The sequence below is a fragment of the Paenibacillus sp. FSL R5-0486 genome (genome assembly GCF_037975155.1).
Taxonomy (GTDB): domain Bacteria; phylum Bacillota; class Bacilli; order Paenibacillales; family Paenibacillaceae; genus Paenibacillus; species Paenibacillus amylolyticus.
Map to the genome: position 1 here is coordinate 5536454 of NZ_CP150237.1, position 461373 is coordinate 5997826.

Consider the following 461373-nt stretch of genomic DNA (forward strand, 5'->3'; position numbering starts at 1 on the left):
ATTCTCTGCTTGAATAAGCGTTGTTAAGGTTACATATTTTTATTGTTGCTATATTTATTGTAAAATTATAGCACAATATAAATATCGTTATGTCCGACATACGCAAGGACACAACATACGAAATCAACCATCACGGAGGAACTCAACATTTGATACACAACTGGAAAAAGAATATCTCCTTCCCGCTGCTCGTTGCAGCGTTATGCATGATCGCCTTTATAAGCATCGCCCTGTCCATCAGCGACAACCAGATTCATCGATTTGATGATACCTTAATCGGATGGATTCAGGGGTTGGAATCCCCTGGTATGACACAATTCATGCACCTTTTCACCTGGATCGGCAGCGAAATGCCAGTGGTCTTCATTACCATCATCGCCATGATTGTGTTATACATTTTCCTGCGACACAAACGCGAACTGCTCTTCCTGGCTTGTGTGCTCGCAGGTTCAACCCTGTTAAATGCATTGCTCAAGCTGGTATTCCAGCGTGCCAGACCTACCATTAACCGGATCATTGAAGTGAGTGGTTACAGCTTCCCCAGTGGGCATTCTATGGCAGCATTTAGCCTGTACGGTGGACTGGCCTTTCTAATCTGGAAACATGTACCCACCGTCACCGGACGTGTGCTGATGATTGTTGCCAGCGCTCTATTTATACTGACCATTGGTATAAGTCGTATCTACTTGGGAGTGCATTATCCAAGTGATATCGTAGGCGGATACTTCTTAAGTGGTTGCTGGCTCTCCACATGTATATGGTTTTATCGGCGGCATTTGGAGCGCATGTCCCAACTGCAAAGCAGAAGGCTGGCCTAGGCTGCCCGCTATTGAACTACACAAAGAAATACCCGGCTTTCCTTAACTGAAGGATAACCGGGTATTTTTTATATTCATATGTAGTAGTCCTGAACTCGTTCAGGACCACATGGACCGCTTGTCCCATTTAAGGGAACAGGCGGGTCTGGTTATTTTTAAGCCAATTTATAACTCTTCACCATTGGATTCAATGACTTTTTTGTACCAGTGGAAACTCTTCTTCGGTGTTCTGCTCAAGTCTCCGTTACCGTCGTTGTCCTTGTTGACATGAATGAAGCCATAACGCTTCTTCATCTCTCCAGTGGATGCACTAACCAGGTCGATACATCCCCACATGGTGTAGGCAATCAGATCTACGCCGTCAGCTACCGCTTCTTTCATCTGTTCGATGTGACCTTTCAGATAATCAATGCGATAGTCATCCTGAATGGAGCCGTCTTCCTGGACCACATCGACAGCACCCAAGCCATTCTCAACCACCATCAGTGGAATCTGATAACGATCATACAGATGATTCAGTGTGTAACGCAATCCTTTGGGATCGATCTGCCAGCCCCAGTCAGAAGCTTCGAGATATGGATTTTTGATACCGCCCAGCAGATTACCTTCTGCTCTCTCGAGGGACTCATCCGCACTTTCAACCAAAGACATATAATAACTGAAGGAATAGAAGTCTACGCAACCTTCACGCAAAGTCTGCTCGTCTCCCGGTTGCATCTCGATCTGGATACCTTCTTCGGCGAAGAAACGTTTGGCGAATCCAGGATACGCTCCACGAACCTGTACATCACCGCAGATCATATTAGAGATTTGGTCTTTCTTCTGTGCAAGCAACATATCGTCCGGGTTACATGTGTTGGGATAGGTGGTCATGAAAGCGACCATACAGCCGATCTGGAAATCAGGGTTAATCTCATGTCCCAGCTTCACCGCTTTGGCACTCGCAACGAATTGGTGATGTAATGCCTGGAAACGAGTCTGAGGATCATCCACTCCGTCGACCAGTGTTTCTTTACCTTCAAACAGAATACCTGCAGCCATATAAGCACCCATCGGCATCGTCAGACAGTTGATTTCGTTGAACGTCAGCCAGTATTTGACCTGATCCTTGTAACGGTTGAACAGGGTTGTACAATAACGGATATAACAATCGATAACTTCACGGGAAGCCCAGCCGTTATACTTCTGTGTCAGACCGAATGGGGTTTCATAATGGGAGATCGTTACGAGCGGCTCAATATTGTACTTTTTCAACTCGGCAAAAACATTGTCGTAGAACTGCAATCCCTCTTCGTTTGGCTCCAGATCATAACCGTTTGGATAGATCCGGGACCAGTTGATGGACATGCGGAACATTTTGAAGCCCATCTCTGCCATCATGGCAATATCTTCTTTGTAATGTCCGTAAAAATCAACCGCTTCATGGCTCGGATAATACGTGCCCTCTTCCAATACAGGCGTAATCCGGCGTGGAATCGTGTGGGTTCCCCCTGTCATCATGTCAGACGTGCTTGGCCCCTTGCCACCCTGGTTCCATCCACCCTCGAATTGATTGGCAGCCGTTGCGCCACCCCAGTAAAATCCTTCTTTCATTGTCATGACCAGTTCCTCCTTAATAATTAACTCATTTCGGTATAAAGTGCTTGATATTATGCGAGTAGCCGTTCCGGTTACGAATCGTTCTTCTGATCGCTGTTATCCTCGGATTTCTTTTATTCCCATTTCTAAATGGAAAAATCCCATGATAGCGTTTGCTTCCGAAGTAGCTTTCTTACAGAAAGCTTTTAGCGAACACTTCGTTTCTTCAGAATCGATATCGTCCCCTTCACTACTCCCCAATAAATGAAGAACAAATTATAAATCTGAGTCAAAATGTCTTGGTAAGACTTTTACACCAGTGTATCACCCATACCCTGACACCTATTGTCATGGTATAATCAGAGCATGGAAAATAACCGACTATTTCGAATGTTGCTTTTGTTATTGGAGAAAAAGAAAGCCACTGCACCAGAACTCGCCCGTATGTTCGAGATTTCTGTACGTACGGTGTACCGCGATATCGATCGGTTGAGTGCTGCGGGCATTCCCGTCTATACAACGACCGGCAAGCATGGCGGTATTCATCTTATGGACAACTATGTCATGGACAAGTCTCTGTTGTCGGAAGAAGACCAGAATGAAATTTTGATGGGACTATACAGCATCAGTGCGATCCCCCATCTTAACAGTGCCCATATGCTGCAACGGTTAACCGCCCTTTTTGATCACAAGCTGGATTGGATCGAATTCAATTTCTCACCATGGGGCAGCATCCCTCTGCAGGAGAGAGAACTGTTCAATCAGGTGAAGCAGGCTATATTAACGAATCAACTGATTACGTTTCATTATGTTAATTCGGATGGTGAGAAGAGCATTCCGACCGTGGAGCCACAGAAGCTTATTTTCAAAAACAGTACATGGTACTTCAAAGGATATATCCATGATGACCCTGATCGGAAAGAATTCGAGACATTTAAGATGAAACGGATCACCCAGTTGACTTTTCTGGCGAGAAAACACGATCACTCTGTTACTGCCGGATCAAACGATCCTGAATCAGAGGCAACTCCTGTCCTGATTCCTCTTACACTCTCGTTCTCCAGCAATATTGCATACCGAGTGTATGATTTTTTCGAACCCTCCCTCATTAAAAAAGAGCCTGATGGCAGGCTCCGTGTGTCTCTCGAACTGAATGTAGGGGAATGGCTCTACTCCTTCCTGCTGTCGTTTGGTTCCGAGCTGACCGTAATCGAGCCTGTTCATGTTGGACAGGAATTGCTCAGACGTCATATCAAAGCCGTTGAACATTTGCAGAACGTCATGAACAAACTTCCCAACAATGAATGATATAATATAGGCCTATACAACTTTTGATCACAGCTGACTCTCCGTCATCCATCTGCCCGAAGGAGGTTTATCCATGCAAGACATTAGACGCAACAATGTGGAACGTTTCAAAGGTTTTGGTACGTTATACGATCAGAACCGACCAGCTGCTCCGACTGAAGTGGTGGATATTCTAACGACATATCTTGGCAGCACACCGCGTATGGTCGCAGATATTGGCTGTGGCACCGGCTTATCCTCGTGGATCTGGCTTAATGAAGCTGAACGTATCATCGGCTTTGAACCCAGCGATGACATGAGGTCTGTAGCTGAATCCAAGTGGGAATCTGCCGGGAAGCCGGATAACCTGCGGTTTGTGTCCGGCTTGTCTCACGACCTCGGACTACCAGATGGCAGTGTGGATGTGCTGACCTGCTCGCAATCGTTTCACTGGATGGAGCCGCAACCCACACTACGCGAGTTTGCACGTGTACTTCGTACAGGGGGCATATTTGCAGCCTACGATTGCGACTGGCCGCCAATGTTAGACTGGCAGTTAGAACAAGCCTATCTGCAGCTGAATAAGGAAGCAGATCAACGAGCAGCCAGTCTGGCTCCCCAAGATAGTCAGGCACACAAATGGAGCAAGGATGGGCATTTGCAGCAGATTCAGCAGTCCGGGCTGTTCCGATATGTCCGGGAAATCGTATTTCATCACCACGAGACATTCACTGCCGATCGATATGTCAATCTCGCCCTGAGCCAAGGCGGCCTGCAAACGGCGTTGAAACTCGGAGCGGATGATCTATTAACAGCTGCTGACGAGTTCAGAGCGCTGGCTAATCGTGTATTTGATGGAGAATCCAGAAAAGTACTTTTTTCTTATCGCATGCGCCTTGGTATTGTTTGAAAACCGTCCGTTGCTTGTATCTCTCATACATACCAAAATGAAAAAGGAGGTCCTACACGTCATAAACATGATCTGTAGGACCTCCTTTTGTCTACATCCTCAGGAGGAGAATAAGTCACTTAATTGTCGCTCCTGTACATTCAATGCCAACACCAATTTTGTTGGGTCTTGTCTTGAATAAATGACGTTAATGATATGACCTTGTTGCACCTGCGGCAGCGCAGATGACAAAATTTCTTTTTGCGTTGTCACATTGAAGGTTTCACCGTTCGTCTTTGTTATGCTGAGTTTGAGCTGAAGCTTGATCTTGTTATTGCCACCACTTCCAAGTGGAGTGACATCAAGGATCTTGGCCATTGCTTTTTCCCCTGTTCTTGCAATATCCATCATTTCAGGTGATACCCCTTGCTGTACCATCTTTTCATCCAGCAATTGCTGCATATCTTCCTGTGATAATTGCCCCTTCATATCAAGCCCTACCTTGCGCTCATCCTTTACGGAGACTACTAACGGAATGAAACTGCCCGGTTGAAACTGTGCCATGGAGGTCAGCGGAATGACGGCTTTCATCTCGGTATCGTATTTCTCGCGCCCCTTACGCGATACCGTCAGACCCAATCGAACCTCAGGCTGTTCATTAATATACGTCCCCGTCTGTTGTATAGTCTTAATGACCCCAACTGCTGGTAAACCTGTCTTCACTCGACCTACGCCAAAAATATTGCTCAAAATCGCAGGAACAAAGATCAGTGCAAACCCGGCAAAGATCGCCGGAATGTACCACCATGCCTGCATAATCATAAACGGATCATTCCACAGCTGCTGTGCCAGAAATGGGGAGAACCCCACCCCGAATACCGTTAATACGCCAATGAATCTTAGGAAACCTACCATATGATCCACCCTTTCTTAATCCTTCTCTTAATATCTCTATCAACACCTCGAATAATATATCTATTATTCGTTGTTATACGCATTATTCAAATAGAGTATCACTGAACTATAACCAAATACCTTCTAGATGGACATTAGCCCCATGTAGATCAGTTCGGAGGGATTCGCTGGATTCTGGCCCAGTCCCACTCGATCGCCTACTCGTGGAATCTGCATTTTGGACACCAGTGTCTCTAATGTTCGCTGATACTGGTTGCCATTCGTTTCTGTCACATCCAATACAAGCACAACAATCGGATCAAAGTTGATCAGTTTGCCTGTATCGGTGATTGTCACCACCGTAGCCGTAGCTGTTAAAGGCAGAGAACCACTTGCCGCCAATTGTGCCTGCTTTGCCGAATCCAGACTTTGGTTGATGGCCTCCCGATGTTCCTTTGATACAAAGCCTTTCATCATCATGCCAGTGAGTCCTTTATTCATCATTTTATCCGCTTTAGCAATCGCATCTTCCTGTTTGTTCTTTTTACCGAACCATCCCATATCCAGCACCTCATTTGTTTTATTTGTTTTTAGAAGTTGTTCAAAAAGTCCACTTTTGATTACGAATCATGCCTAGCGGCATCATCAGCATCGAATATGAAATTCAGCCGAAATGTCCGTTGCTCACGTAGGTCTCCTACGCTCCGCTACTCCATTTCTAGCTTCATTCCATCTTCTCGGTACTGAAAACCAGACTTTTTGAACACGTATTTATAGTTAAATTATAAACACCGTGACTTGTCCTTGAATACCCTTCTGGCGGCATACAAAAAAAACGAAAAATCCGGCAACTGAATTACGGGATAATCGTTTCTTTGGTAAAGAATTATGCTAATTCCGCAAAAAAAGATCTGCTAATCCGATCTTCATTTCACAATTGGCGGCCATATTTTGTGCCAAGTGCTTTGGCAATGCACAAAATCATGTCATAATCAGGCTCTTCCAAGCCGATTCTCACTCTATTTTTTGCGTAACAGATAGACCAGTTTCCGATAATACATCGCCGCTTCTTTGTATTTCCGCTGATCCTCCGATACTACGGCCATCCCCTCATATAACGGTTCAAGCCGCATGACATGCTGCGCGGATTCAAAATAAGGCAGACACGCAAGTGCCCGCTCCATGAAAACTTCGCAATCTCCATGCGCAAGAGCCAGATGGCTCTGGTAGAAGGTTGCGCTCATCTGCTGGTCCTGTGTTGTTGCACATTTCAAAAGTTGATCTACACTCTGCGCGAGCACGCCCCAGTTCTTCCGTGCCAGAGCCACTTCGCATCGATACACACTGACGAGCGGCTGCATGGCCTGCTGTGTTTCTTCCGTTTCCTGCTGCAATAGCGATTCAAATCGTTCAATCTCCGTCTGTGCCTGATCCAGTTCACCTGTCATTGTTAACATGACAATGCGATTGTTGGCAATCGCCGTTACCAGATCTCCCTGGTTGCCCGCATACACGAGGTTTGCCTCCGCCATGGTTAATGCCGAGAGTGCCTCCTGAACCAGCCCCATTGCGAAGCAATACCCACTATATGCTACATATAACCCGGACAACCGATGGAACATCCGCTGATCATAGACATGACGCATTGTAAGCTCGAATACCTGTTTGGCCTCTTCATACTGTTTGACCTGGATGTAGGCTTCCATCTTGATATTTTGCACAGACAACCAGAATTCACTGCCAGGAAGCGCTAGCTCACTGAGCCTGGTTGCATGAGTTAATACATCCACAAAAGCCATTTTGGAGCGATAATATTGTATTTTATAGAACAAAAGTGCTTTGACTAACGGACGCGGCAAATCGATATCGTCTGGACGACCGTATTTCTCCAGGTAAAAATTGAGATAGGACGTATGTATATACTCATGAGCCGTTACATCGTTTAATTGCTGATAATAAACCGCCTTCATCAAGGCCGTTGTCAGCTCAACGGTCAGCGTGTCATCCCGATCTGCCAGAGCATGCACCGTATCTTCGGATATCGCCGACGCTGGAACAGACATTTGTTCGAAAATAACCTCTGCCCGTTCGAGTGTTTCCTCGTCCTGAGCCGCAGCCTTTAGAATATAGGAAGGGGATACCCCAAGACGCCCGGCGATGGCTTCTGCCAAGTCCTCAGGTAGCGGATAACGATCCGCCAGGATATTGGCAAAGTGGGCCTGCGTGACTAGACCTTCCACAAGGTCTTTACGGGAGATTTGTTTTCTTTTGCTTAGCAGTTCAATGCGTTCCTTCAGCATTGTATCCCTGTCCTTTCTATCCTAACAAGCGAGTACATTCTATTCACATCATCGCAAAATTAGAGATATAACGCCACCCTTCCGGCGAAATCAAACGAAACGGTTTCCGTTTCCGAGGTAATTGTTTTACAATAAGAAAGTATGTGTAAGAGCATTTTATCGAAATGCTGAAACATGAGCTGAATATGAAAGGATGCAAATAAATGATTATTAAACCAAGAACACGTGGTTTTATTTGTACCACTTCCCATCCTGTAGGTTGCGCTGCGCAAGTGCAGGAACAGATTGATTATGTGAAATCCCAGCCTGAACTGAAAGGACCGCGTAATGTGCTCGTGATCGGTGCTTCCACTGGATACGGTCTGGCGTCACGCGTTGTTTCTGCCTTTGGAGCTGGAGCGAATACAGTCGGCATTTATCGTCCAAGCAGTTCCACAGAGAAACGTACGGCTTCCGCAGGCTGGTACAACTCCGCTGCATTCGAAAAAGCCGCTGAGGAAGCAGGCCTGAAATCGTACAGCGTTACAGGTGATGCATTCGCAAACGAAACACGAGACAAAGCCGTTGAACTGATTCGCAGTGAACTCGGTCAAGTCGATCTGGTTGTATACAGTGTAGCCTCGGCACGCCGTACCGATCCGAACACGGGTGAAGTATTTAACTCTGTGCTGAAGCCTATCGGACAATCCTACACAAACAAAACGGTGAACTTCCACACAGGCGAAATCAGCTCCGTTACCCTTGAACCGGCAAACGAAGAGGAAATTCGTCAGACGGTAACCGTAATGGGTGGAGATGATTGGGAACTGTGGATGGATGCCCTGCAACAAGGCGGCGTGCTTGCCGATGATGCAACAACCATCGCTTTCTCTTATATCGGTCCTGAACTTACGCATGCCATTTATCGTGATGGTTCCATCGGTCAAGCCAAGAATCATCTGGAAGCGACTGCACACAAGCTGAATGATCGCCTAAGTGCCAAAGGTGGACGTGCGTACTTAACTGTAGCCAAGGCGCTGGTGACTCAATCCAGTTCTGCGATTCCAGTCGTGCCGCTGTACATCTCAGCATTGTACAAAGTCATGAAAGAAAAAGGCTTGCATGAAGGATGCATCGAGCAATTGCAACGTCTGTTCGCTGATCGCTTGTATGCGGGAGGAGAAGTTCCAACCGATGCCGAAGGCCGTATTCGCATTGACGATTGGGAGATGAGAGCTGACGTTCAGGAAGAAGTGGCGAAGCTCTGGAATGAGTTGACCACAGAGAACATCTACGATCTGTCCGATCTGGAAGGTTACCGTCGCGAATTCTTCCAGCTGTTTGGTTTTGAAACCGATGGTGTGGATTATGAAGCAGATGTTGATCCCAACGTTGAAATGCCTCATCTGGTGAACTAAAGAAGTTTTGGCGTGGACGTGAACCTAGGTTTTTGTTTTCGTTAGCACTTCTAATGTAATGCTAGAGATATGATATTAAAATCAAATGAAGAAGGAGGGGTCCTCTGGCTCCTCCTTTTTTGTCCTTTTTAGATCCTTTACCCCCTCAACAATTCCAATTTCCGTGTCCATACACTCTTTCATGTATCCCCTAATCAAATCGATTTAAGCAGCTTTTTCAGCTCTTTTGGTACCGTCTTCTCGATAGTAATGGAACGCGCTCCATGCATGGACGCAAAGAATTGAAGCCCCTCCCGAAAATCCGTAATCCATTCCTCCACAGGTGGAGCAGTCTCTTCCATCGATAACAAACGAACAGTAAGTACTCCAGTTTTGCGATCAAGTCGTGGGTCCATACGTCCAATTAACCGATCACCGTGAAGAATAGGCATGGCATAATAACCGTAGGTTCTTTTCACCTCTGGCGTATAAATCTCCCATTTATAATGAAAATCAAATAAATCAACAATACGTTCTCTTCTCCATAACAGGTTGTCCAGCGGCGGCAGGAAACGTACCGGGCCAGACGGATCATAGTGTGGCTCTTCCCTTTCCATATGCAGCAGCAAGTCCTCATCTTCAGCACGAATATAATAAGGCGTGGCCACGTCCTCCACCTTAAGCGGGATCATTCGCCCATCTGACACACGGGCAGCAATATCGGCGCGTCGTTCAGCCGCTGTAGATTTCAGCCAACCCAGACGGGGATCACGGGCATCTACGACACGATACGCATGAATGTATTTATCCAGCAGAGCCTGTCTCTGGGCCAACACATCGATGTCTTCTTTTATCGTAAGTCCCTGTTGTTGCAATCCGGATTCGGTAATATGAAAATAACGTTCATTCCCCTGCCGCGCCACCACACGAATCACAGCGGAGTCCAACAGTAGATTCAGAGCAAGTGTGGTATCCTTTGTCTTTGGCACATCCGCACTGTCCCAATAACCACTTACCCTTTCAACAGCACGAAAAGCTCTTGAAGGCAACGGCCCCTCTTCCTTCAAACGCTGCAACACATGCTGCACTGTTTTCTCCAGACCTTGCAAGGACGGAGCCAGACGCTCCCTTAATTGGGCACGTACAGGTTCAAAGAGAGCATAGTCCTCCATTGGAATGACACAGGCAGCATTTGCAAAATATTCAAACACCTTGTGATCACTCAGCAGTGTATTTAAGCTGTCAGCAGTATAACCAGGGTCACGAGCCCCCAGCACCAAATGCTGGTTTCCAGTTACAGCAGCCACAGGATCGATCTGCACGCAACCAAGGGAGCGAATTAAACTCAAAACTTGGTCGGGTCCCGAAGGTAAGGAAACTGCTGGCCAACGTCCAAGTAAAGCTTGCGTTTGCAGCAAAAAACGCCGAACGATTTTTTTATTCATGTGCAGCGCTGTTGTCATATGTATAGGTTCTTCCCTTCATTTAGTGTACAAAATTCTATCGTCTTACTTATCCAGCAATCGGCGCCTCATAGAAAAAATAAAAAGAAGCACCACCATCCTGGATGATCTGCTTCTTGTGTTTGACCTTTTGCAATTTTTCCTGCTTCGTAGGCATGAGCCGTACATGCTGGGATAACGCGCTATAATCCCCGTTAACTCTTCGGCTCTGTTCCGAGCACCATTGACCTGACCGCTCTGCTTTACGTAATGCTTTTTGTGTTTGTGTACGTGCCATAATGGATCACACACTCCTTTGGTTGATATACACTCAATATATCATGTGCAGCTACGCAAGTGAAGGTGAAGCTTTTTTGTTGAAGCGGATAAATAAACTATGTCATCCAAATTAAAATTATTTAAGCAATGGCAAAGGGAAACTGCAACGTAAATTGCCCATTTTCCTCAAGAAGAGTGAATAAAACCTGTTGTAATATATAAATTAATACAACTGTTCTTGAAATCAAAAAAGGCCGCTATTATTAGCGTCCTTTTTTGATCTTTCATCTTCTTTATTGTTCAACTTTAAACCATGGACCTGCATTTTGTATGACACCCCATAGTTTCGCTGGCAATACAAGATCTCTAACGTTAGATGATTTAATCACGTTTTGAATTTCCGCCTCCCTTCCTTGTTGAACTTTTTCAATCCACTCTGGATCAGAGATTAATACACGCCCAATTACCGCTAACGAAAGTCCTTTCTCCATGCTTTGAGAGACATCTTCTGGGCTTTCCAAGGAACCCGCTGCAATTACAAAAATCCGATTGTTGGCATGTTCAACAATCAGCTCAAGATACGTTTTTTTGTTATCTTGGTTATATTTTGGTTTTGACGTAAGGGCTTGTACCAAGGAACCATGAACATAATCAACATTTTCTTCAATCAGTTTATCAATCAGTGCGTAAGTATCTTTCATTCTAAGGGCATCTTGTTGATGTTCCTCTGGGGAAATGCGGTAACCTAAAATAAATGGTTTAGTCGAATATCTCTCAATAGCTTTTTTCACCTCTCGAATAACAGCTATTGGAAAACTCAGACGTTTTTCCAGTGATCCCCCCCATTGGTCTTGACGTTTGTTGAAGAATGGAGATAAAAAGCTTTGAAGTAAAAAACCGTGGGCTCCATGGAGTTCAACACCGTCAAAACCAGCTTCAATTGCACGTCTTGTAGTTTCACCGAACGCATGAATAATTTCCAGAATTTCTTCATGAGTAAGCTCTCTAGGGGATACTGCTTCAGTCAGAGCAACACCGCTCGGACTTACCACGTCACCATTAGGAACTAATTCAGCAATCGCTTTATCTCCAGCATGGAACAATTGAAGAATTGCTGGAGCTCCCCCACTCTTAGCAACATCTGCCAATTTTTTTAGACTAGGGATAAATGAATCATTATATGCGGCGAATTCATGTGTAAATCCAATCCCATTGGGTAGGACATGAGTACAGCCCGTGATAACTAAACCTACACCATTCACTCTTTTTTTATAATATGCAACTTCCTCATCGGAAATCGTGTAATCATCATTACTTGACCATGTCGTCATCGGAGACATAACCACTCTATTCTTTAAGGTAATCCCTTTATTGAATGTAAAGGGTTCAAACAAGTTATTAAATTTACTCATTGTACGTTCTCCTTTGTATTTTGATTTCTAAGTGCTTATTTATGGAACAGATGAAGGTAACCCTATCTCATCCATCCCAATCACAAGTTCTACTCAAGAATATCAGGTTAACCTAAGGGGAAGTAAAGTAGGAATTTGATACGTAATTTAAAAGGATTTACTTTTAATAATTTTCTATTGTGATAAAATAACAGTTACAGTAACTGTAACTATGGAGGCGATCAGATGTTTTTTTCAATGAAATATGTGGTGGAGAATTATAATATAACTGCAAAGACACTTCGATTTTATGAAGAGCAAGGGATATTACCGAATATTTCGCGCGACGAAAAAGGGAATAGAGTTTATACCGAACAACAAATCGATTGGATTTCTTTTATTCTTTGTCTCAAAGAAACAGGAATGCCGCTTTCTAAAATTAAAGACTACAAGGAATCTTATGAGATGGGGAACTCCACCTATTCAGAAAGACAGGAAATGTTAAAGAAACATAAAATTGAATTACAAAAGAAAATCGAAGAAAGTTTGAAACATATGGAAGAAATAAATTATAAATTAGCTATGTATGAACTTCAAAAAGATGAGGTTAGGAAAAATCCTAACCACAATTTTAAATGTCACGGTCTTGAGGTGAACATTGTCGATACCCGGGGAGGTGAATCAAATATTCGGAATGCTACAACCAACAGATGAACAAACCAGCTCTAAATATCTATCCAGAAAAATAACCAGTCGCCTATATTTACCTAGCGATTGGTTATAATTGTTTTTAAAACGTTAATCCTGACTACATTACTACTTTCGATTATATTTAAAAAATCTAGCACAGTAACACAATGCAACCTAGCGGGATTGCCGCTTTCGTCGGGACTGCCACGTCTCGATTGGTTCGTGGTCATCTTCTTCGATCAGTTCCAGTGCTTCTTCCACTCTTCTGGCTTTGAATAACAGAATTAATTCCATCAGGTCTTCCCGGTCCAGCAGCTTCACTCCATTAACTGCTGCAAGCGTCCGACAGGCTTCGGTGTAACGGGCGGACGTTAATACAATCGACCGGTCGGCTTCATAATAACGCATCGATGTATATATCTCCTGCACAGCACTCAACCCTACGGGATGGTTTGCACCATATCGCTTCGCTTGTATCACACTTCGTCTGCCGAGTCTATCAACAAACACCAGATCTGCCCCAAAATCCCGGCTGCTTGTTGTCTTATGCACCTCATCGTACCCGAGTTCTTCGAATAAATGATAGAGATATAATTCAAACTCCGAACCATCCTCCATCTTGTCGATGTCCTTTATTGTGATCTTACGAGGATTTGCTTCACTTCGGATCCGCTGCCCGCGCCCGATAACACGCCGAATAATCCAGGCCATCAGCAACAATATGATGATACATCCAATGACCCATAGGGTCACATTTTCACTCCAGTTCATAGCTATTCTCCTTGTTTCATTTCCTATGTTCTATCCAACCTCTTACGCAGATATGGCTTGTCACCGCACTAAATATATCAAACTTCTACCTTCATCGAAAGAAGATGAATTCCCTGTAACCCTTATACTTCCCCAAACATAGTCATTTCGACAAACCACTGATAAAAGGTTACAGTGCGTTCGGTTGAATTGAGCTTGACTTTAATGGTAAAATTCAACAATCGGTTCTATTTTGAATCGAAGAAGAAAGGTGGTTTATCACTTGCAAACATTGACCAAACACAAGTCCAAAACATGGGCTGCCCTCATTCTCAGCGGCATGCTCCTCTTCACCATGAATACAACAGGTTACGCCGCTGCTTCAACCGAATCCATGCCCAAACCGGCATGGACGTCATCTTCCCTGATGTTATCTGAGGCTAATACAGAGAAAGATGTCCTGATCAAGGGAATTCATGCCGTGCCATCTAAAAATCTTGTATATGTACATGCCTCCCAGCCCGTGACCAAAACAAGCAGCAAAACAACACTCGACTGGCAACTGGACTCTCTCCAAGCATTCGATGTTACAACTGGACAATTGAAGTGGAATACGATATTCCATGAGAAAAGTGGTCCTTATACCACCTACTCTGATTCGGTATATGCCAGCAACGGTACGGCTTATGTGTATATGGAATATTCAGACAAAACCAAAAAATTGTACTCATTCAATACATCCGGTAAAACCAACTGGGTCAAAACGGTGAATTCACCTGCAAGCATATCCCTATTGGATAACGATACGCTGATGGTTGCTTCAAGTCAGGGCGTACAATCGAATGGTTCGGTTCGCTCAGCCATCTCGTTATATGACAAAAAGGGCAAGCTGATTACTGAAAAAAACATCAACGGTAACGTGCTTAAGGCTGACCATGGTCGAATTGTAGTGGATGCCAGTAAACAAACCAAGGTAGGAAACTTCTGGCAGCAAGCTGCGAATCCCAAAGTAGAGATCTATGATCGTACGTTGAATCGTCTGTCCTTCTATCAATTCCCTGCCAATGCAAATACATTAGGAGATGGCGGCGGTGAATCGCTGGCCATTCTCGACGATGGTTCCATCATTATGCGCGCCAATTTTGAGAACACCGGTAACAGACTGATGGGCTTTGGCATCGATGGCAAGCTTGCTTGGGGACGTGCCATTGCTGGTGATGCCTACATTCAGACGGCTGGCAACGGTTATACAGTCTTTACAGGGCAGAAGCTGGAACTGTACACGATGAAAGGCAAAGTGACTGAGCGTACATTCAAGGACGCACAGCCTGCACTTATGCGTGTTGACCAGACACAGGATGGTCAGTATCAGCTTGATTTTGCCAAAACAGGATACATTCTTGATCCACAGACGCTGGAAGACGTGCATATCTACACGACCAGTGCCTCGGTTCCTTCATTAGAAGGTGTTTCAACTTATGTGGATGATGTCATCTATTCCATGAACGATGAGACATTGTCCAAATATGTATTAAAGGCTACTGCAAAATAATGAACGGAGCGCTTCTGTATGACCGTCTAAACGGTTGACAGGGCGCTCTTTTATTTCACATTCGCCTGGCTCCCCTTACTTGTCATTTCTTCTCATCCTGTTATACTGGTAACGTTCTCTTGCTTCACCCTAATCTTGATAGGCAAAAGGAGCTTAACCTTCCTATGATTATTCAGTTCATTCGATACAGATAACTTGGGGCATAGCCATAAACCTCTTTTTTTGAATTTCGTGCAGAGGTTTATTTGTTATGCCCTTTTCTTCAGTTATCCAAATCTGAATGAATGGGGTGTTATTCCATGTCAGTCCATCGCAGAGAACGCAGCGCTGCGCTTATTAATCCATACATCCATATGTTGAACTGTCCCATCTGTCATAGCCCTATGGCAACCATTAACTCAGGGAGCATTCAATGTGTGTCCAGGCATAGCTTTGATTTTGCAAAACAAGGCTATATCAATTTCATGACACGTTTTTTCAAGGGCAACTATGACAAACGTTTATTTACAGCCAAAAGGAATATCTTATCGGGAACCGGTATTTATGCTCCTTTGACCGAAGTACTACGCAGGTGGATCGCACGTTATTCCGTTGACATCAACTATCCCGTGCATATTCTGGATGCAGGCACAGGAGAGGGAACATTTCTGCAGCAGATTACGCAGAATACTCCAGCCGTTGGCTGGGGCATCGATATTGCCAAAGAAGGCATTGCCATGGCTTCCTCTGCCTACAACCAGCAAATCTGGTTTGTCGGCGATCTGGCATGCAGTCCGTTTGCAGAAGGTCAGCTGGACATCATCCTGAATATATTTTCTCCTTCCAACTATGAAGAGTTTGGACGAATTCTGAAGGATGGGGGATGGATCATCAAAGTCATCCCCCGTGAACGATATTTAATTGAACTGAGAGAAATCCTGAATCGACCTGATCGAGCAGACGGCCGGGAACTTACGCTGGACCGATTCCGCAAACATCATCATCTCATCGCCAGCATTCCGCTGACCTACACGCTGCCCGTCACCGAAAACATGCTGGATTCACTCGTTCATATGACACCACTTTCCTGGCATCAGTCGGGATCATCCCTGGTGAGCATTCAAGCTTCCTTGTCGAAGATTACCATTGACGTAGAAATACTGGTAGGAACAATCAGATAACCATTATGGCTGATTTCAGCCGCCATACAGCCAAAAAGCCGGGCGAGTTCCAACTGGAACTTTCCCGGCTTTTCATGTGATCTGATGCATTATTTCCAATTCTCGTCTATAAATTCGTCCCGTCCGGATAACGCACGGTCTTCCTTATAATGTTTCTCGTTTTTCTTGTGGTAATCCTGATGATAGTCTTCAGCCGGATAGAATACAGCTGCATCCCGAATTTCCGTAACAATGGGTTGATTGAATCGTCCGCTGGCAGCAAGTTCCTGTTTGGACTGTTCAGCAAGCTCACGTTGACGTTCATTATGCACGAAGATCGCCGTACGATACTGTGCCCCCCGATCCTGGAACTGACCTCCGTCATCCGTCGGATCAATCTGCGGCCAGTATAGCTCCAGCAGTCGTTCATAAGGGAATACATCTGGATCAAATGTAATTTCAACCACTTCGACATGACCGGTCTCCCCGGTTTTTACCTGCTCATATGTTGGATTCTCGACGTGACCGCCGGCATAACCCGATATAATACCATGAATGCCCGGTTGTTCTTCAAACGGTGTAACCATACACCAGAAACATCCGCCGGCGAATGTAGCTTTTTCCATTCCGTTCATCCCCTCTTATCTAAACTACCTTTTACACTTACCACTCCGATGACAGAACAACCTTCTGATCGCTGTTATCCCCAGATTTTTTACATTTGGCTTTACAAGGAGAAAATCTGGTGATAAAGGCGAGTGTATGCTTTCGAAGCAGCTTTCTTACAGAAAGCTTTTAGCTCCGCTTCTTCAGGTTATTTCTGTCCTCTACGTTCTCGTGTAAATGTTTAGTCCAATTTATATAGATAGCTTAATACGCTTATCTTTATATATTTTAAAACAACAAGAGGTTGATTGAAAGCCATGGTTATGGCTCTCAATCAACCTCTTCATTGGTAATGCATTTAGCTGACAACTAATTCAAGAAATTATCTTGATTAAGTTACCCGCGACTACGTCCCATCGAACGGAAGATCAAGCTTACGATGGCTACAAGAACGATCGCACCGATCAATGCAGGTACAATGTGGAATCCGCCCATCTCAGGACCCATATCGCCCAAGATTACTCCACCTAACCATCCACCGATAAAACCAGCAATGATGTTACCAATAACACCACCTGGAATGTCACGACCAACGATCAAACCTGCCAACCATCCAATGATACCACCGATAATTAATGACCATAACCAACCCATATCATTCACCTCTAATTAAAGTTTTTGTTGTTGTCTGTCTACTATTAACCGCTACAGAAGCATTTAAACAATTGGCATAAAAATTTTTGCATATTACCTTTTGTCCCCATGCATCTTCCTCTGCAAAACAAGCCTTAGTCAGGTATGGAACAGATCGCGTTACTTTCCGGCATCTCACCAGCTCAGGGCTGCGTTATGTACCTCCCGAAAGTCATTGTATGTTAGAGCAGACAAGGTTAGTATCACCAATTGAGGTAGGATTATTTATAAAATTGCGTCATATTATAGGTTGATGGGTTAGGTCTGATCAATAAAAGCCTGCACGGCCCTTACCTGGCTGCGCCAGCCAAGTATGTTTATGGCTCTTGTCCAGCTCGCCACGCATCGACTGAATGACTTTCACAATGTCTGTCTGTCCATTCTGATGCCATTCCAGCGCAGCGCTCACATATAACTCACCTAGCTGTGCAAGAGAAAACGTGTCGGTCAGACGAGCTGCTTCTACTGTGCCTTCTTCACCCGCAAATACGGTGAAGCCTCGTTGGCGCAAGTATTGCAAGCGCAGCGCTTCATCTGGCAACGGAATTTCGTAAGCCCGGTCAAACCGTCCAGCACGGTTCATGAGGCCAGGATCTATTTTCTCCGGATAATTCGTTGTCCCGATCAGGAAAATGCCTTCTTTTGACGTAGCTCCATCCAGTGTATTCAGGAAAAAGGAACGGACTTCATCCGGCATCGAATCGATGTCCTCAATGATCAGTACCATCGGTGCCAACCGCTTGGCAGCCTCGAACACTTCACGCACTGATTCACTGTTGGTATACTCCGTAATCTGCCAATACGCAGCCGGGCCCGGGATACTTCCCGCAATGGATTTCACCAATGTGGTCTTGCCGTTTCCCGGATGCCCATACAGCAGAATGCCCCGTTTGTACGGGATATCATAATCTCTGTAAAAGGAACGATCCGCTTCGAAAAACTGATCCAGCGAGCGGAAAATATCCTGCTTGATCTGTGCAGAGAGAACAACATCCTCTCTTCCCACGGAGCGAGTGATGGATTCGACATGACGATCGCTACCATTACGGGCATCAGTGTAGACCGTTACTTTTTTCATATTTTGCTGACGTTCCCGTTCCCGGACACTTCCCAGAAATTGCTTCATCTCCTCATCACCGATGGCAAAGACAAAGTCTTCACTGTAGATCCCGTTCTCTCGGAAAAATGGAACTCGCACAAGTGCTACGCCCCATTTCGGATAAGCAAATACGTTATTACGAATGGAGTAATGCACACCATAAGTGGGCACATCTCCATCATCGTCGTAATGCAACGTCTGAAGTTCCAGATCCTCGAATATGCGAGCTACCAATTCCACTTCGTCACTGCCATTTTGCAGGTCTTCCCGGAGTAACTCCCAGTATTCATTGTTCGGATCAGAACTGGCATAAAGCTTGTACTCAACCCCATAGCGCTGATGGAGCGCCTCACTGATTCCACGAATCAGCCTTGAATAGATGGCGTACCCTTCCACTCGAATTCGGGTATCATGTTGTACGTCATAGGTATAGATCGCCTGGGTTGGATCTGTTTGTTTTTCGTTTATTGTCATTATTTCGCTCCCTTTACCGCTACAAGCGGTTTGCATTTGGCTACAACTTGAGCCAGGCCTGCGCCGGTAACACTGTCTATAATTTCATCTACATTTTTATAAGCCTGAGGTGATTCATCAATAATGGATTCAAGTGAGCGTTGATTTACCACGATCTCATCTTCTGTACCCACACCCAGTGCCGTAGCAAAATCCTCCACGCTAATCAATCGTTTTGTTGCCGTCCGTGAACGGATTCGACCCGCACCGTGACATATTGAATAATAATTATCAGCACCCTGCGGCTGACCTACCATGATATATGAAGCAGTTCCCATGGAACCCGGAATAAGTGCCGGATGTCCTGTTGCCAGATAGGGCTTTGGATTGTCCGGATGACCTGCCGGCAACGCACGTGTCGCCCCTTTGCGATGCACAAAAACGGAACCTTGGTCTGCGTGAGATTCCTCCCAGGCATAGTTGTGCATCAGATCGTATAACGTACGAAATTCACATTTGGAACCAAACACATCCCGGAATGCTTCGCGAATAGCATACGCAATCAGATGACGATTGACAACAGCGTAATTCAATGCAGAATACATCATGTTCACATAATGACGACCTTCCGCATGCTCAAGTGGACCAAATACCAGTCTGGGATCGGATGTACCCAGGTTAAGCCGCTGCATGACTTTGGCAATCGCTGACGAACTCGTCTGGCTTACATACCCACCCCATGCACGAGAGCCGGAATGAATCATGACCACGACCTGTCCATCATACAATCCCCAAGCTTCGGCGATTTCACGATTCTCTTCAGCGATCTCAATCGCCTGGATCTCGGCAAAATGATTCCCCCCACCCAGTGTTCCGAGCTGACGATGCGAACGATGCCATGTCATATCAGGAACGTGGTTTAACACGTCCTCATCGTAACTGAACTTGCTGCTTTCCACATGTGTCATCGCGGTTGATTTTTTCGGTGTATAGCTGTCCGGAATATACTTTTTGGGTAAACCATGCAGGCCTTTACGAACAATATGCTCCAGTCTGATATCCGAGTAATGACCTCGCTGGTTCGCCTCCATCGGCAATACTTTCTCAATGGCCTTGACGAGTTTGCGGCGGAGCTTGATGTCTTTCAATTCGTCCTTGTGCAAGTTTGTCATATGCACTCGCATGCCACAGCCGATGTCACTGCCCACGATGGAGGGAGAAACGTATCCGCTCTGCGCATCCCACACGGCTGTCGTTCCGATGCACGTACCTACACCGACGTGTACGTCTGGCGTGTAACTCATATAAGAAATTCCCGGAATCTGCAGATTATTGTTTGCCATCTCAAACACCTTGTAATCGAGCGAGGAGAAGAGTTGTTGCGCCGCATATACGGTTAGATCACCTGCAGGCAATTTTACTTCATGCCGGTAGGCACCTGTTAATTCGTTTGGATTGGTAAATAAATTAAATTCTGTATTCATAAAAGTGTATTATTCCTTCCTGTACGTTCAGCAAATTCGGTTTGCTGATTCATCTGTAAAATAAAACTAAAAAAAGCCATAGGCTAGTCGCCCATGACTTCTACTGAATGACAATAACGGAGAACAGAACAGCATAAACGTGCTGTGTGTCTGTCATCCATCGCTATAATATAAGCGAAGAACGCATATCGATTATAAAACCTGCTAAACGATATGCCTATCCCCTATGTCGACCGTATGAGGCCAATGAAACGATGAGCCGGATATGCTATTGTATCTACGTTGCGCTCTGTTTGAATCAACTCATAACCAAGCATCATGTCTCTCGGCCTCCCTTCGTTAATGTTAGTCTTATATTAAGGGGACTAGAATTCATGTGTCAACCCTTTTCTTGGAAATTGGATAATGGTGTAGATTGCATATGTAAACAAAAACAGGAGATTGTCCTAGGACAATCTCCTGTTTCCCAAATAATAATGATGTTGTTAGCGTAACATGATTATTACAGTCCTGCTTGTTTTTCCAACTCTTCAACCGGATTTTCGTCTTCTTTTTCAGGAACTTTGGAAGACAGGAACCAACCACATACCGCAATGGTGATCAGTACAATATAGAATCCGAATTTCCAAATTTTATTTTCCGGGAAATGCTCATCCAGAACACCCAATGAAGGATGTGCGAGTGTAATAACGGCCAGCTTAACCCCTACCCAACCTACGATGACAAAGGCCGCAACTTCAAGTCCTGGACGGGAATGAAGCAATTTTACAAAGTATGAGGCTGCAAAACGCATGATCACAAGCCCGATGAATCCACCGAGGAAGATAACGATAAACTGTCCACCGTCGAGTCCGCCAATTGGAGGCAATCCACTTGGTGGCAACGCCACGGCCAAAGCAACAGCAGCCAGAATGGAATCAACTGCAAATGCGATATCCGCTACTTCGACCTTGAAAACGGTCATCCAGAAACCGGATTGTTTTTTCGGTTTCTTCGGCGTTGAATCAGCTGCTTCATCTGTTTTATTGCGACTACCCAGTATCTTTTTAACGATGTGGTTAATCGAAATATACAGGAGATACAGGGCACCGATCGCTTGCACCTGCCATACATCGACGAGGAAAGAGATCAGGAACAACGAACCTAAACGGAAAACAAATGCACCCATGAGACCATAGAACAACGCTTTTTTGCGCTTATCTTCAGGCAAGTGTTTAACCATGATTGCGAGTACCAATGCATTATCTGCTGCGAGTAATCCTTCAAGGACCACTAAGACAGCAAGCACCCACCCATATTCTAATAATAATGAAACATCCAAAATTGACTCCTCCTTAATATTCTTATGATGTACAAAAAAAAGGACCTTTACCATCACTGGTAAGGTCCTTTTATATCCACAAAAAGAGACCTTTACCGAGCATGAAAACTTGGTAAAGGTCTCGCTAACAACAAAATTGCTGCCAATAAAGCCGGGGATATGATCCCGAATTGACGACTTTACTGTAAAAGCTACTCCCCTTTAACAGGAATATGTAGTTTTAGTTGGAACGGGTTGTTTAACCTGTACTCATCATATTTCATAACGTTAAATAAAGTCAAGCTTTATTTAGTTGACGATACAGCTTACGGAATACGACAACATCGTAGATCATATTCCCCAGTGGAATGAAAGAAACAAAGAACAGAGCAATTGGACGGCGTAGACGCCATTTCTGTGAGGTGTACATAGTCACCATAAATAACAAATACATTAAAAACAAAAAACCGTACAGATTCCCAAACCATGTGACAGCCTGTGGCATAACCCCGGCATCTCTCAACGGAAAAGCAACAAACAGTAACAACACGTACGAAATGCCCTGCAACCACAACATCAGCCGGAAGCGTCCCAGCGTAGAATGTAACATTATTTTCCTCCTGCTTTTATACATGTAACGAATTCAATTCTTCCCGTACAGTATATCACAAAAGCTGAATATCTCGCTTAATGCCATGTAGCAGATTATTCCTGCACGCTAATATGGTTGGCTCACCTACCATTTCGCAGGAGCCAAATGCTTCAACTTCTCATAAGATATATGACGAAGATTGTTACAGATGTCGGACAAGGAGGAGCCGGATCATGAAAATAGCTATGGTTGCACCCGAGAAATTGCCTTTGCCCGGTAATGGTTCCGTGGAAATCTGTATCCTGGGCATCGCTCGTGAACTAGCCCATCGCCATCAGGTAACCATTATAAGTCGTCAAATGCAAGGTCTCGCCGCCACAGAACAGATCGATGGGATCACCATTCAACGTGTCCCTGCGTCGAGTCCTGTCATGTACACCAAAGCAGTCATACGTTTGTTATCCCAACAACCCTATGATGTAATTCAAGTGGATAACAGGCCACGAAGTATGGCTACCATCAAACGAGCTTTTCCACGCACTCCCGTTGTACTCTATCTTCACTCGTTAACATTTGCTCAGCCCGGACCTTCCAAACTCACATTAATGAAAAAAGCTGATTGGATTGCCGTCAACAGTCATTCCCTGCGACAAAGGTTAGGCCGCAGATTTCCGTTGGTAAAACACCGAATGAGTGTTGTTCCATTGGGTGCAGATCTAAGCCGCTTCAGACCTGTTGAATCCAGCGAAGAACAGATTCATCTGCGTACACAATTTGGAGTAACTAAACCATTCTCTATTCTGTATGTCGGCAGGCTGATCCCTGGAAAAGGTGTAGACGTATTAATTCGCGCGACTGCCCTCCTTCAGCAACAGATGCCTGTTCAACTGGTTGTTGCAGGCAAAGGACCTCCGTATTACATGCGTAAACTTCGCGAACTTGCCCAAAAACAAAAGGTCCATGTTTCCTTCCGTGGTCAGATAAACCATGAGCATATCGATCAGTTGTATCGGGCAGTGGATTGTCTGGTCTGTCCGTCTCAAGAACATGAAGCTTTTGGCCTGGTTAATGTTGAGGCGATGGCTTCAGGATTACCCGTTATTGCTTCGGATAACGGAGGTATTCGCGAGATTATTGAATCAGGTATCAATGGATACCTTGTCACCGCTTATAAGCGTCCCCAACGTTTCACCTCTTACCTGTACAAACTTGCAAGCAATCACACTTTTGCCGAGAAGTTAGGAAAGGCTGGCCGAGACAGCGCAAGGGCATATTTCAGTTGGGCAAGAACAGCCATGCATCTGGAAGCGACCTATACCAGGCTCATCCGTAAATGAGCCTTCTTTTGTTAGGATGATCAAGCTTTTTCACGAAATTGCCATCCCTTAATCAAAGAATCCATCTGTGGAACAGGAATGTGACTCATCTCGATTAACTCCATAATCACCATATCTCTCATCATGAATCGTACTTTGGCACACGTTAGTTGATGAAATACATCGTAGAATGCCGTCCCGGCCCAACATCCATGAGGTACGACCAGCGGATCATTAACGATATAACCTACGGCTCCAATCGGGGGAATAACAACCTTAATTGCTTGATAATCCAAACGATTATCTGGATCTTTGACGAGATACACGGTATCCCCCACATGTAAAGCCTGTACTCCATGGTAGTGATCCATTCCATACATAGCTGCGAATAATTTGGTGCTCATATTACCTGCTCCTTTTCCTGTATTTCTCCATGATTAAAATTTTTACAATGATACATCGGTTTCATAATGTTCCAACCACTCGACAAGTTGCCTGCGTATCTCTCTACGAAACTCACGAGGTTCAAGTACCTCTGCCTCGGGCCCAAATTGATACAACCATTTCAAAAATTCTCTGCTGCTATTCAGTGTCACTTCAAATAACAATCCCCCATCCGACATATTCGTCATTCGCGGGCGAACAAACATTTCTTCTTCTTTTATGTAGGGGGCCACTTTCTCAGAGAATCTTACCTTGAAATGGATATTTTCGTCGCCACGGTCAATAGACCATGTGTTCTTCATGTACTGCGTTATGTTGAAATCACCCTTGTCGAAACCGGCATTTGTTCGTGTCACATCCAAAAAACGGCTGATCCGAAACAATCGAACTTTTTGCAGCAAATGGCAGTATCCAATCAAATAAAAACGTTGATCACGTGGAATGAGATAATAGGGATCGATATCCCGGACTGTGATCTCATTTCTTGTCAGCGTATGATATTGAGTACGAATGGTTTGCTGGCTTAGAATAGCTTCGATGATGGGAATCAGCAAATTAGGGTCTTTTCCTTCCTCACGATACGCTGGCGTGCCCATCCGAATAATTCCCGCAATATTCTCTACAATGTCACTGTTTCTTGATTTTAATTTGGTATGAGCCGACATAACCTTGTCAAACGCTGAATCAAACTCAGCAGGTAACTTGGAGGTATCAACTACGGACGGGAGCAAGGAGAAAACCATTGCTTCCTGTTCAGTAAAATCTAATGGATACATCGCAAACTCACCAATAAATCGGTAACCTTTGCCGTATCCTTCATTCATAATCGGGGCGACCCTATCCAAAATCCGGAGATCACGATAAATCGTGCGTACAGTCGTACCGCATTTCAGCGCCAATTCCTTGGCCGAAATTCCAGGATTTGCTTGTATAGCCTGAAGTATACGCAGCAGACGAATTAATTTCTCTGTCATGTAGTTTCTCCCCTTCGATATTTTATCGGCAAGGAAAACTAGTTCCTTTAGTACAGAACTAAATCTTTAGTCCCAATATTATTTTCGCAATTTCACCATTTTTGTATAGTCCAATTGCACTCTTACCCCCTTTTAATATACATTCTCTTACTCGCTTGCGTAAAACATTAACCTAAAAGACCTTAAACCTAAGCCTGAAAGCCTATACAATTTTCTAAAAATAATACAAAAAAGCCCTGATCTCCACAAAGAGACAAGGCTTTTCTCGGAAATACTAATTATTCAACTGTAATAATTGATTCATAACATTTGCCATATGCTCACAGAGTTCAGCAATGTCCCCCATCTGGTCTTCATTCACACTGCGGTCAAAACAAACGTGAGCCATGACGTTATAAATGATTGGCTCTTCATCAAAGATATACTGGATAGTCTGGCATATCCTCTGCTCAGGCCAGCTCTCCTGTAATATCGAACGAATGGCTGGGCACTGCCTCTCAGGCTCTTTCATAACCATGCCAAACCGGATTTCCAAACGACAACCTGGATGAGCGCCAGGCGTCTCCAGGATCTCCGCTGCGAGCTCATTTAGGGAACTACTTAACACAACCTCGCCTGTTACTTCCAGACGATCCCTGAGACAGAATTGTAATGTGAACTCTCTGGACATCACTGCCATCTCCAGCCGATCTTTACGCCCCGTAATCTGAATACGTTCGTCCAGGTTATCCATATCATAGAGATAATTCTCAAACCCGACTTTTAGATTGTCATACACCGTTGGATCAAACATTGAATTAAACCTACTTTCTTACCCTTTAACATGTATTGTAGTACATTCTCATTTTTCATGCGAACGATGCGCCTATTGAACTCTCTTGCTCGGAAAATAAAAAAAGCCCAGTCACTAGGACTGGGCTCTGGTTAAGCATGAGATCTGGCAAGATCCCGTAGCTTGGTTTATTCTTCTGTAGCTTTTTCTTCAGCTGCCGGCTCAGCTTCCTCAGCAGAGGCCGTTGGCTCTTCCTCAGCCGCTTGTGGCGGCATGACGGAAGCGATGATGGATTCAGGTGATGTTACGAGTGTCAAACCTTTATCGAGTTTGATATCCGCAGCAGTCAAACGATCACCAATGTCCAATCCGCTCACATCCACTTCAATGGACGTTGGCAGATCCGCAGGCAATCCTTCTACTTCCAGCTGTGTCTCCTGTGTCTGGAATACACCGCCAGCTTTCGAACCGGCCGCTGTACCTTGGAAGTCGATCGATACACTTACGCTGATTGGCTTGTTCTTGGAAATTTGCAAAAAGTCTACGTGCAGCAAACGTCCGTTACGCTCTTGCTGATCCTTGATCAGCACCGGAAGCGTTTTACCGCCCTCCACATTCAGGTTGAACATTTCGGAGCGGCCTGTGCGTGCCACTTTCAGCATTTCTTTTTCATCTACATGTATTGAAGCACCTTCAAGTCCCGGGCCGTAAACGACTGCGGGAACTCGTCCGCCTTGTCTTAACAGGCGCAGTGCTGCACCTTTCTTTTCCGTTCTTGGCGTTGCTGTAAGTTGAGCCATTTTTCCGTTGGATTTCATGATTGAACATCCTCCTTCAAGGGATCACTACATTATATTTGTTAGAAAGCGCTGAGGCTTATCTCATAGACCATGATGGTCTTTTTTCCTTTGGCCGAATCGTGGGCCATATCTATATTTACCCCAATGATAGAGGATCTCAAACACGAAACAGGACAAATAATTTTTTTTTGGCAAGTTATGCGGCTTATAATCAGACCAAAAAAAGCAGTCGGAATCTCTTCCAACTGCTGATTTATCAAGGTTTTGACGAACTACATTCAAAGTTATAAATAAAGAAACTATGCGCTGTTACGATCCTCTGTTTTTTCACTTTCACGAATGATCTGCATCTCGTCTGATCCGCTACGGACAACAATGTGTACATCCCCATCTTCAGGTACAATGTCCACGTAACGGTCTCCGCACGTATCTTTAGCTTCCCATTCGTTCAATCGAATGATTAATCCCAGGTGATGCAGACCCGGAGCAACCCGGAAGCGGGCTTCGGCGGCATTACCGACTTGTTCCAGCCGTACTGCTCCGTCCTCCATACCTGTGCCCCATACCCAGACATCCCAACCTTCATAATGCTGGTCTTCCCGTTCGTATCGAAGCGTGACAGTTCGCGAAATCTGTTTATGAATCGTTACGCCAAGTGTTGCCCGAATTCCTCCAGCCTCAGCAATAATATGGGTTACTCCAGGTGTCATCGCACGTACGATCCCTGCTGCACTCACCGCTGCAAGTTCTGGATGAGAAGAGCTCCAGCGTATATTCGAATCCTGAAGCGGCTGACCAAATTGATCCAGAACCAAGGCACGGAAGCGACTGATTCGAGTCATGTACATGACAGGTTCGCCCACAATTTCGATTCGTTCAGCATGACGATAATCCACTTGTAACATACAGCTTGCCGTTATGTCCCCACAGTGGACTGTAATCGAAGCTTCCCCTCGTTCCAGTGCATGGATTGTTCCATCAGGCTGGATCTGAATAATATCCGGATCAGAAGAAGTCCAGGTAACTGGAGCTTTTTCCACCACATTGCCAATACTGTCCCGTACGATCGCTCGTAGTTGAGTGGTCTCCTTCGGACTATATACCTGGCGAGGAAAACTAATCTCCACTGTTGATGGTTCAGCGCCTCCAGCATGCTCTGTGTCATACAGTACCATTAAGGACCATCGTTCTACCTGAACAGTACCACGAACAGTCTCGATCACGTCTGTGCCTGCCTGATGATCATTGACTACAACATGCCAATCCCCTTCCCCCAGGTCAACATGCTGCTCATGTTCCGTTCCGTTATAGATGACCATAATCTGATTCCAGGTGTCCTGATTCGCACCATTCTGAAGTATAAAGGCAACTACATTGCCATCCGCACGAATAACACGAAGGTGATTTCGTACCTGTTCAGCATCGATCATACGAAAAGCGGGATGTGTTCTCCGCAAATGAATAAGACCACGATAGTAATCAAACACTGGTCTGAACCGTGATTTGTTGGCCCATGTGATGGCGTTCACCGCATCCCCGCTCCGATAACTGTTATGATCACCGGCTTTGGATCTGAGCATCTCATCCCCTGAATGCAGAAACGGAATTCCCTGAGAAGTAAGCAGAATGCCGGAGGACAGTAACGAGCGACGAACCATCTCATGATTCAAAACATCATCTGCATCCACATACCGATAAGGATCTGCTGCTTTTACCGCGGACTCAGCACTCCCTCCACCCACGGGCTGTCCGTCCTTCCATACGGGAAATCCTAATTCATGTCTAAGGTTCATTGTTGTCGCAATTTTATCCCACAGATTGAGATTGTCATGAGCAGTTACATAATTGACAACTTCAACAGGTGAAGATGTGAAATCATCCAATGCTCCCGCTAATCCCCTAATAAGCTCATATTCCTGTCCTCCGGCACCCGTGACAAACCCTCTGCCACTGCCATCACTATCACCCTTGATTGCACTGCGAAAATGATCATTAAATACAGCAAACCCCTGACCTCGCTGGGTTCCTTTTAATGTTTTACGGTCCAAAGGTGAATCTCCACCCATCCAGGGTTCCCCATAGATCAGAAACGCCGGATCGATCTGTTCCTTCAATTCGCGTGTCAATTCATTCATCGTTTCCGTATCAATCAGGGCCATGAGGTCAAATCGAAATCCGTCCACATGATATTCTTCTGCCCAATATCGGAGAGAATCCAGAATATATTTTCGCACCATTGGACGTTCTGTCGCCAATTCATTGCCTACACCAGAACCATTACTGAGGGTGCCATCCTCCCGATAACGGTAATAATAGCCTGGTACAATCCGTTCAAAAGGACCCTCTTCCACGCTATACGTGTGATTATAGACAACATCAAGTACAACGCGAATGCCTTGTCTGTGCAGCGATTGAACGAGTGATTTGAGCTCCCGAATTCGAACTGCAGGATCACGAGGGTCGGTAGCATACGAACCTTCGGGAACGTTATAATGCTGGGGATCATACCCCCAGTTGTATGGTGCTCTGACATTTGAACCCACTTCTGCCGTAGCAAGTTCATTCACCGTCTGATAATCCGCCACAGGCAGAAGATGTACATGAGTAACTCCCAGTTCGGCAAGATGGTCTACGCCAATACTATTGCCTGCTCTATCCGTCAGACCGGATGCCGTGAATGCCAGATATTTTCCCTTATACGGAATATCTGCATGTGGGTCTGAGGAGAAATCACGGACATGCAACTCATATAACACGGCATCAACAGGACGCAGAAAAGCAGGTTTGACATCCAGGTCCCAATCGACCGGATTGGTGGTCTCCGGATCTATAATAGCCGTTCGTTGCCCATTAGCCGTTACCGCTCTGGCATAAGGATCAACAGCCACTTCAATCTGCTGATTATCATGAATAATTCGGTACATATAATAATATCCTGCCCAATCGCCGCTGAGCTTCAGACTCCATATTCCGTCCGCATCACGTGTCATGAAATGTTCCTGCCCATTTTCATGATCTTGTACTTTACCACTATCGTTGTAATGCCCTTCATCGTCAAAAACCAATATATAAACCTGTTGTGCCGTAGGTGCCCACAATTTAAAAGTACTTGCAGCACGAGTATATGTTAAGCCAAGATCGTTGCCATCGTAACGAAAAGAAGTCCATTCCGGCATCGTTCCCACCGCCTTTATATCCATTGATTTCGTGTTGTCCCGATGTTACGGAGTGGGACGTTGTTTGTCAACCCGGGGTTGTCTGTACTCATCATATCGGTCCAATTTGCGTATTCAATTAGCAATCGCTTTCAAAATATAGGATATGAAAACAAGCGCCATAGATTGACAGCATTTGTACCTGTCCCGACAAAAAAAGTTTGGAATATACGAGAATAAATTGCAGGATGTCATTTGGTTGAGATTAAAATGCACCAACAGGTGCACAGTATAAAAAAGCTCCAGACATGACGATGTATAGCCCTGCGACCAAGGCATTGGTTTCTGACGCATCAACAAATCCCCCTTTCTTACGGGAAAGGGGGATTTGTTTTATCTCAATTTATTTGATTAGATTTGATTGGATATCTAGAACGTGGCCTTGTTAGCGATTTTACTAATGCTTTGTTGGTACCCTTCAATTCTTGGCAAGCATTGCGTTCATTAGGAATTCGAATACATCACCGTTAGGGATATCGCATTCACATTTACCTTTCCATCCTGTATGGTGCGTATCGTATCAACGCCTGCTTGTCCTTTTTCTACAATCACATTCCATGTCCCTGTGGGGACAGATATGTCACGGTTTTCTTTTGCCGCGTTATAGATGACAACAATACGTTCCCATGAATCGCTGGCTGCTGTACCGTTCAGTTCATACGCTAACAGCCCATTACCTTTTTCTATTAAACGAACATGCTTCTCGATCTCTTCCCGTGTACGAAGTCGAAATACTGGATGCTCTCGCCGAAGACGGATCAGCCCACGATAATAGTCAAACACCGGCTTGAACAGCTGCTTTTGCTCCCAATGTATGGCATTGACTACGTCTCCACTCTGGTGGCTGTTGGCGTCCCCATATTTGCTGCGAAGCAGCTCATCTCCAGCCGCGATCAGGGGAATACCCTGGGAGGTTAGAACGATACCATTGGCAAGCAGACAACGCCTAACGGTCTCATTCTCCAGAATGTGTTCTGGATCGATCTGCAGGTAAGGCTTAGCCTTCTCTACGGCCTCTTCCACACTCTGGCATCCACGAATACTTCCATCCTCGTCATAGGTGAGGAAATTCAAGGTATCGTGGATTCCTTGTGTACGTGCAACTTTGTCCCACAGGTTGAGATTATCATGCACGGTTACATAGTTAATCGTCTCGGATGGACCATCCGTAAAATCCTGAATGGCTCCCCGGACCCCAGTCCACAATTCGTCTTCTTTCCCGTCCGCGCCCGTCGCAAATCCCGTACCCATGCCATCGCTGTCTCCCTTGATCACTCCTCGAAAATTATCGTTAAACACAGCAAAACCAGCTCCGCGCTGCGTTCCTTTTAGGGTCATATCATCTCCAAGCGGCGAATCCAGTGCGCCCCATGGTTCACCATATAACAATATGGATGGGGATACTTCGGCGTGCAACTCCGCTGCAAGCTGTTTCATCGTAGTTGTGTCGATCAGACCCATCAGGTCAAATCGAAAACCGTCCACATGGTACTCCTCTGCCCAGTAACGGACCGAGTCGATGATAAACTTGCGAACCATGGTGCGTTCAGTAGCCACCTCATTGCCCGTACCTGAACCATTGCTGTAGGTCCCATCGGCGTTTTGACGATAGTAGTACCCTGGTACAAGTTTTTCAAAAGAGCTGCCTGCCGTATCAAACGTATGATTATATACCACATCCATAATGACACCTATTCCCTTGTTATGAAGGGCAAGCACCATGGATTTGAACTCACGAATTCGTGTCTCCGGATCATCTGCACGTGATGCATAGGAACCTTCCGGTACATTGTAATGGAGCGGATCATATCCCCAGTTATAGTTGGAGGCATCAGACGTATCACCATCCACCCTGGATTCATCCACCGTCGCAAAATCAAATACTGGGAGCAGATGCACATGGGTAATCCCGAGTTCAACCAAATGATCGATCCCCAGTGTGTTGCCCTCCGAATCATGCAGGCCCGTCTCGGTGAAAGCCATGTATTTGCCTTTATTCGTTATACCAGATGATGGGTGAATGGAAAAATCACGTACATGCAGTTCGTACAGGACTGCATCTACAGAACTGGTCAATTCCGGGCGAATATCCTCACTCCATCCCTTCGGATGTGTCTGCTCCAGTCTCACAATTACACCCATTTCTCCATTCATGGTCACTGCTCGGGCGTAGGGATCTACAGCAGTAGTTGAATGTCCATCTTCGAAAGTAGGCTTGTACATGTAACGGTAGCTACTTAAATCACCTTCCAGTTCCATAACCCAGATGCCTTGTTCTTTCTTTTGCATAGGTAGCGCCTGCTGCTTCCGTTGATTGGGCTCTTCCTCCGGGCTCCCCCCTGTCAAAGGTGGGTACAAAAGTAGTTCCATCTGAACAGCTAACGGTGACCAGACTTTGAAGTGACAGGTTTGTGCTTCTAATGTGACACCTAAATCTCTTCCTTTGTATGTATCTTCTGAAATCAATAGTTCCTGCTTATCCTCTTCAATCATATGTGTTGTTCCCCTCTCGTTGAAAAAATTGATGAACATGGATGGTACGAGTGCTCCTTACCCTTTATACCCGTTCTGCTACCCAACCATAATCCGAATTACACAAAAGAAGACAAACGTCATGTAGATTCACATGACGCCTGCCTTTTTTATGGGTAAAACGATATCTCCCTAATGCGGTACCTGGGATTGGAAATCATTCCGGCTGGATTGATCGGCGTGGTACAAAACCACGTCCCCATCTTGCATCGGCCAGCTTTTTCCCTGACCATCTACCGGGCTGTTATCAAAACCTTCCATTTGCCATTGATTCATCAACGGTGCATGAATATATTGCAGATGCGGTGCACTCGTATTGCCACTGCGCAATGTTTCGATATTGAAGTTAACCACAATGTAACCGTCCCTCAGAAATACCATTGCCTTCTCATCCAACTGGTTTTGTCTGGAAAGCGACTCGAGATCGGTTCCTTTGGGTACAGCATATACATCTGCTGGCAAGCTATATTCCCCATACCAGCGCTGAATCGCTGCATTCGCCCGATCCACATTAACACTGGAGGGAATATCTGCTTTTGGGCCAATGAGTGTACGGATCTGTGAAGGAAGAATCATCCAGTCATAACGACCTACCCACGTTTTATGATGAGAGGTCTGATCCACGAAACGAACCATATGTTCCGCCATTGTACCCTGATTGCGTTCCTCCGCCGACAGTTCATAGGTATACTGATAACGCGCTGTATCACCTAACTCCGTACCGGGGACATTCCGCAACCGTGAGTTCAGGACAACAAAGCGTTTTTCTAAATCTTGTGCCGATCCGATACGAATGAGTCGTTCCTGTCCTCGATGGTAGTATAAATCCACTTCTTGCCGGGTGGTGCCATCTTTACTCACAAAAGAGAACGTCGGCGTAATTCGGATACCATCCTGTTTCCCAAACATATTACCCTTGGTTTTCAGATCAAACTTGAAATGGTAACCCGTCTTCACTGCAGCATTTCGGAACCCCTGTACCGGATGACTGCCGGGACGAATAGGCAGGACATAGGGAGCCAAATTACCTCGGGGATCTCCGTCTATACTGTTTCCTCCGGTCCAGTAGCTTACACCCGTTGGTTCGGGGCTGCCTATCCGCTTACGGAACACATTCTCCCAGTTGTAGTCTGAAATATCGGTGATGTGAAAATCATATAATCGTCCGATAACGTCTACAGCAACGGTATCTGCTGCGACATGATGAGTCAGATTCTTATTGGCATCCTGTTGTTCTGTGAAATTTGCAGGTGCATTTTCGGCGATATTTCGAAACTCAACCTGATAATTCCCTTCATCTACCCAAACAGGAAGATAAAAAGGAGTGTCCAACTGATTTACCGGAATATCCACCCATGTCATGGCCGGAATAAACTGACTTCTCGCACCGTTATAAACATCGAATGGGAAACGAACCTGTTTGATCCGGAAATATTTCGCATAATCATGGTTTCCATACCCAGGATAACTTGCTACATCCAAGTGTTGACCTGAGGTTGGGATTCGTACAATGAATGGGCGCTCTAAAATAAGTGCAGCTCTGGTTGGATCAGGCGTAGTCTTCTGATTATGAGGCTGATCATCTGACACCCAGGCATAGTTCACAACTGGAGTATGTACTGTCACCGAGTTAATGCCCTGAATGGGGAACTTCTGATCCTGACCTCCGTTAACATTACCAGGGAGCAGTCCATACGTTATCTCACCCGTGGTTGGCTGGTTAGCTTTGTTCATCAATGTGTTCTTGATCGTCAGACGGTTCTGGTACAGAACAATATCCCCAATCATGCCAGGCTGGGGGATACTTCCCGGTTGCGGAGCGGTTTTGGTCACAGGAGCAGGATCCATAATTGTCGCTCCATTAAAGGTTACCTTGTCGTTATTAACGGTGTTCTCTCTAACCTCCGCTTCAGCTTTGGATTGAAACAATGATGTCTCATCTGGCGTAGGCGGTTCATCCGAACCACCAGGAACCCCTTTGATACCAAGATCAATTTCTCGACATGGCGCAGGTTTCACATGATTGGTAACCGCAGTATCCATAGCCGATTGCAAAGTCGGTGGTGTATATGCATTGGGCATAAGGGTCACGGTGTCACCATAACCGCCTAGCGCATAGTTAGATACCTTTGCCTCATTTAACTTGTATACCTCCAGGTTATCGATCTGCCAATAGCTATATGTCCGTGTTACTTGCATATTTTTATCCCCAGGCACATCACGTTCTTTGGGCTCAGGAGGTGTTCCTGGATCCCCCTCACCACTAGACGCTCTTCCCGGGATCGTCCAGGTTTTATGATAAACCCTTTTCACCTTAACGGTGTAAGTCACCGTTCCTGTCATGTTAACCCAACGGTGCTGAAACAGATATTCCTTGGCTAAAACATTGGCATAGAGATCTTCCGAAGTTGGAATACCACGGGTAACATCGAACTTCTCAGATCCACGCTCGTCTGCCTTCAACACACCTCGAACAGACGGGTCTATAACCGATGCTTCAATAACCGTGCCTCTACTCGGTGGGCTGATGGTCACAGGGCAAGTGTTCGCAGGGTCACCCCCCGGATCGCCATCATTACCACCCTCTCCATTATCTGTGCAGTCCTTCACCTCAAGCACCTGAGTCCCTTGTTCATCCAGTTGCTGAGCAGAATCAAGAAAATGAGCTTTGATGGTAGTGCTACCCACGATCCCTTTTGTCGTGATTTTGCCATCAGCACCGATCGTTGCCACAGCCGGATTCGAGCTCTGCCACGTCAATTTAGGATGAGCTGTCAGTTTATGAACAGAGCGATCCGGTTTGGTTAGAACTGCTTCTGCCTGTAGTGGTGTTGTATTGGCTTTACAAGCGTTCGGCAAATTCACCACGAGTCCTGGCTCAGACGTAACGGTTATGGTGGCTGTATCCGAGATGAGATATGTACCATTGTTCCAGATTGCACGCACAGTGACCGTGCCCGGACTCTCAGCTGTTAACATCCCTGTTTTCAACTCTATACTCGCAATTGTCTCGTCAGAAGAAAACCATTTGATCTCTGCTTCCCTGCGGGATACGTCGATGCCCCCACCAAAAGCTGTCGCACCATAGCCCTTTGTCTTCACCAAGGCTTCCATCTGCTGGGTTTGCTCTATGGTAAGGGTTGAATCTGGGGTTACATCGATTTCTTTTTCTTCCTCCAAATCACCTTCCCAAATGATGTCCATGGGCGTAAAATAAGAAACATTATGCTTAGGACATCCTGCAGTTGTTCTTCCCCCATTTTCAAATGGATCATTCTGAGTCCATTCGTGATTTCCACCAGTTAAGGTCTTAATAGCAACAACTGTACTTGGAGGTGTGATCACTGTCCTTCCCACACCTGTATATGTTGCCTGTTCAAATTGAGTTTTATATTCCACACTTTTGATGTTTACTTCCTTGAAACTAGAGGATGTTAGCGTATTTCCGTTATATTGAGGCCAAGAAACCGCAGGCCATCGGGAAAAATCAATGCTATCCGGCACCTCTTTTAAAGCAGGATACGGGGTCGTACAACTCCCTGCATTATTTGAATAAGTGGGTCCACCACTATGATCTGCTCTAAATCTCCCATCATCAAGCTGGTACCAATAAACTCCAGGAGTAGCAGTTGTCTTGTCAGCTGGAATACTTTTTAGAACAGGGCTTTTCATAGACTTTGGACCGTATTGATCAACTGCTGCATAAACCAAATGATCACTTACTATCCCCGCGAGACCGGAACATAAAGCGAATAATATAAATAGTAACTTTGAGCATTTGAATACGGGCAACCGCATTCCATTCCTCATATATACAATATCACCTCACTAATAATACATATTTTGTATTTTCATTTCTCCTACATTTTCAGCTTTAACATGATACGATCCATTTTTGTAATCTAAAGTTGACCTTGTCCAAAATCTAACCTTTTTCCCTTTTATGATGAGTTCTCTTGGGCTATTAGGAATAGTTTTGAATCCGTTCTTATCAGCAAATTCTAAATCTAGACGTCTAAAATTTAGTAATCCGTTATTTAAACCACCACTGTAGGTAATCAAATCTGACTTATCTGTATTTGATATAAAAGATAAATCAGCAAATGTTAGATAATAATCGCCACTCGAAATATTGGGTTCTACAAAAAGTTTGCTATATACTCCTTGAGGTTTTCCATTCTGAACCTTCACCACAATAAACCTATGAAGTGTAAGCACTCCTGATTTGTTAGAAAGTTTTATATCTCCTTTTGATATATCACTTACTTTTACAGAATTCTTAGTATAAAAATAATTACTAATTGTCGTTAAATTCGTCCCCGTCGTACCGACCTCTCTCATCTCATTCAGGTCACTGTACTTCCCGGCATCCGTGCCCTCTACGTCCATATAACGCAGTAAAATGGCCGATACTTCTGCACGAGTTGTGGAATCCACGGGTTTCAATGTGCCATCCTGGAATCCACCGACAATGCCTGTCCCACGAACAAGGGCAAGATACGGAATCTGCTCAGCACGAATGGTGCCGCGGTTCACTTCCGGTGTGGGGAGCAGCGTATTTTTTGTATCGTTAAAAGCATCTTGGAAGCTGGTTCCGGACTTGATCAGTCCATTGGCAATCCATTTCATCATCTCGTAACGCGTCAGCTCCGCATTTGGATTGAACCCTTTGGCATAATCATCAGTGTTAATGAATCCTTGTCCGACAAGTTGGCTAACCGCCGCTTCAGACCAATGTCCCTTGAGATCAGCAAAGGAATTCTGCCCCTCTACCTTCTCCAGTCCAGTCGCGCGGGCGAGTATTGTCGCATATTCCCCACGCGTGATTTTGCCATTGGGACGAAACGTTCCGTCCTGGTAACCAGAGATCAGATTTTTTTCATAAGCTTTGGCAATTGTTACTTGAGCCCAGTGGCCCTTGATATCCTTGAACTTGCTAAGGGCCGTGTCACTTGTTCCCGATGCTGCATTAGCTGTCGACGTCAGATGTACTGGTCCAACGGGCAATAGTGTTGCTGCCAATACAGCTGTCGTTAATAACCCGACGATCCAACCGTTCCGTTTTTTCTTCTTCTCGTGTCCTTCAATCTGCTTCTTCAATCTACTCACGCTCCTATGTACCTTAGTATGGGGATGCTTTACTTGGTAAACCTAGTCACTTATCTTCACAACCACAACCTAAATTTGCCATAATAATCAATATTCTACCATGTTGTACTAGGCTATTGGTATTATTTTTCGTCCATCCCCATCACTTCAAGGCGTGCGCCCCTCCTTCCATAGACCCACTTCATTCCCCTAAAATACAAAAAAAGGCCATGAATCCGCAGATTCATAGCCTTATGCTTTAAGGGTGTGGTCTTTCTTATGATATTGGAAAAATGAACTCACTCATAGAATAAACCATATCATTCCATTTGATCAACCTTTTTTATTTCAGCCAGCTTTATTTTCCGTTTAACTCCTTATAGGATGCTTCGAGTTCCGTGATCAATTGATCACCACCGGCTTTTCTCCAGCTTGCGATTTCCTGCTCCCAACCTGCATCATCGATTTTACCCATAATGTACTTGGTCTGTGCATCCCAGATCATCTGATCCAACTCCTGACCACGCTCAGTATAGATCGCCGAAGACAAGGTGAGTGCCGGATTGGCAATGGCATACTGCTCATTCTCACGCGCCATCTTTGTACCTTTCATACCAATCGGAACATCAACCAGTTCAGGCACGTTATAACCTTCAATGCTTAATAAATTATCCCGATATGGCTTCACTTCACGCTGATAAGCGTCAAAATCCTTAAGTTCGGTTTTCCCATCCGCAGTCTTGGTGTAGTGCACATCGAGCAATCCACGGAGCTGCAACGCACTTAATTCCTCATCCATCAACTGATCCAGGAACGTGAGAACCTGCTTCAATTGCTCCTCATCCGTAACGGATGCCTTCGGGATGACCAGCATTCCGTAGTTCCCTGGTTCTCCGGCGATGCGAATACCATCGGTTCCCTGGAACGGAGCCACATCAATTTCTCCATCCGGAGCGTTAGGTGTAAGCCTCTGCTGAGAAGACTTTCCGTTCTGAGCCACACCATTCAGCTTCATGCCAACCAGGCCTGAATCCATTTTTTTGTCCGCATCAGAAGGGTCCAAGGCAGGGAAATCACTATTAATCAGTCCCTCGCTGAACAGTCGCTTGAAGAGTTTCATCGTATCCACGTATTCCGAGGTCAAGAACTCCGGGGTCAGTTTCCCAGCATCATCCACACCCCATTTGTTGACACCGCCAATACTTACAGCGATCCGCGTCAGTGGAGAAGAGACACCCTCATTATACTTTTTGAAGAGCAGTGCACCGTACGTATCTTCCTTACCATTCCCGTCAGGGTCATCCTTACGAATAGAGCGCATCACTTCATACCAGTCATCCAGCGTTTTTGGTATATCCAGCTTCAACGTATCAAACCAGTCCTTGCGATATACGATCGCAGTCCGTCCAATATCCCGGAAGTTCGGAATACCGTAGACCTTGCCTTCAATTTTGATATTGTTAAAATAAGCTTCGGATTGGGCAGACAAATTCTTATAATCCTTCAAGTAAGGCCCCAGTTCCCAGAACAGTCCCGTTTTGGCGGCATTAAATGTGGTCGGTACATAATTCACACGCATAATGGTCGGCATCTCGCCTGAAGCAACCATAACATTCACCTTATCATCAAAAGCAGACTGCGGAATCCACTGTACATTGACATCCGTATTTGTATATTCCTCAATCTTCTTTTCAATCCCGTTCTCCTTGGCCGGTATATCTCCTACCTGCATTAAAGAGATGGAAATGGGAAGTTTACCTTCCCCTGCAGCAGGTGCTTTTTCCCCCCCGCAACCTGCAAGCAATCCAGCGGACATTGCACCAATTACAACGATTCCGCCTAAACGGGACATTGGACCTTTTGGACTCATGAACCATCTCTCCTTTTGGATAAGGTTATGTACACAAACCACTCCGATGACAGAACAACCTTCAGATCGCTGTTATCCCCAGATTTTTTGATTCCCTTTTATAAAGGGGAAAATCCGGGGATAAAGGCGAACGCTTCGCTTCCTCAGATTATTTCTGCCCTCTCCGTTCTCATGTACATGTTAGTTGGACTTGTAAAGTTCAATCTCCACTCCCGCCAAAATGAACGGAGCGACCGACTTCGGATCATTAATCCGAATGGACTCGGTCACATAATACTCATAGGACCCGTCACGATACGGGCTTCCTCCAAGACCGGCTCCGCCATTACACTGCGTCAAGGACAGCACGCCTTCACGATCCGTTTGCAACAGATGCTGTAGCAGACCCTGATACCCTTTTTCCGCAACCGCTTTGAACTTGCCACTTAGATATCCTTTACGCACACCTTTGGCCAATGCATAGACAAACATTGAGGTCCCGGAAGCCTCCAGATAGTTCCGCTCACGTCCCGGTTGATCCAACAAATGTGGCCATAGTCCGGTCTGCTGATCCTGCACATGCACTAGTGCGTTTGCTACCCGTTCGAAGATACCCACAATCTGCCCGCGCTGCGGATGATCTACCGGCAGATAATCCAAGGTATCCACAACCGCCATCACATACCAGCCCATCGCCCGACTCCAGACATGTGGTGAACATCCCGTCTCACCCGAACTCCAGCGTTGCTCTTTGCTCTCATCCCAGGCATGGTACAAGAGACCGCTACGCGGATCACGTGTACGTTGCTCCACCAGCAAGAGCTGCAGAGCCGCCTTGTCAAACCACTTCTCTTCACCCGTCACTGCGCCATACTGAGTCAGATACGGAGTAGCCATGTACAACCCATCCAGCCACATCTGGAAAGGGTAAATCTTTTTGTGCCAGAAACCGCCTTCACTCGTATGTGGCTGTCCCTTAAGCTGAGTCATAAGCAACCCCGCAGCTTTGCGATACTTCTCTTCTCCCGTTTTCTCGTGCAACAGGAACAGTGATTTCCCCTGATTGATCTGATCCAGATTATATTCCTCGATCGTATAGGAGCGAATGGAGCCATCTTCCTGAACAAAATGATCCATCAGCTCACGGATGTAGTCAAAATACTTTTGCTCCCCCGTGTGCGTATACAGCTCCTCCAGCGCTTTCAGTAAGCAGCCGTTCTCATAATGCCAAGTGGAATACAGCTCATGGTTGCGATAACTTTCCATGAATTGCTGTGCCATGCGCACCGATGTGAGTTGCAGTGTTTCCTTCATGATCAAGCCTCCGCTTCTGGCTCTTTATTGAGCCTGTTTTTTGTAATCTTCGGCATATTCCTCACGAATCTTGTTTCCACCAGCATTGCCCCAATTCTCGATTTCCTTTTCCCAGCCACTTTGATCGATTTTGCCCATAATGTATTTGGTTTGCGCATCGGCAATCACCTGATCCAGGTCCGCCCCACGGTCACCATACGTTGGAGAATATAACGTCAGCGCAGGGTTTGGCACAGCGTGCTCCGCCAGTTCCTTGGCAAGTGCCGTACCTTTTTCACCCAGTTCGGTATCCTTCAATTTCGGTACGTTATACCCTTCGACATAAGGAAGATTATCACGGTAAGGCTTCACTTCACGCTGGAATGCATCGAAGTCACTCATTTCCACCTGATCTTCGCCCACTTTGGTGTAATGTTTGTCTTCCATACCACGCATCAACAGGGTCGCCATCTCAGGGTCCATCAGTTTATCCAAGAAGGAGAGCAGGTTTTTGAGTTCTTCTTCCGATTTCACCGTTGATTTAGGGAATGCCAGAATCCCGGAGTTACCCGTCTGTCCTGCAACACGATCTCCGTTCGCTCCAAGCAAACCAGCGATGTCTACCACACCATCCGGATTGTTTTTGGACAAACGCTCTTGCTGACTTTTTCCGTTCTGCGCAACACCAACACGGATACCAACAACACCGGAATCATACTTTTTCTCCGCTTCCGTAGAGTCGAATACGGCAAAATCTTGATTTAGCAGTTTCTCATCGTACAAACGTTTCAGCAGATCCAGCACCTGCATATATTCCGGTGTCATGAATTCCGGCGTGAAGCTACCATCATCTTCGACCTTCCACTTGTTAGGTGCACCAAAACTTACGCCAAGGCGCGTCGTGAAGGAATATTGATCCTCATTATATTTTTTGAAAAGCATCAGTCCAAACGTATTATCCTGACCATCTCCATCCGGATCGGAGGTTGCCAGTGTTTTAATCGTTTCATACCATTCATCCGGTGTGGCTGGCACCTTGAGATTCAGCTTCTCGAACCAATCCTTGCGATAGATTACCGTAGCCCGCGCAATATCAGAGAATACAGGAACCCCGTAGATTTTGCCCTCTACCTTGATGTTGTCAAAAAAACGCTCGTTCTGTGCCGACAGATTTTTGTAGTCTTTCAGCAAAGGCCCCACTTCCCAGAACACGTCATTACGCATCGCGCTGGTTACCGTTGGGTTATATTGTACTTTCACAATTTTTGGCATATCGCTTGAAGCGATCATTACGTTAATTTTGTCATTATAGGCCGAAGCCGGAATCCACTGGATATCCAGTTTGGTATCGGTATACGCTTCAATCTTTTGCTGAACTTCATTGCCTTTGCTTGGCACATCACCCACCTGTGCAATGGCTATGGACACATTTTGTACGCCGCCCTCGGCAGCCTGACCCTCGTCTGATCCGCATCCTGCCAGCAAACCTGTCACCAGTGCCAGTGTGCTCAAGACAGCTACGGCTTTCTTTTTTGTTGCTTTCATAACATGAAAACCTCCCTTTTTTTATGCAGTCATACTGAACTGACTTCGAACCATGTGCCGACTCAACCTTTCACCGAACCCAGCATCACTCCTTTTGCAAAGTGCTTTTGCAGGAATGGGTATACCAGCATAATCGGGATTGTGGAGAACACGATAACGGCCATGCGAATGGTAAGCGGCTGGATCTCGGTCTCTTCGATACTTGTGTCTCCGATTCGGCTCTGTGCCAGAATAACAATCTCACGTAGCCAGACTTGGACAGGCCACTTCTCACTATCATTGATATAGATAACAGCGCTGAAGAAACTGTTCCAGTGGGCCACCGCGTAAAAGAGTGAAAATGTCGCCATGGCTGGCATGGACAACGGCAGTACAATCCGGAACAATACGCTGACATCGTTACATCCATCAATTTTGGCTGCATCCTCCAGCTCGTCGGGAATGGCCTGGAAGAAGTTTTTCAGTACGATCAAGTTAAATGCACTAATAGCGGTTGGCAGCATCAGTGACCATAACGTATCCGTCAGGTGCAAGGATTTCACAACAAAGTATGTTGGAATCATCCCGCCACTGAAGAGCATCGTGAACAATACACCGAGCAATATGGGCTGGCGTCCACGCAAATATCTTCTGGAGAGCGGATACGCCATAAGTGATGTAAACAGCAGGTTAATGAAGGTACCGATCACGGTAATATAGACCGATACACCCAGACTGCGAATCAAAGTATCTGTAGAGAAAATGTAACGGTACGCGGCCAGAGAGAACTCTTTTGGAAAAAGAATGAATCCTCCCTTAGCCACTTCATGCGGACTGGTAAACGAGACGGCCAAAATATAAATGAACGGGATGACCGTCACAATTCCAATCAACAGCAGCAAGCCGTGATTGAGAAAATCAAAGATCCGGTTGCCCCACGTTTTATCCTGTTGCATTTTAATGTTCACTCCTGTCTGGTGAAGAACGTCTACTCCCGAGGGTTAGTAGACGCCTTCCTCCCCGAATTTTTTGGCCAGCGTATTGGCACCAAGAACAAGCGCCAGCCCGACAACCGATTTGAACAACCCGACAGCAGCACTATAACTGTACTGTGCCTGGGTAAGACCCTTCGTGTACACGTAGGTATCAAATACCTCGCCCACATCCCGGTTTGTCGGAGTTAGCATCAGGAATATCTGTTCAAAACCTGTATCCAGGAAATTGCCCAGACGCAGAATGAGCAAAATGACGATGGTACTGCGAATGGCCGGCAACGTAATGTGCCAGGTTTGGCGCCACCGATTGGCACCATCAATCCGCGCAGCTTCATAGAGCTGTGTATCCACACCGGAGAGTGCTGCAAGGAAAATAATTGTGCCCCAACCAACTTCTTTCCAGATGGATTGTCCAACAATCATCGTTCGGAACCACCCGGGTTCAAGCAGAAACGCCACTTTTTGTCCAGTCAGGTTATAGAGCAATTCATTAATCGCACCACCCTCAGTTGTGAACAGCATGTAGAACACACCGACAACAACAACCCAGGAAACAAAGTGTGGAACGTAAACAAGTGTTTGTACAAATCGTTTGAATCGTTCACGGCGAACTTCATTCATCATGAGTGCCAGTACAATTGGCAGTGGGAAAAAGAACACAATGTTATAAATAGCAAGCAAAAATGTATTCCGAAATAATGTCCAGAACTGCGGTTCTCCGAAGAAACGCTGGAAATGTTTGAACCCTACCCAGTCACTTCCCAAGATGCCCTTGTAAGGCGTGTAATCCTGAAAAGCCATCGTGATGCCATACATGGGTATGTATTTGAAAATAACAAAGTAAAGCACACCCGGTATTAACATGATATACAGCCACCGGTTTTTGATAATGTCCCTCCACAGCAGGTTTTTGTCACTGCGGGTAGCGGGCCGTGTTCGAGCCGCCGTTTCGGCTTTCATATTGTCTTCCTCCCCACATTGGAAACGATTACAAAATATCACTTCCTGAATTCATGTCTTCATTGTGGAGGATAAACGAATGACTGGCTATCGTCTCGTTTTAGCCTTTTGTTTTTCCTTATGTAGCAACGGTTTAGCTCATTTCCCTCACAGAGTTCAAAGGCGCAATGAACTGCTTTCAACCTCTATATTCCTGTCTTAACTTCATGGAAAAAAGTGGTCTTCTTCCTTCATCCAAACATAAAAAAGCCTGCCTGCCATGGCGGGCAGAGCAGGTTTGTTTTATCGTTGCTGCTCCCGGTACTTGCCGGGGGTTGTTCCTGTAATTTTGCGAAACGTACGGATAAATGCGGTTGGGTTGGTATAGTTTAATTTCTCGGCAATCTCCGATATTTTAAGATTTGTTGTTTGCAGCCAGGTCTTTGCTTTTTCCATACGATACTCTGCGAGATATTCCGTAAAATTGACTCCTGCTTCCTTCTTGAATACCCGACTTAGGTAAACAGGGTGAAAATTAAGCTCAGCGGCACAGGCTTCCAGCGATAATTCACGATCATAACGTTCCTCAATCAAACGAATCATACGTCTCGCAATATTCATGTATTGGGATTCTTCTTGCTCTCGCCAGAAACGGATGACGGGCAGGAACAGCCGCTTGCGGAACCAATTGGTCATTTCGTCCAATGTGGACAACTTCAGCAAATGTGACATGGATGCTTTTTCACCCAGTACTTCAGCTACATCCCCGCCCTGCTCCTGCACAAGCTGATATACACGAGACAATAACTGAACCATAATGACGGGGTATTCACTGAAATGAAGCTTTTTGTCTGCAAGCAGTCCCAAATATTGCTTAAAGTAGGCGTCCGTCTTCTCCTCATCTCCTTGCTTGAGCGCAGACGCAAGCTGATCCTCGATCATACGTAACTGGGTATACAACGCGGCTTCCATCTGACCACGAGGCTGTATATCCTCGTAATGCAAAATAATACGGCTGCCCAGACTTACCCGGCCTTGCAGAGCCTCTCGGCTCTCCTGAACCGCTCTTGGCGTATCGCCAATACAAGAGTAGTAACGACTGATGCCGATACTTACGGGCAGATTCAGGTAGGTCACGACACGTTCACGAATCCAGTCTGCCTGGGTATGCATCCATTCCTTCAGCTTCACCTCATCCGTGAGTTCGGAGGCAAGTACGGTAACCTGAGCATCATCCAGCATGACCGGGGTGAACCGAACTGCCGAAGGAAGGAGCTCACCTACCATATTGTTGACAGCAAACAGCAGCAGATCGCGATCCTGTTCCTCATATCGGGTCCCTTCCAAGGTATCGATCTGGAGCATGAGTACACCAAGACTCGCCCAGCCTGTCGGGAAATCGTACAATTCTCCCTGATATCTGAAATCTTCTTCCGAGATTTTACCTGTCAGCAGTTTGGTCATAAAAAACTCCTGGAGATGCACATGCTGCCCCTTCATCTGCTCACGCATCGTTTTCTCCGAGCTGAACAAGGTTGACAATTGCTCCTCAATATAGATAAATTCATCCTGTCGGCGTCCTGACGGAGCAACTGGGGAATCCAAACCCTTCGTAAATTGCAGCAGTCTGGAGATCGGTGAGTACATCCGCCGACTGCCGTATATGGCGAACAATCCCGTTACACATAACATGACCAGTGTAGCGATACCGGTAACCAATGCAATTTTCTGTGACTGGGCCGTAATCTGTCCAAGAGATACAACGGACACGTATAACCAGCCATTGAGCGGAGATTGCCTATAGCTAACCGCCACTTGATTACCTTCCACCTCCGCACTGAAGAAACCCTCTGGCTGGCCCGTCGTTTGCACCATTTCCTGAATTTCCTTATTCAGCCCGTCATATTTCCCGCCTTGCTGCATATCGTTCAGAAAATACTTCTGCTCCCGATCCAGAACGTACATATCTCCAGAATTCGTATTTCGGCTCAAGTATGTACTCAGTTCCGTATCGGCGATATCAATTACAAGAAATCCCTTTGGTTTCACATTGGTTGGTATCATCGGGATTTTGAATACCATACTGACCACATTATCCGATGATATAAGAGCAGGTGCCTGTTCGGGTGTTAGTTCACCCATACCTGCTGACACAGGTACACTTTCTTTGGCTGAACTGGCATTCTGAGTGACCCAGAACAGGCTGTTGGTATAACTCAGGTAGGAGCCAATTCGGTCTCGAATGCTGAAATCATCCAATTTGCCAAAAGAACGCATCGAAACGACCCAATCTTCATCCAGATTGACCAGATAGGCCTGGTCAATGTTCGTAACCGCTTGCAAGTTGTTAAAACCGGAGGTCAGATCACGAATCTCCTGAAACTCGCTACTGTCTAGTGGTTTCTTCATCGCTTGTAGTACCAAGGGCGAATTAACATACTGGATGGATGATAATTGCAGGCTGCGCAGAACTTGTTCCACCCTCATTTGGGTCTGATGTAATATCTGAAGATTGCTCTCACGCACTTTCTGTTCAATGTCACGTGATGCAATCGTATACGAGACTGAACCAATAACAATGACCGGAAGGGCTCCGAGGATCAGGGTAAAACAGAGCAAACGCAGTAAATACTTCGGCAAGAAGAGCATCCTCCTTTATACGTGTGTTTATTAAAATAAATCGCTTTCATTGGATTAATTTACTATTGTTATTTTAAAACCCATTCTTATTCAAGTCCACTCATTTATTCTAAAGGTTGACTTCAAACCAATTTCCAGTTTATATTGGTTGCATATTCCTCAATCAAAGGAGAGATTTTTAATGTCGGTGAATGTTCTTAACTAACCAAGTTTCATATTCAGGAGTTTGGCCTTTCATTGCGCTTGTGCCCATATGGCATACGTGTATTTCATGATGCGCCAGATCCCTGTACTTAGTTAAGAACAGCGGATATCATAAATCGCCTCCGGGATTGTAATTGTCCGGGTCTATTTCCGCGCTGAGTTCAGCGCGGATTTTTTAATATAGACCTGTAGTGGACTTTGCTTTCCCATACGTTTAGGGCGGAGAATGACGTTTGTTCATTCTCCGCCCTTTTTGCGTTTTCCAGGAATATGTTTCAGCGCGTCAACTGAAATCCCAATTCAAATTCAAGGAGAGATTACGCATGAATGAGAACACATTAAACAGTTTGGGCTATCCACAAATTCAAAAAAATGTTGCAGACTGCGCCCTGTCTTATCTGGGCAAACGTTATGCGAGAGAACTAAAACCGATGGTAGATGCTCACCTGATCGAGATTCGCCTGGAAGAAACAGCAGAAGCTGCTGCATTGATTCGCTTCGGGGCCAGTATCCCCCTCCCTTCACTCGACGGAATGGAAACCATTATGGATCTGCTTGGCACCGGTTATCTATTCAGTGAACGCGACTTCAGTCATCTCGCTCAGTTCCTGCGGAGCTGTGCACAACTTATGAAATACATGGAGGGCAAATCCGGGGCCGCTCCCACCGTCAGTCGTTATGCAACATCCATGATTCTAATCGAACCTTTGCTGAGTGAGATCGAGCGTTGCATCCATAGTGGACGCATTCAGGATCAGGCGAGCAAGGAACTGATTCGAATTCGTAAAAAAATGACGGTGAATGAGGAACGCATGAAACGAAAGCTTGATTCTCTGGTGAGTAAACATCGCTCCATCATGCAGGAGCATGTCATCAGCCAACGTGGAGGAAGAACAGTTCTACCCATTAAGAAAGAGTTCCGTAAACAGGTGAAAGGCAGTGTGCTGGATGAATCGGGGAGCGGGCAAACCGTGTATATTGAACCCGTTGAATTAGTAAGTCTGCAGATGGAATTGGCTGCTCTACAAGCCGAGGAGTCCCGAGAGGAGATGAGAATTCTCGGTGATTTAACCTCTCTGGCCGAATCGTATAACCGTGAAATCGCCCTCAACACCGAAACGGTAGGTGTATTGGACTTCCTGTTTGCCAAAGCCAAATATGCGGCCACCATGGATGGGCGTACCGTTCGAGTCAATACACAAGGCCAAATCAGCCTTCAACGTGCACGTCATCCGTTCATGGGTTCTTCCATGGTTCCCCTTGATTTTGCCATCGGCAGAACATACTCGTCGCTCATTATTACGGGCCCGAATACCGGGGGTAAAACGGTCGCGCTCAAAACACTTGGTTTGTTAACCCTGATGATGCAATCCGGTTTGCTTATTCCGGTAGAGGAAGGTGGCGAGATGGCTGTTTATAACGAGGTAGCGGTTGATATTGGTGACGGACAGAGTATGGAACAAGCACTCAGTACATTCTCTGCACATATTCGCAATATGATTGGCATACTGGAACAGGCCAATACGTCGACTCTGGTGCTCATTGATGAGATGGCTTCCGGCACAGATCCCGGTGAAGGTGTCGGATTGTCCATCGCCATGCTGGAGGAACTTCACAGCCGCGGAGCAACCGTTGTGGCGACAACACACTTTGGTGAAATCAAACATTTTGCAGCTGCCACGCCAGGATTCGAAAATGCCCGTATGGAATTTGACACCGTTTCTCTCAAGCCGCTGTATCGATTGCGTATCGGAGAAGCTGGTGAAAGTTACGCCTATTCCATTGCATTGAAGCTGGGCATGCCACAGCGAATTATAGAGCGCTCCAAGTCCCTGTCCGATCAAAGTATTTCGAGAGATCGTACATTAGGATTCACGTCACCTCCTTCGGAAACTAAGGCCCTGACGCCTGCTCGTTCTGGTACAGAATCAGTCAGCCCAGCAGAGTTATCCAGAAAGAACCAGTCGAAACAGTCAAAGGATCCAATCCGTCTCAACAAAAAGACAACAACCAGAGAGTCGGATTCTCCTGCTCCTGCCAAAACTTTTCGCAAAGGAGATCGGGTGTATGCGGCCTATCTTAATCAGTCGGGCATCGTCTGTGATGTCGAGGATAGCCGTGGAAATATCGGGGTCATACTGCGAGGACGCAAAGTCAAAATCCATAAGAAACGCCTGACTCTGCATATATCTGCCAATGAGCTTTATCCAGGTGACGATTATGATTTGGACATTGTGCTGGAAACAAAGGAAAATCGTAAGAAACGTAAATTGATGGGACGCAAACATGTGGAAGGCCTACAGATCGAATTACCGCCTGAAGAATAGCCGATGGGAGAAACAGATGTGGTGAACTGGAAGTCATATATACAGAGTGAAATCCATAATCACCGGCACATTTCTGTTATACTGGTACCAGTATGTTTAACTTCAGCTCGTAGCTATTGCACAGGGAGGGAAGAACTGAATGTCTGCAGTACAAGACGATCAAGAGCACATCCATATCGATGTTCTTGTCTGCCCATTATGCGGGGAAGCTAATCGCTGTTCCTATGCCGCAGGACATCCTCATTCGGAATGCTGGTGTAACCGGGCTACTTTCCCCGAGGGTGTGTTTGACCGCATTCCGCCAGAGCAGCGCCGAAAATCCTGCGTATGTCAACGCTGTTTGGACGACTATGCCGATAAACGCCAACCAAAAGAAGAGCCACACAGTTAATAACTGTATGGCTCTTCTTCATTATGCCTCATCAATACTGTTAGCTTGCTACCACTGTTCTTACATTTGGTTATACTGGGCAACAGCCTGTTCAAGCACCGGATGATGCTCATTCATGGACGTATAATGGTGGAGCGCAGCTGTAATCCCCTTCTGGCGGATCATGTTCTGCAGTTCAACTGCTTCCGGATCATCGGAGACATCGAACTTGCAGGCTGCTGCCATACCCATAGCCAGATAAGTCGTATCAGTTCCATCCGCATATGCCTGAAGGGCCGGGCGAACCAGACGATCATTTGGGGACAACTTGCGCAGCGGGGAACGACCAACACGAGTAACCTCATCGGTAAGATACGGGTTGACAAACCGTCCCAATATTTTGACAATATACTGCTCATGTTCTTCCGGGTTGAATGCAAAACGCTTCACTAGAACTTTTCCTGTTTCCTGCAAAGCACCGTATACAATCGATTTCACCTTCTCGTCGGCAATAGCCTTCTGAATCGTGTCATAACCGTGCACATTACCGATATATGCTGCAACGCAGTGTCCTGTATTAACAGTGAACAGCTTCCGTTCGATATACGGCTCCAGATCATCGACATATACAATGCCCTCAACCGGTTTGAATGCAGGAGCCATCTGGGAACGATCCACCACCCACTCGTAAAAAGGCTCCACCTGTACATGCAACGGATCTTCATGATGCTGAATAGGCACAATCCGGTCTACGGCCGAGTCTGGAAAATAGACAAACTGATCTGCAAGGGAACGCACTTCTTCATTGAGCAGAGCATATACATGCTCTTTCAATTGCGTACTGGCTCCAATGGCGTTCTCGCAAGCAATAATGTGAAGTGGGTTTTGAACCGGACCGGAATTCAATCTTTTCTCAAGTCCTTTTGCAATACCTGGTGCAATATGTTTCAGCACGCCCACGCCAACCGCGGTTGTAATCAGATCCGCTTCCACAACGGTTTGGGCAACCGTCTCCAGCTGGGTCCCATCGATTGCATTTACGCCTGTAACGGTCTCTTGATCCTTGCTCTCGTTAGCCAGTTCCACCGTATACTGCTCCCGTTGCTGGAGAGCTGTTACCAAGGTCTGATTCACGTCGGAGAAAATCACCTCATACCCTGCACGGGAGAGAATCAATCCGATAAACCCGCGTCCAATGTTACCTGCGCCAAAGTGTAGGGCCTTCATAGCTCCATTTCACTTTCCAGAATAGTAATAACTTCATCGGCAGTTTTAGCCAGACGCAGAGCCTCCATATTCTCATCCTCAGCACAGATCACCGCGATGCTAGTCAAAATCTCCATATGTTCTCCGCCTTGAGCCGCGATACCAATGACCATATAAGCCTTTTCTTCGCCAAAATCAACACCCTGTGGATACTGAATGACAGAGATACCTGTGGATAAAATGAAGGCTTTGGACTCCTTTGTACCATGCGGTATCGCAAGTCCGTTCCCTACATAGGTCGAGACAATCTCTTCACGTTCAATCATCTTCTCAATGTAATCAGCGGTAATATGTCCCGCATCCTTCAAAATCTGCCCTGCCATGCGAATCGCTTCGTATTTGTCCTGAGCCGTCGCATTCATGATGACTTTATCTGTTGTTAACATACTCATAATGGTTGACCTCCAATTTCGGTTTTACTGCGATAAAATCCAACAAGTTCCTGGGACAGGTAATGAATGAGTTCATCCCTGATTCCTTTTTCCAGCAATGTAATCATTTCTTCCTGTAATAACAGGGCGCTGATCTCACTGAGAACCTCCAGGCTTTCCTTGGATAATTCTCTGGGACCAAGCATCAAGAGGACATGGGTAACTCCTGCCGGATCATCCGGCGTACAGAGGAGTGGCTCCGTGAGCTGAAACAAGCTAATAGACGGCCTGTAAATTCCCTCACTGCGTGTATGAAACAGCGCAAGTCTTGTACCGGGAATCTTCTGACTCCCCACTGCCTCACGTGCCTCCAACCGTTTCGCGACCTCCTCCGGTTCCTTCAGCACACCAGATCCATGGAGTACGTTGCACATCGCATACACCGTTTTATAGAATCCGATATCTTGGTTATCCAGCGGATACACCTGAAACTTGCCAATAATTCGGACGATTTCAACTAAAATAGCTTCCATTCCATCCGGGTCCGAGTAACGACTTGTCGTCTGAACCTCGGCTTCACGGGGCTTATTATGCTGTCGTTGTAATGTTGTTGTTCGGATAAAATGACGCAGACGCTCGCTCTCTTCTGCCGTAAGCAGTGGACTCACTTTGTAATACTGATGCTCATCCATCGGCAGATCAACAGTGGATAACACCAGATCATATTGATCTGTAGGCATCCGGGCAGCTTCATACCAGGACACGCTGTCCATGATCCGAATCTCGGGAATCTCCTTGGACAGTCGGCTGGAGAGCATACGTGATGAGCCGATTCCGCTTGTACACACGATGATCGCCCTGATCTCCCGTTTCAATGCACGTAACCTCTCGATGGAAGCCCCAAAATGCATGACCAAGAAACCAATTTCTTCATCCGGAACTTCTGTGCCTGGCCAAGCTTGATGCACGGATTGTTTGACCTCTTCGAAGAGGGAATCATAATCCTTGCGAATCTGCTGCAGTAGCGGATTACGAATCATCTGTTGCCCTTCAATTCGCTCCATGACAGGTTGCATATGACCAAGCAGACCTTCACGAAGCAAACGATCCTCATGAAAGGCGTAATGTGTTCTCGCCTGCATCTGATCAATCAGTGAATGTACCCTGTCCAGTAAAATCAAATCATCTATTGGCAACAGCCGCGAAGAATGAATCCGCTGCTCTGTCTCAACTAATAGTCTGTGAAAATAAGCTTGCTCATCTTGGGAGAATGTCAGCCCCAGCTGGGTCGATAACACACCACACAAGCGGGAAGCCATATAAGGTGGAACCTTCATCTCATCCTGCTCTGCGACTTCATCTCCCTTGTTCTCCAGGGGAGGTATACGGCCAATGCCAAAGCCTTTACGAATACGTACAACCGCTACGGATAATTGAATCAGCAACTTCATGTATTGGCGTTCCGGGATGTTCTCCAGCCATTCGATATCTGGTTGCCATAACGCATTTTCGACCGTAAGTACATCACCATGTCCAATCATATCCAACAATTTTTGGTTTACGATGGAGCCCCCTTGTTCAGGTTGTCTTCCGAACAGGTCGGATTCATCCAAAAATTCGAGAGCAAGTGCAGCTATGGCTGTGCGATGATTCGTCTCACTTCCGTTAATCTTGACGCCATATCCACGTCTGCGAACCAGCTTTAGTCCCGCCTGACGAATCCGTGACTCCAGATCGTCCAGATCAGTGGTTACGGTGGATACGGTCACTTTCAGATCCGAAGCCAAGGCGAGTAACTTTACAGGCTCCGGTTCATCCAGCAGGATGCAAAGCATGAAGAGCTTACGCTCTTCTGGCGTAAACTCTACATATTCTTTACCCTCTAGTTGCTGGCGCAATACAGCCAGATCATCGGAACTGGCATCGATTCGGATACCGGTTCCTGATTTTTTTTCCAGCTTCATGCCCAAAGGTTCAAGCCATTGTTCAATCATTTGCAGCTCCCGGTGAACCGTTCGGGTACTGACCTTTACTTCAACGGCGATTTCGCCGGCAGTTACTTCATGTGGATGCTCCAGCAGGAACTCCACGATTTCACGTTGTCTTTTGGTAATACTCATATCTCAGCCTCCGGCTCAGGGAAAACAAATGCGTGCAATTACTTCAGACGTTCAACGAGCGCATCGTATTCCGGGCTTTTTAGGAAGTTGTCGATGGATATATGTTCTGCGTTCGGCGCAACGGAGCGGGCACGATCGGTCAATACTTGTTGTGTGATCACCACGTCTGCATCCGGCGGGATATCACTGATAGCCGTATTGGTCACCGTAACGTCAATCCCCTCTGCCTTCATCTTCTTGCGTAGAATGGAAGCACCCATGGCACTTGACCCCATGCCTGCATCACAGGAGAAGACAATTTTCTTCACGTCTGTTTTGACGGTAGAAGAAGCCATATCTGCGGCTCTGTCTGCTTCACGTTGATTAGCCGTAATACCAGCGTTTGGCAGGGTTCCTTGACTCTTCATGTCTTTCATCCGACTGGATGCGGACTCCAGATCTTCGTCCTTTTGTTTACCCGTTTTCAGCAACACTGCTGCAACCAGGAAAGAAACGACGGCTGCTACAAGCACCCCTGCGAACATCGGCAGGTATCCACCTTTTGGTGTTAAGAAGAAATACGCGATAATACTACCCGGTGATGGTGCTGAAACAAGTCCTGCTCCGGTGAGCATGAATGTTAATGTACCTGCGACGCCACCCGCAATTGCAGCAAGAATCAGAATCGGTCTCATCAGAATGTAAGGGAAGTAGATCTCATGAATTCCCCCGAAGAAATGAATGATAACGGCACCCGGTGCAGAAGATTTGGCCATTCCGCGTCCGAAGAAACAGTAAGCAAGTAAGATACCAAGTCCCGGACCCGGGTTCGATTCAAGCATGTATAATACGGATTTCCCTAATTCTCTCGCTTGATCTGTTGCAATTGGTGTCAGAATCCCGTGGTTGATTGCATTGTTCAGGAACAATACTTTACCTGGTTCAATGATTAGGTTGACCAGCGGCAGCAAACCAAGATTCATTAAGCCCTGTACACCGGCAGATAATACTTTGCTAATCGCTTCTACAGCAGGCCCGATGCCCAGTAGCGCAAAAATCCCCAAGATCCCGCCAATAATACCGGCTGAGAAGTTGTTAACAAGCATTTCAAATCCGGCTTTAACTTTACCTTCAATGGATTTATCAAACTTTTTAATGATCCATGCTGCCAGTGGTCCGGCAATCATGGCACCGAGGAACATCGGGATATCACTACCCACGATGACCCCGATGGTCATAATGGCACCCACGACACCACCACGCTGACCATGCACCATCGTACCTCCGGTGTAACCAATTAACAGTGGCAGCAAATATTTGATCATCGGATCAACTAGCTGTGCAAGCGTCTCGTTAGGGAACCAGCCTGTTGGAATGAACAGAGCCGTAATTAATCCCCAGGCGATGAACGCTCCCATATTTGGCATGACCATACCACTCAGGAATCGGCCAAAACGCTGAACACCAACCCGTAGCCCACCTTTGGAATTGGACGATTGGTCCAAATTACTCATTGTATTATCCTCCTTGGATCAAGTGATTATGATTTATGAAAGGGGTATCATTTCTCCCCTGCTGTAATCCTAAGCGAGAATGCTCTCCTGTTCAATGAAATGAAAGCGTACTTTCGTCATGAACAATGATGACAACATTAGGTTATGTAATCGTTTTAATTGATGCATAATGACTGAACCCATTGGTACACAAGGATTTTTTCGCCTATGACTTTTATCATTTCCAGAATCATTTTCTAACCTATAGCTTGGTCCAATCAGGTGATTCACATCCACAATCTGTTACAATCCACATTCAAAACCATTCTTTTAAAGCACAAAAAACCTGTGCAAGCATCCGGCTCACACAGGTCAAAACAATATGAAGCTCATTTCATTTGGTTATAAAATATATGTTAATAAGTACAAGTTCGTTAAAACTATTCTTCCGTATGTTTCCGATACGCGTCTGCATTCATCAATGTAGACAATGCTGCTGTCAGATCTCCCTCAACACGGATCTCAATCATCCAGCCTTCCTCGTAAGGAGAGCTGTTCACAAGTTCAGGGGAGTCCTGCAACGAATCATTGACTGCAATAATTGAACCTGTGACGGGAGAGAACAAGTCCGACACCGTTTTGACCGATTCGATCGTTCCAATGCTGTCCTCTGCTTTTACATTGGTTTCAAGGTCAGGCAATTCCACAAACACAATGTCACCCAGCTGATGCTGCGCGAACTCGGTAATGCCAATACGTACAGTATCCTCCCCTACGGTTTGCACCCATTCGTGCTCTTCACTGTACAGGAAATCACTTTTCAATTCGCTCATCGATATCCGCCTCGCTTTTCATTAAATGAGTGCATGCGTTCTTTGACCTTAACCTTTTTCCCAGAACATAGCGTATGATATTTTTGAATCAAATGTCAAGATACCTCACAATTTATTTACTGAACACCTCTAAATCCTGTAACCGGATTACACTCTTTCTTCATATACTGGTGAATATTAGAATAGTAAGCGTAGTCTTTTTAAATATACGAACAATAACATAAAAACTAAATTAAATATTCGGTTTTAAATCATTATCTATGATATCGTTCTTGACATCGGTAGTGGATTCACGTTTTAATGAAAGGAGTAAATGTGTTTATTGGACTATGTTATACCCGCGGATGAATGTAAAGGGAGAGATTACCCGTGACACCCGATTCGGGATGTACATGAGGTAACGCCGAAGGAGTAAACCACCGATAAGCGGAGGTGAATCTCTCAGGCAAAAGGACTTTTACGGGACGCAACTCTGGAGAGCATCTATTCGCCCTGTGCGGGCGTTATGATCACCCAAGGGGAAACCTGCTGCACAACGTAGCGGGGTAACTCTCAGGTACAAGGGACAGAGCCTTAGAATAAGCGTGCTACTTGGCATGCCGATTCTTTGGCCTGTCCTTTTCCTTTTTCCCAAAAAACGAAAAACAGGATGTAGAACGGCGCTGCCATAGTTGCCCTTACCATACTTATGTGATGAAAATATCTAGCTGAAAATTTAAAAATACCCTGGTTCATTGATCCACGATTGTATATCCGGCCGGCTGACGGCCTATGACGAGGTGATTTGATGTCCGATTTGCTTAGAACACCACTCTTCCCACTGTATCAGCAATACGAAGGCGTACGGTGCATTGATTTTGGAGGCTGGGAGCTTCCGGTACAATTTAGCGGAATCCAGAAAGAACATGAAGCGGTGCGCGAGCGTGCTGGGCTGTTTGATGTATCCCATATGGGCGAATTCACAGTACAGGGTGAGCAGGCTGAAGTTTTTTTGCAACAAATGATGACCAATGATGTGACCACGCTGGTTCCCGGTCAAGCCCAGTACACCCTGATGTGTTATCCAGATGGCGGTGTGGTGGATGATCTGCTCGTGTATAAGCTGGAAGATCAGCATTATATGCTCGTCGTTAACGCCTCCAACATCGACAAGGATTGGGCGTGGCTGCAAGAGCACTTGATCCCTGGCGTAAGCATGACCAACGATTCGGAGCAAACGGCGCTGCTCGCCTTGCAAGGTCCACTGGCTGTAGACATTATCGGGAAAGTTACAGATACGGATGTAAGCTCGATTGAACCGTTTCGTTTTGTGCAGGATGCTGAAGTATGTGGAGTAAAATTACTGTTGTCCCGTACCGGATATACCGGTGAAGATGGCTTTGAACTATATGTTCCTGCGGACCAGGCTGCTGTGGTCTGGAATGGATTAATGCAAGCCGGTGAAGGTCACGGACTTGTACCGACCGGACTTGGTGCCCGGGACACATTACGCTTTGAAGCAAGGCTCCCCCTGTATGGACAGGAATTGTCGGCAACTATCTCTCCACTCGAAGCTGGCGTAGGTATGTTTGTGAAGCTGAATGCCGGACCTTTTATCGGACACGAAGCCTTGTTACAGCAAAAAACTGACGGGCCCGCCCGCAAACTGGTCGGCATCGAAGTGTTGGAGCGCGGTATTCCCCGCCCCCACTATCCGATTTACGCCGAAGGCGTACAGATTGGTGAAGTGACAACAGGCACGCAATCACCTACATTGAAGCGTAATCTGGGGCTTGCCCTCATCGACAGCAAATACGCTGCGCTGGGAACCCCGCTTGAGATTGAGATCCGCGGCAAGAAACTGAAAGCGGAGGTCGTGAAGACCCCTTTTCATAAACGGACACGTACGTCGAAGACACCTACTCAAGGAGCTGATCAAGCATGAGCAAGCACCGTTACATTCCCATGACTGAGCAAGATCAGAGCGCCATGCTCGCAACCATCGGTGTGGATACGCTGGAGGATTTGTTTCAGGACATTCCAAAAGAGATTCGTTATCAGGGCGAGCTGCCCGTATCCTTCAAACTTGATGAATATACGCTGACACGTCATATGTCCAAACAAGCTGGCGCCAACGCCAATTTCGAAACACACGCCAGCTTCCTCGGCGCAGGTATATACGATCATCATGTTCCTTCCGTCATCAATCATGTCATTTCCCGTTCCGAGTTCTACACTGCCTACACACCTTATCAGCCTGAGATCAGCCAAGGTGAACTACAGGCTATTTTCGAATTTCAATCGTACATCTGTGAATTAACCGGTATGGCTGTAGCGAATGCCAGTATGTATGATGGCGCAACTGCCTTTGCCGAAGCAGGAAACCTGGCCGCAGCGGCAACTCGTCGCAAACAGCTCATCGTATCCCGTACCGTTCATCCGGAAGCCCGTCAGGTATTGCAGGCGTATGCGCACGGACTCCGTCTGGAGATTGTCGAGATTGGTTATAAAGATGGCGTCACTGATTGGGATGCCCTGCAAGCCGCCATATCGGACGATACCGCTGCTGTCATGATCCAGAGTCCGAACTTCTTTGGTGCTGTGGAAAATGTGAAGCAGGCTGCCGACCTCGTGCATGCGCACAAGGGCCTGCTCGTTGTAAGTGCAAACCCGCTATCGCTGGGTCTGCTGGAAGCCCCAGGCAAGCTGGGTGCCGACATCGTGGTTGGCGATGCGCAACCCCTTGGCATCGCCGCTTCACTCGGCGGCCCGACATGCGGATATTTCGCAGTATCCCAGCCTCATATGCGCCGAATTCCTGGCCGAATTGTAGGCCAAACAACCGATCGCAATGGCAAGCGTGGTTTTGTACTAACATTGCAAGCACGTGAACAGCACATCCGACGCGAAAAGGCGACATCCAACATCTGTTCCAACCAGGCTTTGCTTGCACTCAGCGCATCTGTATATATGTCCATCATGGGTAAACAAGGAATGATCGATGTCGCGGATCTGAATTTGCAAAAGAGTCATTACACCCTCAATACATTAACTGCGATTTCTGGAGTTAGCCTTACTTTTAATGCACCAACATTTAATGAGTTTGTTATTAAGCTTACTGAAGGAACCGACGTGGATACTCTTCAGTTGAAACTGCTGGATGCGGGCTTTATTGGTGGTTACGAACTCGGACGTGATTACCCGGAGCTTGCCGGACATATGCTGATTGCTGTTACCGAACGGCGCACTAAGGAAGAGATTGACGAATTCGCACGAGCATTGGAGGGATCGCTGTGACTCAGGAAACGACGACGACGACAACGACAACATCGGTACAAGGACAATCGGAAACAGGTTCCTCTGTCTCTACTTCGGTTCAACCTGAGACGAATACAACATTTAGTGCACAGACCTTAACTCCTGCTCCGGAACAATCATTGATTTTTGAACTCAGCAGTCCTGGGCGTGTCGCTTATTCCTTGCCAGAATGTGACGTTCCTCGTCAGGCCTCCGATACGTTGATTCCCCGGGAAATGCTCCGTTCGGAAGTAGCAGCACTGCCGGAAGTGTTTGAGGTAGATGTTATTCGACACTATACCGCTCTGTCCCGCCGCAACTTCGGCGTAGATAACGGATTCTATCCACTGGGCTCTTGTACGATGAAATACAATCCAAAGATTAATGAGGATGTTGCCCGTTACAACGGTTTTGCCAAAATCCATCCGTACCAGCATGAATCCAGCATTCAAGGTGCACTTGAACTGTTATATACGTTGCAAAACGACCTTGCAGGTCTGACAGGTATGGACGCTGTGACCTTGCAACCAGCCGCTGGTGCCCATGGAGAATGGACTGGACTTATGATGATTCGTGCCTACCACGAAGGGCGTGGCGAACAACGTACCAAAGTCATCGTGCCCGATTCTTCGCATGGTACCAACCCGGCAAGTGCAACCGTTGCAGGATTTGAGACTGTGACGATTCCATCCCGCGCAGACGGACTGGTCGATCTGGACGCACTCCGTGCAGCCGTTGGTTCCGATACAGCAGCATTGATGCTGACCAACCCCAATACACTTGGTTTGTTCGAGAAAGACATTCAGGAGATTGCATCCATCGTACATCAGGCTGGTGGCTTGTTGTATTACGACGGAGCCAATTCCAATGCCATTATGGGCATTACCCGTCCGGGTGATATGGGCTTTGACGTGGTGCATCTGAACTTGCACAAAACGATGAGCACACCTCATGGCGGTGGTGGACCTGGCGCCGGACCAGTCGGTGTGAAGAGCCGCCTGATTCCGTTCCTGCCTAAACCAATGGTGATCAAGAATAATGACGGTATGTATGCATTCGATCGTGAAGGCGATCAATCCATTGGCCGGGTGAAAGCCTACTACGGCAACTTCGGTATTCTGGTACGTGCCTATGCTTACATTCGCACCTATGGACCGGAAGGCTTACGCCGTGTCTCTGAATGTGCGGTACTGAATGCCAACTATATGATGGCCCGTCTCGCCCCTTACTACGAGATTCCGTATCCGGGCGTATGCAAACATGAATTCGTTATGTCTGGTCGGGGTTTGAAGCAATACGGTGTGCGCACACTTGATGTTGCCAAACGATTGCTTGATTTTGGATATCATCCGCCTACGGTGTACTTCCCGCTCAACGTGGAAGAATGCATCATGATCGAGCCGACAGAAACTGAAAGTAAAGAAACGTTGGATGGGTTCATTGATACGATGATACGGATTGCCAAAGAAGCGGAAGAGACACCTGAATTGGTACTAAACGCACCTTATGGCACACCGGTTACTCGACTCGATGAGACTACCGCGGCCCGCAAACCTGTACTTAACTGCGCTTGCAGTTAAGTACTAAGTGAATTACTAATCCATGCTCTTGCTGATGTTAACTCCATCAGTAAGAGCATTTTTTTGGCTAGACATTAGAGGACCTTTCTCTTCGTACTCCCCTGTTACTTCCTATACGTTCGAGCAACAAAAAAAGCCGATATCCACAATGAATCGCGGATACCGGCAAAATCGCTACATCAATGCAGCTCATTATCGGAAAAAGAAAAAACCTCAAATCCGGAGGAAACCCCGGCAAAATTACGCTTGAATGCTTTGAACCAATTCAACGACTTGTTCAGCCGTTTGCATATCCAGAGCTTTAGCAGCCAGTTCCTGCATATCCGCACGGGACAGCTTGGTGATCTGACTACGAGCTGGCAGAATGGAGGTTGCGCTCATGCTGAACTCATCCAATCCAAGACCAAGCAGCAATGGAATTGCTGTTTCGTCTCCTGCCATCTCACCACACATGCCAACCCATTTGCCTTCACGATGCGCTGCATCGATAACCATTTTAACCAAACGCAAAATGGCTGGGTTGTAAGGTTGATACAGGTAAGCCACTCGTTCGTTCATGCGGTCAGCAGCCATCGTGTATTGAATCAGATCGTTCGTTCCGATACTGAAGAAATCCACTTCTTTGGCAAATTGATCCGCCAGAACTGCAGTCGAAGGAATTTCGACCATGATTCCGAGTTGAATGCTGTCAGAAACAGCAATACCTTCAGCAACCAGCTTCTCTTTCTCTTCGAGCAAGACAGCTTTTGCTTCACGGAATTCACCGAGTGTTGCGATCATTGGGAACATGACACGCAGGTTTCCATGTACGCTTGCACGCAGCAATGCACGCAATTGTGTACGGAAGATATCCAGACGGTCCAAACACAGACGAACTGCGCGGAAGCCGAGGAATGGATTCATTTCTTTTGGCAGATCCAGGTATGGAAGCTCTTTGTCTCCACCGATGTCGAGTGTACGAACAACAACAGGTTTACCTTCCATTTTTTCCAGTACCGCTTTGTAAGCATTATACTGAATGTCTTCGGAAGGGAGCTTGTCTCTGCCCATGTAAAGGAACTCGGTACGGTACAGGCCTACAGCCTCGCCGCCGTTCTCCAGAACACCTGTTACATCATTCGGTGTACCGATGTTGGCTGCAAGTTCAACATGAACGTTGTCCACCGTTACCGTTGGCTCATCACGAAGTTTTCTCCACTCTGCACGTTGTGCATCATACTGTTCCTGTTTGGCACGGTATTCAGCAATAACTTCATCAGTAGGGTTAACCAGTACGTGACCATCCAGACCGTCAACAATAATCATATCGCCTTGTTTCGCTTGAGCCAAGATGTCCTTGGTTCCAACAACAGCTGGAATTTCAAGAGAGCGAGCCATAATCGCCGAGTGAGAAGTGCGTCCGCCAATGTTAGTTGCAAAACCCTTAACAAATTGGCGATTCAATTGAGCCGTGTCGGAAGGTGTTAGATCCTCCGCAAGCACAATCACTTCTTCATTGATCTCAGCTGGACTCATGAAGTCGATACCAAGCAAGTGATTTAGCACACGTTTGGTAACGTCACGCATATCTGCAGCACGTTCCTGCAGGTAAGCACTCTTCATGTTCTCAAACATGGAGATAAATTGCGATGCCGTTTCGTTCAAAGCAAATTCTGCATTGATCATGTCATCCGTAATTCTAGCTTTAACCGGATCAATCAGTTCCGGGTCATTCAGAATGAGCAAATGCGAAGCAAAAATTTCAGCTTTTTTCTCGCCAAGCTCTTGTAAAGTACGCTCTTTGATCGCCTCAAGCTCAGCCTGGGATTTACCCAGAGCTGAGTCGAGTTTCGCGATCTCTGCGTCAACGTCGTTAATTTGGCGTTTTTCTACAGAGTAGTCAGGATGCTCCAAGATAAACGCCTTGGCGATAGCAATACCCGCCGAAGCCGCGATCCCGGAGACATTAAGCATTAATTTCGCCCAACCCTTCGTTAACCATAACGTCAGTCAAAGCTTGAAGAGCTTCAGCTTCGCCTTCGCCTTCAACGATGATGCTGATAGTGTCGCCTTGTTCCAATCCGAGGGAAAGAACACCCAGGATGGATTTCAAAGTTACTTTTTTACCGTTAGCTTCTGCAAAGGATTCTGCACCTTTGAATTTGTTTGCTGTATTAACCAGGGCTGTCGCCGGACGTGCGTGGATACCATCTTCGTCTGTAATTCTGAATGTTTGTTGCATTACAATCATCTCACTTTCAGTAGTTTGGTTTAGGCATTGCATATATTTACACTTGCTTGCCATAGTCGTAACACTTCTTATTTTATCTCAATGATTGGCTGTTCGCCAACTTTCAGCACTCCGCTCTTCTTCAGAGTTACTGTGGAGCCCTCTGGCAGGTTAGTGAAAATAACTGGTGAAATGATCGAAGGAGCATTTGCTTTGACATACTCCAGATCCACTTCCATAATCGGCTGACCTGCCGATACCAGATCACCTTCCTGTACCAGTACGTTAAAGCCTTGACCTTTCAGCTTCACCGTATTAACACCTATATGAACAAGCACTTCCTTACCACCATCGGACATGATGCCCACGGCATGTTTGCTTGGAAATACATTAAACACTTTACCATACACAGGAGAAGTTATCGTACCATCATGTGGCAAAATTGCGAATCCATCACCTGTCATTTTCTCAGCAAAGACCGGATCAGGTACGTTTGTAATGTCCAGCAATTCACCATTGACTGGCATGACGATATCCTCAGCAACAATGCGCTCGCCTTGCTCACCTTGTGCCTTTTCCTCTTCAGGAGTTGGTTTGGCAGCTGCTGGCGTTGGTGCTGGTGTTCGTCCTGCAATAATATCCTGCATTTGAGATTTGATCGTGTCGGAACGTGTTCCGAAGATGGCTTGAACATTATTACCCACTTCAAGTACACCAGATGCACCCAATTGTTTCAAACGATCTTTTTTCACATTGGATTTCTCATTAACTTCAATCCGCAAACGAGTAATACAAGCGTCCAGATGTTTGATATTTTCCTTGCCACCGAAAGCTTCGAGAATGTTATGTGGCAGGTCATCCGTTGAACCAGAGCCTCCGCCAGATTCGGTTTCAGGCGTTGCATCTTCACGTCCTGGTGTTTTGAGATTGAATTTGCGAATGATAAACCGGAAACCGAAGTAATAGATCACCGCAAGAACCAATCCGACAATAATAACGTCCCACCAAGGTGTACGGTTTGGAATAATCCCGAAGATCAGGAAGTCAATGAACCCACCGGAGAAGGTCATACCGATCTTTACACCCAGAATTTGCATGGTCATGAAAGACAAACCTGCAAAGATACAGTGTACTGCAAACAGGATTGGTGCTACAAACAGGAACGAAAATTCAAGTGGTTCTGTGATACCTGTCAGGAACGAGGTTAGCGCAGCTGAACCCATGATACCTGCAACATACTTTTTGTGCTCCGGTCTTGCTTCATGGTACATCGCAAGTGCCGCTGCTGGCAAACCAAACATCATGAACGGGAATTTACCAACTTGGAATGTTCCCGCTGTGAGGTTCACACCATCACGCAATTGATTGAAGAAGATTTGCTGGTCACCACGGATGACATCTCCAGCTTTGTTCACATACTCACCAAACTCAAACCAGAATGGGGAGTAGAAAATGTGGTGAAGACCAAACGGAATTAATGACCGTTCCACAACTCCGAAGATGAATGCCGACAATGTCGGGCTTGTATCTACCATGAAGTGAGATACAGTATTCAATCCATTTTGAATCGGCGGCCAGATAATCACCAGAAGCAACCCGATTAAGAGGGAAACAACCGAAGTGATAATCGGAACGAAACGTTTACCTGCAAAGAAACCGAGGTAAGACGGCAGTTCGATTTTGAAAAATCGATTGTAACACAGCGCGGCGGCAATACCTATGATTATACCTCCGAACACGCCTGTACTTAATGTTGGGATACCCAAGATGCTGGCATAACCCGGTACTTCACCGATCATGGCAGGAGTAACCCCTACTGCGGTACCCAGTGTGACGTTCATGACCAGATAACCGATGATCGCTGCGAGACCTGCAACCCCTTCGCCACCGGCCAATCCGACGGCTACACCGACGGCGAACAGCAATGCCAGATTATCAAATACGATCTGACCTGCGTTCATCATAATTGTTGCGATCGAGTTCACCCAAGGGGTGTCGAGCGCCGTTACATATTGCAAGAAATCTGGATTAACCAGCATGTTACCAATTCCGAGCAGCAAACCTGCCGCAGGTAGAATGGCTACAGGCAACATGAGAGCTTTACCTACTCTTTGCAATACACCAAAAAGCTTTTTGAACATCGCGTCGTTTCTCCCTTTCGTCTAATTTATATGTTGTGATGCAAGCAAGGGAACACAAAAAAAGGCATGAATTAATAAAGTAAACTGTGCCAACCTTGGGGTATAGCATACCCTGTACAAGGAAAGAACAATCACACTTTAATTAACTCATGCCTGATCGAGTCAGTAACACGTCGCTTATGTTTATTCAGTTGCTTGATTACGGAAACCATTGTAGCACCAGTTCTAATCTATTGCAAGCCTTTACACCAAAAAAATAAATTCCACATTCCATCACTGGAATGATCTCACTTATTCTCTTCTTCCTTCCGCTGATTCAGCCTTTGCAGATGAATGGTCAGATAACCTACCTCTGCAGGATAAACCGGCAGTTTCAGTCTTTTCTCCATTACTTTGGTCAGTTTCCATGCAAGCGAGTACATTTCGGGATACTCTAACTTAAGTAGGGAATCCAACTTATGAAGCTCTTCCACTTTGTCTCCACGGCGAACACGCTCAAGGGCGAACCGAAGATGCGTCAGCAAACGAGAGTAATCCAGCGATTCCGTTTCAAACGAATAATCGAGTTGATCAGACACCAGGTTCACCAAATCAGTGATCAATTGTGAATGCTCACGTACCTGGGATATATTTTGATTGGTCATTGCGCTATAGATATGGAGGGCAACAAAACCAATCTCATCCATCCCCAGATCTACACCCATTTTCTCTTTGATCAGACGAACAGCGTATTCTCCCATTCGATATTCTTCAGGATAAATCTCGCGGGTTTCATATAAAAATGGATTTTGTATGATAATGCCCTGCTCCTTGCGTTTTAACGCGAAAGAAATGTGATCGGTTAATGCAATATGGATATGTTCATTCAGAGGAACGTCCGTACGCTCTGCAATATACGTAATAACTTCGTTAATAATCTCGATCAGTGCTTCATCCACCTGTGGAAGAAGCTGTTTGTACTGCTCTTGCTCCTGCTGGTTTTTCAAAATGAACATTTTCTCCACAGCCATCAATGGAATGTGATCACTCGGTTTTCGGTTAAAGCCAATGCCTTTACCAATAACAACGACTTCCCCGTGTTCTGGATGCTGTGCAATGATTACATTATTATTTAGCGCTTTATCTACATGCAAGTTGCTCATTGTTTGCACCTCTTTTTCACACCATCTTAGGTGTGATTAAGTCACACCCTGTTACGAACGAAAAGACACCCGGAGCGGGCAAACCGCGCCGGACGTCTCGCTTAAAAAGTAACAAAAATTCGCCTTAAGGTCAATAGAGCAACCATGCAAGATTCGAAGTGCTTCTTACTCGTCAACTCCAGCTCTTTCCACAATCTTGTCGATTATAGAAGGAGTTGTAACAGCCTCGCTCTGTTGAATGGCAACTGGCGCAGGTGTTTTAGACTTCGTAAGGCCCTTAATCAGCTGCTCTACATCGATGCCGGATACACTTTTGAGCATCTCTGGAGCGGTCGCCATAAGTTCGGTAACATAGTTACTCACTCGTGCTGCACCTTCACCTTTACCTGTATCTACCACCGTCAGTTTATCAATGGATGCAATTGGCTCTGCAATTTTGCCAGCCAGTTCAGGCAGCATTTTGACAATGATATCGAGTACAGCTGCTTCGCCAAACTTCTGGAACGCTTCGGCCAGTTTTTCTTTTGCTTCTGCTTCTGCAAGACCACGCAAACGAATAACTTCTGCATCTGCTGTACCTTTGGCAAGTTCCGCATCCGCCATGGCCTGACCTTCAAGTCGCTTCTGCTCAGCTGTTGCTTTGGCATGTGTTTCGATGGAATACTGTACTGCATCGGCTTCACGCATTCTTTTGGCTTTATCCGCTTCGGCAGCCTGCTCTACCGCATAACGATCCGCTTCTGCCTTTTTCTTCACTTCGGCATCGTATTGCTTCTCACGTACGACGATTTCTTTTTCTTGGAGATCGATCTCACGTTCTTTACGAACGAGTTCAACCTTCATTTCTTCTTCCACCACGGTCTGTCTCGCACGAGCTTCATGGATATGGTACGCCTGGTCGGCTTCCGCTTTGGCTGTATCCTGATCCCGCTTAAACGTGGCTACTTTCAGTTCTTTCTCTTTGGCCGCCTCAGCGATATTGGTATCACGCAGCAACTCTGCTTTTTGACCCTGCTCTTCCGCATTGGCCTTCTGAATACGTGCATCACGCATCGCTTCCGCTTCAGCTATCTCGGCATCACGCTTCACAGCAGCAATTCTCGGTTTACCGAGAGCATCCAAGTAGCCCTGTTTATCACGAACATCCTTGATGGTAAATGAAACAATTTGAAGGCCCATTTTCTTCAGGTCTCTAGCTGCTACGCCTTGAACCTCTTGCGCAAACCGATCCCGGTTCCGATATACTTCTTCCACCGTCATTGTACCGAGGATGGCCCGCAAATGCCCCTCCAGTACCTCCTGTGCTTCGCTTCTCAGCGCTTCTACAGGTTTACCGATGAATTGCTCAGCTGCCGTAGCAACGTCTTCTACAGCGCCTCCAACCTTGATAATAGCTACACCGTCAGCAATAACCGGAACCCCTTGCTCCGTGTACACTTCAGGTGTGGAGACATCCAGCTTGTGGGACAATAAGGAGATAAATTCGGATTGCTGGAATATCGGCAGGATAAATGCACCGCCACCACGAACAATCTTAATTTTCCGTCCAGAATCATCATCGGAGATATTTTTGCTACCCAGGAATGATCCCGTAACGATCATCGCCTCATCCGGTCCAACCGTTTTGTATCTCGCCCAGAAAGCCAAACCTAAAATTAGAATGACACCGACTACAACTATAGGAATCAGCAATACATCCCAATTCAAATTCAAATTATCCATTCCACATCTCTCCCCTTATTCATTCATGATGAGTGCTTAAACTACTTAGGTGATAAGAATACTTTATAAATCTTTAAGAACATTTTCATCCCATTCCGACACACGCAGTACACCATCTACAACATCGACCACAACTACACGTGCTCCCGCCGCAATGGGGAGGTGTTCAAAGCTGGATGCCGTTTGAATCGTACTGCCGGAAGCAAAACGAATCATCACTTCGCCAAAACCTTTTTCCGGCACCGGAATGGTAATTTCCCCAATTTTCCCAGATAACTCTTTCATTGAAAATGCAATCGAGACATCGCTGTTACGCATCGGTTTGATATATGCGAAGAATACCAGCATGGCTGCAGCAATACCTATAAGCAGGGATAATATTAGACCCGACATCGCACTTAATGAACTATAACGTGTCAGCATAATGCCTGCCCCACCGAAGGTTGTAATGGAACCAGCTAACACAACAGGTTTGAAAAAATCAAGACCTGGCATTTCGAAGGCTCCGTCCAGCAAGCCGTCGATCAAGTCACCCAGTACAAGGCTGACAACCGCAAATATTGCTCCTCCGATTAGACAACCCCAATAAATTGTCTCCATCCCCTGTTCCTCCTCTCTCTGCCGCAAATTCATCCTAACTGGGCATTCCACATGTAAATAAATACGTAGCTAACATCAAAATGTTTCAAAATCTTTCCTCAAATGTATTCTGAACCCGATAATGGGTATTATCACGACATTCTGTTCTTCTTGCTTCATGTTCCTCCATCATTCACGTGTACAGCCCGAATACATGAAAAAACCGCAAGGCCCCCATGAAGGAGACTTGCGGTTTATTGGACAACAGGATGTGTCCGTTCACTTGTCAGTGATTATAGAATTACAGAGAAGCCTTGTAGATGGATACAACATCTTCCCGTTGCAGTTTCTTGAAATTACCGAATGGGCCAAACAGCATCGCTTTGTCTGCCATTACGTCGATCTGGCTATCATCGATATCGTAATCAGCCAAACGGTTAGGTGCACCAATGGATGTCCAGAATTTGCTGAGCGCATCGATACCTTCTTCGGCAATCTGTCTGTCCGACTTGCCTTCAGGGTTCACTTCGAATACATTAATTGCCAGACGTTTGAATCGATCCACATTCACGTCCAGGTTATGTTTCATCCAGTGTGGGAACAAGATTGCAAGTCCACCGCCGTGTGGGATATCATACACTGCGGAAACCGCATGTTCAATATTATGTGTTGCCCAATCTCCTGCGAGACCCATATTCAGCACGCCATTCAGTGCCATTGTTCCGCAATACAGAATTGTTTCGCGCAGTTCATAGTTCTCCAGGTCTTCAACCAGACGAGGTGCTGCTTCCATGACAGTACGCAGAATCGTCTCACAGAAGCCGAGTTGAACCGGTGTATTAGCATCCAGATGGAAGTAGTGCTCCAATACGTGGGACATCATATCCACCATGCCGTATACCGTTTGGTCCAGCGGAACAGTGTATGTATTCACCGGATCCAGGATAGAGAATGCAGGGAATGAATAAGCGCTACCCCAGCCCAATTTTTCTTGTGTATCCTGATTCGTAATAACCGAACCGGAGTTCATCTCCGAACCAGTTGCCGCCATCGTCAATACGGTACCGAGTGGAAGAGCGTCCTGTGCAACAGCTTTGCGCTGAGCAAAATCCCACATATCGCCATCATACTTGGCACCTACAGCAATAGCTTTGGAGCAGTCCAGTACACTGCCGCCACCTACAGCGAGGATCAGGTCGATGTTATTTGTTTTACAGAGGTCTACCCCTTTATGCACCGTAGAAAGACGTGGGTTAGGTTCCACACCTGCCAGTTCAGTCACTTCTGCTCCAGCTTCCTTAAGCAAACCGATCACTTGATCGTACAGACCACTGCGTTTGATACTGCCGCCACCATATACAAGCAGAACCCGTTTACCGTATTTCGGCACTTCTGTCTTTAATGCTTCCAGTTGTCCTTTGCCGAAAATCAGCCGAGTTGGATTATAGAATTGGAAAGATCTCATATCTATTGTCGCCTCCAATGGAGTTTAGTATTTTTGTGCAACTCCAATTATAGTACCCTGTTTATAGAAAAACAAATCGATAGTCACTCACTTTATAACAACCCGTTAATCTCCAAATGAGCTCGAAACATCTCGCTAGATGAAGGCAAATTCTCAGCATCCACCCATGTTTCTGTGGCCCATAATCCAGCCTGTTTGAATGCCCGCGGACAATGGATAAAACACTCTTCCACATCTACAATGACAGCCGCACCTATGGTTTTACCACTCCAGCCCATACTGGCGATGAATTCCTCATCCTTAGTAATGGATGCTGTGCCATTAATACGCAGCACTTCATTCATACCCGGAATCAAAAAGAGCATACCAATACCAGGGTTCGACAACATGTTCAACAACGAGTCTATCCGCCGATTGCCTGGGCGTTCGGGATAAACGAGCCGATATGTATCATAGACTTTCACAAATCCTGCTCCATCACCCCGAGGTGACACATCACTTTTTCCATCACGATCGGAGGTGGAGAGGAAAAATAACGGTGACATGGATAGAAAGTTCTGAACATGTGAATCCACAAATGAAATTGCCTTGTTACGCACATGTTCATGCGGTTCACCCACCATGCCTTGCAGTTCCTCAGCATCTGTAATCAACGGAATATTCAATGCCTTCTTTTCCAATTATTCGTCCCCGTTTCTTCATTGAGTTATGTATTCAATGGCTTTCCACCATTATACATGCGGGAACTGACATCTTCCATTTCTGAGAACGAATATGAGTGCCGTCATTCAAATACCGCGCCCCCATGTCCCCTCGGGTCACCTATTGGAGATTCAGTATTGTTAATATCATCTAACAGTTGTACTGTAACCAAAAGAACTTCAAAATTCTTAATATAAATATAAGGAGGTTATTGGATTGAAAAAAGCAAGCATCTTCGTCTTTGCTCTGCTAATGTTCCTCGTACCCTGGGGACAGATGGTTATGTATGCTGAGCCGAATAAAGAAAAAGACTTCATAACGAGCGCTAATGCTCATGGAATCACAATAAACGACTATGTGGGCACTTCGAAAGATGTCATTATTCCCGAAACCATTGGCGGTCAACCAGTTACTTCTATTGGTGAAAAAGCATTTTACAGCGATCATTTGACTTCTGTAGTTATTCCGCATACCGTCTTCACTATTGGAGAAAGGGCATTTGAAATCAATCAACTGACTTCTATCGTCATTCCAGAGACTGTCACGACTATTGGAGACTTGGCATTTGCATACAACCGGCTGACCTCTGTCGTCATTCCGGACAGTGTATCCACAATTGGGAACTCCACATTCACTAACAACGAACTGGCCTCTGTCGTTATCCCAGAGACTGTTATGTCGATCGGAAATAGTGCATTTACAAACAATAAACTGACTACTGTCGTTATCCCAGAGAATGTCTCAACTATTGGATACTGGGCATTTGCATCTAACCAGCTGACTTCCATTGTTATTCCAAATCGTGTCTCTTCCATTGGACATGCTACATTTATGGACAATCAACTGACTTCTGTCGTCATTCCGGATAGTGTCTCCTCTATCGGGGCTATGGCATTTGCGGACAATCGGTTGGCGACTGTCTTCATTCCAGCTAGTGTCTTGTCAATTGGTTTCTTAGCGTTTGATGGTAACTCATCCCTTATTATTACGGGTTTTGATCCTTCAGAGGCTCAAAACTTCGCTAACTTTTATAGCATTCCCTTTCAAAAATTGAATATGGTCGTCTCCTTCGACTCCAATGGAGGGACCGAGGTTGCGGTCACTCAAGCCACTTATGGGCAAACCATTGTACCTCCCACTCAGCCTACCAAGGACGAGTTTTTGTTTGAAGGCTGGTACATAGATTCGGTATACTCCCTTCCCTGGGATTTTGCAAGAGATACCGTGACTGGGGACATCACGCTGTACGCCAAGTGGACGAGTTCAGTGACAACTGCGTCCAAATATACGAATAAGGAAGATCCCATTTCCGCTTTGACCGTCTCTTTTGATTCTCAAGGCGGAAGCCCCGTTTCCTCTACTATTACTAGGAATAATCAAGCAATAGCGCCTCCCACTCAGCCCAGCAAGAGCGGGTTTTCATTTGATGGATGGTACATAGATTCGGCATTATCTCTTCCCTGGAATTTTGACCGAGATACTGTAAGTCGGGACATAACACTATATGCCAAATGGGTAAAGACTGATAGCTCTGAAAACCATGGTGGCAGTCCTTCTTTCTGGACCAGTAGCTCTATTACTGACGCATCATCCCAGGAACCCGATACAGGAACGGAACTTAAAACCGAACCTAAACTTAAAGTTGAACCTAAACCTAAAGAACCAACAACACCTTTGACCCCAGTTGTGTTCAGTGATATTTCAACCCATTGGGCACGCTTGATGATTGAAAGTATCGCTGCACGTGGTCTGATAACAGGATATCCCGATGCCACATTCAGGCCTAATCAGCCAATCTTGCGTAAACACATGGCTGGTATAATCATCGGAGCGTTTGAGCTACCAATAATCCGAAAGGCTACTCCCTTTGAAGATGTAGAGCCGACACATCCCTACTTTGATGCTATATCTCGACTACAGGAGGTCGGCCTTATTGATGGATTCCATATTTCAAACGGCTTAAATGATTTCTTCCATCCGGATGCGGTACTTACACGGGCCGAGGCAGCAAAAATCCTGGTGCTCGCGCTTGACCTGCCGCTGATCCAATCGAGTTCTTTTGAGGATGTCCCCTCCTCCCACTGGGCTCACGACTACATAGCCACACTGGCCGAGACTCAAATGGTTGTGGGATATCACGGACAGTTCAGGCCAGATGACTCCCTAACCCGAGCCGAGCTAGCTGCCCTGATCTATCGTTCAATTCCAACAGAACAAACGACTGGCTCACAACTCCGTTAAAAATCATATTCAAAAAAACACCAGCCCTTGTATTATGGGCTGGTGTTCATCGTTATACATGTCTATTCAGTGTATCCCATGCTGCTCACAAAACGACGGAAAGCCTGGCGTCCTGCTTCATCATATTTGTAGACCCCTGCATGTTCCAGAATCTCGGCGAATTTCAAGCCGACTTCCTGCTGTACAATGGCAACGGCTTGTTCTTTGTCCAGGTTAGGACCAAACCGTTCAATCAATTCTTCCGCCCAGCCCAGATGTTTGTTCAACACATGATCAGAAGCTTTGGCGGCTTCAGCAAGTTTGGCATCTCCAGCGAGAATATCCGCGATACTGTCGAGTTCTTCTTTCAAACGACCTGGCAGGATGGCAAGCCCCATCACTTCGATCAGACCAATGTTTTCTTTCTTCAGATGGTGCATTTCACGGTGCGGATGGAAAATGCCTTCTGGATGCACATCATTCGTACGATTGTTACGTAATACAAGATCCATCTCATAACCACCATCTGCACTGCGACGAACGATTGGTGTTACCGTATTGTGTGGTACTTGTTCCCCGTCCACTTCACTGAATGCTTCGATATCCACAGCAGAATCACTGTAGACCTTCCACGCTTCATATACGGCGTTACCCGCTTCAAGCAACTCTGCAGGATCGTGTGAAGCCAGACGCATTACGGACATTGGCCATTTCACGAGACTCAATGTAAGTCCAGGTGCATCCGCATGGCGGAAGACCGCCTCTGGCTGTGCATTTTGAATAGCGAATGTATGACGTCCACCCTGGAAATGGTCATGTGTCAGAATCGACCCACCTACAATCGGCAGATCCGCGTTAGATCCGATAAAGTAATGCGGGTACTCCCCGACAAACGCAAGTAGTCTGCGCAGTGTATCCTTCGTCAGCTTCATCGGCACATGATCATGATGGAAAATGATGCAGTGCTCGTTGTAGTACACATACGGCGAGTATTGGAACAACCAAGGCTCGTTGTTAAGCTCCAACGGAATAACTCTCAGATTCTGGCGGGCCGGGTGATTCACCCGACCAGCGTAACCTACATTTTCACGACACAGCTGGCATTTAGGATATACCGGCGGCGGAAGCAATTTCGCCATGGCAATTTCCTTTGGACTTTTCTCCGGTTTTGACAGGTTGATAGTAATCTCCATGTCTCCATAGGCCGTGTCCTGTGTCCAGTAGACGTTCTTCGAGATCCGATCCATCCGAATGTAGTTGGAGTTAATCGACAAGTCATAGAATTGAGATGTGGCCGCCTCAATGCCTTCCGTCTGCTCCGTGTGGCGGAATGCGCGTACCACCTCGGATGGGCGTGCCATCAGATGACCCATGATTTTGGCATCCAGCAAGTCACGGAACGTATCGCTATTTTCAGGAATAAGTCCAATGGAAAATCCATAATCGATCAACGTATCCAGCATAGCCTGTGGGCCATCGGGCACATTCGTGTCCAACTCGCCGGCATAAGGCTCTGAGAATCCGAATTGTTCCAGCAAGAGGTTGCGGCTATAATCCCAATCCGCTTCCTCGATTAATTGTTTCTGCAAGGCAAATGCAACCAGACGTTCAATGGCATGCAGTGCTTCCTGCTGCTCCGGTGTCCGCTCCGTGGCACCTGCTGCAATATGAGTCTGTGACATAAGGTGTTCGCCTCCTAGTTTTTTCCGTAGCCGTCAGGACGTGATTGGTGCCAGCTCCAAGCGCTTTGAATAACATCTTCCAGATTGGTCCATTTCGGATTCCAGCCCAGGACAGATCTCGCTTTTGCAGATGAAGCTACCAGCACAGCCGGGTCACCTGCACGACGTGGCTCCTGTACAACCGGGATATCGAGGCCAGTCACTTTTTTAGCTGTTTCGATCACTTGTTTTACCGAGAATCCTGTACCGTTACCCAGGTTGAACACATTGCTGTTCTCACCTTTGCGAAGATAATCTACTGCACGCAGATGTGCATCAGCCAAGTCGCTCACGTGGATATAGTCACGGATACATGTGCCATCTTCTGTTGCATAGTCGTCACCAAACACGGCGATGTGCGGGCGTTGTTTCAAAGCCGTTTGCAGCACCAGTGGAATCAGGTGACTCTCTGGTTGGTGATCTTCACCAATTTTACCGCTGTCATGAGCACCGGCTGCATTGAAGTAACGCAGGGAAACGTATTTGATATCCTGAACTTTATCGAACCATGACATCATGCGTTCCATCATCAGCTTTGTTTCGCCGTATACGTTGGTTGGTTCTGTACGATCGCTCTCTTCGATTGGCACTTTCTCAGGCTCACCGTAGGTAGCTGCTGTAGAGGAGAAGACGATGCGGCGTACGTTCGCTGCATTCATCGCTTCCAACAGACAGAGTGTACCAAACACGTTGTTGTCATAATATTTAACCGGGTCTTTCATACTCTCGCCTACGAGTGAGTTGGCTGCAAAGTGAATGACTGCATCGATTGAATTCTCAGCGAACAGCTTCGCCAGAATTTCTTTGTCACGCAGATCCCCTTCATACAACTTACCGCCGAGCAACGCTTCACGATGCCCTGTCTGCAAGTTATCCAGTACAACAACCTCTTCTCCACGTTCCAACAATGCTGCTACCGTATGAGATCCAATATACCCTGCTCCACCTGTCACCAAAATTGCCATTTTACTTCGCCTCCTTCAATTCTTTAACACCGTCACCCACACCGCATACATAGAAATCACCTTTGAGACGGGTACGCGCTTCATATGCAGCGCCCACTTCACTTACAAAACGCTCGACATCATTCTCATGCACAAGTGATACGGTACAACCGCCAAATCCTGCGCCAGTCATCCGGGCACCAAGCGTGCCTGGAATCCGCTGAGCTTCTTCAACCATAACATCCAGCTCATCACAGCTTACTTCGTACAAGTCACGAAGCGATTCATGAGAAGCGTTCATCAGCTTGCCGAAGGTTTCCAGATCGTTACCCTGCAATGCTTCGACCGATGCGAGAACACGTGCGTTCTCTTCCACAACATGTTGTGCACGCTGTCTTACTTTATCATCCTTGATCTGATCTTGTAGCGTTACGAACTGCTCTGGCGTCAATTGAGCCAGATAATTCAGTGCAGGCAGCTGTTCCTTCAAGATGGCAAGTGCCTGCTCGCATTGGGAGCGACGTTCATTGTAAGCCGAATCCACCAGACCGCGGCGTTTGTTTGTGTTACCGATGACCAATTTGTAGGAGCCTGTACGGAAAGGAACCTTTTCGTATTCCAGTGTGTCACACATCAGCAGGATCGCGTGATCCTGAGCACCGTTTGCGACAGCGAACTGATCCATGATTCCACAGTTGACGCCTACGAACTCATTTTCCGCTTTCTGGGACAAAAGCGCCAGTTGAACCGTGTCAATATCCGATACACCCTCCAGAGACTGAATCGCAAATCCGGTAAGTACCTCCAGTGATGCAGACGATGAAAGTCCTGCCCCGTTCGGAATCTCCCCGTGGTACAGGAAGTCATACCCTTTTGTTACATTCACGCCCTTGCCTTGCAGTTCAACCATGACACCAACAGGATAGTCAGTCCATTCTCCGGTTTTCTCCTTACCAATGGAGGAAGTGTCCAGTACCCCTTCATAAGACATGTTCGTGGAAGCCAGTTGCAGCTTGTTGTCCTGACGCTCACGAATGATCAAAGTTGTTCCGAATTCAAGTGCTGCCGGAAGCACGTATCCACCGTTATAGTCAATGTGCTCACCGATCAGATTCACACGCCCAGGGGCATGAAATACACGGATGTCCGCTCCACTCTCTCCGTACTTCTCAATAAACTTTTGTTTCAATTCAGTTACGTTCACTGCTGGTGCACCTCGCCTCGTTGTTGTGGTTTTCTTAATGTTATTATATAAGAAAGCGGTGCCTCTTGTAATGCAACCATGTGTGTTTCATATGGATAAATGTGACCTTAAGGCGTATAATGATCGGAGCATCCCGGAAAGAAGGAAACGACCATGTCAGATCAATCCAACCCCAAGAAAGAATCCCTTGCATCTTCTAACGAAAAAATACAGGAATCACCTTCCGGTAAAAGCGGAGCACTCAGTTATTCGGTTGCCTCCAATCCGGTCTATTATGAACAAGGCGCACTGCATGTCCTGTTTGCCGGAGCAAGCCAAACCCTTCCGGGTCACGCCCTCGGTCCTAAATTGTTTGATTATTATCTGCTGCATTATGTAGAAAAAGGGGCGGGTACGTTCCGTACCGAACTGCACACCTACGAGTTATCCGCAGGTGATTGTTTCCTCATTCATCCTGGGCAACTGGTAAGTTACCAGTCTCACGCCCGCAACCCATGGCAATATCGCTGGATTGCCTTCACAGGCAGCCAGGCTGGCCAACATACCGAGGAAGCCGGGTTCCGCCCGGAGAAGTCCGTTTTTCATGCTGGACCATCCTGTGGAATATCCGATTGGCTATCCGTGATGCAGGATGCTTTTGCCGAGCGCAAAGAAAGCTCCCATTTCACATCACTGGGTACGTTATATATGATTCTAGCCGAAGCACAGAATCACCTTTCGCAGGGCCAAACCTTAATTCCAGGTGAATCCTCCATCCGACGTACGGTGAAACAGATGATTCAATATATGTCTACCCAATATGCCTATCCTGTCTCCATTGAACAAATGTCTGCGAGTCTTGGATACAACCGCGCGTATTTATCCCGTATTTTCAAACAGGAAACCGGCCTTTCACCAGTCACCTATCTGCTAAAACTACGGATCGACAAGTCGCGCCAACTCCTGAGAGAACGCCCGGATCTGTCCATCGAACAGTTATCTGCATCGGTTGGACTGCCAGACGCGCTATATTTCTCCAAACAGTTCAAACGATTTCACGGTGAAGCGCCTAGCTTGTATCGAGAGAAAATATTGTCCCGTCCACTACATCAGGGGTTACAGCAGAATGCTCAACAAATCAAACGGTGAGCAACACAACGGACGGAACACGTATGACAAAAAAAGGTGCATTCCGCCATTATGGCTAAGATGCACCTTTTGCACTTTATTTATTTGTCATCAGGCTCTGGAGACAGGATGGATTCAATCCGTTCCAATTCCTCTGTAGAGAAATCCAATTGGCTCAGTGCAGCCACATTCTCTTCAATCTGGGAAGGACGACTTGCGCCAATCAGCGCAGAAGTTACCCTGCCATTACGCAGCACCCATGAGAGTGAAAATTGGGCCAAACTCTGACCACGGGCTGCTGCAATCTGGTTCAGCGCACGCACTTTGCGGAGCGTCTCTGGAGAGATGTTGTTTTCATTCAGGAATACCGACGGTCCTTTGGCACGTGAGTCTTCCGGGATACCATTCAAGTATTTGTTCGTGAGCACACCTTGTGCCAATGGACAGAATGCAATACTACCTGTTCCATACTCATCCAGCACGTCCTGCAAACCATCTTCAATCCAGCGGTCCAGCAGCGAGTATTTCGGTTGATGGATTAACAGAGGCGTACCCAGACCTTTCAGAATTTCGGCAGCCTGTCTTGTCTGCTCTGCGGGATAGTTGGATATCCCCACATAAAGGGCTTTGCCCGAGCGAACAATATGATCCAGTGCCATCATCGTTTCTTCCAAAGGTGTTTCGGGATCATAACGATGTGAATAGAAAATATCTACATAATCCAGGCCCATACGCTTCAAGCTCTGATTCAGACTGGATACCAGATTTTTGCGTGAACCCCACTCGCCATACGGTCCGGGCCACATATAATACCCCGCTTTGGTGGAGATCACCAGTTCATCACGATAAGGTTTCAGATCCTGGGCCAGTACCTGTCCAAATAACTGCTCTGCCGAACCTGCCGGTGGGCCATAATTGTTGGCAAGATCAAAATGTGTAATACCCAGATCAAATGATCGGGTAATCATATTACGGCCATTCTCAGCGTTATTAATACCGCCAAAATTATGCCACAGCCCCAGTGAAATCGCTGGCAGTTTCAAACCTGAACGTCCAACGCGGTTATATTTCATCGTTTCATAGCGAGTATCGCTTGCTACGTAGACCATTATGAATCCCTTCTTTCCCCAGGTTCCGCCTCTTGTATCCGGTCTATACCGGAGAATGCGGTTATTCAGTCCATACGTTCAACCAAGAAGCTGGTCCACATTATTCATTACCTCACCAATCGGCTCTGTAATCAGCAAATCAGCCCTGCTGTCGTAAGCGGTAGGTGTAGCGTTGAGCAGAACGGTATGTTTTCCCTGAAAATACGTAATTAACTGGGCCGCCGGATATACCGTCAGTGACGTGCCTCCCACGAGTAACAGATCTGCAGAAGACAGTGCATCAATGGAACGATACAATGTCGTCTGATTCAGCTCCTCTTCGTACAGCACCACATCCGGTTTGATCACACCACCACATGTGGTACAGCGAGGCACGGTATCTTGGGACTGTATAATATCATTTAGCGTATAAAACTGCTTGCAATCCATGCAGGCATTACGATGAATTGAACCGTGAAGCTCAAAAACATTGCTACTGCCTGCCTTCTGATGTAGTCCGTCGATATTTTGCGTGATCACTGCCTGAAGTTTTCCCTCCTGCTCCAGACGGGCCAATAGTCGATGGCACCCATTCGGTTCCGCATCTGGATGAAGCATTTTGCCACGATAAAAATCATAAAAAATATCGGCATGTTGATCAAAAAAATGTCGGCTTAATAACTCTTCCGGTGGATAAGGCGAATGCTGCTCCGTCTGATACAGACCCGCAGCCGAGCGGAAGTCGGGAATCCCGCTTTCCGTTGAAGTCCCTGCCCCTCCGAAAAAAACAATCCGGGAGCTTTCCTGAATCCAGGCAGCCAGTTGTTCTGTTGCGTTCATCCTCTCTCCTCCTTTTATTTACTATATAAATTGAACTAAAGAATATTTACACTGACCACTCCGATGACAGAACAACCTTCCGATCGCTGTTATCCCCAGATTTTTTTTGATTCCTTTCCTAAGGGGAAAATCCGAGGATAGCATATGCTTCCGATGTAGCTTTCTTTTAGAAAGCTTTTAGGCGAACGCTCCGTTTCTTCAGGTTATTTCTATCCTCTCCATTTCGTGTAAATGTTAGTTCAATTTATATAGTCCAATCAGGTCAGGGTGACTTATAAAATAACGCTTATCTCATTATAATGACGAATAATGGCATGGGCATCAACCAGGTGAGATCCTTGATCTAACTGCGGACCGTAACCGAGCGTATAGGATACCTCTGCGTGCCGCCCCATCTGCATATCCCCATTGCTGTCTCCAATTACAACGGCCTCCGCAGGATCGATATGTAATTCACGGCAAGCCAAGAGTGCTGCTTCTCCATCCGGTTTGCCCTGGGTCACCCGATCACAGCCCACAATGGAGGTGAAAAAGGAACGTATCCCCATCCAACCCAGATGTGTTTCTGCTGCCGCTGTACTGTCTGAAGTGACGACTGCCAGAGGTATGTCTGCTGCCCTGCAACTTTGTAAGAAAGCAAGTAATCCTGGCATCGGTTCAGCCGATTTGCGCTCTCTTACCGATCTCATGGCTACACTTGAAAATTGGCGTATCGTTGTGATCGCTTCATTCCATGGAATGCCTGTTGCATATAACTGCCCGGCAAGCAATCCCGTGCACTCATCCACAGTCGCAATGGCAAGTGGACCTTGCGGATCATAGCCGACAATGTGACCTTCTGCATTATGAATGGTGCCTAAGACGTGCTCCCGTTCAACCGTAAATGAAGCTCCAAGCTCATTCATACGTGCTTGTAACTGACTCAGCAACGTCTCTGCCCACGGCCCCCATAGCTGAAGGAATTCCAGCAGTGTTCCATCTTTATCGAACAGGATCCCTTTACATGGGATCTGCACTCCATTCACTTGAAGCATGGTCATCCATATCACCTCCATTAAGTTATGCTATAAATGCATTCAACCCTTAATGCAGAATAATCAAAACCTACTTCATGGTACTTAACCAAGCGAGTACAGTCTTGACCGTCTGATTCAGCTGTTCTTCCCCACTCACTTCCGCCTCGCCATCTCCTTTTTGATGACCATAATCACCGAACTGGGCGTGGTTACCACCTTCAATGGTGTAATATACCGTGTCTTCTGGAAGATACATCCGTCCACTCTGATACTTCGTAGCATTCACGACTTCATCTTTAGTACCCAGAATAGATAAAGCAGGTATTCCAAGTGACTTTACGCTTCCTTTTTCATCCGGGTAAGATGCCAAGAAGAAGATCCCGTGAAGTGCATCAGGATGTGCGGCTACATAACGTGCAGCCATCGACCCGCCGAGAGAGTGTCCACCCATAACAAATTGTTCGTCCGGATATGCGGCCAGAATCTCATCTGCCAAGTTTGGCTTAAGCACTGCCAGGTTAACTGGCATCTTGGCAATAATCGTGTGATGACCCGCAGCAGCCAGCTCATGCGCAAGTGGTGCATAACTTTCCGGTTTTACCAGTCCACCAGGGTAGAAAAGCACACTTTTCCCCGTCGGTTTATCTGGCACAAAATCAATCCAGTTCTCTTGTTCACTCACCGTCACCGGATTGGCTGTTTCCATAGCTGTTTGAGCTGTTTCCTGTGGACCGTATGGTGTGAATAATTTCCACGCAACAAATCCACATCCAATGACAATGAGCGCCAGAAGTACGAGCAGGAATTTCCCGATGCCCCTCTTCTTGCGCCCTGTATTATACCGATTTCTCAACGTTAATCACCTTTCTTCACTTCCGCAGGTGCCGCGGCTCACAGAATTGGGAGCCTTTGTTTATCAGGCTCCCCTTCTACGAATTGAAAAAATATTATTCAGCCTTGGCCTTGCGGTAAGCATCCATATATTGTTCCGCTTTGCGACGGACATGACTCAGGTCACCCGTCTTCACAGCTTCCGATGTCAAGTCAGAGCCGATCCCTACAGCCACTGCTCCACCCTTGATCCAATCCCCCAGATTAGACAAGGATACCCCGCCAGTTGGCATAAAATTCGCCTGCGGCATAGGGCCCTTCATCGTTTTGATAATCGAAGGATCATACAGATTACCCGGGAACAACTTCACAATGTCCACGCCAAGTTCCAATGCGCGTTGAACGTCAGCAATCGTCATCACACCAGGCAGAATCGGAATTCGATACAGGTTGCAGATCTGAACCGTATCCGGATTCAGGGAAGGCCCAACTACAAACTCGGCACCCGACATGATGGCCGCTCTCGCCGTTTGCGGTTCAAGCACCGTTCCCGCACCAATAATCGCGAATTTCTCTGGATCTTGTGTGTTCCAATGATATACACGGCTTAATTTTTCAATGGCTTTGAGTGCACTGGGTACTGTCATCGTAATCTCGATAACTTTAATGCCACCCGCAATCGCTTGCTCGGCCATGGCAATGACTTGATCCGCAGAATCTGCACGCAGAACTGCAACAACCCCATTGTCCGTAATCTTTTGCAACAGCTGAAGCTTCTTCATTTCATTCTCTCCCTTGTCAATGTGGTGGTTGTGTATACAAGCCTTACATTTAAGAACGAAGATGAGCCATATATGATTTCAGCAGCGACTAACGCTCAACATGGGCAACGTTGTTCAGCTTGGCCTCGACCTGCCCCCACGTCGGGAGCGCCTCCCAATCGCCAACAGCCTGTATAACCATGGAACCGGTCAAATTGCCGAGACGGGTTGCTTCCTGCGGGGAGTATCCTTTTAATAAACCCGATAAAAATCCCGCACAGAATCCGTCTCCTGCTCCTACCGTATCCAGAACATTATCCGCCTTAAAGTACGGAACTTCAGTTAGGGTACCATTCGCCAATACGTAGGTCAAATCAGGGCCACCCTTCACGATGCACACAGCATTCATGGCAGATAAACGCTCAAGTACTTTTTGATCATTTTCTTCGTTATATAGAAGTTTCATCTCGTCCAGACCCGGTAAAAAGTAGTCCGCCAGTTCAGCTAAACGCAGTATAACCGGACGGGCCTCATCCGCAGACCATAGTTTGAGACGCAAATTTGGATCAAAGCTTACTTTCACACCTGCCTGTTTGGCAATATGTATGGCAGCCTCTACCGTAGCAAGTCCGGACGGGCTTATCGCTGCCGTTATACCCGTAACGTGCAATATCTTCGCCCCGGCAATATAATCAGGATCCAGATCATCAGGTGTGATCGCACTTGCAGCAGATAGCTTCCTATAATAATGCACCGAGGCTTTCCCGGAAGCGTTCTCACGAATCATCAAACCAGTTGGCTCGTGATCACTCAACCTTACCCGGGATACATCTACGCCTTCACCGCGAATGGCTTTCAGAATCATACTGCCCATCGGATCATTGCCCAAGCGTCCAAACCAACCACTGGTATGCCCCAGGCGGGATACGCCAATAGCCAGATTGCTCTCAGCACCCCCGAAAGACTTGTCCAGTGTGGCTGCATATTCCAGCCCTCTTGTATCCTTGGCAGTCAGCAAACCCATACTCTCCCCAAACGTAATAATTTCCGGGCTTGGATAGGGACTCGTTGACATGATTTCTTCCCTCCTTATAGTTACATTCCCTCATCTTCTTTTTCTATTGTCATCCTCTATGCAACCGTTGTCAATCCCGTTGCGTTCATTTTGTTGTCACAGCTTTGATAAAAGATAACGCTTACTAATGTGAATTAAATCACAATAGCTAATGAACATCCATATTACCCTTATTACAGATGCAAATGACCTTGCAAACAGGGTCTATAAGGGGGCTACACCATGAAAAATCAGACACTGATCCGGGATGATCAGGAATCTTTCTTTTACAATCTGCGCTTTATGCTTATCGTCTGTGTCCTTGCTGGTAATGCACTTGAACCACTCATCACACGTTTTGCAGGAGCGGAAGCTCTGTTCCTGTGGATATATACGTTTCACATGCCACTCTTTGTATGGGTAACCGGGTATTTTGCGATACACTCACTCCAGGGTGAATCTGGGCGAAATGTCCTGAAGCAGATTGCACTACAGTATGTACTGTTTCAGTCCTTATACGCATTGATGGACTTTACCATATTCCACACACCCCATATGCGGCTATCCTTCTTTGCACCTTACTTGCTGTTATGGTTTCTCGCGAGTCATTTCTGTTGGCGACTATTGCTTCGTCTGACGATTTCCTGGAAACCGATATATCGGCTGATTGGATCGATTGCGCTCGGTGTAATTGCCGGGTATTTGCCCATCGACGGGTTCTGGCTCAGCTTCAGCCGTACGTTTGTATTTTTGCCGTTTTTTGTCATCGGTTATGACTATGGAGCAACCATCCGTTCACGTTTATTATCCGGTTGGGGGCGAAAAACCGCAGCCATCCTCTCTGCTGCACTGTTGGTATGGATCGGGTATGGTGGTTTGAACATTTCATCCGGATGGTTACTCGGTAGCATGACGTACGCCGAACTGGGTCACCACGAATGGTATGCCGGTATCTTCCGGGTGGGTGTCTACTTGCTGGAAATCGCATCGGCAGCACTGTTCTTGGCTTGGGTACCTTCCTTGACTTCCAGACTGACGGACCTTGGACGACGCACACTCTATGTGTTCCTGCTGCATGGGTTTCTCGTTCGTCTCGCGATCTGGTCCGGAGTCTACAGTTATATGGGAAGCTCGGCGTATATTCCAGTCATACTGGTCATTGCCGTACTCTTTGCAGTCACACTAGCTCTGCCGGCTGTACGTCACACGTTCAAACCCGTAATTGAACCGGATATATCCCGCTTTTCTTTCAATCGACATGAGGTGTTTAAACGGTCGGCCTAATGCTCTGACGGACCTCTTCACCATCAATTCTATCCTAGTATGTTGTTTCAGGCTGGAAATAAGGTGGTAAATTAGGGATACGCGCTACAAAAAACAACTTATCGTTGTAAGGAGTGATTTGTAATGGCACGTCAATCGACGTCAGAACACAAGATGAGCCGTGAGGAAGCTGGCAGATTAGGTGGCAAAGCGACTTCCAAAAACCATGATCGAAGCTTCTACCAGATGATTGGAAAAAAAGGTGGAGAAGCGACTTCAGATGCCCATGATACTGACTTTTACAAGCAAATCGGCCGTAAGGGCGGCGAAGCAACCTCCGAAACTCATAATAAGGATTTTTATCGTGAGATTGGACGCAAAGGTGGAAGCAACTAATGAATTCCGCTTGCCACATCGAAACATGATCATAGCTTTCCCGTAAATCAAGAAGTCTAATTCCATGAAAATGGTTTGAGGCTTCTTTCTATTGATTGTAGAAATATGACGACGGTTGTGATAGACTCAATAGAAAAACCGGGTGTTCACGGGTTTAAAGCAGCAAAGAATTTCACAAACTACGGGGAGCTCGACACCGGCATGCCGGTCCTTTTTTTTAGAGTACGGATGAAATTAAACGACAGATGCACTGCCATTTACTTTTCCATTCATGTTGCTCAATATTATATATTTGGGGGGAATACACCATGTCAGCCAAGAAGATGCGTTCCGATATGATCAAAAAAGGTTTTGACCGTGCACCACACCGGAGTTTGCTCCGCGCAGCGGGCGTTAAAGAAGAGGATTTCGGCAAGCCGTTTATTGCCGTATGTAACTCATACATCGATATCGTGCCCGGCCACGTCCACCTTCAGGAATTCGGTAAAATTGTAAAGGATGCTATTCGTGAAGCCGGTGGCGTTCCATTCGAATTCAACACCATCGGAGTAGATGATGGTATTGCCATGGGACACATTGGTATGCGTTACTCGCTGCCAAGCCGTGACATTATCGCGGATTCCGTGGAAACCGTTGTATCTGCACACTGGTTCGACGGCATGGTATGTATCCCGAACTGTGACAAAATTACACCAGGCATGATGATGGGTGCGCTTCGCGTAAACATCCCTACCCTGTTCGTAAGTGGTGGACCAATGAAAGCTGGTCGTGACAGCAATGGTAAAGCTCTTTCCCTGACTTCCGTATTTGAAGGTGTAGGTGCTTACCAAGCAGGTAAAATCGATGATAAGAGCTTGCTTGAACTTGAACAGTTCGGCTGTCCAACATGTGGATCATGTTCCGGTATGTTTACGGCAAACTCCATGAACTGTCTGGCAGAAGCGATGGGACTGGCTATGCCAGGTAACGGAACCATCCTTGCCGTTGCTCCTGAGCGTCGTGAGTTTGTTAAACAATCCGCTACCCAATTGATGGAACTCATCAAAATGGACTTGAAACCACGTGATATCGTAACTGTAGAAGCGATCGATAATGCGTTTGCACTGGATATGGCGATGGGTGGATCTACGAATACAGTACTGCACACGCTGGCACTGGCTCATGAAGCAGGTATCGAGTATCCAATCGAACGTATTAATGAAGTAGCGAACCGCGTTCCGCATCTGGCGAAACTTGCACCTGCTTCCGATCTTCACATCGAAGACGTTCACAATGCAGGCGGCGTAAGCGCAGTGCTGAACGAATTACTCAAGAAACCAGGCGCAATTCATGGAGACTGCATTACGGTAACAGGTAAAACGATCCGTGAGAACGTTGAAGGAAAAGAAATTCAGGATACAAATGTCATTCATCACCTGGATAACCCGTATTCCGAAAAAGGCGGCCTGGCTGTATTGTTTGGTAACCTTGCACCACAAGGCGCAATCATCAAAGTTGGTGCAGTTGATGCTTCGGTTGGCGGATACCACAAAGGTCCTGCCATCTGCTTTGACTCACAGGAGCAAGCGCTCGAAGGTATTGCTAACGGCAAAGTAAAAGAAGGACATGTTGTTGTTATCCGTTATGAAGGACCAAAAGGCGGACCAGGTATGCCTGAGATGCTGGCTCCTACTTCCCAGATCGTAGGTATGGGATTGGGTGCCAAAGTTGGTCTGATCACCGATGGACGCTTCTCTGGCGCATCCCGCGGAATCAGTATCGGACATATCTCTCCGGAAGCAGCTGAGGGTGGTCCAATCGCCTTTGTTGAAGAAGGAGACATCATCGAGCTGGATCTGAACAACCGTATCATCGAATTGCACATCAGTGACGAAGAGTTTGAACGTCGTCGCGCAGGTTGGAAAGGCTTTGAAGCGAAAGTAAAAACCGGTTACCTGGCTCGTTATTCCAAACTGGTTACCAATGCAAGCAACGGTGGCGTACTGAGTATCTAATTCACTAATAAATAAAGGGTTGCTCTTCTGCCAAATCTGGCGAAGGGCAACCCTTTTCTTTTGCTGGTTGGTGTGATCAGTCCGTTTAGTTCCGCTCTGGCAGTATCTCTTGTTCAATTAACAACGATTCATCTCTGGATTCTTCTACCGTTGCTGCTACCTGCATCGTATGTTGACCGTAACGTTCCAATAATAGATCCAGCGGCATGGCAATCATCTTGGGTACCAGTTGTTCAGTACGCTGTTTCAAACGTTTGGTTCCTGCCGGGTGGATTACACTTAACAGCAACTTCAAGTATACTTTGGATGCAGCACTGAACGGTCCAGGAGGCAATTCTTGTATGGTAAATCCGAATTTTTCTGGGCCTCTGTTAATCATACTCACACCGTATATCGCCTTGGCAGAGCGTAACTCAGGTTCGAGTGCCACCATCCGTGCCAAATCCGGCAATTGCTGTTCCATCGTCCGAATCATGCGAATAGCCAGATGCATACTGGAACGTGACGTCACTCCAAGTTCAAACAATTTCTGATTGTCAAAATGTAGTTCTATTACCGGATCTCCATTTTGAATGACATGGCCATCATTCATCTCCACCCGTGCTCCGTGATATACACGTGATCTGAAGTGCAGCATTGGGTCCTCTGGCGAAGCCGTCCGTAAATGATATACCCAGTGGAACAACTTCTCCCAGCCCAGCCATAAGGCAACAACGATTCGTTTCCATAGCTTCAGTGGTGTCTGTAATTGCGTTTTGTTCTGAGATTCGCTCACTATGATACCTCCCATCAACGTATCAACGCGTACGCTTTGCAGGCCTAGCCGTTCAGCTTCCTGTAATACGACTTCCAGCGCCTGAAGCATCTGCTCCGGCGCGTGTGCATCAGCACCAAGGGTCGTTCCTCGATCATGCAGTAGCATGACCTCTCCGCCTCTCAGTTCCTTCAGCATCCGTTCAGTCAATCTCTGGGCACCTACTCGGCTTCTCCAATCTTCAAACATGGAAGACCACAGTACAATCTTTCGTTCTTTCTTGCTGAAAAAATCAAACAAATTCATAATCCCCCACGGTGGACGATAATAACAAGTCTTCACTCCGGTTACTTTATGAATAATCTGACCTGTTCGCTGAATCTGATCTCGAACGGTACGTGGCCGCATGAGCCAGTTCGTCTTGTGAATATAATTATGAATGCCAATAAGATGACCTTCCTCATGTATGCGCTGTATGAGTTCAGGATGACTCGCTGCATGTTCTCCAACGACAAAAAATGTGGCTTTTGCTTGATGCTGACGAAGCAGATCGAGCAGTCTTGGCGTATAATGTGGATCTGGCCCATCGTCAAACGTTAATGCAAATTGTGTATCACTTCTTCCCCGTCGAAATACACGAAAACCAAAAAGCCTGCTGATCAAACTTGGAATAAAGGCGTAAAAAGATGAAAGATACAATAACCACAGTAAGATACTATGAAGTATCGTTGTCATGTTGCGAGCTCCCCACTTCTCCTGCTGAATTACGGTGCACTATGGCACTATCTAAAATAAACCGCCTTTAATTTTATCATAGTTCAGACTTTTCTTGAATCCTGTTTTCCCAAAAAGATAGCTATCGTGTACAATAAATACAATCTAATTATTGCCATCAAAGGAGCCATGTCCATGCTACCGCTTTACAAAAAATACGGGCGAACTGTCTTTGACATCGCATTGCTCGTATTAACCGTGTATGTGATCATGTACGGTTTCAGTCAATTATACCATGTGGCTGCACCGGTCTTTCTATCATTCATTGTGTATTGGATGATTGAACCGCTGGCCAAATTTTTACATCGCAAAGGATTGCCCAAGACACTTGGAGCAGCCATCTCCGTCTTGTTGTTTCTTGCATTAATTGTCGCTGCCTTTTTTGGGGTAGGCTTGATTATCATTTCACAAATTTCCAATCTTCAAGATAATTTCCCCGTATACATTGAAATGATACAACGTGAATTCACCAATCTGGTGTTATTCATTCAGGACAAGTCAGACGCTCTCCCTGATGGAGTTATGGAAAAAGCGAATGATTATTTTGCAACACTGACCGGGTTCCTGTCCAAATGGGTAACTAGCGGAGCGCAATTCGTAGTAGGTTTCCTCAGTTCATTCTCTTCGTTTATTACGAACTTCGGAATTGCGATTATTCTGGCATTTTTCCTCAGTATCGAGATTGAGTCCTGGCGCAAGTTCGCCCGTGCGAAAACGCCCAAAACATTAAAGTTAGCTATTGAATTCATGCGTAATCACGTGTTCAAGACAATCCGCTCGTATCTGAAGGCACAGATGATCATGATGCTCATTACGTTTGTATTGATTTATGCAGGTTTGTTGATTTTGGGAACCTCTAACGCCTTTACCATTGCAGCAGTCTGTGCGGTTTTTGATCTGGTACCCTTGCTTGGCGTTCCTGTTGTATTTATTCCATGGATCGTCTACTTATTCATTATTGGCAATAGTAGCCTGGCGATTGGCCTGATTGTGATTCTGGCAGTAACGATGCTGACACGGCAGTTGCTGGAACCAAAAATATCGGGTAACTCGATTGGTGTATCTTCGGCGTACTTGATGCTTTCGTTTATGCTGATCTCCCTTTCGATCTTTGGCCTGGCTGGTGTAGTGTTATCTCCAGTGCTTCTGATCCTTCTGAAAGAACTGTTACAACAAGGATACCTGCAAAAGTGGATTCACCTGCCAAAAGATGAATTTGAATCCTCTCCATTGGTCATGGACCCACCCGTTAGTAAGGCTTCAGCGAATTCTGCCGAGTCTACTGTACAACGTCCCGTTCCTGCGAAGGATCATGAGGACTCCGCCAGATAGTCCATCACCTTCCTGAAGAGAGCCGTCGCCTGATGTTGGCTGTCAGGAGAGACATTTTGGACAAGAACAGCTACAGCATATTTGGGTTGTTCGACCGGTCCATAACCAATGAACCATTGATTGTTGCGCTTCTCTCCATGTTTCTGTACTTGAGCTGTACCTGATTTCCCTGCAACATGCCACCGTGCACGCTGCAGGGATTTTCCTGTTCCCTCACGGACTACCTTATTCATCCAGGATAACAGTTTATGCGCTGTTGCGGGAGCAATCTGTCCTGATGCTGAAGGTGAATCATGCAAGGGCATCTCCAGCATGGTGCCACCATCCGCATATCGAATGCGCTTAACGAGACGTGGGGCACTAACTTTTCCATCATGTAACAGTGTAACGATCAGATTGGCAGCTTGCAGCGGCGTGACCAAGACATCGCGCTGGCCGATTGCTGTCTGTATTTTCGCACCTTCATCAGCAGAAGAAACAGCCTCTGTTCTCACACGCCCGTGATCCTCATGATCAAAATGTCGTAACACGGGCATTCCTGCCATCTGCTTCCCCTCCCAGCCAATCGGACGCGCGAGTCCCAGACGATCAGCCATGTTCTCCAGTTGTTCCATACTAAGCCTGCGCGCCGTTTCCGCGAATACGATGTTGCAAGACTCAGCGAATGCTTGCTCCAGATTCAGTTCTCCATGCCCATGCTCCTTCCAGCAAGACAACCCATATCTTCCGTACTCACCACCGCAATGGAATTCTTCTCCGTTAGAAACCGCATGATACTCCAATGCGGCAGCCGCAGTGACAATTTTGAAAATAGAACCCGGTACGGCTCCCTGTATTGCACGATTCCCCCAGGCCGATTTTTTAGGGTCCACATGTTGTGGCTGATAGAAAGGGCGGGAGATCATGGCGCGAACATCTGCGTTAGCGGCATCTAACACAACAATGGCCCCTTCTTGTAATCCAGATTCTTGCGTCAACCCCTCCAACCCACGCTGTAACTCAGCATCCACTGTGGTTTCTACACGTAAAGGATAATGGCTATTGGCTGGTGCAATGACGTGCGGCTGAATATCAGGGATAATCTCCCCACCACCCGAGACCATACGTGATACAAGCGTAGGGCCAATTCCCCTTAACAGCGGTTCAAGTGTCCTCTCCAGTCCCGCTGCCCCTGATTTCATGGCAAATGGCTGTTTTACTTCATCCTGATGCCCAGTTAGAACTTTGGAGGACTCAGGCTGTTCAGCCAGATAACCCATCCACTGCATTCCTGTATGCCCCTGAAGGTATCTTGTCATCATCGGATAGATGCCAGCTCCTTGCAGGTGCAAACTACGTAGGCGCTCCACCTGGGCAGCGTTCAAATGAACAGGCTGATGTGTACCTGCTGTCCAGAAATGAGGTATACTTTCCTGATTCCATTCCTTCTTCAATTGATCCGGATCGGTATGTAATATAGCTGCCAACTGTATCATCTCGGAGCCTTCTAATACCCTTTGCTTGCGTAATTTCTCTAATGGACTTGCCTGTGGAAAAAAAACCAGTCCCCATTGCAGCTTACCGGTCAACGCCTCACCCTTGTAATCCGTAAATTGTCCCCGCCCCGGGTCAAGCATCACCCCGCGTTCACGCTGCAATACAGACATTTCACGTACCGTTCGGTGAAATCCAGGCATCGTCTGATTCACCAGAACGATCTGAACCCATCCCAATCGTAATATAAGCAATCCAAAGACAAGAGTTAGAAGAATACAAGTTATATAGATTCGCCGTTTCGCAAGGAGATGCATCCCAATCTCACCTTTTGTCGTTTTGACATATTATTGCTGATATGGATTGGAATTATCCGGTAAACAAAAAGAAAACCTGTCCCATGTGCGGGACAGGTTCTCCTCATTTCAACCTTGGCTTGTTACACCGTAAAGCGTGACAAGGTTTCTTTCAGTTCAGTAGACACATTCTCCAGTTTGCCAGACAGATTGACCAGCTGGTTACTGATATTTTGCTGTTCACTGCTCAAGGAAGCTACTTCTTGGGACGTTGCAGAAGATTCTTCAGCTACAGCGCTGACATTGCTCATGGCTTCAGACAACGTACCTTGAGATTTGTTCAAATCCCCAATAGAACCCGTCACCATGCCCAGACGTTCCACAAAGGCACCCATCTGTTCCTGTACGGAAGCAAAGATGACGTTGGTGTCTTTAACCGCATCCATCTGTTCCTTGAATAACGGATAAGCTGCCGACAAAGCATCCACGGTCTCATTCATTTCAGTCATGATTTTGTCTGTAATCTCTCCAACCATCTCAATGGATTGTCTCGATTGAGCCGCGAGCTGACGAACCTCATCAGCCACCACCATGAATCCGCGTCCGGCTGCACCGGCACGTGCTGCTTCAATGGTTGCATTCAGGGAAAGGATATTTGTCTGTTTCGTTATGTTTTGCAGCACTTCAAGCACTTTCAGAACAGAAGACGTACTCTCTTTCAACGAATCAACCTTATTCACCAGTGCACCAATCATTTCTTCTGTCTTCTGGGTTTTGGTCATCAACTGATTCAGATGTTGTGTTCCTGTCTGACTGGACTTCTCTACATGACGAGCAGAATCACCCATCTGTTCATTAGCAGCGATTACACTCTGCATCTGACGAGAGATATTGTCAGTTAATTCATTGCCACGTTCCGCTTCAGTTGCCAAACTGCCTGCACCGCCCGCGATCTCTTCTGTAGCTACGGCAATCTCCGAAGCAGACACAGCCGTTTTCTTGGATGCACTGCTCAGCTCAGAGGCCGTATCCAATACTTCCTGCGCAGAACGATTGGTTTGTTCAACCAGCTTAGTGATCTGCTCCATCATCAGATTGAAGGCAGTCGAGAGCTGACCAATTTCATCCTGGGAGCTATATGGTGTACGAACTTTAAGATTACCTTTCGCACCTTCCTGCATCAGGTCTTTCAATTTGCCAAGTGGACGAGCGATCATACGCACCATCCAGATCCCGATCAATACTGCAATCCCCGCATCAATCAGCGCCATCCACAGGGTCAGAGTCAGAATGCCTTTTGCGTCCTGAACCAAAACAGAGGTAGGTATCATACCAACCAGTTTCCAATTGGATGTATCCATCGTACTGTATACAGCCAGCATTTCCGTAGATTTGCCATCTACCGTATACTCCGTATTCGTACTACCTGCTGGTTCGGTCAACTCTTTGACAAATGCAAGCTCTGTATCTTGTCCTGTACGATCCGAGATGGAAGATGCAACCACTTTATTATCCGGAGCAATTAGTTGAAGAATAGCTCCTGGCCCCAGATCAAGCGATTTCAATTGTTCCTCCAAAACTTCCAGTTTCAGTTCAATAACCAGAACATACGACTGAGTAGTCCCCTGCAAGTTTTTCATGGAACGTGCAATTTTAAACGTTGGCGTTGAGCCACCTTCTTTGACCTCAGTTGGAAGCCAGCGATAACCGCCCGCCTCAATTAACTCACTGTACCATGCTTCCTGGCGAATGCTGCCCATGGATGAACTGTTGCTGCCGGTACCCATAATGGACTTTGTATCGTCCGTAGGTACCAAATAAATCGCTTCCATAGATTTATTTGTAAATGCAACATTGGACAGTTGCTTGTTGATTGAACTTGAGTTCACGAATGTATCATACGCAGTCAAATTCGTATCTGACATTTTTTGTAGCAAGGACTGCATTTCCGGATCAAAGAAAATCTGTGTGGATGTATCGACAAACCGCTCCAAAATGATGTCCATTTTTTGCTTGGTCTGATCAATGGTCTCCTGATTGGCACGCGAGGCATTTTTCTCTATCGTACCTTTGGCCTTCGAATAGGATAATAGACCTAAACTCACTACAAAAATCATAATCCCCGCAAAAAAGATCAAGAACAGTTTAACCCCTACGGATTTAACCGGATTTGCCTTCTTAATCTGTTGGAAAGAGGAACCTCCAATGTTTTTCCAATCCCGGTTTTTAAATTGTTTCTTCACCCAATCAGTCTTGATCCAGCCCAGGTTGAGCTTGCTGCGGTCAATCTTAAACATTTTTTTGCCACTGCCTGTTGTTTTGCTTTTGACTACTTTTTCTTTCTTCATTTTCTGAACCTTCTCAGGATTAACCTGCTCGGCTTTTGTCACTTGCTCCCCACTGTCTTCCTGCTTCTTTTGAACCAATCCCATTCACCTGCCAGTAATTTACTTGTTAGATTTTTCTTTCTCTCCCCTATAAATATGTAGTATTCGACAGCTTTCTTCGTTCCCCTTTCACTTCCCAGAAATATTTTACAACTTTATTCCTATTTTTCTATAAAAAAAAGACCCCCATCTGCCGATAAACGGAGGTCCCCATGTAAATTTCATAACACTATGTTGTTAAATTATAATACAATATTGACACATTGTAGGTATTTGAGCCTACTTCTTTTTTCTCATCATATCGAAGTACGAAACCGGTTGATCTACCTTCATTTTAATCAGTTGCAACGGGTGACGAGCAGCATCTAGAACATTGCCTTCTTCATCCTGTATTTCACCGACGACCTGTTTGAAAAAGTGACCTCCCGGGCCGAAAAATTCAATTTCCTGTCCTGGTTTGAAGTGATTGCGCTGTTGAATGGTTGCCATTCCTGTTTCAGCATCATACCCCATGACCAATCCAGCGAAGTCAAAAGGTACAGCCTTTTCTTCCGGTTCATAGATATGATCTTCATGGTCTGGTGTATCATAGAAAAATCCGGTATTCAGCGGGCGATTCGCCGCTTTGTTCATTTCTTCAACCCATTCAGGTTTCAGAACATAATTTTCCGGGTCTGCCATATAGGCATCAATAGCTTGACGGTATACGTTAACCACAGTTGCCACGTAGTGGATCGATTTCATACGCCCTTCGATCTTGAAACTGTCCACGCCCACATCAATCAACTCGGGAATATGGCCAATCATGCACAGATCCTTAGATCCCATGGAGAATGAATTATCCTGTTCCTGGAACAGAGGAAGCTGATTCTCACCCAGTTTGAATGGTGCAGGTGCCTTCATCTGCATGTCCTCTTCGCTGACCCACACCGTATCTTCTCTCGCATCCTCGAACAGATCATACTTCCAGCGACAAGACTGGCAACAGCCGCCCCGGTTGGAGTCACGATCCGTAAAGTGATTGGAGAGCACACAACGTCCGGAATACGACGAACACATCGCCCCATGAATAAAGGCTTCAATTTCAATATCCACATTGGCCTTGATTTCTTCAATCTCTTCAAAGCTGGTCTCACGTCCGAGAACAACACGTGGAAGTCCTTCATCTTTCCAGAACTTCACGGCTTGCCAGTTGAGTGTGGATTGTTGAGTACTTAGATGTACCTCAAGGCCTGGCACAGCACGAAGGGCTACTTCAATAATAGCTGGATCAGCTACGATGATCGCAGAGATTCCCGCATTATAGAGGTTTTGCAGGTACGTTTCGATACCCTCAACATCCTCATTATGTGCATAGATGTTTGTCGCTACGAACACCTTGGCTCCATACTTTTTGGCAAACTCCACACCTTCACGCATCTCTTCAAAGCTGAAGTTATCCGCGTTGGAACGCAGTCCATAGGCCTGTCCACCAATATATACGGCATCTGCACCGTAATGGATCGCAAATTTCAGTTTTTCCAGATTACCCGCCGGAGCTAGCAGCTCCGGTTTGTCCAGACGGTTACGTTTCCCCGAAAACTTCCGCTGTACCGCCACTGTTTCCATTCTGTTCACCTCGTCTATTAATACACTTGTTCTTTATAGAAAAATCCAAACGACAATTCACGTTCAGGGTCCTGTAACTTCCGCACCTCAGCGAGCCACTCTTCAGAGAACGCATATGCATCAGCATCGGCTACATAACTGTCAATCGCTGTCCGATATGCACGTACAACAGCTTCATTGTAGGTGAGTGATTTTAACATACCTTCAATTTTGAAACTGTGCACACCCGCCTCCATCAACAGATGAAGATCTTCGAGGATACATATATCCTCTGAGCTCATAATGTGTGTACCGTTAATATCCTCATAGATCGGGAATTTCTCATCCCGGCGTTCAGCCTCGATCAGGAACAATCCCCGTTCTTTGCCCAGATGTCCCTCAACCGGCCGTCCTTGATGAGCCATATAACTTTGCACCAGACTGCGCTTGGAATGATAAATATTCGTCATGCCATGCACCTGAACCTGAGCCTCGACCTTCAGAAAAGGAACCATTTCCGTCAACTCGTCCATATTCAACTCTCGGGCAAGTACAACGCGACTCGCTCCCTTGGTTCCCCAATAGTTGGCCGTCGCATAGTTCGTTGAAGTCATCTCCGCATTCCAGTGCAGCTTCACATGTGGAGCGTATTCCTTCATGGTGGCCAGCACGGATGGGTCATTAAACTCCACACCATCAATACCGATTCTGCCAAGTGCTTGAACATATTCAGGCAATTCTTTCAACAGTTCGTTGGACATCAGATTAGTCATGGATACATACACACGCGCCTGATGTTTGGCTGCAATGGCAACCACCTCTGCTGTCTCTTCCACGCTAAAGCTGCCTGGAAGACGCATGCCGAATCGATCATCTCCAATGACCAGAGCATCTGCTCCAGCCTGGAGAAGCACTTCTGCCTCTTTCACATTCGCTGCTGTAACGAGCAGTTCATGTTTCTTACTCATATAATCCCCTCCGCTTATTGCGCAGCCTTACTTTTGGCTATATTTTGCTGGTGTTCCTTATACGTTTTGGCAAATAGATGTCCAGACGAGCCATCCTTTTTTGTCACATAGAACAGATACTCCGAAGCTTCCGGATTTAGCGCTGCCTCAATGGACGGAAGACTTGGACTGGCAATTGGACCTGGTGGCAAGCCTTTGTTCAGATACGTATTATAGGGACTTTTCACCTTTAGATCCTTGAAAAACAATCGTTCCTTCGGTCTGTCGAGCAGATATTGCACGGTAGCATCAATCTCCAGCTTCATATCCTGATTGATCCGATTGTAGATTACACCTGCAACCAGAGCACGTTCCTCGTCCACTACAACTTCTTTCTCCACGAGTGACGCGATCGTCAGCAGTTCATGCAGGGAAAGGTTCTTTTCCTGGAGCTTGGCTTCCAAATCAGGAATGGAATTAATCTTGGTCTGGAATTCTTCCAGCATCCGTTGCATCACATCATGCGTGGAACTTCCCTTTTTCAGCTCATACGTCTCCGGGAATAGATACCCTTCCAATACGTAGCGAAGTTCTTCATCCACTGGAATATCTTTGATGATATCTACATCAAAGGCCGAAGGATCATTGGCCAGCTTGATGAATTCATCCCGATCTACTACATGCTCATAAGAAAGCTTACCCGCCATTTGCAGAACGTTATAACCCTCCGGAATCGTAAATTTCACCATTTCTTCCGGTACAACTTCGCCACTACTCAGCTTGCTAACAATCTCATCATATGTCACGCCAGGATTCATTGAATATGTACCCGCCATGAAATTAGAACCTAGTTTCTTCCACTTTAAATACCCTTTGAAGGTTAACCCACTTCGAATGAGGCCTTCTTCTTGAAGCTGATCCGCGATTTTCGAAGTTCCCGATCCGCTCTTAATCTCGAATACGACCGGTTCTGTAGAAGCTTCCACAGGACGCATCATACTCCATACGTAACCGCCTGCGCCTCCGGCAAGAACTACAATGATAAGCAGTATGACTACAATTGCTTTCCCTTTCAAAAAAGAAACAACTCCTTTACACAACCAAAAAGAGCGGACTTCTCCGCCCTCCCGGTTTCTTCAATTTGAAGCTGATTTAATCTTCGTCAATGGGGAGTGTACACTCATCATACAGTTCCGAGATGTTCTCCCACTCATCGTCATCGTCGATCGTAACTAACTCTGGAATGATCTGGTCTTCACTTCCAGGTGATACCCGCAGAAGTTCAACCTCGTCATAAGGTCGCAACGAACTGCGGAGCACCGCGTACTGTTGACCGTTCACTTCGAACTCAGCCAACAAGTCATACGGTTGTGATTTACCGTTCTCTTCTTCGAGCTCAACATGAGCACCGAATGCCAGACGCAGTGAATCTGTCCATTTCAGGTCTTTGCGGCTATATTCCGTCATTTAGTTCGCTTCCTCTTCATCTTCAGCAAGAAATGTATTAAACGTCTCCTCAACGATATCCCATTCGGCATCATCTTGGATGACGAAAAGTTTAATATCGTCGCCCTCTTCTTCATAACGGAATGCATATACATCCGTTTCGCCATCTTCAGGTTCAACCGGAGCAACCATCATGTACTTGGCCTCCGAACCATCTACTTCAAACTTCATAATGACTTCGAATTCCTCTTCATTACCCTCGTCATCCGCAATGTAAATAATTTCCGCTTCTTCTTCCATACCCAGTTGATCTTCAGCCATTGTTGATCCCCCTCACCTTCTACTATTGGCATCCAAATAATTTTGCAAAATCAAGCTTGCGGCCATTTTGTCCACAACCTGTTTGCGTTTTTTCCGACTGACATCCGCTTCAATCAGCGTACGTTCTGCTGCCATGGTTGTCAGCCGTTCATCCCAAAGGTGAACAGGTAAATTCAGTTCATCCCGCAGGCGATCGGCAAAAGCAATGCATATCTCACCGCGCGGTCCTACGGTGCCGTTCATGTTTTTGGGAAGTCCGACTACGATCTCACTAATCTCATGCTCACGCACAAGTTCGGCAATCCGAGCGAACTCGCCTTCATCACGGCGGCGTTCTAGCACTTCCAATCCCTGGGCAGTCCAACCGAAGGCGTCACTCGCGGCAACTCCGATTCTTCGGTCCCCATAGTCCAAACCTAATATTTTCATCCATGCTCTCCCATCCTGGGGCCTGCTCAGGTCGATTACAAATAATCGCCTTCTCAAGCTTCAGGCTGTCTTCTGTCGGTTCATTTCCCGCTGCCTGCAAGGCTGCAACACAGCGGAAGCGGCGTACATTACCGGTGATTGGCCAGATAGGAACGTACAAGCTCTTCAATCAGCTCATCGCGCTCCTTTTTACGGACCAGACTACGTGCGTTGTTGTGACGAGGAATGTATGCCGGGTCTCCAGAAATCAGATACCCAACAATTTGGTTGATCGGATTATACTCCTTATCGACCAATGCATCATATACCGTGAGAAGAATCTCTTTGGATGATGCTTCCTGTTCGTCACCTTTCACATTAAATTTAACCGTCTTATCCATGGAGTCCATTGATGACACCTCGCTCCTGCATGAACATGGGGACCATGTCCTGCCGAATTGATTTCTGTTTATATAATAACATATTCTGACTGCCACAAGTAAACAAAGGATAAGGCAATTGTGTTTTTTGCTTGTCCTTTACTGGCTTCAGCATATTGCATCATTCGATTCCACACGCTCTCGGGTACAAAAAATAAACGAACAGAACCATTTCGATTTATTTTTTGACGATTGAAAGCCGCTCAATGGATTTATGCATTATGCCCGCTAACCAGCGAAACCGCCAGTTTCAGCGCTTCATCCAGCTTGGTCGCATCCTTACCTCCGGCTTGCGCCATATCTGGACGTCCACCGCCACCGCCGCCGCATACTGCTGCGACTTCTTTGACGATTTTGCCTGCGTGTAATCCTTGTTTTACTTGTTCAGCAGGTACTGCTACAACAAAATTCACTTTGCCGTCCGCTGGAGCACCCAATACGAGTACCGCGTTAGGCAATTTTACTTTCAACTCATCTGCCACTGTACGCAGCGCATCCATGTTCGGAGCATCTACGCGTGCTGCCAGCAATTGTGTATTTCCTGCTTGTACCACTTGATCGGTCAATTGACCCGCTTCCATAGCACTCAGCTTGCTTTGCAGGGATTCAGTCTCTCTGGCTGCTTCTTTCAGTTGTTGGTTCAGACCTTCAATCCGTTTAGGTACATCAGCCACATTTGCTTTGAGCAGTGCTGCTGATTGTTTAAGCAGTTCCAACTGGCTTTCCACATACAGATATGCGCCGCGGCCAGTTACAGCTTCGATCCGGCGTACGCCGGAGCCAATTCCACTCTCGCTCACCAGTTTGAAGATTCCAATCTCTGAAGTATTATTTACGTGACAGCCGCCACAAAGTTCCAAACTGTAGTCTCCTACTTGAACAACACGTACAATATCTCCATATTTTTCGCCAAACAGGGCCATTGCACCCATTTCTTTAGCTTCATCAATAGCTTTCAGCTCGATGTTCACGTTCAGACGATTCCAGATCTGTTCATTCACCTGACGTTCAATCTCTGTCAACTCTTCCGGCGTAATACTACCGAAGTGAGAGAAGTCAAACCGCAGACGTTGTGGCTCTACGAGCGATCCTGCCTGGTTTACATGTGTTCCGAGCACATCTTTGAGTGCCTTGTGCAGCAAGTGGGTAGCCGTATGGTTTTTGATAATGTCGCCACGTTTCGCTGAGTCTACTTCGGCATTAATCACATCGCCTACACGCAGTTCACCAGACTCCACATTCACCAGATGTACATGTTGTCCAAGTGGAGCTTTGAACAAACCTTGTACTTTCGCTGATACACCAGCACCTCGCAGCAAGCCCTGATCACTCACTTGACCGCCACTTTCCGCGTAGAACGGAGTCTTGTCCAGAACAACCTGACACATCTGTCCTTCGCCTACAGATTCAACAAGGGCATCACCGGCTACGATGGCTACCACTTTTGCTTCCGTCAACAGGTCAGTATAACCAACAAACTCGCTTTTAACCTCCAGATCAGCAAGTGGTCCGCCTTGAACTTTCATGCTCTCGTTCTCTTGACGCCCAGCACGTCCAAGCTCACGTTGTTTCTGCATGGAAGCATCAAATCCTTCTCGGTCCACAGTCAGACCATGCTCTGCTGCATAATCTTCTGTCAGGTCAAACGGGAAACCGTACGTATCATACAGCTTGAAAGCTTCAGGTCCGCTAATAACGGTGCGTCCTTCGGATTTGGCTGTGCCGCTGATATCAGCCAGAATAGCCAGACCATCTGTTAGTGTTTCGTGGAAACGCTCTTCCTCGGTTTTGATTACTTTGGCGATGAACTCCTGTTTGTCTACTACCTCAGGGTAGTACATGCCCATCACTTCACCAACGGTTGTTGTCAATTCATACAGGAATGGACGGTCAAGTCCAAGCACTTTTCCATAACGAACTGCACGGCGAAGCAAGCGACGGATGACATATCCACGTCCTTCATTACTTGGCAGAACGCCATCACCTACTGCAAAAGCAACCGTACGGATATGATCGGCAATGACTTTCAATGCAACATCAATCTCTACGCTGTCGTTATATTTCACACCCGCAAGAGCGGCTGTTCTTTGAATCATCGGTTGGAACAGGTCTGTGTCGAAGTTGGAATCCACATTTTGCAGAATGGAAGCAAAACGCTCCAAACCTGCACCTGTATCAATGTTTTTGTTAGGAAGCGGTGTGTAGCTGCCGTCCTTGTTATGGTTGAACTGGGAGAATACCAGATTCCATACTTCCAGGTAACGTTCGTTTTCCCCACCTGGATACATTTCAGGATCGCTCATGTCGTTTCCGTAAGCTTCGCCGCGGTCATAGAAGATCTCGGTACAAGGTCCACATGGGCCTTCGCCGATATCCCAGAAGTTTTCATCCAATTTAATGATACGCTCAGCAGGCAGTCCTACTTTTTCGTTCCACAGTTTGAAAGCTTCTTCATCTTCCGGATATACCGTTACGGAAAGACGTTCCGGATCGAATCCGATCCACTCTTTGCTGGTCAAGAATTCCCAAGCCCATGTTACGGTCTCTTCCTTGAAGTAATCTCCAATAGAGAAGTTGCCGAGCATTTCGAAGAACGTATGGTGACGACGTGTTTTACCAACATTCTCGATATCATTGGTACGGATACATTTTTGGGAGTTCGCAAGACGCGGGTTCTCCGGCTTCTCACGTCCGTCAAAATATGGTTTGAGCGGTGCCATACCTGCATTGATCCACAAAAGAGAAGGATCGTTGTGAGGCACGAGCGATGCGCTCGGCTCGATTTTGTGACCTTTACTTGCAAAAAACTCTATCCATTTGGACCGGATTTCACTGGCTTTCATACTGGATGCCCCCATTAAATTATAATAGTCCGTTGCGTATTCGCTCCGGTTGGTCAACATTGTTTTTGTAAAAATAAACACAAAAAACGCCCCTGAATAATCAGGGACGATGTTATCGCGGTACCACCCTGGTTATTGCTGTTCATCCCTTGCTGCCCGGACAAACAAACAATCTCCTCGTTCATGCGAAATAACGGTCGCTCCCGGCAGGGTTGTCCTGCACTCCGAAATTAGCTTTCCGCCGCTTCATCTTTCAAGACTCTTCCAGCCATCAGTTCAGGCTCACCCTGATCCGATGAAGTCTATTCTCTGAGGAAAGGAACCCTCGACGTACTTTATTTCATCATCGATTTCATGTTCTCAACATACACACTCATTATATCGGTAGCACAAGCGGGTGTCAACGCGGTCTCGTTGATGTTTTAACCCTGCTATTTAGTCGGTCCTTCGTTTGATGTAATAGGCGAAAAAGTGTTGCACAATCACCTTCAGCACGGCAAAAACAGGTACTGCCAGAATTAAACCTACAATGCCTGCCAGTTCACCTCCGACGAGCAGTGCAAATATAATCGACAGTGGATGCAGATGCAACGTACGTCCCACCACCTGAGGAGAAATAACGTTACTCTCCAACACCTGGCACAGTGTGTTCACAATGACAACAAGTAGTACCATTTTAAACGATACGGTTGATGCCATGACCACAGCAGGAGCAGCTCCAAGGAACGGCCCCAAGTAGGGCACAATGTTAAACACAGCTACAATGCTTGCAAGTAGCAGGGCATACGGCATATCAATGATGATATAACCAATGTAGGCAAAGATACCAACAATGACACAGACAATAAACTGTCCCCGAATGTAGTTCCCCAGTGCAGTATCGATCTCTTTCATCACCGAGACAATCGCTTTACGACGTGAACGCGGAAGATACGCCACAATGGTGCGCTCAAACACCTCAAAGTCTTTTAACATATAAAAGATCAGAAATGGCACGATAAACACATTGAATAACACATTAATGGTCGCCCCGATATTGTCCATGAGCACAGTAATTCCCTGAGTTAGTCGATCCTCCATCTGAAAAAACCAACTGTTCATGCCTGTTCGCACACTTGGCGGCATTAATTTGTGATCCATATTGTTCATCAGGCTCTGGGCACGCATGGACAGTTCCGGCATATGCTCGTTGAGTTCCCCTAGCTGTTCAATCAATACCGGAATGACATTCATCAGAATGACACCGAGGCAGGTCAGGAAAAAGGCATATATGAGTAGTACCGCAATCGTACGCGGCACCTTGCGCCCTCCCAGCATGCTGACAATCGGATTAAGTACATAGGATATGATAAGGGCTACGATAAAGGGTGCCAGCACTGTTTTCAGGAACGCATAAATGTGAAGCAGTAAAGGCCGCAGCAGCCAAATAAAATATAAAATGATCAATCCGAGCAGCAGCCAGATGGCGTAACGGAACAGCTTGTTTTTGGTTAATTGCTCCACTTGCATCTCTCCTTTTGGACTGGCTCTGAGAGTCAGTATATGTAGGAAAGGTAATATTTATTAACACAGCGCAAAAGTGGAAAGGAGCAATCCGAACATTTTTTTCTTGAACCCAAAAAACGCCTCCTTCATTAGAGAAGGAAGCGCATTTTGCAGTACGGGTTAGCATATAATCAACCATACACCAGCCGAACCACTATGTAACCGCATCTATATACATCTGCCAACAATTAACGCCAGCCTCCCATGACAGACATTGTCATGAAACCGCATATAGAGGAAGTTATTCTGCTTATTAAGAAGAAGCGTGAAGATGAGGGAAGTCTTGTGGTAGCTCGTCCCCGAAAAACAGATCATCCAGGGAACTCAGCGTACCGTCTTCTTCCACCTGATATACAGACATTTTCTCACCGTTCACCGTTAATTCAATAAAGCATCCCCAGCAATAAAACTGGTGGGAACCAATTTTCCCGATATCTTTGGAACTACAGTTTGGACATTTCATATTCATTCACCTATCCATTAACAGAATGAATGGCATTTTCCAAGCGTTGTTCACTCAGAGACGGCACCATAATGGCACTTTCCCCGATGGACATATCGCTTGTACATGGCAGCCATTTGCGGCCCTCGATCAGATCGGACACAAAACCGTCCGTAATTTCAATCCCTATTATTGTATTTCCCAACTCTTGGTCAAAATAAACATCGGAGACACGCCCAAGCAGCAAACCTTCTTCGGTGAGCACGGACATCTCCTTCAATTTAGACCGACCGAGGAGGTACGTGTATTTTATGTCGTCGGCTCCCGTCTTGCGGACAGCCTGTTGATTACGGATCATGACGGCATCTTCGCCGTAGGCAACGATATCTTGCCACTGCACGATTTTGACATGATTGGTAAACAGACCTTTGTTCTCAAGCTCAATGCCTTCGATCTCCCAATCATCATTCACAATGAAATCCTGGATTTTACCGACCTGCTTCCCGTCCTCAACATCAAAAACGGCAAGTCCGATCATTTCCTGAAGCTTCATCGCTGGGTCCCCCTCATCTTCTTATCATTAAATAGGCGCGGCGCTATTGCTAGGTATGCCCAAAGTTGATGAGTGGCAATCAGACGCCGATCATCAAAACCGCTTCTATCCAACCGATGAAATGGAACTTCTTCCCTCCTTCTGTTCCATGTGTAAAGTTCCCCTTAGGGTCTATTACGCAGTCGTCCAAGAATGGTTCCAATTTTTTCGGCGGTTATCATGATTTCTTCCGTAGTATTACCCAATCCCCAGCTAAATCGAATCGCAGAGTGTAAAAATGTTTCAGGCAATTTCATCGCTTTGAGCACATGAGAGACTTCAAGTGAACCGGAAGTGCAGGCAGAACCGCTTGCAACAGCAATCCCTTCCATATCCAGATTCATTAACATCGTCTCTGTGGACACTTCCGGAAAGCTGATATTCAGGATGTTTGGCAGCGTATGCTCCAGGTGTCCATTCACGTGAAAGTGCTCCGTCCCCACATGAATTTCAAGCTGTTCTAACAAAAGTTTACGCAATTCCAAATCATGCTGACGATGCGCCTCCGTCTGTGCTGATGCAATCTTGAGAGCCTCTGCAAATCCGGTAATACCTGCGATATTTTCCGTACCAGCGCGACGCTGACGCTCTTGCAACCCACCGTGAGCTCTTGCTTCCAGCACAATTCCTCGCCGTACATAGAGTGCACCCACACCCTGAGGTCCGTTGATTTTATGCGCAGAGAAGCTGATCAGATCCACAGGCAGTTCCTTACAGGAAATATTCTGGCTACCCAGAGCCTGAACTGCATCGGTATGGAAAAGGATATTATGCTGACGGGCAAGCTCACCCACCTCACGGATCGGCTGAATCGTGCCTACTTCATTGTTAGCATACATCATGGTAATCAGCACCGTATCCGGCCGAATGGCCTCTTGCAACTCATCCAGATTTATTCGTCCATGACGATCCACAGATAGATAGGTTACTTCATAACCTTGCCGCTCCAATTCCTGACACGTATGCAAGACAGCATGGTGCTCAATTGCGGTCGTAATGACGTGTTTCCCCTTATCCTGCCTGGATGCCACTGCTCCAAAGATTGCCAGATTGTCGCTCTCCGTGCCACCTCCGGTGAATACCAATTCGTCCGGGAAACAGCCCAAAGACGCCGCAATGACATCCCTTGCTCCGCTGACAGTCCGTTTGGCCTCACGCCCAAAGGCATGGATACTTGATGCATTGCCAAATTGTCCTGTCATGACGTTCATCATCGCTTCTGCGACTTGTGGATGCATAGGTGTCGATGCGGCGTGATCCAAATAAATTCGTTTCATTTATCTTCACCCCGTTATATGTTAAATTTCTATCTCATGGCAAACTGTCAAAATTGGAAACTGAAACGGATGCTCTATTGTCACATCTTCGTGTATAATGTTATATATCCATTTCAAAAAGGAGAGAGAGACATGAGTGATCCCATTCTCGGGCAGATTCTGAATCAGCTTCAACAAATGGACAAACGATTCGACAGCATTGATGGACATCTTGGAAAAATAGACCACCGACTCGATGCTATGGAAGAGAGGCTCGGTGCCGTAGAGAACAGACTAGACACTGTCGATGACAGACTGAATACCATGGATGGCAGATTGGACACCATAGAGGAACAAACTAAAAACATTCCGCTTCTTCAACAAGCTGTTCTGGAAACATTGACTATTACGAAACGTCTTGACGCTTCCCACTCTGTCTCTGAACGCAAAGTAACTACCGAATTAAATACCCATCAGCACAGCATTGATATTTTGAATCGCCGTCAGTTACGCATGGAAGCTGATATAGAAACCTTAAAAGGTCGCTGATTTACAAGTGATCCAGTTAAGTTCACACTTGACCATCTTGTAAATCCCACGGCTGAATACATAGCCCTACTCAATTAAAATAATCCGTAGAAATTGAAGAACAGAACAAAGTACCCATTGGCATGTCTAAAGCCCCCAAGTTGGGGGCTTTATTGTGTCTTCTGTGATGCGAATTAGTGACCTTAAATGTAGAACATGTAGCTGTCTTTTTTGTCCTGATCCTGGAAGGTAATCAGGTCTTTCAGTGTTGTGGAATCCAACACTTCCGCAATCCCGTCACGAATACGCAACCACAGATCACGTTTCGCCGGATCATCTTCCTCCGTGAAGTCTACTGGAGAGATTGGCCCTTCCAGTACACGGATTACATCGCCTGCAGTCACGGTTGCAGGATCACCCGCAAGGATATAACCGCCGTAAGCACCTCTAATGCTTTTCACCAGTCCTGCATTACGCAGTGGAGCAATCAGTTGCTCCAAGTAATGCTCCGAGAGCTGGTTGCGCTCAGCAATGCTTTTAAGTGATGTAGGGCCTTCGCCTATTCTGGCAGCAAGCTCCATCATGATTGTGAGGCCGTAACGGCCTTTTGTCGATATTTTCAAAGGAGTCACCTCTTTCAATTTTCAGAAACGATTGGAAACTTTATATTTAATCCTATGGTCCATGACCGTCTGTTTCACGATCTGTCCACAGCGGAGATGCATTGAGATTAGCATAAACCTTCTAATCCTCCGTATTCCGATCATAACCCTCAGCTAATGTTAACATATCTGCATGCTTTATGGAAAAGAAAGATTGACGATATTCCAAAATGTGCGTCTGTGGTGGACACTATCCAAAATTGGCCGGGTGTATCGTATCTTGAGTCCGGTTATGCTAGAATAAGAAACGAAACATATTTATATATAGAAATGGTGATAACGATGTCCAAAACAATTGAAAATACACGGGTCGTCGTTGGCATGTCCGGAGGTGTCGATTCTTCCGTTACCGCACTGTTGCTGAAAGAGCAAGGGTACGATGTCATCGGCATTTTCATGAAAAACTGGGATGACACCGACGAGTTCGGCCACTGTACCGCTGAAGAAGATTCAGAGGATGTACGCCGCGTATGTGAACAGATCGGCATTCCTTACTACACTGTCAACTTCGAGAAAGAATATTTTGATAAAGTATTTACCTATTTCCTTGATGAATATAAGTCGGGCCGCACGCCAAATCCGGATGTCATGTGTAATCGTGAGATCAAATTTGGTGAATTCCTGAACAAAGCTCTGGATCTCGGCGCAGATTATGTAGCTACAGGACACTATGCTCGCCTGATTGAAGAAGATGGCACACTCAAGTTGCTTCGTGGTGTGGACAACAATAAGGATCAAACGTATTTCCTTAACGCACTCAATCAGAACCAGCTGTCCAAAGCCATGTTCCCGATTGGTCATCTGCCCAAACCGGAAGTACGCAAAATCGCAGAAGCGGCTGGTTTGTATACTGCCAAGAAAAAAGACAGCACAGGTGTCTGCTTCATCGGTGAGCGTAATTTCAAAGAGTTCCTGAGTAACTATCTGCCTGCCAAAGGTGGAGACATGGTTGATATCGCAACCGGTGAAGTCAAAGGTCGCCACGACGGTCTGATGTACTACACACTTGGACAGCGCCAAGGTCTTGGCATTGGTGGTTCCGGCAATGGTGAACCCTGGTTCGTTGCAGACAAGAACCTGGAGAAGAATCAACTGCTTGTTGTTCAGGGCGATGCCCATGCAAGCCTGTACTCCACGGGTCTTACCGCAACGGGTGTGAACTGGATTGCTGGTGCAGAGCACATGCCTAATGTGCCATACCGTTGTACTGCCAAATTCCGCTATCGTCAGCCGGATCAAGGTGTAACATTGACCTGGCAGGAAGATGGAAGTGTGGATGTACAATTTGACCAGCAGCAAAAAGCCATCACGCCAGGACAAGCCGTTGTTTTCTACGACGGAGAGGTCTGCCTGGGTGGGGGTACGATCGATCAGGTGCAAAAAGTACCTGTACCCGCAATGCAATAATAGAGCTTGTCCATTAAAATGCGGATTATACACAATACCGTGTATCCCTATAAAAAAAGCCGTCTTTCATGTATACCATGAAGGATGGCTTTTTTCCTGCTTATTTTTGCAAAAAAATAAAAAATAGTTCGTTATGCAGTCAACCAGACTCCTGCCCAGGCGGCCAACACCCCAACTAGAACCGAACTTACAACGTAGAGCGCCGCGCTTGCGTATCGTTGTCGATCCATAAGTCCTAACGTCTCATAACCAAAGGTAGAGAACGTGGTGTACGCACCGCAAAATCCGGTTCCCCACATCACCCAGATTCCATCTGAGATCATTGCAGATTCATGCCACCCATATAACAACCCAAGCAACAGTGAACCACTGATGTTGATGATCCATGTTCCCCATGGAAAGGCCATTCCCAGCAAGCCAGAGACCCATTTTCCCAGACTGTAACGCAGTACCGCACCCAGCACACCTGCAAAACCAATCCAGAGGATCATGAGGCATCACCCTCTTGTCTTTGTGCTCCCAACATACGATGTCCAAGGCTCATTCCCAGCGCACAGAGCAACAATCCTGCCAACAGACTCACGATCAAATAAATAGCGGCACTGATCCATTCGCCCCCTTCGGATAAACGAACAATATCCAGTGTAAACGTGGAAAATGTCGTAAATGCGCCAGTAAAACCTGTACCAATCGCCAGTCGAAGTTGTGGTGTTATTTTGCCTGGAACAGCTATGGTAAAGAACCAACCCAAAAAAAGGCTGCCAATCGCATTGATTAACAGCACTGCCCATGGGAACCCCCCATGGACAGTTGGTATCCCTAACTGTATGGCATATCGGGTCAATGTACCGAGAAATCCACCCGCCCCTATATACAAAAGCTCTTTCATGTTTTGTACATCTCCCGAATGATCTGTCTGTCCTTAAAATTCCCTGCGCCGCTGTTGGTTCAGCCTGATCTTCGATTCGTTACCCTGCTCCGTTGCCTCATAGAATACTCTCCGTGAGAGCTGCTTTGGCAAATATTCTTGTTTCACGTAATGCCCCGGATAGTTGTGTGGATATTGATAACCCTCATGTCCAAGCTTCACGGCACCCGAGTAATGCGTATCTCGCAAGTGAAGCGGAACTTCTGCCGATTTCACCTCATCAATCGCGTTCATGGCTTTGGAAATGGCGGTGTACACCGCATTTGATTTTGGACTTTCGACCGCGAACAGAATCGCTTGTGCAATGTTCAGCTTGGCTTCGGGCCAGCCGTTATTTCGGTACGCATCAAGTGCTCCAATCGCCTGAGTCATGGCTTGCGGGTTCGCAAGTCCAATATCTTCACTGCTCGCTGCAATCAGACGCCGAATGAAGGTCATCGGGTCCATGCCGAGCTTCTCCACCGCGTATAGAAACCAAAACAACGCCGCATCACTGGAACCCCGAATACTCTTGTGAAATGCAGACAACACATCATACTGTGTGGATTCATCTGCCTTCACAATGGGGCGCCGAATAGACTCTTCAGCTACACCAAGCGTGATATGAATGGACCCATCCTTCTCCGGTGGCGTGGTCAACGCAGCCAGTTCAAGCGCGTTAAGCGCACGCCGAATATCCCCGTTGGCCATCGTGGCAATATGCTCTAGCGCCTCATCGTCCGCCTGTAGTTCCATGAACCCCAGACCTTTGTCCGCATCACTCAATGCTCTGCGCATTGCAATTAGGGAATGATCCTTATTTAGCGATTCTAGCTGGAACAGAGTGGAACGGCTCATCAAGGCTCCATTGACATAATGAAAGGGATTCTCTGTTGTTGCGCCGATAAAAATAATCGTACCCTTCTCTACCGCTGGCAATAGCGCATCCTGACGTGAACTGTTAAACCGATGTACCTCGTCGAGGAACAAAATGGTTTTTGTTCCATACAGCTGTTTGTTCGTTTGGGCCTGTTCGATAACTTCACGCACATCCTTGACGGAAGCTTCCACTGCATTCAGACGTACGAACTGTCCTTGCGTTTGCTGGGAAATAATATGTGCCAAGGTTGTCTTGCCACATCCCGGAGGGCCGTATAACAAGATGGACGAAATCTGATCAGCCTCGATGGCGCGCCGGAGTAATTTCCCTGGTCCAATAATATGTTCCTGTCCAATATATTCATCCAAATGCTCTGGCCGCAAGCGGTCCGCGAGCAGTCTAGCTTGTGGTTTTGAGTCCTGTTGAAACGAAAATAAATCCATTGCTCATCACTTCCTTAACGGATTGCCTTGCCTTGATTACAATTATACTTCTGATGGTTCTCCACTCTCTATCATATCATACTCTCGCGGTAACATAGCCATAAATGCATGAAGTGCACTGCTGACAAAGGCATCCTTGCGAGTAATAAAATGAGTCATCATGCGATTCATACCTACGGGGAGTGTACGCGTGCGCAATAATCCATTTTTGATCTGATGCCTAATCACAATCTCTGGTAACAAGGAAATTCCCATGCCGGACGTAACCCCACTAATAATCGCTTCAAGGGTTCCAAATTCCATAATCACTGGGCGGGTAACACCCCCCACCTCTAACCATTCCTCCAAAACCTGACGATAGGAACACCCCATGCTGTAGACAAGTATAGGTTTACTCTTAAGATCTTCATCCGTAGGACCCATACCAGAATAGACAACAAATAGTTCCTCATCAAATACGGGAATAGAAACGATATCAGTATGATCACAGGGACAGCCTATAAATGCTCCCTCCAATTCATACCCAATAACCTGATCCATAAGCATCTGCGAATTGCCAGTAACCAGTGACAAGGAGACATCTGGATACTGTTTGTAATATCTGACGAAAAGTTCAGGTAGTCGCACGGCCGCTGCGGTTTGTGTAGAACCTATTCGCATTGGACCCGATGGTGTGCTCGTCGCCCGAAGCGCCTTGGAAGCATCATTCAGCAAGCCAATAATTTTATCTGCATAGGTCAGCAGCATCTCTCCGGCTGGAGATAACGTCATGCCTCGGTTATGACGAATGAACAACGTTGTACCTACTTCTGCTTCCAGATGCCGGATTCGTGCCGTTACGTTGGATTGAACATACCCCAGTTTAGAAGCAGCTTTGGTCAGATTCCCTTCCTGTGCAACACACTGAAATATTCTAAGATCCCCGCTCTCCATGGTCCCTCCACTCTGACATCATTCAAAATGATATCTGCTTCATTACCAATCATTATACTTCATGTGTAAACCGGACTACAATTCATATAGATCCCAAACCAGTCATCTGACTGGATGATGATAAGGAGTGTTCAGCATGACATACTGGAAAAATAGAGTTGCTCTGATCACAGGTGGTGGAACAGGTATAGGACGTGCTGTAAGTGAGATGCTCGCTGAACGCGGAGCCTTGGTCGCTGTCAACTATTCCCGCTCACAAGATGCAGCAAGAGAGACTGTTCAACACATTTTGGATACGGGAGGCCATGCATTCGCCGTTCAAGCTAATGTTGCCAATGATCTTGATGTCCGGCGGATGGTCACTACAATAACTGAAACCTACGGCCCGATCACTGCACTTGTAAATAACGCCGGAATCACGCGTCATATCCCCATGCACGATCTGGAGTCTGTTACAGATGACGTCTGGAATGAGCTGCTTGATGTGAATGTGAAAGGCATGTTTCATTGCGCTCGTGCAGTGACGGAAGGCATGAGACAGGCTGGCGGTGGTTCTATCGTGAATTTGGGCAGCATCGCAGGCAGTACGGGTTCGGGCTCCTCCCTCCCTTACGCCGTCTCCAAAGCGGCCGTTCACGGTCTAACTTTATCACTTGCGCACGCACTCTCACCACACATTCGGGTGAATGCCGTCGTCCCTGGCGCAGTTGCTACAAGGTGGTGGGCTGGAAACGAGGAGCGAATGTATCGTCTCGGCGGAGAAGTGTTATTACAGCATATTGCCTCACCTGAAGATATCGCACACATGATCTGTGCTGCGCTGGAACAGCAATCCATGACCGGGCAGCTAATTACTGTAGATAGCGGACAGACGTTATGAGCTCCATTCATGATAAAGATACCCGGATCATCAAACCATTGAAATATACACTATTGATCATTTTGACAACGTTAATCATGGGCACTTCTTTTCCAGTTGGCAAGATCGGCATGTTATATGCCCCACCTTTCCTGCTCATGGGCATACGTTATATACTGGCAGGTGGCTTGATGGCCTTATTCCTTCGTAAACGTCCTTTGCCTACTGGATGGCAGTCTTGGTTGAAAATAATCCTTATTGGTCTGTTCCAATCCGCAGGAGTGATGGGCTGCGCCTACTACAGCATGAACTGGATTACATCCGGTGAATCCGCCATTATTACGTTTACCAATCCGCTACTGGTCATTATCCTCAGTGCTCTCTTATATAGAGTGACCTACCGTTTCAGTCAGTGGATCGGTGTTATACTCGGTTTCATCGGGATTATGTTAACTTTTGGTTGGCAGATGAGCTTTAGTCCTGGAACCTGGATTGGATTTGGTGGTGCGATCTCCTTTGCCGTGTCCACATTGCTCATCAAACGCTGGGGTGATGGCTACGATACTTTTGTCTTAACTGCCTATCAGATGCTCGCGGGAGGTGCTGCGCTTCTTCTACTCAGCGTATGGACTGAGCAGCCTCACTTTATGGTCAATACCACCTCGGTTATGGCGCTGCTCTGGTTAACGCTTGTTTGCTCCATCATTCAGTTCTCACTCTGGTTTTATCTGCTTCAGAATAGTGACCCAGCCCAAACCAGTTCGTATCTGTTTCTGGCGCCGTTCTTTGGTGTACTATCGAGTTGGATTTTACTAGGAGAGCACGTTCAGTGGTTTGCATTAGCAGGCGGTTTATTTATTGGTGTTGGCATATTCCTGGTGAACCGTCGCTCATCCAGAATGAGAAATAGCGTAACATAAACTTGAACTCCCCAATCGTTCTTCCTTGGAAGATTAATCATTTCTCGCACAAAAGCAAAAAAGGCATGCGCTTATGGGACTCTCCATAAACGTCATGCCTTTTTCTGTATAAATAAACTTTATCTAGCCAAGCTCTGGCCAACCCTGAATGGTTACGGACTCGCCATCGGGATTATGTGTTGCAGCCGCATAGATCGGCAGTTCACCGTCATGGAACAACCACAATTCGTGCAAGGCCCGTGTACAACCAACGTACAACAGCTTTGCATCACCTGCATTTGGCAAATAATGCTTCTGATCTACGTCTGCCACAATAACGGCATCAAACTCCAACCCTTTAGACAGATAGACCGGTAAAACGGAGTGCCCACCTGTGTACTGCTTTTTGCCACCATCGATCAAGTTTAGATCCCAGCCTGCGGCCTGTAGGTCACGGTGAAGTTCCTCTGCTTCATGCAGTGTACGAGTCAGGATGGAGACCGTTCGGTAGTCTTTGACCGTTAACAGCTTCAAAGCCTGCTCCAGACTCGCCGTCCGCCCTTCGCCTCCATAAGCCAACGTCCGAACCGGATCACCACTACGGAAAACAGGAATCGCCGTAATCCCGCTCTTGACACCACGTTCCAGAATCGTGTTGGCATAATCGATAATTTCCATCGTTGAACGATAACTTCGGGTCAATGCAAAGTATGCATTCTGTTCCTCAGGAAATAAAGAACTCATCTCTTCCCACGCATGAACACCACGGTACTCATGAATGCCTTGAGACAAGTCACCCAGTATGGTGAAGGAATGCCCTTTGACGAACTGATCCAATAACGCCACATGAAAAGGGGAAAAGTCCTGCGCTTCATCGATCACAATATGATCAAACCGCTCCGAGCCCTCGATATCATGGACCAATGTATGAATGTATACCAATGCAGGCAGATCCTCTTCACGGACGATATCCTGTTTCAGATCTGTTGCCGTTTGTTTCATGACTAGTTTTGGAATCAGCCCGCTGAGCGAGGCTGGCACAGAGCCGCCCTTTCCAGCTTTGAACAGCTGTTTGTATAACGTAAGCGGCTCGTATTGAGGCCATTTTTTGGCATAGGCTTTCTCACGAGTAGACGCTTTTTTCTTGCGTTCTTTGCGCACAGCTTCTGGCATCGGTTTCTTAAGTTCCATCTCAATCCAGCGGTGAACCCGCGCCATGACCCGTTCTTTGCGTTTGGCTAGTGGATAATGTTTGTATTCCTCACCGAACCAGTTCTCGATCTCCGTCTTGCTGAGCACCTTACCATCCCATGGACTGAAGTCCATATCCGGTACGGAATCCGCTTCCATCCCCGACAACCATTCTCGAATAAGCTCCATGAAACGGATGGATCCTTTGTAACGCCCAGGTACATCATCATTCAATTCAGGTCGTGCATCAGGTTTTTCGAACCAGGTGTTCAATGTATCCGACGTATTCGCCAAAGGCATATCCAGCCCCAGCAGGTTCATCGCCCAATCCGGGAATGTCCGCTGTTGAATGTCCCCTACTCCAAGTTCCGGAAGCACATCCGAGATGTAATCCAGAAACATGTGGTTGGGCGCAAAAATAACCATTTTCTCTGCAGATACCTGCTCCTTGTACTGATATAGCAAAAAGGCAAGCCGATGCAGGGCAACCGTCGTTTTCCCGGATCCAGCTACACCCTGAATGATCAATGCAGTGTTTCTCGCCGCACGAATAATCAGATCCTGCTCCGCTTGAATCGTAGATACGATATCACGCAGTTTGTTATCCTTGTTCTCTCCCAAACGATAAACGAGGAATTCATCAGATACCGCTGGCTGGTCGCTGTCACGGTTATATGTATCCGCCACACGTTCCAATATCCGCTGCCGAATGACAACGTTTCGTTTCAGATATACGAGACCTTCAATAAGCCCTTCCGGGGCTTCATACGTAGCGGAGGCTTCCCCTCCCGTAAATGAGTAAAACAGGCTTGCGACAGGAGCACGCCAGTCGATGACGAGCGGATGCTCTCCCACCTCTTCGCGGTCTACGCCAATTTTGCCAATATACAGCGGTTTCCGTGCACCACTGCCCTGTTCTTCGAAATCCAAGCGTCCGAAATAGGGTTGCTGCGCGCTCTTGGACAAGGCGGTGCGGCGCTCTTCGCGTCCAGCTTCCAGCACTTGTTCTGTGAAGTCGTGGCCGGTGTATACCGGAATGTTCTGCAGTCGTTCCAGCTGACTATCCACTTCCTCCATCGTTCGCTCTAACCTGTACTCTTCTTCTTGATAGGCACTTTGAAAGCTGTCTGACATGTTTCAGTTACCTCCTAAGAATATGTTTTGCTCTGCATCGCCTAGATCTGGCAATACAAAAGGATACTTACTATATCACATAGGGCAATTGAAAGCCACATCCGTTTTTGTAGGCTTACTTTTGTAATATATGAGGCTCATCTGAATTGATAATTAATGATGGCACTGACAAGCGCACAACAACCAAACAGAATAAACCACCAGGCCCACTTGTTTCTGGCCAGCCTGCGCCTGCTGTTTAATGCGCCGTAAATCCCGATTAGCAGTACGATGGTGGAAAAACTAATCCCTACAATCCAACCAGCCATTATACCTACCGCCCCCCTTTGTTTTCAGTACACACGAACAGTCTCTCATTTCCTGGATTTTAGATGAAAAACTCCTCCTCGAATATCCACTTGGAATTCACTTTTTCCACTTTTGTGTATTAGACAGTTGCTGTCCCCATGAAGGGGAGTCAAATCAAATTCGCTTTTTAACGCTCCTGATCTTCTTTTAAGTAAAATTCGGAAACCTTCGTTATCTGGAATGGAAACCACTACTTTTGATCCTGTGGATACGGAATGCAAGCTCTCCGGCATCTTGAGACAATCCATATTCAATCCTCTGCCTGTAGTTGTATACTGCAAGTGACGGAATTCCCCTGATATGTCGATCTTGGCTGAACTGGATTGAAGATTGAATTTATCTGCACTAAGGTGCTGCCCTTTCACTATCGATGCCAATGCGCACAGTTCAAGCTCATCCATCCTCCCTGATAGGTCTACACTACCTGAGGTGATCTTACATTGACAGCGAGTGGCCAGAAGCCGATTCAACCGGAGTTGTCCTCCTGTGGAGTTTAGTAAAATACGATCAAAAACCCGATCAGGAAGCTGAATCTCCAATGCTGTTCTAGCAATATTTATTCCAACGAGGCCTCTCCTTTTTCTCCCGTCTACAATGCTTAAGGTATCCCCTCGTATGTTAACTTGCATCAGCCTTCGCTTAGAAAAGCACGCATCCGCATATTGCATAACGTGAATCAGTTCATCCACACTCGGAAGAACTCTGATATCTCCTGACAACCAATTTAACTGTATATCATGAATGGGTTGATCAATGTCTATGCTCTTGCATATGGCAAGCTCACTACTTTTCAACATCTTTTCCCTCTCCATTTCAAACAATCAGGTATATGTTTATTCCGCCTCCGCATAGCCTCCTGTGCTGGCATGGCGATTCGTAATTCGCTGAATGAGCTGTTCGCTAACGATATCTGCTCCCAAGAGCTTCATCATGTGTTGCAAAAACTTAAGCCTTTCCAATGTCTGCTCCTGATCTCTGCCAAAAAGAAGAGGGTTAATCCAGATATTAACGAGCAACATGAAGATTTCAGCACACTCCAGCGGATATTCGACTGAAATGGACCCATCTTCCTTGCCTTGTTCCATAATATTGGAAATAATTCGTGCATCCTTCAGAACACCTTTTCTGATCCCTCCAAGAACAAACTGCGGATTCTTGATCTGAGTGCTTAGAACCTGATCAATTGAGTTGGACTGGATTCCAGGATCAACGATAATATTTTCCAAAATACTGATGAGCTTCTGCCTGGCATTCGGAGCATGCGTGTTCTGGATGAGTTCCATAAACATGTCTTCTGCGCGCCCAAGCTCCTTCTCCATCACAGCACTAAGGATATCCTCCTTGGATTTGAAATGATGATATATTGCACCTTTGGACATACCTAATTCATCTATAATGTCTTGAATACTGGTCTTTTCATATCCCTTTTCGGTAAACATTTGAGTTGAGACAGTCAGAATCAGGTCCAGTGTCTGCTCAGGATATTTATTTCTGGCCATAAGTTCCTCCTTATACATACCAACGGTCGGTATCTATAATATAGAGTATGTTGGTCTTATTGTAAATATGAGGAATTTAAAGGATGAGCAAAAAGGATCTCCGTTGAAATACCTCATGGGTATTACGGAGACCCTGCATTAATGAGAATTACTCTTCGTTTTGTACTGTAGTTGCATTGCCTTCCTGTGCCACAAACTGTTTCTGCGCTAATTCACGGTATACCGGATGATTGCTAATTAATTCCGTATGAGTTCCTGTTCCGGTAACATGCCCATGCTCCAATACAACAATCTGATCGGAATCCACCACTGTGGACAATCGGTGCGCGATCACGATCGTAGTTCTTCCTTCCATCAGATTGGACAATGCTTGCTGTACTTCATACTCCGAGGTGCTGTCCAGACTGGATGTCGCTTCATCCAACATAAGAATATCCGGACTGCGCAGTAAGGCACGAGCAATAGCAATCCGCTGACGTTGGCCCCCGGATAACTTGATTCCCCTCTCGCCCACTTCCGTGTCATAGCCCTGTGGCAGCTTGTCGATAAAGTCGGCAGAATAGGCCATCTCAGCAGCTCGCCGGATCTCATCCATCGTGGCCTCACGACCTAATCCGTACGTGATGTTGTCTTTGATCGTACCCGCCATAAGTGGACTTTCCTGAGATACATACCCAATCTTGCTGCGCCAGGAGGCCAAAGAATAATCTGTTATGGCTTGTCCCCCATATGAAATATGGCCTGTATCGGGCATATAAAACTGCTCCATCAAAGAGAACAGTGTTGATTTGCCGCTACCGCTTGGACCGACAATGGCTGTCACTTTTTGTGTAGGTACCGTCAAATTGATTCCGTGCAACACTTCCTCACCTGTAACATAGGAAAAATGTACATCATGGAATGCAATCGTCTCATTTCCTTTTGGCGCTACCTTAGTGCTGTCATGTGGCTCTTCCTCATCGGCAAGGATCGCTTGTATGCGCTCCGTTGCACCTACGACTTTTTGCAAACGAGAGTATAACGTCGTGAATTGTCCCATTGGCATAATGACCTGGAACAACAGTAAAATGAACGCAACCAGTTCACCAGGCGACAACAGTCCAGACGCTACGCGCATTCCCCCCACACCCAGAATAACGACTAGAACGGCAGTCATGACAAATGTAAACAAAGGACCGATCAGAGCAAGAATGCGCGCTTCCTGCAAGCCAAAAGCAAACATTTTACGAATCCGGGAATCTCCTGCTTCCACTTCCTGTTTCTCCGTTCCGTAAGCTTTCACCAAGCGGATCTCGCCAATAACCTGACTGAGCACGGACGTAAGACCAGCCATCTCATCCTGCTGCTTCTTGGAGATCTTGTACATTTTCTTCCCGACCGGCAACAGAATCAACAGCGTAAGCGGCACCAGACTCAGAATAATGAGCGACATCACCCAATCCAAGTAAAATAGTAATGCCACGCCACCCACAACAGCAACGATGTTGGATACAAAGGAAACCAGATAATCCGCGATCAACGTCATGATCTGGCTTGTATCATTCGTAATCCGGCTCATCGTATCGCCTGTACGATTCCGATCGAAATATGGCATTCGCAGCGACAATACCTTGTTCCACAGCTTGGTGCGAAGTGTTGCGACCACCCGTTGTCCGGCGTAATTTAACATATAAATGCTAATACCCGAGGCAATCGCCTGAATCACAAATGCCCCAAGCAATAACAAAATAACAGATTTGTTCAATGCCGAAGTGGTTAATCCATCAATCAGACCTTTGGTCATCAATGGCACGATCAGTCCGGCTGTAGTTTGAATCAGGGTTAAGATGAGGGCCAGAATCAAGATCAGTTTTGGCGGGTTCGTGGAGGCGATAAGCTTGACGAAATCCTTAAATCCCTTTTTTCCTACCTTCGGTTCATTCTGCCCTGCTTGTTGCTGCTCTTCCATTCCCGTTCCTCCCGTTCTCCATCTGCTCACCAGAGATCATACGTATGAACTTACATGACGTTGCCTTTTGTTATTACAAAACTCCATGCAACACAAAGTTGGCTAAAAAGAGGATGGAAATGCCATACATGACCACAGGCACCTGTTTACCTTGACCTGCTGCCAGCTTCGCTAATGGATAGGCAATAAATCCAAACGCCATACCGTCCACGATGCTATATGTAAATGGAATCATGACCATGATCAGAAATGCTGGAAATGCCTCTGTGAAGTCACCAAAATCCATATCTTTCACACCTTGTACCATCAGGCCACCAATAATGATCAAAATGGGCGCAATTGCACTGTCCGGAATGTAACCGAGGAGCGGGATGAAGAAAAAAGTAGCTCCGAATAACACGGCTGTAACGAGCGGAGTCAAACCTGTGCGACCGCCTGCTGCAATTCCGGCTGTAGTCTCGGCTGCAGCAACTGGAGGGCTGCTTCCGAATACGCCTGCCAGTACGGTACTAATGGATAGTGCGCGTAGACTTCCTTTGAACCGCTCTGGACGACCAATCATCTGTGTCTGAGCGGTAATTAATCCGATATTTTCGAACACCACAATTAGCAGTAGCAAAAATACAGCGATCCAGAATGCAACATCAGCCAGTTTCATCAAAGATAATTCGCCAAACAAGCCGCCGTATTGACGCAGCGCATCCATAGCTGATACGGACTCACCCGGGTTCACTGCACCAAGTACATAGGCAAGGCCTGTCCCGACCAGAATACTGATCAGAAGTCCACCCTGTACGTTACGTATAAATAAAATCAAGGCAAGCACCAGCGTAACGCAGGCTGTAATGACATTGGGATCATTGAAATGCCCAATCGCAACAAACGTGGTCTGATGTGCGATAACGATTCCACTTTTTTGCAAACCGATAAATGTCAGAAACAAACCAATCCCGACCGTAATGCCATGCTGCAGATTTTTCGGGATTGCTTCGCTGATCATTTTGTATAGTGACGTAAACGCAACAATGGCAAACAGTACACCTGTAACGGTTACAACGGCCAGCGCTTCTTGCCAGCTTAATTTCATGGAATGTACAAGTGTATACGTGAAAAATGCATTAATCCCCATTCCGGGTACTACGATAATCGGTGATTTTCCGCCAAATGCCATGAGCAAACATCCTGCAATGGACGTCAGCAGTGTTCCAACCATAGCTGCCTGCAAAGGCATCCCGGCATCGGAAAGAATTGTAGCATTGACCATAACGATATAGACCACGGCAAAATAGGAAATGGCTCCCGCCACAACTTCCTTCTTCCACTGGTCTCCTGGCTCCATGCCAAGACGTCTGGTCATCCATCCGTGTTTCATTTCGTTCTATTCCCCTCTCTGTAGCCGCAAATTCATTATGTATGTATCATCATTTCGCGCAGCAGTGAATATCATACACGGTTTTGACTTTGAAGTACATGACGTAACTCTGACATTTATCTAGGAATACAGTTCGGCTATCATAGACGATTGACGTCCCATCCGCTCCTCTCTTGCGAAGTATGATCACACAAAAAAGCGCAGATGCCTTATCAGCATCCACGCTTCTTCAGTTGGAAACAAGTTACAGCTGCTTGTTCTCTGCAATTTCTAACAAATCCTTAATCGCAACACTGACCATAATCAGTCCGGCTACCGGAGGCACAAATGAGTTACTCGCAGGTGGCTGTTTAGCCTTGCGAATTTCCGGAGCATTCTCGGGAACGATTTTTTGTGTTACATCCTCACGCGGTTTCATCGGCTTTTCAGTCGAGAAGACCACTTTCACACCTTTTTTGATGCCGTCTTTACGAAGTGTCGTACGCACAACACGGGCAATCGGGTCCATGGTCGTTTTCGAAATATCTGCAACCTGGAATTTCGTCGGGTCCATTTTATTCGCCGCACCCATACTCGAAATCATCGGAATTTTACGTTTCAGGCACTCTTTAATGAGATGGATTTTGTAGATAATCGTGTCGGATGCATCCAGCACATAATCCAGATCATATTTGAACAATTCCTCATATGTTTCTTCCGTGTAAAACATATTCAGGGCAATTGCATCACATTCCGGATTGATCAGTTTCACACGTTCCACCATCAGATCCGCTTTTTTCTGCCCCACTGTCGTAGTCAGAGCATGAATCTGGCGGTTAATATTGGTGATGTCCACGACGTCCTTATCAATCAGGATGATACGCCCAACGCCGCTACGGGCAAGAGCTTCTACAGCAATACCACCTACGCCGCCAATACCGAGCACAGCGACTGTACTATTCTTCAACGTGTCCAGACCTTCAGGTCCGATCGCAAGTTCTGTTCTTGAAAATTGATGGAGCATTGAGAATCGATGCCTCCTTTATTTCTTTTCCGCTACCGGTTTACGGGCTACGCGGATATGCAGTTGTTCCAATTGTGAGTCATCCACTTCGGATGGTGCATTCATGAGCAGATCCGTTGCACTTGCCGTTTTCGGGAAGGCAATCGTTTCACGCAGATTCGTGCGGCCCGCCAGCAACATCACGAGGCGGTCCAGACCAAAGGCAATACCACCATGCGGTGGAGTTCCATATTCGAATGCTTCCAGCAGGTAGCCGAATTTCTCATTCGCTACTTCTGTAGAGAGTCCAAGGGCAGCAAACATTTTCTCCTGAACATCACGTTTGTAGATACGCATCGAACCGCCACCTACTTCATAACCATTGAGAACAAGGTCATAGGCTTGAGCGCGGATTGCACCTGGATCTGTGTCAAACAGATGTACATCTTCGTCTTTTGGACGAGTGAACGGATGGTGTTCTGCCACATAACGTTTCGCATCTTCATCATATCCGAGGAGTGGGAAGTCCACAACCCAAGCAAATTTGAATTTGCTGTCATCAATCAGACCCAGTTGACGGCCGATTTTCAGACGCAGTGCGCCCAGAACGTCAGCAACCACTTTTTTCGTGTCTGCGGAGAAGAGCAACAAGTCTCCATCTTCAGCACCAGTGCGCTCTTTGACAGCTTCGATTTCTTCAGGCGTGAAGAACTTCACGATTGGCCCTTTGAACTCGCCGTCTTTCACTTGAATCCAAGCCAGACCTTTAGCACCGTATCGTGCAGCAAATGGTCCGAGATCATCGATCTCTTTACGACTCCATGTACCACAGCCTTTAGCGTTCAGCACTTTCACTTCTCCACCTTTTTCGATGACAGAAGCAAATACTTTCACACCACTGTTTGCTACGATATCGTTCATTTCAACCAGTTCCATACCAAAGCGCAGATCTGGTTTGTCTGAACCGTATTTACCCATTGCATCTGCATACGTAATCCGTTGGAAAGGCAGTTCCAGCTCAATTCCTTTGGTTTCACGCAGCAATTTGGCCATCAGTTCTTCCATCATTGGCAGCAGGTCATCCTGTTGCAAGAAAGAAGTCTCGATGTCGACTTGAGTGAATTCTGGTTGACGGTCTGCACGCAGATCCTCATCCCGGAAACAACGAGCGATCTGATAATAACGCTCAACGCCACCCACCATCAGCAACTGTTTGTAGATTTGTGGGGATTGTGGCAAGGCGAAGAATTCACCTTCATGCACACGGCTCGGTACGAGATAATCACGTGCACCTTCCGGGGAGCTCTTAGTCAGGATTGGTGTTTCCACTTCAACGAACTCTTCTCCATCCAGGTAGTCACGGAACACTTTGGATGCTTTGGAACGCAGTTTCAATGTTTCGAACATTTCCGGACGACGCAGGTCCAGGTAACGATATTTCAAACGAAGGGATTCATCAACTTCGACACCATCTTCAATGAAGAATGGAGGTGTTTTGGCTGCATTGAGCACTTCGATTTCTGTGATTTGAACTTCAATTTCGCCAGTAGGCAGGTTTTTGTTAACTGTTTCAGCATCACGTTTAACGACTTTACCCGTTACAGCGATAACATACTCGCTACGTACGCGATCTGCGATTTGCAGAGCTTCACCGGAATAAGCCGGGTTAAAGACAACTTGTACAATCCCGCTGCGATCACGCAGGTCGATGAAGAGTACGCCCCCCAAGTCACGACGGGTCTGAACCCAACCGTTCAATGTTACTGTTTCACCGATGTGTGCGGGTGTTAATGCGCCGCAATGATGACTTCTTTTCATAACCAAACTCCTCATTATGTGAATTTCCGTTCTGTATGGGCAGTTAGTGCCTGCTCTTCAACAGTCCGGTTACGTGTAGACCATGTATTCGAAAAGGCATGTTACCTCTGGCTCGCCAACTTCCGCTTAATTGGAATCGTTGGTGAACCTCAGTAATTTTGCCGGATCAATTGTTTTACTCGAAAGTTTTGATCTTAATGTAACACTTCGTGCTTATTTACCTTCGCGAATTGCCTCTACCAAATCATCAAGCTTCACGGTTTGTTGCTCACCCGTATCCATTGATTTGAGGGCGATCTCACCACGCTCCAGCTCGTCATCACCAAGGATGGCAGTGTAGCGGGATTTGAAACGGTCAGCTGATTTCATCTGTGCTTTCATCTTGCGACCCAGATAATCACGTTCCCCAGACAGTCCAGACTGACGAAGTTTGAACAACAGACGGTTCACTTCACGATCAGCTGCCTCTCCCAGAGCAACAAAGTACACATCCAGTGGAGCCAGCGTAGTGACCTCAATATTTTGGTGCTCCAGAATCAGTTGAATACGCTCCAGACCAATACCGAAGCCAATACCCGGCTGATCAGGTCCACCGATATCTCCAACGAGACCATTGTATCGACCACCGCCGCCAACGGTATCAATTGCTCCAATACCTTGGGCTTTTAATTCAAAAGCAGTCAGTGTGTAATAATCCAAGCCCCGTACCAGACGATTGTTCACAGCATAATCCACACCGAAATCATCCAGGTATGCCTGCAGCTTGGCAAAGTGATTCAAAGACTCTTCATCCAGGCTATCCAGTATGGACGGTGCCCCAACGAATTTGTCCTGATCGACTTTACAGTCGAGTACACGCAGCGGATTACGCTCCATGCGGGACTGGCAGTCCTTGCACAGGCTGTCTTTCATCGGTCTGAGGAACCCAAGTAACGTCTCGCGGTATTCTGCTCGGCTGGTTGAGTTACCAACGGAGTTGATCTCCACTTTGACATCCTTCAAGCCGAGCTCGACGCACAACTGGTAACCTAGTGCGATTACTTCGGCATCAATCGCAGGGTCCAGCGCACCGATGGCTTCTACACCAAACTGGTGAAATTGACGCTGACGACCTGCCTGGGGACGCTCATACCGGAACATTGGACCGATGTAATAGAGCTTGCTCACATCCGGTTCACCGTAGATTTTATTCTCTACATACGCACGGACAACACCCGCTGTTCCCTCCGGACGAAGAGTCATGCTACGATTTCCTTTGTCATCAAAGGTATACATTTCTTTTTCAACGATATCGGTAGTCTCTCCTACACCGCGTACAAATAAAGAAGTCTGTTCGAAGATCGGTGTACGAATCTCACGGTAATTAAACCGTCGACACAGATCTCGTGCTTTTTCTTCTACGTACTGCCATTTCTCGACAACTCCAGGCAGTAAGTCCTGCGTTCCAGTCGGTTTTTGAAAAGCCATCTTGATCCCTCCAGCATTGATTTTTTTCTCTAAAAGTTAAAAAATTCTACACGTGATCACTGCGCGGGCAGAACAACCTTACAATCGCTGTTATCCCCAGATTTTTTGAATTAATTTTATAATGTGGAAATCTGGTGATAAAGGCGAACGCTTCGCTTTTACAGGTTTTTTCTGCCCTCTCCGTTTTCGTGTATTTCTTTTAAATCAACTTATATAACAAAAAAATCCCTCGCCCTGTCGCTGTATATACAGCAAACAAAGGGACGAGAGATTGTGTAATATACATTCACCCGTGGTACCACCCACATTCCGGAAACCTGACACTTTAGCCGTTCAGGTGATCTCTGATGATTCAAGATTGCATACAGCACCCTGATCAAGCAGATATTCCGCTCTACGTATAACGCACGTCCTGCGCAGGCCAGCTACTGGTCACCAGATCATCTCTGCTGTGTTCGCCGTCTGTTCTCGGGGAAGTCATTCGTCCGCTCATCAAGAGAATCCTTACAGCCTTGGGATTCCTCTCTGGTCATGTGGGCACGGAGTACTTGGTCCCGTCATCAAATCAGTAATATAGTTCAAAAATCGACTTGTATTGACTATAGTCAACGTATTATTTTCTGATTGTAATGAACCGCAGTGCTAAAGTCAAGGGTTAACACGAAAAGATAGCTCTAAAAAATTTTACTCACACGCTGCACCGGATGGGGGAGTGACAGAAATCACGGATAATAGAAGCTGGATTCATCATATGAATTCCAACTTCTATTCGCTTCTTATTCCTCTATTGTTGCAGCATCCACTTCAACAGATCCGGCGCGCTCGCCCATAAACGGGAATGCATAATGACATATTCAATCGCTTCGTCGGAGTCGCCCATGCCGACAAAATCAGGGAGGTTATGCGGCAACCGCTTTAAACCCAACAGGTAATCAGGCACATGTTTGTTCACACCCCGGGCCACACGGTACAGCATTTTGAGCTGGGAGGTGATTCCGTTTTTCTTATACTCCAGAATGATCTTGTCATAGGCAAAGGCCGTTGCGGCGTCACCTCTTCCATACTCCTCCAGCAATTGCTCTGCCTGATCCAATTGGTTGCTGTACAAATACACAGCAGCGAGCAGGTAACGTGCTCCGGTATTGTCTTCCGTATTAAGCTCTAGCATATGCTCCAGGATCTGTGCTGCTTCTTTCGTATCTCCACCAAACCAGCAGGATTCGGCATAACTTTTGCATATCCGGATATAGGGACGAGTCTCATGAAGCCCCCAGAAGTCCCCTTTGTTCTCCTCAAAGAACAGTTCGCCCAGTTCACGTTTGCCAGCAGCGATTCCTTCCTTGAGGTAAGATCGTGCATCATTCTCATTGTCCGATTCCTCAGCTAGAATAAGATATGCATCAGAGCTGTCGGGATACATCTCCAGCGCTGTTTCCGCCAGATGTACTCTCCGTTTGGAAGAGCTCGCTTCCCTCGCCTTAGACAGCAGAGCCTGTGCTTTGTCTTTCGATGTGCCTGGACCGTTCAGCATCAATAGCTCGTCCGTTTCACCGCCCATGCCGTATTCTTCGATGTAACTATTCATCTCCTTAACCTTCCGGGAGATCGTGCCTGTTGTTACCTCATATTTATCAGCCAGCTCAGCCTTTGAGACATGGAAGCCGTATTCCTCGGACAGCAAATACTCAATTGCAGCAGAGAACGAGCCTGTCTTCTTCACAGTAGGGCGGGTCTGACGGGAGTAGCCGTTCCATAACACCAGAGCTTCCAAAATTACCTCGGGCTCGTATTGGCTCCTCATGTTCTCAATAGTCTGCAGGGCCAGCTGTTCGTGAGCCGGGTGCTCCCATTTCAAATCGCTTGCCACCATCTTTTTCAGCTTGGTCAAGGTCAGTTTGCTCTCAGGCTGCATGGAGGCTTCCCGAACCGGTTGCTCCGTTGATATTATCCCCAGTATGGATTCTACTGCAGAGGACTCCTTGTTCAGACAACATTTCTTATATTTTTTCCCACTACCGCATGGGCATAAATCATTTCTTCCAACCTTACTCAAAACTAATTCCCCCTTAAATCTGTCTCTAGCCATTCGCATGAGAACTCTGTTGCTTTAGCATTGTAGGTGTCAATTCTCAAACGAGGCATTCTATATAACTTTCAAATTCCATCGATCAAGCAGAAACGGTTGCCCCGTACTTATATAAAAAAGGTGGGGCCGTTTCAGCGAGTATATGTTCATCTGGAATATGACGGATCACTCTGGCGATGAGTTCCTCATACTCTCTGTCATAGGATTGGATTCGTCTGAACCCAATCACTGGAGCTAGATTTACCGTCCAATGTAGCCCAACTATGAAAACAATTCGCTGTAGAATATATAAACCCATCTCTCTATTCTAGCAAAAATTGAATAAAGGGGTAAGCTCTGCCCAAAACATACATATTCTCAGCTCAAAAAAAATAGCCTGCACACGGTGTGCAGGCTCAAAGGATATATAAAAAAAGGGGGTCATGTGTGTTATTATAAGCCCACTATGTTAAAGGCTTATGTATCTAATATTACAGTAATATTACAAAAATGATAGCGCTTTATAAATTAGTTTTTTAATATCCTCATGATCAAAAAGCCCTTGCACATCACTCGACTGTGTGGTCGAGCAGTGCAAGGGCCAAGAAGTATCTACACGTTAATTCAAATCTTCCACATAGGCATGGTTGGAACGAAGCTTATGAACAATCTCGTCATAATCCTCATCCCTTACTTTGGCAGACAGAACATAATGCAGATCATCATAATCGGCCGAAGACACATCTGCAGCATTCAGCAGGTCTCCATCCTCATTCACTCTGTCACGAGTATCCCGTTCTGCATCACGGTCCACATTGGCTACTACAGGGATCACATTTTCGCTAGCTGGAACACCAGGGGCTGCACCTACACCCATTGCTCCGTTGGTGCCTACGCCACCTGCTGTATTATAAGGCACCAGTGGCACCATAACACGCGTGTCTCTACCTACCGCACTGTCCAGTTGACCTACTTCCAAATGCTCTGTACGGAACGTCTGAAGTGAAGTTCTTGCTCCCTCTGCCTCGTCCTCGGTTCGAAAATACGCCTGAATATGTTTTGTCATGTCAAACCCTCCTTTTTCGGAATGAAATGCAACGTGAAGTTTCGTAACCCCACGATGTAACGTAGTTAAGATACATCAATATATCTCAGTTGCACTAGCTGAAGTTATATAACTTTTAGCAGTTCACGTACAAACGCTGGCTCATCTTCAGGTGTTCGGGATGTAATATAGTTTCCATCCACAACGGCCTCATGATCCTTGAACTCTGCTCCTGCGTTTACCATATCATCCTTAAGTGGTGGATAGGATGTAATGGTACGGCCTTTCAACAGACCGGCACTAGCCAAAATTTGCGGACCATGACAGATCGCAGCAATTGGTTTCTTCGCACTGTTGATCTCGGTGACAAACTTCAAGATATGCGCATCACTTCGCAAATTCTCAGGGGATGATCCACCAGGAATAACGACTGCATCATAATCTGAAGCGGATGCATCACCAATCGCCTTATCTGTGGTATAGGAGGCCTTTCCTCCTTTACCTTTAAGGGTCTCACCGGCTTTTAATCCGATAATCTCCACTTCATGTCCAGCTTTTTTTACTTCGTCATACGGGACCTGCATCTCCGAATCTTCAAAGTCATTCGCCAATAAAAAAGCAACTTTACTCATAACGTATGTTCTCCTTTCCGTGTTCGAACTTTCTTTATAAAATCGGGTCTTGCAGTACATTGGCACTTCGTTGTGGCTCGTTTTGTTATTACCCTCACCAGAGCAATTTATAACAATTCAATGTAATTTCATTTTGTAACGAAGTCGTCAAACGAATAGTTAAAAAGTTCTACTCACGACAAAAAGTCCTGATTCGGGAAGAAATCAGGACTTTTTCAGAATCTGTATAATCCAAATATCGGATGTTTATATACCTGTTTAAACATTCAAGATCGCGGAAGATGACTCTGCTTCCCTTTGTCCGAATCCTGAAGTGCCCAGATCGTTGCAACATACTCAGCAGCCGAACGGGCAAGGTGCAATGATTCATACAAGTTGCCAGGGAGTAACAAAGGTTCTGAACGGGTACGTGTTTCTTTCGCAGATTGGCGCATAATTGGATGGATACTCCTTTGATCATGAAATGGTCATCAACGAATTATCCCTTATTATGGCCTGAACCCCATGGAATTATGCACGTGGTTCCTGACGAACCGGACTTTCAAGCATCAAAGTCACGGGTCCCCAGTTGGTAAATGTTACATCCATCATCGCTCCGAAACGCCCGGTTTCAACCTGGATACCTTTATCCCGTAGCAGTTGATTAAACGTTTCATATAACAGTTCTGCCGCTTCAGGTCGGGCCGCAGCCGCAAAGCTCGGACGCTTTCCTTTGCGACAATCTCCGTACAGGGTGAACTGGGAAACAGACAATACAGCACCGCCTACATCAAGCAGACTGAGATTCATCTTCTCCTGATCATCCTCAAATATCCGCAACCCACTAACTTTGTCAGCCAGATACTGGGCATCCTTCTCGGTGTCCTCATGGGTAATGCCCACGAGTAGCATTAATCCGGATTCGATCTTACCTGTCAGCTCGTCTCCCACAGTCACCTGAGCCTCTTTACAACGTTGTACAAGCACCCTCATCTTACAGGCTCCTTACTGCATAATCCGATGCACTGAATAGACATCTTTCACACGTTTGATCCGTTCTACAACGGATTGCAGATGATCCGTATTACGAATCAGAATTGTGACGTGCACCAATGCTAATTTATTTTTATCTGTCCGTCCTGTAACGGCAGATATATTGGTTTTACTTTCAGATACAGCCTGAAGTACCTCGTTGAGCAAGCCATTCCGATCATGGCCTGTAATCTCAATATCCACACTGTAACTTGCTTCGATATTCTCTTCCCACTCGACCTCAATAACACGTGCTGCTTCTTCACCGTCTGCACTTGTCGGGATATTCGGACAGTCACTACGGTGTACGGAAACGCCGCGTCCACGTGTAACGTATCCGATAATGTCATCTCCAGGTACAGGATTACAGCATCGTGCGAATCGAACAAGCAGATTATCGATGCCTTTGACACGAATACCGTTGGTTGGTCGATTTCTGCGCTCAGGCGCAGGTTTAAGCTCGCGCATCTCGGAATTTAATTCCAGCAAACTGGACTCTTCCTGCTCTTTACGCAGTTTTTCGGTTGCTTTGGTTACAATCTGTGCAGCAGTAATCCCACCGAATCCAACAGCCGCAAGCATGTCATCAATATCGTTAAAGGCATATTTTTTGGCAGCTTCCATCAACTTGTCATCCGTCATCCACGCAGAAGGATCAAGCCCCATGCGCTTCAGTTCACGCTCACAGCTCTCCCGACCTTTTTCAACGTTTTCTTCACGGCGTTCCTTCTTGAACCATTGCTTGATCTTCGCTCGTGCATGAGAAGATTTCGCAATTTTCATCCAGTCCTGGCTCGGTCCGTAAGAATGTTTGGACGTCAAAATTTCGATGATATCACCTGTCTTCAGATGATAATCGAGCGGAACAATCCGACCGTTTACTTTGGCACCAATGGTCCGATTACCCACCTCCGTATGGATTCGATAAGCAAAATCCAAAGGAACAGAGCCGATTGGCAATTCGATGACTTCTCCTTTTGGTGTAAATACAAATACCAGATCCGAGAAGAAATCCATTTTGAGTGACTCTACGAATTCTGATGCATCCTGTGCTTCGTTTTGAAGTTCAAGAATTTCACGGAAGAACGTAATCTTGTCTTCAAAATGATTTCCGTTCGCAGCGCCTTCTTTGTAGGCCCAGTGGGCAGCAATACCAAATTCAGCAGTCCGGTGCATATCCCATGTCCGGATCTGTACTTCTGTTGGTTCGCCATTGGGACCAACTACCGTTGTATGCAACGATTGATACATATTCGCCTTCGGCATCGCAATGTAGTCTTTGAAGCGTCCAGGCATCGGTTTCCATAGCGTGTGTATAATTCCCAAGGTAGCATAACAATCCTTGATATTATCCACAATAATACGAATGGCAAGCAGATCATAAATTTCGTTAAACTGCTTGTTTTTGGTAGTCATTTTCTTGAACACGCTGTAGATATGTTTCGGGCGGCCCGAAAGGTCTGCCTGAATTCCCATCTCATCGAGCTTGTTCGTAATTCCATCCATAACCGTATCAATATATTGCTCACGTTCCGCACGTTTTTTGTGCATCAGGTTCGCAATTCGGTAATACTGCTGCGGATTCAAATAACGGAGGGCGATGTCCTCCATTTCCCATTTGATTGCAGAGATACCCAAACGGTTTGCAATCGGACAGAAAATTTCCAGGGTCTCATATGAAATCCGGCGCTGGCTTTCTTCCGACTGAAACTTGAGTGTCCGCATATTATGCAGACGGTCAGCCAATTTAATCACGATGACACGGATGTCCTGCGCCATGGCGATGAACATTTTGCGGTAGTTCTCGTTCTGCTGTTCTTCCTTGGAGCGAAACTGAATACGTTCCAGCTTCGTCAAGCCGTCAACAAGCATGGCACACGTATTGCCGAAATGATTGCGGATCTCTTCAAGTGAGACCGTAGTATCCTCTACTACATCATGAAGAAGCGCTGCTATTATGGAGATGGTGTCCATCTGCATGTTCACAACAATGTCGGCAACCGCAAGCGGATGCAGAATATACGGTTCTCCCGATTTTCGCGTCTGTCCATGGTGGGCCTGATCAGCAAATTCGTAAGCTTCTCGTATGCGCACCAGATCGGGTTCTTTGATATATGCCCCGGCCTTCTCGAGTAATTGCTCTATGCCCATTCTGATCTGTTCCGTGTCCTTTCTATACCAAATGGAACCCGTGACAGTGCTGCAACACAGGTTCCCCGTAAAAGTAATTTCCTATAATTATGACGCTTCGCCCGTTTCCCGTCAACTGCTGACGAATAAGAGCGCTTATCCAATTTTTATATTGGTGATCTGAATTACTTCTATCTCGTTTCCCTATGACTCACAGGGGATTGGATGTATTTCTTATTTCTTATGTATTATTGCCGTTATTTGCTGAAATAGAAGGAAAATTCATGAAAATATTAATTCTATCGCTCTGTTACGTCAAAAATGTTATTGATTAATTAAGAGAAACTCTGTAATCTATTGAAAGTTTGTGTTTCGGAAAAGGAGATGAAATTCATTGCAACGCGAAATTCAGGTTAATCAAAAGATGCCACTTGGCTCAGGTTCACTGCTTAGCCTTCAGCATTTGTTCGCCATGTTTGGTAGCACGGTGCTTGTACCAAACCTGTTTGGTGTTGATCCAAGTATGATCCTGCTGATGAACGGGATTGGAACACTGTTGTACATACTGATGTGTAAAGGAAAGATCCCTGCATATCTCGGGTCCAGTTTTGCCTTTATTGCTCCTGTCACTTCAGTATTGAAAACACATCCAGAGAACGGCTACTCCATGGCACTTGGAGCTTTTATCATAACAGGACTTGTGTTCTGCCTCGTGGCTCTTATCATTAAATATGCTGGAACAGGATGGATCAACGTTGTATTCCCACCAGCGGTTATGGGTGCCATCGTTGCTCTGATCGGACTGGAGCTTGTACCCGTGGCTGCCGGTATGGCAGGTCTGATTAATCCCGATATCCTTAAATATCCCAACTGGGCACCTCAAGCCAAACCCATTATTTTATCCATGGCCACGCTTGGTATCACTGTCATTGGAGCCGTAACGTTCCGTGGATTCCCCAAAATCATTCATATTCTAATCGGTATTGTAGTCGGTTATATCCTTGGCTATTCTATGGGTCTGGTTGATAAACAGGCTATTGGAAATGCTGATTTCATCTCACTACCAACCGTAACAACGCCTACATTTGACTGGTCCGTTATATTCACCATTTTACCTGTAGCGCTTGTGGTTATCGTTGAACATATTGGACATTTGCTTGTAACGAGCAGCATTGTAGGCAAAGATCTTTCGAAAGACCCTGGGCTTCATCGTTCCCTGCTTGGTAATGGGGTCTCCACCATTCTGTCCGGGTTTGTAGGATCTACTCCCAATACAACCTATGGTGAGAACATCGGTGTAATGGCCCTGACTCGCGTATACTCCACATATGTCATTGGTGGCGCAGCAGTCATTGCAATCGTACTTTCCTTCTCAGGAACATTCTCGGCGCTTGTAGCCAATATTCCTGTGCCTGTTATGGGTGGCGTATCCCTACTTCTGTTCGGGGTTATTGCAGCATCTGGTCTGCGTATTCTGGTTGAACAGAAAGTCGATTTTGCCAAACCGACCAATCTGCTGCTTACTACACTTGTATTGGTCATCGGACTGAGTGGTACAGAAGTTACCTTCTACGGCGTTCATCTGAAAGGGATGGCATTGGCAACCATCGTCGGAATTCTGATGAGCTTGTTGTTCAAACTGTTTGAAGTGCTAGGTTGGTTGAATGACGATTCACGTAAACAGCCTATCACTGAAAAAACGCCCGATTAACTTCCATCGTATACACATCAAAAAGCCTGTTCTCCCTAACCTTACGGTTGGAAGAACAGGCTTTTTGATAATCATTAATGCTGTATATTATTTCCCGGGAAACGGAAAAACAATTCATGTTTCATCACAGCGGTACATGTGGAGATTTCAGCTTAATAATTCATCAATGTGAATACATCGATTTCTGGCAATTTAGCACGACCATTCAGATCAGACAGCTCAATCAGGAAGGCAGCTCCGACAACTTTCCCACCCAATTGTTCAATCAAGTTGATGGAAGTTGCAATCGTTCCACCCGTTGCGAGCAGATCATCTGCGATCAGGACATTTTGACCTTTTTCAATCGCATCTGTGTGCATCGCGAGTGTATCCTTGCCATACTCGAGATCATAACCAACTTCAATCGTCTCTCCAGGCAGTTTTCCACTTTTGCGAATCGGAGCAAAACCGACACCAAGAGCGTATGCCAGAGGGGCGCCCACAACGAAACCACGTGCTTCAGGTCCAGCAATAACGTCAATTTTGAGATCAGAAACCATCACTTTCAGTTCATTGATCGCATTGCGGTACATTTCTCCATCCTTCAACAATGTTGTAATGTCCTTAAAGCTGATTCCCGGTTGTGGAAAGTCAGGAATGACACGAATATAATCTTTAAAATCCAAAATAATCTCCTCCTAAAATAAATACACAAACTTCCATCTAAGATACGCCCTTCATCCGGGATATCATCCATTGTGTCAGTTGCGGTGTGGCTGCATCCAGCATCACCTGTTCTATTTCGGCCATATTTTCGAGCGCCTGATAGTGACGTGAAGCGGTTAGTTCACGCTTAGGCGGGTTATCCACAAACGCAATTTTGCCGTTATCACGGGTAATGAAGGATAACTCTTCGAATACATCCAACATCATCGTAATCATGCGCGGCGAACAACCACACTGACGACTGAGCACAGGAGTAATCTCTTGTTCCTCCACGGGTTCAGCTTTCCATTTCAACACCTGCATATAAATACGCTTAAAGAGTTCTCTGGAAGGCATCTGAAGGCGATCTCGGCGGTTGCCTGATCCGTGCAGAAGGATGATATTCTCAGCTCCACTGAACAAAGCCAGCATGGCATTAAGTTGTTCCGGGGTTTCCGGCGTATCAAACACAAATAACGTCCGGACTTGTTCCTGTCCATAATGCTGTGCAGCAGCATTACACGGAAATAACCCGACCTTTCTATCATATACCCAAAGGCAAGGTTCATACAATGAATTTCCCTCGGAAACATCTGTTTCTTTACGAACAATAGCACCAACAGAACCAGATTTATATCGCAGATGCACCTCAAGTGAGCTCAAGAAATGTTTCATCGCATTTAATGGCTCGGCATTACCGCGCAAATCAAACACTTGGACCTGAGGAACATGAATGTCCTGAAGCATCAATTGAGGTTTTCTCATCCCATTCCATTCATTGATGGACAGTTCTCCCATCACATCAATAACGGAACCTGGGAGAAGAAACTCTGCTAACGCTCCCTTACCAAAAGCGACGGTTTCCAGTTGCTGACCATCCTGTTCCAGAACCAGTTTCAGATGGCGTTTCTCTCGTCCCATCGTTCTGGTTTCCTTCACAGTCACACTTCTCAATACAAACCGTGGCGAAGGATTGCTCATCCCAAAAGGCTGCAATCTGTCGATCTCCTGGATCACTTTCAGCGGAACATCACTGATTCTGCATTCATCATCCGCAAGACGTTGAGGTACAAAGTCCTCTTCAGTTAATACAGATGCAGCAAACTCATTCAAACCAGCCTCAAGTTCTTCCAACTGTTCCCGATGCAAGGTCATACCTGCTGCAGCAGGGTGTCCCCCGTAATGGTCCATAGTGTGTTTATTGACTGTGAGTGCCTGATAGATATCCAAGCCCTCAATGGAGCGCGCAGAGCCCTTGCAGACACCGCTCTCTGGATCGATCCCAAGGATAAGTGTAGGTCGGTAATAACGCTCCAGCAATTTGGAAGCCACAATACCAACCACTCCAACGTTCCAGCCCTCACCAGCCAATACGATTACATCTGGAACGGATCCTGAACGAAGCTGTATCTTTTGTTCCAACTGTGCAGTTGCTTCTTGTAATATGCCCTCTACGACTTGCTGCCGCTCCCGATTCAATAGATCAAGCTGGCCCGCAAGCGTATGAGCTTCATCCAGATTCTCGGTGGTGAGAAGCGATACCGCTCTCCCGGCATGATCCAAACGTCCACTGGCATTAATACGAGGGGCCATGGCAAAGGCAATATTAATTGAAGTCACCTGACTCTGATCCACCCCACTGATTTCCAGCAATGCACTTACACCGGGAAGACGTGAACCACGCATCGATTCTATTCCATAACTAACGATAACCCGGTTCTCCCCTTCCAAAGGCATCAGATCGGCAACGGTGCCGATGGCGGCAATCTCCATCCATTCACCGGGCACTTCCCCGATTAATGCCTGAGCGAGCTTCAAGGCTACTCCCGCTCCTGCCAAACCTTTAAAAGGATACGGGCATCCTGGAAGTTTCGGATTAATAAGTGTAAAGGCTTCGGGCAAAATTTCAGGCGGCTCGTGGTGATCTGTCACAATGACTTCGATGCCCAGCGTGGCCGCATAGGCAATCTGTTCAACAGCACTGATTCCGGTGTCCACGGTAATAATCAATGAAACGCCTTGTTGATGCGCCCAATCCAATGCATGGTTGTGCAATCCATACCCTTCATTCGAGCGATGAGGGATATATATATCGTACGAAGCCCCAAGATGACGCATCAAATGGATCATGAGCGATGTGCTGGATACGCCATCAGCGTCATAATCCCCGTAGATCAAAATATGTTCTTCCCGCTCCAATGCCAGCTTGATACGTGGCACAGCTTCATTCATGCCGAGGAGCAGATAGGGATCATGCATCTGATTAAGGTCAGGATGCAAAAAACGTTCGGCCTCCTTTTCATTGTGCACTCCTCGACTCACAAGCAAACGTCCAACAAGGGGTGAAACGGAAAGCGCCTGCGAGAGTCCCGCAGCCGCCTCCAAATCGATATTCGGTGTATTCCACCGGTATTGCGAATAAAGCAATGATAACGCTCCTTTCCTGATCTACTGGACCCACGCTTCACTACTGAATTAATGTCGCTTCGTGATCGGGCAGTTCATGATTGGATTTATAGGGATAACCTGGATCATAAGGTATCGCTTGAATCTGTACTTCTTTCACATGACTGAAACGGGTGAGCAGTAATGTCTTGGCACGATTTGCAATCTCCTGTGCTTCCAGTATCGAGATCCTCGGATTCACACTAATGACCAGCTCAATCGTAACGTCATGTTCCTGTTCACGTGCAACCAAATGCTCAATGGTAATGATGCCATATACCCGCTGTACGGTCTCTTTGAAATCTGACGCTTCTTCCTGCTCCAGTTCCTGAACGAGTGAACCATAGACTGTGTCCACAATCATTCGGTAACCCTTGTGAAGCACAAAACAGGAAGCAATCAACGCAGCCGTGGGGTCCAGGTAGAGCAGCATGCTCAAACCCGTCTCTTCACCAGCCATCGATCCTATAATGCCGATTAACACGGTGAGCGAGCAATAGAGTGCACGGCGATGTTGTTGTGCATAGGCCAGCGCCTGAGACTGGTTTCGTTTACGGAAATATCTGTACTGAAATTGAAAAATCGCTTCTTTCACAGCCAGAGCCGCAACAGCCACCAAAAGTACCGACTTGCCGGGTGCTTCCGGTTCACTTCCGGAGAGACTACCCAATCCGGAGATCGCAAGCTGTAATCCACCCATGAGAATCAGCACAGATAACAATACTGAGATTCCGGGTCTAGCAACACTTGAATGTTCTTTATACCGTCCCCTGCGAGCCTTGCTCTTATCGCGTACAGACTTGGAGGGAAAGAGACCAGCCAGGGCAGAACCAGCTTCAGAAGCAGAATACAAGCCGTCAGCGAGCAATGATTTGCTGTTTGCCATATAACCGACTCCCGCTTTAATCACCGCAAGTCCCATATTACCGGCAATACCGCTCCATGTGGCAGCCTGAACAGATGGGATATGTTCTCTGGTCATGAATATTCCCCCTTAATTCTGTACATAAAGTTGCAAAACCGCGCCTGGCAGACGCGGCTTCACAATAAGATGTTTAGTTAGATTCTTTAGCTACTGTTTTTGGCTTATCCACTTGTTTACCTTTGAGCATCAGCCATAGTGGAGCGGCGATATAGATTGAAGAATATGCACCAAACAGTGTTCCGATAACCATCGCAAGCGAGAACATGCGAATGGATTCTCCACCAAATATGAACAAACAGATTGAAGCTGCAAACACGGTGAATGTTGTATTCAGGGAACGTGTCATCGTTTGAGCCAAACTGCGATTGACTACCTCACGCAAGTCGGCTTTGGTTGTCTTTTTGGCAAAACGCAGATTCTCACGAATCCGGTCAAAGATAACAATCGTATCGTTGATCGAGAACCCGACAATAGTCAATACTGCAGTAATAAAGGTCAAATCGACTTCCAAACGGAAGATGGAGAACACACTTATTACAACAAATGCATCATGGAAGAGTGCGATAACCGCAGCCAAACCAAAGCGCCACTCAAACCGGATCGCAACATAGATCATGATCCCGATACTTGCAATGAGTACCGCGTAGATCGCGTTGCGCTCCAATTCTTTGGCCATCTCTGGATCAACGGTATTTACTTCATAGGAAGCCGATGCATCCAGTTTGCTAAATTCCTGTTTAAATTTGCTCTCTTGGGTCTCATCCAGTTCATTGGAGAAACGAACATTTACACGGTCAGCCCCCGGTGTAATGGTAACATCACCCTCATCAACACCGATGTCCTTAACGATAGGTTTAATCTGCTCCGCTGTGATTGCTTTGGATACCGAAATATCCACATTCGATCCAGCACGGAAATCAACCGCATAATTCAAACCCAAAGCCAGAATGCTGATAATCCCCGTAATCGTAAGAATAATCGAGAAGATATAGGCAATCTTACTACCTTTAACATAATCAAAATTCCAATTAAAGCGCACGAATTTCACTCTCCTTCACTCCGAAGTACTTAGGCTTCTTCAACACGTTAGCCCGTACGAGCAGGGTCAACAGGAAGCGGGAGAAGAAAATATTCGTGATGATACTGGTGACAATATCAAAGATCAGCACGAGTGCAAAACCTTTAACCGCACCTGTACCCAGGAAGAACATAACAGCGGCCGCAATAATGGTAGTGACATTGGAGTCAATGATTGTACGGAAGGAATGTTTGCTCCCCGCTTTAACCGATGACAAAATCGACTTACCACTTCGCATCTCTTCTTTAATCCGTTCGTACGTGATGATATTGGCATCGACCGCCATCCCTATACCCAGGATAAACGCCGCAATACCTGGAAGGGTAAGTACAAATTCTCCCATATAGAAGATCGCAAGTACCAGCCACGTATGTGTAATCAAGGCAAAACTCGCAATAATACCAGGAATGCGATAAAGCCCAATCATGAACACAAGAATAATAACGGAACCAATCAATCCTGCTTTAATGGTCTGATCCAGAGAAAGCTTACCAAGTGTTGCACCAACACTTTGTGAATACTTCTCTGTAAGTTTCAGTGGCAATGCACCCAGGTTAATGGTGTCACGAAGCTGGTTTGCTTCGTCACGTGTGTAAGCACCCGAAATCTGAGCGGAACCATCTGTCAACTGTTGTCTAACGGTTGGAGCAGAGAGTAGCTCATCGTCCAAATAAATCGCAAGAGGTTGTCCGATCAAACGTTTGGTAATCTCGGAAAATTTAGCTTTGTCTTTCACTTGAATGTCAATCATCGGCTCATTCAATTGAGTGAACACAACTTTGGCTGCATTCTCAACAAATTCATTTCCGCGAAGCTCAATTTTGGTGTATTCGCCTTCCTTGTCGTTCTCAGCTTTACTACGGAAGGTCAAAACAGCCGGTTCTTTCATTTTGGCTCTAACTTCAGCCTCATCCGTTACCCCTGCCAACTTCAATCGAATCCGGTTGCTTCCTTCAGTGGTTACCTCCGGTTCGCTTGTTCCGAGCGCATTGGCGCGGCTTTCAAGACTTTTGGCCGTTTGCACCAAAGATGCTTTGGTGACTTGTTGACCTGCTTCGAGCGGCTCTGCTTCATATAAGATCTCGTAGCCTCCCTTTAAATCAAGGCCCAAGCGTATATTTTTGAGCAGTTCCGGGCTTGTTCCCACCATTACCCCTGTGGTGACAAGCACGACCAGAATGAAACTGATAATTCTTTTCATGCCGTTCCTAGATCCCCTTTCGTTCTCAATATTCCTATTATAGCGATGCCGTAAAAAGCAGTCAATTTTCAACAAAAAAGATCCCTTTCGTCTAGAAAGAGGACCCCCGGTATGCAGACACGGTCATAAAGTTCATAAAGCTTGTTGCTTTCAGTGACAAAATGTCGTTCACCAGCTGGTGAAGCGGTGGAATGCCCTGTTTTTCATATTTATGACTGACGCAATTCCAGACATCTTTGCTGGTGACATATTCGTAACCGACAAGCCTTAATTCCTCCGCTTTGCTACGGCAGAGCATCTCTATTGACTGTTCCAACTCCACATCATTCATTTCTTCCAACGGGGAGCCTCCCTTCGTACATCCAAGCCTTTATGCGGCATCAATATTACATGATTCGACTTCGCCTGATCATATTCCTTCTTGCTGAATATGGTTCTTTTTGTTAATCGTGTCCAAGTTGTCATGAGAAGATAAAGGACTAGCATAGGATGAAGAACAACGGCTTTGTCCCGTTTATGTTGATAGCCTGTACTTTCAACCGGGAAAGAGGGGTAGTCTTGAAGAAACAGACATTTATCCAGGGGGCCATGATCCTGCTCGCGGCAGGCATAATTAATCGAATACTTGGTTTCATCCCGCGCATTGCGCTGCCACGAGTCATCGGTGCAGAAGGTGTTGGCATCTACCAATTGAGCTATCCCTTTTTTATCGTACTGGTGACATTAATTACGGGTGGTATTCCGCTCGCCGTAGCCAAGCTCGTAGCCGAAGCTGATACCGGTGCCAATCGTTATTCCCCCCAGCGAATCCTGCAAGTAAGCTTAAGCTTTACGTTGACCTTGGGTGTAGTATTCATGTTTTTATGCATCCTATTTGCACCCTGGGTTACCAAGTACGTGCTCACAGATGAGCGGGTATACCATACGTTTGTTAGTATGAGCCCCATGATTGCCATTATCGCCGTATCTGCCGTCTACAGAGGGTACTTCCAAGGCAAGCAAAATATGATGCCTACTGCCATTTCATCCATTGTTGAAACCATCATTCGCATTGTCTGTGTCATCTGGTTTGCTTGGCTTCTCCTCCCCCACGGTATTGCCCAAGCTGCTGCTGGTGCCATGCTGGGAGCGCTTGTTGGAGAATTCGGCGGTATGCTTGTACTCTTGTGGAAGTATAACAGGCAGAAGAAAGAGTTACCGCTCGCTAACCAACAGAACATGTCCAATCTCACAGCCAAACCTTTAAACCCAATACATTCAGTTCTGAAAGAAACAGGTACTCCACAGCCGGGATTAATCCGGCGTTTGCTTGCAATCTCTATTCCTGTTACAGCAGGCCGATTGGTTGGCTCCTTATCCTATCTGGCCGAAACCATCGTTACTGCCCAGAGTCTGGCTCTGGCAGGCATATCCAAAGGGCTCGCTACAGCACAATATGGTGCATTACAAGGTATGATTATTCCTTTGCTGCTGTTGCCGGGGGCACTAACCTCATCGCTCGCGACATCACTTGTGCCTTCACTGTCCGAAGCTTCTGCTCAGGGAGATCGCGCACTGATTCACAAAAGAATGCATCAGGCATTACGCTTGGCACTTGTGACAGGTGCTCCGTTTTCCGTGTTTATGTATGTGCTTGCCGAACCGATGTGTCTTGTTCTGTATAATGATGCATCGATCGGAAGCATGCTGAAGCTAATGGCTCCCTTTGCTTTGTTCATTTATATTCAAGCTCCTCTTCAAGCTGCACTACAAGCTCTTGACCGTCCGGGTAAAGCATTGCTGAATACGTTTATCGGTGCTGTTATCAAAATCACGTTGATTTTAACGCTTGCTTCCCGGCCTGAATATGGCATCTTCGGTGCAGTCATCGCTATCTGTGTGAATTCTACGGTAGTTACCCTGTTACATGCCCAAAGTGTACGTAGCCTGCTACAGTTCCGCTTCAAAATGATGGATTGGGTCAAGACGGGTGCAGGAATGTTTATCATGGGAGCAGCGACCCTACTCGTATACGAAGAGACTGCCATGATATTGCCTTTTTGGGTGAGGATGCTTCTCGCTCCTTTTGTCGGGCTTATCGTGTATTTCATCGTCATGGGCTGGACCAAAATGATTGACTTTCATGATCTGTCCCGTGCTCCTTTGATTGGTTCATGGTTCAAGCGCCGCTCAGGCAAATGATTTTCATTTTTTATCATCTTTTGGACTGACATATATCTTCCCATTGTGGTCAATGGAGCATATAAATACATCCTTGAAATCCATAATTCCGTTATGTTGAATTTGATTTTTCAGCCAAAATCTCGTTTTCTGGATGATCTCCAGATTCTGATCCTGGACCTTTCCGTCCATAATCAAGGGTAGTGGCAGACCTTCATATTTGATATTTGGAAATCCGTCAATCTGATTTTTCTCTGTTTTGGATTTACCGGAAGAAGCCCCTTCTGAATCAGAGCCGCAAGAACTGCTGCCGTTAGAAGTATTCTCATCCTTGGGAAAAACGGTCAGCTTGCCTGTGGTCTCCAAAATAGCGAAATCAACCTCACCGATACTGTCTACATTCTGTTCACGGAGCTGTTGTAATAGATCATCCAGATTATATCGTTGCTTCCGCATCTCATCCCGGTGAAGAACGCCTTTGGAGATCAAAACAGTAGGTTTCCCATCAATTATCAGGCGAAGACGCCGACTTTTAAGACCTATAAACGCCATTCCGATCTGTACAATGATCAAGGTAAGCATGGGGGCAATCCCGTGAGAGAGCGGTTTATCAATATCTTCAATGACAAAAGCAGCCATTTCAGCAAGCATAATGGAGACAACAAGATCAAACATGGATAGCTTACCAATCTCACGTTTACCCATAACCCTCATTGCACAGTACACCAGAAAGTACATGAGAATGGTTCGAAAGATATGTGATCCGACATCTGGGAAGTTCACAACAGGGGTCCTCCTTCGAAACTGAGTTTTTAACAGTTAGCTGGGTAGTGCAATCCCTATTTTGACCTGAACCTTACATGCTCATGCAGAAATAATCCGTTCATTTAATGGAAAACAGTTCATAAGTCCGAAGGCTTGACCATACACTGTATTAACTTATAACTTGTACAAGGGGGTTGCTTCATGCAATTGATCCGCCGCTTGGTTTCGTTTCGAGTGTCCAATCCGATTCTGTCAGGCCTCTGTCAGGCTTTTGTATGGATGTTTATCGGGGCATTTATTCTCTCCTTGTTTCTCTGGATGAGCGGAATGCGGGAACAGGACCTCTCATTGTATACCTATGTTGTTCATGGCTTGTCATTATTGGTTGGTGGTTTTGTCGCAGGCAAACGTTCTGGTGAAAAAGGATGGTACTACGGAGGGATTACCGGAATCGTATATGGACTGCTTGTGCTGTTGATCGGATTTCTCGCGCTGGATGCTTCGTTTAATTGGAAGGATAGTTTACAACTGCTTAGCGCGTTCTTCATTTCAGCTCTCGGTGGCATGTTCGGTGTTAATACGCATCGCTCCTAACTGACTGGTAAAGAACATCGACCTTCCCTCATAAATCAAAAAAGAGAACCGGGTCTCCAAGGAGATCCGGTTCTCTACTAGGGAATACGCCACAAACGCACCCTCGTTATTCTATGTTACAGTAACTATTCAACAGCCGTATCACGAGCTACAGCCGTGCTGATTGCATTACGGTCAAATGTAAGCTTAGTTACATCGTTTACACGCAATACAACCACATCGTCCGTAATCTCAGCTATCGTACCGTGAAGGCCACCAATCGTTACAATTTTATCGCCCTTTTTCAATTGGCTTAGCATGGAATTCCGTTGCTTTTGCTTTTTGTTCTGTGGACGAATCATTAAGAAGTAGAAAATCGCAACCATGAGTACTAAAGGTACAATCAAAGATACGATCCCACCGCCTTGCGCTCCTGCTAGAGGCATTCCTTGAAACATTCAAACTCCCCCTTATCGACTATACATACAGATATTGCTTGTTACGCCGGTTCCCTCAAAACCTCAATCAGAAACCTTTGTCATTGTCATGAAGACCATATTGATCGAAAAATTCATCCCGGAAATCAAGCAAACGATCTTCCATAATGGCTTTACGTACATTACGCATCAGATTCTGCAAGAAATGAAGATTATGGATCGTTGTCAAACGCAGGCCAAATGTTTCATCTGCTTTGATCAAATGACGCAGATAAGCTCTGGAATAGTTGCGACAAGTGTAGCAATCACATTCAGGGTCAAGTGGCCCAAAATCAGTTGCAAACTTGGCATTGCGAACTACCAGACGTCCTTGGCTGGTCATCGTTGTTCCGTTACGGGCAATCCGAGTTGGCAGAACACAGTCGAACATGTCCACTCCACGAATTGATCCCTCAATCAACGCATCGGGCGAACCTACCCCCATCAAATAACGTGGTTTATTGGATGGCAACAAAGGTAACGTATAATCCAATACACCATACATCAAATGTTTCGGTTCTCCAACACTCAGTCCACCAATAGCATACCCCGGGAAATCCATGGAAGTCAAATCTGCGGCGCTCTGACGGCGAAGATCTTCATGCATGCCTCCCTGTACGATGGCAAACAGACCTTGGTCATGCGGACGAGCGTGACTTTCGAGACAACGTTCTGCCCAGCGGCTTGTTCTTTCGAGTGATTTTTTTACATATTCATATTCAGCCGGATAAGGTGGACATTCGTCAAACGCCATCATAATATCGGAGCCAAGTGCATTCTGGATTTCCATCGCCACTTCAGGAGAAAGGAACTTTTTGTCTCCATTCAGATGAGAACGGAAGTTAACGCCTTCTTCCGTAATCTTGCGCATCTCGCTGAGAGAAAACACTTGGAATCCGCCGCTGTCTGTCAAAATTGGACGATCCCAGTTCATGAATTTGTGCAATCCGCCAGCTTCACGGATGATTTCATGTCCTGGTCTCAGAAACAGGTGATAGGTATTACTCAAAATAATCTGAGCATCCATTTCTTTCAACTCTTCAGGGCTCATTGTTTTGACAGTCGCCTGTGTACCTACAGGCATAAAGGTTGGTGTCTCAATAATACCGTGAGGTGTATGTACACGTCCCAGACGTGCACCGGATTGTTTGCAAGTTTTGATATGTTCATACGTAATTGCTGCCATTGGTTTTAATCATCCTCTAAAAGTTAATCGTTATACTAATATATCAACATGGCATCGCCGAAGCTGAAGAACCGGTATTTCTCTTGGATGGCTTCCTCATATGCCTGCATAATATGTTCCCTGCCTGCTAGTGCACTAACCAACATAACCAACGTGGATTTCGGGAGATGAAAATTCGTAAGCATCCCATCGATCACTTTGAAGGAATAGCCTGGGTAGATGAAAATGCTGGTCCATCCGCTGCTCGCTTGCAGTATTCCATTTTCAAATTTGCTGCCTACCGTTTCCAAAGTTCGGCAGCTCGTTGTCCCAACCGCAAAAACACGGTGTCCATTCGCTTTGGTCTGGTTAATCAGGTCTGCTGTTTCTTGTGACAAGGAGTAATACTCCTCATGCATAACATGATCTTCAACAACGTCAACCGACATTGGTCTGAACGTTCCCAGTCCTACGTGAAGCGTAATGAAGGCGACATTAACACCTTTGGCACGAATCTGATCCAACAATTCATCCGTAAAGTGCAGTCCCGCTGTAGGTGCAGCCGCCGATCCTTCATGCTTGGCATACACGGTCTGATACCGTTCGCGGTCATCCAATGTCTCCTTGATATAAGGTGGCAACGGCATCTCACCAAGACGATCCAGAATCTCTTGAAAGATTCCATCATACGTAAACGTAAGTGTACGTGCCCCCATCTCGCCCTCTTCTTCAATGATTGCCTTCAATTCATCACCAAATACGATGACCGAACCGGCTTTCAGCTTTTTACCCGGCTTAACCAGTGCTTCCCACTTGTCGCCTTCCACATTTTTGAGCAATAACACTTCCGCTTTTGCTCCGGTATCTTCTTTTGTACCGAACAGACGGGCTGGTAGAACACGTGTATCATTCAGAATCAATGTATCACCGGGATTCAGAAAATCGATAATATCAGGAAACGTTTGATGATTAATCTCACCACTATCTTTGTTCAAGGTAAGCAAACGGGATGCCGTGCGATCAAGTAACGGCGTCTGTGCTATCAATTGCTCTGGTAATTCAAAATCATATAAGTTCACATTCATTTAGTTTCATTCCTTAACAATAGTCGCATTTTGATAATAGTGTTTCAATATTGCCTGGTAATCATACCCTTCATCTGCCATGCCTTTGGCTCCCCATTGGGACAAGCCCAATCCGTGGCCATTGCCCTGACCGATGAACATGAAGGTCTGACCCTGCGTTACCGCTCTCGCTTGACCATCACCACTCATAACCACAAGTGCATTACCGGATGATGTTCCTGCGCCAGAAGAAGACAATACAGAGGCACCATTTGAGCCGGTTTTACTGGCTGTTTTGCCGTCAGCGCCTAATACAGTATAACTTCCGGTCCCTGCAATATCAAATAAAGTACTCGGTAATCCACCGAGCGCAGAGCGGTATGTATCGGCATATTTCACCGTCATAGCCTGTCCATTGGCAGTGACTTCAAGTACTCTTCCGGAAGGTCCACGCTTGGTCACTTCCAAGGTTGAGATTGAAGCAGGAGCAGACGCTGTTGTTTTACCCTGAAGGGATTTAACCAACTGGGCAGACGTGAAAGGTCCTCTCACCCAAGCATAATCGTTGGATTGAGCCACTTTTGCCAACACAACAGCTTCGTTGCCTGGATTCATTTTGGCTACAGGTTCAACGGTGGATTGAACTAACGGAACGGCACGCACATTGGTATTCTGAGCCGTTACCGTCACTTTTGCCAGTCCTGCATTGGTCTTGGTCGTTAATTCTTTGATGTTGTCCTCACGAATGTACCCGCTAACGCCTGTACCCAGTAGCACATGGTACCACGTATGTAATCCTGCCTGGGCTGATGTATCTCCTGAACTAACCACATTGGTGAACACACCTGCTCCGCCGTTCCATACCTCAGAAGGATGAGCCGTCTGGCCGCCAGCATTAGAGGAGAATACAGCTTCGATGATTTTCCCACCGCTCTTGACCACTTCTCCAGCAGTTGCATCCACTGCACTGGTTACTTTATCGTTCTCCGAACCAATCCCGTTGTAGGCTTGGCTGAGCGTTGTATCCACGACATTCGCAATTTTGAAACGTTCACCCTGTTGAAGCGCGTAGGATCGAGCAGCTACGGCTTGAACTTTCAGAGCTTCAGCAGGCCAGGAGGAATACACCTCTGCCCCTACGACAGAGTACAGGTATTGCTCCAGTGGAACGACGTTGACCAACGCCAGATCACCACTTACGATGCTGATTTCCATATCTCCACGATACGTTCGCTGGGAACGTTCCACTACTTTGATCCCATTGCCATTCCCTTGTACCAATGCTTTGGATTCAGTACCTGCAATGGTGTAATGCGGAGCTGTTTTGAGTGCATCCGTACTTAATCCTGCATCCTGGCGGATGATGAGCCCTGCATTAGTGTTGACAGGTGAAAGGCTTACCCCCGGAGCTTTGGCTTCCACACTGTTCTTCAATGCGGTTAATTCCGCATCCGTTGAAGCTTCACCCACCCATACCGCGTATGCTTGGCTTCCACCACTCAGTTGAAGGACTGGATAGACACTACTAACTCCTGTTGATAAAAGGATGGCTTGTGCTGCCTCTGCTTCCTGAATCGAACCATAGGTTCCAGCAGACAGGCGTTTACTTCCCGTTACAGCTGGCTTTTGACCAGCCAATTGAGCTGCTGCTACCTTTTGTACTCGTGTAACAGCTTGTCCTGCCAGTGCCTCCGTTGCATAGTTGCCTGTGTAGAGCTGGTAAATGGCATTTCCATTCACAGACGTTGTGAACAGCAACGGTTTATCTGCGGTTGCCTGCAACAATTTTGCTGCTGCAGATGCTGCCTTAAAGTCCGCTGTTTCCAACACCTTTACTCGGAATCCATCTGCACTGAAACGGACTTGTCCTGCCGGAAGGTTTACATTTGCGCCGCTCTCCGATTGGATGCTCCATTGTCCTGTCGATTCAAGCGTGATGAGTGGTGTAGTTGATTTATACGTACTGCCCAGATTCGCAAACATGGCTACCCGGATCGTCTGTCCATCATTTGCTGCTGCATACGCAGGCACTTGCAAACAACCCACTGTCAAAAGAGCTGCCGCCAGTACCTTCAATCGACGACTCCACTTCTTCGTTCGTATTGCTTTTCCCACAATCAGACTCCTCTCCATGCATTTCTTTCATTTTATATCGGGTTAACACGTGATTATTTCAAGGTTTATGGTGAACGTTCAAATGAGCATGTTCAACAGATTCGATTATTTCCCATCTCTTGGTGGAACAGGAAGACCCAAATGATGATAGGCGAGATCTGTTACGATCCTGCCCCTTGGTGTACGCTGAATCATACCAATCTGAAGCAGATACGGTTCATAGACATCCTCGATCGTCTGACTTTCTTCACCGATTGTAGCAGCAATTGTATCCAATCCTACGGGACCTCCCCGGAAGCTGTTGATCATCGATTTGAGCATCTTATGGTCAATGTCATCCAGGCCACGCGGATCAATCTGGAGACGTTGCAGCGCTTCTTCCGCCAGTGTCTGCGTTATAATCCCATCACCACGCACCTGTGCAAAGTCGCGTACTCGTTTTAACAAACGGTTCGCGATCCTCGGTGTCCCACGTGAGCGCAATGCAATCTCTTGCGCAGCATCTCCCACAATCTCCACACCCAAAATTTCGGTAGAGCGTGAGACGATATAAGCCAGCTCATCAACCGTATAGAATTCCAATCGACTGATAACACCAAATCGATCTCGAAGTGGAGCAGACAGCAAGCCAGCACGCGTTGTAGCCCCAATCAGAGTGAATGGTGGCAGATCCAGCCGAACGGAACGTGCACTTGGACCTTTACCAATCATAATATCCAATGCCGAATCTTCCATAGCAGGGTACATGACTTCTTCAACCGTACGATGCAAACGATGAATCTCATCAATAAACAGGACATCGCCTTCCTGCAGATTGGTTAACAATGCTGCAAGATCACCCGGGCGTTCAATGGCAGGGCCTGACGTAGTTCGTAAATTAACGCCCAATTCGTTGGCAATAATATTGGCAAGTGTTGTTTTACCAAGTCCAGGTGGTCCATATAACAAAACGTGATCCAATGCCTCATTACGAAATTTGGCAGCTTCAATATATATCTTTAAATTTTCCTTCACCTGATTCTGCCCGATATATTCATTCAGATACCTGGGACGGAGACTCAACTCAACATTTTGGTCCTCCATCATCAGGTTCGCGGAAATAATCCGGTCATCCATGTTCATCCCTACCTTTTTTTGCAGGCTACAGCTATATTATAATATGCAAATTTGTATTATCCCGTAAACAGCATTTGCAGCGCCTTTTTCATCAACACATCAACGGAATCTGCTGTAGTAACATCCTTTTTCAATTTGAGCCATACTTTATCAAGCTCACTGTCAGTATACCCAAGTGCCTTGAGACCTTCACGTGCCTCATCCCAGGCTGAACCACTTCCCGACTCTTCCGATGGAGGAGCGAACAACCCTGTTGCATACGCTGCCGCGCCAAAACTATCCAGCTTATCCTTGAGATCCAGAATCATGCGTTGTGCAGTCTTCTTGCCGATGCCCGGCAATTTGGTCAAGAACGTAAGATTCTCCTGATAAATCGCCGTAACCACATGTTCTGGTGTACCTCCAGCGAGTATGCCCAGAGCTACTTTTGGACCGATACCGGATACTTCAATCAGTTTACGGAACAAACGTTGCTCATCCCGTGTAACAAATCCAAACAGCAACATCGCATCCTCACGCACATGATGGTGAGTGTACACGGTAATTTCGCCTTCTTGCTTCGCAAACGCAAATGGATTTGGACAGAATACGCGATAACCTACACCATGAACATCCAGCACAATATAATCATTCTCTACATGAATGAACTGTCCTCTTAGAAAATCAATCATTTTCGCAATACCTCATTCAACTTGGAATTTAATGTATAAGAGTGTGCGTGGCACACGGCTACAGCCAATGCATCCGCTACGTCATCCGGCTTAGGAACGACCTGAAGACGCAAGAACATTTTGACCATTTCCTGTACTTGCTTCTTCTCTGCTTTACCGTACCCCACAACAGCCTGCTTGATCTGCATTGGCGTATACTCTGCAATAGGCAGACCCTTCTGTGCGGCAGCGAGTACCATAACTCCTCTAGCCTGACTCACAGACATCGCTGTTGTAACGTTCCGATTGAAAAAAAGTTTCTCCAGCGCTACTGCGTCCGGTTTGTATTTATCAATCAATTGCACCATACCTTCATATACGTGAAGCAACCGTTCCTCTTCAGGGGTATGAGCTTCCGTCTGAATACATCCATATTGTACGGGTACCACCTTACTGCCGATTTTATCCACAAAACCAAAACCAACAATCGCAATCCCCGGGTCAATTCCCAAAAAACGCAAAACCATCTCTCCCTCACAAAAGCGAACATATGTATCGTTCATTTCATTATAACAAAAGATAGACCCTGCGGCAGGAAAAACTTTGTCTAACTGATTACTCGTCTTTATTCGTGAATTTTTTACATGTTTATACGTATTTTCATGTATTTCAGTTCAAACGACAAAAAGGACATCTCTTCGATGTCCTTCACCACATTCCACGTATCGTATTTTAGATTCTATCGCTTGGTTACGTAAACCAACAATGTTATTGCTATTGCCACCATCGTTTCAGTACTTCACAATTTTAATACCGTAGGTGAGGACGTTGGATTACCCGCCATTACGGATTAAATGATGGTCTTCATCCACGGCATAGTCACTGAACGTAGAGATCACGCTATCATACTCATCCTTGTCTTGAATCCGAATACCCTGCTGCAATTGCTCCAGTACGCCTTCAGGCAAAGAACTTTCCAACGTTCCAACATCCAATTGAAAGAACGTACGAATAACCTTCTCTTCTGCAGGCTTACCCTCGTACAAATTAAGGTTCCCTACAGCATCTATGCTGATATAAGCCTGTTGTTTACAAAGCGGTGAAAGGTCATCTACACGTTGCTTCAAATGCAACTCATCTGATGTTCCAACGGTAGCATCCCATTCCGGATGTTGAGCCAGCAGCATCTTCAACTGTGGTCTAGCCATCTTGCCTAACTGCTCTGTTTCCACTCCGCAGATGTACTTTGTCTCCAAAACCACACTTGTTAAATGATCCGGATCAGAATCAAGTTGCTCTACTAACGCCTGAATCTCCTGTTCAGATCTTGTTTCCTGCGTAACAGGGCCCATCACACTGGTTGCCTCACTAAAATTAGTTGTCAGCAAACGCTCTATCGCCGATGAGATAGACAACCCGCTGTAAGCCAATATCGTAACTGCAAGCAGAGCCACCGTCATCCATACTGTTCGTTTCCACCGTCTCCAGCGTCTCTTGAATTGTTTTCTGAAGTTAAACGTGTTCACATGAACCCCTTCTATCACTTTTTAAACCTATTGTGACCTAAAGATTGAGGCTTTATGCACAATTAACTTGTAGTCTGAAGAAGGAACACACATGTGTTAGGTTAGAGAATTTGTCATAGTTAATATCGAACCTGCATTTATAGAATCTTATATAGATAAATATAAAAAAACACTATCTATAATTAGATAGTGTTTTTAGAGATCGGGATGACACGATTTGAACATGCGACCCCCTGGTCCCAAACCAGGTGCTCTACCAAGCTGAGCTACATCCCGTTATATATACCGGCGAGAGGACTCGAACCTCCACGGTTTCCCACTCGATTTTGAGTCGAGCGCGTCTGCCATTCCGCCACGCCGGCAAATTTGAAGTTATAATGGCGCGCCCTGAGAGATTCGAACTCCCGGCCTTTTGATTCGTAGTCAAACGCTCTATCCAGCTGAGCTAAGGGCGCAAATATTGGAGCGGAAGACGGGAATCGAACCCGCGACCCTCGCCTTGGCAAGGCGATGCTCTACCGCTGAGCCACTTCCGCACACGGTATTATTAATATAAAAATGGCGGAACCGACGGGATTCGAACCCGCGATCTCCTGCGTGACAGGCAGGCATGTTAGGCCAACTACACCACGGTTCCAGATCACTTTCTCAAAGGAAAGTATAATTGCGGGGGCAGGATTTGAACCTGCGGCCTTCGGGTTATGAGCCCGACGAGCTACCGGGCTGCTCCACCCCGCGTCGTTATAAAGTTTATATGGTGGAGGCTGAGGGGATCGAACCCCCGACCCTCTGCTTGTAAGGCAGATGCTCTCCCAGCTGAGCTAAGCCTCCATATTATGACCCGTAGGGGATTCGAACCCCTGTTACCTCCGTGAAAGGGAGGTGTCTTAACCCCTTGACCAACGGGCCTTAATGGCTCCCCGAACAGGGCTCGAACCTGTGACAACTCGATTAACAGTCGAGTGCTCTACCAACTGAGCTATCAGGGAATATATGCATTTGCAGTGCAAATGCAATTCATCGTACAACATCAACATGCAGAGCCTGTTTTCTATGTATGATGAAAGAGTTCGCTTGGCGGCGTCCTACTCTCCCAGGACCCTGCGGTCCAAGTACCATCGGCGCTAGAGGGCTTAACGGTCGTGTTCGGGATGGGTACGTGTGGAACCCCTCCGCCATCGCCACCAAACGTGATTTGTCGAAGCATAGCTTCTTAAAATCAGATATGGAACTGAAAATCATACTCACGTTCTGTGATGTACCAATTTTCATTTCAGAGATCATTCTCTGAAAACTAGATTCGAAACGAAACATGCGATTTAGAACTTGCTATTGGATAAGCCCTCGACCGATTAGTACTGGTCAGCTCCATGCATTGCTGCACTTCCACCCCCAGCCTATCTACCTCGTCGTCTTCAAGGGGTCTTACATACTGGGAAATCTCATCTTGAGGGGGGCTTCACGCTTAGATGCTTTCAGCGTTTATCCCGTCCGTACATAGCTACCCAGCGGTGCTCCTGGCGGAACAACTGGTACACCAGCGGTACGTCCATCCCGGTCCTCTCGTACTAAGGACAGCTCCTCTCAAATTTCCTACGCCCACGACAGATAGGGACCGAACTGTCTCACGACGTTCTGAACCCAGCTCGCGTACCGCTTTAATGGGCGAACAGCCCAACCCTTGGGACCTACTTCAGCCCCAGGATGCGATGAGCCGACATCGAGGTGCCAAACCTCCCCGTCGATGTGGACTCTTGGGGGAGATAAGCCTGTTATCCCCAGGGTAGCTTTTATCCGTTGAGCGATGGCCCTTCCATGCGGTACCACCGGATCACTAAGCCCGACTTTCGTCCCTGCTCGACTTGTAGGTCTCGCAGTCAAGCTCCCTTATGCCTTTGCACTCTTCGAATGATTTCCAACCATTCTGAGGGAACCTTTGGGCGCCTCCGTTACTCTTTAGGAGGCGACCGCCCCAGTCAAACTGCCCACCTGACACTGTCCCCGCACCGGATTACGGTACCAGGTTAGAACCTAGATACGATCAGGGTGGTATCCCAACGTTGCCTCCACACAAGCTGGCGCTCATGCTTCAAAGGCTCCCACCTATCCTGTACAGATCGTACCCAAATTCAATATCAAGCTGCAGTAAAGCTCCATGGGGTCTTTCCGTCTTGTCGCGGGTAACCTGCATCTTCACAGGTATTAAAATTTCACCGGATCTCTCGTTGAGACAGCGCCCAAGTCGTTACGCCATTCGTGCGGGTCAGAATTTACCTGACAAGGAATTTCGCTACCTTAGGACCGTTATAGTTACGGCCGCCGTTTACTGGGGCTTCGGTTCACAGCTTCGGATTGCTCCTAACCACTCCCCTTAACCTTCCAGCACCGGGCAGGCGTCAGCCCGTATACTTCGCCTTACGGCTTCGCACAGACCTGTGTTTTTGCTAAACAGTCGCTTGGGCCTTTTCACTGCGGCCCCCTCGTGCTATTCACACTACCGGGGCACCCCTTCTCCCGAAGTTACGGGGTCATTTTGCCGAGTTCCTTAACGAGAGTTCTTCCGCGCGCCTTAGAATACTCTTCTCGCCTACCTGTGTCGGTTTGCGGTACGGGCACCATCACCTGGCTAGAGGCTTTTCTTGGCAGTGTGAGATCATGACCTTCGCTACTATAATTTTCGCTCCCCATCACAGCTCAGCCTTACAATGTGCGGATTTGCCTACACATCAGCCTTACTGCTTAGACGGACATCCATCAGTCCGCGTCACTACCCTACTGCGTCCCCCCATTGCTCATAACGGCTTACGGTGGTACAGGAATTTCGACCTGTTGTCCTTCGACTACGCCTTTCGGCCTCGCCTTAGGTCCCGACTTACCCTGAGCGGACGAGCCTTCCTCAGGAACCCTTAGGCTTTCGGCGGATCAGATTCTCACTGATCTTTTCGTTACTCATACCGGCATTCTCACTTGTATAATGTCCAGCGCTCCTTACGGTACACCTTCAACCCTTATACAACGCTCCCCTACCCCTGATGCAAAGCATCAAGCCATAGCTTCGGTGGTGTGTTTAGCCCCGTTACATTTTCGGCGCAGAGTCACTCGACCAGTGAGCTATTACGCACTCTTTCAATGATGGCTGCTTCTAAGCCAACATCCTGGTTGTCTGTGCAACTCCACATCCTTTCCCACTTAACACACACTTGGGGACCTTAGCTGATGGTCTGGGCTGTTTCCCTTTTGACAATGGATCTTAGCACTCACTGTCTGACTCCCGGAAGTAAGTCTATGGCATTCGGAGTTTGACTGAGCTTGGTAACCCTTGCGGGCCCCGCACCCAATCAGTGCTCTACCTCCACGACTCTGTTTTCCGAGGCTAGCCCTAAAGCTATTTCGGGGAGAACCAGCTATCTCCGAGTTCGATTGGAATTTCTCCGCTACCCCCACCTCATCCCCGCATTTTTCAACATGCGTGGGTTCGGGCCTCCAGTGCGTGTTACCGCACCTTCACCCTGGACAGGGGTAGATCACCCGGTTTCGGGTCTACGTCCACGTACTCATTCGCCCTATTCAGACTCGCTTTCGCTGCGGCTCCGGCTCTTCACCTTAACCTTGCACGGGAACGTAACTCGCCGGTTCATTCTACAAAAGGCACGCCATCACCCCTAAAACGGGCTCTGACTTTTTGTAAGCACACGGTTTCAGGTTCTATTTCACTCCCCTTCCGGGGTGCTTTTCACCTTTCCCTCACGGTACTGCTTCACTATCGGTCGCTAGGAAGTATTTAGCCTTGGCAGATGGTCCTGCCGGATTCATACGGGGTTTCACGTGCCCCGCACTACTCGGGATCCGTCTCGGAGGGAACAGACTTTCAACTACAGGGCTTTTACCTTCTTTGGCGGGCCTTTCCAGACCTCTTCGCTTAACCGGTTCCTTTGTAACTCCATGTGAGACGTCCCACAACCCCAAAGAGCAAGCTCTCTGGTTTGGGCTTCTCCGCGTTCGCTCGCCGCTACTGACGGAATCACTATTGTTTTCTCTTCCTCAGGGTACTTAGATGTTTCAGTTCCCCTGGTATGCCTCTACACAACCTATGTATTCAGTTATGAGTAACTGGAAATTACCCCAGCTGGGTTTCCCCATTCGGACACCCCCGGATCAAAGCTTGCTTACAGCTCCCCGAGGCAGTTTCGTTGTTCGCCACGTCCTTCATCGGCTCCTAGCGCCTAGGCATCCTCCGTGTGCTCTTAGTAGCTTAACCATTTTGTTCCGGTTTCGGTCGCTCGCTTCCCTTGTTTTGCTTGCGCAAAGCCAAAAGTCGCTCTCACCCGATACCATCACAAAAGCAATTTAACTACCTTTATACACTTGACTTGTTTGCACAAGTTCAGCTTAAAGGAATGTTCTAATTCGCGTTTGTTTCGTTTCGATATCTAGTTTTCAAAGAACAAGCTCCATGCAAAAGCAAGCTGTTTGAGAGTTTGAGCTCTCAAAACCGAACAACGAGTGAGTGTTTTGTAGCTAAGCTACATATTTGAATGTTTCCGTTGCAGGAAACGATTCTCCATAGAAAGGAGGTGATCCAGCCGCACCTTCCGATACGGCTACCTTGTTACGACTTCACCCCAATCATCTATCCCACCTTCGGCGGCTGGCTCCTTGCGGTTACCCCACCGACTTCGGGTGTTATAAACTCTCGTGGTGTGACGGGCGGTGTGTACAAGACCCGGGAACGTATTCACCGCGGCATGCTGATCCGCGATTACTAGCAATTCCGACTTCATGCAGGCGAGTTGCAGCCTGCAATCCGAACTGAGACCGGCTTTGTTGGGATTGGCTCCATCTCGCGATTTCGCAGCCCGTTGTACCGGCCATTGTAGTACGTGTGTAGCCCAGGTCATAAGGGGCATGATGATTTGACGTCATCCCCACCTTCCTCCGGTTTGTCACCGGCAGTCTATCTAGAGTGCCCACCCGAAGTGCTGGCAACTAAATATAAGGGTTGCGCTCGTTGCGGGACTTAACCCAACATCTCACGACACGAGCTGACGACAACCATGCACCACCTGTCTCCTCTGTCCCGAAGGAAAGATACATCTCTGCATCGATCAGAGGGATGTCAAGACCTGGTAAGGTTCTTCGCGTTGCTTCGAATTAAACCACATACTCCACTGCTTGTGCGGGTCCCCGTCAATTCCTTTGAGTTTCAGTCTTGCGACCGTACTCCCCAGGCGGAGTGCTTAATGTGTTAACTTCGGCACCAAGGGTATCGAAACCCCTAACACCTAGCACTCATCGTTTACGGCGTGGACTACCAGGGTATCTAATCCTGTTTGCTCCCCACGCTTTCGCGCCTCAGCGTCAGTTACAGCCCAGAGAGTCGCCTTCGCCACTGGTGTTCCTCCACATATCTACGCATTTCACCGCTACACGTGGAATTCCACTCTCCTCTTCTGCACTCAAGTCACCCAGTTTCCAGTGCGATCCGGGGTTGAGCCCCGGGATTAAACACCAGACTTAAATGACCGCCTGCGCGCGCTTTACGCCCAATAATTCCGGACAACGCTTGCCCCCTACGTATTACCGCGGCTGCTGGCACGTAGTTAGCCGGGGCTTTCTTCTCAGGTACCGTCACCTTGAGAGCAGTTACTCTCCCAAGCGTTCTTCCCTGGCAACAGAGCTTTACGATCCGAAAACCTTCATCACTCACGCGGCATTGCTCCGTCAGGCTTTCGCCCATTGCGGAAGATTCCCTACTGCTGCCTCCCGTAGGAGTCTGGGCCGTGTCTCAGTCCCAGTGTGGCCGATCACCCTCTCAGGTCGGCTACGCATCGTCGCCTTGGTGAGCCGTTACCTCACCAACTAGCTAATGCGCCGCAGGCCCATCCCCAAGTGACAGATTGCTCCGTCTTTCCAGTTCTCTTCAGGCGAAGAAAACAATTATTCGGTATTAGCTACCGTTTCCGGTAGTTGTCCCAAACTTGAGGGCAGGTTGCCTACGTGTTACTCACCCGTCCGCCGCTAACCATCCGAGAAGCAAGCTTCTCTTCAAGTCCGCTCGACTTGCATGTATTAGGCATGCCGCCAGCGTTCGTCCTGAGCCAGGATCAAACTCTCCAATAAAGTATTGAAAAGAGCGATAAGCTCATTTTGAATCTGACGAGATTAAAAATCTCATTTGTGCTCCAGTCGATTCAAGCCAAGGCTTGTCTCAAACTTTCGCGTTCATTCTGCAAGCAGAATGTTTACTCACTCGTTGTTCAGTTTTCAAAGATCAAACTTGTTTCATTACCTCTTATGTTTCCCGTGTCAGCCGTGTGTTTCAGCGGCGACTTAAATAATATATCATACGGCTGAATGTAATGCAACAGTTTTTTTTCATTTCTTTTCTTTAGTAGTTTTACATTAGCTAAAGCTATCATATCAATTCCCTATCTTGTCCTATCATATTAGGTCATGCTCATAGGGTACAAATATTTTAACACATTTATGAAAGGGTTTACAATAACTTCTTAATAAAATGCTTTCTATTATTTCCTGAGCAACTATCTCCGTTATGTGCAACTCAATGTTCACTCAAGTAAGCGGGAAGCCAGCTCTCTATTACAGAGCTGGCTTCCCGCTTATATAACAGGTCCCTCACTTATTCATCAATCACAATCCTCAGGTTAGTTTTGTATCCATGGATTACGACGCTTTTTATCGGATTTCCGTTGGTTGGAAGTAGCTGCACCCTCTCTGGATGTTTTCCCGGACACGGATACCTTGGATTTATTCTTCAGAGGAGCCTTGCTTGTTCTGCGTTTTGCAGCGGCCGGCTTATTCCCTGCTTGCTTAGACTTCCCTTCCGAATCTGATCCAACCTCTTCAATTGCTACCTGACTTAAGTTAGCGTCTTCACGCCCCCCTTTTTTGCCACCCTTCCCTTGCCCCTGAGGAGGATACATTTCACCAAATGCTCCAAGCGGGGACGGGGGAACCATGTTCTGAGTAGGGTACGGATTCTGATAAGCATACTCAATAGGCTGGTTTGGCATCGTTGATGTGGACATTTCAGGCGGCATACCGTACGAAGGACCATACATATTCCAAGCCGGATCCTGATAACCATGAGAAGGATAAGTATACTGAGGCATATGTGTATGTGAGCCACATCCGCATGGAGGGTACGGAAGCATTGAGTATGGAGATATGAAAGGCGGCTGATGATTCATATGACTAGGTGCTGTATACGTTGGGAATGGACTATTCACTTCGCCAGCTGGCGCAATCGGAAATGAGTTGTTTTGCATGTCTGCGGACAGATTCGGCATAACGTTATTGTGGTTATAACCCTGCTCCGCGCCAGTCCACGGACTGTTAGGCAGATCACTGCCACTATAAGGACTAACTTCCGGAATCCCTGGAAACGACGCATTGTTACTCGCTCCAGCCGTGTACATGTCTTGCTGAGCACCATATACCTCTTGTACAGGAACCGGGATTTGAACATAAGGGTGCTCGGCTGGCGCATGATGCAACTTATTACCACAACCACAAGGCTTTTTCGTTGCTGGTGCAACCTCAGTTGGAGACTTTGTGTTAGGCATTACAGGCAAAGGCATAATTTCAGGCGAAAGATTAGGCATTGTGTATTTCTTGGATTCTGCTACCGGTTTTACATAAACTTCGGGTTTAACCTCTTCTTTTTTATGCGTTTCCTTTTCAGGCTTCACTTCAGGAAGCTCCGGTAACTGGGGCAGTACCTCCAGTTCAGGCTTCACATTCGGCTTCTCCATATTGGCTGGTGGTGGAGCAGGCACCGGAACAGGAACCTCTGCTACCGGAGCAGGGGGAGTTGGCGCTACTGGAGCCGGTGGTTCCGGTTCTTTGACTCCCGTGTATTCCTTACCTTCAGGTGACAACTTTTCATGAACAGCAATGTTACCGGCACCCGAATTAGATGTGCTGTTTCCTTGTGCGTGCATAGATGGAATATAAACTGTCTCCCCCACCAGCAGAGCGTTCGGATTTTTCAACTGTGGATTGGCATTGACCATGTCTTTTAAAGGAACTCCCCAGGCTTGTGCCAACTTCCATAACGAATCTCCTTGCTGCACCTTGTGACTGTGGAGCACACCCTCCGGCTTCGGTGTTACTGGCTCTGCAGGGATTTTGACCTTCATACCAATATCCAACTTGTCGGGATTTGTGATTTGCGGATTAGCCGCGATCAATTTGTCCAGCGCTACATTGTATTTTTGGGACAGCAGATATAATGTGTCGCCTTTTTTCACCATGTGTATTTTCACAGGGAACTAACCTCCTAGACGTCATACTTGGGCAGTACATTCGCCCATACCGTTACTACATCCTATGCAGAAACCGGGCTAATGACATCAACTAAACAAAAAAAATCCTCCTGTCTCCAAAATCCCCATACACCAGGTATGCAGAATTTTATCGGACAAGGAGGATTCCTGTTCCCTATGTTATGCAATTCTAACTTAAGATTCCCACACTTTATATCCATCTTTGTCAACAATCTGACGGAATGCTTCCAGCAGTCTCAGCGTTACCGGACCTGCTACTCCCGTGCCAATTGTTCTTCCATCGACTTCATATGCAGCGATAACTTCTGCAGCTGTCCCGGTGAAAAAGACTTCGTCTGCGATATACACATCATGCAGGGTGAATGGCACTTCTTTTAATTCAAGCTCCAGTTCGCCACATAGATCGATAATCGCTTGACGTGTAATCCCTTCAAGTGCTCCGAGATAACAAGGCGGCGTGTACACTACACCATTTTTGATGATGAAGATGTTATCACTTGAACCCTCAGTAACGTAACCTTGGGAATTCAGCATAATTGCTTCACCAGCACCTGAATAGTTAGACTGGATTTTAACCAGGATGTTATTCAGATAGTTCAATGATTTAATTTTTGGATTCAATGCGTCTGGAATGTTCCGGCGTTGGGATACCGACACGGCTTTCAATCCAGTAAGATACGCTTCCTCCGGATAGATCGCTAATTGCTCCACGATGATGATTACGGATGCCTTAGGGCAACGTAACGGGTCCAACCCCAGATTACCAGGGCCACGCGATACAATAAGACGAATATAACCATTACGCATATCATTGCGGCGCACCGTTTCAGCCATGACTTCCAGCATCTCATCAATGGACAGCGGAATGTTCAAACTAATGGATTTTGCCGAATCATACAAACGATCCAAGTGGGCCTTACATCTGAAAATATTTCCGTTATAGATCCGAATACCTTCGAAAATCCCGTCTCCATACAAAAATCCATGATCATACACCGAAACGGTTGCGTTCTCCTTGGTCACATACTGACCATCCAAATAGATCCATTGTTCTGCCACTGATGACTGCACCTCCATAAAATATCCATTCCCTTTACTCCGTAACGTTATTAACCCGTCCATTGTACACCAAATGACAAGCTATTACTCGCTCATTCTACCCCGACTTATGACAACCTTCTAACATTCCCAAACACCATCAGGTCAATTATCTCGAAGGATATGTATAACAAGGATAGCTACCCAGAACACGCACCTGACAATTCAATGCTTCAATCTCTGCCATGGCTGCGGTAAGCAATACCGAATCGACCGTTTCCACAACATCAATGTAAAAATAGTAACTGCCCAATCGTTTCTTCGTTGGACGAGATTCGAGACGGGTCAAGTTCAGCTTCCGCCAGGCAAAAGCCGACAATACCTGATGTAACGCACCCGGTGCATCTTCTGGCAACGTCACCAGCAAGCTGGTTTTTACATGATCCGGTTCACGTGGAATGTTCACAGGTTCATGGCCAATGAGCACAAAACGAGTGTAGTTGTTGTCATGATCTGTAACCCGTTCAGCCATAATGTCCAGACCATGCTTCTGAGCAGCAAGTTTGGTACCAATCGCTACCCAGCCCTTACCTGGATTTTTTTTCACAATTTCTACAGCTTCGGCTGTACTGTTCACACCTTCAAGGTCGGCCCCAGGCGAATGTAAACGAATAAAATTCTGACACTGCGGAATAGCCACTGGATGGGACATGATCTTGGTAATTCTACCGAAATCATACTCGCCACTCTCTGTCTTAAATTCCGAGCCATGCCCAATAACATTCTGAATGGATGGGTATACCCACTCCGCTTGCATCGGAATGTCGACCTCGTTCACAAGCCAGTCCATATGAAGACTAACGGAACCTTCAATTGTATTTTCAATCGGAATGACACTGTATTGTGCATTCCCGCTATCCGTTGCTCGAAACACATCCGAAATCAGCTTGGAATGAAGCAAATCTAATGGTTCCCCGTTGAAAAGGAAATCAATTGCCTCATGAGAGACTGAGCCTTCAGGTAATACTGCAATTCGTTTCATGCATTAACTTCCCCTTTGATTCTGTCCAGAAAAGGACGTTCGTCTTGATCAGGCAGTACGGTTACACCGTCCAAATCCGGATCGAGCCACAGTGCAGAAGCAGATATGCCCTCCCGCTCCATGGTGTCCAGCAAATATTGTTCCAATCCCGCTTTCCGGGTGTCATGACGATCTACCAAAGTCAATACGGTCGGTCCAGCTCCGCTCAGGGCAGCTCCCAACGCTCCATGATCGACGGCATGTTCCAATATCTCAGCCATGCCTGGCACCAATGATGCCCGATATGGTTGGTGAATTCGATCTGACATCGCCTTCTGAATCATATCCAGTCGTCCACTCGCCAAAGCGGCAACGAGTAATGAGGATCTGCTAATGTTATGCACCACATCAGACATGCCAAATTGCTCTGGAATTACATTCCTTGCTTTTGAAGTAGACAGCTGGAATTCAGGTACAATAACCAAAGCCTGCAAATCCTGGTGTGGTTCAATACGTATATGATCTACCTGTTGACCATTCCATGCAGCCGTAATAATACCGCCATACAGAGATGCTCCCACATTATCAGGATGTTTCTCGAGGGATGTGGCCATATCCAGAAGCTTCGCATCGGATAAAGGAGCACCAATTAATGCATTTGCTGCTGCCAATGCACCAACGATGGCTGATGCACTGCTCCCGAGTCCCCGCGTAAGCGGAATATCGGAATACATGGAAATCTCCAATTCAGGGACGGATACCCCAGCTTCATTGAATACCATCTGTGCCACTTCGTAAATCAAATTCGATTTATCTGTTGGCAGGCCTGTCAAATGATTGCCGTGAAGATGAAATGACGTCTGCTCGGCTGGTTTCATTTCCAACCAGGCATACAAAGACAATGCCATGCCCAGGGTATCAAACCCCGGACCGAGATTGGCTGTGCTTGCAGGTATTTTTACGGTTACCTTTTCACGCAAACTCATACAGATTGCTGCTCCAGTTGTGCAATAGCTGCCATTACCGCCTCTTCGGTATCTTCAACAACAAGTGGCTCAGTCGCTACTGTTTTGATCGCAATATTAGGATCTTTCAGGCCATTACCTGTCAGTACACAAACGACAGTCTCTCCGCCTTTAAAGTACCCTTCACTCTTCAGTTTGTATACACCGGCAAGGGAAGCCGCAGAAGCAGGTTCAGCAAAGATTCCTTCCCGAGAAGCAAGTGTACGATACGCTGTCAGAATTTGTTCATCCGTTACATAGTTGATCTGTCCACCAGATTCCTCAGCTGCAGCTACCGCCGTTTTCCAGCTCGCCGGATTACCGATTCGAATTGCTGTTGCTACCGTTTCAGGTTCAAGGATCGGCTCACCTTTGACAATGGCCATCGCACCTTCTGCTTCGAAACCAACCATACGTGGAAGCGTGCTGGACTTGCCTGCCTCTTTATATTCTTTGAAACCTTTCCAATAAGCCGAGATATTACCCGCATTACCGACTGGAATAGCCAGAACGTCAGGCGCTTCGCCAAGTTGTTCAATTACTTCAAACGCTGCTGTCTTCTGTCCTTCAATCCGGAACGGATTCACAGAGTTTACAAGCGTGATCGGATGTTTGGCTGTGATCTCACGCACAATCTCCAGTGCACGGTCAAAGTTACCATTAATCGCGATCACCTTAGCTCCATAGATCATGGCTTGGGCCAGTTTACCCAGTGCAATGTTGTTATTCGGGATCAGTACGATACAATTGAGGCCACCACGTGCGGCGTAGGCCGCTGCAGCTGCTGACGTATTACCTGTGGATGCACACATGATCGTACGGCTGCCCTCTTCCATAGCTTTGGCAACAGCCATAACCATACCGCGGTCTTTGAAAGATCCAGTAGGGTTCAAACCTTCGTATTTGAAGTAAACATTCAAACCGAGTTCCTCAGACAGATTCTCTGCATGAATCAACGGTGTATTTCCTTCCTGAAGCGTAAGCAGGGGTGTATTTTCATTAACTGGAAGGTGCTCTCTGTACGTTTGCAAAAGTCCTTGATATCTCATTGTGGGTAAACTCCTTTATGTTTTAATAATCTGAAATGATGACCTGTTGAACCGGATATGATTAACTTGTACGTTATAACTGAAATAATTGAGATGCCGTATGGGATAAGGACAATTATCCTTCGACCCGGTAGACACTCTTAATGCGGCGAATGACGCTGAGTGATTCAAAATGTTTTAACACTTTATCCATGCTTGCCTTACTTGCATTATGTGTAACGATAATGATCTCGGCATCCGGGTTGTGCTCATTCGGCTGTTGAACAACCGACGCCAGACTGACATCATATTCTGCGAAAATTTGTGTGATTTGTGCCAATACACCGGCTTTATCGTCTACGTGTAGTAAAATAAAGTTTTTCGACACGATCTGCTCGTCGCTTTGCAGTCGCTTAATCTTATAAGGCACAATTGCTTTGAGACCGTTCACGCCAAGTTTAAGGTTTTTGGTAACCGCCACAATGTCAGCTACAACCGAAGTTGCCGTTGGGAGTTCTCCCGCACCCGCACCGTAGAACATCGTCTCCCCTACAGCTTCACCGTGTACATATACTGCGTTGAACACACCGTTGACTGAAGCAATCGGGTGATTCTGTCTAACCATTGTCGGCTGAACGCTGATCGTGATCTCATCGCCAATACGGTCCGCAATACCAAGTAACTTCATCTCATAGCCCAATCTTTTGGCATACATAATGTCTTCTCGAGTTACGGAGGATATTCCTTTAACGGTTACATCCTTCAACTCCACATTGGTGCGGAAACCGAGTGTACTCAATATCGCCATTTTGCGAGCTGCGTCAAGTCCCTCCACATCGGAAGTTGGATCGGATTCGGCGTATCCCAGAGCCTGTGCTTCAGCAAGTACTTCTTCATAGGATGCACCTTCCTGACTCATTTTGGTCAGAATAAAGTTCGTTGTTCCGTTCACGATCCCCATAATGCGGGTAATCCGATCAGAAGAGAAACCTTCAATCAGCGTACGAATGATCGGAATCCCTCCAGCAACACTCGCCTCATAGAACACGTCACATTGTTTTTCCTGTGCCTTCGCCAAAATCTCTGTACCATGCAGTGCCATGAGATCTTTGTTTGCTGTTACGATATGTTTCCCACGTTCCAACGCTTCAAGAATATACTCCTTCGTCTGATCAATGCCGCCCATGACTTCAACGATGACATCAATATCCGGATGACGAATGACTTCCCAAGGATCTTCCGTAAGCTTGGCACGGTCTACAGCAATAACACGTTCTTTCTCTGTATTTTTCACTGCGATCTTCTCGATGACAATCGGCGATCCAACCTGACTGCTCAGATCCTCCTGATTCCCTTCCACAATGCGAACGACTCCCGTTCCGACAGTTCCCAGACCCAACAATCCGACTTTTACTGGTTTCACTAACGATCTACCCCCTAATGTCTATTCTTGTCCGTCAGTCCTGTATGTTAAAGCCTAATTACCCTTGGCCTACAATACGTGTACGTCTTACTCCAGGCATATCTTGCATTCGATCCAGCATTTCACCAATTTCGCCATGAAGATGTGTCGTTTCCACCGAAATGACAACATTGGCTCTTCCTTGAAGCGGGATACTCTGATTAATCGTGAGTACATTAGCTCCATAACCAGCTACATGTCCAAGCACACGAGACAAGATCCCCGACTGATGCTCCAGATCAATGGAGATCGTTACAATTCTCTCGCGCTCAAGCTGGTTGATCAGATGAATTCCATCTTTGTACTTGTAAAAGGCACTCCGGCTTAATCCGACCTGTTCAACCGCCTCATGCACTGTTTTAACATCCCCAGAAGCCAGTAGTTCTTTTACCTGCATGGTCTTCACCACTGCCTCTGGTAAAATATCTTCCCGTACTAAGTAATAGCGTTCGTTCACAGAACGTCCTCTCCTCAAAGACTCATGTATTCATATAGTGGACATTATATAGGATCTATGACAAAAGGGCAATACATGACACGCCTATTTTTTGAAATACGTTCCTCACAGTATACAAGTTTATCCCTCTCCCATGTCAGGAAAAAACAAAAAAAACGCAGAGTTGCGGGTCAACTTCCCACTTCTCTGCGTTCCTATATCAATCTGTCTCTCCACGGAAGACGGCTACTTAGTAGTAACTGCTGCCTTCCACGAATTCGAATTCAAAGTCTCCAATACGAACGATGGTGCCTTCTACAGCTCCGCGCTTACGCAACTCAGCATCCACACCCATATAACGCAGTGTACGTGCGAGTTTCAGTATAGCCTCGTGCGAGTTCAGTTGCATCCGTTTCATCATGCGGTCAATCTTGGCACTTTCGACAACGAACATTTCATTCTCACGCACAATTTTGAAACCATCGTCTTCTTTTTTGTCCAGACTGTATACTTTACGTTCAGATACATCTGCTACCTCTTCAACCACTCGCTCGTCTGGAGCCTGATCCAGCAGATCAGCTGCACGATACAGAAGTTCTTGAATCCCTTTACGAGTCAAGGATGAAATTGGCATCACTTCAATATCAGGTTGCACTTCACGAACTTGCTGTAAAAATTGCTCCAGGTTCGCTTCAGAGTCTGGCATATCCATCTTGTTAGCTGCTACAACTTGCGTTCTCTCGGCGAGAAGCGGATTGTACAACTTCAATTCGTCATTGATTTTCTGCCAGTCTTCAAAAGGATCGCGTCCTTCCGAACCCGACATATCTACGACATGAACAATAATACGAGTACGCTCGACATGACGCAGGAACTCATGTCCCAGTCCGACACCTTCATGCGCACCTTCAATCAGTCCAGGCAGATCAGCCATGACAAAGCTTCGGCCTTCTCCTACACCGACTACACCCAGATTCGGTGTAATGGTTGTGAAATGGTATGCCCCGATCTTTGGCTTGGCTGACGAAACGACAGAAAGCAATGTGGATTTCCCGACACTCGGGAAACCAACCAGACCAACATCTGCCATAACTTTCAGTTCGAGTACGATGTATCGCTCTTGTCCTTCTTCACCGTTCTCAGCAAGTTCAGGTGCAGGATTGTTCGGTGTAGCAAATCGGATGTTACCTCGTCCGCCCCGACCACCACGAGCAATAACAACCTGTTGACCGTGACGTGTCATATCCGCCAGTACTTCTCCACTGTCTTCATCCAAGATGATAGTTCCTGGTGGAATGCGCACAATCATGTTCTCCGCGTTTGCACCGTGCTGACTTTTGTTACGTCCCTTCTCACCACGTGGGGCCTTAAAGTGACGCTGGTAACGAAAATCCATCAACGTACGCAAACCTTCATCCACGCGGAAAATGATGTCAGCTCCTCTGCCTCCATCGCCCCCGGCAGGTCCGCCGTTTGGTACATACTTCTCACGACGGAACGAAATAATTCCGTCCCCTCCATCTCCGGCTTTTACATAAATCTTCGCTTTATCTACAAACATTGGTTAACCCCTTCTTCCTATATTCCACACGGCATTCTGAATTGTATAAACGTATCCTCAGACGGAAACTGCTCCGTTCTGACTTTTTTTCCTTTGAGTACGGCAGTAAGCTGCCGCAGTGTTTCCGGATCGGGTGTTTGATCCCCATCCAGTCGGACAACCACATCTCCATGGTCCTGTCCGAAGTTTAAGGTCAGTTTGCGAACCTCTCCCCAAGAAGACCGGCCGCCGCCATATTGATAGGCCCTGATTGCATCAGCAATCGCCCCGGTAAGTGACTCGCCATCCTCGGGAGAGACCAGAGCACTAAGCTGCAACTCATCTTCTATTTCCACATGCAAGTCCAGCGCAATTCCACTGGCACGAAAAGACTGAAGATAAAATACGAGGGAAGGAATACCTAATCTGGAGATTCGGCTTTCTTCTGTAACCCGCTCTTTTATTCTTTCCACACATTGCAAGGATTTATCAAGTTTGCCCAGTCGAAGATATCCATATAACACCTGAAGGTCGTTCATCCAGTCGTGTCGATGATGATTTAATGAAGCAATTGCTGTTTTTTCCATGGATTGTATGATGGCTCTGCGTTCCGCCTCCGCCTGTTTCTTCATCGCATTCACAGAAATGAGCAATACTGCGACGGACCACAATGCGCACACGACGCTTGAGATCATCGCCGGATACAACATAACGAAAACCAAAGGAATCAGAAGTGAACATGCCGCAATCCACGGCACTCTTTTCCAAGATTTCATGGCTTCTCCCCGTTCTACAAAACTCGGTTGGTCTACACCCACCGTAACCAAGTATAACATGTCTCTTCTGCCAGTTCATTATCGAATAACCGTTGAATACAAAAAACCTTCGGCAAAAATGCCGAAGGCTCCTTAGGCGGAATGCCGATATTACGCTTCTACTGCTGCTGCTACAGGAGCAACATTAACAGGATAGATGCTTACTTTTTTGCGATCGCGTCCCCAACGTTCGAATTTTACAACGCCGTCGATTTTCGCGAACAAAGTGTCATCTTTACCGATGCCAACGTTAGTTCCTGGGTGAATTTTCGTTCCGCGTTGGCGAACGAGAATGCTACCACCAGTTACAGTTTGACCATCAGCACGTTTAACACCCAGACGTTGAGCATTACTGTCACGTCCGTTCTTCGTGGAACCTACACCTTTTTTCGATGCGAATAACTGAAGATTTAATTTCAACATGATTGGTTGTCCTCCTTCTTTGCTTATTTGAATTGCTGTATTTTAATATACTTCCCGTATGACTCTGCAATATTAGAGAGCATAACCACCATGGATTCGAGTAACAATTGTACCTGGGACCAGGTTTCCCCTCTCTCTAACAAAGGTAAAGAACCGCTTAAAAAGCCATTCTTCATCTTGGCATCCATTTCGACACCGGTCAATGTTTCAATCGAGTTCACCGTACCCACTGTAACAGCGGATACCCCGGCACATACGATGTCTTCTCCCCGCTTGGCAAAATTAGCATGCCCTTCAATGGAAAAACGTTCGATGTTCCCGTCCTCATCACGAAAGATTTGAACGATAATCACTTATCGCACCTTCTTTACGCTTTGATTGTTTCGATAGTTACTTTAGTGTACGGTTGACGGTGACCTTGCTTCACATGGTAGTTCTTTTTAGGTTTGTATTTGTATACGATAACCTTTTGTCCTTTGCCATGTTTCTCCACTTTAGCCGTTACAGTAGCTCCGGAAATCAATGGTGTACCTGCTGTCAAACCTTGATCGTTAGATACAGCCAGGACACGGTCGAACGTTACGCTTTCGCCATCGTTCGCAGTCAATTTCTCGATGAACAGAACATCGCCCTCTTGGACTTTGTACTGTTTGCCGCCTGTTTCAATAATTGCGTACATTTGCCTTGCACCTCCTCATGTCTCAGACTCGCCCGTTCTCAGGTGACAGTGTCCTTGCGGAACTATTCTTATACCCGGCCAGTGCGGTTACAGCATGTGCAAGACCATTAGGCTAAACACATACTTGAATATTATATCACGCAATATATCAAAAATCAATGCAATGGTGAAATATATCTTTTTCCCGTACCATGACAGAAAGAACACGGCTCCACATAGGGCAACGTACTCTCTTCCCGCACTTTCTTACGGGTAAGTTCGAGCAAACCCAGTTTGGTCCAACCCATTACAAATGCTTTGGTCCGATCCTTCTTGAGCTCACCTTCCAAGGTTGCTGCGACTTCATGCCGATTCGAAGCTTCCTCCATATCAATGAAGTCGACAATAATCATGCCACCGATATCCCGCAGGCGCATTAGACGGGCAATCTCCACTGCTGCCTGTATGTTGGTCTCTGTCACGGTCTCTTCCAGACTGTCACCGCCTGCTCCCGTATATTTACCCGTGTTCACATCCACTACAGTCAGAGCTTCGGTATGATCAATAACAATGTATCCGCCTCCGGGCAACCACACTTTCCGAGCAAAATCCTTATTCAACTGTTCCTGCACACCATAGGCAGCAAAGATGGATTCTGTTCCCCGATACACCTGTACTTTGGGTTGATGACCAGGACTAATCTCTTCGAGCAATGCTTTTACCTCACGGGCTTGTCCTTCACTATCAGTGATGACTTCGTCACTCCCTGGCGTATACACATCTCTGATGATTCGCTGTACCATGCTATGATCCCTATGCAAGAGGCTTGGTGAAGGCAAACTGTCCGCTTTTTCACGAATCAGATACCACTGCGCGCGTAATGTTTCCAAGTCCGACTTAATGGCTTCATGCTGCTCTTCTCCAGATACGGTCCGAATAATAAGTCCTTCTTCATCCCGCCTCAGTTGCTCCCCAAGTGCCTTAAGACGGGAACGATCCCCTTCACGGGCAATTTTCTTGGATACCGCTACGTAGTCAGCAACAGGCATGTAGACAAGCCAACGGCCCGGGAGTGAATAATGAGTCGTCACCCGGGCTCCCTTGCCTCCTACCGGTTCTTTCAGAACCTGAACAATGACTTCCTGACCCGGACGAAGCAACTCCGAGATGGAAGGCTTCACCTTGGGCTGTTTCTCCAGATGGGGATGCAACACATCGTCCACATAGAGAAACGCATTCTTTTTCTGACCAATATCCACAAAAGCAGCTTGCATACCTGGTAACACATTCACGACCCGTCCCTTGAAAAAGGAACCCAGCAGTCCACGATCACGTGTACGCTCTGCCGTAAATTCCACAGCTTTGCCTTCTTCCAGAAGCGCCATTTGCATGAGGTTATGTTCATTATGTACTATCATTTGTTTCATGGCTTCACCTCTAGAAGACAATTCAAATCATCCACATCCATTTCAGTATCTTTTCAATTCTCATTGTACATATATTAACCCATTTCAGAACAGGTCCACCAGAACACTACAATTTATTACCATTTTGTTGAAAATAGGAACCGATAATCCGTTGCTCAGGCAATACGGCCATAATTCGACCCTGTCTGTTCATCACGTATACCATATGGTATCTTTCTCTCTTTAATAGACGCAAAATAGTGTCCAAAGGTTTCGCCGGGAATGAGATTATTGGCTGCGCCAAACTGCCAGTAGCCGCGTGACGAGCAAACGCACCCTCTCGATTCATCAGAAAACGAATAAAGCGATAGGGCACATTTCGGTAATCCGTTACGTTGGAATAGAACAAAAAAAGGCCGATTAACAGAATGTTTAGCGGTAGGCCGTAGTCTCCAGTAAACCATCGGCTGATAGCATATAAAATAACCCCTACGCTACACAGAATGCTAATTCTGTAAGTCCACATTAATGTTGTATAGTAAGGTGCCCACAGACTGACAAGTGCCTGAACAACTTTACCTCCGTCCAGAGGAAGTACAGGCAACAGATTAAATAGGGCAATGAGCAGGTTCCCCTGAATGATATAGTTGAGAAATACCGGATCGCCCAGATTGCCATACTGCAACAGCATAACCACGCCAACCATCAGGATGTTTTGTAATGGACCAGCCAGAGCAATCATGATTTCCCGGTAGGCCGTGATCGTACCTCCATCTTCGATAACCGCAACTCCTCCAAAAGGAAGCATCTGGATCGACAAGACACGATAGCCCAGAAGTGCTGCCGCCGCAGCATGTCCACATTCATGAATGAATACGATGGCAAACAACGTAATAAGCTCAATAAAATGTCCAGTCAGAAGGGAGGCCATCATGATAATTACAAAAAACGGATGAAACGTAATATGGACTCCCCACACCCTAATCAAGGGCAACAACTTCCGCCGGGTCTACGTACTCCTCCCCCTCTTTGACTGCAAAATAGAGCGTGGCCGGTTGTTCACCACCCGTAGCCTTGAGACTCCCCACTGGATTCCCCGCTTCCACCCAATCATTCACGCTCACTTCACTTTCGTTCAGCCGACCGTATATTGCCGTGACATTGCCTGTATGTTGGATGACAACTGTGAATCCACTTGCTGCATCTCCGATAACCTCCATGACACGCCCAGCATCAGAACTTGCGACCTGTATAAGTTCTGCACCTGCGGCATCCGGAACGATCTCAATTCCCTTCATGCTCAGCGCGAATGGCTGAACCACTGTGCCTGAGATCGGTTTGCCCAGTAACTGCCTTACTTTCAATCCGTTCACGGCATCCGTCGTATGTCCGAGGACCGGAAGAAACGAAGGCGTTCCTCCAAAATGCCGTTCATACCAAGCCGCTGCTGAGGCAAAATCCATATCCCGATGGAGTGCATCCGCAATTACTGTTTTGGGTGATGTCGTCCACGATGTATCCAACTGAAATAGACCCCATACTCCGCCAAATATCAAAGCGCTAATAACCGTCCGTTTGAGAAGTGACTTGAACAGGTTGAATCTCGAATGCCCCCCTGGAACGAAATGACCATTCTCTTTTTTCCACAACCATTCCGGATCTCTTTCCTGTGTCCCCTCACTAGGCGGCGTAAATGGTTTCGGGTGTATGATCTCATTCTTGTCCAACAGTGAACCTAATTTCTGCTCCTGTAAGACCTCCACAGTGGCACCATCCATCAGTCGCCGGATACGTTCTTCTCGTCTCTGCTTGATTCTGAGTTTCGTGTTCATGGAATGTCCTCCCGCCGAGGCTTGTTTACTACATCCTATGAAGAGGTGGTTGATAATATGAACAAGCCTGCCCGCAGGTAACAAAAAAAGCCGGGCTATAAGCCACGGCTGTCATGTAATCAGATAATGAATAAGTCCATTTAAATGAGTTAACCCATTCCCAAGAACTTTTTGAAACGAGTAAAAGCACCCTTTTTCTGCTCCAGCTGCATCAATGGGACCGTATCTCCCAGAATGCGTCGTGCAATGTTGCGATATGCAATTGCCGCAAGTGAATCCGGATTCATGACCGTAGGTTCTCCTGAATTGGCCGCTTTGATGACCAGTTCATCATCAGGCACGATGCCAATCAGGTCAATATTAAGTACTTGTAAAATACCATCGATATCTAACATGTCACCCGATTTAACCATATTATTACGAATTCGATTCACCACCAGCTTTGGTGATTGAATGTGCGAACTCTCCAGCAGGCCGATGACACGATCCGCATCACGTACTGCAGCATTTTCCGGTGTAGTGACCACGATGGCCTGATCTGCTCCTGCTACCGCATTTTTGAAACCCTGCTCTATGCCGGCTGGGCAATCAATAATGACGTATTCAAAATCTTTTTTCAATTCAAGGATAATATCCTTGACCTGTTCTGGCGACACTGAGTTTTTGTCTCTCGTCTGCGCCGCAGGCAACATATATAATTCTTCGAAACGCTTGTCTTTGACCAAAGCCTGATTCAGACGGCAGCGGCCGTCCGCAACGTCGCACAGATCGTAAATAATACGGTTTTCGAGTCCCATCACGACATCCAAATTACGAAGGCCGATATCGGTATCTACCAGACAAACCTTTTTGCCGAGCAACGCCAGCGCTGTCCCGATGTTTGCCGAGGTGGTTGTTTTACCCACGCCGCCTTTACCCGAAGTGATCACGATCGCCTCTCCCATGAGCTACACTCCTTTAAACACATTAAAATCTCGGCGTAACCGAACGATATTGCTCATTTTGTCTATCTGCATCTGATTGTCCTGTAAGTAAGCAAATTCCATTCCGGTCTCTCGGCTCTCCCATTCATCGGGAGGACGACTGATGATATCCGCAATCCGCAGCTGCGTCGGTGCAAATACCGAAGCGGCAATGATCGCTTCCTCGTCCCCGCCAATTCCGGCATGAGCCATACCTCTGAGTGAACCCAACACATATATATCTCCGGTACACGTCACTGTGCCCCCCGGATTGATATCCCCAAGAAACAGGAGATTTCCTTCATGATGAAGCACCTGACCTGAACGCACCATACCACACATGGTTACAATCGGCGGTGGTCCTTTAACCTCCGGTTGGAGTGCAGGTGAGTCGATGGATCGAATAAGCAGATTCCCTTTTTGCTTCAATATATCGAGGATTGCTTCTTTCTGGTCCTCTGTCACTTCGCGGGCACCCAACTTGATATCCACATGAACAATCGGTCCGGTCAAAATATTTTGATGGCTGTGTTCCAGCTTATAGCGGAGCTCATAGAGCAATTCCTCGAATTCACATTGATCGTCCAACAGGAAAACCAGGCCGTCTCGGATGCCTTTAATCGTTACGTGATTCGATTTTACCGTCATAAGCCTGTCCCTCCCATCTCATTACATTTCGTGCCCGGGGCCCCAAGTTCCTGCTTTGCGCTCCATAAATGTATTTAGGAAGCTTCTTCTGTCTTGCTCCGTCTCTTGCCGATCCGCTCCAGTTGTTTCCGAAGCGGGACATAAATGATCAAGGCAAACACAAAATGAATGAACAAATTAGGAATCATGTATTCAATCAACGCCCAGTCAAAGGTCACGTGGTTAAGTTGGAAGAGCTTGTACAGGAAAAATAGCATGGTGTCATTAAGCAGGCTTCCCAAAATGACAACCGATACCATAACCGGCAGTGGTGCACGTGGTGCTTGAAAAATGAGTCCCATCATATATGCCGATAATCCCATCGAGAATCCATAAGGTCCAATCATCTCGCCGTAGAATACAACGTCATGCAATAGTCCAAAAAATATACCGAGTACTAGTGCCGTGTGTCGATGATGATATACAGCGATAAACAAAATTACGATATAGACCAGATTGGCAGAAATACGCATCTGCCAGCCAGAAGGGATGAGCAGCGGCAAAATTGTGCCTTCCGCAATGAACAAAACGAATAGTAACACGAACAAAACTTGCTTGCGTGTCACCATTACTCTTTTACCTCAGGCGGGATAATGACAATCAGCTCTTTCCAGTCAAGGAAACTTGCATATGGCTCAATTGTAGCTGTTTTGGTTAAACCATACTCACTTTTCTCGACACTCTTCACTTCACCAATCCGCATATACTTGGGAAAGTTATTGATGATCCCCGAAGAGATGATCTCATCACCCTTTTGGATATTAGAATCTTCCGAGATTTTGGTCATCTTGAGCATGCCCGTCTTCGGATCGTAGCTCTCAATCATACCAAACACTTTCTCTTTACCTACCGCCGTTGCTGCAATGGCATTGGATGTCGGATCATTGGCGTCCATGGACGTTAACAGATTAACCGTTGATGTATATGAGCTGACATGACTGATCACGCCGACCAGCCCTTCCTGGGAGGTAACGGCCATCCCCGGCTTGATTCCCGCATTTTCACCGATATCAATGTTAATGGTTCTGCTATTTGGATTCGAATTGGCACTGATAACCTGAGCAATTCGTGAACCATAATTGTATCGGTTCCGTTGTTCCTCGGTAAATTTAAGATTTTCTTCCAGCTGCGCAATTTTTTTGTCCATCTCATTGTATTTCAGCCGATCCCGGGTATAGTGACCCATCGCGATGCGAAGCTCTTCATTCTCATCATATACCGTACGCATGTTCGCTACATCTTTGAAAAAGCCCGCTACATAGGAAGCGGGCTTGTAAAATACGTATTGTACAAATCCAACTGAATCCTTCAGGAATTTCTCCGGCCAGGATAGAGTGGTTCGCGGACTGAGCGTAAAGCCCATTAACGCGATAAATGTAACAAGGCCCACCAGCAAAACAAAAAGTCTTTTGTTGCCTAGCAGTTTAAACAGTTCGAACACCCTCTAACATCCATATTCTCTTCCGAGCCATGCCCGGCGGGGAGACTGTCAGACCTGTAGTCCCTGCGAGAATATCAGCCGATCCTCCCCTGTTAAGCGGGTAATAGCTCATCCCCGGGGTTAACCGGGTCCTCTATAAAGATATCTTGCCACTTGGTCGCTATGCCAAGTTAGGCAAATACCAATTAACGTTTGGAACGAACTGCCGAACTGCTTCTGCTTTTGAACAAATGAATATTCTCAAGCGCTTTACCTGTTCCGATTGCTACACAATCCAGCGGGTTCTCAGCCACAATGACAGGCATTCCTGTCTCACCAGCGAGAAGCTTGTCCAGGTTGCGAAGTAACGCCCCACCACCTGTAAGAACAATACCCCGATCCATGATATCGGCTGCAAGTTCAGGCGGGCATTTTTCCAGTGTTACTTTTACCGCTTCAACAATTGCATTAACGGTATCAGCCAGCGCTTCACTGATCTCGTCCGAAGTAATCGTAATTGTCTTTGGCAGACCTGTTACAAGGTCACGTCCACGAATTTCCATCGTTTCTACTTGCTCCAATGGCATTGCTGATCCGATGTCCATCTTCAATTGCTCCGATGTACGCTCACCGATCATGAGATTGTATTGGCGTTTGATGTACTGGATAACGGATTCATCCATCTCGTCACCTGCTACACGAACCGAACGGCTCGTTACAATACCACCCAGAGAGATAACAGCCACTTCCGTTGTACCGCCACCAATATCGACAACCATACTACCTGTTGGTTCCCATACAGGCAGATCTGCACCGATTGCAGCAGCAAAAGGCTCTTCAATCGTATAGGCTTCACGTGCTCCAGCCTGTTTGGTTGCATCTTCAACCGCACGTTGTTCTACTGCTGTGATCCCGGATGGTACACATACCATCACGTTTGGATGACGCTGGAACATAGAGCGTTGTTTTTGCGCCTCACGGATGAAATATTTGATCATCGTTGCCGTTGTATCAAAATCGGCAATAACGCCATCTTTCATTGGACGAATAGCACGAATGTTACCTGGTGTACGTCCAATCATTTTTTTGGCGGCTTCACCTACTGCCTCGATGCTATTTGTATCTGTCCGTATAGCAACAACCGAAGGTTCTCGCACCACAATTCCTTTTCCTCGTACATAAACCAACGTATTTGCTGTCCCCAAGTCAATACCCAAATCTTTCGTAAAACCACCAAACATAACATAATCTCCTTTTCTGCCTCATATAGCCGCTCCATTCTGATCCAGAGCGTAATAATTTTATTCCCACGCAATACGTGGAGCTAATATTCGCATTTGTTTTTTTGCATTTGTAAAGTGAACCTATCTTTTACGGACAACGCCGTTAACATTCATAGGAAAACATCAACGCCAACCATTATATTATACTAAGCCCTTCTCCTTCAAACTTACGTACGTTCCATCTCCGATAATAATATGATCAAGCACGTCAATGCCAACAATAGCGCCTGCTTCAATCAGTCTCTTGGTTATTTGGATATCCTCCGGACTGGGCGTAGGATCACCACTCGGATGGTTGTGTGCGCACACAATCGATGCGCTGCTGCATTTGATGGCAGCCCGGAACACTTCACGTGGATGTACAATCGAAGCGTTAAGGCTGCCCATGGAGAGTGTTTCCTGGGCAATAATATGATTTTTGTTATTCAGAAAGAGACACACAAAATGTTCTTTTTGCAAGTAACGCAATTGTTCCATCAGGATATCAGCTGCATCACGCGGTGTACGAATTGAAGTCGACTGAGTTAGTCTGCTCTTGGCAATCCGATGACCCAGCTCAATGCCAGCTTTTAATTGCACAGCCTTGGCATTGCCGATCCCTTTCATCGCGGTCAGTTCTTCCAGACTCAAATCCATCAACGAGCGAATGCCACCCGCTTCGGCCAGAATCCGCTGTGCCATATGCACCGCGGATTCCTGTCTTGTGCCTGTTCGAAGTAAAATTGCCAGCAATTCAGCATGGCTTAAGGCGCCCGCCCCGTATTCCATCATGCGTTCTCTCGGGCGTTCTTCCTGGGGGATGTCGCGCATCATGTATTGAGGCGACTCCATATGTTCCCTCTTTTCATTTCACAACATTTGGCTTCATTCATATTCGTGGCAACACATGTACGCCGAACCCGTCCAACATATCACTTAGCAAAGATAGCGGCAAGCCAACCACATTAAAGTAACATCCTTCAATGCGGTCGATCAGTGAAGCACCAATACCCTGAATGGCATATGATCCTGCCTTATCTGAAGGCTCACCTGTCTGCACATAAGCACGGATGGTCGCATCCGACAGCTCTTTCATCGTTACATCGGTCTGGCGGTAATGAACTAACGACTGTCCATTGCCCGCATCAATACAAGCGACACCCGTGAACACCCGATGTACGCGCCCCTGCAGCCTTGATAACATACGTTCAGCATCCGCTTCGTCTAAGGGTTTGCCTAGAATCTCACCATCCAGAACAACAACGGTGTCACTACCAACAATAATGGCTTCCTGCTCGCGGCCTTCAAGCCCACGATACACGGCAAGCGCCTTGCGCAAAGCAAGTTCCTGTACCGTCTGTTCAGGTGTCCACTCTGGTGGTGTATCTTCATTGGCATGACTTGGTATTACATCAAACGCTAGGTGGAGTGATGCGATCAGTTCTTTGCGCCGAGGCGATGTGGAGGCCAGAATAATAGGGCGCTGTTGTGTGTTATCCAAAATGAACGGCTCCTTATGCCACGGCAACATCCTGTCCGGATCACGATAATAGATGTCACTGGTTTAATTTTTTTCGTCATAACTCGTCATTCTCCTACAGTCTGCGATAAAGCCACACAGCGGCAATCATACCGATCAGACTCAGAAGGCTCATTTGAAATTGAAGTGAAATATCATAACTGATAATATCCAGATCAGCCTGTGGCGACCAACGTATGGTCGTGGCTTTCGTAAGAAAGGCTACTGCCTTTACAGGCTGCAGTGCCTTGGCGATCCACGCTCCGGCCATCCAGCCGAGCAGCAGAAACAGCAATAACATGCCGAAGTTTTTTTTCATCGGTAATCTTCCCTCGCCATTTTTTGACACCCACATTATTATACGGGGTTTTGTACGTCAATACAAACACAAATCCGGCAAGGGGAACTATTTCCAGTTCCTTGCCGGATGGGTATTTCCAAGCGTTGTTATGGGAAAGAGCATGTTACTGCTTTATCGCTTCGAGCCATTTTTTCTGCTGCAGTACATATTCCATCAGATCGGACTGCACGGACCACATGTGTACATCATCCGGGTTTTTGTTGTACTCCGCTATAGCCGTAATTGCACTGTTCATTGATTTCTCCATTCCACCAATAATAGGTTGTACATCTGCGGTCAGGCCAGGTGTAAGACTATTCAATCCCGTCAGCCATGACTCGTGCTTATTTTGAATCGCTTTCATCGTTTCTGTAGAAACTGCTGCCGGAACAGACTGTCCCAGCTGCTGAATGGACAAGGTAGATAATTGTTCCACCAGTGCAGAACTGTTTGTGAAGAAAAGCTGCACATCCTCTTGTTTGCCACCGAATATAGCCGGGTTGATCTCAGGGTTCACAATCTCCTTGACATACAGTTCAACTCCCTGGGCTTTTAACCTGGAGCTAAGTAGCTTGGCCTCTTCACGATCAGCCGAAATGCCTGCATATACTCGATTGCCATCTTCAGGATCAGAACCTGCGGCTATACCTGCCTGAGCCAGTTCAAGCTTAGCCTGCTCAGCTCGTTCAGGAGAACTGAACACGCCGTATTGAAGTGCATAATACGTACTGCCAGTCGCCGCTGTCTGAAGTTGCTGCTCTGTACCTGCAGTCCCCTCCTGACCCGTCACAGTGGAAACTGCCTGATTGACGGGCAGAAGATCGCCTGGCTTCGCGGCTCCTTCTTTATTAAAAAATGAAAGAATAACCATACCAAAAAGTGCTCCGGTAACAAGTGCACCAGTGACAGAACCAATCATTTTCCAGCCCCTTGGAGGGCGATTGCGTTTATAGGAATAGTTCTCCGAATCTGCAAGCCAGTCGTGGCCCTGATCATCATGGGCATTGGACAGATCACGACGCTCTTCCTCCGGATTATCGGTGTGATTAACATAACCGTAACCGGAACGGTTCCCAAAATAATGGGCCTCATCCAAGTTCAAGTTCGAATCATGACTCACTCGCTCGTCAGGTTCAGGTACAGTAGAGCTTGTCAGCACCGTCTCTCCCCAGTCTCCGGGGATATCCTCAGGCGTCCATGATGGGGTTGTATCCATCTGCTTAGGCGTTAGCGGTTGATTATGCGGTAATTCTTCACTTAACGTCACCAATGGACTGGACGCGGATATCCTCTTGTTTTCAGGCTTGTCCGACTCATGATCCCCGAAGCGAAACGTCATTCTAGCATTGCTCACCCGTACCCTCTCCTTTGTCCCATTTATATAAGCTATATGCAGAGACTGGAGAATACATTCCATATAACGCAAAAAACGCCTGCTTCGTATCGAAGACAGGCGATTTCTCAATTGATCTATTTCAAACCTTTGGCAAGTGTATCGCCGACTTTCCAGATATCACCTGCGCCCATCGTAATCACAAGATCTCCTGGCTGCAGACGATGTTGCAGATCAGCCACCACTTCTTCTTTTGTAGGAAGGTAACGTGCAGAAGCATTACTGTTTTGAACGATCAGTTCAACCAGTCGGGCTGACGTTACCCCTTCGATCTGTTTTTCGCCCGCAGGAGAATAGATGTCCGTAATAAGCACCTCATCCGCTTCCGCAAAAGCACGACTGAACGCATCCAGCAGGAAGAACGTCCGCGTATAACGCTGTGGCTGGAATACCGCAATAATGCGTTTGCCCGTTGCTTTGGCGGCACTAATGGTAGCTTCAATCTCAGTCGGGTGATGAGCATAATCATCGATGATCAGCATATCGCGCGCCTCGCCCAATACCTGGAATCTACGTTTGGCTCCATGGAACTGGATGATAGCTGCCACAATCTTCTCAAATGGAATGCCTGCTTCCAGACAGGTAATCACAGTAGCCATCGCATTATAAACGTTATGCTTACCCGGCACTGATAATTCCACCGTGCCCATAGCAGCACCCTGATGATTCATCGTAAAGGAGATACGGCGATCGCCCAATACAATATCCGTTGCCGTATAATCTGCAGCACGATCAATACCATAGGTTGTAATCCGCGACTTGAGTTCTGGCAAAATCGCTTGAACATTCTCGTCGTCAGAACACACAATCGCTGTTCCTTCCGGACGAATCTGGCTCAGGAACTTCACATAAGCCCTTTTGAGCTCCTCAAAATCACTGTTGTAATTCTCCAGATGATCTGCCTCAATATTGGTTACAATACCGAGCCATGGATGGTACTGCAGAAACGAACCATCGCTCTCGTCCGCTTCAGCGACTACCCAGTCGCCTTGACCGGCCTTCGCGTTGGTACCCACATTCATGATCTCTCCGCCAATAATGTATGTCGGATCTGTATCACATTTATCCATAACAAGTGCAATCATGGATGAAGTGGTTGTTTTACCATGAGCCCCAGCTACAGCCACACCTTTACGTTCGTTCAACAAACGTGCAAGCATCTGGGAACGATGCAGAATCGGAATGTTCAGCTCTGCAGCTGCTACCCGTTCCACATTATCAGCAGGCGCTGCCGTAGAGTAGACAACAAGATCTGCTCCAGTGACGTGCTCTGCCGTATGTCCGATATATATTTTCGCTCCCTTGGCTGCCAACTTCTCGGTCAACTCCTGTGAAGCGACATCCGATCCGGTAACGGTGTATCCCATTTCCAACATAACTCTTGCGATGGCACTCATGCCATATCCGCCAATCCCTATAAAATGAACGTGTTCCGATGTATTTAACAAAACTTTCACCAACCTTTTTCAGAATCGGTTTGATGCAAAAGGGCTGCCCGCACATCCGCAATCAGGTACAGTGTGCCGGAGACCACCCCCAGATCTTCCGCTTCCGTCCGTGACTTCAATAGATCAAGTGCCTTTGCCCATTCGGGCTCGACGATGATTTCCAGTTCCTGCTTCGCAATGGCGGGACGTACCCGTTCGACAATCTGCAGCAATTCGGCTGCATCCATTTTGCGTCGGAAATCTGGCTCGGTCAGGATCAGCGTATCCACTAGTGGCAGTATATGCTGCAAATACGCTTCGTGATGCTTATTTGCCAACATACCCATCATCAAAATTAACTTGTTGTGCGGATAGACATCCATAATGCTCTTGGCCAGTGACTCTGCCCCTTCCGGATTATGTGCTCCATCAAGCACAATTCGGGGTTCATCGACGACTTTTTCGAATCTTCCTGCCCAGAAAGCATTCTCCAGTCCAAGTGCAATATCGTTGTCATCCAGCATAAATGCCATGTATTGTCTAAGCAATTCAAGCACCATAAGTGCGGCCGCTGCATTGTCACATTGATGTGAACCCTGCATGCGTATGCGAACGTCCAGATCACGGAACGGGCCTGTAAAATGAAAAGATTGTCCGTTCTCATTGCTGTCCAGTCTATGATAAGAGAATTGATCTCCAGCCAAATACAAGCTTGATTGAAGCTGCTGTGCTTTCTCCTGAATCACCTTCACAGCTTCGGGTTGAGTCGCGCAAGTCACAACGGGTACTCCCGGCTTGATAATACCTGCCTTTTCTCCAGCAATCTGCTCAATCGTATCTCCAAGCACATCCGTATGATCCATACCAATGTTCGTGATGACGGACACAACAGGTGCGACAATATTCGTTACGTCCATCCTTCCCCCTAGCCCCGTCTCCCATACCACAACGTCAGGGTAACACTCCTCTGCATAGTACAGAAGCGCCAGAGCCGTGGACACCTCAAACATCGTGGGTGATCCAAGCGGAGTTGAGGCCATTTCCATGACCAGTGGATGTAATCGGTTCGAGAGCTTAAGCAGGATTTCTTCAGGAATATCCTCACCGTTGTATTGAAAACGGTTTGTAAACTTGGTGATATAAGGCGACGTAAAGGTACCCACATCATATCCAGCCTGAAGAAGCACTGACGTCAAAAAAGCGCAAGTCGAACCTTTGCCGTTCGTTCCCGCGACATGAATAAATTTGAGACGTTGGTGTGGATTGCCTAACATGGACATCAGACTCTCGATTCGTTCCAATCCAGGTCGGATGCCAAAAGGAATAAGGCCATTGATCCAGTCCACGGCCTCGTTATACGTAAGTAAAGGAGCTGCTGCATCTGTCCCGTCTAATTCCGTCATCTGATTCACCTTCGGTCCGAATTTGAGTGAAAAAAGCGGCCGGATGGCATAATGGCTCTCCATCCGACCCACATATATTAACCTTTAAGTTCCTTGATTCGTGCAATCACTTTATCCCGTTTATCGGAATAATCTGCTTGTTTGGCGCGCTCTTCCTCAATAACTTTGGCAGGAGCTTTGGCTACAAAGCCTTCGTTCGCCAGCTTTTTCTCTACACGGAGAACTTCGCCCTCAAGGTTCTCCAACTCTTTCTCCAAACGAGCCACTTCCTGCTCGATATCAATAAGACCTGCGAGCGGCAAGTATAGTTCTGCCCCCGTAATGATCGCAGTCATTGCCTTATCCGGTGAGTTTAAATCCAGCCCACTATCGAACTCGGACGTATTACAGAAACGTTTGATGTAGTGACTGTTACGCGCAATGATGCTGGACGTCTCAGCACTATTTGCTTTGACCATCAACTCGATCTTTTTGCTCATCGGCACGTTCACTTCTGCACGAATGTTTCGCACTGCACGAATGGTATCCATGAGCAGGTTCATCTCGGCAACAGCCTCTGGGTTCTCAAGAGCAGGATCATATACCGGCCATGATGCCAGCGTAATGGTCTCACCTTCATGCGGCAGATGCTGCCAGATCTCTTCGGAGATGTATGGCATAAACGGATGAATCAGGCGCATGGTCTGATCCAGCACATAAGCAAGCACCGATTGTGTTTTCTTCTTGGCAACCGGATCTTCCCCATAGAAGGACAGCTTAGCAAACTCAATGTACCAGTCACACAGGTCATCCCAGATAAAGTTATACAACACACGACCCGTTTCCCCAAATTCATACGCTTCGATTAGACGCGTAATATCGCGGGAAGTTTCGTTCAGACGGTGCAAAATCCAATAATCGGCTGTACCAAGCTCTCCGCTGATGTCACGTTCCTCATAGGTGAATCCTTCCAGATTCATCAATGCAAAGCGCGAAGCATTCCAGATCTTGTTGGCGAAATTACGAGCCTGCTCCACCCGTTCCCAACGGAAACGGAGATCCTGACCTGGCGTGCTGCTGGTTGAGATCATGTAACGCATTGCATCTGCGCCGTATTTCTCAATCACATCCAGCGGATCTACACCGTTGCCCAATGATTTGGACATTTTGCGTCCATCTGCATCACGAACAAGACCATGCATCAGCACATCCTTGAACGGAATCTCATCGGTGAATTCCAGTGCAGTGAAAATCATACGTGCAACCCAGAAATATATGATGTCATACCCTGTCACAAGTACACTTGTCGGATAATAACGTTTCAGGTCTTCCGAATCTTCCGGCCAGCCTAGTGTGGAAAATGGCCATAAGCCGGAGCTAAACCAAGTATCGAGTACGTCTTCGTCCTGTCTGAGCTTGCGTCCAGCATACTCTGGCAGCGTTGTTGGATCTTCAGCAGATACGATGATTTCACCCGTTTCTTCATCATACCAGGCAGGAATACGATGTCCCCACCACAGTTGACGGGAAATACACCAGTCACGAACGTTCTCGATCCAGTTCAGATAGGTTTTCTCAAAACGATCTGGAACAAAATTAACCCCTTCGCCGCTCTGTTGTTTTTTAATCGCTCTCTCTGCAAGTGGCTTCATCTCAACGAACCACTGTGTAGACAGATACGGCTCAACAACAGCTCCGGTACGTTCACTGTGTCCAACCTGATGCGTGTGATCCTCAATGTTGATCAATACGCCCTGCTCTTTCAAGTCAGCAACAATCTGCTTGCGGCAGTCACTGCGGTCCAGTCCCTGATACTTGCCTGCCTCAGCATTCATTGTGCCGCTCTCATCCATTACCGTAATCTGAGGAAGATCATGACGAAGACCTACTTCAAAGTCATTTGGATCATGCGCAGGTGTGATTTTAACTGCACCACTTCCAAACTCTTTATCCACATAATCATCAGCGATAATTGGAATTTCGCGTCCAATGATAGGCAGTACAAGTACTTTACCAATCATATCTGCATAACGCTCATCCTTCGGATGAACAGCAACCGCTGTATCACCCAGCATCGTTTCAGGACGCGTTGTTGCCACTGTAACGTAGCCACTTCCGTCTTTGAGCGGGTACCGCAGATGGTACAGGTGACCCTGAACCTCTTTATATTCAACCTCAATGTCGGACAGAGCTGTCCGGTTCACCGGGTCCCAGTTAATGATACGTTTGCCTCGGTAAATAAGGCCTTTTTCATACAGTTGAACAAATACTTTACGAACCGCTTGGGACAGACCTTCATCCAGCGTAAAACGTTCACGTGAGTAATCAAGCGACAATCCCATTTTGCCCCATTGCTGACGAATGGTAGTGGCATATTGATCTTTCCAGTCCCATACCTTCTCCAGAAACTTCTCACGTCCCAGATCATAACGAGTCAGACCTTCTTCACGCAGCTTCTGCTCCACTTTGGTTTGGGTAGCAATACCTGCATGGTCGGAACCCGGAAGCCACAGTGCGTCATAACCTTGCATCCGTTTGGTGCGGATCAGAATATCCTGCAGTGTAAAATCAAGCGCATGCCCAATGTGCAGCATCCCGGTCACATTTGGGGGTGGAATTACAATCGTATACGGCTCGGCATCTTTACGTTGACCGGCTTTGAAATATCCACGCTCCATCCAGGTGGAGTACCATTTATCCTCTGCCGCCTTAGGATCGTAAGTGGTCGGCATTTCTGTTGCAGCTGATTTTTTTTCCTCAGACATGTGTCATTCCTCCGTTACTTCATCATCTTCGCCAAAAAAAACAAAAAAAACCTTTCATCCATCAAAGGACGAAAGGTTAGCTTTCGCGGTACCACCTTTGTTTCACGCCTACAGCAAGATAGACTTCACCCTCTGTACATGACGTGACACTTCAAGCAGATAACGGCTGCTACCGGCCCATCCTACCTCAGTAATAAATGACGATAGATCTCATTCATCCCTTGTATTCAAACAGGCAACTCCCGGGCGACTTCGATCAGTTGGTTCCTGCGGAATCTCACAGCGTTGCAATTCCACTCTCTGAAAGGTCATACTGTCTACTACTCCCGTTCCACGTTGTTCTTCAAAAAACCTACACACATCATACCTTGCTCGTGCGCGATAGTCAACCTGACAACAGCGGATAAAGAGCGCTGGAATGCAGGTTTAGGACGAATCATGCAAAAACCCGCAATCCTCAAGGGGATCACGGGTCGTAACGAAGGCTTTAACTACGGATTAAGGGATGTACAATATCTGCCCTTCTTCCACAACCTGCTCAGATAATCGGTTATACAACTGAAGTTCCCTCGTGCTCAATTGATATCGATCTGCAATAGCATCCAGTGTATCTTCTCGCTGAACAATGCAAAGTTTCACCTTGCGGAACGGGGTCTGGTCCACGATCGTTCCCAGGAACAGGTTCTTCCATTCCACATCATCAGCTGGATACGTTTCTTCCTGTACCACACCCGCAGGAACCTCATCGCCTCGCTCCACTTCAGCATCGCGTGCCGCTCTACCGGAGGATAACAAAGAAGAGATACCTACGCCCTCTTCTTGCCGTGGTGCGGATTCTTTTTTGCTGCCAAAAGCAACCTTCAGCTCCGGCTTGTCTTCCGTCTCAGCCACAGGTTCAGGAACAAATGCTTCGTTCTGTACGAACTCGTCTACCCCAGTCGCTTCAAAAGACGGCCGGTCTTCCTCAGCGTTGCCTGGTTCGGACGAAGCAAATACACCTTGCCAGTTCTCCGCCTGTGATTCAACCGGAACATCGGCAACTGCCTGATTCTCCTGCTGAGGTACAGATCTCGCGGATTCGAAGTGCCATACCTCTGGTGCGTCCGGTACATCCGGTGATGCCAACTCATTAGATGATTGAGCAGTAGGCTCTGAGACTGCTTGATCTGCACTTCTCGAGTTCGCAGGCAATGCATCCACGGAAGGCTCGGACCAACCCGAAGACTCATCTTCCAGAGGCAACAATGGTTCCGACTCAGGGTAAGAAGCTAATCGATCTGCGGTCTCAGCCATAAATGACGAGATCGGAGAAGGTTCGCTGTATTGCTCATGAGATGCCAATTCATCTCCATTCGCTGTCAGAGATGCGGGATCTTCATTTGCATCAGGTTGTCTGTTTTCGTTAACGTACTCCGCACTTAGCTCCTCAGATTGAAGTGGCTCTGCGGATGACGCATTCGCATAATCCTGCTGCCATTCTTCGCTATTCCTTAATGTCTCTTCCCGTGTGGACAGGTCAGCGAATTCCGGAGCACCATATGCAAGTTCTGCTGCATTCGTAAGTCTCTCTTCCTCACTCCGCTGGAGCAGGTACTCTTGTGCAAATGTGTTGGGATCGCTACCTGCCTGTGCTGCTTCATCGGAACGGTTGGATTGCTGAGCATCAGGTGAATGAACAACTGTAAACTCATCTGCTGACCACACTTGTGGCTCTTCAACAGGAAAACCTTCGATACCTCGTAGCGACAACACGCCTGTAATGTTCAGACTGCGATTGGATAACAGATCCACGTCAAAATTTTCGATCTCGATGGAAATATCCTCAATCGATCTGACCCGGTTCAGCGGCACTGTGATCTCCACGGGAATGAAATGTTTGAGCTCCTCTGAAGCCTCATTCTCTCCTCTGTACGCACCTGTAAGTAAAAGATGTCCTCTTAACGTGGCATGATCATCCTGCCCTATGACTTGAATGCGCGGGTATAGTTCAATCTCCTCCAGTTCCTCAATCGCAGGGACTCCCTCAGACAAATGAACGCGCTCATAAATATCGAACCGCAAACCATAAGGTTGATTCAACAAAGGTGGCGTCCTCCTTTCGGCATATGTTCACCATGATCCTTCTCATGGGACTGATCCATGGTCCAAATCCTTCGTTACCCCATCTATATGCCTTGAATGAGAGGAGCATGCCACCTTTTGAAAAACCTTGCTATATATGTTCAACTCATGGTTATTTACACTGTCACTCCAATGACAGAACAACCTTCCGATCACTGTTATCCCCAGATTTTTTTTGATTCCCTTCTTCAAAGGGAAAAACCGGGGATAGCTTATGCTTCCGAAGTAGCTTTCTTTCAGAAAGCTTTTAGGCGAACGCTTTACTTCTTCTGGTTGTTTCTGTCCTTTCCGTTTTCGTGTATATAGTTAGTCGAACTTATATAGTGTACTAGTAAGACCCCTCTCGCTCTGCCAATTGTGTGAAGTCGGATGGCCAACGGTCGTTCACTTCAATCATCGCTCCGGTTAACGGATGACTAAACTTAAGCATCTCTCCATGAAGTGCTTGTCGCCCAATGGCATCCGCTCTACCACCATACAACGAATCACCAATGAGCGGGTGTCCCGCGTAACTCAGGTGTACACGAATTTGGTGTGTTCGTCCTGTATCCAGCTTTAATCGTACAAGGGTTGCTCTTTCCCACACTTCGACGGTCTCCACATGAGTAACAGCTTCCTGTCCACCTTCCGAGACACGTCTGCGCTGCTTGTGATGTCTATCCTTGCCAATCGGAGCATCAATTTTGTGGAGTTCAAGGGGAATTTGTCCACCTGCAATAGCTACATAATGGCGACCAATCTCTTTACGACGCATCGCTTCATCCAGTTTGGCGAGGGCAAAAGCATTTTTGGCATATAGGACAGGTCCCGTTGTATCCTCATCCAGTCGATGAACATGGCGAACGCTCGCCTGGATTCCGTTCATTTCATAATAAGAGGCAACCACATGATCCAGCGTGATCGCCTGATCGGTACGGCTTCCATCTGGATGCAGTTTCATGCCTGCAGGTTTGTGCATAACCAGACAGAAATCATCCTCATATAATACATCCACATCAGCCCAGCGTGGCTCAACATCGATTGGCTGGGACGCAAAAAGGGCCAGCCGAAGCCGGTCCCCTGCAAGTTGTATTCCTTGGTTTGCTTTCAGCTGACGGAGCAGTTTCTCCGGAAACTGAAGCTCAGACAATAACCATTGCTCTGCAGCCATCGGTTTGTCCGAGCTGCCTGTTACGGCTTTCCCTGGCATCAGCTCAAGCCATTCCCCGCGGCGTTTCCAACTTTTGATGGTCATAGCGATTGAAGAGCTTTACGATTCGCCTCAATCGTATCGTCAATATCCTGCTCCGTGTGCACACCAGAGACAAACATACCTTCGTATTGCGAAGGCGCAACACTCACACCTTGATCAATCATGGCCGCAAAATAACGACGGAATTGATCCAGATTGCTTTCTTTGGCAATATCATAATTGGTTACTGGAACGGCACTGAAGAATGGACAAACCATGGAACCCACACGGTTAATGGTTATCGCAATACCCGTCTCAGCTGCATTTTTCTCGAATCCGGCTTGCAGACGTGCAGACAATGTCTCCAGACGGTCATAGACCTCTGGTGTTAACAATTTGAGCGTTGTATACCCTGCTGCCATAGCCAGCGGATTCCCGCTCAATGTACCTGCCTGATAGATTGGTCCTGTTGGAGCAATCTGTTCCATCAGATCCCGACGACCACCATAAGCGCCAACCGGGAGGCCGCCACCGATAACTTTACCCAGACAAGTCAGGTCAGGTGTAACCCCATACCGTCCCTGAGCACAGTTCAACCCTACGCGGAAACCGGTCATGACTTCGTCAAAAATAAGCAGGCTGCCATATTGGGTCGTCAAACTGCGCAGCCCTTCAAGGAAACCGGAAGCCGGAGGAACAACCCCCATGTTACCTGCCACAGGCTCCACAATAACAGCGGCCAGTTCTTCACCATAACGTTCAAAAGCAAGTCTCACGGACTCCAGATCGTTATAAGGCACCGTAATGGTATTCACAGCTACGCCTTCAGGCACGCCTGGACTATCTGGAAGACCCAGCGTTGCAACACCTGAGCCAGCCTTGATCAGCAAGCTGTCTGCATGTCCATGATATGATCCTTCAAACTTCAGAATTTTACTGCGTCCGGTTACCCCGCGTGCCAGTCGAATGGCACTCATCGTTGCTTCAGTTCCAGAATTAACCATCCGCACGATATCGATAGAAGGTACACGCTCACAGACCAGTTTTGCCATCTCGGTCTCCAGCAAGGTAGGCGCACCAAAGCTTGTTCCTTTGAGGGCTGTCTCACGCAAAGCTTCTACAACGTCAGGGTGTGCATGTCCCATAATGAGTGGGCCCCAGGATCCCACATAGTCAATAAAAACATTGCCATCAATATCGTAGATTTTGGACCCTTCACCACGTTCTGCATAGATCGGAGTAAGTCCCACCGATTTGAATGCGCGTACAGGGCTGTTCACACCCCCGGGTATGTACTGCTTCGCTTCCTCAAACGCGCTGCGTGAGCGCTCATCATTGCGACGATTACCTTGTTGTGCAGTCATGAATATCCTCCTCAATGTAATTTATTTTATTTCTCAGCCAACCAGCGTGAAGCGTCTTTTCCGTAGTAGGTAATGATCATATCTGCACCTGCGCGTTTCATGCTGAGCAGGATTTCCATGGCAACTTTTTTCTCATCGATCCAGCCTTGAATCGCCGCCGCCTTCACCATGGCATACTCGCCACTTACATTATAGGCAACAAGCGGAAGATCAAATTGATCCTTAATCGTACGCATGACATCAAGATAGGACAGCGAAGGTTTAACCATTAGCATATCCGCTCCTTCGAGCACATCCGTCTCTGCTTCACGCAAGGCTTCACGCGCGTTCGCCGGGTCCATCTGATATGACTTGCGGTCTCCGAATTGTGGTGTGGAATCCGCAGCTTCACGGAATGGACCATAGAACGCGGATGCATATTTAACAGAGTAAGACATAATCGGAATGTGACTGAATCCATTCTCATCCAGCCCCGCGCGGATCGCTTGTACAAATCCATCCATCATGTTGGATGGTGCAATAATGTCCGCTCCTGCTTTGGCTTGAGACACTGCCGTTTGCACGAGTAGATCCAGTGATTCGTCATTTAACACATCTCCGCAGATGTGACCGTCAATCTCCACGGTGTGTACCATACCGCAGTGACCGTGATCCGTGAATTCACACAGACAAGTATCCGCAACAACCAGCAGTTCCGGGTACCAGGATTTGATCAATCTCGTCGCTTCCTGCACAATGCCATCTTCAGCAAAGCCAGATGAACCCACACTGTCCTTCGTCTCGGGAATACCAAACAATAACACGGCTGGAATTCCCAGCTCGGCAATTTCCGTTACTTCCTCCTGAAGACGATCCAGCGAGAAGCGGAATACGCCAGGCATGGATTTAATTTCAGATTTTACATTTTCTCCATACGTCACATAGATCGGTTGAATAAAGTCGTCCACAGTTAGATGGGTCTCTCTGACCATATTGCGAATACCTGTGGATTGACGTAAACGGCGATGCCGTACAATTGGAAAACTCATACGTGTAAAACCTCCCTGAAAGTTAAATAGAGCAAAAAGGGAAGCGCGCTGGTATCCTATCGAATTCAGCACGCTTCATATGTTGACATGATTACATGTGTATTAATTTCGAAGAGCGCCTTCTTTGGTGCCTGTCCGTTTCCAGTCGCATAGCACTGTGATCAAGCTATCCATCGTTGCTTCCTCTGCCATCAGTGTAACCTTTAGTCCAGCGGCTTCTGCCGTTTTCGCTGTAACAGGCCCGATACACGCAACCTCCACATCTTTCAATAAAGGCAGTGGGTCTTGCAACCCCATACGTTTCAACATACTCATGAAGTTGGTAACCGTCGATGAACTTGTAAAGGTCACCGCATGAATTCCACCTTCTTCAAGTAGCTTGAGCAGTTCGTCATCATCCTCACCAGCAAGGATCGTATCGTAGGTGATGGCTTCGGTTACCTGAAGTCCTCGTTCTCTCAACTGATCACGTAACCACGTACGTGCCAGATCACCGTGCGGAAGCAATACTCTCTGACCTTCCTTCAATTCGCTTTCAAAAGCCTCAAGCATGCCTTCGGCCTGGAAAGGACCTTTGACAACTTCAGCTACGATGCCATGTTTGCGCAAAGCGTCCGCTGTGGAAGGTCCTACGGCAGTAATTCTCGCTTGATGAACCGAGCGAATATCCTTGCCTTCCTGTTCCAGATGGCGGAAGAAAAACTCCACGCCGTTCACACTTGTGAAAAACACCCAGTCATAGGTATTTAAAGCACTGAAGGCGTCTTTGACACTTTGCTTGGCAGATTCACTGGATGGCATGACCGTCTCAATAACCGGAAACTCATACGGTTCGCCGCCGAGTTCCTCAATGCGATTCACCAGTTCACTCGCCTGACTGCGAGCACGGGTTACCAGAATTCGTTTGCCAAATAGCGGCAGCGCTTCTGCCCATTTCAATTGTTCCCGCTGATTGACGACATCTCCCACCACAATAACAGCTGGTGGTTGGAAATTGGCTGCGATCACTTTCGCTTCTATATCTTCAAGGGTACCTGTAAGGGTATCCTGTTCCGCTCGTGTTCCCCAACGAATCAGAGCTACCGGTGTTTGCGCTGGACGACCATGACGAATCAATTGTTCGCTGATATATCCAATTTTGGCAACCCCCATCATAAATACAAGTGTGCCCGTTGCATTCGTCACTTTATCCCAATGGATACTGCGATCAAGCTTGTCCGGACTCTCGTGCCCCGTAATAATAGAGATGGAAGATGCATAGTCACGGTGAGTCACAGGAATTCCAGCATACGCAGGTACACTTATTGCAGCGGTAACCCCAGGTACAATCTCAAACGGAATTCCGTTTTTGTGCAGCAAACCCGCCTCTTCGCCCACGCGTCCAAAGATAGTTGGATCGCCGCCCTTAAGCCGAACCACAACCTTGCCTTCAAGAGCCAGATCAACCAACAGTTGATTGATCTCTTCCTGTTTCATCGTATGCCGATCCGGGCGCTTGCCCACGTAAATCTTGACTGCGCCGGGTTTCATTTGTTTCAACAATCTCGGACTTGCCAAACGATCATAGACTACAGCATCGGCTTTCCCGATGGATTCCCACCCTTTTACCGTAATCAGCTTTGCATCCCCAGGACCTGCCCCTACCAAAAAGACCTTTCCCACCATGTCTTCATCCCCTAACTTCTGCCAGTATCTGCTCTGCTCCCCGTTCGATCAATCTCCACGCCACTTCTTCACCCAGACGAACCGGGTCCTTGCCGATCATAGCTTCCTTAAGAATCAGTCCACCATCCGGCGTGCCGACCATACCTGTTAATTGTAACGTGTTTTCACCATTCAGGGAATCTGCATCTTGCTGAGGCACCCACACCGCATGAGCACCAATCGGAACCTGGCAGCCCCCATTTAATACACTGAGAAAACGGCGTTCCGCCTGTACAGGAAATGCTGTCTCGGGATCGTTATACAGCTGCAGTAAGTGCAACAGTTCCTCATCGTCTTCACGACATTCGATACCAAGCGCGCCTTGACCCACTGCCGGAAGGCAAGCTGTTTCCGTCAGGTACTCTGTGATCCGGTCTTCCCAGCCCATACGGTACAATCCTGCAGCTGCCAGAATAATCGCATCGAATCCTTCAGTCTCCAGCTTCCGCAGACGGGAATCAATATTGCCGCGAATCGATTCCAATTGCAAATCTGGACGATAGGCCTTTAATTGACTCGACCGGCGCAGACTGCTTGTTCCGACTCTAGCTCCTTCTGGCAGTTGATCCAGAGTAAGTCCACCATTAGATATCAGCGCATCCCGTGGATCTGCACGACGGGGAATAGCACCATTGATTAATCCTTCGGGTAACTCGGAAGGCATATCCTTCATACTATGCACAGCCATATCAATGGTACGATCAAGCATCGCTTGTTCAATCTCTTTGACAAACAAACCTTTGCCGCCCACTTTTGACAACGTTACATCCAGAATGAGATCTCCCTTGGTAACAATCTTATGTACTTCAAAGTCAAAAGCTAATCCTTCCCGCTCACAAATATCGCGTAAATCCTGAATGACATGACCTGTCTGGGTTAGCGCAAGCGCGCTCTGTCTACTTCCAACTTTAATTGTACGCATATCTACACTTCCTCCTGATTACGGGATATCCAGTCCCCGATTTCTTCTTCGGTCCACCACCGAAAATGGCCTGTACGAATATCTTCTAATATGTGCATTTCAGTTAATTGCCGAAGCAACGTACTCCTGAGACTTGAAGAAGATACGCGTGACTTCACCTCAGTCCTCATCTGGTGCAAAAACTCAAGGTACGTCTCATATTCATCACCGAACTGTCGTTCGAGTGTGGCACGTATCTCCGTAGCTGCTGCCGGTCCCGCTCCTGCTGTGGATATCGCTATGCTTAATCTCCCACGCCTTACCACACTTGGCGTAATAAAGCTACTGTGCTCCGAAGACATCGCGTTATTCACCAATATGCCCGCAGCCTCCGCATCCCGAACCACAGTTGAATTGACCTCTGAATGGTCAGTCGCTGCATATACGAGAAAGGCCCCCCGCAAATCTCCATTGCGGTAGGACCGGTCTATCCATTGAATTCGGGATTCATGATGCAGTTGTTTTAATACGGGAGTAAGCTCCGGACTAATGACCGTAATCTGTGCCTCAGCATGCAGCAATCCCTTAATTTTACGTTCGGCAACACGTCCACCACCAACCACGCAGCACTTTTTGCCTGAAGTATTCACAAATATCGGCGTGTAACGGTCCATCCCCTTCACTCTCCCGTCCAACGATGAAACGCTGAATACGCATTGGATAAAAAACTTATAATGACAAATCCGTACCCGATCAGTGTCCATCTTGCCATGATAATTGTAGAGAACTGTTTCCTTCTCTTGGATACGAAGTACCCCACATAGATGGCTATAGCAAGACCTGTCGCAATAACTTTGAGATCCAAGAGTAGAATCCAGCGTCTTTCCGCCACAATGGATAATACGGCAAGCATCACAGAAACGCCAAGGAGCGGTGTACCTATGAAATTAGCACCATCCATGTATTTGCCGATCACTTCCAGGCTTGGCATCCGCCGCATCGTATCATTCCACTTTTTTTTCTTCAACTTACGGTGCAGGAACAGATATAACATGGCAAATACCGTAGCAACGGTTAACGCCGCAAAACCAAGATTCGCCAAGGTAATATGCATAATGAGTAATCCATGTACCGTTTGCCAGTTATGCAGTGATATCTCTCCGGCCGTAAACCACAGTCGGTTTAATACCGTAACGGAAAAACCTACAACATTCAGCAACAAAATCACAAATTCGGAACGCTGGATGCGAGTCATGACGAGAGACATCAGCACAATACTGAATGAAAATATAAACAAAAAATCAAAGGTGGTATAGATGGGGAAATGGCCTTCAGTCCACATGCGCAATATGACATGCGTTACCTGCAATCCCCAAACAACGACAAGAAACCCTGTGCCTGTCCGCTTCGCCCCCGCATTGCGTCGAATGCAGTCCGAGAAATAGAACAGTAGGCTCAGGGCATACATATAGATTAGAGCTTCATAAACTTGTTCAGCAAGGGTCAAGCTGCCCACCCGCCTTATACGCCTGCCGGAGCATAAGCCGGCACGGGGTCTTGCCGGTTTTCGTTAAGGTGAGCGGCTGGTTTCGCCAGAGCTGTAGCATCACTCTGACTCACTTTTTCAGCGGCCATCTCTACTGCATCTTCCAGAGCGAAAATCTGAGTAAACATGCGCAGAGCTTCATCACCTTGCTTCGTGCCTGCCATTTCCTTAATCCGATTAATCGGATCTGTCGTCATTTGGTTCACAATACTCTTGGTCAAACGACGAATGACTTTACGTTGATGTTCATCCAGCTCAGGCAGTTTATTAAACAGGCTATCCATCGTTTCTTCATGAATGGAGACACCTTTTTCCTGCAAAGCCCGAATAACGGGACGAACACCCAACGTTTTGAGCCAATGGTAATAATCCTCCATCTCAAGCTCAATCATTCTCTCAATTTTGGCAGCTTCCACCTTACGCATCTCCAGGTTGCTCTCCACGATTCCTTCCAGATCATCAATGTCATAGAGAAATACGTTGGATAATTCACCAATCGCCGGATCAATATCGCGTGGAACCGCAATATCAATCAGGAACAATGGACGAGATTGACGACGCTTCATGCTCTCTCGTACCACTGCTGCATCCATGACATAACGTTCAGCTCCAGTGGAACTAATCACAATATCAACTTCATTAAGTCGATCTAGTGCCTGTTCCATGGTACAAGGTGTCCCCCGGAACTTGGCTGCCAATTCTTCAGCTCTTGCGAGCGTGCGATTCGCCACGATGACCTCGGATGCCCCGTTGGCATAGAGATGTTTCACGGTTAGTTCACTCATCTTGCCGGCACCCAAAATGAGCACCTTCTTGTCTGTGAACATGCCAAAAATCCTCTTACCGAGTTCAACAGCAGCATAACTGACAGATACGGCACTCTCCCCGATGGAAGTCTCCGAATGTGCTCGTTTGCCCAGCGTAACTGCCTGTTTGAACAGCATATTAAACCAGGTACCTGTTGATTTCTCTTCCTGCGCTTTAAGAAAAGCCTGTTTCACCTGTCCAAGAATCTGAGTCTCACCAATGACCATGGAATCTAGTCCGCAGATGACGCGGAACAAATGGCGCATGGCTTGATCATCTTCATATATATATAAGTGTTGCGTAAATTCTTCCCGTGGTACGTTAAACCATTGTTCCATGAATGTTCGAATAAAATAACCACACATGTGAAGACGGTCCACCACAACATACAACTCGGTACGGTTACATGTGGCTACGATTACACCTTCCAATACACTCTTGGTCAGCTTGAGCTGCTGCAGCGCTTCAGACAAATCCTTTTCTGCAAATGTGAATCGTTCCCTAACCTCTACAGGCGCCGTGCGATAATTCAAACCAACGACAACGATGTGCATTGCAAGTTCACCTGCCTAATAAATTTCCAATCAAAGTGCTTACTGCATATGTCTATCCATTTATGATTGACAAGGTTAATTATATCACACATCATAGCCATGACCGGGTCATTTTTATGAAATGTTTATGAAATCACCATGTTCATCATCATATGCACTGTCATTTATTGTAGTGTCTCACCAAAGTTCACCGTTATGCGTTAAAAAGTGTCCATTATGAATATTCATAACGATACGCATATTAAAACAAATAGCCATGGAATTATTCCATGACTATTAGAGTTTGGGAGGTTATGTGTCCATCCCGATATGTGAACATTTGTGTGTATGCAATATACTTTTTATTTAAACCCGTTCAGTCTGGTTGTTCATGTCTGGTGTTTCAACTTGTAATTCGCCCAAACCACGTACCAACTTCTTTGCATACGTTTTTTCAGGCTTTAATACGGATACCAGGTAGTCAATAGCAAGCTGTGGATCTACAGTCTCCCCACAAGTGTAACAATCAATCGCTGCAAAACCTCTCTCAGGATACGTATGAATGGAGAGATGGCTCTCAGACAATAGTACAAGTACGGTCGCTCCCTGTGGATCAAACTGCTTGGATTGTACGGACATCACTGTCGCGCCACATGCCTCTGCTGCTTCAACCATTTGGGCTTCCAGATACTCTGCATTGTTCAGTAGATTAAAGTCAACACCCCAAGTATCAACAGCAACGTGTCTTCCGAAAGTTGAATATTCCATCCTTCGGTTCCCCCTTCCTAGGAATAAAATGTTTGAAAAATTTCATCCGCTAGGACCTACGTCATTCACTTCCCGAGGGAAAAATCTCTCGCAACATATAATGTCCTGAGTGAATCCTGGTTCCTATTTTGTTTTCAACGAGATTAAAAATAACATTGAATCAGAGTGAAATCAACCCTTTTCCAGAAGATTGTAAAATAAATATTTCCAATTCGGAATATTCGATCTCACATCAAAAAATTCCCTTGAAACCTCCACATTGGCGAGTGCCACTGCACGGAAGATACAAGGGAATTCATTATATACATATACGTTTATAAACATACAATTTTAAGCTAATAAGCTTCAAGCTCAAACAACCGTTTTTGATGACGAGCAAGGGTCTCATCAATCTGATGGAGCTGATCAGCAGTCGCATCTTTTCTAGTGTCCAGTAGTGAATCGATCTCGGCATACACACGGTTGATTTCGCGTTCTACATCTCTGGCCTGGAACAGATGTTGCAATTCAAGCAACGTATTTTTGTATTCATAGATCACTCGGGTGTTCTCCCCGGTCTTCTCCACAATTTTGCGGACAGTGCCTTGAGCATAAACATACGTCATGGTGAACCCTTTATAGATCCGATGAACGACCCCGTCACCCTTAAAAGTCACAAAGAGCTTCCGGACAACGTTGGTCAGATGCAGATTCACCAGGCGGCAAGATAATTCACAGATATAAAACCCTTCTATGCGGTCAAAAGGGAAATGCACTTCTTCTCCACTTACATCCCCCAGCACAACCTCCTGACAACCATTGTCCAACACCTTAACCCGGTGATGAAGCCTGCCGTCTTCTGTCATGCGCAAAAACTGATGCATCTGGGGTTCTGACAATTTCATAGTGGCCTTAACGTACTCTGTGGCTAACCGCTGAGCCATACAAATCCCTCAATTCTTTCCCGATTGTTTTGCCTTCCTGCACATGTAGCAGTCATCTCAAAATTCTTCAGGCCGGCATGGCCGGTAATTTTGGTACTGTTGGCAATATGCACCTATGCTCATTATACACTACCCTAACGTTATTTTTCTCCAGACCCAGATGATGAATTCTCACGAAATTCCTTAAAAAACCGGATTAATCTGGATCTCATCAAAGATTCATTTAGCATGCTCACTTTCCTGCACTAAAACGGTATACTATCTCGGTTATCCGTTAATTCCGTTGGTTTCTTCCTCATCAGAAGCACCCTCTGCATCCAGCACTGGTGCATACTTATCTATGCGGGCATGGCGGGTAATGATGTCCCATAACTCTTCTTTCCCCAATCCCTCTTCGGATGAAAACGGCACAAACAAATCCCCTGAACGAAGACCCAGTGATTCCTTGATGACTTTGATATATTTGGCTCTGCGTGTTTTTGGAATCTTGTCCATCTTGGTTGCTACGACAACCAAAGGCAGTCCATTATGACGAAGCCATTCGTTCATCATCTTGTCCTCCTTGGACGGTTCATGTCTCATATCCACCATCTGCATGACCAGTTTCAATTCCTCGCGTCCCAACAAATATTTCTCCATCATTTTTCCCCAGGCAAAGCGTTGCTCTTTGGAAACTTTAGCGTAGCCATATCCCGGGAAATCGACGAAGTAGAGATCCTGATTAATTTTATAATAGTTGAGTTGCTGTGTCTTACCCGGTGTAGAGCTCGTCCGAGCCAAATTTTTACGATTGATCAAACGGTTGATCAGGGAAGATTTCCCCACATTGGAGCGTCCCGCCAAAGCAATCTCTGGCAGACCGTCCTCGGGGTATTGTTCAGGCCGAACGGCACTGATAATAAATTCAGATTGATTTACTTTCATATTGTATCTTTCCTCTCTTGAACGCCTGTGCTATGCATCACCTGTTGAAGGTATTATGCCATGGATTGTTCTATCATACCAAAAAAACCGTTCCAGCGGACGCCGAAGCCTCCGCAGAACGGTCTAATCTTCATACGAACCTTTCGGATACGTGGATTACAGGTGAATTCCTGTCTGCTCAACAAGTGCATGCTGTAATACCTGATCCATATGGGCTACAGGGACAAACTCCACATCTTCCTTGATGCTGTCTGGAATGTCACGCAGGTCCCGTTCGTTATCCTTAGGCAATAATATTTTTTTATAGCCGGCACGATGGGCCGCCAGTGATTTCTCTTTCAGACCACCAATCGGCAGCACACGTCCACGCAGTGTTATTTCACCAGTCATCGCGATATCCTTGGACACATGTTTGTTCGTCAAGGCTGAGATTAACGCTGTTGCCATCGTAATCCCGGCAGATGGACCATCCTTCGGAATCGCTCCTTCCGGAACGTGGATATGGATATCGTTCTTCTCATGGAAGTCAGGCGAAATTCCTAGCTGTGTAGCTTTGGAACGGGTGTAACTGAATGCGGCTTGTGCCGATTCCTTCATGACATCCCCCAGTTTACCTGTGAGAGTCAATTTTCCTGTTCCAGGCACAACAGTCACTTCAATGATAAGGGTATCTCCACCCACTTCAGTCCACGCCAGACCCGTTACGGTACCAATCTGATCTTCCAGTTCGGCCATACCATAACGGAACTTGCCAGGTCCAAGGTAATCTTTGATCTCATCGGATGAGATGTTAATCTGACCTTCCACACCCGATACGATGTTCTTGGCAGCTTTCCGGCACAACGAAGCCATCTGCTGTTCCAGATTACGCACACCTGACTCCCGTGTATATTCACGAATTACACGTAACAACGCGTCATCCGGGATTTCCAATTGCTCTTCTTCCAAACCATGGTCCTTCTTCTGTTTGGGCAACAAATAGTTTTTCGCAATTTGTTGCTTCTCCAGTTCCGTATAACCAGGGATGTTGAGCATTTCCATCCGATCCAGCAATGGACGCGGAATATTGTGTACCGTGTTGGCAGTTGTTATAAACATAACGTTGGATAAGTCAAACGGCAATTCTACAAAATGATCACTAAACGTATTATTTTGTTCCGGATCAAGTACCTCAAGTAACGCTGCGGAAGGATCTCCGCGGAAGTCTGAAGCCATCTTATCAATCTCGTCCAGCAGGAATACCGGATTAAGTGACCCTGCCGTTTTCATCCCCTGGATGATACGTCCAGGCATGGCGCCGACATAGGTACGTCGGTGACCACGAATCTCAGCTTCATCCCGCACGCCGCCAAGAGATATTCTTACAAACTCCCGACCTAGCGATCTCGCGATCGAACGAGCAAGTGATGTTTTACCGACCCCTGGAGGTCCGACCAGACAGAGAATTGGTCCTTTGAGCTTCTTGACGAGCTTCTGGACAGCCAGATATTCAAGCACACGTTCTTTGGGCTTTTCCAGTCCGTAATGATCTGCATTGAGCACATCTTCGGCTTTTTGGATATCCAGATCATCCGCTGTCATCTGACTCCAAGGAAGGCCAAGCAGCCAATCCACGTAGTTGCGAATGACTCCGCCCTCGGCTGAACTTGCAGGCATTTTCTCCAGTCGATCAATTTCTTTCTCGACCTTTTCTTTCACCTTGTCGGGCAAGCCGAGTTCTTCCATCTGAGTGCGAAGTTCCTCGACCTCACCCGCACGGCCTTCTTTTTCACCCAGTTCTTTCTGGATCGCTTTCATCTGCTCGCGCAAATAATATTCCTTCTGCGTTTTCTCCATCTGTTTCTTCACACGTTGGCTGATCTTGCGTTCAAGCTCCAGCACTTCGCGCTCATTGTTCAGGATATCCAGCAATTTCTCCAGACGTTCCCGAACGTCGATGGTCTCCAGAATTTCCTGTTTATCCTTGATCTTCAAGGACAGGTGACTCGTGATGACATCGGCCAGACGCCCTGGTTCTTCGATGTCAGACACCGCTGCGAGTGTCTCTGGTGTCACTTTTTTGGACAGATTAATATAATTCTCGAACTGGTTCAGAACGGTACGCATCAAGGCATCCGTCTCCGGATGGGTATTCTCCTCTTCAGGCAGTTCTTTTGCCAGTACTTCATAATATTCCTCGTTGTCCGTATATTCAATAATTTCAGCCCGTTCCAAGCCTTCAACGAGTACACGAATCGTACCGTTCGGAAGCTTCAGCATCTGTCTGACCTTGGCCACGGTTCCGATTCTGAAAATGTCCTCTTGTGTTGGTTCTTCAATATTTACTTCGGCTTGGGAACATAGGAGAATCAGATGTTCTTCTACCATCGCTTTTTCTAAAGCCTTGACCGATTTCTCCCGGCCCACATCGAGATGCAGTACCATACTCGGGTAGACGAGAAGTCCTCTTAAAGGCAGTAAAGGAAAACGACGACCTTTCGCTTTGCTCGGTCCCATCGCTTTCGCACCTCCAATGGCTCTCAGGTTGTAGTCATTCATTATTCTATCAAATGTTCACATAAAAAACCAATGAAGGGAAGCGCTTAGCAGCTTCCCGAATCTGTAACCTGTCCTGGACGAGGCACGTCCGCACGCAAATAGGAAGCGGATGCCGGTGGAAAAATCTCCGGTGCAGGTGCAACTGTCTCCTCTGCAAGCTTCGTTTGTTCCATCTGTTGTGATTCCGGAACCCAGGCGAACACTTCACGGAATACGTCCTGTACCGTATCTACCGGGATAACGCGCAAGCCATCCAGATTCTCAAAAATGGACTGCCAGTTCTCCGCGGGAATAATAACGGTCTTCGCTCCTGCCTGAAAGGCAGCCTCGACCTTGGCCAGCACGCCACCGATAGGCTTAACCCGACCATGAATACTGATCTCGCCAGTCATCGCTGTCTCATGATCCACAGGACGCCTCTGAATGGCTGATGTAATGGCAGTCGCCATGGCAATCCCGGCGGATGGACCATCAATAGGTGTCCCACCTGGGAAATTCACGTGTAAATCGTAATCATTCGGACGAATACCCATGGCTTTTAATACGGTTAACACATTTTCAACCGAGCCTTTGGCCATACTTTTTCGCCGGAGTGTACGCGAACCGCCTCCAATCTCTTCTTCATCCACAACGCCTGTAATGTTGATTCGGCCTTGATCTTTAAGAGCCGGAACAGCAGATACTTCGATCTCCAAAATGGTTCCCATATTCGGTCCGTATACCGCCAAGCCGTTAACAAAACCCACCTGCGGCTGTGTAGGGACCTTCCGATCAGGCCGTGGCTGAATCTGACTGCTACCCGCCACCCACTCCACATCAGACGCCTGAAGCGTCTCACGCTTCTCTGTCAGCGCAAGTCCAGCAGCCAGCTGGATGATATTGACCGCTTCACGTCCATTGGTTGCATATCGCTTGACCACATCAACGGCATCCGGACATGGACTGAACCCTATTTTCTGAACAGCATCCTCTGCAATTCGCCCAATCTCCTCAGGCAACAAAGGACGGAAATAAACTTCCATGCAGCGGGAACGCAGAGCTGGTGGCAGTTCATGAGGCGAACGTGTCGTTGCTCCAACAAGGCGGAAATCGGCCGGCAGGCCATTTTGAAAAATATCGTGGATATAAGCAGGAGTATGCGTGTCTTCCGAGTTATAGTACGCACTCTCCAAAAACACCTTGCGATCCTCCAACACTTTCAACAGCTTATTCATCTGAATCGAATGTAATTCACCAATCTCATCAATAAAAAGCATTCCCCCATGCGCTTTCGTGACAGCGCCCGGTTTCGGTTGGGGAATACCTGCAACGCCCATGGCTCCTGCTCCCTGATATATCGGATCGTGGACCGAACCAATTAAGGGGTCCGCAATACCACGCTCATCAAAACGAGCTGTTGTTGCATCCAACTCCGTGAATTTCGCGTCTGGCTTGAAAGGCGATGTTGGATTCTTCTTAGCCTCTTCCAAAACGACCCTTGCCGCGGCTGTCTTCCCGACTCCGGGAGGGCCATAAATGATAACATGTTGCGGATTAGCACTGCACAAAGCAGCTTTAAGGGCACGCAGCCCGTCTTTTTGCCCAACAATATCGTTAATGGTAGCTGGACGCGTCTTCTCCGACAACGGCTTGGTGAGTGAGATCGAACGCAACTTGCGCAGCTTCTCCAGTTCCTTGCGAGATTCACGCTCAACGGCACTGCGGTTTGTTTTCTGACCACGCAGCAGGTTCCAGAAATACAAACCAATCACCACTCCAAAAAATAACTGAATCAACATGATGACCATACCAAATTCCATGTCTTCACATCCTCCTATTTTGTCGCTATTCTCATATGAGATCATGCTAATACTTGGTAGTATAGCCTTTTCAACGCGACGTAAACGGGCGATACGGAATTTGTATGCGAGAAAATAAAAAGCCCGCCATCGCTGGCGAGCTTTTGTTGTAACAAGATATGAATCAATCAGTGCGAACGACCAGGAATAACACCTGTCTCTTCGTAGGCTTCGACGATTTTGTCGATCTCTTTTTTTAATTCCTCAACCATGATTTCTTCAGGCACTTTACGAATCATCTTACCATGACGGAACAAGAGACCTTCTCCACGAGCACCGGCAATTCCGATATCCGCTTCTTTGGCCTCACCTGGACCATTAACCGCACAACCCAACACCGATACTTTAATCGGCACCTTCAGTTTGGAGATATACTCTTCCACTTCGTTGGCAATGGAGAACAGGTCGATGTCCAAACGTCCACACGTTGGGCAGGAGATCAATGTGGCTGCATTTGTAATGAGTCCAAATGTTTTGAGCAGATCACGAGCGACCTTAATTTCTTCTACCGGGTCCGCACTCAGTGAGATCCGCATCGTAGAACCAATACCCATGGACAATAAGGCTCCCATACCTGCGGAGCTTTTGATCGTACCGGAGAACAATGTACCCGCTTCGGTAATCCCGAGATGCAACGGATACGGAATGATTTGAGCTGCTTTGGTATACGCCTCAATTGCCATCGGCACATCCGATGCTTTGAGAGACACGATGATATCATGGAAATCAAGCTCTTCCAAAATACCAATGTGATACAATGCACTTTCTACCATAGCATCTGCCGTAGGATACCCATACTTCTCAAGGAGATGGTTTTCCAAAGACCCCGCATTTACTCCAATCCGAATCGGAATGCCGCGGTCTTTACAAGCCTTAACCACTTCTTCCACTTTTGCACGTTTACCGATGTTACCTGGATTAATCCGAACTTTATCAATGCCGTTCTCAATCGCAAGTAAAGCCAGCTTATAGTTGAAATGAATGTCCGCTACGAGCGGTATATTAATGCGTTTTTTGATTTCCTTGATGGCTGCGGCAGCTTCCTCATTATTCACCGTTACACGTACCACTTGACAACCCGCTTCTTCCAGTCGCAGAATCTCTGCAACCGTTGCTTCAACGTCTGCCGTTTTGGTTGTACACATACTTTGGATAATGACTTCGTTACTGCCACCGATCGTTACGTTTCCCACTTTCACGGGACGTGTATCCTGTCTTAAATACATGAGTGATTTCTCTCCCCACAACGTCAAAGCTCCACCCTGACAGAGACATGAATTCGCCTTCTGCCAAAGTGGAGAACTGACAAGTCTATATTTCAGAGTTCAACGGGATTCAGGCCTTTATTAGGCGCTCTCTTCCTGCTTATCGTCCTTTGATTGGCTTAGTTCAGGCACGACTCTTTTCTCAACAACTTCTTCGGTAATGACACAGTTCGTAACATCTTCACGTGAAGGCACTTCATACATGATTTCCAGCATGATACCTTCAATGATGGCACGCAATCCACGTGCACCTGTGTTACGTTTAATTGCTTCTTTTGCAATCGCAAGCAATGCAGCTGGTTCAAAGACCAGATTCACATTATCCAGCTCAAGCAGTTTTTGGTACTGTTTGGTAAGCGCGTTTTTTGGTTCGGAAAGAATCCGTACCAGCGTATCTTCATCCAGTGGCTCCAAAGTGGAGATGACTGGCAGACGGCCTACAAATTCCGGAATCAGGCCAAATTTCAGCAAATCTTCCGGCAATACCATACCCAGGTATTCACCTGGTTTCAGATCTTTTTGCTCAGAAACGGTATTAAAGCCAATGACTTTTTTACCGATCCGGCGTTTGATCATTTGCTCCAGACCATCAAAGGCACCGCCGCAAATGAACAGGATGTTTGTTGTATCGATCTGAATGAATTCTTGATGAGGGTGTTTACGACCACCTTGTGGTGGTACAGAAGCCACAGTTCCTTCAAGAATTTTCAAGAGAGCCTGTTGCACACCTTCGCCCGATACATCACGAGTAATGGATGGGTTTTCGGATTTACGCGCTACTTTATCAATCTCATCGATATAAATAATGCCACGCTCTGCTTTTTCCACATCATAATCAGCAGCTTGAATCAGTTTGAGCAGGATGTTCTCTACATCCTCACCTACATAACCCGCTTCTGTTAATGACGTAGCATCCGCAATAGCAAAAGGAACATTCAAAATTTTTGCCATCGTTTGCGCAAGCAACGTTTTACCAGAACCTGTTGGTCCTAACAGCAAAATGTTACTCTTTGACAATTCAACGTCTTCAATTTTGCTTTGTGTGTTGATCCGTTTGTAGTGATTATACACCGCAACAGACAATGATTTTTTCGCTTGTTCCTGTCCAATAACATATTGATCCAGAATATTACGAATTTCTTTTGGTTTCGGAATATCTTTCAGGTCTACTTCTTCATCATGACCAAGTTCTTCCTCAACGATTTCGGTGCAAAGTTCGATACATTCATCACAGATGTACACGCCTGGTCCAGCGACCAACTTGCGTACCTGCTCCTGAGATTTACCGCAAAAAGAGCATTTCAACTGCCCTTTCTCATCGTTAAATTTAAACATGAAACCACCCCTTTAGGAATTGATCGGTCTACTGAGCACCTGGTCAATAATGCCGTACGTCTTAGCTTCTTCAGCGCTCATGAAGAAGTCACGGTCGGTATCCCGCTCAATTTTCTCAAGAGGCTGACCCGTACGATCGACGTATATTTGATTCAGTTTCTGACGTGTTTTAATAATCCATTCTGCGTGTATCTTAATATCCGCAGCCTGTCCTTGAATGCCGCCAAGCGGCTGATGAATCATTACTTCGCTATTTGTCAGCGCATATCTCTTGCCAGGTGCACCGGCTGTCAGCAATAACGAGCCCATGCTTGCTGCCATCCCTACGCAAATGGTAGATACATCCGGCTTGATAAATTGCATCGTATCGTATATACCCATCCCTGCGGTGACAGAACCACCAGGTGAGTTAATGTACAAGCTGATATCCTTCTCAGGATCGTCGGCTGCCAAAAACAAAAGCTGTGCTATGACAAGATTGGCTACATCGTCATCAATCGCACTGGTTAGAAAGATAATGCGATCTTTCAGCAAACGTGAATATATATCGTAAGACCGCTCGCCTCGATTGGTTTGTTCTATAACCATTGGCACCAGACTCATGAGACCAACCTCTTTTCTACATGTAATTAGACATAGGCCACCTGTAAAGCAAACCCAAATTCATTCTAACACTTTCCTGTGACAATGTCATTTTTCACAAGAGGGGTCAGACATCAATTTGTTTACTTTTTTAGCCTGATCATATTTAACCATGTTTTCTATGTATGTGCAAATTGAAGCCATCCTATGCCGTCTTGCCGTTTTTTATTTGCATGAAGTACATAGGTATGTAAAAAGTGTACGCGGATCAATAAAATTAGTATTCATCCATATAATTACTTCATTTTCTATAAAATGGATGTCATAATTTAAAAATAAGGCACGCAATAATTCACGTGCCTTATCGTTTATTCAACTGACAAGTTGATAACAGCTTGTCTTATTTTTCGTCAGCTTCTGCAACAACTTCTTCAGCTGGAGCTTCAACCGGTTCAACAACTGTGCTGTTCTCAAGGAGAACGTCAATCGTTTTACGCAGTTTTACTTCATCACGAAGGCTGTCCAGGGAACCATTACCCTCGAGGATGCCACGGATCTCATCAGCAGGACGCTTGTAAGATTCAGCCATTTTTTCGAGTTCTTGATTCACTTCTTCATCAGACACTTCAATGTTTTCCGCTTTACCTACAGCTTCAAGCACCAGGTTATTGCGAACACGTTTGGAAGCATCTTCTTGCATTTGTCCTCTCAGGTCAGCTTGTGTCTGGCCAGAGAAGCTCAGGAACATTTCAAGGTTCATCCCTTGGTTGCGAAGACGGTTGTCGAAATCACGCATCATGTTTTGTACTTCGCTCTCTACCATTGCAGAAGGAATGTCCACTTCAGCGTTCTCAGCCACTTTTTCTACAACTGCATTTTCTTGAGCAGCTTTGGCTTCGTCAGCTTTACGGGATTCCAATTGTGTTTTCAGATCAGTTTTGTACTCTTCAAGTGTGTCGAATTCGCTAACATCTTTAGCAAACTCATCATCCAATGCAGGAAGTTGTTTGCGTTTGATTTCGTGAATTTTCACTTTGAATACCGCTTGTTTGCCAGCAAGTTCTGCTGCATGGTAGCTCTCTGGGAAAGTCACTTCTACGTCTTTGAAGTCACCTGTGGACAGACCCACAACTTGCTCTTCAAATCCAGGGATGAATGTGTTGGAACCCAGTTCCAGGGAATAACGCTCAGCTTGTCCACCTTCGAAAGGTACACCATCAACGGAACCGTCGAAGTCGATTACTGCAACGTCCCCGTTAGCAGCGGAACCTTCGTCAATTACAACGAGTTCAGCGTGACGTTGTTGAAGACGCTCAAGTTCTTCAGTCACTTCTGCGTCAGTTACTTCACCTTTTGCTACAGCAACTTCGATTCCTTTGTACTCACCAAGAGTAACTTCAGGTTTCACAGTTACTTTTGCTTTGAACTTGAATGTTTGTCCTTTAGCAAATTGTTCAACATCTACGTCAGGACGATCAACCGGGAAGATATCCGTTTGGTCGATTGCTTCTGTATAGGCTTCAGGAAGCAAAATGTCGATTGCTTCTTGATAAAGGCTCTCTACACCAAAACGTGCTTCGAAAATGGAACGTGGTACTTTACCTTTACGGAATCCAGGTACGTTTGCTTGTTTAACCACTTTATTAAAAGCTTTGTCGAGTGCTGCAGTTACACGATCTGCATCCACTTCAACCTCAAGAACCCCAAGGTTCTTCTCTATCTTTTCCCAAGTTGCTTTCATTGTATACTTTCCCCTCCAAAATTCACATGTTCACGTAGGCAATCACGTACAAAATAACCATTTTAGTATAAACAAGATTAGATTCTTTTTCAAGGGGAATCCCTTGATACAGTTTAAGGAAAACGTTTCCGGCCTCGATTAACCATCCAAACCGGCAGATACAAACTGTTTCATAGAACGATAAGCCTGTTCCAGTCGAAAGCGCATCGCGCCTGTCACAGCATACATTGAGCGGGTATTTTCCTCATCATGCGAACCACCCAGACTGTCTGCAACGGTCATATGTAGAGCTGCTGCCCATATATCTGTCATGGAATCATTTTCTTCCAGCATCGATACATAATCACGGGTTCCATACACCGCCATGACATATTGTATCCACAGTTCTTGGGCAAAATAAAAGAGCGTAGGTTCATGAACCTCCGTCTGATCTGCCACTCGTTCCAGAATCTGAACGATTTGGAGCGGGAATTCCTCTGGTCTAAGAGGCACGGTGTCGATCTCGACTTCAACCTGCTCTTCGCCTCTCGTAAACAGGATCATACCTTGAACACCTCGTCGACGCAAGGTTTGCAACACCCGAAATTGAAGCAGAGGGTGAAGCGACTTATCTTTTAACCAACTCGTAAGTGCCTCGTCAATCTTTGGTAGATCAAGATAGGCCAGTTGCTCCAAAGCCAGCATCGTCTGTTCAGACAGCGGCTCCTCCATTACTGTGCGAAGCATCTTATCTGCATAACCATCATCCTGTTCAAGCTTCATTCGGGCATGCTGCCGTGCCATGTCTTCCTCACTAATCTCTTCTTCCTCTTCTCGTTCTTCAAGAACGGCAGGCGAGGTTTCTTCATATTGAGGAAACGCAGCCTGAAGCCATTCGAGCAGAGCCCGCCATTCATCATAGTGGCGCTCTTCCTGTCCCTGACATTGCAACAAAAAGTGAAGCAATTTCATCGCTTCACCATACCGTTCATTTTCAAGCATAACTGTCAATTGAATCTGGTAATAGTCCAGCGTCTTAGGAAACAGCACAATATTGTTGTTATGCTCGGTTTCCGGGGTCGTGGATTCCTTAATGGGAGCACCTCCTCTATATCCTGAATCTCCAGTCGGAATCAACATAAATAGATGTATATATTAAAACGATTGTTGATCTATTTTCTGAGTTCTCCTGATATTCTAACATAACCTTAAATATAATGAAAAAAACGTTACTGCCGCTAAATATCATATACGAAAAATAATTCAAAATAAAACGCTTGATATTCCTGTATGCATATGATAAAATCAATTTTGCTTGAAAAAATTCATGTCTCAGTAGCTCAGCTGGATAGAGCAACGCCCTTCTAAGGCGTCGGTCGGGGGTTCGAATCCCTCCTGGGACGTATAAAAAGAAGCTTCCTTCGGGAAGCTTTTTTTGCGTTCTGGGGATGAGAACCCCAACGGTTCGTCGGAGCATCCTCTTCGTTAGCACCACTTCGCAGTCTCGACTGCAAGGAGAGTCCCCCTCCTGGGACGTATAAAAAAGAAACTTCCTTCGGGAAGTTTTTTTGCGTTCTGGGGATGAGAACCCCAACAGTTCGTCGGAGCATTCGCTTCGTTAGCACCACTTTGCAGTCTTGACTGCAAGGAGAGTATCCCTCCTGGGACGTATTAAAAGAAGCTTCCTTCGGGAAGCTTTTTTTGCGTCTGGGGATGAGAACCCCAATGGTTCGTCGGAGCATTCGCTTCGTTAGCACCACTTCGCAGTCTCGACTGCAAGGAGAAGTATCCCTCCTGGGACGTATTAAAAGAAGCTTCCTTCGGGAAGCTTTTTTTGCGTCTGGGGATGAGAACCCCAATGGTTCGTCGGAGCATTCGCTTCGTTACATGCTCTATGTCGCTGTATTGGAGCGCCCGCATTTGATCACTCTATAAGCAACACGTTGAAGTATCGATATTCTAACGAACATAGGACACTTTATTTGCTCCCAATTCAGCATTGTGGAACTCTAACGAATCTTAGAGAGCTTATTTCACCATTCTGGGGTATTAACCCAGTTATTCGCACTTCATAGCCTTATTAACGTTGCTGAGGTTTGTTAGAATCTGAAAATAGCGGTTTTACCCATTATAAGACCACGTGGATTCGTTAGAGTTCACAGGGTAGTCAAGGCACCCATTGTCGATTGGATGTTTTTTCATTTCATTGCTCAATATTGACATAGAATGTTATGCTTACCCAGTGGGTAATGTAACAATCCATACATATTAACTTCTTAGGAAACAGGAGATTTTATCAATGTCATCTTCAATACAGCAACACTCATCTATCCATACCGAGGAAGAACATTCTTCGACATCCAAAAGATTCGGCCTGTTGTTAGCAGGCATTATCGTCATCGCCGCTACCATGAGGTCACCGATCACTGCAACGGGTCCCGTTGTGGAGATGATCCGCTCAGATACAGGTATCGGCCATACAATGGTCGGGCTTCTGACCTCACTTCCTTTGCTTGCCTTTGCAGCAGTCTCTCCTTTTGCACCACGTCTTGCCAAGCGGTTAGGACTCGAATCTGCTCTGCTATTGGCTGTTATGATTGTAACCATCGGGGTGGCATTTCGCTTGTTGCCTTCCGTTCTCTCTTTATATGCAGGAACCGCAATTTTGGGGTGCGGCATTGCATTAAGCAACGTGCTTTTGCCAAGTTTGATCAAACGTGATTTCCCATTGCGGGTAGGTATCGTCACCGGATTATACTCTGTATCCATGAATATATTTGGCGCCATCGCCTCAGGTGTGAGTGTGCCCGTAGCAGGAGCCACATCTATGGGTTGGCGTGCTTCGTTAGGCATGTGGGCCTTGTTGTCCATATTGGCGCTTCTCTTGTGGCTCCCCCAGATCGCCGCAGGACGTCAGCGAATGTTATTCATAGCCACACAGAGTGAAGGGACACCTGTACGTCTACGGACCTCTTCCCTGGCCTGGTTCATTACTTTATTTATGGGTCTTCAATCTCTAATATTTTATACAACGATTACCTGGCTTCCCGAGATTCTCGCTGAGCAAGGATTCAGCCCCACCTCAGCAGGGTGGATGCTCTCCCTGATGCAGATGGTTAGTGTACCAGCTACCTTTATCGTTCCAATCCTCGCCGGCCGAACGCGAGATCAGCGTGTTCTAACCGCGATAACGTGCTCTTCTTTAATTGTTGGGTATGCTTTATTGTTAAGTGGCATTGCTTCGCTCGTTACCATTGGTGTCACGTTGGCAGGAATAGGCGCTGGAGCTTCATTTGGCATGGTAACGATGTTCTTCGTCCTTCGCACAAAAGATGCCAGACAAGCTGCCAGCCTGTCCGGTATGGCCCAATCCTTCGGATATATGCTGGCCGCAGTTGGACCTCTACTGTTCGGTATGCTTCATGACTGGACAAAAGGATGGGCCCTGCCGTTGCTAATACAGGTCATTCTGGCCATCGCTTTGTTAATCGCAGGGATTCAAGCCAGCAAAAATAGGATGATCGGTTAGTCATATAATTCATTTATAAAAAAACAAAACGGCCCCCATCCTGCAAATCAGGATGGAGGCCGTTTATGCATAGAACAATTCCTTCATTAATTGAATCCATTTTAATTAATTTCTATGAGGAATGAACTTACTTCACTTTTACCTTAATCGTGTCTGTGCTGGTAACTCCGGCTGCGTTAATTAACTCTGCCCGATACGTATACGTGCCCGATGCTTTCCCGGACAGTGTAGTCACAGCACTTTGCGCATAAGGTGTAGCCGAACGGAGTTCTTGCGTATCGATCAACTTATCATTTTCATAGAGACGATACTCTGTAGCGTTGGTCCCCCACCACAGGTTCATGGTCACCTTATAATGGCCATCGCCATCCCAGTTATCTTGAGAGAGAACCGCTTTGCCTGGCGTTGCATTGGTAACCTGAACAGTCAACGTCTGACTCCGCGTTGTTCCCTTGTCGTTGGTCAACTCGGCCACATACGTATACGTGCCGTTGGCTTTGCCCGTGATCTTCGTCTGAGCAAACTGCGCCCAAGGCGCGTTGTAAGTCAACTTTTGTGTATCAACCAAAACCCCGTCCTCATATAACTTGTAGCTAGTTGCGTTCTCGCCCCACCACAGGTTCATTGTAACGATATACGCGCCCTCTGGCAGGCCGTTGCCTACCCAGTTATTGTGAGACAATACAGGCGTACCTGGGGCCTTCGTTGCCGGAGTTTCAGGTTCGGTCTCCACGGCTTCCAATTTCAGTGCCGTATTGGTTGTGCCCGAAAGCCCCTGTTGGTCTTTTACGGTAAGTTCAACAGCATACTCACCCGCTACAATTCCCTCCAAAGGAAGGCTGAAGCTGCCATCAGCTTGTACTTCAAAGACTCCTTCTTTATAAACCGATCCATCCTCTTTTTTCACAACATACGTTGCTTCCAGGGAAGCGGTCGGATCAAACGTGATGTTCCATCCGCTGGCAAGCGCAGGAGCTACACGGAAGTACAAGTCTTCCACGCTACCATTAAGAACAGCAGACTCATCCTCTTTGAACTCCAACGCTTCTGGTGCAGTTACAGCCGGAGCTGTCTTTTTCACCAAAAATGGCGAAGTGTCTTCCTTATAGGTTTTGCCGTCCGTACCAATCGTAGTGATGTCTACCGTATATAAACCATCCGGAATCTCAGTCACTTCATCGGTTGTGTAATCTGCATATGAGCCGTCCCAAGCAAGGTTGTATCTTGCATTGGCATTGAAGTTAAAATAGTTACCAAAGATGGAGCCGATATAACCATCTTGATAATATCCACCTTCCGGATTAAGACCATCATAGATCTCAATCAGGGCAAATGTCATCGGATTATAGAATTCCATCGCAACATTCAGCGTATCCAACTTACCATCAGCCTTCAATGGATAGTGGAATGGATTTTTCTCAGTGCCTTTTACGGTTTCAATATATTTAACCCCACTCAACGTAACGTTGAAATGAGCAACATATGGCACAGTAAAAGTATTGGTTCCGTTCGAGAACTCAATGTATCCTTGTGCTTCTGTATTCGCAGTAACCCCACGCGGAACGGTGATTGTCACTGCAAGTTCTTCCTCACCATTCAGTGTGAAGGAACTCTTGTCCACCGCAACGGATACACCAGCGACATTACGAGTTGGATTCACATTTACGGTGTAATCCCCGCCACTACCATTCAGCGCTTCAACTTTAATTGTTTTGGTAATCGTCTTTTCATCTGTGCTCAGGAAATTACCGTAGTTGATACTTCCGGTGATATTCTCCTTTTCAACAACAGAGCCACTTTCTGTGTATTGAGTTACATCAAGCACTTTGACAAAAGCCGCAGGATCAATGGTATTAACAGCCTGAATACGGCCAGCACCTTGATCAAATACATCAAACTTGGTTGTATCCAGTACCTTACTATTGTTCATCAGTGCAACTTTGATATCAAATGGAGTCCATTCGGGATGCTTCTCGATCAGCAAAGCAATCAAACCTGCTACATGAGGTGTAGCCATACTTGTACCTGATTTACGATCATAAGCTTGTGCGTAATCTGCGTCTGGCTCATCCTTGCCGTAGGCAGGAATCGTAGATAAAATGCTTGTACCTGGTGCAACAATATCCGGTTTGATGTCCAGTGTTACCTTTGCAGGTCCACGTGAACTGGATGAACTCATTTCATCGCCCGGAGTTTGTGAACGTTCAAAATCACTAAAGCTCACTTCAACGGCTTGGCCTGCGTCCAGCTCAGCCTTGATCACATCTCCATCTTCCTTGGACATGCTCAGTGTTGGAATAAGTTCAAAGTTATCTCCCAGACTTACACCGATTGGACCGGGAATGTTGTTATATACAATAACAGCCAAGGCTCCGGCTACTTTAGCATTCGCGATTTTCTCTACAAATGCGAGTTCACCACGCTGTATTAATGCCACTTTACCTGTAAAATCCTTGCCTTCAAAATCAGTTGGCTTACCCAGTGCTGCATATTCAAGCTCATATTTTCCTGTCAAAACAGTTTCAGGGTCCGCTGAAAGGCTCCATCCCATCAGATCCAGACGGTAAACCGACTCTGTAATAGCCAGTGGAGCTTCAGTCGGAGCAATTACAGACTCTTCTTCCACAGGGGCAGCTTCAGGAGAAGCTTCAACGGGTGCAGAAGGTGATACAGATGGAGTATTTTCTTCTGTTGTAACCTCTTCTACATTCGGAACTTCAGCTTCGTTAGAAACTGTGTCCTCCACAGCCGCTGCACTTTCCTCATCAGCAGTTGCAGGTACACCTTGCTCTGAAACTTCTGGTGCTTCTGTTCCAGGTGCTGTACCCAGTTCAGGAGATTGTTCAACCTCTGGCACCGGTTGTTGTTCAGGTTGTGCCTCTTCGCTTTCCTCACCAATCCAGAAGTGAGTATCGGCTGTAATCACCTGGCTCGGTCCTGTAGAGTTACCTACCGTAATGGCCATTGCAGACGCACCCGGAGAACCGAGTGTATAACGGTTAGGTCCACTGTTACCACTTGCTACAACCGCTGTCACACCAGACAACATCGCATTGTTCAGGGCAACTGAAGTAATATAACTTGGGTCGTTGGCGGCGTTACCCAACGAGAGATTGATTACGTCCATGCCATCTTGAACAGAACGATCAATTCCGCCGAGTACCCATGAGGTTTGACCACTACCATACGGTCCAAGTACACGGTAAGCATAGATATCTGCTTCAGGAGCAACACCAACAATACCGTAGTCCCCCGCCTCGCGAGCAGCAACGGTACCCGCTACGTGCGTACCGTGAGATGTGTAATAGGGGCTTCCAAGCTCGTTAAGCTCAGGCTCGCCCGATCCTTTCCATTCTTGATATGTTGTTTCATACGGATCATTGTCGTTTCCAACAAAGTCCCATCCGCCTTTGTAAGCTTCCTGCAAATTAGGATGTTCATAGTCAATCCCAGTATCAATGACGCCGACTTTAATGCCATTTCCTTTGTAACCCAGATCCCATACTTCAGGTGCACCAATAAAAGGAGCTGTGTCTTTCATGTACGGGTTCACTTCATCTGTCTCTGGCGCTATTGTAACTTCAAGGTCTGGATATACGCTGACCACGCCAGGTATTTGAAGCAATTGTCCCACCTGGTTTCCTTTAAGCTCAATCGCTACACCATTCAGGGCATATGCATATTCTTCCAATACTTCATGTTTGATTTTCTTCTGAGTGAGGCTATGTACAAATGACTGTTGTTGTTGCTCAACTTGAGTCACAGCCTTTGTTTCCATAGAGGAGGTAAAAGATTTTCCGGAGAGGGTTGATTCACCTTGCGCTACTGCAACAGGTTTATTGGAAAGCTCAACGATCACTCGGGTGTTCTCGCCACCCAGACCTTCCAAGCTTTTATCCAAAAATGGATCTGCCGCAAGTTTTGCTTCCCGTCCTGCAAGAATCTCTCTCCATTGTTTGGCTTCGGCTGTACTGGGTAAGTTGTCAAGCTGAATAACTGAATCTGCGGGAGCGGCTCCAGCCGCGGGGAGAATAATGGAAAAGACCATCAGAACACTTAATAACGTGGATATCAATCGTTTACTCAAGGCTTTGCCCCTCCTTTTAAATGTGAATACGTCACCAAATGATGGGTTCCTGCTGTTTGTGCGTACTGCAATACACACTCCAATTTCACCGCCTATCTGCAAGAAGATTGACCCTTGGTAAATTATTCTATCAAAATACCACATTTTCCTTCTAAATAATTACAAATATGATATAGAAATTACTTATATGGGTCTTCAGTATGATAAAAATATCCATTTGTAATTATTTGTCGTTTGAATATTTCATTTTTAAAATAATGCATCAAAAAAAAGACCAAGAGCCTCTTTATCCGAAAGAGATTCCTGGTATATAGGGGAAGCGTAATTAGTATACAAAGAATCACGATAATTCGTTTAACATCGATAAAAATTGCTACTTATCGCGAAATTTCACTTTATTCTGGCTTCACGGCTTCAATACGCAGGCGCTTGTAATCGGCATACATCGCATCATCTTTCCAAAGGTGAGACATCACGATCTGACTGGTTTCATGGCATATTTGTTGTATCTCTTCATGACTGAGACCTGCAAAATAGTCGCCTCCAAAATGAGCCAACCAGCCTACTATACCCTGCTCACCATCTGCCAGTCTGGTAGGACGGTCATAGTGATAGGCATGACGCACCATAAATCCACTTTGCTCTAAAATATGGCTATATTCTCCGATCGAAGGAAAGTACCAAGGATTGCGTTCCGATGCACGAATGCCCGTGTTTCGCTCCATAACCTGCTCTAATGCATTCACAATGGTCTGCACGTTCCCTTTACCACCAAATTCTGCTACAAAACGCCCTCCGGGCTTCAAAGATTTCCATATACTATCCACCACTAATCGCGGGCTTCGCATCCAGTGCAGGGCTGCATTGGAGAAGACGGCATCATATAGTCTATTCGTCTCAAACTGATGACCGTCTCCTTCCACGAACTCAAGTTCAGGGAATTTCTTCCTCGCACGGCGAATCATGTCCTTCGATGCATCCATGCCAATAACTTCAGCTCCGGCCAGAGAAATTTCATGCGTCAAATCCCCCGTCCCGCAACCCAGATCAAGAATGTATTCCCCTTTTTGGGGTTGAAGCCAAGAGATTAGATTTTTTCCATATCCGGACACAAAAGCCAGTTTGTTGTCATACTCATCTGCTTGCCATTGATTTAATGATTTCATGGATACCACCGTCGCTTTCGTTATTGATATCCTCATTGTGGCACAGAATTGTTTATTATTTAAATATATAAATTCTATATTGTTTATAGGTATAACCAATAAAAGTCCTAACGAAGCAGATGCTCCGACGAACCATTGGGGTTCTCTTCCCCTGAACGAAAAACAAGAAGCTTCCCGAAGGAAGCTTCTTGTTTTTTACGTCCCAGGAGGGATTCGAACCCCCGACCGACGCCTTAGAAGGGCGTTGCTCTATCCAGCTGAGCTACTGAGACAAATATGTATAATAAATTTTCGGCGCGGTTCTTATTATACTCTGATTTCTATATTTTTCAATAGTTTTATAAAAAAATTAATAATTATACTTAAATGCGGGTTCAAAAACTCCGGTTTTCAGTACCGAGAAGATGGAATGAAGCTAGAAATGGAGTAGCGAAGCGTAGGCAAACTACGTGAGCAACTACATTGTTTCCAAAGGAAACAACCTTCGTAAGCATCCGCTTATTTCGGCTGAATTCCATATTCGATGTTGATGATGCCACTAGGCATCATTCGTAATCAAAGGCGATAAATGTACTTTTCGGTGTTATTCTCATACTTCAGTCCCTTGGAGAATATGATAGCTTGAACCAGGTTATATTGAGGAGATTGGGACATTTAGAGTAAGATTAACATCAGACATTTTCAATGTCAGAATTGCTGGGTAATCTTTTGCATACATACATTTCAATGATCCATTGAAGGAGAGAATCGTCATGAGACAACTTTTATCAGCCTTATCCTACTTTAGTATTTTCTTTGCCCCGTTCCTGTTTCCGATCATTATATGGATTGTTGCCAAGGATGATTACATTGAGGGACATGCAAAACGCGCCTTATTCTCACATGTATTCCCCTTTCTCGCTGCCATTCCGTTATTTTATTTCTTCGTGACTGCGCATAGTCTGGGTTCCGCCGTTGGGTTTGTCATTCTATTCTTTGTGATTTACGGATTAAGCTTTGTGTACAATGTGGTTAAAGGGATTCAAGTGCTGCGCGAGTATGCTTGATCACATCTCCACCTGATCTGACCATCGCATAACAAAACCCGCCGTTCAACAACGGCGGGTTTTTCCAGTTACAGATACAGTCAGAGCAACCAGCAACAGCAACAGGTCGCATCTACATATAGCTCAACATCGAACTCTATCCCACTATCGCCACATGTGTTGCTGGAGCGTTACCTGTTAAGCCTGCCCGATCAGATAACGCTGAAGTGTTGGACCAAGTAAACCAAAGGAAAACAACTCACTTTGAAACCGAGCTTTATCTTCTTCTACTGTCATACCTTCGCTGTTCTCAAATGCGGTATCTGTCGCCTCTTCAAACGCAGTATGCATATTATTGTTATACCAGTCGATCGCCGAATCGGAGTGATTGCGTACAATCCGAACAACTTCCAGCGAATTTCCGGGCTGTGTTGAAGCCACGTATACAAGTAACGATGGATCTCCGGCATTTCCAGGCTGCACTTCAACCTCTGCACAAGACAATCCATCCACCTCGGTTAATCTGCGTATTTTGGCATCTTGAATGGCATACATTCGTCATCGCGCTCCTTTTCCTTTGTGCTTATCATGTACTTTGTTCAATCTGGTATCGTGTCTCTGGTGTGCCCAATCGGTAAATCTCTCGATACACCTGTTGTAATACCGTTTCATAAGCTCGGTTTACGGACTCCTCCGGTGTATCTGGCCATGGGAATACCATGCCAGGAAAGGCCTCTTCCTCCTTTTCCTGCATGAGGCTCAGCAGTCCCAGTAATTGCTCCGCTTCCTGCGGCGTTGCCTGAATGATCCATTCATATGATGTTACCGACGGATCCGGAATAACGGAGCGGCCCATGACAGACACATAATACTTCATACTGTCCATTGCATGTTCTCTCCTTCACAGGCATGTTGAGGCCGTTGTCCCTAGAACTAGTTTCCGAAGAGGACAGACATTTTATGCCTGCTTTCGGCATATATTTGTTACGACCTCTGACGAAAAGACAACATTTGCTGGTTGCCAGTAACTAAGCAGCCATACGGATGAATGACTCGACCAAGAAAGGATGAACAAACCATGTGCGGTATTACCGGCTTCATACAGTGGAATCGGGATTTGACCCAGGAATCAGAGCTGCTGGTCCGTATGACGGATAGCTTGTCGAACCGGGGGCCCGACGCTTCAGGTACATGGATCTCCAATCCTTGTGCCTTTGGACATCGGCGTCTTAGTGTAATGGACCCCGAGAACGGCGCACAGCCCATGCATGCGTTACAGGGAGATACCTCCTATACCGTCGTGTATAACGGAGAACTATACAATGCACCCGAGTTGAAAAAGGAATTGCTCCAGCGGGGGCATCAGTTCCGCACGCAATGTGATACGGAAGTGTTGCTCGCCTCTTATATTGAGTGGGGACCGGCATGTGTTGACCGGTTTAACGGTATTTTTGCTTTTGCCATATGGGATGGGGGACGCGAACAAGTTTTTATCGCAAGAGATCGCCTTGGCGTGAAACCTCTGTTCTACAGTAATAACAAAGACACTCTCGTATTTGGTTCAGAGCCCAAAGCTCTGCTTATTCACCCTGATGTGGAAGCCGCTGTTGGCCCGGAAGGATTGGCCGAAGTGTTTATCGTAGGGCCTGCACGGACACCAGGACACGGCGTATACTCTTCACTAAGCGAACTCAAGCCTGCGCACGCGCTGATCTATAACCGAAACGGTATCCGAACCTATGCCTACTGGAAACTGGAAAGCCAGAACCACGAACAGAACCTGGAAGAGACGGCAGCAGAGGTACGCTCTCTCTTGCAAGATACACTGGAGCGCCAGTTGGCTTCGGATGTTCCAGTATGCTCTCTTTTATCAGGAGGACTGGACTCCAGCGCCTTGTCTGCATTAGCCGTTGATTATTACAAGCGAACCGGGCAAGGCCAAATCAGTACGTATTCTGTCGATTATGTGGATAACGCCAAGCATTTCCAGGCGCATTCCTTTCAGCCGGGTGCAGATGGACCCTGGATTAAGCGAATGGTGGATGAACTCAAGACCGACCATCACTGGATTGAAATTGAGAACGGAGAACTGATTCATGCACTGACACAGGCCATGTTAGTCAGGGATCTGCCAGGTATGGCAGATGTAGACTCCTCGCTCTATTTGTTCTGTAAAGAAATCAAAAAAGGGGCCACCGTTGCCATTTCAGGCGAAGCAGCGGATGAAGTGTTTGGCGGTTACCCCTGGTTCCATCGAGAAGATATGCTGAACTCCGGTACGTTTCCGTGGTCTGTAGCACCTGATATGCGAGCAGCGTTGTTATCCCCGGATATTCGGGAATGGATTCGGCCACTCGATTATTTGGCAGACCGCTATTCGGATGCAGTGGCTGAAGTGCCTCTGTTGGATGGGGAAACAGGTAAAGCTGCACAAATGCGGGTGATGTCCTACCTGAATATTACACGTTTCATGCCTACACTTCTGGATCGCAAAGACCGGATGAGCATGGGGGCAGGACTGGAAGTGCGGGTACCTTACTGTGACCATCGTCTGATCCAGTATGTGTTTAACATCCCTTGGGAAATGAAAATAACGGGCGGACGGGAAAAAGGTATTCTGCGTAAAGCACTCGAAGGTGTCCTGCCTGACGATGTGTTATATCGCAAAAAGAGTCCGTATCCGAAAACACATAATCCGCAATATCTGGCCGCGGTCAAACAGCAGGTACTTGATATCCTGGATGATCCCACTTCGCCGATTTTGCCTTTGATCGACAAAACTCAGATCCGGAATCTTGCGTCTTCACCAGATGCAGCTTCCAATCTTCCCTGGTTCGGACAGTTAATGTCTGGGCCACAGTTATTTGCATATCTGACTCAGATCAATACCTGGTTGCGGACATATAAAGTCGCTATTCGTTAAGATCAAGTTATGCATTGATTCAGCATGATGAATTATTTAAGGGTGCCCAAACAGTAACTACTGTGTTTGGACACCCTTTTATTACTTTTTTATAAGAATCTCTGTACATATGCGCTCGTTCTTCATCCACATTCCACTCAGTTCGATTTATTGCACTTTGAAACGACTGACGGTCTGTTGCAACTGTTCTGCCATCAAGGAGAGATCATTGGCTGCGGAAGCAATCTCCTGCATCGCAGACAACTGCTCCTCTGAAGATGCACTCACTTCTTCTGTTCCAGCGGCCCCCGTTTCGGTCACTTCCATGATTGTTTTCATAGACCTATTAATCTGTTCTACCCCTGTTGACATTTGCTCAATTGAAGCAGAGACTTCCTGTGTTTGCCCCGCTACGCCCCCAACCGCCTCACGAATTTCATCAAATGTGGCTCCCGCCTGGTGAACAAGTGTAATCCCCTCTTGAACCTCTGCGGATACAACCACCATAGATTCAGCAGCATTTCGCATTCCCTTCTCAATCGATGCCACCAATGGAACAATTTGATTAGCAGAAAGCGCAGACTGCTCAGACAGCTTCCGAACCTCTGTAGCAACAACCTGAAACCCTCTTCCCTGTTCGCCAGCTCGTGCAGCCTCAATAGCAGCATTAAGGGATAGGAGATTCGTCTGTGCTGATATTTCCGAGATGCTGTCCACCATTTTCACAATATCCTGAGAGTGTCTGCTCAGTTTCTGGATCACGACCGACAGATTCGACACCGTCCCTTGTATAGAATTCATTTGACCTATCGCAGACTGAACTGACTCGCTACCCGATATTGTTTTTACGGAGACTTTGGTAGCTTCTTCAGACATATGGAGTGTGTTCTCCGTAACTTGTTGAAAGCCTGTCGTTAACTCATTCATCGTCTGGAATCCATCACTCGCCATTCGAACCTGTGTATCCATACCTGTTGCAATCTCACCCATTGTGATGGCCACTTGCTCTGTGGCGGTTGCTGTCTGTTCGGTGCTTGCCGTCAACTCCTCTGAAGAGGCAGCTACCCGTTCTGCACTGTCTCCTACCTGATGAATGAGTGTACGCAAATTTGCAGACATGATGTTAAAGGCTTGGGCGAGATCACCAATCTCATCCTTGTTACGGACCACAATAGGCTCACCAGTCAGATCTCCGTCTGCAATCCGGCTCGCGGATTGGGCAATAGCAGCAACAGGCAAGGATATCATTCTGCCAATGACATACGCCACAAGTGCCCCGATTAGAAGAGAAGCCACTCCAATAATTGCAATCCACCTAAGGACCTGCACAATCTGAAGATTAGCCTCCACAACGCCTGAGTTCATGGCATCTTGTTGATGCGTTTCCATACCTTCCACAATGCCTTCAAATTCAGAGATCAGACTTGGGGCTGTATCCTTCAGTAATCTTGAGATTTCACTGTTATTCCCCTGTCTTGTCAATGTCATAATCTGTTGCGCAAGTTCATAATATTGGCTCATCGCTTCATCCGATCGTGAAAGGTAATCTTTCATCTTTGAACTTGAAACTGATGATTTTAATTCTTCATTTAATGCTATGTAATCTTCATAAGCTTTATTAAATGCCTGTTCGTTCTCCGCACTGTCTTCCAGAATATAATTTCTCAAAGCAATCTGCTGTGATTTAAGATCAATCGACATATTTTTAATGAGTAATAGTTTGCTTGTTCTATCATTAATTAATTCTGTATACGTTTTCTCAACGGCTATAAACTGCGTATATGTTATAACCGTTATAGCCACCAATAATAACAGCACAGATGAGAAACCCATAAGTAATTTACGGCTAATTGAGATTTTTTTCATGTGTACTCCCCCGAAAGTTCAGATAACGTGCATGATACTTCCTACATCCACCCTCCTTTCAATTAAATTGAGACTTTAGACCCAATTAAAAATATAATTCGCGATTATATGTACAAATACTATTCATAACAGGGTCTTTTTTCCTATTCATACTAACCCATAAAATATAAAATTTGAATCATAAACTTAAAAATATTATTTTTCAAAATTGTCAAGGCCCTTTTAATAAAGAACACAAACACTAACTCTAGTCCGGTAAAACAAAAAAAACACCTTCCAGAAGGCAAGTCCAAACCAAAGGTCTGATCCTGCCTATACTAAAAGATGCGTTTGAAGTTACGCTGATATGTGGTTTAGAAACGGATAAACATATTCCAGCTCCCCAGTGGAATAGCTAAATATGAAATGCCGGTCAACGAATCAATACCGGATTGCGTTCAAGCAGCCCGCTGCCAAACGTTTCTCTGAACGGGGAATCCTCCATATGGATATAACCGATGTAACAGCCACATTTTTTCATGCGACAAGGCCGATCCTCAGCCAAAGCCTGCAAACCATCGCGATATAGATGTCCAATGATTCGTCGATCCTTGTAACATCTCTTCACATGCCCGGACCCCTGTACATAAAACACTTCCGAACCGGCAGCACATCGTTTGCCCAAGCTCTCATAATCCTGCAGATTACCTTCAAAAAGCGGATCAAGCCCACGTAAAAACTGAATTTCCTCTGGAGTGTAATACTTGGGCCGATCTTTGAAGGCATTAACCCACATATACACATCATCCGGCAAAGCCTGTCTCATGGACTCAATTGAGGGGAAAGCACTACGGAGTCCGACAGTACCGACACTAAAAGCAAGTCCCATCTGACGCAAGGTCAGACATTGTTTAACAAAAGAAGCCTCTTTTGTCTCACGAGGATGATACGTAGCCCAAAAGGCTGCTTTGCTCGCATCCAGCTCCCTCGCCCAATCCAGCTTGACGGACAGGTTGGTTTGAATTGCAACTTTATCCACATGTGGCATATGTGACAGCTCAACCATCGCTTCCCGGTACCACCGACGCACCAAAGCTTCACCGTAGGGATTGAAGAAAATCGAAAATTGATGCCCGGCACTCTCTTGCTCCCTGACCCAATTCACAAATTGACGCAATTGTTGTTCATCCACTTCCAACGTCTCTTTGGAATCCACGGTTTTGCTAAAAGGACAGTAGGGACAGTCGTAATTACAGGAAGACAGCTTCCCCCGATAATACAAAGTCGCTCTCATGAGAAAACAAACCCTTCCATCTGTTCACGAATTTCGGCAGATATAAGCCAATCTCCAATCGCATCGGAGTAACCTAGTCCTTCTTCTGTCAGACGCAGCACCTGCTTGTCCTCATCACTCTCCAACTCCGCCATGCCCTCTGTCAACAGTTCAGCCAACCAGGCATAGTCGGACATCACATCGGTACCAAAGCGCTGTTGGTAGTCAGACAGTGTCAATCCCTCCCGATGTAGCAAGGCTTTCAGAATAAAGCGACGTCTCTGTTCCTCACGGCTTAACACGATGCCATAATCCGCCACATCGTAGCGCTCGGTTGCCACATAATCGGCAATGATGCTCTGTGTAGCCTTGTAACTCACGCCATACTTGGAAGCATAATGTACTTCACTCGTATAAGATCGTGCGCCACATCCCAGTCCAACCATGCCCTCCTCCTGACAACTATAAGGCAGAAGCACTTTGGACGACGACTGTTCCTTGGCAAATCTGCGCATCGAATATTGCACATAACCTTTACTTTTTAAAGTCTCACGTGCAGCTTTATACAGTTCCATCCGAATATCAGGTCCCTGACGGCGAATGTCATCAGGCTTCACGATTGTATTTTCCCGTGTATACAAGGGATAGATAAAAATTTCGCACGGTTCGTAAGCCAGAACTCTTTCCAATGAATAGATCCACGATTCCACCGTTTGACCCGGCAAACCATAGATCAGATCCAGATTTAATAATGGGAAATCATACCGAGTAAGCTTCTCAAGCGCTCGTTCAACTTCCTGCGGTTTTTGTGGACGATAGATGGCAGATGCTTCAGCTTCAATAAAACTCTGGATACCCATACTGACACGATCCACACTTCGTTCCTTCATGATGGCCAGCTTGGCTTCCGTAACGGTATCCGGCGACGTTTCCACCGAAATCGATGCTTGCGCAGGGTCCAGCCCCATCACATGTTCAGCAATATCAAACAGACGATTCAACTGAACCTCATTTAATAATGTAGGCGTTCCCCCACCAATCGCGAACCGCGAATACGGTCTTCGAGATGTAATAGGTGCCCACTGCTTCGCCTGACGTTCCAGCGCATCTACATAGCGTTCATGCGTATCATCCCGTCGATCCGGCAGTGTGAACAGATTACAGAATCCGCAACGAGCAGCACAAAAGGGAATATGCATATATAAAAAATACGTATCGGTATTTTCTCGTTCCCACAGTGGCCCTAACGGCAGTGGTGGGTCAAGCTCCCGATAGGCTGTCTTGTGTGGGTACGAGTATAAGTAAGAACGATAAGGGAATGCCAGTACTTCACTGAGACTTGTAGCTATATTGGATCCGGACTGTGTGGGATGGCCTGTTGTTGTATGTTGTATATGTTTCTCCATCGGTTTCCTCCTGTCTCCGGTTGTTGTCCTCATAAAATCAATACATTCTATACTAAAAATTCACGGTAAGGCACCGTCCAGACGACATCATGTGCAAGCCGGTGTCCTTGATACCCGTCTTCACCGTAAGCTGTACCATGATCGGAAAAAGCCAGGCAATACGCAGGCCGGGCGCGTTTCCTCATCGCCTCGAACAATGGTCCAAGAGCCTCATCTACATATCGAAGTGCAGCTCTCTGAGTCTCCACCGAATCCTCCTTCGCTCCTTCCACGAAGTAACGATTGGGTCCATGAATGGCAGACACGTTCAAAAACATAAATATCTTTTCATCCGGCGCTGTCTGTTCAAGTAGCTTTAATGCATGCTGTACCTGATGCTCTGTCGATTTGGGGTTGGTTACCCCAAAGTTCATTCGCCAGTAGCTCTGTTGGAAATAGCCGGGCAATACTTTTGCAAGCGGGTTTTTTTTCGTAAAAAAGATGACGCCGCCAATACAGATGGTACGGTAACCTTCAGCTGCGAACCCGGATACGATATCCGGTGTATCAAACAGCCAGGTGTGCGGATGTGTTTTGAGCCCAGTATTTCGGGAATGAAATAGCCTTACATGAGATGCCTTATCTGTATTGGCAGGAGTCGGCATAAAACCACCAAAAAAAGCATGGTGCGCCGCATATGTAAAACTACCTGGGGTATGACGCTTCTCCCACGGACCCGAACCACACAGATTAGGACAATTCTCCTCTTCCAGCTTGGCTACGTCATAGCGTAACGTATCCAGCGTAATCATTAACAGATCATGGGAGCCCACAATGGTGTTCATATCAGGCATGTTGAATAGGCTCCTTTCGTAAAAGTTCCATTTCCCACTCATAGGTTCCGAGGCCATGATGCTCGACCCTGTATAACAGATCTCCAAATGGATTCACATCCAGCACATAGGCACGCGGATTCGAACCACTAGTAAGCATCACATCAATCCCGGCTGACCATGAGTTGGGAAATGCAGATATGGCTGCTTGCGCTGCCAACCGTACCAGCGACATCCGCTGTTCATCCAGGCCTGCTTCAGCAGGCAGCATACGCTCATTGCGCAGATGCAGATTGGTAATCGGGGTGCGGCTCAGCCGCATAATCGCGTGACCTGCCTGTCCACCTGCAACCAGTTGGCGGATATCATAGGCCCGCTGATCAAGCGTGGCTTTTGGCATCCACCGTTCAATCTGTGCACCTTCTGCACATAACCATTTCATCAGCGTAGCAATCTCTTCACTGCGGGTATACTTGCGTAGACGTCCTTCATTGAAGAAAATCGTCTTGCCCTGTCTCTGTTCCATCCCCATCGTTGTTACAGCAATTTCATCACCCGTTCGAGGATTGACTTGATAGGCAACAACTCCTGAAGCCCCGGAGCCGCACGCAAGCTTCACAAACACACGATGCATCTCGGCAGACTTCATTGAGCTACGCAGGTCCATATAATTACGGATTGGCCGCGAAAATTGCAGCGCCGGAGGTACATCAACTCCATGTGAAGTTAGATGTTGCTGACAAGTTCTCTTGTCAAACATCAATTGGATATCGGCGGGATCATTCATGAATCGGACTTCAGACCATATCTCCCGAGACTCATTGCCGATTCGATCCAAACATGCTTTCCAGCCACGAAACCACTGGGCGGGAGCGTAGATTCTTCCCCACTCCTGTTCCAGCGCAAGTGCCTGTTCTGCGGAAAATGCTTCTGTACCCATCCCAGCCGTTAATGTTGACGAATCATTCATAGCTCCAAGGAACAGTAGTTCACGCTCCACGTCCCAATCCTCACCAGGAGCATCAATCCGAATCAGGGGTACAGGCAGATTGAAATCTACTGTATCAGCGATGGTTCGTCCGTGTCTCCAATTCTGCAGCAATTGAGCATATGGCAGTACAACCGCAGGTTTCAAACCCAATCTATGCCTAGCCTCTTGCAGCCCTTGTGTTCGTCGGTTATCAGGGTTTCCGATCAATAAAAAGGGCTGATCTTGCGTTAGATCAGGTACATCTATTGGTTGATGCAAACTCTCATTCATTTCCTTTACACCTGACATCGACTATTCCGTTAACGATGGATAGCGCCAGTCATCCTCATCACTCTGTTGCTGGTCGCTAACGTCTACAGATATACCCGATCGGTTCCATCGACTGATCATTTCATTGGTCATGTAATGGTAACTTAGATCAAGATGTTTCAGTTTCTTGATCTTGTCACTGGCAAGCAACGCCTCAGCCCCTTCATCGGACAACGTTCCTTGCGATAGATCCAGTACTTCAAGTTGATCCAGAATAGGTGCTTCAGCTGCTACTTTGGCAATCTCATCCTGAATTTCACTGTCTTTCAGACCCAAGTAAACCAGCTTTGGAAACAATCCTTTTTCTAGCAAAGGAAGCACATCTTCAAGTGATCCATTGAAACCATAATTATCCACACCCAGGTACAGTTCCAGTTTACGCAATTCAGGCAACTTGGCATGGGTGATTGAAGATAACACTTCTTTCGGGAGACCACCACAAATAATAATCAATTCTTCAAGCTTGGCATGCTGGAGTGGTTCCAGACTGAGGCCGCTACTGCCCATTACAGAGAATGATTTTAATTCTGGAAAGGCACCTAACAGTGGTGTGAGATTTGTCTGGATAATCCACGATACTTCACATTCTTCGAATCCCATATCTCCAATAAACAGTTTCTTCAATGACGGAAAGCTTGGAGCAGACTCGACAAGCGTACCTATGAACTCGTCAGGCGAATTTTCATAAGCCTGTCCCCAATCTCCGATGACCAGACTTTCCAATGAGCTAGCCTCCGGTTTAGCTGCCAGTTCCTTAATTAACTTTTCCATACGAATGCCGTCCTCATAATCATCGTAAGATACAACAAGCTTCACTTCTTGCATGAGTAGATCCCTCCGTTTAAGGTTCATATGTGATTCGTTAGTTTGAATGTTAACCCATACCACACAAGGCTTGCAACTTCTTCCAACTCCAGTCCCAATGAGATTCCCAATCGTGCAATGTAAACCATTTCTCATGTAGGTACAAGAACGTACGTTCCGATGTATAGTCGCAGAAATAGCTATCTTCAATTAGGTATATGGATGGACCTTCACTAAACCCGATCAACACTTCAATTCATAGAAAAAGCGTTAATGGCGGATGAAGCATCCCATCGGAATGCTTCTGTCCTTCCATTAACGCTTTGATGTTCACATATCATGAAGTTAAATCAAGATGTTTCGTTTAGTCTCAGCCTTCAAGTCTGGATACAAGCGCTCTCAGCGCGTGACCACGGTGGCTAATCGCTTGCTTTTGCTCAAGCGTCAGCTCTGCCATCGTCAGCTCGTATTCAGGTACATAGAAGAGTGGGTCATATCCAAAACCACCAGCACCTGCAGCTTGAGCCGTAATCCAGCCTTCCGCAGTGCCTTCTGATTCATACTTATCACCTGTTGTCGGATCGTACAGGACCAGCGCACAAACGAAACGAGCCGGACTTAGTAGCGGCTGCTCGGTGTCCTCACCGGATTTCAACGATTCCAGCGTCTCCAGCAACTTCGCATTATTCTGTGCATCCGTTGCTCCTTCGCCTGCATATCTCGCTGAATATACTCCCGGCTCACCATCCAACAGGTCTACACATAAACCTGAATCATCTGCCAGAACCGGCAAACCAAGCGCATCACCAACCGCTTTGGCTTTCTTCCAGGCATTCTCCGCAAACGTTACGCCATCTTCTACGACATCCGGCAGCTCCGGATAGTCAAACATACTCTTAACCTCTTTGCCAAGTGGTGCGAAAGCATGAGCGAATTCACGGACTTTACCCGCATTGCGGGTTGCAACAATGAGGATTGGGCTGTCCAAACTCATCTTAGGCTTCCCCTAATCCACGCGCGCCGATCTTGAGCGCAATCGGTCCAAGCACTTCTTTTTGACGCTCAATCATCTCCAAAATCCCCTGCTCGCCCAGTTCCAACATGGCGTTCAGCTCACGGCGATCAAATGGTGCTTCCTCACCTGTTCCCTGAAGCTCGACGTATTTACCGCCACCTGTCATCACCAAGTTCATGTCTACCTTGGCTTTGGAATCTTCATCATAGTTCAGATCCAGTACAGGCTGTTCACCCACAACACCCACACTTACTGCGGCAATGAAATCCGTAATCGGGAATACTTGCAGTTTGTGCTGTTGGGAGATCTTGTTCACGGCAAGTGCCAGCGCTACAAATGCACCGGTAATGGACGTTGTGCGTGTGCCTCCGTCAGCTTGAATAACATCACAGTCCAAGGTAATGGTACGCTCACCAAGAGCCTGCAGATTAACTACCGAGCGCAGTGCCCGACCAATCAGACGCTGGATTTCCATGGTGCGTCCAGTTAATTTGCCACGATTGGCTTCACGTTGGTTCCGGGTATGTGTTGCACGTGGCAACATGGAATATTCAGCTGTTACCCAGCCTTTACCCTGCCCTTTCATAAAGGGAGGTACACGTTCCTCTACTGTAGCTGTACAGATCACCTTTGTATCTCCAACTTCAATCAGTACAGAGCCCTCGGCGTATTTATTCGTGTTCACTGTTAAATTCAGCGGGCGCAGCTGTTCGCTGGTTCGTCCGTTTGATCTCATATTTTCTGCCTCCTACGACTTAAGCATCCTGTAATGTTGAACTTATTCACACTTTTAGAGATTGTTCAAAAAGCTCGCTTTTGATTACGAAAAATGCCTTAAGGCATCATCAGCATCGAATATGGAATTCAGCCGAAATGTCCGTTGCTCACGTAGTTTGCCTACGCTCCGCTACTCCATTTCTAGCTTCATCCCATCTTCTCGGTACTGAAAACCGATCTTTTTGAACACGTATTTTTACGAATCCCTTATATTTTACCAAAGAGTTCGGTTAAAAGCATCCTTAAGCATTCTTCGTTCATTAAATCGGAATTTCGTTGATATATTCAGGCTTGGAAACCGGCGCACTGTAATCCCTGTTGTCGTCACCCATGACCGTTTTTTGGCCGTTCCACTCGATCTGTACTTTGGCATCCTTGCTGGCTGTGTTCTCCGCAGTGGTTAATACGACAGATTGTAACAGCTCGCTTGGCACGATATCCCCTTCGGCAAACATATCATCTTTCAAGGCAACCGTGACCGTGCCATCCTCTGCCGTTTTGACCGATTGCAGCTCCGTTCCGCCTGTCATGACCTCTTCCAGTTCTCCACCTTTGTCAGGTCCTTTGATGAGTTCATTCAATGCTGCCTGCACCCGATCTTCACCAGGTGTAACCAGACGTGTCACCGGAACATAATATTGGATGCCCGCTGGTGAAGCAGCGGAGAAATAGACCGTGACCGGGCTACTATTCGTCACAAACGTATCACCCAGATCCAGATTGATTCCCACAGCCCGATTCAGCGGTTCAGGCAGCGGCGTGCTGTTTACCGGCATTTGCGTTAACTTTTTGCCATCCACCCAGATCTGCACATTCTCCACATCAGGCGTTCCCGTCAATGTCCACGTGACAGCTTCTAGCATTTTCCGTTCTTCCTTTGCATCATACTTGGCAAAATTACCCGAGAACTCAACAACCGCCAGCTTGTCATCCGCGTGAATCGTTACATTCTGCACAACCGTTCCCTGCGGGAGAACGCCCTGGAATCCTTCAGGCAGCATACCCGCATAGGCCCCGCCTGTGACAAGTGTATCCAGAGCTGTCTTTGGACTGCTTGCGTCTGTTCCAGAAGGAAGTGTCAGGGATACCGGAGCGAGCAGCCCCTGCTGGTCTTGCAGATATACCGTCGTTAACGGGAGCATTGCGAGTGCTCCATTCCCTTCGGCCGCTTGAATCATAGCTGCTTCCTGGATGGGCGGTGGTGGATCAACAGCTTCGGAAGACTGTGCTCCAAACATGCCGCAGCCTGACAATACCATAGGAATACTCAGCAGCGCTGCTGCCGATACCGTACGCAAAGAATGGATCTTTCTCATGATCACGTTCCCCCTCATCATTTTTACAGTTTGTACTACCATGTATACGAGCCTTTGTCCAAAAAATAACTAAAAGATAATAAGAAAAATGTCTATCAACGCACTTTCACGGAAGGCAGACCGTTTTTAGCTGAAATTTTTCATGTGTTAATCGAATTGTTCAACTTCACTGAAACTTATAATTTTATTATCTTAAAGAAACGTAAACCAGGTTAATAACGTATTAGGAAGCAAGAGTAGGGACATTGCTAACTTCAGAGGAGGAATCGCCCATGGAACATCCTGAGCAAGAAAAAATCCCTTATAGCCTGAATAGCCGCAAGGTGGCGGAGGCAACAAGGGAATGGCTGCATAAGCGGGGCGTCACGATCCCTGAGATCGCAGAGCTGGTCATGTTATTGCAACAAAAATATTATCCAGGTCTTACGATGGAAGAATGTATCGAAAATGTGGAGATGGTTCTCCGTAAACGTGAGGTACAGAATGCTGTTCTGACCGGAATTCAGCTTGATATTCTGGCAGAACAGGGGCAGCTCATATCTCCTTTGCAGGAGATGATTGAGAACGATGAAGGATTGTATGGCGTGGATGAGATTTTGGCATTCTCCATCGTCAATGTATATGGCAGCATTGGATTTACGAATTATGGTTATGTGGACAAGCTGAAACCAGGGGTGCTTGAACGACTGAATGACAAGAGCCTGGGCCCTGTCCACACGTTCTTCGATGATATTGTCGGTGCGATTGCATCAGCAGCGAGCAGTCGGATCGCCCATCGCAAACAATCCGAGCTTGAAGAAGCACTGGGAGAAAAACCTGTTAGTGATGACGCTGTATAATCCGTAACTCGTTTCAAACCTGAAGCTATGTAGAACATTGGACTGTGTGTGGATGCTTCGTGAAAGAATTGTTTGAGGAAATAACTATTTATGGAAAAAGCGGCCAGATGGCCGCTTTTTTGCATGTGTAAGATACTTTTCGATCATCCACATGTTATTATTTCAGATGTTTAGGTCGTACCGTTCCCACCAAACCAAAACCTTCAACCCAATTCTGCTCGGAAGGTGAACCAGATGTTACCCGTTTCGGTCCAATCGTGATTTCCGGGCCTTTACGCTCTCGCAACATGCCACGTAGCACGGTGATACCGAGAATGCTGAGTCCGGTAAATACATATATCATCCGCATGATGATGTTGCCAGAATCCGTTCCGGTAACCATGCCGTGAACCAGCAGACCAATGAACACCGGATAGGACAACATGTGGAACATGAACCACCATTTACGGCCCAGCTTGTTCCGCAGATCACTGGATAACAGGACAATCACTAATCCGTAGAAGGCTAACGTTCCCAGACCACTGCCGATCGGATGTACGGAGGCGGTAAAAGGAATCAGAAGTTCTCCCCAGGTAAATGGGCTGTAATGATCAATATATAACGTTAATGCGTGCACGAGTCCAAGTCCGAAGGCGAGCCAGGTCGTTCGGGTATGCCATTTGAACATGGCTGCTTTTGGTTTGCCTTTGGCCAGAGGCATCCCTTGCGCAATACCCAGAAACACACCGGCAAAGAGCAGCACATAAGCAGCAATTCCACTAATTCGAATGATATTCCACGTTGGCAGGTAATCTACAATCCATTGTGCCATAACCGGCTCCCCCATATCTGTTAGACTTGTCCTAGATCAGACTGAAGCGATGATCCGGATCAAAACCGGGCCAATGCTCAGCAAGCGTATCCGTATTCCCTCTAAAATAAATACTCCCTTCCCGTGTCATCCACAGGACGTCATGCCGATCGTAATGTCGGTTTAACCAGCCCACGGCTTCGGCACTCCCCAGAATGCATACCGTCTTGGCAATGATCTCGCATTGCGAAGCATGCTGTCCCATAACGGTACACTGCAATACGTCCGTATCTGCAGGCTCCATCGTCCGGGGGTCAATGAGGTGGTGTGCAAGGCTTCCATCCGTATTCTGCCATTGTCTGCGGGAAATACCCGAAGTAGCAACAGCTCCTCGCTGTAAACGGATCGCTCCCGACACAGCACCCTGATTTTGCAAAGGATCTGCTACTTCTAAGGTCCACTGGGGATGGTCTGATGTGCCCCATACTTGGATATCTCCACCCGCGTTAATCAGACCCGCTGGAATATGCAATGTTCGCTGCAACCAGTCTGCGATACGCTCCACTGCCCAGCCCTTAACAATGCCTCCCAGGTCTAACTCAGCTCCGGGGTCCAGATGAACCATCCGGCTACCTTCCCGCTGAATCCAGCTCGGACGGCTGTGGTCATGTCGATCTTCCATCCAGCTTGATGATTCAGGTGTTCTCGTTCGCAATATGCGTTCAATTAATGGACGTTGCAATTGTCGTTGCTGCACCTTCTCGAAGCTTAGATCATATCCCGAAGCCTGAAGAGCCTGCGAGATACCCGGTTGAAAAATCCCTTCGGTCAGTCCAATATATCCATAGGCCAAACTCAAAACTTCATCCATCGCAGCGGAGATGGGCATCCATCCGGTTGAAGCATTCAAACGATTCAGTTCACTGTCTGCAACAAATCGGCTGAAGCGCTGCTCCTGCGTCTCAAACCAATTCTTCACCACGGTTGCTGCATGTTCAGCTTCTTCCCGCCCAGCTGACAGTTGCACTTCAACATCCGTGTTCATCGCACGGAATTGAAATCGGAGCGGACGAGCAACTTGCTCCGTGCGGCTCATGATGCACCTGTACGTGACTGATAGTTGCCACTGCTGTATCCGGAGTCTGTACCCTGGTTATTTTGCCCGATACGCTGAGAATCTGAATAATTCCCCTCGTTACTCGAGCTCTGATCTGGCCGAGCTGCTTGTGTGCTATCGGATGTTCCATTATATTGACTATCATTATTGTCATTGTCCTGCGTGTTCCAGTTGTTGCTGTCCGTTGTACTGTTGATCCATTCATCCATCACATCATCATGCGTATCCACTTGGCTTGAAGCAGTAACGCTTGTATCTGTGCCATTTGCTGCTACATAGGCCACATCAAAGGCATCCGAAGTTCTTACATATTGAAAAAGTGCAGCCACAGTCAACGTTGCTGCCGCTGAAGCTTGCCATTTTCTCCATTGATTCCGTTTTCTTCTGGTCATCGCTCTTCCCTGCTTTCTTTAGGGTGTGTCTTAAGACACGCCCTAGCGAAGTTCATAGATGTATCATAGGCGCGCTGGCTTAAAAATAGATGAATGAACCGTTAAGAGAGGCTAAAAAGGCCCAGAACAGGTGAATTTCCTGTCCCGAGCCTCTATATAAGATCGTATTATCATTTCATTTCGATATCATCATTCCGTTAAAATCGAAAATAGAACGCGCCATCCGGTTGCTGCTCTTGCTTCACTACTTCGCGTCGAAGTAACTCCTGTAAATGAGCCAACGTCTCACTCATGGCAAACCGCAGTTGATGGGTACCCAGCCGATTCCCAAACATGTGCACACAGATGTCATAAGCATTCGCCGGTGACTCCTGAATTCGCTCCGTCATCTTCTGAAGACGTTCCTCGTGATGAGCCAGCAATTGAACTGTCCGTTCGTTGAACTGGGCAAAAGGATTCCGATGCCCTGGATACGCCTGTTTGACATTTAGCTCCCCGAGACGTTGCAATCCTTCCATATAAGACAATAATGGCTGAGGGTCACTGCCGGGTTGCAGACTGATATTCGGTGAAATCTGTGGCAAAACTGCATCTCCGCACAGAATCTCCATGGACTCCGGCGCATAAAAGGATAAATGGCCTGGGGCATGTCCACCTGTCTCCACAGCAATCCAACGTTTCCCGCCCATATCGAGCCACTCGCCATCTTCAACAGGTGTGACATTCGGAAGTGGCGTGATCTGCGAAGCAAATGCATTCATATGTTCATGTATCTGCTCAGTCTTGTCTTCCGGCATACCATGACGACCATAATAATCAGGTAATATTGTATTGATGTGTGAATCAGGGCCCCACATATAATCGGCCTCTTGGCGGGAGCGTGTGGACATTCGAACGGGTGCCCCCGTCATCTGTTGCATCCAACCCGACAACCCAAGATGATCGGGGTGATGGTGGGTGAGTACAATTTGACGAATATCGCTAAAGGTCAGGCCGAGATCTGCCAGCGCTTCACTCCACTCCTGTTCTGTTTCCGAATTACGCGGTCCCGGATCTATAATAGTTATCTTCCCATCCGATTCTGATAAGACATAACTGTTCACCCATCGTAAGGGAAACGTCATGCTGATTTTGACCCGGTGTATGCCCTCTGTCATGGACATCTCTTCTGTGCGCTTCATGTTATCCCCCTTCCAAACTGTCTCTGTTCACTCCACAGTACGACGACCAACAAAAATCATGCGCGGAGAAGTCTGCTCGTCATATTTCTCTTCGTCATAGCCGCCATGTACCTGATCTACCCGGAGTCCGGCGGCACTTAACATCTGACTCAGTTGTTCCCGTGTGTACAACTTCACACGTTCCTGATATACCCGCGGTTCATGTCCGGATGTGGTATCCGTAATGCGAATTTCCTTTTGCACAAACCCTTCCTCAATCTTGCGATACTCCTCAATACGCTGTCCTTCATCCTCTCGAACGGAGTGTTGCACCAGATGACGAGTTACATAAGCCGTATTCATAAAATCAATAATATAGCTGCCACCTGGGCAAAGCATGCGATGAATGGCACGTAATACTTTCAATTGTTCTCCGTCCTCCAGGAAATAACCAAACGATGTGAACAGATTAACTACAGCGTCAAAGCCACCTTTCAGCGGCAGTTCACGCATGTCTGCGTGACACCAAGATACTCGGTGTTCAGTGTCCATTAGGCGCGCTTCACGTAGAAGCACATCGGACAGATCAACTCCGGTCACTCGCAATCCTGCATCAGCAAGTGCCATGGAGTGACGTCCCATACCGCAGCATAGATCCAATACTTCAGCATTGGGCTCAAGCTTCAACCAATTGATCATTTTATGTACTTCCTGATGGGCACCCTGCACATCCCGGTGCTTGTATACGAGCAGATAATCTTCTCCAAAACTCTTTTCATACCATTCCGTCATCCATTCTCGCCCTCCACTTGGTCACTGGCTCTCTATCTGTAGTACGCTATGTACAGGCCTGATCATTTCCACTAGCTTTAATGTATTGTAACGTCTTTATTCTGCAAACTCAAAAAATTCCAGTAATTTTCCAACATTGAAGAGCCAAAATGCACACGATATAATGTTAGACATATGCCTGCAAATCGGTTAATTATAAGAGGTTGTTCGAAAAGCAACAGGAGGTGTTCTGATGATTCGCATCGGACTTACCGGATGGGGGGATCAGGAAGATCTCTATCCAAACCGTACCAAAGCCAAAGACAAGCTCAGTCTATACGGACAGTACTTCTCCACCGTGGAGGTGGATAGTTCTTTCTACGCCGTTCAGCCGCGGGATCGAATGGCACGGTGGGCTACAGAGACGCCCGAATCCTTTGCTTTTATCATCAAAGCCTATCAGGGAATGACCGGACATCTGCGAGGCAAACCATACTTCACCAGCACGTCGGAGATGTATAAGGCTTTTCGGGAATCACTGGAACCCGTCATTGAAGCCGGCAAGATGCAGGCAGCCTTGTTTCAATATCCGCCCTGGTTTGAGTGCAATAAAGACAACGTGAAAGAGCTTCGTGAAGTGAAACTTCGAATGGAAGGTATTCCTTGTGCCCTGGAATTCCGTCATCGCAGCTGGTATGAAGGTGACATGCGCGAGCGGACGCTTTCGTTCCTGAAAGAGCAAGGCTGGATTCACAGCGTCTGTGACGAACCTCAGGCAGGTCTTGGTTCTGTCCCCATCGTGCCACAGGCGACGGATTCCGAGATGACGCTGGTGCGTATGCACGGACGCAATGTGTCCGGGTGGCATCAGAATGGTGCGCCTAATTGGCGCGAGACCCGTTACCTGTACCGTTACAACAAGGAAGAATTGTTGGAATGGAAAGGGTATCTGGAGCAATTGCAGGAGCAGAGCAAGGATGTCTATGTTATTTTCAACAACAACTCCGGTGGAGATGCAGCGGCGAATGCCCAGATGATGATGGACCTGCTGGATCAGCCGGTGAAGCCTTTCCCTGACCGTTCTGAACCGGAGAAGGAAGAAGGACCGGAGCAGCTAGAGCTATTTTAATACGTGCTATAAACGGAGTTATTCATATTATTGGGTGAAGGTAAGTGTATTTATCATTGCTATTATGCAGAGCGGATTCGAAATTGGAAACAAACTAAAAGCGGCAAGCTCGGGGGCTTTGCCGCTTTCCTTAGCTGGTAATCTACCTATAGAAGGCTATCCACAAATATCCGTTCAGTTGCGTCAAACATCAGCGCTGCGCGGCTGTAACCGAAGAATCGATATGCGCCTCACGGAGCTTCTGGTTCATTTTATACAATTCAATGCCTGCCAAGAGCACAATGCCGATCCCATGGGTATCGTTCAGATTCCAGCCCAGATCATCGCGATAATACAAGGCGGTAAACGAGTACCCGGAACCCCGGCATACCCCGTATATATTGCCTTTATAGTCAATCGACAAACGTGTCATGCCTTCCCATCCTTTGCGCACTGCCTCCAGATAGGACTCTGGCTGTTCCAGCCAGCCTTCCCGAATACCACGGGCATAAGCGTAGATGAACATCGACGTGCAGGAGGTTTCTTCATACGAATCCGGGCGGTTCAGCACCTGATGCCATAGTCCATTTTCCCCTTGCAGCGCCAAATAACCTTCACTTAAATCACGATAGAACTGTAATAGTTCCGACCGTTTCACATGATCATGTGGCAGGATGGATAACAATTCGGTTAATGAAAATAGCACCCAGCCGTTCCCTCGTCCCCATGGAATACCTGTCGCCCGACCAAGCACAAAATCATACACATGGGACATGATCTGTTGTTCGGGAAGGTAGAGGTATTTACGGAACATCAGGAACTGATTGACCGCATCATCCCAGTACGCCCTATCTCCTGTCAACTGACCATAACGCATCAGAAAAGGTGTACTCATGTACAAGTCATCACACCACATCGTTTCCTGACGCATCTCTCCACTGCCGCGAACCCGGTAAAAGGCACCATCCTCCAAACGTTCCTGCTCATCCGTAATGTAGCCCGAAATCCGATCCGCGGTATCTCTTCCCCCACGAATATCGCCCAACTCCATCGCAGCAAGCAGGGTAGATCCAAACGAACCGCAATCATCCAGACTGTCGATGGCAGACAGCTGATTATTAATCCCTGCCGCACCGTACCCTTCCCGATCCCACAGACCATAGCGATCAAATGAAGTACTCAGTTCAATGTGTTGCCGCACGTACTGAATGTAATCATCCCGCCCCAATTCCTGTCCCGTCTGGAGAAGTCCAAGCAGGGTAACGCCAAGCGGATAATTCCATTTTCCGTAATGTGTATTTTCCAGGTAAGGACGGACATGGGTGTCGGGAAGATCTACCCGCCAATACACACCTTGTGCGCCATCATCAAATACGGTATCTGTTCGCACGATGTCGACATGCGATGGTTCAGCACCGGGAGCAAACACACCCGTGTACAGCCAGGGGTTAGAACATCCCGCAACCGGATGAGGCGATTTCAGTCTCCAGCCTGTGGAACCCGAACGCTCGGCATCTTCCAACGTGAATCCCCATGAGCCGCCGACTGCCTGAATTTCACCTTTCGCGAGCAGATCGGATGAACCGTAACGGCGAGGAAGTTCAACGCGGAAATTACCGCTGCTTCCAGCAGAGTATACTTCCGTGTCATCCACATACAGAGTCAAAGCACCCGCATGACATCCTTGTAAAATAATTGGCGTTGATCCTGGCAAAGTTACATCCAGTCTGGACCAGGCGTAAGCAACAGCTAGTTGTTCCATACCAAAGATGCGGGCAAAAGAACCCATGCTCTGTTCCTCATCTGTCCAGCCCCTGCGCGGATACCAGGAAAGGCCCGTCTCTTCTTCCGTCATGCCGTCACGAGGAAGAGATAATACAGGTTCATCAACGGGTTCCGAATATAACCAGCCTTCCTGACCCTGACGATCTGCCCCAGGAGTGAGGAAGTGCAGCGGGAAATTTTTGAACGAGGCTGTTCCGTAGATACCGCCGAATCCCACTTCTGTTTTGACAAAACACAGCAATACATCATTCCAGCCATAGTTCACGGAAATCGGAATCTGGGTTCTTCGCTCGGGAAATAATTCCTGCAACAGCTCAGACTTGAATACCTCTTCACCGTTCACGTAAATCGTCACCGGACTATAACAGTTCAAGCCCGTATTTAACGTTGTATTCTGCTCGCTCCATAACTTGCCCCATACATACACGTACTGCCCTGCATGCGCCCCAACGCATTTCTCATTCAGATTCAGGTTGTAACGATAGTCCCCTAGCCTGCGAAAACCTCCCTGATGATAAGCTCTGAACAAAAAGGAATGTTTCGGATGATCGCCAATATAACGCTGAGCCACCGTAGTTAATATATCCGGAATTGAATCGTACACCTTGCCTGCAATCGCCTCGTTCTCATGAAAATAACGAATGATCGTCAGCTCCCTTCCTTATACCTTGATTCGTTCGCTTAGCCGCAATGTTTCTCCACCCTGCACTTCAACAACCTGCTGGTCAGCCGTGAACCAAACCGGGATGGCAGACGGATTATAGATGATGGTTCGATCAGCCGAACACTCGAGTCGTTGCACCGCTTTCCAATAAGCAATCACTTCGATGTTCGTGGCATACCAGATATCGTCCCTGCCGCCAATCTGCTCACCGAACTGTTCGATGATCTCCCAGTTGTCGTTGTCATTGAACTCATAACTGTGACCCCAGACGTAGAGTAATAGTGGCGTACCTGTTTTGGAATGTTGGATAAAACGTTTGGCATGCCCCGCCAGATCATGGTTATGATGACACGTCGGATGCCATTCAAGCGACCGATCTGGCAACGTGTATCTGCCATGTGATTCAACGGTACGGGCATAATCAATGCCAAGCCACTCCAGCTTTGTACTTAAAGCACGGTCGTACCCTCCGTTGGGATAAGCCATGCCTCGTACCGGATAACCGACGAGCTGCTCCAATGCTTTTCGGTCTTCGATAATCTCTTCGGTCAATAGTTCATTCGGAACATAAGGCAACGTAGGGTGAGTAACCGTGTGAACGGCTACTTCATGCCCCGTATAAAGTTCAGCGACTTCCCCAGCCTCAATGCGGCCTGGATTACCCAGGGTACCGGAGTTCAGATTAAAGGTTCCCCGTAGACCATACCGATTACAGATTTCCACCAGTCTGCGATCATGCACCACTCCATCGTCATAACTGAGCGTTAACGCTTTCATCACACCACCTGGATAGCGGTCAAACTGAATACGATGTCCCATTCCTTACTTCCACTCCTTTATCCCAATTCTTCAACAGGTACATGACCTGCATCCTGTAATCGATGATGTTCCGAATCAAAATACGTACCTTCCAGCAGGCCGATCAATGTGTTGGTAATCCGCACTTCAATGTCGTTGTCTCCCGGACGCAACCAGGAGGCCTCTCCTTTCCAACGATACGGAGACCAGCATCTCACACCCAGACTATGTCCGTTCACCCGCACTTCCGTCACATCCTGCACCCGCCAATCGCTAAATTCCAGTTCAAACGAGGTAATATCTTCCCCTGGCTCATCCAGCCAGAACGTGCGTTTATAACTCATTTCCCCGGCAAAATGGGGATACAGCGGCTGTGGTTCTGGTCCGATACAAAGGGCCGTGTCCGACTCCCGCACGAGCGAAGCCATGCCTTCATGATGGAACTCCACGCCGAATCTTCCCTGTAGATACAAGGGATCCACAATGCCATCCTCATCTTTCGTTACCTGTATGATGACCGTCATTTCGTTGAGACCGCTGTGCAGCAACTCCGTAATCTCACAAGCGATGTTATTGTGGTCGGTTATTTCGATTGGATCGAACTGTTCTTTTCCAAGTGGTTGCCCATTAATCTCCATGGACCAAGTGCCCGAGATCGCCGCTCTGTCCATGAATAAAAGGCATGCAGGCAATGCCGTTCTCAGTTCAAATGTGGTCGTATAACGGCACTCGATCGGGTAAGCAACGGATGCCTTTTTCGGTGTGCCAAATACCTGATTAAACTGGACTGGCAGATGCTGCTGCTCCGATAATTCTGCCGCCTGATCAATAAACGGTTTTACAGCTACATGCTGGCTTTCCAGAATCACACCATTAACATTGGAAGCCTGAAGATGGAATTGTCCCATTCGCAAAATGTTAGGTTGCACCGTTTCCAGTCGCCATGGCCCTTCTGAAGGGACCATGATCTTATGGGCCAGATTGGCCCCTACCGAAACATCCGCTCCGAACGTCGAACCCGTTTTGTCTGTTACATCCACCTTCGTTGGTACTACCTCTGCCCCCGCAGCTTGTAAAGTAAGGCGTACAGCATGCGCTTCATAAGGCGCCAGTGTTAGTGAAATGCACCATTCCCCACCACTACTCGTATACGGCAATGTCTGAAGCTGCCCTGTCTCCAGATCAAGTCGTTCTGCCACCAGACAAGCGCCCTCTGTCAGATCCGCTCCATCCCACAGCTGTCTGGCGACCAGCTTCAATTGACCCTTCAGGTCCTGACCCTCCTGATTGGTCAAAAAAACCATATGCTCCCCAGACGACAATTGACGGGTATGCATCAGCAGGGAGGCGCTTTCCTCCTCCATGATCCAACAGATGGGTTCCGGCAATACCTGATCGAGCAGGAGAGAGATTAGCTCCAGCGAAAAGTCATCTCCTTGCCCCGTTCCTGCGGGTAGAAAATAAGCATTCCCCTCACCCTGATGCCACATGGTTTCACGGTTATCGTGATCTGTTGTCACGTTACGGCCCCAGTACACCTCTTCCGGCTGCTCGCCCGCACCAAAGAACTGGGCAGCTTCATCTCCCTCTGGACTTCCCTGCTGAATGGCAATATGCGGAGGCATCCCAACAGAGATGACAGTTCCTCCCTGTTGAACAAATCGCTTCACCTGTTCCCAGGCCACGGCCTCCAGATTCAGCATCGGTGGCAGAATTAATACGTCATAACGGGCAACGCCGAGCTGAATGATGCCATCCGTTAAGTCAGCTTCAGCCAACAATTCGGGATCAAGGTGATCATAGTCACGTCTGTTTTCGAGCAGATGTGTCGTGATTCTCATCCAGTCCTTCGTCAGGCGCTCCAGTTGCACCCGTTCTGCTTCGTCCTCGCCGCTATACTCAAATCCATGCAGCGGATTACCCATCAGACTCCAGAATGTCGTCGTTGGGTCAAGTACAGCAATTCGAATGTCTGCTGCTCCAGTGCTCATGAGATAGCTCAAACGTCCGGTGTAATCCCCTAACTGCCGGAAATGCTTCCAGTAGGGATTCTGTAAAAATTGAGATGGCGGTGCGTCATGCTTCACAAGCCCACCAATCGTATAGAAAAAGGCGTGAAAGTTATAAAAATTGGTGCCCATGGCGGCCATTCGATCAATCATCCACTTGGCATCCTGTAGCGTCATGGACCAGCCTACACTGTGAAAACATTCAATCAGATTGCGGCTTCGGCCCAATTGCCGGGCAAGCGAACTGACCATCTTGGGATTGTCACGCATCTTTTGACCATATCGTTCCAGAATCCACGATAAGGATCGTCCGATTTTCTCATGGGCCGAATCACCACCTGGCATATGGCTAAACAACTGGGTCGTCATCCGTACACCAGGCACTTCAGCCGCATACTGGATTCCTGCTTCCTCACACCAATCATGCACCTGTTTGTGATAGGACTCCCTGAGAAGCAGGTGCAGTGACTGGTAATAGTCATACCGAATACGATGCGCGTCCGGAACATCACCATATAACAGCGCCGGTAGCGAATCGATCAGACTATAACCACAACGCTCGCTGAAATAACGGGGAAGCTGTTGCGACCAGGGGATACGACCCAGCGGTGCAATCTCATCCGAGAACATGCCTTTGATTACGCTTTCAAATTGATCTCCAACCGCTGACTTATAACGCTCATGTGTCAGTTCAATAAAACGACTCATCGCTTCCTTGTGGCAAGGATCAACAAAGTTGCCGTAATATTTGAAATCATCGATCTCCATTTCTTGAAATATAATCAACTCCCAATCACCCGGGGGAACATCCCACAACAAGCGGAACGCTGTTCGGTAGGTGAAGAACCGCTTGCGGTTATACGATGTGAGTCCGGTCTCCTGATAGACCTGATCGGTCTGGATATTGCCGATTTTGCTGCGCAGATCGATGGACCCATGCCACAGACGCTTGCCCTGTTCATCCTTGGGAATCGCCTTGGCAACCAAGACTCGTCCCCATGGCAACTCCATATCCACAGCTTCTCCGCCCTGAACCACCAGTTGGTGATGCACGAGCTGTCGTTGCTTCGCTTCAGGGAAATCAAGGGTCACTTCCCCACCAGCCATCCCGCTTGGATATGGATATTCGTCATATAACCATACCTGCATGCCGTGAGCAGCCGCCGCTTCCACTGCAATCCGCACCTTATCAAACCACGCTTCCGACAGATAGGGAATTTGCAGTCCCTGACGTGGACAGATGAAGAATCCACCTACACCTTGCGCCGCCATCTCAGCCACTTGCCGCTTTATCTGTTCTTCTTCCATATCCCCGTTCCAGAACCAAAAGGGATGGACCCTGTACTGCGCCTCGGGATTTTCAAAAGCATCCCCGTTCCACATGTTGCCTTCCTCCCTGCGTGTCCAAGAGTGTGTGGTGTCCAGCTTTACCAATAACGTTCATTTCAGTTCAAATAGGTTTTTTTCGATTTGATTATACATCAAAAACCATATTCAGGAAGTCATAATTTCCAACTACTTCAGTGCAGCGTACAATTCATTGACTTCTTTGACATAATCGTCTCCGCCGTTATTCTTCCACAGGGCAACAGCATCTTCGAATCCTTTCTCATCAATCTGACCTACGATATATTTGATTCGTGCATCGTTAATGATATTGTCCAGCTGTGGTCCTTTCTGAGCGTAAACATCAGAGATCAGCGGTTCGCCAGGATTGGCAATGACAATCTCTTCGTTGGCTTTCTGCACCTGTGCAACCTTTTCACGGACAGGTGTCTGTTGGACACGAAGCGTTCTGTCCTCCGGCACAAACATCAAAATCTGATTTAAACCCTGCAGGTCGCGGAGCGCAAGCTTGTCAGTGCTCGGTATGATGTAGTCTTCTTTTTTCTCATACTGCTTGCCTTCCAGTCCGTTGTACAACAATGCCTGCAACTCCGGTTCATTCAGCTGATCCAGAAAGCTCAGTACCTTCTTCAGGTCTTCTTCCGTTTTGACACTGCTTTTGGAAATGGCAATCAGGCCTGAGTAACCGGACGTTGGCATATCACGCAATCCCTTTGGACCTTCCATCGCTTGCAGCACATCCACACGTCCTGTCGCATTGGGGTCTTTATCGAGTATTTTCTGATCCATGCGCTGTGCATTATCTGCTACATCCACCATGACACCTGCTTGACCATTCACAAAAGGATCAGGCAGTTTCGTTGCATCCATCACGGCAAAGTCCTTGTTCACCAGTCCTTCGCTATAGATTTGCCGGAAAAATTTCAGGGCTTCCATGTATTCTGGTGTCTCATGCGCCGGGATCAGACCTCCGCTGCCATCATCTCCCCATTTGTTGGGCGCACCGAACCATACCTGCATGTTATCCCACGGGCCCGTGAATTTGCTGGCAACCAGACCGTACGTATCATCCTTGCCGTTACCGTCCGGATCATCCTTCGTGAAAGCTTTTAATACATTGTAAAATTCATCAATCGTCTTCGGCTCTTCCAGCCCCAGATTCTCCAGCCAATCTTTGCGGATTGTAACCCCATTACGTCCCAGGGCCCGTGCCCGGTAGATCCCATAGGTTTTGCCATCGATTGATGCATTGTTGGTGATGATTTCATTCAGTTGACTCAGATTCGGATAATCTTTCAGATAAGGACCAAGCTCCCAGAATGCTCCAGTTCGTGCCGCATTAATGAAACTTGGGGACTTCCCTAACACCACCATAATCTGAGGTAATTTTCCCGAGGCCAGTGTGATGTTGAATTTGTCTTCGTACGAGCTGCTTGGCACCCACTGCAGGTTCACATCCACCTTGGTTAATTCCTCAAGCTTCTGGATGACCGGGCTGTTCTCCGGCGGATTCTCCGCTTCGAAGTTCGGAAGCATAATGGTAATCTGATCGGTGCCACCCGCAGCGGTTCCTGAACCTGCTTTGTCCGTGGAGCATGCTCCCAGAATCGTACTCAATACCAGTGACGCAGAGAGTAGCAGTGCACCTTTTTTGAATCCCGTTTTTTGTCCCATACGTTCTCCCCCTTGGCTTTAGCCTTTGATTGAACCTAACATGACACCTTTGGCAAAATGCTTCTGCAAAAACGGATACACCAGCAAAATCGGAATGGTACCTACAACGATCACCGCCATTTTGATCGACTGCTCTGGTGGCTGTACAAAATTGGGGTCCATGTTTGCCATATCTCCGACACTGGCTTGCGAAAGCAACACGATCTGTCTCAGCATGACTTGCAGAGGCCATTTGTCACTATCGGAAATGTACAGGAGTGCCGAGAAAAAGTTGTTCCAGTGGCCTACGGCGTAGAACAAAGCAAACGTAGCGATGACCGGTTTGGATAAAGGCAGAACAATTCGCCACAGCACCCCGAGATCCGAACAGCCGTCGATACGGGCCGCTTCCTCCAGCCCGGGCGGCATTTGCTGAAAAAAGTTTTTGACAACTATTAAGTTAAAAGCGCTGATCGCGCCAGGAAGCATAAGGGCCCAGTAAGAATCGAGCAGTCCCAGTCCACGAATGACGAGATACGTTGGAATCATGCCACCGCCAAATAACATCGAGAAAATCACCATGTTCATCATGACGTTACGACCCCAGAAGTCACTTCTGGATAGTGGATAGGCCATCGTTAGTGTGAAGAACAGATTGACCAGTGTACCTGCCACCGTGATGAAAATGGAAACACCAATGCTGCGAAAGATCGTGGACGATGAAAAGATGTACTCATACGCGCTGAAGGAAAACACCTTCGGAATGAGGAAAAAACTGCGTTCGGTGATCTCGGCTTCCGTTGCGAAAGAATTCCCTATAATATACAGGAACGGAAGGACGGTTAATATGCCCAGAATCCCCAGCATGACGTAATTGAAGATATCAAATACCTTGCCGGCAGGGCTGTTGTATAGACGGCTGTTCATGGGCGCTCCTCCTTAATAAATTCCGGGATGGCCGAATTTTTTCGCAAGTTTATTACTGCCAAGTACCAGAATGATCCCCACCACAGACTTGAATAGTCCCACAGCGGTACTGTAACTGAATGCACCTTGCGTAATCCCCACCGTGTACACATACGTATCAAATACGTCCGCCACATCCCGGTTGAGGGAGTTGGTCATCAGATAGATCTGCTCAAATCCGGTATCGAGGAAGTTCCCCAGCCTGAGAATGAGCAAAATAACTATGGTCGTACGAATGGCTGGAAGTGTGATATGCCACATCCGCCGTAATCGTCCAGCGCCATCCACAATGGAGGCTTCATATTGTTCCGTATCTACACCTGCGAGGGCTGCCAAGAAAATGATTGTGCCCCAACCCATCTCCTTCCACATCATCTGAACAATAATGAGCGGGCGGAACGAACCCGGGCTGGAGAGTACATCAATGGGCTTGCCTGTAATCCAGGCGATCAGGTCGTATAACACCCCGCCCTGCGGGGTCAGGAACACGTACGTGATACTCGCGATAATAACCATCGATACAAAATGGGGTACATAGACCAGCGTTTGAATCGTTCTTTTGAAGAAAGCGACCCGAATTTCATTTAATAACAAAGCGATAATGATTGGTGCCGGGAAAAAGAAGATGAGATCATACAGGGCAAGGACCAGCGTATTACGTAATAGTCGGAAGAAGTCCGGATTGGAGAAAAAGTTCGTAAAGTTCTCTAGCCCTACCCAGTTACTCTCCCGGATGCCCAGGAAAGGCTGGTAGTCCTGAAAGGCAATGATGATCCCCCACATGGGCAAGTATTTAAAGATGACAAAGTACAAAAAGCCGGGAAGCACAAGCACATATAACCACTTGTTTCGTTTGATCTGCCTTTTCCAATTGGACTCTTGTTTTAATGGTCTTGTTGCCATATCCGCTTGAGCAGTTGCAGTGCCGTTGGTATTCCAGTCCGTCTTCCCGTTCATCATGTCTCCCCTCCCTCAACGATGTAAGCGTTATCAATTAACCTGTTATTCAGACTATACAGACGCCTGGTTTCCGGCAACCTTCATTTTTTGCATTGCTACGACATGATGGCCGAAAAGCCCGCTATAACGCCATTTTCACAAGAAATTGCACATAACGTAGCGGGTAGAATTGCACATTTTTGCGGGTTTATCCTTCTTTGTATCACGGTAAAAAAAAGAAAAAACCGGCATCCGCTAAAGCCGAATGCCGGTCTGAAATGACAAAGATATAAAAGGTTATTGTCCAAACCATTGATCGCGATACTGACTCGGGGTAACTCCCTCCTGTTTCTTGAAGATCCGATTAAAATAACTGTGCTGATATCCCACAGCCGCTGCAACATCATTGATTTTCATCGTTGTCTCCCGCAACAATTGCTTCGCCGCATCCATTCTCACACGTGTCAAATAATCAATAAAGTTGATGCCCGATACCTGTTTGAAAGCCTTACTCAGTGCATAGGGTGTCATCTGCTCCTCGTCAGCACAATTCTCCAGCGAAATGTCGCTGCGGTAATGTGTATCGATATACAACATCGTTCGTTCCACCACCAGTTTCAGCGGTTCCTGCGATCGTACCTCAACCTCTTGTATATAAGGTATGAGTACCTCATTCATCATCCATTGCTTCATCTGTACAGGTTCACGAATACCGGATAGTTGCTCATACATGTTGTAACCACCAAACAGCTTATAAGGTGTGACACCCGTTTGCAACATCATGTGCTGAATGCTGCCAAGCAATTGAAGCATCATCTGTTGCACCTGAAATTCGGTACTGCCCGTCCGCGTAATCTCACTCATGAATTGTTCCAGCACACGTTCTGCTTCGACTTGTTTGCCCAGCCTGACCGCCTGTAACAACTCCCGTTCCAGCCCAAGCGGATAGGAAGCTGCTTCGTTTCTGCAGAAACATGCCTCATCCTCCAGATCGAGAATCTGACTTCCTTCCTCCACACTGCGATAAGCCACGGCCTGTTCCATCTCGACGAATCGTCCGGGCAGTTCCTGTAGTGAAGCCGCTGGGCGACTGACCATCAAGGTCACCTTCATTTTGAGCGTACGTCCAATGACCTCCACCAGTTCCTGTCCCCATAACAACGCTTGTGACTTCACAGGTTCGTCCTGGGGAGCGATCACAAGCATGGCGGATGACAGGTCATGAAAGTTCATGACACTGATCTGCCTGAAATAATTTTTCGCAACTTCCTGTGTAATATTCACTGCTGCAAAGGTGACTAATCCCGTGTCCTGGCTTCCAAATCTGCCTTGCAGCTGCTCGTACCCCGTAAAATACATCTGCACCAGCAAATACTGCTGGCCCTCCAACTCAAATCCGAGATGACGCATGCGTTGCTGGAGATCCTGCTCGTTATAGGCGTATAGATGCCCCTGCACAAGTTGTAAGACAAAACTGTCGCGCAGATGAGGAAGCTGTTCCTGCAATTGGCGATGTGCCGTGACACTGCGGGAGGTCAGTTCGTTCCACTGTTGCTCCAGCAGCTTAAACTCGTCCAGCTTGGCATCCGTTGGTGTTGTTTCGTTTCTGCCAGGCGTAAGCAGATGCAGCATCCGTGCTACAGGCGAATAGATGCGGCGGGAAGCAAACCAGGATAACAATAATCCCAGGATGAGACTGCCTGCACTCGCAATGACGATGATTTTGGATACCAGTTTGACTGGCGAAGTGACTGAGGTCAGAGGTGCTGCGGAGACATAAGTCCAGTCTGAATCGATCCGGCTCAATGAACCGTATGAGACAGAATAGGTCTGATCCTCATATCGGAACAGGAATGAGCGGCTGCCCGCATGCAGGGCTACTTCTTCTTTTAGCTGCTGCTCAAAAGCAGAAGTCTCTCCCGCCGTTCCCGGATTCCCGGTAACCAGTGTGTTTCCTTCCTGATCCATAAGGAACGTCAAACCTTCGTCATAAGGAGTAAGCGTTTTCAATAAACTGGCGACTTTCTCGTTATCCAGCGTGATGATCAGTGCACCAAACGGATTAATGCTCTCCCCCGGTATCTTATGTACTAGAACAAGTGCATTGCCTGCATCCGTATGCAGTGGACTATCGTTGGTCGAAGGTTCGGTGTCTCTGTTGATGCTGGAAACCCAGTCTGTCCAGTACACGTGGTTCCCCATGGAAAGGTATCGATCATAGGCTTGTACTTTCGCTTCATCGTTCAATTCGGTATAATCCCGATTAAACAAGATTGGCTTCGGTTCCTGCAAATACAGCTGTGCTGACTTGATCAGTGGATGAGAACCTTGTAATACGTATAAGGTAGTCACAATCTCCTGCGTTTCATTGAAATAATATACAAAATCCAACGTTCGCAGTGCATTGCCAAACCTCGGTTCAAAAGCCCAATGGGATAAGTTCATCTCCAGATAAGCCAGCTGGTCATCCACATTACGTGCCCGGTTCTCAATCTGGTTCTGGTGCATCTGATTGAACTCGGTTTCCATCCGGCCAACAACCTGTTGATACATGACGATACCTGTGATTAGTCCGGGAATGCTGGCAATGAGTAAAATAAGCATGAGGCTGTTTCGATAAAATCGTCCTTTATGCCTTCCAGCCTTCAACTCGGATAACCGCTTGAATCTGCCAAATATTCGATCGCTCCTAGTCGGTTCCATCGCTGCTCACCTGCCTGCTTGCATCGAGTCTGACTGTCATGGAAACTTCCTCAACTCCCCTGAGAATATATGGATGAAATCCTTTTCTTGTATTATACGCACATTCCTCAGGTGAATGAAACGATCTGTAACCGATCATTTTTTTAACCAATGTTTTATTAACATGACAAAATGGATTACAATGAGATATAGCAAACATGAAGGAGGCCTTTTTAATGAAAGAACAGACTTATTTTGAACAAAATAGAGAAAAACACCTGGCAGAACTGAATGAATGGTTGTCCATTCCAAGTATCTCTGCCATTTCAGAGCATAAAGAGGATATTAACCGTGCAGCACAATGGGCAGCAGATGCGCTCACACGTGCAGGCATGGAAAACGTAGAGGTCATTCAAACGGCTGGACATCCGATTGTCTATGCAGATCACCTGCATGCACCCGGCAAACCAACGGCTCTGATCTATGGACACTATGATGTACAACCTGTTGATCCACTTAACCTGTGGGAGACACCTCCTTTTGAACCTACCGTTCGTGATGGCAAGCTGTATGCCCGTGGTGCAACGGATGACAAAGGACAGATCTTCCTACATATCAAGGCAGTAGAAGCCATTCTCGCCGAAAACAAAGAACTGCCAGTTAACATCAAGTTCTGCATTGAAGGCGAAGAGGAAATCTCCAGCCCGAACTTGCCCATCTATCTGAATGAACATACAGACAAGCTACGTGCAGACATGATACTGATCTCGGATACATCTCTACTTGAAAAAGGTAAACCGGCTATCTCCACTGGCCTGCGAGGCCTTTGCTCGCTTCACGTGGATCTGAACACAGCCAATACCGACTTGCACTCCGGTTCATTTGGTGGTGGTGTACCTAACGCACTGCACGCACTCGTATCACTGCTCGCTTCGTTGCATGATGAGCAAGGCCGTGTAAGTGTAGATGGTTTCTACGACGGCGTACTGCCACTGTCTCCTGAGATGAGAGAAGAATTTGTGAAACAGGGCTTCAATGAAGAACAGCTTCGTCAAGACCTTGGGCTGGAGCAATTGTACGGCGAAGAAGGTTACTCGTTCGTGGAACGTGTTGGCGCTCGTCCAACATTGGAACTGAATGGCGTATGGGGTGGTTTCCAGGGCGAAGGCAGCAAAACGGTTATTCCGAAGGAAGCTCATGCCAAAATTACATGCCGCCTCGTGGCGGATCAAGATCCACAACATGTATTGGATCGTATCGAAGCACATCTGCGCGCTCACGTTCAACCAGGTGCAACGCTGCATGTGAAACAGATCGAAAAAGCTTTTGCTTTCAACACCGATCCTTCCAATCCAATTCTGCAAAAAGCAGCAGACGCGTATGAGCACGTGTATGGCGTTCGTGCCCTCTTTACCAAAGATGGCGGCTCCATTCCGATTGTTGAGAAACTCTCACGTGTACTCGAAATCCCTGCTGTTATGATGGGCTTTGGCTTGCCGGATGAGAACCTGCATGCACCGAACGAGCACTTCAACCTGGAGAACTTTGATAAAGGGTTGTTGACGATTGTTCAATTTCTGAAGAGTTTGTAATAGTTCGGACTCGTCGTGTTTAAAACCAGTTCATGAGGGCGTGCTGAGTGGACGTTCCGGTGCCGAATCGTTCTTTAGATCGCTGTTATCGTCGGATTTTTTGGATTCCCCTTCTCAAAGGGTAAAATCCGACGATAAAGGCGAACGCTCCGCTTCTTCAGAATCGATTTCGTCCCCTCCACTACGTTGCAGCTTCTCGCATGACTGATTTTAAGATTGAGCCTAACTATTGAATGGTTAGTGTAATAGGGAGAACAAAATGACGGCCTTCGGGTCGTTTTTTTGTTATTTATTTTATTTTTTTGTTTTTTTGTTTTTTTGATTTTGTTTCTTGTTTCTTGTTTCTTGTTTCTTGTTTCTTGTTTCTTGTTTCTTTGGTTCTTTGGTTCTTGTTTCTTTGGTGAAATTGTAGTTTTTTTGATGGTTGCTTTTTATGATGGAGACGATGGAGGCTTACTTTTAAAAAGGTTAGTGTATTAGTGATAACAACACGGTAGCCCTATAGGCCGTTTCTTTGATTTTGTCTCGATCGTTACGTTGTAGCTTTATCATGGTGCTTTAGAGGGTTGGGTCTCACTTTGATGGGTTAGTGTGATAGATTACCTTAATGATGGGCTACTGAACACTTTTTCGATTTTTTTCTCGATAACTTCGTTATCATTGTTCCTATGACTGATTTTATAGACGAGGTCTCGGTTTTAATGGTTTAGTGTATGGGAGATAACATACGCGACCTTATAGTCTTTTTTGATTCGGTCTCCTTCACTAGGTTTCAGCTTTTACAGCGGTTGCTTTATTGTGACTGGTTTTAGACGACGGCTAACTTTTAAGGGTTTTGATAGAGATAACTCAAGCGTTGGCCTTTGGAGGTTTGTTTGAATCGATTGATATTCAGTACTTAGAATGAACCTTATGGAGTATGATGTGGATCGGGTAACGAAGATGTTGATAGCTAAAGGGGTTTTGTGGATGGGAGGGTCTTTCGGGATTCCTGCATTTTGACTTGTTTGTGCTTAGCGACTTCGGCGCGGGACTTTTGCCATGAGTGTTTACGTGCTGTTGCGCCCCGGTAAGCTAATCCAAAATGATGAGGTGAATGTTGTGTCTGCTTCTCACCTGACCAAAAATGCGCTGGCTCACTCGCTTAAATCACTGATGGAGCATACTCCATTGAACAAGATTACGGTCAAACATCTGGTGGAGAATTGCGGAGTGAACAGGCAAACCTTTTATTATCATTTTCAGGATATTTACGCGCTACTTGGGTGGATCTATCAGACTGAAGCGGTGGAGAGTCTTACGGAGTACCGAAGCTACAGCACATGGACGGACGGATTCTATAAAATCTTTTGTTACATCGAGAACAACAAAACGTTCTGCTGCAACACACTCAACTCGCTCGGGCGTACCCACCTGGATGTATACCTCTATGAAGTAACCCATAATCTGATCATGGGTGTTATTGATGAGCTGGCCTGTGGGATTAAGGTCTGCGGTGAAGACAAAGAGTTTGTCGCCAACTTTTATACCCTGGCTTTCACCGGGCTGATCATTCAATGGATGAGGGGCAACATGCAAGAACCGCCAAAACAGATTATTGAGAAGCTCAGTGAGCTAATCGAAGGCAATTTCCTGAGAGCACTGCACAGGTATGAGAATAAGCTGCCATCCACTTAAGGATGCGCGGCTTTTTTCACATGTGATCTATGCCTAGGTTTTAGACACTTTACTACAAGTGACCAAAAATTGGACACTCCCTTTCTTTTGATCATACCTTACGGAACCTGCAAGGTTTACATTAGGGATGTGATTACAGTAACTTTTGGAGGCGAATGATCGTGAAGAAAGAACATGGTAATAAACAGGTCTATTTTGTAGGCGGCGGCATTGCATCTTTGGCGGGTGCAGCTTATCTGGTTAGAGATTGTGACTTTCCCGGAGAACATATTCACATTATCGAAGAAATGCCGATTCTCGGCGGTAGCAATGACGGTGCTGGTAATCCCGATCAAGGATATATCATCCGTGGCGGACGGATGCTCAATGACGAGGCCTATGAGAATCTATGGGAGCTGCTGGCTTCCATCCCTTCCATCGACCGTCCGGGCATATCTGTCCGACAGGAAATCACCGAATTTGACGATGCCAATCCCACACATTCCAATGCGCGGCTCATCAACCGTGACGGCAAGGTCGAAGATGTGCTCTCCATGGGTTTTGATATGGCGGACCGGTTGGCGATGGGCAAACTGATTATTACTCCTGAAGACACGCTGGGTAAATTGCGAATCAACGACTGGTTTGGCCCTCATTTTTTCAAAACAAACTTCTGGTATATGTGGGCGACCACCTTCGCTTTCCAGCCTTGGCATAGCGCCGTGGAATTCAAAAGATACATGCTTCGCTTTTTTCACGAATTCCCAAGAATTCAAACGCTGGAAGGTGTCACCCGCACACCGTTCAACCAATATGACTCGATTATCCTGCCATTGCATAACTACCTGGAGCCGTTTGGCGTTGATTTCACGCTGAAATGTACGGTTACCGATCTGGATTTCAAAGACGGAGACGGCATTACGGTAAGTCGGATGCATGTGCTCAGGGAAGGTGAAGAGGAAGTCATTGACATCCTCGAAGGTGATCTCGTCATTGTCACAAACGGTTCGATGACCGAAGGGGCCGATATCGGCTCCATGACTTCCGCACCGAAACTGAACGGCAAGGGCAGCTCATGGAAGCTGTGGGAGAACATTGCCGCCAAGAAACCGTTGCTGGGCAACCCTTCTTCTTTTAATGATCATGTGGATGAGTCCAAATGGGAATCGTTTACGGTCACCTTCCAGGATTCGGTCTTCTTTGATCTGATGGAGAAATTCACACGTAACCGGGCAGGTACCGGTGCTCTGGTTACTTTCAAGGATTCCAGCTGGTTCATGTCTGTCGTTCTGGCCTTTCAACCGCACTTCCGCGGTCAGCCGGAGCATGTCAACGTATTCTGGGGATACGGATTATACCCGGATAACGTGGGCGATTACGTGAAGAAAAGAATGTGTGATTGTACTGGCGAAGAAATTATGCAGGAGTTGATCGCCCATCTTCATTTTCAGGAACATCAAGAGGAGATCATGGCGACCGCCAACTGCATTCCATGCATGATGCCATACATTACAGCGCAATTCATGCCTAGACTAAACAGCGACAGACCTAAGGTTGTACCTGAAGGCTCCACCAATCTGGCCTTCATCAGCCAATTCTGCGAGATTCCCGATGACGTGGTATTCACAGAAGAATATTCGGTCCGAGCAGCACGAATCGCGGTATACACTTTACTTGGAGAAAATCGTCCAATTGAGCCGATCAACCAGTATCAGTATGATGTCCGGACGCTGTTCAGTAGTTTTGTGACTTCGTTTAGATAATTGCTTTATCCATAAATCAATCCAGATACGATTTATCCAAAAAAAGCCAAAATAATGAACCATAAGAGATAGTATTATTTGATGTGTTTAGTTTAAAGCGACGCTAATGAATATAGATATTATGATAAGACAAAACAAAAGAAAGGTACCTTTTTCCTTTCTTTTGTTTTATTTATGTTCTACGATATATAGTTTCATGATTAGCGAATAAGCCATTCCGCCAGATGCATCAATTTGACAGGATGACCATTGGTCGAACCTTTTAGCAAAAAAGAATCTCCTGTTCTTCTTTGCATAGCTAGCGCTCTTTTTAATGAGGATATTCGAGTGAAATGCTTCACTTGTTGTGCTGACATGCCTGTTTGCTGTGCTCCAATGCCTAGGTATTTAGAGTGAAGACCGTACGTATATAACAAGTCTAGCTTCTTCGTTCCCAACTTGCGGCCTTGTGCCAAATGAATCTTTTTAGCATGTTCCCCCAGATCCCGTATGTCACCCAGAACTGCAATCTTTCTCCCCCCATTTGATCCAACATGTAACAAAACATCAAGCGCCGAATCAAGTTCAGGCTTCGTATTGAAACTATCATTAATCACAATCATTTTACGGCGAATCTTGCTCACAGACAGGCGACCATAGGGATTTTTCATATTATAAAATCCTCGTTTTATCTCTGTAACCGAACAACCAAGATGATGCGAAACGGCGATAGCAAATACAGCATTGTATACATTACATTTTCCAAAACAAGGAATATGAAACGTATGCTCCTTTTGGCCTAACCGAACATTAAAAATCATCCCTTTTGAGCTGTATCGAATATGCCATGCGTTAAAATCCGCCTTGTTTCGTATTCCTACTGTTATCATTTGGCCTTGGAAAGACTTAAGGTTCAGTAGTTTGGAATAGTGATCATCCTTATTTAGAAATAGCATCCCCTTACGGTTCATCCCAGTAATAAGCTCCGATTTAGCTGTCGCAATACCACGCACTCCGTTTTTAAAATGAGCGATATGGGCACGACCTACATTAGTGATTACTCCGATGTTCGGTTGAATTAGCTCACAATGGCGTTTGATATCCCCTCTCTTTTTCATCCCATACTCTAAGACAACGGCCTTATAGTAGGAGTTGATTTGTTTTTTATATTGAGAGGTAAACCAGGTATCATTCCCATTCTCTATAGACTTGAATGTCCTCCAACGAGTTTGCAAGATGGATGCAATCATCTCTTTCGTTGTAGTCTTACCCGAACTGCCTGTAATCGCAATGATTGGCTTACTCATGTTCTTCCTCCTTTGGACTGAAGATGGGTATAGGGAGGTTCGCAATGCTTTTCCTTTTCATAGATTAATCATATAAGATTCCAAGTTTATTTAGGAGGTTGTGTGATGACGCATAAAGAACGATTGATGTTGTTGGGATATAATAAAAAAACGTTACGTGCCAATTTGATTGCATTTCAGCATGATTTCAAAATAAGTCCTAAACAAGAATTACATCGCTTGACCATACCTCGTCTGAAAGAACTAACATCCGGAGACCTCCAGTTAAATCTATTAGCTAGAACAATTTATAGTGAATCTAGAGGTGAACCGTACCGTGGAATGGTCGCTGTCGGTGCAGTTGTGTTGAATCGGTTAAAATCACCCGAATTCCCCAACTCTCTTGTCGAAGTTATTACTGAACCTCTTGCATTTACTGTAGTTAGCAATGGTCAATTCTGGCTTAGGCCTGACCAACGAGCCTATCGAGCCGCAAAGGAAGCGCTAAAGGGACGCGATCCCTCATCTGGTTCTCTCTATTTCTTCAATCCTGACAAATCCACCTCAACATGGGTGAAGAGACTACGCCCCCAATTGAGAATCGGGCGTCATTTATTTGCATAATATTGCAATAAAGCATATCTCTTGTAATCTCTACCACTTCCTTTTAGCTCAACACTCTGGGCAAGTAACTTTCGATCACTGATTTTCCATGTGTGGCTTGATTTATGGACACGACGTCTGATGACGTAATGGGAACAATCCGATGCATATATCTTGTAACCACTCCGCTTACACCGTATCAAAAACCCTACACATTCTCCAAGCGACACCGAATGAAATCGAACTTTGTTAAATACCTTTTTTCGGAATAACAACGTGGCCCCGGAAACTTGGTCTACAGGACGATTCTTTTCCTTTGGATGACGTAATAACAGTTTAGAACTGGATTCAAGGTATACGAGACAAGCTCTTTTTCCCACAATGTCTGCTTTGGATTGTTTCAATGTATACATCATTGTGTTCAGATAATAGGGTGAGTAATAATCGTCGTCGTCAAATCTTGCTACGACTTGATATTTCGCCTGACTAACAGCATAATTCAGACAATGGCCAAGTGACTTTTTTTCGGGGACTTGATACATCCGGACATCGCTTCTTGTTTTGGATTTTTTAATATAATCTTTCAGTTCCATGGAATCCTTGTTCAGTATGATGATTAGTTCTTTGGCAACATACTTTTGCCGACTATAGTTTGCAAGCAATCTATTAAAGTGCTCTGCACGGTTTGTGCAAGCGATAACGGACACATCTTCTGATTGAAATTGTCTTGCACGATTTTCTTCTCGAGTTATCTTCATTAAATTGGCTCCTGAATCCCACAAAATTTGTCACTGCTACAACAGCTCTGAGACCGTTGAAAATCGGTAGCCCTTACGTCTTAGTTTACGAACGATAATAGGCACTGCCTTCAAACTTTGATCCCAAGGATCATTCGCATGTAGCAAAATAATGGAACCTGGACGCGTAAACGGAACAACCCGTTTTACAATGGTATGAATTCGTCGGAGCTTCCAATCCAACGAGTCTACATCCCAATGTACAATAGTCTTATTCATTAACTGAAGCTTCTGAATGACACGCCGGTCCATATCACCTCCGGGTGTACGTAAAAGTCGAGGCCACACTCCTGTCGCTCGCCATATCGCCTTCTGAGCTAATCTCACTTCATTCTCGATCCATGTGTTGTTGTGTTTCCTGTAATCCTGATGCCTATATCCATGCGACCCAATCTCGTAACCCATTTGCCTAATCCGCTTCGCGATCTGTGGGTGGTCCTCAGCCCAAATGCCTGTTATAAAAAATGTAGCTTTGTATACTCCAAGCTTTTGCAAAAGAGGCAACATCCGCTGGGGTACTTCATGACCGTTAGCAATATCAAAAGTTAAAGCAATCCGCTTTTGATTCGTGGGAATTCGGCTGAGAACCTGTTGATTCTTCATTACTGAGTCCAACCTCTCTTTTAAAGTGATCGTATATTCAAAGGATGTTATGTTTCTTCAATTGCCGGATCATGTATTGAGCACGTGACTTATAATTATGTTTCCGAGCTGTGCGTTGGCCATGCTTGCGAATCTCTTCCCTTTTTTTGGGGTGCTTGAGGTAGTAACGGACAAGTTTGCGAGTCTGGCCAGCAGAATTCGAAACAACAAGATCCCGACCAGGAGTGAACAGACGACGAATTTCGGGCGTATCACTTGTAATGAGAAATCCTCCTGAACCCAAAATTTCATAAGTTCTCTGTGTCACCTGAGTAAGCTGATTCTGCGGACCAATGACAATTTTAGCCGAACTGTACACTTTACGTGCATCGGTGTATTCTAGGTAACCATGTATCCAACTGCGTGGAATACGAGTTCCCAGAACAGGCTTCATCTCATCCCACTGCCTTCCCCAAAAATCGATTCGCGTACCATCTTGTACCAACGGACGAATAAGATGATGTAACGATTTAATGCGAAAATGCTCCGGGTACAGCTTGAGAATTCTAGAATAACCGTTGGCCACCACTGCAATATTACTTTTTAAATGAGGAACAATTTTTCCTCTACGATGCACTTTAGGATGATAACCAAAGTCCATGTGTGCTGCTTTTATGCCCATACGTTTATATTTTCTCACCATGGATCGGCATATGGTAAATACAAAGTCAGGTTTGACTACATGGACATATGGAAGTGAGAATGATTCATGATGCGTAGGGTCCTCTGTTGCCCAATACACATGGGGGATGCGAGTATCTCCGATAAATCTTCTCATCCATTTCTGCTTGTGGACCGTATGCTCAGGCGTCCAGCCCATGCTTATGACGAGATCAGGCTTAAAATCCTTAATCAATCTGGACAACTTGCTTCGGGTAAGGGAACCAGAAATTTTCACTGTATGACCTGCGTCCTTAAATCCGTTGGGAAGACCGTGTATCCACATAGGGTGACTTTCAAGGAACAATATTTTCACGAATGCTCCTCCTTAATTTGATAGTTATAGGAATGTGTAGAGAGCTTATCGAATCGATACCCCTGCTTCTTCAATCCACGAATGATGAAGGGTAAAGCTAGCATACTGCGATCAGAGAAATCATGGCATAGAATGATGCAACGCCGACGGTTTCTACTCTCACGTAGCACTTTGGCGGTTATTTCCTCAGGTGTACGCTCGGGGAACAATGCGTCCTGAGAATCAATCGTCCAATCACAGTACCGGTAGCCTCTGGCACTAAGCTTCTTTTTAATGGACACCATCGTTCTGCGTCCGCCAATGTTGTACCCACGTTCAGTATTTGAACCACCGGGAAAACGGAACAAACGTGTCCTGATCCCAATGACACGTTGTATGAATCGTTCCATACGGTAGAAATCCGCAAGGAAATCCGCTTGACTGCGGTAGATACGTTCAAAACGATGTGAGTACGTATGATTTCCTATGCTGTGACCTAATTTTTTTAGTCTTCTGTATATTCTCAATCCATGAGGACTTGTATTACCCACTACAAAAAACGTAGCCTTAATGTTGTGCTGCTTCAAAATGTCTAATATTTGATTCGTATACGTAGATGGACCATCATCAAATGTCAGATATGCTACCTTATCGTGCCTTCTGTGTGTCGAATGGGTATTGACCTTCATTCGATCACTCCCTTTTTTCTCAAAGTAGACAACATGAACCGTGCACGGGCAGTGTAATTATGACGTGCAATCGCCGACCGTCCATTACGTCTAATTCGATCTCTTTCGCTCTCATTCTTCAGATAATAACGTACCTTCCTCAATGTCTCCGCTGGAGTAGAGCTTACAGCTACATCTCTTCCCGGCTTCAAAATGCCCCTGACCGCAGGTGTATCACAAGTCAGGAAAAAACCGGATGAGCCCAAGGTTTCATATGTTCGCTGAGTTAGCATATCAGTGTAGTTTTGTAATCCGATCATGATTTTCGCTGAACTGAATACCTGATTTGCATTTTTATAGGAAATGTGCCCCTTAATCCATTTGGACGGAATATCGCATCCCAGAATAGATTTCATGCGCGACCAGTTGTGCCCATAAAAGTGAATACGATAACCCTCCTTAAGTAAGGGACGTACAAGAATGCGTAGGGATTTATTCCGATAAAGTTTCGGATATTTCTTGAGAACATCCGGATAGGCGTTAGCTACAACTGCAATATCTGTCTGATATTTCTTTTTCATACGAGTTCGGTAATGTACCTTGGGGTGAAAAGCATAATCAAGATACGCTGCCGGATAACCCATCTGTTGAAATCTGTATGCCGTCTTCTCCGAAATGGTAAACGTATAATCAGGCTTCATCCGTTTAAGAAGAGGAAGAGTAAAAACCTCTGTAAAATTAGGGTCTTCCGTTGACCAATAAATGAGTGGGGTACGATACTCTGTCGCTAACCTCCTAACTAATCTTTGTTGCTTTCGAGTATGATCAGGTCCCCATCCTACGGACACCAGCAAATGTGGCTTGTAAGATCGTAATTGTTGACGAAGCGTTCGCTCTTGGACCGGGCCGGATGCTCGTACTTGGTGGCCAAGATCTCGCAGACCATCCGGAAGACCATACGACCACAACTTTCCCCGCTCTAAAAACAATATTCTCAATAGAACCACCGTCCTATATTTTCAATGACAAGTGCATAATCAAATCTTTCCGGTTGACATATATATGTTGCAAAGGAGGCATTCGATGAATCCACGATTCGAAGCGGCATATCGCGTGAATACGCACAAAAAATGTATAGCTTTGACATTTGATATCGGTTGGGGAGGTAAAGTACCCGTACCTGTCCTCGATGCTCTATCAGCCAATGGAGTTAAGAAAGCGACTTTTTTTCTATCTAGTACATGGGTGTTGGAGCGCCCGCTGTTAGCTCGAAAAATTAAACAATATGGTTATGAAATTGGCTCACATGGACGTCTTCATCAAAATTACACGGAGCATAGTAATCGTTGGATCACCCGTGAGGTCAAAGCCGCAGAAACCACCATTCGGAAGGCCACAGGGGTTAAATGTAAGCTCATCCGTACACCAAACGGCGATATGAACCAGCGTGTCATTCAATTGCTCGGCTCTCTTGGATATTCAACTATTCACTGGAGCAAAGACTCTATGGACTGGACAAATCCGGGAGTTCGTACCATCATTCGTAATTCCACTAACGGAGTAAAAACCGGTGATATTCTGTTGTTGCATGCAAGCGATTCGGCTCGTCAGACAGCTAGGGCACTTCCTTTTATTGTCCGCAAGCTTCGCCGTCAGGGATTTGTATTTGTCACTGTATCTGAACTACTGAGTATGCGTACTAGATGATCCCTTTTTTCGTCAAAGTACGGAGAATGTAAGCTGCTCTCTTCTTATAGGAATGTTGAGCTGCCACCTTTACCGCATTGTCCCTGATTCGCTCTCGCTTCTGGGGAGAACGCAGATATTTTGCAATCAATTTCCTTGTCTCACGCTCAGATGAAGATACGAGCAAATCCTTGCCTGGACGAAACCATCTGCGTACTTCTGGTGTGTCATCCGTGATAAGCAATCCTCCAGAAGAAAGAATTTCATATGTTCTTTGAGTGAGACGGTCTTCAGCATTCTGCGGACCAATCACAAAATCGACGGAATTGTACACTTTTACAGCTTCCTTATATGGAAGATAGCCATGAATCTGTTTAGCTGGAACATTTCGGTTGAACAGCTTCTTCATCTTGTTCCAATCTCGCCCATAAATATCTACTTTTAAGTCCTTTTCCAGAAAAGGATTCATAAGTCGCTGCACAGATTTAAAACGATAATGTTCTGGCTTCTCACGATACAATTTTGAGTATCCATTGGCTACCAATGCTGCATTCCCTCTATACTTCTTTACTTGTTTAGATCTGCGATGTGTATCTGGGTCACTTCCAAAATCTAAGTGAGCCGCTGATATGGCTAATTTTCTGAATCGTTGGACTGTTGGACGATGAATGGAAAACACAAAAGCAGGACGCGTTCTTCGGATGAGTGGTAATGAGAACACGTCCGTATAACCCGGATCTTCTGTTGACCAATATATGAGCGGAGCATTTGATGCTTGAACTAATCGAGCAATAAGCCGCTGTTTCTCAGGTGTACTGTTAGAAGGTGTCCATCCCATAGCAATGATTAGATCAGGTTTAAAGCTCCGAATGGTTCGGGCAGCATGCTGGTCTGTTGCACAGATTTTCACTTTATGTCCTAATTTCTCGAATCCTTTGGGTAAACCATAAATCCACATCGGGTGTTTCTCCAAAAACAGGATACGACGCATAATCATTTTTATCTCCTAACCATGAGCACATTTTTTATTTAGGTGCCAACATCTTATTCATCTATCAGGCAGTTGCTTGGGCTATGACCTACTCACGCACTGTTTTCAGTAAATACAAGATATAACTTTGTTACAAAAAAAAAAAATAGACGGTATCCTGATTAATAAAATCAAGAAATACCGTCTATCTTTTAAACTTGTTTGATAGGTTAAAGCACACTTATGTGCGGAAAGTCGTAAATTTCAGCATGTGCACTAGCTTGGATAAATGTACGATCTCCTGCTGGACTCCAGAGGTGTCCGTACCTGCCATTGCCTGATTTGCTCGCAGCGTTCTACGTGTATTCAGCATACCCTCGATCAGTTTCATGACTGTGTTGCGTCCACGATGATCGACAATCATATACTTTTTGCGTGAATCCAGCTCTACCCATACGATGTTGCTGAATGATGTGAACAAATGCCTGCGGTACAGCTCCATATCGGTCTCATTGTAATGCTCACCATAAAAGGCATAATATCCGTGTATGTGCAACTTCTCCGCCAACACTGTGATGAACGGATCATGTTCGAGCATAGCGTTACGTTCCATGTTTCACGCCTCCGTTATGCGTGATCCGCAGATCCCGTCTTTTTGAGATCTATTTTAACATATTGCGCACGGTGTTGCCTCTACACAGATAAAAGCCAAGTTTTAACTCCGAAGACTGATTCATCACAAATGAGAGTTATTAGCACGATACTAATTTTCTAAATCTAATATGACTCTCCTATCCGTCTGCCCTTCACCCACACACCCTCAATATCCAGCTCCGCATTCAGCAAAACGATATCTGCCTGTTTTCCTTGAGCCAGGGAACCTGTCCGGTGATCAATGCCGAGCAGACGTGCAGGGGTTAGACTTGCTGCCCGTGAAGCAGCCTTCAGACTCAAGCCCACTTCCTGCACCAGATAACGGAAACCGCGAATCATCGTCAGTGTGCTTCCAGCCAGCGCATCGCCGTCCTTCAGTCTGGCCTCGCCATGCTTCACGATCACGGGCAGGTCGCCGATTTTGTACTCCCCGTCATCCAAACCCGCAGCAGACATGGCATCCGTGATCAATACGAGTTGATCATCATGTTGCTTCAGCTGAGCCAAGATTGAGATCGCCGCAGGATGCACGTGAATTCCGTCGGCAATCACCTCAGCACTGATACGTGGATCACTCAGCACGGCTCCGGCAGCCCCGGGTAGCCGGTGATGCAGCGGTGTCATGGCATTGAACGTATGTACTGCATGATGTAGTCCTGCCTCAACTGCCCGCTCCACCTCTTCATAGGTCGCATCCGTGTGACCAAGTGCCGCTGTAATCCGTTCTTCTCGCAGCCATGAAATGACTTCCAACGCGCCTTCACGTTCCGGTGCCAACGTAACTTGCCGGATCAGGCCAGGATATTGCTTCTCCCATGCTTCGAGCCAAGATACATCAGGCAGAATGATGTGTTCCGGATTTTGCGCTCCAGGCCATTTCGGACTAAAAAACGGACCTTCCAAGTGTATACCCTCAAGCTGTGCATAGGGCATTTCACTCGAACGATAGCGGTCGACTTCGGCAAGTACGCTGTCCAGGCGCTCTTTCGGAGCCGTCATGGAAGTCGCAAGCATCGCTGTTGTGCCCTGTGTACTATGGAAAGAAGTGATCTTGTCCAACACCTCCGGGCTTGCGTCCATAAAGTCTTCTCCATTCCCACCATGCACATGGATATCAATGAATCCAGGCACAATGAGGCCGCGTTCCGGTACAGACAGCGGCAAAGCCTCTCTTCGAATCTGTTCGGGCAGACCTTCAGGTAACCCAGCATAGAGGATTTTCTCATCCCTCCAAGCTAATACACCGTCTTCCAATATCTCATTTGAAAGGAGCAGCTTGCCCCGAAGAAGAGAAATATTTTCATCACGCTGGCTCCCAGGTTCATGGCTATTCGCTCCGGTCATCTCACCAGCCTCCCTGCTGCACGGTCCAGCAGTACCACCACATTTGGATGGCATTGCAAAAGCGATGCAGGACAGGCCGTTGTGATTGGGCCCATAAAAGCTTCGCGAATAATCTCGGCTTTTTCCTCGCCACGGGCAATGAGCAGAATCTGTTTGGCTTTCAAAATGGTACCGACACCCATTGTAATCGCCTGAGCCGGAACTTCATCAATGCTGTCAAAGAAGCGTGCGTTTGCCTTTCTCGTCTCTTCTTTCAAATCCACGACATGCGTTCGTCCAGTCAGCTCCGTTCCCGGTTCATTGAAGCCAATATGACCATTATGTCCAATGCCCAGCAGTTGAAGGTCTACCGGTCCACGATCGTCCAGCCGTTGTTCATAAGAATTACATTCCTGTTCCAGATCTGCAGCCTGACCATCAGGCACTTGCGTTCTAGCAATATCTACATCGATATGATTGAATAATTGTTCATTCATAAAACTGCGGTAACTTTCGCGATGCTCTGTTGGAAGTCCCACATACTCATCGAGATTAAAAGAAGAAGCCTGTGAGAAGCTGACAAGCCCCTTCTGATATAACGTGATAAGCTGTTTATATATGCCTACAGGAGAACTTCCTGTCGCAAGCCCCAATACAGCCCGTGGTTTGGTTTGCAACAAGCTGGCAATGAGGCCAGCACCCGTGGCGTTCAAATCTTCTTCATTTTCAAAAATGCGTATATTCATCTTCATCTGTCAGGCACCTCCGTTGTGTTGGACTCGATAGGACTGCACGTTGTGATAGGATTGTTCCAGTCTGGGGATAAAACGGTCGAAGTCGGCACTTACCATGCCTGTGAACAAAATATCGACCACATGAAGCAGTGCAATACGTGAAGCCATATCTCCACGCCTCATGCCTTCTTCCAGAGAAGAGGTGAATAGTGGGATATCCGATACCGTTGCAAGCGTGTTGCTGCCATAGGAAGTCAGTGAAATCGTAGAAGCTCCGGCCTGTTTGGCACAATGCAGGGCATCGATGGTCTCTGGTGTTTCGCCTGAATAGGATACGGCCATCGCCACATCTCCCTCTGCGAGCGAAGATGCCGATGTAATCTGCATGTGTGAGTCGGAGAAAGCCGTACAGCTTTTGCCGATCCGCACCAGTTTCTGATAGAAATCCTGTGTAACTATCGACGAGGTTGCCACACCGTACAGATCGATGCGGCGAGCCTGGCACAATAATTGAACGGCTTGCTCCAATCTGCCCAAATCCAGCAAACGAGTGGTATCTGCAATAGACGCGAGGTGGTTGGCTTCGATAGCTTCAACAATTTTGGATAGGGAATTGCCCGCTACAATATCCTGATACGCCGTTTCATCAGATGCGTGGGACAATTCTGCGGCGAGTTTCATTTTGAAATCAGGAAAACCTTTGAAATGAAACGACTTGCAAAAGCGGGTCACCGTCGCCGCACTTGTGCCACTCTGCTCTGCCAGATGACTAATCGTCCAGCCGGGAATGTCCGATGGAGATTGCATAATGACTTCGGCGATACGTCGCTCCTGAGACGGAAGGTTATTCAGTTCTTGTTGCAACGCACGTAATATGGCTGCCATGAGGACCTCGCTTATGAAAATTATTTTTATTTATTTTTAATAAATTAAGAAAATCATTTTTATAACTTCATTTTAATCAAGACGATCCTGCAAATCAAGAGGAATTTAACATGACTTTTGCAATAACAAAAGAAGGAGCAATTCAATGAATCGAAGACAACGGAGAAAGTTCATTCCTTCCACCTGGATTATTGCCACCAAACAAACAGAAGGACGCGCCTATTATACCCTCTATGCTATTGACTGGAAACGCGGAGGTCGGCTGAGTTGGGAAGGCTGGAATCAACTTGAAGACTTGCTGCAATTTCATATTCCGATCAAACGAAAAGCCGGAGGCCGGAAATCTTCTTCCCAGCCTGCCGCCAAAATAGCGAAAAGAGCCCTCCATCTTCATCTGAATGAAACACAGTTCGAGGAATTGGAGCAGCTATTTTATCAGCCATTTTCGAAGAAAAGATGGAGGATGTTCATTCAAATGAATAGGAATCAATAAGTGATATGAATTCGGTTATTTCATTTTTCACGCTAAAACAAAAAAAGCCTCTCCCCTTCTTTGGATAAAAGAATAGGAAAGACTTTCGCGGTACAACGATTCAATTCATTTTGATTCAATTTAACTCAAGTTAACTCGTTCTAACTGATGCCATCATATCGTTTTAAGAACTTACTGGCTAAGCTGGGGACAGTCATGTGATGAACCGATTGATTTTCAATCTCCTCCGCCAGATCGTCATCTGTTAGAGAAACGAAAAACGTAATGTCTGCTTTTGCTTGTCCATATCGGGCAAAAACGTCATCTGCTGTCTCATTTACAACTTTGGCGATGATTCGAATGATCTCATCTTTATACTCCTGAACTTCTTCTGTTGCATACAACAATCGACTGATGTGGTTAAAGTGTGTATCCTCGCCATATTGATATTCGGAGCAGCCCCATCTGTAATAGATCTCGTCCTCCTCACTATCACATAGCCCTTGCTCTTTCATACTCACAATATGCCCAGCAAGGGATTCCTCTGTATTTACCGCCATGAACAGCGTTACCCAATCACTGTCCGTTCCAAATGCACAAGCATATACTTCCTCATCCTGAACCTTAGCCAGCGTTTGTTCTAGATCGGGCAGAAAACCCGCACGAAAATGGTCTTCAAATTCATTTAAGAAAAGGTCCATTTAGATCATCCTTTCTACCATTGTTTCAATTTCAAGCCTTACTTACTACCTTATCTGTTTCATATATGTAATCATTATGGTCTACTAAAATAATGAAAACAAGCGATGCTACGTTTCGGATCTTTCTTAAATTCATGATCCAGCACAGCAAAAAAGCCTTGCCCCATTCTTCATGACAAAGAATAGAGAAAGGCTTTCATGCTGCTACTTAATCCTAACTGTAATTCGCAACTAAATCTTCAGTTCTCCAAGCTTAATCAGCTCGACAACTGCCTGCGAACGACCCTTAACATTGAGTTTCTGCATCACATTCGAAATATGGTTACGCACCGTTTTCTCGCTGATGAATAACTGCCCTGCGATGTCACGCGTTGTTTTGTCTTGAACCAGTAATTCGAATACTTCGCGTTCACGGTGGGTCAACAAAAATTTGCTTTTATGATCGATACCCTTCAATGTTCACCCCTCCTTGCTCGGGTTGTGTTGGTGTAACAAGGTTAAGGGGATACAGTCAACTCATCTTATGTCAGGTCAAGGGCGTTGGTTCAGTTTTATAAGAAAAATGGGCAGTAATTTGCATACATCCCTCTAAAATAGTTGGTGCATAGTTCAAAAAATTATGTATTAATCAGTTATTGTTCTTCCATGCCCTTTCGGTATAACTCCAACGCTTAAAAAACTCTTTCTCATCAATTATTGAATGATAAACAGGTTCAATAAAAGAAACAAGAGCATCCATCACATCCTGAAATGCAAGTTGTTCTTCAACCCCTAAACGACGCAGAAAAGCCTGCCACTGTTTTGTCCGACCTTCATTTTCAGCAAATTCTTCATGAAACAGAGGATGCTCTTTTTCAAAATATTGTGCCCCGTTGTTGGAAGGTTTCGGACACTGCCTCGTGAAGGATTCGACCATCAAAGTTGTTCGTTGTTAACAGCGTATAAATATCATAAAAATCCTTCATCCGACTATTCATCACAGATAATGTGATCATGGCTTCAAATTTTTCTGAAATGACGGATTCCCTCGAGTAGGCTTGAACTTGTGGTGCTGTCATATCCAGGAGAACAGGATATTCAATAAGCTGGGGCTTCGGGACCACCACATCACCAAATCCGATATCAAACTGCAAACTTTTTCTCATCCGCCCTAAAAGAGCAGTTACTTTAATTCTTACTCCCTCATAATCAGCATCTTCTTTAATTCTCTCCGTTGTCAGTTCATCCAACTGAAATGCAATACCATCCGTAGGAACCACTATTGAGCAAATGGAGACAAACGACTCTCTTAATAAATCCAGTTCATTAGCAATCTGTCTGGCGAGAAAATCAACGTCTTTGGTTGGACGTGCCTTGAATTGAGTTTGTGAGAACAAAAACAACCCGCCCTTTAAAATGAATTTATCCCTGTACTCAGAAATGGATAAACGATATAAGAAACGCTCCTGAAAATAAAGCAACAGCAAGGTATCAAATGCTTTTCCTGATTTTACAGCTATATTTTTCAAACGTTCAGAAACAGAGGCGGGAATATTTTTAATTTCACTCATTAGATCAGCACCTCCAGATACTTTTGCAAAACCGTTCGAATTCGTAGCTTATCAGCATAGGAGACAAGCCTTGTTATATTCTTGTGGGGGGATTGAAGGTAATTCCTCAGCCCTTCCTTCATCAAATCAATTCCAATTTTCTCACGATACCTCACCATATCACAAATTGTTTTCTCACGATCATAAATTTTAACTGCCGAGCCATCAATATAGACTTCATCAATTCCAATTTTGTATTGAGCATCTGCCAAATAGATTACTTTAATAGGAGGATAGTCTGGAAGCTTTGGCTTTTTACCGCCACGATGAATAGCAATCTGATATTCCCATGGATTGTAAGTTGTCAGTTCATAGAAGGAGAGCGCAGAGAGAAGACATATAACTCCTTTGGGAACAAGTTTGGATACCTCAACCATTTCATGAGGCGGTTCATTAAATTGACCAGACTGTCGGTAAATCCCCTGTTTTACCCGTTCAATTTCACCAGCGGACTCCAGTTTTTTTATGTAGTAAGGGGATACGCCCGCTTCTATAAAATCTTTTGTTCGAGCAAAACCATGCTGTTCTTCAAATACTCGCATTGCAGCAACTACAATTTTCTCGTTCATACACTCACCACCATTCACATTTGCGCGTGCATTTCTTGCCTTATCTGGATCTGTTCAGAATTTTCTTTCCAAGTTCATTCTAATCCATAACTATTCCACACCCTAATTTCAATCCCCTTTATTATTCACTAAAAACTCTGCACTTAGACGTAAGTGCAGAACATAATTCTTTTAGGAGCGCAAGAATATTAGATGGTACTTCATTTCGTTAGTCTATTTAGTCTATATGGAAGACAAATATTCTGAATTTATTGAAGAAACATTCAAAGTGAATCCTGTTGAGATCATGTAAAACAAACATGCCCCTGCAGCGGATGTTACCATCTGCGCAAAGGCACACTTGTTCATGTCAAAAAACTACCGATTCATTCGATTCATGACACCACCGTTGTGATTACGGTTCATCAGGCCATCGTCAAGGATGCCATCACGGTTATTCGTATCTGTTCCGTTCGTTGGGAAAATGCGCTCCACCATCGATTGGAACGTATCAATCATGCCACTAACGGGCTTACCGTTACGAATATCTTTGGCATAGTTCTCGACATGCTCCACAAAATCCGGATTGGCTGATACATATACATTCTCGATGTTTGGTGCAAACTGCTTGATTTTGGCTGAAATCTTACCCTTAATCTCAGCTGATGTGTTATCGTCCGTGCTATCTACACGTTGTCCTTCACTTTTCATACCATAATGCCCATCGTCTGTCCCACGTGCTTTGCCGCTGTTTGTCAGACCACGCATCATGCCAACGGCGCCTGTGCCCATGGTTCCATAGATGCTGCGGTCATTCCCCATATGGCTGCGATCCGTTGCCGAATTTGTGTTCAGTCCTGGAGCAATTCCGCTAGTGCTGTACGGAGACATTGTGCCCGTACCGCCATTCACACGCATACCACCCATATCGTGATTCATGTTGCCCCCACGCATGGTATCACTGGCATGATTACGCATCGTTCCATTCAGCATGCTCGTACGACCATTGGACTTGCTCTCCAACTTGCCTGCATGACCATCTGCCAAACGAACTGCCACATAAGCATTACGATCCGTTAACATGACACGGGCGGATTTTACTTCCTTCATCTCCGTGATACGTTTTGCCAGCTCTTCACTGGATTTCAGGTCAGTAACATTGTGCATGCGATAACTTTTCGCACGGATGCCATCCATGCCATTTGTTTCCACACCATAACGGTTAATGCCGTTGGCTTGCTGACGAACACTTTGCGTATGCATATTGTTGGTATCCCGATTCGTGCCACAACCTGTCAAACCGGCCATTACAAAGATTGCAGTAGATAATGATAACGTAATAGCTGTTGCCTTTTTGACTGCTGGCATGTACTCATCCTCCAATGTTTGTTGGTTTTGGTCACAAAGATAGGATGCGCTTCTGTACGTACCGATATGCTGAAAGGATATGGTACCTTACCCTGTAGATTCAGGTATTCTGGTTTTGGTCTTTGTTTATTGATCTTTAGTTTTGATTTGTGGACCGTGAGTTTCTTCGCTATATAAAATAAAAAAAACAGTGCTGCTTGTTCGCAGCACTGCCTCGAAATCATATTTGCATCTCAACACAATAACATCACTTATCTTCCGCCCCGCTCATTTCCCGTCTGTTGATGAGGAAGTCGTTTCGTCCTTTGGAGAACTAGATGACTCTTCTGAAGAAGTTATGGATGCTTTAATTGTATCCGGGAATTTCTCGGCTTCAGTTAGACTTGTCGCATCCATGCCATATGCCCATTGACCATCCGGTGTAATGACCCAGATCTGATCCGATTCGGATGGCACCGTAATTCCTCGATATACATCTCGAACTTGTTGCCCATTGACCGTCTGTTCAACAGACAGGGTGAATCGGGGAACCGAATTCTTCAGCTCGGAAGCTTTGCGCACATCATCTGCTGTCGACAAGTTTTTGATTTTGCCGATAAGAGATACGGCATCTGTGGCTTCAATCGTTTTTCCATTCAATGTCCAGGTCTGTTCTGCCGCATCGTTCTCCAATGTCGTTTTTAACATCCAGGTAGCTGCTTCACCTTCCCACTCCAGAGACCCAACATTTGTCTCATCCATGTTAAAAGGTGTAGTGTCTAATAAGTCACGACGAGACAAAGCTATGCTGGTAATCGCCTCTGTCTGCACAGCAACCACAGGGCCCGAATCAACACGCACATAACGTGCATCATCTGCTGGAAGCTGGCCGCCAATAGCCAGTTTGATTTCCCGATTATCTTTGAGTTTGATATCCATACGTGTAGCATCTGTTCCTAATCCATACTTATCCAGATCCGTTGGCGCTTCTTCCACCACCAGTTCCTGATTTGCACCACTCAGAGCATCCAGCCAGCTGCTAACACTGTAACCGTTCAGAGGATAGGCTTTTGGCTCAAGCATCTGCCATACGCCATTTTCAAGCGACAAAGTCGAAGATGCTGTTGTACCGGATGTCTCCTCCGTTGTGTCATGTATTGTAATGGATTGGATATCCCCGGATTGAATACCAAGCAACTTGGCTTGAACCGCTTCTTCTTCCCGAAAATAATTTTGACTGGCCGCGTACATCCAGCCCACAATTAGTACGATGACCACCAGAATCGTTGGAACCCATTTTCTCATACTCGTCTGCGCCTCCACCATAAGAGTACACCAATGATAACAAAGATGAGTGGGAATGCTACAATAGCCACGAAGAAAATCGTTCTGGCTTGTTCGCCATTCAGGTATGCCATCTCATACCCAGCTTGTACCCTTGGACGAATCGTCAATCCATTTTCTTTCTCACTCAAATAGTTTACCGTATTCAAAATAAAGTCCCGATTGCCACCATTCGCAATTTCCGAATCCTGCATGAAAATGGACGAACCCAGAATAACTGCCTTCGGTTTACCATCCGTTGTATCGGCTGCATATCCTAATTCAACGGGTCCCTGAATGTCCTCTTCGGCATCATTGGTTGTTTCATTCTGCAATAAGCCGCCGATATTCGTCTCCCCATAACTGTCATTCGAAGAATGCATTAAAGGTGAAAGCGTATATTTATCCTGTTCTTTGCTGGTCAGCGCAATCGACAACGACAACATCGGATACAATTGGCTTGCAGTAAGTTTGTCCGTAATTGCATGTGTACCATACTCCGGCACCACCCAGAGTGGCCCCATCGTACTGGCTTGCTGATTATCCACCATGACCGCATGCTCATCAACGACGCCATAGTCAGCCATGAGGGCATCGATGTTTTTCCAACTGGATTTCATATCTTCTACAAATCCGAGGGATAATAACAGCTTGCCTCCATTACTCAGATATGTGCGAATGGCTTTCATTTCGGTATCACTGAGATCGCGTTGTGGGCCAATAATGGCGAGCACATCTGCATCTTCGGGAACCTTCCCTGCTTGATTCAGCTGCAACTCTTCCGTCTGCACATTATTTTGTTCCAAGGAGGATTGCAGCGTAGTCATCTGAGCGAGACTCAGCTCTTCATGCCCAGTCAAAAAGACCATTTTGTGCATCTCCGTGGATGACATATTCATGAGCGCCTGCGTAAGTTTTTCCTCACCTGTGAACTGATATGATCCGTCACTTCCGTCACCTGTCGCGGTGAACAGACTGGCGATATCAATCACTTTGTGTTGATCTCCCTGCTCCAGCACAATGGAGCTGCCTGTTATGCCGTATTTGGATGCAAGCGCAGGTTCCTGCGTCAGATTATACTGTTTTAGCTTCAACTTGCTATTGCGTTTCGTGTATTCCTCAACCATATCCGTGACCTCACGGTTCAGGACGGTGTTGTTGGCATTTTCAACGGTTAACACCAGAATGTTGACGTCATCCTTCACATTTTTGATCGCAGTAAGGGATTGGTCAGATAACGTGTATTGTTTGTTCGAGGTCAGATCCAGCTGGAAGCCGCCAAGTGAATTCAGGAACAGTGTTAGCAAAATAAAGATGCCAATCACCGCTACGGACAGCACGGTACTGTTGGTATGACTTAACCATTTTTTCATCTTCTCACCTCCACCGCTTCCGTTCCACAATTTGAATGCTTAACAGCAGAAACACACCCGAAAGGGTGAAATAATACAAGATATCCGGCCCACTAAGCACACCTTTCATGAAGCTGTCGAACCGGTTAGTCAGGGCAAATGGGTCCAGCCACTGTTGCAAAGCAGAACCTGTATTGCCTGCGAATGAATCAAGCATCCACAAAACGAGCAAAATAATAAAACCCGCCACCGCAGACACCATCTGATGCTGGGATAATGTAGAAGCGAACAGTCCAATCGCCATCATGCTTCCGCCCAGGAAAAATAACCCCAGCGCAGACATCCATACCGTCGTCATATCCAATGTCCCATAGAACGACATGATGAAAGGGTACACGAGACTGCACAGGATGAGCACGACCAGAATGGCCAGAGAAGCAAGATATTTGCCAAAAATAATTTCTGTTACTCGTGCCGGAGAAGTCAGCAACAATTCATCCGTTCCTTGTCTAAATTCCTCTGCAACCAGTCGCATCGTTAACAATGGCACGACGAACAGCAGCATGGACAACGTGTCCCCCAACACGAGACGATAATCGACAATGCTCGGCTGGTAATATACAAAGCTGGAATAGAACAACAGACTGGTCATCAGTACATATACAGCAAAAGCAAAATAGGACGTTGGTGACAGAAAATAAGCTTGTAGCTCTTTATTGCATACCGCCATCATTCGTCTCATTTGGAGTCCTCCCCTTTGCGAGCTTGGGGCGAAGCATCGGCTGATGTACCAACTGATGTTCCCGATATACTCGACGAGTCGATGTCCGAAGTTACGTCCTGATCCATCTCTGCCCCAACAACCTTATCCACATCTGCCGAAATCGCGTCCGTGTCTGTTGCCTCGGTTGTGGTCAGCTTCAGGAAGATTTGCTCCAGGCTCAGGTTCTCCTTCTTCATCTCCAGTATCGGTAATCCTGCACCTGACAAAAGGTAGAACAGCTCCTCCCGGAAATCTTCCGAGTTTTCTCCAGTAAGCAGCATTTTAACCGTATCCGCTGAATCTGAAGTAAGTGAAGTATCTTTGCTGGTATTCACATCCGATGCTTGAATGACTTCACTCCGCACCTTCTCCCATGGTGTCAGCACATTATGTAATTGCTCCGCAGTGGCCTTCACTTCAATCGATACCTTGAACTGATCCCCCATTGCTGATCCGAAATGCTGAGGTGAACCATCCAACACGAGCTGTCCCTGATTGATGATCAACATTCGATTACAGAGCGTGCTCACTTCAGGCAAAATATGCGTACTGAGCAGCACCGTATGGTTCTCGCCCAATTCTCGGATTAAATCCCGGATCTCGATAATCTGGTTTGGATCAAGGCCCGATGTTGGCTCATCCAGGACCAGTAGATCCGGCTTGTGAATAATGGCTCCTGCCAGCCCGAGGCGTTGTTTATATCCTTTGGATAACCCACGTACCATTTGTCTTTCCCGACTCTGAAGTCCCAGTCTGCTAACCATCTCACTGACCCGCAGCTTAACCTCACGTGCCGGGACATCTCGCAAATTGGCTACGAATTTAAGATAGGACTGCACCGTCATATCCGGATAGAGTGGCGGCGTTTCAGGCAGATACCCAATCTTGGAACGAACACGCTGACCCTGCTCATGCACCGATACTCCATCCACCATAATGGAACCCGCAGTTGGATGCACATAACCCGTAATCATACGCATCGTTGTTGTTTTCCCAGCACCATTGGGTCCGAGAAAGCCAACAATCTCACCACGTTCCATGGTGAAATCCAGTTGATGTACGCCGCGTTGCCCTTCGTAAACTTTGCTGACCTGTTTCACTTCGAGCACATCATTCATCCTTTCCCGTTAAAATACCCGTGCAGCATCGTTCGTTATATAAATTCAACTGAAAATATTTACACTTGCACTCCGATGGCAGAATAACCTTCCGATCACTGTTATCCCCAGATTTTTTTGATTCCTTCATTCAGAAGGAAAAATCCGCTGATAAAGGTGACCGCTTCGCTTCTTCAAGTTATTTCTGCCCTCTCCGTTATCGTGTAAATGTTACGTTGAACTTATGTAATAGATGATGGGCACGGGAAGTTCCTTGTATATTACGGGAGCTATCCTAGCCTCAGCTTAATGACACTTAAAAGACAGCTTAAAAATATTTGTCCAAAATGTGAACATTCTGACCAACACCCACACCCTGCGCTTAAAGCCAACGTAACATAGAGTACAGGAGAATGTGCTCCTGACCAAAAGTCAGAGGGTGAATCGTGTGAAAGTATTATTCACGTTTTATGTTCCGAGCGGTGGCGTGGATACGTTAAATCGACTGCGCACCGCTGTTCTGAAACGCCATGGCATTGAAGCGCACCTATTGTATCTCAGCACAGGCTCGGGATTGCAGAACAACAGTGATACACCCATTTTCACCGCGTCCAGTGACGAGGATATCCATCATATCATCCATACTCATCATTATGATGCCATCATTGCCACTTCAGACATCGCTATGCCCGGCCGTTTGAGAGGACTTGGTTATACCGGACGAATTATTTTTGAAGCGCAGGGACTCGGAGCACGCGATCAAGCTCTGGAAACGATACAGATGGGTGTCCCATACCTCCAAGCTCATTGTGATGCTGCCGTTATACCTCCCACAGACCACCTGCTGGATATGTTCATTCATATCTGTCCTTGGCTTCATCGGTTTGTTATTCCCAATATGCTCGATACAGACACCTTCGCACCAATCTTGGTGGATACCCCACCCTATCCGGTGCTGGCTTGGGTAGGACGACTTGAACACAACAAAAACTGGCGTGAATATCTAATCATATCGAGTGAAATTGTCAAAAAAAATCCGGAAGCCAGACTATGGTTGTTCCACGATCCAACTTTGGCTAATCCAGAAGATGAAGTCATGTTCCGGCACATGCTGGCAGAATACGGGCTTGAGGATCGGATTGGGATCTTCATCAATGTTCCTCACTCTCAGATGCCTGCATATTATTCCATGATTGCCGCTTCAGGGGGCATCATGTTATCCACTTCTCTGCTTGAAGGATTCGGTTATGCCGTCGCTGAAGCCATCAGTTGTGGCTGCCCGGTGCTCAGCACGGATTCGGATGGTGTTCGTTCATTTATCACACATAATAAGACTGGTAAGTTTTATCCAATTGGAAATGTAGAGGCCGCTGTAGCCGAAGCAAGGGACCTCATGAATAACAAGAAACTGCGTGAGTATATTCGCATTCAGGGCAGACAGCATATGAGCTTGTCTTTTTCACCAGATCGATATGCCATTTCTTTCCGTGAAATGATGACAGCACTGCGAATTTTCCATTGAGCATAGCAAAAAAGGCAGTTCAGCAAAATTTCTCTGAACTGCCTTAGTATGGTTTTTATGGTTTTTATGGTTTTTATGGTTTTTATGGTTTTTATAAAATCTTAGTGTCCCATCATCATCGCGGGATCAGGCTTGTCACCATTTTGAAGTTCTTCTTCCGGCATCGGTTTTGGTTTCCGCAGAATCAGACTGAGCAAACATCCGAACAATGCAATACAAGCGGCCAGGAAGAACGTATCATTGAAACCAGCCACCAAACCATGCACGATAGCGGTCGGCTCTGTACTCGTTGTATTGTCTGCGATTCTTGAAGTCAGGAAGCCTGTAAGCCCTGCAACCGCAAAGGACACGACTACTTGCTGTGCAGCAGCCGTGAGCGGTGTAACCCGTCCAACCAACTTGCGCGGTGCAGCATTTAATACATGCGTATTGAGTGGCATCATGGACAAGCCCATACCCAGACCCATCATGACCAGAGCCGTTATAATCAGGCCAAGACCTGTCTCTGCCGTAATGGAGGACAGAATAAACAATGCTCCTGAGATAATACCCAGACCCACGAAGGCCAGAGGTCTAGCACCGATTTTATCAAACAACCGACCACCAAGAGGCATACCCACTCCGGAAGCCAACGCCTGTGGCAGTAGAATCAATCCTGTTTCCAGTGCAGTGTACCCTTTGATCTGCTGCAAATAAAGCGGGATCAGGATCATCGCACCGAACAGCGCCACTTGTGACACCCATGCGAGAATAATTCCCCGTGAGAAATCAGATGATTTGAATACCCGGAGTTCGAGCAATGGATTTTGATGACGAAACTCCACAATAATGAACAAAATGAGCGCTACACCACCCACAATGACACCCGTCAAAGTTGTTGCAGACGTCCAGCTCGTTCCACCCTCACTCACACCGTAAGCCAGCATCGAGAAGGCAATTGGCGCCAGAATCATGCCGAGCAGATCCAGTGCAGGTGTGCGTCCACGATCTGTATCCGGCAAAAACTTGATACATAGAATGAAAGCTGCAATACCAATGGGCAAGTTAATCAGGAAGATCCAGTGCCAGCTCAGTGATTCAATAAACCACCCGGACAACACCGGACCCAATGCGGGGGCAAGCAGCATGGGAATCCCCAGCATCCCCATGATGGAACCTCTTCGCTCAGGCGGAGCCAGACGAAAGACCATCGCCATACCAATAGGAGCAACCATGCCTCCACCGAGACCCTGAATGATACGGTAAATGATTAATTGCTCAGGTGATTGAGCGATCGAGCATAACACTGAACCCAAGGTAAACATGGCAATGGTGAACAGGAATACTCTTTTGGCACCAAAACGGTCCGTTAACCAGCCTGCCAGTGGAATAACTGCAGACAAAGCCAAGGTGTAACCCGTAACCGTCCATTGGATCGTTTTAAGATCCGTCTCAAAATATTGAACCAGATTTGGAATGGCCACGTTCACCACCGTGCTGTCCAGAATAACCATAATCATTCCGACGATAATTGCCAGGAGTGGCAGTATAATGGCTTTAAGCGAAAACTCTGCCGGCTCCTGGGGTACTGCTGTTTGTTCTTTCACGTTCTCCACACTCTTTTCCAGCCAGTAGATCGCAGGCTTAGCCATGCGTCTCACTCAGCCTATATTGACGACTAATTTCAAACTATCGTTTTAAATCGTCGTTTTAAACTTTCGTTTAATACTGATCTAATTCTAATGAAAATACCTTTGCTGTCAAGCTATTTTTTCAGACAATTCTACTATGGATGCACCACAAAAAAATGGAACAGGCACCTTCCCTGCTCCACACGTTGGTAAATCATGAGTATGCAATGATGTCCATATCAATCTGCAAGCTTCATCATCTGATATTCTGACAGTATGCCCAATGTCTGACCGTGAATACTTCTGCAATATACTCGAATAACCAGATGCTTCGGTGAAGAACTGTTGCTGATGATCCTCAGTTCATAAGGCTCGGATGACACATCCAGATTATGAATGACCTGATTACCGCCCGCTCCCCCCGAATTTGACGTTAGGTGGAAAAGGTGTCGATACAGTTCTCCGTGAATACTGGCTCCACCAACAAATACATCCGTCCCTTCCTCGCCGCCCACATAGGCCAACTCCACATCCATGTACTTGACGGGAACAAATGTCTGTAACAGATTCTCATGAATCTCAAGTAAATATACCGCCACTGTAGATCCCTCCTTCGGAGCACACGAACCTTCCTGTACATAGGATATGCTTCCTCTCGTCCATTGCCATTTGCATTCACCCATTTTCGACCAATTACACGGAAATGCCCGACCTTCCGGTCCTCTTTTTTCATAGAATAAAAGGATAGAAGCTCGGCCGGTGCAGGCCGTGACAAGGAGGTAGCTATGAAAGTTCTGCTCGTTACGTATTGGGAGCTTACACATATGGGAGGCATATGGACATATGTTAAACAACTGGCCGACAGGTTAATCGCACTTGGTGTAGAGGTTGATATCATGGGCACAAATGGTGCCAATAACGAAGTATATGTTCGTAATCTGAACCGAGCTTTCTCCAAGGATAAGGTGTGGCCCATGTTGCAAGCCAAACTCAATCCGACTGATCTGCCACAATTCACTGCCGATCCTCTCCTCGCTTATTATGAACTGAATAGATATGCATTCGAGATGGCAGCCGCTTATCTGGGGGTGGAGGACTATGACGTTATTCATGCGCAAGATCCGGTAGCTGCCGTAGCCATAAAACGCATATTGAACCGCAATATCCCACTGGTTACAAGCTATCATGGCGCTCTTGCACGCGAAGCCTTTTACGATGCTCAAAATTCCAACCCACAGCTTACTCTCCCTTCATATTTGCAATCCAAGCGTGGACGTTATTTTCTCTCATTGGAAGAGCGAAGTGCAGCACAGTCCGAGCTCATTCTCGTGTCAAGCCACTGGATCAAGAGTACGCTTACAGAGCTTGCCGTTCCTGAATCAAAGTTCAGACAGATTCCCTATGCTGTAGATCTCCCAGCCTACCGTGCCTCAGCAGCTGTGAAGTTCCGCCAGCGACCACCTGCGGGCAAGAAAGTCATTGCCTTTACGGGACGACTTGAATATATCAAGGGCGTTCATGTGTTAATCAAGGCCTTAGCCAGTCTGAAAAATAAACGTTCCGATTGGGTCTGCTGGATCGCAGGAGAAGGCAATCTAACCGATGAATTGCGTTCACAGGCCGCGTCAACGGGGATTGGAGCCGATGTTGTGTTCTGGGGCAAGCTGGACAATATTCCTTCCTTCCTGCGCCATGCAGATATCTATGTCCAGCCCAGTCTGCAGGACACCCAGCCGTTCTCCGTTACCGAAGCGCAACTGGCGGGTGTACCTGTTATCGTCAGTGGTACAGCCGGCATGCCTGAGATGGTTGACCCTGGACGCACGGGATGGGTTGTTCCTCCGCAGGATGTCGACTCGCTCCGTGAACTGTTGGATGCACTACTTGAGGATCATGTTACCCGGAGAGCAGTGGGTGCGGCGGCGAAAGCCTGGGCTGAACAAAATCGTTCACTGGAAGTGATGGGATTGCGTACATTTCAAGTCTACCAAGAAGCCATCTACAGAGGAGGACATACAATATGACGTTACTTGTACCAAGTGATCTATACAATCGCTGGTTTTCGACTCCAGTTTCCACACCTCACATCAACGTGGATTACGCTGTAATGAATGAATTGATGAAAAAGTTGCCTAAAGGATATATATTTCCCGATCCTGCATCCATGGCGATCATGAATTCAAAAGATTGAGTTGTCCAATGATATGCCGTCTTTATATAACATACCGAAATATCAAACAAGGGGTGTCCCATCTGTCATATGAATGACTGAGGACACCCCTTGTTCGCTTCAAATGTGTTCTAACGGACCGAGGACACGCTATTACAGATCTCTCTAATCTGTCGCCAACTTGGAATACATATTCAGATCACTGAACGTTTCGCCTACCCTCTCGTATGCTCTGAGAGTACCTTCATATGTGAAATTGAGCTTTTGTAATAGCTTGATAGAATTCACATTATCGGGGTCAACCTTTGCCTCAATACGATTCAGCTTCATAGTCGAGAATGCATGAGCTAATAAAGAAGAGATCGCTTCCGTAGCATATCCTTTCCCCCATTGTGATCTGGCAATGTCATACCCGATTTCTGCTTTGAGATTGTCAAAATCCAGTGAATTATAACCACATGAACCTATGATTTCGTTGGACTCTTGCACAAGGATAGAGAAACGAATGGCCTTGTTTTCCTGAGCAAGATCATTCAGAAGATTAATCATGGCTATAGCTTGATTTTCATCCGTAAAATGAGTGATATTCATAAATCTAGTTACATCCGGATCAGACCAAATTTTAAACAAGCTGGCCGCATCCGATACGTTCATTTGTCGCAAATATAACCGTTCTGTGTGTAACTCTGTAATCAATACTCTTACCTCCATTAGTTTATTAATAGTTGGGTTTAAGATATTGATATCTGCGCATAGTCCAGTCCCTTCCGTGTATGAATCATTTCATTATACAGAGACTTCAGCAATCGATCACCCTTTGTGTCCACGTATCTGTCCATAAAGCAAAAAAAGAGCTTCCACTTATAACACTTAAAAAGTGTTTCATAAGGGTGCTCTCCTGTCCATTTAACACCTATTCCATTTCAGCCATCGTTGCCAAATCCATCTACTTCCAGTACCCGCCAACCTGAAGCAAGTTAAACAGAATAGGCCGATGCTTCTCTTGAACTTTTTCCATCTCGGCAACCAGTGCCTTGAAGTGACGTTTGGTTCCCATCGACTCATGCAATCGGTAACACATCAGAGGTTCATTGTAGTAGAACAGCTCATACATTGGAAACAGCCTCATCCACATCTCATAGTCATGGGTGTAGCGAAAATCAGTGTCGAACAGTCCAAACCGCTCAAATGCTTCCATCTCTAACATGACAGTACAGCCGTTGATCGGACAACCTTCCAGCAGTACCTGCAACATCTCCAGACGACTTCCCACTTCCGGATGCACCGTATCCAACCATTCACTCTTCTCATTCACATAATGGTAGGCACCATGGCAGAATGAAGCCTTGACCTCGCGCATAAACGTCAGTTGTTTCTCCACCCGATCCAGCAGCATCACATCATCTGAGCTGAGCCAGACAAAGTAATCCCCTGTTGCCTGTTTGATGCCCTCATTTAATGCTGTCGCGGTTCCACCGTTTTCCTTGCGAATATAGCGGATGGAATCCATGAATGGCTGTAGCCGCTCCACGTGCTCGGTTGACCCATCATCCACTACGATGACCTCGATATGCGGATACGTCTGGTGAATGGCACTGTGAACAGCCTGCTCGATATAAGCACAATTGTAAAAAGGAATGACGATCGATACTTTTGGCTCCATTCGGGCCTTCCCCTCCTCTTACTGTCTTAGGTAAAATGCTGCGCAAAGAGGGCGTTAATCAGCCATCTTTTGGCTTTCTTAACTGCCCTCCCTGCGCTACCCGCCAAGCGTCGCTATTCGCTGCAACAGCGGTTCCCGATATCTGGACCATACCATGGATGCCTCTCTGCCGATAACATCCGCATGACGTACCGATCCCATTCCACCATGCCACCGATAGGCAGTAAGCGGTTCATTCAGGTATGGGAACCGATGACCGTTCAGTACAATACGCATCCAGAGATCCAGATCATGGGTGTAGGGAAGAAGTTCATCGAACAGCCCCACTCCGCTAAAGAGATCCTTGCGAATCATGACCGTGCAGCCATTCACTGGATTGCCGTTAACAAACCGTCGTAGTAAATCCATATCCGACATCGGTTCAGGCCCACCATGCATTTTGGTAACTGCCGAATGCTCGTTGATATAGTGAAAGTTGGTATGTGAGACGAGCACATTCTCGCGTTGCATAAACTCCAGCTGATAACGAATTTTATCCGGGTACAGATAATCATCCGAACTGAGCCAGGCTACATAATCACCAGAGGCATGTCGTATGCCATGATTAAGTGCCGAAGCCGTCCCGCCATTGCTTTTGCCAAGCACATTAATATAAGGAAGATAGGGTTGAAGCAACTCTGCATGCCGGGTTGAACCGTCATTCACAACAACGATCTCCACATGGGGATACGTCTGGTTCAGCGCACTCTGAATCGCCTGAGGCACATAAGGGCAGTTATAGAATGGAATGACAATGGATACTCTCGGATTCAACTTGTCGTCCTCCCTTGCTGGACACGAACATCACTCAGAATATCCTGAAGTGATGCGGCAAATGGAATCATCGGCTGCCAGCCAAGCTTGCGCAGCAGTGATAATTCCTCCTGTTTCCCCGAACCATCCGGACCAGAAGATGCCCCATCCCAGCGAACAGGAACTTCCGCTTCTGTCATGGACAACAGCAGTTCTGCAATTTCACCAAGACTGCGCTCGACTCCAGACACCACCGGGTATACTGTACCACTGGTCCCTTGTATCAAGAGGGTTGCATACGCTCTGACGGCATCCCGCACATCCAGAAAGTCACGGGTATTGTCCCGTCCGGACAGACGGAATGCCTCGGTTTTTCCCGCCTGCTCACAGGCAACAACATGGCGTGCAAGCAGTGAACAGATGCCTGTGGAAGGACCCGCACCAATCAGATTGCCTGGCTCCGCCAGCATGATCTGTTGTCCGAAGAGCGACATCCACGACAAGGACACCATCTCTTCCAGCGCTTTACTGAGGCTGTATGGATGCGGAGGCTGAGGAATCCGGCCAGGTTCCGGCGTATATTTTAACCTCGATCCTACAATAACGGTTCGTGCTGTTGGACAACTGCGAAGCGCATCCAACAGATACAGCACGGCCATCACATTCGTCTCCAGGACCAGTAGCGGATCAGACCACGAATCAGGCACTGAATTTTTGCCAGCGAGATGCAGCACATAGTCGGGCTGCACCTCGCCGATCAGATGACGTACTTGCTGTTTATCGTTCAGATCACAGACATGGACTTGTGCACCTTTTCCGAATGAATACACATCCGGCCTCCGGACTACAGCCGCAACCACTGCACCAACTTCCCGAAAATAAGATACGGCATGTCGCCCGGTAAAACCGGAGGCGCCTGTAATCAGCACTTTCTTGTCTCTCAGCTCTGCTCCATCCATAATGCCAACTCCTTCAGCATTGTAGAATAATCCGGCAGGTCTGTCTTCACATCCTCGCGAGTGGACACCAGCGTACGGTCCTGCACCACACTGTCATCACGCACAATCGTCACATCCTGCTTATCCCAGGTCTGCTTGAACAATATAAGCAGGTCATGCTTGCTGACAGGTGCCGGATGAGCTAAGTGAATCAGGCCACTAACCGATGAGGCCAGGTAATGGTCTACCCATTTGGCCAGCTCAAGTGTGGTCACACCGTTCCAGAATACGCGGGTATACCCCCCGACTTCACCTGTGCTGGACATAAACCATTGCATCAGACCAATGCCGCCCTGGCGAATCTCGGGTCCAATGATGGACGTACGGATCGTCAGATGACCTTCATCCTGAACTTCGCCAAGTGCTTTGGTGATAGCGTAAGCTGAAGTCCCATCCGTAACATCATCTTCCCGGTATGCTCCCCGTTCTCCGCTGAACACACAGTCCGTGCTGATATGAATCAGGCGTGCACCAATCGTATCTGCAACCCGCCGCAGACGATGTGGCAGGAAACCATTAATATGATATGCAGTAATTTTGTCCTCATCTGCGAAGTTGTTCAACACACCTACAGCATTAATAATCACATCCGGGTGCACAGCTTCTACCAATCGATCAACCATGAAGCTGTCGTTCACATCCAGGAGCAGACCATTGGGGTCTGTTACATCCCGAGATGTGTAGAAGACGCTGTGTACACCTTGACGGCGGAAATAGTCGACCAAAATATGGCCGGCCATTCCGTTTCCACCAAGTATCAGCAGTTTCATGACAAGAATCCTCCGCGTTTCAGAATTTCACGAATCTCCTCTTTGGTCATGAGTTGGTGTTCAGAACTGAAACTGTTAAAGGAGACCGGGGGACAATTGGTATAATGTTCACGCAGACCCGGTATGCCCAGGGTAGGAAGAATTACCAGGTACTGCTCATCGTAAACAACGGTGGTCATGCTTTCGAATTCACTCATCAATATTTCATGGATTTTCTCCCCTGGACGAATGCCACGTTCCACAATGCTCACATTCTCCACACCGGAATCCTCAATCAGTACTTCCGCGAGATCAACGATTTTGCAGGTAGGCATTGTCATGACAAAGATCTCTCCGCCGACACTTTCCACCGAAGCTTTGAACAGCAAGGTAATTGCATCCTTCAGCGTAAGAAAGAATCGAGTCATACTCATATCCGTGATGGAGACCTGCCCTTTCTGGCGGATTTGATTCTTGAACAGATGTACCACACTTCCATTTGTTCCCAGTACATTCCCACCCCGTACCGTAACAAACTTGGTATCGCTGTGTAACAAGTTTGCATATACAATTAATTTCTCGCCGATCGCTTTTGTCATGCCATAAAAGTTGGACGGATTGGCAGCCTTGTCAGTCGAGATATAGATTACTTTTTCCACCTTGTTCTCAATAGCGGCCTCAATTACGTTCTGTGTACCAATCACATTGGTTTTGAGTGCTTCGTACGGCTGGTCTTCACACACCGGAACATGCTTGAGCGCAGCCAGATGAAATACATAGTCCACATGCTGGCAAGCCGCCGTCAAGGCGTCCTTGTCACGAATATCTCCAATCCGGAAATGAAGACGCGGGTCTTCAAATTCACGACTCATAGCCACTTGGCTAGACTCGTTCCGGGAATATACAATAATTTCTTTGGGCTGCTGGGGCAGTAGTTGAGCCACAAGTTCATAACCCCATGATCCCGTACCGCCAGTCACGAGTATACGCTTATTTTCAAACATGCATTTTCCCTCCAAGCAGAAATTTAACCACTTTACTGGATACATCTGTGGCTTTGTAACCTTGCGGGCAATCCCAGTCGCTAGACATCTTTGTCATGACTTTCACGCAATCAGCGATGCGTGCGGCATCCAGACCGGAGACTACATTGCTGCCGCAATCGACCGTTTCCGGCCGCTCGGTAGTTCGACGCATCGTTACAGTCGGCACGCCCATAATGCAACACTCCTCCTGTACGGTACCGCTATCCGTAAGTGCACAGCGTGCATGACGTTCAAGCATTACAAAGTCGAAGAATCCAAACGGCTCGTGAAACTCCACCAGCGGATTCATCTCCAGATGCAGATGCTCCGCAATCCGGATCGCTGTACGCGGATGAATACTGCAGATCACACGCAACCCGTGTTCCTCTGCGACCTGGTTCAGCCCTTTCATAATCTCCAGCAAATGAGGGGCATGATCCACATTCTCGGCTCGATGGGCAGTAACCAGGAAGTATTGCCCGGACTTCAGCTTGAGCTTTTTGAGTATTTTGCTGGAACTTACTTGCGCGTCGTAGTGCTGCATGACTTCATAGATGGGATTGCCCGTTAGCACGATACGCCTGCTTGGTACCCCTTCACTGACCAAATGTTTCTTGCTCTGTTCCGTGTAAGGCATATTAACGGTGGAGATGGCATCAATAACCTTACGATTTTTCTCTTCAGGCACATCCAGGTCGAAGCAACGATTGCCTGCTTCCATATGAATAACAGGAACACCCATGCGCTCAGCCAATATTGCACATAATGCGCTATTGGTATCGCCGAGCAGCAGCAATTTATCGGGCTTTTCCTGCAAAATCAGATCTTCCATCTGCGTAAACATCGAGGATAGCTGTCGTCCCAGAGTGGCCGCTTCATCCTGAAGAACGTAATCCGGTGCGCGCAGGCCCATTTCCTTGAAAAAGAGACCGCTGAGACTTTCCGTGAAGTTCTGTCCCGTATGCACCAGAATATGTTTGGACGCGTACTGGTCCAGCTTGGAGATGATCAGGCTGAGCCGTATGATCTCAGGTCTCGTACCCAGCACCGTCATGATCTTCATCGTAATCCCTGCCTTCATCTTGTATTGGAACCCTTGCGCCCTGCTCGGCTACGTCCTGCCTTGGCAGATTTGCGTCTGCGACTAGCCGATTTCCCCATATGTGGACGCGGTCCCTTCGTTGTACGGGTTCTCCCCTTACGTCTGCCAGTTCCGGAAGTACGTTTCAGCCCCTCACGGTCTCGGCGAGAATGAGGTGCAAGTGGCTTGCGACGACGTTTCCGCGTTTTGCCCCTCTGTTGAATCGGCTTTGCAGCCGGGACAGTACCTGAGGCAACAGGAGCATCGTGACCCAATGCGATTGGAGGTAATGAGGAATGTGGCAACGCCTGTATGACGGTCAGTGGGAATAATAGTGCCCGAACCGTAGTCGGCTCCAGAACCAGTACAGTGCGCAGTCCTCCCTCCCCATGGGTATACACAGGTCCATTCGGAGGTTGGATATAAGCAAACCATCCGGGAAAACGCAATAACCACTGTGTCACCATCGTATGCAGTTTCGTTCGGTAGGTTTCAACGCCGTAGAGCCTTTCCGCTTCTGTCCGATTACGCCACCCCGTATTCGAGGCCAGCTCTGCATCATTCAGCAAGGTTGTTGCCAAGGTGACAAGCGCTTCGGTATCACCCGGCGGGGCCAGAAATGCATCACTGCCTACGGATTCCATTAATTCCTTCAGTCCACCCTGAGCAAAAGCGATGACCGGTTTGGCAAAATAGAGACCCTCCAGTGCGGTCATGCCAAATCCTTCTTTGACCATGCTTGGGATGACCAGGATATCCATCGCGGTATATGCCAGAGATACGTTCTCTTCAAACGTAGTGAAGGTAAACCGGCGTGAATACCCGGATTTTTTCACCCGTGATACACACTCGTCGTAATACTTTTTATCCGATGGTGCCCCGATGATCCAGAAGCGACAACGCGAATGTGTTTCACAGATCCTCAAGGCCATATCCACAAAAGGTTTCAACCCTTTGGCATCATATATAAATGAAGAAATATAACCGATACAGGTCTGCGATGATTTGAAACCGAGCTCCTTACGCTTGCGTTCGCGCAGATGAACCCAGCGGTCCGGTGCTGGTAGCGCGGGTTCCCAAGTTGGGGAGATAATGGTCACTTTGTCACCTATGCCGGCTTCGTGGAATGGGGCTACCGCTGTCTCGGATATACCGATAATCCAATCCGCGTAACGCCCAATCATCTGGATTGCCTCGTTTGTATGTTCATTCGTATGAATGATCTCGGTAATCTTCCAGATGACCGGAATCTGAAGGGACTTTGCCGCTACAGCCGGCATCACATTAACGCAGGTGTTCGTTAACACCATATCGGGAGCAGTCTCCCGTATTAGGGAGACTGCTTCCTGATACGCTGGTGTATGACGAAGATGCTCCGCATCATCTGCAATGCCCAGGTAAGGTGTGTACACACCGTGAAGCATCGGCAGAGTGCATATTTTGACCTGAATGCCGAATCTTCGCGCAAGGCCCGCAAGCTTCCCCTCCTGAGGGGCTACGAGCACACATTCAAAGATCGTACCGATCTCTCTCATAAAATGAAGCAGCAGCTTCTCGGCACCTGTAATGCTGCGAGTATTGCACACATGTGAAAATAACATCAGCTTTGGTTTCGTTGCCATGGCCGCACGGACCCTGTACACGGGTATCCGATACAGGGTACTGTGCACACCTCCTCCCGGCCAGAATTAAGGGAATATGATGGTTAACATTTCATTAATTCTTTTGCCATACGTGTGGTCTTTCAGTGTACGTTCAAGTCCACGAAGTGCAATCTCACGGCGTTCCTTTTCATGAGTAAGATAATATTCCACTTTGTCGAGTAACTCCTGCGGCGAGGAATATGTCTCAATCTCCACACCCGGTTTGTAGAAACGTGCAATGTCATCCCGCGCGTCGGTCAGCTGTAGCGTCGTGGACGCGGCAATCTCAAACGTTCTCGGGTTTGGTGAAGCTGGCGCGATTTTGAGGTGATTATTATTAACGGAATCATCTTCGTGGGATCGATGCAGGTTGATGACAATTTTGGTGCCATTGTACACATCATTGGTCTCCGGCGGACTCATCCAGCGACCGAGTTCAATCTTCTCGCCATAGGCAGTATAGTCAGGCAGACGGTCCCACCAGATTCCGTTAAATACCGTATTGTGTGACATCAACTGAGGCATGATCGGATTGAAGAAGTATACCCGGTTCCAGTAGGCCGAGCCGATAAAGCTGACATCCCGTTTTAACGGGGAAGGAGTTGTAATTGGAAAGTAATGATTAGTGAATGCGGCAAAAGGGAGGTAGTGAACGGACGCGCAGCCGATTTGTCGATATAGATCGATACAGTTTAGTTCCAACGTGAAGACATGGTCAAAATGTGTCACAATATCCAGCGTCATATCTGTATAGTACGGGTCATCCGTGAGCCAGATCGCCGTCTGAATGCCCGCTTGGCGAATCGCATCGATATGCTCGATGGGGATATCCATTCCGTCCAGCACAAGCACAAGATCAGGACGCGTCTGCAGTGCAATTTCAGAAACCGGTTGACGCGGATCAGAGAGGGTTACTTGAGCTACCATACCCTGTAGCGTGGCCATAATGGCCTCATCCAACGGGGAGTAAGGGAAGCCTTTACCCGAGGATACATACAGCACGTGAAGCTGTCGGAAAGGCAACGGTTCCTGTGCACAATTCACTATATAGTTGGCGCGACCGCGCAGATATCCTTCTTCCTTACCTGCGTCATATCCGGCATGTTGCCCATTTTTGCGTGCTTGATCAGCCAGGCTCAGTACGGGTGCATGAACCTTTTTGGTTTTACGGTGTTTGAGAGACATACCGCCACTCCTTTATTTTTTGGGATAGTGTTCTTGTTGATGCTGCACTTCAGACGGGGATTACAAATGTTCCAGCAACTGACCGATCCGGCGAGTGAATGTATGCTGGTTCATCGTGGTAAGAAGTCCACGCCACGCCATCGCCTGTCGTTCTTCTTCATGCTTCAGATAATAGTGGATTTTGCGCTGAAGTTCTGCTGCGTTGGTGAACGTCTCGATGTCATATCCCGGCTTATAATAACGAGGTAAATCTGCACGTGCATCCGTAATCTGCATTGTGCCGCATGCGCTGATCTCATACGTGCGTGGATTAATCGAGTGACCTTCAAGATGATGTGTATTGCGATTGTCTTCCCCATTCTCGCAAGTCCGGTGAATGTTAATGACAATCTTGGCGCCATTGTAATAATCTACTGTCTCTCCAGGAGCAATCCATCCTTCGTGGATGAAACGGCCTAGTACATCATAGCGTGTCAACCGATTCCACTGGCTACCAGCAATGAACACCTTTTTGTCCGCTAGAAAAGGGGCCAGCTCATCAAACAAGGCAATCCGGTTCCAGAATCCGGTACCGATAAAACAAATGTCGTGCTGATGCTGCGGTGCGGCGCGCCGCGGTTGAAACATGCCTGGATTCACCGCGAGTGGCATATAGATGACCTGGTTCGCTCCATGTCCCAGATAGAAGGGTACGGCGGCCTCTTCATGCGTGAACACGACATCATAGTGCTGGCAAAGGGACGTTGTATCTTCGGTGAAATACGGATCATCCACAAACCACACGGCAGTTCGGATACCGAGTGCACGTATGCCATTCACCTGCTCTACATGATCTGCGGGAAATACATGCAGACCATTCATAACGAGCACAACATCGGGCCGATGCTGACTGGCTTCCTGCAACATCGCTGCTGGCGATCCAACAACGCATTCACGTACAGATTGCTGCAGAGCCAAGGTGACACCTTCATCGATGGCATCGAATCCTTGCGGGATATATAACACCTTCATGTCCCGCAGGGTCGGTTCAAACATCTGCACCCGCTCCATCATGGCTTGACAGCCGCCAAATCTGCGGCCTTCTGCATATCCGCCGCGGTAAGCCGTTTCCGCTTCGGTCAGCGGACGGTGCCTTCGTTTTGCCACATTATTCACCCTGTCTTCCTTCAGGAGATCTCACTTCCAGACTCTCCCCGAGATTGGTCTTCCCTCTAAAGGATATGCCTCGGGGTCAGATGCATCATGGACGGGTGTCCTGCAAGGCGCAAAATTGGCGCATGCCCTCCACATCCGCCTGTACGGGCATGTCCGCTTTTGCGGCGATGCAAATAGCCCGGAGGGATCTGTCCCCCGGGCTAACTGTTATACAGGTATCATTCCATGCAGGAATAATCCGGTCTAATCGGTTACTGTGCTTTGTAAGCCAGCTGATGTCCGTCCTCGAATCCCTTGGCGAAACCCGCGTTGAATCCCTCGTTGTACGCCTCGTTGTATCCCTGGCTGTACGCACCGTCCGGGTTCGGATCGGTAGGGGTAGCCGGGACGACTGGTTGTACGGGCTTTGGACTCCGGTGCCGCCGTACCGCACGTTTCTTTTTTTTGAGCCACGCACTGCGTCCTTTAAGTGGGCGTTTGTGAAGAACACGTTTGGCTCTGAGCGCACGCAGTTTGCGAATTTTGCGCAGACGGGCTCCACGGATTAACAAAGCTCTTTTGGTTCTCAGTCGTATTTTCTTCTTCTTTAACATGTCAACATTCCTCCTGTATGTCCCGAACGATACGAATTGCACACCCGGGGTCTTTGAGCCACGGCAAGCCAGGCTCCCCATGCTGGATTCGGGCCAGCCTGATTCCCGTAACCATACGAGACATTTCTGCCTGATAGCGACTCAGCAAACGAATGTTTTCGGCCAGACTGCGGGCGGATACTTCCGAATGAGCGGTTACACTGGCTACACTGTCCAGAATGCGTGCCAGCGCCTGCTGACTGTGTGCAATGGATTCAATGAGCGCCAGTTTGGCTTCCTGCTCACGCCGCATCAGACTCATTTTCCCATGTCTCCCAGATCCATGCCGCCAAACATGCCACCGTCCATACCGCCGCCATCTTCGCTATCGTTCTGCACCATCACCGCTTTGAGATTGTTGCACAGTCCGGTCTCCATCCGGGTTAATCCTTCCAGCAATTCCACCAGCTGATCATGCATTTTAAGCGGCTCGCCTACCTGATCCCCATGCGTCAGAAAGGTATCCCCATTCAAATGATTCAGCGTCCAGTTCCGTACCTTCTCGGCCTCAATCGCTTTTGCCTCCAGGATCAGGGCAATATTCCACTGCATTTTGGCTGCTGCGTCCAGCATCAGAATGAGGCTCTGTTCTCTACTCATGTTCCTTCACCCGCCTTCCGGGCTTATTCTTCCTCTTGAACCGCGATCTCCCGCATGACTTGGGTCAGCGTTTCGGCTACAGCCTCTTCCAGATCTGCAAGGCCCCCCAAGTAAGAGATAATGCTTTTGTTGATTTGCCCAGAGCTATCCAGCAGACCGTCAACGCCGTCCAACTCCGGTTCGATATCTGGCAAATGATTGATGATTTCAGACATGCGTACAGCGACTTGGCGTTTGGCATCCAGCACACGTGCGATCTGCTGGTGAGAGTGTGCAATATGTGTGATGATTTCATCGATTTTGCTCTGCATGGTCCTCCTCCTTACCGTCACGGCCTGCTTCACCCATAGAAAAACCCGGCCTATCAGCATTTGCCTGTTACAGCATATGCCGGGCCGGGATCGTCAGTTACTACAGCTTGCGCCTATATCGTCAGATGACATAACTCCAGTCGGAAGAATATCGACTGAGGAATTGGCGAGTACGTTCCTGCTTGGGACGTACAAACACCTCCTCCGGGGTTCCTTCCTCCACAACGGAACCTCCATCCATGAAAACAACCCGATTTGCCACCTCACGGGCAAACCCCATTTCATGGGTGACTACAATCATGGTAATCCCCTCTTGAGCAATGGAGCGGATGACAGACAACACTTCACCCACAAGCTCGGGGTCCAGCGCAGAAGTCGGTTCATCAAACAAAATCACTTCGGGATTCAGTGCCAATGCTCTGGCGATGCCCACCCGTTGCTGTTGTCCACCTGACAACATACTTGGATACTCATTGATTTTGGCAGACAGTCCGACTTGTTCAAGCACGCGCAAGGCACGCGTGCGGGCATCGGCTTTGGACATTTTCTGGGCAATAATTAAACCTTCCGTGACGTTATCCAGCACCGTCTTGTGTTTGAACAGATTATAATGCTGGAACACCATCGCCGTTTTTCGTCTCAACTGCACAATGTCATGTTTGCGTGCATGCTTGCAATCGACGGTTAATCCACTGATCTGAACCTCGCCCTCATCGGCACGTTCCAGAAAATTGACGCAGCGCAGCAGCGTTGTTTTGCCTGATCCACTCGGTCCAAGGATCGCTACGACATCGCCCTGTTCCACGGTCAGATCAATTCCCTTCAATACTTCCTGCTTGCCAAAAGTTTTGTGTATGTTGGTTAGTGTAATCATGACACGCCTCCTTTGCTATACACGGCAACCCGACGCTCAAGCAGAGCAGTGATCCGCTCGGCAATGATGGTCAGCCCCCAATAGATGAACGCTGCGGCGATAAAGGCCTCCAGAAACTTCAGACTGACGGATGCCACCACATCCGCTTTACCGAGGATGTCCATCTGAGACACGGTAAAAGCGAGTGTTGATCCATGCAGGAACCCAACAAACATACTGCACAGGTTAGGCAATACAGCCCCGATCGCTTGAGGGATGATGATACGCCTTAAAGCCTGGAATGTGCTCATGCCTACAGCGTGAGCCGCCTCCATCTGGCCGATATCCACAGCAAGAATGCCTGAACGGATAATCTCCGACATATAGGCGCCCGCAGTGAGGGAGAAAGCAATCAGTACAAATACGAGAATTGGAATCGACGAGGATTGGTAAGCCCAACCATAACGTTCCGCCAGCTTATCGATAATCATCGGAATACCGTAATAGATGAGGAATAGATGCATCAACATCGGTGTTCCACGCAGGAATGAAACGTAGAAGTCAGCAATGCGGTGAATCCACCGCACGCGATAGATACGGATCAGAGCCGTAGCCAGACCGATTCCGAAGCCTGCAATCAACGGAACAATCGTAATGACGAGTGTCAGTGGCAATGCCTTCAGGATTTGAAAAAAAGATGTATAGATAAACTGGAGATCAATCGACATATGCTCACCCCGCTATTCGTTTCAGTGAGAGTTCAAAAAGTCTGGTTTTCAGTACCGAGAAGATGCCGCCAGGCATGATTCGTAATCAAAAGCGGACTTTTTGAACAACCTCTTTCAGGCGTTTGGCTCGAATTGCCGGTTTGTGTACAACTCTCTTGCGTTCATGACGCTGGAGTCTGCGTTCTGCAAAGGCAAATCCTTTTTCAAGCACAATAACAATGACATAATAGACCACAGACAGACTGATATACACTTCAAGTGCATGCGATGTAGCCGAAATTAACGTCTGCCCTCTGCCCACCATATCCATGACACCAATGGAGAAGGCCAAAGAAGTATCCTTCAATGAACCGATTAACGTATTGGCCATGTTCGGAAAAGCAACAATCAGTGCCTGCGGAACAACAATCCGCCGAAAAGACTGGAATGTGGTCATACCCGCAGCATAGGCTGCTTCCGTCTGACCTTTATCCACACTGCGCACCGCTCCGCGAAAGATCTCGGCAAAGGATGCCGCGTCACTAAGCGCATAGGTCACAATGACAAATAACAACGGGTCGGTTCTCGACAGGTCGATGCCAATGGGTTTGAGCAACTCGGGAAGTCCGTAATACACCAGGAACAATTTGATCAGGATCGGTGTGCCCCGCATGAATGAGACGTACAGGGTAGCCAACTGGCTTAGTACCGGAATCCGATACAGCCGGGGAACGGCCAGAAGCACGCCGCCCACCAGTCCGAGCACGATGGAACCACCCAGTACAATCAGTGTTATGTGCAAATATCGTAGCAGTTCCGGGATGAAATCCAGAACCAATGACAGATCAAATGATTTTCCCATTACCGCTGCACACCTTTCTCAGACTACTCTTCAACCGTATAGTCAGCTCCAAGCCACTCTGTGCTCAGTTTGCCTAACGTTCCATCTTCTTTGATCGCTTTGAGCGCTTCGTCCACTTTGGTTTTGAGCTCCTGCTCATCTTTGTTCAGAATGAAGTATACTTTGGAGTTGGAGAGGGCATCCCCTACCGTTTTCAGCTGAGCATCAACCGCCTTATTCTGATAATCAATGGCAAACTGAGTGCTGATGGTAGCATCCACCCGGCCTGTTTTGATCTGAGTAATGGTATCCTCACCCGCTCCGGAATAAACAATATCAATCCCGTTGCCGTTCGCTGCATTCCATTTCTCAGCAAGTACAGCCGCATTACTTGTAGCACCAACAATCAGTTTTTTCCCTTTGAGATCCTCAATCGATTTTACTTCCTCATTTTTCTGACTTACGACAATTTTATTTGGAAAAATATTATAGGCTTCATCATTAAACAGGAACTTGGCCTGTCTCTCATCATTCACTTCCATCTGGTGAGCGATCAGGTCAATTTTTTTTGTTTCCAGACTCAGCAGCAGGTTTTTGAAATCCATGGTGCTGAATTCGAATTCGTACTCAGGCAAACGTTTGTCGATCTCCCGGATCAGTTCCACATCATAACCTGTTAACTTGCCATTCTCATCAATGAAGCAGACATTTGGGAACTGTGTACCTGTTCCTACAATGATCTTTTTCACTTTGGTGTCGCCTGCTGCCGAAGCAGATTCTGAATCATTGCTTGCAGTTCCTGTGCTGCATCCAGCCAGTACCGCCAGCATTGTAATGAACAGCAGTGCTGTCCGGAATTTTTGAATCCCCCGTTTTTTAACCATTCCCAATCTCCTCCACAGGCTGTTATCACAGCAAATATGATGTGTACTCCCATTCCTCTTCCTATTAACAAACCATTCTTACTTGTATAGTCGGAATTAGGTTGAACAAAGAATATCATTACAAGTCATCTTAGGGCAATAACTAAACTAATAGGACATCCTGATATGGTTATAGGACTTCTCTATAGTACAAGAAGAAGCCATCCCCTATATCGATTGGCGGATGGCTTCTTCTTGTATGACTCTCACTGATTATACCATTTTGGCGGTGCATCACTTGGTGTGTACACTACTCATCTATCTGCGACTCGCCCATTTAATTTTACGTGCAACTTCCACTCGCTGTAATTGTAAGAGACCGATCCGTTCCTCGAACTTCTTGCGTTCGTCCATGGAATGAGCGGCATGAATCTGGTGGCACAGACCTGTCAGTTTGCTGTTGATGTAATCAAACCGTGTCCATAGTTCCTCTTCAGGTGTGCGTTGCTGCTCCGTCGCCGTCTGAAATATTTTGAGTTGGCGGATAAGGGATTGTTGCCATTCCTGATCCTGAATTTGGATGGCAAAATGCAAAAGATCCAGATAGTCATCAATTTGCAACGAAACGCCGCAATCAGATTTAGTGTTCATCGTCGTCTCTCCTTATTTCAGTACTTGGCTGGAATCCATTACTTCTATCTTACAGGAACAAGCCCACTGAAAGCGAGTACTGAACGATTAAATTTCGGGAAAATTTTTATTTTTTTATGTTAAAACAGCTTTACATTTCCATAAAGACCAATTTGGCAGGATATTGATATTGGTACATATGAAATTGGTAATAAAAACCCGCGTTAAGGAAAAAAGTTCTTTCCTCAAAACGGGTTTTTCATCATTTTATATATAATATTAATACATATCAAATTAGTCATTTTTTCCATCTCGCTGCTGTCTGGTCATCAGTAACATGAGAAATGAGATGATAATAATGGAAACAGTCCATGCCCAAGCCATGGTCTGATTGCCCGAATCCACAGCGACATAGATTGCCGTGGGTACCGTTTGTGTTTTGCCCGGAATATTGCCTGCAATCATAAGTGTGGCTCCGAATTCACCGAGTGCACGGGCAAAGCCCAGGATGAAGGCGGTCATCAATGCTCTGCCTGCGAGCGGCAAGGAAATGTAACGAAAGACCTGCCACTCATTCGCCCCAATCGAACGACCCGCATCCTCCAGATCACGATCCACACCACTGAATCCCGATTTCATCGTCTGATACACGAGTGGAAAAGCAACCACCACCGAAGCAATCACCGCAGCCCACCAGGTGAAAATAACCGGTGCGGAGAATATGGCTTCAATCCATTGTCCAAACAGACTTTTACGCCCCAATATGACAAGTAACAGAAATCCAACCACCGTCGGAGGAAGGACTAGCGGCAGCATAAATGCCGTTTCCAGCAGAATCTTTCCCCGAAATGAAGAACGTGACATCTTCCAGGCTATCGCAATTCCGAGCACAGTGGCCACTACGCTGGATAATAACGCTACCTGAAGAGATAGGCGCACCGGTGACCAGAATACGGACCAGTCTATGGCGTTCACATTCATTCCGGAATTGTGAATCCGTATTTCGCGAAGATATCGAGCACTTCAGGGGTTTGTAAATACGCATAAAATTGTTCGGCCTCTGTACGGTGTTTGGTTCCTTCAATAATGCCTATTGGATAGTTGGCTGGTGTGTAGCTGTTCTTGTCCACCTCAAACGCAATTTTCACCTGATCCGAAGTAAGAGCATCCGTTTTATATACAAATCCTGCATCTGCATTACCCGTCTCTACATATTGAAGAACCTGTCTAACGTCTTTCCCCTGCACAAGCTTACTTTCCAGTTCATCCCACAGCTTGGCATTGGTCAGAGCTTCCTTGGCATAGGTTCCCGCAGGAACACTTTCCGGAATCCCAATGGCTACCGTCTTGATGGAGTCGCTGGTGAGATCCGTTTCACTGGTTACTGTGTGGGTCCCATCTGCTGGCACTATGGCCACCAGTGAATTCTGTAGCAGATTCTTCTGATCGCCCGATGCAATCAGGTTTTCATCCACTAGCGCATTCATATTTTTCGTTGCCGCCGATACAAAGACATCAGCCGGGGCACCCTGTTCAATCTGCTGTTGCAAGGCACCCGAGGCGCCAAAGTTAAAATTAAGTTCTATATGAGGATTAGCTAGCTCATAATTGGTTTCAATCTCTTTCATCGCATCGGTCAGACTTGCTGCCGCAGAGATTGTCAGATCTACCGTTTCCTGCGGATCGTTATTTCCTGCTGATGAACTTTCACCTGATGCCGCTGGCGTTGAGGTTGTTTGTTCTGCACCTGTGGATGTATCCGTAGTGCCCGTGTTTGCGCCGCAACCAGCCAATACAAGAGCCAGTCCCAGTGACATACTTCCCAACACATATCCGATTCTCTTTCTCATTCATTTCTCCCCCAACGTTATCTTTAGATATAACTAGTTATAATTGATTATATCTAATTATACACAAGACAAAAAAAATGGGAAGGTGATTAAGATCACATTTGATTTTTGTTATCTGTCCTATGCGTGTATTGCGTGTTCTCAGGTTTATGGCATCCCTCAATTAATGATATAGTACAAGAAACATTCATAATAAAACCATCATTGCTCTATACCTTTGAAGGAGGATCTTCACTTATGACGGAGGAGCAATCCTACACAACCGAAGAAATATCCAAGCTACTCAAAATATCGAAACTGACGGTCTATGACCTAATCAAAAAAGGAGACCTCGTCGCATACCGTGTGGGCAAACAGATGCGAATTGATGCAACCGATCTGGAGGCATATAAACGTCGCTCCAAGCAACTTCAGTCCTCAGGTCAACGTATCCCGACTTCTCATCAGACCTCGGCATCAGGGACCCAGCCAGGTCAGGGTGATTTTCAGGGAACTTCCTTACAATCGACTACACCCGTTGGGTCTACGCATGCGATTACTCCAGCGAGTTCTGCTCATGCAATGACTGCTGTACCACGGCATCTGGTCATAACAGGTCAGGATGTCAGTCTGGATATTCTAATGCGCCATATGGAAAAACAAACTCGGGACATTCGTCCGCTACGTTCGTTCATGGGCAGTCTGGATGGGCTTATCTCGATGTATCGCGGTGAGTCCGATCTGGTCAGCACGCATCTGCTCGACGGAGATACCGGTGAGTATAATCTGCCGTATATTCGCAAAATTCTGACAGGACGATCTTATGTTGTGGTGAACCTACTGTCACGTCCTGCCGGACTGTATGTACAGCGTGGCAATCCACAGAACTTACAGAATTGGACCGATCTGAGCAAGCCTGAACTGAGACTAGCTAATCGGGAAAAAGGTTCTGGCGCGCGAGTTTTGCTGGATGAGCAACTTCGGCTGCACGGAATTCCTGCCGCAGGTCTGATCGGATATGAAACCGAGGAAACCAGTCATATGGGCGTGGCTGCCAAAGTCAGTTCAGGTGAAGCTGATGTCGGAGTTGGCATTGAAAAAGCTGCACGACTTGTGGGACAGGTTGATTTTATCCCGCTCATTCAGGAACGTTATGATTTGGTCATGCTGAGGAAGCAAGGTAATGAAGCCTGGACAGAATCTGTCCTGCGAATTCTCCAATCGCCGGAGTTCAGGCAGGAACTGCAATCATTCGAGGGATATGACGTATCCCGGACAGGTGAGATTTTGTACGAAGCATAGGTATACCAGATGTAGACAATAACAGCCCATGCTCAACGTGTATTACACATTACATCATGCATATACAAAACGCCTTGCAATGGCTGCAAGGCGTTTTTGGTGTTACTTTCTATAAATAATGCATGATATCGATGAATGAATTTCTTAATGTGGCAAATCAATCTTCAGGATGAATACACCATACGCGGGCATGTTGATCTCATTCTGAAGTGTTGTACCTGACAGTAACTCTTTTGCTTGTTTCTTAAGCTTAATGGGTACTTGTTGATCCGAGTAGTTGAGTAAAAATACATAAGCTTTATCCTTACCGGAACGGATACCAAGCTCAACTTCGGACGATACCTCTACCAGATCACCCACAGGTGAAGATAGCCCTATTTCATCCAGGAGAGCATCTACGACCGGTTCATTGTAAGCCGCTCCATAATACCATACTTGCCCTTGACCTACCGTACGTTTGGTCAATGCAGGACTACCTGCATAGTATTCGGATGCATACTCGGCCACAACCTGTACGTCAGGATGCTCCACATGAAGAACTTCGTTAAATCCGGCCGTTGACGTTCCCTCCTGAAGTCGCTCACTCGCCCCACTCCATTGTAGTTTGGCTGCTGGAATGGTTCCTTTGATTAAGGTAAAGTCCTCTACGGTTACACCACACAACTCAGCGACAGCCCCAGGGAACGGTCTCATATAACAATGCCCCCTGAGATCCTTATATCCAGTGCGCGCACCGAAAAACAGCGTGCCTCCTTGACTGACATAGGCTTGCAGAAGTTCTGCTGTCTCGTCTGTCATGATGGCCGGGTGAGCATAGATGATCACCTTATAATCGGATAACTCTTCCAGTATTGTCGTTGGTTGCAGTGTAACCATGTCCGTCGGAATATGACGATACTGGAGCTGTTTATACCAGGAGCGTACACTCTGTTGCTGAAGCGGGCCGTGCCATTCATCCAACTCTCCATCCCAGATGTTATCGTAATCCTGTAGGATCGCAACATCGGCTTGATATGTAGTGCCCGCAATAACACGCCCGATCTTGGCAAACTCTTTCCCTACTTGTGCAACCTCGCGTACTCTTCTGTTAGGTTGATTATGGTAATCATTGATGCCATGCCAGTACATCTCGGTGCCAAATGTTGCTGTCCGCCAGCGGAAGTAGACGAGTAGATCTGTTCCGTGAAGAACAGATTGATACGACCATAATCGGATCTGGCCCGGTCTTGGCGTACCCATGCCTATACTGTCAACCCAGCCTCCTGGCCCAGACTGTTGTTCCATGACGCAAAAGTTCGGTGACATGTTACGTACGTTCGACAGTTTCATGCTCCAGGCCCGATCTTGTAATGATTTATCGTCTGTCCCTGGGAAGATCGTGGCAAACTGCGGATACGAATCATAGGAGAAGAAATCCAACAGGTCTTCTGTCATTTCATGATTATCCAAATGTCCAAACGTACCATTTGTTGTGATCCAATGTTCAGGGTCCAATTCGCGAATAATGTCCACCTGAAGCTTGGCAAAAGAAATCGTATTGGCTGAGATAAATCTCTTCTCATCCAATGCCAAATGAGGATTGGGCGATTGGCTGACCATATTTCGGGTAAGGTGAACTTGCGCCCAGTCGGTATAGGTCTGACTCCAAAAAACAGTCCCCCATGCCTGGTTCAGATTCTCCAACGATTCATAACGATTCTTGAGCCATTCACGGAAGGCGACATGATCTGCCTCAGCATAGAAAACATCCATATGACAATTGAATTCATTATCGATCTGCCATCCAATAAGAGCCGGATGATCTTTATAGGCAATCACCATATTGCGCACGATTTTTTCACATTGCTGTCTGAAGATTGGGCTGCTGTAGTTGGTATGACGCCGCATGCCGTGTTGATACAACACCCCGTCCTTATTTGCGTTTAATACTTCAGGATATTTGGATGTTAACCACGCTGGTGGAGTTGCAGTAGGTGTTCCCAAAATAACACTTAAACCGTATTGATGCGCCAGATCCAGTGCCTTCTGGAAAAAACTAAAATCGAACTGGTCTTCTTCCGGTTCAAAGATGGACCATGCAAATTCAGCCATCCGAATAACTGTGATATTCATCTCTTTCATTCTACGGAAATCGTCCTCCCACAACGCCTCCGACCAGTGCTCAGGGTAATAACAGACCCCCATTTTTAATTCATCCAATTGGATTGATTTTGCCACCTTTAATTGCCCCCTTAACCTGCCATATTGCCTCCATTCTATTGGAACCTTCACATATAATAAATGACAAGATTATGCGACTTATAATAAAATATTGTCATTGTCCAAGATCCAAATAACAGTAGGCTGAGTCTATTTCAGTTCACTACATAAAAATATTGTGTTTAAATGGAGGATGCACGTGAAAGAACACATCTTTCTCCCCAAGCCGGTTTTCCCCAGACATGTATGTTTTCCCGATTTTATTGGAGGGTACAGTGATTTTCCGAAGCACCTTGTACATCGAGAATATGGCACTACCGAAATCAACTTGGATCAATGCTATAATCTGCACCTTGTACTTGAAGGTAAAGGATTTCTGGACACAGGAACCGCTTGTTACGAGTTAACAGGTGGGCAGGGATTCCTCTATGGTCCCGGTCTCAGACAAACGTACTACTCAGATTTGGATGATCCGTGGAGTATTCGTTGGATTCACTTTTACGGCATTCGTCTCGAAGAACTGTTAAATGGAAAAGGCGTTGACGAGCCCTGGCTGTTTCAATGTTCCAACTTTCCGGTGGTTACCGCGCTCATGGATCGATTGCTGGAGCTAGGCAGAGGCTATCAGGTGGAGGACGAGCACAGTGTGGCAGCAACATTATATGAACTTCTGACCCGATTGCAATCCGCAGCGAGTCAAATCAATGTTTCTTTAAATCACACTTCAGAGCGAATTCGTGAAGCAGGGAATTATATTCGCTCTCATAGTAATGAGCACATCACACTTGATCACGCTGCCGGAATTGCCGGATACAGTACAACATACTTTAGCCGCAAGTTCAGTCAGACGTTTGGCATCTCCTTCCCGGAATTCCTCTTGGAATCCAGGTTATTACATGCGAAACAGCTGCTCGCAACAACCAACCTTTCCATTAAACAAATTACACTGGAAACGGGATTTTCACAGTCAAGCTACTTTATCCGCTGTTTTAAAACCCAGGAAAACGTAACACCTATGCAATTCCGTATGATGCACAATCATTCGTTATAGGGCACGGGACGTATTCCTTGAACAAGCTGATGTAAAAAAAGACTCTGCATATAACATGCAGAGTCTTCTTCGTTCATTTTTTATATAAGTTCATTTGTATCTTCGTCCTCATCAGCCTTATATTCCAATATATCTCCAGGCTGACAATCCAGTGCTTTACAGATCGCATCCAGAGTGGATAAACGGATCGCTTTTGCTTTTCCTGTTTTTAATATGGAAATATTGGCGATTGTGATCTCAACTCTCTCTGCAAGCTCGGTAACCGTCATTTTCCGCTTTGCCAACATCACATCAATATTGATTATAATGGCCATATATTCACCTCAGACCACTAGGTCATTTTCTGATTTGATATCAATCGCTTCCTGTAACAATCTTTGGAGCACCGCTGAAAACACTGCAATGACCAATGAAGCAAAAACAGGAACCATTCCCATAAGAATGAGGCCTGGGGCATCATCTTTCTCTGCTACAACATAAACAAATGGCAACATCACAAAATAGAGACTACTGATTACAATAGCACAATATTTTATTGTTTTTAAGGATTTCACTGACATTAGAGAGAACGCTTCATTTTTGTCGATGTAGCTCAGCAGACGGAATGCCTGGTACAGTGCAACGATAAACGGAATAACGGACACATACATAATAATCACTATGGGGTATAGTGCACCTGCATAATTCGGATTCACCGGATTGTTTGCTAACCAGGGTATGCCGAATATACATAAGGCAAGAATGGGAACACCAATAAGCAACACAGCCAATTTTAAAAAGATGGTTGTACCTCGCTTCACAAAAAGCACCTCACTTGTTTTAAGTGATATGAATTTATCATAATATTTATCGTTTTACAATAAATTTTTATTGTAAAACAGATTTCATTTATTCTTTTTCCCATTAAGGAAGGCAGACCAAAAGATCGCCCCCCCTCTTTGCTTCAATGATTCTTTGACACAAAAAAAGCCCGATGCTAGCCACTGTTTCGCTAGCTTCGAACTCGGTTGCATATACGCCATATTTGTCTGAGTTAACATTAATTTTCACGAATGAAATATACTCTTAACCGATCTCGCTCACGTACGCCAGAACAGTCCCGCCTCATCCCGTTCCACCTGCTCGAGCACATTCTCAAAATCGGAACAAGGTGTAATAACATCTACCGGATTCCAGCTGCTCTGTTCATCTCTGGCATACACTTTCCACTGATTTTCTTCCCAGTAAAATCGGGCAATATGCATCTTATCCCATTGATACCGTTCAGTGGCGCAGGTACCTTCTCGTGAATATATCCGTTCATTACGGACTGAATTCTTCGTAACGTAAACAAGTCCAGCATGAAGTATGAACATCCTTTCAGCAAAATACCACCTCTGTTCTACGCACCACATGCAGCTCCAAGCACACAACAACCTGCTCCATGCAAAGGTGGTCAGCCACATCCCTTGATCATTTTACCAGCTTGATTTTGTTACGCCAGGAATCTGTCCTTGATGAGCCAGTTCTCTGAACTTAATCCGAGATACCTTGAACTTGCGTTGATAACCCCGCGGGCGGCCTGTCACTTCGCAACGGTTCTTTAGTCTGGTCGGAGATGCATTACGCGGCAATTTCTGCAATGCTTCGTAATCCCCTTTTTCCTTCAATTCCCGGCGCAGGTCCGCATATTTTGCCACGATCGCCTGACGTTGCTTCTCACGTACCACTTTTGATTTTTTAGCCATGAAATACAGCTCCTTTATCCATTAAATTTATGTTTAGAACATCAACTTCCGAGTTATACCGCTTCCACAGGCCATGGCAGTGGATTGTCGAACTGGCCCCAGTCGCCCAGCATTTCTTCATCACTGAGCAGGCACTGGTCCAGCTCATCTTCAATGCTTGCACGCTCCATTTCGATCCCAATCATGACAAGCTCCGTCTGACGATCTCCCCACTGGGCATCCCATTTCTCCAGAACATCCGGCTCGTTACGTAAAATCTCTTCTTTGTCCGCTTCCGGCAACGCCGCGACCCAATGTCCCGCAGGACCGAACTGAATGGATGGCCCTGCCTGACTGAGACTTGCCGCAACATCCCCTTCAGCCGCAAGCCATACCAAACCTTTGGCACGTACCACTTCTTCCGGCCAGTAACTCATGAATTCAGCCAGACGGGAAGGATGGAATGGCTTTCTACGGCGATAGACAAAGGAACTAATACCATATTCCTCGGTTTCCGGTGTATGCGACTCCTTCTCCAGCTCCTGAATCCATCCAGCGGACATGCTCACTTTCTCAAAATCAAAGCGGCCTGTATTTAGAATCTCGGACGGATTCACCTGTCCATTCTCGGTCCGAATGATCTTGGCGTTAGGCTGTAACTTGCGGATGATACCTTCGAGCTTGTTCAGCTCGGTGTCATCGACCAGATCACATTTGTTCAGTAGCAGCACATCACAGGTTTCGATCTGATCAATCAACAAGTCTACAACGTCACGGGTGTCCTCATCTCCGGTCGCCTGATTACGATCCAGAAGACTCTGACCTGATCCAAAATCATGCCAGAATCGATTGGCATCTACTACCGTTACCAAACAATCCAATCGGGCCAGACTAGTCAGGTCAATACCCGACTCTTCATCGGCGTATGTAAAGGTCTGTGCAACTGGAACAGGTTCACTGATGCCGGTGGATTCGATCAAAATATAGTCATACTTGCCTTCGTTCACCAGCTTCTCAATCTCCTGCATCAGATCATCCCGCAAGGTGCAACAGATGCAGCCGTTCGACAACTCCACCAGCTTCTCTTCGGTTCGAGACAAGGTTGCCTCCCCCTTAACCAGCGCTGCATCAATATTGACCTCACTCATGTCGTTAACGATTACGGCAACCTTAAGCCCTTGTCTGTTGTTCAACACGTGATTCAAAACCGTCGTTTTCCCTGAACCGAGGTAACCACTCAGTACGGTTACCGGAACTTGCTTTTGTGTCATAGAAATCTACTCCTTATATGTGCAGTCTGTGTAATTCAGACTTTAATAGTAATTATTACGATTAACAACAATGACTATAATCCTGTTAGACAGTCATTGTCAAACTATTTTTGATTTCAACCTGCAAAAATACAAAAAAAGGCTGACGACCAGCCCTTGCACTTTCGCATCCTGAGGATACGTTTTGGCAAGAAATGAGTCATAAACCTCCTCTGTAAATGTTCTTTAGTTCAATTTATATAGTCACCCCAGATCTGGCCTTATTGCCCGCTTCCATCCGTTGCCTGAACACCAACACCAGTACCATCGCTGCAATAGACAGCAACGTGCAGATCATAAACATGGTCGAATACGAACTCATTTGCACAATGAGCCCCATTGCCAGTCCACCCAGAGAGAATCCGAGGTCATACGAGGACATGAAAATCCCCATGAGTACATATCTGGAATCCGCAGGCAGCACAAAGGACAGATATGTGGTTAATGTCGGGTACAACAGTGCCAGGGCAAAACCGCTGAACACCGCGGAGAGATACACCAATGGCCCGATGATCTCCATTAAGCTGAGTAACTGGGTTCCCAGTGCTGCACATAGCATTAACCCTGCCATCAGCCAGGTATTCCAGCTACCATCGGACGGAATTTTTTTTCGCAAAATAAACCTGCACAAGATCACAACCAATCCCTGGATCGTCAGAAATACCCCTGCACTCGCCAGTCCAGTGGATACCATATATAAGGGAAGAAAGGTCGCTGTTGCCCCAAAAACGCAGGACGCAAACAACATCACCACACTGCTAATCAGCAGTGGCGTACTGCGCCAGATGCCGCCGAATGAACGAAACATATCGCCCAAGGTGTACGATTTGTTCTGCACGGTACTCCGCGGCAGATCCACATTATATCCAAGCAGAAGTGGCAGAGCCGCCAGTCCGATCATCAGCAGCGTAAACGCCAGATCACTGGCATTTTCCCAGATTTGTATAGCAAGGATCGGAATGACCAGAGAAGGAACCATCGTAAACAGGGTGTACATGGACAGCCCTTGTGCCCGGTCTTTGTCCTCCAGCTTTTCCACAATGCCTGCCTGCATCGTCATGGAGAAAAAGGCCGTAGCCACCCCTTGCAGGGCTCGCAACCATAGATACGTCTCCACACCAAAAACAACAAACAGCAGTAGCGTGCCCGCATGCAAAAGCAATAACCATTGCATCACACGAAGTGGCCCATGCTTACCGAGCAGTTGTGCTACAAAAGGTCTCAAGAGCATACAGGTGAACATATATGCCCCCATCATCAGACCAATCTCAGCCTGATTTAATCCCGCAGCCTCACTTCTCAGGGGCAGAATAATCGTCAAAGCTGAATTTGCCGCAAAAAATAAAAAGGCCAGCATATAAAACCGGATAAACGAAAAGGATACCGGATTTAATTTTCCATTGGATGTTGCCGTCATCGAAGACTTCAAACGTTCGTCACCACTTTCTCTTCTGGCAATCAACTCATAGATGTACCTGTCCCGGGTCTACGCCGTTCATAGGCAAAAACGATCATTACCGCTCCTAGAATAGCACAGATCATGTACATAAATGAATAGGAAGAGAAGTCAGCGACGGGTCCCATAATCACCCCACCCAGAGAAATACCCAGATCCGCCATCGCGATAAATAACCCGATCAGGACGTTTCGATTCAGCTTAGGCAAGACAAAAGATAAATAGGTCGTAAGTGTCGGATACAGGATCGCCTGACCGATTCCCATGAATACAGCGCCCACATAGAAAAAGAGCACCCCGCCTGTCACGGCAAAACTGACACATTGCGCAGCTACGGCGAGCAGACACATGGTGCCCATCATGAAAGGAGAATGCCAACTGCCATCGGAAGGAATCCTTTTTCGAAGCATAATTCGAGCCAGCACCACCGTTCCTGCCTGAAGCATCAGATATACACCCGCATTCCCGTCTGGTACTTGGCTCGCATACAGCGGAATAAAGGTGGTAATCGCGCCAAATACAACGGAAGCGGCGAGCATTAACACACTGCAACGAAATAAATGTGGATTCTTCACCAACTGACCAAAGGATTCCCACATGCTCACGTTCTGCTCCGAAAGATTCTCAGCAGGTTGCTCCTTGTTTAGTTCCATTTTGGCGGTATATCCGAAAACGCCCGTACAGATGGCAATGCCGATCAGAACCACTGTAAAATAATCCATGCCACCCGTCTGCCAGATTCCTAATGCGATAACAGGCCCCACGATCCCCGGTATATAACTGAATAGCGAATAATACGAAATCCCCTGTGACCGATCTTTCTCCGGAAGTGCATCAATAATGCCAATCTGCAAGGCCATGGAGAAAAACGCTGTCGATACACCTTGTAAAATACGAGCAACCAAATAACCTCCGAGTCCCGTAAAGGTATATAAAATCAGCGCAAATCCATTGATGATCAGAATCAAACGCAATATTTTGATCGGACCGTGCTTTTGAATAATCCGACCTGCCCAGGGTCTGAAAAACATCGTTGTGAACATATAAGCGCCCATGATCAGTCCAATCGTTGTACCGCTCGCGCCCAAAGACTCCCCTTGTAATGGGATGATCACGTTAAGAATGGCATTGGCACTGAAATATAGAAGAACTAATATGTACAAGCGCAGAAAAGGCCAAGACATCGCTCCACTCACAATGGGTGTTCCCCCTAAAATGTAATTAAATGCTTCAATAATTTCTTCGCATAGTCTGACTGAACATCCTTTAGCTGCTCAATAGGAACGATCTCTTCAATCTGACCCTCTCTGAAAATGATAACCCTGTCACAGATATAAGCTGCCGCCTGTATATCATGCGTGATAAAGACATAGCTCAGCTTGTAGATTTCCTTAAGCTCTTTCAACAATTGCAGTACCTGAATCTGAACAGACACGTCCAGTGAACTGATCGCTTCATCAAACACGATGCATTTGGGAGCGGTGGAGATGGCCCTGGCTATGCACACTCTCTGAGCCTCCCCGCCGGATAGTTCATGCGGATATTTGGATCTATAGGAAGGGTCCAGTCCAACTTGGTTCAGCAACAGATCCACCTTTTCTGAGTTGCCCTGACCCTTCCGCAGCTTCTGCTGCGCTTGCATAGGTTCCATAATGGCAGCTTCCACATTAAGAAATGGATTGATGGATGACGTATAATTTTGAAAAACGGCGCTAAGGTTACCCATCCGTACACGTCGATCCTGTACGTCTTTACCATCGAGCGAGATCGTTCCACGATCAGGGCGTTCAATGCCGAGGATCAGACGGCCCAACGTCGATTTTCCACTTCCGCTTTCACCAATGATACCCAGACATTCACCCTGTTGGCATTCAAAGGTAACCTGTTTCAATACCTGTTGTTTGTGCTTGGAGAACATTCCGCCTTGATTATATGATTTTTCGATACCTTCGACCTTTAGCATCTATAAGTCCCCCTGCATCAACGCCTTAAAATGATTGCTCAACTCCAATCGGGTAGAGACCAGATACTGCGTGTAGGCATGCTCCGGTTCCGTCAAAACAGAATGCATGTTGCCACGCTCTACGATGTTTCCGTCTTTCATGACCATCACGTCATCTGCAATCTTCTGAACGACGCCGAGATCATGGGAGATGAACATCATGGAACAGCCCATGCGTTCGCGTAAATGAATCAATTGCTCCACAACTTCATATTGAGAGATCGTATCCAGCGCCGTTGTCGGCTCATCCGCAATAATCAGATCAGGCTCAAGCACTAATGCCAGTGCAATCATGATTCGTTGCAGCATTCCACCGGACAGCTGATGTGGATATTGATTCAGAATCTCGCGCGGATGTCTGAGCATGACGCTTTCCATGGCATTGATGATTTTCCGTTCACTCTCGCGGGTATTCCAGCCAAAATGCTGCTGAAGCGTCTCCCGAATATGAACACCAATGACACAGGAAGGATCAAATGCACTCATGCCATTCTGCAAAATCATACATAGATGCTTGCCCCGCTTACGCCGCATCTCCGGTTCCGAAAGCTGGTTCAGGTCTTCGCCCTGAAATAACATCCTGCCCGATTGGCGAATCCATGGCTTGTTCAGTCGCATGATAGCCCTGCACGTAACGGACTTCCCGCTACCACTTTCCCCCACGATGGCCATACAGCTTCCCTTTTTGACTTCAAATGAACTGTCATGAATGATCACTTTGTCTGTGTTGGTGTCCCATACTTTCAAATGTTCAACCTCGACTATATTCATAAGCCGTCTTTCTCACCTCACTTTCGTAAGACTTGTCAGACTTACCTTGAGAGGTCATCAATTTGGGGTCCAGAGCCACTTGAAGGGCATCCGATAGAAAATTAAAAGCAGACACGACCACCACAATGGCCAGGCCCGGTGCCAACATTAATTCTGGTCTGGAGAACATGACTTCCCTCGCCTCATTGAGCATCATCCCCCACTCCGCATGCGGAGCCTGAATGCCAAGCCCCAGAAAGGAAAGGCCGGAGATCTGCAACATCATTGAACACATGGAACCACTCGCAATGACGGCAATATCGGCAAAGGTAACCGGAACAATATGTTTGGTTATAATTCTCAGATTGGGTGTGCCGGAGGCTTTGGCGAATTTTACATAATCCATATCAGAGAATTGCATCACAGATGTGCGAATAACACGGGCAAACCAGGCCCATTTCATCCACACAAAGGCAATCAGTATATTCTCCAGTCCTGCACCCAAAATGCCAACCACCGCCAGTGTCATCACGTATCCGGGAAAAGACAGCATGATATCACAGACTCTCATGATCCATGCATCCACTTTCCCCTTAAAGTAACCTGCGATGAATCCAACAATGGCCCCGATCAGAACAGATAGACTGAGCGCAACCAGAACCCATAACACACTTGGACGGATGCCATAGATAAGCCGGGATAATACACATCTGCCCAGATGATCATTGCCTAATAGATACTCCCAGGACGAGGAGGCATATCGAAGCTTCATGTTCACTTGTCCAGGATCATGCGGCGCAATAAGCGGAGCCAATATGCCCGCCATAAGCGTGAACATAATCACTACCAAAGAGGTCATCGCAAACTTGTCTTTGCTCAGATTTTTCAGTATTCGCATCAGAATTCCTTTCTCAACCGGGGATTCATCGCCGCATTAATGATGTCGGATAACGTGTTAAACAACACAAAGGTGACAGCCAACATCAGAACATACGCCTGAATAATCGGAAAATCCCTGCTTAAAATGGATTTCACGCTGAGCCTACCGAGCCCCGGCCAGGCAAATACATTTTCAATGACTACCGTACTGCCCAACACGATCGGGATCGCCATACAAAAGATGGACACGGCCACCTGTAATGAATTTCTTAGAATATGCAGGGTGACTTTCTTCTCGCTCAGGCCACTTGCCCGTGCATATAACACATAGTCCTCATTCATATTGCTCAGCATGGAACTTCGAACCGTTCGGAAGTAAATGCCCGTATAACTCACCGTGATTACAATCACCGGTAGAATGTAGCTTCGATACGAGTCCATGCCACTGGTAGGTAACAGGTCCAGCTTGACGGAAAAATACCAGATCATCATGGCTGCAAGCCAGTAGGATGGCATGGCGGTAAGGAAAAAGGATACGCCTCTGACCGATCGATCCAGCAACTTGCCTTCTCTCATGGCACAGATCACACCCAGCAGAATGGACAGCGCAATAATAAATACCGATGAGACAAGCGTTAACTTCAATGTGTTCATAAAAGCCGGCCCCATTAATGACCACACAGGTTCACCCGATACATAAGAGTTGCCGAAATCCAACTGCACAACAGCCATGATCCAGTTCGCATACTGTATCATGAACGGCTGATCGAACCCCAGCGCTTTATTTGTTTGCGCGATCAGTTCATCTGTGATCTGTGGAACTTCCTGTGCCTGTAACACAACAACCGCCGGGTCCAAGGGAGATAGATTAATCAGGACAAACGTTATAAATGAAATGATAATCAGTAAAGGGATGGTTAACAGAATCCTTTTGACGATATAACTTCCCATATCCATCTCCGCTCTATTTAAAATTCATTTTTTCAAATGGCAGTTCATATTGGGTCTGCTTGAATGAGATTCCATTAAGATTCTCGGGAGCGACTACGGTGACACGCCCGTTGGTAATCGGGATGAAGACTGCTTCATCATGAACGATCTTCATAATGTCGGCATATAGGGATTGGCGTGAAGCCTCATCCGTGGAGACCATGACCGCATCGATTTTCTGGTACAGTTCATCCGCTTCGGCAATTCCGCTTGTCGTATGCTTGTATGCCGAATCGGACGTAAATGCCGCAATGGTACTCTGTGGATCATAGGCCAGTCCCCAGGTTTGATTAAAGAGCAGATCATATTCCCCGGTAGCTCTCCGATTCGCAATGGAAGTGGACTCTTCGCCCACAATCTCAAGCTGAACACCCAATTTTTTCATGGAATACTGGATCAATTCGGCCTGTATTTTTTGTGAAGACGAGTTGCTGTCATAGTATAGTTTCATGGCCAAAGGCTGACCGTTCTTCGTTCTCACCACTTTACCATCTGCCAATGTCCAGCCAGCTTGCTCCAGAAGATTTTTAGCCATTTCCGGATCATACTCCCGTTTTTTAAGGTCCACTTTGGCGTAATTGACATTGGCTGAAAATAGCGTGTCCGCTACAGTCTGTGTTCCGTTGAAAATATCTTTACTGATCGTTTCCCGATCAATGCCCACCCATAGCGCTTCCCGCACTGCCGTTTCCTGAACCGGACTATTCTCGCGACTGCTATTGGCTACGATCATATTGGTGTTCATCGCTTCACTTCGAACCACTTGATAATCACCAGATTCAGCCAATTGGTCCATGGCTTCGACATCGATACTATCTGCTCCCCGGTCATCGGTGAACACAAAGTTGATCTCTCCTTTTTGCAATGCCAGGAATGTTGTTTCTCCAGCCGGAAGAACCTTGGATGTGATCTTCTTGATTGCAGGTGCACCACCCCAATAGTCTTCATTGGCTTCAAACGTGGCATTCTCTTCGACTTTATGAGCAGTAAGCTTGTAAGGTCCTGTGCCCTGGAAACCACTTACTCCGTCTTTGGTTCCGCCATCTTTGAAATCCTTGGGTGATATGAAGACGTAAGGTCTTGTCATGGACAATTCCACCATTGCTGGATAATAGGCTTCCGATAGCGTCAGCTCCACCGTATGCTCATCGATTACCTTTACACTTGTGATTTTGGTAGACAGCTTGATCCAAGCATGTTTTTCGGCATTCGCCTGTACTGCATCGATATTTTGTTTAACCGCCTCTGCGTTGAATGGCCCTCCATCATGGAATTTCACATCTTGTCGCAGATGAAAAGTATAGGTCTTGCCATCCTCGGAAATATCCCATGATTCAGCCAGCAATGGCTTGATTCCGTCAGGCGTGTTTTCCACCAGAGACTCATATATCATCCCTTGCGCAGGCATGGAGCCTGTATACAGATGGGGGTTCATATCATTAATATCTTTGGCAGAAGCATAGATAAGTTCCGTTTGTACTTGGCTATTGGCAGGCTCCGTTTGGGCGCTCTCTTTCTCTTTTGTGTTCTGAGCGCATCCGGCGAGCAGCGCAATGGCTGACACCAGCAATAGTATAGATGTAAAAGTAAGACGCTTTTTCACAACATTTCCTCCTGATGATTAAGTTACAAGCAGACCTTGTAGGTTACATCAGACCACTCCGATTGCAGTACCATCTTCCGATCGCTGTTATCCCCAGATTTTTTTGATTCTCTTTTCCAAAGAGAAAATCCGGTGATAAATGCGAACGCTTCGCTTCTTCAGATTGGTTCTGCACTCTCCGTTATGATGTAAACATCAGGTTCAACTTGATTAATTTGAGATGTAATTAACCCTATTACTCAAAGTCAAAGTCCGGTGCAGATCATGCGGATATCCTCTTCAAAGGATTGGATTGAAAAGGCGCTGGACAAGCGCTGATCCGGGTGTGCGTCAGCCACTTCCTGAAGCTTAGCTTCATATCTGGCGATAAATTGATCAATGGTTGGACAGCTCACATCGAGATGTCCGGCTATGCCCTGAATGATTTTGATGCGGTAGTAATCTTCCTTGGGCATACGGGGGATGTCCAGTTCCCCTTCGCGGTTCATGAACGTTTTGCGGAATGGGACTGCTGAAAAGTCGAAATATTTCCCTTCCGAATTGGGTTCCGAGAATGGGTCAATCAATAATGAGGTGTACCGTATGTATAATAAATACTCTTGATGAATGACCTGCAGCTGAGTGAAATTCTCGATATCCTGGCGTGATATACTCTCTAATCGAACCGGATAGTTGTCATCCGTCATGAATTGAAGCAGGTTCACTCCCTGGATATGGAGTCGGTCCGTAATATTCATAATCTCCTGCCACTGTGCCCGCATTTCCCGTATTAAAACTTGTGTAATCGGACCTTCAGGATACATCTTGTATATGTATTTCTGAATATTCGATGCTCCAAAGATGGCTTCTAATGAGAAGTCGTTCATGAACAAAGGTGGATGCACGTACAACGAAATATTTCTCGTTTCCGCCTCCAGTGGGGATCGCATCACTTCCAGCGCAACACCCAAACGCTCATACACTTGGCATAGCTTACTGACCTGTTCAGAAGGGTAAAGAGTGGAACCGATATAAACCTTTTTCTTGACCCCTGTAGTAATCACATGATTCGACGGATGCTCGTGCATCCAACGAGTATCTCCGAGGTAGGTAGAGAAACTGATCAATTCCGGCGCCGCATTCCGCTCTCTCATATAATGGGTCACGAGTCGATTCGACCCAAACGTTGGAGAAATCAAAATGATACATTTCAGTTGTTTGATGAATTCATCATTCATTTGTTCCAGTACATCGATATACGCATCGGTGGTAACCGCCAAAATGAGTGTATCCCATTTACCATCAATGGTGTCATATCCCTTGAACACATGATCAACGTAACACTCACCTGCGAGCGATTGATGTTTCTCATTTTGAATGCTGACCTGAATACGCCCATTGCTCTGTTCGAGGGCTGAGAATACAGACGCTGAACGAACCGATTGTCTCCCCGTAATGCCTATACAGCAGTTGAGATGATCTTTGAGCGTTACCGCAAGCTGAATGGATGCAGGTCCGGTTCCGAGTATCAGAATTCGCTGAAGATTGCTCATATAAGCCTCCTTAATTCAATGTTCAATCTGTAATCCATTTGGACGCACTTGGATGCACTTGCATACCTATGCTTTTTGATACAACGCAATATCAAACACATCATCCGGGCGCAGGATCGTATCCACCAGCTTCCATTTGTTGCTGTCCGTCTCTCTCATCGGATAATTGAACAAGGACTTCAACTGATCACCGTATCTCATGGCTACAACCACCTGTGCATTCGTCAGGGCATGCAGTTGATCAAGCAGCTCATATTTAGGGGCCACCGTAGAGCTGAAAATGATATGGGTTGCTTCCTTGGTATACTCCAGATTCTCCAGCAATGTTGACTCCAAACGAATCTTCAAACCCGCGCCCAGCGTCTCCACCACCTTCTGTCCGAGTCTAATGGATTCTTCATCAATATCGATCCCGACGACCTGTGCACCTGTTCGCTTGGCGATGAGTAATGGTGTCATAGGGAAGGAACCGGAGCCTACCAACAATACGTTGGAATCGGAGGTGACATGGAAGCTGCCGAATTCTTTATCGATACACTCTTCTATGTTTTTGAAATAATCGGCAATCTGCACATCCCCGTTCTCTAACTTTAATGCACGATATTTCTCCATGATCGCCACACACTGGGCGGATTTATTTCTTAACGCCCACACAAGCGAATCAAGCTCTTCCAGCTCGGAATGCTCCAACTGTTCCCATGCTGCCTTATTGTCCTGATCGGTCACAAAGCGGGAGTAGTCATTGATCACAGCTTCCAGCTCTGCACTATGCTGAATCGTATGATCATACTTGCTCGCGAGCTTATCGAATTTCTCTGAAAATTCACTCAAACATGTCTGAAAATGGACCAATGTGATCATTTCTTTTCCCCCTATACGTTGTCTCGATCATGTATCATGTACCTCATGCGTTTACAACGCTCCATTCTGCTGGAGCATCTATGAAGGCTTTGCCCTGAGCCACGATGCCAACAGATCCCTCAATCGTAATACTCTCAAATTCTGTGCCATCCCACTGGGCTACCACTTTGATCGCACCACCAGGCTGCTTGATGTACTGCGTAATCTGCCTCTGCTGGCTCCATGCGAGATACGCTCCCACGGAGGCCGTACCCGAGCCACACCCTCTCTCCCAGATCAGACTATCCAGCTCCGGAACATAGATGAGTGGGGCCATTTCTTCCAAGTGTGATTGATATAACAAGATACCGATCAGCTTATCTCCCAGGGTTAATCCCAGTAATCTTGCAAGGGTCTGTGCCCTCTTCTTCATCGTATCGTCAAAGTCATCAACTTCGATCACGATATGGATGAACTCAGGGTACCGGATGATCACCATATCGTGATCGATGCCTTCGTATCGGATTGTTCGTTGTTCGATCTGCTTTGGTATCGGCATGGTTACCTGACAGTCATATTCGTTCTGCTGCTTCTTCACATGGCACATGATCAATTGATCGGTTCCGGAAACCTCCAGCATGATGTCCATAGACTCCTGATGTGCCAGTCCTGCTTCAGATGCGTGGTGTGCTGCAAGTGCCATACAGGCATTGCCACAGAACTCTCCTCCGGCCATTTCCAGACGGGCAGCAGCTTCCGGTCTCCTCGTTGGTTCAATGAATCCCACTTGTTCAGCGTAAACGTTATCATACGACATTAGACGAGTTGCAATATGATTGTATTTCTCGGCTGCATGATCCGTTTTAACCAGAATCGTCATGTTTTGGGTGGGACTGAACTTGATAAAATCGATCTCCTGTTTCATCGTAGCGACTACTCCTGTTCTTCTTTTTATCTAATAGTAATTATTACGATTAAAAGGTCGAGAAAAATATAGCACATCCTTTTGGGGAGCGTCAACAAATATTTCCATTTAAAAAAAATAAAATTTCATAATACCTTTAGCTGCCCTTCCTGTAAGAAAACCCAAACAGAGCTGACGCTTTTGCGCCAACCCTAGCCATAACTACACCATATATTAAGATTCAACAATCGTCGTTCCTACCCCGCTCTTACTTAAAAAAGGGAATACGAAAAACGGTTGCCGTCGAACGGAACCGTTTCGATCTGGATATGATCCAGTGATTCACTGTACTCATCACGCTTGATGTGCTTGCACATTGTGCAGTGCTTTCTCAGCCAGTGTAGCCAGAAGATGTGCTCCCAGCGACAGAGCCCGTTCATCCACATCAAAGCCAGGGTGATGCCACTCATGCGGGCCAGAGGTGCCCAGGAAGAGGAACAGGCCGGGAACTTCTTTTTGATAAAAAGAGAAGTCCTCTCCTGCCGGAGAAGGCAGCGGTCTGATGCTATTCAGCCCAATCTGACTTGCAACTTGCTCCGCCGCAGATGCCAGAGCTTCATCGTTGACCACGGCAGGAGGTCCCTGAATCCAGCGAACCGTAGCCCGTGTGCCATAGGCTGCCGCCACACCGGCGACTACCTGATTGAAACGCTCGCGAATCCGTGCACGCACTTTCTCATCAAAGGTACGCACTGTGCCATCGAGGATCGCTTCATCCGGAATAACGTTCCAGGCTGTGCCACTGTGGAGCTTGGTGACACTGATTACAGCACTCTCCTGTGCTCCCACATTGCGACTCACAATGGCCTGTAATGCCGTAACAATATGTGCGGCAACCACAATTGGATCAATGCCTGCTTCCGGCACGGCTGCATGGGTGCCTACACCTTCCACTTTGACAACAAAACCGTCTGCTGCTGCCATCAATGCGCCTTCCCGAATGCCCACCGTACCTACCTGGAGATCAGGCTTGTTATGCAACCCAAATACGGCCCGAACATCGGATAATGCGCCGCTCTGGATCACTTGCCGAGCACCCGTTGCTTTTTCCTCCGATGGCTGGAATATCAACCGTACTTTTCCCGGTAGAATGGACTCGCGCTGTTTCAGTAATCGTGCAGCACCGATCAGAATTGCCGTGTGTGCGTCATGTCCGCATGCGTGCATCTTTCCATCTACCTGGGAGGCAAATTCCAGCTTTGTCTCTTCCTGAATGGGCAACGCATCAATATCTGCTCTTAGGGCGACAACAGGACCGTCCCCTTGACCCACTTCAGCAACAAGCCCTGTCCGCAGCGCATATTCGTCTGCAATACGGACGCCTTCCTCTTCCAGCCAACTGCGAATGGCTGCCGTCGTCTCCTTTTCCTCGCCGGACAATTCCGGGTTACGATGCAGATGTCGCCGAATGGTGATTAATCTTTCCACGAATTCTTCCGCCCGTTCACCGTGAAGTTCATGCTCGGGGCCCTGTACTTGTTGGTCAGAATGCTGCTTGGGCTGTTCCAGATCACTTTTCATCACATGGCCTCCCATTCGTATATATTCACTGTTATATTAACTGCCTACTTCTATCCGATTGCTGCTTCTTCCTTGGATTCCAGTGCAAATTCACTGAGTCCCTGCTCTGCCAGAATCTCACGCAACAATTCGAATGAACGAATTCGCTTGGTAAAGTCCCGTGTAGCTGTAGTCACAATGAACTCTTCCACAGCAAATTCCTGCTGGAACTTCAGCAACGCCTGACCTACGCTTTCCTTCGTACCCCGGGTCACACTTGGCTCCAAAATCTCGATCCGATAGGTTTCGTTTGATTGACGGCCGAATTCTTCCGCCTGTTCCACAGAACCGACAGTGAGTACTTTCCCACTCTCCAGATGGATCTTCACCAGCATATGCTCGCTCGCAAGTCCTTCCGCTTCCTCCTCACTCTCGGCCACAATTAACGATATGGCTAGTGCAGCGTATGGCTCCCGTCCCTGGGAACGATTGAATTGTTCACGATATACACGGATCGCTTGAAGCGCTACCTCTATATTACTGTTAATGAACAGTGAAAAGACATATGGGAGTCCCAGTTCCGCAGCCATGCCCGCACTATCAACACTGGCTCCAAGTACGTACAGCTCCGCTGGAATGTCCGACACTGGCGAAGCGCTGAGACCTGCAAGTGGATGTGATGGATCTTCAAGCGGCTCATTGTGGATGTATCGCTTCACCTGAACAATTTTCTCTTGAAGAGATGCGGCTTCCTGAATACCTTCCTGCAACGCCTGTGTCGAACGTGGTAACCCGCCTGGTGCACGACCGATTCCCAGGTCAACTCTTCCTGGTCCGAGCGCTGCGAGGATATTGAAATTCTCGGCGACTTTGTATGGACTGTAATGCTGGAGCATTACTCCGCCAGACCCCAGCCGAATCCGCTTTGTATGCGCAAGCAAGTGGGAGATGAGTACTTCCGGGGAGGAACCTGCAACATGCCCTGAATCATGGTGCTCCGACACCCAGAATCGATGGAATCCAAGCTGCTCTGCCCGCTGTGCCAGCTCAATCGTATGCCGAAAAGCATCCACCGCCGTTTCCCCTTCATAGATGGGAGTCTGATCCAAAATGCCAACACGAATACTCATATCCTTCTCCTCCTTGATTGTGCTGAACCTCTGTTCTTGAATCTTACAAACAATCTATAACTTCCGCAGCAGTTCCCCGAAGGGCTCTGCCAATGGCGAATATTCTTCCTTTAAAGTAACGACGCTGATCTGCAACGATACACCTGCTACTTCATGTACCTGAATGGGGAACAGCTCCTGATTCTGCACTTCCTTCTTCACCGTGAGTCCCGGGAGAAAGGCAATGCCTGCCCCTTGCATAACCAGTTTCTTCGCCGTCTCCGAATTATCGACATGGTATGTAATATTCGGCGGATGTTCCAGCGAGTCGAAAGCCCGGTGAATGCGAAGCCAGTCCAGTGAACCACATTCAAAAAAGACCAGTTGCTCATTCCGGATAGCTTCCATGCTGACATGCCCGCTCTCAATGAATGGATGCCCTTTGTACACATAGAGCTGAATCGGATCTTCATAAAAAGCAACCGTACGGATCGCAGGATGCATGACCTTGCGCACAAAAGCAAGATCGATCTCCTGACCAAGCAGTTTGGCAATCAGCTGATCCGTCGTTGCGGTCGTCAATTTGATATTAATTTCGGGGTAAGCTTCCTTGATCTTGGGTAAAAAATCGGGAATGACATAGTTGGATACCGATACTGTACTACCAAGTCGAAGAGCATCCGGTGTTGATCGCCGTTGCTGAATCTTCTGCTTGCCCTTCTGAATCACTTGCAGCACTTGCTGCGCATATGGCAGGAATTTACGGCCTTCCTCTGTCAGCACAATTTGTTTGCCAAGCCGATCAAACAACTTGCAGCCCAGCTCCCTTTCCAGTGACTGAATGCGAGCTGTGACCGAAGGTTGGGACAAGAAGAGTACTTCGGCAGCCTTATTGAAGCTTCCATAATGATTGATATATACAAATGCTTCAATATTCTCGATATTCATGAGCGCCTCCGTATCCACGTCCGCAGACGTTTGATCTTATATTGATTTATCCAATACACTTACTTGGTTTTATGATATCGTAATCCCATCCTTTTCCAGTGTCAATAACAATTCATCCAGCGAGCGATCCAAACGTGTAGTAACATCCGCCGAGAGTACAAATTTCCCATCATCCAGTCGTTCAATTCCCTGATCCACTGCATACACGCCACCCAAGATATGTCTTCCACCAAGGGCTGCCAGAACAGGTTTCAATGCATAATCAATGGCGAGCAGATGAGCTATAGAGCCACCAATAACGAGCGGAAGTGTCAACTTGCCCCGTAACCCTTCTTGCGGAATCAGATCCAGGAACAGCTTGAGTACTCCCGAGTACGATGCCTTGTATACCGGTGTAGCCACAATAACTGCATCCGCCGCTTCCACGACAGCAAGTGCATCACGAATGAATGAGCTGTCAAACCGGGCTTGCACCAGATCCTCAGCAGGCAGATCCACAACATGAATGACTTCAACGGTGATGCCTGCCTCCGTTAATTTCTGGCTGCTGTAATCCGTCAGACCTGTCAAACGCGAACGTTTGGAAGGTGATCCTGCAATAATGACAACATGTGACATGAATTTCTCCTCCTCAAGCGTAAACGGCTGTCGCCGTCCTCTGGTGGCACAGCTACCGTTTCGCAGTGAAATATAAAAATGGAAAGGGTGAAACTTATAAATTCTTATATTTTGGAATAGCGGTCAAGCCGCTCCTTTTACTTTAGGGTCCAGCCGATCGCGAATATCGTCTCCAATCAGATTAACCGCCAGTACAAACAACGTGATCGCCAGACCCGGGAACGTACATATCCACCAGGCAACCGTCAGATAACCTCTACCTTGCGAGAGCAATGCGCCCCAATCCGGAATTTCCTTCAACACCCCAAGTCCCAGAAAACTGAGTCCGGAGCCCGTCAGGATTGATGTCCCTACGCCCAGCGTAGCCATGACCAGCAAGGGGGACAACGAATGTGGCAGTACATGTTTCCAAAAAATACGGGTATTGGAACCGCCCAGTGAACGTGTTGCTGTAATGAAAGGGAGACCTTTGACTGATATGACCTGCCCACGCATCACCCGTGCGTAGCCCGGAATGGAGGAAACCGCAACAGCCAGTGCAATGTTCATCAGTCCTGGCCCAAGAGCAGCTGCAACAGACAATGCAAGGAGCACGCCGGGTACAGCCATCAGAATATCGACAGCCCGCATCGTGACAGTATCAACAATTCCTCCGGCATAACCGGAGATAATACCAAGCGCACTACCGACAATACCGCCCACTAGAACGGAAGCAAATCCAATGAGCAGCGAATCCCTGCTTCCATGCACAACCACACTGAAGATATCCCTGCCAAAATAGTCCGTCCCGAACAGATGCGTAGCAGAAGGAGCCTGCAGTATGGCATCCGTCATCATCTGAGTTGGATCATAGGGCGCAATCCAGCCCGGTACAATCGCACATGCCACGGTAAACACCACCACCAGCAATGCTGCATAAAAGAATAATCGGGATACCGCGAATGAGACGCGATAACGCCAAGGGCGGCGATTCCACAGATGGATACGTCCTACACTGCCGGCCCATGCTTTTTTGTCACCAGCCAAAGGTTTCATGCTCATGAGCAACAACTCCTCCTTTCATACTCCGTGTCAGGACACTTCTGACTGTTCTATCCGATATCATGTTCGGACTGCACGCCGAACCCGGGGATCAATGTACGAATACGAGATATCCACCAGCAGGTTCAAGACCACATAGATAATGGATGTAAAGAAAACAACGCCTTGCACCACTGGCAGATCCTTGGCCATTAGCGCATCCGCAATAATTCGGCCGATCCCCTGTCTGGAGAAGACGGTCTCCACCACAACGGTTCCCGCAAGCAGATCACCGATCAGCATGCCGATTACCGTTACAGCAGGAATAAGCGCATTACGCAGTGCATGGCTATACATGATTGCACGCTCCGAAAGTCCTTTGGCCCGTAATGCCACGATAAACGGTTCATTGATGACTTCCAGCATGCTGTTCCGCACCATCCGTACGATAAACCCTGCACCCACGAGACCCAGCGTAGCTGCCGGAAGAACCAGTGAGCTGAATCCGTCGGAACCCATCGCCGGGAACCAGCCAAGCTGTACTGAAAATAACAGGATGAGCAGAATCCCCGTCCAGAAGGTTGGCATCGAGATGCCAAACAGTCCAACGAGCCGGGCGACAAAATCAATCACGCCATTGCGATGAATTGCAGACAATACACCAAGTGTAATTCCGATTGTGATGGAAATGATTGAACTGAGTGCGGTCAAAGCCAGTGTCGCTGGAAAATGTTCCAGTATTTTTGGCAGAACTGGATCGGAATTGATCATTGATTTACCGAAATCCCCACGCAGCATATCACCGAAATAGTTCGCAAACTGGATGTAAAACGGCTGATCCAGTCCAAGCTGAACCCGCAGATTCTCGATCATCTCCGGGGTAGCCGAGGATGGGTCCAGCATGAGCAGAACCGGATCACCCGGCAGAAGATACATGATGCAGTACACCAGCACCGAAGCTCCGAAAATAACCAGAAGCGATGTTGCGAGTCGTGACAGTATCGTTTGAACCATACCGGGATATCTCCTTCCTGAATCTGTATTGGCCGTTCCTATAGTGCGTGTTCAAAAAGACCAGTTTTCAGTACCGAGAAGATGGAATGAAGCTAGAAATGGAGTAGCGGAGCGTAGGAAACTACGTGAGCAACTGAAATGTTTCCGAAGGAAACATCCTTCGTAAGCCCCCCGCTTATTTCGGCTGAATTTCATATTCGATGCTGATCATGCCATTAGGCATGACTCGTAATCAAAAGTGGACTTTTTGAACAACCTCTGTTAGGGCTGAATGCGGACGTCGTTAAAGAGTGGATAACCCAATGAATCAAACTTGATGCCTTCGACCTTTTTGGATGCAGCGACGGTATACGGGAATACATAGATCGGCAGAATTACCGCTTGCTCAATCAGGTATTGCTGGATTTGATTGTAGATCTGAACACGTTTATCAGGATCCGTCTCGGCCGCTCCCTGCTCTAACAGTTCATCGATCTTTGGATCAGACAAACCGGACAATGTCGGGCGCTCGCCCTCTGCACTCGTATGGTAGAAAGCGTACAAGGCATTTGGGTCAGAATTGACCTGACTGTTTCCATAGAGATCATAATCCCAGTTCTGATAGATGACTGTTGCGATATCTTTTGTAATCTCGACTTCAACAGCAATGCCAACCTGTTTCAACTGTTGCTGGATAATGGCGGCAATGTCATTGCGTTTCTCCCGATTGGGCGAACCATCGACATACCGCAGGGTCAGTTTCTGGCCGTCTTTTGCACGAATACCGTCAGCGCCTTTCACCCAGCCTTGTTCATCGAGCAGCTGATTGGCTTTGTTGATGTCCGGGTTAATGCTACCTTCCAGCGATGCATCATAACCCAGGATTCCAGGAGACAGTGCAGACCATGCTCGTTCGTAGTTGCCCAGATACAATGTTTTGACAATCGAATCTACATCTACGGCGGATTGTACCGCCTGCCTTACTTTCACATCATCCCAAGGCGCTTTGCGCAGATTGAAAAAGAGTGTATATGGCAACCCAACTGTGTTGGCCTGTAACAATTGCTGGTTCGGATCGTTTTTCAAAGCAGCAATATTTTGCGGGGGAACCGTCTCGGCAGCGAGTACCTGACTACTCTGAACACTTCCGATACGCGTCGCTTCTTCCGGTACAATCTTGAATGTGATCGTATCCACATGTGGTGCAGCTTTATTTTCAACCGTCTCAGGTCCCCAGTTGTAATCCTTGTTTTTGGCAACGACGATATCCGCATTTTCATCCCATTTCACAAAGGTATACGGACCTGTGCCCACCGGATTTTTACCTAGCTGGTCACCATATTTTTGAGCAGCTGTAGGGGATACGATCCCCAGAAGTGCCTGGCTCAAGTTGCCAAGAAAGGCTTGCGATGGTGATTCCAGATTTACCTTGATCGTATATTCATCAATGACTTCGGAGGAGCTATAGGGTCTAATCAGGGCAAGGGAATTGGCAGCTTTGGTGACCGGATCAATCACCCGGTCCAGATTGTATTTCACGGCTTCCGCATTAAACGGTGTACCATCATGGAACTTCACGCCTTCACGCAGCTTGAACGTATAACTCTTGCCGTCCTCGGATACGCTCCATTCCGTGGCAAGCCAAGGTTTGATGGAACCATCAGGCAGTTGCACGACCAGATTATCGTAGATCGTCCGGATGGCACGCACAGTTACGGCAAGCCCACTGCGATGAGGGTCCAGCGTATCCGGTGAAGTGGCAAGTGCAAAAGTCAGGTTGCCTCCTTCGGCTTGCCCGGCCTGCCCCCCGCCTGATGCCTGTGCCGTACTGTTCGTGCTACCTCCCGCCGCTCCGCAACCGGATAATACCATCACCAATACTGCTGCCAATGCCATATATTTCATCCATGAGATAGACCTGTTCATATCGCTTCCCCCTCTGTGTATACAGGTGTCATTAAATTTATGTTTATACCAATACTCTATATATCCCATGAGTTAAGTCGGTTTTAAGATAGTACGAAACGTAGTGATTACTTTATTACCGTTTGGAGAACACAACAGACTAAATCAGATGCTCGTTCGCTCCCTATCCGTTATGCCAAATCAGATACAACTTGCTTCTTCGCAGCCGTATAACGGTTAACCGGAATCTGTACCCCAAGGTTACCTCGCAATGTATCGTGTTCATAGTCCGTACGATACAGGCCGCGTTCTTGCAGAATCGGCACAACCAGTTCCACAAAATCAGACAATCCACTTGGCAGCTCCGAAGCAATAATGAAACCATCCGCCGCTTCCGTCTCGAACCATTCCTGAATCTTGTCAGCGACCTGCTCCGGTGTGCCCAAGAATTTGCTGCGTGGTGTTGCTGCCCGCAGAGCCACTTCACGCAAGCTCAATCCTTGCTCTTTGGCATCCTTCTTGATCTTGTCGGTTCCACTGCGGAAACTGTTGCTTCCAATGCCATTCAGCTCCGGGAACGGTTCATCCAGCGGATATTGGGAGAAATCATGGTGTTCGAAGAAACGTCCCAGATAATCCAGCGCTTTATCAATGGTAACCAGACTTGCGATCTCCTGATATTTCTGTTCAGCTTCCTCTTCCGTCCGTCCAACAATAGGATTGATGCCTGGCAGAATAACAATATCCTGTGAAGAACGTCCATAGGAAGCCGCTCGTGTTTTCACATCCTTATAAAATGCCTGTGCATCTTCAATCGTATCGTGTCCGGTAAAGACAGCATCCGCTTCTTGCGCCGCCAGCGTTTTGCCATCTTCCGATGAACCTGCCTGGAAAATCACCGGCTGTCCTTGCCGTGAACGGGCAATATTGAGCGGACCTTGTACGGAGAAAAACTCTCCTTCATGATTAAGCGTGTGCAGCTTGGATGGATCGAAGAATACACCGCTCTCTTTGTCTCTCACAAAGGCATCATCTTCCCAAGAGTCCCACAACCCTTTGGTTACCTGTAAATATTCCGCGGCAATGCGATAACGTTCCGGATGCGAAGGGTGACTGCTCTTGCTATAGTTCTTCGCTGTACCTTCCAGCGGAGAAGTCACGACGTTCCAGCCTGCACGGCCATCACTGATCTGATCGAGGGAACCGAACTGTCTGGCTACGGTGAACGGATCACTATAGGATGTCGAGAGGGTGCCTACCAGTCCAATATGTGAAGTAACGGCAGCCAAAGCGGAGAGGATACTGATTGGTTCGAAGCGATTGAGGAAATGCGGAATGGATTTCTCGGTAATATACAGACCGTCTGCGATAAAGACCAGATCGAACTTGCCTTCCTCCGCTTTCAGTGCCTGACGTTTGTAGAATCCAAAGTTAACGCTGGCATCCGATAGAACCTCCGGGTGTCTCCATGTGGTGTTGCTTCCTCCAACCCCATGAATAATGGCTCCAAATTTCAAACTGCGTTTCGCTGTCATATGCACTCCGCCTTCCTTGGATTAGAATCTTCAAAAGAATGATCAAGGGCCAACTGAACTGATTACGTATGCGAAATAACTTAAAAGTTAACTATTCCTATGAGTTTGGTTTGTTTTAATTTCACAAATCTTATCACTGCCCCGTTAAAGGGTCAACAGCGTGACTAATAGATTTTTTCTATATGAACATTGAAGATGTAAATAAGACCATTTACATCCCAAGAGAGCTATAACTTATTGAACGTTCCGGCTGCTGTACAAATGCGATCTTGCATCATGCAGCAACCGGAACGGCTTGCTCCAAAGGTATATATCAACTCCCGTTAGACTGCTGCCGCTTCGTCCGCTCGTGCCAGAAGTTCAGCCAGCTTCTCCAGATCAGGTTCCAGCAAGGCTTCAAACTTGCCGTCCCCTCCCACTTCAATAACGGGTACATGCCGAATGCCATATTTTGCTTCAAGCACATCACGCAGCACGTCATTGCCCTGCACTTCAATGTTCTCAAAAGGCTGGTTTCGCTCTGTCAGAAATGCTTTCACTTCCCCGCAGAAATGACAGCCTGTTTTGCTCCACAGCACGACTTTTTTGGTTGATGATGACATCGACATACCTCCTGATTAGTTTTAAGATCAAGATCTGGGCGATTTAATATGAACGCCCTAGACCTTCAATTCCTATCTGTTAAATAAGAATTATGGCTCTAAATGTACTCCTGTGCCCTTCCTGCGTCAATGGATCTGCTAATAGAATAAACCTATAACCAAATAGAAAGATTAAATTATAAATTTGAAAGATGGCTTATTTTACAGGAATGAATCACTATTGTCCCCTCTTAACCTGTTTAAAAGCTTGTTTTGCTAAATCAGTGTAGAACTCGATCTGGTCCGGACTTCGATCTATAGCCCACCTCAAGGTATCAAAAGCTTTCAATAACAACACATGGCTCGCTTGATTCAGTTCGCGCTCTTGCTCTTGTGTACTTGTCCCATATCCTTCTAAAAACGCTTTCAATTCTTCCTTATCAGGGCCCTCACCCCGTAGCTGGCATTGCATGAGTTGAATGATATCGCCATACGGTACGACGGTGACCTCCGCATTCCCCCAATCCAGAAGGGTAATCTCACCCGTTGAACTTAGGATTGTATTCTTCAAGGAGAGATCACCATGGCATAAACCAAAGCGGAACTTTTGCAATTTCAATTGTTCGAACCATTGCCTTACGAGCTGTGATTCCTTCATCGTAATGACACCAAGCTCAATCAATGAATCTTGCTCCGTGAGACTATTGATATTGTATTGCACATATCCTTGCCAACTGCCATCTGATCCTGCATGAGGGGGAGAGTAAAATTCGTTTTGTACGTGATCGTGCATTTCCCTTCCAAAACCATTCACCGGGATGGATTGAAACTGTTTTGTGTACTCTCCAAGTTTCCTCCAGATCACGGACGTGGGCACTGTTGTGTCCAACCCGTTGTCCCCTTCCACATACTTTTGAATCATATAGGCATGTTCAGCGTTGACCCCAACGGACAATGTCTCTGGCCCAGGAATACTGGCACTCGCCGCTTGTTCGATGCACCATTTTTCTTTCACAAAGGTAGAATATGTATCTGGATCGTTCATGCGTACAACCACTTTATGACTTGCTGTCTCCACCAAGCAGACCTGATTAACAAAGCCTTTACCCACGATATGATGTGAGCATTTTACTTGTTCCAGCAAAAACTCACTGGCAATCTGTTCGGCTTGTCTGACTATAGAATTCTTCATCCCGCATCCTCCCTCAATCGCTTTACTTTAAGTGGTCTATATAAGTTGAACTAATCATTTATACGATAACGGAGAGGACAGAAAAAACCTGAAAAAGCGTAGCTACAAGCTTTCTGAAAGAAAGCTACTTCGAAAGCATACACTTCGCCTAAAAGCTTTCTGAAAGAAAGCTGCCTCGGAAGCATACGCTATCCCCGGATTTTCCCTTGAGAAAGGGGATCGAAAAAATCTGGGGATAACAGCGATTGGAAGGTTATTCTGTCATCGTAGTGTCAGTATAAATAATCTTTAGTTCAAATTATATAGTTACCATCTCATATGTAATATTCGGATGCGGAATGAATCAGAGCGATTACACAGGGTACCGCTACATCTTCCATTCCGCATCATGCTGCTGATTCGCATAAACAGATCGCCTGACATTACAGATCGGGGTTCAAGAGCTGAGGTGGGGCGATAATGGGCCAGCCTTCTTCCATCGCATTCAGTTGGTCCGCAGACACGCTGATAATATGCCCAGAATGTACACCCCAACGTTCTGCCGCATAGACCGATACAAATCGTCTCCGCTTGTCTCCGCTGATCTGATATCGAATCTCGGGTGCATCCACTGCGGCAACAATACTTCCTTCTGCCCAGCCATTGTGAGAACCATGAACCGCTGTCGTATGCACCTGTTGTGATTCCCTCGGCCATCCTTGCACGTCCCCCGCTGATATCAGTGCTTCTCCGGCAGGAATGGCGAGCAGGTCCGGTTTGGCAACCTGAACAGGAGATATTCCACGCGGTACAGGGATATTCAGCTTCCGCCGCCGTCCGCCGTTTAAAGTATAGACATCTCCTTTGGCATCGGACAGGAACGAACCTTCCGGGTAGAAGTCATAACTGTGTCTGAACTGTAATGTCTGATCTTGGCTGCCCTGCGTTGAGATTCGCTGACGCGGATCCATTGGGTTTGTGTCACCATCCTCTTGTTGACCGGATGGTGTACCAGAGGTTTGTTGTCTAGCCAAGCGGGAGGTTTCGGCAACCAGCGCATGGGGATCTCCCCACTTTTGGCTATAAAACTGCTCGTTATCCTTATTCACTACAGCAAAGTCTTGCTCACCCAAGGCTTTCATACTGACACTTCCAAAGTGGTGGATAAAAGCATCCCCGGCTACCGCAAGTTGGTATCCTGCCAGCTTCACCCGGATGATCCAGTCATCATCTTCGAAATTGCCCACCGTGTACCCTTCGTCCAGATAACCTACCCGTTCCAGCAGCTCCCGTGAGAACAGCCAGCAGAATCCGACCAGTCGATCGGTTATTCGATGTTTGTCTGCATCCGGACGATTATGTGTGGCGGCAAAAGACCACATCTCTTCTACCTCACGGTACGGAACCTCAATCTGCTGATCCCCGCCAATATAGTTGGTCACCGGACCCACCACACCAATCTTCGGATCACTGGCAAGACAAGTCATCATGTTATCCAGCCAGCCCGGAGTAACGAGCGTATCGTTGTTCAGCACGATGATATGTCGTCCTCTCGCCATCATCAGCCCATGATTGACACCTCCAGCAAACCCCCGGTTCTTATCCAGGGCAGCCACCCTCACCATGCCGCCTTTGCGGAGCATCGCCTCGGCAGTTCCATCCTTTGAGGCATTATCCACAACAATGATTTCGTAGGGAGCAGGGGTATGCTTCTCGATACTGGACACACATTTCAGCACATACTCCCGCTGATTGTACGTGGGGATAATGATGCTAACTCCTTCAAAAACAAGACCAAACGAGTTCTGTCCCTGGCGGACACCTTCGTTGTATCCTCTGGTATACCCCTGTTTGTAGAGCCTGGCGCCTTTGGGTGTGCGCCTGCTTTTGCCTTTACGTCTGGATTTCCGTATTGAGCGACGACCTGCTGCATGCAGGACTGCCATGTCAGATCGCGAGACATCGTGTTGTGTGGCACGGCGGGCCGCTTTTTTTTCGTTGCTTATGCTGCCATTCCTGCTGGTTTCACTGCGGCTGTTCTCACTGCGAGTGCTGATATTTGGAATGATGTTCAGATGACTGTGACCCTTTCGACGGACTACGTTTCGAGCCTTAACCTTGTTGCTACGGCTATGACGTTCTTCCCCGCGCTGTTGATCGGGTGTGCTCATGTTGCTCCCTCCATTTCCACTTGTCCGTGAGGCTAACACGCACATAACCAGCCCCCGGACGTCCACTAGAGTTGAAGCTCTCCTGTTACCAGTTTGTCAGCCAAATGTCCAAAATCCAGAGCGACCTTGCCGAGTTCACCTGCAATTCGCCGACACAGAATGACCGCCGGAATTCCTGCCGCCACCAACGCGATATCAAAAGCATGTTCTGCGGTTTGCTGCATCACCCTCGGAATATCCATAACTCCTGCCACAGAACCAATGATGCCTGTGACATGAATCCCCCGGTTATGCAGCAGTGCCGCAAGCTCCGGTGCCTGGCTGCCTATGAGCAGAACCCGCCGTCCTTGCAGTAAGGGCAACACCAGGCCAGACTGATGCAGACTGTAATTGATCGTGGAACTGGTCAATTTCAGCCGGGACCAGTCGATCCCGAAGTGGCGTAATACCGGGAATAACAACCCCTGGAATGTCGGCGCCCGCGAGATCGGCACGCCAACCCAGTCGGCGGCCTGTATGGCTTCCGCAAGCATCGCGCGGATGTCGGGGGTTGAGCATGGCACCCCTGCATAGGGCAGAAACGGTGCCAGCTCCTGCACTTCCTGACCTGGCAGCACCGTATCGGCTGCCAGCGTGAGCAGTTCGCCATCTCCGAGGCGAACGACAGACAAGGGGCGCTGCGCATCCAGCGCCGCCGTGATGTGTCCAGCCATCTCATGCGGGCTGGACAGCCGGGCCAGGCTGGGCGCGTATTGGCGGAATCCCGCCGCGATCAGATCTGCCGCCGCCACGGCAGGCAGAATGTGATCCGGCGGGATGTGCTGCGCCACCAGCGCCTCCCCGCCGGCGAATACGCCGTCGCGGTAGCCCTCGGCGTAGCCGCCGGGCACAGCCTCCGCCTGCACTGCGTGCTCCGCGGGCGGAGGCGGCGAGCCCTTCGCGCTGCCCGCCTTCGCGCCGGCAGGCGCCTCCCCGCCCCGCGGGGGCGACACCCTTCGGGTGTGTCGCCTGGCGCGGGGCGGGGCCAGCACCGCTGGTAGGCATCGCCTGTGGCGTGCTGGCTTGCGGTGCTGGCATGGGCGCACGGCGCATCGCCGTGCGCTGCTTGGCGCGGGCAGCGGCACGCCGGCCCCGCGCGGATGCAGGCCTGCGCCCAGCAGTGGCCCGGCGCAGGCCTGCTTTGCCGGTGCGGCTAGCTCTTGCCGCTTTGTTCGCGCTCGCACGGCCAGCTTTGCCTGCTCTGCCAACAGCACTGCCTGTGCTGCTCGCTTTCCTTGCACCGACCTTATGCGCTGCGCCGGCAGATGTACCCGCTTTAGTCGGGGTACTACGTTTCCCTGACTTCACACCTCTGACTCCAGCAGACCCTGTACCTGCTGCTGCCGGAGTGCCACTGCCCATAAATACGGCCGGGTGGATGCCCCGGGGTTTACCCGACACGGAGGCCCTAGCGGCCCCGGTGCGTGTCACTACTCTCACGCCATTCCCTCCTTTGGCATGCACGAGGATTGTCGCTGCGCAAAGCGCCGGAGCATCCTTCCAGCTCCGGCGCAGAGTGTTCTGCTCCCATGGGGCACCGCACAGCGGCAGCATCAGTCGCATATATTTTAGGGCAATTGTCCTTTCATACGGACAGCTGCTTCCTGGAGCGATTCAAATGTACCTGCATCACTCCAGTATTTCTGCAAAATGTCGTATTCCAGTCCGCCAGCAGACGCGTAGTGATTATTCACATCCGTAATTTCAAGTTCTCCGCGCGCAGACGGCGCAATGTTGCGAATCAGGTTAAATACATGATCGTCATACATGTATATGCCCGTCACACAATAAGAGGTTTTCGGCTGGCTTGGCTTCTCCTCAATGTACGAGATTCGCTCTGGATGCTTTGAATCAAAAACAGGCACCCCGTAACGTCGTGCATCATCCACCTCTTTGAGCAGAACTCGTGCTGTACCAGCAGGTTGCTGCATGTAACGATCCACATAAGGCTTCAGATCATCGCTGAAGAGATTATCACCGAGAAGCACAACGAATTTTTCGCCAGGAAGGATAAATGTGGTCGCCAGATCCAACGCTTCCGCAATCCCGCCTGCCTTTTCCTGAATGCGATAAGTCAACTTGACCCCATGATCCGCTCCCCCACCAAGATACTCTGTATATAACCCGGCGGAAGGTTTGTTGATCACAATCAATAGTTCATCAATGCCTGCCTGACGGAGCCTGTCGATGCCATACATAATCATCGGATGTTTACCGACTGGAAGCAGATGTTTGTTAATGAGCCGGGTCAGCGGATACAGTCTAGTTCCTGTTCCGCCGGCAAGAATTACACCTTTCATTCCACGTTCCCTCCTTCATCGGATATGTCCATATATTCAAGCGGATCGACATGCCATTTGTTCATAAAAATCGAACGATTACGCTCAAGCAGCTGTTTCCACGCTACCGGATCTGTCTTCTGGAAGCTGGCACTTCCCTGATGATGCACGAGAACATCTCCACATACCAGCAGGCGATATCCCTGCAATCTTGCTCTATAACAATAATCGTCATCCTCATAGTGTCCCGGAGAATATGCCTCGTCAAGCAGTCCAACTGATTCCACGACATCTCGTTTCATCAGCATGCACAGACCGACGATCCGGCGTACTTCCCTCCACCTTGAAGAATCCGCAACATTATTGGAATTGGCCAACTCCTGAAAATGTTCCATGTCCCGAAACTGCAGTTTAATCTGCTGGATGCCGCTTGCATAATTCGTAACAGGACCCGTGATCCCAATACTTGCGTCACTGTACAGAGCCGTTCGCAGGTTCTCCAGCCAACGGGGCGTGACCGTAACATCATTGTTCAACAGCAACAACTCATCCCCGCAAGCTGCACGAAGTCCAGCGTTACACGCTGCCGGAAACCCCCGATTGTCCGGGAACCTTACAAATCGAATTCGCTCCAGCGCACAATATTCAGCCGTTCCATCCGTCGAACCGTTATCTACCACGATAATTTCATATGACGCAGGATCGCCCGAGTATTGACGTATGGCATCGATGCAGGGCCTGATCAGATCCAGCCCATTGTAAGTTGGGATAATCATACTCGTCAGTGTCATCAGGCGTTCCTCCTGTAAGCGACTTCTACACGGGAGAGTGTATGTGCCTGGGCTGGATTCCAACCTTTACCCAGCAATGTAGCCAGTGCCTCCAGATGATCTCCGATGATCAATTTGGCGACATCATTCCCACTTCCCGTGTTACCAGGACGCAACCGATTGGAACGAATAACATCCACCTGACTTGGTGCCGAGACGTTCATTCCATGCTGAATAGCTAGACTTTGTGCCTTAGGTGGAACGGCCAGTGATGCTGGCTTCACGGTCTGAATCATACGACGAGATAATGCATGAGGCACGGCTGTCATGGAATTGGAACCCAGATCTGCCCTGCCTAATGTTCGGTTCAGATATGCTTTGATCCGGCTTACCTCATCCTGCCCTGCAAACGCAGGCAGCAAAGACGTCAGATTATTCAACGCCACATCCTGTCCCCGATCAACCGCGAACAGAAAGGGTGCAAGCTGTTCAGCCGATACGACCATATCTCCATCCACAAAAAGTACCGTCTCCGCATCCGTCATCTTGGCTCCAAGTGCCCGGCCCACATCATGTCCTGCCCGATCCGGTTCATAGATTACTGTAAGTCCCGGCTGCCTTAGCACCTGCTTCAAACTGTCATCTGTCGTTCCATTCAGTACCACAATAATATCCGTCAGAGGCAGCCGCTTTAGTTGCAATAACACCTGCCCCAGTGTGTGTTCCTCATTACAGGCACAGACAACGGCAACAGCCGAATGACGAAGAGGTAGCGGCACGATCTGGAATGAATGTCCCGAGGCCTGAGTATAACCCTGCATAAATGCCTTACCTGCCTTCAGAGCTAGCTCGAAGTTGCTTAGCTCCGCAACGTTTGCCGCGTGTGCATTCCATACGAGACGTGCATGTTCTTCTGATACTGTGTTGTTCGCCTTTGCCTCGCTTCCTGCAACTTGCCCCGCTTTCCACATCAAGTGCAGATTTACTGGGCCAGACTTTGCTCGGCTTCTTCTTTTTTTTTGAATATCTACATGTTTCTTGTTCCTATGACGCTTGTTCATTACTGTTCTTCCTGCTGTCGTTTGTCTACTTGTTGTCCGCCTGCGGCGGACAACCCCTGAACGTCCCTTCATTTCCTCACCTCCAGCATGCTGCATCATACGATGCGACATGCTTACCTCGCCAGGTTGCGAACACGTTTCAGATCGGTATAACCTCCGCGGGGACCGAGCGTATCCGTAATCCACTTAATCGCTGCCATATGATCATTCAGTACCACTTGACTGAGCGGATCAGGTCCGCTTCGCTTTTTGATTCGTACTGCATTCATTCTACCCACAGGTACGTGATGAACAGCGCGTACCCGAAGTCCGCCGATCACTGCCTTGGCTTGTGCAAGTGGTGGAACTTCCAGTGAGGATATCCCCATGACCTCAAGTCCTTTTCGGCTTATTGCATGTGGAATAGCTGTCATGGATGCCCCCCGGAGATCGGATCTTGCGAGTATGCTGTTCAACATGTGTTTGGCCTCCACTACCGGATGAACAGGATGATGAGTGACCGGCCCATGGTAGTCGTTAAGCGCCACATCCGTTCCATTCAGCACAGCCTTCACGTAAGGGGCAAGGTGCTCTGCGGGAATTGCGATATCTGCATCAGTAAATAACAATACCTGACCGCGCGCCTCCGCTGCGCCTACTTTTCGTCCTCCATCATGCCCCAGTGCTTCGGCATACGTGAACACTCGTGCTCCAGCCCGTTTGGCTGCGTTTGCCGTACCGTCTGTTGAACCATTCACAACGACAAGCACTTCAGCATCACGGCATATCCGCCGCGCTTCACGGACAACTGCACCAATCCTTTTCTCCTCATTCATAGCAGGGATAATGACCGAGAGCATCGGTCCCTGAGAAACATCTCTGTGTGAAGGAGCATCACTCATGCCATTTTCCGCTCCATTCTCTCCTCCATCCTTAGCCTGTGACATCAGCTGTTTGGATGGAATAACGAACGTATAGGCCTTTGTACCCTTTTTGTGTCCAGACTTCCATCTTCGTTTCTTCAGCACTGTTTTTCTTCGTGTCACATTGGTTCGGGTTGCATAACGTGCTGTGGTACGGGTTTTGCGCAACAGTTTCACCTCCCGCATTCGATCATCGGCATGCCAAGGGAGTACACGTTATTCTATGTATTCGTGGAGCAGTGGAAACGGCGTTTGTCCTTGCACTAAGCAGGTTCTCCCTGTGAACACGAGGGTACAGGCCTTTCTTTTAGACAAAATACGTCAAAATATGTGAAAAACGCTACCTCTCCCCTACTTCAGACACAAATTTAACAAAAATCTAAAATTGTATCTTTTCCAAAGTTTTACATTGTGATAATATACGTTCCAAGCAGTTTTGTTTACAAAAATAACCTTGTGGTGAACATAAGTTCCCCTATATTTTTTAAATCAATTTATTGACCTTAGGTTGATTAGATTATGACCTCATTCACAGATCTTGTTAAGCAGATACATTCTACTCTTGAGAGGAGTGATGCCGTTCAGAACACACTGCCTTTGTCATTTACGCAAACCCGGATTGAACACCCCAGTTTTCCGTGAACGTATCTTCTACCTGCGCAATTGAACAACCCCCGGCTTTCTGAAAGAGGAACACAATAGACGATTAAACCTTCGGGTTGAACTGAATAAACGGTTATCCTTTTTGTTTGGTGTCGTGCTTAACACTTCCCGAGCTAAGGCCAAGCCGATTTTGTTCCAATCGTTTCTTGTCTCATTCCACGCTTCAGGTCTAGCCCCACGCTCCGCGCTGCCCAAGTTGCAGACGGAATTCCAACCGAGACTGGCATGAACATTTTCCAACCAAAAATAAGTTTAAGAATGGGAGAGTTTACTATGAAATTTGCCAAAGTTATGCCAACAATTCTTGGAGGAGCTCTTTTGCTCGCTTCCGTGTCCTCTGCTACTGCAGCTCCAGTGTCTGATCAATCCATTCCACTTCAGGCCCCTTATGCCTCTGAGGAGGGTATTCCATTGAACAGTGGAACAGATGACACTATCTTTAATTATCTTGGACAGCAGGAACAATTTCTGAATTCCGATGTGAAATCCCAGCTCAAAATTGTCAAAAGAAACACAGATACATCTGGCGTAAGACACTTCCGCCTGAAACAGTATATTAAAGGTATCCCGGTTTATGGTGCAGAACAGACGGTCCACTTGGACAAAACCGGAGCCGTGAGCTCCGCACTTGGCGATCTTCCGCCGATTGAAGAGCAGGCCATTCCAAATGATGGTGTAGCCGAGATCAGCGGAGAAGACGCGATCCAGATTGCAACCGAAGAAGCAACCTCCCGGATTGGAGAGCTTGGTGCCGCGGAAATCACACCTCAAGCTGAATTGAACATCTATCATCATGAAGAAGATGGTCAGACGTATCTGGTTTACATTACGGAAGTAAACGTACTGGAACCTGCCCCTCTACGGACCAAATATTTCATTAACGCAGTGGATGGCAGTATCGTATCCCAGTTTGACCTCATTAACTTCGCTACTGGAACAGGTACAGGTGTACTTGGAGATACCAAAACCCTGACAACCACCCAATCCGGCAGCACCTTCCAACTGAAAGACACCACTCGTGGCAATGGCATCCAAACGTATACGGCAAACAATGGCTCCTCACTGCCTGGTAGCTTGCTTACAGATTCGGATAATGTATGGACCGATCGTGCAGGTGTAGATGCTCATGCTCATGCCGCTGCTACGTATGATTTCTACAAAAACAAATTCAACCGTAACGGTATTAATGGTAACGGATTGTTGATCAGATCAACCGTGCACTACGGCTCCAATTACAATAACGCCTTCTGGAACGGGGCACAGATTGTCTTTGGTGACGGAGATGGAACGATGTTCCGATCCCTGTCTGGTGATCTGGATGTTGTGGGTCATGAATTGACGCATGGTGTTATTGAATATACAGCCAATCTGGAATATCGCAATGAACCAGGTGCACTCAATGAAGCCTTTGCCGATATTTTCGGTAATACGATCCAAAGCAAAAACTGGCTGCTCGGTGATGATATCTACACACCTAACACTCCAGGAGATGCGCTGCGCTCCCTCTCCAACCCTACATTGTATGGTCAACCTGACAAATACAGCGATCGCTACACAGGCTCACAGGACAACGGCGGTGTCCATATCAACAGTGGTATCATCAATAAAGCCTATTTCCTTGCTGCTCAAGGCGGAACACATAATGGTGTGACTGTTACCGGAATCGGCCGGGATAAAGCGATCCAGATTTTCTACAGCACACTGGTGAACTACCTGACACCAACGTCCAAATTTGCCGCTGCCAAAACAGCTACCATTCAAGCAGCCAAAGATCTGTACGGAGCAACTTCCGCTGAAGCTACTGCTATTACCAAAGCGTATCAAGCTGTAGGCCTGTAAAATCTTATTTTATTGTAGTTCAACTTATAATGTACTCATCCTAATGGTAACAAAACGTTCAGACACCCCTCACCGTCCGAACGGATTAAGCTGATATCAATCAAAAGCGGTGTCCCGGACAACCCTGGACACCGCTTTTGTCATTTGTTTATTACGGATACAATCCTGCACTATCCTTGCGAAGGTCCCGCAGCAATCCATGACAACAATCCGTACGTATGCTTGCAATCTGCTGTACGTGACACTTCAAGTACCGCTTCATCCTCACTCTGCGAGAGCAAGGAAATCTGGAATCCCCGATCATTACTCATGCCCACAATCACATAATGTTCTGAAGCAAATGATTCTTCAAAAACAACAGTTACCTCTGTGCATACTTCACTCTCTGGCAGTACAAAAGCTTCCATTCCGAATTGTTGTACAACCGGTTGTTTGCTTACGCTGCGAACGGGCTGGAAGGCCAGATGTTTGGCTTGAACTGCCCCCGATTGCAACTGGCTGCTGCCCACGGTATCATCACAGAGATGCTCCTGTTTAATCGATTGTTCACTTAACATAAACTCCGTAGTTCCAGCGATCTCCTGTGACTGTTCAAGCTGTGGTTGCTGAGCCTGTTCTGCCGGCTCTGTTGTGAACAAAGCTGCCGGTAGTTCGCCAAGCTGATCTGTTTGGGATACCAGCTCTTGTTGTTGCTCCAGACCAGCACCCGGTATTGCCTCGACGATTACCTGCTGTGATTGCTGTACACCTTCATTTTCTGGTTGAAGCAATCCCTCTTGTCTTTTGATAGTTGCCAGTTGCTCCAGCGTTTCTCCACTGAACTGACGGATCGCATTCCATATCTCTTCGCTCAGATGCGCTGGACCTACAATCCCCGCATTCAAATGATTAGAGGTAATACTCTGCTCACTCAGTTTGCTGCCGTTCACGCTGCCATCGGCCAATTTGGCACTGGTGACAGACCCATTTTGCAGATGAATCCCGCTTACTGCTTCCTCTTCCAGATGAGTTGTGCGAATACTGCGTTCCTGAATATGATCAGCAAGAATGGTTCCATCCTGGATATGACGTGTTTGCACACTTTTGTCTGCTATGTGGATAGCCGATACCGCACCTTCAAGCAATTTATTACCGTTCACACTGCCGTCAGCCATTTTGGCACTTGTTATGGAACCATTGTGCAGATGAATCGAACTTACCGATTCGGCTTTGAGGTGGGAGATTCCAATGCTTCGCTCTTGAATATGGTCAGCATGTATGGCTTTCTCTTGGATATGACGCGATTGCACACTTCCATTGGCAATATGGACATCCGACACCGCATCTTCAAGCAGTTTGTCGCTGCTCACACTGCCATCCGCCAGTTTGGCACTCGTTACAGATTCATTTTGCAGATGAACCGCACTTATTGCTTCCTCTTCCAGATGGAACGTACCAATGCTGTGCTCCTGAATATGATCAGCAAGGATCGCTCCTGCCTGGATATGGCGAGTTTGCACACTTTCCGACGCGATATGGCTCCCCAATACAGTATCTTCGAGCAATTTGCTGCCACTAATGCTACTGTCAGCCAATTTGGCACTTGTGACGGACCCATTTTGCAGATGAACCGCACTTACCGCTTCCTCCTCCAGATGGGCTGTGCCGATGCTTCGCTCCTGAATATGACCAGCATGAATAGCTCCTGCCTGAATATGCCCGGATTGCACACTTTCCGATGCGATATGAATCCCGGATACCGTACCTTCGAGTAACTTGCTGCCAGTTATACTACCATCCGCCAGTTTGGCACTCGTTACAGCTCCATTTTGCAAATGAATGGCACTTACAGACTCCTCTTCCAAATGTGCTGTGCCGATGCTCCGCTCTTGAATATGATCAGCATGAATGGCTCCTGCCTGAATCTTACTGGATTGCACACTATCGTCTGCAATGTGGATATCTGATACTGCTCCTTCGAGCAACTTGCTGCCGGTTACACTGCCGTCGGCCAACTTGGTACTTGTTACAGATCCATTTTGCAGATGAATGGCACTTACTGCTTCCTGTTCCAAGTGAAGCATGCCAATGCTGTGTTCCTGAATATGGTCAGCAAGGATTACTCCTGCCTGGATATGGCGGGATTGCACACTTTCAGAAGCGATATGGATTCCCGACACCGCATCTTCGATCAACTTGCTGCCGGTTACACTGCCGTCAGCCAGTTTGGCACTGATGACAGATCCATTTTGCAGGTGAATCGCACTTACTGCTTCCTCCTCCAGATGGGTTGTGCCGATGCTCCGCTCCTGAATATGGTCAGCATGAATGGCCCCAGCCTGAATATGCCCGGTTTGCACACTTTCGGACGCAATATGAACCCCCGATACGGTTCCTTCAAGCAATTTGCTGCCGTTGATACTGCCATCCGCCAGTTTGGCACTTGTTACAGATCCATTTTGCAAATGAACTGCACTTACAGACTGCTCATCCAGATGAACTGAGCCAATACTGCACTCTTGAATATGATCAGCAAGGATTGCTCCTTCTTGGATATGATGGGTTTGCACACTTTCATTGGCAAGGTGAGTAGCCGATACGCTTTCTGCGGCTAATTTGCTGCCATCCACACTACCCGTTGCTAGTTTGGAGCGTGTTACAGATTCATCCTGCAAAATAATCGTACTTACCGCTTCTTCTTCCAGATGAGATGTTCCGATGCTGCGTTCATGGATATGATGAGGAAGAATTTCACCATCTTGAATATGACGGGAATGCACAGCTCCTTGCTGTAGGTGAACAGCACTTGTCGACTCTGCCTGAAGATGCAAGCCACTGATCAAACCTGGCTGAAGGTGAGCCGCTGTAATGGATAAAGGTGCCAGATGGTCTGTTTCGACAGATCCAGGTGCCAAGTGATGCGATGTGACCACCTGTTCAGCAATATGCTCCTCATGAATGATGTCTGGCTTCAGATGCTGTGAGCTCACTACTTGAGTCCCCAAATGGTCAGATTTCACGCTGCCTTCAGCCAGATGGACGGATTGTACAACGGATGGCTGCAAGTGCTCGCTACCTACAGCAGCCTGTTGCAGTTCTGTCCCGGATACCGAGTCTGCTGTCAAATGGTCCGCACTTATGGAGCCATGTTGAAGTTTGTTGCCGGTAATACTGCCATCAGCAAATAATTCCGGCGAGCGTATTTCTTCCGACAAATGTTCCAGTGAAACGGCATGCTGCTTCAGGTGATATCCGCGAATGGTTCCTGCTGGAATATGTTTGGCGTTAATACTCTCTGCCATAATCTTGGAAGAAGTCACGCTGCCGTCTGCCAGTTTAGCTGACGTGACAGCAAAATCCGCCAGTTTATCTGTGGCAACACTTTCTGGTGAGAGCTTGGGGGAGGTAACCGCATGATCTGTTAGATGAGGCGGAAAAATGGACCCGCCAGCCAGCTGGGCTGAAGTTACACTATCAATAGCCAATTTGTCTGTGGTGACCGCGGCCCGTGCAATCGCATCCGTTTCAACACTACCCGGCTGAAGATGAGGTACACCTACGGCATGTTCTGTCAGATGTTCCGATTTCACTGCATAAGGTCTCAGGGCCTCGGAACCCACGCTGCCTGGAGCCAGATGTATCCCTGTGACTCCACCACTCGCAAGATGCGAGGATATAACACTTCCCGGGGCAAGCGCTCTGCTACTCACCGATGCCGTTCCAAGCTTTTCTGTTGTCACACTTCCATCCGCAAGTTTAACGTCTGTAACGGCACCATCCTGCAATTCATACGTACCCACGGCCGACTCTGCAAGATGCCGCTCACACACCACGTCGTCTGCAAGAGCGTCTCCGGACACACTTCCGGCAGATAGATGAGCTGCCTCGATGCTTCCACTTGCAATGTGAATAGAGTGAATTGCGGAATTGTCCACATGTACCGGCGTAATTCCCCGATTTGCAATGTGTTCCGCACGAATGGACCCTTTGGCAAGATGTTTACCCTGTACGGCTTCATCCGCAATTTTGGAAGAAATTACGCTCTGATCAGAGATCTTGGATGCCGTAATGGACTGTTCCAGCAATTTTGCTGTTCCAACAGACTGGTCTGCCAGTTTGCTACTGGTTACTGCACCTTCTGTCAAATGCTCACTGCCCACTTCTCCATTACCAATCTGCTCCTTGCCAACGGAATGAGCTCGAATCTGACTTGATCCGATTGAACCGTCCAGCAGATGTCTTCCAGTTAGTGAACCCTCAGCTAAATGTCTTGTTTGTATGGATCCATCCTCTATCTGGTCACTTCCAATACTGCCATTTAATAGTTGTGAACGACCGACAGACCCTTCTGCCAGATGTGTCTGTTTAACAGCACCTGCCTGAATATGGTGAGACTCGATGGAGTGTTCTTCGATTTTGCTGCCTGTGACAGCAGCTTCCCGAATTTTGGATGTAGTCACTGCATCGTCAGCCAGTTTGGAGGTATTCACAGCTCCTCCCGTGAGATGCCTTGTATCCACCCCGCTAATCGCGATCTTGTCTCCAGTTACGGCATGATTTTTGATTAATTCTTCCGTTACCAGCATGCGGCTGAGATGTCTTGTGCTGATGGAACCGTCGGCAATTTTAGCCGAATCGATGGCCTGGTTACCAAGCTTCTGAGAAGTAATACTGCCATCTCTGATTTTCTCGCCTGCAATAGAAGCATTCCGTATTTTGTGACCAGACACAGAACCGTCAATCAGGTGCTCCTCAGATACAGACGCTTCCGCAAGTTTCGCTGAAACGATGGCCCCGTCTGCAATGTGAATGCTGGTCACCGCATAATCCTGCAATGCTTCACTGCCGACCGCATCCGGTTTCAGCTTGGAGGCATCTACAGAGAAAGGAGCCAATTTGCTCTCCGTAACAGCAAATTCACTCAAGTCGTCCGTGTAGATGTAATGTCCGGTATGACCCGGCATCTGGTTCTGGTTCAGGATCTGCAGCCGGTCCTTGTTTGTTGTTTCTTGCTTGATGATACCCACCTCTTCTTCCAGAACAAGCGGAGCCACACTGCTAACCTGAATCTGCTTATCCGAGCTATCTTCTGTCTCGATTTCCTTGCTATCAGACTCTACGGGTTCCGGCTTGATTTCGGCTTCGATCTCCAACTCTTCCAGCTCATTTGTTGAAGAAGGTAGCTCCATTGAGTCGAATAGGAATTCTTCCGACTCCTGAACAGCTCTCGAATCCCTTTTATTCGTATTCAAGCGTTCTTCCCTATTCACAGTGAAACCTGAGTTCATCTTGTCTGCCCGGCGATCAGTCAGTTCCAATTCCTTGTATTTCGGGCTCACATGCCGCAGTTTCGGCGTCGGAACCTTCTTTTTGCCATTTTTACTCATGCAGCTTGCTCCTTCCTCTAACGTTCGTCTCCGGCATCATATGCTTCCATATGGGCATCTGCCACTTCATTTATGACTTTTGCGGATTCCAGAGCACGAATGTACAGGCGTCAAGACAGGAAGGTTCGATGATCTTCGTGGAAATAGGCGTGTCAGGGCAGCAGAGGAAAGGCGGCTGTCCACGCCCCCGTCCCAGTCATGTCATAGGATATTATATCTAGGTCGTGTCTGAAAACTCGCTGAAATGCATCTTTCACCGTCTTTTCGCCCCCTGCTGTGTCACTTTCCCTTGACGTGCCCCGGCACGCCTGCGGAAAACTTCCTTGCTTGGAACGAAGATTCGGCAAAACCTGCTTCCTTCAGAGTTTTAGACACGCCCTGAGCAAGCACTAGTGCTTGGCGATGCATCTTACACACCGGTCTGCGTTATCGCGATGTCTGAGCCATGCGGTGACAGGCCGGCATTCCATGAATGGACGATCCATGGTCGCGATAACATCGAAGGAGGAACGGTCATGCTCCAAGAAACGATCGGCATTATGTTCGATTCACGCATGTACCGGGGGATACCGGCCGGAAGGACCGGTCAGGAATCACTCGCGAATTATGAACAGGCAGCGGCCAGTTATGGATTAACTCCCTGCTTTTTGAGGCTGGAAGATATCGATTCGGATCAAAAAACATGTCTTGCCTATGTAAAAAAAGAAGGCAGATATGTTCGCGAGCGCATGCCACTGCCCTCCGTCATTCATAACCGCTCACTCCAGCTTCGCCGGACGGAACAGCATCAGATCACCAAGCTGATGTTGCAGGGTATCCAGGTATTCAACGTTCGCAACCGGTACCGTAAAGATCACATTCATGACATGCTTCATCAGGACCTCGCCTTGCGAGAACACCTGCCCCGTGCAGTCAAAGCTACGCCAGAGTCTCTGGCCTATATGATGGAACAATATGATGACCTCGTCATCAAACCATGCAGCGGTAGCATCGGTCATGGGATTCTGCGAGTCTTTGAGCGAGATGGACAGTGGAAACTAACCTGTGAGACGAAGGCGGCACGCAAAGGGTGGGCTACCTTCCGATTGAGCAAAGGACAGCTTCCTTCCGCCACCCTAAGGCGGATCTTTCGCCATGCCTACCTCATTGAAGAGCGTATCCCACTGGTACGTTATGAGGGCAGGCCGGTAGATTTGCGGGTATCTGTACAACGTGGCAGCGATGGTCTCTGGGGAATAACAGGCATGTTTGCCAAAGCGGCTCCTGCCCATACGTTTGTCAGCAATATCGCCCAGGGCGGTAAAGTCATGAAGCTCGCAGAGGCCCTTGGATTAGGGGAATCTGGCTTCGACCTGGCTCGACTGGAATACAGAATCGGACTCGTTGCCCTTCGAATTGCCCAAAACCTGGCGGCCAGTCTTCCACATCTGGCTGATCTGGGTCTTGATCTCGGGATAACGCGCAGCGGCCAGATCTATTTTATTGAATGCAATGGACGGGATCAGCGTTACGGTTTTCGCAAGGCGGGAATGTCGGAACACTGGAAGGCAACGTACAGCAAACCGATGGCTTATGGGCGTCTGCTGCTGGAACAGAATTCAAGAATTCCGAGACAACCGCAGACATACGATAGGAGACTATATTGATTTCGTGTGCATTCTGTGTCAATATTATGCAGAACGGCCGGTCTTGCCGGCCTTGAAGTTCGCATTAACCCTAAGGGGGATATTCATGGCAAAAACGCTGTTGCGATTAATGACCGAGCTTTCTTCGCGCAAATGGATCTCCCGGACCGTGGGAGCCTTCTCCAAAAGCCGGGGAAGTAAGGCATTTATCCCTTATTTTGTCCGGACCTACGACATCCCTGTTCAGGAGGCCGAGAAAGACTGGAAGGAATACCGTTCACTGAACGATTTCTTTACCCGCAAATTAAAGCCGGGCATGCGCCCGTTGGAACTTTCAGAGCATGCACTGATCAGCCCGGTAGATGCCAAGATTACGGCAGCCGGTCCAATATCTGCAGGGACACTCCTGAATGTTAAGGGACAAAATTATACACTTGCTGAATTATTAAACCATTCTCCCCATCTGGAGAAGTACAAGCACGGGTACGGGTTCGTCCTCTATCTCAGCCCTCGCGACTATCACCGCATTCATGCACCTGTCAGCGGCCGCAAAATAGAGAGCGAACACATCAAAGGCAAAGTTTATCCCGTGAATGACTTTGGCCTGACCCATATGAGATCCGTGCTTAGTCGAAACGAACGACTCATTACGTATATCGCACATGATTACGGTGAAGTGGCAGTTGTCAAAGTAGGTGCGATGAACGTGAGTAGCATACAATATGCTGATACGGACATAAGTACCTGGGCACAAGGCGATGATCTGGCCTATTTTGAATTCGGTTCCACCGTTGTTCTGCTGACGCAGAGTGGCACATTCGAACCAAACCCGGGCTTACAGCCAGGCGATTCTGTCAAAATGGGCGCATTGCTTGGTCGTTTGAAACCGAAGAACTAATGAGTCCATACGCAAATAAAGAGGATGGCGCAGCACCTGTAACCAGGTATTGCGCCATCCTCTTTATGAATTCATATTCATCCATATATACATGCAATACGAAGCTTCGCTCCGTCGTTATTGGTCTGCTGAGTTCTCCTCAAAACCACACATCTTGCAAGTCCTCTGCCGGTTTGAAGCGACGCAGACGGTTCCGGAAAATATTGCATCCCTTCGTAGAGCATCCCCGGTTGCGGACCCGACGTTTTCCGTTCATCACAAGTTCCCCCTTTTGGTCATCTGGAATGCTAGATAATTACCCTTGCATTCCAGACTTGAAACGGTTTCCTGTTTTTCTCATCAGAATTTTAACGAATCTCGGACGGGCTTTTGCCGGTATACTGCTTGAACTGACGACTGAAGAAGAAAATATCCCGGTAGCCCAGAGCATCCGCCACTTCGGTCACATTCATGCCGGTATGCACCAGCAGATGTTCCGCCCGTTCAATACGCATGCGGATAATATAAGATTGCACCGATGAGCCCACCAGTTCCTTGAACTTGATCGAGAAGTATCGGGGCGATAAGCCAGCCCGCGCAGCCAGATCTTCCACCCGATGTGTAATCCCGGGATGCTGACGCACATAATTGGCGACCTCCTGGATGACATCGGACAACTGGTTGCTCACCTTTTTCTCCACAGGTTCTTCCGTATCAGCGCGCAGCAAATGAATCATCAATTGTTTCAGAATCAATCGGCTCTCTTCATCACGTCCGTACACATCTGATAAGAACAGTCTTACATAACGTGCCAGCAAGTGCTCAAACTCCACCGTTTCCTGTACCTCGCGATAGGACTGGGGAACGTCAGCAACAGGCACGTCCACATCAAAGTGAATATACGTAAGTACCAACGGTTTTTGCTTATTATGTGTTGCAGTAGGATGATCTCCTGGCCTGAACAAAAAACAACTACCCTTGCCAACTTCATACGACTGGTCATTCAGTACAAGCGTTCCTTCACCACTCCATACATAAAATAAATCATAGTTTTGCATCGGTTTTTCCCGTTTCTGCCACTTCCAGCCCGGTTCACAGACAATTTTGGCGACAGCGGGCAAAATAACAAATGATGACGGCGATGCCTGCAGCATGTCGCCACTCCCCCTTGATAGTTAATCTCTCTGCATATGGCATCATTCTGATCTGAATCTCACTTCTTCAATCCAGGCCATATGTATTTCAGTATCTATAGAAATTGAACTAAAGAACATTTACACTTGCCACTTCGATGACAGAACAACCTTCCGATCGCTGTTATCCCCAGATTTTTTGATTCACTTTTACAAAGGTGAAAATCTGACGATAAAGGCGAACGCTCCGCTTCTTCAGGTTATTTCTGCCCTCTACGTTTTCGTGTAAATAATTAGTTCAACTTGTATAGCATGATTAAATACAACTTGCTCATATATGATCTCTGCTCCTACAGGAGCGAAATGTCTTATCCCATTATACAGCGGAATTCACCGAAACGAAAATGTGCACTTCTCCCAGGCTAGCCGCATTCGCCGGATTCCCTCTGTTATCTCTTCTTTCTCCAGATGTGCAAAAGCAAAGCAGGCCGCCGGATGATCTGAAGTCAACCGATATCGCTCTGCATCACGGAACAATATGCCATCCTCCTGAGCGAGCTTTTTAAATCGCTGATAACTGTCCACATCGCCATTCCAGGTGGCGTAGATATGCAGTCCTGCATCACCAAGCTGCATCGTGAATGCTTCCGGCAACTGTAGTTCCATCTCGCGGACAAAAAAATCATGCCGTTCCCCATATAACCGGGTTAACCGTCGTAAGTGCCTCAGGTAACCTCCTCGGGTCATAAATTTTGCCAGTGCGCGCTGCTCTAACAGCGCTGGAGGTACCGGTTCATACAACGCCTTGGCGGCAAGCAGAGGTTCTACCAGACCAGGTGGCAGGACGGCATAGCCAAGTCGGAACGAAGCCACCATCGTTTGTGAGAATGATCCAACATAGATGACACGCTGTTCACTATCAAGCACTTTGAGGGGTTCAATCGGTCTTCCGCCCCATCGGAATTCACTGTCATAATCATCTTCAATGATGACCGCATTCCGCTTTGAGGCCCACGCAAGCAAGGCACGTCTTCTGTCCAATCCCAGCACGGCCCCTGTTGGAAACTGCCGGGTAGGGGTGACAAATAACGTCTGTGCCTCCCAAGGCTGAGGAATAATGCCTGCGGCATCCACCTCTGCCGGGATGATATGCCCACCACAGGACTTGACGGCATGAGCGATGCCCGGATACCCCGGATTCTCTAATACAACTGCTACCCCCTCTGCGATCAACAGCTGGGATAGAAGGGTGATGCCTTGCATTGAACCGCTGAACAATACAATCTGAGATGGTTCAGCCTGAATACCACGTGTCCATCTGAGATGGGAGGCGATGGCCTCACGCAGCTCCGGATCACCGGCTACACCGCTCGATTCTCGCCAACCACTGCGATGAACCGCAGCGAGTGCACTCTTCCACTCCCCTAACGGGAAATGTTCCGCAGGCATGCGCTGCATTTGAAAATTAATGACGGACGGCTTCGGTGAAGACATCTGAGTCCGCAGAACTTCATGTTGCGTATTCAACCTCTGTACCCGCTCACCCCAGGGAGACAGGTTGAGAACGGCTTCCTGTTTTTCATTTTCCTGAGTGGATAATGTTTCGGTGACAAATGTACCTCTTCCCCGATGTGCATGGACATAACCATCCGCAAGCAGCATGTCGTATACCTGAGCTACCGAACCACGTGACATCTCATATTGCCTTGCCAACTCACGTGTGGAAGGAAGCCGCGTGCCTCCCACCAATGTACCTGCATGAATGGCATCACGTAACGCATGGTACAATGCCTCATACTTATATCGATGCTGAAGTTCATAGGTATCCATCGGCAGCCACAATTCCATCTTGCACCTCTCTTCATTTGTCTTCATCTGTGATCCCCGACTAATTGGCCTACTAAAGTGAATGTAAATTGGATCTATTTCATTGTCAATGTATGAACTATTGTTATCCATAAGATATGGCGTTCTATTATACATTCAATGATGGGGGAATACACATGAGACGGAAAGAATTCACAGTAGATGAAGAACAGGAAATCACCGCATTTCTGGATCAGTGCTCCTTCGGGTTTCTGGGAACGGTCAGTCCGGACGGACAACCACGGGTTACACCGCTGAACTTCGTATATATGGACGGTTGCTTTTATTTTCACGGCAGTCTGGCTGGCGAGAAGATGAAACAGATCAAACAGGATTCGTCGGTCAGTTTCACAGTAGCTGAAGAGTTCTCCCTGATTCCATCCTATTTCAGTGATCCTGAGCTGGCTTGTCCGGCAACTTCTTTCTTCAAAAGTGTTATGGCCTTTGGTCAGGCTGAACCGGTTAAAGATCTGGACATCAAAGGTAAGGTACTGCAACGATTCATGGAGAAACTCCAGCCGCAAGGCGGATATGTACCCATTGACGCTACTGACTCGCGTTACACAGGAAACCTCAAAGCTGTAGCCGTAGTCCGAATTAGTCCTGAACGGATCAGCGCCAAGTTTAAATTTGGACAAAATTGGTCTATTGAACGCCTGGATCATATCCGTGGTGAACTGGAACAGCGCAATGAAGGAAGAGATGCCGAAACTGCTGAAATGATGCGGAAATACTGTCCATTTCATCAACAATAAGTTTCATTTCTTGAGGATTACTCCAAGGTCGAATACAACGATAACCCACCCGAAAACCCTCTGCAACAACGCGGTAAAGTGATATAACTGTCATATTGCGTAATTTCCGTGACGGGGGCATGTCAAGGTGATATAATGTTAGGCAGTTGAATCACAAAGACTTGGAAGGATGAAAAGAATGAATCCACTGGCTGAACAGTTGAACGAAAGTATTCAGACAGGCAGCAGTCACGTCTACTCCATGCTGTCACAGCTTGGCAAAGAAATTTATTTTCCTAAAGAGGGGATTTTGAGTCAATCTGCTGAAGCAGCAAGCTTGGCCAAGACCCATAATGCCACGATTGGTATCGCCCTGGAGGGTGGTGTGCCGATGCATCTTCAGGTTATTCAGGAGAAGCTGTCTGCATTCCAACCAAAGGATCTGTATCCTTACGCTCCACCTGCAGGCAAACCTGAATTGCGGACCGTTTGGAGAGACAAGATGCTGAAGGAAACGCCTTCTCTGGAAGGCAAAACGTTTGGCAATCCGATTGTAACCAATGCATTAACCCATGGACTTAGTATCGTAGCCGACCTGTTCGCCGATGAAGGGGACGCTGTCATATATCCAGATAAAAACTGGGAAAATTACGAGCTGACCTTCGGAATTCGTCGTCATGGCCAGTTGGTTCATTATCCCCTGTTCGATGATCAGTTGAACTTCAACAGTGAGGGTCTGCTTCAGGCTTTGCTTGATCAAAAGGACAAAGGTAAAGCCATCGTTCTGCTCAACTTCCCGAATAACCCTACAGGTTATACGCCTGGAGCCGAAGAAGCAGATGCCATTGTGAACACGATTCTTCAGGCAGCTGAAGCCGGCGTTAACGTGGTTGCTGTAACAGACGATGCTTACTTTGGACTGTTCTTCGAAGATTCCATTCATGAATCCCTGTTTGGCAAACTTGCCAACATTCATCCACGTGTGTTGACCGTAAAAGTGGATGGTGCAACCAAGGAAGAATTCGTATGGGGCTTCCGCGTTGGATTCATTACGTATGCCCATGAAGATGCAGCCGTTCTGCATGCATTGGAACAAAAAACACTCGGTATTATCCGGGCAACGATCTCCAGTGGCCCGCATCCTTCCCAGACTTTTGTACTGGATGCGCTCAAAGCACCGGAATTTGAAGCACAGAAACAGGAGAAGTTCGAGATTATGAAAGGCCGCGCCAATAAGGTAAAAGCCATTCTCGATAGCGGCAAGTATGGAGATGCATGGGACTATTATCCGTTCAACTCCGGTTACTTCATGTGCCTGAAGCTAAAAGAAGTTGGCGCTGAAGAACTTCGAAGCCATTTGCTGCACAAATATGGTGTGGGTACAATCGCGCTGGGTGAATCGGATCTTCGAATCGCCTTCTCCTGTATTGAAGAATCCGGGTTGGAAGATCTGTATGAAACCATCTATCGTGGAGTTCAGGATCTGCGGACGACTTAGTTAACACAGACCTGTACCCTGAATGTTATAAGAACCCTTTGTATAACGGCGACGTTTCATGTCACTGAATATACGAAGGGTTCTTTTGTGTTTTATCAGCCCAAAAGCTTTAATTTCTGGCTTTACCGGGCATCGGCCCAATCAGCCTACCCCCATGGCACATAATATACGATGTACGCAAGGGCGTGCCAAACAACCACTTGAAAGGGGAATGACCATGTCTGGAGTTGAAGATACAAGAGGCGGTTATGGATGCGGCGGTTACGGCGGAGGATTTACAAACACAGGTGCCATTCTCGTTCTGTTCATCTTGCTCGTGATTATCACTAAATCGTTCCTCTGTTAGTACCAATACACACTTGCGCGAGAACCAAGTGATCTGATTGCAAGATTCCATTACAGCACAAAGAAGGGTATACCGGGACACAGCCCGGAATACCCTTCTTTTGTTATCTTTTGTACCTCTCACTGGTGAACCCAATGTAATAATCCGAGTTGGTCCGGTGTCCGATCGTTTACTCGTCCTCTTCTTCCTTCAACCACTTGTTACCTTGCGAACGCCGCATGATCACAATCACCAGTATACCCAAAATAAGTGCTACTCCGGTGACAGTCAGTCCGCTTGCTCCGGCAGCCAGCATAGGCAACCACATGAGTAACGCAGCCAGTGCATGTAGATGGAATATGAATCCCAACACCTGAGAACGACGACTCTCACCCGAGATTGGATAGATCATAATCCAGAACGATTCACTATGACTGCGACGCAGCGCACCTAACTGAACACCTGCAAGCAACAGGAAGAACAGATACACCCCGACACCAAAGTAGCTGCCTGCTGTCCACCAGGATAGTAACATGCCCAGTACAACTAGGCGTAACACGATTGAGAACACTTCGGTTCGAACAAACGTTTTGGTTATCAAGTAACGGTAAGCTTTCCCTGCATTCCAGGGAAGACCACTCCCCAATTTGCTAAGCCAGCGACGCGAACTTACTTTCTGTCCGGATGAAGGTACATCCACAAACCAGCCGAGCGTCCGCATGACTCTGCCAGCCTGCCCCTGTTCCACCTGAATCAGTCGTTCCCACGCTACCCGATGTTTCACCGGTATACGCAAGGCGACGATGTAGACAACAGCCAGCAACAGCAGGAACCAGACGCTGCGCTGCGGTGGCTGCCACAGCCATGCGCCAACCGCCAGCACTGCCAGAGCCCATCGCAAGAGACGATATCCTCTTGCTGCCCCGACCTGAACCATTCTTAGCTCTTGCCACGCTCCATAACTGGACAACCCTTTCCAAAGCAACAGGAATACGATGAACCAGCCAAATGGCCGTGCATCCAGATCTGCTCTGACATAGAGCGGCCACAGTGTAACAAATACAAGCAGCAAGCCCAGAGTTTTATAGATGATGCCCCGGGCAAAGCTGTTCTTCAAATATTCCTGCATCCGGTATTCCTGTGGTCGCAGGAACACAATATCTGCCGGAAGCAGATATGTACGATAACTGCTAAACAGCACTAGCGGTGCCAGCAGCAGCAATGCAACCCAGCGAATCGGAAATTCCGCCGGAATGTTCTGGACAAACGATGTATACCAGGCGGAGAACGCAATGACGAGAAATAAAAAGACCATAGCTACACCGCTCTGGATCACATAACCCAGATAAGGAAGAATTCCGTTCCAGAATCCTGTGCGTCTTTGCTTCCATAGCAGCTTGAGATCCATGCTCAATCCCTGCCTTGTACGAGGGAATAGAACATGTGCTCCAGCGTGGCATCCGATTCCCCGAATTGGGAGCGCAGTTCATTCAGCGTACCTTGAGCAATAACCTGCCCACGGTGCAGAACGATAAAACGGTCACAGTAATTTTCAATCGTGGACAGAATGTGTGAACTGAGCAGGATGGATGATCCCGAAGCTTTCATCTCCAGCATAAAATCAAGCAAAGAGCGAATACCCAGCGGGTCCAGTCCCAGGAAAGGCTCATCAATGATGTACAGTGGTGGTCCTGCCACAAAAGCACACATGATCATGACCTTTTGTCTCATCCCCTTGGACAGGTGAGTCGACAGACTTGTACTTTTCTCATTCATACGGAACAGTTCCAGTAGTTTCTCCGTACGTTGTTTGAAATCAGCCTCCGACACATTGTACGCTCTTGCCGTAAACTCCAGGTGCTCCATCACCGTCATCTCATCATACAGTTCGGGTGATTCCGGTACAAATGCCATAGCCGATTGGTAGATCTGCGCATCCTCGTCCCGCTTCTTGCCCATCACTCGCACTTCGCCCTGTTGAGGTGTCATCAAGCCGAGGATGTGTTTCATGGTTGTGCTTTTGCCAGCACCGTTTAAGCCGATTAGTCCGACCATCTCTCCACGTCCAACTTCCAGATCGATGCCGTGAAGGACGGGCCGTTTGGCACTATAACCTCCGCTTAACCCGCTGATTTGCAGAACAGGCGATTGAACGTTTTCCATCTATCCCTGCACCCCTTTCGTCAGATTCTATTCTTCGGAGCGTGGCGTTTTATCTTTACTCCACTTGGGTGCTCCTTTGTTTTTACGATCCTGGTCGCGCTCCGTGCGGCCTGTATTACCCGTTGGTTTGCTACCTGCTGGACGCGAATTGGAGATTGTAGCTCTGGTTCCCCCATTACGATTGCCCTGACCTGGTTTGCGATCTCTGGATTGTCCTGGTTTTCTGGAGAACGAATGTCCCTCAGGCCGCGTGTCCGGACGCGGGTCAGCCTCCAGTACTTTACCGCCAAAGAGTACACGTTCTGACAGTTCGATTCCGAGTTCGCGTGCGAATTTACGCATAATAAAGATCTGTGTTTCATCCACAATGGACAAAACGATACCCGAGCGTCCCATCCGGCCTGTACGACCTGCACGGTGAACATAGTGCTCCGAGTCAAAGGCAGGGTCATAGTTAATGACCATTGGCAAACCTTCGATATCCAGTCCTCTGGCAGCCACTTCGCTGGCAATCAGCAACTGAAGTTTGCCATTACGGAAGGCAGACAATACGTTACTGCGCGTCACTTTGTCAGCATCTCCATACAGCGCAGCAGCGGACAAGCCCAGATGATTCATTTTTGCTTCAACTTCACCAATATCTTCGGTTGCATTCACAAATACGATTGCCCGATCCGGATTGTACTGTCTAACCAGACGACGCAGCATGTCAATTTTGTTACGGTTTTCTTCTACAAAATAATAATGCTCAAGGCCCGCAGCCGTAGCTCGATCCGGTTCAATTCCGATCTGCACAGGCTCTTTCATCTCACGCTTTGCGAGTCCAGCTGTATGCTCATCAATGGTTGCTGACAGGAAGATCAGCTGACGGTCCCGCAATGCGCTCTTGAGTACAAAGTTCACGTCACTTACGCCGCCAAGTTGGAACACTTGGTCTGCTTCATCGATAACAATCGTAGAGACGTTGTGCATTTTCAGTTTTTTGAGTGTAATCAATTCCTTCAGTCGTCCCGGTGTACCCACAACCAATTGTGGATGCTCACGTAGCTTCTCGATCTGACGTTTAGCCGCTGCGCCTCCAATTAGACCCAATACGCCAATCTTACGTTCTTCCGCATAACGCTGCGCTTCACGTACAATTTGCATCGCCAGCTCTTGCGTAGGTGCAATAATGAGTTTCTGCGTACCTTTGATATCCATTTTGATGGATTGTAACAGTGGCAGCAGATATGCCAGCGTTTTTCCTGTTCCCGTCTGGGATTTGGATACGACATCTCGGCCTTCCAAAATAACCGGGATCGTCTGAGCCTGTACAGGTGAAGGTTCGTTAATGCCATGTTTCGCCAAAACGGCCTCCAGATCCTGTTCCACGCCAATTGAAGCAAATGTTTGATTCGTCATGTATGTCCATCCTTTTAATTTATTCATTTTGATGCTAGCCTTGCTTGTACGGATATAAACCGAAGCCTGTCATCACATTACCTTTCATTATATGCGAAAAAAGCCCGTGTACCAAATCTTATTCCAGAATTGTATGTATACACGCCAAAAAAAAGAAAAGCCCCTCGGCGGAGCCTTTCTTTCATTCCGTATATGATGCCTCGTATCACATTTACTTCTGATTCATTACACCGTGCGACAATCGATCTGCAAGACGAGGAAATAGCTGGTACAACCATATGCCAGCAGAAGCAAGTCTTGGCAGATTCACTTCTTCCTTGCGCTTTTTCATCGCCCGAATCATATGACCCGCAACGTCTTCCGGTTTCAACATCATCCAGCGTACATTATTCACATAATTGCCAGAAGGGTCAGCCCGATGGAAAAACGGTGTATCAATCGGACCTGGATTAATCGTTGTCACCATGACTCCAGTCTTGCGAAGCTCCTGACGCAGCGCATTACTAAATCCGAGTACAGCATGTTTCGTAGCTGTATAGGAAGCGGATTTGGCTGTACCGATTTTGCCAGCCATGGAGGCCACGTTCACAATCTGACCTTTGCCACGTTCCAGCATTTGTGGAAGCACTGCTTTGGTGCAGCGGACAATGCCCATGTAATTAACGTCCATCATCTCATCGAATTCCTGTACAGACATCTCTGTCATCGCTGCGAATTTCCCGTAACCTGCATTGTTCAGCAAAATGTCGATTCGTCCGTATTTATGCAATATCGCATCCACAGCTGCCTGAACCTGCTCACTATCCGTAACATCAAGTGTGAGTAATTCATGCGGCCCTTTCAGCGAGGCACCAATCTCTTCCAGCTTGTCCCGTGAACGGGCAGCCAGAATTGGGATGGCTCCTTCTTCTATCAGCATCTGCGCACACAGCGCACCGATACCACTCGATGCACCTGTGATAAACACTACCTGATCTTTCAGCATCCGTGATGTCCTCCCGTATTGAACACATATTGCCTTTTGAGGCGTATGGTTCTATTCTACGAGATCATGACCTGAATATCCATCTCACCAATGCCGTCCATCAGCAAAGGAATACTCAGTGCTTTCGTTGCACTAAATGTAGTCAGATGTTCGGACTTCATCACTTGTGGAGGTGTAATATCGACCACAACACCCTGGTTTGACAGGATCGTGCTGGCGTTACCACTGATCATATTCCCCAGTTCGGAAATCGCACTTTTGCTCATTTCATCCATTTCTGTAATGACAAAACCACCCATCATCGCAGATACAATTTTCAATGCAACTTGTTCATTAATTCCAAATACAATGTTTCCGCTAAGTTGTCCGGTCATTCCGATCACGATCCAGACATGGTCTGCAATGTACTCTACATTTTTCACGCCAAGACTCCCGGTGGAAGGCGAAACCTGGATGAGCTGTTCGAATACGTTCCGTGCCGATTCCAGGAAAGGATTAATCACTTCCGCTTTCACTGTCTATGTCCCCCTCGCACTGGGTTATTGGTCACACACCAAAAGTCCCATATTCATTAAATTTATTATACTTTATCACGTACAAGAATTCATTAAGAATTCGTTAAACCATGTGTACTATAATTTATCGTCATCCGTGGGGCAAATGTTTATAGCTGATTCTAGCGAATAAACAGCGCTTTTCACTTCTTTTGAAGAAAGCATTTCGATCATCGTGCGTGGCAAAGGGCATTTAGGACTTTATTACTGCTTTCTCACAACTGTAAAAAAAATCAAATTCTTGTATTCGCGTTTTTTTCACAGTCTCTTGAACTACTTTTGATCCTGATCATTACCTTCATTGCTCTGCTGTCCTGAATCACCTATAATTTAAGATAACGGAACAATAACCAGTTACGGGATTACATCACACTAAACATTACATAATCAAGAAATTTTGCCTGCAAGGAGGTCACCTATGAACATAAGCCAACTGGAGACACTAATTACCATTTCCAAAACGATGAGCTTCCGCAAAGCGGGAGAACTTCTGAACCTGACCCAGCCTGCCGTCTCGGCCCAGATCAAAAGTCTGGAGGACGAATTCAGCACCGTTCTTGTGGATCGTAACCAACCCGTTACCCTGACAGACCGTGGACAGGTATTCCTGGAGCACGCTGAACGGATGCTCGATATCGTTGATGAGTTGAAACAAAAATTGTCCGATCTCGATGAAACGCCTCAGGGACGTATCGTGTTAGGCACAACAACTTCCATTGCTATTCAGATCTTGCCAAGGGTGTTATCCTATTTCCAAGATCAGTTCCCGCTGATCAAAACCAGTATCCAGTCCCTTCCTTCATCACAGATCTATACCCAGGTCGAAAATGGTCTGGTTGATATTGGTATCGGTTATCTCACGGAGCGTAATCCCAACCTGAATACATCTGTGCTGTACTATGACACATTTGAACTCGTGGTATCTCCTTCCCATCCGCTGGCGAAGAAGAAACATGCTGCAGTCGATGTGCTCCGGAGTACACCATTGATTCTGCTGTCCCCTGATACCGTAGGACGAAGGTTTACGGAAACTATCTTCAAGAAACATAATATTGAACCTAATATTGTAATGGAGTTGTCGAGCAGCGAAGAAGTGAAACGGATGGTCGAGATTGATCTCGGGGCAGCTGTCATCTCCAAACAATCTGTTGCGCATGAGTTGCGTCAAGGTACATTACGAATGATACCCTTAAGTGAGCTGGAGGTCAGTCACCCTGTTGGTGTCATCTATAAGTCCAGTCGATACCTTAACTCAGCGATGCAGCAGTTCATAAGTGACCTCAAAGGTATGCCGGAAACCCAATTCATCAGTTCAGAATGACAATGAGCCATGAGAAAGGAAGGATTCCATATGAAATTTGATCTTCATACACATCATTTTCGTTGTGGTCACGCAGACGGCAACATCCGCGATTATATAGAGGCAGGTATTAAGGCAGGACTTCAGGCCATCGGTATCTCGGATCATACGCCGTACTTTGGCAGTGAGCTTGAGCAGGCATTTCCCCGGATCGCAATGGGCAAGTCGGAATTGCAGCATTATGTGGAAGAAGTCCTTACTTTGAAAGAAGAGTACGCTGGTAAAATCGATGTGCTGCTCGGCATTGAATCCGACTACTTCCCTGTTCATGCAGAATTGTACCGTACCACACTGGGACAGTATCCTTTTGACTATATTATTGGTTCAGTTCATCATACCGAGGATGTGAGTATCTTCAACAAAACCCGGTGGAATGGCCTAAGCAATGCTCGCAAAGTTGAAGTGAAAGAAAGTTATTATTCATTAATTCGGGAATCGGCTCGCAGCGGTATGTTCCAGATTCTTGGACATATTGATGCGATGAAAGGAAACTATCCACCTTTCTCCGATATTATCGCTGATCAGGCCATTGATGAAACGTTGCAGGTCATTGCAGAATCCAACGTAGCGATCGAAATTAACACATCTGGCAAAACCAAACTCAGCGGTGGCTGGTATCCCTCGGATGCCATTCTGGAACGCGCCCATCATTATGGAGTGAAGGTAACATTTGGATCGGACGCTCATAAACCACAGCGGGTTGCAGACGAGCTGGATGACGTTCATACACGTCTCAAGGAGATCGGATTCACCGACTGGGTATACTTCAAGCAGAAACAGATGCAGGTTGTTCCACTGTAAAAAATATAGCAAACACAAAGGCCCCCACAGCGCGCTTGTTCACGCCGTGGGGGCCTTTTATTGCCCTATAAAAGGAAATATAATTATATTTTACACGATAACGGAGAGGACAGAAATAACGTGAAGAAGCGAAGCGGTCGCCTAAAAGCTTTCTGAAAGAAAGCTGCATCGGAAGCATGCGCTATCCCCGGATTTCCCCTTCAATAATATGGGAATCAAAAAAATCCGGGTATAACAGCGATCGGAAAGTTATTCTGTCATCGGAGTGGCGAGTGTAAATATTCCACAGTTAACTTATATGGACAAAAAAAATGAACCCGCTCGCGCGGGTCCCAACAGCATTATCTATTATCAAAAAGGGGGTCATGAGATAAGTTTACCCCCTGTCTGTTAGAGTTCAATTGCAGCTATATTTCAATTGTGTAACAAATGATTGAAGTTCGATTCATTCACGTTTGGCTATTCTTACTCTATGTCATTGCGGCTTGTCAGATACCAGGGTTTGCAGGTCTTTTTCCTGAAGCGGGCGTACGTATTGTTCCCGATACATGCTATACACTTTAACATCCATCAGGGATTCTGATCCCTCGTCATCCTCATCATTCAGTCCGAACGAGGGAAGACTCCGCTCATAGGACATCCCTATTTTGCTTAGCACCCGTTGTGAAGATACATTCGCCTCATAACAACGTGCTTCCACCCTCCCCAGATGAAGATCGTCAAATCCAAACTGCAGCAGCCGCTGTACCGCCTCGGTAGCCACACCCCTGCCCCAACAGGACCTGTTCAGGATATAACCAATCTGTGCGGTACCATTCTGATCATTCCAGTGCTGGAATGAGGTGATCCCAATAACTTGTTCCTTGCCTCTCCAGCAGATCCCATAATGTAACGAATCCAGCTTGGCGCTGCTGCTCCGTATCTGGTTCAATAACCGTCTCGCTCGGATTGGCGTGGGCTGGCTTCCCCTATTCACATATCTTATGACTTGAGGATCGGAAAAGAGTTCCGATAATGTGCTGTAATCACTTTGACGTAATGATCGCAGGACAAGACGCTCTGTCCACAAAGCCGGCAGACCTTGAACCAGCATTTTTCGGGTAAGCATGACAATCGCTCCTTTTGCCTAAACGGGCTCTAGTCCGGTAAGACAAGCATGCTCTGATGATGATCCGGCGTAATACCATTTGAACTGATCCACGAACTTTAGTATTCGCATTTTAGTATTAATATATTGCATCATTCAATTCCTCACGCTAAAAGGTCCAGATGCTGACTACTCCTGCAGCCCGCAATAGATACCCGTACGAATCTCACGAATATAGAAATCCAATGCAGGAACATTCGCCGACTGTGCAACCTGTACTTCTCGCTCAATATCATAAGGCACCCGCACGAATTGAACATTGAACGGGGTATTGTTATCGTTGCTGTCTTCACCCTCCAGAATACAGTAGGAAGCTTGGGGAAGATCGAGTGGATTACCAACACTGCCTGCATTAAACAGTAACTTGCCGTTCATATACTGCAAGAATGCGTTATGCACATCCCCATAACCTACAACATCTGCAACACCTTGCTCAGGCTCATCAGCCGGAGGATCAAACATTGCCAACCTCTTTTCCATCGCGTCCCACGGCTGTACACGATGGTATACACTTTGAGGTGAAGCATGGACCAGACGGATGGTGCGACCGCTCAGTTGAAATTGATGACTGAAGGGTAGGCCCGCCAAGTACGCCAATCGTTCCTCACCCAGCCGCTCTGCTTGCCACGTAAAGTTCTCGTTGTCTTGGTTAACCGCAACCAGTTCATCCCAATTGCCACGGATAACAAGTTCGCACGTCGCTCTCACCTGATCCACAACCTGTACCGGTTCTGGCCCCTTGCCCACGAGGTCACCAAGACAAAAGATTCGCTCCACGCCACGACTTCGGATATCTTTTAACACTGCTTCCCAGGCAGTCATGTTGCCATGAATGTCGGATACAATCGCAATTCTTTCCATCTGGATAACCTCCATTCATGTTCAATCCTTTATGTTTTAAATTCATCTTATATTCTTTTATGTGGTTGATCCTTTAAGCTCAAAAACCGTTAATTCTGGTCTGCACAGAAAACGAATGGGCAGTTGAGTCATGCCAAAACCACGATTCACATACACCGGCATCTGTGTCTGGGTGGTGTAATATACCCCCTGGACATCCGTGTAATACAACCCTTGAACATACTTGTGTGAACCTCGCGGAGTTGTCAGTGCCCCGATCCAAGGAAAACGTACCTGTCCACCATGGCTATGACCGGAAAGTTGTAATCCAAAACCATAGGGAGTGGCAATATCGGCATAATCCGGTTCATGCATAAGTAACAATTTCCACACATCATGATCCAAACCCTTGATGGCTTGGGCAGGATCAGGACTGCCTGTAAGTGCGTCATCCAGACCAGCTATGGCCAGACGTTCGCCCCCTTGTTCAATCACCACATGTTCGTTCCGTAACAAAGTGAATCCAGCTTCACGGAACATGGTTGTCACTTCATTCTGCTGTCCGCCCCGATAATCATGATTCCCCAAAACAGCAAATTTGCCATACTTCGCTTTCATGGAGGCGAGTACCGGAATACATTCACGCATCGGCTCTGCTTCCCTCTCGACGATGTCTCCGGTAAAACAAATCAAGTCCGGTCGCTGCTCCTCAATCGTTGCTGCCAGCTTCTTCAGCTCTTTCACCCCGGTATGAAAACCAAGATGGGCATCGCTGAACTGAACGACACGCAAACCGTCAAATGCCTTTGGAAACTTCGGAAGTTTCAGCTCCACTTGCTTGATCTCCAGACGACGCGGTTCCCATAACCAGGCATAACCTCCTGTAAGCAAACTGGCACCCGCTGTCATCAAAACCATGCGCAATAAGAAACTTCGGCGAGAGGGATCATGATCCTTTTCTTCTCCAGGAAACACAGACTCTTCTGCACCTGATGCTTTGTGCGAGCGCTGGGACGGCGAGTTGTTGCTACCCTGACGCGGTGTCTCTGCCATATCTCCCCCTCCTTCTACGCTCTTAATCCATCCCCTTAGTATATCATATTCTGCATGGGTAGCCCGGTTCCTCTGCTTCATTACAAAAAGAAGCCGGGATCTCCGGCATGTTGCTGCACGGGATCACGACTTCTTTTAAGTTGCAGATTACACTTCTGCACATGTTATGACGAGATTATACACCCAACCAGCGTTTGAACATATGCTTGGTCGTTTGTTTGTTCATTTCGGCAATGGAGGTTGTCAGTGGAATGCCTTTTGGACAGGATTGCACACAGTTCTGTGAGTTACCACAGCCCTCAATGCCTCCGTCTTCCATCAACGCTTCCAGACGATCGTCGGCGTTCATCTCCCCTGTTGGGTGAGCGTTGAACAGGCGCACTTGGGACAGTGCTGCTGGACCGATAAAGTCTGTTTTCTCATTGACGTTCGGACATGCTTCCAGACATACACCACATGTCATGCATTTGGACAGCTCATATGCCCACTGGCGCTTCTTCTCAGGCATCCGTGGACCTGGACCGAGGTCATAGGTACCATCGATCGGAATCCATGCTTTTACTCGTTTCAGGGCGCTAAACATCCGGCTACGGTCGATGACCAAGTCACGAACTACTGGGAATGTCTTCATCGGTTCGATACGAACAGGCTGTTCGAGCTTGTCGATCAGGGCTGCACATGCTTGACGTGGCTTGCCGTTGATGACCATGGAGCAGGCACCGCAGACTTCTTCGAGACAGTTGGAATCCCAGCACACGGGAGCAATGGATTTGCCATCTGTATTGACCGGGTTCCGCTGAATCTCCATCAGGGCGCTGATCACATTCATGTTGGGACGGTACGGAAGCTCAAATTCTTCGTTGTACGAAGATGACTCCGGGCTATCCTGACGGGTGATGATAAACTTGACGGTTTTGTTGGCTGTAGCTTGTTCCGCCATATCGTAGTCCCCTCCTCTGGTGACGATGATTGTATTGCTGATGCGCAAAATGGTTTGGTGCACGGGAGACGCTTCGTCAGCGGAATGCCCCTCTGATCGCTGTTATCCCCGGATTTTTTTGATCAACCCTTCACAGGGTTAAAATCCGGTAATAAAGGCGAGCGCTTCGCTTCTTCTGGGCATTTCCGCTTCCTCCGCTACGTCGTGCACGCAGGGTCACTTTGCTGGAAACTGCACTCCATTCATGCTGGATGGGCAGTATTGAAGTTCTGAAGCATCGCTAAGGCGCTTTGCTTCTTCTGGGTATTTCTGCTTCTTCCGCTATGTTGTGCACTGGGTAACTTTGCTGGAAAACTGCACTCCATTCATGCTGGAGGCAGTATTGAAGTTCTGAAGCATCGCTAGGGCTTTGCTTCTTCTGGGTCTTTCCTTCACTTTGATGGCAGTAACTTTGAAGAAGCTTTGCTTCTCCAAAGTTCTCCTGCCTTCTTCGTTCAGGTGCTTAATATTTAACTTTATAAATAAATCCGTGATATTTAATCCTTGGAGTAATCCCGGATACGTGGTGGGATCAAGGATACGTCTACTGGCTCGTACGAGATTTTCGGGCCTTCCTTCGACCAACTTGCGATAGTCGTTTTCAGGAACTCTTCGTCATTACGTTCCGTGAATTCCGGTTTGTAATGCGCGCCGCGGCTTTCGTTACGCAGCAGTGCACCGAGAGTCATTGCTTCTGCCAATTCAATCATGTTCCACAGTTGGCGAGTGAATGCTGCGCTCGGGTTATTCCAACCAGAGCTGTCATACATGTTGATTTTGCCATAACGCTCTTTCAATTCCTTGATCTTGCCAATCGTGGCTTCAAGCTTGTCGTTGTAGCGCACAACCGTCATATTGGCTGTCATCCACTCGCCAAGCTCTTTATGGATGACATAGGCATTTTCCGTGCCCTGCATTTTCAAGATGCCTTCGTACTTGTCGCTTTGTTGTTTGGTGTGTTTCTCAAATACGGAAGATGGGATATCAGCGGACGATTTTTTAAGTCCTTTGATATATTCAGCCGCTTTTGGTCCAGCCACCATACCACCATAGATCGCAGATACCAATGAGTTTGCACCCAGACGGTTCGCACCATGGTATTGATATTCACATTCACCAGCTGCGAACAGCCCAGGAATGTTAGTCATTTGATTGTAATCTACCCACATGCCGCCCATGGAATAATGGACTGCCGGGAAGATTTTCATTGGGATTTTACGCGGGTCATCACCCATGAACTTCTCATAGATCTCAATGATTCCGCCGAGTTTAACATCCAGTTCCTTCGGATCTTTGTGCGACAGGTCGAGATAAACCATGTTCTCGCCGTTCACACCCAGACCCATATCTACGCAGACGCTGAAGATTTCACGAGTCGCGATATCACGTGGAACCAGGTTACCGTAGGATGGATATTTTTCTTCAAGGAAGTACCAAGGTTTTCCGTCTTTGTACGTCCAGATCCGTCCACCTTCACCACGCGCGGATTCAGACATGAGACGTAGCTTGTCATCCCCTGGAATGGCTGTTGGGTGAATCTGAATGAACTCCCCGTTTGCGTAATTTACACCTTGTTGATACACCGCACTTGCCGCTGTACCTGTGTTAATTACAGAGTTGGTCGTTTTACCGAAGATGATCCCCGGACCACCACTCGCCAGAATAACCGCTTCTGCCGGGAAGGTCTGTACCTTCATCGTTTTCAGATCCTGAGCCACGATCCCGCGACATACGCCTTCATCATCCAAAACTGCCTGCAGGAACTCCCAGTTCTCATATTTCGTAACCAAGCCAGCTGCTTCCCAGCGACGTACCTGCTCGTCTAATGCATAGAGCAATTGTTGTCCTGTTGTCGCTCCGGCAAACGCCGTACGGTGATGCTTCGTTCCCCCGAAACGACGGAAATCAAGCAAACCTTCCGGTGTCCGGTTGAACATTACGCCCATACGGTCCATCAAGTGAATGATGCCAGGTGCTGCTTCGCACATCGCTTTAACAGGAGGTTGGTTCGCAAGGAAGTCACCGCCGTATACCGTATCGTCAAAGTGTACCCATGGGGAGTCACCCTCACCCTTGGTATTTACCGCTCCGTTAATGCCGCCTTGTGCGCATACAGAGTGGGATCGTTTAACAGGAACCAGTGAAAATAAATGAACATGGACTCCGGCTTCAGCCGATTTGATCGCCGCCATCAATCCCGCGAGACCGCCGCCCACAATAATTACATTCGTTGATGCCATTGCTGTTCACTCCCTTATAAGTCAGCATTTATACGCTAAATGCTTAAATTAGAACTGTTTTTACTGCGTCAATCATCGAAGTAGCTGTTTGGAAATCAATGCTCCGGAAAGCAAATAGTGAAGCAATAAACATGATGGAAACAATAGCGAACAAGCTCATACATACGTAAGAGGATACACGTTGCGCACGCGGACCAACCGTAATTCCCCAGCTAACGAGGAACGACCACAGACCATTGGCAAAGTGATATGACGCCGCAACCACACTGATCATATATATCGCAAAGGTTATCGGATTCGTCACCGCATCATGTATGACGCCGCCAATCTCTTCATGGGATACATTACCCAGCGCAATCTGTACTCGCGTCTCCCATACGTGCCAGATGACGAATACAAACGTAATAATACCGCTTACCCTCTGTAACGTGTAGCGCCAGTTGCGCTCATTACCGTAACGCCCAACGTTAGGCTTGGCCTGATAGGCAATGTAAAGACCATAAACACCGTGATAGAACAACGGCAGCCAGATAAGTAATGCCTCAATTACAATAACAAGAGGCAAACCGTTCAGAAATGCAACGGCACCGTAAAAAGCTTCTTTGCCGCCTTCAACTGCCGTGAAGTTCGTCACCAAATGCTCAACAAAAAACAAACTGAGCGGAATGACGCCAAGCAAGGAGTGCAGCTTTCTGGAGTAAAACCCTTTCATAAAATGTCGATCCCCTTTCGCTAAATACAACGTTTTCATAAATGATTTCACTTATCATGACACGAATCCTTTTCCATGAAAAGGTTCGACAAATTGTTCCGTTTTCCCCAGGTGTGAACAACTTGTGTCACGGTTCATGTTACTCCTTTTTTTCTTATAAGGGAATTGCAATATAATTATTAAATGTTATAACCTATAGGTATAAGCAGTGAAACATTGGGTTTACAGGCTATACAACATGGAAAACGATTGAGCAAGGGCAAGAATCACATTCATGGAAAAGAGGTTATTGTTCATGTTTGAGGAGTTAAATGCATTTGCAGCGGTCGTGGAGCAGTCCAGCCTGAACCGTGCATCCAAGTTACTGAACTTGTCCCAACCCGCACTCTCACGCAAAATCGCCAAATTGGAGGATGAACTCGGAGTTGCCCTGTTCCACCGCCGTGGCAAACGGCTGGAGTTAACCAGTGTAGGCCAGTTCACCTATACCTACGCTGTAGAACAGAAGCAGCAACAACAGAAGTTCCTCACCATGCTGGCCCAGTATAAAGACGAAGAACAGAGCACCATTACACTTGGAGCCAGTCTGACGACGCTTCAAACTACGTTACCACCTCTCGTCAATGCCTTTATGGAGAAACATCCAAATGCCGAACTGAAACTGTTGACGGGTAAAACACATGAGATTGTCTCGTTTGTGCGTGACAAAAAAGCCGATGTGGGCATTGTCGCCTCCTCCATCAGCGAAGTGGGGCTTAACTGTGTGCCGCTATTCGACGATCACCTAGAACTGGTTGTGCCGCTCACACACCCCTTGTCCGGTAAGGAAGCCGGGATGGAACATTTGCAGGATCTGCCGATGATCACGTTCTCCAAAGGCACCTGGTACCGCAAATTAACGGATGATCTCTTCCAGCGCTGTGCCGTGATGCCGGATATTCGCATGGAGATTGATTCCTTCGAAGCGATTATCCGACTTCTGCCTTCCGCCAAAGCTGCTGCTCTATTGCCCAAGTCATATCTTCGTCCACAATTGCTCGCGGACAATGATCTTGTTTCTGTTCATTTGCCTCAATTACAGCAGACCCGCAGAACAACTTGTATGATCTATGGGGAAAAAGAGGACCTCAGCGAGACCTCCAGACAATGGGTCAAGGAGACGGCTGCACTCTTTACAGCAAAGGCGCCATTGCCCTCACGGAGGGCTACGACGCCTTTGCCTTGATCTGAAACAGCCAGGCTCTAACGTCTGGCTTCCATATTTAACTCATGATAATTATCAGCTCTCTTGGCTGATAACCTCTTCTTCAAATCGGTCGATATCTGCATTATTACCAATAATGACCATGATATCCCCCATTTGAAGCGAGTCCAGTGCTGTCGGAGCGATAATGACCCCGGCTTCTTTCTGTAACGCTACAATGCTGCAACCAAAACGTACACGTGCATTCAGGGTTGAAAGGGTTTTGTTATGCAGACAGGCGGGAACCTTCATCTCGACAATACTGTAATCATTGGATAATTCAATGTAATCCAGCAAGTTCGGGGTAACCAGCTGGTGGGCAACCCGAATGCCCATATCCCGCTCAGGATAAACAACACGATCAATCCCCAGTTTATCCAATGCGCGTCCGTGAAGGACGGATATGGCCTTGGCCACGACCGTCTTGACGCCCAGCTCTTTTAACAGAATCGCGGTGAGAATGCTCGTCTGAATATCATCCCCGATAGCAACGATACAGCAGTCAAAATTTCGAATACCCAGGGAGCGTAGCACTTCCTCATCTGTGGCATCGGCTACAACGGCATGGGTGACCAATTCACTAATGTCTTCGACGACTTCTTCATTTTTATCGATCCCGAGCACCTCGTAGCCGAGTTCCATTAATTCCTGTGCCAGACTGGAGCCAAACCGCCCAAGCCCAATCACCGCAAACTGCTGTGTTTTCATTGTTCTTCACGAACCCCTTATCCAAATCAATTTCAAAACTCACTAAAAATAGATTTATCCAATAATCATTTTGCCTTCCGGATACCTGTATAACTCTTTACCCTTTTTCTGCCCAAGTGCATACGCTAATGTGATCGGTCCAAGCCTTCCTGCAAACATCGTAAAACAGATCAGGAGTTTGCCCAATGTAGTCAGTTTCAGCGTCAGTCCGAGCGATAATCCAACGGTACCAAAGGCCGATGTAGTTTCAAATAAGATCATCATAAAACTGGCGTCTTCTGTGGTACTTAATGCCATCGTTACAGCTATGATGAACAAAAGCGCCAGCAATGTAATGGTAAGCGCCTTGAAGATCCGTTCCTGTACGAGCCGGTAGCGGAAAAACACGATATCTTCACGTCCACGCATCATGGCGATGACTGCGCCAGCCATAATCATAAATGTCGTTGTTTTGATCCCGCCTCCGGTAGAACCCGGCGAAGCACCAATGAACATCAGAATGATCATAAAGAACTGTGTTGCCTGTCTCAGCCCGGCAATATCTACCGTATTGGCTCCTGCTGTTCGCGGCGTAACGGACTGGAAGAATGAACCGAGAATTTTGCCACCCCAGTTCAGGCCACCCAGTGTCCGTGGATTGCTGAATTCAAATACGAAAATGACAAGTGCACCAAACACAATTAACAATCCAGTCATTAACAGTACAACTTTGGAGTGCAGAGACAGCTTCCGCGTTTTGCGGTAATCCACCAGGTCTGACAACACTACAAAACCAATACCGCCAGAGACAATCAGGAACATTGCTGTAAAATTAACCAACGGGTCATACACATAACCGGTCAAACTGCGGAAATCCCCAAACATATCAAAGCCCGCATTGTTGAACATGGAGATCGCATGCCAATAGCCATAATAGATCGCCTGTCCAATCGGCATGTCGAACGACCAGCGAATGGCAAACAGTGTGCCACATATGCCTTCGATAATGAGTGAGTAGATCACAACTTTACGGATCAGCCGGACGATGCCCTCCATCGTGCTCTGATTCATCGCTTCCTGTAGAATCAACCGTTCTCTAAGCGAAATCCGCCGTTTGAACGCAATGGCAACCAATGTGGACATTGTCATGAAGCCCAGTCCGCCAATCTGAATCAGAATCGCGATTACAACCTGACCCAGCACCGAGAAATGAGTCCCTGTATCCACCACAACCAAACCAGTGACACAAACAGCCGAAGTTGCTGTAAAGAGCGCATCAATAAATGCAAGACTGTCTCCGTTACGGTTGGATGCCGGAAGCATTAACAACATTGTGCCTACCAATATGATGCCAGCAAACCCTAACACAAGAATACGGGGTGGCGATAATCGCATCCATTGCACATTCAGTTTCACTTGAGTATCTTCCACCTCTTCTAAAATGAAAATAACTCCACACCCGTGGAGCCTTCTTCATTTGAAATGCTGTTGCCAAACGTTAAACAAGTATGATTCAGATTAAAACGACATATATAATGAAGTTGGAATATATCCTATTCGTTCCCTTGTTGGGCGAAAGACATGCGAATCATTGCACATTTGTTTCAAAATTATAAGCGCTGCGACGTTTGTAGACAAAACGTTTTTTGTGTAAATCGGATCGAATTCAGCCAAAAAGGGAAGAACTCAGATATGGCGACGGATGGATCAGATTCTTTCGGTCCTTTTCATTCATTTTCAAGGATTTACACCTGTTTTCGTTACATCATTGGCATTCGGTGCTTGGCCTGTGCTATGTTAACTTTAATATCCATATTAGTGCGTGTTCAAAAAGGGCGGTTTTCAGTACCAAGAAGATGGGATGAAGATAGAAACTTTTTGAACTACCTCTATCAATAAAGGAGGAACACCATTACATGAATCCCTTAGGGCAGCCTTTGCAACTCAAGGCTAACTTCAAGCGGCTGGGGTTGCTTGCGGCGATTGGCCTGATTCTATTTTTTGTATTTCAGATCTTTCCTGCTACCTCATCACAAACGACAGAAATTTCGTCTACGTCCTTCATAACCAAGGAGCAGGCGAAGCAATCCGCACGATCATTCGCAGCTTCTGTGAATGACTATACACTGCCAAATGATGATGCAAAAACCCTGGTCACCTACCAGACACATTCGGATATCTACGGGTATATGGCCAAAACCAAACAACTTGATACCTATAACCAGAAATGGGAAACAAGCTATCCTTACGATGTATTCCGCGTTCGTTTGCCTGATCAAGACAAGGGCGGTTATCTTAATGTTGACGTACATATGAAAACAGGAAAAGTCGTCGGCTTCAAACGAGAACTACCTTCTTCACTCTATACCGCCATTGAGGCGGAGCAGGTTAGTGGACGAGTGACCACATCGCAAGTACTTGCTGAAGGCAATATGTCTCTGGACGAGAAACAACAGCTCGCGGCTGGCGTTCTGACCGAATTCGGTTATGAAGTGCCGGTACTTCAACTGGAGACTCGCGATGGTGAAGCGGGACTGAAGTATGTGGATTCTGAAAAAGCCATTGGAGACTCTAAGCTTGAATTGAATTTTACGTTTGAAGAGGGTGCGGTACGATCCTTCGATCCTGGATTCTCTGTCCCTGAATCCCATACCGATTATGTGAAAGATCAAACGCGCCAAGCTAATTGGATGACCTATGGCGGCTATGCATTCCTGACCTTTGTTCTGGGCGTGCTGGCAATCATCTATAGCATTCTGACCCGAGCACATACGTCTTTCAAACGCGGGATCATTCTCTCGCTGGTGTATTTCGCAGCTTCGGTAATTGGTACGCTGAACATGATTCCACTCTTTCAGGCACAAGGGCTCTCCAGCTTCATGTTAGCGTTCCTGATGTTAATGCAGGCGGGAATTACACTGGTCATGAGTGCAACCATCTATCTGTCCCTTGTTGCTGGTGACGGCATGTGGCGCAAAATAGGTCTGAACCCATGGCCTCGTGCCAAAGAAACCGGATATGGAAAATATGTACTTCACAGCATGGTTGCTGGTTACCTGTGGGCATTTATTCTACTGGGTGTGCAATCCATCCTGTTCTTCATTCTGGAGCGAAGCATCGGCACATGGTCAACGACGTCAGCAGATCAATCTACTTTTAATATGACCTATGCCTGGCTCTTCCCGATCATGGCCTGGATGGCCGGTATTGGTGAAGAAACTGTTTATCGACTGTTCGGCATTCGCATGATGCAAAAGATTGTGCGTAACACGTTTATTGCCTGTCTGATTCCAACCATCATTTGGGCACTTGGACACACATTGTATCCGATCTATCCAGTAATCACCCGTCCCATTGAGCTGATGGTGATTGGATTGCTGTTCAGTCTGATCATGCTGCGTCACGGCTTCATTGCCGTTGTATTTGCCCATGTGATCTTCGACAGCTTGTTGATGGGACTCAGCTTGGTCTTTATGGGCGATGCCCTGAATATGACAGCTGGACTCTTCTGGATTGTACTGCCGGCCATCGTTGGATATGTGGTCTACAAATTCAATCCAAAACAAAAAGAGAAGCCGTATGTTACGACTCCTCATCCCGAAGTGCTGCAATAATCTGATTTGCCAGTTTGTCACCAATAGAGAGAGGCCGGAAGTCTTCAACGCTGGCCTCTTTTATTTTGCGCAAAGAGCCAAAATGCTTCAACAGCAACTTACGCCGCTTTTCTCCAATACCCGGAATGGCATCCAAACGTGATGTCACCATCGATTTGCCACGCTGTTCCCGGTGGAACGAGATCGCAAAACGGTGGACCTCTTCCTGTATCCGTTGCAACAGGTAGAATTCCTGACTATCCCGTGGCAGGGAGATGACTTCTGGTGGATTACCGATCATCAACTGCGAAGTCTTATGCTTCGCATCCTTCACCAGACCACATACCGGAATAAACAGCCCCAGCTCATTTTCCAAAATATCGACCGCAGCCGAGATCTGTCCTTTACCACCATCAACCACAATCAGGTCAGGCTGGGTCAGGTTTTCTTTTAATACCCGCTCGTAACGGCGACGGATGACCTCTCTCATCGTTTCATAATCATCCGGTCCTTCAACCGAACGGACCTTATACTTCCGATATTCCTTCTTATCCGGTTTACCATCGGTAAATACAATCATGGCAGATACCGGGTTTGTACCCTGAATGTTCGAGTTATCAAACGCTTCAATACGGTGAAGCTGATCCAATCCAATAAAACGTCCCAGTCCTTCGGCAGCTTTGGATGTACGTTCTTCATTTCGCTCAATCAAACGGAACTTCTCTTCCAATGCCACACGTGCGTTATCCACAGCCATGGTGATCATCTGGCGTTTCAATCCACGTTGCGGGATGAGCACTTTGATCTCCAACCACTCCTGTAAAGCAGCAGCAACCTGGGTTGGGTCTTCCAGTCCTGATGGAAGCTTTTCAGTAAAAGCAGTTGTATCCGTTATTGGAGCATCCTCTTGCATACTATCAGGTTGTTCACCTTCTGCATCTGTGGAACCTCCGTAAGCTGCACGAGTCTCAGCAACCAGTGGCTGGGAAGCGTTACTGCGCTCCACTTGTCCCATCTGCTCGAATTCTACCGTAACTGCGGCAGGCACCGATCCCTCATCATCAGATACTGTATCCAAACTTTCGTTATCCGTTGCAAGATCCTTGGGCATTTCCGGCAACAAAATTTCTTGTGGCAATGCCGGATTATCGCTGTAATACTGTGTTACATAGGACATGAAATCACTGTACGCCTCACCGTAAAACGGGAAGGTGGAGACATGACGTTCAATCATTTTACCCTGACGCATATATAGAATCTGGACACACATCCAGCCTTTATCAATGGCAAAACCAAATACATCACGGTCTCTGGCATCGGCCATCGTAATTTTCTGTTTTTCCATCATCGCATCGATGGCGATTACCTGGTCGCGCAGTTCCTTGGCACGTTCAAAATAAAGATCCTCCGCAGCCTCTTGCATCTTACGCTGCAAATCCTTCTTAATCTCTTCGTGACCACCGCTCAGAAATGAACCAATCTCTTGGGAAATCTGGTCGTACTGCTCCTTCTCCACTTCCTTCACACAAGGGGCAAGACACTGTCCCATGTGATAGTACAGACAGACTTCTTTGGGCATTACACCACATTTGCGCAGTGGATACATCCGGTCGAGCAATTTTTTCGTTTGGTGTGCCGCATACGAGTTCGGATAAGGTCCGAAGTATTTGGCTTTATCTTTCAGCACACGCCGGGTTACTTCCAACCGGGGGTGCTTTTCATTTGTAATTTTAAGATATGGAAATGTCTTGTCATCCTTGAGCAACACGTTGTACCGCGGCATATGTTTCTTGATCAGGTTACACTCCAGAATGAGTGCTTCCATGTTACTGCCCGTCACAATATATTCAAAATCACGGATTTCGGACACCAGACGCTGGGTCTTTCCGTTATGACTGCCGATAAAATAAGAGCGTACGCGGTTCTTCAACACTTTGGCCTTACCTACGTAGATAATGGTGCCTTCACTGTTTTTCATCAGGTAACATCCAGACATGTCTGGCAACAAAGCGAGCTTGTGGCGAATCTGCTCCAATGCCTTCTCCTGATCCTGCAAATCATTGATGAATTGATCCATAATTCGGTGAATCCTCCTTCCCGAAAAAGCTGAAATCCTCACGTTACATGAAATACTCCGACGACAGAATGATCTTTCGATCGCTGTTATCCCCAGATTTTTTCGATTCCCTTTTTTAAAAGGGAAAATCCGGTGATAAAGGCGAATGCTTCGCTTCTACAGCTCATTTCTGTCCTCTCCGTTAACATGTAAATTTCCAGTTTCATTTAATAAAAAATATATACTTTATATTGTCCTATATAAAGGTATTCGACGCAAAACGCCCCCGGCATGTAAACCGGAGGCGTATGTGTAAGCCTGTAAATTATTGGTGTTTTTCGATAATTCCTTTGAGCGCATCTTTCGAGTTCAGACCAACCACTTTATCTACCGGTTGACCGTCTTTGAAGAAGATCAAAGTTGGAATGCTCATTACGCCAAAGCGGGAAGCTGATTCCGGATTTTCATCCACGTTAACTTTAGCAATTTTCACTGCATCGCCAACTTCTGTGGACAGCTCTTCCAGGATTGGAGCGAGCATTTTACAAGGACCACACCAAGGCGCCCAGAAATCAACAAGAACCGTTCCTTCGCCTTCTACTTCAGCGTTGAAGGATTGATCGGATACGTTAACAATAGCCATGAAATTGTCCTCCTTATATATACTTACGGTTTATTTTAACCTGTAACGTCGTGAACGACACTTCCAGTATAACACAGGTACGTCAAACTTGTGAATTGAACGCTGCAATGTTCATCTTCCCAACATCAAATCTTCACAATTACAGGATGTAGTATACTAACTGCAAAATCTTTACAAACGCTTTCTTTTCCAAGTATACTAAAATTACTCCGGGTTTCAGCCCCTCCCATACGGGCAAGCTGTTTCCCCATAAGGAGGCAATAACATGGATGCAAATGTGCGGATCAGCGACCCGCGTGAACATGTGAACGAGGAACCCCGCAACGATCTATTTGATCTGATCGCGGGTGTTGCCGGCATGGCTGGCCTGATGACAGTGATCTTTTTCGGTATGGTTATCTTCAAATTCCTCACCGAATAGGACACTCACAGGTCTCACGCAGGACCAGAAAAGCCCGGTTTTCGCGACAATGCGAAAGCCAGGCTTTTTTTGGGACTACTTTAGCTTTTGATTACAATCAGCTCAGCTTCTAAATCGTAAGCTCCACCGATAATTTGAAGATTAACCTTGTCCAGAACCTTTTGGTTCAATTAGATCGGTTTAACGTTTACCGCGCTGATTCTCACCCCGAACGGAGATAACATCCACAAATGGACGAATCCGGTCCATGAGACGCTGCCCTTTATTCATTTCCTCGCCGTCCCGGTTGGTGAAACTAAGGTGTTTCTCCAGCCCATCCAGATTGTAATTGGACGTATAGAACGTAGGTTTACGATTCATCCGATAGTTCAGAATGGACCCCATCACATGATCCCGAACCCAAGGGTTCAGATTCTCTGCCCCGATATCATCAAAGATGAGCAGATCACAACTTTTCAAAATATCCGTCATTTCCTTCAGCTTCTGTCCTTCACTGATCATGGATTTCAGATCCTCCACAAAGTCAGGCATATAGATGATGACACCCGTGTGGCCTGCAACCGCCAGTTCATGCAGCAGATAACACATCAGAAACGTCTTACCCGTCCCGAATGTTCCTTCCAGAAACAGTCCTTGCGGAGATAATCCATTCTCCTTGGTCTCCCTAATATAACGAAGCACCTGATTTACTGCCGGAGCACGCATCCGATCCTTGCCCATAATCTCAACGTCATTGTATCCGGCACTGAGCGCACGCTCGTCCACATAGAAACTGCGAATGCGTTGCTTAATAATATGTTCATTTTGCCGGGCGATATGTTTGGAACAAGGCGCTTTTATATCTATGATTTCGGGTTTACCGTTAAAATGTTCTACTTCCAGTTTGCAAAAGTGGCCCTGAAAATCGTTAGGACAGTTGTCGAGTCCCGGACAATTCGCACAGTTCTTAGAGTCTTTGGCGTACTGAAACAGCTTGCTCAGATCAGTCATGAGCTGTGCATCTTGCAGTTCAGGATGACCTGCGCGGAATTCGCGTACGTACGGATTTTCCATCAATTCCGCCGCAATCCGCCGCGATTGCTCACGAAAGGCAGGGTTCAGCTGCTGAAGCAGTCCTCCCAAGGATTCCATGGCTTCAAGCCCCCTTAATGTTTCAATATAGAATGAACAATGAAGTGTACCTGTGACCATCTTGATGGCATAGGAACTTTCGATCATTTGCAATTCTACTGTTCATTCTATAGAAAAACAACCAATAACTCAACTCATAGATCTGGTAAATAGCGTAACCCTTCTGCCACCGTACGTAATGCCTAGTTTATAGTACACTTGCAGTCCTGTACCTTTTAGTGTGTGTTCAAAAGTCTGTTTTTCGACTCTTTAAACAACTTTGATCAGCGGCGCAAGCCAACAGTAACGATCTCGCATGAATCTGTCTGTATGTTCCATTCCTTGGTGGCAAATGATAATGTTGATGCCTCTTCTATGCTGTTGAGATGAAGTATTTCGCCCTCTTCCTCCAAGATGTTGCTTTTGTATGCCGTTTCGAATGACTGTGCATTCGCTTGCGAAGCAGCAAGCTTCAAAGTGGCAGAGTCGGTGGTCATATTGAACCAGCGTAACATGACATCGCCGGAATCCTCATTCACCTTGAGTGAAGAAAAAGCCAAGCCGTCTCCTTGCCATGCAAACGGTGTGTTGTTAGGTGTCAGATAACCCGTGTGTACTTCGGTTTGTGCCAGCGTCCAAGGAACCTGGAACTGATAGGCCTCGATATATGCACCTGACGCTGCACCATTGCCATCATGCGGAATGATCTCGATCTGAAATGTATGTTCACCAAGGCATTGTGCTTCAGGTGTCGGGAACAAACCCCAGTCTCCGAGTTCGCCTACAGCACGAAGTAGCGTAACCGCGATGGTGTTGCGACCATCCTGAAGGACTTCATATTCATTCAGGCCCAGATTGGCAACGACCAATCCGGCGTCCTTTTCACTCACATCCACAAAATTCTGTTGATGCTGTGTATTGCTTGGATTTTGCCACTCCGGTGCAGGCTTGTTATCACGCGTTGCAATTTCGAACATGGAATCCACATGATGAACCTCAGATACCAGATCGGTTGGGAAAAGAGCGCGTACCCGGTGATCCTTCGCCTGATTGTTGAAGGTTGTTTCTATTTGCACGCCTTTTCCACTACGACTAAGCGATATAACCGTGCGGATCTGGAGCGGAATCATTTTAGTTGAACGCTGGGCTTTGCGATGTGGATAATAAATCAGTTCTCGCTGTTCCTGATCCAGCATCTCATCCGCTGACTCCGGTATTTCCCAATGATGAATAACTTCAAACGAGGCCAAGTATGATGTATCTTCAAGGACCCGAATCTCAGCCTGAAGCGCTTGTGTTGTCAATGCTACTTCATTCTCTGGTTGCTTGAACATATATTCATTACCGATATCACCCACATTTTCGTATACACCAAGGTCCTTGTAAGTCCGGCCTGTTCGTTTGTCTGTGATTGTGAATGAACCGTTGTCTGCAATCGTGACGATCAAATGTTGATTTTCCATGCCACGTTTACCACGCAACAGTGTAGTCGTTTTTAACGGAGTACCACTCTTAGCATCATCCGCAACGTTGACCAATGCATAGGTTCTCAGGCCAAATGCAGCTACATGCTCTGCTTCAAAACGAATGCGAACTCGTCGACAGCTATACGGCTGGCGGAAGCGATCATCCGGCAGATCATAGCCAAATTGCAGACCCAGATCCTCCACCGTACATGGAATGGGGTTACCATTTTCATCTACAAGTACGCGGTCTGACAGGTCAACGGCTTTCATCTGCGTCGCCATCTCTTCCAACGTATGTCCATCCCGGAAATACAACCGAGCCGCGTCCAGTTCCATCTGAACTACACCGCTGCGTTCCCAACCCGTTGTATTAAATACCACAACAGGTCGAGCCTGCTCGCCGTAACGCTCAAATATGGAGGTATCGACAGCTGTAGTAATCTGGCTGGTGCTCTCTTCAATTAAAGCCTCTGCTACATGACGGCTCTTATCAAACCGTGTCACCATCTCGCGATGCACCTCATCCACACTGCATCCACAGATGCTGTCATGCGGATGATTTTGCATCAGCGTTTTCCAGGCATACGTCAGTTGATCATGTGGATAGGCATGTCCAAGCAGATAGGCGTAGGATGCCAGGGGTTCAGCCACTTTTTCCAACATGGTCTGGCCCAGCTGGTTCATCTGTTTCAGATACACACGAGCCGAGGCGGTGTTCACCAGGGTTCCCCAGCCATCGGTACGCTGACTGCGCAGTTCGCCTTTGACCGTGGACAGTTCATGTTCAGACGATGCTCTCAAAGCTTCCAGATAATCCGGAAAGTTGGAGTGAATGAACTCGATATCGGGATGTAATTGTTCAGCCATGCGAATCGCTTCTGGCAGATCTCGCTGAATCGGCTGGTGATCACATCCGTTCATGTACAACAACTCATTGGTCGATGCATATTTCTCGGCATCTGCAAGCTTGGTTTCCCAGAACTTGCGGGCCGATTCCTCGTCTACAGGAACTTCATTTCCGTTGGAGTACCAGTTGGCAAACAATACACCGAGCACTTTTGATCCGTCTGGTCCTTCCCACATCAGCTCCGAGAAGCTTGATTCATATCCGGCATCCGATACCGTATTGTTAAATCCCGTCGGCTTCACACCACGTCCAAAAAACACATTATCAATGCCTGATTGCTGCATCAGCTGTGGAGTCTGCCCGACCAATCCAAATGTATCGGGAAAGTAACCAATTTTCGAAGGGGTGCCGTAACGTTTGGCGTCCTTATGTCCAACCTGCATGTTGCGCACATTGGCTTCTCCGCTCGTCAGAAACGCATCCTGCAAAATGTACCATGGTCCAATCACAATCCGCCCATTGCGGATATGCTTCTCCAGTCTTTCCTTCTGCTCCGGTCGAACCTGAAGATAGTCATCGATAATAATCGTTTGTCCATCCAAATAAAAGCTTTTATAGTCCGATCCCTCATCAAGCTGATCCAACAGTGAATCGACGAGCTGAATAAGACGCATATGATGCTTCTCATACGGCAAGTACCATTCCCGATCCCAGTGGGTATGCGAAATAATATGTGCTCTCTTTTTTTTGGTCATCGTGTTATCCCACCTCTTTCATCTTGTTGTACAATCTCAACATCATCAGGGCGATACACCGCAGTCAGCTTTCCGGAAGCATCTGTCGCAAACAGCACCGAACGATTTTTCTCCAATTGGAACGAGTACGATACACCTGTACGTTGATCTCTCACGTGAACTTCATGGTTCAAGGCAAATTCCGATACAAATACATACAGATTTCCTTTTGGAAAACTCAGCTTCCGGCCATAGATCCCTGCGATATCTCCTCCAGATATCCATTCTAACTCCTGTTCAATGCCCGAAATTTCAGTCGCATAACGATACAATTCAGCAAGTGGCTCGTCCCGTCCATTTAACTCGAGCGGAAGTGGAGTCCAGATTAATTTCCCTTTACCCAAAGGCAAAACGGTTACTTCATCTGCTGTACCATTATCTCCATGAAGCAACGTCTCCTTTGCCACCTCGGCGATACGACGCCGTCCGTAAGTCACCCGGTGATTCACGCCATTAATATTCAGCAATTCTTCCCGCTGTACGTTACCCAGACTGCGTTTACCTACGATATGATCGGCCCGGTCAGTTGCCTTCCAGTATGCGTCCAGTCCCAGCGGCCCTGTAATGAGCAGGCTCGTGCCTTCCTTCTCCGCAAACGTGAGCAATTGTTGAAGTGCATCGCTCTCCATATTGTGCGGACTCGGTACGATAATCAGCTTCGGCGGCTGCTGCTCCAACGCTTCCAGATGATATTCGGATAACGCACGGAATGGCAATTTCAGATCATAAGACATCACGCGAGTAAGCTTTGTTGTGGCATCATAGGCGAGGGCACGGTTGGAGAAGTCATTGGAATACGGGAACACCACTGCAATATCCTCCAGATCGCGGTCTTCAAAGAGATCACGAATGCCATCCATGAATCGGCCAAAATCATAAGACACATCCGCCTCTGGTTTCTCCGTACCATCTGCACGAAGGGCCCCAATATGGGACTCATTGGCATTATCCATATAAAAGTTGGTGTTCCAGATCCATTGCACGGCGCCAGCGCCGCCTGTCGAGAAAGCATAGGCGTACTTGCGTTCGAGAATGCCACGAAGCTCTTCTTCCGTACGTTTGGCTCGCCCATCGGGGGTTTCCACATACATGATGCCCGTCTCCTGAATGAGATTCGGTTTGTATGGCGTTTTGGCGAAAATGCCATCCCAGATCAGATCATCGTTCAACCACCAGGAATGCACGGTTGTATAATCCACTTCACGTTCATAGAAGAACGGAGAAGGACGCTGTGCACCAAGGGCTTCGTCCTGTCCCACGGTAACCAGATGATCGGGAACCAGGTCTTTGATCGTACCTACAAGCTCTCTTGCCCAAACATTGTGCATCTCCATAGAGAAGAGACAGTAATCGAGCCAGCGTGTTCCCTTTTTGGCCTTGTGCATGTCCTGTACATCAAAGTTAATCTCTTCCGCCTCCGGGATCACCGCGGCAGCAAAGTTCGGAAGCTGCTTCGGTGACATGTTCCATGCCTCCTGCAACGCCTCAATCGTCTGATGCCGTTGTTCAAGCCAAGCGATAAAAGCCTGCTGTTCATACGAATCCCTCGCCGAGCGTGGGCCTGCCGAGAAGATACGTACTGGATCAAACATCGATGGCTCATTAATCAGATCCCAGTCCACATGTGTTGTATGCGTGTGACGACTAACGATGCTGCGGATGAAACGTTTCTGTGCTTCGACACTCTGCGGGTCCAAATACGGATTCGTGCCTTCCCATGTCTCTGGTGTAAAGGAGAAGAAAGTGAACGTGACCTGTAAGCCGTGGCGTTTCGCCGTTAAAATAAATGCATCAATGGCACGAAGCACATCCTCTGCCATATGTCCGTCCACCTGCATCATGTTGCGATAGGCGGTCCAGATTCCTGTCCGAATCCAGTTGATGCCGGCTTTTGCCATCTGGGCCATGTCTCGATCCCAAACATCCGCATTCGGCAGAAACAGAAATTTCCGTGCCACATCGGAGGTCATGTAGGTCATTCCCACAACAGGCAGAGGACGTCCGTCTTTTACAAAATAGTCTCTGCTGCGGGTAATCACTTCCCCTTCTGCCAGCAGTGCAGCATCCTGTCCCCAGAAACCTTGACGCAAGATTCGAACTTCCCCGTCAGAAGCCTGCGCGTGGCATACGATCCGATACAGCCCACTTTCAATGGATACCGGGAGAAGTATACGTTCGAAACGCTGCTCACCGGAAAGTTCCATCTCCAGTCGATGGCTCCATACCTTCTCCGTCGTGCCACTTGTGCGATCTTCATGCTCGACCGTTATGTCAAACGTCCACAGCTCGGATTCGGTAAGTCTATTGCCTGCACGCTGTAAAATCTGGCCTTGAAGTGTGAGTACAGCCCGCTCATCTGGCTCATACGAAGCATAATTCGTTTTGAGGGATAACTCGGTTACACCTTGCGCACAGAATTGCGCCCACTTCACAATCTCGGCAGCACCACCCTGCGTCCAGAATGAGGTGGTCAGCGGCAGATGCACAAATATCCAGCGTGAACCTACGAAAGTCCCGCGGGAGTTTTCCCACAGAACGACCGGAGCGGCGACACTGCGCCCGTCTTTACTCATGCCACGAAGCAATGGATAAATCTGCGTACTCATGGGACCGGATGAGCCCATCTGGTGGGGCAGATCACTTGTTTTGGTTGTATGTGGAACCAGATTCCATGTATCTGCCTTCTCGAACAGCCCCTCTTTCCCAGTGAGAAGCGGGATCTGTTCGGATGAAGTGTACGATTGCACATTGGCAGAAGATACGTTCAGTGCCTCATGAATATAGAGTTCCTGATGATACGCGGTCTGCTCGGACTCTACAACCCATGCCCCATTCTCATATCGAACTGGACGTTTGAAGGGCGCACCACCAACACTGATCAGGCTCCCCCCCTGATGAAAGTAAGCTGCAATCTCCGTCCAAGCGGATTTTGGGAAATAGGGTGCATGCAGATTGACCAGACATCCTTCACCTGCTGTGGTCTTCAAAGCCTCTGCGAGTTCTTCAGTGTTTACAACGGTGATCTCTTCGACTGCTTTCCATGTATTCAGAGCCTCATGAGTTGGAGAAGCACCTTCCATCGGAAACGCAGGATCAGCGAAGATAATCAGCTTTTTATCATTAGGTTGGATACTCATAACAGGCCATCCTTCATGGATTTATAGACCAACTGGGAGAACAGGCTGTTGGACCATGCAAACCATTTTCGTGTAAAAATCGTTGGATCATCGGCGTGGAAGCCTTCATGCATATAACCCGTATCTGCATCTGTCGCTTCGAGCATGCGAATAATCTCCAGTTTCTCCTCGGCAGACTGCGCAGTCAGACCTTGCATGGACAATCCCATATGCCAGATGTAATCTGGTGGGGTGTGCGGACTTCCAATCCCTTTGGCAACCTTACCCTCATAATAGAACGGGTTCTCTTTGCTCAGGGCAAAACGGCGCGTATTCTGGTAGATCGGATCATCCGCTGTGACGTAACCCAGATATGGAATGGACATAAGTCCCGGTGTACCCGCATCGTCCATGAGACAGTGGTTGCCATAACCGTCCGTCTCGTACGCATAGATCGGTCCAAATTCCGGATGACGATAAATCCCGTACAACTGAATGCCGTGATCCACATCCTGCTCCAGATCCTTCAATTCCTGCAAAAGTTCCATATCCCGGAACACCCACTCGGCAAACTCCTGCATTTGACGCAGAGCGACAACCGCGAACATGTTGCCAGGGATATTGTAGTGGAAATCACACGCATCATCACTGGAACGGAAACCGGACCAGATCATACCCGTGTAGTTGACTGGCATACCTTTTCCGTGATTGCGCAGGGAATCTGTTGGGATGCCGTTATTACGAGTGAAGCGATATGGAGATTGTTCCATGTGATGCTGTTCGACTTTGAACAGGTCCACGATTTTACGCATCGCTGCCTTGAAGCTTGAATCGAAAATGTCGGTCAGCTCGGTTTCCTTCCAATATAAATACGCCAAACGTACAACAAAACATAATGAGTCAATCTCAAATTTGCGTTCCCACACCCAAGGCGACATCTCTGTTTCGTCCGTGGTGTTCCAATGCCAGTCGTTAGCAGTCTCATTGAAGGCATTGGCATATGGATCGATGTGAACATACTGGATATGACGTTTGATCAGCCCGCCAATAATGCGTTGCAGGTCCTCGTCTTCTTTTGCAAACGGAATGTAATGTACCACCTGCTCCACGGAATCACGCAACCAGGAAGCCGGAATATCTCCTGTGATAACAAAAGTCGTACCGTCCTCCATCAACTTGGTTGTTGTTTCGATAGTGTTAGGGAAGCAGTTTTTGAATAATTGAAGCAGTTTTGGTCGGTGAGCCAGTTTCTGTTCTGCTTCTTCGAGCACGGCCTGAATGGATTGTGGCAAAGCAACAGGTGGCATGGGTATTTTGGGTAATCTGAACTGTTCCATGGATGAGTGCAACTCCTTAAACAAATTGAATGGTGTAGCTATACAGGATGAAACAAAAAATTTACACGGGACCACTGCGCGGTCAGAAATATCCTCCGATCGCTGTTATCCCCAGATTTTTTTGATTCCCTTTTCTAAGGGGTAAAATCTGGGGATAAAGGCGAACGCTTCGCTTCTTCGAATTCTTTCTGTCCTCTCCGTTAACGTGTGAATTTTTAGTAGAACATATATAGCTCGAAATATTTCAAAAAGGTTTACCGCAGTAGCACGGTTTGTATTTCGTAAGGTTTAAAAGATAATGTAATCTGGCCATTGGTATGGGCCAGTGGTTTGATCGGTTCTTCGAGCGCGTTGGAGTGGTACGCTTGCTCAAAGGCATGCGGCCATTGCAATGTGATGGTTTCGCGTTTGCCTGATGATTCATAGAAACGAAGGACTGTTCCGTGCCCATCCTCTGCCAATTTGACGGTATCTAGAATCACGTGGCTACTGTTGAAGTTAATCCAGGAGCCTGTTGCTGGACGTACAGGTGCCGCAATTGCAGTTGCATCTGCAATTGGATCGACTCCAGTCCCTGTGCTTGGCTGTACCTGCTCTATCTGCTGCTCTTGTTGTATCTGATCCTTTTGTTGTACTTGTTTCACCTGCTGTACTGTCACCTCATGATTCAGCTCGGCTGCCTGACGTACGGTGTGTGCAGTTCGCCAGTCTCCGTCGTGAGGGTAGAGGGAATAGGTGAATTCATGTTCTCCCAGATCGGCTGTGCGATCAGGCCATTTGGGTGCACGCAGTAGGGACAAACGAATAGTGCTTCCCTGCACGTCGTACCCGTATTTGCAATCATTGAGCAGACTCACGCCGTATCCATATTCGGATACATCTGCGAAGCGATGTCCACAGACTTCATACTGCGCTTGTTCCCAGCTTGTGTTGCGATGTGTTGGACGTTCCAGTGTGCCAAACGGAATCTCAAACGTAGCCTTGGAGGTCACCACATCAATCGGGAAACCAACTTTCAGAAGTTTGTGATTTTCGTTCCAGTTAACCTGTGTTTGGAAGTCAATTCGCCGTGAGTCATGATAAAAGACGATATCTTGTGTGATTTCCGATTGATGTAGCTTCCAGCGGAAGCGCAGGACATCTTTCGTTGAACCCGCAAGCACCAGCTTTTTCTCCAAAAGTTCCACTTCGCCAGCAATCTGTTCTTCATAACGACTGTCGATATCCCATGCATCCCAAAGCGTTGGACGATCGTGGAAGAAGTGAAGTTGATTGCCTCGTTCACCCGGCTTCAACATCTCACGCTCTGCGGTTTTATCCCACAGGCGGGTGATCTCCCCACGTTCGTTGAACTGCACATGATAAAAGGCAGTATCCCATGTATCATTAAAGGTTGTTTGTGCGGCAAGGTTCTTCATTTCCCGTACATTCGTTTCCCTTGTATTTTCCGGTACAAGCCAAATCGTCTTATATCCAAACGCCGGAATGTCTGTCACGAGAATAGACATGCTGCCATCCTCCCAATCCATCCGCAGCCGTTGGCCTTCTTCATCGATGCCGTAGCGATCCAAGCCATCCTGCACAGGAAGTTGAACGACTGCACTCCGTTTCCAGCCCAGGCTGTTGAATACAACATAGGCTACTGAACCTTCCGGTCCCTCTGTGTTGATACCCGTTGTCAATGCAACAATGCCTTGATCCAGTCCGGTTCTGCCCAATTCAAATACCTGTACATATTCCTCATTCGAAGTGACGTAGGACTCCGTAATTGCCGAGCCCGGTATAATATCGTGGAATTGATTCAGCAAAATTAATTTCCAGCCTTCATGCAGTGCTGAACGCACTTCAGCTTCTGCATCTGCCTCCATATCTGGCAGAGCGAGTGTATTCCACAGCTCAGCTTCTCGATACAGAACCTCCGCTTTCCGGTTGTTGCGCTTATTGCGCGCATGGGTCGTGTAGGTTCCCCGATGTAACTCAAGATACAGATCGCCATGCCACTTCGGAAGTACAGGTTGCTCCTTTTCAATTCCGGCAAAGAAAGCTCCAGCTGTGCTATATCGGCTCGCAGGCTGACCTACCATCAGGTCTGCGCGATCCACATACTCCAGCATCTCGCGTGTTACGCCACCGCCGCCATCACCGTGTCCGTATAGAAGCATATGCTCCGGATGAGCCGCTTTCTCACGGTAGGACTGCCAGTGATCATGAATGTCCTTCGGCAACGTATGCTCGTTAACACCATGATTGAGGTAGGACAGGATCGGTGTGCCGTCAATGCCCACCCAGTGGAAGAGATCGTATGGAAACACATTTGTGTCGTTCCATCCGAGCTTTGTTGTCATGAAATATTCCACATTGCCATGCTTCAAAATCTGTGGCAGGGAGGCACAATACCCAAACGTATCCGGCAACCATTCAATCTGTGATGTCTTGCCAAACTCCTCCATATAGAAACGCTGACCATATAACATCTGGCGAATCAGGGACTCCCCGCTCGGGATGTTCAGATCCGGCTCAACCCACATGCCGCCAACCAGTTCCCAGCGGCCTTCTACAATCCGTTGCTTCACCCGCGCGTAAAGCTCGGGATCATGCTCCTTCAGAAACGCATATAATAAGGGTTGGCTCTGGGAATAAACATAGTCCGGATATTCATTCATGAGTGCATCCACGGTGGAGAAAGTACGGCTCGTTTTGCGTACCGTCTCACGTACAGGCCACAGCCAGGCAATATCAATATGGGACTGTCCCACCATATGCTCCAGACCTTCCGCGTTTCCGCCAATCTCACGCACATGATGCTTCAGATTATTCTCAATCTGACGAATACCCTCTCCCTGCTCAATCTCTTCTGCTGACATGCCTACAAATTGATCCATCGCACGATACACCAGTTCTAACAGGCGAACCCGCCGAAAGTCACTTTCCGGTAGCAACACAGCCGAATCACGGACAATAATGACGGTATACATCAGACTACGAACCGCTTCATTGGGTCTCACCAGCAAGCTCGTAATTGATGTGATTGGCGGCTGAATAACCGCCTGTTGATTCAACGGGTCTACAGGTTCAGGTACCGGATCAAACATCTCGATCTCCAGTTCTGGAGCGTTTCCGACTTTGGATGGATCAAGCGTGACGTAGGTATGATTGCGGTCAAGGCCCTGATAAGAGTTCCCATTTACCCGAAGCAAGCCTTCTCCGCCTGTCTCAAATACAAGCCCATAAGGTGTTTGCTGCCATGTAGCAGGAATCTCCAAACGTGTTCTGAAAAAATAAGTCGTTCCCTGTTTGCTCGGAAAACGCTCAAAATCTTGCCCTTCGGGGTACTCACCCTGATCCTCATACTGTCCTGGCACATGATAATAAGCGCGGGTAATGTCCCAGCTGCGCAGCTGTAATTTCTCCAGCCACTGATGTTCGGACAACTCGCGAATAAATCGTCTGATACGTTCCAACGTCTTACGCCTCCCTTACGGTCAGTTCGGCCATTTGCGTATCGTTTACGCTGCTGCCGATATGAATATGAAATTGTCCCGGTTCAACGACAGGCTTCAAATCACGACCAATATACTGCAGCTGCTCGGCCCCTATGTGGAATTCCACGGTCTGTGTCTCTCCCGGCTCCAGGTTCACTTTTGCAAACCCCTTCAGTTCCTTGGCCGGACGAGTTAGTGAGCTGACCACGTCAGAGATGTACATCTGTACAACTTCTGCACCTGCATAACGGCCGGTGTTGGTCACGTTCACCGATACCGTAACTGAATCATCAGTTGTCATAGATGCAGCACTCAGCTGCGGTTCACTGTACTCATATGTGGTATAGCTAAGTCCGTATCCAAATGCATAACGTGGCTCCAGATCCTCTTCGAGGTAACGTTTGCCTCGGGAACGTTTGCCGTTATAATAGATCGGTAATTGGCCGACATGCTTCGGAATGGAGATCGTCAATTTGCCTGACGGATTCACATCACCGAATAAAATATCTGCAATGGCACGACCGCCCTCTTGACCCGGATACCACGCCTCCAGAATTGCATCGGCATGTTCATCCACCCAAGGTTCAGTGATGGGACGACCATTAATGTAAACAACGACAAGCTTCTTGCCGAGCTTGTGGATCTCCTGAATGAGTTCCAACTGTACTCCGGCAAGACCCAACGTCATCCGGTCGATCCCTTCGCCACACTCCATATCATTCCAAGAGTTATCCGACACATTGGAAGCCCCCGTCTTCAGATCAATTGTTCCTTCTCCAAAGTCACGTGCACTGGAGCCGCCAACCACCATAATGACCGTATCCGCTTGACTGGCAACTTCGATCGCACGCTCGAATCCTTCTTTCGAATCACCTTTGATCCGGCAGCCTGGTGCATAAAGAACCTGTTCTGTACTGCTGTCACCAGTCAAAGCACCAACAGAACTCTTCTCCGTTTGCCCATCCACATGACTAGCCAGCTTACTGCGAATCCCATCCAGTACCGTCGCCACTTTCGACTTCGGTTGCGGAGATGTGTAATCGCCCAGTTGATTGTAGGCCTGATCCGCATTTGGGCCGATCACGGCAATCCGGCCCACATTTGCTAACGAGAGAGGTAACGTGTCAGCCTCATTTTTGAGAAGTACAACCCCTTCCGCAGCCAACTGGCGTGCCAGTTGAATATGCGCTTCACTTCCAATTACTTCTGCTGCCCGATCGGCATCCACATAAGGCTGTTCGAATAAGCCCAGTCTGAACTTCAACGCCAGCACGCGAGAGGTAGCCTGATCCAGAACCTGCATATCAAGTTTGCCTTCTGCCACCGCCTGCACCAGATATTGCCCAAACATCTCACCGGACATTTCCATATCGATGCCTGCCTCAATCGCCTGTACGGAAGCTTCCATTCCATCTGCCGCGACATCATGCCCACTTGCTAGCATGTTGATCGCACCACAATCCGTAATGACCAGACCGTCAAAGCCCCAATCCTTACGCAAAACATCTTCCAGCAATTCCGTATTCACGGTGCAAGGCGTGCCATCAATTTCGTTATATGCTGGCATGATCGACACAGCGCCCGCTTCCACCGCTTTGCGGAATGGATAGAGATCCACTTCCAGCAGCTCGCGCCAGCCCATATGTACAGGCCCTGCATTACGTCCGCCTTCTGAGCTGCCATAACCAACAAAATGTTTCAGCGTTGCCGCTACTGTATCTCCACGGTCAAGACTTTCACCCTGAAGCCCTTCTACGGAAGCAACTGCCAGCTCTCCAATGAGAAACGGATCTTCACCGAAACATTCCTCCGTACGTCCCCAGCGCGGATCACGCACAACATCCAGTACCGGAGAATAGGTGACCGCACCACCTTGAGCACGTGTCTCCCGTGCTACTGCTCGGCACATCTCCCGATACAGATCCACATTCCAGGTGCTCCCCAGTAAAAGAGGGACAGGATAGACCGTTCCGTCAATAGCCATATGACCATGCGAGCACTCTTCCCCGATCAGAATGGGAATCCCCAGTCTGGAATGTTCTATTGCATAACGTTGAATCAGATTGACCGCCTCAGCGCCTTCTCTGGCGGATAGTCCATTTTCCAGCGTAACGCCCGTCCACGGATCTGCGCGAAGTGCACCATAGAGGGAGCCGACGCCCCCATTTTCCACTTGCTGTTTAAAGGATTCGTTTAACGTGATGTTCCCTTGATCATTCGTATAGGTCTGCCAGCCAAATGGCTGCGTAAGTTGACCTACCTTTTCTTCCGTAGTCATCAGGCTAAGCAGGTGTTGTACCCGTTCCTCTACGGATTTGCTTTGGTCCTTATAAGTCATCAATCTGCATCTCTCCAATCCTATAACGTGATCCGGTTATTCTTTGACCGCGCCCACCGTCAGACCCTGTACGAAATAACGCTGGAAGAACGGATAAGCGAATATAATCGGCAACGTAGCAAGCACAACCATCGCCATTCGGGACGTATCCTGCGGAATGGACTGCATGGCTGCCAGACTCATCGAACTGTTAGCAGAGTTCTGCTGGATAAATTGGATACTCGACTCAATCCGCATTAACATAGATTGCAGTGGTACCAGATTCGGATTATCGATGTATAACAGCGCATTGAACCAATCATTCCAGTAACCGAGTGTACTGAACAACCCGATGGTTGCCAGTCCCGGCAAGGAGAGTGGAACCACGATTTTCATAAAGGTATAGAACTCACCGGCGCCATCAATCTTCGCCGATTCAATGACTGCATCCGGTACACTGGTGGAGTAGAATGTACGCAGGATCATAATATAGAAGGCATTCATCGCCAGCGGCAGAATCAGTGCCCATAACGTATCTTTCAACCCAAGCAGCTGGGATACGACCATATAGGTTGGAATCATCCCGCCGTTGAACAGCATGGTAAGAATTGCAAAGATGGAGAAAAATCTCCGATATCTGAAGCTCTTGCGGGAAACCGCATACGCATACAGCGACATGAGAATCAGACTGATGATGGTACCAAGTACCGTCACCAGGATGGTAACTCCATACGCCCGTAGTAGCGTGTCCCCACTCTGCCAGACAAACTGATATGCCGCGAGACTCCATTCTGCCGGAATCAGACGATACCCATCACGGGCCAGTGCTTTCTCGTCTGTAAACGAGATGATAACTACAAATATAAAAGGAAATACACAGATCAGAGCGAATAGACCTGCGATGATGTTCATGATCACGTTCCAGCCGTTGGATACGTGGTGGAAGTCGCGTTTTTTAACAAGCCCTGCTTGAGCCATAGTGGTTCACTCCTTTCCCTGTCCTAGAATAGGCTGCTGTCTTTATCTACTTTGCGAACAACATAGTTGGAGATAATAACAAGCACAAAGCCCACCACGGATTGATACAATCCCGCTGCTGTACTCATGCCGATCTCACCACTAGTTTTCAAACCTCGATATACATACGTATCAATAACATTGGTCACGGAATAAAGCGTACCCGAATCCCTTGGCACCTGATAAAAGAGTCCAAAGTCGGCATAGAAAATGCGGCCTACGGCCAACAAGGTCATAATCGTGATGATGGGCGACAGCAACGGAATCGTAATATTGCGAATCTGCTGCCATTTGCTTGCTCCATCAATCATGGCTGCTTCATACAGTGATTTATCAATCCCCAGTATGGAAGCCAGATAGACAACGCTGCTATAACCGATGGTTTTCCATAACGCTACGAATACCAGAATATACGGCCAATATTTCGCCTCGGAGTACCACTGAATTGGTTCCATCCCAAACCAGCCGATAATCTGATTCAACATCCCGCGGTCCATGCTCAAGAAGCTGAATGCGAAGTAACCAACAATAACCCAGGAGAGAAAATACGGCAGAAACATGCCGGTTTGATACAGTTTGGCGAGTCGTTTATTGACTAGTTCCGAGAGCAGGATTGCCAATGCCACAGCAAACACCAGTCCCAGGAAGATAATGGCGATGTTATAAAAGAGGGTGTTGCGTGTAATGAGCCATGCGTCACTTGTGCTGAACAGGAATTTGAAATTGTCCCAGCCAACCCATTCACTCTTCATCAGACTTGCCCAGAACCCTTCACGGCTGAATCGATATTCTTTGAAAGCAGCCACTGTACCCACGAGTGGCAAGTAGGAGAAGAAGAAGAACCAGATGGCGCCTGGTAGCACCATGAGCAACATGACTCGGTTTCTAATCAGGTTTTTCAAAAATGTAGTCATTGTGGAGATCCTCCTTCAGGCTTGAATGAAAAAGGACCGGACGCGATAAGCAGCCGCCCGATCCTTACGATGTACTGTTACTTGTTTTCCGCTCTCCAGGCATCCAGCTGGCTTTGGGCTTCAGCCATTACTTTCTCCAGTCCGGCTTGATTGAACTTCTCAATCACTTGATCCAGATTGGCTGCCGGGTCCAGTGTACCTGTCATCAGTGCTGCCCAATATTGCTCTTTCACGTTCTGTACCGCCGTCAGTTCGGACGATACATTGCTTGCATCAAAGTTAAAGCTGAGGATCGGGGAATTGACACCTTCAGCGTTAAACTTCTTGAACTCATCCCATTTGTTATCCGGGTCATTGCTGTTCAGATAGAGCAGCATGTTGTTCCCAAGGGAGTATGAAGGCATATCGTAGTTTTTCGATTCAGGCAGATTTTCCATATGTGTGTCATCCACTTTTTTGTAGTGTGTGCCCTCAATACCGGAGTCCACCATATTACGCAGCACAGGATCTGTATTGAGCAGGTTCAGGAATTCCATCGCTTTCTCCGGATATTCCGAGTTGGCCGAGATGGCCATGATGGAACCTTGTACAGATGTATTTGTTATAATTGCTTCACTTGCAGGTGTTGAAACGACTTGATAACCGTAACTTGCAGACCATTGATTGTCCGCGAGCGGCTGAGTCTGTGCACGATCCAGGAACCAGTTGCCCGATGTTGTCAGGTCGTTCGTGGAACCTGTTGTTGCCGCTTCTGCCGATACATAACCAGCCTTGTAGTATTTGTGCATCGTAGTAAGTGCTTCTTTCATTTCAGGTGTTTCCAGTATGTTTACAAGCTTATAGTCTGTTGTATCCAGCTTGATTGCCATTGGCAGATTCTGAATGACATAGTCATAAGGCACGTAAGGAACATAGTTTTTATCCATGGCAAATGGTGTTACACTCGCCTCGTTTTCCTTAATTGTTTTGAGCAGAGGCTCCAGACTGTCTAACGTACGAACGCCAGAGATGTCCAACTTGTATTTATCAACCAGCATTTGGTTAAAGCGCCATACCTCTTGTTGTGGCAACTCTTTGTTGGCTGGAATTCCGTAATTGTGTCCATCTACCTTGGAACCGCTGAGGAATGCAGGATCAATGGTCTTGGTAAGATCCTGACCGTATTCAGCAAGCAGGTCATCCAATTCAAGGAATGCACCTTTTCTAGCATTTTGTACATAATCGAATCCACCAGAAGAAGTGAACAGAATGTCCATTGGCTCACCGGATGCTACGTTAACCTGCATCTTCTGCGGGTAGTCACCCCAGTCAACCATCTTCATCGTTACCGTGGCATTAATTTTCTCTTTGGTATACTTGCTCACTTCTTCCATCACTTTGTTGACGTCTTTCTGAGGGGTACCGATGGTATACCAAATCAACTCTACCGCATCATCTCCAGCTCCCCCGGATTCTGAAGCATCTTTGCTTCCTCCACAGGCACTAAGAACAAGTGTAACGGCCATTAACAATGCAAGAACGAGTGAGAAGCGTTTTCTTTGTTTACTCATTTCTTTGATCCTCCCTTTTCGTGTTCCCTTAGGCTCTACTTACTAACTGCTTTAACCTTATCGAATGAAAGCATTTACAAAAAGAAGATAAACTTAAGTTTTCGAGGTACAAATTAAAGAGAAATCGTCCTTGGGCCACTATTTTGTACCTATTTAAATAAATCGCTTACATGAAAGAGACATGCCGGGTAACGTATGCCATGATTTTCTATCATGCCATTCCTGTTCCCGATATGTCTCTTGGCTCTCTGTCCGCATGGTTGGATCTACCCGTCACCGAATTAACCAAACACCTTGAAATCAGTCGGTGAAATCCCTACATATTTGCGGAACTGTTTATAGAAATACCCCGTCTCCCAATACCCTACATTTCGGGCGATCTCATGTACCTTCAGATTGGAATTGCGTAGTTGCTCCTTCGCACGTTCAATTCGGTATTTGTTGATGTATTCGGCAAACGTCTCCCCTGTCTCCTTATGGAACAATTGTCCCAAATACACCGGATGCAGATGATAGTGGGCACCCAATAGCTTCAAGGAGAGCTCTTCTGCGTAGTGTTTGTCGATATGCTGAAGCACTTGGTTTACAATTGGATTTTTCAGATCCTGCAATAGGGATTGGATCGTCTGCGACCCAACCTGCTGAAGCGCCCGCACGAGCTCATCAAAAGTGCCACTTTCCAGTACAAGTTGAAGCCCTTGTTGGTATATGGCAGACTCATCCGAGTGTTTGATGCTCTCCAGTTCCATCTTGAAGCGAATCACAACTTCCAGTGCGGTATTCTGTAACTCCCCAGGTGTAAGCCCATCGCGATGCTGTTCAAAATCCATGCGAATCCGGTCAGCAAGTTGTTCAGTATTGCGGGACAGAATGAGTTTGGCATACTCCCTCCATTCAATGAAAAAGGTCGCCGTTGAATTTCCGCACCTTTCCAGCATGGCATGGTCGATGACTTTAAGGTCGGGATAAATCATCACATACTGGAGTGCTTTTTTGGCCTCCGCATAACTGGTCGGCGCATGGTATAACCCTTTCATCAATCTGCCTGCTCCAATGCGTGCCGCCGGATGGGTTACGGTTATCTCATCAGATAATGCCTGCAAGCCATCCATCAACTTCTGTTCCTCGTCACTCGTACCCTGAATGTTGGCAATAATGACGATGTCTCCATCGATATCATGAAATACGTTCAGATGGCGTCTGTCTCTCAGCATCTCTTCTACACGTTCAAACATGCCAGGTACTTGCCCTTTGTCACGCAGAATGGCCACAGCAACGTCCGGTGCATCCAGCGAAAGGTTCATGAACTGGGCACGTTCTTCAAATTCAGTAGCTGCAATCTGCCCCGTAAGCCATCGATGAAGAATGTTATCTTTCAGAATCTGGATGCCATACGCATCATCGGCTTGAGGTGATACCGTATGATCCAGCTTGGACGCCGTGTTGCTCAGCGTGGATTCCAGTTCCTCTACATTAATCGGTTTGAGCAGATAGTTTTCGATCCCCAATTGCATGCCTTCCTTCAGATATTCGAACTCATTGAAACCACTGAGGATAATGACCTTAAGCTCAGGTTGCACTCGCCTTGCTTCCCGAATCAGATCGAGACCATTCATGAGTGGCATGGATATATCCGTAATCAGAATGTCCACAGGCTGAGAAGAGAGCGCTTGTAACGCTGCTTGTCCATTACCTGCATGACTCACAATTTCCATACCAAATGAAGACCAATCCACAATATCGTATAAACCTTCAATGATGAATGGCTCATCGTCCACAACAAACACCTTGTACATGTTAAACACCTGTCCCTTCTGTATGTGGATAACGCACCCTGATCCGTGTTCCTTCTCCGAGGGTGCTCTCTATGGTGATACCGAACTCTGGCCCATACAGGAAGCGCAATCGACTATGGACACTGCGTAGCCCGAACATCTGACCAGACTCTTCAGGACGTTCCAGTTCTTCAAGGATTTCCGTCAGGCGTGCCGGATCAATGCCTTTGCCATTATCTTTGACTTCCACTTGCACCACATCATCTGTCTCTTCCACAACAATGGATAATCGGTTATCCGAACGTTCTGTCTGAATGCCGTGTACGACATAATTCTCAATGATAGGTTGAAGCGAAAGTTTGACCACAGGGTGTTGATAATATGCAGCATCGATCTGGATCGTATATATGAAAATATCCTTGTAGCGGATTCGGAATAACTCCAGGTACAAACGGCAAGCTTCCATCTCATCCTTCAGCGTATAATTTTTCTTTTGCTGTACCAGGCTCTTGAACAATACGGATAGACTATAGATCATCTCGCCGACATCTCTCGCCCCCTGGGATATCGCCCTCATCCGAATCACTTCAAGCGTATTGTAGAGAAAATGAGGGTTGATGCGCGCCTGTAATGCGACCAGCTCGGTCTCCTTCTGTTTGATCTCGGCCTTGTAGACCCGTTCAATATACAGATTCAGCTCATCCAGCATGTCGTTGAAGCTATGTGAGATCTGCCCCAGTTCATCATCTCGCGGATCGTCGATGCGAGCCGTCAAATTGCCATATTTCACTTTTTGGGTGAAGCGGATAATTCGACGGGTTCGTTTGGCAAAGTTAATAATGAAAAATGCCGGAACCAGCACGGCAAACAAAATACATACGATACTGATCGAGATAATGGTATTGCGAATGCCCGCATAGGTTTCAGCCATCTCTTCTACCGGAACGGTGCCAATGACCACATAACCCTGATCCGCGGAGACAAACTTGTTCACGTACATGTTCTGCTCCTTTTTCATTGAATCCATATCCGTCTGATCAAACAGGGAATCGGCCACATTCACGTAGGGGTACTTCTTCCCGTAATAATGATTGTTGGAGTCAAATAACACTGTACCTTTGGCCGATAACACCACGATTTCTCCCTTGAGATTACTCTCGTAGTTATCCAGAGCATTCCCGATCCCCTCCGATTCGAAAAACACAAGAAACTGCCCCAGATTACGAAGGGTCTGTGTATTGTTAATCGGTACGCGGATGGAGTAGAGCGCAGGGTCCCATTGATTAATCTCTTTGCGAATCCAGTAGTTGGGTGCACTGATATTGGGCGTTTCCATCGCCATCACGTCCGGAATATAGGAATGAGCTACATTGGCGTCCAGCTTGCGGAACTGCTTGTGTTGATTAAAGGTAGACAAATCCTGCTGCTCAGCGCTATACAACATGAGTTGATTAATCTGCGAATTGCGATCCATAATGTTCTGAAAATGTTTCAATACATCGGCCGAATAGTCATCCTGATTGGCATAATATCCATTGGTCATGTGCTGAACATATTCAGCGTACGAATGATTCATCAGGTAAGTAATGTTGGCGGACAGCGCCTCATTCTGATGCATGTCCCTCACCATGTTTTGTACCGATTCATACTGCTGATGAATGTATCGATCCACATGTTCCATCGCCGCTTTCTGGATCGCCAGTTCCCGGCGAATCGTGGAGTCGGACACCGACAGGAAGATGATATAAGACAATGTAATGATCGTGACAATGGATATCATCGAGAAGATCAGTAGCATTTTCATAAACATATTATTTTTGAAGAAATTATTGTAAACGCTAACAATTTTCAAGTCGCATGTTCCCTCCGATGCTGTTTTCCTGACTTGAATTATACCATCAGGCTTCTGACATTAACTTGTCACCTGCAACTTTTCTTTAGTTTATATCTGTGTTTCTTTAATTTCACCCTATTTAAAAACGCTTTCATCCACTATCGTTAACCATAAGTTTAGCTTTGTGTAAAAGAATACCTTACATTCATTCCACTTGAAGGAGGAACAGCATGACACGCAAACTCAAAGCAAAAGGCATCATTCCCAAGGTCACTGCCATGGTCCTGACTACGGCTCTGCTTGGACAAGTTGTTGCATCATCCGTTTATGCCGGAGACACGCTCCCTTACACCGGTGAAAGTGCCAAAGGGGTGAATCAGCCCTATCAACATGGATACACCTCGGCCCAGATTCTGAACTGGACACCGGAAAGTGATATCCATGGCGATTTACTTCGTGCCCATGTTCCCTTGCAGCCCCGTAATGAAGCGTTTGCTGCCACACAGGCTTATCCTGAGCTTAGTCCGGACACCCAGTTATTCACAATGAGTGGCGATTACGGCAATGCATTCTTCGATAGCACACCTTATACCAATGAATTCAGTCAGTATCTGTTTAATTATTGGCAATATACAGACTACTACAGCTATTGGCACGGTATGGCCTCTGCAGGAGTACCGGAGGAGCTGTACGACCCGAGTAAAGAATGGACGGAGAAATACTTCGAGTTTGGCATTTTGAACATTCCGAATCCGGCCTACACCAATGCAGCCCACAAGAACGGCGTTAAGTCCATTGCCAACATCTTTTTCTCGGACAATGACCGTGGGCCACAAACCTATAAACAAATGCTGATCCAGGATGAAAACGGTAATTTCCCTGTGGCCGAGAAACTAGCCGAGATGGCAGAATACTACAACTACGATGGATATTTCTTCAATCAGGAAGAGGTTGCCCGGGGTGTAGCCCCTGAGGATATCGCTTCCTACAAGAAATTCATGAAATATCTAAGAGATAAAGGCCTGTACGTTCAGTGGTATGATTCCACCATCAATACAACAGGTAAAATTCAATACCAGAACCAATTTAATGGACTTAACAGCCCCTTTGTGCAGGATTCCGTTCTCGGCAGAGTCTCGGATTCCATCTTCCTGAACTATGTATGGAACCACAAGATGCTCCGCGATTCCCGTGATCATGCCCTTAGCTTGGGACTGGATCCACTGGAAACCGTATTTGCTGGTGTCGAAGGTGGACATGACAAATTCGGCCGCTGGAAGCAATCCTATGACCTGCGCCATAACCTGGATGAGAACGGTCAACCCATGAACAGCATCGCGACATTAGGTGCCGACTTCACCCACAACGCTCTGGATGAAGAGATGGGCGATGGCAGCACCAATCATCGTGCGGAAGATGAGTACCAGTGGATGACCTTTGTACGTGATCGTGCCTGGTGGTCTGGTCCAAATCAAGACCCGACAGATGCACGTCGTAATGCGTCTGCCGATCTGTCGGATGTGTATGCTTCCGGTGCAAATTGGGATGGAATTGCCGCTTATCTTACCGAGCGATCCGTCATCAACGGCTCCAATTTTGCGACCAACTTCAATACGGGCCACGGCCTGAAATATTATGAAGACGGTGCTGTCTCGAACGATAAAGAATGGTCCAATATCAACATTCAGGATATCCCTGTCACTTGGCAATGGTGGATGGATAGTGAAGGCGACAAGCTCAGTGTTGATTTTGACTATGGTCCCTCTTATGAGAAAGGCGCAAGGTACAACTATGACTCCATTGGCGCGTTTAATGGCGGCAGCTCTCTCGTGGTGAACGGCACACTGAACGCGGAGAACTTCCTGCGCCTGTACAAGACCGACCTGTCCGTCAACGGGCAATCGAAACTGGAACTGACGTATAACAAACCGTCGACTAGTGACGCTTCCTCCCTGCATGTTGGGTTGATCTTCGAAGATGATCCATCCAACGTGGTCAACGTAAATGTGCCTAATGCAGGCCAGCATACAGAAGGCTGGAAGACAACTTCGCTGGATTTGAGTGCCTATCAAGGCAAAACCATTGCCGCTATGGGATTATCTTTTGACCCGAATGGCAAAGCAATTGAGAATTACCAGATGAACATTGGCGAGATCCGCATTTCCGACGGTTCAGCGGCTGTACCGGATGCACCGACCGGATTCCATATTGCCAAAGCACTGACCAACACCGATGAACTGGTTGTTGCATGGGACATGAAGGACTATTCAGAGGTCAAACAATACAATTTATATGAAAATGGCGCCTATGTAGGCGGCGTGTATGATTCCACTTTTTATATCAAATCGCTAAAACAGCCATCTGGTGAACTGTCTATCCGTGCGGTTGGTGCAGATGGTACCGAAAGTGAAGCAACCGTCCTGCCTTACGATCTGAATGCAGCCGTTCAGGATATTGATGTGAAATTCAAAAAGAATGGCGATGCTATTGTAAGCTGGAAAAACCCGAAGAAAGTGAAAGACTCGGGCAAAGACAAAGATAAGAATACGGATAAGGACAAAGATAAAAATAAAGACAAAGGAAAAGGCAACAAGTCTATTCAACTCACACTAGAAACAGAATACACAAAAGAACCCTTCACCAAGTCACTTCAGGTCAAAAAAGGAAAACAATCTGTCGTCCTGACCGGACTTCCGACCAATGGTGAACATTACGTGCTGAACATCGCCATTGGCGGGCAGAATCCGGTAACCCATACCGGACAGCTCGCAGATCTTCAGATTACACCATACGCCAAGGAAAAGGTCACGGTAAAAGATGGAAAGTACACATTAGCCCTCCCGGATCTGGAGGACTGGTATAAGATCTATGTATATGAAAATGGGGTACCACGCGAGTTCGGAGTCACTTACGTTTCGCAGAAATTCCCGTATATCATTCGGGGAAGAACAAAGCTGAGTGAACTGACCTTCACTCCGGCGTCCAGCAACAGCTCATTGAAGCTGGTCATTGAGGATTATGCAGGCAATCAGGCCAGTACGATTTTGAGGTAACACTACGAGGTATTTTCGTGCCCGCCTGCATACTAGTTGAGATAAAAACAGCCCTTCACTTCCAAAAGGAAGTTGAAGGGCTGTTTTTGTTGATCTAACAATAAATATTCTGCCCAACAGCTATTTAACAGCATTCCCGTTAGCATAGTCCTTCGGATGAAATTGAGGATAGATGCTTGCGCAACTGCTTTTTGTCTATTTTATCCACGGCTGTTCTGGGCAAAGTATCCACAATGAACAGTTGAGTCGGCCATTTGTGCGGAGCAAGGTGTGGCTCACAAAACGCCCGCACCCGCGTCAGATCCATACTTTCACCATCCTGTAACACGATGAAAGCGACAAGTTCCTCGCCTTCGTCAGGAAGAGGATGTCCGATTATGGCCGCCTCGCTTACCGACTCATGGCTCACAATAACATGCTCCACTTCGGCACAGAACACATTGGAACCGTCCACAATAATCATATCCTTCAAGCGATCAAACACATAAAGGTAACCTTCGGCATCCAGACAACCGACATCCCCAGTTCGAATCCAACCATCGGACATGGTCTCGGCAGTAGCCCCCAACTGGCGCCAATACCCCAGCATGGTCTGTGCACCTCGAACAACGATTTCTCCAGCCTCGCCCGTAACTGTCTCACTTCCGTCCGTATCTAATATCCGAACTTCGAAGGCCTGCTCACCTTGGGCAGCCAAGTCAGCAGGACGACCTACGGATCGAAGGCGATGAGGATCGCCCATATGCTGAGCAGGAAAAAGGCGGCTTATGGACATTCCACATTCCGCTTGTGAGTAGTTGTTCACAATGATAACTTCAGGAAATTGCGATACGACCTCCTGTAGTGTATCCGGGGAAATAATGGACCCTCCGCAGCCAATAAGCGAAAGACTCTTCAAGTTTCTACTTCCTAGGGATACCTCGCGGGTAAGATCACGTAGCAGTTGGCCTACTGTGCTGAGTTGTGTAATCTGATCACGTTCAATAGCTTCCATAATGCGGTGTACATCCGCTGGGTATTTGTCTAGGAATACAAGACAGCCTCCAGCAGCCATGGTCGCCCACAACTGGAACTGACCCACCAGATGGGATAAGTTGAGCACTAACACACGACGCTTGAGATCATGACCGAAGCCTGCAGAAGGCGTAAGTTGATTCCAAGCAGCCATACCACGATGCGAATGCATGACCCCTTTTGGCCGACCAGTTGTCCCACCCGTATAAATCAGGACTGCCGTATCGTCTACACTTCGTTTGAAATGGTCTTTTGGAGAGAACGCGGGTTCCTGCTGTAAAAGAGTAGCGAGCGAACTGTTATTCGTCCCTTCTTCGTCTGTCGTAAACAGTTTTGGACAATACCCAAGAAGCTTTACCGTGGCAATAGCTGCTTTAGCATGTTGGTCATCATGAATAACCATATATGGTTCTGCATCCTGAAATATGGCAGCAAGTTCAGGTACTGTTAGCATAGGAGAAGGAACGAGTGGTATAGCACCAATCTCAACTGCTGCATAAAACGCAACAACGAGCTGGGGATCTGGATCACCTAAAAGGGCAAAGCGATCACCGGCCCGGAGTCCTTCAACATACAGGGCATGACTGAGTCTTTCAACTAGACCGTAAAGCTCCCCATAACTCATCGTTTGCCCATGTCGCATTAACGCAGGTTCCTCAGGGTACAGACTTGCTGCAATTGGCAATCGTTCGGATAGAAGCAAGCAATTACCCCCAACATTTAAATTTCCATTTCTCCGTTAAGAAAACTATGGAATAAAAAGAGAGTAGCATATATCTGGAATAATAAGTAATCACTATCCACTATTAAACTCATAAATTCTGCTGATATTACAGTTCTGCCCACAGACGATCCTTGCCGTTAACCTACTCGCTAGCTTAATTAGGCAGATCAAATTGGACTGCTTTCTAAATCCGTTAGTTGTAAACCGCAGTTGATTACGTTGATTCTTTGAGCATTAAGCTAACGTTTCTCGTTAGTATAATGAACCTCAATTATGCATTTGAATAATTAATCGAGACCACTCCTGGTTCACTACGGAACGAAGGAGTACCCCAAGTACCCGAAGAAGAACTTCGGCTCGTGCTCCTATTTTGTATCCTCCATAGTTGAACGGAAAAGAAGTATCTTTATATACTAAAAGTGAGACCTTTACATCTAAAGTAATCTTCATCTCGTTTAACAAAAAGTTCATAACGTCTCTTTAAATATTTAAATAACCTACTCATGATGTTGATGTTTGTAATTATACATGTATGAGCGATCCGTTAGGACGTCCAAATTTTTTAAAAAATAATCCCAACCTTTATTTCGCCTGGCACACTATATAATTGTCAGGAATTACAGATGCAACTATGGAGGCAAAAGATGGATTCAATTGGTAAAAACGGAAAAGAAGCGGCGGAAGCGATTCGGAGCTATGTCAAACCGATTTTCGGTTTTGCGTTAAACCGGGTCAAGCAGCGGGCCGAGGCGGAGGATCTGGCTCAGGAGATTATGTTGCAGTTGTTAAAATCCTTCTCCGGGGTGCGGGACATTAGAAGCCTTGACGCTTACGTCTGGACGGTTGCCCGATACACTTGGGTGAATTGGTTGAAAAAGCGTGCGCACGCTCCCCAAGCGATCGAAATCAACGGCATGTCCGAACTGTCGGCCGCCCCTTCTCGGGAGCCGCTTGACCGGTTGCTGGTAACCGAAGCTTACCGCGAGCTGCGCCGAGAAGTCGCGTTTCTGTCCGACATCCATCGCCGGATCGTGGTCATGCATTACTACGACGAGCTTAAAATCGGCGATATCGCGATTGCTCTGAACATTCCTGTCAACACGGTGAAGTGGCATTTGAGCGAGGCCAAAAAGAAGTTACGGAAAGGGATGAAACGTATGCGTGCAACAGGAACTTTAAGTGTCAATCCGATCAGCATGGGAGAAATGGGCCATTCAGGTTCGGCCGGCAGCCTGGGCGAAACCAACGATTTTCTTGGACGCGCCTTGGCGCAAAATATCGTTTACGCGGCTTATCATAAGGCGCGTACCGTACATCAAATCGCGGAGGAGCTCGGAATGCCGCCGTCTTTGCTGGAAGGCGAAGTCCGGCACCTGGCCGATTACAATTTTCTCATCCAAACCTCTCCCGGCAAATATCAAAGCAATACCATCGTCTGGGACCTCTTCGAGCTAGCCGTAGCTGGTCATCAATTCTGGCAAGATTGCGCCGCCGAAGTGGCCGATGTTCATTTCGACGCGTTAATGGAAGTTCGCCGGCAAGTCGAGGATAGCGGAGTGTACGTTCCGGACGGCGACTATAACTTCCTGCTCTGGACCTTGCTGCCCAAGAACGTCGAGGAGCAATCTTGGCGGAGCATGCCGGCTGGCGAAAACTTCGATGCGGTCGCACCAATGCGAAAGGACGGAGGTCAATATATTGCCTATGCGGCGTTAAATCGGAGCCACTATGCCGATCCGGGTTTTGATATGAGTAGTTACGTCACCTTCGGTCCGTCGCTCCGCTACGTCGAAGACTCTCCTTTATACTTGTGGCAATTCAATACGTACTGGAGCGACCGCCAGATGGATTGGCGTTTGCTGGAATATCGGAATGTCGAGATTTGTCATGCGTTCCAACAAGGGGAACTGCCCGACAACGAAGAGAACGCTGAGCAATATTCGTTCCTGCTGGAGAAGGGGTACATCCGCAAGACGAAGGAGGGGTACAAGTTCAATGCGGTCTGGATGGACTCTCCGCAAACGTTGGATCGGTTGAACAAAGCAATGCCGGATTTGTCCGCTCTGTATGCGCCTGCTGTCGGCAAGCTCTACGACAAAATGCTCAACCTGTTCCTGCAAAATCAGCCGAAGCATTTGGAGCCGCAGCTTGCTTACATGGTGAGAGGCAACACCGGCGGAGGCCGGCTTGTCGCTTATATTTTGAAGCATTTGATCGATAACGGGAAGTTAAAACCGCCGTTGCCGCACCAGCAGAAGACGATTTCAACCTGGATGGGGCCGGTCAAGTAAGTAGGTTCGGAAATGTATACGAAGAATAGTCGTTCCCGGACGGTGGCCGTTTTTACACAAAACTCTGTCTGTCCAACGAAGTGATTAGGTCATCGCTATTTCACACGGCCCCCTCCTGAACGTATGGAAATGATTAAAAACTACCCATGACGCATATGCGTCATGGGTAGTTTTTAATCGGAATCATATCTGCCAGACTTCTCCTTTACCTTACGATTTTTATCTTTCTTGTCCGCAATCAACCGTGAGAGGCCAGATGCTCCACAACTTGCTTTCCCAGAAAGCCAATACGTTTTTTTAGCTCCTGCATCTCTTTCTCCATTGATAATCCTCACTTAATACCACATAGCCGAATTGCCCTTACGCTTTGCTTTTTCGGGGTTTAAAAAAAGTGGAGTGGCGTCGTGTAAAATTATTTTAAAACGATGTGGCTTTTTACCTCCCTTCGGTGTCTAATGAATTGTAAGTTCAGGAGGAGGTATTACTGGTGTCACGAGCTCAAGACAAAAAGAAAATCCCTGTTCTTCCGGAGGATCAGGAGCACATCCAGCATTTCGAAGCCATTTATAATCAATATCGAGATAGAATTCGAAATTATATTGCAGTAAAGACAAATTCGGCAACTGCCGATGACTTAACGCAACAAGCTTTTTTAAAAGCAATGGAAAACTTTCATTTGTTTAACTATAACTCCAGTATATTTACTTGGCTATTCAAAATCGCTCAAAATATTGTGAAAAACGAGTATCGCACGAAATCACGAAATAAAGAAATGTTGCACGAAGTAATCGATTTTCAGTCCCAATCGATATCCCTCGATATTGCTAGAGATGTCGATATTCGTCTTGATATTAGTGCTGCATTAGCCCGATTGAATGAATTAGATCAACAAATCATATCATTGCGTTTTTTCGTCGATTGCACTTTATTGGAAATATCCAAAATCATCGGGATGCCTCAAAGCGCAGTCAAGAATAGACTCTATCGTGCCTTAAACAAACTAAAAAAAGAATTAAAAGAATGGGGTGACATTACAATCATGTCTATTAAAGAATTGATATCAATTGTGGATAAAAACGAGGCTCCCTCCAAGAATGATGGTATGAACAAGGTATACCATGACTTATTTGAAGAGTTGAAAAGCAATGTAGATCGAATTATTATAACCTATCGTCATCGACCTTCTCAGAAAATCGCTATTGAGATCTATCCGGATCTGCCCACTTTTCATCAAGCAATAAACGAGCCGGATGCGCCCAATTGGTTTATGGGAACCTATGAAGACAATAAAATTAAAATCGTATCCCCACTCAACCCAGGCCCTGAACATACCTATCAATCGGTACTACGGCACACTCTAAGCTTGTTTACGATGTGGTTAGTGAAGGATATTAATCCGTTGGCACCGAAATGGCTTACACACGGTCTCGGCGGGCATGAAGCCAAACAAACGTCACAAGAATATATCCAGTATAGAACTTCCGAATCGATTCAAAATAACGCTGTCCCTAGCTTTCAAGCATTAACTAATGATACCTGGGATTTCGAGAAGATAGGGGGATATGCATTCTCGCACTTGATCGTAGAATATCTCATCCATTCATACAGTTTAGATGCGCTCAACAAATTCATACGCGATGCCACTGATTTTCAAGGCGCATTTCAAGTATCGGAAGCTGAGTTGCACGGGATGTGGGTGCAATATTTAAAATCTAGGCTATGTTAAATTTTGATACTAGTATTTGACCATAACAAAACCACCTTCGAAAAGGTGGTTTTGTTATGGTCTCCCGTAGCTCAACAGTACACTATACATGTTCTATCTAGTACAGCCTTATAGCCCCAATCATTAAACTATCCTGCCCGTTAGCTTAATGAGGTGCTCATCATCCTAATATAATTTTCCTGTTCTCTACTTTCTGTAAAGGTATACAAAAAAGGAGCTTCAGCATTTCTGCAACGCTCCTATTGTCCGTCCGCTAGTTGAAAACAGCAGATGATCACTTTGAAACCCTGCCGACTATAGGCCCTAGGAGTATTAAGATTGCATCTGTTTACAAACAGTATTCCAATTATAAAAAGGAGATCTGAGATGATCACCTGTTAGCCATGATTTTATACATTATAAGGAATTACTTATGTAAGGTCACAGCCACTCACCCTAATTAGAGCGTCTCAACCAACTTCTGAATCTTTGAGTGGGAAATTAAATATACAGGTCCCATTATTTCTATTTTGCCGTCCTTTACACGTATAGCGCTCTCCTGTTCTGCCGCATAAACATCAATCGCTTCAGACAAGGGGGACAGGTAGCCTTGAACAAACGTGGCGTAGTCGCGTTGAGAATGAGATTCGTAGGCAAAATGATCAAAACCAATACCATTATAAATAGTACTTGTTTCAACTTCATCAGTGTTATTCAAGCTTAACCATTTTGCAGCCATGTTTAACGCACCGGCGCTGGCACCCATTATAATGGCATTGCTATTCTTAATAACATCCGATAATTCATAATCCAACAAAAAATCGTTCTGTAAAACAGGATATCCACCACATAAAAAAATGACAGAAGCGTTCCGAATGAATCGCTGAGCATCTTCTTTCTGCATACGGTAATCGATGAAATGATATTCATCAAAAATAATGTTAGCCTGATTCAACCATGTCCATTCAGAAACATCATCAAAGTTAACTTGCTCATCTTTATAACCAGACGGATTAGCACTAATCATAACAAGCGATTTTCTGTCTTGTATATCCTCCTGTAAACAATGGACCAGCTTCTCAGGAAAAAAATGATTAAACCAACTGAAATAGTAGTGAGTTTTCAAACTTAATTACCTCCATATGTATTATTTACATTCATCCATAGGATTCATATACAACCTCTTTTTATATGCATTATACAAAATAATCCAATTAATTGATAGTACCTTTAACATAACTCTAACCACGTTAAAAAAAGCCCGGTTCTTCCCCCCGGGCGACTTACATTTTTGTATGGGTTACTTACTTATAAATTCTACCATCTTCTGATGTAATTCTTTCTCGGAACATTGAAAGATACCATTAAAATCCTGGGGGTTACGGATCAATTTGTTTAACTGGTCTATTCCATATTGTTGAACAACAAACTCCACAAATAGGAACGAAAACTGAAAACCCTTCATCGTTTCGAAATCCCAGGTATCATTATCTAATTGTTCGAACGTTGGGATCTCTAAATTGTGGATAGCCTCTTCTGTTGTACCTTCAATATAGTCCTGAGTCATCAGCTTGGCTTCATATCCACCAATTCCTTGCCTTATCCATTTCGGAGCCTTCGGATTGATTTCACTTATTAGCCACATGGTGAACAAGTGAACCGTACCTTTAAGAATCGATTGATAGGTATGCTCCGGTCCTGGATTTAATGGAGATACAATTTTAAGAATACTCCCTTCATAGGTACCCATGAACCAATTCGGAGCATCTGCTTCTCCGACCGCTTGGTGAAACGATGGCATATTAGGATATACTTCAATCGTTACTTTTCGCGATGGATGATAATTGTACTTTAACGAGATTCGTTCAATATGATCACTTAGTTCATTGAACAAATCATGGTGTACTTTATTAGGCGTATTGTTCAATCCCTCGTTTTCACCCTTATTAACAATTGAAATCAAATCTTGAATAGACATGATCGTAACGCCTCCCCATTCTTTCAGTTCCTTTTTAAGTTTTTCCAAAGCTCTATAGAGTCTGTTCTTTACTGCACTCTCACGCATCCCGACAATCTTAGAAATTTCAAGCAATGTGCAGTCCACAAAAAAGCGTAATGCAATGATTTCCTGGTCGGTTTCATTTAACTTTTTCAGCGCAACTCCGATATCAATTCGAAAATCAACATACTTCGTAAATTCAAGGGAGATCGACTGTGATTCATATCCCGTAAAATCAAACGGCGTTTCTTTTTTTCGCGATAATCTTCGATATTCGTTTTTCACTGTATTCTGAGCAATCTTGAATATCCATGTAAATAAATTTGATTTCCCTTGGAATCGGTGAAGATTCTCGACTGCTTTTAAAAACACCTGTTGAGTCAAATCATCTGCAACCATCGGGTTCAATTTCAGGGAAAAGTAGTTGCAAATTCTTTGACGATACAGCTCATAAGTGTTTTCAAAGTTAGTGATACTTTCCTGTTTATCCGGATAAACAGGTTTTGTGTCATGAGCTCCTGACATGGTAAGAACCTCCTCTTGATTTACAATGAATTAGACACCAGAGAGAGTCAGAAGGCCACATAAATATAAAATAAATATGTATTCAATCTTTCAGGTTTGTTACTTACAGGACTAATCACCCTTTTTGAAATCTCACTTCATATCATCTCTATGATTTCATATCTTTACAAATTTATAATGATAAGCAAAGATTGGAATAGTTCTGGAGGGAATCACATCATGTAACCGCCTTCCCAAAATGAAGGAGAGATAATAATGAAATACACCAATGTTTTATTATCAAGCGTCATTGTTTTAGGTAGCTTAGGCACGTTATCAACTGCATCATCTTCACTTCATACTTCAGATAAAATAGCACATATTGTTGCTAACTCAACATCTGTGAACTCTTCGACATACCAGAGTATATCTAAGTTTGAAAAAACAAAAGGCTCAAACAAAATTGTCTGGAGAGGTGACAACATCACGATAACCGCGAACACCTTAAAGCTAGATGCTGCTGCCGATTTTGAGCAAAACATCATTGACACCATTGTAGTTACTCATGGTAAAGAAAAGCACACCCTACAAACAGGAGATTTTGAAGTGAAATTATTGGATATAAGTAGTGTTGCTGAATCTCCATCGAATGAATGGGTTGCTATCCAAGTAGAAAAAAGTGCCGGCAGCAACCTCATTCTCGTGAACCTTAAAACAGGAAATTACACAATTATAAACGAACGTCTTGAAAAAGCAGGTAAACAAAATGTAGAAACCATTTCATCATATAATTGGTCACCAAAAGAAGACATCATTGCATTTTCTTATGGAAGTACGGATAAAAGCACGTTAGCAATATACGACACTAAGAAAGACAGTGTTGTTTATCTCCCTCGGGCAACCAACTATATTAGCACAGGTCTAATTTTATGGTATAAGAACGGAAAAAATATTGATTATATTAGTGAGTATCCTTCAGATCAATGGATTCTTTTCAGATACGATACAGGAAGCAAAAAAGTTAAGCCTGTAAAAAGAATCACAAAAAAGGAATTTCAGCAGTGGTTTAAATTAGATAAATATCCTACAAAATAATAAAAAAAATGGATTAAACGTAAAATACGTTTCTTCAGTTCAACTTATATAGCAAAAAGGCGAGTCTCCATTAATCGGGGGACTCGCCTTTTTGCTATATAATAAATATTTAAGAAGTTCCTTTTTGTTTACTCGCCTGCATCTGCTGGGCAAACCGCATCATCTCTTCGAACTCTTCCTCGGATACGGCATCTCCATCGGTGCTTATGTCTTGTACAATCGGAATTTCGGGCTTGGCTTTGGTTCCTTTGCCGTATGTACGGGTACGGGTTCCAGCTGCACCAGCAGCCTGTTTGCCTTTGACCTTGGCCTGATCACGAATATATTGAACAGCTTTCTCGTAGGAGTTAACCTGCTTGAGCAACATGTTGGAGGCGATCGCCTCAACGAAGTTACGGTTAATCCGCTGCTCGCCGCCGGATACAAGCAATGCCATCAAATAATGAATCAATACATTGATGACTTCACCAGGCAACTTGTAACTCAGATCAATTTTCTCAAATATATCGATCAGATTGTCCGGTACTGCACCAGGGAAGAACGTCTGCAGCAGACGCGTATACGGCTCATTCCGCAACATCATATTGTATTGATGAATATCACACTTGGTCATAAATTGTGGAGGCACTTCGACGTAGTACTCCATCTGCACTCCATGCTCAACAGGTGGTTCACCAGAGTCCTCTTTCCGTTCAGGCTCCTCCATATGTTGTCTCAGTGCCACGACCTTGGCTGCCTGTACAGTCTGTTGCTCATGGCGCTTCTTGGTCTGCCTGAACTGCATGCTCGCCTTATGCTGAAGATCATCCAGAATCAGCTGGCCCTGTGGACTGAAGATATCATCTTCATCCAGCAGACGGCATACATCCTGCACACTGAGGTTAAACTTGTTTACTACATAATTTACAATGCCCAGTTGTTCATGATCGAACCGCAGCTGTTCTACATGACGACGATTGACCGACTCCCGTGGAAAACGCAAAATAATGTCGGCATAGTTCAAACTATTTTCTTCCGCTGTATCATTCGTGCCTGTCCGCTGGGCCGTAGTTGATACTTCCGACAATGCTTGCTCCAACTCGTAATCAATTACATGGGTATTCAATTCAAATATATCGTAAAAGGGAACGGAAATATTCTCTTTATTGGCTGCCGGATAAGGCGCGTCCCCATTTTCCACTGCCGAGAAACCGGAACGCAAGGAAAGTACGGCGAATTTGCCTATCTTGTCACGAAGCAACAGTGTCAAATGCTGTGTCCGGAAAAACTCTGCCGGAGAAAGCGGCGGTTGCAGCTCATATTCGTAGATGTAATCATCATTTTCCGGTATATATAGCCGTGAAGTCTGAAGTAGTCCCACTGCCTCAAGCTTGGATGTCTGCTCTAACAAATATTTGCGCCCTTTCTCACTTGGCTCCAAGCCAAGTGTCATGAACAGCCTCCGTTGCTGTTCAAGCGGCGAATAACCGACCTGTTCACCGGGAAGATGCTGAAACAACAGCCGATACAAGCCAACCGCAAAAGCACCTACCATGGGCTGATATGCTCCTGTAAGCATACGGTCATCCAGGGCGCTAAGTCCAAACTCCCTGTATACGCAGTAGCGATGATGTTCAGTATAATGGTGCAGATTCTTCATGCGCATAGCCTGATCTCCTTCTCCCCAAAAGTATGTTTATCTATTCTATCATAAATGTCTGATCCTCAAATGCTCAAAAACAGGTAAAAAGATGGCCTGTTCTCGTTCCGTTTCGTCCTAGGTCGACATCATTCACGTTTTCGCCGAATTCAGCAAATTTCTAAAATAAAATGTCGAGAGCCGCTAGAATACTATAAAAGCTGTAGCCGCAGAATACAAGGGAATATCTAAAGAGAATGTTCTCCAGATGTATATGAAGTACAAGTGTACAATAATCCTTCTAATATAAATGAATAGCAAAAAAGCCTTCCCTTTGTACTCGTAAGCGTTTACGACAAAGACAAGACTTTCACGCGATTACAGTGGCATGTGTTGCCTCTTTCCAACAATCTAAAACATTCTGTACCCACCCAGTCGCAACTTCTGGATCGTCCAGCCACTGATTATCGCACCAGCCAGTCCAGCGATGCCCGTCATATAGTCTACAAGCTGGAAAGAACCCAGATGTGACATCAGAGATGACGACTGATCCCATAGAGAGTACACAACAATAGGCAGAATTACAATAATGAACAGATAGGAAGGAAACCAGGTTGTCTTCATCAGCATGTTCAGAATGAAACCGATACCAAACATCATAACGAAAAATAATACCATCAATACTAACACAGGTATAAATTGCATCGGGCGACATTCACCTCTTCTTTCACACATTCAGGTTTCACTTCTGGATAGTAGTTAGTGTACCGCAAAAAATGTGGCGAAGCAACGAACTTTCTGGACAAATTTCCCTATATTTATACTCTGTTCATTTGCCCTTCTGCTTCATGTTGGGATACAATGTAAACGATAAAGCACTCACCCGTCCCTTATAGTGCGTGTTCAAAAAGACTGGTTTTCAGTACCGAGAAGATGGAATGAAGTTAGAAATGGAGCAGCGGAGCGTAGATAGAGCTACGTGAGCAACTACAATGTTCCCGAAGGAAACATACTTCGTAAGCATCCACTTATTTCGGCTGAATGCCATATTCGATGCTGATGATGCCACCAGGCATGATTCGTAATCAAAAGCGGACTTTTTGAACAACCTCTTATAGGGATTTGGAAATATACCTTGCAGGAGGAACACAACCAATGAACGAAGCCGCATCAACACTGGAGGGCTGGTATGCCCTGCATGATTTTCGCTCGATTAACTGGGCCGCCTGGAAAGCAGCAGATGATGAAGAACGCGCTGTAGCACTGGACGAGCTTCAGGAATTCTGGAAAGAATGGAAAGAAGTCGAGGATTCATCCAAAGGAAGTACCGTTGTATATACGGTTGTAGGTCAAAAAGCAGACCTCGTCATGATGCACCTGCGTGAAACGCTGGAAGATCTGAAGGCTGTTGAGAACGCGTTTAACAAAACGATGTTTGCCCAATACACAACTAAGTCGTATTCCTACGTCAGTGTAGTGGAACTGAGCAACTATCTTGGCAAAGAAGGCGAAGACCCGATGCAGAATCCGGATATTATCGCCCGTCTGAAACCTGTTCTGCCACAACGGCAATACATCTGCTTCTATCCGATGAACAAAAAACGTGAGCTGAATGACAACTGGTACATGCTGTCCATGGACGAGCGTCGCACCATGATGCGCAGTCACGGCATGATTGGCCGCAGCTATGCGGGTAAAGTAAAACAGATCATTACCGGCTCTGTCGGTTTCGACGATTGGGAATGGGGCGTTACGCTATTTGCGGATGACGCACTTCAGTTCAAAAAACTCGTCTATGAGATGCGTTTCGATGAAGTTAGCGCCCGTTATGGCGAATTCGGTTCGTTCTATGTGGGAAGTCTGTTGAACGAAGGAACACTGGAAGACATGCTTAAGCTGTAGAAACAGCACAAAGCACAATAAAGCACCGCGACATCTCCTGTAAAGGATACTGTCTGCGGTGCTTTATTATCTATCTATATTCTACTACCTCAAGCTTGATTTAGATCTATATTGTTTGAACTATTTATTTACACAAAAACGGAAAGGACAGAAAAAACCTGAAAAAGCGAAGCGTTCGCCTTTATCACCGGATTTTCCCTTTAACAAAAGGGAATCAAAAAAATCTGGGGATAACAGCGATTGGAAGGTTATTCTGTCATTGAAGTGTATGTGTAAACATCTTTAGTTCAACTTATATCGTCTCTAATCCTCGTCCTCATCATCTACCGCTTTCAGCGATTCGAGGAACTCGGCTGTGGCCCGATCACGGTCACGCCCCTTCTCTTTAAGCCGCTCAATCGCAGGCATAATGAGAATATCCACTTCTTTCTGCACGATGTAGGCCAGATCATACTGATCCTGTTCCTCGAGATAACCACCGACCTGCATCAGGGCGTTGTAACGATCCAGCTCTTCACGTGTTAATAGTCCCCGGACCTGAACACTGCAATGTCTCATCCAAAAAACCGCCCTTTCTTCAGGACTAGCGGAATACCACCAATGATGAACAGATAACGCAGATCTACCAGCTTCTTCAACTGAGCCGCTTTCCAGCCCTTGTATTTCTTGCCGCCCACAACGGCAATAGCTTCACCTTTACCAAGTGATGCAACCGTGCCTTTGCTCGTAAATACAAAAGGTTGTGGCTGTTTCTTGCGAATGGATGCCACGACGTTCTTAGCGCAGTTCACACCCTGCTGCATCGCAATCTGGGCTGTTGGCGGATAAGGCCGTCCTTCCGCGTTGAAGACAAGTGAATTATCACCAATGACATAGACATGCTCATGCCCTGGAGCACGCAAGTAGTCGTCTACTTTCACACGTCCTCGCATCACTTCAAGACCTGCCTGTTCAAGCAGTGAGTTACCGCGAATACCGCCGGTCCATACGACTGTAGCTGCATCGAGCTTTTCACCTTCACCCACAATAACCCCGTCCGGGAGACATTGCTTGATTGGAACACCAATTTTGAAAGTAACACCCTTTTTCTTGAGCACATTCATTGCATGTTCTACCAATTCCGGGTCAAATCCAGGCAAGGCCGAAGGCGCTGCCTCTACATTATAGATGTGCACATGTTTCGGATTCACGTCGAACTCCTTGCACAGCTGTGGAATACGATCTGCAAGTTCAGCTACGAATTCAACACCACTGAAACCCGCTCCACCTACGACAAACCGAATACGATTTCGTTTGTTATCGTTTTTGTACATCGCAAATTGATATTCGATGTGTTCTCGAATCAGTCTGACCGAGTTAATGCTGCGGATTGTCATGGCGTGATCGAGCATCCCTGGAATACCGAAAGTCTCAGGCTCACCGCCTAGTCCAATAATCAGATAATCATAGGATAACGTGCCGTCCTCCAGAATAATCTTCCGATCCTGCAGACGAATCTCCTTCACGGAAGACTTGACCAGATCAATCTTGAACTCATCAATCAGCTTGGAAATGGGCACTCTTGCATGCTCAATGGTATCCGTGCCGGCTGCCGGCATATGTAGATGTGTAGTAATATAATGATAATCATGCCGATTCACCAGTGTGACGTCGGCCTCGTTATAGTTCAATTCCTTCTGCAGCCGCTGGGCTGTCAGAATCCCGCCATAGCCCGCGCCGAGGATGACGATTTTGGGAATACTGCTCATGTCTATACCCCTTCCGGTTTCACTTGCATCAACCCGATCTTGGGTGAGATGCAAAATGCACATACTTACAAATATTGATGAGGTCTTGCCCATTATGACGACAAATGTTAACTTCGCGAATTTATTTAAACGTTTGCATCAATTTCATAACTCACTAAAAATGGATTTTATGAAACTAGATATCGACGTATCGAACCGTTTTGATCTATATCTAGACTTGATTGAAGCAACTAAAGGGTTTATGAAATTGATACGTTTGCACGCAAGTTATCGTTTCAAGTTGTGAAATTAACCACAAGATTCTACAAAACACGGGATCTGTCTTCATATTACATATTGACTCTAAATTAGACAAAAAAACACATAGTACAGGTCAAGGATATCTGTATTTCTAGTAAAGATCAAGGTTTTTTTTGTTATTTTTCATAACCTTTCATTTCCAATTTCATCCTATTCTCATCTGATCTTCATCAATTGTTCCCAGTTTCGTGACGCCGCTAACTTTGCAACCCTGAATACACCGTTTATAATAGGAAAGACAGTTCAGCACCCATGCCGGTTACGATACGTAGCCTGCACATTCTTTCTGTTAACTACCTATTAAAATATGAAAGGTGTTGTTGATTCTTGACTGCACAAAATTCCAGTCATGATATGACTGATTTACTTATTATCGGTGGAGGCCCTGCGGGTCTGTTCGCCGCGTTTTATGGTGGGATGCGTCAGGCATCCGTTACACTGGTTGAAAGTATGCCACAGCTTGGTGGACAGCTTGCCGCTCTTTACCCGGAGAAATACATCTATGATGTAGCCGGATTCCCGAAAGTAACAGCTCAGGAACTGGTGAATAACCTCGTTGAGCAAATGAATCATTTTAACCCGAACATCCGGCTTGAAGAAAAGGTTGTATCGGTGGAGAAAAAGGATGAGCAACATTTCGTCGTGAAGACGGATGAGAATGAATATCATGCCAAAGCCGTCATTATTACAGCTGGTGTAGGTGCATTCGAACCACGTCGCCTGGAGCTTGAAGGTGCTACCAAGTTCGAGAAGAGCAACCTGCACTACTTCATCAGTGATCTGAATGCCTTCGCTGGCAAAAAAGTACTGATCAGTGGCGGCGGTGACTCCGCGGTAGACTGGGCACTCATGCTAGAGCCTATCGCTGAGCAAGTGACACTGATCCATCGCCGGGACAAGTTCCGTGCACATGAGCACAGTGTCGAAAACCTGATGAATTCCAAGGTGAATGTCGTTACACCGACCGAAATCACGGAACTTCATGGGGATGACACGATTACCAAGGTAACCCTTTCTCATGTGAAAACCAAAGAAACTCAGGAAATCGAAGTAGATGACGTGATCGTTAACTTCGGATTTGTCTCTTCTCTCGGACCGATTGCCGAGTGGGGTATCGAAATTGACAGTAACTCCATCGTTGTTGATTCCCGCATGGAAACATCTATTCCAGGAATCTTCGCTGCCGGAGATATCACAACATATCCGGGTAAACTGAAGCTGATCGCTGTCGGATTCGGCGAAGCTCCAACAGCCGTCAACAATGCGAAGGTGTACTTCGATCCGGATGCCAAGTTGTCCCCAGGACACAGCAGTAACATGAAACGCTAGTTTTGCTGAAATAACATATATTGATACAAAAAAGGGTATCTTACTCCTGAGTGAATCAATATCAGGAGGGATACCCTTGTCTTATATATGCCCGCTGTGTAACGGTCTGGTTGTACCGGAGCAGGCTTGCCCCCACTGCCTTCAGGGACTGTTAGAATGCGGCAAATTGGATGATTACACCGGACCATACAGCCCCTACGTATTCCAACCTTCCTCTGACACAGCAGACGAAGTCGAAAACGTTTGCAATCATGTGATGTACTGTCACCATTGTCAGACGAGCACGCCATGGCCAGTCTCACTATGGGACTTGTCCGGAAACCTGTAACATTGCCTGCAATGAGGATCTCTAGTGAAGAATGGCAGATACGTCGGTACCCAGTTTGCGCTTATGGATTTCTGCCAACAGCAGTGCGATGAAATCTCGTTCGAGATTCAACTCAATCGCTTTATGGTAGGAATCCAACAACATCTCATCGGATAACATAGCCATTTCCCGCCACAACCTTTCCTTTTTTTTCCTCAAAACTATCATATCAGAGATTCATATAGAGAACAAGCGTTCTTGTTATCCACAACGATATGTGGAAATCCTGTGCATAGTTTGTTGATAAATGGAAAATATATAGAGTAATCAACGTGTATAGTGTGGACAATATTTATGCACAGGGAGTTTGTACTACTGTCAGAACGTTTATCAGCGTATTTTTTTTGGAATAAATTCATAGTTTCAAGACTTGTTGCGAGTAAATTACCCGGTAATGTAAAATTTCAAACGGTTTTCATACCGTTTTCTTTTATATATTATCGGTTTTTCTTGAATTTTCTTGAGTTTTCCCATTCATTTTCTATTGGGGTCTGGTATTCACTTCCAGAATCCAGATCTTGCCTGAATAATCCAGTCCATAATCAAATCCAAGCTGACCTACACCAGGGAACTGACTTTCCATAATGTACGTACATGTCATTGTAAGTGAACGCATCTCCCGGCGTTTGTGCCGACCGGATATATGTGGCAGGGATAAACCAAGAGCTCGCCTTCCTGATAACATGGTGCCACCCTTGCTCAGATTCGTCACACAGAGTCCGGGACGAGCGAGTCGTCCTACTAATGAACGGAATACCCAGCCTCGTTGGGTTTTGACAACTTTGACTCTGTAATCAACAGGTCTCCCTTGAATTGTTGCCAGATGAATGCCTTGCTGGATCAAGTACTTGCGTCTAGCCTTTACACGCACCAGAGAGCGATACATCTGGCTGAAACTGGCGAAAGAACGGGTCGTTTTCATATGGGTGTATCGATAAGCCCCACCGCTGGCCGATACCCGGATGACACCGTAACCTCCGCCTCCTACAATAGGTTTGACATACACCATTCCATAACGACTGAGCATTTGCAGCAGATTACCCGAGTTGAATGCCTTGGTCTGTGGGATATGGACAGCAGCTACCGGATATTTCATCAGAGCCGCTGTCTTCCGCCATTTGCTTGCAAGTTGTCTCGACATGGGTTGATCTCCTTCCTTGAAACAATAGTCCTTCCTTATACATACTCAACAGAAGCCTTGCTTTCTTGGATGTCTGTCCACGGCAAAGGCCCCTTTTCCATGTAACCTGTCCCAGGGGTGATGGCGGAAACGGGAACAAGCGCCCGGTTTACTTTTCAAACAAGTCAATCTGTCGTATGCTACTAAGGAATGGCTTGGAAGGGCTTAAATATGAGGATCTAAGGAGCGTTAAGAACAAATGGAAGCATTTTTCAAATCACTTTATGGCGTAGCCTATTTTGCAATGTCGATCGTTCTGGTAGCTGTTACGGTACTTCTCTTTGTCACAGGTATTCGACTGTTTATGCAAAAGCGTAATCGCGGCTTTGCCGTGAGTTGTCTTATATTTGCCTGTTTCATCGTCTTTATCATTGTTGTTATGTTAACTACGCCCTTCTCTGCCACACCGCCGGGTTCACCGGAAGCCATGGCTGCCCTTCTTCACTTCGGGTAGTTGAACCTCTGTAGAAGGAGATGCTTATGACACGTACTAATGAAACCTTAGGAATTATTGATATCGGCTCGAACTCCATTCGTCTAGTTATCTATGAACTGGACCAGGACGAAGCCTATCGCATCATTCATGAAGACAAATACGCCGCTCGTCTAAGCAGCGTTGTTGAGTCCGATGGAACCATTCTGCGCCATTCTCTGGATAAAGCCATCACCATCTTGAGTCAATTCAAAGCGACCTGTGAAGCGTATCAGACCAAACTGATTCGCGCAGCAGCTACCGCAGCTATTCGTAATGCAAACAATGTCCTTGAGATTATTGAATGGCTGGAGACCGAGACGGGGCTTACCATTGAATGTGTATCGGGAGATCGGGAGGCCTATTATGGGTTCCTTGGTGTCACTCAATCCATTGATCTGGCAGACGGTTACGTCGTGGATATTGGAGGCGGCAGTACAGAGATCACGGTCTTTCGGGATCGGAAAAGGTTACATAGCATCTCCCTCCCTATTGGTGCAGTGAATTCACATGCCCGTTACGGGGGCGAAGATCAGTGGACTGAGGAGAATGCAAATGCATTATGCAACGAAGTCACTGAGGCTCTCCGTGGACAGGATTGGATTCGTGAGCATCCTGGTCTGCCACTCATCGGACTTGGCGGCACAATGCGTACACTCGCCAAAGTGGAACAGAAGCGCACCCAGTATTCTTTGCCTGTCAGCCATCATTATGAGATCAGTGAGGAAGCGATGGAGAACATCGCTCGCTCCTTACCACATCTCACCTCGGCACAGCGCAAAAAGGTACCTGGGCTCGCCAAAGATCGCGCAGACATCATTGTGCCCGGCGTACTGATCCTACGAACTGTCTTCCAGATAATACAGGGAGATCGTTATGTGGTTAGTGGTGCGGGTTTACGGGATGGGTTATTACGGGATTACATGGCTGGAGGGCAGCCGGTCGTTCCAGACGCGCTGAAGGACAGTATCCGCAACTTTATCCATTTTGGTCCGCCTATTCCAGAGAAACGTCTGCAACGGATTCATCAGGATATGGTTACCCTGTATACAGCATTACAAGGTGCCCCTCCTGATCAAGCAGATGCCCGAATCCTGTATGCATCCTCCATGCTGCACATGGCTGGTAAGCAGATTAACTATTTCCGTTATACACAGCACTCGGCCTATTGGATCATGAATTCGAGCATTTATGGACTTTCTCATCGGGAGACCATTCTAAGTGCCAGTGCAGCTGATTATCATCCCAAAAAAAGAACGCCCCAGCTGCTGAATAAGCACCGGGACATTCTGAAAAACTCGGATGAGCGGCATGCTCATCGTTTAGGCTCTCTGCTCCGCGTAGCTGAAGCCATCAATCGATCCGAGAGCATCGCTGCGATCAAAGCAACAAAAGAAAACGACTCGCTGCAGGTGCAATTCACCTGTACAGCTGAGCCGTTACTGGAACTTGATGGCCTGGAAGAGGCCGTCAAGGATCTGAAGGAAGCCTGGGGAGTTACGTTAACGCACTCCATTCAGCAGGCTTCCAAGGGATAATACCCATGGCCTCCGTCTGACTTCTCAGCGGGGGCTTTTCATTTTCTACAAATACATAATTGCCACCAGGCATAAGTTGTCTCGCTTTGACATTATCCATAAGGGACAGATTAAGGATATCCACCAGCATCTTTTTCAGCTCTGGATCAAATACGGGACACATCAGTTCAATTCTTCGATTCAGGTTACGTGTCATCCAGTCTGCACTGGAGATGAATACATCCGGGTTGCCGCTATTTTCAAAATAAAACAACCGTGAATGCTCCAGAAAACGATCCACAATGCTAATGACCCGAATATTCTCACTGAGCCCCTCTACCCCCGGACGCAGACAACATACACCACGCACAATCAGATCGATCTGCACGCCTGCTTGAGAAGCCTCGTACAATTCATCAATCATTTCCTGATGGGATAAGGAGTTGATCTTGGCAATGATTCTGGAAGGTTTGCCTTTCAGCGCGTGCTCTGTTTCTCTACGAATCAGTGCAAACAACTCATCCTTCATACCATCCGGAGCTACACGGAACGCCTGCAATGCCTTCGGACCGGAGTATCCGGTAATCTCATTGAACAATTCGGATGCATCTTCCCCAATAATTGGATTAGAGGTGAACAGTCCCACGTCCGTATACACTTTGGCTGTACTCTCATTATAGTTACCGGTTCCTACATGAACATAACGTCTCAGCCCCTGCTGTTCCCTGCGTACAACAAGAATGATTTTGGCATGGGTCTTCAGTCCAACCAGTCCATATACCACGTGACAACCGGCTTTCTCCAGCTTACGCGCCCAAGCAATGTTGCGCTCTTCATCAAACCGGGCTTTCAGTTCCACCACCACCGTGACCTGCTTACCACTCTCAGCTGCAAGTGCAAGTGCCGGAATAAGGCGTGAATCGCCATTGACCCGATATAATGTCATCTTGATGGCCAGAACTCTTGGATCTTCCGAAGCCTCCAATATAAAATCAGTGACTGGTTCAAACGATTCGTACGGATGATGCACCAGTACATCGCGTTTGCGCAGTAGCTCAAAATGACTTTCTCTTGGCAGAAACTCAAGTGGGTAGACTGGCTTCACCGGACTGTATTTCAGATGTGAGAAACTTTCCAGACTGTCTACGAATCCCGCCAGAAAACTCAGATCAAGTGGTCCATCAATTTCATATACCGGGTCCTGAATATCAAATTCATCCTGCAATTCCAATAAGGCATCCGGACGAAAATCCTTGCACACTTCCAGTCTTACAGGAGCCCCGCGGCGTCTGCGGCGTAATTCTTTTTCAATAGCCTCAAGCAGATCTTCCGCTTCTTCTTCATTAATAAACAGATCCGCATTACGGGTCACTCTGAATTCCTGTGCAGCAAGCGAGATATATCCGCTGAAGAGCGTATGGATATGATGTTTGATAAGATCTTCAATCAGTATGAATGTTTTCTTTTTGCTATTCGCCCGAATGGGAGCCTGAACTACCCGCGGCAGATTGGAAGGCACCTGAACAATAGCCATAAACGGCTCGCCCTCTTGCTCCCCTTCCTTCTGTAACATCACGGACAGATAGACAGACTTGTTGTGTACCAGTGGGAACGGACGACTCTGGTCAATCGCCATCGGTGTGAGTACCGGAAAAATAATTTCATGAAAGTACTGGTCCATTGCGCGCTGCTGTGTCACATTAAGATCTGTATATTCCTGAATGTTCACGCCTTTCTTGGCGAGTAGACGAATGAGTTCACGATACGTTTTATACTGTTCGGCGACCATGGTCCCGGTTCGTTTGATCAATCTGCGGTACAATCCCGAAGGCGTGTATCCTGTAAAATCTTTTTGCGTGAATCCGGCCTTGATCTTCTCTTTTGTCTCCGCCACCCTTACACTGACGAACTCGTCCAAATTACTAGCGACAATGCCGAGAAATCTCATGCGTTCCAGCAGAGGCGTTGTTGGATCCTGGGCCTCCTGAAGTACGCGCCGATTAAATTCAACCCAACTCAAATCACGATTAACGTAGTTGCCTGTTTTGACGTCTCTATGCATGTATGGCCTCCGAATGTGTTGCATATCTATTCTTGGTTAGAAGTTCTCATATAATTGTACTATTCGTAATCAACATCAAGCGTCAGCGCAGTGTAAACGCTACGTAAAATTTATGTAAATGATACCTCATGGCCGCAACTTTTTCCATCCCTTTACAAAGGTCAATAGACAGAGTAAAGTGAAGTACAGTGTGATTTGGTCCGGTTGCTTGTTCTCATTCCAAATATAGTTGATTAAAGGAGTATATAATGAAATCCAACAAACCTAGAACGTTACAAAAAAATATAGAGTTTTTCACGGCTGCACTATCCCAATGTATGGTAAGCGCATGGCAGGAAGACCCGGCTGGCGTCTATTGCGAGGTCGGTTGTGGCATTGTGGAGCGGATCAGTGAAGACAGTGTGCGCATCCGAAACAATGACGGAACCAAGAGCCATTATGCACGAGATATCACGATGTTCCAGACTGAAAAATAATTTTTCGTAAATACGTAAAAAAGACTAGCTTTCCGAAACAAGGTGTTGTATACTCTTGCCACAAGGAAAGGAGGTGCGTCAACATTTCTAATGTCATGTTGAACGTGTCCCTTACCCGATCCACTAGCTCAAATTAAAAGAGTCTGGTGGAGGCGCGGGATACGGATCAATGTTTCAAAAAGCGCCACGGGTAGAAAAGCCGTCTTCGGACGGCTTTTTGTTTTCTCATTTTCTGTAGAGAGGTTGATAAAACACCCAAAATATTGGAAATGGACCCTTTAGTAGAGTAAACCAGGATGGCTATAATTAGGATGCAACTCAACCTAAATCCGAGGAGGCATCTTGTAATGTTCAAAAATGTAAGGGGTTTCAAGACATCCATCATGTTGGCTTTTGTTTTGTTATTCACCTCCATCATGTTGCCCGCAGGTCAGCATGCCAGCGCAGCACCAAGTTTCGCCAAAGGAGCCGACATCAGTTGGGTTCCCGGAATGGAAGCCCAGGGTTACAAATGGAAAGATAAAAACGGCGTACAGCGCGACATCATTGATATTTTGAAAAAAGACTATCAAATCAATTCCGTTCGCATTCGGGTATTTGTTAATCCTTCGAATGATTATGGGAACGGTTACATGAATAAGGATCGTGCGGCTGCACTCGCACAACGTGCCAAGAATGCTGGCATGAGTGTGATGCTTACCCTGCACTATAGCGATTCCTGGGCAGACCCTGGTCAGCAAACCAAACCTGCTGCCTGGAAAAACTATACGTTCCAACAGCTCATGGATGCGGTATGGAACCACACTCGTGAAGTTATGACGGCGATGCAAAGCAAAGGCGTTACCCCTGACTGGGTACAGATCGGTAATGAAACAAGCAACGGTATGTTATGGGAAGATGGCAAAGCATCCACCAACATGAAAAACTATGCGTGGCTGGTGAATACAGGCCATAACGCAGTGAAATCCCTGAGCAGCGGCACCAAAACCATTGTGCATCTGGCAGGTGGGGATGATAACGCCCTCTATGTATGGAATATTGGTGGTCTGATTAATAACGGAGCTAACTTTGACATGATCGCCATGTCCCTCTATCCTTCAGCTTCCGGCTGGAACACTGCTGTGACAAATACGGTAAACAACGCCAAGGATATGATCAACCGTTATGGCAAAGAGATCATCATCTCCGAAATTGGCATGGACAATAACCAGGCTGCAGCTGGCAAAAGTTTTGTTGCCGCGATGAAAAACCAAATTCGCAGTCTGCCAAATGGCAAAGGTAAAGGTGTATTCTACTGGGAGCCTCAGGCTACACCAGGTTATAACAGTGGATATGGTAAGGGTGCTTGGCAGTCGAATATGATGCCAACTGTTGTCATGGAAGGATTTATTGACTAGGTACGTTGGGTAGAAGTGCGGGCTTTGGGGGGCAGCGTGGTGGCGTTCCGGTGGCGGATCGTTCTTATGATCGCTGTTATCCCCAGATTTTTATGAATTCCCCTTATTGGGGGGAAATCCGGGGATAAAGGCGAACGCTTCGCTTCTTCAGAATCGATTCCGCCCCCTCCACTACGTTGTTGCTCTATGAGGCACTTCTAAAACCGTGTGTAGTCAAATGGTAAGTAGTAAGGTAAAACAAGAGCTTGAGGCGCTGTTCCCGGGGGGATTAGCGCCTTTTGGTGATGAAGTGCGTTGAGGGGGCAGCGTGGTGGGCGTTCCGGGGGCGGATCGTTCTTATGATCGCTGTTATCCCCAGATTTTATGAATTCCCCTGATAAGGGGAAAATCCGGGGATAAAGGCGAACGCTTCGCTTCTTCAGAATCGATTCCGCCCCCTCCACTACGTTGCTGCTCTATGAGGCACTTCTAAAACTGTGTGTAGTCAAATGGTAAGTAGTAAGGTAAAACAAGAGCTTGAGGCGCTGTTCCCGGGGGGATTAGCGCCTTTTGGTGATGAAGTGCGTTGAGGGGGTAGCGTGGTCGGCGTTCCGCGGGCGGATCGGGCACTCTAAAGCGTGTCGCAATCAATCGAGGAGGGGTGCATCACTCGGGCTGGAGACTGATGTTCTTTTGGCTTACATATGAATATAATAAGTTTATTGAGATAACCCATAGGATCAACTTCTAATTGGAGAGGAGGCATAAGGATGAGTTTTTTAAAAGGGTTCGGTCAGTTAGCTGGGGAAGTTACCGGGAGAGTGTTGGGCGGCAGCGTGAGGGTTGTTGGTGAAATTGCAGGAAGTCCCTTTATCAAAGAAATCGGGAACGGCGTAGAGAAAGCCACAATTAATACAGGCAAAACCGTTGGACAACTGGCTAGCGGGACATATGATCTTGCCAGTGGTGCAATTCGAAAAAATGATACCGCCATAGACGCGGGGCTTGCCGATATTGGAGGTGCTGTAACCAATACTGCAAAAGGTGTAGCGATATCAGCCAAGTACGTATATAACAGCGGTAAAGATGTTGTTGTGGGCATGAAAGAGGAAGATAAGGACAGAGTGAAGCTTGGTGCCAAGAATCTTTTAGCTGCTGCTGCGGTAACAACACTCGCTGTCGGTGTCATTGATGCAGTTGATGGGGCTGAAGGTGTGGATATTTCGGAATCTGTGGGTTCCACGGATATCAGCTAAACCTTGCTTATTGGCCCCCGAGATATAAGCGGCAGACCAGTCGCTGTCTTAAGTGCGACCGTGGTACACCGTTTAGGAACAAAAAAAGCAGAACGCATATTGTTTTGCTACATAATAAAAGACTGATTCCAAATATTAAAATATAGGAATCAGCTTTTCACGACATTCCGTATTATTCTCGAATAAATCCGCCTTCCGAGTTGAGGACCTGCTCCGTGATCCACTCTGCTTCCTCACTCGCAAGAAAAGCAATCAAACGTGTGGCATCATCAGGTGTCCCAATACGTCCCATCGGAAATTTTGGCAACAGATCCCCTCTGATTTCATCATTCATAAATCTCTAATCCGTTGGACCTGGATTCACGGCATTAATGGTAATTTGGAGCGGTTCAAGTTAGTGAGACAAGGATCTGGTAAATGCGGAAATGGCTCCTCACAGAGTCGGGATTCCCTTTCCCAATACATCTCATAATTCATACTAGTTACTTCTTCAAAAAAAATTTATTGATAGAAAAGCTTTATCTAATCCCTCGTACTAATCCACCGTAGCTTCAGGAGTGGCTTTGTGCCGAAAAGCCCGGTAATTCAGCAAGCCCACAACGATCGCTAATATAGTCAATCCGGACGCAAACAGGTAGAGGTTCACAATGCCGATATATTCGGCGAGCCCAGCCATACCGAGCAAGGAAATGCAAAAGACCAGATGCATAAGAGATGCCTGGGCAGACAATACTTTGGGCAGCAAACGTTTGGCCACGCTACTCTGAATCAAGGTACGCCGATTAATCATGGAAAGCTCCGCGAACGGCCCCATCAGCATAACGAATATGAGCGCAATGAAAGGCTCTGTGTTCAGTGCATAAAATGCAGTCAGTACTCCATAACCTGCCATGCCGATCATCATCACGGCGAAATAACGGTTGCCAATTCTTCGTGCCAGAGCAAGGACCAGCAAGCCTCCACCTATGGTTCCAGCAAAATATGCAGCATTAATGAATCCCCACCATTGCTCCCCTTGTCCCAGTGCGACTTGAACAAAAGCCAATGTAAAGGCACCTACCCAGATTGAACCGCCAAGCATGTCGATCATATCCATAAACGTAAGCACCCGTAGACGAGGCGTATTCCATATCATTTTCCAGCCTTCGGTTAAGGTGTGCCACCTGCTTGTTTTAAGTACAGGCAAGACATCAGAAAAAATGTGCAACTCCTTTGCTCCAGCTTGCTTCTCCGTTGGTTCGTTGACGCCAAGCGTAAACGCTGCGGCCAAACCATAAATAGCGGCCGTCAACAGCAGCGTCGGGCTAGCCCCGATCAGGGCGACCACAACACCGCTTAGACCCCAACCTGCAAACTGTACAACCTGATCGCTGACACTCATAAGTCCGTTCGCCTTAAGAAGACCTTGCTCGTGTGTCACGAGACGTGGAATAAGGGCATTCCGAGCCGGAGTTGTCCAGCCGTCGAGAAAGGACATGACAAATACGAGTGAAAATACGAACACCAGGGATGCTGCCTCTCCGTTGAGCTGCAAATAAAAAGCCAGACAAGCGAACAGCAGAAATTGCCCTGTTTGTGACAGTAGCAGAAGCCTAGACAACTTGAAACGTTGAATCAGCAAAGGGGCGATCAAGCTGCTGAGCATCTGTGCCCCGCTTCGCATCAGCGGCAAAAGCGCTGCCGATATTAGCGAATCGGTCTGGTTAAGCACCATTACCGTAAGCGCCATAATATATAGTACGTCGGCTGCATTCGCAGCCGATTGCGTGGTCCACAGGAAATAGAAAGGACGCGTTAAATAGGATGATTTCATGAACAATCGTTCTCCGTTTCTTAGCAATTATATACAAACAAAATTACAGTCCATCGAAAACCATTCTATAATCCATGTTACAGCTGTTTATGGAATAGAGTTAAGGAATATTCTTTTTGGGAGACTATATGCTCCATAATCTGTCGAATGGCTCCCGGATCTCGTAACTTTAGCAAGTTGAATCAACAAACCCTCAGGAGCTACCCACATCGAATCTATGATCTCCGTTGTATCTAATCAAAGAGCACCACCAACAATTGTACCCTTGAAGTGGAACAAAACAACTTGATGATTGGTACTGCTAATAAAATTGTAAACCCCTGTAGTAGCTGTAAGTGTCACATCAAAACCAGTTTCTTCCTTGACTTCTCTTCGTGCTGCTTCTAAAATATCTTCACCATGTTTAACTCTGCCTGAGGGGAAATTCCATGTATGTTTAACCGATGCTTTGTTTTCCTTAATCATATGTATCTTATCATTATGTGTTATAGAAACACTCACAACCATCACAATCCGGTTTTGTGTCATTCTTACGGACCCTCATAGCTAAAAATAATCACTGCATAAATTACTGTTGTAAATGAATAATTCATATCTCGTTACACTGAACTGCTCGTTTGGTTAAACAAAAGCAGCCGATCTCCTTGATCGGCTGCCTTCTTGGTGTGTTCGAATCTCTCCCCATCCATTGGAGGTGAACGCCATTAGAACTTCACCTGTTACAAGGATATGTATGCCTTCAGCTTACCTTAGCGAGTCTCGTAGCACGTATCGATGCGGTAGCGTATACGATAAGCGCTGTCCAAATGAGAGCGAAACCAACAAGCAGAACTGGCGAGACCGTTTCCTTGAACACAAACACACTCAGGATCAGCATGATTGTCGGCCCAATATACTGTACGAAGCCTAGTGTGGACAATGACATTCGAGCAGCTGCCCGTGCAAAGAACAGCAACGGCAACGCCGTCACCACACCGGAAAGTAACAGTTCGAAGAACATCGGTGCAGGCAACGTCCATGCCGTTGCTTTTCCTACAACGGCCAAGTAGATCCAGTAGCCGAGTGCGACGGGCAGAACTACAGCTGTCTCCGAAAATAAGCCCACTGAAGCGTCTTGCTTGATCTTCTTCTTCGCTAGACCGTACAAGCCAAATGACACGGCCAATGAGATCGCAACCCATGGGAAACGTCCGTAGTCGATAGCGATGATAAGCACCGCGACACCAGCGATGGCAATCGCGAGCCACTGTCCACGGTTTGGCTTTTCATGAAGAAAGACAACCGCCAGTAACACGTTCAGCAACGGGTTCAAATAATAGCCCAGACTTGTCTCAACGACATGACCGTTATTAACCGCCCAGATGAAGATAAGCCAGTTAATAGCAATTAGCAGCCCACTCGCGGTAAGGGACAGCAGGGTCGAACGACTGGTCAGAATGCGCTTCATGTCACTCCAACGACGTTGGACGGCAACGAAAATCCCCATAAAGACAAATGACCAGACAACCCGGTGCGATAAAATCTCGCCTGCCGGTACATTTTCAAACAACTTCCAATACAGCGGGAGAACTCCCCACATGATATACGCAATGATCGCGTTGATTAATCCACTATTCATAACTGTATCCCCTCTTATTGCTCTGATATCTCAACGGATTATACGCCTCGATCCTCGTTTAAGTAAAGGGGGTAATAGGTCATACAGGAATCCATGCCTAGTTCAAATGACTTTTTGTTTGAGCAAAAGCTTCACGTTTAGCGCTACCAAATTATGCTTTGCGCTTTTTCTTTCTTACTCTCATGATGAAGGTAAAGATCGCCGCAAATACGACCACACCTACGATAAACAAATCAACATCTTGCTCAAACATAAACCACATTTTGTGTTCTACGTTCACTTGTTGTTTTGGTGGAAAGCCTTCCCCGAATAGTTCAGTTGCTTGATTAATATTGTTCATTTCGATGGTTGAACTGCACGGACTACTACTTAATTCACCATCCACTTCGCTAAAGTATATTAAGTATTTGTTACCTTCCTTGAAATCAAATCCCCATGTGAAGTTGGTTGCGATAATTAGTTGAGAGTCAACTTCAGTATTCCAACTCCTCTCAACTTCCACTAAAATATATCTAATTTTCTCTTTGGTTCCCGTAAACCCCTCTTGCTTCAAGTCGACCTTTACTTGCTTTACTTCACCATAAACAGCTCCATCATATATTTCTAACTCTTCTTGGGGGCTTCCCGATACAGCACATGACAAAGCGTTAACATCTTGTGCATTTGAGATAAAAAACACGCTAGATATAAAAAATATAAACGTGAATATACGAAGCTTCAGTTTTTCCACCTTCTTCTCATAATGTTAATTGGTACATCTTTATTGACCTGTTTAACAGGAAAAATGTTGCATTTTCCCTGGCCGTTAGATGAATGAACAAAGAAGCAACCAATCGGACACATTTGTTTGCTCCTGTCTTTATTAAGTTATTATTCAAGACTAATCTAAAAGAAATAAAACTAAGATATTTTTCTTACAGCAAACCATAACTCAACAAAATTCAGTCCATCTTTAACTCCAGTAATTTCAAATTCCATTCCGTCGACCTGTTCATATCCTGTAGTAGGAAGCCATTCAGAAAAGAATCTTCTATGTATGGTAACGTCACATTTGATCCTATTTTGGTTCCTTTCACTTTCCTCCAACATGAAACACACCGATTACGGTTTTACCATCCTTTTCATACAGTGGAATATCACGACCATCTGGTGATCTGCTGTTCTGTATCGCAATAGCTTCTTCAGGTGTTTTGGGTTGCTCGCCATCCATGTCTTTTTTCAGCAGATATCCGTCTGTACCATCCACACCAGTAGCCAAGATTAAATCAGGTTCCGTTTCTGGAGAAGTCGCATATGCGGCAGAACCATATGTCTGTCCATTCTTATTTTTCGGATAAAAAGAAGTGATGTGAAATTGATTCATCGTATTTTTAACGTTTGTATATTGGGATAACCCTGAACCACTCGATACACTAATCATAAAAACCGCAAAGATCAATAATATAACTCCTTTAGAATACATCTTCAGAACTGTTCACTCCCTTGTACTTTTGAACTCGCAGCAATTCCAATGAAGAGAAGATGGTTTTCACATAATCACATTTCCTTCCCATCTTTAGAATAATATAACATAGATTCAAAGGAGTAGTTGGAAGTTGAACAATAATCATCTAACCTATCTAACGTTATTGCAGAACTTCCCTCTTCGATAACAAAAAAAAACGGACACCGATCTGTGGAGATCAGCGTCCGTTTGTATGTTCCATATTATAATTTCAAAGTATTACTTCACTTCGCCAACAACGGTAAAGCGCTCGTTTTTGTGTTGTGGATTCTCGATCTCATCAACCAAAGCAATCGCATAGTCTGCATAGCTGATGTAGCTGTTGCCTTCGCTATTCACGAGAATAACGTCGTTGCCTGCTTGATATTTGCCGGTGCGTACACCTTCTGGATTAAAGAATCCAGCCGGGCTCAAGAATGTCCATTGAATACCCGAAGATGCTTGCAGATCCTGCAAGTTTTGGCCTTGGTTCGTTGCAGTTGCTTTGTAAGCATCCGGGAATCCTGGGGATTCAAAGACACGCAATGTTTTGGACTCGTCTGTGAACAGGCTTCCTGCTCCACCCACAACGATCAGACGAGTGTTTGGTGCATCTTTCAGGATGTTGATCAACGCTTGTCCTACTTCCACATGCAGGTTTTCTTTACCCGCTGGAGCACCAAATGCATTTACAACCACATCGAACGCTTTAAGATCTTCAGCTGTAAGATCGAATACATCTTTCTCCAGCGTATTCAGGCTTTTATCTTCCAATTTGGATGCATTACGAACGATTGCCGTTACTTTATGACCTCTGTCTGCTGCTTCTTTCAAAATTACACTTCCTGCTTTGCCTGTTGCACCAATGATTGCAATGTTCATCATGATCTCTCCTTTGTAATTATCGATATTGTTTTTGCGATATTGTTTATGTTTGAACTTTATAATGTAACTATAGTTGTTACAACTAAGTTTGTCAACCATGCACATCAGTATACGCAAAAAAGCCCCTGATATCATGCCCGTGCAGAACGGATACAATTCAGAGGCTATCTATTAAAGGGATTGCAAACTGCTTATTTAAAACAAGATTGGGAAACCGCAGTACAACTCAGTTCTTAACAATCCTTATCAGGCACACCCGCATCTTCCTTCGTACGGAAAGAAGATCCACAGCCACAAGTGGCTACCGCGTTCGGATTATGGATGGTGAACCCACCCGTCATACCGGACTCTTCAAAATCAATTTCGAGACCATCCAGATACTTCAGGTTTTCCTTCTCGACTACAACCTTCATGCTCTGAATATCCATATACAGGTCCTCATCGGACTCTTTATCGTCAAAGCCCATGGCGTACGAAAATCCGGTGCAACCGCCCGGTGCTACGCCAAGACGCAGGAACATACCAGGTGTCTCTTGCTGTGCAAGCATCTCTTTCAATCTGTCAGCAGCCGTTTCGCTGATGTTAATCATGCCAGGTCACTCTCCTTTTTCATATAAAATCATGTTCAAAAAGGGCGCTTTTCAGTACCAAGAAGATGGGATGAAGATAGAAATGGAGTAGCGGAGCGTAGGCAAAACTACGTGAGCAACGGACATTTCGGCTGAATCCCATATTCGACGCTGAGATGCCGCTAGGCATCCTTCGTAATCAAAAGCGTACTTCTGAACAACCTTTCATTAACTCTTCTTTAAATTATACTCCACCCCGTCAAGGGTCTCAAGTCATGTTTGCCTCTTTCCGCGTTCCCCCTGAACTCCTTTTTCTTCCCAGTGTATTGAACCCCCGCGATACGAGGTTTATAATGAATAGGTGGTCGCACTGAAATGTCGATATTTTGTCATGACTTATTCAGGTGACGATCATATATAGAGTTGTAATTTTTTTCACATTTCGAGACTGTCCGCAGTCCCCAATGCATATAGAGTCACAAGACTCACTTTAATGAAAAAATTAGCTTTACGTACGCAGCACACGCTGCACCGGGTAAATAAGAGTTAGTCCATATAAGAAGGCGGCAGTTGACCGCATCTTTGCTATGTAGTTCTGTATGCAGATCCTACACACAACTCAAATCCGGTTAAGAACAGGAGGAAACAGTATGTCTACATTGGTAACACCGTTCACAGACAAAAGAATGGCTGAAATCGTTGAGAAAGTGCAGAACGGCGTAAGGCTGAACGTAGAAGACGGCGTATATCTGTATGAAACAGATGATCTGCTAACTTTGGGCCAGCTGGCCAATGAGGCCAACTTGCGGAAAAATGGCAAGAAAGTATATTTCATCGAAAACATGAGTCTTTATTTTACAAACGTATGTGAAGCTCACTGCGCTTTTTGTAATTTCCGCAAAGACCAGGGTGAAGAAGGCTCCTATACATTATCCGGTCAGGAAATGATCGATTATGTAGAACAGCATATTCATCCGGGCGTACGTGAGTTCCATATCGTAGGCGGACATAACAACCATGTTCCTTTTCAGTATTATGTCGATTCCCTGCGTGCTTTAAACGAGAAATATCCGGATGTTACGCTGAAAGCCTACACGGCAGCCGAGATCGATTTCTTCACTCGCATCAGCGGACTCAGTATCAAGGAAGTTCTGCAGGAGCTGCAAAAAGCAGGTTTGAAAACATTGACTGGTGGCGGCGCTGAGATTCTGTCGGATGAATATCGCAAAAAAATGCGTGTAGACAAAGCGAACGTAGATCGTTATCTTGAGGTGCACCGTACTGCTCATAACCTGGGCATGCGTACCCATACAACGATGCTGTATGGATCAATTGAATCCTATGAGGACCGCGTCAACCATATGGTGCAGATCCGTGAATTGCAAGACGAGACCAACGGATTCATGGTCTTTATCCCACTTTCCATGCAGCCAAAAAGTAAAAACGCAAGCATTATGCGTCGTAACTCGGCTTATGAGGATCTCAAAACAATTGCGATCAGCCGTCTGATGCTGGATAACATCGATCATATCAAAGCATACTTCATTAACATCGGTCCACAGCTGGCTCAAGTTGCTCTTGGATTTGGTGCTTCGGATGCACACGGCACAATCGTTCGCGAACGGATTAGTCATGCGGCAGGTGCACTCACACCTGAAGGTCTTACACGTAAAGAGCTCATATGGCTCATTAAAGGTGCAGGACGTATTCCGGTAGAACGTGATACGTTCTACAATGAAATTCAAGTGTACGAATAGGATATAACTCCATCCACAACCAATATTGCACCGGCACCACTCCAGAACGCAGCTTTCATTATAGGGAGACGTTTGAATTCGAGTGGTGCAAACTGCTGATTAATATCTTCAATTTTCAATATCTACTTTTCAATTATTCAAATCATAACAAAAGGAGCAGCTATGTTATTGCATAGCTGCTCCACAGTTTACAGCCCCATTTCGGTGGGACTGATGCAGAAAGGAAGCCGAGTCATGAAAAATTTCGTCATTCTTGGAGGCGGTTATGGCGGCCTCACCATCATCAAGGAACTTCTGGAAGGTAAAATTCCATCCGATACACAAATTATTTTGGTGGACCGCAGCCCCTTTCAGGGATTAAAGACAGAATATTACGCACTCGCAGCAGGAACCGTATCTGATTATGACCTGCGTATCCAATTTCCAGTGAGCGATAAAGTCACTTACCGTTATGGAGAAGTTACTTCGATTGACCTGGAACAGCGTCAGATTGAATTTGAAGGCCAAGACCCGCTCGTGTACGACAAACTTGTCATTGGACTTGGTTGTACAGACCGTTTCCACAACACACCAGGCGCCGAAGACTACAGCTGTACCATTCAGAGCTTTAGCAAAACACGCGAGACCTACCTGCGCCTTAATGAAGTCAAAGCCTATGGCAATGTGCATATCGTAGGTGGCGGATTAAGTGGTGTCGAGATAGCAGCCGAACTTCGTGAGAGCAGACCGGATCTGAACATCAGCATTTTGGATCGTGGTGAACGTGTATTATCCGCTTTCCCGCAACGTCTATCCGTGTATGTGCATGAATGGTTCAACGAACATCAGGTAGAGACACGCGGGCATATCGCCATTTCACGCGTTGAACCTAATGCCATCTATAACCGGGATGAACAGATTCTAACAGATGCTGTCGTATGGACTGCAGGCATTCAGCCAGTAAAAGTGGTACAGGATCTGGACGTAACCAAAGATCCTCAGGGACGTGTCGTCTTGAATGAATACTACCAAATCCCGGAATATACCGATGTGTATGTCGTTGGTGACTGTGCCAGTGTACCTTATGCACCTAGCGGTCAAGCTGCGGAAGTACAGGGTGAGCAGATCGCCCATATTCAGCATGCCCTCTGGAAAGGCGAAAAGCCCAATCCACATCCACTCAAGCTTCGTGGCACACTGGGTGCACTCGGCAAGAAGTCTGGGTTTGGGCTGATGGGCAAAACGTCCATGATGGGACGTGTACCTCGTATTTTGAAAAGTGGTGTGCTCTGGATGTCCAAGCGCCATCTCGGTTAGTCGAGATCAAGCTCGTCCCAGGCATCGGCTTCGCCAATTTTGGCCAGAATGGCGTTATATAGATCTTCCACTTTGTCCGTAATGACAACTTCGCCATTCACCAGTGCAAATGGAGTCATAGAACATTGGCCGCAGTTGGTGAGGCAGCCGTATTCAATCACGTCGTAGTCTGGATTTTCTTCCAGTTGATCCATGACTTCATCTGTGCCAAAATGCATATTATTGGCACAAAATTCAATAATCGGTCTCATATAGGTTCACCTGCTTTGTTTGACCATTTTAATTTGTGGCCATTTGTAATATAATATAGGGGAAAGGAGTTGAAAAAAATGAGCGAAAACGCACAAAGCACCATGTATGATGAAGTAATTGATGTGCTTGACAAACTTCGTCCGTTTCTGCAACGCGATGGCGGTGACGTGGAACTGGTCGACGTGGAAGACGGCATTATTAAGCTGAAACTGGTCGGTGCCTGCGGCAGTTGCCCAAGCTCCACCATTACCTTAAAAGCCGGGATTGAACGTGCCCTTCTCGAAGAAGTTGAGGGTGTACAAGAAGTCGTACAAGTATTCTAATCAATCCTTCACGAAATAAACCTCAAGAGCCTTTCGCTTCGCATGAAGCGGAGGGCTCTTTTTTTGTGTGCATATGCAGAGAGTCCATTTCATCTGTCCCTTTTACCAGATTCCACGTACAATCCTTCAATTCACCTTTTAAGTATCCTCACGCTGTATGGTCGGACGAATCGGATCAAGTCCTCCAGATACATCCATAATGTTACCTGTTATAAAATCGGAATGATCAAGGCACAGATACGTAATCACTCGTGCAATATCTTCACCGCTGCCTGGACGCCCTCTTGGTGTTTCCTCGTCGATGATGCCTGCCATTTCATCAATCGTTTTCTCTTTGTTCGCACCACGAATGTCACCTGGACATACCATGTTAACCGTAATTCCATACGGGGCTTCTTCAACCGCGAGTGTCTTTGTAAAAGATACCAGACCCACCTTGGCAGCCGCATATACGGCGCGATGAGGCCAAGATCTCGCTTCTCCAGCATGACTGAAGCCAAAATGGATAATGCGTCCCCATTGCTTGCGTCTCATCTCTGGCAATACACGCTGATCCAGTAACATCGGTCCCAACAGATTTCCCTGCACGAGCATCTGGACCTCAGCTTCAGAATAATCCGCAAATAATCGTCGTTCACGGATAAATGGACCTGCGTTATTCACCAAAATATCAATGCTGCCAAGGTTACCTTCCACCTGCTCAACCAATGAAGAGATATCTTCCACCTTGGATATATCAGCCTGGATGGCAATGCACCGCACACCCTTGGCTATAATCTGAGCCTTTAAAGCCTCAGCTTCTGTTCTGCTGTGTACATAGTTCAGGGCAATATGGCACCCTTGATCTGCCAGACTGAGGGCCGTCATTTTACCAAGACCTTTGGCACTTCCCGTTATGAGGGCAATCTTTCCCTTCACGTTCATCCCCCTCTTCAAAGAGCAGTCACTATCCAGTATAAAAGATTTATCGTCCTCCTACAACTCGCTTATCCACAAGGGATTATTCACCTTTAATTCCAAATATATCTTGATTGAAATTAAACACCTATGGTACTGTCGAGGATATAACCTGAAAGGACCTCTACACGAATATGAAGAACAAAAGATGGATATTATTTCTTACACTTTTAATGTTGAGTTTATTCACAGTCTCTAGTGCCTTACAGGTATCAGCGGCAAGTGAGAATGAGCCAGCACCAGATGAGTACGATTGGATTACTGGACCAGCATCTGTCTCTTTGGACGGTAAGGCCACCCTGGAAGTCCCTGAAAGCCATTCCTATCTGGATAAGCCCAATACCCAACGCTCGATACTTAACAGTGATGGAAAGCCTAATGGGAACGAAATCGGAAGCCTAACCAGCAATAGTGAATTCGGCTCGTGGTATGTTGTGTTCGAGTACGTGAAGACAGGTCATATCCATGATGACGATCAAAATTTAAGTGCCGAAGAGCTGTTAAGCAGTTATATCCGAGGCACAGAAGAAGATAACAGAGAATTTGATCCTGAATATAGAACGTACATAACGGGGTGGGAGATCGAACCGACATATGACAGTACCAAACATCAGTTGGTTTACTCCCTCGGTTTTAAGAATGCTGATCAGCAAGCCATGGTCAATTACAATGTAAAACTCCTGACACGCGAAGGGTACATCACAGCCATTCTGGTTACCGATACGGACAACTTTCAACAGAGCCGCCAGGTATTCGAGGAAACTGTCCTTAATCAACTTAGCATCAATGCAGGATATACCTACGAGGAGTACAATGCTTCGACTGACAAAACATCCACCATAGGGCTCAACAGTCTTCTGATGGGCGGGATCGGGTACACGGCTTCCCAAAAATTCAGTGCTCTTCTTTTGCTCAAAAAAGGATGGGCTTTGATCCTCGTTGTCGTCCTTGGGTTAATCGGTTGGATCAGATACAAAATCAAAAGCTCACACGGAGAAGAAGAGAAACTCTCTCCCTCCGAGAGGACGTACCTGCAAGAAGCCGATGAACAGCAGTATGCTGATCAGAATGAATTATCCTACTACCTCCAATCTGGGCATCATTCTGACGTGGATAAACCGGAAAAACTTTGACTTATGTTGATCCCCACGTCAGTACAGATTAGGAAACATAAAATAAGCCGTATATCTCTTCAGAAGAGATATACGGCTTATTCTTAATAGCTTCACATCATATCATACATATCGTGAATTATTCAGTTGCAGGTTCAACTGCTCCTTTATAACGTTCTTTGATGAATGTTTTCACTTCTTCGGAGTGCAGAGCAGCAGCCAGTTTTTGGATTGCATCTGCATCCTTGTTGTCCTCACGGGAAACGAGGATGTTTGCGTATGGGTTACCTTGCAGATCTTCGATCAGCAAAGCATCATTCGCCGGATTCAGGTTCGCTTCAAGCGCATAGTTAGCGTTGATGAATACCAGATCCGCTTCATCCAATTGACGAGGCATCATGGCTGCATCCAGCTCGATGATATCCAGGTTCTTCGGATTGGCTGTGATGTCTTGAATCGTAGATGTAATATTCGTGTTGTCTTTCAGCGTAATGATACCTTCCTTCGCAAGCAACAACAGTGCACGTCCACCATTGGATGGGTCATTTGGAATTGCTACTTTTGCGCCATCAGCCAATTCATCCAAAGACTTAATCTTCTTGGAGTATCCACCAAAAGGTTCAACATGAACAGGTGTTACAGAAACGAGGTTGAATCCACGTTCTTTATTCTCTGTGTCCAGATAAGGCTGGTGCTGGAAGAAGTTCGCATCCAATTTTTTATCAGCAAGTTGCTGATTGGGTTGTACATAGTCATTGAACGTAACGACTTGCAGACGGATACCTTGTGCTTCCAGTTCAGGCTTGATGCTTTCCAGAATCTCTGCGTGTGGTGTAGGTGAAGCTCCAACTTTCAATTCAACTGTACGAGGTGCACCTGCTGAATTGTCTGCGCCGCTATCGGCGTCCTTGTTGTTTCCGCAAGCTGCGAGAACCGCAATCAACATAAGACTAAGTAGAGCAAAAGACCATTTTTTCATGTGTAAAACCCCTTCTCTAATCATTTTGTCATGTGGCATCTGCATTAATGCATATCCATCATGTTATCTATGTGTTATTTCCTGGTGAAAAATGTAACCAAGCGATCTCCAGCCATCTGGAGAATTTGCACTAGAATGATCATCGACACTACGGATATGATCATAATTTCATTTTGATAACGGAAGTATCCATAGTTGATTGCCAATGTTCCCAGACCTCCACCGCCAACCATGCCCGCCATCGCCGTATAGGAGACGAGCGTAACAATGGTGATCGTTATACCAGCAAGCAGTCCAGGCAGTGCCTCAGGCAGTAACACCCGTCTTACAATCTGTCCGGTCGATGCACCCATCGACTGTGCCGCTTCAATGACACCTCGATCAACTTCTCGCAACGTCGTCTCCACCAAACGAGCAAAATAAGGAGCTGCTGAAATCACCAAAGGAGGTATAACGCCGAGCACCCCCGTAGCTGTACCGACGAGTATACGAGTGAATGGAATAAGAGCAACAATCAATATGATAAATGGGACTGAGCGCAAAATATTCACAATCAGGGATAGTATAGTGTACACTGCCCGTGACTTAATCGAAGCAGATCGGGCTGTCATGAACAGCAGTACTCCGAGCGGTAAACCTAAGATAACGGTAAACAAGCCTGATACACCCAAAATTTGCAGTGTCTCTATGGAAGCTTTACCAACCTCTTCCCAACGTACGGTTGAAAAATCCATCTAACGAAGCACCTCCACATCAAGTCCCTCAGCGGTTAATTCTGATATCGTCCGATCAATCGCATTTAAATCACCCTCGAACCGAACGGTCAGCTGCCCATAAGGAACCTGTTTGATCGTAGAGATTGTACCTTGCAGGATGGCAAAATCCACGCCTGTTTTACGTACCGTTCTAGACAAAATCGCTTCATACGTTTTGTTACCCAGAAAGGATATCTTCACAAGTTTGGAAGCAACACCTGCCTGCAATTCAACGCCTGCATTTGCCAGAGCGGTCTCTTCCAGAGCAAGTCCAGCTTCATGGTCACGCATCATGAAGTCCCGCGTAATCGCATGCTGCGGCTTCAGGAACACGTCTGTTACAGGTCCTTGTTCCACAATGCCACCTTGATGAATGACAGCCACCTTGTCACAGATGTTCTGAATGACATGCATCTCATGTGTGATCAGCACAATCGTAAGGTTGTACTTTTCATTAATGTCGAGTAATAACTTCAGGATTGAATTTGTCGTCTGCGGATCAAGTGCCGAAGTAGCCTCATCACAGAGAAGAACATTTGGGTCACTTGCAAGTGCTCTCGCAATCCCTACACGTTGTTTCTGGCCGCCCGATAATTGAGCCGGATATTTGCTGCTGTGGTGCTCCAGACCAACCAATGTAAGCATTTCCTTCACTTTGCGATCAATGGCTTCCTTGGGTGTATTCACAAGCTTTAGTGGAAAAGCTACATTGTCATATACCGTTGCCGAAGATAACAGATTAAAATGTTGAAAAATCATCCCGATCTTGCGTCTCTGTTGCTGCAATTCGGTTTTGCTCAGTTCAGTCAGGTTGATTCCGTCGACCCATACCTCACCCTCCGTAGGCCGTTCCAGCAAATTAATGCAGCGAATCAATGTGCTTTTTCCAGCTCCGGAATGGCCAATCACACCGTAGATTTCACCCTTTTGGATGCTCAAATTCAGCTCGGATAACGCTGTTGTAGATTTTGCCCCTTTGCCGTACGTTTTCGTTAAACCTTTTAATTCAATCAATCGCACTTGCCCCTTTCCAAACACCTACATGTATCTTTACCCGATCTAAAGGAAAACTCCACTTAAAGTACAAAAAAAGAGCCCTTTGCAGATACAAAGAGGGCTCTTCACGTGAAAGAATATACCTTCTCATCTGCCAAAATCGTGTCTTGCACCATTTTGTAGGAATTAGCACCTAACATCTATAACGAATGATACATGTATCATGTCATTACAAATCGGTTGCCGGGCTTCATCGGGCCTGTCCCTCCGCCGCTCTCGATAAGAAATATGTTGTTGTAGGATTTTATAAGTTCATGTAGTTTATGCTTTATAATGTGAACGTAACTTCCGAAATATCAGTTATATCCATGTAACATTCGATTGAAACTCAGTATATTCCAAGTATTCCGATTTGTCAAAGGGAATTATTTCTTTTCCATATTTTATTGATATAACTATAAGAGGCTGTTAACGTTTCACAGACCATATCCACGCCCTGACGCATTTCCTGCACATGCTGATTCAGATCCTCCAATTTCACTTTACCTTGCAAGGTCTGGTGTAACTGCCACAGGTCATCGTGCATTTCTGAGTTCATGTAGTGAATTTCCATATTACGTCGCTTGCGCAGCTTGCTCATCGGTTCACGATAAGAGTCCTTGATCTGTATTAATTGCAATGCAAGATCATGATGCTCCCTTGCATAGTCGAACTGCCTTAACACAGTAAAATAAGAAAAATGCGCTTTGGTATTGGAAGTATTCAGCTGGAATATTTCATTTAATACTGTGCCGACTTTATCCAGAATGGCAAAGCAGCGGATAAAGCCATCTTTGTAGAAATACACATAACGTGCATACTCGGCTTTTTCAGTCGCCGTCATATCATCCGTTGAGCCTGCAACGACCTTTTTGCGAAAATGAGCAGCAGCGAAACAGCTTTGCTCCAGTTCATCCAGTGAGGAGATGAGTCCCTGAGTCCACACATACAGTTTCCGATAGTCATGCGTGGGATCATGGTCCACATGCATTTGTCGTTGAAATAGCTCAAGCGTATGCGCCATTGCGTCCATCGCTGCCTTCAATTTACCTTCGTTTATACGTGGCTTTTCCCCCAACAACGTTCGCAGCATTGTTAACCTCCTCTTTTCCAAATCAACAAGAATTCATCACCGTATACGTAACACATCATCCATTCCGTGTAATTGCTGCTTGGCATAGGTTGCCCTGATCCCCCTGACATCAAACAAAGTCCACCTGTCCAATGATGTACATCACTGGATGGTGGACTTTCATATTTAGCCCAAGTACCTTTGAAAAAGAATGGATCTATATCTTAGAAACGATTAGCCGGGCGATGTAGCTTGTACACCAAGAAACTCATATACGTTAAGACTCCGAACAATATGGCGATATCCAGCATATGAGCAAGAGCTACGAACATGTATACTTCCGGACGGTTCATTGTCACCATCATGAAAATACCAATGACTACTTGCATCAGAATAAGAACAACGGATACCACACCCAGAGTACGCATTTCCTTGTTGTCCGGATGATTACGGTAAGCGAAATGACCCAGGATTGCGATAACAATCACGAGCGACGCAGCTGCTGCACGGTGAGCAAAAGCAACCGCTACCCCACCCGAAAGCTCAGGAATAATCTGACCGTTACAAAGCGGAAATCCAGAACATCCGCCGGCAGAATCCGTGTGACTCACAAATGCACCTGTGTATACCACGAGATATGTGTAAATGGTGGAGAACCAGACCAGATTCCTGAATTTTTTGCTAACCCGAGGGTATTTATTCAGGCGCTCCAATCCGCCATCTTTGGCCTCCTGCCTTATGCCCAGCGCCATCATTAGAGAACTCGCAAAAGCGATCAGTGCAAAACCAAAATGCAGTGCCATGACTGCTGAAGATTGGGAGAAGACAACGGCAAAAGCCCCCATGATTCCCTGGACGATAACAAATACCAGAGTTAAGAAAGAAAACAATTGCAGGTCACGGCGTGACTTGCCAAACCGCAGAAAAGCAACAAACGAGGCAATGGACAACAGTCCAGCCAGTGCACTTACAGCGCGATGGGAATATTCAATGAGTGAAGCCACAGTATGTGCGGGAACGAGTTTTCCGTTACATAAAGGCCATTCTGTTCCGCAGCCAAGGCCCGATTCCGTTTTGGTTACGATGCCTCCACCAAAAGTGGCCAGAAACATGACAAGACAGGTTAATACGGTTAACCATTTAAACAAAGTTAAGTGTTTCAATTTTTTCTCACCCGCTGTTGGTTTAAGATGGCGAAGAATTATTCTCCGCTTGTTTCGGTACTTTGACACTTATTTCACAACTAAATTCATTATACCGGATAAAATGTTCATTGACGTCGCGCTTTGTGACAAAATGTTAACGTCTGGTGAAATAATGACCCACAGGTCATTGAGGATATGTACAGAAACGTTTCTTACATAGAACGTGTCGAACACACAAACGCCATTTCCCTATTTCAAGAGAAATGGCGTTCTTTTTATTATACCCTTTTACAACATGAACCTGTCATACTTTTATATAAGTTCAATGAAACATTTACACAATAACGGAGAGGACAGAAATAGCCTGAAGAAGCGGAGCTAAAAGCTTTCTGAAAGAAAGCTGCATCGGAAGCATATGCTTCGCCTTTATCCCCGGATTTCTCCCCTTTATAAAAGGGATCAAAGAAATCTGGGGATAACAGCGATCGGAAGGTTATTCTGTCATCGGAGTGCCTGTGTAAAAGTTGAGCTTGTATAACATTATTTATGGATCGTGTTGTACACCTCAACTGCGCGATCCAGGAACTGCTCAATCTCTTCTCTCGACTTGCGCAGCTTGTTCACATACCGTACGAGTTCGCGGCCATCTGTATACGCCACAAAGCTTGGAATGCCAAGAATATTCTGCTCTTCACTAACGGTTCCAACCTGATCCACGTCGACCTCAATCAAGGTCAGTTCACGTGCATATTTCTCTTCAACCTCAGGCATAAACGGATCGATGTATTTGCAGTCACCACACCAGTCTGCCTTGAATACGGCAATCGTCAAACGTGGGGATTGGATGGCTACATCAAAAGCCGGTTTGGAAGTAATCTGTTCCATTCGGTTCATCTCCCTTTCTGTACCTTGTCTTACCCTAAGTGAAGCAAATTGGCGAGTGGAAGTCAAATAATCAGCGCATACTTAGAATAACCACATGGTCTGTGAAAATAAACCCAGTACATCATGAAAGGATGTCACATCATGACTTCCACCAGAACCGATTCTTCCAGCGAACAACATCACGGGTCCCTCCTTCAGATGGTCCGTTCCATTCCGGGTGTTGCCCGTGAAATCTGGCGTGGCAAACAGGCTGCATGGCAAGCTTCAGCACAGCTTCGTCACCCATTGCGTGACATCGAGTGGGATACCGATACAGCAGCTGCCTTACAGTCTGAGCTGGAGCGTTTGTTACCTACCAGCAACAAATCTTTTACACGCACGGACCAGGTTCAAAGCGCACTCGTCTGCGAAGAAGATTGCATCATTCTGGAAGAGATTAAGACACTGACTCAGGAGCACAATCGGAGTAATATCACCCGCACGGCAGCCTATCTGGAATGTTATGAGCAATATCCCGAACTGCATTGGGCACTACTGGCCCATATGGTCTCTCGCAACGGCGGATATCACATGACAGATCTTCAGAGTGACTTAATGCATAATCTACAGAATCAAAGCGATCGCGAGCATATGTATCGGCTGCTGGAGCGATGCAATGCACTCATTTTCCAGGATGCCTATCCCCAGCTTCTGCTGTATATGAACAGTCGCCGGATCGGACGTAGCTGTTTCCATCTCTTGTCGCACTTTCACGTATCGGCGTTTATGACCCCGTTTTGGGAACGCTTTTGGCTGGAACGATGCAGTTCACTGCTAAGTGTGGCATTAATTATTAATGAGCAGAACTATATCGAGAGCCGGGTGGTGCAACATCCTTATTTTCAAAAAGAAGTACTTTCCAAACCCGCATTCCATCTGCATAATCTGGCCGGTCTGAATCATATCGTCTTTCCTCTTGGACGGGGAGCAGGACTCGCAGGACGCGTCATTGAACATTTTGGCAAACTGGATGAGCGAATCATGTTTGGCAAAGGGCTATATGCCCTGTTGTTTGGCGTGGAGCAAGTACACACACAAGTGTTGGAGTTCGCACGCTTGGTTCCCCATCGTGGCTCGCGCGCTGAATATTGGCCTGGGCTGTTTACCAATCGTGAAGACGAGGCAGGGGAACATACACTTTATGCTCAGGAGCTAATGGATGAAGAATGGCTTCCAGAAGGGCAACGATTATATAGTCCGGAACTGCTCTCCGTATGGGGGGACACGCCTTATGAACCGATCACCAGACAGGACTGGCTTCAGACTCGGGATTGTCTCGGTTATCTGACGGCACCGCGTCGGCCATGGCTGTTTGAGATGAGTCACGAACACCGGTATGGCATGCTGAAAACAGCACTGGCTCATGATGCCAAGGCCATCACACACTAATGCTAAAAATCATATAGAGCAGGCAAAGACGGATGATGTGATACCCGATGTACCGCTAATCCTCGCTTGCTGGGCTAATGTCGAGTTCAGTCGCTCAACTCTCCTTAACTATACAAAAAGCCCTGTCCGCTAAACAGCAGACAGAGCCTGTATCCTATTTTCACAAAATATTGGAGCATGGATGATGCTCCTTGCATGTTTAACCTCTTTGCCCAGCTCCACGTTGAAGACGCATAAGTGGACGAAGAATTTTTTGCAGAATACGGGGGTAACCGCCCAGCTCGTCCTTGCGCAGTACACGCAGCACAACCATGAGAACCAGATACACCACCACAACAAGCAAACCAACCACAAGGCAGGTAAGCAAGAAGGATACACGCGCTGGCAGGAACAATCCAAAGATCGTATTGCCAATCCAGTTCGTTGCAAATCCTACACCTGCTGCAAGCAACACTGTAATGATAAATCCTTTCCAACGATCTCCCATGATGGAGAAATCAACGATTTTGCGAAGGACCCGCAGATTCAGGTACGTGATGACCAAGAAGCAGAGGGCCGTTGCAATAATGATGCCGTAAATGCCGAAGATCGGCGCCAGAATCAGACTTGCGATCAGTTTGATCACAACACCTGCTGCGACACTGATCATCGTAATCCGCGGTTTCCCTACCCCTAGTAAAATAGAGTTGGTGGTCATCATCGTAATCTGGAAAATGGTACCGAATGTTAACAAGGCAATGATCGGCGTTCCATCCAGATTGGTAAACAGCAATCCGTTGACCGAATACGCTGCCGCACAAAGTGCAATGACAATCGGCATACCAGTCAGAATCGAAATGCGCAAGGCAAGTGTAACCTGACTTTTCAGATGCGCTTCATCCTTGCGGGCAAATGCTGCCGATATGACAGGCACCAATGATTGACTCAAAGCGATAGCCAGAATCGGAGGAATACCCGCAATACTTTGGGCTTTCGCACCCAGGATCGCAAGTACACCAGTCGCTTCTTCGAGTCCGATCTGGCCACTAAGCAGTGGTACCACAAGGGATGAATCGATGAAGTTAATGGCTGGAACCGCAAGTGAAGACAGCACAATTGGAATAGACAGCTTAAAGATATCACTGTAGATACCTCGCATCGGTAACTGCTCTGCACGCTCGTAATTCAATTGGGCCGCACGGTCGCTACGACGTAGCTTCAAGGTGAAGTACAGCATGACACCGAAGGCACCCACACTTCCTAATACCCCACCAAATGAAGCACCTGCAGCAATCGTCTGGTCATCATAATTCCATTGCAGCATGACATAAGCCACGATAATGGCTGTACCTACACGGGCGAACTGTTCAACAATCTGTGAAATACCACCCGCTGTCATGTTGCCGCGTCCTTGGAAATATCCACGCATCATCGCAATAGCCGGGAAAAGTAGTAACGCTGGAGCCAAGGCGCGAATGGCGCTGACCGACTCCGGTACTTTGGACACATACGTAGCATAATAAGGTGCCGCGAACCACAACAAAGCAGACATGACTACCCCGGCCACAGCGGCAAAGATCAGGGCTGCACGGTAGATCTGTTGGGCTTCACTCGCGCGTCCGAGCGCATAACGTTCCGATACCATCTTACTAAGTGTACTCGGTATGCCCGCCGTTGCTACAGTTAACAGCATTAAATATACCGTATTGGAGATGGTAAACGATGCGTTACCGATATCGCCGAGGATATGCTCCAGCGGCACCCGTTGAACCAATCCGAGTACTCTTGCGATCAGTGCAGCGGCCGCCAGTATGAGCGTACCCCTAATGAATGTTTCTTTCTTAGACAAACGAATTCCCCTTCTTTCCTCCACACCGGACGTGCATCCCGTTGAAGCTAATCCTGAACGTTTAGGCGAATCTTACCACCCAGATAATAAAGAGAACAATCATGACGATTTGCAAAATAATTTTCATCACAGTACTCGTAAATAGCCCCACAACGGAACCAAATCCAACTTTCGACGCTTTGGAAGGTGAAGAACCTCCGATCAGTTCCCCGATAAATGCACCGATAAATGGTCCCAGCACCAATCCAAATGCCGGAATGACAAATGGGCCAATGATAACACCAATGGTACTCAGCGTTGTTGATAACTTGGAGCCACCGAACTTCTTCACGCCCCATGCACTGACGACATAATCAGCCACAAACAACACAACAACAATCAGAATCTGAATGATCCAGAACCACACACCAAACGGATCAAAGCTGAAGAACCAGCCGTAGACCAGAAACGCGAAGAAAATCGCTACAGCACCAGGCAGTATGGGATATACCGTTCCAGCCATCCCCACTGCAAACAGCAGCACAATCAAAATCCAGGCAACGGTTGCGAGCAAAGGTTACTCCCCCTTCAAAATATGTTCACGGATCACTTCAACAATACCGTCTTCATTGTTACTCGCTACGATCAGATCAGCCGCTTCCTTGACCTGCTCCTGCGCATTGCCCATTGCTACACCCAGACCCACGGCCTCAATGACAGCCAGATCATTCAAACTGTCTCCGACAGCAACAACTTCGGACATCTCGATGCCCAGCAGCTTGCAGACTTCAGCTACACCACTGGCTTTGGATACGCCGGCAGGGTTGATCTCAATATTAACGGGTGAGGAGTTGGTCATTTGCAGACCGCCCATTTGTTGCAGTTCCATCATGATCTGGTGACGCACTTCATCCACTTCCGTATTGAAGCCGAATTTCAACCATTCCAGACCTTCAATATTGTCCGTCCAGCGGTCCCGATTGAAGAGTTCTTCCACGGAGTATGCCCAGTACCAGCTGTTATATTTCTCACCAATTTCCTGCATTTTGCGAATCAATGCCGGGTCCATCAGATGACGCATATGCAGATCATGCGGGGCTTTCCAGACCTCACTACCATTAACAGTAACCATCGGTGTCTCCAGCCCAAGCTGGACCGCATAAGGCATGGCGTGGAATACCGCTCTTCCCGTAGAAAGGCACACATGTACACCCCGACGAATGGCAATTTGAATCCACTTGGCGGTCTCCTGTGTAATTTCATGATTATCGTTAAGTAATGTTCCATCCATATCCAATGCAAGCAATTTGTATTTCAGTTCACTCATACAGTAGTTCCTCCTAGGTTGTCTCTCTATTTCTCCCTAATTTTAAACATTCTTTCACAACAAGATCGCCCGGCATCCGTAAAATGGACGCTCCGGACGTCACAGCTAACGACATTTTACCACAGATCATCTGTATGCAACAAAATAACCCGTAATCAGCAGGATGACGCTACATTATCAATTTATATTGCATATGTTATATCCGGTTGCCCTTGTAAAAGTAATACGACCAGACACGCAAAAAACCGCCTGCGATGCAGACGGCTTCTTATAATTTTATTTATTCACCTGTTATTCACTTAATCTTTCATTACCTTGCCGCGAATTTGCGACGAGCGTAACGGAATACGATGCCATGTTTCGGTGACAGCAGCAGTGCGAGAAGAAACAAAATTCCAGCAACAGCTACCATACAGCCCGCAATGGAAGCATCCAGGGCATATGCCATGATGTAACCTCCAACCGAGGATGCTGCTCCGATTAGGACGGCATACAGAATCATTTTGCCCAGACGATCAGTGAGAAGGTAAGCCGCCGCCGCAGGTACAATCAGCATGCCCACAACGAGAATCGAACCAACACTTTCAAATGAAGCTACGGACGTCATCGAAACGAGTCCCATGAGCAGATAGTGGAACAGCACTACTGGAATGCCGCAGGCCGCAGCCAGCGCCGGATCGAAGGCACATAGCTTGAACTGTTTGTAGAACAGCCCAATAACGACGAGGATGACTAGCAAAGTGATACCCAGCATCCAGACCGCCCTCGGCCCGACATCCGTACCTCCAAGGGTTAGCGTATCCCACTGTACATAAGCGATCTCACCAAACAAAACACAGTCCAGATCCAGATCAATATGCTGGGCGTTCAGACTAATCAGAATGACCCCTACTGCGAAGAGTGCTGTGAACACAATTCCGATCGAGGCATCAGACGACAGTCCACCCGCCTGCAAACTCTGTATGAAGAACACCGTCAGTAGTCCAAACACCGTTGCACCAAGTAGCATCCATAACGAATCTCTGGAACCACTCCACAGGAAAGCAATCGCAATACCAGGGAGGACCGCATGGCTGATCGCATCACCGACCAGAGCCATTCGCCGCAGAATCAGAAAACAACCGAGGATGGCGCAGGCGGAAGAAACCAATACGGCCGTTAAGATAATCCAAAACGTTGCCATTACATCTCCCCCCGTTCCTGCTGATTTCGTTGTGTGGCGAGAGTCTGGAGTGTGGCCCGCTCTTCACGCATATACGCCGATTTTGCCTGAATACTACGCAAACGTCGAGCTAATAATCCACGACGCGGAGCCAGTAAGGCTGACCCGGCAAACAACACCGTAGCCGCAAGAACGGTTACAGGTCCTGTCGGCAGATTAGGTACAAGCGTACTGAAGATAGTCCCTGTTGCACCACTCAATGCACCAAATATGCCAGCCAATACCACCATCAGTGCGAGTGAGTCGGTCCAGCAACGTGCCGCTGCTGCTGGGGTTACCAGCAAGGCCGCAACAAGCACGACACCAACGGCTTGTATTCCGGCCACCACCGCGATTACCGTTAAGAGCAGGATGAGCTGCTCCAACATGGCAACTGGCAGTCCCATACCTCTTGCAAAGCCTGGGTCAAAACTCACCAGTTTGAATTCCTTGAACCAAGCCAGACAGGCAATCAGCAATACGAGACATACACCACCCATGACATACACATCCGTCATGACCATGGATGCCGCCTGCCCAAACAAATATTTATCGAGTCCGCTTTGACTTCCGCTCGCCCCATGCTGGATGCGCGTCAGCATCACTACACCAACCCCGAAAAAGACGGTCAGCACAATTCCCATCGCCGCATCCTGCTTGATTCGGGAGTAGCGCGTAATCCACGAGATTCCGAAGGTAGCAACAATGCCAGCCACCAGAGCACCGAACAGGAATAATCCGACCGACTTCGTTTCCGTCAACATAAATGCAATACAGATCCCAGGCAGAGCAGCATGAGCGAGGGTATCCCCCATCAGGCTCTGCTTGCGAAGAAAGGTGAAGGAGCCAATAATTCCGCTACTGAATCCCAGCAACAGACAGCCAAGTAATATCCAACGTGTATTGGGGTCAGTTAAGATGGCAACGATCCAGTTCCACATGCACTACACCTGGCCTTTCTCCGTCCGGCTTCCGATCATCGCAATCCGGCCTCCGTACGTCTCTTGCAATGTATCCGGTACAAATACTTCACTTGTCGGCCCACCTGCCACCAGTCGTCCATTGAGCAGCAGCACATGGTCGAAGTATTCCTCGACTGTCGCCAGATCATGGTGAACGACCAGTACCGTCTTGCCTTGTTTCTTCAACTGTTCCAAAAGCGAAATGATCGCTTTCTCCGTGGTGGCATCGACACCTGCAAATGGCTCATCCATGAAATACAGATCCGCGTCTTGCACGAGTGCCCGCGCCAGAAAGACACGCTGCTGCTGTCCACCGGACAGCTGACTGATCTGGCGGTACATGTAATCACCCATGCCGACTTGCTCCAGGCAGTGTGCCGCCAGGTCTCGCTCCTTTTTCCCCGGACGACGGAACCATCCTAGATGACCATACCGTCCCATCATCACCACATCGAGTGCATGCGTTGGAAAATCCCAGTCCACCGATTCCCGTTGGGGCACATAACCGATGCGGCGACGTTGTTGCCTGTACGATTGTCCAAAGATCCGTACCTCTCCATGCATCTTCGGTACGAGTCCCAGAACAGCTTTGATCAGGGTGGATTTTCCTGCACCATTTGGTCCGAGAATTCCGATGAGCTGTCCTTCCGGAATATCGAAGGATACGCTGCTAAGCACAGGCTTTTTGTGATATGCAACAGCCAGATCCCTCACACTAAGAGGAGCCGATGTTGGCTGCGTTCCCTGCAAGTGACTGTTGTTCAGTTTCGTAGGAGTTTGTTCCAATAAAGTTGTATCTTCCATAATCCTGTAACTCCTCTCTTCATGTGATTCATTATTTCAGGGCTTCTACAATCGTCTCAACATTGTGGCGAATCATACCGATGTATGTGCCTTCTTCCGTTCCCTCAGCCCCCATGGCATCCGAGAACAGTTCGCCACCAATGCTGACTGTATGTCCTTTTTGAGCTGCTCCAGCAATGATGGCTTCCATCGCTTTTGCGGGTACACTCGATTCAACAAATACTGCTTTGATATGGTTATCTACGAGATAATCCCGCAGTTCGCTAACATCTTTTGCACCGTATTCGGCTGCTGTACTGATGCCCTGAAGCCCCATCACTTTCATGCCATATGCCTGACCGAAATATCCAAATGCATCATGCGCCGTAACCAATACCCGGCTCGCTTCCGGAATCTCCAGAATCTTCTCACGCACCTCGGCATCCAGTACTTCGAGCTTCGCCAGATACGCCTCTGCTTGAGCCTTGTATTCTTCCGCATGGTCCGGGTCCGCCTCCACGAGCGTATCGCGTACGGCTTCTGCCGCATGCATCCAGTGGCTGACGTTAAACCAGACGTGTGGATCATATTCGGTGCCGCCTGTATCTTTGCCTGAGTGTAACTCCTCAACTGGAATAGTCTCTGTAACAGCAGTAACCAGCTTGCTTGAGGACATTTTCTCCAAAATGTCTGTCATTTTGCCTTCAAGGTGCAGTCCATTATAGAAAATGACTTTTGCTTGTTCCAGCTTGCGAATATCACCTTGGGATGCCTTGTACAAGTGGGGATCAACTCCCGGGCCCATTAGCCCGGTAACATCAACATATGCCCCGCCTACCTCACGTGCTACGTCAGCGATCATTCCCGTTGTAGCGGTTACTTGTAGCTTGCCACCACTGCTCGTCTCTGCATCACTGGAACATGCCGTAAGTACAACAATCAGAACCAGAGCGGCTAGCGTAATGAACCCCCTCTGAATACTCCTCATTTTCACCATTAACAATTCAACCGTCCCCTTTCCCTCTCCTAAAATACTTGTCTACATCTAATTTTGTTGTACAAGGCATTAATTTTTAATCAATACTAATAATGTTTCCCTTGTGCAAATTTTATCCGAAGCCAAAAAAAAAGGCAAGGGATTATTTCCCCTGCCTGTCCAAATTCATATGTTGTTCACTTCATTAACCTGTTAGATGTGATGTTAAAAGAGCTAACTTCCGCGAGGTTCTTTTGCATTACTCTTTGTCTTTCCCTTCGCCTTTCTTACCTTTCGGCGTTCCATCGAGACCATACACTTCATCATATGCATCGAAAATTTTCCGTGCTATTGGTGAAGCACTGACTGATCCGAATCCACCTTCCGGTACAACAACGGCGACAGCAAGCTTTGGATTATCTCGTGGTGCAAAGGCAATAAATACACCATTCTCTTTTTTGTTCGGTCCGGTTCCCTGCTCTGATGTTCCTGTTTTCCGAGCATAATCGTAAGGGAAACCGTCAAATGCACTTACTTTGGTAACCATTCCTTTGTGCACTTCATTCCAGTGCGCATCGGCAAAATCAACTTCATTAAGCACCTTAGGTTTGATCTCTTTCACCACATTGCCGTCCGCGTCACGGATTTCCTTCACCAGATGTGGTTCCATGCGCTTGCCCTTATTGGCAAGCATGGTGGTATATTGTGCGAGTTGCATCGTAGTGTACTTGGCTTGTTGCCCAAATGAGGCAAATGCCAAACGTGTTAGAGCTGATTCGTCTTCATTAGTATATTCTAGCCTACCCAGAAATTCATTAGGCAGATCTACACCAGTGGACACACCCAAGCCAAATTCCTGCATGTGTTTGTGCCAGACATCGATGCCTTTCTCTGAGCCATAATTACGTAACAAACGTTTACCCACCATATCAATCATGAAGGCATTGGAGGATTTCTCAATCGCTCTTCTCGCCGTAATAGAACCATTATATGCAGAATGCGAGTTCTTCACTTGTCGTCCGTCTTTTCCCAAAACCGCATATCCCTGATCATGATAGGTCTCTCCTGCTGTAAATAATCCCTCTTTCAATCCAATCAGCACACTTAGCGGCTTGATTACTGATCCAAGAAGTACAACGGATTCCGCCCGACTAGGCTTGGCATCATTCGGTGGGAACGACTCGGTGGTTCCATTCCGGAACACATATTTGATTTTGTCATAATCCCAATCGTTCGGATCATAGTCCGGCATACTTGCCATAGCCACCACATTACCTGTATCCACTTCCATGGCTACTGCGTATCCGGTAATTGCCTTCGGAAGTCTGCGCAATTCGTCCGTTATCGCCTCTTGTGCGGCCATCTGAATTTCCTTGTTAATGGTGGAGACCAGACTGTAGCCTTTCTCAGGTGGAGTTTGTAACATCGTTCCATCTGGCAGATTACGTGCGTCAATATCAATGGATTGGTAACCGCTTCGTCCACGGAGTTCTTCCTGGTATTGAAGCTCCAGCCCATCGAAGCCAACCTTCTCTTCCTCATGATAGACAAGCCCTGGATCACGCTGGGTACTTGCTCCTTCACGGATGGCCTTATATTTGGCAATGGAATCTGGTGCTCGCTTGAACTCTCTTGTGTAACCCACAACCTGAACCGCTACGCCATCCGGGTCATATTTTCTTATGTTTTCTTCCAGCACCATAACGCCTGGATATTCCGCTTTTTTCTCCATGAAAAAGGCAATTTCTTTGGTCGATAGATCCGACTTCACAAGCCTCGGCACATACCCAAACGTTTTCTGGTAATCCAGATCCAATCGTTTGATGATCTCTTCCCCGTCCGGCTGCTCTTTGTCCCCTGGATTAAACTGCTTAAACACAGCCGCCAGATCATGAGCCAGTTCCTCTGCTTCCTGTCTACGTTCATCATTCCGATAATCCTCATATAACAGCACATACAGGGACTGTACAGGTTCGGAATAAGCGAGCGCGACTTCCCCTGTCGCATCATAGATGGGACCACGAACAGGTGCGAGTGGAATGTCTTTGGTATTACGACTCGTTTCCATATACGTCAGTTCAGGACCCTCCACAAACTGCACAAAGGCTAATCTGAAAATAAGGATACTGAATATGACAAATGCCGCGAAAAAAAACAGATTCAGCCTTGCGGTGGAAGGCTTGTTGACGGGTGTATCTTCCTCAGTCATGGGTTTCTTCCTCAATCGGTTAAACATGTTTTAAGCCTCTCCCGTTCCTCTATAAAAATAAAATATTTAATCCGTCTTGTGAACGCGTTCAATCCGATTTTTAATCCTTTCTCATACAAGTCTACCAAAGGTTAGCTGTCACGTCTTTCAATATTTGGTTACATTTTCGTAAACAGAACTTTTACACTACCCCATCTACCGGTTTCAATGTAAACACTGACATATCAACGTTGTCCCGCTCTCCAGATCGCGTTTACCCTTCCCTTATATAAACGTGGTACAGCTCATATGGTTACATATTAATGCAACGAATTAGTTCACTCTTACAATCCATTCTCCACGTAAAAACAAAAAAGAGGACCCACGAAGGGTCCCCTCTGTAACCAATGCCTCACATTACTGTGTGCCTGATTCCGAATCTGAATCTTTATTTTTGTCCTTTTTCGGTACACCGTCGAGACCGAACTCCTCGTCATAGGCATCGAAGATCGCACGTGCAACCGGAGCCGCACTACTGGAACCAAAGCCCCCTTCGGGGATAACCACAGCGACAGCAAGCTTTGGATTATTACGTGGTGCATAGGCAATGAACACCCCATTATCAACGGGTTTGCCACCTACTACCTGTGTCGATGTTCCTGTTTTTCTGGCAAAGTCATAAGGGAATCCGCTAAATGCCGAAACTTCGGTGGCCATGCCTCGTTGCACTTCATTCCAGTAGGCATCGTTAAACTCTACCGTGCTGAGTACCTTCGGTTTTACCTTCTCGACCACGTTGCCTTCAGAATCCCGGAACTCTCTAACCAGTTGTGGCTCCATCCGCTTTCCTTTGTTCGCCAGCATTGTCGTGTACTGAGCAAGCTGCATCGTTGTATATTTTCCTTGTTGACCAAAGGAGGCATACACCAGCTTGGTCAAAGAACTCTCGATGCTCTCCTTACCATATTCTTTGCGCCCAAGATATTCATTAGGCAGGTCAACACCTGTGGAGATACCTAACCCAAATTTCTCCATGTATTCGTCCCACACGTCGACACCCTTTGCACCATACTTGGAGTAAAGCTTTTTACCAATTTCGTCAATCATGAACACGTTCGAGGAATGACGAATCGCATCACGAGGATACATTGCACCATACACATGCCCTGATGAATTCTGCACTCTGCGATTGTCTCCACCAAAGGTCGTTGAACCTCTATCTGAATATACGGTATTTGTAGTGAAGAAACCTTCTTTCAAACCGATCAATACACTAAGCGGTTTAATTGTAGAACCAAGCAATACAACAGATTCCGCCCGTTTACCTGAATCGTCTGGCGGGAATCCACGAATGGTACCATTTTGATAAATATATTTTATGTTGTCGTAATCTTCAGAACTTATACCGCCAGTTCTCCATACGTTGGTATCATAATCCGGCATACTCGCAGCAGATACGATTTTCCCGGTATCCACTTCCATTGCAACTGCAAATCCGGTCTTTGCATTCGGATGCAATTTACCGGAAACCGGATTCCGATGAAGCCAACTCAACTGATCCAGAATGGCCTGTTCTGTTTTCACCTGAACATTCTTGTTAATGCTGGAAATCAGGTCGTACCCTTTCTGCGGCGGGGTAGAGCCTGCTACACCTTCAGGCAAATTACGCAAATCAACATCAACGGATGTATATCCGCTTTTGCCGCGGAGAGCATCCTGATATTGCAGTTCCAGTCCATCAAAACCAACGAATTCGTTCTCTGTATACACCAGGCCCGGATCCGTTTGCGTTTTATTGGCCTCGTCCACCTCTTTGTATTTGTTCAAGGACTTCGAACTTCTGAACTTCTTCAGATAACCGATGGTCTGAACCGCTACCGTATCCGGATCGTAGAATCGTACACTCTCCTCGACGATCTGAATACCTTTGAACTCGTCCTTGTGCTGTAGGAAATAAGCAACTTCTTCCTCGGACAGATCACTCTTGATCAGACGTGGCATAAAACCGTTCGCTTTGCGGGAGTTCAAGTCCATCTCTTCAATAATTTTCTCCATCGTAAGTGGCTCTGAGTCCTTCAGCTTGTACTGTTCAAACACATCATGCAACCGGGTTGCAATATCCTGCACTTCCCCTATGTTAGGACTCGGTTTCCCATCAACATCCCCATAGTTTTTATACAGTGTCAGGTAGAGAGACTGAATGGGCTTGGAGTAAGCCAACTTCACCTCACCTGTAGAATCATAGATCGTGCCTCTCACAGGAGGAAGTGGTACATCCTTGGTAATGTTACTTGCTTCTTCCTGGCTAAGTTCAGGCCCTTCCACGAATTGCAAAAAGGCCAAGCGTACAATAATAACGCTAAAAATAACAAAGGAAGCGAAGAAAAATACGTTCATTCGGTAACTGAAGCGCCGTTTGTCCGTAAGTTCATCCTTCTCATTGGAATGTTTTTTCATCCATCCTACCTCTTTCATGACTTGATGCATACCACTCAAACTGATTCTCCGCGGCATGATAACCTGGCAACGTCGTCATATTCCGGACCCATGTCCGTTGTATTGCTAAGCTGATTGATCCTTTAGATGGGTGTCGGCAAAATTCGGAGGATTAAACCAGTCTCCACTGATCGCCCATGTCGGGTCAAGCGGAACCCAGCTCTCGGAACCACTCAAATACACCTCATTCCACGCATGCGGACCGTACCCTCCCTGGCCGTTATAACCAAGTCCTGTAACAACTTTGACTTCAAGTCCTTGTGAACGGGCCATCACGGCATAAAGACGGGCATAATCAATACATACGCCTTTGCGTGTATCAAATGTATTCTGTGGATTTTGTTCATGCCATATGCCCTTTTGCTCATAGTCATCCACTTTACCATAGTCATACTGAATACGTGAACCTACCCAGTCGTAAAGCGCTCTTGCTTTGGCTTCATCTGTCGATTGGCCTTTGACAATCTCACTCGCTGCAGATTCAATATCCGTCGGAATATTGTGGTCGATGACTTCATATTTGCGTTGCAGGATGCCGCCCAGTTCCTTCTGCACAGCCTGCGTAAATACGGGTAGCTTGTCCTTAATGAACGTGCCGGACAACGGTTCGATGACTGATTTGGCCCCTTGCATATAGATCGGGGATGCTTCCACATATCGGCTGAACATGCTTCCAGGGTAAAGACTGACAATCATGAACAAAACTGCGATGACAATCATTCCGCGGACGGAGCCTATGATCGTGCCAATGAATGCACCCGTCAAGCGACTAAACATACCTTTAGGCGCACTTTCCTCGGCTGACCTCTGCCTGCTACTAAAAATAAATGAAGAGAGAAACCCGAGAATCAGTCGGATGAGTCCATAGCTAAGTACAAATAATACAGCGAACCGCATCAGCGGAAAATCTGCAATCGCCGTAACCAACGTATAATACATCTGTTCCCACCGGTTCAACTCACGGTTAGGCATGGCTGAAGCATACTCAGACAGCCACTGCTGTACATATGGCGCAAGCCACAACGTTAAACCGATCGACAACAGAATACCAATGACCGCCATAATGCCATCCATCAGGAACCCAAAGAGTCTGCCTGCTGAACGCGAAGCCCCTCTGGACCAACCCTGCAATAATGAAGCAGCCACAATCAGCAACAGCATAATCGTGATGCCATTCAATTCCTTCAGGCTGTCCAGCCAATTCTGCAGCACGTACCGATTCCCCCTTTACTACGATGCTGGTGCTGTTTTGTTCTCCTGTGCCTGTTCGACAAACGTACGTATAGTTTCATTGTCGAGTTTCCATTCGCCAAGTGAAATTCCGCGGAAGGTCACATCAACTTTATCCGATTGAGTTCTGCCCTTAATCTCCACATTGGGACTTGTGATGGTGAACGCTCCATCCTGTCCTTTGACGTATTTCGCTTTGGAAGCCTCCTTAAGCATCATGCTGGTTGCTTCCTTCTTCAATGTGTCCATCGTGCTGGATTGTACGTCTGTCACTGTCTGTTTGATCTGATCAATGGAGATGCCGCTGTATATCAGTAGAGCCGCAATAATGATGATGGCAATCGCCCATTTCAATACGGTTTTGACCACATTTAGAACAAAGAACAATATGATCAATGCAACCACGATCACCAGCCAGTTCTGCATCACAAACTCTTTGATTACTTCTATGTTCATGACTACACCTTCCGTATTAGAATTCATTCGTAACACTCCCGAATATTATACATGATTTCCGAAGCTGCTGTCAGCTAAGCCCTCTCCCTTAAAAATAAACGGTCTAAGTTCGTCCCGCCGGGCGTACAAGTAGTACCATGAGGTTCTGCCGGGCGAACGGGGAACACGTTCAAGACCTGTAGTTTGAACATGCATCGCTTAACAAGGAGGGGCTTATGTGAAAACGGCCATCTGGCTATACCTGTTTTTGTTCCTTGCCGTATTTGATTTGCACGCCCAGTATCCGATTCTGACCCCTTTTGCCATCTCGCTGGGAGCCGCCCCTACTTTCATTGGCTGGATGATGGGCATCTATTCCTTAACACATCTTCCTGGCAATCTGATTGCTGGAACACAAATCGATAAACATGGCAGTCGCCGCTACATTGTATTCAGTCTGCTCGGTGCAGGATTCATCCTGCTCCTGCAAGCCTATGTCCAGACACCATGGCAACTGCTGGCGCTGCGTTCCATCAGCGGTTTTGTACTGGCCTTCCTGTCTCCTGCATGTCTCGCTCTGCTTGCACAGTTATCCAGCGATCCGGTGAAACAGGGGAAGTATATGTCGGGTCACGGGGTAGTGCATACCCTCGCGTCTGTCGTATCACCAGCAGCCGGTGCGATCATTGTGGGTTCCATGGGATTTTCTGCTACATTCTCAGGATTGGGCTATCTGCTTATTCTCACAGGTGTCATTGCTTTCATGACCATGCCTCGTGGTATCGTCAAACAGCATGAGAAAGTAACGGTACCTGCTAAACCTGACGCTTCACCAGCAGATGCCACAAGCGCATTCCTGCCGGTGTCCTGGCGATACTTCGCCTTGCCTCTGGTGATTGCCTGTGCCCAAGGGATTCTCTTCTTCGAATTACCCCTGCGGGGCGGAGGACAATCGTCCATCATGTCTACCGGACTGCTGTTCTCTATAATAAGTATTGGGGCACTCTTCACACTCAGCATGTTATTCCTCAACCGGTATTCCCCCAAGCTGCGTCTGGTTGCGGGCGTGCTGTTAATGTCCTTGTGTTTTTTTGTGATGGCAGCCATTCCGCAAGTTCCGTTGTCTACTGTATTATTTGTACTTGGGATGTCCAAAGGCATCATCTTTCCAGCTATGGCAACCCTATTTATCCGTCTGAGCGGAGGAAGCAAGTTGGGCCGCATTTTCTCGTTGCAATCCATTGCCACCTCCATCGGCTCTTTCATCGGCCCCATCACAGCCGGGCAACTTCGTGTCGGGTTATCACCCTATTTCATCGCGTTTCTTTTGTTAATGATTGGTATGTTGCTGCTTCCATACTATACATCCAGACGCGAAGCTCCCCTGTCCGATCCGAAAAGTATATTGAATTAAATTCCGATCAGACTCTGTGTCCTTACCGTAATGGCATCAATTAGGCCAGTATTTTCATTAGCTTTGCATCATTCCCCCATTTACAGCTAAACTATATAAAATGGACTAACGTTTTACACGTTAATAAAAGCTAACTGGGAAATCTATCTTTTACAATCACCGAAGGTTTTATCTTATTGAAGATCATTAAGGTTGAACAATTAGCCAAAAGTAGTGAAGGGGACGGAATCGATTTTGAAGAAGCGGTAGCGTTCGCCTAAAAGCTTTCTGTAAGAAAGCTGCTTCGAAAGCATAAGCTGTCTCCAAATATTAACTTTATAAAAGCAAATCAGAAATATATGGAGACAACAGCGATCGGAAGAACGATCCGTAACCGGAACGGCCACTAAAGCTATTACTGACCTAATGATGCATTTATGAAATAAGACCTCAAACTTGATGTTTTGTTCTAACCAGTTAGCAGTCGTGTAAAGAAAGGAGTCCATTTTATATAATCAGTCGATTTTCGCTGCAACATTTCCCGGGGAATGTCGACATAAGCTCTCGAACAAGAGGTGAATATCATGCCTATTCATGTCATTGTGGAAGGTAAGAATGACCGAAGCAAACTGAAACGTCTGGTTGGACCCGAAATCAACATTCTATGTACGTTTGGAACACTTAATTCCCTCAAGCTGGAGACTCTGCGCAAGCAGGTCGGTTATGATGAAGTCTTTTTATTTATGGATAATGACAGTTCCGGCAAAAAAATTAGAGGTGTACTTCGGGATGCTTTCCCGGATGCAGTACAGATGTATACACGACGAGGATATGCGGGTGTGGAAGGAACACCTGATGAGTATATCATTGCCCAGCTGGAGAAGGCCGGGTTAGAGACATACATCCAATACCCTGAACATCCTTCCTATTAAAATGAAATACCAAAAGGCTGCCTTTGGATTGATATCCAACCAGAGGCAGCCTTTACAGTATGATGATCAGATGATTATTCCTTAATCAGATTGCGAATATCCTCGGCAATGACAGCAGGCACAACGTCCTCTGTATTAAATGCATTATATACCTTGCGTAGCTGGTTGTTCTCATCCACCAGACCAATCATATTCATATGGGCAAAATCATCCTTACTCTCCCCATCGATCAGGATCTGGAATGATTCCCTGGCGAACTGTTTTGTTTTGTCCATATCCCCTCGCAAGAAGTACCATCCGGAATAATCCGCGTGGAAGCGGTCCGCAAACGTCTTAATCTTCTCTCTTGTATCGACTTTCGGGTCGAATGAAATAGATACAAATGAGACATCTTTACCAAAGGTGTCGTCCTCTTTCAACAGATCCTGCACCTGGGATAACGTAAAGGTCGTAATAGGGCAGACATCCGGACAACTGGTGAAATAAAAGTAGAACAAGCGGACTTTCCCTTGAGTATCCTCCAGCGATACTGTACTGCCATCTACATTTTCCATAGAAAAGGATTGGATTTCACGAATCTCGGGTAATTTTTCCTTACTGGCAAATACGGTGCCCCACATCAGATACACAGCCATAATCAGTGCGAGCCCGAGCAGCATCCATGTCCATTTGTACTTTTTCAGCATCTTCCTCGTCCCTTCTGCATCTTTTCTTATGAATACGCATACATATGTGAATCCAAAATCACGTCCGTTTCGCTTTATCCATCTACTGTGACATATGTATTCAAAGAAACCTACTTTTTATGAGATTCTATATTATTGTAACGGTTTAAAGGAACAATGCCCATAAATTATTTTAGCATTGTATATCATTCGAATAGTATCGTACGTTCTCTGGCGATTTTCTCACTGTATCCGATATAAAGTTTATCATAGGAAATGCCAAAATAGTTTGACAAACTACGTACATTTATTGGGTATGGCACAGGAAATTGTCATAACTTTGAAATTAGGGATGTTTTGCATCCTGACAAACGGATATTATACACTATATATGGGTATCACCTAGATAGAGAAGTAATATGCCTTAGAACGATATACCACACAAAGGAGACGTTTATGGATACCTCTACACATTTTGTCATGGGGATTGG

387 protein-coding genes, 11 tRNA genes, 3 rRNA genes, 1 pseudogene, 2 riboswitches and 1 other annotated feature (1 of these 405 running past the window's edge) are annotated in these 461373 nt (G+C 46.8%); of the genes and pseudogenes, 75 read left to right on the forward strand and 327 right to left on the reverse strand.

Going from position 1 to position 461373, the window contains the following annotated elements:
* The first annotated feature begins 149 nt into the window (after positions 1-149).
* Complete coding sequence (locus MKY01_RS24520) at positions 150-818, forward strand: phosphatase PAP2 family protein (RefSeq protein ID WP_282320469.1); 669 nt, start codon at positions 150-152, stop codon at positions 816-818.
* Between the two features lie 165 nt (positions 819-983).
* Here the strand turns inward: MKY01_RS24520 and MKY01_RS24525 are convergent, their stop codons facing one another.
* Entirely contained in the window at positions 984-2417 is a 1434-nt protein-coding gene (locus tag MKY01_RS24525) for a glycoside hydrolase family 1 protein (protein WP_282320468.1), read from the reverse strand.
* A gap of 345 nt (positions 2418-2762) precedes the next feature.
* On the opposite strand from MKY01_RS24525, the gene MKY01_RS24530 reads away from it, so the two are divergent.
* Together MKY01_RS24530 and MKY01_RS24535 are read left to right on the forward strand one after the other, a co-directional pair.
* A complete protein-coding gene (locus MKY01_RS24530) occupies positions 2763-3704 on the forward strand; it encodes a YafY family protein (protein WP_255319889.1) in 942 nt (313 codons plus the stop codon).
* Between the two features lie 73 nt (positions 3705-3777).
* A complete protein-coding gene (locus tag MKY01_RS24535; protein WP_036674482.1) occupies positions 3778-4593 on the forward strand; it encodes a class I SAM-dependent methyltransferase in 816 nt (271 codons plus the stop codon).
* A gap of 99 nt (positions 4594-4692) precedes the next feature.
* On the opposite strand, the gene MKY01_RS24540 is transcribed toward MKY01_RS24535, so the two are convergent.
* The 3 genes from MKY01_RS24540 to MKY01_RS24550 form a co-directional block, all read right to left on the reverse strand.
* Positions 4693-5487 carry a hypothetical protein gene (locus tag MKY01_RS24540; protein ID WP_339287255.1) on the reverse strand — a complete coding sequence of 265 codons (795 nt, stop codon included), beginning with the start codon at positions 5485-5487 and terminating at the stop codon, positions 4693-4695.
* Between the two features lie 123 nt (positions 5488-5610).
* On the reverse strand, positions 5611-6027 hold the full coding sequence (locus MKY01_RS24545; RefSeq protein ID WP_047844012.1) for a hypothetical protein: 417 nt from the start codon (positions 6025-6027) through the stop codon (positions 5611-5613).
* Positions 6028-6485: 458 nt separating this feature from the next.
* Entirely contained in the window at positions 6486-7766 is a 1281-nt protein-coding gene (locus MKY01_RS24550) for an XRE family transcriptional regulator (RefSeq protein ID WP_339283970.1), read from the reverse strand.
* A 203-nt stretch (positions 7767-7969) separates the two neighbouring features.
* On the opposite strand from MKY01_RS24550, the gene fabV reads away from it, so the two are divergent.
* Positions 7970-9163 carry an enoyl-ACP reductase FabV gene (fabV, locus tag MKY01_RS24555; protein WP_036617082.1) on the forward strand — a complete coding sequence of 398 codons (1194 nt, stop codon included), beginning with the start codon at positions 7970-7972 and terminating at the stop codon, positions 9161-9163.
* A 194-nt stretch (positions 9164-9357) separates the two neighbouring features.
* On the opposite strand, the gene MKY01_RS24560 is transcribed toward fabV, so the two are convergent.
* The 3 genes from MKY01_RS24560 to MKY01_RS24570 form a co-directional block, all read right to left on the reverse strand.
* Complete coding sequence (locus tag MKY01_RS24560; protein ID WP_315371803.1) at positions 9358-10605, reverse strand: crosslink repair DNA glycosylase YcaQ family protein; 1248 nt, start codon at positions 10603-10605, stop codon at positions 9358-9360.
* A 49-nt stretch (positions 10606-10654) separates the two neighbouring features.
* Entirely contained in the window at positions 10655-10882 is a 228-nt protein-coding gene (locus tag MKY01_RS24565; RefSeq protein ID WP_127551381.1) for a hypothetical protein, read from the reverse strand.
* Positions 10883-11156: 274 nt separating this feature from the next.
* Positions 11157-12275 (reverse strand): NADH-dependent flavin oxidoreductase, encoded by a 1119-nt coding sequence (locus tag MKY01_RS24570; protein ID WP_282320465.1) that lies wholly within the window; start codon positions 12273-12275, stop codon positions 11157-11159.
* 225 nt (positions 12276-12500) lie between these two features.
* Between MKY01_RS24570 and MKY01_RS24575 the strand changes: the two genes are divergently transcribed.
* Positions 12501-12968: a MerR family transcriptional regulator gene (locus MKY01_RS24575; RefSeq protein ID WP_282320464.1), complete on the forward strand. Its 468-nt coding sequence runs from the start codon at positions 12501-12503 to the stop codon at positions 12966-12968.
* Between the two features lie 150 nt (positions 12969-13118).
* Here MKY01_RS24575 and MKY01_RS24580 read toward each other — a convergent pair whose 3' ends face one another.
* A complete protein-coding gene (locus MKY01_RS24580; protein ID WP_282320463.1) occupies positions 13119-13715 on the reverse strand; it encodes a restriction endonuclease in 597 nt (198 codons plus the stop codon).
* A gap of 262 nt (positions 13716-13977) precedes the next feature.
* Between MKY01_RS24580 and MKY01_RS24585 the strand changes: the two genes are divergently transcribed.
* Both MKY01_RS24585 and MKY01_RS24590 read left to right on the forward strand, forming a co-directional pair.
* On the forward strand, positions 13978-15246 hold the full coding sequence (locus tag MKY01_RS24585; RefSeq protein ID WP_282320462.1) for a hypothetical protein: 1269 nt from the start codon (positions 13978-13980) through the stop codon (positions 15244-15246).
* 353 nt (positions 15247-15599) lie between these two features.
* Complete coding sequence (locus tag MKY01_RS24590; RefSeq protein WP_339287257.1) at positions 15600-16406, forward strand: putative RNA methyltransferase; 807 nt, start codon at positions 15600-15602, stop codon at positions 16404-16406.
* 89 nt (positions 16407-16495) lie between these two features.
* Here the strand turns inward: MKY01_RS24590 and msrA are convergent, their stop codons facing one another.
* The 6 genes from msrA to MKY01_RS24620 all read right to left on the reverse strand — a co-directional run bounded on the left by msrA (position 16496) and on the right by MKY01_RS24620 (position 22630).
* Positions 16496-17011, reverse strand: a complete 516-nt coding sequence (gene msrA / locus MKY01_RS24595; RefSeq protein WP_076319887.1) for a peptide-methionine (S)-S-oxide reductase MsrA — start codon at positions 17009-17011, stop codon at positions 16496-16498.
* Positions 17012-17387: 376 nt separating this feature from the next.
* Positions 17388-17645, reverse strand: coding sequence for a GlsB/YeaQ/YmgE family stress response membrane protein (locus tag MKY01_RS24600; protein ID WP_062835823.1), 258 nt, complete (start codon positions 17643-17645; stop codon positions 17388-17390).
* A gap of 307 nt (positions 17646-17952) precedes the next feature.
* Complete coding sequence (locus MKY01_RS24605; RefSeq protein ID WP_282320461.1) at positions 17953-19257, reverse strand: AAA family ATPase; 1305 nt, start codon at positions 19255-19257, stop codon at positions 17953-17955.
* Positions 19257-20720, reverse strand: a complete 1464-nt coding sequence (locus MKY01_RS24610; RefSeq protein ID WP_339283972.1) for an RtcB family protein — start codon at positions 20718-20720, stop codon at positions 19257-19259. Before MKY01_RS24610 ends, MKY01_RS24605 begins: the two co-directional genes overlap by 1 nt.
* 502 nt (positions 20721-21222) lie before the next feature.
* Positions 21223-22041, reverse strand: a complete 819-nt coding sequence (locus MKY01_RS24615) for a TerC family protein (RefSeq protein WP_036617064.1) — start codon at positions 22039-22041, stop codon at positions 21223-21225.
* A gap of 277 nt (positions 22042-22318) precedes the next feature.
* Positions 22319-22630: a DUF3817 domain-containing protein gene (locus tag MKY01_RS24620; RefSeq protein WP_036617062.1), complete on the reverse strand. Its 312-nt coding sequence runs from the start codon at positions 22628-22630 to the stop codon at positions 22319-22321.
* Positions 22631-22845: 215 nt separating this feature from the next.
* Between MKY01_RS24620 and MKY01_RS24625 the strand changes: the two genes are divergently transcribed.
* Positions 22846-23949, forward strand: coding sequence for a glycosyltransferase family 4 protein (locus MKY01_RS24625; RefSeq protein WP_282320459.1), 1104 nt, complete (start codon positions 22846-22848; stop codon positions 23947-23949).
* 20 nt (positions 23950-23969) lie between these two features.
* Here MKY01_RS24625 and MKY01_RS24630 read toward each other — a convergent pair whose 3' ends face one another.
* The 14 genes from MKY01_RS24630 to MKY01_RS24695 all read right to left on the reverse strand — a co-directional run bounded on the left by MKY01_RS24630 (position 23970) and on the right by MKY01_RS24695 (position 46993).
* Complete coding sequence (locus tag MKY01_RS24630) at positions 23970-24332, reverse strand: HIRAN domain-containing protein (RefSeq protein ID WP_076252914.1); 363 nt, start codon at positions 24330-24332, stop codon at positions 23970-23972.
* Between the two features lie 42 nt (positions 24333-24374).
* Positions 24375-25346 carry a transcriptional regulator gene (locus MKY01_RS24635; RefSeq protein WP_036617058.1) on the reverse strand — a complete coding sequence of 324 codons (972 nt, stop codon included), beginning with the start codon at positions 25344-25346 and terminating at the stop codon, positions 24375-24377.
* 274 nt (positions 25347-25620) lie between these two features.
* The gene (locus tag MKY01_RS24640; protein ID WP_282320457.1) at positions 25621-26139 is read right to left on the reverse strand and encodes a hypothetical protein; all 519 of its coding nucleotides are present in this window, start codon (positions 26137-26139) and stop codon (positions 25621-25623) included.
* Between the two features lie 167 nt (positions 26140-26306).
* Entirely contained in the window at positions 26307-26936 is a 630-nt protein-coding gene (locus tag MKY01_RS24645; RefSeq protein WP_036674494.1) for a 50S ribosomal protein L25, read from the reverse strand.
* A gap of 281 nt (positions 26937-27217) precedes the next feature.
* Entirely contained in the window at positions 27218-30094 is a 2877-nt protein-coding gene (gene pulA / locus MKY01_RS24650; RefSeq protein WP_282320455.1) for a type I pullulanase, read from the reverse strand.
* Between the two features lie 483 nt (positions 30095-30577).
* Complete coding sequence (gene pulA / locus MKY01_RS24655; RefSeq protein ID WP_339283974.1) at positions 30578-32626, reverse strand: type I pullulanase; 2049 nt, start codon at positions 32624-32626, stop codon at positions 30578-30580.
* A gap of 171 nt (positions 32627-32797) precedes the next feature.
* Positions 32798-36064 (reverse strand): DUF5704 domain-containing protein, encoded by a 3267-nt coding sequence (locus tag MKY01_RS24660; RefSeq protein WP_339283975.1) that lies wholly within the window; start codon positions 36062-36064, stop codon positions 32798-32800.
* 429 nt (positions 36065-36493) lie between these two features.
* Positions 36494-37765 (reverse strand): S-layer homology domain-containing protein, encoded by a 1272-nt coding sequence (locus MKY01_RS24665; RefSeq protein ID WP_339283976.1) that lies wholly within the window; start codon positions 37763-37765, stop codon positions 36494-36496.
* 346 nt (positions 37766-38111) lie between these two features.
* Entirely contained in the window at positions 38112-39623 is a 1512-nt protein-coding gene (locus MKY01_RS24670; RefSeq protein ID WP_282320451.1) for an extracellular solute-binding protein, read from the reverse strand.
* A 180-nt stretch (positions 39624-39803) separates the two neighbouring features.
* Positions 39804-40916, reverse strand: a complete 1113-nt coding sequence (locus MKY01_RS24675; RefSeq protein WP_339283979.1) for a glycoside hydrolase family 88 protein — start codon at positions 40914-40916, stop codon at positions 39804-39806.
* 24 nt (positions 40917-40940) lie between these two features.
* Positions 40941-42440 carry an extracellular solute-binding protein gene (locus MKY01_RS24680; RefSeq protein WP_339283980.1) on the reverse strand — a complete coding sequence of 500 codons (1500 nt, stop codon included), beginning with the start codon at positions 42438-42440 and terminating at the stop codon, positions 40941-40943.
* A gap of 62 nt (positions 42441-42502) precedes the next feature.
* Positions 42503-43375, reverse strand: coding sequence for a carbohydrate ABC transporter permease (locus MKY01_RS24685; RefSeq protein WP_036617041.1), 873 nt, complete (start codon positions 43373-43375; stop codon positions 42503-42505).
* A 45-nt stretch (positions 43376-43420) separates the two neighbouring features.
* Entirely contained in the window at positions 43421-44374 is a 954-nt protein-coding gene (locus MKY01_RS24690) for a sugar ABC transporter permease (RefSeq protein ID WP_017686861.1), read from the reverse strand.
* Positions 44375-44656: 282 nt separating this feature from the next.
* Positions 44657-46993, reverse strand: a complete 2337-nt coding sequence (locus tag MKY01_RS24695) for a helix-turn-helix domain-containing protein (protein ID WP_339283982.1) — start codon at positions 46991-46993, stop codon at positions 44657-44659.
* A 527-nt stretch (positions 46994-47520) separates the two neighbouring features.
* Here MKY01_RS24695 and MKY01_RS24700 point away from each other — a divergent pair.
* Together MKY01_RS24700 and MKY01_RS24705 are read left to right on the forward strand one after the other, a co-directional pair.
* Positions 47521-49524 carry a DNA mismatch repair protein MutS gene (locus MKY01_RS24700; RefSeq protein WP_339283984.1) on the forward strand — a complete coding sequence of 668 codons (2004 nt, stop codon included), beginning with the start codon at positions 47521-47523 and terminating at the stop codon, positions 49522-49524.
* A 139-nt stretch (positions 49525-49663) separates the two neighbouring features.
* A complete protein-coding gene (locus tag MKY01_RS24705) occupies positions 49664-49915 on the forward strand; it encodes a cysteine-rich CWC family protein (RefSeq protein WP_339283985.1) in 252 nt (83 codons plus the stop codon).
* Between the two features lie 60 nt (positions 49916-49975).
* On the opposite strand, the gene MKY01_RS24710 is transcribed toward MKY01_RS24705, so the two are convergent.
* The 5 genes from MKY01_RS24710 to gcvH all read right to left on the reverse strand — a co-directional run bounded on the left by MKY01_RS24710 (position 49976) and on the right by gcvH (position 55956).
* Positions 49976-51121: a mannitol-1-phosphate 5-dehydrogenase gene (locus MKY01_RS24710; RefSeq protein ID WP_339283986.1), complete on the reverse strand. Its 1146-nt coding sequence runs from the start codon at positions 51119-51121 to the stop codon at positions 49976-49978.
* Positions 51118-51552, reverse strand: a complete 435-nt coding sequence (locus MKY01_RS24715; RefSeq protein ID WP_339283987.1) for a PTS sugar transporter subunit IIA — start codon at positions 51550-51552, stop codon at positions 51118-51120. Before MKY01_RS24715 ends, MKY01_RS24710 begins: the two co-directional genes overlap by 4 nt.
* Positions 51549-53651, reverse strand: coding sequence for a BglG family transcription antiterminator (locus MKY01_RS24720; RefSeq protein ID WP_339283988.1), 2103 nt, complete (start codon positions 53649-53651; stop codon positions 51549-51551). Before MKY01_RS24720 ends, MKY01_RS24715 begins: the two co-directional genes overlap by 4 nt.
* A gap of 38 nt (positions 53652-53689) precedes the next feature.
* Positions 53690-55144 (reverse strand): PTS mannitol transporter subunit IICB, encoded by a 1455-nt coding sequence (locus tag MKY01_RS24725; RefSeq protein ID WP_076319876.1) that lies wholly within the window; start codon positions 55142-55144, stop codon positions 53690-53692.
* Between the two features lie 419 nt (positions 55145-55563).
* Entirely contained in the window at positions 55564-55956 is a 393-nt protein-coding gene (gene gcvH, locus MKY01_RS24730; RefSeq protein WP_047844042.1) for a glycine cleavage system protein GcvH, read from the reverse strand.
* Positions 55957-56300: 344 nt separating this feature from the next.
* Positions 56301-56423: riboswitch (glycine riboswitch) on the forward strand.
* 320 nt (positions 56424-56743) lie between these two features.
* Here gcvH and gcvT point away from each other — a divergent pair.
* The 3 genes from gcvT to gcvPB all read left to right on the forward strand — a co-directional run bounded on the left by gcvT (position 56744) and on the right by gcvPB (position 60812).
* A complete protein-coding gene (gene gcvT, locus MKY01_RS24735) occupies positions 56744-57880 on the forward strand; it encodes a glycine cleavage system aminomethyltransferase GcvT (RefSeq protein WP_127551417.1) in 1137 nt (378 codons plus the stop codon).
* Positions 57877-59232 carry an aminomethyl-transferring glycine dehydrogenase subunit GcvPA gene (gene gcvPA / locus MKY01_RS24740; protein WP_339283989.1) on the forward strand — a complete coding sequence of 452 codons (1356 nt, stop codon included), beginning with the start codon at positions 57877-57879 and terminating at the stop codon, positions 59230-59232. The genes gcvT and gcvPA overlap by 4 nt, the downstream gene beginning before the upstream one ends.
* Before the next feature lie 140 nt (positions 59233-59372).
* On the forward strand, positions 59373-60812 hold the full coding sequence (gene gcvPB, locus MKY01_RS24745) for an aminomethyl-transferring glycine dehydrogenase subunit GcvPB (RefSeq protein ID WP_339287259.1): 1440 nt from the start codon (positions 59373-59375) through the stop codon (positions 60810-60812).
* A gap of 240 nt (positions 60813-61052) precedes the next feature.
* Here the strand turns inward: gcvPB and ptsP are convergent, their stop codons facing one another.
* The 8 genes from ptsP to MKY01_RS24785 all read right to left on the reverse strand — a co-directional run bounded on the left by ptsP (position 61053) and on the right by MKY01_RS24785 (position 70750).
* Positions 61053-62765 carry a phosphoenolpyruvate--protein phosphotransferase gene (gene ptsP / locus MKY01_RS24750; protein ID WP_339283990.1) on the reverse strand — a complete coding sequence of 571 codons (1713 nt, stop codon included), beginning with the start codon at positions 62763-62765 and terminating at the stop codon, positions 61053-61055.
* Positions 62758-63033, reverse strand: a complete 276-nt coding sequence (locus MKY01_RS24755; RefSeq protein WP_036617010.1) for an HPr family phosphocarrier protein — start codon at positions 63031-63033, stop codon at positions 62758-62760. The genes ptsP and MKY01_RS24755 overlap by 8 nt, the downstream gene beginning before the upstream one ends.
* A gap of 77 nt (positions 63034-63110) precedes the next feature.
* Entirely contained in the window at positions 63111-65162 is a 2052-nt protein-coding gene (ptsG, locus tag MKY01_RS24760) for a glucose-specific PTS transporter subunit IIBC (protein ID WP_339186016.1), read from the reverse strand.
* Between the two features lie 287 nt (positions 65163-65449).
* On the reverse strand, positions 65450-66304 hold the full coding sequence (locus tag MKY01_RS24765) for a PRD domain-containing protein (protein ID WP_036617005.1): 855 nt from the start codon (positions 66302-66304) through the stop codon (positions 65450-65452).
* Positions 66305-66469: 165 nt separating this feature from the next.
* Positions 66470-68026 (reverse strand): flotillin family protein, encoded by a 1557-nt coding sequence (locus MKY01_RS24770; RefSeq protein ID WP_036617002.1) that lies wholly within the window; start codon positions 68024-68026, stop codon positions 66470-66472.
* Between the two features lie 63 nt (positions 68027-68089).
* Positions 68090-68626 (reverse strand): hypothetical protein, encoded by a 537-nt coding sequence (locus tag MKY01_RS24775; RefSeq protein ID WP_017686844.1) that lies wholly within the window; start codon positions 68624-68626, stop codon positions 68090-68092.
* Between the two features lie 280 nt (positions 68627-68906).
* A complete protein-coding gene (locus tag MKY01_RS24780) occupies positions 68907-70070 on the reverse strand; it encodes an iron-containing alcohol dehydrogenase (protein WP_047844049.1) in 1164 nt (387 codons plus the stop codon).
* A 92-nt stretch (positions 70071-70162) separates the two neighbouring features.
* Entirely contained in the window at positions 70163-70750 is a 588-nt protein-coding gene (locus tag MKY01_RS24785; RefSeq protein WP_255319957.1) for an MSMEG_1061 family FMN-dependent PPOX-type flavoprotein, read from the reverse strand.
* A gap of 238 nt (positions 70751-70988) precedes the next feature.
* On the opposite strand from MKY01_RS24785, the gene MKY01_RS24790 reads away from it, so the two are divergent.
* The gene (locus MKY01_RS24790) at positions 70989-73013 is read left to right on the forward strand and encodes a leucine-rich repeat protein (RefSeq protein ID WP_339283991.1); all 2025 of its coding nucleotides are present in this window, start codon (positions 70989-70991) and stop codon (positions 73011-73013) included.
* Between the two features lie 62 nt (positions 73014-73075).
* Here the strand turns inward: MKY01_RS24790 and MKY01_RS24795 are convergent, their stop codons facing one another.
* The 3 genes from MKY01_RS24795 to MKY01_RS24805 are packed head-to-tail and all read right to left on the reverse strand — an operon-like array spanning position 73076 to position 76861.
* Positions 73076-74674: a UDP-glucose--hexose-1-phosphate uridylyltransferase gene (locus MKY01_RS24795; RefSeq protein ID WP_282320437.1), complete on the reverse strand. Its 1599-nt coding sequence runs from the start codon at positions 74672-74674 to the stop codon at positions 73076-73078.
* 14 nt (positions 74675-74688) lie between these two features.
* A complete protein-coding gene (galE, locus tag MKY01_RS24800) occupies positions 74689-75678 on the reverse strand; it encodes a UDP-glucose 4-epimerase GalE (protein ID WP_017686840.1) in 990 nt (329 codons plus the stop codon).
* Position 75679: 1 nt separating this feature from the next.
* Positions 75680-76861: a galactokinase gene (locus MKY01_RS24805; RefSeq protein WP_339283992.1), complete on the reverse strand. Its 1182-nt coding sequence runs from the start codon at positions 76859-76861 to the stop codon at positions 75680-75682.
* Positions 76862-77014: 153 nt separating this feature from the next.
* Between MKY01_RS24805 and MKY01_RS24810 the strand changes: the two genes are divergently transcribed.
* Positions 77015-77989 (forward strand): AraC family transcriptional regulator, encoded by a 975-nt coding sequence (locus MKY01_RS24810; protein WP_339283994.1) that lies wholly within the window; start codon positions 77015-77017, stop codon positions 77987-77989.
* Positions 77990-78069: 80 nt separating this feature from the next.
* Here MKY01_RS24810 and mgrA read toward each other — a convergent pair whose 3' ends face one another.
* The 6 genes from mgrA to MKY01_RS24840 all read right to left on the reverse strand — a co-directional run bounded on the left by mgrA (position 78070) and on the right by MKY01_RS24840 (position 83579).
* Positions 78070-79077 (reverse strand): L-glyceraldehyde 3-phosphate reductase, encoded by a 1008-nt coding sequence (gene mgrA / locus MKY01_RS24815; RefSeq protein WP_036616991.1) that lies wholly within the window; start codon positions 79075-79077, stop codon positions 78070-78072.
* 78 nt (positions 79078-79155) lie between these two features.
* Positions 79156-79896, reverse strand: a complete 741-nt coding sequence (locus MKY01_RS24820; protein ID WP_339283995.1) for an NAD-dependent protein deacylase — start codon at positions 79894-79896, stop codon at positions 79156-79158.
* Positions 79897-80168: 272 nt separating this feature from the next.
* Positions 80169-80936, reverse strand: a complete 768-nt coding sequence (locus MKY01_RS24825) for an HAD family hydrolase (protein WP_127551091.1) — start codon at positions 80934-80936, stop codon at positions 80169-80171.
* A gap of 64 nt (positions 80937-81000) precedes the next feature.
* The gene (locus MKY01_RS24830) at positions 81001-81765 is read right to left on the reverse strand and encodes an alpha/beta fold hydrolase (protein ID WP_339283998.1); all 765 of its coding nucleotides are present in this window, start codon (positions 81763-81765) and stop codon (positions 81001-81003) included.
* 94 nt (positions 81766-81859) lie between these two features.
* The gene (locus MKY01_RS24835) at positions 81860-82525 is read right to left on the reverse strand and encodes a bifunctional 2-keto-4-hydroxyglutarate aldolase/2-keto-3-deoxy-6-phosphogluconate aldolase (protein ID WP_017686833.1); all 666 of its coding nucleotides are present in this window, start codon (positions 82523-82525) and stop codon (positions 81860-81862) included.
* A gap of 88 nt (positions 82526-82613) precedes the next feature.
* A complete protein-coding gene (locus MKY01_RS24840; RefSeq protein WP_339284000.1) occupies positions 82614-83579 on the reverse strand; it encodes a sugar kinase in 966 nt (321 codons plus the stop codon).
* Positions 83580-83801: 222 nt separating this feature from the next.
* Here MKY01_RS24840 and MKY01_RS24845 point away from each other — a divergent pair, with 222 nt between their 5' ends.
* The 3 genes from MKY01_RS24845 to ilvD all read left to right on the forward strand — a co-directional run bounded on the left by MKY01_RS24845 (position 83802) and on the right by ilvD (position 87211).
* Entirely contained in the window at positions 83802-84842 is a 1041-nt protein-coding gene (locus MKY01_RS24845) for a fucose 4-O-acetylase (RefSeq protein WP_339284002.1), read from the forward strand.
* Between the two features lie 123 nt (positions 84843-84965).
* Positions 84966-85217, forward strand: a complete 252-nt coding sequence (locus tag MKY01_RS24850) for a general stress protein (RefSeq protein ID WP_339284003.1) — start codon at positions 84966-84968, stop codon at positions 85215-85217.
* A gap of 308 nt (positions 85218-85525) precedes the next feature.
* Positions 85526-87211, forward strand: a complete 1686-nt coding sequence (gene ilvD / locus MKY01_RS24855) for a dihydroxy-acid dehydratase (RefSeq protein ID WP_339284005.1) — start codon at positions 85526-85528, stop codon at positions 87209-87211.
* Between the two features lie 85 nt (positions 87212-87296).
* On the opposite strand, the gene MKY01_RS24860 is transcribed toward ilvD, so the two are convergent.
* Positions 87297-88700 carry a polysaccharide deacetylase family protein gene (locus MKY01_RS24860; protein ID WP_339284007.1) on the reverse strand — a complete coding sequence of 468 codons (1404 nt, stop codon included), beginning with the start codon at positions 88698-88700 and terminating at the stop codon, positions 87297-87299.
* Between the two features lie 174 nt (positions 88701-88874).
* Between MKY01_RS24860 and MKY01_RS24865 the strand changes: the two genes are divergently transcribed.
* Positions 88875-90071, forward strand: coding sequence for an AI-2E family transporter (locus tag MKY01_RS24865; protein WP_339284009.1), 1197 nt, complete (start codon positions 88875-88877; stop codon positions 90069-90071).
* On the opposite strand, the gene MKY01_RS24870 is transcribed toward MKY01_RS24865, so the two are convergent.
* The 14 genes from MKY01_RS24870 to MKY01_RS24935 form a co-directional block, all read right to left on the reverse strand.
* Entirely contained in the window at positions 90050-91861 is a 1812-nt protein-coding gene (locus tag MKY01_RS24870) for a penicillin-binding protein 2 (protein ID WP_339284011.1), read from the reverse strand. The genes MKY01_RS24865 and MKY01_RS24870 overlap by 22 nt on opposite strands.
* Before the next feature lie 122 nt (positions 91862-91983).
* Positions 91984-94266 (reverse strand): methyl-accepting chemotaxis protein, encoded by a 2283-nt coding sequence (locus MKY01_RS24875; protein WP_339284012.1) that lies wholly within the window; start codon positions 94264-94266, stop codon positions 91984-91986.
* Between the two features lie 240 nt (positions 94267-94506).
* A complete protein-coding gene (locus MKY01_RS24880) occupies positions 94507-95835 on the reverse strand; it encodes a U32 family peptidase (RefSeq protein WP_076252944.1) in 1329 nt (442 codons plus the stop codon).
* Positions 95836-95852: 17 nt separating this feature from the next.
* Positions 95853-96782, reverse strand: coding sequence for a peptidase U32 family protein (locus MKY01_RS24885; protein ID WP_036616959.1), 930 nt, complete (start codon positions 96780-96782; stop codon positions 95853-95855).
* A gap of 14 nt (positions 96783-96796) precedes the next feature.
* A complete protein-coding gene (mltG, locus tag MKY01_RS24890; protein WP_235193974.1) occupies positions 96797-97837 on the reverse strand; it encodes an endolytic transglycosylase MltG in 1041 nt (346 codons plus the stop codon).
* 76 nt (positions 97838-97913) lie between these two features.
* The gene (locus tag MKY01_RS24895; protein WP_339284013.1) at positions 97914-98228 is read right to left on the reverse strand and encodes a DUF1292 domain-containing protein; all 315 of its coding nucleotides are present in this window, start codon (positions 98226-98228) and stop codon (positions 97914-97916) included.
* Complete coding sequence (locus MKY01_RS24900; protein ID WP_017686820.1) at positions 98229-98528, reverse strand: DUF1292 domain-containing protein; 300 nt, start codon at positions 98526-98528, stop codon at positions 98229-98231. It lies immediately after the preceding gene.
* A 12-nt stretch (positions 98529-98540) separates the two neighbouring features.
* Positions 98541-98957, reverse strand: coding sequence for a Holliday junction resolvase RuvX (gene ruvX / locus MKY01_RS24905; RefSeq protein WP_036616953.1), 417 nt, complete (start codon positions 98955-98957; stop codon positions 98541-98543).
* Positions 98958-99085: 128 nt separating this feature from the next.
* Positions 99086-99346 (reverse strand): IreB family regulatory phosphoprotein, encoded by a 261-nt coding sequence (locus tag MKY01_RS24910; RefSeq protein ID WP_036616950.1) that lies wholly within the window; start codon positions 99344-99346, stop codon positions 99086-99088.
* 242 nt (positions 99347-99588) lie between these two features.
* Entirely contained in the window at positions 99589-102219 is a 2631-nt protein-coding gene (gene alaS, locus MKY01_RS24915; RefSeq protein WP_339284014.1) for an alanine--tRNA ligase, read from the reverse strand.
* A gap of 435 nt (positions 102220-102654) precedes the next feature.
* A complete protein-coding gene (locus MKY01_RS24920) occupies positions 102655-103722 on the reverse strand; it encodes an AI-2E family transporter (RefSeq protein ID WP_091027676.1) in 1068 nt (355 codons plus the stop codon).
* A 295-nt stretch (positions 103723-104017) separates the two neighbouring features.
* Positions 104018-104227, reverse strand: coding sequence for a hypothetical protein (locus MKY01_RS24925; RefSeq protein ID WP_017686815.1), 210 nt, complete (start codon positions 104225-104227; stop codon positions 104018-104020).
* A 10-nt stretch (positions 104228-104237) separates the two neighbouring features.
* Positions 104238-104759, reverse strand: a complete 522-nt coding sequence (locus MKY01_RS24930; protein WP_017686814.1) for a PRC-barrel domain-containing protein — start codon at positions 104757-104759, stop codon at positions 104238-104240.
* 164 nt (positions 104760-104923) lie between these two features.
* Positions 104924-106075, reverse strand: coding sequence for a cysteine desulfurase family protein (locus MKY01_RS24935; RefSeq protein WP_127551076.1), 1152 nt, complete (start codon positions 106073-106075; stop codon positions 104924-104926).
* A gap of 132 nt (positions 106076-106207) precedes the next feature.
* Here MKY01_RS24935 and MKY01_RS24940 point away from each other — a divergent pair, with 132 nt between their 5' ends.
* Positions 106208-106603 carry a hypothetical protein gene (locus tag MKY01_RS24940; RefSeq protein ID WP_339284016.1) on the forward strand — a complete coding sequence of 132 codons (396 nt, stop codon included), beginning with the start codon at positions 106208-106210 and terminating at the stop codon, positions 106601-106603.
* 182 nt (positions 106604-106785) lie between these two features.
* Here the strand turns inward: MKY01_RS24940 and MKY01_RS24945 are convergent, their stop codons facing one another.
* Positions 106786-107205 (reverse strand): Rrf2 family transcriptional regulator, encoded by a 420-nt coding sequence (locus MKY01_RS24945; RefSeq protein WP_017686811.1) that lies wholly within the window; start codon positions 107203-107205, stop codon positions 106786-106788.
* Positions 107206-107526: 321 nt separating this feature from the next.
* Between MKY01_RS24945 and mnmA the strand changes: the two genes are divergently transcribed.
* A complete protein-coding gene (gene mnmA / locus MKY01_RS24950; RefSeq protein ID WP_036616942.1) occupies positions 107527-108651 on the forward strand; it encodes a tRNA 2-thiouridine(34) synthase MnmA in 1125 nt (374 codons plus the stop codon).
* A gap of 131 nt (positions 108652-108782) precedes the next feature.
* Here the strand turns inward: mnmA and crcB are convergent, their stop codons facing one another.
* From crcB to MKY01_RS24970, 4 genes are read right to left on the reverse strand one after another with little or no spacing between them, the layout of a single operon-like run.
* Positions 108783-109142, reverse strand: coding sequence for a fluoride efflux transporter CrcB (crcB, locus tag MKY01_RS24955; protein ID WP_339284018.1), 360 nt, complete (start codon positions 109140-109142; stop codon positions 108783-108785).
* Positions 109139-109540, reverse strand: a complete 402-nt coding sequence (locus MKY01_RS24960; RefSeq protein WP_339284020.1) for a CrcB family protein — start codon at positions 109538-109540, stop codon at positions 109139-109141. Before MKY01_RS24960 ends, crcB begins: the two co-directional genes overlap by 4 nt.
* A 33-nt stretch (positions 109541-109573) precedes the next feature.
* Positions 109574-110881 (reverse strand): replication-associated recombination protein A, encoded by a 1308-nt coding sequence (locus MKY01_RS24965; protein ID WP_339284021.1) that lies wholly within the window; start codon positions 110879-110881, stop codon positions 109574-109576.
* Between the two features lie 42 nt (positions 110882-110923).
* Positions 110924-111814: a LysR family transcriptional regulator gene (locus MKY01_RS24970; RefSeq protein ID WP_339284023.1), complete on the reverse strand. Its 891-nt coding sequence runs from the start codon at positions 111812-111814 to the stop codon at positions 110924-110926.
* A gap of 136 nt (positions 111815-111950) precedes the next feature.
* On the opposite strand from MKY01_RS24970, the gene MKY01_RS24975 reads away from it, so the two are divergent.
* Positions 111951-112694, forward strand: a complete 744-nt coding sequence (locus tag MKY01_RS24975) for an SDR family NAD(P)-dependent oxidoreductase (RefSeq protein ID WP_339284025.1) — start codon at positions 111951-111953, stop codon at positions 112692-112694.
* On the forward strand, positions 112691-113593 hold the full coding sequence (locus MKY01_RS24980; protein WP_339284027.1) for an EamA family transporter: 903 nt from the start codon (positions 112691-112693) through the stop codon (positions 113591-113593). Before MKY01_RS24975 ends, MKY01_RS24980 begins: the two co-directional genes overlap by 4 nt.
* Positions 113594-113716: 123 nt before the next feature.
* On the opposite strand, the gene MKY01_RS24985 is transcribed toward MKY01_RS24980, so the two are convergent.
* From MKY01_RS24985 to MKY01_RS25055, 15 genes are all read right to left on the reverse strand, one after another.
* On the reverse strand, positions 113717-115897 hold the full coding sequence (locus MKY01_RS24985) for a UvrD-helicase domain-containing protein (RefSeq protein WP_315370460.1): 2181 nt from the start codon (positions 115895-115897) through the stop codon (positions 113717-113719).
* A gap of 137 nt (positions 115898-116034) precedes the next feature.
* Positions 116035-116205 carry a hypothetical protein gene (locus MKY01_RS24990; protein ID WP_164783408.1) on the reverse strand — a complete coding sequence of 57 codons (171 nt, stop codon included), beginning with the start codon at positions 116203-116205 and terminating at the stop codon, positions 116035-116037.
* 45 nt (positions 116206-116250) lie between these two features.
* Entirely contained in the window at positions 116251-117057 is an 807-nt protein-coding gene (locus MKY01_RS24995) for a DUF4097 family beta strand repeat-containing protein (protein WP_339287261.1), read from the reverse strand.
* 21 nt (positions 117058-117078) lie between these two features.
* The gene (locus MKY01_RS25000) at positions 117079-117744 is read right to left on the reverse strand and encodes a TetR/AcrR family transcriptional regulator (RefSeq protein WP_127551060.1); all 666 of its coding nucleotides are present in this window, start codon (positions 117742-117744) and stop codon (positions 117079-117081) included.
* Positions 117745-117892: 148 nt separating this feature from the next.
* Positions 117893-119692 carry an ABC transporter ATP-binding protein gene (locus MKY01_RS25005; protein ID WP_339284029.1) on the reverse strand — a complete coding sequence of 600 codons (1800 nt, stop codon included), beginning with the start codon at positions 119690-119692 and terminating at the stop codon, positions 117893-117895.
* Positions 119693-119765: 73 nt separating this feature from the next.
* Positions 119766-121064: an NCS2 family permease gene (locus MKY01_RS25010; RefSeq protein WP_127551056.1), complete on the reverse strand. Its 1299-nt coding sequence runs from the start codon at positions 121062-121064 to the stop codon at positions 119766-119768.
* Positions 121065-121308: 244 nt separating this feature from the next.
* A complete protein-coding gene (locus tag MKY01_RS25015) occupies positions 121309-122067 on the reverse strand; it encodes a tRNA threonylcarbamoyladenosine dehydratase (RefSeq protein WP_282320412.1) in 759 nt (252 codons plus the stop codon).
* Positions 122068-122085: 18 nt separating this feature from the next.
* Complete coding sequence (gene aspS / locus MKY01_RS25020; RefSeq protein ID WP_036616911.1) at positions 122086-123864, reverse strand: aspartate--tRNA ligase; 1779 nt, start codon at positions 123862-123864, stop codon at positions 122086-122088.
* A 213-nt stretch (positions 123865-124077) separates the two neighbouring features.
* Entirely contained in the window at positions 124078-125331 is a 1254-nt protein-coding gene (hisS, locus tag MKY01_RS25025) for a histidine--tRNA ligase (RefSeq protein WP_036616908.1), read from the reverse strand.
* Between the two features lie 784 nt (positions 125332-126115).
* Positions 126116-127384, reverse strand: coding sequence for an SEC-C metal-binding domain-containing protein (locus MKY01_RS25030; RefSeq protein WP_339284032.1), 1269 nt, complete (start codon positions 127382-127384; stop codon positions 126116-126118).
* A gap of 631 nt (positions 127385-128015) precedes the next feature.
* Positions 128016-128462 carry a hypothetical protein gene (locus MKY01_RS25035; RefSeq protein ID WP_036616903.1) on the reverse strand — a complete coding sequence of 149 codons (447 nt, stop codon included), beginning with the start codon at positions 128460-128462 and terminating at the stop codon, positions 128016-128018.
* 104 nt (positions 128463-128566) lie between these two features.
* Positions 128567-129073 carry a type 1 glutamine amidotransferase domain-containing protein gene (locus tag MKY01_RS25040; RefSeq protein WP_036616900.1) on the reverse strand — a complete coding sequence of 169 codons (507 nt, stop codon included), beginning with the start codon at positions 129071-129073 and terminating at the stop codon, positions 128567-128569.
* A gap of 266 nt (positions 129074-129339) precedes the next feature.
* Positions 129340-129507 (reverse strand): hypothetical protein, encoded by a 168-nt coding sequence (locus MKY01_RS25045; RefSeq protein ID WP_017686784.1) that lies wholly within the window; start codon positions 129505-129507, stop codon positions 129340-129342.
* Positions 129508-129583: 76 nt separating this feature from the next.
* Positions 129584-130045, reverse strand: coding sequence for a D-aminoacyl-tRNA deacylase (gene dtd, locus MKY01_RS25050; protein WP_127551050.1), 462 nt, complete (start codon positions 130043-130045; stop codon positions 129584-129586).
* Positions 130046-130057: 12 nt separating this feature from the next.
* On the reverse strand, positions 130058-132235 hold the full coding sequence (locus tag MKY01_RS25055; RefSeq protein WP_036616894.1) for a bifunctional (p)ppGpp synthetase/guanosine-3',5'-bis(diphosphate) 3'-pyrophosphohydrolase: 2178 nt from the start codon (positions 132233-132235) through the stop codon (positions 130058-130060).
* Between the two features lie 373 nt (positions 132236-132608).
* Here MKY01_RS25055 and uraA point away from each other — a divergent pair, with 373 nt between their 5' ends.
* Complete coding sequence (gene uraA, locus MKY01_RS25060; RefSeq protein WP_339284035.1) at positions 132609-133925, forward strand: uracil permease; 1317 nt, start codon at positions 132609-132611, stop codon at positions 133923-133925.
* Positions 133926-134077: 152 nt separating this feature from the next.
* Here the strand turns inward: uraA and MKY01_RS25065 are convergent, their stop codons facing one another.
* The 6 genes from MKY01_RS25065 to MKY01_RS25090 form a co-directional block, all read right to left on the reverse strand.
* Positions 134078-134590 carry an adenine phosphoribosyltransferase gene (locus tag MKY01_RS25065; protein WP_017686780.1) on the reverse strand — a complete coding sequence of 171 codons (513 nt, stop codon included), beginning with the start codon at positions 134588-134590 and terminating at the stop codon, positions 134078-134080.
* Positions 134591-134627: 37 nt separating this feature from the next.
* Positions 134628-137036 (reverse strand): single-stranded-DNA-specific exonuclease RecJ, encoded by a 2409-nt coding sequence (gene recJ / locus MKY01_RS25070; RefSeq protein ID WP_036616889.1) that lies wholly within the window; start codon positions 137034-137036, stop codon positions 134628-134630.
* Between the two features lie 40 nt (positions 137037-137076).
* Positions 137077-138036 carry a cation diffusion facilitator family transporter gene (locus MKY01_RS25075; protein ID WP_339284036.1) on the reverse strand — a complete coding sequence of 320 codons (960 nt, stop codon included), beginning with the start codon at positions 138034-138036 and terminating at the stop codon, positions 137077-137079.
* A gap of 73 nt (positions 138037-138109) precedes the next feature.
* A complete protein-coding gene (secF, locus tag MKY01_RS25080; RefSeq protein WP_127551044.1) occupies positions 138110-139018 on the reverse strand; it encodes a protein translocase subunit SecF in 909 nt (302 codons plus the stop codon).
* Complete coding sequence (gene secD / locus MKY01_RS25085) at positions 139008-140258, reverse strand: protein translocase subunit SecD (protein ID WP_076252966.1); 1251 nt, start codon at positions 140256-140258, stop codon at positions 139008-139010. The genes secF and secD overlap by 11 nt, the downstream gene beginning before the upstream one ends.
* Before the next feature lie 91 nt (positions 140259-140349).
* Positions 140350-140589 (reverse strand): post-transcriptional regulator, encoded by a 240-nt coding sequence (locus MKY01_RS25090; RefSeq protein WP_036617497.1) that lies wholly within the window; start codon positions 140587-140589, stop codon positions 140350-140352.
* A 227-nt stretch (positions 140590-140816) separates the two neighbouring features.
* Between MKY01_RS25090 and spoVB the strand changes: the two genes are divergently transcribed.
* The gene (gene spoVB / locus MKY01_RS25095) at positions 140817-142439 is read left to right on the forward strand and encodes a stage V sporulation protein B (RefSeq protein WP_339284038.1); all 1623 of its coding nucleotides are present in this window, start codon (positions 140817-140819) and stop codon (positions 142437-142439) included.
* Positions 142440-142442: 3 nt separating this feature from the next.
* Here the strand turns inward: spoVB and MKY01_RS25100 are convergent, their stop codons facing one another.
* Complete coding sequence (locus MKY01_RS25100) at positions 142443-143201, reverse strand: DUF421 domain-containing protein (RefSeq protein WP_339284040.1); 759 nt, start codon at positions 143199-143201, stop codon at positions 142443-142445.
* 183 nt (positions 143202-143384) lie between these two features.
* On the opposite strand from MKY01_RS25100, the gene MKY01_RS25105 reads away from it, so the two are divergent.
* The gene (locus MKY01_RS25105) at positions 143385-143777 is read left to right on the forward strand and encodes a TIGR04086 family membrane protein (RefSeq protein ID WP_036616878.1); all 393 of its coding nucleotides are present in this window, start codon (positions 143385-143387) and stop codon (positions 143775-143777) included.
* A 125-nt stretch (positions 143778-143902) separates the two neighbouring features.
* On the opposite strand, the gene yajC is transcribed toward MKY01_RS25105, so the two are convergent.
* From yajC to MKY01_RS25435, 66 genes are all read right to left on the reverse strand, one after another.
* Positions 143903-144214, reverse strand: a complete 312-nt coding sequence (yajC, locus tag MKY01_RS25110) for a preprotein translocase subunit YajC (RefSeq protein ID WP_036616875.1) — start codon at positions 144212-144214, stop codon at positions 143903-143905.
* Between the two features lie 67 nt (positions 144215-144281).
* On the reverse strand, positions 144282-145418 hold the full coding sequence (tgt, locus tag MKY01_RS25115; RefSeq protein WP_036616872.1) for a tRNA guanosine(34) transglycosylase Tgt: 1137 nt from the start codon (positions 145416-145418) through the stop codon (positions 144282-144284).
* A 35-nt stretch (positions 145419-145453) separates the two neighbouring features.
* Positions 145454-146482, reverse strand: coding sequence for a tRNA preQ1(34) S-adenosylmethionine ribosyltransferase-isomerase QueA (gene queA, locus MKY01_RS25120; RefSeq protein WP_339284042.1), 1029 nt, complete (start codon positions 146480-146482; stop codon positions 145454-145456).
* Between the two features lie 6 nt (positions 146483-146488).
* Positions 146489-148576 carry a SpoIID/LytB domain-containing protein gene (locus MKY01_RS25125; RefSeq protein WP_315372447.1) on the reverse strand — a complete coding sequence of 696 codons (2088 nt, stop codon included), beginning with the start codon at positions 148574-148576 and terminating at the stop codon, positions 146489-146491.
* A gap of 105 nt (positions 148577-148681) precedes the next feature.
* Positions 148682-149692 carry a Holliday junction branch migration DNA helicase RuvB gene (gene ruvB, locus MKY01_RS25130; protein WP_036616868.1) on the reverse strand — a complete coding sequence of 337 codons (1011 nt, stop codon included), beginning with the start codon at positions 149690-149692 and terminating at the stop codon, positions 148682-148684.
* A gap of 56 nt (positions 149693-149748) precedes the next feature.
* Positions 149749-150363 (reverse strand): Holliday junction branch migration protein RuvA, encoded by a 615-nt coding sequence (gene ruvA / locus MKY01_RS25135; RefSeq protein WP_036616866.1) that lies wholly within the window; start codon positions 150361-150363, stop codon positions 149749-149751.
* Positions 150360-150863, reverse strand: a complete 504-nt coding sequence (gene ruvC, locus MKY01_RS25140; RefSeq protein WP_017686765.1) for a crossover junction endodeoxyribonuclease RuvC — start codon at positions 150861-150863, stop codon at positions 150360-150362. The genes ruvA and ruvC overlap by 4 nt, the downstream gene beginning before the upstream one ends.
* Before the next feature lie 312 nt (positions 150864-151175).
* Complete coding sequence (locus tag MKY01_RS25145) at positions 151176-151868, reverse strand: BofC C-terminal domain-containing protein (protein WP_339284045.1); 693 nt, start codon at positions 151866-151868, stop codon at positions 151176-151178.
* Positions 151869-152070: 202 nt separating this feature from the next.
* Positions 152071-152144 (reverse strand) — tRNA-Pro (locus MKY01_RS25150).
* Between the two features lie 7 nt (positions 152145-152151).
* Positions 152152-152230 (reverse strand) — tRNA-Leu (locus tag MKY01_RS25155).
* Between the two features lie 16 nt (positions 152231-152246).
* Positions 152247-152323: transfer RNA gene (locus MKY01_RS25160), tRNA-Arg, on the reverse strand.
* A 6-nt stretch (positions 152324-152329) separates the two neighbouring features.
* Positions 152330-152404: transfer RNA gene (locus MKY01_RS25165), tRNA-Gly, on the reverse strand.
* Positions 152405-152427: 23 nt separating this feature from the next.
* Positions 152428-152505: transfer RNA gene (locus tag MKY01_RS25170), tRNA-Asp, on the reverse strand.
* Positions 152506-152532: 27 nt separating this feature from the next.
* Positions 152533-152606, reverse strand: a tRNA-Met gene (locus MKY01_RS25175).
* Between the two features lie 17 nt (positions 152607-152623).
* Positions 152624-152699: transfer RNA gene (locus MKY01_RS25180), tRNA-Val, on the reverse strand.
* 6 nt (positions 152700-152705) lie between these two features.
* Positions 152706-152777 (reverse strand) — tRNA-Glu (locus MKY01_RS25185).
* Between the two features lie 4 nt (positions 152778-152781).
* Positions 152782-152857: transfer RNA gene (locus MKY01_RS25190), tRNA-Asn, on the reverse strand.
* An 83-nt stretch (positions 152858-152940) separates the two neighbouring features.
* Positions 152941-153057, reverse strand: a 5S ribosomal RNA gene (rrf, locus tag MKY01_RS25195).
* A gap of 143 nt (positions 153058-153200) precedes the next feature.
* Positions 153201-156126 (reverse strand): 23S ribosomal RNA (locus MKY01_RS25200).
* 309 nt (positions 156127-156435) lie between these two features.
* Positions 156436-157988: ribosomal RNA gene (locus MKY01_RS25205) — 16S ribosomal RNA — on the reverse strand.
* The 16S, 23S and 5S rRNA genes sit together here with 9 tRNA genes alongside, the layout of an rRNA operon.
* 545 nt (positions 157989-158533) lie before the next feature.
* The gene (locus MKY01_RS25210; RefSeq protein WP_339284047.1) at positions 158534-160156 is read right to left on the reverse strand and encodes a LysM domain-containing protein; all 1623 of its coding nucleotides are present in this window, start codon (positions 160154-160156) and stop codon (positions 158534-158536) included.
* 195 nt (positions 160157-160351) lie between these two features.
* Complete coding sequence (gene ilvE / locus MKY01_RS25215; protein WP_017692630.1) at positions 160352-161236, reverse strand: branched-chain-amino-acid transaminase; 885 nt, start codon at positions 161234-161236, stop codon at positions 160352-160354.
* A 148-nt stretch (positions 161237-161384) separates the two neighbouring features.
* Positions 161385-162257, reverse strand: a complete 873-nt coding sequence (gene pheA, locus MKY01_RS25220) for a prephenate dehydratase (protein WP_074096239.1) — start codon at positions 162255-162257, stop codon at positions 161385-161387.
* Entirely contained in the window at positions 162254-163222 is a 969-nt protein-coding gene (thrB, locus tag MKY01_RS25225; protein ID WP_282320400.1) for a homoserine kinase, read from the reverse strand. The genes pheA and thrB overlap by 4 nt, the downstream gene beginning before the upstream one ends.
* Complete coding sequence (thrC, locus tag MKY01_RS25230; protein ID WP_036673546.1) at positions 163219-164289, reverse strand: threonine synthase; 1071 nt, start codon at positions 164287-164289, stop codon at positions 163219-163221. The genes thrB and thrC overlap by 4 nt, the downstream gene beginning before the upstream one ends.
* A 115-nt stretch (positions 164290-164404) precedes the next feature.
* Positions 164405-165691 carry a homoserine dehydrogenase gene (locus MKY01_RS25235; protein ID WP_017692626.1) on the reverse strand — a complete coding sequence of 429 codons (1287 nt, stop codon included), beginning with the start codon at positions 165689-165691 and terminating at the stop codon, positions 164405-164407.
* 58 nt (positions 165692-165749) lie between these two features.
* Positions 165750-166187: an ACT domain-containing protein gene (locus MKY01_RS25240; RefSeq protein WP_017692625.1), complete on the reverse strand. Its 438-nt coding sequence runs from the start codon at positions 166185-166187 to the stop codon at positions 165750-165752.
* A 229-nt stretch (positions 166188-166416) separates the two neighbouring features.
* Complete coding sequence (gene obgE / locus MKY01_RS25245) at positions 166417-167727, reverse strand: GTPase ObgE (protein WP_036673545.1); 1311 nt, start codon at positions 167725-167727, stop codon at positions 166417-166419.
* A gap of 17 nt (positions 167728-167744) precedes the next feature.
* Complete coding sequence (locus MKY01_RS25250) at positions 167745-168542, reverse strand: Spo0B domain-containing protein (RefSeq protein WP_235193928.1); 798 nt, start codon at positions 168540-168542, stop codon at positions 167745-167747.
* 90 nt (positions 168543-168632) lie between these two features.
* Positions 168633-168944, reverse strand: a complete 312-nt coding sequence (rpmA, locus tag MKY01_RS25255; RefSeq protein WP_017692622.1) for a 50S ribosomal protein L27 — start codon at positions 168942-168944, stop codon at positions 168633-168635.
* Positions 168945-168967: 23 nt separating this feature from the next.
* A complete protein-coding gene (locus MKY01_RS25260; RefSeq protein ID WP_036605912.1) occupies positions 168968-169297 on the reverse strand; it encodes a ribosomal-processing cysteine protease Prp in 330 nt (109 codons plus the stop codon).
* 14 nt (positions 169298-169311) lie between these two features.
* Positions 169312-169623: a 50S ribosomal protein L21 gene (gene rplU, locus MKY01_RS25265; RefSeq protein ID WP_017692620.1), complete on the reverse strand. Its 312-nt coding sequence runs from the start codon at positions 169621-169623 to the stop codon at positions 169312-169314.
* A 155-nt stretch (positions 169624-169778) separates the two neighbouring features.
* Positions 169779-171029, reverse strand: coding sequence for an Rne/Rng family ribonuclease (locus tag MKY01_RS25270; RefSeq protein ID WP_282320399.1), 1251 nt, complete (start codon positions 171027-171029; stop codon positions 169779-169781).
* Positions 171030-171135: 106 nt separating this feature from the next.
* Positions 171136-171996, reverse strand: a complete 861-nt coding sequence (locus MKY01_RS25275) for a M50 family metallopeptidase (protein ID WP_036605910.1) — start codon at positions 171994-171996, stop codon at positions 171136-171138.
* Entirely contained in the window at positions 171989-172840 is an 852-nt protein-coding gene (locus tag MKY01_RS25280; RefSeq protein WP_076320302.1) for a M23 family metallopeptidase, read from the reverse strand. Before MKY01_RS25280 ends, MKY01_RS25275 begins: the two co-directional genes overlap by 8 nt.
* A gap of 149 nt (positions 172841-172989) precedes the next feature.
* Positions 172990-173784 (reverse strand): septum site-determining protein MinD, encoded by a 795-nt coding sequence (gene minD, locus MKY01_RS25285; protein WP_017692616.1) that lies wholly within the window; start codon positions 173782-173784, stop codon positions 172990-172992.
* Positions 173785-173787: 3 nt separating this feature from the next.
* Positions 173788-174450, reverse strand: a complete 663-nt coding sequence (minC, locus tag MKY01_RS25290; protein ID WP_017692615.1) for a septum site-determining protein MinC — start codon at positions 174448-174450, stop codon at positions 173788-173790.
* Between the two features lie 74 nt (positions 174451-174524).
* Positions 174525-175058, reverse strand: coding sequence for a rod shape-determining protein MreD (mreD, locus tag MKY01_RS25295; RefSeq protein ID WP_339284050.1), 534 nt, complete (start codon positions 175056-175058; stop codon positions 174525-174527).
* Positions 175058-175930 (reverse strand): rod shape-determining protein MreC, encoded by an 873-nt coding sequence (mreC, locus tag MKY01_RS25300; RefSeq protein ID WP_339284052.1) that lies wholly within the window; start codon positions 175928-175930, stop codon positions 175058-175060. The genes mreD and mreC overlap by 1 nt, the downstream gene beginning before the upstream one ends.
* Before the next feature lie 185 nt (positions 175931-176115).
* On the reverse strand, positions 176116-177150 hold the full coding sequence (locus MKY01_RS25305) for a rod shape-determining protein (protein ID WP_017692612.1): 1035 nt from the start codon (positions 177148-177150) through the stop codon (positions 176116-176118).
* Between the two features lie 183 nt (positions 177151-177333).
* Positions 177334-178023: a DNA repair protein RadC gene (gene radC / locus MKY01_RS25310; protein ID WP_339284054.1), complete on the reverse strand. Its 690-nt coding sequence runs from the start codon at positions 178021-178023 to the stop codon at positions 177334-177336.
* Between the two features lie 37 nt (positions 178024-178060).
* Complete coding sequence (locus tag MKY01_RS25315) at positions 178061-178672, reverse strand: Maf family protein (RefSeq protein WP_339284056.1); 612 nt, start codon at positions 178670-178672, stop codon at positions 178061-178063.
* 94 nt (positions 178673-178766) lie between these two features.
* On the reverse strand, positions 178767-179009 hold the full coding sequence (locus tag MKY01_RS25320; RefSeq protein WP_047841183.1) for a DUF4321 domain-containing protein: 243 nt from the start codon (positions 179007-179009) through the stop codon (positions 178767-178769).
* A 145-nt stretch (positions 179010-179154) separates the two neighbouring features.
* Positions 179155-180384 (reverse strand): SPOR domain-containing protein, encoded by a 1230-nt coding sequence (locus MKY01_RS25325; protein ID WP_339284058.1) that lies wholly within the window; start codon positions 180382-180384, stop codon positions 179155-179157.
* A 116-nt stretch (positions 180385-180500) separates the two neighbouring features.
* Positions 180501-181820 (reverse strand): UDP-N-acetylmuramate--L-alanine ligase, encoded by a 1320-nt coding sequence (gene murC / locus MKY01_RS25330; RefSeq protein WP_339287263.1) that lies wholly within the window; start codon positions 181818-181820, stop codon positions 180501-180503.
* A 56-nt stretch (positions 181821-181876) separates the two neighbouring features.
* Positions 181877-183253, reverse strand: coding sequence for a folylpolyglutamate synthase/dihydrofolate synthase family protein (locus tag MKY01_RS25335; protein ID WP_339284060.1), 1377 nt, complete (start codon positions 183251-183253; stop codon positions 181877-181879).
* A 77-nt stretch (positions 183254-183330) separates the two neighbouring features.
* On the reverse strand, positions 183331-185997 hold the full coding sequence (locus MKY01_RS25340) for a valine--tRNA ligase (protein WP_339284062.1): 2667 nt from the start codon (positions 185995-185997) through the stop codon (positions 183331-183333).
* A gap of 61 nt (positions 185998-186058) precedes the next feature.
* Positions 186059-186340, reverse strand: a binding site (T-box leader).
* A gap of 155 nt (positions 186341-186495) precedes the next feature.
* Positions 186496-188079, reverse strand: coding sequence for a LysM peptidoglycan-binding domain-containing protein (locus MKY01_RS25345; RefSeq protein ID WP_315371658.1), 1584 nt, complete (start codon positions 188077-188079; stop codon positions 186496-186498).
* Positions 188080-188446: 367 nt separating this feature from the next.
* Positions 188447-189352 carry an RluA family pseudouridine synthase gene (locus MKY01_RS25350; protein ID WP_101314283.1) on the reverse strand — a complete coding sequence of 302 codons (906 nt, stop codon included), beginning with the start codon at positions 189350-189352 and terminating at the stop codon, positions 188447-188449.
* Positions 189349-190653, reverse strand: a complete 1305-nt coding sequence (hemL, locus tag MKY01_RS25355) for a glutamate-1-semialdehyde 2,1-aminomutase (protein ID WP_036605898.1) — start codon at positions 190651-190653, stop codon at positions 189349-189351. The genes MKY01_RS25350 and hemL overlap by 4 nt, the downstream gene beginning before the upstream one ends.
* 26 nt (positions 190654-190679) lie before the next feature.
* The gene (hemB, locus tag MKY01_RS25360; protein WP_017692601.1) at positions 190680-191681 is read right to left on the reverse strand and encodes a porphobilinogen synthase; all 1002 of its coding nucleotides are present in this window, start codon (positions 191679-191681) and stop codon (positions 190680-190682) included.
* Between the two features lie 102 nt (positions 191682-191783).
* Entirely contained in the window at positions 191784-193346 is a 1563-nt protein-coding gene (gene cobA / locus MKY01_RS25365) for a uroporphyrinogen-III C-methyltransferase (protein ID WP_076253319.1), read from the reverse strand.
* 4 nt (positions 193347-193350) lie between these two features.
* On the reverse strand, positions 193351-194307 hold the full coding sequence (gene hemC, locus MKY01_RS25370; RefSeq protein ID WP_036605896.1) for a hydroxymethylbilane synthase: 957 nt from the start codon (positions 194305-194307) through the stop codon (positions 193351-193353).
* A gap of 2 nt (positions 194308-194309) precedes the next feature.
* Positions 194310-194960: a bifunctional precorrin-2 dehydrogenase/sirohydrochlorin ferrochelatase gene (locus MKY01_RS25375; RefSeq protein WP_339284067.1), complete on the reverse strand. Its 651-nt coding sequence runs from the start codon at positions 194958-194960 to the stop codon at positions 194310-194312.
* Between the two features lie 5 nt (positions 194961-194965).
* Positions 194966-195754 carry a cytochrome c biogenesis protein CcsA gene (gene ccsA, locus MKY01_RS25380; RefSeq protein WP_047841339.1) on the reverse strand — a complete coding sequence of 263 codons (789 nt, stop codon included), beginning with the start codon at positions 195752-195754 and terminating at the stop codon, positions 194966-194968.
* Between the two features lie 53 nt (positions 195755-195807).
* Positions 195808-197193: a glutamyl-tRNA reductase gene (gene hemA / locus MKY01_RS25385; RefSeq protein WP_036605893.1), complete on the reverse strand. Its 1386-nt coding sequence runs from the start codon at positions 197191-197193 to the stop codon at positions 195808-195810.
* Between the two features lie 345 nt (positions 197194-197538).
* Positions 197539-197940, reverse strand: coding sequence for an adenosylmethionine decarboxylase (speD, locus tag MKY01_RS25390; protein ID WP_036673526.1), 402 nt, complete (start codon positions 197938-197940; stop codon positions 197539-197541).
* 335 nt (positions 197941-198275) lie between these two features.
* The gene (locus tag MKY01_RS25395) at positions 198276-198863 is read right to left on the reverse strand and encodes a hypothetical protein (RefSeq protein ID WP_036605891.1); all 588 of its coding nucleotides are present in this window, start codon (positions 198861-198863) and stop codon (positions 198276-198278) included.
* Between the two features lie 267 nt (positions 198864-199130).
* Positions 199131-199787: a ribosome biogenesis GTP-binding protein YihA/YsxC gene (gene yihA / locus MKY01_RS25400; protein ID WP_036605890.1), complete on the reverse strand. Its 657-nt coding sequence runs from the start codon at positions 199785-199787 to the stop codon at positions 199131-199133.
* A 156-nt stretch (positions 199788-199943) separates the two neighbouring features.
* Positions 199944-202283, reverse strand: a complete 2340-nt coding sequence (gene lon / locus MKY01_RS25405) for an endopeptidase La (protein WP_339284069.1) — start codon at positions 202281-202283, stop codon at positions 199944-199946.
* Positions 202284-202369: 86 nt separating this feature from the next.
* Positions 202370-204124 (reverse strand): ATP-dependent protease LonB, encoded by a 1755-nt coding sequence (gene lonB, locus MKY01_RS25410; RefSeq protein ID WP_036605888.1) that lies wholly within the window; start codon positions 204122-204124, stop codon positions 202370-202372.
* 167 nt (positions 204125-204291) lie between these two features.
* The gene (gene ispG / locus MKY01_RS25415) at positions 204292-205389 is read right to left on the reverse strand and encodes a flavodoxin-dependent (E)-4-hydroxy-3-methylbut-2-enyl-diphosphate synthase (protein WP_017692591.1); all 1098 of its coding nucleotides are present in this window, start codon (positions 205387-205389) and stop codon (positions 204292-204294) included.
* Between the two features lie 120 nt (positions 205390-205509).
* Positions 205510-206763, reverse strand: coding sequence for an ATP-dependent protease ATP-binding subunit ClpX (gene clpX, locus MKY01_RS25420; protein ID WP_036605887.1), 1254 nt, complete (start codon positions 206761-206763; stop codon positions 205510-205512).
* Positions 206764-206775: 12 nt separating this feature from the next.
* The gene (gene clpP, locus MKY01_RS25425) at positions 206776-207366 is read right to left on the reverse strand and encodes an ATP-dependent Clp endopeptidase proteolytic subunit ClpP (protein WP_036605886.1); all 591 of its coding nucleotides are present in this window, start codon (positions 207364-207366) and stop codon (positions 206776-206778) included.
* Positions 207367-207745: 379 nt separating this feature from the next.
* A complete protein-coding gene (tig, locus tag MKY01_RS25430; protein WP_339284071.1) occupies positions 207746-209086 on the reverse strand; it encodes a trigger factor in 1341 nt (446 codons plus the stop codon).
* 138 nt (positions 209087-209224) lie between these two features.
* On the reverse strand, positions 209225-210067 hold the full coding sequence (locus MKY01_RS25435) for a hypothetical protein (protein WP_036605959.1): 843 nt from the start codon (positions 210065-210067) through the stop codon (positions 209225-209227).
* A 327-nt stretch (positions 210068-210394) separates the two neighbouring features.
* Here MKY01_RS25435 and MKY01_RS25440 point away from each other — a divergent pair.
* The 3 genes from MKY01_RS25440 to MKY01_RS25450 all read left to right on the forward strand — a co-directional run bounded on the left by MKY01_RS25440 (position 210395) and on the right by MKY01_RS25450 (position 212594).
* A tRNA-Arg gene (locus tag MKY01_RS25440) sits at positions 210395-210468 on the forward strand.
* Between the two features lie 322 nt (positions 210469-210790).
* Positions 210791-211000 (forward strand): hypothetical protein, encoded by a 210-nt coding sequence (locus MKY01_RS25445; RefSeq protein ID WP_339284073.1) that lies wholly within the window; start codon positions 210791-210793, stop codon positions 210998-211000.
* Between the two features lie 364 nt (positions 211001-211364).
* A complete protein-coding gene (locus MKY01_RS25450; protein ID WP_339284075.1) occupies positions 211365-212594 on the forward strand; it encodes an MFS transporter in 1230 nt (409 codons plus the stop codon).
* A 127-nt stretch (positions 212595-212721) separates the two neighbouring features.
* Here MKY01_RS25450 and MKY01_RS25455 read toward each other — a convergent pair whose 3' ends face one another.
* The 3 genes from MKY01_RS25455 to MKY01_RS25465 all read right to left on the reverse strand — a co-directional run bounded on the left by MKY01_RS25455 (position 212722) and on the right by MKY01_RS25465 (position 218119).
* A complete protein-coding gene (locus MKY01_RS25455) occupies positions 212722-216681 on the reverse strand; it encodes a S8 family serine peptidase (protein ID WP_339284077.1) in 3960 nt (1319 codons plus the stop codon).
* Between the two features lie 395 nt (positions 216682-217076).
* On the reverse strand, positions 217077-217847 hold the full coding sequence (locus MKY01_RS25460) for a methyltransferase domain-containing protein (RefSeq protein WP_339284079.1): 771 nt from the start codon (positions 217845-217847) through the stop codon (positions 217077-217079).
* A 198-nt stretch (positions 217848-218045) separates the two neighbouring features.
* A tRNA-Arg gene (locus tag MKY01_RS25465) sits at positions 218046-218119 on the reverse strand.
* Between the two features lie 480 nt (positions 218120-218599).
* On the opposite strand from MKY01_RS25465, the gene MKY01_RS25470 reads away from it, so the two are divergent.
* Positions 218600-218893 (forward strand): DUF4870 domain-containing protein, encoded by a 294-nt coding sequence (locus MKY01_RS25470; protein WP_017692583.1) that lies wholly within the window; start codon positions 218600-218602, stop codon positions 218891-218893.
* A gap of 177 nt (positions 218894-219070) precedes the next feature.
* Here the strand turns inward: MKY01_RS25470 and MKY01_RS25475 are convergent, their stop codons facing one another.
* Together MKY01_RS25475 and MKY01_RS25480 are read right to left on the reverse strand one after the other, a co-directional pair.
* The gene (locus MKY01_RS25475) at positions 219071-219427 is read right to left on the reverse strand and encodes a hypothetical protein (RefSeq protein ID WP_036605881.1); all 357 of its coding nucleotides are present in this window, start codon (positions 219425-219427) and stop codon (positions 219071-219073) included.
* A gap of 31 nt (positions 219428-219458) precedes the next feature.
* Positions 219459-219758, reverse strand: a complete 300-nt coding sequence (locus MKY01_RS25480; protein ID WP_017692581.1) for a hypothetical protein — start codon at positions 219756-219758, stop codon at positions 219459-219461.
* A gap of 192 nt (positions 219759-219950) precedes the next feature.
* On the opposite strand from MKY01_RS25480, the gene asnB reads away from it, so the two are divergent.
* Positions 219951-221795 carry an asparagine synthase (glutamine-hydrolyzing) gene (gene asnB, locus MKY01_RS25485; RefSeq protein ID WP_339284081.1) on the forward strand — a complete coding sequence of 615 codons (1845 nt, stop codon included), beginning with the start codon at positions 219951-219953 and terminating at the stop codon, positions 221793-221795.
* 147 nt (positions 221796-221942) lie between these two features.
* Here the strand turns inward: asnB and MKY01_RS25490 are convergent, their stop codons facing one another.
* The 9 genes from MKY01_RS25490 to MKY01_RS25530 form a co-directional block, all read right to left on the reverse strand.
* Positions 221943-223640, reverse strand: coding sequence for a methyl-accepting chemotaxis protein (locus tag MKY01_RS25490; RefSeq protein ID WP_339284083.1), 1698 nt, complete (start codon positions 223638-223640; stop codon positions 221943-221945).
* A gap of 412 nt (positions 223641-224052) precedes the next feature.
* Positions 224053-224913 carry an STM4011 family radical SAM protein gene (locus MKY01_RS25495; RefSeq protein WP_253502920.1) on the reverse strand — a complete coding sequence of 287 codons (861 nt, stop codon included), beginning with the start codon at positions 224911-224913 and terminating at the stop codon, positions 224053-224055.
* Entirely contained in the window at positions 224910-226298 is a 1389-nt protein-coding gene (locus tag MKY01_RS25500) for an STM4012 family radical SAM protein (RefSeq protein WP_253502923.1), read from the reverse strand. The genes MKY01_RS25495 and MKY01_RS25500 overlap by 4 nt, the downstream gene beginning before the upstream one ends.
* 47 nt (positions 226299-226345) lie before the next feature.
* Positions 226346-227131 (reverse strand): STM4013/SEN3800 family hydrolase, encoded by a 786-nt coding sequence (locus tag MKY01_RS25505; RefSeq protein WP_074096266.1) that lies wholly within the window; start codon positions 227129-227131, stop codon positions 226346-226348.
* A complete protein-coding gene (locus MKY01_RS25510; RefSeq protein ID WP_339284086.1) occupies positions 227124-228371 on the reverse strand; it encodes an STM4014 family protein in 1248 nt (415 codons plus the stop codon). The genes MKY01_RS25505 and MKY01_RS25510 overlap by 8 nt, the downstream gene beginning before the upstream one ends.
* 21 nt (positions 228372-228392) lie before the next feature.
* Positions 228393-229235: an STM4015 family protein gene (locus MKY01_RS25515; RefSeq protein WP_036605876.1), complete on the reverse strand. Its 843-nt coding sequence runs from the start codon at positions 229233-229235 to the stop codon at positions 228393-228395.
* Positions 229236-229584: 349 nt separating this feature from the next.
* On the reverse strand, positions 229585-230208 hold the full coding sequence (locus MKY01_RS25520; protein ID WP_036605875.1) for an XTP/dITP diphosphatase: 624 nt from the start codon (positions 230206-230208) through the stop codon (positions 229585-229587).
* A gap of 1 nt (position 230209) precedes the next feature.
* Positions 230210-230965, reverse strand: coding sequence for a ribonuclease PH (rph, locus tag MKY01_RS25525; protein ID WP_017692572.1), 756 nt, complete (start codon positions 230963-230965; stop codon positions 230210-230212).
* Positions 230966-231266: 301 nt separating this feature from the next.
* The gene (locus MKY01_RS25530; RefSeq protein ID WP_047841205.1) at positions 231267-232322 is read right to left on the reverse strand and encodes a GerMN domain-containing protein; all 1056 of its coding nucleotides are present in this window, start codon (positions 232320-232322) and stop codon (positions 231267-231269) included.
* Between the two features lie 272 nt (positions 232323-232594).
* Between MKY01_RS25530 and MKY01_RS25535 the strand changes: the two genes are divergently transcribed.
* Positions 232595-233161 carry a phosphatidylglycerophosphatase A gene (locus tag MKY01_RS25535; protein WP_017692570.1) on the forward strand — a complete coding sequence of 189 codons (567 nt, stop codon included), beginning with the start codon at positions 232595-232597 and terminating at the stop codon, positions 233159-233161.
* Positions 233162-233318: 157 nt separating this feature from the next.
* Here MKY01_RS25535 and MKY01_RS25540 read toward each other — a convergent pair whose 3' ends face one another.
* The 5 genes from MKY01_RS25540 to MKY01_RS25560 all read right to left on the reverse strand — a co-directional run bounded on the left by MKY01_RS25540 (position 233319) and on the right by MKY01_RS25560 (position 237412).
* Complete coding sequence (locus MKY01_RS25540; RefSeq protein WP_339284089.1) at positions 233319-233972, reverse strand: ferric reductase-like transmembrane domain-containing protein; 654 nt, start codon at positions 233970-233972, stop codon at positions 233319-233321.
* 31 nt (positions 233973-234003) lie between these two features.
* A complete protein-coding gene (locus MKY01_RS25545; RefSeq protein ID WP_339284091.1) occupies positions 234004-235047 on the reverse strand; it encodes an FAD:protein FMN transferase in 1044 nt (347 codons plus the stop codon).
* Entirely contained in the window at positions 235044-235460 is a 417-nt protein-coding gene (locus MKY01_RS25550; protein ID WP_339284093.1) for a hypothetical protein, read from the reverse strand. Before MKY01_RS25550 ends, MKY01_RS25545 begins: the two co-directional genes overlap by 4 nt.
* A gap of 197 nt (positions 235461-235657) precedes the next feature.
* Positions 235658-236641, reverse strand: coding sequence for an MBL fold metallo-hydrolase (locus MKY01_RS25555; RefSeq protein ID WP_339284095.1), 984 nt, complete (start codon positions 236639-236641; stop codon positions 235658-235660).
* Between the two features lie 27 nt (positions 236642-236668).
* Entirely contained in the window at positions 236669-237412 is a 744-nt protein-coding gene (locus MKY01_RS25560; protein ID WP_339284096.1) for a methyltransferase domain-containing protein, read from the reverse strand.
* A 232-nt stretch (positions 237413-237644) separates the two neighbouring features.
* On the opposite strand from MKY01_RS25560, the gene MKY01_RS25565 reads away from it, so the two are divergent.
* Positions 237645-238520 carry a DUF72 domain-containing protein gene (locus tag MKY01_RS25565; protein ID WP_339284098.1) on the forward strand — a complete coding sequence of 292 codons (876 nt, stop codon included), beginning with the start codon at positions 237645-237647 and terminating at the stop codon, positions 238518-238520.
* Positions 238521-238710: 190 nt separating this feature from the next.
* On the opposite strand, the gene MKY01_RS25570 is transcribed toward MKY01_RS25565, so the two are convergent.
* The 7 genes from MKY01_RS25570 to MKY01_RS25600 form a co-directional block, all read right to left on the reverse strand.
* The gene (locus tag MKY01_RS25570; RefSeq protein ID WP_339284100.1) at positions 238711-240888 is read right to left on the reverse strand and encodes a glycoside hydrolase family 88 protein; all 2178 of its coding nucleotides are present in this window, start codon (positions 240886-240888) and stop codon (positions 238711-238713) included.
* Positions 240889-240945: 57 nt separating this feature from the next.
* Positions 240946-241767: a polysaccharide deacetylase family protein gene (locus MKY01_RS25575; RefSeq protein WP_339284101.1), complete on the reverse strand. Its 822-nt coding sequence runs from the start codon at positions 241765-241767 to the stop codon at positions 240946-240948.
* A 17-nt stretch (positions 241768-241784) separates the two neighbouring features.
* Positions 241785-245138: a glycosyl hydrolase gene (locus MKY01_RS25580; RefSeq protein WP_339284103.1), complete on the reverse strand. Its 3354-nt coding sequence runs from the start codon at positions 245136-245138 to the stop codon at positions 241785-241787.
* Between the two features lie 132 nt (positions 245139-245270).
* Positions 245271-246776, reverse strand: coding sequence for an extracellular solute-binding protein (locus MKY01_RS25585; protein ID WP_339284105.1), 1506 nt, complete (start codon positions 246774-246776; stop codon positions 245271-245273).
* 18 nt (positions 246777-246794) lie between these two features.
* Complete coding sequence (locus tag MKY01_RS25590) at positions 246795-247682, reverse strand: carbohydrate ABC transporter permease (protein WP_017692544.1); 888 nt, start codon at positions 247680-247682, stop codon at positions 246795-246797.
* A 12-nt stretch (positions 247683-247694) separates the two neighbouring features.
* Positions 247695-248624 (reverse strand): sugar ABC transporter permease, encoded by a 930-nt coding sequence (locus MKY01_RS25595; RefSeq protein ID WP_026081491.1) that lies wholly within the window; start codon positions 248622-248624, stop codon positions 247695-247697.
* 333 nt (positions 248625-248957) lie between these two features.
* Positions 248958-251363, reverse strand: a complete 2406-nt coding sequence (locus tag MKY01_RS25600) for an AraC family transcriptional regulator (RefSeq protein WP_282320363.1) — start codon at positions 251361-251363, stop codon at positions 248958-248960.
* 215 nt (positions 251364-251578) lie between these two features.
* Between MKY01_RS25600 and MKY01_RS25605 the strand changes: the two genes are divergently transcribed.
* From MKY01_RS25605 to MKY01_RS25615, 3 genes are all read left to right on the forward strand, one after another.
* Positions 251579-252934 carry a dipeptidase gene (locus tag MKY01_RS25605; protein WP_076253298.1) on the forward strand — a complete coding sequence of 452 codons (1356 nt, stop codon included), beginning with the start codon at positions 251579-251581 and terminating at the stop codon, positions 252932-252934.
* Positions 252935-254035: 1101 nt separating this feature from the next.
* Positions 254036-254611: a TetR-like C-terminal domain-containing protein gene (locus MKY01_RS25610; protein WP_339284107.1), complete on the forward strand. Its 576-nt coding sequence runs from the start codon at positions 254036-254038 to the stop codon at positions 254609-254611.
* A gap of 155 nt (positions 254612-254766) precedes the next feature.
* Positions 254767-256353: an oleate hydratase gene (locus MKY01_RS25615; RefSeq protein WP_339284108.1), complete on the forward strand. Its 1587-nt coding sequence runs from the start codon at positions 254767-254769 to the stop codon at positions 256351-256353.
* A 200-nt stretch (positions 256354-256553) separates the two neighbouring features.
* Here MKY01_RS25615 and murF read toward each other — a convergent pair whose 3' ends face one another.
* On the reverse strand, positions 256554-257639 hold the full coding sequence (gene murF, locus MKY01_RS25620) for a UDP-N-acetylmuramoyl-tripeptide--D-alanyl-D-alanine ligase (RefSeq protein WP_339284109.1): 1086 nt from the start codon (positions 257637-257639) through the stop codon (positions 256554-256556).
* A 105-nt stretch (positions 257640-257744) separates the two neighbouring features.
* On the opposite strand from murF, the gene MKY01_RS25625 reads away from it, so the two are divergent.
* Complete coding sequence (locus tag MKY01_RS25625) at positions 257745-258242, forward strand: cell wall hydrolase (protein WP_074096282.1); 498 nt, start codon at positions 257745-257747, stop codon at positions 258240-258242.
* Here the strand turns inward: MKY01_RS25625 and MKY01_RS25630 are convergent.
* Genes MKY01_RS25630 through MKY01_RS25650 form a run of 5 tightly spaced genes read right to left on the reverse strand, consistent with a single transcriptional unit; the run spans position 258227 to position 262290 of the window.
* Positions 258227-258979, reverse strand: a complete 753-nt coding sequence (locus MKY01_RS25630; RefSeq protein WP_127548212.1) for a glycosyltransferase — start codon at positions 258977-258979, stop codon at positions 258227-258229. The genes MKY01_RS25625 and MKY01_RS25630 overlap by 16 nt on opposite strands.
* 36 nt (positions 258980-259015) lie before the next feature.
* Positions 259016-259621: a polysaccharide deacetylase family protein gene (locus MKY01_RS25635; RefSeq protein WP_127548210.1), complete on the reverse strand. Its 606-nt coding sequence runs from the start codon at positions 259619-259621 to the stop codon at positions 259016-259018.
* A gap of 37 nt (positions 259622-259658) precedes the next feature.
* A complete protein-coding gene (locus MKY01_RS25640; protein WP_339284111.1) occupies positions 259659-260636 on the reverse strand; it encodes a glycosyltransferase in 978 nt (325 codons plus the stop codon).
* Entirely contained in the window at positions 260633-261304 is a 672-nt protein-coding gene (locus MKY01_RS25645) for a polysaccharide deacetylase family protein (protein ID WP_127548206.1), read from the reverse strand. The genes MKY01_RS25640 and MKY01_RS25645 overlap by 4 nt, the downstream gene beginning before the upstream one ends.
* A complete protein-coding gene (locus MKY01_RS25650; protein WP_339284112.1) occupies positions 261301-262290 on the reverse strand; it encodes a glycosyltransferase in 990 nt (329 codons plus the stop codon). The genes MKY01_RS25645 and MKY01_RS25650 overlap by 4 nt, the downstream gene beginning before the upstream one ends.
* Before the next feature lie 76 nt (positions 262291-262366).
* Between MKY01_RS25650 and MKY01_RS25655 the strand changes: the two genes are divergently transcribed.
* Positions 262367-262990, forward strand: coding sequence for a polysaccharide deacetylase family protein (locus MKY01_RS25655; RefSeq protein ID WP_339284114.1), 624 nt, complete (start codon positions 262367-262369; stop codon positions 262988-262990).
* On the opposite strand, the gene MKY01_RS25660 is transcribed toward MKY01_RS25655, so the two are convergent.
* The 5 genes from MKY01_RS25660 to MKY01_RS25680 form a co-directional block, all read right to left on the reverse strand.
* Positions 262983-263966, reverse strand: a complete 984-nt coding sequence (locus MKY01_RS25660) for a glycosyltransferase (protein WP_127548200.1) — start codon at positions 263964-263966, stop codon at positions 262983-262985. The genes MKY01_RS25655 and MKY01_RS25660 overlap by 8 nt on opposite strands.
* A 214-nt stretch (positions 263967-264180) precedes the next feature.
* Positions 264181-264552, reverse strand: a complete 372-nt coding sequence (locus tag MKY01_RS25665; protein ID WP_339284117.1) for a hypothetical protein — start codon at positions 264550-264552, stop codon at positions 264181-264183.
* Between the two features lie 164 nt (positions 264553-264716).
* The gene (nagA, locus tag MKY01_RS25670) at positions 264717-265937 is read right to left on the reverse strand and encodes an N-acetylglucosamine-6-phosphate deacetylase (RefSeq protein WP_339284118.1); all 1221 of its coding nucleotides are present in this window, start codon (positions 265935-265937) and stop codon (positions 264717-264719) included.
* Positions 265934-266662: a glucosamine-6-phosphate deaminase gene (nagB, locus tag MKY01_RS25675; RefSeq protein WP_076319846.1), complete on the reverse strand. Its 729-nt coding sequence runs from the start codon at positions 266660-266662 to the stop codon at positions 265934-265936. The genes nagA and nagB overlap by 4 nt, the downstream gene beginning before the upstream one ends.
* Before the next feature lie 9 nt (positions 266663-266671).
* Complete coding sequence (locus tag MKY01_RS25680; protein WP_017692537.1) at positions 266672-267535, reverse strand: MurR/RpiR family transcriptional regulator; 864 nt, start codon at positions 267533-267535, stop codon at positions 266672-266674.
* Between the two features lie 145 nt (positions 267536-267680).
* On the opposite strand from MKY01_RS25680, the gene MKY01_RS25685 reads away from it, so the two are divergent.
* The gene (locus tag MKY01_RS25685; protein WP_074096292.1) at positions 267681-268028 is read left to right on the forward strand and encodes a hypothetical protein; all 348 of its coding nucleotides are present in this window, start codon (positions 267681-267683) and stop codon (positions 268026-268028) included.
* 140 nt (positions 268029-268168) lie between these two features.
* On the opposite strand, the gene MKY01_RS25690 is transcribed toward MKY01_RS25685, so the two are convergent.
* The 10 genes from MKY01_RS25690 to MKY01_RS25735 form a co-directional block, all read right to left on the reverse strand.
* The gene (locus tag MKY01_RS25690; RefSeq protein ID WP_339284120.1) at positions 268169-268708 is read right to left on the reverse strand and encodes a DUF4303 domain-containing protein; all 540 of its coding nucleotides are present in this window, start codon (positions 268706-268708) and stop codon (positions 268169-268171) included.
* 231 nt (positions 268709-268939) lie between these two features.
* Complete coding sequence (locus MKY01_RS25695) at positions 268940-269164, reverse strand: helix-turn-helix transcriptional regulator (protein ID WP_017692532.1); 225 nt, start codon at positions 269162-269164, stop codon at positions 268940-268942.
* Positions 269165-269336: 172 nt separating this feature from the next.
* Positions 269337-269624, reverse strand: a complete 288-nt coding sequence (locus MKY01_RS25700; protein ID WP_339287308.1) for a hypothetical protein — start codon at positions 269622-269624, stop codon at positions 269337-269339.
* Positions 269563-270258: a nucleotidyl transferase AbiEii/AbiGii toxin family protein gene (locus MKY01_RS25705; RefSeq protein ID WP_339284122.1), complete on the reverse strand. Its 696-nt coding sequence runs from the start codon at positions 270256-270258 to the stop codon at positions 269563-269565. The genes MKY01_RS25700 and MKY01_RS25705 overlap by 62 nt, the downstream gene beginning before the upstream one ends.
* Positions 270258-270866: a type IV toxin-antitoxin system AbiEi family antitoxin domain-containing protein gene (locus tag MKY01_RS25710; protein WP_076211329.1), complete on the reverse strand. Its 609-nt coding sequence runs from the start codon at positions 270864-270866 to the stop codon at positions 270258-270260. The genes MKY01_RS25705 and MKY01_RS25710 overlap by 1 nt, the downstream gene beginning before the upstream one ends.
* A gap of 357 nt (positions 270867-271223) precedes the next feature.
* The gene (locus MKY01_RS25715; protein WP_339284124.1) at positions 271224-272213 is read right to left on the reverse strand and encodes a YhcN/YlaJ family sporulation lipoprotein; all 990 of its coding nucleotides are present in this window, start codon (positions 272211-272213) and stop codon (positions 271224-271226) included.
* Positions 272214-272480: 267 nt separating this feature from the next.
* Positions 272481-273497: a DUF4340 domain-containing protein gene (locus MKY01_RS25720; RefSeq protein ID WP_339284126.1), complete on the reverse strand. Its 1017-nt coding sequence runs from the start codon at positions 273495-273497 to the stop codon at positions 272481-272483.
* Positions 273494-274888, reverse strand: a complete 1395-nt coding sequence (locus MKY01_RS25725; protein WP_339284128.1) for a GldG family protein — start codon at positions 274886-274888, stop codon at positions 273494-273496. The genes MKY01_RS25720 and MKY01_RS25725 overlap by 4 nt, the downstream gene beginning before the upstream one ends.
* A gap of 4 nt (positions 274889-274892) precedes the next feature.
* Positions 274893-275609 carry an ABC transporter permease subunit gene (locus MKY01_RS25730; protein ID WP_339284129.1) on the reverse strand — a complete coding sequence of 239 codons (717 nt, stop codon included), beginning with the start codon at positions 275607-275609 and terminating at the stop codon, positions 274893-274895.
* Positions 275606-276739 carry an ATP-binding cassette domain-containing protein gene (locus tag MKY01_RS25735; RefSeq protein ID WP_339284131.1) on the reverse strand — a complete coding sequence of 378 codons (1134 nt, stop codon included), beginning with the start codon at positions 276737-276739 and terminating at the stop codon, positions 275606-275608. The genes MKY01_RS25730 and MKY01_RS25735 overlap by 4 nt, the downstream gene beginning before the upstream one ends.
* Before the next feature lie 436 nt (positions 276740-277175).
* On the opposite strand from MKY01_RS25735, the gene MKY01_RS25740 reads away from it, so the two are divergent.
* Positions 277176-278249, forward strand: coding sequence for a glycosyltransferase family 4 protein (locus MKY01_RS25740; protein WP_235193923.1), 1074 nt, complete (start codon positions 277176-277178; stop codon positions 278247-278249).
* A 101-nt stretch (positions 278250-278350) separates the two neighbouring features.
* Here the strand turns inward: MKY01_RS25740 and MKY01_RS25745 are convergent, their stop codons facing one another.
* A complete protein-coding gene (locus MKY01_RS25745) occupies positions 278351-279880 on the reverse strand; it encodes a DHA2 family efflux MFS transporter permease subunit (RefSeq protein ID WP_339284134.1) in 1530 nt (509 codons plus the stop codon).
* A gap of 218 nt (positions 279881-280098) precedes the next feature.
* Complete coding sequence (locus MKY01_RS25750) at positions 280099-280458, reverse strand: hypothetical protein (RefSeq protein WP_339284136.1); 360 nt, start codon at positions 280456-280458, stop codon at positions 280099-280101.
* Positions 280459-280644: 186 nt separating this feature from the next.
* Between MKY01_RS25750 and MKY01_RS25755 the strand changes: the two genes are divergently transcribed.
* Complete coding sequence (locus MKY01_RS25755) at positions 280645-281883, forward strand: glycosyltransferase family 4 protein (RefSeq protein ID WP_127547116.1); 1239 nt, start codon at positions 280645-280647, stop codon at positions 281881-281883.
* Complete coding sequence (locus tag MKY01_RS25760) at positions 281880-282050, forward strand: hypothetical protein (RefSeq protein WP_164783209.1); 171 nt, start codon at positions 281880-281882, stop codon at positions 282048-282050. The genes MKY01_RS25755 and MKY01_RS25760 overlap by 4 nt, the downstream gene beginning before the upstream one ends.
* 144 nt (positions 282051-282194) lie before the next feature.
* Here the strand turns inward: MKY01_RS25760 and MKY01_RS25765 are convergent, their stop codons facing one another.
* The 21 genes from MKY01_RS25765 to modA form a co-directional block, all read right to left on the reverse strand.
* Positions 282195-282725, reverse strand: a complete 531-nt coding sequence (locus MKY01_RS25765; protein ID WP_339284138.1) for a GNAT family protein — start codon at positions 282723-282725, stop codon at positions 282195-282197.
* A 250-nt stretch (positions 282726-282975) separates the two neighbouring features.
* A complete protein-coding gene (locus MKY01_RS25770; protein WP_339284140.1) occupies positions 282976-283692 on the reverse strand; it encodes a glycosyltransferase in 717 nt (238 codons plus the stop codon).
* A 96-nt stretch (positions 283693-283788) separates the two neighbouring features.
* A complete protein-coding gene (locus MKY01_RS25775) occupies positions 283789-284505 on the reverse strand; it encodes a glycosyltransferase (RefSeq protein WP_127547109.1) in 717 nt (238 codons plus the stop codon).
* Entirely contained in the window at positions 284502-285443 is a 942-nt protein-coding gene (locus tag MKY01_RS25780; protein ID WP_339284142.1) for an NAD-dependent epimerase/dehydratase family protein, read from the reverse strand. Before MKY01_RS25780 ends, MKY01_RS25775 begins: the two co-directional genes overlap by 4 nt.
* On the reverse strand, positions 285425-286252 hold the full coding sequence (locus tag MKY01_RS25785) for an SDR family oxidoreductase (protein WP_339284143.1): 828 nt from the start codon (positions 286250-286252) through the stop codon (positions 285425-285427). Before MKY01_RS25785 ends, MKY01_RS25780 begins: the two co-directional genes overlap by 19 nt.
* Positions 286249-287235: a polysaccharide biosynthesis protein gene (locus MKY01_RS25790; RefSeq protein ID WP_017692517.1), complete on the reverse strand. Its 987-nt coding sequence runs from the start codon at positions 287233-287235 to the stop codon at positions 286249-286251. Before MKY01_RS25790 ends, MKY01_RS25785 begins: the two co-directional genes overlap by 4 nt.
* Positions 287228-288319, reverse strand: a complete 1092-nt coding sequence (gene wecB, locus MKY01_RS25795) for a UDP-N-acetylglucosamine 2-epimerase (non-hydrolyzing) (protein WP_076329077.1) — start codon at positions 288317-288319, stop codon at positions 287228-287230. The genes MKY01_RS25790 and wecB overlap by 8 nt, the downstream gene beginning before the upstream one ends.
* A gap of 14 nt (positions 288320-288333) precedes the next feature.
* On the reverse strand, positions 288334-289959 hold the full coding sequence (locus MKY01_RS25800) for a glycosyltransferase family 4 protein (RefSeq protein ID WP_339284144.1): 1626 nt from the start codon (positions 289957-289959) through the stop codon (positions 288334-288336).
* Between the two features lie 66 nt (positions 289960-290025).
* Complete coding sequence (locus MKY01_RS25805) at positions 290026-291165, reverse strand: glycosyltransferase (protein WP_047841233.1); 1140 nt, start codon at positions 291163-291165, stop codon at positions 290026-290028.
* A 60-nt stretch (positions 291166-291225) separates the two neighbouring features.
* Positions 291226-292320 (reverse strand): glycosyltransferase, encoded by a 1095-nt coding sequence (locus MKY01_RS25810; RefSeq protein ID WP_339284145.1) that lies wholly within the window; start codon positions 292318-292320, stop codon positions 291226-291228.
* A 251-nt stretch (positions 292321-292571) separates the two neighbouring features.
* Entirely contained in the window at positions 292572-292913 is a 342-nt protein-coding gene (locus tag MKY01_RS25815; RefSeq protein ID WP_051446920.1) for a hypothetical protein, read from the reverse strand.
* Between the two features lies 1 nt (position 292914).
* Positions 292915-293214 (reverse strand): hypothetical protein, encoded by a 300-nt coding sequence (locus MKY01_RS25820; RefSeq protein WP_017692511.1) that lies wholly within the window; start codon positions 293212-293214, stop codon positions 292915-292917.
* A complete protein-coding gene (locus MKY01_RS25825; RefSeq protein WP_017692510.1) occupies positions 293211-293552 on the reverse strand; it encodes a hypothetical protein in 342 nt (113 codons plus the stop codon). The genes MKY01_RS25820 and MKY01_RS25825 overlap by 4 nt, the downstream gene beginning before the upstream one ends.
* A gap of 23 nt (positions 293553-293575) precedes the next feature.
* Positions 293576-293863, reverse strand: coding sequence for a hypothetical protein (locus MKY01_RS25830; RefSeq protein WP_017692509.1), 288 nt, complete (start codon positions 293861-293863; stop codon positions 293576-293578).
* 121 nt (positions 293864-293984) lie between these two features.
* Complete coding sequence (locus tag MKY01_RS25835; RefSeq protein ID WP_017692508.1) at positions 293985-294737, reverse strand: amino acid ABC transporter ATP-binding protein; 753 nt, start codon at positions 294735-294737, stop codon at positions 293985-293987.
* Positions 294734-295444, reverse strand: a complete 711-nt coding sequence (locus MKY01_RS25840) for an amino acid ABC transporter permease (protein ID WP_339284147.1) — start codon at positions 295442-295444, stop codon at positions 294734-294736. The genes MKY01_RS25835 and MKY01_RS25840 overlap by 4 nt, the downstream gene beginning before the upstream one ends.
* Before the next feature lie 85 nt (positions 295445-295529).
* On the reverse strand, positions 295530-296285 hold the full coding sequence (locus MKY01_RS25845; RefSeq protein WP_036605839.1) for an amino acid ABC transporter permease: 756 nt from the start codon (positions 296283-296285) through the stop codon (positions 295530-295532).
* 23 nt (positions 296286-296308) lie between these two features.
* Complete coding sequence (locus tag MKY01_RS25850) at positions 296309-297148, reverse strand: transporter substrate-binding domain-containing protein (RefSeq protein WP_083677492.1); 840 nt, start codon at positions 297146-297148, stop codon at positions 296309-296311.
* A 297-nt stretch (positions 297149-297445) separates the two neighbouring features.
* Complete coding sequence (locus MKY01_RS25855) at positions 297446-297778, reverse strand: hypothetical protein (RefSeq protein WP_017692504.1); 333 nt, start codon at positions 297776-297778, stop codon at positions 297446-297448.
* Positions 297779-298051: 273 nt separating this feature from the next.
* A complete protein-coding gene (modB, locus tag MKY01_RS25860) occupies positions 298052-298738 on the reverse strand; it encodes a molybdate ABC transporter permease subunit (RefSeq protein ID WP_083669918.1) in 687 nt (228 codons plus the stop codon).
* Positions 298735-299607: a molybdate ABC transporter substrate-binding protein gene (modA, locus tag MKY01_RS25865; RefSeq protein ID WP_339284149.1), complete on the reverse strand. Its 873-nt coding sequence runs from the start codon at positions 299605-299607 to the stop codon at positions 298735-298737. The genes modB and modA overlap by 4 nt, the downstream gene beginning before the upstream one ends.
* A gap of 237 nt (positions 299608-299844) precedes the next feature.
* Between modA and MKY01_RS25870 the strand changes: the two genes are divergently transcribed.
* Positions 299845-300888 carry a helix-turn-helix transcriptional regulator gene (locus MKY01_RS25870; protein WP_339284150.1) on the forward strand — a complete coding sequence of 348 codons (1044 nt, stop codon included), beginning with the start codon at positions 299845-299847 and terminating at the stop codon, positions 300886-300888.
* A 144-nt stretch (positions 300889-301032) separates the two neighbouring features.
* Here MKY01_RS25870 and MKY01_RS25875 read toward each other — a convergent pair whose 3' ends face one another.
* A complete protein-coding gene (locus tag MKY01_RS25875; RefSeq protein ID WP_339284152.1) occupies positions 301033-303105 on the reverse strand; it encodes a beta-galactosidase in 2073 nt (690 codons plus the stop codon).
* Between the two features lie 175 nt (positions 303106-303280).
* On the opposite strand from MKY01_RS25875, the gene MKY01_RS25880 reads away from it, so the two are divergent.
* The gene (locus tag MKY01_RS25880) at positions 303281-304138 is read left to right on the forward strand and encodes a helix-turn-helix domain-containing protein (protein WP_036605835.1); all 858 of its coding nucleotides are present in this window, start codon (positions 303281-303283) and stop codon (positions 304136-304138) included.
* 80 nt (positions 304139-304218) lie between these two features.
* On the opposite strand, the gene MKY01_RS25885 is transcribed toward MKY01_RS25880, so the two are convergent.
* The 31 genes from MKY01_RS25885 to MKY01_RS26035 all read right to left on the reverse strand — a co-directional run bounded on the left by MKY01_RS25885 (position 304219) and on the right by MKY01_RS26035 (position 336940).
* Positions 304219-304452, reverse strand: coding sequence for a helix-turn-helix transcriptional regulator (locus tag MKY01_RS25885; protein WP_036605834.1), 234 nt, complete (start codon positions 304450-304452; stop codon positions 304219-304221).
* 9 nt (positions 304453-304461) lie between these two features.
* A complete protein-coding gene (locus MKY01_RS25890; RefSeq protein WP_036605833.1) occupies positions 304462-304938 on the reverse strand; it encodes a DUF2975 domain-containing protein in 477 nt (158 codons plus the stop codon).
* A 279-nt stretch (positions 304939-305217) separates the two neighbouring features.
* Positions 305218-305493, reverse strand: a complete 276-nt coding sequence (locus tag MKY01_RS25895) for a DUF3024 domain-containing protein (RefSeq protein WP_339284153.1) — start codon at positions 305491-305493, stop codon at positions 305218-305220.
* A gap of 102 nt (positions 305494-305595) precedes the next feature.
* Positions 305596-305865, reverse strand: coding sequence for a 30S ribosomal protein S14 (gene rpsN, locus MKY01_RS25900; protein WP_339195293.1), 270 nt, complete (start codon positions 305863-305865; stop codon positions 305596-305598).
* 53 nt (positions 305866-305918) lie between these two features.
* Complete coding sequence (locus tag MKY01_RS25905; protein ID WP_339284155.1) at positions 305919-307115, reverse strand: GTP-binding protein; 1197 nt, start codon at positions 307113-307115, stop codon at positions 305919-305921.
* A 235-nt stretch (positions 307116-307350) separates the two neighbouring features.
* Positions 307351-308583, reverse strand: coding sequence for an MFS transporter (locus tag MKY01_RS25910; RefSeq protein WP_339284157.1), 1233 nt, complete (start codon positions 308581-308583; stop codon positions 307351-307353).
* Positions 308584-308612: 29 nt separating this feature from the next.
* Positions 308613-309806: an MFS transporter gene (locus tag MKY01_RS25915; RefSeq protein ID WP_339284159.1), complete on the reverse strand. Its 1194-nt coding sequence runs from the start codon at positions 309804-309806 to the stop codon at positions 308613-308615.
* Between the two features lie 14 nt (positions 309807-309820).
* Entirely contained in the window at positions 309821-310573 is a 753-nt protein-coding gene (locus MKY01_RS25920; protein WP_339284161.1) for an ABC transporter ATP-binding protein, read from the reverse strand.
* Positions 310574-311383 carry an ABC transporter ATP-binding protein gene (locus MKY01_RS25925; RefSeq protein WP_339284163.1) on the reverse strand — a complete coding sequence of 270 codons (810 nt, stop codon included), beginning with the start codon at positions 311381-311383 and terminating at the stop codon, positions 310574-310576.
* On the reverse strand, positions 311364-312260 hold the full coding sequence (gene opp1C / locus MKY01_RS25930; protein WP_339284164.1) for a nickel/cobalt ABC transporter permease: 897 nt from the start codon (positions 312258-312260) through the stop codon (positions 311364-311366). Before opp1C ends, MKY01_RS25925 begins: the two co-directional genes overlap by 20 nt.
* Positions 312260-313192 (reverse strand): nickel/cobalt ABC transporter permease, encoded by a 933-nt coding sequence (gene opp1B / locus MKY01_RS25935; RefSeq protein WP_036673435.1) that lies wholly within the window; start codon positions 313190-313192, stop codon positions 312260-312262. The genes opp1C and opp1B overlap by 1 nt, the downstream gene beginning before the upstream one ends.
* Before the next feature lie 13 nt (positions 313193-313205).
* Complete coding sequence (gene nikA, locus MKY01_RS25940) at positions 313206-314834, reverse strand: nickel ABC transporter substrate-binding protein (protein ID WP_339284165.1); 1629 nt, start codon at positions 314832-314834, stop codon at positions 313206-313208.
* 245 nt (positions 314835-315079) lie between these two features.
* On the reverse strand, positions 315080-316366 hold the full coding sequence (locus tag MKY01_RS25945; RefSeq protein WP_339284166.1) for an opine metallophore biosynthesis dehydrogenase: 1287 nt from the start codon (positions 316364-316366) through the stop codon (positions 315080-315082).
* Between the two features lie 66 nt (positions 316367-316432).
* On the reverse strand, positions 316433-317227 hold the full coding sequence (locus tag MKY01_RS25950; RefSeq protein ID WP_339284168.1) for an SAM-dependent methyltransferase: 795 nt from the start codon (positions 317225-317227) through the stop codon (positions 316433-316435).
* Positions 317228-317270: 43 nt separating this feature from the next.
* A complete protein-coding gene (locus tag MKY01_RS25955) occupies positions 317271-318131 on the reverse strand; it encodes a diaminopimelate epimerase (RefSeq protein ID WP_127547073.1) in 861 nt (286 codons plus the stop codon).
* A gap of 333 nt (positions 318132-318464) precedes the next feature.
* On the reverse strand, positions 318465-319691 hold the full coding sequence (locus MKY01_RS25960; RefSeq protein ID WP_255319773.1) for an amidohydrolase: 1227 nt from the start codon (positions 319689-319691) through the stop codon (positions 318465-318467).
* Between the two features lie 50 nt (positions 319692-319741).
* Entirely contained in the window at positions 319742-320800 is a 1059-nt protein-coding gene (locus tag MKY01_RS25965; RefSeq protein WP_339284172.1) for an LLM class flavin-dependent oxidoreductase, read from the reverse strand.
* 54 nt (positions 320801-320854) lie between these two features.
* Positions 320855-321727, reverse strand: a complete 873-nt coding sequence (locus MKY01_RS25970; RefSeq protein ID WP_076253264.1) for a LysR family transcriptional regulator — start codon at positions 321725-321727, stop codon at positions 320855-320857.
* Between the two features lie 69 nt (positions 321728-321796).
* Positions 321797-322345: an NADPH-dependent FMN reductase gene (ssuE, locus tag MKY01_RS25975; RefSeq protein ID WP_076253263.1), complete on the reverse strand. Its 549-nt coding sequence runs from the start codon at positions 322343-322345 to the stop codon at positions 321797-321799.
* 123 nt (positions 322346-322468) lie between these two features.
* Entirely contained in the window at positions 322469-323386 is a 918-nt protein-coding gene (locus tag MKY01_RS25980; RefSeq protein ID WP_143781287.1) for an ABC transporter permease, read from the reverse strand.
* Between the two features lie 60 nt (positions 323387-323446).
* Complete coding sequence (locus tag MKY01_RS25985) at positions 323447-324379, reverse strand: ABC transporter permease (RefSeq protein ID WP_339284174.1); 933 nt, start codon at positions 324377-324379, stop codon at positions 323447-323449.
* A gap of 261 nt (positions 324380-324640) precedes the next feature.
* Positions 324641-326284: an ABC transporter substrate-binding protein gene (locus MKY01_RS25990; protein WP_339284176.1), complete on the reverse strand. Its 1644-nt coding sequence runs from the start codon at positions 326282-326284 to the stop codon at positions 324641-324643.
* 170 nt (positions 326285-326454) lie between these two features.
* Positions 326455-327798 (reverse strand): LLM class flavin-dependent oxidoreductase, encoded by a 1344-nt coding sequence (locus tag MKY01_RS25995; RefSeq protein WP_127547065.1) that lies wholly within the window; start codon positions 327796-327798, stop codon positions 326455-326457.
* A gap of 323 nt (positions 327799-328121) precedes the next feature.
* On the reverse strand, positions 328122-328400 hold the full coding sequence (locus MKY01_RS26000; RefSeq protein ID WP_036605813.1) for a glutaredoxin family protein: 279 nt from the start codon (positions 328398-328400) through the stop codon (positions 328122-328124).
* A 217-nt stretch (positions 328401-328617) separates the two neighbouring features.
* On the reverse strand, positions 328618-329571 hold the full coding sequence (locus tag MKY01_RS26005; protein ID WP_339284179.1) for an aminoglycoside phosphotransferase family protein: 954 nt from the start codon (positions 329569-329571) through the stop codon (positions 328618-328620).
* 422 nt (positions 329572-329993) lie between these two features.
* Positions 329994-331721: a glycosyltransferase family 2 protein gene (locus tag MKY01_RS26010; protein ID WP_339284181.1), complete on the reverse strand. Its 1728-nt coding sequence runs from the start codon at positions 331719-331721 to the stop codon at positions 329994-329996.
* Between the two features lie 65 nt (positions 331722-331786).
* Positions 331787-332434, reverse strand: coding sequence for a GT-D fold domain-containing glycosyltransferase (locus MKY01_RS26015; protein WP_235193929.1), 648 nt, complete (start codon positions 332432-332434; stop codon positions 331787-331789).
* 894 nt (positions 332435-333328) lie between these two features.
* Complete coding sequence (locus MKY01_RS26020) at positions 333329-334060, reverse strand: sugar phosphate nucleotidyltransferase (protein ID WP_339284183.1); 732 nt, start codon at positions 334058-334060, stop codon at positions 333329-333331.
* Positions 334057-334830 (reverse strand): glycosyltransferase family 2 protein, encoded by a 774-nt coding sequence (locus MKY01_RS26025; RefSeq protein ID WP_047841258.1) that lies wholly within the window; start codon positions 334828-334830, stop codon positions 334057-334059. Before MKY01_RS26025 ends, MKY01_RS26020 begins: the two co-directional genes overlap by 4 nt.
* Positions 334830-335942 (reverse strand): glycosyltransferase family A protein, encoded by a 1113-nt coding sequence (locus MKY01_RS26030; RefSeq protein WP_339284185.1) that lies wholly within the window; start codon positions 335940-335942, stop codon positions 334830-334832. Before MKY01_RS26030 ends, MKY01_RS26025 begins: the two co-directional genes overlap by 1 nt.
* A gap of 41 nt (positions 335943-335983) precedes the next feature.
* On the reverse strand, positions 335984-336940 hold the full coding sequence (locus tag MKY01_RS26035) for a glycosyltransferase (RefSeq protein ID WP_339284187.1): 957 nt from the start codon (positions 336938-336940) through the stop codon (positions 335984-335986).
* A gap of 768 nt (positions 336941-337708) precedes the next feature.
* Here MKY01_RS26035 and MKY01_RS26040 point away from each other — a divergent pair.
* On the forward strand, positions 337709-339274 hold the full coding sequence (locus MKY01_RS26040; RefSeq protein ID WP_036673412.1) for a M4 family metallopeptidase: 1566 nt from the start codon (positions 337709-337711) through the stop codon (positions 339272-339274).
* A 170-nt stretch (positions 339275-339444) separates the two neighbouring features.
* Here the strand turns inward: MKY01_RS26040 and MKY01_RS26045 are convergent, their stop codons facing one another.
* On the reverse strand, positions 339445-344640 hold the full coding sequence (locus tag MKY01_RS26045) for a WIAG-tail domain (RefSeq protein ID WP_339284190.1): 5196 nt from the start codon (positions 344638-344640) through the stop codon (positions 339445-339447).
* Positions 344641-345155: 515 nt separating this feature from the next.
* On the opposite strand from MKY01_RS26045, the gene MKY01_RS26050 reads away from it, so the two are divergent.
* Together MKY01_RS26050 and asd are read left to right on the forward strand one after the other, a co-directional pair.
* Positions 345156-346286, forward strand: a complete 1131-nt coding sequence (locus MKY01_RS26050) for a YheC/YheD family protein (RefSeq protein ID WP_047841262.1) — start codon at positions 345156-345158, stop codon at positions 346284-346286.
* A gap of 85 nt (positions 346287-346371) precedes the next feature.
* Complete coding sequence (asd, locus tag MKY01_RS26055; RefSeq protein ID WP_036605808.1) at positions 346372-347163, forward strand: archaetidylserine decarboxylase; 792 nt, start codon at positions 346372-346374, stop codon at positions 347161-347163.
* A gap of 347 nt (positions 347164-347510) precedes the next feature.
* Here the strand turns inward: asd and MKY01_RS26060 are convergent, their stop codons facing one another.
* Both MKY01_RS26060 and MKY01_RS26065 read right to left on the reverse strand, forming a co-directional pair.
* Positions 347511-348296 carry an AraC family transcriptional regulator gene (locus MKY01_RS26060; RefSeq protein WP_036605807.1) on the reverse strand — a complete coding sequence of 262 codons (786 nt, stop codon included), beginning with the start codon at positions 348294-348296 and terminating at the stop codon, positions 347511-347513.
* 369 nt (positions 348297-348665) lie between these two features.
* Complete coding sequence (locus MKY01_RS26065) at positions 348666-350123, reverse strand: PLP-dependent aminotransferase family protein (protein WP_339284192.1); 1458 nt, start codon at positions 350121-350123, stop codon at positions 348666-348668.
* A 155-nt stretch (positions 350124-350278) separates the two neighbouring features.
* Here MKY01_RS26065 and MKY01_RS26070 point away from each other — a divergent pair, with 155 nt between their 5' ends.
* The 3 genes from MKY01_RS26070 to MKY01_RS26080 all read left to right on the forward strand — a co-directional run bounded on the left by MKY01_RS26070 (position 350279) and on the right by MKY01_RS26080 (position 352719).
* Positions 350279-350896: a pyridoxamine 5'-phosphate oxidase family protein gene (locus MKY01_RS26070; protein WP_017692473.1), complete on the forward strand. Its 618-nt coding sequence runs from the start codon at positions 350279-350281 to the stop codon at positions 350894-350896.
* Positions 350897-351074: 178 nt separating this feature from the next.
* Positions 351075-352373, forward strand: a complete 1299-nt coding sequence (locus MKY01_RS26075) for an aminotransferase class I/II-fold pyridoxal phosphate-dependent enzyme (protein ID WP_036673403.1) — start codon at positions 351075-351077, stop codon at positions 352371-352373.
* A gap of 217 nt (positions 352374-352590) precedes the next feature.
* Positions 352591-352719 carry a hypothetical protein gene (locus tag MKY01_RS26080; RefSeq protein WP_017692471.1) on the forward strand — a complete coding sequence of 43 codons (129 nt, stop codon included), beginning with the start codon at positions 352591-352593 and terminating at the stop codon, positions 352717-352719.
* A gap of 169 nt (positions 352720-352888) precedes the next feature.
* Here the strand turns inward: MKY01_RS26080 and MKY01_RS26085 are convergent, their stop codons facing one another.
* The 5 genes from MKY01_RS26085 to MKY01_RS26105 all read right to left on the reverse strand — a co-directional run bounded on the left by MKY01_RS26085 (position 352889) and on the right by MKY01_RS26105 (position 357762).
* Entirely contained in the window at positions 352889-354106 is a 1218-nt protein-coding gene (locus tag MKY01_RS26085) for an ABC transporter permease (RefSeq protein WP_047841267.1), read from the reverse strand.
* 2 nt (positions 354107-354108) lie between these two features.
* Positions 354109-354861 (reverse strand): ABC transporter ATP-binding protein, encoded by a 753-nt coding sequence (locus MKY01_RS26090; RefSeq protein ID WP_036605802.1) that lies wholly within the window; start codon positions 354859-354861, stop codon positions 354109-354111.
* 27 nt (positions 354862-354888) lie between these two features.
* Positions 354889-356262 (reverse strand): DEAD/DEAH box helicase, encoded by a 1374-nt coding sequence (locus MKY01_RS26095; protein ID WP_047841268.1) that lies wholly within the window; start codon positions 356260-356262, stop codon positions 354889-354891.
* Between the two features lie 211 nt (positions 356263-356473).
* Entirely contained in the window at positions 356474-357247 is a 774-nt protein-coding gene (locus MKY01_RS26100) for an SDR family oxidoreductase (RefSeq protein ID WP_047841269.1), read from the reverse strand.
* A gap of 56 nt (positions 357248-357303) precedes the next feature.
* On the reverse strand, positions 357304-357762 hold the full coding sequence (locus MKY01_RS26105) for a chemotaxis protein CheX (RefSeq protein WP_036605799.1): 459 nt from the start codon (positions 357760-357762) through the stop codon (positions 357304-357306).
* Positions 357763-358219: 457 nt separating this feature from the next.
* Between MKY01_RS26105 and MKY01_RS26110 the strand changes: the two genes are divergently transcribed.
* Entirely contained in the window at positions 358220-359122 is a 903-nt protein-coding gene (locus MKY01_RS26110) for a LysR family transcriptional regulator (RefSeq protein ID WP_036605798.1), read from the forward strand.
* Positions 359123-359152: 30 nt separating this feature from the next.
* On the forward strand, positions 359153-359962 hold the full coding sequence (locus tag MKY01_RS26115; RefSeq protein WP_282320300.1) for a histidinol-phosphatase: 810 nt from the start codon (positions 359153-359155) through the stop codon (positions 359960-359962).
* Between the two features lie 475 nt (positions 359963-360437).
* Here MKY01_RS26115 and MKY01_RS26120 read toward each other — a convergent pair whose 3' ends face one another.
* From MKY01_RS26120 to MKY01_RS26145, 6 genes are all read right to left on the reverse strand, one after another.
* Entirely contained in the window at positions 360438-361070 is a 633-nt protein-coding gene (locus MKY01_RS26120) for a GNAT family N-acetyltransferase (RefSeq protein ID WP_053061418.1), read from the reverse strand.
* Positions 361071-361238: 168 nt separating this feature from the next.
* The gene (locus tag MKY01_RS26125; protein WP_339284195.1) at positions 361239-361970 is read right to left on the reverse strand and encodes a metallophosphoesterase family protein; all 732 of its coding nucleotides are present in this window, start codon (positions 361968-361970) and stop codon (positions 361239-361241) included.
* Between the two features lie 57 nt (positions 361971-362027).
* Positions 362028-363002, reverse strand: a complete 975-nt coding sequence (locus MKY01_RS26130; RefSeq protein ID WP_282320296.1) for a metallophosphoesterase — start codon at positions 363000-363002, stop codon at positions 362028-362030.
* Between the two features lie 175 nt (positions 363003-363177).
* Positions 363178-363942 carry a succinate dehydrogenase iron-sulfur subunit gene (gene sdhB, locus MKY01_RS26135; RefSeq protein WP_036605794.1) on the reverse strand — a complete coding sequence of 255 codons (765 nt, stop codon included), beginning with the start codon at positions 363940-363942 and terminating at the stop codon, positions 363178-363180.
* A 536-nt stretch (positions 363943-364478) separates the two neighbouring features.
* A complete protein-coding gene (gene sdhA / locus MKY01_RS26140) occupies positions 364479-366221 on the reverse strand; it encodes a succinate dehydrogenase flavoprotein subunit (RefSeq protein WP_036673387.1) in 1743 nt (580 codons plus the stop codon).
* 43 nt (positions 366222-366264) lie between these two features.
* The gene (locus tag MKY01_RS26145) at positions 366265-366933 is read right to left on the reverse strand and encodes a succinate dehydrogenase cytochrome b558 subunit (protein WP_036605792.1); all 669 of its coding nucleotides are present in this window, start codon (positions 366931-366933) and stop codon (positions 366265-366267) included.
* Between the two features lie 295 nt (positions 366934-367228).
* Between MKY01_RS26145 and MKY01_RS26150 the strand changes: the two genes are divergently transcribed.
* Positions 367229-368158 carry a LysR family transcriptional regulator gene (locus tag MKY01_RS26150; protein WP_036673385.1) on the forward strand — a complete coding sequence of 310 codons (930 nt, stop codon included), beginning with the start codon at positions 367229-367231 and terminating at the stop codon, positions 368156-368158.
* Positions 368159-368212: 54 nt separating this feature from the next.
* On the opposite strand, the gene MKY01_RS26155 is transcribed toward MKY01_RS26150, so the two are convergent.
* On the reverse strand, positions 368213-368884 hold the full coding sequence (locus MKY01_RS26155; protein ID WP_017692455.1) for a TrkA family potassium uptake protein: 672 nt from the start codon (positions 368882-368884) through the stop codon (positions 368213-368215).
* Positions 368885-368938: 54 nt separating this feature from the next.
* The gene (locus MKY01_RS26160) at positions 368939-370279 is read right to left on the reverse strand and encodes a TrkH family potassium uptake protein (protein ID WP_100529755.1); all 1341 of its coding nucleotides are present in this window, start codon (positions 370277-370279) and stop codon (positions 368939-368941) included.
* Positions 370280-370779: 500 nt separating this feature from the next.
* Between MKY01_RS26160 and MKY01_RS26165 the strand changes: the two genes are divergently transcribed.
* Positions 370780-372477 carry a type II CAAX endopeptidase family protein gene (locus tag MKY01_RS26165; RefSeq protein ID WP_339284197.1) on the forward strand — a complete coding sequence of 566 codons (1698 nt, stop codon included), beginning with the start codon at positions 370780-370782 and terminating at the stop codon, positions 372475-372477.
* Here MKY01_RS26165 and uvrC read toward each other — a convergent pair.
* Positions 372446-374533 carry an excinuclease ABC subunit UvrC gene (uvrC, locus tag MKY01_RS26170; RefSeq protein ID WP_036673382.1) on the reverse strand — a complete coding sequence of 696 codons (2088 nt, stop codon included), beginning with the start codon at positions 374531-374533 and terminating at the stop codon, positions 372446-372448. The two genes, MKY01_RS26165 and uvrC, sit on opposite strands and share 32 nt — an antisense overlap.
* Positions 374534-374837: 304 nt before the next feature.
* On the reverse strand, positions 374838-375155 hold the full coding sequence (gene trxA, locus MKY01_RS26175) for a thioredoxin (protein ID WP_036605788.1): 318 nt from the start codon (positions 375153-375155) through the stop codon (positions 374838-374840).
* A gap of 265 nt (positions 375156-375420) precedes the next feature.
* Here trxA and MKY01_RS26180 point away from each other — a divergent pair, with 265 nt between their 5' ends.
* On the forward strand, positions 375421-375576 hold the full coding sequence (locus tag MKY01_RS26180; RefSeq protein WP_017692450.1) for a hypothetical protein: 156 nt from the start codon (positions 375421-375423) through the stop codon (positions 375574-375576).
* Positions 375577-375756: 180 nt separating this feature from the next.
* On the opposite strand, the gene dnaI is transcribed toward MKY01_RS26180, so the two are convergent.
* The 11 genes from dnaI to MKY01_RS26235 form a co-directional block, all read right to left on the reverse strand.
* Positions 375757-376707 carry a primosomal protein DnaI gene (dnaI, locus tag MKY01_RS26185; RefSeq protein ID WP_076319793.1) on the reverse strand — a complete coding sequence of 317 codons (951 nt, stop codon included), beginning with the start codon at positions 376705-376707 and terminating at the stop codon, positions 375757-375759.
* Positions 376708-376970: 263 nt separating this feature from the next.
* On the reverse strand, positions 376971-379754 hold the full coding sequence (locus MKY01_RS26190) for an alpha-mannosidase (RefSeq protein WP_339284199.1): 2784 nt from the start codon (positions 379752-379754) through the stop codon (positions 376971-376973).
* Positions 379751-382930, reverse strand: a complete 3180-nt coding sequence (locus MKY01_RS26195; RefSeq protein WP_339284201.1) for a beta-galactosidase — start codon at positions 382928-382930, stop codon at positions 379751-379753. Before MKY01_RS26195 ends, MKY01_RS26190 begins: the two co-directional genes overlap by 4 nt.
* The gene (locus MKY01_RS26200; RefSeq protein ID WP_074096344.1) at positions 382927-384246 is read right to left on the reverse strand and encodes a glycoside hydrolase family 125 protein; all 1320 of its coding nucleotides are present in this window, start codon (positions 384244-384246) and stop codon (positions 382927-382929) included. Before MKY01_RS26200 ends, MKY01_RS26195 begins: the two co-directional genes overlap by 4 nt.
* A gap of 254 nt (positions 384247-384500) precedes the next feature.
* Complete coding sequence (locus tag MKY01_RS26205) at positions 384501-387707, reverse strand: alpha-mannosidase (protein WP_339284203.1); 3207 nt, start codon at positions 387705-387707, stop codon at positions 384501-384503.
* Positions 387708-387711: 4 nt separating this feature from the next.
* Positions 387712-390066: a glycoside hydrolase family 3 N-terminal domain-containing protein gene (locus MKY01_RS26210; protein ID WP_339287265.1), complete on the reverse strand. Its 2355-nt coding sequence runs from the start codon at positions 390064-390066 to the stop codon at positions 387712-387714.
* A gap of 36 nt (positions 390067-390102) precedes the next feature.
* Positions 390103-391023: a carbohydrate ABC transporter permease gene (locus MKY01_RS26215; protein WP_036605781.1), complete on the reverse strand. Its 921-nt coding sequence runs from the start codon at positions 391021-391023 to the stop codon at positions 390103-390105.
* A gap of 23 nt (positions 391024-391046) precedes the next feature.
* Positions 391047-391976 (reverse strand): ABC transporter permease subunit, encoded by a 930-nt coding sequence (locus tag MKY01_RS26220; RefSeq protein ID WP_036605780.1) that lies wholly within the window; start codon positions 391974-391976, stop codon positions 391047-391049.
* Positions 391977-392053: 77 nt separating this feature from the next.
* Positions 392054-393526, reverse strand: coding sequence for an ABC transporter substrate-binding protein (locus MKY01_RS26225; protein WP_036605779.1), 1473 nt, complete (start codon positions 393524-393526; stop codon positions 392054-392056).
* A 281-nt stretch (positions 393527-393807) separates the two neighbouring features.
* Positions 393808-395322: a response regulator transcription factor gene (locus MKY01_RS26230; RefSeq protein ID WP_339284205.1), complete on the reverse strand. Its 1515-nt coding sequence runs from the start codon at positions 395320-395322 to the stop codon at positions 393808-393810.
* 1 nt (position 395323) lies between these two features.
* Positions 395324-397111 carry a sensor histidine kinase gene (locus tag MKY01_RS26235; protein WP_339287267.1) on the reverse strand — a complete coding sequence of 596 codons (1788 nt, stop codon included), beginning with the start codon at positions 397109-397111 and terminating at the stop codon, positions 395324-395326.
* A gap of 254 nt (positions 397112-397365) precedes the next feature.
* On the opposite strand from MKY01_RS26235, the gene MKY01_RS26240 reads away from it, so the two are divergent.
* Entirely contained in the window at positions 397366-400188 is a 2823-nt protein-coding gene (locus tag MKY01_RS26240; RefSeq protein WP_339284207.1) for an endo-beta-N-acetylglucosaminidase, read from the forward strand.
* 139 nt (positions 400189-400327) lie between these two features.
* On the opposite strand, the gene MKY01_RS26245 is transcribed toward MKY01_RS26240, so the two are convergent.
* Positions 400328-401905, reverse strand: a complete 1578-nt coding sequence (locus tag MKY01_RS26245) for a class I adenylate-forming enzyme family protein (protein WP_315372080.1) — start codon at positions 401903-401905, stop codon at positions 400328-400330.
* Positions 401906-402570: 665 nt separating this feature from the next.
* Here MKY01_RS26245 and MKY01_RS26250 point away from each other — a divergent pair.
* Positions 402571-404217 (forward strand): RNA polymerase sigma factor, encoded by a 1647-nt coding sequence (locus MKY01_RS26250; protein WP_339284210.1) that lies wholly within the window; start codon positions 402571-402573, stop codon positions 404215-404217.
* 487 nt (positions 404218-404704) lie between these two features.
* Complete coding sequence (locus tag MKY01_RS26255; RefSeq protein ID WP_127547007.1) at positions 404705-405943, forward strand: sigma-70 family RNA polymerase sigma factor; 1239 nt, start codon at positions 404705-404707, stop codon at positions 405941-405943.
* Between the two features lie 439 nt (positions 405944-406382).
* Here MKY01_RS26255 and MKY01_RS26260 read toward each other — a convergent pair whose 3' ends face one another.
* Together MKY01_RS26260 and MKY01_RS26265 are read right to left on the reverse strand one after the other, a co-directional pair.
* On the reverse strand, positions 406383-407048 hold the full coding sequence (locus MKY01_RS26260; RefSeq protein WP_282320280.1) for a cyanophycinase: 666 nt from the start codon (positions 407046-407048) through the stop codon (positions 406383-406385).
* Between the two features lie 174 nt (positions 407049-407222).
* Complete coding sequence (locus MKY01_RS26265; protein ID WP_282320279.1) at positions 407223-408446, reverse strand: sigma-70 family RNA polymerase sigma factor; 1224 nt, start codon at positions 408444-408446, stop codon at positions 407223-407225.
* Between the two features lie 255 nt (positions 408447-408701).
* On the opposite strand from MKY01_RS26265, the gene MKY01_RS26270 reads away from it, so the two are divergent.
* Positions 408702-409520 carry a hypothetical protein gene (locus MKY01_RS26270; protein WP_282320278.1) on the forward strand — a complete coding sequence of 273 codons (819 nt, stop codon included), beginning with the start codon at positions 408702-408704 and terminating at the stop codon, positions 409518-409520.
* Between the two features lie 109 nt (positions 409521-409629).
* On the opposite strand, the gene MKY01_RS26275 is transcribed toward MKY01_RS26270, so the two are convergent.
* Together MKY01_RS26275 and MKY01_RS26280 are read right to left on the reverse strand one after the other, a co-directional pair.
* Complete coding sequence (locus MKY01_RS26275; RefSeq protein WP_282320277.1) at positions 409630-411165, reverse strand: helicase DnaB; 1536 nt, start codon at positions 411163-411165, stop codon at positions 409630-409632.
* Positions 411166-411549: 384 nt separating this feature from the next.
* The gene (locus tag MKY01_RS26280; protein WP_036673352.1) at positions 411550-411843 is read right to left on the reverse strand and encodes a YuiB family protein; all 294 of its coding nucleotides are present in this window, start codon (positions 411841-411843) and stop codon (positions 411550-411552) included.
* A 450-nt stretch (positions 411844-412293) separates the two neighbouring features.
* Between MKY01_RS26280 and hemQ the strand changes: the two genes are divergently transcribed.
* A complete protein-coding gene (gene hemQ / locus MKY01_RS26285) occupies positions 412294-413040 on the forward strand; it encodes a hydrogen peroxide-dependent heme synthase (RefSeq protein WP_036605768.1) in 747 nt (248 codons plus the stop codon).
* Positions 413041-413343: 303 nt separating this feature from the next.
* Here hemQ and MKY01_RS26290 read toward each other — a convergent pair whose 3' ends face one another.
* Complete coding sequence (locus tag MKY01_RS26290; protein ID WP_036605767.1) at positions 413344-413598, reverse strand: hypothetical protein; 255 nt, start codon at positions 413596-413598, stop codon at positions 413344-413346.
* Positions 413595-414788 carry an NAD(P)/FAD-dependent oxidoreductase gene (locus MKY01_RS26295; protein ID WP_036605766.1) on the reverse strand — a complete coding sequence of 398 codons (1194 nt, stop codon included), beginning with the start codon at positions 414786-414788 and terminating at the stop codon, positions 413595-413597. Before MKY01_RS26295 ends, MKY01_RS26290 begins: the two co-directional genes overlap by 4 nt.
* Before the next feature lie 627 nt (positions 414789-415415).
* Here MKY01_RS26295 and MKY01_RS26300 point away from each other — a divergent pair.
* Positions 415416-416417, forward strand: a complete 1002-nt coding sequence (locus tag MKY01_RS26300; protein WP_076253235.1) for an NAD(P)/FAD-dependent oxidoreductase — start codon at positions 415416-415418, stop codon at positions 416415-416417.
* Positions 416418-416493: 76 nt separating this feature from the next.
* On the forward strand, positions 416494-416745 hold the full coding sequence (locus tag MKY01_RS26305; RefSeq protein WP_074096361.1) for a hypothetical protein: 252 nt from the start codon (positions 416494-416496) through the stop codon (positions 416743-416745).
* Between the two features lie 21 nt (positions 416746-416766).
* On the opposite strand, the gene MKY01_RS26310 is transcribed toward MKY01_RS26305, so the two are convergent.
* Both MKY01_RS26310 and MKY01_RS26315 read right to left on the reverse strand, forming a co-directional pair.
* Positions 416767-416910: a sporulation histidine kinase inhibitor Sda gene (locus tag MKY01_RS26310; RefSeq protein ID WP_017692430.1), complete on the reverse strand. Its 144-nt coding sequence runs from the start codon at positions 416908-416910 to the stop codon at positions 416767-416769.
* A gap of 355 nt (positions 416911-417265) precedes the next feature.
* A complete protein-coding gene (locus MKY01_RS26315; RefSeq protein ID WP_036605763.1) occupies positions 417266-417925 on the reverse strand; it encodes a YheC/YheD family protein in 660 nt (219 codons plus the stop codon).
* Positions 417926-418163: 238 nt separating this feature from the next.
* Here MKY01_RS26315 and MKY01_RS26320 point away from each other — a divergent pair, with 238 nt between their 5' ends.
* A complete protein-coding gene (locus MKY01_RS26320) occupies positions 418164-418418 on the forward strand; it encodes a hypothetical protein (RefSeq protein WP_017692428.1) in 255 nt (84 codons plus the stop codon).
* A gap of 26 nt (positions 418419-418444) precedes the next feature.
* Entirely contained in the window at positions 418445-419974 is a 1530-nt protein-coding gene (locus MKY01_RS26325; protein WP_339284213.1) for a Ppx/GppA phosphatase family protein, read from the forward strand.
* Here MKY01_RS26325 and ppk1 read toward each other — a convergent pair.
* A complete protein-coding gene (ppk1, locus tag MKY01_RS26330) occupies positions 419934-422015 on the reverse strand; it encodes a polyphosphate kinase 1 (RefSeq protein WP_036605760.1) in 2082 nt (693 codons plus the stop codon). The genes MKY01_RS26325 and ppk1 overlap by 41 nt on opposite strands.
* A gap of 248 nt (positions 422016-422263) precedes the next feature.
* Between ppk1 and MKY01_RS26335 the strand changes: the two genes are divergently transcribed.
* From MKY01_RS26335 to MKY01_RS26345, 3 genes are all read left to right on the forward strand, one after another.
* Positions 422264-422491 carry a hypothetical protein gene (locus MKY01_RS26335; protein ID WP_017692425.1) on the forward strand — a complete coding sequence of 76 codons (228 nt, stop codon included), beginning with the start codon at positions 422264-422266 and terminating at the stop codon, positions 422489-422491.
* A 383-nt stretch (positions 422492-422874) separates the two neighbouring features.
* Positions 422875-423888, forward strand: a complete 1014-nt coding sequence (locus tag MKY01_RS26340; RefSeq protein WP_339287269.1) for a glycosyl hydrolase 53 family protein — start codon at positions 422875-422877, stop codon at positions 423886-423888.
* Positions 423889-424637: 749 nt separating this feature from the next.
* Positions 424638-425123, forward strand: a complete 486-nt coding sequence (locus tag MKY01_RS26345) for a hypothetical protein (RefSeq protein WP_315372955.1) — start codon at positions 424638-424640, stop codon at positions 425121-425123.
* A gap of 172 nt (positions 425124-425295) precedes the next feature.
* Here MKY01_RS26345 and MKY01_RS26350 read toward each other — a convergent pair.
* From MKY01_RS26350 to MKY01_RS26385, 8 genes and pseudogenes are all read right to left on the reverse strand, one after another.
* A pseudogene (locus MKY01_RS26350) lies at positions 425296-425556 on the reverse strand (SDR family oxidoreductase); the annotation flags it as partial.
* Between the two features lie 102 nt (positions 425557-425658).
* Positions 425659-426936 carry an MFS transporter gene (locus MKY01_RS26355; RefSeq protein WP_315372954.1) on the reverse strand — a complete coding sequence of 426 codons (1278 nt, stop codon included), beginning with the start codon at positions 426934-426936 and terminating at the stop codon, positions 425659-425661.
* A gap of 237 nt (positions 426937-427173) precedes the next feature.
* Positions 427174-427464, reverse strand: coding sequence for an NUDIX hydrolase (locus MKY01_RS26360; protein ID WP_315372953.1), 291 nt, complete (start codon positions 427462-427464; stop codon positions 427174-427176).
* A gap of 211 nt (positions 427465-427675) precedes the next feature.
* On the reverse strand, positions 427676-428554 hold the full coding sequence (gene rarD / locus MKY01_RS26365) for an EamA family transporter RarD (RefSeq protein ID WP_074096366.1): 879 nt from the start codon (positions 428552-428554) through the stop codon (positions 427676-427678).
* Between the two features lie 151 nt (positions 428555-428705).
* The gene (locus MKY01_RS26370) at positions 428706-429284 is read right to left on the reverse strand and encodes a hypothetical protein (RefSeq protein WP_339284216.1); all 579 of its coding nucleotides are present in this window, start codon (positions 429282-429284) and stop codon (positions 428706-428708) included.
* 342 nt (positions 429285-429626) lie between these two features.
* Entirely contained in the window at positions 429627-429992 is a 366-nt protein-coding gene (locus MKY01_RS26375) for a hypothetical protein (protein ID WP_315373400.1), read from the reverse strand.
* Between the two features lie 285 nt (positions 429993-430277).
* On the reverse strand, positions 430278-430919 hold the full coding sequence (locus MKY01_RS26380; protein ID WP_036605754.1) for an NAD(P)-dependent oxidoreductase: 642 nt from the start codon (positions 430917-430919) through the stop codon (positions 430278-430280).
* 236 nt (positions 430920-431155) lie between these two features.
* Positions 431156-431512, reverse strand: a complete 357-nt coding sequence (locus MKY01_RS26385) for an iron-sulfur cluster assembly accessory protein (RefSeq protein ID WP_036605753.1) — start codon at positions 431510-431512, stop codon at positions 431156-431158.
* A gap of 629 nt (positions 431513-432141) precedes the next feature.
* Here MKY01_RS26385 and mqnE point away from each other — a divergent pair.
* Positions 432142-433248 carry an aminofutalosine synthase MqnE gene (mqnE, locus tag MKY01_RS26390; protein ID WP_047841294.1) on the forward strand — a complete coding sequence of 369 codons (1107 nt, stop codon included), beginning with the start codon at positions 432142-432144 and terminating at the stop codon, positions 433246-433248.
* A 234-nt stretch (positions 433249-433482) separates the two neighbouring features.
* Positions 433483-434544, forward strand: coding sequence for an NAD(P)/FAD-dependent oxidoreductase (locus MKY01_RS26395; protein ID WP_036605751.1), 1062 nt, complete (start codon positions 433483-433485; stop codon positions 434542-434544).
* Here MKY01_RS26395 and MKY01_RS26400 read toward each other — a convergent pair.
* Positions 434541-434795, reverse strand: coding sequence for a YuzB family protein (locus MKY01_RS26400; RefSeq protein WP_076328984.1), 255 nt, complete (start codon positions 434793-434795; stop codon positions 434541-434543). The two genes, MKY01_RS26395 and MKY01_RS26400, sit on opposite strands and share 4 nt — an antisense overlap.
* Before the next feature lie 78 nt (positions 434796-434873).
* Between MKY01_RS26400 and MKY01_RS26405 the strand changes: the two genes are divergently transcribed.
* Positions 434874-435119 carry a NifU family protein gene (locus MKY01_RS26405; RefSeq protein ID WP_017692412.1) on the forward strand — a complete coding sequence of 82 codons (246 nt, stop codon included), beginning with the start codon at positions 434874-434876 and terminating at the stop codon, positions 435117-435119.
* Between the two features lie 138 nt (positions 435120-435257).
* Here MKY01_RS26405 and MKY01_RS26410 read toward each other — a convergent pair whose 3' ends face one another.
* Entirely contained in the window at positions 435258-436037 is a 780-nt protein-coding gene (locus MKY01_RS26410) for an SDR family oxidoreductase (RefSeq protein WP_339284219.1), read from the reverse strand.
* A 173-nt stretch (positions 436038-436210) separates the two neighbouring features.
* Here MKY01_RS26410 and MKY01_RS26415 point away from each other — a divergent pair, with 173 nt between their 5' ends.
* Entirely contained in the window at positions 436211-437209 is a 999-nt protein-coding gene (locus MKY01_RS26415; RefSeq protein WP_339284221.1) for a DUF2167 domain-containing protein, read from the forward strand.
* A gap of 118 nt (positions 437210-437327) precedes the next feature.
* Here the strand turns inward: MKY01_RS26415 and MKY01_RS26420 are convergent, their stop codons facing one another.
* The 6 genes from MKY01_RS26420 to MKY01_RS26445 form a co-directional block, all read right to left on the reverse strand.
* Entirely contained in the window at positions 437328-438167 is an 840-nt protein-coding gene (locus MKY01_RS26420; protein WP_036605748.1) for a MetQ/NlpA family ABC transporter substrate-binding protein, read from the reverse strand.
* A 74-nt stretch (positions 438168-438241) separates the two neighbouring features.
* Positions 438242-438901 (reverse strand): methionine ABC transporter permease, encoded by a 660-nt coding sequence (locus MKY01_RS26425; protein ID WP_036673326.1) that lies wholly within the window; start codon positions 438899-438901, stop codon positions 438242-438244.
* A complete protein-coding gene (locus MKY01_RS26430; RefSeq protein ID WP_127548278.1) occupies positions 438902-439936 on the reverse strand; it encodes a methionine ABC transporter ATP-binding protein in 1035 nt (344 codons plus the stop codon).
* A 126-nt stretch (positions 439937-440062) separates the two neighbouring features.
* A riboswitch (SAM riboswitch) is annotated at positions 440063-440204 on the reverse strand.
* A gap of 129 nt (positions 440205-440333) precedes the next feature.
* Positions 440334-441050, reverse strand: coding sequence for a Cthe_2314 family HEPN domain-containing protein (locus MKY01_RS26435; protein WP_047841300.1), 717 nt, complete (start codon positions 441048-441050; stop codon positions 440334-440336).
* A gap of 203 nt (positions 441051-441253) precedes the next feature.
* Positions 441254-442192 carry a heme A synthase gene (locus MKY01_RS26440; protein WP_036605745.1) on the reverse strand — a complete coding sequence of 313 codons (939 nt, stop codon included), beginning with the start codon at positions 442190-442192 and terminating at the stop codon, positions 441254-441256.
* A gap of 522 nt (positions 442193-442714) precedes the next feature.
* Positions 442715-443059, reverse strand: coding sequence for a thioredoxin family protein (locus tag MKY01_RS26445; protein ID WP_017692403.1), 345 nt, complete (start codon positions 443057-443059; stop codon positions 442715-442717).
* Positions 443060-443200: 141 nt separating this feature from the next.
* Here MKY01_RS26445 and MKY01_RS26450 point away from each other — a divergent pair, with 141 nt between their 5' ends.
* A complete protein-coding gene (locus MKY01_RS26450; RefSeq protein ID WP_127548185.1) occupies positions 443201-444487 on the forward strand; it encodes a DUF2515 family protein in 1287 nt (428 codons plus the stop codon).
* A gap of 199 nt (positions 444488-444686) precedes the next feature.
* On the opposite strand, the gene MKY01_RS26455 is transcribed toward MKY01_RS26450, so the two are convergent.
* The 11 genes from MKY01_RS26455 to MKY01_RS26505 form a co-directional block, all read right to left on the reverse strand.
* Positions 444687-446315 carry a polysaccharide biosynthesis protein gene (locus MKY01_RS26455; RefSeq protein WP_339284223.1) on the reverse strand — a complete coding sequence of 543 codons (1629 nt, stop codon included), beginning with the start codon at positions 446313-446315 and terminating at the stop codon, positions 444687-444689.
* Between the two features lie 61 nt (positions 446316-446376).
* Complete coding sequence (locus MKY01_RS26460; RefSeq protein ID WP_047841365.1) at positions 446377-446817, reverse strand: DUF456 domain-containing protein; 441 nt, start codon at positions 446815-446817, stop codon at positions 446377-446379.
* Positions 446818-446871: 54 nt separating this feature from the next.
* Positions 446872-447621 carry a Cof-type HAD-IIB family hydrolase gene (locus MKY01_RS26465; RefSeq protein WP_047841303.1) on the reverse strand — a complete coding sequence of 250 codons (750 nt, stop codon included), beginning with the start codon at positions 447619-447621 and terminating at the stop codon, positions 446872-446874.
* Positions 447622-447931: 310 nt separating this feature from the next.
* A complete protein-coding gene (locus MKY01_RS26470) occupies positions 447932-448804 on the reverse strand; it encodes a metal ABC transporter permease (RefSeq protein ID WP_127548181.1) in 873 nt (290 codons plus the stop codon).
* Positions 448804-449763, reverse strand: coding sequence for a metal ABC transporter permease (locus tag MKY01_RS26475; protein WP_339284226.1), 960 nt, complete (start codon positions 449761-449763; stop codon positions 448804-448806). The genes MKY01_RS26470 and MKY01_RS26475 overlap by 1 nt, the downstream gene beginning before the upstream one ends.
* Positions 449764-449766: 3 nt before the next feature.
* Positions 449767-450588, reverse strand: a complete 822-nt coding sequence (locus tag MKY01_RS26480; protein WP_339284227.1) for a metal ABC transporter ATP-binding protein — start codon at positions 450586-450588, stop codon at positions 449767-449769.
* A gap of 31 nt (positions 450589-450619) precedes the next feature.
* Positions 450620-451564, reverse strand: coding sequence for a zinc ABC transporter substrate-binding protein (locus MKY01_RS26485; RefSeq protein ID WP_339287271.1), 945 nt, complete (start codon positions 451562-451564; stop codon positions 450620-450622).
* A gap of 238 nt (positions 451565-451802) precedes the next feature.
* Entirely contained in the window at positions 451803-453752 is a 1950-nt protein-coding gene (locus MKY01_RS26490) for a penicillin-binding protein 2 (RefSeq protein WP_164783271.1), read from the reverse strand.
* 396 nt (positions 453753-454148) lie between these two features.
* A complete protein-coding gene (locus MKY01_RS26495; RefSeq protein ID WP_127548176.1) occupies positions 454149-456188 on the reverse strand; it encodes a penicillin-binding transpeptidase domain-containing protein in 2040 nt (679 codons plus the stop codon).
* A 105-nt stretch (positions 456189-456293) separates the two neighbouring features.
* On the reverse strand, positions 456294-457439 hold the full coding sequence (locus MKY01_RS26500; protein ID WP_036605735.1) for a transglutaminase domain-containing protein: 1146 nt from the start codon (positions 457437-457439) through the stop codon (positions 456294-456296).
* Positions 457440-457457: 18 nt separating this feature from the next.
* Positions 457458-457940: an ATPase gene (locus tag MKY01_RS26505; RefSeq protein ID WP_174806458.1), complete on the reverse strand. Its 483-nt coding sequence runs from the start codon at positions 457938-457940 to the stop codon at positions 457458-457460.
* A gap of 190 nt (positions 457941-458130) precedes the next feature.
* On the opposite strand from MKY01_RS26505, the gene MKY01_RS26510 reads away from it, so the two are divergent.
* Both MKY01_RS26510 and MKY01_RS26515 read left to right on the forward strand, forming a co-directional pair.
* Entirely contained in the window at positions 458131-459306 is a 1176-nt protein-coding gene (locus MKY01_RS26510; protein WP_127548174.1) for an MFS transporter, read from the forward strand.
* A 563-nt stretch (positions 459307-459869) separates the two neighbouring features.
* Positions 459870-460217, forward strand: a complete 348-nt coding sequence (locus MKY01_RS26515) for a toprim domain-containing protein (RefSeq protein WP_036605733.1) — start codon at positions 459870-459872, stop codon at positions 460215-460217.
* Positions 460218-460291: 74 nt separating this feature from the next.
* Here the strand turns inward: MKY01_RS26515 and MKY01_RS26520 are convergent, their stop codons facing one another.
* On the reverse strand, positions 460292-460903 hold the full coding sequence (locus tag MKY01_RS26520; protein ID WP_036605732.1) for an SCO family protein: 612 nt from the start codon (positions 460901-460903) through the stop codon (positions 460292-460294).
* A gap of 435 nt (positions 460904-461338) precedes the next feature.
* Here MKY01_RS26520 and MKY01_RS26525 point away from each other — a divergent pair, with 435 nt between their 5' ends.
* Positions 461339-461373, forward strand: partial view of a metal-dependent hydrolase gene (locus tag MKY01_RS26525; RefSeq protein WP_036605731.1) — the start only. It continues 946 nt past the right edge of the window; only the first 35 of its 981 coding nucleotides appear in the window; its start codon is at positions 461339-461341; its stop codon lies off the right edge, out of view.

What these genes read in the sequence shown, in the direction of transcription:
- MKY01_RS24525 (WP_282320468.1), bottom strand. Translation starts at nt 2,417, where the DNA reads ATGACAATGAAAGAAGGATTTTACTGGGGTGGCGCAACGGCTGCCAAT.
- MKY01_RS24530 (WP_255319889.1), top strand. Translation starts at nt 2,763, where the DNA reads ATGGAAAATAACCGACTATTTCGAATGTTGCTTTTGTTATTGGAGAAA.
- MKY01_RS24535 (WP_036674482.1), top strand. Translation starts at nt 3,778, where the DNA reads ATGCAAGACATTAGACGCAACAATGTGGAACGTTTCAAAGGTTTTGGT.
- MKY01_RS24540 (WP_339287255.1), bottom strand. Translation starts at nt 5,487, where the DNA reads ATGGTAGGTTTCCTAAGATTCATTGGCGTATTAACGGTATTCGGGGTG.
- MKY01_RS24545 (WP_047844012.1), bottom strand. Translation starts at nt 6,027, where the DNA reads ATGGGATGGTTCGGTAAAAAGAACAAACAGGAAGATGCGATTGCTAAA.
- MKY01_RS24550 (WP_339283970.1), bottom strand. Translation starts at nt 7,766, where the DNA reads ATGCTGAAGGAACGCATTGAACTGCTAAGCAAAAGAAAACAAATCTCC.
- fabV (WP_036617082.1), top strand. Translation starts at nt 7,970, where the DNA reads ATGATTATTAAACCAAGAACACGTGGTTTTATTTGTACCACTTCCCAT.
- MKY01_RS24560 (WP_315371803.1), bottom strand. Translation starts at nt 10,605, where the DNA reads ATGACAACAGCGCTGCACATGAATAAAAAAATCGTTCGGCGTTTTTTG.
- MKY01_RS24565 (WP_127551381.1), bottom strand. Translation starts at nt 10,882, where the DNA reads ATGGCACGTACACAAACACAAAAAGCATTACGTAAAGCAGAGCGGTCA.
- MKY01_RS24570 (WP_282320465.1), bottom strand. Translation starts at nt 12,275, where the DNA reads ATGAGTAAATTTAATAACTTGTTTGAACCCTTTACATTCAATAAAGGG.
- MKY01_RS24575 (WP_282320464.1), top strand. Translation starts at nt 12,501, where the DNA reads ATGTTTTTTTCAATGAAATATGTGGTGGAGAATTATAATATAACTGCA.
- MKY01_RS24580 (WP_282320463.1), bottom strand. Translation starts at nt 13,715, where the DNA reads ATGAACTGGAGTGAAAATGTGACCCTATGGGTCATTGGATGTATCATC.
- MKY01_RS24590 (WP_339287257.1), top strand. Translation starts at nt 15,600, where the DNA reads ATGTTGAACTGTCCCATCTGTCATAGCCCTATGGCAACCATTAACTCA.
- msrA (WP_076319887.1), bottom strand. Translation starts at nt 17,011, where the DNA reads ATGGAAAAAGCTACATTCGCCGGCGGATGTTTCTGGTGTATGGTTACA.
- MKY01_RS24600 (WP_062835823.1), bottom strand. Translation starts at nt 17,645, where the DNA reads ATGGGTTGGTTATGGTCATTAATTATCGGTGGTATCATTGGATGGTTG.
- MKY01_RS24605 (WP_282320461.1), bottom strand. Translation starts at nt 19,257, where the DNA reads ATGACAATAAACGAAAAACAAACAGATCCAACCCAGGCGATCTATACC.
- MKY01_RS24610 (WP_339283972.1), bottom strand. Translation starts at nt 20,720, where the DNA reads ATGAATACAGAATTTAATTTATTTACCAATCCAAACGAATTAACAGGT.
- MKY01_RS24620 (WP_036617062.1), bottom strand. Translation starts at nt 22,630, where the DNA reads ATGTTACATTCTACGCTGGGACGCTTCCGGCTGATGTTGTGGTTGCAG.
- MKY01_RS24625 (WP_282320459.1), top strand. Translation starts at nt 22,846, where the DNA reads ATGAAAATAGCTATGGTTGCACCCGAGAAATTGCCTTTGCCCGGTAAT.
- MKY01_RS24630 (WP_076252914.1), bottom strand. Translation starts at nt 24,332, where the DNA reads ATGAGCACCAAATTATTCGCAGCTATGTATGGAATGGATCACTACCAT.
- MKY01_RS24635 (WP_036617058.1), bottom strand. Translation starts at nt 25,346, where the DNA reads ATGACAGAGAAATTAATTCGTCTGCTGCGTATACTTCAGGCTATACAA.
- MKY01_RS24640 (WP_282320457.1), bottom strand. Translation starts at nt 26,139, where the DNA reads ATGTTTGATCCAACGGTGTATGACAATCTAAAAGTCGGGTTTGAGAAT.
- MKY01_RS24645 (WP_036674494.1), bottom strand. Translation starts at nt 26,936, where the DNA reads ATGAAATCCAACGGAAAAATGGCTCAACTTACAGCAACGCCAAGAACG.
- pulA (WP_282320455.1), bottom strand. Translation starts at nt 30,094, where the DNA reads ATGCCGGAATGGACTTCTTTTCGTTACGATGGCAACGATCTTGGCTTA.
- pulA (WP_339283974.1), bottom strand. Translation starts at nt 32,626, where the DNA reads ATGATTGAAGAGGATAAGCAGGAACTATTGATTTCAGAAGATACATAC.
- MKY01_RS24670 (WP_282320451.1), bottom strand. Translation starts at nt 39,623, where the DNA reads ATGAGTCCAAAAGGTCCAATGTCCCGTTTAGGCGGAATCGTTGTAATT.
- MKY01_RS24675 (WP_339283979.1), bottom strand. Translation starts at nt 40,916, where the DNA reads ATGAAGGAAACACTGCAACTCACATCGGTGCGCATGGCACAGCAATTC.
- MKY01_RS24680 (WP_339283980.1), bottom strand. Translation starts at nt 42,440, where the DNA reads ATGAAAGCAACAAAAAAGAAAGCCGTAGCTGTCTTGAGCACACTGGCA.
- MKY01_RS24685 (WP_036617041.1), bottom strand. Translation starts at nt 43,375, where the DNA reads ATGCAACAGGATAAAACGTGGGGCAACCGGATCTTTGATTTTCTCAAT.
- MKY01_RS24690 (WP_017686861.1), bottom strand. Translation starts at nt 44,374, where the DNA reads ATGAAAGCCGAAACGGCGGCTCGAACACGGCCCGCTACCCGCAGTGAC.
- MKY01_RS24700 (WP_339283984.1), top strand. Translation starts at nt 47,521, where the DNA reads ATGAATGAGAACACATTAAACAGTTTGGGCTATCCACAAATTCAAAAA.
- MKY01_RS24705 (WP_339283985.1), top strand. Translation starts at nt 49,664, where the DNA reads ATGTCTGCAGTACAAGACGATCAAGAGCACATCCATATCGATGTTCTT.
- MKY01_RS24710 (WP_339283986.1), bottom strand. Translation starts at nt 51,121, where the DNA reads ATGAAGGCCCTACACTTTGGCGCAGGTAACATTGGACGCGGGTTTATC.
- MKY01_RS24715 (WP_339283987.1), bottom strand. Translation starts at nt 51,552, where the DNA reads ATGAGTATGTTAACAACAGATAAAGTCATCATGAATGCGACGGCTCAG.
- MKY01_RS24720 (WP_339283988.1), bottom strand. Translation starts at nt 53,651, where the DNA reads ATGAGTATTACCAAAAGACAACGTGAAATCGTGGAGTTCCTGCTGGAG.
- MKY01_RS24725 (WP_076319876.1), bottom strand. Translation starts at nt 55,144, where the DNA reads ATGAGTAATTTGGACCAATCGTCCAATTCCAAAGGTGGGCTACGGGTT.
- gcvH (WP_047844042.1), bottom strand. Translation starts at nt 55,956, where the DNA reads ATGAGCGAATTGAAAAGTGATTTCCTGTACAGTGAAGAGCACGAATGG.
- gcvT (WP_127551417.1), top strand. Translation starts at nt 56,744, where the DNA reads ATGTCCGATTTGCTTAGAACACCACTCTTCCCACTGTATCAGCAATAC.
- gcvPA (WP_339283989.1), top strand. Translation starts at nt 57,877, where the DNA reads ATGAGCAAGCACCGTTACATTCCCATGACTGAGCAAGATCAGAGCGCC.
- ptsP (WP_339283990.1), bottom strand. Translation starts at nt 62,765, where the DNA reads ATGCTTAATGTCTCCGGGATCGCGGCTTCGGCGGGTATTGCTATCGCC.
- MKY01_RS24755 (WP_036617010.1), bottom strand. Translation starts at nt 63,033, where the DNA reads ATGCAACAAACATTCAGAATTACAGACGAAGATGGTATCCACGCACGT.
- ptsG (WP_339186016.1), bottom strand. Translation starts at nt 65,162, where the DNA reads ATGTTCAAAAAGCTTTTTGGTGTATTGCAAAGAGTAGGTAAAGCTCTC.
- MKY01_RS24765 (WP_036617005.1), bottom strand. Translation starts at nt 66,304, where the DNA reads ATGAGCAACTTGCATGTAGATAAAGCGCTAAATAATAATGTAATCATT.
- MKY01_RS24770 (WP_036617002.1), bottom strand. Translation starts at nt 68,026, where the DNA reads ATGGATAATTTGAATTTGAATTGGGATGTATTGCTGATTCCTATAGTT.
- MKY01_RS24775 (WP_017686844.1), bottom strand. Translation starts at nt 68,626, where the DNA reads ATGGAGACAATTTATTGGGGTTGTCTAATCGGAGGAGCAATATTTGCG.
- MKY01_RS24780 (WP_047844049.1), bottom strand. Translation starts at nt 70,070, where the DNA reads ATGAGATCTTTCCAATTCTATAATCCAACTCGGCTGATTTTCGGCAAA.
- MKY01_RS24795 (WP_282320437.1), bottom strand. Translation starts at nt 74,674, where the DNA reads ATGTCACAGACTCATATTGCAGCAGGTGCCACGGAGCGGACACCGGAG.
- galE (WP_017686840.1), bottom strand. Translation starts at nt 75,678, where the DNA reads ATGGCAATTTTGGTGACAGGTGGAGCAGGGTATATTGGATCTCATACG.
- MKY01_RS24810 (WP_339283994.1), top strand. Translation starts at nt 77,015, where the DNA reads ATGTCAGATCAATCCAACCCCAAGAAAGAATCCCTTGCATCTTCTAAC.
- mgrA (WP_036616991.1), bottom strand. Translation starts at nt 79,077, where the DNA reads ATGGTCTACGTAGCAAGCGATACTCGCTATGAAACGATGAAATATAAC.
- MKY01_RS24820 (WP_339283995.1), bottom strand. Translation starts at nt 79,896, where the DNA reads ATGAACGCAACAGAACAACTGGCTGCCTGGATTCAGGAAAGCTCCCGG.
- MKY01_RS24825 (WP_127551091.1), bottom strand. Translation starts at nt 80,936, where the DNA reads ATGACCATGCTTCAAGTGAATGGAGTGCAGATCCCATGTAAAGGGATC.
- MKY01_RS24835 (WP_017686833.1), bottom strand. Translation starts at nt 82,525, where the DNA reads ATGAAGAAGCTTCAGCTGTTGCAAAAGATTACGGACAATGGGGTTGTT.
- MKY01_RS24840 (WP_339284000.1), bottom strand. Translation starts at nt 83,579, where the DNA reads ATGTCAACGAGTCCCTATCCAAGCCCGGAAATTATTACGTTTGGGGAG.
- MKY01_RS24845 (WP_339284002.1), top strand. Translation starts at nt 83,802, where the DNA reads ATGAAAAATCAGACACTGATCCGGGATGATCAGGAATCTTTCTTTTAC.
- MKY01_RS24850 (WP_339284003.1), top strand. Translation starts at nt 84,966, where the DNA reads ATGGCACGTCAATCGACGTCAGAACACAAGATGAGCCGTGAGGAAGCT.
- ilvD (WP_339284005.1), top strand. Translation starts at nt 85,526, where the DNA reads ATGTCAGCCAAGAAGATGCGTTCCGATATGATCAAAAAAGGTTTTGAC.
- MKY01_RS24860 (WP_339284007.1), bottom strand. Translation starts at nt 88,700, where the DNA reads ATGACAACGATACTTCATAGTATCTTACTGTGGTTATTGTATCTTTCA.
- MKY01_RS24865 (WP_339284009.1), top strand. Translation starts at nt 88,875, where the DNA reads ATGCTACCGCTTTACAAAAAATACGGGCGAACTGTCTTTGACATCGCA.
- MKY01_RS24870 (WP_339284011.1), bottom strand. Translation starts at nt 91,861, where the DNA reads ATGCATCTCCTTGCGAAACGGCGAATCTATATAACTTGTATTCTTCTA.
- MKY01_RS24880 (WP_076252944.1), bottom strand. Translation starts at nt 95,835, where the DNA reads ATGGAAACAGTGGCGGTACAGCGGAAGTTTTCGGGGAAACGTAACCGT.
- MKY01_RS24885 (WP_036616959.1), bottom strand. Translation starts at nt 96,782, where the DNA reads ATGAGTAAGAAACATGAACTGCTCGTTACAGCAGCGAATGTGAAAGAG.
- MKY01_RS24895 (WP_339284013.1), bottom strand. Translation starts at nt 98,228, where the DNA reads ATGACGGAATATAGCCGCAAAGACCTGAAATGGACAGATTCACTGCGT.
- MKY01_RS24900 (WP_017686820.1), bottom strand. Translation starts at nt 98,528, where the DNA reads ATGGCTGAAGATCAACTGGGTATGGAAGAAGAAGCGGAAATTATTTAC.
- ruvX (WP_036616953.1), bottom strand. Translation starts at nt 98,957, where the DNA reads ATGAAAATATTAGGTTTGGACTATGGGGACCGAAGAATCGGAGTTGCC.
- MKY01_RS24910 (WP_036616950.1), bottom strand. Translation starts at nt 99,346, where the DNA reads ATGGACTCCATGGATAAGACGGTTAAATTTAATGTGAAAGGTGACGAA.
- alaS (WP_339284014.1), bottom strand. Translation starts at nt 102,219, where the DNA reads ATGAAAGCCAGTGAAATCCGGTCCAAATGGATAGAGTTTTTTGCAAGT.
- MKY01_RS24925 (WP_017686815.1), bottom strand. Translation starts at nt 104,227, where the DNA reads ATGAAATGTCCAAACTGTAGTTCCAAAGATATCGGGAAAATTGGTTCC.
- MKY01_RS24930 (WP_017686814.1), bottom strand. Translation starts at nt 104,759, where the DNA reads ATGAAGCTTCAGGAAATGATCGGACTTGCCGTTTTTGATGTTGAGGAC.
- MKY01_RS24935 (WP_127551076.1), bottom strand. Translation starts at nt 106,075, where the DNA reads ATGAAACGAATTTATTTGGATCACGCCGCATCGACACCTATGCATCCA.
- MKY01_RS24940 (WP_339284016.1), top strand. Translation starts at nt 106,208, where the DNA reads ATGAGTGATCCCATTCTCGGGCAGATTCTGAATCAGCTTCAACAAATG.
- mnmA (WP_036616942.1), top strand. Translation starts at nt 107,527, where the DNA reads ATGTCCAAAACAATTGAAAATACACGGGTCGTCGTTGGCATGTCCGGA.
- crcB (WP_339284018.1), bottom strand. Translation starts at nt 109,142, where the DNA reads ATGATCCTCTGGATTGGTTTTGCAGGTGTGCTGGGTGCGGTACTGCGT.
- MKY01_RS24960 (WP_339284020.1), bottom strand. Translation starts at nt 109,540, where the DNA reads ATGAAAGAGCTTTTGTATATAGGGGCGGGTGGATTTCTCGGTACATTG.
- MKY01_RS24965 (WP_339284021.1), bottom strand. Translation starts at nt 110,881, where the DNA reads ATGGATTTATTTTCGTTTCAACAGGACTCAAAACCACAAGCTAGACTG.
- MKY01_RS24970 (WP_339284023.1), bottom strand. Translation starts at nt 111,814, where the DNA reads ATGGAGAGCGGGGATCTTAGAATATTTCAGTGTGTTGCACAGGAAGGG.
- MKY01_RS24975 (WP_339284025.1), top strand. Translation starts at nt 111,951, where the DNA reads ATGACATACTGGAAAAATAGAGTTGCTCTGATCACAGGTGGTGGAACA.
- MKY01_RS24980 (WP_339284027.1), top strand. Translation starts at nt 112,691, where the DNA reads ATGAGCTCCATTCATGATAAAGATACCCGGATCATCAAACCATTGAAA.
- MKY01_RS24985 (WP_315370460.1), bottom strand. Translation starts at nt 115,897, where the DNA reads ATGTCAGACAGCTTTCAAAGTGCCTATCAAGAAGAAGAGTACAGGTTA.
- MKY01_RS24990 (WP_164783408.1), bottom strand. Translation starts at nt 116,205, where the DNA reads ATGGCTGGTTGGATTGTAGGGATTAGTTTTTCCACCATCGTACTGCTA.
- MKY01_RS24995 (WP_339287261.1), bottom strand. Translation starts at nt 117,057, where the DNA reads ATGGAGAGGGAAAAGATGTTGAAAAGTAGTGAGCTTGCCATATGCAAG.
- MKY01_RS25000 (WP_127551060.1), bottom strand. Translation starts at nt 117,744, where the DNA reads ATGGCCAGAAATAAATATCCTGAGCAGACACTGGACCTGATTCTGACT.
- MKY01_RS25005 (WP_339284029.1), bottom strand. Translation starts at nt 119,692, where the DNA reads ATGGAAGAGCAGCAACAAGCAGGGCAGAATGAACCGAAGGTAGGAAAA.
- MKY01_RS25010 (WP_127551056.1), bottom strand. Translation starts at nt 121,064, where the DNA reads ATGAAACACGGATGGATGACCAGACGTCTTGGCATGGAGCCAGGAGAC.
- MKY01_RS25015 (WP_282320412.1), bottom strand. Translation starts at nt 122,067, where the DNA reads ATGCTCCATCAATTTTCAAGAACAGAACTTGCGATCGGACCTGAAGGT.
- aspS (WP_036616911.1), bottom strand. Translation starts at nt 123,864, where the DNA reads ATGAAAAGAAGTCATCATTGCGGCGCATTAACACCCGCACACATCGGT.
- hisS (WP_036616908.1), bottom strand. Translation starts at nt 125,331, where the DNA reads ATGGCTTTTCAAAAACCGACTGGAACGCAGGACTTACTGCCTGGAGTT.
- MKY01_RS25035 (WP_036616903.1), bottom strand. Translation starts at nt 128,462, where the DNA reads ATGACAAAACATATTCAGGCGTATTTTCGAACCGAGGACGAGGCAGAG.
- MKY01_RS25040 (WP_036616900.1), bottom strand. Translation starts at nt 129,073, where the DNA reads ATGAGTAAAGTTGCTTTTTTATTGGCGAATGACTTTGAAGATTCGGAG.
- MKY01_RS25045 (WP_017686784.1), bottom strand. Translation starts at nt 129,507, where the DNA reads ATGCGCCAATCTGCGAAAGAAACACGTACCCGTTCAGAACCTTTGTTA.
- dtd (WP_127551050.1), bottom strand. Translation starts at nt 130,045, where the DNA reads ATGAGGGTGCTTGTACAACGTTGTAAAGAGGCTCAGGTGACTGTGGGA.
- MKY01_RS25055 (WP_036616894.1), bottom strand. Translation starts at nt 132,235, where the DNA reads ATGGGCATAGAGCAATTACTCGAGAAGGCCGGGGCATATATCAAAGAA.
- MKY01_RS25075 (WP_339284036.1), bottom strand. Translation starts at nt 138,036, where the DNA reads ATGACCAGAGAACATATCCCATCTGTTCAGGCTGCCACATGGAGCGGT.
- secD (WP_076252966.1), bottom strand. Translation starts at nt 140,258, where the DNA reads ATGAAAAGAATTATCAGTTTCATTCTGGTCGTGCTTGTCACCACAGGG.
- MKY01_RS25090 (WP_036617497.1), bottom strand. Translation starts at nt 140,589, where the DNA reads ATGAATGATGTGGAGTTGGAACAGTCAATAGAGATGCTCTGCCGTAGC.
- MKY01_RS25105 (WP_036616878.1), top strand. Translation starts at nt 143,385, where the DNA reads ATGCAATTGATCCGCCGCTTGGTTTCGTTTCGAGTGTCCAATCCGATT.
- yajC (WP_036616875.1), bottom strand. Translation starts at nt 144,214, where the DNA reads ATGTTTCAAGGAATGCCTCTAGCAGGAGCGCAAGGCGGTGGGATCGTA.
- tgt (WP_036616872.1), bottom strand. Translation starts at nt 145,418, where the DNA reads ATGGCAGCAATTACGTATGAACATATCAAAACTTGCAAACAATCCGGT.
- queA (WP_339284042.1), bottom strand. Translation starts at nt 146,482, where the DNA reads ATGAATGTGAACTTATATGATTTTGAATTACCAGAGCAATTGATAGCA.
- ruvB (WP_036616868.1), bottom strand. Translation starts at nt 149,692, where the DNA reads ATGGATGACCGGATTATTTCCGCGAACCTGATGATGGAGGACCAAAAT.
- ruvA (WP_036616866.1), bottom strand. Translation starts at nt 150,363, where the DNA reads ATGATTGATTTTCTAAGAGGACAGTTCATTCATGTAGAGAATGATTAT.
- pheA (WP_074096239.1), bottom strand. Translation starts at nt 162,257, where the DNA reads ATGAAACGAATTGCAGTATTACCTGAAGGCTCAGTCTCTCATGAGGCA.
- thrB (WP_282320400.1), bottom strand. Translation starts at nt 163,222, where the DNA reads ATGAGTTTGCGTGAAAAGGTAACCGTAAAAATACCTGCAAGCACAGCC.
- thrC (WP_036673546.1), bottom strand. Translation starts at nt 164,289, where the DNA reads ATGAGATATCAAGGACTTTTGCAAACGTACAGAGAGCACCTTCCAGTT.
- obgE (WP_036673545.1), bottom strand. Translation starts at nt 167,727, where the DNA reads ATGTTTGTAGATAAAGCGAAGATTTATGTAAAAGCCGGAGATGGAGGG.
- MKY01_RS25250 (WP_235193928.1), bottom strand. Translation starts at nt 168,542, where the DNA reads ATGTTATACTTGGTTACGGTGGGTGTAGACCAACCGAGTTTTGTAGAA.
- rpmA (WP_017692622.1), bottom strand. Translation starts at nt 168,944, where the DNA reads ATGTTGAAATTAAATCTTCAGTTATTCGCATCGAAAAAAGGTGTAGGT.
- rplU (WP_017692620.1), bottom strand. Translation starts at nt 169,623, where the DNA reads ATGTACGCAATTATTGAAACAGGCGGCAAACAGTACAAAGTCCAAGAG.
- MKY01_RS25270 (WP_282320399.1), bottom strand. Translation starts at nt 171,029, where the DNA reads ATGAAACAAATGATAGTACATAATGAACATAACCTCATGCAAATGGCG.
- MKY01_RS25280 (WP_076320302.1), bottom strand. Translation starts at nt 172,840, where the DNA reads ATGAACACGAAACTCAGAATCAAGCAGAGACGAGAAGAACGTATCCGG.
- minD (WP_017692616.1), bottom strand. Translation starts at nt 173,784, where the DNA reads ATGGGAGAGGCGATCGTGATCACTTCGGGTAAAGGCGGCGTGGGTAAA.
- minC (WP_017692615.1), bottom strand. Translation starts at nt 174,450, where the DNA reads ATGACGGTAAAATCGAATCACGTAACGATTAAAGGCATCCGAGACGGC.
- mreD (WP_339284050.1), bottom strand. Translation starts at nt 175,058, where the DNA reads ATGGTGACACGCAAGCAAGTTTTGTTCGTGTTACTATTCGTTTTGTTC.
- MKY01_RS25305 (WP_017692612.1), bottom strand. Translation starts at nt 177,150, where the DNA reads ATGTTTGGTGGTTTTACGAAAGATTTGGGTATTGACTTGGGGACAGCA.
- radC (WP_339284054.1), bottom strand. Translation starts at nt 178,023, where the DNA reads ATGGAGTCGCCTCAATACATGATGCGCGACATCCCCCAGGAAGAACGC.
- MKY01_RS25320 (WP_047841183.1), bottom strand. Translation starts at nt 179,009, where the DNA reads ATGAAAAAAAACTTCGGCATGTTATTGCTGTTTCTGCTGCTCGGCTGG.
- murC (WP_339287263.1), bottom strand. Translation starts at nt 181,820, where the DNA reads ATGAGTGCCATCGCAAGAGTTATGTTGGAAATGGGATACACCGTTACC.
- MKY01_RS25335 (WP_339284060.1), bottom strand. Translation starts at nt 183,253, where the DNA reads ATGACGGAATTAGACGGGACAGATGCAGCAGCTCCTTTACTTACGTAT.
- MKY01_RS25340 (WP_339284062.1), bottom strand. Translation starts at nt 185,997, where the DNA reads ATGTCTGAGGAAAAAAAATCAGCTGCAACAGAAATGCCGACCACTTAC.
- MKY01_RS25350 (WP_101314283.1), bottom strand. Translation starts at nt 189,352, where the DNA reads ATGACCATCAAAAGTTGGAAACGCCGCGGGGAATGGCTTGAGCTGATG.
- hemL (WP_036605898.1), bottom strand. Translation starts at nt 190,653, where the DNA reads ATGACTGCACAACAAGGTAATCGTCGCAATGATGAGCGCTCACGCAGC.
- hemB (WP_017692601.1), bottom strand. Translation starts at nt 191,681, where the DNA reads ATGAGTTTTCCAATTGTACGGCATCGCCGTTTACGTCAATCCACAGGT.
- cobA (WP_076253319.1), bottom strand. Translation starts at nt 193,346, where the DNA reads ATGGTGGGAAAGGTCTTTTTGGTAGGGGCAGGTCCTGGGGATGCAAAG.
- hemC (WP_036605896.1), bottom strand. Translation starts at nt 194,307, where the DNA reads ATGCGTACAATTAAAGTTGGAAGTAGACAGAGCGCGCTTGCGCTAACC.
- MKY01_RS25375 (WP_339284067.1), bottom strand. Translation starts at nt 194,960, where the DNA reads ATGGACCGTTACACGCCGATATTTGTGAATACTTCAGGCAAAAAGTGC.
- ccsA (WP_047841339.1), bottom strand. Translation starts at nt 195,754, where the DNA reads ATGTATGCCCTGAGCCTACTGTTCTATTTCTCGGACTGCATTCGACGC.
- hemA (WP_036605893.1), bottom strand. Translation starts at nt 197,193, where the DNA reads ATGCACATCGTTGTCGTTGGTTTGAATTATCGCACGGCGCCTGTAGAG.
- speD (WP_036673526.1), bottom strand. Translation starts at nt 197,940, where the DNA reads ATGGAATATTCAACTTTCGGAAGACACGTTGCTGTTGATACTTGGGGT.
- MKY01_RS25395 (WP_036605891.1), bottom strand. Translation starts at nt 198,863, where the DNA reads ATGGCTCAGCGGTTAGCCACAGAGTACGTTAAGGCCACTATGAAATTG.
- yihA (WP_036605890.1), bottom strand. Translation starts at nt 199,787, where the DNA reads ATGAAAGTAAATCAATCTGAATTTATTATCAGTGCCGTTCGGCCTGAA.
- lon (WP_339284069.1), bottom strand. Translation starts at nt 202,283, where the DNA reads ATGGGACCGAGCAAAGCGAAAGGTCGTCGTTTTCCTTTACTGCCTTTA.
- lonB (WP_036605888.1), bottom strand. Translation starts at nt 204,124, where the DNA reads ATGGAATTTGGTATGGTCATCATGTTGATTCAGTTATTTTTTGGAGTG.
- ispG (WP_017692591.1), bottom strand. Translation starts at nt 205,389, where the DNA reads ATGTATTTAAGACAGGATACACGTCCCGTGAAAGTGGGAAACGTAACG.
- clpX (WP_036605887.1), bottom strand. Translation starts at nt 206,763, where the DNA reads ATGTTTAAATTTAACGATGAGAAAGGGCAGTTGAAATGCTCTTTTTGC.
- clpP (WP_036605886.1), bottom strand. Translation starts at nt 207,366, where the DNA reads ATGAGTCTGGTGCCAATGGTTATAGAACAAACCAATCGAGGCGAGCGG.
- tig (WP_339284071.1), bottom strand. Translation starts at nt 209,086, where the DNA reads ATGAAAGCAACTTGGGAAAAGATAGAGAAGAACCTTGGGGTTCTTGAG.
- MKY01_RS25435 (WP_036605959.1), bottom strand. Translation starts at nt 210,067, where the DNA reads ATGCTTGAAAATGAACGGTATGGTGAAGCGATGAAATTGCTTCACTTT.
- MKY01_RS25445 (WP_339284073.1), top strand. Translation starts at nt 210,791, where the DNA reads ATGGTTCGTCGGAGCATTCGCTTCGTTAGCACCACTTCGCAGTCTCGA.
- MKY01_RS25450 (WP_339284075.1), top strand. Translation starts at nt 211,365, where the DNA reads ATGTCATCTTCAATACAGCAACACTCATCTATCCATACCGAGGAAGAA.
- MKY01_RS25460 (WP_339284079.1), bottom strand. Translation starts at nt 217,847, where the DNA reads ATGAAATCATTAAATCAATGGCAAGCAGATGAGTATGACAACAAACTG.
- MKY01_RS25470 (WP_017692583.1), top strand. Translation starts at nt 218,600, where the DNA reads ATGAGACAACTTTTATCAGCCTTATCCTACTTTAGTATTTTCTTTGCC.
- MKY01_RS25475 (WP_036605881.1), bottom strand. Translation starts at nt 219,427, where the DNA reads ATGTATGCCATTCAAGATGCCAAAATACGCAGATTAACCGAGGTGGAT.
- MKY01_RS25480 (WP_017692581.1), bottom strand. Translation starts at nt 219,758, where the DNA reads ATGGACAGTATGAAGTATTATGTGTCTGTCATGGGCCGCTCCGTTATT.
- asnB (WP_339284081.1), top strand. Translation starts at nt 219,951, where the DNA reads ATGTGCGGTATTACCGGCTTCATACAGTGGAATCGGGATTTGACCCAG.
- MKY01_RS25490 (WP_339284083.1), bottom strand. Translation starts at nt 223,640, where the DNA reads ATGAAAAAAATCTCAATTAGCCGTAAATTACTTATGGGTTTCTCATCT.
- MKY01_RS25495 (WP_253502920.1), bottom strand. Translation starts at nt 224,913, where the DNA reads ATGAGAGCGACTTTGTATTATCGGGGGAAGCTGTCTTCCTGTAATTAC.
- MKY01_RS25500 (WP_253502923.1), bottom strand. Translation starts at nt 226,298, where the DNA reads ATGGAGAAACATATACAACATACAACAACAGGCCATCCCACACAGTCC.
- MKY01_RS25505 (WP_074096266.1), bottom strand. Translation starts at nt 227,131, where the DNA reads ATGCCTGATATGAACACCATTGTGGGCTCCCATGATCTGTTAATGATT.
- MKY01_RS25510 (WP_339284086.1), bottom strand. Translation starts at nt 228,371, where the DNA reads ATGAATGAGAGTTTGCATCAACCAATAGATGTACCTGATCTAACGCAA.
- MKY01_RS25515 (WP_036605876.1), bottom strand. Translation starts at nt 229,235, where the DNA reads ATGCAAGAAGTGAAGCTTGTTGTATCTTACGATGATTATGAGGACGGC.
- MKY01_RS25520 (WP_036605875.1), bottom strand. Translation starts at nt 230,208, where the DNA reads ATGAGTTTGGACAGCCCAATCCTCATTGTTGCAACCCGCAATGCGGGT.
- rph (WP_017692572.1), bottom strand. Translation starts at nt 230,965, where the DNA reads ATGAGATCAAACGGACGAACCAGCGAACAGCTGCGCCCGCTGAATTTA.
- MKY01_RS25530 (WP_047841205.1), bottom strand. Translation starts at nt 232,322, where the DNA reads ATGAGAAAGATCCATTCTTTGCGTACGGTATCGGCAGCAGCGCTGCTG.
- MKY01_RS25535 (WP_017692570.1), top strand. Translation starts at nt 232,595, where the DNA reads ATGGAACATCCTGAGCAAGAAAAAATCCCTTATAGCCTGAATAGCCGC.
- MKY01_RS25540 (WP_339284089.1), bottom strand. Translation starts at nt 233,972, where the DNA reads ATGGCACAATGGATTGTAGATTACCTGCCAACGTGGAATATCATTCGA.
- MKY01_RS25545 (WP_339284091.1), bottom strand. Translation starts at nt 235,047, where the DNA reads ATGAGCCGCACGGAGCAAGTTGCTCGTCCGCTCCGATTTCAATTCCGT.
- MKY01_RS25550 (WP_339284093.1), bottom strand. Translation starts at nt 235,460, where the DNA reads ATGACCAGAAGAAAACGGAATCAATGGAGAAAATGGCAAGCTTCAGCG.
- MKY01_RS25555 (WP_339284095.1), bottom strand. Translation starts at nt 236,641, where the DNA reads ATGAAGCGCACAGAAGAGATGTCCATGACAGAGGGCATACACCGGGTC.
- MKY01_RS25560 (WP_339284096.1), bottom strand. Translation starts at nt 237,412, where the DNA reads ATGACGGAATGGTATGAAAAGAGTTTTGGAGAAGATTATCTGCTCGTA.
- MKY01_RS25565 (WP_339284098.1), top strand. Translation starts at nt 237,645, where the DNA reads ATGATTCGCATCGGACTTACCGGATGGGGGGATCAGGAAGATCTCTAT.
- MKY01_RS25575 (WP_339284101.1), bottom strand. Translation starts at nt 241,767, where the DNA reads ATGGGACATCGTATTCAGTTTGACCGCTATCCAGGTGGTGTGATGAAA.
- MKY01_RS25580 (WP_339284103.1), bottom strand. Translation starts at nt 245,138, where the DNA reads ATGTGGAACGGGGATGCTTTTGAAAATCCCGAGGCGCAGTACAGGGTC.
- MKY01_RS25585 (WP_339284105.1), bottom strand. Translation starts at nt 246,776, where the DNA reads ATGGGACAAAAAACGGGATTCAAAAAAGGTGCACTGCTACTCTCTGCG.
- MKY01_RS25590 (WP_017692544.1), bottom strand. Translation starts at nt 247,682, where the DNA reads ATGAACAGCCGTCTATACAACAGCCCTGCCGGCAAGGTATTTGATATC.
- MKY01_RS25595 (WP_026081491.1), bottom strand. Translation starts at nt 248,624, where the DNA reads ATGGCAACAAGACCATTAAAACAAGAGTCCAATTGGAAAAGGCAGATC.
- MKY01_RS25600 (WP_282320363.1), bottom strand. Translation starts at nt 251,363, where the DNA reads ATGGAACCGACTAGGAGCGATCGAATATTTGGCAGATTCAAGCGGTTA.
- MKY01_RS25605 (WP_076253298.1), top strand. Translation starts at nt 251,579, where the DNA reads ATGAAAGAACAGACTTATTTTGAACAAAATAGAGAAAAACACCTGGCA.
- MKY01_RS25615 (WP_339284108.1), top strand. Translation starts at nt 254,767, where the DNA reads ATGATCGTGAAGAAAGAACATGGTAATAAACAGGTCTATTTTGTAGGC.
- murF (WP_339284109.1), bottom strand. Translation starts at nt 257,639, where the DNA reads ATGAGTAAGCCAATCATTGCGATTACAGGCAGTTCGGGTAAGACTACA.
- MKY01_RS25625 (WP_074096282.1), top strand. Translation starts at nt 257,745, where the DNA reads ATGACGCATAAAGAACGATTGATGTTGTTGGGATATAATAAAAAAACG.
- MKY01_RS25630 (WP_127548212.1), bottom strand. Translation starts at nt 258,979, where the DNA reads ATGAAGATAACTCGAGAAGAAAATCGTGCAAGACAATTTCAATCAGAA.
- MKY01_RS25635 (WP_127548210.1), bottom strand. Translation starts at nt 259,621, where the DNA reads ATGAAGAATCAACAGGTTCTCAGCCGAATTCCCACGAATCAAAAGCGG.
- MKY01_RS25645 (WP_127548206.1), bottom strand. Translation starts at nt 261,304, where the DNA reads ATGAAGGTCAATACCCATTCGACACACAGAAGGCACGATAAGGTAGCA.
- MKY01_RS25655 (WP_339284114.1), top strand. Translation starts at nt 262,367, where the DNA reads ATGAATCCACGATTCGAAGCGGCATATCGCGTGAATACGCACAAAAAA.
- MKY01_RS25660 (WP_127548200.1), bottom strand. Translation starts at nt 263,966, where the DNA reads ATGATTATGCGTCGTATCCTGTTTTTGGAGAAACACCCGATGTGGATT.
- MKY01_RS25665 (WP_339284117.1), bottom strand. Translation starts at nt 264,552, where the DNA reads ATGGAACGTAACGCTATGCTCGAACATGATCCGTTCATCACAGTGTTG.
- nagA (WP_339284118.1), bottom strand. Translation starts at nt 265,937, where the DNA reads ATGACCGGAGCGAATAGCCATGAACCTGGGAGCCAGCGTGATGAAAAT.
- nagB (WP_076319846.1), bottom strand. Translation starts at nt 266,662, where the DNA reads ATGAATATACGCATTTTTGAAAATGAAGAAGATTTGAACGCCACGGGT.
- MKY01_RS25680 (WP_017692537.1), bottom strand. Translation starts at nt 267,535, where the DNA reads ATGGCAGCCATATTACGTGCGTTGCAACAAGAACTGAATAACCTTCCG.
- MKY01_RS25685 (WP_074096292.1), top strand. Translation starts at nt 267,681, where the DNA reads ATGAATCGAAGACAACGGAGAAAGTTCATTCCTTCCACCTGGATTATT.
- MKY01_RS25690 (WP_339284120.1), bottom strand. Translation starts at nt 268,708, where the DNA reads ATGGACCTTTTCTTAAATGAATTTGAAGACCATTTTCGTGCGGGTTTT.
- MKY01_RS25700 (WP_339287308.1), bottom strand. Translation starts at nt 269,624, where the DNA reads ATGGTCGAATCCTTCACGAGGCAGTGTCCGAAACCTTCCAACAACGGG.
- MKY01_RS25705 (WP_339284122.1), bottom strand. Translation starts at nt 270,258, where the DNA reads ATGAGTGAAATTAAAAATATTCCCGCCTCTGTTTCTGAACGTTTGAAA.
- MKY01_RS25710 (WP_076211329.1), bottom strand. Translation starts at nt 270,866, where the DNA reads ATGAACGAGAAAATTGTAGTTGCTGCAATGCGAGTATTTGAAGAACAG.
- MKY01_RS25715 (WP_339284124.1), bottom strand. Translation starts at nt 272,213, where the DNA reads ATGCCAGCAGTCAAAAAGGCAACAGCTATTACGTTATCATTATCTACT.
- MKY01_RS25720 (WP_339284126.1), bottom strand. Translation starts at nt 273,497, where the DNA reads ATGAGAAAATGGGTTCCAACGATTCTGGTGGTCATCGTACTAATTGTG.
- MKY01_RS25725 (WP_339284128.1), bottom strand. Translation starts at nt 274,888, where the DNA reads ATGAAAAAATGGTTAAGTCATACCAACAGTACCGTGCTGTCCGTAGCG.
- MKY01_RS25730 (WP_339284129.1), bottom strand. Translation starts at nt 275,609, where the DNA reads ATGAGACGAATGATGGCGGTATGCAATAAAGAGCTACAAGCTTATTTT.
- MKY01_RS25745 (WP_339284134.1), bottom strand. Translation starts at nt 279,880, where the DNA reads ATGGCTAAGCCTGCGATCTACTGGCTGGAAAAGAGTGTGGAGAACGTG.
- MKY01_RS25755 (WP_127547116.1), top strand. Translation starts at nt 280,645, where the DNA reads ATGAAAGTTCTGCTCGTTACGTATTGGGAGCTTACACATATGGGAGGC.
- MKY01_RS25760 (WP_164783209.1), top strand. Translation starts at nt 281,880, where the DNA reads ATGACGTTACTTGTACCAAGTGATCTATACAATCGCTGGTTTTCGACT.
- MKY01_RS25770 (WP_339284140.1), bottom strand. Translation starts at nt 283,692, where the DNA reads ATGGAGCCAAAAGTATCGATCGTCATTCCTTTTTACAATTGTGCTTAT.
- MKY01_RS25780 (WP_339284142.1), bottom strand. Translation starts at nt 285,443, where the DNA reads ATGGATGGAGCAGAGCTGAGAGACAAGAAAGTGCTGATTACAGGCGCC.
- MKY01_RS25785 (WP_339284143.1), bottom strand. Translation starts at nt 286,252, where the DNA reads ATGAAACTGCTGATACTTGGTGGAAACGGAATGGCCGGCCATATTTTG.
- MKY01_RS25790 (WP_017692517.1), bottom strand. Translation starts at nt 287,235, where the DNA reads ATGTTTGAAAATAAGCGTATACTCGTGACTGGCGGTACGGGATCATGG.
- wecB (WP_076329077.1), bottom strand. Translation starts at nt 288,319, where the DNA reads ATGAAGATCATGACGGTGCTGGGTACGAGACCTGAGATCATACGGCTC.
- MKY01_RS25800 (WP_339284144.1), bottom strand. Translation starts at nt 289,959, where the DNA reads ATGGCAACGAAACCAAAGCTGATGTTATTTTCACATGTGTGCAATACT.
- MKY01_RS25805 (WP_047841233.1), bottom strand. Translation starts at nt 291,165, where the DNA reads ATGTCTCTCAAACACCGTAAAACCAAAAAGGTTCATGCACCCGTACTG.
- MKY01_RS25815 (WP_051446920.1), bottom strand. Translation starts at nt 292,913, where the DNA reads ATGTTAAAGAAGAAGAAAATACGACTGAGAACCAAAAGAGCTTTGTTA.
- MKY01_RS25820 (WP_017692511.1), bottom strand. Translation starts at nt 293,214, where the DNA reads ATGAGTCTGATGCGGCGTGAGCAGGAAGCCAAACTGGCGCTCATTGAA.
- MKY01_RS25825 (WP_017692510.1), bottom strand. Translation starts at nt 293,552, where the DNA reads ATGAGTAGAGAACAGAGCCTCATTCTGATGCTGGACGCAGCAGCCAAA.
- MKY01_RS25830 (WP_017692509.1), bottom strand. Translation starts at nt 293,863, where the DNA reads ATGCAGAGCAAAATCGATGAAATCATCACACATATTGCACACTCTCAC.
- MKY01_RS25835 (WP_017692508.1), bottom strand. Translation starts at nt 294,737, where the DNA reads ATGATTACACTAACCAACATACACAAAACTTTTGGCAAGCAGGAAGTA.
- MKY01_RS25840 (WP_339284147.1), bottom strand. Translation starts at nt 295,444, where the DNA reads ATGTCGATTGATCTCCAGTTTATCTATACATCTTTTTTTCAAATCCTG.
- MKY01_RS25845 (WP_036605839.1), bottom strand. Translation starts at nt 296,285, where the DNA reads ATGGGAAAATCATTTGATCTGTCATTGGTTCTGGATTTCATCCCGGAA.
- MKY01_RS25850 (WP_083677492.1), bottom strand. Translation starts at nt 297,148, where the DNA reads ATGGTTAAAAAACGGGGGATTCAAAAATTCCGGACAGCACTGCTGTTC.
- MKY01_RS25855 (WP_017692504.1), bottom strand. Translation starts at nt 297,778, where the DNA reads ATGAACACTAAATCTGATTGCGGCGTTTCGTTGCAAATTGATGACTAT.
- modB (WP_083669918.1), bottom strand. Translation starts at nt 298,738, where the DNA reads ATGAATGTGAACGCCATAGACTGGTCCGTATTCTGGTCACCGGTGCGC.
- modA (WP_339284149.1), bottom strand. Translation starts at nt 299,607, where the DNA reads ATGAGAAAGAGAATCGGATATGTGTTGGGAAGTATGTCACTGGGACTG.
- MKY01_RS25870 (WP_339284150.1), top strand. Translation starts at nt 299,845, where the DNA reads ATGACGGAGGAGCAATCCTACACAACCGAAGAAATATCCAAGCTACTC.
- MKY01_RS25880 (WP_036605835.1), top strand. Translation starts at nt 303,281, where the DNA reads ATGCACGTGAAAGAACACATCTTTCTCCCCAAGCCGGTTTTCCCCAGA.
- MKY01_RS25885 (WP_036605834.1), bottom strand. Translation starts at nt 304,452, where the DNA reads ATGGCCATTATAATCAATATTGATGTGATGTTGGCAAAGCGGAAAATG.
- MKY01_RS25895 (WP_339284153.1), bottom strand. Translation starts at nt 305,493, where the DNA reads ATGTTCATACTTCATGCTGGACTTGTTTACGTTACGAAGAATTCAGTC.
- rpsN (WP_339195293.1), bottom strand. Translation starts at nt 305,865, where the DNA reads ATGGCTAAAAAATCAAAAGTGGTACGTGAGAAGCAACGTCAGGCGATC.
- MKY01_RS25905 (WP_339284155.1), bottom strand. Translation starts at nt 307,115, where the DNA reads ATGACACAAAAGCAAGTTCCGGTAACCGTACTGAGTGGTTACCTCGGT.
- MKY01_RS25920 (WP_339284161.1), bottom strand. Translation starts at nt 310,573, where the DNA reads ATGCTAAAGGTCGAAGGTATCGAAAAATCATATAATCAAGGCGGAATG.
- MKY01_RS25925 (WP_339284163.1), bottom strand. Translation starts at nt 311,383, where the DNA reads ATGAATATAGTCGAGGTTGAACATTTGAAAGTATGGGACACCAACACA.
- opp1C (WP_339284164.1), bottom strand. Translation starts at nt 312,260, where the DNA reads ATGCGAATACTGAAAAATCTGAGCAAAGACAAGTTTGCGATGACCTCT.
- opp1B (WP_036673435.1), bottom strand. Translation starts at nt 313,192, where the DNA reads ATGGGAAGTTATATCGTCAAAAGGATTCTGTTAACCATCCCTTTACTG.
- MKY01_RS25945 (WP_339284166.1), bottom strand. Translation starts at nt 316,366, where the DNA reads ATGAGCAATCTTCAGCGAATTCTGATACTCGGAACCGGACCTGCATCC.
- MKY01_RS25950 (WP_339284168.1), bottom strand. Translation starts at nt 317,227, where the DNA reads ATGATCACATTGGTCCATTTTCAGACATGTTTGAGTGAATTTTCAGAG.
- MKY01_RS25955 (WP_127547073.1), bottom strand. Translation starts at nt 318,131, where the DNA reads ATGAAACAGGAGATCGATTTTATCAAGTTCAGTCCCACCCAAAACATG.
- MKY01_RS25960 (WP_255319773.1), bottom strand. Translation starts at nt 319,691, where the DNA reads ATGAAAAGTGATCTGGAACAGCCCAAGCAGCATTCTGACCAACAAGTA.
- MKY01_RS25965 (WP_339284172.1), bottom strand. Translation starts at nt 320,800, where the DNA reads ATGAGTATTCGTGTTGGCATTTTGGATCAGACTCCCATCTATGAAGGG.
- MKY01_RS25970 (WP_076253264.1), bottom strand. Translation starts at nt 321,727, where the DNA reads ATGAATATCGAGAATATTGAAGCATTTGTATATATCAATCATTATGGA.
- ssuE (WP_076253263.1), bottom strand. Translation starts at nt 322,345, where the DNA reads ATGTCACATGTTGTCATTATTGCAGGATCACCTTCCAAACGTTCGCGT.
- MKY01_RS25980 (WP_143781287.1), bottom strand. Translation starts at nt 323,386, where the DNA reads ATGAGCATGAAACCTTTGGCTGGTGACAAAAAAGCATGGGCCGGCAGT.
- MKY01_RS25985 (WP_339284174.1), bottom strand. Translation starts at nt 324,379, where the DNA reads ATGGTTCAAACGATACTGTCACGACTCGCAACATCGCTTCTGGTTATT.
- MKY01_RS25990 (WP_339284176.1), bottom strand. Translation starts at nt 326,284, where the DNA reads ATGAACAGGTCTATCTCATGGATGAAATATATGGCATTGGCAGCAGTA.
- MKY01_RS25995 (WP_127547065.1), bottom strand. Translation starts at nt 327,798, where the DNA reads ATGACAGCGAAACGCAGTTTGAAATTTGGAGCCATTATTCATGGGGTT.
- MKY01_RS26000 (WP_036605813.1), bottom strand. Translation starts at nt 328,400, where the DNA reads ATGTCATCATCAACCAAAAAAGTCGTGCTGTGGAGCAAAACAGGCTGT.
- MKY01_RS26005 (WP_339284179.1), bottom strand. Translation starts at nt 329,571, where the DNA reads ATGAAGAATTCTATAGTCAGACAAGCCGAACAGATTGCCAGTGAGTTT.
- MKY01_RS26010 (WP_339284181.1), bottom strand. Translation starts at nt 331,721, where the DNA reads ATGAGCACACCCGATCAACAGCGCGGGGAAGAACGTCATAGCCGTAGC.
- MKY01_RS26015 (WP_235193929.1), bottom strand. Translation starts at nt 332,434, where the DNA reads ATGGCTGGACACATCACGGCGGCGCTGGATGCGCAGCGCCCCTTGTCT.
- MKY01_RS26020 (WP_339284183.1), bottom strand. Translation starts at nt 334,060, where the DNA reads ATGAAAGGTGTAATTCTTGCCGGCGGAACAGGAACTAGACTGTATCCG.
- MKY01_RS26025 (WP_047841258.1), bottom strand. Translation starts at nt 334,830, where the DNA reads ATGACACTGACGAGTATGATTATCCCAACTTACAATGGGCTGGATCTG.
- MKY01_RS26030 (WP_339284185.1), bottom strand. Translation starts at nt 335,942, where the DNA reads ATGAAGGGACGTTCAGGGGTTGTCCGCCGCAGGCGGACAACAAGTAGA.
- MKY01_RS26040 (WP_036673412.1), top strand. Translation starts at nt 337,709, where the DNA reads ATGAAATTTGCCAAAGTTATGCCAACAATTCTTGGAGGAGCTCTTTTG.
- MKY01_RS26045 (WP_339284190.1), bottom strand. Translation starts at nt 344,640, where the DNA reads ATGAGTAAAAATGGCAAAAAGAAGGTTCCGACGCCGAAACTGCGGCAT.
- MKY01_RS26050 (WP_047841262.1), top strand. Translation starts at nt 345,156, where the DNA reads ATGCTCCAAGAAACGATCGGCATTATGTTCGATTCACGCATGTACCGG.
- asd (WP_036605808.1), top strand. Translation starts at nt 346,372, where the DNA reads ATGGCAAAAACGCTGTTGCGATTAATGACCGAGCTTTCTTCGCGCAAA.
- MKY01_RS26060 (WP_036605807.1), bottom strand. Translation starts at nt 348,296, where the DNA reads ATGCTGCAGGCATCGCCGTCATCATTTGTTATTTTGCCCGCTGTCGCC.
- MKY01_RS26065 (WP_339284192.1), bottom strand. Translation starts at nt 350,123, where the DNA reads ATGGAATTGTGGCTGCCGATGGATACCTATGAACTTCAGCATCGATAT.
- MKY01_RS26070 (WP_017692473.1), top strand. Translation starts at nt 350,279, where the DNA reads ATGAGACGGAAAGAATTCACAGTAGATGAAGAACAGGAAATCACCGCA.
- MKY01_RS26075 (WP_036673403.1), top strand. Translation starts at nt 351,075, where the DNA reads ATGAATCCACTGGCTGAACAGTTGAACGAAAGTATTCAGACAGGCAGC.
- MKY01_RS26080 (WP_017692471.1), top strand. Translation starts at nt 352,591, where the DNA reads ATGTCTGGAGTTGAAGATACAAGAGGCGGTTATGGATGCGGCGGTTAC.
- MKY01_RS26085 (WP_047841267.1), bottom strand. Translation starts at nt 354,106, where the DNA reads ATGGATCTCAAGCTGCTATGGAAGCAAAGACGCACAGGATTCTGGAAC.
- MKY01_RS26090 (WP_036605802.1), bottom strand. Translation starts at nt 354,861, where the DNA reads ATGGAAAACGTTCAATCGCCTGTTCTGCAAATCAGCGGGTTAAGCGGA.
- MKY01_RS26095 (WP_047841268.1), bottom strand. Translation starts at nt 356,262, where the DNA reads ATGACGAATCAAACATTTGCTTCAATTGGCGTGGAACAGGATCTGGAG.
- MKY01_RS26100 (WP_047841269.1), bottom strand. Translation starts at nt 357,247, where the DNA reads ATGCTGAAAGATCAGGTAGTGTTTATCACAGGTGCATCGAGTGGTATC.
- MKY01_RS26110 (WP_036605798.1), top strand. Translation starts at nt 358,220, where the DNA reads ATGAACATAAGCCAACTGGAGACACTAATTACCATTTCCAAAACGATG.
- MKY01_RS26115 (WP_282320300.1), top strand. Translation starts at nt 359,153, where the DNA reads ATGAAATTTGATCTTCATACACATCATTTTCGTTGTGGTCACGCAGAC.
- MKY01_RS26120 (WP_053061418.1), bottom strand. Translation starts at nt 361,070, where the DNA reads ATGCTTACCCGAAAAATGCTGGTTCAAGGTCTGCCGGCTTTGTGGACA.
- MKY01_RS26125 (WP_339284195.1), bottom strand. Translation starts at nt 361,970, where the DNA reads ATGGAAAGAATTGCGATTGTATCCGACATTCATGGCAACATGACTGCC.
- MKY01_RS26130 (WP_282320296.1), bottom strand. Translation starts at nt 363,002, where the DNA reads ATGGCAGAGACACCGCGTCAGGGTAGCAACAACTCGCCGTCCCAGCGC.
- sdhB (WP_036605794.1), bottom strand. Translation starts at nt 363,942, where the DNA reads ATGGCGGAACAAGCTACAGCCAACAAAACCGTCAAGTTTATCATCACC.
- sdhA (WP_036673387.1), bottom strand. Translation starts at nt 366,221, where the DNA reads ATGGCATCAACGAATGTAATTATTGTGGGCGGCGGTCTCGCGGGATTG.
- MKY01_RS26145 (WP_036605792.1), bottom strand. Translation starts at nt 366,933, where the DNA reads ATGAAAGGGTTTTACTCCAGAAAGCTGCACTCCTTGCTTGGCGTCATT.
- MKY01_RS26150 (WP_036673385.1), top strand. Translation starts at nt 367,229, where the DNA reads ATGTTTGAGGAGTTAAATGCATTTGCAGCGGTCGTGGAGCAGTCCAGC.
- MKY01_RS26155 (WP_017692455.1), bottom strand. Translation starts at nt 368,884, where the DNA reads ATGAAAACACAGCAGTTTGCGGTGATTGGGCTTGGGCGGTTTGGCTCC.
- MKY01_RS26165 (WP_339284197.1), top strand. Translation starts at nt 370,780, where the DNA reads ATGAATCCCTTAGGGCAGCCTTTGCAACTCAAGGCTAACTTCAAGCGG.
- uvrC (WP_036673382.1), bottom strand. Translation starts at nt 374,533, where the DNA reads ATGGATCAATTCATCAATGATTTGCAGGATCAGGAGAAGGCATTGGAG.
- trxA (WP_036605788.1), bottom strand. Translation starts at nt 375,155, where the DNA reads ATGGCTATTGTTAACGTATCCGATCAATCCTTCAACGCTGAAGTAGAA.
- MKY01_RS26180 (WP_017692450.1), top strand. Translation starts at nt 375,421, where the DNA reads ATGGATGCAAATGTGCGGATCAGCGACCCGCGTGAACATGTGAACGAG.
- dnaI (WP_076319793.1), bottom strand. Translation starts at nt 376,707, where the DNA reads ATGGAATCCTTGGGAGGACTGCTTCAGCAGCTGAACCCTGCCTTTCGT.
- MKY01_RS26190 (WP_339284199.1), bottom strand. Translation starts at nt 379,754, where the DNA reads ATGACCAAAAAAAAGAGAGCACATATTATTTCGCATACCCACTGGGAT.
- MKY01_RS26195 (WP_339284201.1), bottom strand. Translation starts at nt 382,930, where the DNA reads ATGAGTATCCAACCTAATGATAAAAAGCTGATTATCTTCGCTGATCCT.
- MKY01_RS26200 (WP_074096344.1), bottom strand. Translation starts at nt 384,246, where the DNA reads ATGGAACAGTTCAGATTACCCAAAATACCCATGCCACCTGTTGCTTTG.
- MKY01_RS26210 (WP_339287265.1), bottom strand. Translation starts at nt 390,066, where the DNA reads ATGACTTATAAGGACCAAAGCAAATCCGTAGAGGAACGGGTACAACAC.
- MKY01_RS26215 (WP_036605781.1), bottom strand. Translation starts at nt 391,023, where the DNA reads ATGGCTCAAGCAGGGCTTGTTAAAAAACGCGACTTCCACCACGTATCC.
- MKY01_RS26220 (WP_036605780.1), bottom strand. Translation starts at nt 391,976, where the DNA reads ATGACTACATTTTTGAAAAACCTGATTAGAAACCGAGTCATGTTGCTC.
- MKY01_RS26225 (WP_036605779.1), bottom strand. Translation starts at nt 393,526, where the DNA reads ATGAGTAAACAAAGAAAACGCTTCTCACTCGTTCTTGCATTGTTAATG.
- MKY01_RS26230 (WP_339284205.1), bottom strand. Translation starts at nt 395,322, where the DNA reads ATGTACAAGGTGTTTGTTGTGGACGATGAGCCATTCATCATTGAAGGT.
- MKY01_RS26235 (WP_339287267.1), bottom strand. Translation starts at nt 397,111, where the DNA reads ATGTTTATGAAAATGCTACTGATCTTCTCGATGATATCCATTGTCACG.
- MKY01_RS26240 (WP_339284207.1), top strand. Translation starts at nt 397,366, where the DNA reads ATGACACGCAAACTCAAAGCAAAAGGCATCATTCCCAAGGTCACTGCC.
- MKY01_RS26250 (WP_339284210.1), top strand. Translation starts at nt 402,571, where the DNA reads ATGGATTCAATTGGTAAAAACGGAAAAGAAGCGGCGGAAGCGATTCGG.
- MKY01_RS26265 (WP_282320279.1), bottom strand. Translation starts at nt 408,446, where the DNA reads ATGTCAGGAGCTCATGACACAAAACCTGTTTATCCGGATAAACAGGAA.
- MKY01_RS26270 (WP_282320278.1), top strand. Translation starts at nt 408,702, where the DNA reads ATGAAATACACCAATGTTTTATTATCAAGCGTCATTGTTTTAGGTAGC.
- MKY01_RS26275 (WP_282320277.1), bottom strand. Translation starts at nt 411,165, where the DNA reads ATGCGCATGAAGAATCTGCACCATTATACTGAACATCATCGCTACTGC.
- MKY01_RS26280 (WP_036673352.1), bottom strand. Translation starts at nt 411,843, where the DNA reads ATGCAATTTATACCTGTGTTAGTATTGATGGTATTATTTTTCGTTATG.
- hemQ (WP_036605768.1), top strand. Translation starts at nt 412,294, where the DNA reads ATGAACGAAGCCGCATCAACACTGGAGGGCTGGTATGCCCTGCATGAT.
- MKY01_RS26290 (WP_036605767.1), bottom strand. Translation starts at nt 413,598, where the DNA reads ATGAGACATTGCAGTGTTCAGGTCCGGGGACTATTAACACGTGAAGAG.
- MKY01_RS26295 (WP_036605766.1), bottom strand. Translation starts at nt 414,788, where the DNA reads ATGAGCAGTATTCCCAAAATCGTCATCCTCGGCGCGGGCTATGGCGGG.
- MKY01_RS26310 (WP_017692430.1), bottom strand. Translation starts at nt 416,910, where the DNA reads ATGGCTATGTTATCCGATGAGATGTTGTTGGATTCCTACCATAAAGCG.
- MKY01_RS26315 (WP_036605763.1), bottom strand. Translation starts at nt 417,925, where the DNA reads ATGTCGAGACAACTTGCAAGCAAATGGCGGAAGACAGCGGCTCTGATG.
- MKY01_RS26320 (WP_017692428.1), top strand. Translation starts at nt 418,164, where the DNA reads ATGGAAGCATTTTTCAAATCACTTTATGGCGTAGCCTATTTTGCAATG.
- MKY01_RS26325 (WP_339284213.1), top strand. Translation starts at nt 418,445, where the DNA reads ATGACACGTACTAATGAAACCTTAGGAATTATTGATATCGGCTCGAAC.
- ppk1 (WP_036605760.1), bottom strand. Translation starts at nt 422,015, where the DNA reads ATGCATAGAGACGTCAAAACAGGCAACTACGTTAATCGTGATTTGAGT.
- MKY01_RS26335 (WP_017692425.1), top strand. Translation starts at nt 422,264, where the DNA reads ATGAAATCCAACAAACCTAGAACGTTACAAAAAAATATAGAGTTTTTC.
- MKY01_RS26340 (WP_339287269.1), top strand. Translation starts at nt 422,875, where the DNA reads ATGTTGGCTTTTGTTTTGTTATTCACCTCCATCATGTTGCCCGCAGGT.
- MKY01_RS26345 (WP_315372955.1), top strand. Translation starts at nt 424,638, where the DNA reads ATGAGTTTTTTAAAAGGGTTCGGTCAGTTAGCTGGGGAAGTTACCGGG.
- MKY01_RS26355 (WP_315372954.1), bottom strand. Translation starts at nt 426,936, where the DNA reads ATGAAATCATCCTATTTAACGCGTCCTTTCTATTTCCTGTGGACCACG.
- MKY01_RS26360 (WP_315372953.1), bottom strand. Translation starts at nt 427,464, where the DNA reads ATGACACAAAACCGGATTGTGATGGTTGTGAGTGTTTCTATAACACAT.
- rarD (WP_074096366.1), bottom strand. Translation starts at nt 428,554, where the DNA reads ATGAATAGTGGATTAATCAACGCGATCATTGCGTATATCATGTGGGGA.
- MKY01_RS26380 (WP_036605754.1), bottom strand. Translation starts at nt 430,919, where the DNA reads ATGAACATTGCAATCATTGGTGCAACAGGCAAAGCAGGAAGTGTAATT.
- MKY01_RS26385 (WP_036605753.1), bottom strand. Translation starts at nt 431,512, where the DNA reads ATGATTAACATCAGCGAAACGGCTGCTGACAGATTGAAAGAGATGCTT.
- mqnE (WP_047841294.1), top strand. Translation starts at nt 432,142, where the DNA reads ATGTCTACATTGGTAACACCGTTCACAGACAAAAGAATGGCTGAAATC.
- MKY01_RS26395 (WP_036605751.1), top strand. Translation starts at nt 433,483, where the DNA reads ATGAAAAATTTCGTCATTCTTGGAGGCGGTTATGGCGGCCTCACCATC.
- MKY01_RS26400 (WP_076328984.1), bottom strand. Translation starts at nt 434,795, where the DNA reads ATGAGACCGATTATTGAATTTTGTGCCAATAATATGCATTTTGGCACA.
- MKY01_RS26405 (WP_017692412.1), top strand. Translation starts at nt 434,874, where the DNA reads ATGAGCGAAAACGCACAAAGCACCATGTATGATGAAGTAATTGATGTG.
- MKY01_RS26415 (WP_339284221.1), top strand. Translation starts at nt 436,211, where the DNA reads ATGAAGAACAAAAGATGGATATTATTTCTTACACTTTTAATGTTGAGT.
- MKY01_RS26420 (WP_036605748.1), bottom strand. Translation starts at nt 438,167, where the DNA reads ATGAAAAAATGGTCTTTTGCTCTACTTAGTCTTATGTTGATTGCGGTT.
- MKY01_RS26425 (WP_036673326.1), bottom strand. Translation starts at nt 438,901, where the DNA reads ATGGATTTTTCAACCGTACGTTGGGAAGAGGTTGGTAAAGCTTCCATA.
- MKY01_RS26435 (WP_047841300.1), bottom strand. Translation starts at nt 441,050, where the DNA reads ATGCTGCGAACGTTGTTGGGGGAAAAGCCACGTATAAACGAAGGTAAA.
- MKY01_RS26445 (WP_017692403.1), bottom strand. Translation starts at nt 443,059, where the DNA reads ATGGAACAGATTACTTCCAAACCGGCTTTTGATGTAGCCATCCAATCC.
- MKY01_RS26450 (WP_127548185.1), top strand. Translation starts at nt 443,201, where the DNA reads ATGACTTCCACCAGAACCGATTCTTCCAGCGAACAACATCACGGGTCC.
- MKY01_RS26460 (WP_047841365.1), bottom strand. Translation starts at nt 446,817, where the DNA reads ATGGCTGGAACGGTATATCCCATACTGCCTGGTGCTGTAGCGATTTTC.
- MKY01_RS26465 (WP_047841303.1), bottom strand. Translation starts at nt 447,621, where the DNA reads ATGAGTGAACTGAAATACAAATTGCTTGCATTGGATATGGATGGAACA.
- MKY01_RS26470 (WP_127548181.1), bottom strand. Translation starts at nt 448,804, where the DNA reads ATGGCAACGTTTTGGATTATCTTAACGGCCGTATTGGTTTCTTCCGCC.
- MKY01_RS26475 (WP_339284226.1), bottom strand. Translation starts at nt 449,763, where the DNA reads ATGTGGAACTGGATCGTTGCCATCTTAACTGACCCCAATACACGTTGG.
- MKY01_RS26480 (WP_339284227.1), bottom strand. Translation starts at nt 450,588, where the DNA reads ATGGAAGATACAACTTTATTGGAACAAACTCCTACGAAACTGAACAAC.
- MKY01_RS26485 (WP_339287271.1), bottom strand. Translation starts at nt 451,564, where the DNA reads ATGGTGAAAATGAGGAGTATTCAGAGGGGGTTCATTACGCTAGCCGCT.
- MKY01_RS26490 (WP_164783271.1), bottom strand. Translation starts at nt 453,752, where the DNA reads ATGACTGAGGAAGATACACCCGTCAACAAGCCTTCCACCGCAAGGCTG.
- MKY01_RS26495 (WP_127548176.1), bottom strand. Translation starts at nt 456,188, where the DNA reads ATGAAAAAACATTCCAATGAGAAGGATGAACTTACGGACAAACGGCGC.
- MKY01_RS26505 (WP_174806458.1), bottom strand. Translation starts at nt 457,940, where the DNA reads ATGAATTCTAATACGGAAGGTGTAGTCATGAACATAGAAGTAATCAAA.
- MKY01_RS26515 (WP_036605733.1), top strand. Translation starts at nt 459,870, where the DNA reads ATGCCTATTCATGTCATTGTGGAAGGTAAGAATGACCGAAGCAAACTG.
- MKY01_RS26520 (WP_036605732.1), bottom strand. Translation starts at nt 460,903, where the DNA reads ATGCTGAAAAAGTACAAATGGACATGGATGCTGCTCGGGCTCGCACTG.